The sequence below is a fragment of the Lysinibacillus sp. JNUCC 51 genome (genome assembly GCF_015999525.1).
Taxonomy (GTDB): Bacteria; Bacillota; Bacilli; order Bacillales_A; family Planococcaceae; genus Lysinibacillus; species Lysinibacillus xylanilyticus.
Genome location: NZ_CP065545.1, coordinates 3,123,121 through 3,584,493, shown reverse-complemented (window position 1 = coordinate 3,584,493; position 461,373 = coordinate 3,123,121). Strand labels below are relative to the sequence as shown.

General features: G+C 37.5%; 377 protein-coding genes, 57 tRNA genes, 7 rRNA genes, 1 other RNA gene, 10 pseudogenes, 2 riboswitches and 1 other annotated feature (2 of these 455 cut by a window edge). Of the genes and pseudogenes, 127 read left to right on the top strand and 325 right to left on the bottom strand.

The genetic code is table 11. The features are described from left to right. From JNUCC51_RS17350 to pepV, 4 genes are all read right to left on the bottom strand, one after another. Positions 1 to 177, bottom strand: the 5' portion of a protein-coding gene (locus JNUCC51_RS17350) for a nuclease-related domain-containing protein (RefSeq protein WP_049667442.1). 828 nt of this gene lie to the left of the window's left edge; only the first 177 of its 1,005 coding nucleotides appear in the window; its start codon is at positions 175 to 177; its stop codon lies off the left edge, out of view. 83 nt (positions 178 to 260) lie between these two features. Beyond that, positions 261 to 416, bottom strand: coding sequence for a hypothetical protein (locus tag JNUCC51_RS17345; protein WP_337989024.1), 156 nt, complete (start codon positions 414 to 416; stop codon positions 261 to 263). Between the two features lie 167 nt (positions 417 to 583). Beyond that, positions 584 to 1,438 (bottom strand): D-amino-acid transaminase, encoded by an 855-nt coding sequence (gene dat / locus JNUCC51_RS17340; protein WP_337989023.1) that lies wholly within the window; start codon positions 1,436 to 1,438, stop codon positions 584 to 586. Between the two features lie 27 nt (positions 1,439 to 1,465). Next, complete coding sequence (gene pepV / locus JNUCC51_RS17335; protein WP_337989022.1) at positions 1,466 to 2,872, bottom strand: dipeptidase PepV; 1,407 nt, start codon at positions 2,870 to 2,872, stop codon at positions 1,466 to 1,468. A gap of 355 nt (positions 2,873 to 3,227) precedes the next feature. Between pepV and JNUCC51_RS17330 the strand changes: the two genes are divergently transcribed. Together JNUCC51_RS17330 and JNUCC51_RS17325 are read left to right on the top strand one after the other, a co-directional pair. Next, positions 3,228 to 3,449 (top strand): DeoR family transcriptional regulator, encoded by a 222-nt coding sequence (locus JNUCC51_RS17330; RefSeq protein ID WP_049667439.1) that lies wholly within the window; start codon positions 3,228 to 3,230, stop codon positions 3,447 to 3,449. Between the two features lie 602 nt (positions 3,450 to 4,051). Continuing rightward, on the top strand, positions 4,052 to 5,227 hold the full coding sequence (locus JNUCC51_RS17325) for an MDR family MFS transporter (RefSeq protein ID WP_337989021.1): 1,176 nt from the start codon (positions 4,052 to 4,054) through the stop codon (positions 5,225 to 5,227). 427 nt (positions 5,228 to 5,654) lie between these two features. Here the strand turns inward: JNUCC51_RS17325 and JNUCC51_RS17320 are convergent, their stop codons facing one another. The 4 genes from JNUCC51_RS17320 to asnB form a co-directional block, all read right to left on the bottom strand. After that, positions 5,655 to 7,142: a GGDEF domain-containing protein gene (locus tag JNUCC51_RS17320; protein ID WP_337989020.1), complete on the bottom strand. Its 1,488-nt coding sequence runs from the start codon at positions 7,140 to 7,142 to the stop codon at positions 5,655 to 5,657. A gap of 175 nt (positions 7,143 to 7,317) precedes the next feature. Then, complete coding sequence (locus JNUCC51_RS17315) at positions 7,318 to 8,031, bottom strand: pseudouridine synthase (RefSeq protein ID WP_100544110.1); 714 nt, start codon at positions 8,029 to 8,031, stop codon at positions 7,318 to 7,320. Positions 8,032 to 8,040: 9 nt separating this feature from the next. Beyond that, positions 8,041 to 9,654, bottom strand: coding sequence for a putative polysaccharide biosynthesis protein (locus JNUCC51_RS17310; protein WP_337989019.1), 1,614 nt, complete (start codon positions 9,652 to 9,654; stop codon positions 8,041 to 8,043). A gap of 553 nt (positions 9,655 to 10,207) precedes the next feature. Beyond that, positions 10,208 to 12,055, bottom strand: coding sequence for an asparagine synthase (glutamine-hydrolyzing) (gene asnB / locus JNUCC51_RS17305; protein WP_337989018.1), 1,848 nt, complete (start codon positions 12,053 to 12,055; stop codon positions 10,208 to 10,210). 682 nt (positions 12,056 to 12,737) lie between these two features. Here asnB and JNUCC51_RS17300 point away from each other — a divergent pair. Continuing rightward, on the top strand, positions 12,738 to 13,988 hold the full coding sequence (locus JNUCC51_RS17300; protein WP_337989017.1) for a BaiN/RdsA family NAD(P)/FAD-dependent oxidoreductase: 1,251 nt from the start codon (positions 12,738 to 12,740) through the stop codon (positions 13,986 to 13,988). Positions 13,989 to 14,141: 153 nt separating this feature from the next. On the opposite strand, the gene JNUCC51_RS17295 is transcribed toward JNUCC51_RS17300, so the two are convergent. From JNUCC51_RS17295 to JNUCC51_RS17265, 7 genes are all read right to left on the bottom strand, one after another. Then, complete coding sequence (locus tag JNUCC51_RS17295) at positions 14,142 to 14,834, bottom strand: AIM24 family protein (protein ID WP_337989016.1); 693 nt, start codon at positions 14,832 to 14,834, stop codon at positions 14,142 to 14,144. A gap of 392 nt (positions 14,835 to 15,226) precedes the next feature. After that, positions 15,227 to 16,498, bottom strand: a complete 1,272-nt coding sequence (locus tag JNUCC51_RS17290) for an L-lactate MFS transporter (RefSeq protein ID WP_337989015.1) — start codon at positions 16,496 to 16,498, stop codon at positions 15,227 to 15,229. A 1,310-nt stretch (positions 16,499 to 17,808) separates the two neighbouring features. Continuing rightward, on the bottom strand, positions 17,809 to 20,226 hold the full coding sequence (gene leuS / locus JNUCC51_RS17285; protein WP_337989014.1) for a leucine--tRNA ligase: 2,418 nt from the start codon (positions 20,224 to 20,226) through the stop codon (positions 17,809 to 17,811). 91 nt (positions 20,227 to 20,317) lie between these two features. Further along, positions 20,318 to 20,529 (bottom strand) — a binding site (T-box leader). A gap of 128 nt (positions 20,530 to 20,657) precedes the next feature. Then, complete coding sequence (gene dhaK, locus JNUCC51_RS17280; RefSeq protein ID WP_337989013.1) at positions 20,658 to 22,409, bottom strand: dihydroxyacetone kinase subunit DhaK; 1,752 nt, start codon at positions 22,407 to 22,409, stop codon at positions 20,658 to 20,660. A 508-nt stretch (positions 22,410 to 22,917) separates the two neighbouring features. Beyond that, positions 22,918 to 24,642: a SulP family inorganic anion transporter gene (locus JNUCC51_RS17275; protein ID WP_337989012.1), complete on the bottom strand. Its 1,725-nt coding sequence runs from the start codon at positions 24,640 to 24,642 to the stop codon at positions 22,918 to 22,920. Positions 24,643 to 24,706: 64 nt separating this feature from the next. Beyond that, a complete protein-coding gene (locus JNUCC51_RS17270; protein WP_049667424.1) occupies positions 24,707 to 25,054 on the bottom strand; it encodes an ArsR/SmtB family transcription factor in 348 nt (115 codons plus the stop codon). Positions 25,055 to 25,227: 173 nt separating this feature from the next. Beyond that, positions 25,228 to 26,406 (bottom strand): MDR family MFS transporter, encoded by a 1,179-nt coding sequence (locus JNUCC51_RS17265; protein ID WP_337989011.1) that lies wholly within the window; start codon positions 26,404 to 26,406, stop codon positions 25,228 to 25,230. 270 nt (positions 26,407 to 26,676) lie between these two features. On the opposite strand from JNUCC51_RS17265, the gene mnmL reads away from it, so the two are divergent. Together mnmL and mnmM are read left to right on the top strand one after the other, a co-directional pair. Beyond that, a complete protein-coding gene (gene mnmL, locus JNUCC51_RS17260) occupies positions 26,677 to 27,633 on the top strand; it encodes a tRNA modification radical SAM protein MnmL/YtqA (RefSeq protein ID WP_134022034.1) in 957 nt (318 codons plus the stop codon). After that, a complete protein-coding gene (gene mnmM / locus JNUCC51_RS17255) occupies positions 27,630 to 28,208 on the top strand; it encodes a tRNA 5-(aminomethyl)-2-thiouridylate-methyltransferase MnmM (RefSeq protein WP_337989010.1) in 579 nt (192 codons plus the stop codon). The genes mnmL and mnmM overlap by 4 nt, the downstream gene beginning before the upstream one ends. A 152-nt stretch (positions 28,209 to 28,360) precedes the next feature. On the opposite strand, the gene JNUCC51_RS17250 is transcribed toward mnmM, so the two are convergent. Next, the gene (locus JNUCC51_RS17250) at positions 28,361 to 29,863 is read right to left on the bottom strand and encodes an alanine/glycine:cation symporter family protein (protein ID WP_337989009.1); all 1,503 of its coding nucleotides are present in this window, start codon (positions 29,861 to 29,863) and stop codon (positions 28,361 to 28,363) included. 125 nt (positions 29,864 to 29,988) lie between these two features. Continuing rightward, positions 29,989 to 30,795: an alpha/beta hydrolase gene (locus JNUCC51_RS17245; RefSeq protein ID WP_049667418.1), complete on the bottom strand. Its 807-nt coding sequence runs from the start codon at positions 30,793 to 30,795 to the stop codon at positions 29,989 to 29,991. A 136-nt stretch (positions 30,796 to 30,931) separates the two neighbouring features. Here JNUCC51_RS17245 and JNUCC51_RS17240 point away from each other — a divergent pair, with 136 nt between their 5' ends. Then, positions 30,932 to 31,450: a gamma carbonic anhydrase gene (locus JNUCC51_RS17240; protein ID WP_049667417.1), complete on the top strand. Its 519-nt coding sequence runs from the start codon at positions 30,932 to 30,934 to the stop codon at positions 31,448 to 31,450. A 172-nt stretch (positions 31,451 to 31,622) separates the two neighbouring features. Here the strand turns inward: JNUCC51_RS17240 and metK are convergent, their stop codons facing one another. Beyond that, positions 31,623 to 32,819, bottom strand: coding sequence for a methionine adenosyltransferase (gene metK / locus JNUCC51_RS17235; protein ID WP_337989008.1), 1,197 nt, complete (start codon positions 32,817 to 32,819; stop codon positions 31,623 to 31,625). A 429-nt stretch (positions 32,820 to 33,248) separates the two neighbouring features. Continuing rightward, positions 33,249 to 33,367: riboswitch (SAM riboswitch) on the bottom strand. Positions 33,368 to 34,163: 796 nt separating this feature from the next. On the opposite strand from metK, the gene pckA reads away from it, so the two are divergent. Both pckA and JNUCC51_RS17225 read left to right on the top strand, forming a co-directional pair. Continuing rightward, positions 34,164 to 35,750, top strand: coding sequence for a phosphoenolpyruvate carboxykinase (ATP) (gene pckA, locus JNUCC51_RS17230; protein WP_337989007.1), 1,587 nt, complete (start codon positions 34,164 to 34,166; stop codon positions 35,748 to 35,750). Between the two features lie 125 nt (positions 35,751 to 35,875). Beyond that, on the top strand, positions 35,876 to 36,832 hold the full coding sequence (locus JNUCC51_RS17225) for an alpha/beta hydrolase (RefSeq protein ID WP_337989006.1): 957 nt from the start codon (positions 35,876 to 35,878) through the stop codon (positions 36,830 to 36,832). A 628-nt stretch (positions 36,833 to 37,460) separates the two neighbouring features. On the opposite strand, the gene JNUCC51_RS17220 is transcribed toward JNUCC51_RS17225, so the two are convergent. From JNUCC51_RS17220 to JNUCC51_RS17210, 3 genes are all read right to left on the bottom strand, one after another. Next, positions 37,461 to 38,237, bottom strand: a complete 777-nt coding sequence (locus JNUCC51_RS17220; protein ID WP_443137006.1) for an alpha/beta hydrolase family protein — start codon at positions 38,235 to 38,237, stop codon at positions 37,461 to 37,463. Then, positions 38,221 to 38,685 carry an NUDIX domain-containing protein gene (locus JNUCC51_RS17215; RefSeq protein WP_337989004.1) on the bottom strand — a complete coding sequence of 155 codons (465 nt, stop codon included), beginning with the start codon at positions 38,683 to 38,685 and terminating at the stop codon, positions 38,221 to 38,223. Before JNUCC51_RS17215 ends, JNUCC51_RS17220 begins: the two co-directional genes overlap by 17 nt. A gap of 363 nt (positions 38,686 to 39,048) precedes the next feature. Beyond that, a complete protein-coding gene (locus JNUCC51_RS17210) occupies positions 39,049 to 39,366 on the bottom strand; it encodes a transposase (protein ID WP_100544129.1) in 318 nt (105 codons plus the stop codon). 138 nt (positions 39,367 to 39,504) lie between these two features. Here JNUCC51_RS17210 and ytzI point away from each other — a divergent pair, with 138 nt between their 5' ends. The 4 genes from ytzI to JNUCC51_RS17190 all read left to right on the top strand — a co-directional run bounded on the left by ytzI (position 39,505) and on the right by JNUCC51_RS17190 (position 41,210). Then, positions 39,505 to 39,651, top strand: coding sequence for a YtzI protein (gene ytzI / locus JNUCC51_RS17205; protein ID WP_337989003.1), 147 nt, complete (start codon positions 39,505 to 39,507; stop codon positions 39,649 to 39,651). Between the two features lie 70 nt (positions 39,652 to 39,721). Further along, the gene (locus tag JNUCC51_RS17200) at positions 39,722 to 39,883 is read left to right on the top strand and encodes a hypothetical protein (protein WP_166672116.1); all 162 of its coding nucleotides are present in this window, start codon (positions 39,722 to 39,724) and stop codon (positions 39,881 to 39,883) included. Further along, positions 39,880 to 40,113, top strand: a complete 234-nt coding sequence (gene yidD, locus JNUCC51_RS17195; protein WP_082172819.1) for a membrane protein insertion efficiency factor YidD — start codon at positions 39,880 to 39,882, stop codon at positions 40,111 to 40,113. The genes JNUCC51_RS17200 and yidD overlap by 4 nt, the downstream gene beginning before the upstream one ends. A 107-nt stretch (positions 40,114 to 40,220) precedes the next feature. Then, positions 40,221 to 41,210, top strand: a complete 990-nt coding sequence (locus JNUCC51_RS17190; protein WP_337989002.1) for a metal ABC transporter solute-binding protein, Zn/Mn family — start codon at positions 40,221 to 40,223, stop codon at positions 41,208 to 41,210. Here JNUCC51_RS17190 and JNUCC51_RS17185 read toward each other — a convergent pair. The 6 genes from JNUCC51_RS17185 to JNUCC51_RS17160 all read right to left on the bottom strand — a co-directional run bounded on the left by JNUCC51_RS17185 (position 41,193) and on the right by JNUCC51_RS17160 (position 49,697). Then, positions 41,193 to 42,383, bottom strand: a complete 1,191-nt coding sequence (locus tag JNUCC51_RS17185; RefSeq protein ID WP_337989001.1) for a transglutaminase domain-containing protein — start codon at positions 42,381 to 42,383, stop codon at positions 41,193 to 41,195. The two genes, JNUCC51_RS17190 and JNUCC51_RS17185, sit on opposite strands and share 18 nt — an antisense overlap. A gap of 873 nt (positions 42,384 to 43,256) precedes the next feature. After that, positions 43,257 to 44,681, bottom strand: a complete 1,425-nt coding sequence (locus tag JNUCC51_RS17180) for an o-succinylbenzoate--CoA ligase (protein WP_337989000.1) — start codon at positions 44,679 to 44,681, stop codon at positions 43,257 to 43,259. Positions 44,682 to 44,914: 233 nt separating this feature from the next. After that, positions 44,915 to 45,733: a 1,4-dihydroxy-2-naphthoyl-CoA synthase gene (gene menB / locus JNUCC51_RS17175; RefSeq protein WP_132364614.1), complete on the bottom strand. Its 819-nt coding sequence runs from the start codon at positions 45,731 to 45,733 to the stop codon at positions 44,915 to 44,917. 64 nt (positions 45,734 to 45,797) lie between these two features. After that, entirely contained in the window at positions 45,798 to 46,607 is an 810-nt protein-coding gene (gene menH / locus JNUCC51_RS17170) for a 2-succinyl-6-hydroxy-2,4-cyclohexadiene-1-carboxylate synthase (RefSeq protein ID WP_337988999.1), read from the bottom strand. Beyond that, positions 46,595 to 48,319, bottom strand: coding sequence for a 2-succinyl-5-enolpyruvyl-6-hydroxy-3-cyclohexene-1-carboxylic-acid synthase (gene menD, locus JNUCC51_RS17165; RefSeq protein ID WP_337988998.1), 1,725 nt, complete (start codon positions 48,317 to 48,319; stop codon positions 46,595 to 46,597). Before menD ends, menH begins: the two co-directional genes overlap by 13 nt. Beyond that, positions 48,312 to 49,697, bottom strand: coding sequence for an isochorismate synthase (locus tag JNUCC51_RS17160; RefSeq protein WP_337988997.1), 1,386 nt, complete (start codon positions 49,695 to 49,697; stop codon positions 48,312 to 48,314). The genes menD and JNUCC51_RS17160 overlap by 8 nt, the downstream gene beginning before the upstream one ends. 631 nt (positions 49,698 to 50,328) lie before the next feature. On the opposite strand from JNUCC51_RS17160, the gene JNUCC51_RS17155 reads away from it, so the two are divergent. Beyond that, positions 50,329 to 51,249 carry a 1,4-dihydroxy-2-naphthoate polyprenyltransferase gene (locus JNUCC51_RS17155; protein ID WP_100544138.1) on the top strand — a complete coding sequence of 307 codons (921 nt, stop codon included), beginning with the start codon at positions 50,329 to 50,331 and terminating at the stop codon, positions 51,247 to 51,249. A gap of 22 nt (positions 51,250 to 51,271) precedes the next feature. Here JNUCC51_RS17155 and JNUCC51_RS17150 read toward each other — a convergent pair whose 3' ends face one another. From JNUCC51_RS17150 to JNUCC51_RS17135, 4 genes are all read right to left on the bottom strand, one after another. After that, entirely contained in the window at positions 51,272 to 52,198 is a 927-nt protein-coding gene (locus tag JNUCC51_RS17150) for a dipeptidase (protein ID WP_337988996.1), read from the bottom strand. Positions 52,199 to 52,246: 48 nt separating this feature from the next. Next, positions 52,247 to 52,696 (bottom strand): TraR/DksA C4-type zinc finger protein, encoded by a 450-nt coding sequence (locus tag JNUCC51_RS17145; protein WP_337988995.1) that lies wholly within the window; start codon positions 52,694 to 52,696, stop codon positions 52,247 to 52,249. Positions 52,697 to 52,896: 200 nt separating this feature from the next. After that, positions 52,897 to 53,658: a MerR family transcriptional regulator gene (locus tag JNUCC51_RS17140; RefSeq protein ID WP_337988994.1), complete on the bottom strand. Its 762-nt coding sequence runs from the start codon at positions 53,656 to 53,658 to the stop codon at positions 52,897 to 52,899. Positions 53,659 to 54,053: 395 nt separating this feature from the next. After that, positions 54,054 to 55,265: a diaminopropionate ammonia-lyase gene (locus JNUCC51_RS17135; RefSeq protein ID WP_337988993.1), complete on the bottom strand. Its 1,212-nt coding sequence runs from the start codon at positions 55,263 to 55,265 to the stop codon at positions 54,054 to 54,056. A gap of 163 nt (positions 55,266 to 55,428) precedes the next feature. On the opposite strand from JNUCC51_RS17135, the gene JNUCC51_RS17130 reads away from it, so the two are divergent. Beyond that, positions 55,429 to 56,067 carry an NAD(P)H-binding protein gene (locus tag JNUCC51_RS17130; RefSeq protein WP_337988992.1) on the top strand — a complete coding sequence of 213 codons (639 nt, stop codon included), beginning with the start codon at positions 55,429 to 55,431 and terminating at the stop codon, positions 56,065 to 56,067. Between the two features lie 72 nt (positions 56,068 to 56,139). Here the strand turns inward: JNUCC51_RS17130 and JNUCC51_RS17125 are convergent. From JNUCC51_RS17125 to JNUCC51_RS17020, 22 genes are all read right to left on the bottom strand, one after another. Then, positions 56,140 to 56,211, bottom strand: a tRNA-Glu gene (locus JNUCC51_RS17125). A 2-nt stretch (positions 56,212 to 56,213) separates the two neighbouring features. Beyond that, positions 56,214 to 56,304, bottom strand: a tRNA-Ser gene (locus JNUCC51_RS17120). Positions 56,305 to 56,310: 6 nt separating this feature from the next. Continuing rightward, a tRNA-Asn gene (locus tag JNUCC51_RS17115) sits at positions 56,311 to 56,387 on the bottom strand. 4 nt (positions 56,388 to 56,391) lie between these two features. Next, a tRNA-Ile gene (locus JNUCC51_RS17110) sits at positions 56,392 to 56,468 on the bottom strand. Between the two features lies 1 nt (position 56,469). Further along, positions 56,470 to 56,543, bottom strand: a tRNA-Gly gene (locus tag JNUCC51_RS17105). A gap of 3 nt (positions 56,544 to 56,546) precedes the next feature. After that, positions 56,547 to 56,622: transfer RNA gene (locus JNUCC51_RS17100), tRNA-Phe, on the bottom strand. A 14-nt stretch (positions 56,623 to 56,636) separates the two neighbouring features. Next, positions 56,637 to 56,712: transfer RNA gene (locus JNUCC51_RS17095), tRNA-Asp, on the bottom strand. Positions 56,713 to 56,716: 4 nt separating this feature from the next. Beyond that, positions 56,717 to 56,791 (bottom strand) — tRNA-Met (locus tag JNUCC51_RS17090). Positions 56,792 to 56,840: 49 nt separating this feature from the next. Then, positions 56,841 to 56,933: transfer RNA gene (locus tag JNUCC51_RS17085), tRNA-Ser, on the bottom strand. A 15-nt stretch (positions 56,934 to 56,948) separates the two neighbouring features. Continuing rightward, positions 56,949 to 57,025, bottom strand: a tRNA-Ile gene (locus JNUCC51_RS17080). Positions 57,026 to 57,032: 7 nt separating this feature from the next. Then, a tRNA-Met gene (locus tag JNUCC51_RS17075) sits at positions 57,033 to 57,106 on the bottom strand. A 26-nt stretch (positions 57,107 to 57,132) separates the two neighbouring features. After that, positions 57,133 to 57,208, bottom strand: a tRNA-Ala gene (locus JNUCC51_RS17070). A gap of 6 nt (positions 57,209 to 57,214) precedes the next feature. After that, a tRNA-Pro gene (locus JNUCC51_RS17065) sits at positions 57,215 to 57,291 on the bottom strand. A 13-nt stretch (positions 57,292 to 57,304) separates the two neighbouring features. Further along, positions 57,305 to 57,381, bottom strand: a tRNA-Arg gene (locus JNUCC51_RS17060). 19 nt (positions 57,382 to 57,400) lie between these two features. Further along, positions 57,401 to 57,489: transfer RNA gene (locus JNUCC51_RS17055), tRNA-Leu, on the bottom strand. Positions 57,490 to 57,494: 5 nt separating this feature from the next. Further along, positions 57,495 to 57,569 (bottom strand) — tRNA-Gly (locus JNUCC51_RS17050). A 48-nt stretch (positions 57,570 to 57,617) separates the two neighbouring features. Continuing rightward, positions 57,618 to 57,702 (bottom strand) — tRNA-Leu (locus tag JNUCC51_RS17045). Positions 57,703 to 57,722: 20 nt separating this feature from the next. Further along, a tRNA-Lys gene (locus tag JNUCC51_RS17040) sits at positions 57,723 to 57,798 on the bottom strand. A gap of 5 nt (positions 57,799 to 57,803) precedes the next feature. Then, a tRNA-Thr gene (locus tag JNUCC51_RS17035) sits at positions 57,804 to 57,879 on the bottom strand. Positions 57,880 to 57,882: 3 nt separating this feature from the next. Beyond that, positions 57,883 to 57,958 (bottom strand) — tRNA-Val (locus JNUCC51_RS17030). A 10-nt stretch (positions 57,959 to 57,968) separates the two neighbouring features. Further along, a 5S ribosomal RNA gene (gene rrf / locus JNUCC51_RS17025) occupies positions 57,969 to 58,084 on the bottom strand. A gap of 520 nt (positions 58,085 to 58,604) precedes the next feature. Further along, on the bottom strand, positions 58,605 to 59,684 hold the full coding sequence (locus JNUCC51_RS17020) for a cysteine desulfurase family protein (protein WP_337988991.1): 1,080 nt from the start codon (positions 59,682 to 59,684) through the stop codon (positions 58,605 to 58,607). Between the two features lie 91 nt (positions 59,685 to 59,775). Between JNUCC51_RS17020 and nadB the strand changes: the two genes are divergently transcribed. Genes nadB through nadA form a run of 3 tightly spaced genes read left to right on the top strand, consistent with a single transcriptional unit; the run spans position 59,776 to position 63,269 of the window. Continuing rightward, on the top strand, positions 59,776 to 61,362 hold the full coding sequence (gene nadB / locus JNUCC51_RS17015; RefSeq protein WP_337988990.1) for an L-aspartate oxidase: 1,587 nt from the start codon (positions 59,776 to 59,778) through the stop codon (positions 61,360 to 61,362). Further along, the gene (nadC, locus tag JNUCC51_RS17010) at positions 61,319 to 62,179 is read left to right on the top strand and encodes a carboxylating nicotinate-nucleotide diphosphorylase (RefSeq protein ID WP_337988989.1); all 861 of its coding nucleotides are present in this window, start codon (positions 61,319 to 61,321) and stop codon (positions 62,177 to 62,179) included. Before nadB ends, nadC begins: the two co-directional genes overlap by 44 nt. Further along, a complete protein-coding gene (gene nadA / locus JNUCC51_RS17005; protein ID WP_337988988.1) occupies positions 62,166 to 63,269 on the top strand; it encodes a quinolinate synthase NadA in 1,104 nt (367 codons plus the stop codon). The genes nadC and nadA overlap by 14 nt, the downstream gene beginning before the upstream one ends. Before the next feature lie 179 nt (positions 63,270 to 63,448). On the opposite strand, the gene JNUCC51_RS17000 is transcribed toward nadA, so the two are convergent. From JNUCC51_RS17000 to JNUCC51_RS16885, 24 genes are all read right to left on the bottom strand, one after another. Then, positions 63,449 to 63,520, bottom strand: a tRNA-Glu gene (locus JNUCC51_RS17000). A 2-nt stretch (positions 63,521 to 63,522) separates the two neighbouring features. Next, positions 63,523 to 63,613: transfer RNA gene (locus JNUCC51_RS16995), tRNA-Ser, on the bottom strand. A 10-nt stretch (positions 63,614 to 63,623) separates the two neighbouring features. Beyond that, a tRNA-Asn gene (locus JNUCC51_RS16990) sits at positions 63,624 to 63,700 on the bottom strand. A 4-nt stretch (positions 63,701 to 63,704) separates the two neighbouring features. Beyond that, positions 63,705 to 63,781 (bottom strand) — tRNA-Ile (locus tag JNUCC51_RS16985). 6 nt (positions 63,782 to 63,787) lie between these two features. Then, positions 63,788 to 63,861, bottom strand: a tRNA-Gly gene (locus JNUCC51_RS16980). A 3-nt stretch (positions 63,862 to 63,864) separates the two neighbouring features. Beyond that, positions 63,865 to 63,940: transfer RNA gene (locus tag JNUCC51_RS16975), tRNA-Phe, on the bottom strand. A 15-nt stretch (positions 63,941 to 63,955) separates the two neighbouring features. Next, positions 63,956 to 64,031: transfer RNA gene (locus JNUCC51_RS16970), tRNA-Asp, on the bottom strand. Between the two features lie 4 nt (positions 64,032 to 64,035). Beyond that, positions 64,036 to 64,110, bottom strand: a tRNA-Met gene (locus JNUCC51_RS16965). Between the two features lie 49 nt (positions 64,111 to 64,159). Beyond that, a tRNA-Ser gene (locus JNUCC51_RS16960) sits at positions 64,160 to 64,252 on the bottom strand. Between the two features lie 15 nt (positions 64,253 to 64,267). Next, positions 64,268 to 64,344 (bottom strand) — tRNA-Ile (locus tag JNUCC51_RS16955). 7 nt (positions 64,345 to 64,351) lie between these two features. Next, a tRNA-Met gene (locus JNUCC51_RS16950) sits at positions 64,352 to 64,425 on the bottom strand. Between the two features lie 26 nt (positions 64,426 to 64,451). Continuing rightward, positions 64,452 to 64,527 (bottom strand) — tRNA-Ala (locus JNUCC51_RS16945). A 6-nt stretch (positions 64,528 to 64,533) separates the two neighbouring features. Beyond that, positions 64,534 to 64,610, bottom strand: a tRNA-Pro gene (locus JNUCC51_RS16940). 13 nt (positions 64,611 to 64,623) lie between these two features. Then, a tRNA-Arg gene (locus JNUCC51_RS16935) sits at positions 64,624 to 64,700 on the bottom strand. Between the two features lie 19 nt (positions 64,701 to 64,719). Beyond that, positions 64,720 to 64,808 (bottom strand) — tRNA-Leu (locus JNUCC51_RS16930). Positions 64,809 to 64,813: 5 nt separating this feature from the next. Then, positions 64,814 to 64,888, bottom strand: a tRNA-Gly gene (locus tag JNUCC51_RS16925). A 48-nt stretch (positions 64,889 to 64,936) separates the two neighbouring features. After that, positions 64,937 to 65,021 (bottom strand) — tRNA-Leu (locus tag JNUCC51_RS16920). A gap of 20 nt (positions 65,022 to 65,041) precedes the next feature. Further along, positions 65,042 to 65,117 (bottom strand) — tRNA-Lys (locus tag JNUCC51_RS16915). Positions 65,118 to 65,122: 5 nt separating this feature from the next. Further along, positions 65,123 to 65,198: transfer RNA gene (locus tag JNUCC51_RS16910), tRNA-Thr, on the bottom strand. Between the two features lie 3 nt (positions 65,199 to 65,201). Further along, positions 65,202 to 65,277: transfer RNA gene (locus JNUCC51_RS16905), tRNA-Val, on the bottom strand. Positions 65,278 to 65,287: 10 nt separating this feature from the next. Further along, positions 65,288 to 65,403, bottom strand: a 5S ribosomal RNA gene (gene rrf / locus JNUCC51_RS16900). 117 nt (positions 65,404 to 65,520) lie between these two features. Further along, positions 65,521 to 68,448: ribosomal RNA gene (locus JNUCC51_RS16895) — 23S ribosomal RNA — on the bottom strand. A 179-nt stretch (positions 68,449 to 68,627) separates the two neighbouring features. Continuing rightward, a 16S ribosomal RNA gene (locus JNUCC51_RS16890) occupies positions 68,628 to 70,179 on the bottom strand. Together the 16S, 23S and 5S rRNA genes with 20 tRNA genes alongside form the textbook arrangement of a ribosomal RNA operon. Positions 70,180 to 70,462: 283 nt before the next feature. Next, positions 70,463 to 71,362 carry a DMT family transporter gene (locus JNUCC51_RS16885; protein ID WP_337988987.1) on the bottom strand — a complete coding sequence of 300 codons (900 nt, stop codon included), beginning with the start codon at positions 71,360 to 71,362 and terminating at the stop codon, positions 70,463 to 70,465. Between the two features lie 477 nt (positions 71,363 to 71,839). On the opposite strand from JNUCC51_RS16885, the gene JNUCC51_RS16880 reads away from it, so the two are divergent. Both JNUCC51_RS16880 and JNUCC51_RS16875 read left to right on the top strand, forming a co-directional pair. Then, positions 71,840 to 72,559 carry an MgtC/SapB family protein gene (locus JNUCC51_RS16880; protein ID WP_337988986.1) on the top strand — a complete coding sequence of 240 codons (720 nt, stop codon included), beginning with the start codon at positions 71,840 to 71,842 and terminating at the stop codon, positions 72,557 to 72,559. Positions 72,560 to 72,573: 14 nt separating this feature from the next. After that, the gene (locus JNUCC51_RS16875; RefSeq protein WP_337988985.1) at positions 72,574 to 73,569 is read left to right on the top strand and encodes a cation diffusion facilitator family transporter; all 996 of its coding nucleotides are present in this window, start codon (positions 72,574 to 72,576) and stop codon (positions 73,567 to 73,569) included. Positions 73,570 to 73,696: 127 nt separating this feature from the next. Here JNUCC51_RS16875 and JNUCC51_RS16870 read toward each other — a convergent pair whose 3' ends face one another. The 4 genes from JNUCC51_RS16870 to pruA all read right to left on the bottom strand — a co-directional run bounded on the left by JNUCC51_RS16870 (position 73,697) and on the right by pruA (position 79,410). After that, positions 73,697 to 74,860, bottom strand: a complete 1,164-nt coding sequence (locus tag JNUCC51_RS16870) for an iron-containing alcohol dehydrogenase (RefSeq protein ID WP_337988984.1) — start codon at positions 74,858 to 74,860, stop codon at positions 73,697 to 73,699. A 241-nt stretch (positions 74,861 to 75,101) separates the two neighbouring features. Further along, positions 75,102 to 76,346: a Glu/Leu/Phe/Val family dehydrogenase gene (locus tag JNUCC51_RS16865; RefSeq protein WP_100542602.1), complete on the bottom strand. Its 1,245-nt coding sequence runs from the start codon at positions 76,344 to 76,346 to the stop codon at positions 75,102 to 75,104. Positions 76,347 to 76,431: 85 nt separating this feature from the next. After that, entirely contained in the window at positions 76,432 to 77,625 is a 1,194-nt protein-coding gene (locus JNUCC51_RS16860) for an ornithine--oxo-acid transaminase (protein WP_100542601.1), read from the bottom strand. Positions 77,626 to 77,865: 240 nt separating this feature from the next. Further along, positions 77,866 to 79,410, bottom strand: a complete 1,545-nt coding sequence (pruA, locus tag JNUCC51_RS16855) for an L-glutamate gamma-semialdehyde dehydrogenase (RefSeq protein WP_337988983.1) — start codon at positions 79,408 to 79,410, stop codon at positions 77,866 to 77,868. A gap of 145 nt (positions 79,411 to 79,555) precedes the next feature. Between pruA and JNUCC51_RS16850 the strand changes: the two genes are divergently transcribed. Then, positions 79,556 to 80,863: an AAA-type ATPase lid domain-containing protein gene (locus tag JNUCC51_RS16850; RefSeq protein WP_337988982.1), complete on the top strand. Its 1,308-nt coding sequence runs from the start codon at positions 79,556 to 79,558 to the stop codon at positions 80,861 to 80,863. A gap of 219 nt (positions 80,864 to 81,082) precedes the next feature. Here JNUCC51_RS16850 and yugI read toward each other — a convergent pair whose 3' ends face one another. From yugI to JNUCC51_RS16835, 3 genes are all read right to left on the bottom strand, one after another. Continuing rightward, entirely contained in the window at positions 81,083 to 81,460 is a 378-nt protein-coding gene (gene yugI / locus JNUCC51_RS16845) for a S1 domain-containing post-transcriptional regulator GSP13 (protein ID WP_100542587.1), read from the bottom strand. 85 nt (positions 81,461 to 81,545) lie between these two features. Continuing rightward, the gene (locus tag JNUCC51_RS16840) at positions 81,546 to 83,192 is read right to left on the bottom strand and encodes a hypothetical protein (protein ID WP_337988981.1); all 1,647 of its coding nucleotides are present in this window, start codon (positions 83,190 to 83,192) and stop codon (positions 81,546 to 81,548) included. Continuing rightward, entirely contained in the window at positions 83,185 to 83,733 is a 549-nt protein-coding gene (locus JNUCC51_RS16835; protein ID WP_337988980.1) for an RNA polymerase sigma factor, read from the bottom strand. Before JNUCC51_RS16835 ends, JNUCC51_RS16840 begins: the two co-directional genes overlap by 8 nt. A 314-nt stretch (positions 83,734 to 84,047) precedes the next feature. Here JNUCC51_RS16835 and JNUCC51_RS16830 point away from each other — a divergent pair, with 314 nt between their 5' ends. Further along, a complete protein-coding gene (locus JNUCC51_RS16830; RefSeq protein ID WP_337988979.1) occupies positions 84,048 to 84,353 on the top strand; it encodes a hypothetical protein in 306 nt (101 codons plus the stop codon). Positions 84,354 to 84,478: 125 nt separating this feature from the next. On the opposite strand, the gene JNUCC51_RS16825 is transcribed toward JNUCC51_RS16830, so the two are convergent. Continuing rightward, a complete protein-coding gene (locus tag JNUCC51_RS16825; protein WP_082172888.1) occupies positions 84,479 to 84,739 on the bottom strand; it encodes a DUF1871 family protein in 261 nt (86 codons plus the stop codon). A 72-nt stretch (positions 84,740 to 84,811) separates the two neighbouring features. Here JNUCC51_RS16825 and JNUCC51_RS16820 point away from each other — a divergent pair, with 72 nt between their 5' ends. Next, entirely contained in the window at positions 84,812 to 85,984 is a 1,173-nt protein-coding gene (locus JNUCC51_RS16820) for a MalY/PatB family protein (RefSeq protein WP_337988978.1), read from the top strand. 246 nt (positions 85,985 to 86,230) lie between these two features. Here the strand turns inward: JNUCC51_RS16820 and JNUCC51_RS16815 are convergent, their stop codons facing one another. Together JNUCC51_RS16815 and JNUCC51_RS16810 are read right to left on the bottom strand one after the other, a co-directional pair. Then, a complete protein-coding gene (locus JNUCC51_RS16815) occupies positions 86,231 to 86,443 on the bottom strand; it encodes a hypothetical protein (protein WP_337988977.1) in 213 nt (70 codons plus the stop codon). 22 nt (positions 86,444 to 86,465) lie between these two features. After that, positions 86,466 to 87,053, bottom strand: coding sequence for a peptidylprolyl isomerase (locus JNUCC51_RS16810; protein WP_100542591.1), 588 nt, complete (start codon positions 87,051 to 87,053; stop codon positions 86,466 to 86,468). A 474-nt stretch (positions 87,054 to 87,527) separates the two neighbouring features. Here JNUCC51_RS16810 and JNUCC51_RS16805 point away from each other — a divergent pair, with 474 nt between their 5' ends. Then, entirely contained in the window at positions 87,528 to 88,235 is a 708-nt protein-coding gene (locus JNUCC51_RS16805) for a hypothetical protein (protein WP_337988976.1), read from the top strand. 550 nt (positions 88,236 to 88,785) lie between these two features. Next, the gene (locus JNUCC51_RS16800) at positions 88,786 to 90,636 is read left to right on the top strand and encodes a transglycosylase domain-containing protein (RefSeq protein WP_337988975.1); all 1,851 of its coding nucleotides are present in this window, start codon (positions 88,786 to 88,788) and stop codon (positions 90,634 to 90,636) included. 184 nt (positions 90,637 to 90,820) lie between these two features. Here the strand turns inward: JNUCC51_RS16800 and JNUCC51_RS16795 are convergent, their stop codons facing one another. Then, positions 90,821 to 91,384 (bottom strand): DUF5366 family protein, encoded by a 564-nt coding sequence (locus tag JNUCC51_RS16795; protein ID WP_337988974.1) that lies wholly within the window; start codon positions 91,382 to 91,384, stop codon positions 90,821 to 90,823. A 153-nt stretch (positions 91,385 to 91,537) separates the two neighbouring features. Here JNUCC51_RS16795 and JNUCC51_RS16790 point away from each other — a divergent pair, with 153 nt between their 5' ends. The 7 genes from JNUCC51_RS16790 to mnhG are packed head-to-tail and all read left to right on the top strand — an operon-like array spanning position 91,538 to position 97,296. Next, positions 91,538 to 93,952, top strand: coding sequence for a Na+/H+ antiporter subunit A (locus tag JNUCC51_RS16790; RefSeq protein WP_337988973.1), 2,415 nt, complete (start codon positions 91,538 to 91,540; stop codon positions 93,950 to 93,952). After that, complete coding sequence (locus JNUCC51_RS16785) at positions 93,939 to 94,361, top strand: Na(+)/H(+) antiporter subunit B (protein ID WP_337988972.1); 423 nt, start codon at positions 93,939 to 93,941, stop codon at positions 94,359 to 94,361. The genes JNUCC51_RS16790 and JNUCC51_RS16785 overlap by 14 nt, the downstream gene beginning before the upstream one ends. After that, complete coding sequence (locus tag JNUCC51_RS16780) at positions 94,361 to 94,702, top strand: Na(+)/H(+) antiporter subunit C (protein WP_049669151.1); 342 nt, start codon at positions 94,361 to 94,363, stop codon at positions 94,700 to 94,702. The genes JNUCC51_RS16785 and JNUCC51_RS16780 overlap by 1 nt, the downstream gene beginning before the upstream one ends. Next, positions 94,695 to 96,182 carry a Na+/H+ antiporter subunit D gene (locus tag JNUCC51_RS16775; RefSeq protein WP_337988971.1) on the top strand — a complete coding sequence of 496 codons (1,488 nt, stop codon included), beginning with the start codon at positions 94,695 to 94,697 and terminating at the stop codon, positions 96,180 to 96,182. The genes JNUCC51_RS16780 and JNUCC51_RS16775 overlap by 8 nt, the downstream gene beginning before the upstream one ends. 4 nt (positions 96,183 to 96,186) lie before the next feature. Beyond that, complete coding sequence (locus tag JNUCC51_RS16770; protein WP_337988970.1) at positions 96,187 to 96,666, top strand: Na+/H+ antiporter subunit E; 480 nt, start codon at positions 96,187 to 96,189, stop codon at positions 96,664 to 96,666. Beyond that, positions 96,663 to 96,944, top strand: a complete 282-nt coding sequence (locus JNUCC51_RS16765; protein ID WP_049669148.1) for a Na(+)/H(+) antiporter subunit F1 — start codon at positions 96,663 to 96,665, stop codon at positions 96,942 to 96,944. The genes JNUCC51_RS16770 and JNUCC51_RS16765 overlap by 4 nt, the downstream gene beginning before the upstream one ends. Further along, entirely contained in the window at positions 96,928 to 97,296 is a 369-nt protein-coding gene (gene mnhG / locus JNUCC51_RS16760; protein WP_049669147.1) for a monovalent cation/H(+) antiporter subunit G, read from the top strand. The genes JNUCC51_RS16765 and mnhG overlap by 17 nt, the downstream gene beginning before the upstream one ends. A gap of 45 nt (positions 97,297 to 97,341) precedes the next feature. On the opposite strand, the gene JNUCC51_RS16755 is transcribed toward mnhG, so the two are convergent. From JNUCC51_RS16755 to JNUCC51_RS16735, 5 genes are all read right to left on the bottom strand, one after another. Further along, the gene (locus JNUCC51_RS16755) at positions 97,342 to 97,812 is read right to left on the bottom strand and encodes a GNAT family N-acetyltransferase (RefSeq protein WP_337988969.1); all 471 of its coding nucleotides are present in this window, start codon (positions 97,810 to 97,812) and stop codon (positions 97,342 to 97,344) included. Between the two features lie 175 nt (positions 97,813 to 97,987). Continuing rightward, positions 97,988 to 98,581, bottom strand: a complete 594-nt coding sequence (cysC, locus tag JNUCC51_RS16750) for an adenylyl-sulfate kinase (protein WP_337988968.1) — start codon at positions 98,579 to 98,581, stop codon at positions 97,988 to 97,990. Then, the gene (sat, locus tag JNUCC51_RS16745) at positions 98,578 to 99,717 is read right to left on the bottom strand and encodes a sulfate adenylyltransferase (protein WP_337988967.1); all 1,140 of its coding nucleotides are present in this window, start codon (positions 99,715 to 99,717) and stop codon (positions 98,578 to 98,580) included. Before sat ends, cysC begins: the two co-directional genes overlap by 4 nt. Before the next feature lie 246 nt (positions 99,718 to 99,963). Further along, positions 99,964 to 101,028, bottom strand: a complete 1,065-nt coding sequence (gene cysP / locus JNUCC51_RS16740; RefSeq protein ID WP_337988966.1) for a sulfate permease — start codon at positions 101,026 to 101,028, stop codon at positions 99,964 to 99,966. 12 nt (positions 101,029 to 101,040) lie between these two features. After that, positions 101,041 to 101,742 carry a phosphoadenylyl-sulfate reductase gene (locus JNUCC51_RS16735; RefSeq protein WP_337988965.1) on the bottom strand — a complete coding sequence of 234 codons (702 nt, stop codon included), beginning with the start codon at positions 101,740 to 101,742 and terminating at the stop codon, positions 101,041 to 101,043. Positions 101,743 to 102,577: 835 nt separating this feature from the next. Between JNUCC51_RS16735 and JNUCC51_RS16730 the strand changes: the two genes are divergently transcribed. The 4 genes from JNUCC51_RS16730 to JNUCC51_RS16715 are packed head-to-tail and all read left to right on the top strand — an operon-like array spanning position 102,578 to position 106,444. Next, on the top strand, positions 102,578 to 103,627 hold the full coding sequence (locus tag JNUCC51_RS16730; protein WP_337988964.1) for a sulfate ABC transporter substrate-binding protein: 1,050 nt from the start codon (positions 102,578 to 102,580) through the stop codon (positions 103,625 to 103,627). An 11-nt stretch (positions 103,628 to 103,638) separates the two neighbouring features. Further along, the gene (cysT, locus tag JNUCC51_RS16725) at positions 103,639 to 104,472 is read left to right on the top strand and encodes a sulfate ABC transporter permease subunit CysT (RefSeq protein ID WP_337988963.1); all 834 of its coding nucleotides are present in this window, start codon (positions 103,639 to 103,641) and stop codon (positions 104,470 to 104,472) included. Positions 104,473 to 104,481: 9 nt separating this feature from the next. Next, on the top strand, positions 104,482 to 105,357 hold the full coding sequence (gene cysW / locus JNUCC51_RS16720) for a sulfate ABC transporter permease subunit CysW (protein WP_337988962.1): 876 nt from the start codon (positions 104,482 to 104,484) through the stop codon (positions 105,355 to 105,357). A 16-nt stretch (positions 105,358 to 105,373) separates the two neighbouring features. Beyond that, positions 105,374 to 106,444, top strand: coding sequence for a sulfate/molybdate ABC transporter ATP-binding protein (locus JNUCC51_RS16715; RefSeq protein ID WP_337988961.1), 1,071 nt, complete (start codon positions 105,374 to 105,376; stop codon positions 106,442 to 106,444). Between the two features lie 42 nt (positions 106,445 to 106,486). On the opposite strand, the gene cysI is transcribed toward JNUCC51_RS16715, so the two are convergent. From cysI to JNUCC51_RS16680, 6 genes are all read right to left on the bottom strand, one after another. After that, on the bottom strand, positions 106,487 to 108,208 hold the full coding sequence (gene cysI, locus JNUCC51_RS16710; RefSeq protein WP_337988960.1) for an assimilatory sulfite reductase (NADPH) hemoprotein subunit: 1,722 nt from the start codon (positions 108,206 to 108,208) through the stop codon (positions 106,487 to 106,489). Between the two features lie 86 nt (positions 108,209 to 108,294). Further along, positions 108,295 to 110,082, bottom strand: coding sequence for an assimilatory sulfite reductase (NADPH) flavoprotein subunit (locus tag JNUCC51_RS16705; protein ID WP_337988959.1), 1,788 nt, complete (start codon positions 110,080 to 110,082; stop codon positions 108,295 to 108,297). A gap of 352 nt (positions 110,083 to 110,434) precedes the next feature. After that, the gene (locus JNUCC51_RS16700; RefSeq protein WP_134022417.1) at positions 110,435 to 110,584 is read right to left on the bottom strand and encodes a YezD family protein; all 150 of its coding nucleotides are present in this window, start codon (positions 110,582 to 110,584) and stop codon (positions 110,435 to 110,437) included. Continuing rightward, positions 110,584 to 111,324: a sirohydrochlorin chelatase gene (locus tag JNUCC51_RS16695; protein ID WP_337988958.1), complete on the bottom strand. Its 741-nt coding sequence runs from the start codon at positions 111,322 to 111,324 to the stop codon at positions 110,584 to 110,586. Before JNUCC51_RS16695 ends, JNUCC51_RS16700 begins: the two co-directional genes overlap by 1 nt. Before the next feature lie 12 nt (positions 111,325 to 111,336). Next, positions 111,337 to 112,113: a uroporphyrinogen-III C-methyltransferase gene (gene cobA, locus JNUCC51_RS16690; RefSeq protein WP_337988957.1), complete on the bottom strand. Its 777-nt coding sequence runs from the start codon at positions 112,111 to 112,113 to the stop codon at positions 111,337 to 111,339. 545 nt (positions 112,114 to 112,658) lie between these two features. After that, on the bottom strand, positions 112,659 to 114,167 hold the full coding sequence (locus JNUCC51_RS16680; RefSeq protein ID WP_337988956.1) for a leucyl aminopeptidase: 1,509 nt from the start codon (positions 114,165 to 114,167) through the stop codon (positions 112,659 to 112,661). A gap of 113 nt (positions 114,168 to 114,280) precedes the next feature. Between JNUCC51_RS16680 and JNUCC51_RS16675 the strand changes: the two genes are divergently transcribed. Next, positions 114,281 to 114,763 (top strand): divergent PAP2 family protein, encoded by a 483-nt coding sequence (locus JNUCC51_RS16675; RefSeq protein ID WP_049669132.1) that lies wholly within the window; start codon positions 114,281 to 114,283, stop codon positions 114,761 to 114,763. A gap of 179 nt (positions 114,764 to 114,942) precedes the next feature. Here JNUCC51_RS16675 and JNUCC51_RS16670 read toward each other — a convergent pair whose 3' ends face one another. The 5 genes from JNUCC51_RS16670 to JNUCC51_RS16650 form a co-directional block, all read right to left on the bottom strand. Next, positions 114,943 to 115,272 (bottom strand): YuiB family protein, encoded by a 330-nt coding sequence (locus JNUCC51_RS16670; protein WP_134022427.1) that lies wholly within the window; start codon positions 115,270 to 115,272, stop codon positions 114,943 to 114,945. A gap of 352 nt (positions 115,273 to 115,624) precedes the next feature. Beyond that, positions 115,625 to 117,418 carry a carbon starvation CstA family protein gene (locus JNUCC51_RS16665; RefSeq protein WP_337988955.1) on the bottom strand — a complete coding sequence of 598 codons (1,794 nt, stop codon included), beginning with the start codon at positions 117,416 to 117,418 and terminating at the stop codon, positions 115,625 to 115,627. A 118-nt stretch (positions 117,419 to 117,536) separates the two neighbouring features. Then, the gene (locus JNUCC51_RS16660) at positions 117,537 to 118,283 is read right to left on the bottom strand and encodes a LytR/AlgR family response regulator transcription factor (RefSeq protein ID WP_337988954.1); all 747 of its coding nucleotides are present in this window, start codon (positions 118,281 to 118,283) and stop codon (positions 117,537 to 117,539) included. A 4-nt stretch (positions 118,284 to 118,287) separates the two neighbouring features. After that, complete coding sequence (locus JNUCC51_RS16655; RefSeq protein ID WP_337992253.1) at positions 118,288 to 120,039, bottom strand: sensor histidine kinase; 1,752 nt, start codon at positions 120,037 to 120,039, stop codon at positions 118,288 to 118,290. Between the two features lie 23 nt (positions 120,040 to 120,062). Next, positions 120,063 to 120,560 carry an NUDIX hydrolase gene (locus JNUCC51_RS16650; protein WP_337988953.1) on the bottom strand — a complete coding sequence of 166 codons (498 nt, stop codon included), beginning with the start codon at positions 120,558 to 120,560 and terminating at the stop codon, positions 120,063 to 120,065. Positions 120,561 to 120,741: 181 nt separating this feature from the next. On the opposite strand from JNUCC51_RS16650, the gene JNUCC51_RS16645 reads away from it, so the two are divergent. After that, positions 120,742 to 121,293 carry a hypothetical protein gene (locus JNUCC51_RS16645; protein ID WP_337988952.1) on the top strand — a complete coding sequence of 184 codons (552 nt, stop codon included), beginning with the start codon at positions 120,742 to 120,744 and terminating at the stop codon, positions 121,291 to 121,293. Between the two features lie 341 nt (positions 121,294 to 121,634). Here JNUCC51_RS16645 and JNUCC51_RS16640 read toward each other — a convergent pair whose 3' ends face one another. Further along, a complete protein-coding gene (locus JNUCC51_RS16640) occupies positions 121,635 to 122,078 on the bottom strand; it encodes a MarR family winged helix-turn-helix transcriptional regulator (RefSeq protein WP_337988951.1) in 444 nt (147 codons plus the stop codon). A gap of 144 nt (positions 122,079 to 122,222) precedes the next feature. Between JNUCC51_RS16640 and JNUCC51_RS16635 the strand changes: the two genes are divergently transcribed. Further along, complete coding sequence (locus JNUCC51_RS16635) at positions 122,223 to 122,714, top strand: CarD family transcriptional regulator (protein ID WP_337988950.1); 492 nt, start codon at positions 122,223 to 122,225, stop codon at positions 122,712 to 122,714. Between the two features lie 335 nt (positions 122,715 to 123,049). Continuing rightward, positions 123,050 to 123,433, top strand: a complete 384-nt coding sequence (locus JNUCC51_RS16630; RefSeq protein ID WP_337988949.1) for a hypothetical protein — start codon at positions 123,050 to 123,052, stop codon at positions 123,431 to 123,433. Between the two features lie 122 nt (positions 123,434 to 123,555). Here the strand turns inward: JNUCC51_RS16630 and JNUCC51_RS16625 are convergent, their stop codons facing one another. Then, positions 123,556 to 123,927 (bottom strand): HesB/IscA family protein, encoded by a 372-nt coding sequence (locus JNUCC51_RS16625; RefSeq protein WP_100546191.1) that lies wholly within the window; start codon positions 123,925 to 123,927, stop codon positions 123,556 to 123,558. A gap of 185 nt (positions 123,928 to 124,112) precedes the next feature. Between JNUCC51_RS16625 and JNUCC51_RS16620 the strand changes: the two genes are divergently transcribed. Then, positions 124,113 to 124,805, top strand: coding sequence for a DUF2225 domain-containing protein (locus JNUCC51_RS16620; protein WP_337988948.1), 693 nt, complete (start codon positions 124,113 to 124,115; stop codon positions 124,803 to 124,805). A gap of 48 nt (positions 124,806 to 124,853) precedes the next feature. Here the strand turns inward: JNUCC51_RS16620 and JNUCC51_RS16615 are convergent, their stop codons facing one another. Beyond that, on the bottom strand, positions 124,854 to 125,090 hold the full coding sequence (locus tag JNUCC51_RS16615) for a NifU family protein (protein ID WP_100546189.1): 237 nt from the start codon (positions 125,088 to 125,090) through the stop codon (positions 124,854 to 124,856). An 83-nt stretch (positions 125,091 to 125,173) separates the two neighbouring features. Here JNUCC51_RS16615 and JNUCC51_RS16610 point away from each other — a divergent pair, with 83 nt between their 5' ends. Further along, positions 125,174 to 125,509 carry a YuzD family protein gene (locus JNUCC51_RS16610; RefSeq protein WP_049669119.1) on the top strand — a complete coding sequence of 112 codons (336 nt, stop codon included), beginning with the start codon at positions 125,174 to 125,176 and terminating at the stop codon, positions 125,507 to 125,509. Positions 125,510 to 125,645: 136 nt separating this feature from the next. Here the strand turns inward: JNUCC51_RS16610 and tnpA are convergent, their stop codons facing one another. After that, positions 125,646 to 126,122, bottom strand: coding sequence for an IS200/IS605 family transposase (gene tnpA, locus JNUCC51_RS16605; protein ID WP_337988947.1), 477 nt, complete (start codon positions 126,120 to 126,122; stop codon positions 125,646 to 125,648). Positions 126,123 to 126,307: 185 nt separating this feature from the next. After that, on the bottom strand, positions 126,308 to 127,372 hold the full coding sequence (locus JNUCC51_RS16600; RefSeq protein WP_337988946.1) for an NAD(P)/FAD-dependent oxidoreductase: 1,065 nt from the start codon (positions 127,370 to 127,372) through the stop codon (positions 126,308 to 126,310). Between the two features lie 359 nt (positions 127,373 to 127,731). Between JNUCC51_RS16600 and JNUCC51_RS16595 the strand changes: the two genes are divergently transcribed. After that, positions 127,732 to 127,968, top strand: a complete 237-nt coding sequence (locus JNUCC51_RS16595; RefSeq protein WP_049669117.1) for a YuzB family protein — start codon at positions 127,732 to 127,734, stop codon at positions 127,966 to 127,968. 136 nt (positions 127,969 to 128,104) lie between these two features. Here JNUCC51_RS16595 and JNUCC51_RS16590 read toward each other — a convergent pair whose 3' ends face one another. Next, complete coding sequence (locus JNUCC51_RS16590) at positions 128,105 to 128,866, bottom strand: TIGR01457 family HAD-type hydrolase (protein ID WP_337988945.1); 762 nt, start codon at positions 128,864 to 128,866, stop codon at positions 128,105 to 128,107. Then, positions 128,863 to 129,315 (bottom strand): DUF86 domain-containing protein, encoded by a 453-nt coding sequence (locus JNUCC51_RS16585; RefSeq protein WP_337988944.1) that lies wholly within the window; start codon positions 129,313 to 129,315, stop codon positions 128,863 to 128,865. Before JNUCC51_RS16585 ends, JNUCC51_RS16590 begins: the two co-directional genes overlap by 4 nt. 88 nt (positions 129,316 to 129,403) lie before the next feature. Here JNUCC51_RS16585 and JNUCC51_RS16580 point away from each other — a divergent pair, with 88 nt between their 5' ends. Next, positions 129,404 to 129,670, top strand: coding sequence for a DUF3055 domain-containing protein (locus tag JNUCC51_RS16580; protein ID WP_053593231.1), 267 nt, complete (start codon positions 129,404 to 129,406; stop codon positions 129,668 to 129,670). Positions 129,671 to 129,835: 165 nt separating this feature from the next. Here the strand turns inward: JNUCC51_RS16580 and JNUCC51_RS16575 are convergent, their stop codons facing one another. The 9 genes from JNUCC51_RS16575 to JNUCC51_RS16535 form a co-directional block, all read right to left on the bottom strand. Beyond that, positions 129,836 to 130,054: a hypothetical protein gene (locus JNUCC51_RS16575; RefSeq protein ID WP_049669113.1), complete on the bottom strand. Its 219-nt coding sequence runs from the start codon at positions 130,052 to 130,054 to the stop codon at positions 129,836 to 129,838. Between the two features lie 40 nt (positions 130,055 to 130,094). Next, entirely contained in the window at positions 130,095 to 130,622 is a 528-nt protein-coding gene (locus JNUCC51_RS16570) for a D-glycero-alpha-D-manno-heptose-1,7-bisphosphate 7-phosphatase (RefSeq protein ID WP_337988943.1), read from the bottom strand. A gap of 563 nt (positions 130,623 to 131,185) precedes the next feature. Beyond that, positions 131,186 to 131,539: a YutD family protein gene (locus JNUCC51_RS16565; protein ID WP_337988942.1), complete on the bottom strand. Its 354-nt coding sequence runs from the start codon at positions 131,537 to 131,539 to the stop codon at positions 131,186 to 131,188. Between the two features lie 32 nt (positions 131,540 to 131,571). Continuing rightward, the gene (lipA, locus tag JNUCC51_RS16560; RefSeq protein ID WP_337988941.1) at positions 131,572 to 132,495 is read right to left on the bottom strand and encodes a lipoyl synthase; all 924 of its coding nucleotides are present in this window, start codon (positions 132,493 to 132,495) and stop codon (positions 131,572 to 131,574) included. A 145-nt stretch (positions 132,496 to 132,640) separates the two neighbouring features. Further along, positions 132,641 to 133,429, bottom strand: a complete 789-nt coding sequence (gene yunB / locus JNUCC51_RS16555; RefSeq protein WP_337988940.1) for a sporulation protein YunB — start codon at positions 133,427 to 133,429, stop codon at positions 132,641 to 132,643. 43 nt (positions 133,430 to 133,472) lie between these two features. Further along, on the bottom strand, positions 133,473 to 134,582 hold the full coding sequence (locus tag JNUCC51_RS16550; RefSeq protein WP_337988939.1) for an HD-GYP domain-containing protein: 1,110 nt from the start codon (positions 134,580 to 134,582) through the stop codon (positions 133,473 to 133,475). Positions 134,583 to 134,623: 41 nt separating this feature from the next. Further along, positions 134,624 to 135,988, bottom strand: coding sequence for a bifunctional metallophosphatase/5'-nucleotidase (locus JNUCC51_RS16545; protein ID WP_337988938.1), 1,365 nt, complete (start codon positions 135,986 to 135,988; stop codon positions 134,624 to 134,626). Between the two features lie 61 nt (positions 135,989 to 136,049). Beyond that, entirely contained in the window at positions 136,050 to 136,871 is an 822-nt protein-coding gene (locus JNUCC51_RS16540; protein ID WP_268637093.1) for a sulfite exporter TauE/SafE family protein, read from the bottom strand. Beyond that, complete coding sequence (locus JNUCC51_RS16535; protein WP_337988937.1) at positions 136,871 to 137,728, bottom strand: DUF72 domain-containing protein; 858 nt, start codon at positions 137,726 to 137,728, stop codon at positions 136,871 to 136,873. Before JNUCC51_RS16535 ends, JNUCC51_RS16540 begins: the two co-directional genes overlap by 1 nt. Before the next feature lie 160 nt (positions 137,729 to 137,888). Between JNUCC51_RS16535 and JNUCC51_RS16530 the strand changes: the two are divergent. Next, positions 137,889 to 138,098 (top strand): annotated as a pseudogene (locus tag JNUCC51_RS16530) (GNAT family N-acetyltransferase); the annotation flags it as partial. Positions 138,099 to 138,160: 62 nt separating this feature from the next. On the opposite strand, the gene JNUCC51_RS16525 reads toward JNUCC51_RS16530, so the two are convergent. From JNUCC51_RS16525 to JNUCC51_RS16515, 3 genes are all read right to left on the bottom strand, one after another. Then, complete coding sequence (locus tag JNUCC51_RS16525; RefSeq protein ID WP_337988936.1) at positions 138,161 to 138,763, bottom strand: nitroreductase family protein; 603 nt, start codon at positions 138,761 to 138,763, stop codon at positions 138,161 to 138,163. A 79-nt stretch (positions 138,764 to 138,842) separates the two neighbouring features. Next, complete coding sequence (locus JNUCC51_RS16520; protein WP_337988935.1) at positions 138,843 to 139,442, bottom strand: DsbA family oxidoreductase; 600 nt, start codon at positions 139,440 to 139,442, stop codon at positions 138,843 to 138,845. An 88-nt stretch (positions 139,443 to 139,530) separates the two neighbouring features. Further along, positions 139,531 to 139,968, bottom strand: a complete 438-nt coding sequence (locus JNUCC51_RS16515) for an Rrf2 family transcriptional regulator (RefSeq protein ID WP_337992252.1) — start codon at positions 139,966 to 139,968, stop codon at positions 139,531 to 139,533. Between the two features lie 296 nt (positions 139,969 to 140,264). On the opposite strand from JNUCC51_RS16515, the gene JNUCC51_RS16510 reads away from it, so the two are divergent. Next, positions 140,265 to 141,140, top strand: a complete 876-nt coding sequence (locus JNUCC51_RS16510; protein ID WP_337988934.1) for a ferritin-like domain-containing protein — start codon at positions 140,265 to 140,267, stop codon at positions 141,138 to 141,140. Positions 141,141 to 141,253: 113 nt separating this feature from the next. On the opposite strand, the gene JNUCC51_RS16505 is transcribed toward JNUCC51_RS16510, so the two are convergent. From JNUCC51_RS16505 to sufC, 6 genes are all read right to left on the bottom strand, one after another. Continuing rightward, on the bottom strand, positions 141,254 to 142,612 hold the full coding sequence (locus JNUCC51_RS16505; RefSeq protein WP_337988933.1) for a lytic polysaccharide monooxygenase: 1,359 nt from the start codon (positions 142,610 to 142,612) through the stop codon (positions 141,254 to 141,256). A 418-nt stretch (positions 142,613 to 143,030) separates the two neighbouring features. Then, on the bottom strand, positions 143,031 to 144,428 hold the full coding sequence (sufB, locus tag JNUCC51_RS16500; protein WP_068985344.1) for a Fe-S cluster assembly protein SufB: 1,398 nt from the start codon (positions 144,426 to 144,428) through the stop codon (positions 143,031 to 143,033). 99 nt (positions 144,429 to 144,527) lie between these two features. Next, positions 144,528 to 144,956: a Fe-S cluster assembly sulfur transfer protein SufU gene (gene sufU / locus JNUCC51_RS16495; RefSeq protein WP_100544503.1), complete on the bottom strand. Its 429-nt coding sequence runs from the start codon at positions 144,954 to 144,956 to the stop codon at positions 144,528 to 144,530. Continuing rightward, on the bottom strand, positions 144,946 to 146,175 hold the full coding sequence (locus JNUCC51_RS16490; protein WP_100544504.1) for a cysteine desulfurase: 1,230 nt from the start codon (positions 146,173 to 146,175) through the stop codon (positions 144,946 to 144,948). The genes sufU and JNUCC51_RS16490 overlap by 11 nt, the downstream gene beginning before the upstream one ends. Further along, entirely contained in the window at positions 146,175 to 147,482 is a 1,308-nt protein-coding gene (gene sufD / locus JNUCC51_RS16485) for a Fe-S cluster assembly protein SufD (protein WP_337988932.1), read from the bottom strand. Before sufD ends, JNUCC51_RS16490 begins: the two co-directional genes overlap by 1 nt. Positions 147,483 to 147,500: 18 nt before the next feature. After that, positions 147,501 to 148,280 (bottom strand): Fe-S cluster assembly ATPase SufC, encoded by a 780-nt coding sequence (gene sufC, locus JNUCC51_RS16480; protein ID WP_024362714.1) that lies wholly within the window; start codon positions 148,278 to 148,280, stop codon positions 147,501 to 147,503. A 788-nt stretch (positions 148,281 to 149,068) separates the two neighbouring features. On the opposite strand from sufC, the gene gltC reads away from it, so the two are divergent. Then, on the top strand, positions 149,069 to 149,971 hold the full coding sequence (gltC, locus tag JNUCC51_RS16475; protein ID WP_337988931.1) for a glutamate biosynthesis transcriptional regulator GltC: 903 nt from the start codon (positions 149,069 to 149,071) through the stop codon (positions 149,969 to 149,971). On the opposite strand, the gene JNUCC51_RS16470 is transcribed toward gltC, so the two are convergent. The 21 genes from JNUCC51_RS16470 to JNUCC51_RS16370 form a co-directional block, all read right to left on the bottom strand. Further along, positions 149,934 to 150,107: a hypothetical protein gene (locus JNUCC51_RS16470; protein ID WP_337988930.1), complete on the bottom strand. Its 174-nt coding sequence runs from the start codon at positions 150,105 to 150,107 to the stop codon at positions 149,934 to 149,936. The genes gltC and JNUCC51_RS16470 overlap by 38 nt on opposite strands. Further along, a complete protein-coding gene (locus JNUCC51_RS16465; RefSeq protein ID WP_337988929.1) occupies positions 150,107 to 151,153 on the bottom strand; it encodes a glycosyl hydrolase family 18 protein in 1,047 nt (348 codons plus the stop codon). Before JNUCC51_RS16465 ends, JNUCC51_RS16470 begins: the two co-directional genes overlap by 1 nt. Positions 151,154 to 151,174: 21 nt before the next feature. Continuing rightward, complete coding sequence (locus JNUCC51_RS16460) at positions 151,175 to 152,926, bottom strand: polysaccharide deacetylase family protein (protein WP_337988928.1); 1,752 nt, start codon at positions 152,924 to 152,926, stop codon at positions 151,175 to 151,177. Next, positions 152,923 to 154,791, bottom strand: coding sequence for a glycosyltransferase family 2 protein (locus tag JNUCC51_RS16455; RefSeq protein ID WP_337988927.1), 1,869 nt, complete (start codon positions 154,789 to 154,791; stop codon positions 152,923 to 152,925). Before JNUCC51_RS16455 ends, JNUCC51_RS16460 begins: the two co-directional genes overlap by 4 nt. A gap of 5 nt (positions 154,792 to 154,796) precedes the next feature. After that, positions 154,797 to 156,233 (bottom strand): polysaccharide deacetylase family protein, encoded by a 1,437-nt coding sequence (locus JNUCC51_RS16450; protein WP_337988926.1) that lies wholly within the window; start codon positions 156,231 to 156,233, stop codon positions 154,797 to 154,799. 10 nt (positions 156,234 to 156,243) lie between these two features. Further along, positions 156,244 to 157,569, bottom strand: a complete 1,326-nt coding sequence (locus JNUCC51_RS16445; RefSeq protein WP_337988925.1) for a nucleotide sugar dehydrogenase — start codon at positions 157,567 to 157,569, stop codon at positions 156,244 to 156,246. A gap of 743 nt (positions 157,570 to 158,312) precedes the next feature. After that, on the bottom strand, positions 158,313 to 159,479 hold the full coding sequence (locus JNUCC51_RS16440) for a dicarboxylate/amino acid:cation symporter (protein WP_337988924.1): 1,167 nt from the start codon (positions 159,477 to 159,479) through the stop codon (positions 158,313 to 158,315). Between the two features lie 583 nt (positions 159,480 to 160,062). Continuing rightward, positions 160,063 to 163,239 carry a hypothetical protein gene (locus JNUCC51_RS16435; protein WP_337988923.1) on the bottom strand — a complete coding sequence of 1,059 codons (3,177 nt, stop codon included), beginning with the start codon at positions 163,237 to 163,239 and terminating at the stop codon, positions 160,063 to 160,065. Continuing rightward, positions 163,236 to 164,660, bottom strand: a complete 1,425-nt coding sequence (locus JNUCC51_RS16430) for a glycosyltransferase family 2 protein (protein ID WP_337988922.1) — start codon at positions 164,658 to 164,660, stop codon at positions 163,236 to 163,238. The genes JNUCC51_RS16435 and JNUCC51_RS16430 overlap by 4 nt, the downstream gene beginning before the upstream one ends. After that, positions 164,657 to 165,703, bottom strand: coding sequence for a HEAT repeat domain-containing protein (locus JNUCC51_RS16425; RefSeq protein WP_337988921.1), 1,047 nt, complete (start codon positions 165,701 to 165,703; stop codon positions 164,657 to 164,659). Before JNUCC51_RS16425 ends, JNUCC51_RS16430 begins: the two co-directional genes overlap by 4 nt. After that, the gene (locus JNUCC51_RS16420) at positions 165,700 to 166,584 is read right to left on the bottom strand and encodes a response regulator (protein ID WP_337988920.1); all 885 of its coding nucleotides are present in this window, start codon (positions 166,582 to 166,584) and stop codon (positions 165,700 to 165,702) included. The genes JNUCC51_RS16425 and JNUCC51_RS16420 overlap by 4 nt, the downstream gene beginning before the upstream one ends. 505 nt (positions 166,585 to 167,089) lie before the next feature. Next, positions 167,090 to 167,938 (bottom strand): MetQ/NlpA family ABC transporter substrate-binding protein, encoded by an 849-nt coding sequence (locus JNUCC51_RS16415; RefSeq protein ID WP_337988919.1) that lies wholly within the window; start codon positions 167,936 to 167,938, stop codon positions 167,090 to 167,092. 87 nt (positions 167,939 to 168,025) lie between these two features. Beyond that, a complete protein-coding gene (locus JNUCC51_RS16410) occupies positions 168,026 to 168,694 on the bottom strand; it encodes a methionine ABC transporter permease (protein ID WP_049669084.1) in 669 nt (222 codons plus the stop codon). Next, positions 168,684 to 169,712, bottom strand: coding sequence for a methionine ABC transporter ATP-binding protein (locus JNUCC51_RS16405; RefSeq protein WP_337992251.1), 1,029 nt, complete (start codon positions 169,710 to 169,712; stop codon positions 168,684 to 168,686). The genes JNUCC51_RS16410 and JNUCC51_RS16405 overlap by 11 nt, the downstream gene beginning before the upstream one ends. An 85-nt stretch (positions 169,713 to 169,797) precedes the next feature. Continuing rightward, a riboswitch (SAM riboswitch) is annotated at positions 169,798 to 169,902 on the bottom strand. A gap of 64 nt (positions 169,903 to 169,966) precedes the next feature. Beyond that, positions 169,967 to 170,269: a thioredoxin family protein gene (locus JNUCC51_RS16400; RefSeq protein WP_337988918.1), complete on the bottom strand. Its 303-nt coding sequence runs from the start codon at positions 170,267 to 170,269 to the stop codon at positions 169,967 to 169,969. 16 nt (positions 170,270 to 170,285) lie between these two features. After that, on the bottom strand, positions 170,286 to 170,627 hold the full coding sequence (locus tag JNUCC51_RS16395; RefSeq protein ID WP_132361835.1) for a toprim domain-containing protein: 342 nt from the start codon (positions 170,625 to 170,627) through the stop codon (positions 170,286 to 170,288). A 185-nt stretch (positions 170,628 to 170,812) separates the two neighbouring features. Continuing rightward, entirely contained in the window at positions 170,813 to 171,193 is a 381-nt protein-coding gene (gcvH, locus tag JNUCC51_RS16390) for a glycine cleavage system protein GcvH (RefSeq protein ID WP_100544522.1), read from the bottom strand. Positions 171,194 to 171,454: 261 nt separating this feature from the next. Then, entirely contained in the window at positions 171,455 to 171,811 is a 357-nt protein-coding gene (locus tag JNUCC51_RS16385) for an arsenate reductase family protein (RefSeq protein WP_337988917.1), read from the bottom strand. A gap of 777 nt (positions 171,812 to 172,588) precedes the next feature. Beyond that, positions 172,589 to 174,373: an acyl-CoA dehydrogenase FadE gene (locus JNUCC51_RS16380; RefSeq protein ID WP_337988916.1), complete on the bottom strand. Its 1,785-nt coding sequence runs from the start codon at positions 174,371 to 174,373 to the stop codon at positions 172,589 to 172,591. 121 nt (positions 174,374 to 174,494) lie between these two features. Further along, on the bottom strand, positions 174,495 to 175,667 hold the full coding sequence (locus tag JNUCC51_RS16375) for an acetyl-CoA C-acetyltransferase (protein ID WP_337988915.1): 1,173 nt from the start codon (positions 175,665 to 175,667) through the stop codon (positions 174,495 to 174,497). A 53-nt stretch (positions 175,668 to 175,720) separates the two neighbouring features. Continuing rightward, entirely contained in the window at positions 175,721 to 178,105 is a 2,385-nt protein-coding gene (locus tag JNUCC51_RS16370; protein WP_337988914.1) for a 3-hydroxyacyl-CoA dehydrogenase/enoyl-CoA hydratase family protein, read from the bottom strand. Between the two features lie 390 nt (positions 178,106 to 178,495). On the opposite strand from JNUCC51_RS16370, the gene JNUCC51_RS16365 reads away from it, so the two are divergent. Next, a complete protein-coding gene (locus JNUCC51_RS16365) occupies positions 178,496 to 178,813 on the top strand; it encodes a thioredoxin family protein (protein ID WP_337988913.1) in 318 nt (105 codons plus the stop codon). A gap of 269 nt (positions 178,814 to 179,082) precedes the next feature. Beyond that, on the top strand, positions 179,083 to 179,586 hold the full coding sequence (locus JNUCC51_RS16360; RefSeq protein WP_337988912.1) for a C39 family peptidase: 504 nt from the start codon (positions 179,083 to 179,085) through the stop codon (positions 179,584 to 179,586). Between the two features lie 162 nt (positions 179,587 to 179,748). On the opposite strand, the gene JNUCC51_RS16355 is transcribed toward JNUCC51_RS16360, so the two are convergent. The 8 genes from JNUCC51_RS16355 to JNUCC51_RS16320 form a co-directional block, all read right to left on the bottom strand. Then, complete coding sequence (locus JNUCC51_RS16355) at positions 179,749 to 180,636, bottom strand: 5'-3' exonuclease (RefSeq protein WP_268637120.1); 888 nt, start codon at positions 180,634 to 180,636, stop codon at positions 179,749 to 179,751. Between the two features lie 134 nt (positions 180,637 to 180,770). Continuing rightward, complete coding sequence (locus JNUCC51_RS16350) at positions 180,771 to 181,760, bottom strand: agmatinase family protein (RefSeq protein ID WP_337988911.1); 990 nt, start codon at positions 181,758 to 181,760, stop codon at positions 180,771 to 180,773. 670 nt (positions 181,761 to 182,430) lie between these two features. After that, on the bottom strand, positions 182,431 to 183,456 hold the full coding sequence (locus JNUCC51_RS16345; protein ID WP_337988910.1) for a polysaccharide deacetylase family protein: 1,026 nt from the start codon (positions 183,454 to 183,456) through the stop codon (positions 182,431 to 182,433). Next, positions 183,444 to 184,190, bottom strand: a complete 747-nt coding sequence (locus tag JNUCC51_RS16340) for a hypothetical protein (protein WP_337988909.1) — start codon at positions 184,188 to 184,190, stop codon at positions 183,444 to 183,446. Before JNUCC51_RS16340 ends, JNUCC51_RS16345 begins: the two co-directional genes overlap by 13 nt. Next, positions 184,171 to 185,853, bottom strand: coding sequence for a GNAT family N-acetyltransferase (locus JNUCC51_RS16335; protein ID WP_337988908.1), 1,683 nt, complete (start codon positions 185,851 to 185,853; stop codon positions 184,171 to 184,173). Before JNUCC51_RS16335 ends, JNUCC51_RS16340 begins: the two co-directional genes overlap by 20 nt. Next, positions 185,846 to 186,940, bottom strand: coding sequence for a glycosyltransferase family 4 protein (locus JNUCC51_RS16330; protein WP_337988907.1), 1,095 nt, complete (start codon positions 186,938 to 186,940; stop codon positions 185,846 to 185,848). Before JNUCC51_RS16330 ends, JNUCC51_RS16335 begins: the two co-directional genes overlap by 8 nt. 47 nt (positions 186,941 to 186,987) lie before the next feature. Then, positions 186,988 to 187,557, bottom strand: coding sequence for a sugar transferase (locus JNUCC51_RS16325; protein WP_490356154.1), 570 nt, complete (start codon positions 187,555 to 187,557; stop codon positions 186,988 to 186,990). A gap of 598 nt (positions 187,558 to 188,155) precedes the next feature. Continuing rightward, on the bottom strand, positions 188,156 to 188,599 hold the full coding sequence (locus JNUCC51_RS16320) for an SACOL1771 family peroxiredoxin (RefSeq protein ID WP_337988906.1): 444 nt from the start codon (positions 188,597 to 188,599) through the stop codon (positions 188,156 to 188,158). Between the two features lie 406 nt (positions 188,600 to 189,005). On the opposite strand from JNUCC51_RS16320, the gene JNUCC51_RS16315 reads away from it, so the two are divergent. Continuing rightward, a complete protein-coding gene (locus tag JNUCC51_RS16315; protein WP_337988905.1) occupies positions 189,006 to 189,686 on the top strand; it encodes an NUMOD4 domain-containing protein in 681 nt (226 codons plus the stop codon). Between the two features lie 82 nt (positions 189,687 to 189,768). On the opposite strand, the gene JNUCC51_RS16310 is transcribed toward JNUCC51_RS16315, so the two are convergent. Together JNUCC51_RS16310 and JNUCC51_RS16305 are read right to left on the bottom strand one after the other, a co-directional pair. Then, a complete protein-coding gene (locus JNUCC51_RS16310; RefSeq protein WP_337988904.1) occupies positions 189,769 to 191,466 on the bottom strand; it encodes a GNAT family N-acetyltransferase in 1,698 nt (565 codons plus the stop codon). Between the two features lie 263 nt (positions 191,467 to 191,729). Beyond that, positions 191,730 to 193,418 (bottom strand): FAD-binding protein, encoded by a 1,689-nt coding sequence (locus tag JNUCC51_RS16305; RefSeq protein ID WP_337988903.1) that lies wholly within the window; start codon positions 193,416 to 193,418, stop codon positions 191,730 to 191,732. A 323-nt stretch (positions 193,419 to 193,741) separates the two neighbouring features. Between JNUCC51_RS16305 and JNUCC51_RS16300 the strand changes: the two genes are divergently transcribed. Then, complete coding sequence (locus JNUCC51_RS16300) at positions 193,742 to 194,428, top strand: ZIP family metal transporter (protein ID WP_337992249.1); 687 nt, start codon at positions 193,742 to 193,744, stop codon at positions 194,426 to 194,428. Positions 194,429 to 194,467: 39 nt separating this feature from the next. Here the strand turns inward: JNUCC51_RS16300 and JNUCC51_RS16295 are convergent, their stop codons facing one another. The 13 genes from JNUCC51_RS16295 to JNUCC51_RS16235 form a co-directional block, all read right to left on the bottom strand. Then, complete coding sequence (locus JNUCC51_RS16295; protein ID WP_337988902.1) at positions 194,468 to 195,490, bottom strand: S-layer homology domain-containing protein; 1,023 nt, start codon at positions 195,488 to 195,490, stop codon at positions 194,468 to 194,470. A gap of 500 nt (positions 195,491 to 195,990) precedes the next feature. Continuing rightward, complete coding sequence (locus JNUCC51_RS16290) at positions 195,991 to 196,659, bottom strand: M15 family metallopeptidase (RefSeq protein WP_337988901.1); 669 nt, start codon at positions 196,657 to 196,659, stop codon at positions 195,991 to 195,993. Beyond that, entirely contained in the window at positions 196,656 to 197,060 is a 405-nt protein-coding gene (locus tag JNUCC51_RS16285; RefSeq protein ID WP_337988900.1) for a phage holin family protein, read from the bottom strand. The genes JNUCC51_RS16290 and JNUCC51_RS16285 overlap by 4 nt, the downstream gene beginning before the upstream one ends. Positions 197,061 to 197,153: 93 nt before the next feature. Beyond that, positions 197,154 to 197,348 carry a hypothetical protein gene (locus tag JNUCC51_RS16280; RefSeq protein WP_049669061.1) on the bottom strand — a complete coding sequence of 65 codons (195 nt, stop codon included), beginning with the start codon at positions 197,346 to 197,348 and terminating at the stop codon, positions 197,154 to 197,156. A 15-nt stretch (positions 197,349 to 197,363) separates the two neighbouring features. After that, positions 197,364 to 199,181: a phage tail protein gene (locus JNUCC51_RS16275; RefSeq protein WP_337988899.1), complete on the bottom strand. Its 1,818-nt coding sequence runs from the start codon at positions 199,179 to 199,181 to the stop codon at positions 197,364 to 197,366. Positions 199,182 to 199,269: 88 nt separating this feature from the next. Continuing rightward, on the bottom strand, positions 199,270 to 201,180 hold the full coding sequence (locus tag JNUCC51_RS16270; protein WP_337988898.1) for a pyocin knob domain-containing protein: 1,911 nt from the start codon (positions 201,178 to 201,180) through the stop codon (positions 199,270 to 199,272). 23 nt (positions 201,181 to 201,203) lie between these two features. Then, positions 201,204 to 202,016 (bottom strand): distal tail protein Dit, encoded by an 813-nt coding sequence (locus JNUCC51_RS16265; RefSeq protein ID WP_337988897.1) that lies wholly within the window; start codon positions 202,014 to 202,016, stop codon positions 201,204 to 201,206. Continuing rightward, positions 202,013 to 206,920 carry a phage tail tape measure protein gene (locus JNUCC51_RS16260; protein ID WP_337988896.1) on the bottom strand — a complete coding sequence of 1,636 codons (4,908 nt, stop codon included), beginning with the start codon at positions 206,918 to 206,920 and terminating at the stop codon, positions 202,013 to 202,015. Before JNUCC51_RS16260 ends, JNUCC51_RS16265 begins: the two co-directional genes overlap by 4 nt. A gap of 188 nt (positions 206,921 to 207,108) precedes the next feature. Beyond that, positions 207,109 to 207,432 (bottom strand): phage tail assembly chaperone G, encoded by a 324-nt coding sequence (gene gpG, locus JNUCC51_RS16255; protein WP_337988895.1) that lies wholly within the window; start codon positions 207,430 to 207,432, stop codon positions 207,109 to 207,111. A gap of 93 nt (positions 207,433 to 207,525) precedes the next feature. Beyond that, a complete protein-coding gene (locus JNUCC51_RS16250; protein WP_337988894.1) occupies positions 207,526 to 208,101 on the bottom strand; it encodes a major tail protein in 576 nt (191 codons plus the stop codon). 20 nt (positions 208,102 to 208,121) lie between these two features. Further along, positions 208,122 to 208,469: a hypothetical protein gene (locus JNUCC51_RS16245; protein WP_337988893.1), complete on the bottom strand. Its 348-nt coding sequence runs from the start codon at positions 208,467 to 208,469 to the stop codon at positions 208,122 to 208,124. Between the two features lie 251 nt (positions 208,470 to 208,720). Continuing rightward, positions 208,721 to 209,029 carry a hypothetical protein gene (locus JNUCC51_RS16240; RefSeq protein ID WP_337988892.1) on the bottom strand — a complete coding sequence of 103 codons (309 nt, stop codon included), beginning with the start codon at positions 209,027 to 209,029 and terminating at the stop codon, positions 208,721 to 208,723. Positions 209,030 to 209,918: 889 nt separating this feature from the next. Then, positions 209,919 to 210,317, bottom strand: a complete 399-nt coding sequence (locus tag JNUCC51_RS16235) for a DUF1492 domain-containing protein (RefSeq protein WP_337988891.1) — start codon at positions 210,315 to 210,317, stop codon at positions 209,919 to 209,921. Between the two features lie 320 nt (positions 210,318 to 210,637). Here JNUCC51_RS16235 and JNUCC51_RS16230 point away from each other — a divergent pair, with 320 nt between their 5' ends. The 3 genes from JNUCC51_RS16230 (at position 210,638) to JNUCC51_RS16220 (ending at position 213,054) form a co-directional block, all read left to right on the top strand. Next, entirely contained in the window at positions 210,638 to 211,270 is a 633-nt protein-coding gene (locus JNUCC51_RS16230) for a LexA family protein (protein ID WP_337988890.1), read from the top strand. Positions 211,271 to 211,287: 17 nt separating this feature from the next. Further along, positions 211,288 to 211,938: a hypothetical protein gene (locus tag JNUCC51_RS16225; protein ID WP_337988889.1), complete on the top strand. Its 651-nt coding sequence runs from the start codon at positions 211,288 to 211,290 to the stop codon at positions 211,936 to 211,938. A 216-nt stretch (positions 211,939 to 212,154) separates the two neighbouring features. Next, positions 212,155 to 213,054: a 3-hydroxyacyl-CoA dehydrogenase gene (locus JNUCC51_RS16220; RefSeq protein ID WP_337988888.1), complete on the top strand. Its 900-nt coding sequence runs from the start codon at positions 212,155 to 212,157 to the stop codon at positions 213,052 to 213,054. A gap of 373 nt (positions 213,055 to 213,427) precedes the next feature. Here the strand turns inward: JNUCC51_RS16220 and JNUCC51_RS16215 are convergent, their stop codons facing one another. Together JNUCC51_RS16215 and JNUCC51_RS16210 are read right to left on the bottom strand one after the other, a co-directional pair. Then, positions 213,428 to 213,628, bottom strand: a complete 201-nt coding sequence (locus JNUCC51_RS16215) for a hypothetical protein (protein ID WP_049669046.1) — start codon at positions 213,626 to 213,628, stop codon at positions 213,428 to 213,430. Between the two features lie 3 nt (positions 213,629 to 213,631). Further along, on the bottom strand, positions 213,632 to 214,222 hold the full coding sequence (locus JNUCC51_RS16210) for a sigma-70 family RNA polymerase sigma factor (protein ID WP_337988887.1): 591 nt from the start codon (positions 214,220 to 214,222) through the stop codon (positions 213,632 to 213,634). A gap of 342 nt (positions 214,223 to 214,564) precedes the next feature. On the opposite strand from JNUCC51_RS16210, the gene JNUCC51_RS24835 reads away from it, so the two are divergent. Further along, positions 214,565 to 214,726 (top strand): YvrJ family protein, encoded by a 162-nt coding sequence (locus tag JNUCC51_RS24835; protein WP_100545495.1) that lies wholly within the window; start codon positions 214,565 to 214,567, stop codon positions 214,724 to 214,726. Positions 214,727 to 215,306: 580 nt separating this feature from the next. Beyond that, a complete protein-coding gene (locus JNUCC51_RS16205) occupies positions 215,307 to 215,513 on the top strand; it encodes a hypothetical protein (RefSeq protein ID WP_337988886.1) in 207 nt (68 codons plus the stop codon). A 126-nt stretch (positions 215,514 to 215,639) separates the two neighbouring features. Here JNUCC51_RS16205 and JNUCC51_RS16200 read toward each other — a convergent pair whose 3' ends face one another. After that, positions 215,640 to 216,137 carry a GNAT family N-acetyltransferase gene (locus JNUCC51_RS16200; protein ID WP_337988885.1) on the bottom strand — a complete coding sequence of 166 codons (498 nt, stop codon included), beginning with the start codon at positions 216,135 to 216,137 and terminating at the stop codon, positions 215,640 to 215,642. 100 nt (positions 216,138 to 216,237) lie between these two features. Between JNUCC51_RS16200 and JNUCC51_RS16195 the strand changes: the two genes are divergently transcribed. Together JNUCC51_RS16195 and JNUCC51_RS16190 are read left to right on the top strand one after the other, a co-directional pair. Then, the gene (locus tag JNUCC51_RS16195) at positions 216,238 to 216,774 is read left to right on the top strand and encodes a DinB family protein (protein WP_337988884.1); all 537 of its coding nucleotides are present in this window, start codon (positions 216,238 to 216,240) and stop codon (positions 216,772 to 216,774) included. A gap of 79 nt (positions 216,775 to 216,853) precedes the next feature. After that, positions 216,854 to 217,189: a CHY zinc finger protein gene (locus JNUCC51_RS16190; RefSeq protein WP_337988883.1), complete on the top strand. Its 336-nt coding sequence runs from the start codon at positions 216,854 to 216,856 to the stop codon at positions 217,187 to 217,189. Positions 217,190 to 217,234: 45 nt separating this feature from the next. On the opposite strand, the gene JNUCC51_RS16185 is transcribed toward JNUCC51_RS16190, so the two are convergent. The 3 genes from JNUCC51_RS16185 to JNUCC51_RS16175 all read right to left on the bottom strand — a co-directional run bounded on the left by JNUCC51_RS16185 (position 217,235) and on the right by JNUCC51_RS16175 (position 219,897). Continuing rightward, complete coding sequence (locus JNUCC51_RS16185) at positions 217,235 to 218,428, bottom strand: alpha/beta hydrolase (RefSeq protein ID WP_337988882.1); 1,194 nt, start codon at positions 218,426 to 218,428, stop codon at positions 217,235 to 217,237. Between the two features lie 234 nt (positions 218,429 to 218,662). Continuing rightward, positions 218,663 to 218,956 (bottom strand): hypothetical protein, encoded by a 294-nt coding sequence (locus JNUCC51_RS16180; protein WP_337988881.1) that lies wholly within the window; start codon positions 218,954 to 218,956, stop codon positions 218,663 to 218,665. Positions 218,957 to 219,048: 92 nt separating this feature from the next. Further along, positions 219,049 to 219,897, bottom strand: coding sequence for a pyridoxamine kinase (locus JNUCC51_RS16175; protein WP_337988880.1), 849 nt, complete (start codon positions 219,895 to 219,897; stop codon positions 219,049 to 219,051). Between the two features lie 190 nt (positions 219,898 to 220,087). Here JNUCC51_RS16175 and JNUCC51_RS16170 point away from each other — a divergent pair, with 190 nt between their 5' ends. From JNUCC51_RS16170 to JNUCC51_RS16160, 3 genes are all read left to right on the top strand, one after another. Then, on the top strand, positions 220,088 to 220,639 hold the full coding sequence (locus JNUCC51_RS16170; protein WP_337988879.1) for an ECF transporter S component: 552 nt from the start codon (positions 220,088 to 220,090) through the stop codon (positions 220,637 to 220,639). A 149-nt stretch (positions 220,640 to 220,788) separates the two neighbouring features. Further along, positions 220,789 to 221,229: a cell wall hydrolase gene (locus JNUCC51_RS16165; RefSeq protein ID WP_337988878.1), complete on the top strand. Its 441-nt coding sequence runs from the start codon at positions 220,789 to 220,791 to the stop codon at positions 221,227 to 221,229. Positions 221,230 to 221,420: 191 nt separating this feature from the next. Continuing rightward, complete coding sequence (locus JNUCC51_RS16160) at positions 221,421 to 221,861, top strand: cell wall hydrolase (protein WP_337988877.1); 441 nt, start codon at positions 221,421 to 221,423, stop codon at positions 221,859 to 221,861. Positions 221,862 to 222,099: 238 nt separating this feature from the next. Here the strand turns inward: JNUCC51_RS16160 and JNUCC51_RS16155 are convergent, their stop codons facing one another. Both JNUCC51_RS16155 and JNUCC51_RS16150 read right to left on the bottom strand, forming a co-directional pair. Further along, positions 222,100 to 225,093, bottom strand: a complete 2,994-nt coding sequence (locus JNUCC51_RS16155) for a SpaA isopeptide-forming pilin-related protein (RefSeq protein WP_337988876.1) — start codon at positions 225,091 to 225,093, stop codon at positions 222,100 to 222,102. A 1,195-nt stretch (positions 225,094 to 226,288) separates the two neighbouring features. After that, entirely contained in the window at positions 226,289 to 227,755 is a 1,467-nt protein-coding gene (locus JNUCC51_RS16150; protein WP_337988875.1) for a DUF7309 domain-containing protein, read from the bottom strand. Positions 227,756 to 228,535: 780 nt separating this feature from the next. On the opposite strand from JNUCC51_RS16150, the gene JNUCC51_RS16145 reads away from it, so the two are divergent. The 3 genes from JNUCC51_RS16145 (at position 228,536) to JNUCC51_RS16135 (ending at position 230,361) form a co-directional block, all read left to right on the top strand. Further along, a complete protein-coding gene (locus JNUCC51_RS16145; protein WP_337988874.1) occupies positions 228,536 to 228,796 on the top strand; it encodes a hypothetical protein in 261 nt (86 codons plus the stop codon). A gap of 359 nt (positions 228,797 to 229,155) precedes the next feature. Continuing rightward, positions 229,156 to 230,022, top strand: a complete 867-nt coding sequence (locus JNUCC51_RS16140) for a helix-turn-helix domain-containing protein (RefSeq protein WP_337988873.1) — start codon at positions 229,156 to 229,158, stop codon at positions 230,020 to 230,022. 108 nt (positions 230,023 to 230,130) lie between these two features. After that, on the top strand, positions 230,131 to 230,361 hold the full coding sequence (locus JNUCC51_RS16135; RefSeq protein WP_337988872.1) for a hypothetical protein: 231 nt from the start codon (positions 230,131 to 230,133) through the stop codon (positions 230,359 to 230,361). Positions 230,362 to 230,383: 22 nt separating this feature from the next. Here the strand turns inward: JNUCC51_RS16135 and JNUCC51_RS16130 are convergent, their stop codons facing one another. The 3 genes from JNUCC51_RS16130 to dcm all read right to left on the bottom strand — a co-directional run bounded on the left by JNUCC51_RS16130 (position 230,384) and on the right by dcm (position 234,509). Continuing rightward, the gene (locus tag JNUCC51_RS16130; protein WP_337988871.1) at positions 230,384 to 232,015 is read right to left on the bottom strand and encodes a hypothetical protein; all 1,632 of its coding nucleotides are present in this window, start codon (positions 232,013 to 232,015) and stop codon (positions 230,384 to 230,386) included. A 78-nt stretch (positions 232,016 to 232,093) separates the two neighbouring features. Then, positions 232,094 to 232,792: a hypothetical protein gene (locus tag JNUCC51_RS16125; RefSeq protein ID WP_337988870.1), complete on the bottom strand. Its 699-nt coding sequence runs from the start codon at positions 232,790 to 232,792 to the stop codon at positions 232,094 to 232,096. A 466-nt stretch (positions 232,793 to 233,258) separates the two neighbouring features. Further along, positions 233,259 to 234,509: a DNA (cytosine-5-)-methyltransferase gene (gene dcm / locus JNUCC51_RS16120; RefSeq protein WP_337988869.1), complete on the bottom strand. Its 1,251-nt coding sequence runs from the start codon at positions 234,507 to 234,509 to the stop codon at positions 233,259 to 233,261. Positions 234,510 to 234,645: 136 nt separating this feature from the next. Here dcm and JNUCC51_RS16115 point away from each other — a divergent pair, with 136 nt between their 5' ends. Both JNUCC51_RS16115 and JNUCC51_RS16110 read left to right on the top strand, forming a co-directional pair. Continuing rightward, positions 234,646 to 236,127, top strand: coding sequence for a Sau3AI family type II restriction endonuclease (locus JNUCC51_RS16115; protein WP_337988868.1), 1,482 nt, complete (start codon positions 234,646 to 234,648; stop codon positions 236,125 to 236,127). A gap of 36 nt (positions 236,128 to 236,163) precedes the next feature. Then, a complete protein-coding gene (locus tag JNUCC51_RS16110; RefSeq protein WP_337988867.1) occupies positions 236,164 to 236,820 on the top strand; it encodes a hypothetical protein in 657 nt (218 codons plus the stop codon). A 128-nt stretch (positions 236,821 to 236,948) separates the two neighbouring features. On the opposite strand, the gene JNUCC51_RS16105 is transcribed toward JNUCC51_RS16110, so the two are convergent. Next, positions 236,949 to 237,125 (bottom strand): hypothetical protein, encoded by a 177-nt coding sequence (locus JNUCC51_RS16105; RefSeq protein ID WP_337988866.1) that lies wholly within the window; start codon positions 237,123 to 237,125, stop codon positions 236,949 to 236,951. A gap of 248 nt (positions 237,126 to 237,373) precedes the next feature. Then, positions 237,374 to 237,766, bottom strand: coding sequence for a hypothetical protein (locus JNUCC51_RS16100; RefSeq protein WP_337988865.1), 393 nt, complete (start codon positions 237,764 to 237,766; stop codon positions 237,374 to 237,376). 153 nt (positions 237,767 to 237,919) lie between these two features. On the opposite strand from JNUCC51_RS16100, the gene JNUCC51_RS16095 reads away from it, so the two are divergent. From JNUCC51_RS16095 to JNUCC51_RS16085, 3 genes are all read left to right on the top strand, one after another. After that, positions 237,920 to 238,261, top strand: a complete 342-nt coding sequence (locus JNUCC51_RS16095; RefSeq protein WP_337988864.1) for a helix-turn-helix domain-containing protein — start codon at positions 237,920 to 237,922, stop codon at positions 238,259 to 238,261. 480 nt (positions 238,262 to 238,741) lie between these two features. Next, positions 238,742 to 239,875 carry an HNH endonuclease gene (locus JNUCC51_RS16090; RefSeq protein ID WP_337988863.1) on the top strand — a complete coding sequence of 378 codons (1,134 nt, stop codon included), beginning with the start codon at positions 238,742 to 238,744 and terminating at the stop codon, positions 239,873 to 239,875. A 1,436-nt stretch (positions 239,876 to 241,311) separates the two neighbouring features. Beyond that, entirely contained in the window at positions 241,312 to 243,906 is a 2,595-nt protein-coding gene (locus tag JNUCC51_RS16085) for a tetratricopeptide repeat protein (RefSeq protein ID WP_337988862.1), read from the top strand. Between the two features lie 43 nt (positions 243,907 to 243,949). On the opposite strand, the pseudogene JNUCC51_RS16080 reads toward JNUCC51_RS16085, so the two are convergent. Next, positions 243,950 to 244,277 (bottom strand): annotated as a pseudogene (locus tag JNUCC51_RS16080) (hypothetical protein); the annotation flags it as partial. A gap of 30 nt (positions 244,278 to 244,307) precedes the next feature. Between JNUCC51_RS16080 and JNUCC51_RS16075 the strand changes: the two are divergent. After that, positions 244,308 to 245,798 (top strand): DNA/RNA helicase domain-containing protein, encoded by a 1,491-nt coding sequence (locus JNUCC51_RS16075; RefSeq protein WP_337988861.1) that lies wholly within the window; start codon positions 244,308 to 244,310, stop codon positions 245,796 to 245,798. A 207-nt stretch (positions 245,799 to 246,005) separates the two neighbouring features. On the opposite strand, the gene JNUCC51_RS16070 is transcribed toward JNUCC51_RS16075, so the two are convergent. The 12 genes and pseudogenes from JNUCC51_RS16070 to secG all read right to left on the bottom strand — a co-directional run bounded on the left by JNUCC51_RS16070 (position 246,006) and on the right by secG (position 256,466). Beyond that, positions 246,006 to 246,848 (bottom strand): NotI family restriction endonuclease, encoded by an 843-nt coding sequence (locus JNUCC51_RS16070; RefSeq protein WP_337988860.1) that lies wholly within the window; start codon positions 246,846 to 246,848, stop codon positions 246,006 to 246,008. Further along, positions 246,845 to 247,903 carry a DNA-methyltransferase gene (locus JNUCC51_RS16065; protein ID WP_337988859.1) on the bottom strand — a complete coding sequence of 353 codons (1,059 nt, stop codon included), beginning with the start codon at positions 247,901 to 247,903 and terminating at the stop codon, positions 246,845 to 246,847. Before JNUCC51_RS16065 ends, JNUCC51_RS16070 begins: the two co-directional genes overlap by 4 nt. A 252-nt stretch (positions 247,904 to 248,155) precedes the next feature. Next, positions 248,156 to 248,284, bottom strand: a pseudogene (locus JNUCC51_RS16060) (GMP synthase (glutamine-hydrolyzing)); the annotation flags it as partial. 196 nt (positions 248,285 to 248,480) lie between these two features. Beyond that, positions 248,481 to 249,743 carry a hypothetical protein gene (locus JNUCC51_RS16055; RefSeq protein WP_337988858.1) on the bottom strand — a complete coding sequence of 421 codons (1,263 nt, stop codon included), beginning with the start codon at positions 249,741 to 249,743 and terminating at the stop codon, positions 248,481 to 248,483. Positions 249,744 to 249,745: 2 nt separating this feature from the next. Beyond that, positions 249,746 to 249,982: a hypothetical protein gene (locus JNUCC51_RS16050; protein ID WP_337988857.1), complete on the bottom strand. Its 237-nt coding sequence runs from the start codon at positions 249,980 to 249,982 to the stop codon at positions 249,746 to 249,748. 254 nt (positions 249,983 to 250,236) lie between these two features. After that, positions 250,237 to 250,431 carry a hypothetical protein gene (locus JNUCC51_RS16045; protein WP_337988856.1) on the bottom strand — a complete coding sequence of 65 codons (195 nt, stop codon included), beginning with the start codon at positions 250,429 to 250,431 and terminating at the stop codon, positions 250,237 to 250,239. Positions 250,432 to 250,594: 163 nt separating this feature from the next. Beyond that, positions 250,595 to 250,950, bottom strand: a transfer-messenger RNA (tmRNA) gene (gene ssrA, locus JNUCC51_RS16040). 256 nt (positions 250,951 to 251,206) lie between these two features. Continuing rightward, a complete protein-coding gene (smpB, locus tag JNUCC51_RS16035; RefSeq protein ID WP_049669013.1) occupies positions 251,207 to 251,674 on the bottom strand; it encodes an SsrA-binding protein SmpB in 468 nt (155 codons plus the stop codon). 371 nt (positions 251,675 to 252,045) lie between these two features. After that, positions 252,046 to 254,583, bottom strand: coding sequence for a ribonuclease R (gene rnr, locus JNUCC51_RS16030; protein WP_337988855.1), 2,538 nt, complete (start codon positions 254,581 to 254,583; stop codon positions 252,046 to 252,048). 37 nt (positions 254,584 to 254,620) lie between these two features. Beyond that, positions 254,621 to 255,367 (bottom strand): alpha/beta hydrolase, encoded by a 747-nt coding sequence (locus JNUCC51_RS16025; RefSeq protein WP_337988854.1) that lies wholly within the window; start codon positions 255,365 to 255,367, stop codon positions 254,621 to 254,623. A gap of 389 nt (positions 255,368 to 255,756) precedes the next feature. Then, positions 255,757 to 256,131, bottom strand: coding sequence for a hypothetical protein (locus tag JNUCC51_RS16020; RefSeq protein WP_337988853.1), 375 nt, complete (start codon positions 256,129 to 256,131; stop codon positions 255,757 to 255,759). Positions 256,132 to 256,238: 107 nt separating this feature from the next. Next, positions 256,239 to 256,466, bottom strand: a complete 228-nt coding sequence (secG, locus tag JNUCC51_RS16015) for a preprotein translocase subunit SecG (RefSeq protein ID WP_053593102.1) — start codon at positions 256,464 to 256,466, stop codon at positions 256,239 to 256,241. 338 nt (positions 256,467 to 256,804) lie between these two features. Here secG and JNUCC51_RS16010 point away from each other — a divergent pair, with 338 nt between their 5' ends. From JNUCC51_RS16010 to dltD, 7 genes are all read left to right on the top strand, one after another. Further along, a complete protein-coding gene (locus JNUCC51_RS16010) occupies positions 256,805 to 258,067 on the top strand; it encodes a transglutaminase domain-containing protein (RefSeq protein WP_337988852.1) in 1,263 nt (420 codons plus the stop codon). Positions 258,068 to 258,297: 230 nt separating this feature from the next. Then, positions 258,298 to 259,938, top strand: a complete 1,641-nt coding sequence (locus JNUCC51_RS16005; protein WP_337988851.1) for an alkaline phosphatase — start codon at positions 258,298 to 258,300, stop codon at positions 259,936 to 259,938. Positions 259,939 to 260,588: 650 nt separating this feature from the next. Then, complete coding sequence (locus tag JNUCC51_RS16000; RefSeq protein WP_049669007.1) at positions 260,589 to 260,726, top strand: teichoic acid D-Ala incorporation-associated protein DltX; 138 nt, start codon at positions 260,589 to 260,591, stop codon at positions 260,724 to 260,726. Positions 260,727 to 260,744: 18 nt separating this feature from the next. Then, on the top strand, positions 260,745 to 262,217 hold the full coding sequence (gene dltA / locus JNUCC51_RS15995; protein WP_337988850.1) for a D-alanine--poly(phosphoribitol) ligase subunit DltA: 1,473 nt from the start codon (positions 260,745 to 260,747) through the stop codon (positions 262,215 to 262,217). Next, complete coding sequence (dltB, locus tag JNUCC51_RS15990; RefSeq protein WP_337988849.1) at positions 262,214 to 263,377, top strand: D-alanyl-lipoteichoic acid biosynthesis protein DltB; 1,164 nt, start codon at positions 262,214 to 262,216, stop codon at positions 263,375 to 263,377. The genes dltA and dltB overlap by 4 nt, the downstream gene beginning before the upstream one ends. A gap of 49 nt (positions 263,378 to 263,426) precedes the next feature. After that, entirely contained in the window at positions 263,427 to 263,660 is a 234-nt protein-coding gene (dltC, locus tag JNUCC51_RS15985) for a D-alanine--poly(phosphoribitol) ligase subunit 2 (RefSeq protein ID WP_049669004.1), read from the top strand. Then, complete coding sequence (dltD, locus tag JNUCC51_RS15980; RefSeq protein ID WP_337988848.1) at positions 263,657 to 264,832, top strand: D-alanyl-lipoteichoic acid biosynthesis protein DltD; 1,176 nt, start codon at positions 263,657 to 263,659, stop codon at positions 264,830 to 264,832. Before dltC ends, dltD begins: the two co-directional genes overlap by 4 nt. Positions 264,833 to 264,981: 149 nt before the next feature. On the opposite strand, the gene JNUCC51_RS15975 is transcribed toward dltD, so the two are convergent. Then, a complete protein-coding gene (locus JNUCC51_RS15975) occupies positions 264,982 to 265,857 on the bottom strand; it encodes a LysR family transcriptional regulator (protein WP_337988847.1) in 876 nt (291 codons plus the stop codon). A 112-nt stretch (positions 265,858 to 265,969) separates the two neighbouring features. On the opposite strand from JNUCC51_RS15975, the gene JNUCC51_RS15970 reads away from it, so the two are divergent. The 3 genes from JNUCC51_RS15970 to JNUCC51_RS15960 all read left to right on the top strand — a co-directional run bounded on the left by JNUCC51_RS15970 (position 265,970) and on the right by JNUCC51_RS15960 (position 267,521). Then, positions 265,970 to 266,389: a tautomerase family protein gene (locus JNUCC51_RS15970; RefSeq protein WP_337988846.1), complete on the top strand. Its 420-nt coding sequence runs from the start codon at positions 265,970 to 265,972 to the stop codon at positions 266,387 to 266,389. Next, positions 266,382 to 266,696 carry a carboxymuconolactone decarboxylase family protein gene (locus JNUCC51_RS15965; protein WP_337988845.1) on the top strand — a complete coding sequence of 105 codons (315 nt, stop codon included), beginning with the start codon at positions 266,382 to 266,384 and terminating at the stop codon, positions 266,694 to 266,696. The genes JNUCC51_RS15970 and JNUCC51_RS15965 overlap by 8 nt, the downstream gene beginning before the upstream one ends. Positions 266,697 to 266,792: 96 nt before the next feature. After that, positions 266,793 to 267,521, top strand: coding sequence for an SDR family NAD(P)-dependent oxidoreductase (locus JNUCC51_RS15960; RefSeq protein ID WP_337988844.1), 729 nt, complete (start codon positions 266,793 to 266,795; stop codon positions 267,519 to 267,521). A 179-nt stretch (positions 267,522 to 267,700) separates the two neighbouring features. On the opposite strand, the gene JNUCC51_RS15955 is transcribed toward JNUCC51_RS15960, so the two are convergent. From JNUCC51_RS15955 to JNUCC51_RS15925, 7 genes are all read right to left on the bottom strand, one after another. Continuing rightward, positions 267,701 to 268,210 (bottom strand): GNAT family N-acetyltransferase, encoded by a 510-nt coding sequence (locus JNUCC51_RS15955; RefSeq protein ID WP_337988843.1) that lies wholly within the window; start codon positions 268,208 to 268,210, stop codon positions 267,701 to 267,703. A 207-nt stretch (positions 268,211 to 268,417) separates the two neighbouring features. After that, positions 268,418 to 269,710, bottom strand: a complete 1,293-nt coding sequence (gene eno, locus JNUCC51_RS15950) for a phosphopyruvate hydratase (protein ID WP_337988842.1) — start codon at positions 269,708 to 269,710, stop codon at positions 268,418 to 268,420. A gap of 2 nt (positions 269,711 to 269,712) precedes the next feature. Next, the gene (gene gpmI / locus JNUCC51_RS15945; protein WP_337988841.1) at positions 269,713 to 271,254 is read right to left on the bottom strand and encodes a 2,3-bisphosphoglycerate-independent phosphoglycerate mutase; all 1,542 of its coding nucleotides are present in this window, start codon (positions 271,252 to 271,254) and stop codon (positions 269,713 to 269,715) included. Further along, positions 271,247 to 272,008: a triose-phosphate isomerase gene (tpiA, locus tag JNUCC51_RS15940; protein ID WP_337988840.1), complete on the bottom strand. Its 762-nt coding sequence runs from the start codon at positions 272,006 to 272,008 to the stop codon at positions 271,247 to 271,249. Before tpiA ends, gpmI begins: the two co-directional genes overlap by 8 nt. Positions 272,009 to 272,495: 487 nt before the next feature. Next, positions 272,496 to 273,680 (bottom strand): phosphoglycerate kinase, encoded by a 1,185-nt coding sequence (locus JNUCC51_RS15935; protein WP_337988839.1) that lies wholly within the window; start codon positions 273,678 to 273,680, stop codon positions 272,496 to 272,498. Between the two features lie 429 nt (positions 273,681 to 274,109). After that, positions 274,110 to 275,126, bottom strand: coding sequence for a type I glyceraldehyde-3-phosphate dehydrogenase (gene gap, locus JNUCC51_RS15930; protein ID WP_337988838.1), 1,017 nt, complete (start codon positions 275,124 to 275,126; stop codon positions 274,110 to 274,112). Positions 275,127 to 275,254: 128 nt separating this feature from the next. After that, entirely contained in the window at positions 275,255 to 276,283 is a 1,029-nt protein-coding gene (locus tag JNUCC51_RS15925; RefSeq protein WP_337988837.1) for a sugar-binding transcriptional regulator, read from the bottom strand. Between the two features lie 324 nt (positions 276,284 to 276,607). Between JNUCC51_RS15925 and JNUCC51_RS15920 the strand changes: the two genes are divergently transcribed. Continuing rightward, the gene (locus JNUCC51_RS15920; protein WP_337988836.1) at positions 276,608 to 276,814 is read left to right on the top strand and encodes a transcription initiation factor TFIIIB; all 207 of its coding nucleotides are present in this window, start codon (positions 276,608 to 276,610) and stop codon (positions 276,812 to 276,814) included. Positions 276,815 to 277,222: 408 nt separating this feature from the next. On the opposite strand, the gene JNUCC51_RS15915 is transcribed toward JNUCC51_RS15920, so the two are convergent. The 5 genes and pseudogenes from JNUCC51_RS15915 to JNUCC51_RS15895 all read right to left on the bottom strand — a co-directional run bounded on the left by JNUCC51_RS15915 (position 277,223) and on the right by JNUCC51_RS15895 (position 280,147). Further along, complete coding sequence (locus tag JNUCC51_RS15915; RefSeq protein ID WP_269079340.1) at positions 277,223 to 277,345, bottom strand: hypothetical protein; 123 nt, start codon at positions 277,343 to 277,345, stop codon at positions 277,223 to 277,225. A 381-nt stretch (positions 277,346 to 277,726) separates the two neighbouring features. Beyond that, positions 277,727 to 278,334: pseudogene (locus JNUCC51_RS15910) on the bottom strand (FMN-binding negative transcriptional regulator). 18 nt (positions 278,335 to 278,352) lie between these two features. After that, positions 278,353 to 278,589: a glutaredoxin family protein gene (locus JNUCC51_RS15905; protein ID WP_134026149.1), complete on the bottom strand. Its 237-nt coding sequence runs from the start codon at positions 278,587 to 278,589 to the stop codon at positions 278,353 to 278,355. A gap of 212 nt (positions 278,590 to 278,801) precedes the next feature. Continuing rightward, positions 278,802 to 279,566 carry a TPM domain-containing protein gene (locus JNUCC51_RS15900; protein WP_337988835.1) on the bottom strand — a complete coding sequence of 255 codons (765 nt, stop codon included), beginning with the start codon at positions 279,564 to 279,566 and terminating at the stop codon, positions 278,802 to 278,804. Then, positions 279,566 to 280,147, bottom strand: coding sequence for a LemA family protein (locus JNUCC51_RS15895; protein WP_337988834.1), 582 nt, complete (start codon positions 280,145 to 280,147; stop codon positions 279,566 to 279,568). The genes JNUCC51_RS15900 and JNUCC51_RS15895 overlap by 1 nt, the downstream gene beginning before the upstream one ends. Positions 280,148 to 280,342: 195 nt before the next feature. On the opposite strand from JNUCC51_RS15895, the gene JNUCC51_RS15890 reads away from it, so the two are divergent. Beyond that, the gene (locus tag JNUCC51_RS15890) at positions 280,343 to 280,957 is read left to right on the top strand and encodes a spore coat protein (RefSeq protein ID WP_337988833.1); all 615 of its coding nucleotides are present in this window, start codon (positions 280,343 to 280,345) and stop codon (positions 280,955 to 280,957) included. A 63-nt stretch (positions 280,958 to 281,020) separates the two neighbouring features. Here JNUCC51_RS15890 and JNUCC51_RS15885 read toward each other — a convergent pair whose 3' ends face one another. The 4 genes from JNUCC51_RS15885 to JNUCC51_RS15870 form a co-directional block, all read right to left on the bottom strand. Beyond that, positions 281,021 to 281,743, bottom strand: coding sequence for an amino acid ABC transporter ATP-binding protein (locus JNUCC51_RS15885; RefSeq protein ID WP_337988832.1), 723 nt, complete (start codon positions 281,741 to 281,743; stop codon positions 281,021 to 281,023). Further along, positions 281,740 to 282,444 (bottom strand): amino acid ABC transporter permease, encoded by a 705-nt coding sequence (locus JNUCC51_RS15880; protein ID WP_100545909.1) that lies wholly within the window; start codon positions 282,442 to 282,444, stop codon positions 281,740 to 281,742. Before JNUCC51_RS15880 ends, JNUCC51_RS15885 begins: the two co-directional genes overlap by 4 nt. Before the next feature lie 231 nt (positions 282,445 to 282,675). Further along, positions 282,676 to 283,464, bottom strand: a complete 789-nt coding sequence (locus tag JNUCC51_RS15875; protein WP_337988831.1) for a basic amino acid ABC transporter substrate-binding protein — start codon at positions 283,462 to 283,464, stop codon at positions 282,676 to 282,678. Between the two features lie 505 nt (positions 283,465 to 283,969). Further along, positions 283,970 to 284,044: transfer RNA gene (locus tag JNUCC51_RS15870), tRNA-Arg, on the bottom strand. Positions 284,045 to 284,608: 564 nt separating this feature from the next. On the opposite strand from JNUCC51_RS15870, the gene clpP reads away from it, so the two are divergent. Both clpP and JNUCC51_RS15860 read left to right on the top strand, forming a co-directional pair. Continuing rightward, the gene (gene clpP / locus JNUCC51_RS15865; RefSeq protein ID WP_049668982.1) at positions 284,609 to 285,190 is read left to right on the top strand and encodes an ATP-dependent Clp endopeptidase proteolytic subunit ClpP; all 582 of its coding nucleotides are present in this window, start codon (positions 284,609 to 284,611) and stop codon (positions 285,188 to 285,190) included. 87 nt (positions 285,191 to 285,277) lie between these two features. Continuing rightward, positions 285,278 to 287,053 carry a hypothetical protein gene (locus tag JNUCC51_RS15860; protein ID WP_337988830.1) on the top strand — a complete coding sequence of 592 codons (1,776 nt, stop codon included), beginning with the start codon at positions 285,278 to 285,280 and terminating at the stop codon, positions 287,051 to 287,053. Here the strand turns inward: JNUCC51_RS15860 and JNUCC51_RS15855 are convergent. The 29 genes from JNUCC51_RS15855 to lplA form a co-directional block, all read right to left on the bottom strand. After that, positions 287,050 to 287,307, bottom strand: coding sequence for an HPr family phosphocarrier protein (locus JNUCC51_RS15855; protein ID WP_049668979.1), 258 nt, complete (start codon positions 287,305 to 287,307; stop codon positions 287,050 to 287,052). The genes JNUCC51_RS15860 and JNUCC51_RS15855 overlap by 4 nt on opposite strands. Before the next feature lie 113 nt (positions 287,308 to 287,420). Further along, complete coding sequence (gene whiA / locus JNUCC51_RS15850) at positions 287,421 to 288,368, bottom strand: DNA-binding protein WhiA (protein WP_337988829.1); 948 nt, start codon at positions 288,366 to 288,368, stop codon at positions 287,421 to 287,423. A gap of 65 nt (positions 288,369 to 288,433) precedes the next feature. Further along, complete coding sequence (locus JNUCC51_RS15845; RefSeq protein WP_049668977.1) at positions 288,434 to 289,417, bottom strand: gluconeogenesis factor YvcK family protein; 984 nt, start codon at positions 289,415 to 289,417, stop codon at positions 288,434 to 288,436. 4 nt (positions 289,418 to 289,421) lie between these two features. Beyond that, positions 289,422 to 290,315, bottom strand: a complete 894-nt coding sequence (gene rapZ / locus JNUCC51_RS15840; RefSeq protein ID WP_337988828.1) for an RNase adapter RapZ — start codon at positions 290,313 to 290,315, stop codon at positions 289,422 to 289,424. Between the two features lie 9 nt (positions 290,316 to 290,324). After that, positions 290,325 to 290,792: an 8-oxo-dGTP diphosphatase gene (locus JNUCC51_RS15835; protein WP_337988827.1), complete on the bottom strand. Its 468-nt coding sequence runs from the start codon at positions 290,790 to 290,792 to the stop codon at positions 290,325 to 290,327. A gap of 418 nt (positions 290,793 to 291,210) precedes the next feature. Continuing rightward, positions 291,211 to 292,155: a thioredoxin-disulfide reductase gene (trxB, locus tag JNUCC51_RS15830; protein WP_337988826.1), complete on the bottom strand. Its 945-nt coding sequence runs from the start codon at positions 292,153 to 292,155 to the stop codon at positions 291,211 to 291,213. A gap of 100 nt (positions 292,156 to 292,255) precedes the next feature. After that, positions 292,256 to 293,779, bottom strand: a complete 1,524-nt coding sequence (locus tag JNUCC51_RS15825; protein ID WP_337988825.1) for a tetratricopeptide repeat protein — start codon at positions 293,777 to 293,779, stop codon at positions 292,256 to 292,258. Between the two features lie 90 nt (positions 293,780 to 293,869). Beyond that, positions 293,870 to 294,487: a bifunctional phosphoribosyl-AMP cyclohydrolase/phosphoribosyl-ATP diphosphatase HisIE gene (hisIE, locus tag JNUCC51_RS15820; RefSeq protein ID WP_337988824.1), complete on the bottom strand. Its 618-nt coding sequence runs from the start codon at positions 294,485 to 294,487 to the stop codon at positions 293,870 to 293,872. Then, positions 294,484 to 295,245, bottom strand: a complete 762-nt coding sequence (gene hisF, locus JNUCC51_RS15815; protein WP_337988823.1) for an imidazole glycerol phosphate synthase subunit HisF — start codon at positions 295,243 to 295,245, stop codon at positions 294,484 to 294,486. Before hisF ends, hisIE begins: the two co-directional genes overlap by 4 nt. Then, positions 295,239 to 295,871: an imidazole glycerol phosphate synthase subunit HisH gene (hisH, locus tag JNUCC51_RS15810; protein WP_337988822.1), complete on the bottom strand. Its 633-nt coding sequence runs from the start codon at positions 295,869 to 295,871 to the stop codon at positions 295,239 to 295,241. Before hisH ends, hisF begins: the two co-directional genes overlap by 7 nt. Next, complete coding sequence (gene hisB, locus JNUCC51_RS15805; protein ID WP_100544051.1) at positions 295,868 to 296,467, bottom strand: imidazoleglycerol-phosphate dehydratase HisB; 600 nt, start codon at positions 296,465 to 296,467, stop codon at positions 295,868 to 295,870. The genes hisH and hisB overlap by 4 nt, the downstream gene beginning before the upstream one ends. Continuing rightward, on the bottom strand, positions 296,460 to 297,746 hold the full coding sequence (hisD, locus tag JNUCC51_RS15800) for a histidinol dehydrogenase (protein WP_337988821.1): 1,287 nt from the start codon (positions 297,744 to 297,746) through the stop codon (positions 296,460 to 296,462). The genes hisB and hisD overlap by 8 nt, the downstream gene beginning before the upstream one ends. 51 nt (positions 297,747 to 297,797) lie before the next feature. After that, complete coding sequence (hisG, locus tag JNUCC51_RS15795; protein ID WP_049668967.1) at positions 297,798 to 298,421, bottom strand: ATP phosphoribosyltransferase; 624 nt, start codon at positions 298,419 to 298,421, stop codon at positions 297,798 to 297,800. Continuing rightward, a complete protein-coding gene (locus tag JNUCC51_RS15790) occupies positions 298,414 to 299,586 on the bottom strand; it encodes an ATP phosphoribosyltransferase regulatory subunit (RefSeq protein ID WP_337988820.1) in 1,173 nt (390 codons plus the stop codon). The genes hisG and JNUCC51_RS15790 overlap by 8 nt, the downstream gene beginning before the upstream one ends. A gap of 522 nt (positions 299,587 to 300,108) precedes the next feature. Further along, entirely contained in the window at positions 300,109 to 300,651 is a 543-nt protein-coding gene (locus JNUCC51_RS15785) for an acyltransferase (RefSeq protein WP_337988819.1), read from the bottom strand. A gap of 4 nt (positions 300,652 to 300,655) precedes the next feature. Beyond that, complete coding sequence (gene ppaX, locus JNUCC51_RS15780; RefSeq protein WP_337988818.1) at positions 300,656 to 301,297, bottom strand: pyrophosphatase PpaX; 642 nt, start codon at positions 301,295 to 301,297, stop codon at positions 300,656 to 300,658. A 12-nt stretch (positions 301,298 to 301,309) separates the two neighbouring features. Further along, a complete protein-coding gene (gene lgt, locus JNUCC51_RS15775; RefSeq protein WP_337988817.1) occupies positions 301,310 to 302,131 on the bottom strand; it encodes a prolipoprotein diacylglyceryl transferase in 822 nt (273 codons plus the stop codon). A gap of 266 nt (positions 302,132 to 302,397) precedes the next feature. Then, positions 302,398 to 303,333 (bottom strand): HPr(Ser) kinase/phosphatase, encoded by a 936-nt coding sequence (hprK, locus tag JNUCC51_RS15770; RefSeq protein ID WP_337988816.1) that lies wholly within the window; start codon positions 303,331 to 303,333, stop codon positions 302,398 to 302,400. Positions 303,334 to 303,533: 200 nt separating this feature from the next. Beyond that, positions 303,534 to 303,854, bottom strand: coding sequence for a cytochrome c551 (gene cccB, locus JNUCC51_RS15765; RefSeq protein ID WP_100544059.1), 321 nt, complete (start codon positions 303,852 to 303,854; stop codon positions 303,534 to 303,536). A gap of 52 nt (positions 303,855 to 303,906) precedes the next feature. Continuing rightward, a complete protein-coding gene (locus tag JNUCC51_RS15760) occupies positions 303,907 to 304,755 on the bottom strand; it encodes a YitT family protein (RefSeq protein WP_337988815.1) in 849 nt (282 codons plus the stop codon). A gap of 507 nt (positions 304,756 to 305,262) precedes the next feature. Then, complete coding sequence (locus tag JNUCC51_RS15755; RefSeq protein ID WP_337988814.1) at positions 305,263 to 306,492, bottom strand: EAL and HDOD domain-containing protein; 1,230 nt, start codon at positions 306,490 to 306,492, stop codon at positions 305,263 to 305,265. 347 nt (positions 306,493 to 306,839) lie between these two features. Further along, positions 306,840 to 307,487: a VTT domain-containing protein gene (locus JNUCC51_RS15750; RefSeq protein ID WP_337992248.1), complete on the bottom strand. Its 648-nt coding sequence runs from the start codon at positions 307,485 to 307,487 to the stop codon at positions 306,840 to 306,842. Positions 307,488 to 308,114: 627 nt separating this feature from the next. Then, a complete protein-coding gene (locus JNUCC51_RS15745) occupies positions 308,115 to 309,662 on the bottom strand; it encodes a fatty acid--CoA ligase family protein (protein ID WP_337988813.1) in 1,548 nt (515 codons plus the stop codon). Between the two features lie 332 nt (positions 309,663 to 309,994). Further along, positions 309,995 to 311,929 (bottom strand): FtsX-like permease family protein, encoded by a 1,935-nt coding sequence (locus tag JNUCC51_RS15740; RefSeq protein WP_337988812.1) that lies wholly within the window; start codon positions 311,927 to 311,929, stop codon positions 309,995 to 309,997. Next, a complete protein-coding gene (locus JNUCC51_RS15735) occupies positions 311,901 to 312,677 on the bottom strand; it encodes an ABC transporter ATP-binding protein (protein WP_134024422.1) in 777 nt (258 codons plus the stop codon). The genes JNUCC51_RS15740 and JNUCC51_RS15735 overlap by 29 nt, the downstream gene beginning before the upstream one ends. A gap of 12 nt (positions 312,678 to 312,689) precedes the next feature. Next, positions 312,690 to 313,124, bottom strand: a complete 435-nt coding sequence (locus JNUCC51_RS15730; protein ID WP_134024424.1) for a hypothetical protein — start codon at positions 313,122 to 313,124, stop codon at positions 312,690 to 312,692. Positions 313,125 to 313,135: 11 nt separating this feature from the next. Beyond that, entirely contained in the window at positions 313,136 to 314,119 is a 984-nt protein-coding gene (locus tag JNUCC51_RS15725) for a sensor histidine kinase (protein WP_337988811.1), read from the bottom strand. Beyond that, on the bottom strand, positions 314,119 to 314,823 hold the full coding sequence (locus tag JNUCC51_RS15720; protein WP_337988810.1) for a response regulator transcription factor: 705 nt from the start codon (positions 314,821 to 314,823) through the stop codon (positions 314,119 to 314,121). Before JNUCC51_RS15720 ends, JNUCC51_RS15725 begins: the two co-directional genes overlap by 1 nt. A 759-nt stretch (positions 314,824 to 315,582) precedes the next feature. After that, positions 315,583 to 316,575 (bottom strand): lipoate--protein ligase, encoded by a 993-nt coding sequence (gene lplA, locus JNUCC51_RS15715; protein WP_337988809.1) that lies wholly within the window; start codon positions 316,573 to 316,575, stop codon positions 315,583 to 315,585. Between the two features lie 144 nt (positions 316,576 to 316,719). Between lplA and yhfH the strand changes: the two genes are divergently transcribed. Together yhfH and JNUCC51_RS15705 are read left to right on the top strand one after the other, a co-directional pair. Next, on the top strand, positions 316,720 to 316,845 hold the full coding sequence (yhfH, locus tag JNUCC51_RS15710) for a protein YhfH (protein ID WP_012292204.1): 126 nt from the start codon (positions 316,720 to 316,722) through the stop codon (positions 316,843 to 316,845). A 504-nt stretch (positions 316,846 to 317,349) separates the two neighbouring features. Next, a pseudogene (locus tag JNUCC51_RS15705) lies at positions 317,350 to 318,909 on the top strand (IS1182 family transposase); the annotation flags it as partial. Between the two features lie 120 nt (positions 318,910 to 319,029). On the opposite strand, the gene JNUCC51_RS15700 reads toward JNUCC51_RS15705, so the two are convergent. The 6 genes from JNUCC51_RS15700 to JNUCC51_RS15675 all read right to left on the bottom strand — a co-directional run bounded on the left by JNUCC51_RS15700 (position 319,030) and on the right by JNUCC51_RS15675 (position 325,588). Next, positions 319,030 to 321,219: a YhgE/Pip domain-containing protein gene (locus JNUCC51_RS15700; RefSeq protein WP_337988807.1), complete on the bottom strand. Its 2,190-nt coding sequence runs from the start codon at positions 321,217 to 321,219 to the stop codon at positions 319,030 to 319,032. A gap of 115 nt (positions 321,220 to 321,334) precedes the next feature. After that, on the bottom strand, positions 321,335 to 321,907 hold the full coding sequence (locus JNUCC51_RS15695; protein WP_337988806.1) for a TetR/AcrR family transcriptional regulator: 573 nt from the start codon (positions 321,905 to 321,907) through the stop codon (positions 321,335 to 321,337). A gap of 122 nt (positions 321,908 to 322,029) precedes the next feature. Continuing rightward, on the bottom strand, positions 322,030 to 322,554 hold the full coding sequence (locus JNUCC51_RS15690) for a FixH family protein (RefSeq protein WP_337988805.1): 525 nt from the start codon (positions 322,552 to 322,554) through the stop codon (positions 322,030 to 322,032). A gap of 3 nt (positions 322,555 to 322,557) precedes the next feature. Then, positions 322,558 to 323,946, bottom strand: coding sequence for a sensor histidine kinase (locus JNUCC51_RS15685; protein ID WP_337988804.1), 1,389 nt, complete (start codon positions 323,944 to 323,946; stop codon positions 322,558 to 322,560). Then, complete coding sequence (locus JNUCC51_RS15680; protein WP_337988803.1) at positions 323,943 to 324,626, bottom strand: response regulator transcription factor; 684 nt, start codon at positions 324,624 to 324,626, stop codon at positions 323,943 to 323,945. Before JNUCC51_RS15680 ends, JNUCC51_RS15685 begins: the two co-directional genes overlap by 4 nt. Continuing rightward, positions 324,623 to 325,588, bottom strand: coding sequence for a YncE family protein (locus tag JNUCC51_RS15675; RefSeq protein WP_400909131.1), 966 nt, complete (start codon positions 325,586 to 325,588; stop codon positions 324,623 to 324,625). The genes JNUCC51_RS15680 and JNUCC51_RS15675 overlap by 4 nt, the downstream gene beginning before the upstream one ends. Positions 325,589 to 325,782: 194 nt before the next feature. Here JNUCC51_RS15675 and JNUCC51_RS15670 point away from each other — a divergent pair, with 194 nt between their 5' ends. Both JNUCC51_RS15670 and JNUCC51_RS15665 read left to right on the top strand, forming a co-directional pair. Next, positions 325,783 to 326,868: a glycosyltransferase family 2 protein gene (locus JNUCC51_RS15670; protein WP_337988802.1), complete on the top strand. Its 1,086-nt coding sequence runs from the start codon at positions 325,783 to 325,785 to the stop codon at positions 326,866 to 326,868. A 177-nt stretch (positions 326,869 to 327,045) separates the two neighbouring features. Then, positions 327,046 to 330,657: a beta strand repeat-containing protein gene (locus JNUCC51_RS15665; protein ID WP_337988801.1), complete on the top strand. Its 3,612-nt coding sequence runs from the start codon at positions 327,046 to 327,048 to the stop codon at positions 330,655 to 330,657. Positions 330,658 to 330,814: 157 nt separating this feature from the next. Here the strand turns inward: JNUCC51_RS15665 and hemY are convergent, their stop codons facing one another. The 3 genes from hemY to hemE all read right to left on the bottom strand — a co-directional run bounded on the left by hemY (position 330,815) and on the right by hemE (position 334,401). Next, the gene (hemY, locus tag JNUCC51_RS15660) at positions 330,815 to 332,251 is read right to left on the bottom strand and encodes a protoporphyrinogen oxidase (RefSeq protein WP_337988800.1); all 1,437 of its coding nucleotides are present in this window, start codon (positions 332,249 to 332,251) and stop codon (positions 330,815 to 330,817) included. A 14-nt stretch (positions 332,252 to 332,265) separates the two neighbouring features. Next, positions 332,266 to 333,186: a ferrochelatase gene (gene hemH / locus JNUCC51_RS15655; protein WP_337988799.1), complete on the bottom strand. Its 921-nt coding sequence runs from the start codon at positions 333,184 to 333,186 to the stop codon at positions 332,266 to 332,268. A 165-nt stretch (positions 333,187 to 333,351) separates the two neighbouring features. Beyond that, entirely contained in the window at positions 333,352 to 334,401 is a 1,050-nt protein-coding gene (hemE, locus tag JNUCC51_RS15650; RefSeq protein WP_337988798.1) for a uroporphyrinogen decarboxylase, read from the bottom strand. Positions 334,402 to 334,734: 333 nt separating this feature from the next. Between hemE and JNUCC51_RS15645 the strand changes: the two genes are divergently transcribed. After that, positions 334,735 to 335,253: an antibiotic biosynthesis monooxygenase family protein gene (locus tag JNUCC51_RS15645; protein WP_337988797.1), complete on the top strand. Its 519-nt coding sequence runs from the start codon at positions 334,735 to 334,737 to the stop codon at positions 335,251 to 335,253. On the opposite strand, the gene JNUCC51_RS15640 is transcribed toward JNUCC51_RS15645, so the two are convergent. Continuing rightward, positions 335,250 to 335,534 carry a hypothetical protein gene (locus JNUCC51_RS15640; protein ID WP_337988796.1) on the bottom strand — a complete coding sequence of 95 codons (285 nt, stop codon included), beginning with the start codon at positions 335,532 to 335,534 and terminating at the stop codon, positions 335,250 to 335,252. The genes JNUCC51_RS15645 and JNUCC51_RS15640 overlap by 4 nt on opposite strands. 193 nt (positions 335,535 to 335,727) lie before the next feature. On the opposite strand from JNUCC51_RS15640, the gene JNUCC51_RS15635 reads away from it, so the two are divergent. Further along, positions 335,728 to 336,888: an amidohydrolase gene (locus JNUCC51_RS15635; RefSeq protein ID WP_337988795.1), complete on the top strand. Its 1,161-nt coding sequence runs from the start codon at positions 335,728 to 335,730 to the stop codon at positions 336,886 to 336,888. Between the two features lie 709 nt (positions 336,889 to 337,597). On the opposite strand, the gene JNUCC51_RS15630 is transcribed toward JNUCC51_RS15635, so the two are convergent. Both JNUCC51_RS15630 and JNUCC51_RS15625 read right to left on the bottom strand, forming a co-directional pair. Further along, the gene (locus tag JNUCC51_RS15630; protein ID WP_337988794.1) at positions 337,598 to 338,782 is read right to left on the bottom strand and encodes an ABC transporter permease; all 1,185 of its coding nucleotides are present in this window, start codon (positions 338,780 to 338,782) and stop codon (positions 337,598 to 337,600) included. Beyond that, positions 338,766 to 339,515 (bottom strand): ABC transporter ATP-binding protein, encoded by a 750-nt coding sequence (locus JNUCC51_RS15625; protein ID WP_049668934.1) that lies wholly within the window; start codon positions 339,513 to 339,515, stop codon positions 338,766 to 338,768. The genes JNUCC51_RS15630 and JNUCC51_RS15625 overlap by 17 nt, the downstream gene beginning before the upstream one ends. A gap of 104 nt (positions 339,516 to 339,619) precedes the next feature. On the opposite strand from JNUCC51_RS15625, the gene JNUCC51_RS15620 reads away from it, so the two are divergent. From JNUCC51_RS15620 to JNUCC51_RS15600, 5 genes are all read left to right on the top strand, one after another. Beyond that, entirely contained in the window at positions 339,620 to 340,036 is a 417-nt protein-coding gene (locus JNUCC51_RS15620; RefSeq protein ID WP_049668933.1) for an HIT family protein, read from the top strand. A gap of 144 nt (positions 340,037 to 340,180) precedes the next feature. Beyond that, positions 340,181 to 340,711, top strand: coding sequence for a tryptophan transporter (locus tag JNUCC51_RS15615; protein WP_100545042.1), 531 nt, complete (start codon positions 340,181 to 340,183; stop codon positions 340,709 to 340,711). A gap of 154 nt (positions 340,712 to 340,865) precedes the next feature. Further along, positions 340,866 to 341,261 carry a YtxH domain-containing protein gene (locus tag JNUCC51_RS15610; RefSeq protein WP_337988793.1) on the top strand — a complete coding sequence of 132 codons (396 nt, stop codon included), beginning with the start codon at positions 340,866 to 340,868 and terminating at the stop codon, positions 341,259 to 341,261. A gap of 156 nt (positions 341,262 to 341,417) precedes the next feature. Next, positions 341,418 to 341,978 (top strand): HTH-type transcriptional regulator Hpr, encoded by a 561-nt coding sequence (locus tag JNUCC51_RS15605; RefSeq protein ID WP_337992247.1) that lies wholly within the window; start codon positions 341,418 to 341,420, stop codon positions 341,976 to 341,978. A gap of 177 nt (positions 341,979 to 342,155) precedes the next feature. Continuing rightward, positions 342,156 to 342,701 (top strand): DUF3267 domain-containing protein, encoded by a 546-nt coding sequence (locus JNUCC51_RS15600; RefSeq protein ID WP_337988792.1) that lies wholly within the window; start codon positions 342,156 to 342,158, stop codon positions 342,699 to 342,701. Positions 342,702 to 343,490: 789 nt separating this feature from the next. Here the strand turns inward: JNUCC51_RS15600 and JNUCC51_RS15590 are convergent. Beyond that, positions 343,491 to 343,598 (bottom strand): YjcZ family sporulation protein, encoded by a 108-nt coding sequence (locus JNUCC51_RS15590; RefSeq protein ID WP_082172877.1) that lies wholly within the window; start codon positions 343,596 to 343,598, stop codon positions 343,491 to 343,493. Between the two features lie 144 nt (positions 343,599 to 343,742). Here JNUCC51_RS15590 and JNUCC51_RS15585 point away from each other — a divergent pair, with 144 nt between their 5' ends. Next, complete coding sequence (locus JNUCC51_RS15585) at positions 343,743 to 344,717, top strand: peptidylprolyl isomerase (protein ID WP_337988791.1); 975 nt, start codon at positions 343,743 to 343,745, stop codon at positions 344,715 to 344,717. A 324-nt stretch (positions 344,718 to 345,041) separates the two neighbouring features. Here the strand turns inward: JNUCC51_RS15585 and yhaM are convergent, their stop codons facing one another. From yhaM to JNUCC51_RS15570, 3 genes are read right to left on the bottom strand one after another with little or no spacing between them, the layout of a single operon-like run. Next, positions 345,042 to 345,980, bottom strand: a complete 939-nt coding sequence (yhaM, locus tag JNUCC51_RS15580) for a 3'-5' exoribonuclease YhaM (protein ID WP_100545046.1) — start codon at positions 345,978 to 345,980, stop codon at positions 345,042 to 345,044. Then, the gene (locus JNUCC51_RS15575) at positions 345,977 to 348,868 is read right to left on the bottom strand and encodes an ATP-binding protein (protein ID WP_337988790.1); all 2,892 of its coding nucleotides are present in this window, start codon (positions 348,866 to 348,868) and stop codon (positions 345,977 to 345,979) included. The genes yhaM and JNUCC51_RS15575 overlap by 4 nt, the downstream gene beginning before the upstream one ends. 4 nt (positions 348,869 to 348,872) lie before the next feature. After that, positions 348,873 to 350,087 carry a metallophosphoesterase family protein gene (locus JNUCC51_RS15570; protein ID WP_337988789.1) on the bottom strand — a complete coding sequence of 405 codons (1,215 nt, stop codon included), beginning with the start codon at positions 350,085 to 350,087 and terminating at the stop codon, positions 348,873 to 348,875. Between the two features lie 343 nt (positions 350,088 to 350,430). Here JNUCC51_RS15570 and JNUCC51_RS15565 point away from each other — a divergent pair, with 343 nt between their 5' ends. Continuing rightward, positions 350,431 to 350,616 (top strand): YhzD family protein, encoded by a 186-nt coding sequence (locus JNUCC51_RS15565; protein WP_132364027.1) that lies wholly within the window; start codon positions 350,431 to 350,433, stop codon positions 350,614 to 350,616. A 60-nt stretch (positions 350,617 to 350,676) separates the two neighbouring features. On the opposite strand, the gene JNUCC51_RS15560 is transcribed toward JNUCC51_RS15565, so the two are convergent. After that, complete coding sequence (locus tag JNUCC51_RS15560) at positions 350,677 to 351,459, bottom strand: enoyl-CoA hydratase (RefSeq protein ID WP_049668922.1); 783 nt, start codon at positions 351,457 to 351,459, stop codon at positions 350,677 to 350,679. Positions 351,460 to 351,597: 138 nt separating this feature from the next. Between JNUCC51_RS15560 and trhO the strand changes: the two genes are divergently transcribed. Next, on the top strand, positions 351,598 to 352,569 hold the full coding sequence (gene trhO, locus JNUCC51_RS15555; protein WP_337988788.1) for an oxygen-dependent tRNA uridine(34) hydroxylase TrhO: 972 nt from the start codon (positions 351,598 to 351,600) through the stop codon (positions 352,567 to 352,569). 162 nt (positions 352,570 to 352,731) lie between these two features. Here trhO and JNUCC51_RS15550 read toward each other — a convergent pair whose 3' ends face one another. Beyond that, positions 352,732 to 354,384: an FAD-binding dehydrogenase gene (locus JNUCC51_RS15550; protein WP_337988787.1), complete on the bottom strand. Its 1,653-nt coding sequence runs from the start codon at positions 354,382 to 354,384 to the stop codon at positions 352,732 to 352,734. Between the two features lie 818 nt (positions 354,385 to 355,202). Here JNUCC51_RS15550 and serA point away from each other — a divergent pair. Further along, the gene (gene serA, locus JNUCC51_RS15545; RefSeq protein WP_337992246.1) at positions 355,203 to 356,810 is read left to right on the top strand and encodes a phosphoglycerate dehydrogenase; all 1,608 of its coding nucleotides are present in this window, start codon (positions 355,203 to 355,205) and stop codon (positions 356,808 to 356,810) included. 296 nt (positions 356,811 to 357,106) lie between these two features. Here serA and JNUCC51_RS15540 read toward each other — a convergent pair whose 3' ends face one another. The 7 genes from JNUCC51_RS15540 to JNUCC51_RS15510 all read right to left on the bottom strand — a co-directional run bounded on the left by JNUCC51_RS15540 (position 357,107) and on the right by JNUCC51_RS15510 (position 365,212). Continuing rightward, positions 357,107 to 357,895, bottom strand: a complete 789-nt coding sequence (locus JNUCC51_RS15540) for an HAD family hydrolase (RefSeq protein ID WP_337988786.1) — start codon at positions 357,893 to 357,895, stop codon at positions 357,107 to 357,109. 242 nt (positions 357,896 to 358,137) lie between these two features. Beyond that, complete coding sequence (locus tag JNUCC51_RS15535; RefSeq protein ID WP_337988785.1) at positions 358,138 to 359,277, bottom strand: glycerate kinase; 1,140 nt, start codon at positions 359,275 to 359,277, stop codon at positions 358,138 to 358,140. A gap of 208 nt (positions 359,278 to 359,485) precedes the next feature. Beyond that, entirely contained in the window at positions 359,486 to 360,991 is a 1,506-nt protein-coding gene (locus JNUCC51_RS15530; protein WP_337992245.1) for a coproporphyrinogen III oxidase, read from the bottom strand. A 586-nt stretch (positions 360,992 to 361,577) separates the two neighbouring features. Further along, positions 361,578 to 362,495 carry a copper amine oxidase N-terminal domain-containing protein gene (locus JNUCC51_RS15525; protein ID WP_337988784.1) on the bottom strand — a complete coding sequence of 306 codons (918 nt, stop codon included), beginning with the start codon at positions 362,493 to 362,495 and terminating at the stop codon, positions 361,578 to 361,580. Positions 362,496 to 362,827: 332 nt separating this feature from the next. Then, the gene (locus JNUCC51_RS15520) at positions 362,828 to 363,490 is read right to left on the bottom strand and encodes a ribonuclease H family protein (protein WP_337988783.1); all 663 of its coding nucleotides are present in this window, start codon (positions 363,488 to 363,490) and stop codon (positions 362,828 to 362,830) included. A 217-nt stretch (positions 363,491 to 363,707) separates the two neighbouring features. Then, complete coding sequence (locus tag JNUCC51_RS15515; protein WP_337988782.1) at positions 363,708 to 364,052, bottom strand: YlbF family regulator; 345 nt, start codon at positions 364,050 to 364,052, stop codon at positions 363,708 to 363,710. 17 nt (positions 364,053 to 364,069) lie between these two features. Then, positions 364,070 to 365,212, bottom strand: a complete 1,143-nt coding sequence (locus JNUCC51_RS15510; RefSeq protein ID WP_100545623.1) for a DUF445 domain-containing protein — start codon at positions 365,210 to 365,212, stop codon at positions 364,070 to 364,072. Between the two features lie 392 nt (positions 365,213 to 365,604). Between JNUCC51_RS15510 and JNUCC51_RS15505 the strand changes: the two genes are divergently transcribed. From JNUCC51_RS15505 to JNUCC51_RS15490, 4 genes are all read left to right on the top strand, one after another. Then, complete coding sequence (locus JNUCC51_RS15505; protein ID WP_100545624.1) at positions 365,605 to 365,808, top strand: YheE family protein; 204 nt, start codon at positions 365,605 to 365,607, stop codon at positions 365,806 to 365,808. Positions 365,809 to 366,037: 229 nt separating this feature from the next. After that, positions 366,038 to 366,454, top strand: a complete 417-nt coding sequence (locus JNUCC51_RS15500; RefSeq protein ID WP_337988781.1) for a hypothetical protein — start codon at positions 366,038 to 366,040, stop codon at positions 366,452 to 366,454. Between the two features lie 862 nt (positions 366,455 to 367,316). After that, the gene (locus tag JNUCC51_RS15495) at positions 367,317 to 368,642 is read left to right on the top strand and encodes a hemolysin family protein (RefSeq protein WP_337988780.1); all 1,326 of its coding nucleotides are present in this window, start codon (positions 367,317 to 367,319) and stop codon (positions 368,640 to 368,642) included. A gap of 257 nt (positions 368,643 to 368,899) precedes the next feature. Further along, on the top strand, positions 368,900 to 369,808 hold the full coding sequence (locus JNUCC51_RS15490; RefSeq protein WP_337988779.1) for a cation diffusion facilitator family transporter: 909 nt from the start codon (positions 368,900 to 368,902) through the stop codon (positions 369,806 to 369,808). A 502-nt stretch (positions 369,809 to 370,310) separates the two neighbouring features. On the opposite strand, the gene JNUCC51_RS15485 is transcribed toward JNUCC51_RS15490, so the two are convergent. The 4 genes from JNUCC51_RS15485 to JNUCC51_RS15470 all read right to left on the bottom strand — a co-directional run bounded on the left by JNUCC51_RS15485 (position 370,311) and on the right by JNUCC51_RS15470 (position 374,231). Then, positions 370,311 to 371,051 carry an effector binding domain-containing protein gene (locus tag JNUCC51_RS15485; protein WP_337988778.1) on the bottom strand — a complete coding sequence of 247 codons (741 nt, stop codon included), beginning with the start codon at positions 371,049 to 371,051 and terminating at the stop codon, positions 370,311 to 370,313. A gap of 81 nt (positions 371,052 to 371,132) precedes the next feature. Further along, on the bottom strand, positions 371,133 to 372,053 hold the full coding sequence (locus JNUCC51_RS15480; protein ID WP_337988777.1) for a helix-turn-helix transcriptional regulator: 921 nt from the start codon (positions 372,051 to 372,053) through the stop codon (positions 371,133 to 371,135). Between the two features lie 403 nt (positions 372,054 to 372,456). Further along, the gene (locus JNUCC51_RS15475) at positions 372,457 to 373,104 is read right to left on the bottom strand and encodes a response regulator (RefSeq protein ID WP_100541892.1); all 648 of its coding nucleotides are present in this window, start codon (positions 373,102 to 373,104) and stop codon (positions 372,457 to 372,459) included. Positions 373,105 to 373,115: 11 nt separating this feature from the next. After that, positions 373,116 to 374,231, bottom strand: coding sequence for a GAF domain-containing sensor histidine kinase (locus JNUCC51_RS15470; RefSeq protein ID WP_337988776.1), 1,116 nt, complete (start codon positions 374,229 to 374,231; stop codon positions 373,116 to 373,118). Positions 374,232 to 374,577: 346 nt separating this feature from the next. Here JNUCC51_RS15470 and JNUCC51_RS15465 point away from each other — a divergent pair, with 346 nt between their 5' ends. The 3 genes from JNUCC51_RS15465 (at position 374,578) to JNUCC51_RS15455 (ending at position 378,633) form a co-directional block, all read left to right on the top strand. Beyond that, positions 374,578 to 375,003, top strand: coding sequence for a disulfide oxidoreductase (locus tag JNUCC51_RS15465; RefSeq protein ID WP_049668902.1), 426 nt, complete (start codon positions 374,578 to 374,580; stop codon positions 375,001 to 375,003). Between the two features lie 54 nt (positions 375,004 to 375,057). Continuing rightward, the gene (locus tag JNUCC51_RS15460; protein WP_337988775.1) at positions 375,058 to 375,897 is read left to right on the top strand and encodes an RluA family pseudouridine synthase; all 840 of its coding nucleotides are present in this window, start codon (positions 375,058 to 375,060) and stop codon (positions 375,895 to 375,897) included. 552 nt (positions 375,898 to 376,449) lie between these two features. After that, positions 376,450 to 378,633 carry a 5'-nucleotidase C-terminal domain-containing protein gene (locus JNUCC51_RS15455; RefSeq protein WP_337988774.1) on the top strand — a complete coding sequence of 728 codons (2,184 nt, stop codon included), beginning with the start codon at positions 376,450 to 376,452 and terminating at the stop codon, positions 378,631 to 378,633. 51 nt (positions 378,634 to 378,684) lie between these two features. Here the strand turns inward: JNUCC51_RS15455 and JNUCC51_RS15450 are convergent, their stop codons facing one another. Together JNUCC51_RS15450 and JNUCC51_RS15445 are read right to left on the bottom strand one after the other, a co-directional pair. Next, on the bottom strand, positions 378,685 to 379,515 hold the full coding sequence (locus JNUCC51_RS15450) for an aldo/keto reductase (protein WP_337988773.1): 831 nt from the start codon (positions 379,513 to 379,515) through the stop codon (positions 378,685 to 378,687). Positions 379,516 to 379,599: 84 nt separating this feature from the next. Then, positions 379,600 to 379,776 (bottom strand): hypothetical protein, encoded by a 177-nt coding sequence (locus tag JNUCC51_RS15445; protein WP_170939047.1) that lies wholly within the window; start codon positions 379,774 to 379,776, stop codon positions 379,600 to 379,602. Between the two features lie 993 nt (positions 379,777 to 380,769). On the opposite strand from JNUCC51_RS15445, the gene JNUCC51_RS15440 reads away from it, so the two are divergent. Continuing rightward, positions 380,770 to 381,615, top strand: a complete 846-nt coding sequence (locus JNUCC51_RS15440; RefSeq protein WP_337988772.1) for a VOC family protein — start codon at positions 380,770 to 380,772, stop codon at positions 381,613 to 381,615. 253 nt (positions 381,616 to 381,868) lie between these two features. On the opposite strand, the gene trmL is transcribed toward JNUCC51_RS15440, so the two are convergent. Then, positions 381,869 to 382,342 (bottom strand): tRNA (uridine(34)/cytosine(34)/5-carboxymethylaminomethyluridine(34)-2'-O)-methyltransferase TrmL, encoded by a 474-nt coding sequence (trmL, locus tag JNUCC51_RS15435; RefSeq protein ID WP_337988771.1) that lies wholly within the window; start codon positions 382,340 to 382,342, stop codon positions 381,869 to 381,871. A gap of 14 nt (positions 382,343 to 382,356) precedes the next feature. Beyond that, entirely contained in the window at positions 382,357 to 383,487 is a 1,131-nt protein-coding gene (gene queG / locus JNUCC51_RS15430) for a tRNA epoxyqueuosine(34) reductase QueG (RefSeq protein ID WP_337988770.1), read from the bottom strand. 59 nt (positions 383,488 to 383,546) lie between these two features. Here queG and JNUCC51_RS15425 point away from each other — a divergent pair, with 59 nt between their 5' ends. Then, entirely contained in the window at positions 383,547 to 384,236 is a 690-nt protein-coding gene (locus tag JNUCC51_RS15425; protein ID WP_337988769.1) for a B3/B4 domain-containing protein, read from the top strand. A gap of 14 nt (positions 384,237 to 384,250) precedes the next feature. Beyond that, on the top strand, positions 384,251 to 384,760 hold the full coding sequence (locus tag JNUCC51_RS15420) for a hypothetical protein (protein ID WP_337988768.1): 510 nt from the start codon (positions 384,251 to 384,253) through the stop codon (positions 384,758 to 384,760). 179 nt (positions 384,761 to 384,939) lie between these two features. On the opposite strand, the gene JNUCC51_RS15415 is transcribed toward JNUCC51_RS15420, so the two are convergent. The 3 genes from JNUCC51_RS15415 to JNUCC51_RS15405 all read right to left on the bottom strand — a co-directional run bounded on the left by JNUCC51_RS15415 (position 384,940) and on the right by JNUCC51_RS15405 (position 389,530). After that, positions 384,940 to 385,362: a MerR family transcriptional regulator gene (locus tag JNUCC51_RS15415; protein WP_337988767.1), complete on the bottom strand. Its 423-nt coding sequence runs from the start codon at positions 385,360 to 385,362 to the stop codon at positions 384,940 to 384,942. A 17-nt stretch (positions 385,363 to 385,379) separates the two neighbouring features. Next, positions 385,380 to 386,387 (bottom strand): medium chain dehydrogenase/reductase family protein, encoded by a 1,008-nt coding sequence (locus tag JNUCC51_RS15410; protein WP_337988766.1) that lies wholly within the window; start codon positions 386,385 to 386,387, stop codon positions 385,380 to 385,382. 1,220 nt (positions 386,388 to 387,607) lie between these two features. Then, positions 387,608 to 389,530, bottom strand: a complete 1,923-nt coding sequence (locus JNUCC51_RS15405) for an acyltransferase family protein (RefSeq protein ID WP_337988765.1) — start codon at positions 389,528 to 389,530, stop codon at positions 387,608 to 387,610. Positions 389,531 to 389,994: 464 nt separating this feature from the next. Between JNUCC51_RS15405 and JNUCC51_RS15400 the strand changes: the two genes are divergently transcribed. After that, complete coding sequence (locus JNUCC51_RS15400; protein WP_337988764.1) at positions 389,995 to 391,581, top strand: catalase; 1,587 nt, start codon at positions 389,995 to 389,997, stop codon at positions 391,579 to 391,581. A gap of 61 nt (positions 391,582 to 391,642) precedes the next feature. Here JNUCC51_RS15400 and JNUCC51_RS15395 read toward each other — a convergent pair whose 3' ends face one another. Next, the gene (locus JNUCC51_RS15395) at positions 391,643 to 392,545 is read right to left on the bottom strand and encodes a S66 peptidase family protein (RefSeq protein ID WP_337988763.1); all 903 of its coding nucleotides are present in this window, start codon (positions 392,543 to 392,545) and stop codon (positions 391,643 to 391,645) included. A gap of 170 nt (positions 392,546 to 392,715) precedes the next feature. Between JNUCC51_RS15395 and JNUCC51_RS15390 the strand changes: the two genes are divergently transcribed. The 5 genes from JNUCC51_RS15390 to JNUCC51_RS15370 all read left to right on the top strand — a co-directional run bounded on the left by JNUCC51_RS15390 (position 392,716) and on the right by JNUCC51_RS15370 (position 394,024). Further along, a complete protein-coding gene (locus JNUCC51_RS15390) occupies positions 392,716 to 392,931 on the top strand; it encodes a hypothetical protein (protein ID WP_337988762.1) in 216 nt (71 codons plus the stop codon). 99 nt (positions 392,932 to 393,030) lie between these two features. After that, entirely contained in the window at positions 393,031 to 393,282 is a 252-nt protein-coding gene (locus JNUCC51_RS15385; protein ID WP_337988761.1) for a hypothetical protein, read from the top strand. Further along, positions 393,279 to 393,488, top strand: a complete 210-nt coding sequence (locus tag JNUCC51_RS15380) for a hypothetical protein (RefSeq protein ID WP_337988760.1) — start codon at positions 393,279 to 393,281, stop codon at positions 393,486 to 393,488. The genes JNUCC51_RS15385 and JNUCC51_RS15380 overlap by 4 nt, the downstream gene beginning before the upstream one ends. Beyond that, positions 393,485 to 393,694 (top strand): hypothetical protein, encoded by a 210-nt coding sequence (locus tag JNUCC51_RS15375; RefSeq protein WP_337988759.1) that lies wholly within the window; start codon positions 393,485 to 393,487, stop codon positions 393,692 to 393,694. Before JNUCC51_RS15380 ends, JNUCC51_RS15375 begins: the two co-directional genes overlap by 4 nt. Positions 393,695 to 393,793: 99 nt before the next feature. Then, positions 393,794 to 394,024 carry a hypothetical protein gene (locus JNUCC51_RS15370; RefSeq protein WP_337988758.1) on the top strand — a complete coding sequence of 77 codons (231 nt, stop codon included), beginning with the start codon at positions 393,794 to 393,796 and terminating at the stop codon, positions 394,022 to 394,024. A 148-nt stretch (positions 394,025 to 394,172) separates the two neighbouring features. On the opposite strand, the gene nagB is transcribed toward JNUCC51_RS15370, so the two are convergent. Continuing rightward, positions 394,173 to 394,886, bottom strand: coding sequence for a glucosamine-6-phosphate deaminase (gene nagB / locus JNUCC51_RS15365; protein ID WP_337992244.1), 714 nt, complete (start codon positions 394,884 to 394,886; stop codon positions 394,173 to 394,175). 196 nt (positions 394,887 to 395,082) lie between these two features. On the opposite strand from nagB, the gene JNUCC51_RS15360 reads away from it, so the two are divergent. Then, positions 395,083 to 395,826, top strand: a complete 744-nt coding sequence (locus tag JNUCC51_RS15360) for an arylamine N-acetyltransferase family protein (RefSeq protein ID WP_337988757.1) — start codon at positions 395,083 to 395,085, stop codon at positions 395,824 to 395,826. Between the two features lie 125 nt (positions 395,827 to 395,951). Here JNUCC51_RS15360 and JNUCC51_RS15355 read toward each other — a convergent pair whose 3' ends face one another. Then, positions 395,952 to 396,302, bottom strand: coding sequence for a VOC family protein (locus tag JNUCC51_RS15355; RefSeq protein WP_337988756.1), 351 nt, complete (start codon positions 396,300 to 396,302; stop codon positions 395,952 to 395,954). A 263-nt stretch (positions 396,303 to 396,565) separates the two neighbouring features. On the opposite strand from JNUCC51_RS15355, the gene JNUCC51_RS15350 reads away from it, so the two are divergent. The 3 genes and pseudogenes from JNUCC51_RS15350 to JNUCC51_RS15340 all read left to right on the top strand — a co-directional run bounded on the left by JNUCC51_RS15350 (position 396,566) and on the right by JNUCC51_RS15340 (position 398,948). Next, the gene (locus tag JNUCC51_RS15350; RefSeq protein WP_337988755.1) at positions 396,566 to 397,153 is read left to right on the top strand and encodes a TetR/AcrR family transcriptional regulator; all 588 of its coding nucleotides are present in this window, start codon (positions 396,566 to 396,568) and stop codon (positions 397,151 to 397,153) included. 265 nt (positions 397,154 to 397,418) lie between these two features. Then, positions 397,419 to 398,114: an SGNH/GDSL hydrolase family protein gene (locus JNUCC51_RS15345; RefSeq protein WP_337988754.1), complete on the top strand. Its 696-nt coding sequence runs from the start codon at positions 397,419 to 397,421 to the stop codon at positions 398,112 to 398,114. 18 nt (positions 398,115 to 398,132) lie between these two features. After that, a pseudogene (locus tag JNUCC51_RS15340) lies at positions 398,133 to 398,948 on the top strand (SDR family NAD(P)-dependent oxidoreductase). Positions 398,949 to 399,205: 257 nt separating this feature from the next. Here JNUCC51_RS15340 and JNUCC51_RS15335 read toward each other — a convergent pair. The 5 genes from JNUCC51_RS15335 to JNUCC51_RS15315 all read right to left on the bottom strand — a co-directional run bounded on the left by JNUCC51_RS15335 (position 399,206) and on the right by JNUCC51_RS15315 (position 402,490). Beyond that, a complete protein-coding gene (locus JNUCC51_RS15335; RefSeq protein ID WP_337988753.1) occupies positions 399,206 to 399,475 on the bottom strand; it encodes a hypothetical protein in 270 nt (89 codons plus the stop codon). A gap of 238 nt (positions 399,476 to 399,713) precedes the next feature. Beyond that, the gene (locus JNUCC51_RS15330) at positions 399,714 to 400,409 is read right to left on the bottom strand and encodes an ABC transporter ATP-binding protein (protein WP_337988752.1); all 696 of its coding nucleotides are present in this window, start codon (positions 400,407 to 400,409) and stop codon (positions 399,714 to 399,716) included. A gap of 1 nt (position 400,410) precedes the next feature. Next, entirely contained in the window at positions 400,411 to 401,445 is a 1,035-nt protein-coding gene (locus JNUCC51_RS15325) for an ABC transporter permease (RefSeq protein WP_337988751.1), read from the bottom strand. A 143-nt stretch (positions 401,446 to 401,588) separates the two neighbouring features. Then, on the bottom strand, positions 401,589 to 402,170 hold the full coding sequence (thpR, locus tag JNUCC51_RS15320) for an RNA 2',3'-cyclic phosphodiesterase (RefSeq protein WP_337988750.1): 582 nt from the start codon (positions 402,168 to 402,170) through the stop codon (positions 401,589 to 401,591). 65 nt (positions 402,171 to 402,235) lie between these two features. Continuing rightward, a complete protein-coding gene (locus JNUCC51_RS15315) occupies positions 402,236 to 402,490 on the bottom strand; it encodes a hypothetical protein (RefSeq protein WP_337988749.1) in 255 nt (84 codons plus the stop codon). 453 nt (positions 402,491 to 402,943) lie between these two features. Here JNUCC51_RS15315 and JNUCC51_RS15310 point away from each other — a divergent pair. Next, a pseudogene (locus tag JNUCC51_RS15310) lies at positions 402,944 to 403,168 on the top strand (MFS transporter); the annotation flags it as partial. Between the two features lie 114 nt (positions 403,169 to 403,282). Beyond that, a pseudogene (locus tag JNUCC51_RS15305) lies at positions 403,283 to 404,613 on the top strand (IS3 family transposase). Positions 404,614 to 404,810: 197 nt separating this feature from the next. Here JNUCC51_RS15305 and JNUCC51_RS15300 read toward each other — a convergent pair. The 5 genes from JNUCC51_RS15300 to JNUCC51_RS15280 all read right to left on the bottom strand — a co-directional run bounded on the left by JNUCC51_RS15300 (position 404,811) and on the right by JNUCC51_RS15280 (position 433,372). After that, a complete protein-coding gene (locus JNUCC51_RS15300; RefSeq protein WP_337988748.1) occupies positions 404,811 to 405,515 on the bottom strand; it encodes a thioesterase II family protein in 705 nt (234 codons plus the stop codon). A gap of 596 nt (positions 405,516 to 406,111) precedes the next feature. Further along, the gene (locus JNUCC51_RS15295; protein WP_337988747.1) at positions 406,112 to 409,159 is read right to left on the bottom strand and encodes a cyclic peptide export ABC transporter; all 3,048 of its coding nucleotides are present in this window, start codon (positions 409,157 to 409,159) and stop codon (positions 406,112 to 406,114) included. Positions 409,160 to 409,231: 72 nt separating this feature from the next. Continuing rightward, on the bottom strand, positions 409,232 to 413,731 hold the full coding sequence (locus JNUCC51_RS15290; protein WP_337988746.1) for an amino acid adenylation domain-containing protein: 4,500 nt from the start codon (positions 413,729 to 413,731) through the stop codon (positions 409,232 to 409,234). 131 nt (positions 413,732 to 413,862) lie between these two features. Next, positions 413,863 to 419,544: a non-ribosomal peptide synthetase gene (locus JNUCC51_RS15285; protein ID WP_337988745.1), complete on the bottom strand. Its 5,682-nt coding sequence runs from the start codon at positions 419,542 to 419,544 to the stop codon at positions 413,863 to 413,865. 16 nt (positions 419,545 to 419,560) lie between these two features. Beyond that, positions 419,561 to 433,372, bottom strand: coding sequence for an amino acid adenylation domain-containing protein (locus JNUCC51_RS15280; protein WP_337988744.1), 13,812 nt, complete (start codon positions 433,370 to 433,372; stop codon positions 419,561 to 419,563). A 448-nt stretch (positions 433,373 to 433,820) separates the two neighbouring features. On the opposite strand from JNUCC51_RS15280, the gene JNUCC51_RS15275 reads away from it, so the two are divergent. Continuing rightward, positions 433,821 to 434,642 carry a DUF2785 domain-containing protein gene (locus JNUCC51_RS15275; protein WP_337988743.1) on the top strand — a complete coding sequence of 274 codons (822 nt, stop codon included), beginning with the start codon at positions 433,821 to 433,823 and terminating at the stop codon, positions 434,640 to 434,642. A gap of 1,432 nt (positions 434,643 to 436,074) precedes the next feature. Here JNUCC51_RS15275 and JNUCC51_RS15270 read toward each other — a convergent pair. Then, positions 436,075 to 436,812: a 4'-phosphopantetheinyl transferase family protein gene (locus JNUCC51_RS15270; RefSeq protein ID WP_337988742.1), complete on the bottom strand. Its 738-nt coding sequence runs from the start codon at positions 436,810 to 436,812 to the stop codon at positions 436,075 to 436,077. Between the two features lie 351 nt (positions 436,813 to 437,163). Here JNUCC51_RS15270 and istA point away from each other — a divergent pair. From istA to JNUCC51_RS15255, 3 genes and pseudogenes are all read left to right on the top strand, one after another. Next, a pseudogene (gene istA / locus JNUCC51_RS15265) lies at positions 437,164 to 438,361 on the top strand (IS21 family transposase). 8 nt (positions 438,362 to 438,369) lie between these two features. Continuing rightward, positions 438,370 to 438,864, top strand: a pseudogene (locus JNUCC51_RS15260) (ATP-binding protein); the annotation flags it as partial. Next, entirely contained in the window at positions 438,821 to 439,141 is a 321-nt protein-coding gene (locus tag JNUCC51_RS15255) for a hypothetical protein (protein ID WP_443136955.1), read from the top strand. The pseudogene JNUCC51_RS15260 and the gene JNUCC51_RS15255, both read left to right, overlap by 44 nt. Before the next feature lie 384 nt (positions 439,142 to 439,525). Here the strand turns inward: JNUCC51_RS15255 and JNUCC51_RS15250 are convergent. The 20 genes from JNUCC51_RS15250 to JNUCC51_RS15155 form a co-directional block, all read right to left on the bottom strand. Continuing rightward, positions 439,526 to 439,606, bottom strand: a tRNA-Leu gene (locus JNUCC51_RS15250). Between the two features lie 47 nt (positions 439,607 to 439,653). Continuing rightward, positions 439,654 to 439,727: transfer RNA gene (locus JNUCC51_RS15245), tRNA-Cys, on the bottom strand. An 8-nt stretch (positions 439,728 to 439,735) separates the two neighbouring features. Then, a tRNA-Gly gene (locus JNUCC51_RS15240) sits at positions 439,736 to 439,810 on the bottom strand. Between the two features lie 5 nt (positions 439,811 to 439,815). After that, a tRNA-Gln gene (locus JNUCC51_RS15235) sits at positions 439,816 to 439,890 on the bottom strand. 4 nt (positions 439,891 to 439,894) lie between these two features. Then, positions 439,895 to 439,970: transfer RNA gene (locus tag JNUCC51_RS15230), tRNA-His, on the bottom strand. Between the two features lie 35 nt (positions 439,971 to 440,005). After that, positions 440,006 to 440,081, bottom strand: a tRNA-His gene (locus tag JNUCC51_RS15225). A 12-nt stretch (positions 440,082 to 440,093) separates the two neighbouring features. Next, positions 440,094 to 440,167, bottom strand: a tRNA-Trp gene (locus tag JNUCC51_RS15220). 13 nt (positions 440,168 to 440,180) lie between these two features. Then, positions 440,181 to 440,264: transfer RNA gene (locus JNUCC51_RS15215), tRNA-Tyr, on the bottom strand. 10 nt (positions 440,265 to 440,274) lie between these two features. Further along, positions 440,275 to 440,350 (bottom strand) — tRNA-Thr (locus JNUCC51_RS15210). A gap of 9 nt (positions 440,351 to 440,359) precedes the next feature. Then, positions 440,360 to 440,435, bottom strand: a tRNA-Phe gene (locus tag JNUCC51_RS15205). 15 nt (positions 440,436 to 440,450) lie between these two features. After that, positions 440,451 to 440,526: transfer RNA gene (locus JNUCC51_RS15200), tRNA-Asp, on the bottom strand. Positions 440,527 to 440,530: 4 nt separating this feature from the next. Further along, positions 440,531 to 440,605, bottom strand: a tRNA-Met gene (locus JNUCC51_RS15195). A 28-nt stretch (positions 440,606 to 440,633) separates the two neighbouring features. After that, positions 440,634 to 440,709 (bottom strand) — tRNA-Val (locus tag JNUCC51_RS15190). Positions 440,710 to 440,723: 14 nt separating this feature from the next. After that, a tRNA-Glu gene (locus JNUCC51_RS15185) sits at positions 440,724 to 440,798 on the bottom strand. Positions 440,799 to 440,828: 30 nt separating this feature from the next. Further along, positions 440,829 to 440,920: transfer RNA gene (locus JNUCC51_RS15180), tRNA-Ser, on the bottom strand. A gap of 5 nt (positions 440,921 to 440,925) precedes the next feature. Beyond that, a tRNA-Asn gene (locus JNUCC51_RS15175) sits at positions 440,926 to 441,002 on the bottom strand. A gap of 16 nt (positions 441,003 to 441,018) precedes the next feature. After that, positions 441,019 to 441,134, bottom strand: a 5S ribosomal RNA gene (gene rrf, locus JNUCC51_RS15170). 119 nt (positions 441,135 to 441,253) lie between these two features. Continuing rightward, positions 441,254 to 444,181, bottom strand: a 23S ribosomal RNA gene (locus tag JNUCC51_RS15165). A gap of 180 nt (positions 444,182 to 444,361) precedes the next feature. Continuing rightward, a 16S ribosomal RNA gene (locus JNUCC51_RS15160) occupies positions 444,362 to 445,914 on the bottom strand. A 341-nt stretch (positions 445,915 to 446,255) separates the two neighbouring features. Beyond that, on the bottom strand, positions 446,256 to 447,149 hold the full coding sequence (locus JNUCC51_RS15155; protein WP_049668870.1) for a nucleotidyltransferase-like protein: 894 nt from the start codon (positions 447,147 to 447,149) through the stop codon (positions 446,256 to 446,258). A 208-nt stretch (positions 447,150 to 447,357) separates the two neighbouring features. Here JNUCC51_RS15155 and JNUCC51_RS15150 point away from each other — a divergent pair, with 208 nt between their 5' ends. Beyond that, a complete protein-coding gene (locus JNUCC51_RS15150) occupies positions 447,358 to 447,708 on the top strand; it encodes a YgzB family protein (protein ID WP_337988740.1) in 351 nt (116 codons plus the stop codon). Between the two features lie 25 nt (positions 447,709 to 447,733). Here the strand turns inward: JNUCC51_RS15150 and perR are convergent, their stop codons facing one another. The 3 genes from perR to bcp all read right to left on the bottom strand — a co-directional run bounded on the left by perR (position 447,734) and on the right by bcp (position 449,768). After that, positions 447,734 to 448,177 carry a peroxide-responsive transcriptional repressor PerR gene (gene perR, locus JNUCC51_RS15145; RefSeq protein ID WP_049668868.1) on the bottom strand — a complete coding sequence of 148 codons (444 nt, stop codon included), beginning with the start codon at positions 448,175 to 448,177 and terminating at the stop codon, positions 447,734 to 447,736. Positions 448,178 to 448,350: 173 nt separating this feature from the next. After that, on the bottom strand, positions 448,351 to 449,295 hold the full coding sequence (locus tag JNUCC51_RS15140; protein ID WP_337988739.1) for a D-2-hydroxyacid dehydrogenase: 945 nt from the start codon (positions 449,293 to 449,295) through the stop codon (positions 448,351 to 448,353). After that, positions 449,295 to 449,768, bottom strand: a complete 474-nt coding sequence (gene bcp, locus JNUCC51_RS15135; RefSeq protein ID WP_337988738.1) for a thioredoxin-dependent thiol peroxidase — start codon at positions 449,766 to 449,768, stop codon at positions 449,295 to 449,297. The genes JNUCC51_RS15140 and bcp overlap by 1 nt, the downstream gene beginning before the upstream one ends. Positions 449,769 to 449,899: 131 nt before the next feature. Between bcp and JNUCC51_RS15130 the strand changes: the two genes are divergently transcribed. After that, positions 449,900 to 451,186: a glutamate-1-semialdehyde 2,1-aminomutase gene (locus JNUCC51_RS15130; protein ID WP_337988737.1), complete on the top strand. Its 1,287-nt coding sequence runs from the start codon at positions 449,900 to 449,902 to the stop codon at positions 451,184 to 451,186. Positions 451,187 to 451,495: 309 nt separating this feature from the next. After that, positions 451,496 to 452,584 (top strand): FUSC family protein, encoded by a 1,089-nt coding sequence (locus JNUCC51_RS15125; protein ID WP_337988736.1) that lies wholly within the window; start codon positions 451,496 to 451,498, stop codon positions 452,582 to 452,584. Positions 452,585 to 452,939: 355 nt separating this feature from the next. Here the strand turns inward: JNUCC51_RS15125 and nikC are convergent, their stop codons facing one another. The 7 genes from nikC to ntdP all read right to left on the bottom strand — a co-directional run. Then, positions 452,940 to 453,833, bottom strand: coding sequence for a nickel transporter permease (nikC, locus tag JNUCC51_RS15120; protein ID WP_337988735.1), 894 nt, complete (start codon positions 453,831 to 453,833; stop codon positions 452,940 to 452,942). A gap of 15 nt (positions 453,834 to 453,848) precedes the next feature. After that, a complete protein-coding gene (locus JNUCC51_RS15115) occupies positions 453,849 to 454,853 on the bottom strand; it encodes an ABC transporter permease (protein ID WP_337988734.1) in 1,005 nt (334 codons plus the stop codon). Between the two features lie 245 nt (positions 454,854 to 455,098). Continuing rightward, positions 455,099 to 456,718, bottom strand: a complete 1,620-nt coding sequence (locus tag JNUCC51_RS15110) for an ABC transporter substrate-binding protein (RefSeq protein ID WP_337988733.1) — start codon at positions 456,716 to 456,718, stop codon at positions 455,099 to 455,101. 30 nt (positions 456,719 to 456,748) lie between these two features. Continuing rightward, the gene (locus tag JNUCC51_RS15105) at positions 456,749 to 457,729 is read right to left on the bottom strand and encodes an ABC transporter ATP-binding protein (RefSeq protein WP_337988732.1); all 981 of its coding nucleotides are present in this window, start codon (positions 457,727 to 457,729) and stop codon (positions 456,749 to 456,751) included. Then, positions 457,704 to 458,717, bottom strand: coding sequence for an ABC transporter ATP-binding protein (locus JNUCC51_RS15100; RefSeq protein ID WP_337988731.1), 1,014 nt, complete (start codon positions 458,715 to 458,717; stop codon positions 457,704 to 457,706). The genes JNUCC51_RS15105 and JNUCC51_RS15100 overlap by 26 nt, the downstream gene beginning before the upstream one ends. 332 nt (positions 458,718 to 459,049) lie before the next feature. Further along, on the bottom strand, positions 459,050 to 460,795 hold the full coding sequence (locus JNUCC51_RS15095) for an ABC transporter ATP-binding protein (RefSeq protein ID WP_337988730.1): 1,746 nt from the start codon (positions 460,793 to 460,795) through the stop codon (positions 459,050 to 459,052). Positions 460,796 to 461,040: 245 nt separating this feature from the next. Continuing rightward, positions 461,041 to 461,373 carry the 3' portion of a nucleoside tri-diphosphate phosphatase gene (gene ntdP / locus JNUCC51_RS15090; protein ID WP_100545160.1) on the bottom strand. The gene runs 216 nt beyond the window's last position, so the window shows 333 of its 549 coding nt (coding positions 217-549); its start codon lies off the right edge, out of view; its stop codon occupies positions 461,041 to 461,043.

Below are 461,373 nucleotides of genomic sequence, written 5' to 3'. Positions count from 1 at the left end.
ATCATTTTCTGAATCGTCGTCGGTATGTTGCCATTCACTAATTTCTTCCCCTAACTCCCACTGTCGCTTAACACGCTCCCACTGACTTTTCTTTAAGCGTACAAATTGTGTCGGATATCTCGCTAAATCAATTTGATAGCGTGAAATATAATCTTGTAATTTCACCAATTGTGCCATGTTAAGGTCACTCCAATCTTACTCACTCTATATCTCTAATTTGCCATTTTCCCCATTACTACTCGGGAGGCAAATTGAAGTATCTACTTACTCCTTGACGTAATTGTAGCTGTTGTTATTGCTGTCGCTTCGCTTCCCACAGAAAACTCTTGTTGCTGCCGCTTCGCTTTCGCACAGAAAACTCTTGTTGCTGTCGCTACATAAAAAATTGCTAAATAAAGATAAATAGACATTTGCATTCATTACATCGACATTTGCTCTTAAACTTTAATTTCCTATAGCAATCATTCTACAACTGAATTCATCCTTTTTATTTTACATGACGTTTCAGGATAAAACATCCATAATTTACTCTATAGAAAAAAGAGAACTACCCAAGTTTAAGGTAGTTCTCTTAATGTTTCATTTATTTCACATTAATAGAAAGCGGTAATTTCGCTTCGAATGCTTGCTGTAATTTACGAGTCCATTCGCCTGGAACTCCAGCACCAATTTTATTTCCATCAACATCGATAACTGGTGTTACTTCAGAAGATACAGATGACACAATTATCTCATCCATTGTTAATACATCAGCTTTCGTCATTGGTTCTTCAATAACTGGTAAATTAATTTCCTCAGCACATTTCAAAATAACTTGGCGGGTAATACCGTTTAAAATGAAGTTATTTGCTGGGTGAGTATAAAGCTTACCATCTTTAATGCCGTAAACATTTGCTGATGAACATTCTGTTACGATGTCACCACGATGTAAAATAGCTTCATAGCAGCCTTTTTCAGATGCTTCCTGTTTTGCCAGTACAGCACCTAATAAGTTTAATGATTTAATATCACAACGTAACCAGCGAACATCTTCTACGAAGGTAGCCTTAACACCTTTTTCAAAGTTTTCATATGAACGCTCGCCAGCCTTAACATTCCCTGTTAATACTGCTGGAACACTTGCATCCGGGAAAATATGATTACGAGAAGTTGTACCACGTGTAATTTGGAAGTAAACATGTCCCGTTTCCAAATTATTTTTTTCGATAAGATCATGTAATAATTTGTGTAATACGTCTTTAGTATAAGGAATGACAAGACGAATTTTTTCGGCACTCGCATAGAAACGATCAATGTGTTCTTGTGCTGTGAACATGTTTCCGTTATAAACTTTAATTACTTCATATATACCGTCACCAAATTGGTAACCTCTGTCTTCTGGAGATATTGCAATTGACCCTTCTTCAACGATTTGATCATTCCATAATGAATATGCCATGTTTCGTTCATCCTTTTCATATTTAATTTATTTGTTTCCTGCAAGTTCAACAATTGCTTCAGCATAAATAGCTGCTGCTTTTATGAGATTTTCAATGACTACAAACTCATCCGCACGATGCGCTACGTCAGGTTCACCCGGGAACAGCATGCCAAATGCAACACCTTTTTTCATCACACGTGCATATGTACCGCCACCTGTAGATAGTAAAGGTGATTCATAATCCCCTGTTTGACGTCTATAAATATCAGCTAAAGTCTTGATAAATGCATCGTCCTCGCTTACATAATGAGGCTTTGAGTCATCTTGAATATCCAATGAAAATCCTTTTGCCACAGCTAAGCGTTGTGCTTCCGTGATTTTTTCATCAAACGGATATGTGACAGAATAGCGCATACTAATTACCATGCTACCACCTTTAGCCACATCGTAAGTTACAATGCCTGGATTCAATGTAGTTTTACCAGACATTTCATCCTCAAATTGTAAATCAAGCTTGTTACCATAATGGTCTTGATAAAAAACATCTGCGGTAAAGTCGACAAATTGTTTACTTGCCTCTGTCGTCAACTCTTGTTGTAAAAATGCTGTAAGATAAACAGCTGCATTGACACCTTTTTCTGGCTCCATTGCATGGGCTGCCTTACCTTTGATAGTTATTATATAGCGAGAACCCTCGATTAATAAAGAGCCTTCTAGCTGATTTTTGCCTAAAAATGTGTGAAAATTCTGTTCGAATTGTGGAGAGACAAATTGCACCGTTGCTTTTGCAAAATCAGGTACCATATTTGGTCGCTTTCCAGCATTAAATAGTAATAGCTGTTCTTTCGAAGCATCGCCTGTTTTATTTTGAGAGAACACTAGCTCCGCGATGCCTTTTTCAGCATTGATGAGCGGGAAATCCGCATCTGGTGCAAATCCAATCGTCGGCATTTCCTCATGTTTAAAATAGTGGTCGACACAGCGGAAGCCTGTTTCTTCATCCGTACCTATAATCATACGTACTCTTTTATTAAGCTCAATGCCTGCATCTTTCACAAGTTTCATGGCCATCCATGCCGCAATTGTTGGGCCTTTATCATCTATTGCGCCACGAGCAAATAGCTTACCATCTGCTACAGTGCCGCTGAAGGGTGGGTATGTCCAATCTGTTTCATCACCAACTGGTACTACGTCAACATGACATAAAATACCTAATAAATCATCGCCTTCACCCATCTGTATGTGACCTGCATAATTGTCAATATTTTTAGTTTGCAGTCCTTCAGCTTGGCCCTTTGCTAATAACCATTCAAGAGCCTTTAGTGGACCATCACCAAAAGGTACTTCAGTAGTAATCGTATTCTCATCGAGAACACTATTAATTTGCACAAGCTCCTTTAACTCTTGTATCAATTCATCTTGCCTTTCTTTAGCAGCTTGTAACCAATCCATATGATGTACCTCCTTCAATGTATTATCATTATTCTACTCTTTACAACATAAATTACAATCATCTTTCTGACAACTTTTCTATATCTTGCTTCGGACAGTACCACATATAGCATGTTTTTCACCTATTCCCACAAAATACAGTATAAATTTTATGACTTTATTGTAAATTTCCCTTGCATTCACTAGAAAATTGACTAGCTTTTCTATATAATGAAGTTATCAGAATAATTTTTCTGAATATAAAATAAGAAAAGGGGATGTCTAAGGCAGCTACTTATTAGCCTAAGTGCACTCCGCACATATTGTCGTCCGCTAGTCTTTGCCAAGAGAATTAAGATGAAGGAGTGGTTCATTTATGAAACCAACTACTGATCGAATGCTTAATCGTATTAAAGACGTGTACATGTTTATTTTAGACAAAGGAACCGTGTCTACACAGGATTTAGTCGAAGAGTTTAGTATCACTCCTCGCACCGTTCAAAGGGATTTGAACGTGTTAGCCTTTAACGATTTGGTGATGAGTCCAAGTCGAGGCAAATGGACAACGACGAAGAAAAAAGTAAAATTGACGTCTTAGTTTTTACGTGTAACACGTATTTTGTATGGGAAAAGAATGACCTTTCGTCGTGGTCATTCTTTTTTTGTTTTCTACTATTTTTTATTTCCTCACAATTTATCAAGCTACCAAGCAAATATGATTTGATTACTTTAAGTGAAATTCCCCTCTGATTAATAAATATTCAATATTTATTGCTCATCATCAATAGCTTAGGATGATATTTTATCAATTATGCCTCGGCACAATTGCATCCTGTGATAACGCCTTTGTGACCAACATCGTGCTGTTGCCGCTGCCGCTTCGCTTTCGCGCAGATGAACCCTTTTGCTGTCACTACGTTTCCGCGCAAAAAACATCTGTTGGCCCGAGACCCTGCAGCGCAGCGGAGCGGCTCATTGGACACCCTCAGGAAGCTTTGCTCTGTGCGCCAGTCGGAACGGAAATCAACCTCATGTTACAGTGACGAACCTTATTTATGCAAAGCCCTATATTCCCTAAGAATTCATGTATTTTGATAACATTCGTTTTCCCAACGTTACCCCCTAATGTTTTTTGACTATTTACAATTGATTAACAATCCGTTAAAATCGAAACATTCTACATTTTAAGAGGAGGAATCTATGAAACTTCCCAAACAGTTTCATCCACTAGTTTGGATTATTTTAGGGGGAACTATTTTCACACGTATTGCAAGTTTTATGGCAATGCCCTTTTTAGCAATTTACTTACATAATGAGATTGAAGCATCCCCTTTACAAATTGGTTTGACAATTGGTATTGCACCGTTAATCTCCACAGTTGGAGGATTCTTTGGTGGCTATTTAACTGACCGCTTTGGCAGGAAAAGCATCATTTTGCTTACTATTATTATTTGGAGCATCGTGTTCTTTGGCTTTGCAACAGCACAAACAGTTTGGTTCTTCGTAGCTTTGAACGCCCTAAATGGCTTATGTCGCTCCTTCTTTGAACCCTCGACACAGGCTTTAATGATTGATTTTACTCCTCCAGATAAACGAAAAAGATTGTATTCGTTTCGTTACGCAGCCATTAACATAGCAGCTGTGATTGGTCCCATTATTGGTGTTTATATTTCTCAATTGTCCAGCCCAAGTATTCCATTCATGCTGACAGGGACTATGTATATTATTTATGCTGTATTTTTATTTTTCGTTTTAAATCGCTATGAAATGCAGCAACCAAAAGCTTCTACACCAACTAAAATACTGCAAACCTTTACGATTCTATTAACAAATCGTGTACTACTTAGCTTTATTTTGGGGGCAATTTTAATAAATATCGGTTACTCTCAATTTGATTCAACATTGCCACAAATCATTGAACTTAAAATTGTTGATGGTACCAAGCTTTATTCTCTACTAATCTCGCTAAATGCAGCAGTTGTGTTATTACTACAATTACCGATTAGTATACTTTCGGAACGTTTTTCATCAACAGCTACACTATTAGTAGGGATTCTGTTCTTCGTATTTGGTCTTTTATTATTCGGCTTCTCAAATAACTATCCTCTATATATAATCGCTATGATTATATTTACGATTGGTGAAATTTTCGCCTTTCCAACTATGAGTGTCATGATTGATGAAATTGCGCCTGATACACAAAAGGGAACCTATTTAGGAGCAGCTCAATTTAAAAATTTAGGGGGCTTTATTGGACCAATTATTGGTGGGTGGTTGCTAACTCATTATATGAACGCAATGTTTCCAGTTATTGCTGTTCTAGTTTTATGCAGTTGTATATTTTATAGATCTAGGTTTAAGCCACAACAGGAGTAAAGTGGCTCATCTTCATAAAGTGAGGTTGATTTCCGTTCTGACTGGGCGCTCCGATGTTGGTCACGAAGGCGTTATCACAGGACGTGATATTTTAGCCTTCGTTCCTCTATTGCTGATCCCCAAGGAGTCACCCAGTCTCCACTCCAATCAACTTATAAACATGGCATATGTTTTAACAAATGTCATCCACAACTTTTGATGATGAGCCAATATAATGAAAGTAATAGGGCTTTACGGGTTTTAATTTCTGACAAAAATATCGCTTCATTTCTATAAGTGTATCTCAAGCATATCAATTATGCCTCGGCATAATTGCGTGCGAAGGCTTTAACTTCTTGCTTGGACTCACTAATAGGAATGGAGCGAGCATATAATTTTATCCTAAAAAATTTGAAATAGCTTTAGCTTTCTTCATTAGTAGGAGTCTTTACATAACTAGTGTATCGGTCTTTACCAGCACTTTTTGATTGATACAACGCCTTATCTGCACGCTCAAATAAGCTTCTTTCTGACTCATCTGAATGAATGCAAACGGCCCCCCCACACTGACTGAAAGTACAGACCATCTATCAATAGAAACTTTATCCGCATACTTCAAATGATGAATCTTCTCCAAAATAGAATTCGCTAATTTTTCCATATGTTCATCCTTCGTATCATATAAAACAATTGCAAATTCATCTCCACCAAATCTTACAACAAAGCCATTTTTCCCTACTTCTTGTTTTAAAGTTTTTGCAGTTTCAATTAGAATTTTATCACCTTCAACATGGCCATACCGATCATTTACTTGATTAAAATTATCTAAATCTAACAGTAATAAACCAGGTTGATTCGTCTTCCTTTGTCTTAATAGCTTATCCATTTTTCTAATATAGGTAGCACGATTATAAACATTTGTTAAAGGATCATATGTTGCAAGATGAATCGTTTTAGAAAGGAGTTTGTTGATGACTAATAGCATGATGAAGGAAGTTCCTAAAGCAATAAAAAGCAAACCTCGAAACTGCTTTGTATTTTTAGTTAGCGCTCTTATTTCAGTGAAATTACCATATTTCACAAATACAACTCTTTTTGAGGATTCTCCACGAATCGCTTCAGCTTCATATGGTAAAAAACGGTACTTCTCAATATAACCATTTTTTAACTCCTTTTGATATTCCGTTGGCTTCATTGTTTTTTTGGCTTGCTCAAAATGCTCTTGAAACATTTTCGATTGATCATTTACAGTTATTTCATGAGATTTAGAATCATCAAAGAAAACGCCTCCCGCATTTATCGTTTGCACTTCTAACAAATCAACATATTTATCAATTAGATAGTCAGCAGTCTTTGCGAAGTTAAAAGTTTGAAATACAGGATCTTCTAGTAAGTCTATACCTACCTCGAATAAATATTTCTTGTCAGGTGTTGCTAAATAGCCAAATTTTCGATATCCCCCAGTAGTTGTTGAAATATCTATACCATCAGTGTAATATTGTCCGCTTGCTCGACGTTCGTCTAGTAAAGTAGAAAAACGATGGCAGCATTCAGAAAAATTTAAACCTTTATCTTTTTCAAAAGTTGTATAAATTACGGTATTTGATTGGTCGAGTATGTACACATCCATTTCATTCTCGCTTTTTATTTTCAGTAAATCCCACTTTGCTATATATGGATTTTCTTTATAATAAGTAATTAGTTTTCGTAGTACTTCTTCCATTTTGTCAGAAAGATTTTTATCAAAATAAAAATATGCATTATCTACATTTTGCATATCTCTCAGAATATGATTTTCAATTAAAGTTCTATTCATGACTTCTTGTTTTTTTATATCCTCAGTAAGTATTTTCCTATTTACATAAAAAATTACAGCAACAAGTATTGACGCAAAGGCAATTAAAGATATTAATAATTTAATTCTTAGGTTTTTCATTAACTTGTCCTCTACTTATCTTCACCATCATATTTTTCTGAAACATTTAGAGATTAATTAGTACGATAGGCTAAATGGCCTTTAACCAAAAGTTACAATAATTATCCAATTACTGGTATAAGTATGTATATAAAAAATACCTCGATACTAATCTTCGTTAGTATCGAGGAACTCTTTAATCCCTATTTTGTATGCAGGCTAGCTCTTCAGCCGTTAATTCTCGATATTCTCCCAATTCTAAACTGTCATCTAGCTTTAGGTTGCCCATAGATAAGCGTTTCAAATACGTTACACGTTTACCAACAGCCTCAAACATACGCTTCACCTGATGAAACTTACCCTCTTGGATCGTTAACTCAATTTCTGATTGCTGAGCAGATTTTAATATGATGAGCTCTCCTGGCTTTGTAACATAACCATCGTCTAGCTCAACACCTTGAGCAAATTTCTCACGGTCTTCCTCAGTCACAATTCCTTCTATTTGTGCATAGTAAACCTTCGGCACATGTTTTTTAGGAGATAATAAATTATGTGCTAACATGCCATCATTTGTTATCAACAATAATCCCTCTGTATCTTTATCTAGACGACCTACAGGGAAAGGCTCGAAATGTTGATGTAAAGGATCTAACAAATCGATGACAGTTTCATCTCGTAAATCTTCCGTTGCAGAAATAACTCCAGGAGGCTTATTCATCATAAAGTATACAAATTCTGTATAGTTCACACGTTCACCAAATACGGAGACCTCCTGCTTGTCAGGATCAACATGTAATGCTGCATCCTTCGCATATGCACCATCTACCGTCACTGCTTTTTGCTTTAGAAGCTGCTTAACTTCCTTGCGTGACCCGTAACCCATATTAGACAGTAATTTATCTAAACGCATTAGTACCTCCTATTTAAATCCCAGTTTGTTCGTAATTCTTGTCAATCGTTCACCAAGAAGCTTTTGTGCTAAACCTAGGCGTAAAGACAAATAACCATATACTGCTACACCTACTCCAGCACAAATAACAGAATAAACTAATGCAGAGAACTTACCACTTACTGGTCCCATTAATAACAATAAAAGTTTATGAACGATTAGTACACTTACCGCCATTGCCGCTGTCAAAAGAGAAATGAGCATGACACGACGAATAACCATTTCTGATTTGTAGTTCAGTGTTTTTCGTAGCACAAGCATATTAATGATAATTGAAACACTATAACCAATAGCTGTAGCAAGAAGTGCGCCATCTGCCTCCATCGAACGAATTAAAGGAATGTTAATCGCTAGCTTAACGAAAATTCCAGTTAATAAGCTAAAGACAATCCACTTTTGGAAGTCAATGCCCTGTAAAAGAGCTGCCGTCACTTGGAATAATGCAAATAAAATAGCAACAGGTGCATAATGGGCTAAAATCATAGCCCCCATCTCGCTTTCAGTATAGAGCATAAAGTATATTTCATTCGATAACAATGAAATTCCAACTACCGCAGGCAATGTAATAAAAATTAATATTTGATATGTTTTATCCATTGCATGTCGTAGCGCAATATATTCACCTTGCGTAAAATATTTTGTAATCGTCGGTACGAGTGCCGACGAAAAACCTGTAGCTAACATTACTGGGATAATGACAACCTTTTGTGTTGTAAAGTTAATCATTGATAAATACTTATCCGTTACTTCCGCTAAGCCTATAGATATCATAGCTCCATTAAACGTTAACATATCCACTAACTGGAATAACGGATTAGCTACGCCTACAAATACCATCGGAATCGAATACGTAATTACTTCTTTATATATGTTGGACATTGGTAGCTGTGTAGACGTCACACTTTGACTGCGCAGTAAATCAAATTCAGGTTGATATTTTTTCCAATAATAATAAAGTACTAGCAACCCACCAATTGCCCCAATAAAGGCAGCAAATACTGCAAAGGAAACAGCCGTTTCTGGTTTCCCGTTGAAAACTACCACAACTAAGAATGAACCACCCAATAACACAACAATACGAACAATTTGTTCCACTAACTGAGAAATCGCAGTAGGCTCCATTTTGTCATAGCCTTGGAAAAATCCACGCCATAGACTCATAAATGGCACGACAATTAACGCAAAGCTAACCCAACGAATAACCGAAGCAATTTGCTCTACCGTAAATGCCTGATCATCACTTTTAATAACAAGCCCTGCTATTGGCGTAGCTAGCGCAAAAAGAAAAATAAACGCCGCTAACCCCGTACACATCATAATAAGTATGCCTGATTTCATAAGCTTGCGGCCTGATTGATAATCACCCATTGCATTGTATTTAGATACAAACTTTGATACAGCAATTGGCGCACCCGAGATGGCTACTGCTAGCATTATCGAATAGGGAATATATGCATATTGATAAAGTGCAACATTTTCCTCACCCACAATTGCATAAAAAGGAAAAATATAAATTAATCCGAGCACCTTCGATAAAAACATTCCCATTGTCAATATCGCGGTACCTTTCATTAAATTGGACATCGTACCCATCCATTCATCGTAAAATCAATATTTTCATTACCGTAACACTTATAAAATATTTGCTGTTAAAGATGCTTGTTACAAATACACACAGAGCAGGCGTTTTTCTATGCATTCGAGGTTCAACCTGCTTCTTGAACAGTTCTTTCTGTTTCCCGAGTATTTTCGCGAAAGCGTAGCGTCAGCGGCACGCAGTTGGGCTCTCAGTCGTTGCCACAGGACGTGACGTTCTTAGACTGAGTTCCAATATTCATCAGATGTTTAGACACACGCTGAAAGAAGTTAAAAAAAGCTTTCTTTTACTGTTCAAACCATAATACTACCGCCAGCAAAATTGAGCAAAACAACAAGAAAGCACATCATCGCAAAATATTAAATAAGTAAACCAACTGTAATCTTAACATATTTATAGGTAAACAGACGCATAAATACATTAAAAAGTTCTTGAAGCTCCATAAAAAAATAGCGATTATGTCCTTCACATGGAAAGTAGATGGCTCAAAATAATCGGTGGAGATTAAGAAAACCCCCACCGATTAAAGCTACTTCTCTATTACATATCTACGAAAAATTGTTTATACCATACTAAGAACACATATGCTGTCCAAATATAACGACCACGATTTGCTTTTTCTTCATAGTGCTCATCTAGATAGCCAACTAATTGCTTTGTATCAAAGAATTCATTGGCAAAGTCAGTTGTAAACATTTCTTTAACCATCTTGTAATACTTCTCTTCACGCAGCCAGTGACGAATTGGTACTGGGAAGCCAAGCTTCGGACGTTTTGCCCATTCTTCAGGTAATTCCTGATGTGCAGCTTGACGAAGAACATATTTCGTATCAATGTCATTTACACGATATTTTGATGGAATGTTTTTCGCTAATTCCATCACTTCTTTATCTAAAAATGGTACACGTAATTCAATAGAATGAGCCATACTCATTTTATCCGCTTTTAATAAAATATCGCCTGGCATCCAAAGATTCAAATCAAGATACTGCATTTTAGTAACATCATCATCACCTGGAACCTCATCGTAAATACGTTTTGTAATCGTTTTTACAGATGGACCATTTTTATAATCTGGTTTCAATACATTTAATGCATCTTCCTCATCCCATACAACCGCTTCCCCAATAAAGCGTTCTTCTACTGTTTGACCACCTTTAACAAGGAAGTGCGTATATTGATTTTTAGGTAACGCCTCTGCTATGCCACGTAATGCTTTACGAATTCCAAATGGAACTTTCTCATACTTTTGCATTTTTCCAGAGTTTTGGTACCATGAGTAACCACCAAAAATTTCATCCGCACCTTCACCTGAAAGTACTACTGTTACATCCTTCGACGCTAACTCAGAAAGGAAATAAAGCGGTACAGAAGATGGGTTCGATTGTGGCTCGTCCATATGCCACTGAATTTTTGGTAATGCTTCAAAACACTCATCTGCAGAAATATATTTACGCTCATTTTGAATATTTAATGTATCAGATAAATCTTTTGCTAAATTTGTTTCATTAAACATATCCTCGTAGTCAGAGAAACCAACAGAGAAGGATTTATCAGGGCGTAATAATGAAGTAATATAACTTGAATCAATACCACCTGATAAGAAAGAACCAACCTTTACATCACTGATTTGATGCGCATCTACTGATTCTCTTACTGTCGTACGAATGTCTTCTACATATTTTTCAATTGGAGCTTCTTTTGCATGGAATTTTTTATCCCAATATTGCACAATTTGCTTTTGTCCATTTTTAATAAGCATATAGTGTGCTGGTTGTAATTTGTAAACACCTTTAAAGAACGTTTCGTCCATTGAAGAATATTGGAACGTCAAATAAGGACGTAGCGCATCTTTATTTAATTCTTTAATAAATGATGGGTGTGGTAAAAATGATTTAATTTCTGAACCGAAAATAAAAGTACCATCTGTTGTGTTTTCTGTATAATACAGTGGCTTAATACCAAAGCCATCACGAGCGATGAATTGTAAATCATTCTTTTTATCCCAAATACAGAATGCGAACATTCCGCGAAGCTTTTTGACAAATTCTACTCCGTATTCAACATAACCATAAATAATAACTTCACTATCAGAGTGTGTTTTAAAGTTATGACCTTTTTCAATCAAATCAGCACGTAGCTCTTGGAAGTTAAAGATTTCTCCATTAAATACGAGAACGATGTTACCATCCGCACTGTACAACGGCTGATTTGCCACGTCTGATAAGTCGATAATGCTTAATCGACGGAATCCTAACGTTACTGTATCATCACTGTGAATCCCACCGCTGTCTGGTCCACGGTGAATAATTGTATTCATCATATTTTCGATCGTTTGATGATGATCGATCACATTTGTTCCATTAATATAGCCTATAAATCCGCACATTCTATTTTTCACCTCATAATTTAGTGCATAACCTTTACCATAATAGCATGAAAAGACATTCATTTCATACAGACAATGCAGATAAAGCAAAACTTTCATCAGTGAGGTTATTCAACACTGATTATTCGTTCAAACAACGAGCACTTTATCTCTCAATTATACTTGAATTTTCCATCTAAACTTTACACATTTAAGCTATTCACCATAACGTAGGGGTGATTTCCGTTCCGACTGGGCGCTTTGTTGTTGTTGTTGCTGTCGCTTCGCTTTCGCACAGATAAAATATTTGCTGACGCTTCGCTTTCGCACAGAAAACATCCGCTTCGCTGCAGGGTCTCGGGCCAACAGATGTTTTTTGCGCGAAAGCGTAGTGCTAACGAAGCGGCAGCGGCACCGATGTTGGTCACGAAGGCGTTATCACAGGATGTGATGGTTTTAGTCTTCGTTCCTCTATCGCCAATCCCCAAGGAGTCGTCCAGTCTCCACTACAATCAACTTATATATAGCATACGTTTAACAAACGCATTTCCAAAGGTTTCGGTAAATAACTCTACATTAAAGTATAAGATAAAGCATTATAAAATACTTTTGTTATATTTTCAATGTGAAAGAAGCCCCTCTATATAGACTTCATGTATAATAGGAAAGATTCCTAATTTGAAGAGAAAGTGAGTTTAAATATATGTACGATGTTATCGTTATCGGTGGTGGCCCATCCGGTTTAATGGCTGCTATCGCTGCTGGAGAGCATAAAAAGAAAGTATTATTACTTGAAAAAGGGACAAAGCTCGGCAAAAAATTGGCCATTTCAGGCGGTGGTCGCTGTAATGTCACAAATCGTTTGCCTGTTGAAGAAATAGTTAAGCACATACCCGGAAACGGTCGTTTTCTATACAGCCCATTCACGGTTTACAATAACGAAGATATTATCGCATTTTTTGAAGGACTTGGTGTGTCATTAAAAGAGGAGGATCACGGGCGTATGTTCCCCGTATCTAACCGCGCGCAAGATGTTGTAGATGCACTTATTCGTCAGCTTCAGAGGCTACATGTTGAAGTGCGCTTAAATACACCCGTTAATAAGCTTCTAATGGATGAGGAAAAAATTCTCGGAGTACGCCTTACAGATGGCACAGAAATTCGTAGTGAGGCAGTAGTAGTTGCCGTTGGTGGGAAAGCTGTTCCACAAACAGGCTCAACAGGAGATGGTTATCCATGGGCAGAGCGCGCTGGCCATACAATTACTACACTTTTCCCTACGGAGGTTCCTGTTCTATCGAAAGAGGATTTTATTCAGGCTCGCGAGCTACAGGGGCTTGCGCTTAGAGATGTCGCTGTCTCTGTTTTAAACAAAAAGGGCAAGGTGCTCGTAACACATCAAATGGACATGCTCTTTACTCATTTCGGATTAAGCGGACCGGCTGTTTTACGCTGCAGTCAATTTGTCGTGAAAGAATTAATGAAAACAGGTTACGAGCCTGTGACAATGCGTATTCAAACTCTTGTTGATTATAATGAGGAAACATGCCTGCAATATTTAAACAGAATCATTAAAGAAGATCCGAAAAAAGCGGTGAAAAATGTTTGGAAAGGCATTGCACCTGAACGCTGGCTTCTATTTTTATGTGAACGTGCAGACATTGATATACAATTGACCGGCGCTGAATTATCACAGGAAAAAATCCGTAATTTAGCTAAACTACTCGTTAATTTCACAATGACAGTTAGTGGTACGCAATCCCTAGAAAAAGCATTCGTCACTGGTGGTGGCGTCTCTGTTAAAGAGATTGAACCAAAAACAATGGCCTCAAAGAAAAAGGCTGGTTTATTTTTCTGCGGAGAAATCCTTGATATTCATGGCTACACAGGTGGCTATAATATAACGTCTGCACTCGTTACAGGACGTATTGCAGGGATGAATGCAGGGATGTAATATACTCTGTTTCAGATTCTTATGTTTGGTTATGGTGAGTAGCCTGGAACGGAAATCATTTCATTAAATGCGCACAACATTCACAAAGATTTCCTTGAACATTTTGTTTTTCCACATTATAAAAAGCGTGTCCTGAAAAAGCGGACACGCTTTTTAGCTATCTTTAGACACATATACTTCCTCAAATGGTTGAATAATTACAAATCCTTCACCTGAAAACGCCATTTGAATGGATTCACCACTACCACGACCGATAAATGTTCGGAAGCTAATATCTGTTTTAAACTCTGGTGACAAATTACCTGACCATGCCACTGTGGCATGTGGATCAGTATAGACCGTTTCACCAGGCTTTACTAACAAGGTTAACGGTTCGAAATGAGTTGTAATGGCTACTTTCCCTCTACCTTGTAAGGTTACATTAAACAAGCCACCTGACATGACTCCTGCCATTTTACGCATTAAATGAATATCCCAATCAATAGTTGGCTCAAATGCAAGTAAATCATTGCCGTTTACACAAATACTTTCATCCTTTAAATCGAAGACCGTTATTTTTTTTCCTTGATCAGCTAAATAAAGTCGCCCCTTACCTTTTGCTCTCATAAGTTGTGTACCTTCGCCGGTTAATGCTTTTTTAAACATTTTACCAAGGCCATGTTCCAACACACGCTCACGCTCAAACTTAATATCTCCTATGTAGGAAATCATCGCGCCCATTTTCGACCAAACCTCGCCATTTAGGTTGACCTCTAATACACGCTCCGTTTCTAACTCGAAATATTCATTTTCGTTGTCGTCTTGCTTTGTTTTATTGATAAATTCATCTAAAGAAAATTTCCCCATATCGCATTGCCTCCTTATTTATTTTATATACGTTTTAACATATGAAAAGATTCAATCAAATTAAAGAAGTGATAAAAATGAACAATTGAATAATTAGTTACTTTTCTTTTCATTAAAAAGACTAGCTTTAAGAGTGAGTGACAAAAAATAAGTTTTAGGTCGCCATCTTGAAAATGAACCCCACAATTGCTTCCCGTTATAAAATTTCTCTTTTCGTAGCGAAATCACTTTATTTCCCATAATGATATTGACATCAGACACCAACTGTTATACATTAAACAGAGATTAATCAAGTGTTATATAACAACTGCTACAAAAAAAGACCATACAAGCGTCATGTGCGAAATGACACTCATATGGCCAATACTTCAAGTGCGAATTGAAAGTATAATTTATTGTGTAGCGGAGACGTCTCCAACCTTTTCAGAAGCTTGTTTTAATGCTGTTCGTTTACGTACATCTGCACGTAAAGTTAATGAAATAATTAATGAAGCTGCAATTAATCCTGTAAACACATAGAATACTGGAATATAACTTCCATAAGCGTTTTTAATTGTGCTCACTAAAAGCGGTCCAAAAATACCACCTAATGACCAAGTCGTTAATAAATAACCATGAATAACTCCAAGTTGTTTCGTACCGAATAAATCACTTGCAAATGCAGGTAGATTTGAGAAACCTCCACCATAGCAACTAACAACTAAGAAAATAAGTGCTTGGAAAATAATAACGTTTGTTGTGTGCGGTAAGACGATAAATGTAACTAGCTGTGCGATAAAGAAAATTACAAAGACGTTTGAACGACCAATATAGTCAGACACAGCAGCCCATATTAAACGACCACCACCATTAAATAATCCCATTATTCCTACCATTGCTGCGGCTCCCGCAACTGATAATCCTACAATTTCTTGAGCCATTGGAGATGCAACAGAAATCATCATAATACCTGCTGTTACGTTTACTAAATGCATCGACCAAAGCATCCAGAAATGCTTAGTTTTTACAGCTTCACGTGCTGACATGACAGCTAAATCTTTTTTCACTACTTCTTTACCATTATTTGCATCAGCCTTCATATTCGCTGGCATATAACCAGGTTTAGGCGGTGCTATATATGAAGCCCCTAAAATCATTAACGTGAAGTAACTTGCCCCTAAAATAAAGTACGTTGTAGAAATACCCACAGCCTCCATTAAGTTAGCTGCAACTGGCGCTGTAATAAGTGCCCCTGAACCAAATCCAAGTACAGCCATACCTGTTGCTAAACCGCGGCGATCCGGGAACCATTTTACTAATGTCGATACAGGCGAAATATAACCAATACCCATACCCAATCCACTTAGTAAACCATATGTTAACCAGTACCCTGTTACGGAATCCATAGAAATCGCTACACCCGCACCAGCTTGTCCTGCTCCAAATAGAACAGCTGCTATCATTGCAGATTTACGTGGCCCCATTTTTTCTACTAAGTTACCAAATAATGCTGCTGAGAAACCAGCAAGCCCCATCATTATTGTGAAGGCAACAGTTACGTTTGTTTCACTCCATCCCATTTCTGTGACAATCGGTATCTTGTATACACTGTATGCATATGCTCCACCGATTGAAAGGTGAATAGCGATTGCGGATAATGCAATTAACCATCTATTTTTATTCATAATTTCTCTTTTCTCCCCTCTTTTTCTACTTGTGAAAGTTTTATGAACGTCCCTGAAAACAATTTAACACTTAGAATTATTCAAATGCAAGATGTTTTTTTAAAAAATATTATTTCTCCAAAAAGTATTTTATTTTTCACCCCAGTAATCTTATAACGAAAACCCTACAACCTCTAAGTAAATAGATGTTTATTAAACAAAAACTACAACATTTTTTAGCTAATATTATTTTTCTACTCTATTATCAAGTTACATATAAATTATTTTGATATAATTAATTTTGTGCATATTTTCACATGTAATCAATGTATATTCCTGTTTTTTAACTCACATAATTTCTTTGTATTTCTTTAAAAGAACTAAAAGGAATATTCATTATGTAGAAATATCTAGAACAAAAGAGAATTTAATGGCTTAAATTAACAAATTTCTTTCGCTTAAAAAATACCCAAAAAACAATACTAAATTACAAACTTTACTTTTAATGGGTATACATTTAAATTAACCCAATACATAATGTGTATATTTCAAATTTAATAATCCTTACCTATTCATTTTTATTATTCAAATATATATTTTTCATTTAAAATAAATCCTGCACATTTTTTAGACTATGGCCAGTAATGCTTTTTAAACTTAAAAGCAACTAAACCAATAAGTTATAACAAAAACATTTGCTATAGCAGACAAGTAAAAAAGTACTTTTTAATCAATAATTTATTACACAGTATCGGGAATCAAAAATGATGCTCTGGGATAAACACTTCCTATTCCCAGTCGTATCGAAATCTCAGTTGGTTTTAAAGTTTTTATGCTGGTTTATCACAATAAGCAGAGTAAAGGACTGTGTCTCAGAACCAAAATGTGGGTTTGATTTCGGTTGCGGCTAAACGCTTTCCTGAGGGCGTCCGAAAAGCCGCTTAGACCAGCAGATGTTTTTTGCGCGAAAGCGTAAGACAGCAGCAGATGTTTTTTTGCACGAAAGCGTAGTGCTATCGAAGCGGTAGCAACGTGCTTTGTACGCGAGCGTAGTGCATCGTAGCGGCATTAACAGCACGATGTTGTTCACGAAGGCGTGCCGATGGTTTTAGCCTTTATTCCTCTATTGCTAATCACCAAAGAGTCGCCCCCCCACTCCGCGACTAATAAAGACCGATAAAACATAAAAAAGACAGAACCAAAATTTGATTCTGTCTTTTATCTTATTAGATGAAATGATCCAACCATTAAAAGTACTTCCGTTAAAACTCACTAGTTCTGTAACCAGTAATCATAACTTTTATAAAAGCATATAAGGTTGTTTCCTTCATTTATTTAACAACGATATTAACAAGCTTACCTGGAATGACAATAATTTTTACTAAGTTTTTGCCTGCCATGTACTCTTGTACTTTATCATCTGCAAGTGCTACTTTTTCGATTTCTTCTTTTGAAGCATCTTTCGCTACGATGATTTTTGCACGTACTTTGCCGGCAACTTGAACTGCGATTTCCACTTCATCATCAACAAGTTTAGACTCATCATATGTTGGCCATTGCGCATATGAAAGTGTTTCGCCATGACCTAAAATCTGCCATAACTCTTCAGCAACGTGCGGAACCATTGGTGCTAGCATCTTCACAAAGCCTTCAGCGTAAGCTGTTGGGATAACATCCGCTTTATAGCAATCATTTATGAATACCATCATTTGTGAAATAGCTGTATTGAAGCGGATACCTTCGTAATCCTCTGTCACTTTTTTCACAGTTTGATGATATGACTTTTCAAGCGTTTTGTCATCAGAAGCTTGAATTTTTGCAGCGATTGTACCGTCTTCTTCATTGACAAATAAACGCCAAATACGATCTAAGAAGCGACGTGCCCCATCCAAGCCATTTGTTGACCATGCAACAGAAGCTTCAAGTGGACCCATAAACATTTCATATAGACGTAAAGTATCAGCACCGTGTGAAGAAATGATTTCATCAGGGTTAACGACATTGCCTTTTGATTTAGACATTTTTTCATTACCCTCACCAAGAATCATCCCTTGGTTAAATAATTTTTGGAATGGCTCTTTCGTGTGTACAACACCTAAATCGTACAGTACTTTGTGCCAGAAGCGAGCGTATAGTAAGTGTAATACGGCATGCTCTGCTCCACCGATATAAATATCAACTGGTAACCAGCGTTTTAATAACTCAGGGTCCGCAATTGCTTCTTTATTTGTCGGGTCAATATAACGTATGAAGTACCAGCTAGAACCTGCCCATTGTGGCATCGTGTTCGTTTCGCGACGACCTTTTTTGCCTGTTTCAGGGTCAACAACATTTACCCATTCCGAAATATTCGCTAATGGAGATTCACCAGTACCTGAAGGACGAATATTATCTGTTTTCGGTAGCATTAATGGTAATTCTGATTCCGGTACTGGTGTCGTTGTACCATCTTCCCAATGAATCATAGGGATTGGCTCACCCCAGTAACGTTGACGAGAGAATAACCAGTCGCGAAGACGGTAAGAGATTTTCTTCTCCCCTACGCCTTTTTCTTCAAGCCATTCAATTGCCTTAGCAATACCGTCCTCTTTGTTTAAGCCATCAAGGAATTCAGAGTTAATGTGCTTACCATCTCCTGTGAATGCTTCTTTACTAATGTCTCCACCTTCAAGAACAGGAGTAATTTCTAAACCAAATTCTGTTGCAAATTCATAATCACGCTCATCATGTGCTGGAACCGCCATGATTGCACCCGTACCATATGATACTAACACGTAGTCTGCAATCCAAATCGGCATTTTTTTACCGTTAATTGGATTAACTGCATAGGCACCTGTGAATACGCCTGTTTTTTCTTTCGCTAAATCTGTACGCTCTAAATCAGATTTCATTTTTACTTTATCTAAATAAGCTTCAACAGCTTGACGTTGTTCAGCAGTTGTAATTTGTTCCACTAATTGATGTTCAGGTGCAAGAACACAGTATGTAGCACCGAATAATGTATCAGGACGAGTTGTAAATACTGTGAAGTTTTCATCTGTGCCATCGATACCAAATGTTACTTCCGCACCTTCTGAACGACCAATCCAGTTACGCTGCATATCCTTAATAGACTCTGGCCAATCAACTTCCTCTAAGTCGTCGATTAAACGATCAGCAAATGCAGTAATTTTAAGCATCCATTGTTTCATCGGACGACGTTCTACAGGGTGACCACCACGCTCTGATTTTCCATCGATAACTTCTTCGTTTGCAAGTACTGTACCAAGTGCTGGACACCAGTTTACAGCTACTTCATCTACATAAGCTAAGCCTTTTTTATAAAGTTGGATAAAGATCCATTGTGTCCATTTATAATATTCAGGATCTGTTGTGTTAATTTCACGATCCCAATCATAGCTAAAGCCTAACTCTTGGATTTGACGCTTGAATGTCGCAATATTTTTCGCTGTGAATTCTGCTGGGTCATTTCCTGTATCAAGTGCATATTGTTCTGCTGGTAAACCGAATGCATCCCAGCCCATAGGATGTAGGACGTTATAGCCTTGCATGCGCTTGAAGCGTGAAAGGATATCTGTCGCTGTGTAGCCCTCTGGATGTCCTACATGAAGACCTGCACCTGATGGGTACGGGAACATATCTAACGCATAAAATTTTGGTTTTTCTGTTTCATTTTCAGTTTTGAAAGTTTTGTTATCAGCCCAATATTGCTGCCACTTTTTTTCAATTTGTTGATGATTAAAACTCATAATTTTTTCCTCCTTTGAATGTGTCATACTTTTCATCTAAAGAATTGACGAAATATTTAAAAAACAAAAAAACTCGTCCCTTTCTTTGTCAGAAAGGGACGAGAGAATTCGCATCTCCCGCGGTACCACCCACATTAGTGATTACACTCGGCTCTTGCTTCCTTAACGCGGAATGAACGGCACGCGCTATTTCACGCGGGCAGACTCAGAAGGCGAGTTCAATTTGCTTTCCTACTAGCTCCCACCAACCGCTAGCTCTCTAAAAAGAACCACAAATTTACTATTCCTCATCATTGTCTTTACATGTATTGCATTTATTCTAATGGAAAGTACTGAAAAGCACAAGACTTTGTTTACATACTACCCATTATTGAACAATTCAATCCCTAAGGTAGCAATACCCGAAATAAATTGTATCGATAGAGCTCACATTATTTTAAACTACGAGAAAGCTCTGTAAAAATAACCCCTAGTGCATAAGCTCCAGCATCGGGATATCCTAGGCTTCTTTCACCAACTGCACCAGCACGACCCATTCGAGCAACGATTTCTTTTGTATATTCCGCTCCTTTAACAGCAGCCTCTGCCCCGTTTTCAAAAGCTGTTTTAATATCCATACCAGCTGCAGCGCTCTCTAACCAGGCATTTACACAAGGTACAAGCGCATCTACAAGCGTTTTATCGCCTACCTCTGCCCCTCTTCCGAAAGAGCGCTCACCGACAGACTGAATACCTTTAAGCGTAGCTTGTAACATTTCAGCAAACTCTCCGACTGTTAATTCCATTTTTTCTTCTACAGCCTTACTTGCAGCTCGGAAAGCCCCGCCCCAAATTGGACCAGAAGCTCCTCCGCAATGTTCCATAATTATCATAGAACACGCATCAAGGAAAGTTCCAATATTTAAATGTTCTTGATTTAGAATCGAGCTCCATCCTCGTTTCAATTGCTTAAATCCTTTAGCGACGCTCATTCCAAAATCGCCATCACCTGCATGGGTATCCAGTTCACAGAAAGGCACTTCGTTCTTAATAATAATTTCGCTCATTTTATCTACAAGATAAATCATATTATTTAATGTGATTACCTCATTTTTGATGATAGCGTGTTCTTCCTCTGTTTCAGTCTCAAAGAAAACTTGCTTCTCTTCTTCGTGATCATTAATATCTACGTATTCTACACGCTCAACTGGTCCATCTACCTTAAATGCAGGTGTATTACATTCTTTCGATAGTAATGTTTTCAACTCATCATCTAGTTTCATTACTGTTAGAGAAATCCCGGCCATATCAATACTTGTCATGTAATTGCCTACAAACGTTCTATTGATTCGAATATTTCTTTTACTCAACTCTCTAGTAACTGCATTGTTAAACAGATAAAGTTCTTGTAGTGGTGTACCGCCAAATCCATTTATTAAGACAGCAATTTCAGCATCTTCATCTAGTCCTAAATCTTTCATAAGGTCATTTGTCATGCGGAAGGCTAATTCATCTGCAGTCATCATTTTTTCACGTTTTCTTCCTGGCTCTCCATGAATACCGACGCCATATTCCATCTCATCTTCACCCAATTTGAAAGTCGGTGATCCACTAGCCGGAACCGTACAAGAAGTTAGTGCCAGACCTATTGTTCGAACATTTGCCGCTGCTTTTTCCGTCACAGCTTTGACCTGCATCAAATCCATACCTTCCTCTGCCGCGGCACCAGCGATTTTATGTACTAACACAACCCCTGCAACGCCGCGTCGTCCTACTGTATAAAGACTATCTTCTACTGCGATATCATCATCTACGCGGACATACTCTACTTGAATGCCATCCTCAGCAGCTAATTGAGCACCATTATTAAAGTTCATAATATCTCCGCTATAATTTTTAACAATGAGCAGTGTACCTTTTTTGCTAGCTGTTGCTTTAATTGCTTGATATACCTGTATTTGTGAAGGAGAAGCAAATACATCTCCGCAGACCGCAGCATCCAGCATTCCTTTTCCGACTAACCCCGCATGTGCCGGTTCATGTCCACTACCGCCACCGCTAATTAAAGTTACTTTATTTTCATTCATTTCTTTTTTCTTAATTACTTTATACGTTTTTAACAACTCTAGTTCCGGATGAGCCATAACCATCCCATTGCACATTTCCATAACGAGTGTTTCAGGTTGATTCATAATTTTCTTCATTTTTATTCCTCCCCTGTTAGCTTGGTTACATTCTTCGCAGCCTATTCGTATCCATACTTCTATAATTATTCATAAGAAATTCCTGCTATGATATGATTTCTATTATTTGAAATCATATTCTTATTAATTATAGCAAAATGAAAGCGTTTTACCGCAGAAGGACAAAATGAACTATTGTGAGGATGATTATAATGATCTCTCAGGCAGTTCATCTCCCACCTAAACTCTTTGCTTTCACTAAATTTCGAGGTGGGAGACTTGTACCTGACGTTTCGGTTTCGGTACAGATTAATTACTGCCCCTTATTGCGGGATAAAGTGAAACTTTAATCAGCAGGGCGTTTTGCACCCCCCTGATTATTAGTCTTCACCAATCGGGCAGTAAGGGGCAGTTAATCTATTTATTGCCCCTTACTGCGGGATAAAGTGAAACTTTAATCAGCAGGGTGTTTTGCCCCCCCCTGATTATTAGTCTTCACCAATCGGGCAGTAAGGGGCAGTTAATCTATTTATTGCCCCTTGCTAGGGGATAAATCCTGACATTCATGGAAAGCAAAGTGCTTACAACCAATACATTTATTTGTATCTAAATAACTTAGAGCTTTATTTATTGCTTCTCCTGTATGCGGATAGAAATTATCCTCACCAATTTCAGCATATAAGCCATTGTTTTGTAACGTTAGTTTCAATTCATCTTGCACACCTGTAACTAAAATAGTGCCACCCTGGGCTTTAAAACTCCTGATGACATTACCAAAATAGGCCTCACCTGTTGTATCTAAAAAGGGCACTTTACTCATGCGTAATATTAAAACTTTTTGCTGATGCTGAATGGAACTTACAATTGAATCCTCAAAAGTTTGAGCTGCGCCAAAGAAAAGTGGACCCTCAATTGTATAAATACTAATTTGTGGACAGTCACGCTTCTGATGAACAGCATGTGATTGTACCTTCCCACTCTCTTTCGAATGATCCGGTAAAACTTTAGTTACTACAAGCTTTTCGCTCATACGCTTCGCAAATAATACGACTGCCAATACAAGCCCAACCTCTACAGCTAATGTTAAGCTTGTAAAAACAGTAAGAAGAAACGTAATGATTAAAACGAGAGAATCTCCTGATTTTAATTTAACGATGTGTGCAAAATGCTTTTGCTCACTCATATTCCAAGCTACAACCATTAAAACTGGAGCCATACTTGCTAAAGGAATATGTGAAGCAAAGGGCGCTAGTAATAATAAAGTGACTAATACAAATACACCGTGAATAATACCTGATATCGGTGAAACTGCACCTGTTTTAATATTTGTCGCAGTACGAGCAATTGCCCCCGTTGCAGGGATCCCCCCAAAGAAAGGAGTGACGATATTAGCAATTCCTTGACCAACAAGTTCTCGATTGCTATTATGCTTTGTATTTGTCATGCCATCTGCTACGACTGCAGATAGAAGTGATTCAATTCCACCTAGCATGGCGATCACAAAGGCTGGTCCAATAAGTAGCTGAATTCGCTCTAATGTGATATCTGGAATTGCAAAATTCGGTAATGTATTTGGAATTTGACCATAGGCAGTTGCGATTGTGGCAACTTGTCCGGAAAAAAAGAACGTTGCAATTAATGTAGAAACAACAATGCCTGCTAGCGCCCCTGGAACTTTGGGTAAAACTTTAGGTGTTATTAAAATAATGATGAGACTAATGATTGCCGTTAAAACACTATAAAAGTTTGCTGTACCGATATGGATTACAATTTCTTTTATATTGTCAATAAAGTACTCATGTCTTTTAATATTTGTCAAACCTAAAAAATTAGCGATTTGGCCTGTAAAAATAATAACTGCAATTCCTGCTGTAAAACCTATTGTCACAGGACGCGGGATAAATTTTATTAATGAGCCAAGTTTAAAGATCCCCATTAAGCACAAAATAATCCCGGCCATTAATCCAGCGACTAGTAAGTTTTCATAGCCATACGAAATGACTACCCCAAGCAGAATTGGCACAAACGCACCTGTAGGTCCCCCGATTTGATACTTCGAGCCACCCAAAAGAGAAATAAGTATCCCAGCAATAAAAGCTGTATATATTCCATATTCAGGCTTAACACCTGACGCAATGGCAAAGGACATTGCCAGCGGGATTGCCACAATCCCAACAATAATCCCTGAAATTAAATCTTTCTTCAAATGATGAACAGAATATCCTTCATATCGTCCTGTAAACAGTGACTTCATCTATAAATCTTCCCTTCAAAATAATAGCAAGGTAAATGTTTCATAAGAACTCAGTCTACAAAATTTACATATCCTCTTCATTATTTTCGTTAATAGTCATTTCTTCTAATCTTGAAATTGTATTTATCAAATGATTGTTGAAAATATCCTTTGCAACACCAAGTAATTCTCCAATCATCGGATCGCTTAAAGAATAGTAAACTTTTTTCCCCTCTTTCGTCCCATGCACAATATTTTTTCCTCGTAATACACTTAATTGCTGAGAAACAGCTGAGCCCTCTTTTTCTAAGCAGCTTTGAATTTCATTGACATTTTTTTTACCATCTACTAGTAATTCTAGAATTCTGATTCGTAATGGATGTGCTAACGCTTTAAAAAAATCTGCCTTAAATTGCTGCAAGCTCTCTTCCACATAAATCCCTCCACGGAACTTCATTTTCATATATTCAAATATTTGAATATGTATGATTGATTGTACGCTACAATATGTTAACTTTCAATATCAAATATAAAAAAACGAGCAAAAAACGTGTTTCCCACACAGTTTTTGCTCGTTTCCGAAAAATCTCTGTTAAATTTAACCTATTATTCTGTCACTATTTTATTCTTTCGTAAAGGATAATCATAGATAAGGCATGGAATAATCGCAAACAATACAATAATTACTAGGATTAAAACGAGTACAATCATGCCAAACTGATCGACCATAATACCACCAAATAGAGGGCCAATCATACGACCAGTTGTCGCCGCACTATTAATAATCCCCTGATAAAAGCCCTGACGTCCTTTTGGTGCAAGCTGATTGGCGATGGTAGGTAAAGCAGGTGTATAAAACATTTCACCAAAAGTTAGCACAACCATTGCTGCCCCAAACATTTTAAAATCACTAGCAAATGCAATGATTCCAAAGGATATTGCAATAAGGGTAACGCCAAATACTAATTGACGCTTTAATTTATTTTCCCAACGTTTCACTAGCGGCGCAATTAGCGGTTGCCCTAAAACGATAAGTAGACCATTAATAGTCCAAAGTAAGCTGTACTGTTTCAATCCTAATCCTAGATCTTGCGTATAGGAAGAAATAGTCGCACTCCATTGTGAATAAGCTAGCCAGCATAGTACCGAGGAAGAACTTATAATTAACAATGCATAAAACGGCGCTTTATTAATAATTCGCTTACTTTCACCCACGACATTCTTTGGTGCAATGCTCCCCTCCTCGAATCGTTTAAAAGTAAAAAACGCTATAAAAAAGAACAAAATATACATAGCTAAGTTGACCTTAAAAACGTAGTCAAATTTGTAATCAGCAACAACGCCGGCAAGTGCAGGACCAATTGCTACTCCTAAATTTTGAGCTAAATAAATTGCGTTAAAAGCCTTTCTTCCACCCTCTGGCCATGCAGTTCCAGCTAATGCAAACATTCCTGGGAAAACAATGCCCCCACTAAAGCCAAGAATGGTTAAAATCCACACATAATGTGGCCAACCGTGCCAAATCGTTAAAGCAATTAATGAGACAATCGTCAAAAGAATGCCCAACATTGTTGATTTATAGCCACCTACTCTATCAAATAAATAACCACCTAAGAGATTTCCTAATACGCCAGCAGCAGAATTCAACATCAACACGAAGCCAGCCATCGCAAGTGACTTCCCTAAATAATCGTGCATATAAATGGCGTTTAAAGGCCATAAAAAGGAGTTACCCGTCGTATTCACAAGCATTCCTATAATTAAATACCAAACACTTTTTGGCATAGAATGTCCTCCATTATTTCGCTACTCTAAATAGTTAGTTTATGTTGAAAAATACAAAAGCACAAGAAAAATAATTTTACTCTTTTTACATTGGCTTAAGAATATTTTTTGTGTAGTTTTTTTGGTCCTCCTCATGATTTACTCCGGTCAATGTTCTTTTTGCTTAGCTTTCCGCGTCATTCGCTCAGGTCATTCACATAATATTAAATTCTTCCCCCATGACGGAAGCACTAGCACGTGATAAAATATAACGTTAGAGGAGTGAAACAAATGACAGAAACAAACTTTCCTTTTCCTTCAGATGGGAAAAGATATTATACATGGAATCGCTATTTACGTGAGCAATTTGGTCATAAAGTTTTTAAGGTAGCACTAGACGCGGGCTTTGACTGCCCAAATCGTGATGGTACCGTTGCCTTTGGAGGTTGTACGTTTTGTAGTGCAGCAGGTTCTGGTGATTTTGCAGGCAATAAAGTTGACCCTATCGAGGTACAATTTGCTGAAATTCGTGACAAAATGCATCAAAAATGGAAAGACGGCAAATACATGGCCTACTTCCAAGCATATACAAATACACATGCACCACTACCAGTATTAAAAGAAAAATTTGAAGCAGCGTTGGCCCAAGAGGGTGTTGTTGGATTATCCATCGCAACGCGCCCAGATTGTCTGCCAGATGATGTAGTTGAATATTTAGCTGAATTAAACGAGCGCACTTATTTGTGGATTGAGCTTGGGCTTCAAACTGTGCATGAAAAAACAGCGAATCTTATCAACCGTGCCCACGACTATGCAACATATGTGGAAGGTGTTGAAAAGCTACGAAAACATGGTATTCGTGTATGCTCGCACATTATTAACGGCCTACCTCTTGAAGACTCTGACATGATGATGGAAACTGCTCGTGAAGTCGCAAAGCTTGATGTACAAGGCATTAAAATTCATTTACTACACCTTTTAAAAGGTACACCAATGGTTAAGCAATATGAAAAGGGAATGTTAGAATTTTTAGATCAGGACGTTTATACAAAGCTAGTAGCAGATCAGCTTGAAATTCTACCACCAGATATGGTTATTCACCGTATCACAGGTGATGGACCGATCGATTTAATGATCGGGCCTATGTGGAGTGTTAATAAATGGGAAGTATTAAATGGAATTGATGCAGAACTTGAACGCCGCGGAAGCTGGCAAGGGAAATTTTATCAAGCTGAGGTTGCCAAATGAAGCTACAACGCGTTATACAATATGCACAACAGCTGATAAAAGATACAGTTAAAGAGGGCGACACTGTAGTGGATGCCACAGCAGGAAACGGCCACGACACATTATTTTTAGCACAGCTTGTCGGCGATGAAGGTCAAGTATACGCCTTTGATGTTCAAAAGAGCGCTGTTGATGCAACTCTCCATCGCCTTTTAGACAATGGCTTAGAGCATCGTGCACTTGTTTTACATAGAGGGCATGAAGAAGTAGCCAACTATGTCCACAAGCCAATAGCTGCTGCAATTTTCAATCTTGGTTATTTGCCAGGTAGTAATCACGACATCGTTACACAGCCAAATACAACAATACAAGCAATTGAAGATTTGCTAAAGCTGCTCAAAATCGGTGGTATTATTGTCCTTGTCATTTATCATGGCCATCCAGGTGGCAAAGAAGAGCGAGACGCTGTGATAGAATATGTCAGTCAACTTCCCCAAAAAAATGTACATGTATTAAAATATGAATTTCTAAATCAACAAAATGATCCACCCTTTGTTATTGCTTTAGAAAAAATGAAAGATTATCCTTTAATCTAATCCATACACGCCCGAAATAAGATAAGTATTTCGGGCCTTTTTTTGAGGCTTGAAGATCAACTTACTATGAACCACCAGGATTTTATTTTTAAAAAAATAAAAAGCTATCTAATAGAATGTTAAAATCTATTAGATAGCTTTCTCTTTATAATCTATTTATTTTTTCGTTTTTCATTATAATCTACCCAGAAATCTGCACCTTTAATTCCTAGTTTACGAGGATCAAAAACAGGATCTTTTCCTTCTTTTTTCTGTTTCTCATAATCCTTTAATGCAACTATAGCAGGCTTCATAATAATTAAAATCGCTAAAACGTTAATCCAAACCATTAAGCCAAGTCCAACATCCCCCAAAGCCCAAGCAAGATCGGATGTACGGATTGTACCGTAAAACGAAGCAATTAAAATTGCAAATTTCGCCAGCCATATGACGACTTTTTCTGTAGTTCCTGAGAATAAATAAGCTACATTTGTTTCAGCAATGTAGTAGTATGCCATAATTGTCGTAAAAGCAAAGAAGAATAAGGCAATCGCTACGAATGGTCCACCAAAACCTGGTAGTGAAGAATCAACTGCATATTGTGTGAAGGCTGCACCTTCTTTAATACTTTTCGCAAATGTTATTTGTTCTTCTCCCGTTAATCCGCCTTTATTGAAATCGCCAACATAAACATATGAACCATCTGCAGCTTTTTCATCGTGTACATTATACATACCCGTAAATAAAATCATAAATGCTGTAGCTGAACAGATTAATAGAGTATCAATATACACAGAAGCTGCTTGAACGATACCTTGTTTAGCAGGGTGTGATACTTCTGCAGCCGCTGCCGGATGCGCACCTGTCCCTTGACCTGCTTCATTTGAATAAATACCACGTTTAACCCCCCATGCAATAGCGGAGCCAATAATACCACCAAAGATCTCTTGTGCACCAAATGCACTAGAAAAAATTAATGAAAATACAGCTGGTACTTCTTTAATATTCATTGCAATTATGATGATGGCCATCAGAATATATGCTAATGCCATAAACGGTACGATGACCTGTGCAGCATTGGCAATCCATTTAACCCCACCGATAATAATAGTACCTAATAATACAACAATAATAAGTCCTGTAATCCAAGTCTTAACATCGAAAGCGTTTTCAACAGCTGTCGCAATTGCATTCGATTGAACACCTGGCATTAAAATTAACATGGCAGCTAATGCGGCAACAGCAAATATAACTGCAAACCACTTTTGCCCCATTCCTTTTTCTATGTAAAAAGCCGGCCCGCCACGATATTCTGTATCTTTCTCTTCTTTATAAATTTGAGCCAATGTCGACTCAACGTAAGCAGTTGCCGCACCGATAAAGGCGATTGCCCACATCCAAAAAACAGCACCAGGTCCCCCCATTCCGATTGCTGTAGCAGTACCGGCAATATTACCTGTACCTACTCGACCAGATAATGCGATAGACATCGCTTGGAAAGATGATATCCCCTTTTCCGATTTTTCGCCTTTAAACATTAAAACAAACATATCTTTAATGTGTCTTACTTGTAGGAACCGTGTAACAATTGAAAAAAAGAGTCCAATTAACAAAATGCCATAAATAAACCATGGTCCCCATAAAATTTCATTAATTTTCCCAATGATCGTTTCCATTTTACCCCTCCAATTTGAAAATGTATCTTCAAGACATTATATTATTACATTTTTCTGAAAATTACAATATTATATTCAAGTAACAAAAAGTTAGTAATTTTCTAGTTAATTGGAGAGGTAATACACTATTCAATTATATAGCCAATTCTTCGAAGAGCATTATTAATAAAATCACGTATATAAACAAAAATCTCGTCACGCTCTACTTCATGAAATAGATTATGATAACAGTTTGCCCATTCTTTGAATTGAAACTCTGTAAATTCCATCTGATGAAGCCAATTACGCGTTTGTTTAGTTTCAGTAATTTTATCTTTTTCAGCTGTCATAACTAACATCGGCATATTAGGAAATTCAGCCTTAGGCAATAACACTAAAGTACGCATCATTTGCTGTAGCTCTCGATACCATTTCACTGAAACGACAGACGAAAAAGGAACCTCATCCTTCATCTCATCTCTACCTTCTACACTGCGCGTTAACGATTCTAATGTAATTTCATGGGTCAACTTCACATTTGCAGTCAGGGCACTTAAACTAGTTAAAGCATTCGATAGTTTACCTGGCAATAGCTTTAACTGAAGCCAAGGTGAAGTTATTATAATCCCTGCACATTCATATTTTCGTTTTTGCATGGTATGTAGTAATAGTGTCGCACCAAGCCCATGTCCTATTAAAAATACAGGTAAATTATACGAAAAAGCATTCTCCATTAAATGCCTTGTATATTTGTTGTATTCTTTAAAATCTTCATCGTGAACACGTGAAAATCCTACATTTACTCCGTGATTAGGTAAATCCCCCATGACTATGTGGAAGCCTTCCAATCTAAGTTTTTCTATAAGCCATGCATACCAACGGTGATTTTCATATGCACCATGAAGAATAGCAACCACAGCCTTTGCTTGTCCATCAGCTTCCCATTTCCACATTTCTCATAGTCCTCCTAAAAAAATAATTACACAATGATTATATCGGAATATCTAGATCATTTTAATTTTATATTTCCATCAAGTTGCGTATTTGATACGATAATATTACATCATAGAAAGAAAAGAGGCGATTCTAATGATCTATCCATTTAAAGGTAAGACACCCAATATCGATCCATCTGTTTTTATTGCCGATTATGCAACCGTTACTGGTGACGTTACAATAGGTGCTGAAACGACGATTTGGTTTAACACAGTTATCCGAGGGGATGTATCACCAACAATTATAGGAAAAAGAGTTAGTATTCAAGACCTCTGTTGCTTACATCAAAGCCCCAAATATCCACTAATTATTGAAGATGAAGTAACAGTAGGACATCAGGTAACTTTACATAGTTGTACGATTCGAAAAAAAGCCTTAATAGGTATGGGCTCTATAGTATTAGACGGGGCGGAGATTGGCGAGGGTGCATTCATTGGAGCGGGTAGTCTTGTACCTCCAGGCAAAGTCATTCCTCCAAATAGCTTAGCATTAGGTCGTCCTGCAAAGGTTGTAAGAGAATTAAATGATGAAGATAAAGAAGATATGGAACGCATCATACGTGAATATGTAGAAAAAGGTCAATACTATAAATCTCTTCAATCAAAAAATTAATAGCTATTTCAACTAAATCAAAGCAGCTCCACGTTTGCTTGGGCAACCGAGCCATCCACGATTAGGAGCTTATTTTTTTCGTTAAAAACAGCGAAAGGGGCTATTAAAGCCCCTTTCATCAATAGTATTTTAAAATATTTTCCTAGCTACTTCATCACTTTAGCTGAATAGTTTATAAAACTGCTTTTTCTTTTAATGCGTCAGCTTTGTCTGTTTGTTCCCAAGGTACATTTAAATCAGTACGACCGAAGTGACCATATGCTGCAGTTTGCTTATAAATAGGACGACGCAGATTAAGCATTTTAATAATCCCCGCTGGGCGTAGATCAAATAGCTCGCGTACCCATTTTACAATTTCACTTTCTGCAACTTTTCCTGTCCCAAATGTATCAACAGCAATAGATACAGGTTGAGCAACACCAATTGCATAAGCTAGTTGTACTTCAGCTCGATCTGCTAATCCAGCTGCTACGATATTTTTTGCTACATAGCGTGCTGCATATGCCGCTGAACGGTCTACCTTAGTTGCGTCCTTACCTGAGAAAGCACCTCCACCATGACGTGCATAGCCACCGTATGTATCAACGATGATTTTACGTCCAGTTAGACCAGCATCCCCTTTAGGACCACCAATTACGAATCGGCCTGTTGGGTTGATGAAATATTTAGTATCTGCATCTAGTAATTCACTTGGAACAACTGGAGCAATAACGAATTTTTTTAAGTCTGCTTGAATTTGCTCAAGTGTAGCTTCTTCATCATGCTGTGTTGAAATTACAATCGTATCAACGCGTACTGGTACATTGTTTTCATCATATTCAACCGTTACTTGTGTTTTTCCATCTGGACGTAAATAAGATAGTTCACCAGATTTACGAACTTCCGTTAAACGACGAGCTAATTTATGCGCTAAACTAATTGGTAACGGCATAAGCTCTGGCGTTTCGTTACATGCATAACCGAACATTAAACCTTGGTCGCCTGCGCCAATTGCTTCAATGTCAGCATCTGTCATAGAGCCTTCACGGGCCTCTAATGCTTGGTCAACACCTTGAGCGATATCAGGTGATTGCTCGCCAATAGCAACAAGTACTGCTAGGTTTTCAGCATCAAAGCCGTATTTCCCACGTGTATAACCGATTTCTGCTACAGTATCACGAACGATACCTTTAATATCTACATAAGTAGAAGTAGTAATTTCTCCTGCTACTAATGCTAAGCCTGTTGTTACTGTTGTTTCACACGCTACACGTGCGTTTGGATCTTCTGCTAAAATGGCATCTAAAATGGCATCCGAGATTTGGTCACAAATTTTGTCTGGATGTCCTTCTGTTACACTCTCTGATGTAAATAGTCGACGGTTTGTCATTTGATTTTCCTCCTATAACTTATACAAATAATATTTGCGAATTAATACGGTACTCATTACCCATGTCAAGTTCGCCCCTAAGGATTGAACTCTCAAGCCGTTGTTGCTGTCGCTACGTTTACACTTCGCTTTCGCACAATGAAACAACTGTTGCTGTCGCTACGTTTACACTTCGCTTTCGCACAATGAAACAACTGTTGCTGTCGCTACGTTTGCACTTCGCTTTCGCACAATAAAACAACTGTTGCTGTCGTTTCACTTACACGCAAATAAACAGCTGCTGCTTTTAACACGAGGATTTTGAAAGATCCGTCATTATAATAAGGAAAGGACTAAATACTTACCTTTAATTCGTTTTTAACAAAAAAAAAATCCTTTTCTCACGTTTACTTAACATGAGGAAAGGAATAATGACTTCATAACCTTTCACTCTTATCGTTCAAGGGGTTTTCCCTTGCATCAGGTTGGCACCAGCGCATGTCGTGAAATAGTTCATGCAGGTTGCCGGGTTTCACAGGGCCTGACCCTCCACCAGCTCGGGATAAGAGTATCCGTTCAATATCTCATAATACGTAAAAGGTCGAACATTGTCAAATATTTTTAACTTCTTTTAGCGAATGTCAAAACACCCGTACCTGTCGCTACGCTTTCGGTACAAAAGACATCCGCTGAGAACACTACGTCCTGTGAAAATTTATGTGAAAGTGAGGCAACAACAACGCATAGTGCCGCTGACGCTACATTAGCATTACGCTTTCGCGCAAAAAACATTTGTTGGCTTGAAGCTGCAGATTCCGGACGCAATTATGCGGAGGCTTAATTGATTGTATTCATATAAATAAAGTATGGGAAATATATCGAGAAACTAATTTGTATTATACTGTAAATTAAAACAAAATAATCCCTACTCTCCACCTCACATCATGTGTTAACATATGTGTAACCCTTTACAGCACATTTTGTAGTGAAAGCAAAGCGTCAGCTACAGAACATGTGGGTGGATGAATATGATTGTAGCCCCATTTCAGTCGAAGACAAGCTCCAACTAGTAAAGAAACAAGCTAAAACTTCACATCCTGTGCGAACCTCATGTTAGCTAAAAGCTTCCAAAGACAATTTTGCTGTGTCGAAAGTGAATGTGTGAACACTTATTAAATAGGGTAAAAAGCATTATCAAAACGAATCAATTTACTTTTTGTCGTTTTCTTGAAAAGTAATAAAATCTGAAAAATAATTTCTGAATTAGTATAGATTATTTAAGCAATTGTGTTATACTATTTTTGAAATTAAGAAAATCTCCCTCAGACTCAAGGGAATACTATAAAAAAGGATGGTATTTAATCGATGAATTCAGTAGAAATTGCAACCGAACTGAAGGAATTATTAAACGGCGGTAACATTAATGTTCAACTTTCAGTACCACAATTAGCTGAAAAAGCTACATCTCGTGGTGAAGCTATGTTAACAGTAGATGGCGCAGTTCGTGCAGAAACTGGCAAATACACTGGTCGTTCACCTAAAGATAAATATACGGTAGAAGAAGAGAGCACAAAGGATAAAATTGACTGGGGGAAAGTTAACCAACCAATTTCTTCTGAAGTGTTCGATAACTTATATGTAAAAGTAGTAAAATATTTAAAAGAACGTGACGAATTATTCGTATTCAAAGGCTTTGCTGGTGCTGACAAAGATTCACAATTAAGCATCCAAGTAATCAATGAATATGCTTGGCACAATCTTTTCGCTCATCAATTATTTATCCGTCCAACTAAAGAAGAATTAGCTTCTCATGTTGCTGACTTCACTGTTATCTCAGCTCCTAACTTTAAAGCAGACCCTGCAGTTGATGGCACTGCTTCTGAAACATTCATCATTGTATCACTTGAAAAGAAAATTATCCTAATCGGTGGTACTGAATACGCAGGTGAAATCAAAAAATCAATTTTTGGTATTATGAACTACTTATTACCACAACAAGGCATCCTTTCAATGCACTGCTCAGCAAACGTTGGTGAAGCTGGTGATGTTGCATTATTCTTCGGTTTATCTGGAACAGGTAAAACTACTTTATCAGCTGATCCTGACCGCAAGCTTATCGGTGACGATGAACATGGTTGGTCTGATAACGGTGTATTCAACATTGAGGGCGGTTGCTATGCAAAAACAATTAACCTTTCTGCTGAAAAAGAACCAGAAATCTACAATGCAATCCGCTTCGGTTCTGTACTAGAAAACGTAGCTGTTGATCCAGAAACTCGAGTTTGTGACTATGATGATGGTTCATTAACAGAAAATACACGTGTAGCTTATCCAATTCAATACATTGAAAATATTGTTGATCCATCTGTCGCAGGTCACCCAAAAACAATCATCTTCTTAACAGCTGATGCATTTGGTGTATTACCTCCAATCAGTAAATTAACAAAAGAGCAAGCAATGTACCACTTCCTAAGCGGTTTCACATCTAAACTTGCTGGTACAGAACGTGGTGTAACAGAGCCAGAACCAGTATTCTCAACTTGCTTCGGTTCTCCATTCCTTCCACTTCCAGCAACAGTTTATGCTGAAATGTTAGGTCAAAAAATTGACGAGCACGGTGCACAAGTATTCTTAGTGAACACTGGTTGGACTGGTGGCGAATATGGTACTGGTAGCCGTATGAAGCTTTCTTACACTCGTACAATGGTACGTGCTGCAATTGATGGCAAATTAACTAATGTTGAAACAATTCAAGATTCAGTATTCGGATTAAACATCCCTACTTCTATTGAAGGTGTACCAACAGAAGTGCTTAATCCTCGTGATGCATGGGCAGACAAAGCTGCTTATGATAAAAAAGCTGCTGAACTTGCTGGTTTATTCAACGACAACTTCAAGAAGTTCTCAAATGTTTCTGAAGCCATCACTAAACTTGGCGGTCCATTAAAATAATTTACTAAGCAAAGGGAACGATTTAATAATCGTTCCCTTTTTTATATCCCCTTATTTTGAAAAGCCCACTTTTCATATTAGTAACTTTGTGTATAATTCATATTAGTAGTTTTAGGGGGAAATATATGAAAAAAAAGTATAAAGTGATTATTACCATTGTCAGTCTTCTATTAGTATTATTTGTTGTGGCCGGATTTTTTGTAGGGAATTATTTTTATAACTTCGCCTTAAATCCTAATACTGATAAATCAGAAGTGTTTAATGCTCCGCACAATTCTATTGCTATTAGTCCTAAGGAAGCTAAAGAAAAAGAAGAGAATGAGAAGTGGTTTAAAGAGAATTATGAGGACTCATATATACAGTCTTTCGATGATTTGAAATTACATGCCTATACACTTAAAAATACAAACGAAACAAATAAATGGGCGATTGTTTTCCATGGATATTCATCTGATGGCTCACAAATGACAAAGTACGCTAAGCATTTTTATGATACAGGCTACAATGTACTCGTGCCAGATGCAAGGGCTCATGGAAAAAGTGAGGGTGACTATATTGGTATGGGCTGGCATGATCGGCTTGATGTAGTCTCTTGGATTAATAATGTAATCAGTTCTAATAAAAACGCTGAAATTGTTTTGTATGGTGTTTCTATGGGAGGTGCTACAGTGATGATGGCCTCAGGAGAGGATCTACCTAACAATGTTAAGGCTATTATTGAGGATTGTGGTTATTCCTCAGTTTGGAATGAATTCTCCTATCAATTGCAAGCAATCTTTAATTTACCCGAATTCCCTATTATGCACTTTTCTTCTATTGTTACGAAGTTAAGAGCTGACTTTACGCTTGGTGAAGCTGATAGCGTCAAGCAAGTAGCAAAATCGAAAACACCGATGCTATTCATTCATGGAAGTAACGATACATTTGTTCCATCTGATATGCTAAATGAAGTATATGAGGCCGCCAATGTACCGAAAGAGAAATTTATAGTTGAAGGTGCTGGACATGGTGGTGCAGAAAGCGTTGCTGGAGACGCTTATTGGAAAACTATTAATAACTTTTTAGAAAAATATATAAAGTAAATAACTTTTTTCTACCGTTCAGGTGTCTGCCATAAAGCACCTGAACGTTTTTTGTCTACCTGAGCGGTTTTTTAAACAAAAAAACTCCATTTTGAAAAAGAGTTAATCAAAATGGGGTAAACTCTCTAAATGAAATTTGTATCAATTCTGTGCAATTTCTAGAAATAAATACTTTGCAAACCTTGAAGTATTAGAAAATCAATTTTATCTGCTGTTGTCCTCTGAATGAAAAAATCTAATCCTTTTTTTGTGTTATCCGCAAATTTAGGCAATGCTTCAAGATTGTCTGTTAAAGGTTTGGTAAAGTTGTCCCAATGTATCGGAATAATAAGTTCCGGTTTTACTGTCCGCACAGTTTGCTCATAATACATGTTTTGAAAATCTTGATCTTGAGCTCCTACCCCTATTCCTAAAAATGTGACCTTTATCTCACCTTGCTTAACTGTTTTTTGCTGTGTTTTTGGAGCGTAATATTCCTTGTATTGCTGAATATCTGCTCAAGGTGTTAAAAACTTATAATATACAAAGGTGGGAGCAATTATCATCAATACGAATCCTACAAGAATAATCTTGCGTCTTTTATTTTTTATGTATTTCAAACAATACACTCCTCTCAAAACATACTGTTTTATTGAAGTTTCATCCACTCACAAAGTGCATGTACTGTTGCTCTATTTTTGGCCGGTGGATACTGATGAGCATAGCGAAGGTCATACCATGTTTCATATCTTTTATTAGAATCCTTCAAATAAAATTCTAACTGTTTTGCATGTTCAATATCTACATTTTCATCACGGTAGCCATGAATAATAAGTACTGGTGCTGTAATGTGCTCTACCTCAAAAAGTGGTGTTCGAGCATCATAAGCCTCTGGTACACGATTAGGTGTCCCACCAATAACACGCTTCATCATCCTGCGCATATCTGTCCGCTCCCAATATGTAGCTGTTGCATCAGATACCCCGGCCCATGTCACAACAGATGTAATATCTCTACGTAAGATTGCAGTCCAAAGCGCCATAATACCACCACGTGAAAAACCAAAGACATGTATATTATCATTGCAAAACTGTTTTAGCACGTCTACTGCGTATACAGCGTCATACCGATCAGCTCCTGCAAACTCATCTCGACCTTCTCCACCTCGATTGCCACGGTAATATGGGGCAAAAACGATAAAGCCTTGAGCTGCAAACTGTGCGACACGTGAAGGTCTAACCATGCCAATACTTTGCATACCTCCACGCAAATATAAAAAGCCATCATATGTACCTTCTGCTTTAGGCTCCGCTAGTAATCCCTTCACACGTAGACCATGTGACATATACGTGATTTCTGTTAAACGAATAGCTGGATTAGGCGAAGGATAAAGACGTTTCCCAACGATCTTACCATTGGTCATAATGTTTCAACTCCTCCAGCATTTTCTGCATACCTTCATCCTTCATATGAAAGCTTAAATTTGGATGATGAGCAAATTCTTCATCAGTTAGCCAAGTCATTCCCGAAGTTTCTAAATCAAAATCAATGTCTTCCTGCCCCGCAAACTGTGCGGTAAAGACCGTTTTACAAAATAAAATGTCATCATGAACGGCGTATTCTGCAAACCATCTAAGATTTTTCACATGAACACCAGTCTCCTCGAATACTTCCCTAATTGCTGCCTGCTCCAATGTTTCCCCAGGTTCTTGCTTTCCTCCTGGAACCTCAACACCACGTCGTTTATGAATTGTACATAACCACTTATTTTCATGTTTTAATAAAACGAGTACATGCTTAGGCTCAATATCCAATTCGCCTCTTTTAAAACTTAAATCCACTTGTAAACCATTTAAATCTTTAAATGTAAACATGCTCTTCAACTCCTTTTTCTATATTTCATACACTGAGTCGAATCAATTACTAAAAATTAATAGCATTCTACAGCGTTACGATGATGATCTTTTACTTCACTATAGAGTAATCATGTATCTATAATCAACAGATAAATCACTAATATTAACTTCAATTAAACAGTGCGGTAGGCGTCTTTTTTCAAGAAGTAAAACCTTATCTAATACTATGTTTATTCGATTGCAAACAACAACAGTTCCACAAATTGGAGTTTACTTACTACTAGCTACTAGTGCCCACTATGACAATGGTTAATCCCTCAAGAGAAAATAGCTTACATCAATATAAAAAAGAGTCACTGATGTTTTTCAGTGACCCTACCTTTAGACACGTTTATTGAAATATGGAAGCTGTTCAACAAATGCCTTCGTATCCGCATCCCCATACTCATGAACGAGTGCATAGATTTTTTTTAATCGCAAATCAATTTCATCATTTTCTCTATCATTATGATACTGTATATATGGCAATTGCGCACGCCATGCATTGGCAATTTCCAACATCTGCATTTGCTGAAAAATTTTTTCAAATACATCTAATGCTTGGCGATCTATGTTGAGTTCAAAGTTCCACTGTCCTGCATATGGATTTGTATAATACGTTCTATTGGCAAGTGAAAAGTATACACGCTGACGATCCATCTCTACAAAACACTCCTTTTACCATAGTATGGTGGTAAAAGGACAGTTTTATTCGCTGGAATGTCAAACTTCCTTCACAACTAAGTAAGATTATCTAATTTATAATAGGAAGTATGAATAAGGAACGGAGTGAATGCCATGAGTTTAATCACACTCTTAGTTGTAGCAGCAATCATCGTTATATTAGTAACGGTCGCGACTATTATTAGTGTCAATCGCGCGTATGCTTTTAAACATACTGTTGATGATAAACCACAGCAAAACTTTCATCAAAATGATGACTAGTTCAATTTGTACATTTTTTAAAGATATTCTTTTATAATATTATTAACTAATAGAATTTGGAGTGAACGCAATGGGAGTACCATTACCAATAATCATTATGATCGCAATGATGATGCTTATGTTTGGCGTTTCCGTTATTGTCTTGTTGAAGAAAAAAAGCAATTTCTTTACACAAACTATCGATGCTAAGCCAAAGCAATTCAACGCTCAACAAAAGGACAAACAACTATGAAATATCCCTTTATATGGCTCATTAAGTTTTACAGAAAATTTATATCACCCATGACGCCGCCATCCTGTCGCTTCCATCCTACATGCTCCTCTTATGGACTTGAAGCTTTTCAAAAACACGGTGCCATTAAAGGATTCTATTTAACAATTAAACGTATATCAAAATGCCATCCATTCCATCCAGGTGGCTTTGATCCAGTACCTGAAAAATGGCCTTCGAAAAAGAATTAATGCCCGAAGGTCATTTTTTCTTGTACTTTTTTCAGATGTGCGTTATTATAGAAACTGTTCAAAAAACAAATCGTAATGATTACTATTTTAAAGAGGTATACTATAAGATGAAAAAAGTATTTTTGTTATTTTTAGTTGCAGTTCTTGCCCTATTCACTGCTGCCTGTGGGAATAAATCGGCTACTTCCAAACAGTCAGAGACAAAGGATAAATTAGCAATTTATACAACTGTCTATCCATTAAGTTATTTTGCACAACGAATTGGTGGCGATTTTGTAGATGTTTCTTCTATTTACCCTGCTGGCGCCAATGAACACACATTTGAGCCAACACAAAAAGATATGATGAAATTAGCAGATGCCGATATATTTTTCTATATAGGCTTAGGACTAGAGGGCTTTGTTGAGAATGCCAAAAAGACCCTAGCTAATGAAGATGTAACAATGATAGCAACTGCAGATAAGGTTTCAGATGAAAAATTAGCTGTCAGCACAGGTCACTCACATGATGATGAAGAGGAAGCACATCATGATCATGAAGACGGACATGAAGATCATGATCACGGTAATGTAGATCCACATGTTTGGCTATCTCCAACTATCAGTCAAGACTTAGCACTTTCCATTAAAAACACTCTAGTTGAAAAGATGCCCGAACAAGAAGCTACGTTTACAGCTAACTACGAGGCATTGGTAAAAGAACTACAAGGTTTAGACAATGAATTTAAAGCTATGGCTGATAAAGCGCAAGAGAAAACGTTCTTCGTATCACATGCAGCATTTGGCTATATCGCAGGACAATACGGTTTAAATCAAGTAGCAATAGCCGGTTTAAACTCACAAAATGAGCCTTCTCAAAAAGAACTTACGGCGATTGTTGATAAAGCAAATGAATTGCATGTTCACTACATTTTATTCGAGCAAAATGTCTCTTCTAAACTAGCCGAGGTTATCCAAAAAGAGGTTAACGCAAAGCCTCTTATCTTGCACAATTTAAGCGTTTTAACAGCAGATGATGTAAAGAATAATGAAACATACTTCACCCTTATGAAGAGAAACATTCAAACTTTAAATACTGCATTAAATGCTCACAAATAAATAAATAAATAAATAAGGAGGTGCCCCGAACATCGTATGGGGCACCTCCTTTATTATGACGTACTTTTCTTGTGGCATTCGTTTTTCCGCTCTATAAAAACTAATTAGCCCTTTTTTCTTTTGCATAGCATTTCGTGTTATCTTTTTATCTTTTACTTGGGCTACATTACTTTCTAAAATGATTGATTCCCATTTATTTAGAGGAACCTGAACAGAATTATCGCTTTTATTACCTTTTAAAAGCAGTCTAGGCTGTTCAATGAATTGTTTTACTGTTTGTTTATTTTTACCAAAAATGGACCGCCCTTTATCAAAGGTAAATTGACCATCCAGTATTGGTTTTGTAATAACTTCAACCTTATTTGTTTTTTGTAAATCAACATAGGCTTCGCTTGTAGCAGCTGGGAAACTCGTATAGTCCCAAGAGTGATCCTGAGCTAATTGACGATCAGACACTAAAAAATAATTATAACGGACCTCACCCTTACGATCAGGCAATGGATCATCCCATGTAACATCGATATGATACCATGCATTATTAAGCTTCACTAAGACCCAGGCGTGTAGTTGTTCCCCTACTTTTCCTGGTACATATTGTACCTCAAAACCTAGCTTCTCTAGCATGCGATAAAGCACTAAAGCATATGCCTGACAAACTCCCTTATTTTCCGTAAGCAATGTGTAGGGAGAATATTGACTTCCTTCGGTTTCCTTTGAATATTCAGCAGATAGAATGATAAAATCATGTGCAGCTTGTAATTTCTGCAATTCACTTAATCCATGCATAGGTGCAATAATATTCGTCAAAGTCTGTTCTACAAATGCCTCCTCTTCCTGCGAAATATGATAGGTAAACTCAAACCTAATGACAATATTATTGGCATAGCCATTATATTTCCATTTAAAACCAGAAATATTGGCAAAAATATATGGATCCTGAATAGCTTGTTTAATGAGCTCAGATAGTTCATCTTTTATTTCCGACGTATTACCAGTATAACGAATGTCAAATTCAGTAGATAATTCCATGACTTGTTTTTGAATTAGATGTTGTAGTGTTTCTATTGAATTGGCCGTTGCAATATTCTTTTGTTCATAATTTGCGAATACTTGCACATGACTCATTTGTAGAACAAATAATATAATGACAACATTATATATATATTTTCTCATATGAGTCTTTCTCCTTTACTAACTAGTTTATGCCTGTCATTTCTTATTATGTTAATGAATGATTAATTTAATCCTAAAAGTTAACTAAAAATGACTTATCAATTATCCCTCGGCATAATTGCGTCCAGAATCAGCTTTAGGCCAACATATGTTGGTCACTTGGTCGTTGCCACAGGACGTGGCGTTCTTAGACTGAGTTCCTCTATTTCAGCGAATGTCTTTTGTACCCAAAGCGTAGCGACAGGTACAAGTGTTTTTTGCGCGAAAGTGTAGCGTCAGCAGCAGGTGTTTTTTGCGCGAAAGCGTAGCGTCAGCAGCAGGTGTTTTTTGCGCGAAAGCGTAGCGTCAGCAGCAGGTGTTTTTTGCGCGAAAATGTAGCGTCAGCAGCAGGTGTTTTTTGCGCGAAAATGTAGCGTCAGCAGCAGGTGTTTTTTGCGCGAAAGTGTAGCGTCAGCAGCAGGTGTTTGGACACCCGCTGAAAGAAGTTAAAACGAATAAAAGAAGCCTTCATATAATGAAGGCTTCTTTCGTAATGGTAAAAAATAGTAAAAGTGATCTTTTTGAATGTTGGGGCGCTTTAAATGAGAGGGTTTTCCATTTCTGGCGCGATGTTTTCTTCACTTATGTTGAACCTACCATTTCGTTAACACTACGCTTTCGCGTAAAAAACATCTGTTGGCCCTAGACACTGCAGCGAAGCGAAGCAGCTCATCGAACGCCCCCAGGAAGCTCTGCTCTGCTCGAAAGCGAAGCGGTAGCGATAAAAGCGCCCAGTCGGAACGGAAATCACCCACTCGTTTTGCCCAAGAGCCATACTTTGTAATTAACAACACGAAAAGAAGCCATCATATCAATGAAGGCTTCTTTTTGTTATTAGTCCATTAATTTTCGACGAAGTAGCTTGTTGGCTCCGTTTCGAGGGAGCTCGTCCGTAACAACAATTTCTTTTGGTATTTTATATTTAGCAAGCTTCTTTTGACAAAATTCTTGTATTTGCTCTACCTGTACTTCTTCTTTTAATACAACAAAGGCGATTGGTACCTGTCCCCACGCTTCATCATCAATGCCGCAGACTCCAGCTTCTTTAACAGCAGGATGTGTAAGTAGCACATTTTCAATTTCAGCAGGATAAATATTTTCGCCACCTGAAATAATTAAATCCGCTCGACGATCAATGACAAATAAATAACCTTCTTCATCTATATAACCAATATCCCCAGTATGAAGCCAGCCATCAATCGTTGCATTTTTTTTGGCAAAACGACCAATGTACCCCGGTGTAACATGTGGACCACGTATGCAAATTTCTCCTTCACCATTGTCATTCGGCTCAGCAATGCGAATTTGATTAAAAAACAATGGTTTACCTGCAGATCCAATTTTTCGCATCGCATCTTCATTTGCTAAAGTTGCAGTTTGTGACGAAGTTTCAGTCATACCATACGTTTGAGCCACAGCTAAATTTAATGCTTGCGCTCTCTTTAAATAATCTACTGGCACAGGTCCACCACCCGCTAGCATCATTTTAAATTTTGATGAAGCTTGCGCGTTTTTCTGTTCAAGTGTATGTAGAATCCTTTCCAATGTGACAGCGACTACCGACATATGTGTAACCTCACCATCCCTTATATTTTTGGAAATGGCTTCTGCATCAAACTGATCATATAAATGCACTTTATTGCCGTACAATAATGAACGTACTAAAATAGAAAAGCCACTAATATGAAAAAGTGGTACAGCACATAACCAAGTGTCCTCCGCATGCAAACCTATATTTAAAACCGAGGCCGTTGCACTTGCCTGGTGATTTCCAACAGTTTGACAAACGCCCTTTGGAAAACCAGTCGTACCAGATGTATACATAATCGATGTTGTTTGGTTTAAAGACCACTCTTTCGTAATATCAATAGCCGCTTCTGTACTTTTTTCTATAGTAGAAAATGAAAAATAAGGTGTATGTGATGGTAATTTTTCAATATCCTCATCTGCAATTAATACTGCCAAAGCACCTGAATCCTCTAGCTGATAGGCAATTTCATCCTGTGTTAGCCTACGATTTAGCATGACCATTTCACATTGTAAATGCATACATGCGTACATCATGATGACAAGGGAAGGCTTACTCGGCCCCATTATTGCAATACGGTCCCCTTGCTTAATATCTAGTGCTGTAAGTTGACGAGCACGTTTTAACGATAAATCATTTAATTCTTGAAATGTCCAAGTCTGCCCATTATATGTTAAACCGTTTCGTAAAGGTGTTAAATATGCTCGCTGTAAAATCCAATTTAGATACATCTCGTTATTCCTCCAATCAGCCTTAATCGTACCGCTTTATCACATCATCCGTCTATCCGTTTCTCTGATTTGGTTTTCTACCACTTGACCATGCAGCTTCGTCGCTTGGCCATGGCATTCCGCCGCTAAGCCGTAACTTTCCGCCGCTCTAGCAATTCTATCCGTCTCGCTCCCTTAGATATACAAAAAGCTCGTATCTCATTAAGATACGAGCCGTTCAACGTTTCAGATAATCAAGGGAATCTTGGGAATTGACCGAAATCTGGTTGACGTTTTTCTTTGAATGCGTCACGACCTTCTTTAGCTTCATCTGTTGTGTAGTAAAGAAGAGTAGCGTCGCCAGCCATTTGTTGAAGACCTGCTAAACCGTCTGTATCTGCATTCATTGCTGCTTTTAAGAAGCGTAGAGCAGTTGGAGACATTTGTAGCATTTCTTCACACCATTGTACAGTTTCATCTTCTAATTGCTCATAAGGAACAACTGTGTTAACTAATCCCATATCAAGTGCTTGCTGTGCATCATATTGACGGCAAAGGTACCAAATTTCACGCGCCTTTTTATGACCAATAATACGTGCAAGATAGCCTGAGCCATACCCAGCATCGAATGAACCAACTTTAGGTCCAGTTTGTCCAAAACGAGCGTTGTCAGCAGCAATTGTTAAGTCACAGACAACGTGTAATACGTGTCCTCCACCGATTGCATAGCCTGCAACCATTGCTACTACAGGTTTTGGAATAACACGGATTAAACGTTGTAAATCAAGTACGTTTAGACGTGGGATTTCATCTTCACCAACGTAGCCACCATGGCCGCGTACTTTTTGGTCTCCACCTGAACAGAAGGCATGCTCACCTTCACCAGTTAAAATGATAACTCCAACATTTTTGTCATCACGTGCACGTGAGAAAGCATCGATCATTTCCATTACCGTTTTTGGTCGGAATGCGTTGCGCACTTCTGGACGGTTGATCGTAATTTTTGCGATACCGTTATAGAACTCATACTTAATGTCTTCATAAGTATGTAAACTTGTCCATTGACGTGTCATTGAATTGCCTCCTAATAATTAAATTCGTCTCGTTCAAAATCAAGGCGATAACGTAAATATTATATTACGTTAAATACTCCTCTACTATTGTAGCAAACTCAGCGGGATTTTCCACATGAATTGCATGTCCAGCGTCATTTACTGTCGAATGCTTGGCATTTTTTATTAACGCTTTCATTTCTAGTGCAATTTTACAAAATTTCTCATCTAATGAGCCTGTAATTAATAAAACAGGATATTTAATATTCTCCAATGACATCCAATTTGATGGCTGACTGCCTGTACCAATCCCTCGTAAGCTACCTGCCAAGCCTTCCTCCTTTTGAGAAAGTCGCTCTAACCTAATCGCTTCTTGTACACTGTACGGTAAATTCTTTTGGGACTCAAACAAAGGAATGTTTTCCCACGCATTAACAAATGATAACAAACCGTTATTAATTATCTTTTCAGCTAAAGCGTCATCTCTCTCACAACGTTCAGAACGCTCCTTAGAAGTTCGTAAACCTGGAGAAGCACTTTCTAAAATTAGCTTTTCAATGCGTTCTGGGTAGGAGATTGCATACGATAATGCAATTCTTCCTCCCATCGAATAGCCGAGCAGCGTAAATTTCTTGAGCTGTAGCTGGCAAAAAACTTCCTCTAAATCTTGGATTTGTGCTTGCATCGAGAAACGACTAATTTGCTGAGGTATTGCTGTTTGGCCATGTCCAATTAAATCAATGGCAATAACTCGTACCCTAGGTAGAGCATTCGCCAAATTTCCCCATGTAGCTGTACTACCTGTAAAACCATGCAATGCAACAAGCGTTTGCTCCGCATCTTCATTCCAGATTTCCACGTATGTTTCAAGCCCTCGAATCATTAGCTTTGCCATGCTTTTAACCCCGCATTAATGCGATTCCACAGTGCCCGATGCGCATACACATTTTCCTCTCGATTCGTGAAAATTTCAATTAAGCGCATTGGTCGTTTTTTCATCGTAGTGAACTTTACTGATAGCTCTGAAATATCATCTACGCGTATATAATCCATATCGTACATATTAGCAATATCATGGAATTTAAGGGCAGTTGGCGTGCCGAATAAATCTTCATAATGTGCCTCAACTTTAGACTGTGGTAAATATGAGAAAATACCGCCGCCATCATTATTCATAACGATAATTGTCAAATTGCATTCCTGGTATCTTGAAGCAATAAGACCGTTGACATCATGTAAAAAGGCTAAATCGCCAATAAGCAAGTAGGTTTCACGGTTATTTCCTTGACTAAAGCCCATTGCAGTTGATGCGACGCCATCAATACCATTTGTTCCACGATTTGCAACAATTCGAATATCCTTTGGTGTCGCCATTAAAAACGTATCTATATCACGCACTGGCATACTGCTACTAACAAAAATATCACTGCCACTAGGAATCATTTTTAGTAATCGACTTACCATTGCCCCCTCATCAATCGCACCATCAGAATAATGCTCTATATACTCAAGTGCAATATCATTAGCATCTTGCCACTCAGCTAGATATTCTGTTTCTAGAGCTGTTTCAGAGATTTCTAATTGCGTCAGCCATTCACCAATACTTGCATGAACAAAATGAGTAGACACACCTGTAGAATCACGGAACATCGGATCTTCATCGACAACAATATACGCATTAGGCAGAGATTTAGTAATAAATTGCATAATAAATTTAGAAACAGGCTGTGCTCCTATGCGTAGCACAGTATCTGGTGCAACTATTGCTTTAAAATCTTCACTTTTCATAATGGCATCATACGTCGTGATTAAATAAGGCAGACAATCCTCTGGGACAGATGACCGCATATTAGATAAACTCTCGACAATGACCGGCCATTTTAATTGACGAACAAACTCCCACATAATTGTCAAATCTGTACCGAGTGCTAGCTCACCAATAATAATAAAGCCTCTTTTGGTTGCACGTAAAATCTCCGCTAGCTCTTGTTGAGTCGCCATTGAAGGTATTAACTGACCCATACTACTGTGCTTAAATGTCGCTTCTGGAAGTTCCTCTCGAAAATCAATCAACAAAGGTTCTCTGAAAGGTACATTAATATGCACCGGTCCAAATGGTGCGCTCATTGCCACTGCTACCGCACGCGCAATATGACGCTCAATAAACGGCAATGTTGGTGCAGCACCATCTGCCAAAGGGAAATCCACGCTCCATTTGACATTTGTACCATATAGATTCGGCTGATTAATAGCCTGTGGTGCACCGACCTCTCGCAATTCATGTGGACGATCAGCTGTAATTACAATTAACGGTACACGAGCATAGCTTGCTTCAACAATGGCAGGAAAATAGTTTGCAGCAGCTGTTCCCGATGTGCATAAAAGAACAACGGGTTTTGCTGTAGCCTTAGCAATTCCTAGCGCAAAAAAAGCAGCCGATCGCTCATCAACTTGACGATACATATGGAGCTGTTTTGTTGAAGCAAATGCATAAGCTAAAGGTGTCGAACGTGAGCCAGGGCTGACAACAACGTTTTCAACACCAGCTTGCACTAGTGATGCCACCATTTTATAAACATAATCCGTTAAAATTTTCTGTTCACTCATGTAATTGTCCTCCTAGCGCACGAAGCATTGGACGGAATTTCACTAATGTTTCCTCATATTCAGATTGTGGCTCTGAATCTGCTACAATACCGCCACCAGCATATAAAAAAGCTTTATCCTTAAGTAAAGCAGCCGAACGAATGGCCACCGCAAATTCCCCATTGCCTTCTGCATCTACCCACCCAATTGGAGCAGCGTAAAGTCCACGATTCATAGGCTCATACTTACGTATAGCTTCCATTGCTTCTTTCCTTGGCACACCGCCTAAAGCTGGAGTTGGATGCAAAGATTTTGTCAGTTGTAATATTGTTGCCTCACTATTTAACTGACCTTCAACAGGTGTATATAAGTGTTGTATATCTCTAATTTTTAGTAGGCGAGGGCTATCTGGTATTTTCATCTCTATACAATTTTCACGGAATGTTTCCGCAATCATATCGACAACATATTGATGCTCGCCACCATTTTTCGAATCATTTAATAAGCTTTGTCCATAGGCTTCATCTTCCTCTGCTGTCTTACCACGTTTAATAGAGCCTGCCACACAAGATGAAAAAGCGCGGCCATTTTCTACTTTTACAAGACGTTCTGGGGATGCACCAAAGAACAATAATTCTTGACGCTCTAAACCAAATAAATAGCTCTCCGGCTGCTCATGAATAATCTGTGATAGTACCTGCGGTGAAGAAACTTGTTCTTTAAATTGCAATGCTAGTGAGCGTGCAATAACGACTTTATCTGCCTTCTTCTGCTTAATCAATGCTGTTACTTGGTCAATTGAAGCTAAATATGGCTCCTTATATGGCTCAAAATAACTTGTGATTTCAGGCTTTGAATACGTTTTCACTTCTTTTACCTGAGCAGCATGAATTAAATGATCTCGCTCTTTACGTAGCGCTTCAAATTGAGATTCTGCCTGCTCATTTTTTGAAATAAGGTGAATACTTACAAACGCTTTGTCATCACGGATGACAAGCTGGTATGTTGCGAGTGCAAAATAAGCCTCTGGAAAGTCTGTCCACTCCCCAGTTACTTCATTTTGTGGATCGAATGTAAATCCACCAAACAAAATTGGTTGTAGCTCGCTTTGTCCCTTCACACAGTTTTTCGTTAAACTTTTCCATTCCGCTTCTACTGCATCGAAGCGATCGTTTTTGGCGTTATTTTGAATTGTATAGGCATGTCCTAGCCCTACTAATGTCATTGTTTTTTCTCTATTTTGCCAATAAAATCGTTCACCTTTATAAAGCTCCTCGCCCGCCGCATAAAATGCGAGAGCAGATAAGCGACTTACTTCAATTGTTTCCATATAAAAATGAAGGTTTTGGCCCAAAGAGTCCACTTCTACCTCTGTGGCTTGGTACCACTTCTGTTGCATGAAAATTACCTCCGTTGTTGCAATGTACATAATGAATGACGCACGGTATGTTTTGTACTCGTTCTACACTTTCAGTCATAAATATCAACTGCATTGCTTTTCTTTAGCACAATCTGTATTCATCTCACCACCTATAGAGGTTAGAGAATTCTGTACCTGTCGCTACGCTTTCGGTACAAAAAACATATGTAGCTGACGCTTTGCTTTCGCTACAAAAAACATATGCTAAAAGAAATCAATAGCCGTCATTTTTCAATTGCTAGCCTATTCTTCGTACTGTTGCTTTTATCTTAATTATTGTTTTCAGTTCATAAATGCATGTTCTATTGTATCATTTTTTTTAACTTCTTTCAGCAGAAGTCTCCCTCCTCTATAGGTGGTGAGATGAATGCGGATTTAAGCTACTTTTCAGCGGGTGTCCAAACAGCCGCTGAAAGAAGTTAAAAGCCTCCGGCGGATGTCACGTAATCGGAAAGGAGTTCTTTGTGCAAGCACAAAACCGATTCCGGACGCAATTATGCCAAGGCATAATTGGTCTGAACTGTATATAATAAGCTGTGAACCTACCCATTTTCTCATTCTTCGTATAAAATAAGAATAGTCTACAACATTTGAAGGAGAGAAAGACCTTATGACCAAAGTCATTGAAGCTGATAGGGGTTTTAAAGTTTGGTGGCATTTAACACGTCCACATACTTTAACCGCTTCATTCGTTCCAGTATTTTTAGGAACAGCGATTGCCTTAGCAATTGAAAAACAAACAATAGATTTTGGACTATTTTTTGCTATGCTCATTGCAAGTATGCTTATACAAGCAGCAACAAATATGTTCAATGAATATTACGATTACAAACTAGGATTAGATAACGAAAATTCTGTCGGTATCGGTGGAACGATTGTGCGTCACGGTGTTCAACCAAAAACAATTATGATGATTGCTTTAAGCTTCTATGCAATAGCTATGTTGCTTGGCATTTACATATGTGCCTCAACCTCTTGGTGGCTTGCTGCTGTCGGGCTTGTTTGTATGCTTATTGGCTTTTTATATACTGGAGGACCATACCCAATAGCCTATTCACCATTTGGAGAAATTGTATCTGGCGCTGTAATGGGAATGGGGATTGTCTTAATCGCCTTTTATATTCAAACGCTTACTGTGACATTAGATGCTGTTTTGCTTTCAGTACCAAGTATGATTTTAGTTGGGGCTATTATGCTGTCCAACAATATCCGCGATATCGTTGGAGATACAGAAGGTGGTCGAAAAACACTTGCTATTTTAGTAGGTCGAGATAATGCCATTTCTGTGCTATCTGGCTTTTTTATCGTTTCGTACTTATGGGTAATCGCTCTTGTAGCAATTGATGGTATTACATTTTGGGCTCTAATCATTTTCTTAAGCGTTCCAAAACCACTTCGTGCGATCCAAATTTTCCGTGATAAAAAAGAAGCCAAAGAAGTTATGCCTGCGATGAAATTTACAGCGCAAACAAATACATTCTTCGGCTTCCTCTTAGGAATCGGCTTATTAGTTCAATATTTCTTTTATTAAAATCCATTAAAATGCAGTAGCCTTAACGGGCTGTTGCATTTTTTACATAACGTCTAAAATTATTACTAGCAATACCATGAACTTCTTCAACTGAAAAATGTTCACGTAATGCCTCTAACAAATTTTGTGCCTCTCCTGCGTGTGCTAAGCCTTTCACAGTAACATCTATTCCATCGAAGTCTGAACCTAATCCTAGGTGCTCTATCCCTACTATATTTGCCAGATGCTTCACATGCACTACTAAATCATCCATCGTAGCATTGTCATGGATAAAATGCGGGTAGTAAACGACATGAATATGACCACCATGCTGGACAAGTGCTTTTGCCTGAGCATCCGTTAAATTTCTTGAATGATCACAAATTGCACGTGTATTGCTATGGCTCGCAATAATATGCTTCGCTAGTGGCAAGACATCCCAGAAGCTCTGTTCATTTAAATGGGATACATCGATAATAATATCTCGCTCATTTAGCAAGTTAATAACCTCTTTACCGAACGGTTTTAAACCAAGGCTTGCATCCTGTTCAGCACCGTGGGCCACAGCATTTTCCTCATTCCACGTTAGGCCAACAAGCTTGACACCTGCATCTAATATTGCTGCAAGCTTTGCTAAATCTTCACCAATCGGACCACAGCCCTCTAAACTTAAAATTGCACCAATTTCATGCGGAGCTAAAGTATCTAATTGCGACCAATCCGTAATATGCACCATGCCCTCAGTCTGTAATACATGTGTATGGAAGGCTTCAATTTGCCGCACAGCCTCTAAAAATTGCATATTTTGCGGGATTTTAGGATTAATAAAAATAGCAAATACTTGTGCCTTAACCCTTCCTAATTGTAATCTCTCACGATTAGCTTGCAATCGTACATCATCTTCAAATTTCGCCGCTTCTAAAGTTGTTAATTTCAATAGAGCATCGCAATGTAAATCAATTATGTCCATATCCTCACCCCATACAGCTATTATACTGCCTGTGAGTGAAATTGCTTACTAACTTTTATCTTGAGGTGTATCAGAAGAGCCAAATTCCTCAAGTTCTATGAAATCATCCGATCTTGGCGTGGAAGACAACACATCTTCCTCTACTGGCCTTAAATTATCTTCTTTATGCTCCGCGTGCTCAACACATGTCAATGCTTTCGGCATAGCTTCTAAGCGGCCAATAGGAATCTCTATACCACATACAGCGCATTTACCATACGTACCATCCTTCATCGCTTGTAGTGCAGCCTTTATTTCCTCAGCATCGTCACCTCGATGCTCATCAATCGCCATTTCCGTTAGCTGATCCGTTAAATCACTCGCATTATCAGCTGGGTGATTATCATAATTAGACAGCTCTGTCGCTTGCGGACGTTCTGATTCCTCAAGTCGCTGTTCTATTTCCTGTAATTCCTGCTCTAATTGCTTTTTTAATTTTTCCATTACTTGTGGGTTCAAAAAAATCTCCTCCTCATGCCTTCATTTTTTCCTAAATTTATATTTCTAAAACACTAAAGCACGAGGAGGAGTTATTTATTTTGTATAATTAAAAACCGTCACTTCCTGCGACAACAGCTTATTAACCGGCGTTGTGCAGTCCTAAGTACAATTCTAAATCCTAACGCATTGTTTAACTGTTACTAAAGCTAAGCGTCAGATTACGCCATGGTGAAATTGATGATGGCATCATGTAAAAATTGTGCTGCTCCTTTAGAAACACGCTCATCGTAATATGCTGAAAAGCGTTCATCCGCTATATACATCTGAGCAAGACCTGCATGTGCCTCTTTAGAATATTGTGACCATGTAAAGCTAAGCCAGCGCTTATGAAGCTCTGCTACCTCCATCGCCACATCATTGTTCGTATCGCCGATTTCCATCGCTTCTTTTAAACGATTAAATAATTGCTGTTCTAATTGCTGCATTGCCTCATACTGTTCCTCTGTCATATTCATTAGCTTCGCATTTGATGCCTCAACCTTGTTGTCACCATATTTTGCGCGAATTTCTTGACCATATTGCTTTTCATTTTCTTCGATTAGCTTCTCTTTTAATCCATTAAATTTCTCTTCATTTGCCATTGGTTGTTCCTCCTCTATAGATTGAATGGTTTTTTCCACTGTTTGTAATATCTTTTCTAGCTGCTCCTTACGTTTCAGTAAAGCAGTGCGATGAGTTTTGAGCGCCTCTGTATGTTGAAAATCAGGCGCTTGAATAATTTCTTTAATTGTTGCTAGCTTCATATCTAATGCTCTATAAAATAAAATTTGCTGGAGCATATCAACTTCAAATTGTCCGTAAAATCGATAGCCCACCTCATTCGTTCTTGCTGGCTTCAGTAATCCAATTTCATCGTAATAACGCAGTGTTCTTGTGCTAACTCCGGATAATTGAGCAAGCTCTTGAATTGTATATTCCACATTTTTCACCTCCACTAATGCTACTGTAAATGTTTACGCAACGTTAAGGTCAAGAAAAAAATTAAAAAAAAATTGGCTCTTTACTATAACATTGAGTTGATTGCTGTTCCGACTGTGCGCTTGCCTGTGGCGTCCAGTCTTCACTCCAATCAATTTATGTAATACATGCGAACGAAAAAAGCAAACTAGAACATTTTATTGTCACTAGTTTGCTTTTTTCTTAAAAATCAATTATACCTCGGCATAATTGCGTCCGGAGGCTATAACTTCTTTCAGAGAATTTTTGACACCCGTTGAAAAGTGATTTAATACCGCGTTCAACTTTCCCCCTATAGAGGAGGGAGACTCTATAGCTGATGCTTTGCTTTCACTACAAAATCCTTTGCTGAAAGCAGTTAGACTTTTGCATACTTGCCATGCCACACAATATTTCTGTAATTATCTACATCAGTGTCACCTTCAGTGTTAATAAACAATACTCGAGAATTTTCATCTAATTGTAATGAATCCTTCAGTTCTGTATATTGCTCATTCATCATCAATTCATAAAAACAGCCAACTGGGGCAGCTCCTGATTCTCCGGCAATAATTCGTGCATCTGTTTCTAGTGGATTGCCAAGAATGCGCATACCTGTTGCAGCAACTTCATCATCACAGCAAATACTTACCTTCGTATATGTCTTTAACAGGTCCCAAGCGAGTGGGTTCGGCTCACCACAAGCAAGACCAGCCATAATTGTTTGCATCTCTCCACCAACCGTCACAAACTGCTCGGCACCTGCCTTAAAGCTTTCATAATAGCAATTCGCTGCAAAAGGCTCAACTAAGACAAATGTAATCTCCTGCTCATAATATTGTTGTAGGAAAGCTACAACTGCACCTGCAAAAGATCCAACCCCAGCTTGTAAAAATACATGCGTAGGTGCTTTTACCACCTGCTCAACGGCTTCTTTTATTAGTGTTGTATAGCCTTGCATAATCCATAACGGAATTTCCTCATAGCCTTCCCACATCGTATCCTGAATAACGACCCAGTCATTTTCTGTTGCTAGCTGTGAAGTATAACGAACTGTATCATCATAATTCATTGTCGTTATTTCAGCATATGCACCTTCATTTTTAATATTTTGAAGGCGCTCCTCTGCACTACCAGCAGGCATATAAATGCGAGCTGTCAAACCAAGCTCTCTAGCAGCCCAAGCCACTCCACGACCATGATTGCCGTCTGTCGTTGAAATAAACGTTAAATCCCCTAGCTGCTCTTTTACTTCTAATGATTTAAGCTGCTCAAACGATAGCTCATCAATATTCCTACCTAACTTTTTGGCAACGTACTGCCCAATTGCATAAACACCACCTAATACTTTAAAAGCATTTAAGTTAAATCGATAAGATTCATCTTTTACGTAAATACTTTGTACCCCAACTAGCGATGCAAAAGCATTTAAACTACGTAATGGTGTGCTTTCAAATTTCTCGTATGTACGTTGAAATCTACCAACACGATTTACTTGTCCTGGTGAAAAATTACATAGAAAAGGTGCTACTTGTTCCACGTTCTTCTGTAACAAATATTGATAGTTTTTAGTCCACAATAATTTTCCCATCCATATCCCCCTAGCAAATGTTCTAGTTTCATCTTAGCGTATAGAATCACAAAACAAAATACTACACTCGTCTATATTACAAATTTTAGTAAAAGAAATAAATTTGAATCTTATTGATGAGATTTTTCGTATATATACTAGTATATTCAAATGGAGGTATATAATGGATAGACCTTATAAAATCGCGATAATTGGAGGAACAGGGAAAGTAGGAAAGCATATAGCAACTCACGCAATACAAAAAGGATATCCTGTTCGGATGCTTGTTAGAAATCCTGAAAAGTTACTGCATAAAAATAATGCAATTGAAATAGTGAAAGGGCAAGTACAGGACATAGAAAACATCCGAGAACTTCTTAAAGATTGTCAAGTTGTTATTAATACATTTGGTCAACCACCTAATGAGGAGCCCATTTATAGCAAAGTTACTACTAATATTTTTAAAGTGATGAAAGAGTTAAACATTAATCGTTATATAGGTGTTTCAGGTGGTTCTCTAACGATTAAAGAGGACAAAAAAAGCATGATGAATCGTTTTGGAGCAAAGATTTTTGAAGTTTTTCTTTCGAAAATGATGCAAGATAAAAAATTGGAATGGGAAATTTTATTAAATAATAAGCAGATCAAATGGACATTAATTAGATTGCCGTTTGTAAAAGATAGCTTAACATCCAATCAGATAAAGGAAAACCTTACAGATATGCCTGGTACCAAAATAACTAATCAAGATATAGCCACTTTTATCATTGATCATATAGAAAATACAAAGTACGTGCACAAAGCACCGTTTATCTCTCATTAATGTAATAGTCGTAAAGCTATTCTTATACAAAAAAATGCAGTAGATGTAGTTTACATCTACTGCATTTTAGTATGACCCGTACGGGATTCGAACCCGTGTTACCGCCGTGAAAGGGCGGTGTCTTAACCACTTGACCAACGGGCCGATGGCGGAGAAGGAGGGATTTGAACCCTCGCGCCGGTTACCCGACCTACACCCTTAGCAGGGGCGCCTCTTCAGCCTCTTGAGTACTTCCCCAAAAAATGGCTCCGAAGGCAGGACTCGAACCTGCGACAACCTGATTAACAGTCAGGTGCTACTACCAACTGAGCTACTTCGGAATAATGGTGGGCCTAAATGGACTCGAACCATCGACCTCACGCTTATCAGGCGTGCGCTCTAACCAGCTGAGCTATAGGCCCTTGGAGCGGGTGATGGGAATCGAACCCACGACATCAGCTTGGAAGGCTGAGGTTTTACCATTAAACTACACCCGCATATGGTGGGTCAGGACGGAATCGAACCGCCGACACTTAGAGCTTCAATCTAATGCTCTACCAACTGAGCTACTGACCCATATTTTTAAAAAATGGCGGTCCCGACCGGGATCGAACCGGCGATCTCCTGCGTGACAGGCAGGCATGTTAACCGCTACACCACGGGACCATTTTGGTTGCGGGGGCCGGATTTGAACCAACGACCTTCGGGTTATGAGCCCGACGAGCTACCACTGCTCCACCCCGCGTTAATAATATATTCTTTTCGAGTTTTTCAAGCACCATTTAAATATAAACTGGAGGAGGTAGAGGGATTCGAACCCCCGCGCGGTGTTACCCGCCTGTCGGTTTTCAAGACCGATCCCTTCAGCCAGACTTGGGTATACCTCCGTAACATTATATAAATGGTGGACCTTGCAGGACTCGAACCTGCGACCGGACGGTTATGAGCCGTCTGCTCTAACCAACTGAGCTAAAGGTCCTTTAAGATGGCGGCAGAGGGGATCGAACCCCCGACCTTACGGGTATGAACCGTACGCTCTAGCCAGCTGAGCTACGCCGCCAGGATCTTTATACTGGTTATCTTTTATGGTGGAGCCTAGCGGGATCGAACCGCTGACCTCCTGCGTGCAAGGCAGGCGCTCTCCCAGCTGAGCTAAGGCCCCATAAAATGGTCGGAATGACAGGATTCGAACCTACGACCCCTTGGTCCCAAACCAAGTGCTCTACCAAGCTGAGCTACATTCCGATAAATATTAATTTGGCGCGCCCGACAGGAGTCGAACCCATAACCTTCTGATCCGTAGTCAGACGCTCTATCCAATTGAGCTACGGGCGCTAATTATTAAAACAAAAAATGGTGCCGAGGGCCGGAATCGAACCGGCACGGTAGTCACCTACCGCAGGATTTTAAGTCCTGTGCGTCTGCCAGTTCCGCCACCCCGGCACATTTGGAGCGGAAGACGAGGTTCGAACTCGCGACCCCCACCTTGGCAAGGTGGTGTTCTACCACTGAACTACTTCCGCATGTGCATAAGATTTATTTATCCTGGCAATTATGAAATTTCAAAAATATGGTGCGGGTGAAGGGAGTCGAACCCCCACGCCTTGCGGCGCTAGATCCTAAGTCTAGTGCGTCTGCCAATTCCGCCACACCCGCATATTTTGTTGGCAATAAAATGGTGAGCCATGAAGGACTCGAACCTTCGACCCTCTGATTAAAAGTCAGATGCTCTACCAACTGAGCTAATGGCTCTAAAATGGTGCCGGCGATAGGAGTCGAACCCACGACCTACTGATTACAAGTCAGTTGCTCTACCAACTGAGCTACACCGGCAAATGGTGGAGGATGACGGGCTCGAACCGCCGACCCCCTGCTTGTAAGGCAGGTGCTCTCCCAGCTGAGCTAATCCTCCTGGGTATTATGCCTAGCGACGTCCTACTCTCGCAGGGGGAAGCCCCCAACTACCATCGGCGCTAAAGAGCTTAACTTCCGTGTTCGATATGGGAACGGGTGTGACCTCTTTGCCATCATCACTAGACTATTAACAGCTTTCAATATACGTTGTATCTTGAAACTCTTATGTATTTCGTTTTGAAGTTTATTACCTGTCCTTCAAGACAAGAATTATTGTATAACGTTTTCTCACATTGTGCAACACTTTTTTATAAAAAAAAGAAATAATTACTTTAAGAAGATATTTTTTGTTATGAAAGAGAAATTATCACTCTGCTATTTATTATAGCAATTGTTCAATTAAAAGAAAACAATTAATTTATCAGATAGATTGATTTGCTATTTTATTCATAAAAAGATGCTGATTTTCGCCTCAAGCTAACTCCTTCCTCTAGCAAATATTTAAGCATTGTCACTTTTCACGCAAAAATCTTTACTCTTCTATAGAAGTACTCGAGTAGCCATTCGCTCCAATCAGCTTGAATAATGGATACAAAATATCTTTTTATAGATTATGAATATGCCCGTTAATTTATAATTTCAATATTATTTTATTATAGATTCTTATTTTCTTCTTATCCTTTACTATTTTAATCTGAGAAACACTAAATTACGGTAAGAGCCTTTTGTAATCGATCAATTTCTTTAAATGTTGTTGCTGGACCAAAAGATATTCTAAAAAATTGACGCGCCGCTTCTATAGAATATCCCATTGATAAAATCGCCTTCGTACCAGATTCACTATGAATATCACAGGCACTTCCTGTAGAAATACATATCCCCGCTTCATTTAATTTTAACAAAACGTATTGCCCCTCTACCCTTTTCATCAATACACCACAAATATTAGGTAATTGCCCCTTACACTCAATTATTCTACACGTCTCCGGTAAACTTTTCTGAAAGTATTGACGTAATGCTTCATAATGCTGAAGCTCATATTGATAATCTTCAATCGCCGTAGCAAAAGCGACAATAGCTGGGGTATCTAGCGTTCCCCCCCTTAGCCCACGCTCATGCGTGACACCTGGTGCTAATGCAGGAACACGGAGCTTAGGATTAATATAGATAGCTCCACATCCTTTTGGCCCACCTATTTTATGAGCTGAAACAGTAATAGCATCTACTTTCTGTTTTAACGAAAGTTTACAGAAGGACTGTACACAATCGACATGAAAAAGAACATTTGATTGTTTTGCAATCTCGGCTATTTCTTCAATAGGTTGAATAGAACCTATCTCTGAATTTACATGTTGGAGAGTGATTAAAACCGTATCTTCTTGTATTGCTTCTCGTAAGTGTTCTACATTAATACAACCATCTTGTTGTAAAGGTAACTTCGTGACCTCAAAACCCATTTTTTCAAGTGTATTTAAAGCAGCATGTACGGATGTGTGTTCAGCTTGTGATGAAATAATATGCTTACCTTTATCTGCAGCTAAAGCTAACGACAAAATCGAAATTAAATTACCCTCAGTTCCGCTTCCGGTAAAAATTACACCATCACTGTTTACTCCAAGAGATTTTGCTACAACAGCTCTTGCCTGTTCAACAAAATAATGTGCTTGCCCTCCTAGATCATGTAAGCTTGCACTATTTCCATAATACTGCCCTGCTACCTTGCAATATGCTTTAAGAGCTTTTGGAGTCATTGGAGAGGTTGCAGCGTAATCCAAATAAATCATCTTATTCTCCCCTTCTAGTTCATCAGGTCTTGTTTTCTCTTTTATTTTATGTAAAGATATGTGTCAAGACAACTGTAAAGAAGGTATATGTATGGATGTAATGACAGATGTACTTATTATCGGTACCGGTGTTGCTGCACTTCAAACTGCTCGACTACTCGAAGGACATTTTCAAGTTCAGATAGTTACAAAATGTTCAATTAAAATGAGTAGTTCTTATCGTGCTCAAGGTGGTATTGCTGCCGTTACAGGTCAAGAAGACCATCCAAAGTTTCACATTGCTGATACGTTGGCTGCTGGTGAAAATCATCATGAAAGAAGGAATGTTGAAGTACTAATAGAAAGCGGCACAGAAATAATGCGTGATCTATTAAATGGGGGCTTCCCTATCGATCGACAAGTTGATGGGTCCCCAGCTCTAGGCTTAGAGGGTGCACATAGTCATCACCGTATTTTACATGCAGGTGGGGATCGTACTGGCCAAGTAATGATCGATTATTTGCTCAATCAACTTACACCTAATATCGTTGTGAATTGCTATGAAATGGCTTACGAACTTTTATTAAATCTAGATGGAGATTGTGTTGGCGTTCTTACAAAAGGAGCAGAGGGAACGAAGCGCTATCTTGCCCACCACGTCATTCTAGCGACAGGAGGTGCAGGTGCTATTTATTCTTGTACGTCTAACTTTGCTACAAATACTGGAGATGGTATCGCTTTAGCATATCGTGCAGGAGCTGCCATCAGTGATATGGAATTTATGCAATTTCATCCGAGCTTACTTTGGTGTGGAGAACAGGCCAAAGGTTTAGTCTCTGAAGCTGTGCGCGGCGCCGGTGGAAAATTTGTCGATGCGCAGCGTCATCCCATAATGGAAGGTATACATGAACAGTTGGATTTAGCACCACGCCATGTTACTGCACATGCATTATTTAATAAACGTGCTGCTGGGCAGGAGACCTTTATTGATATTTCAAATATCGAACGCTTTGAAGAAAAATTCCCTACGATTGCTCAGCTTTGCTATGACAATCAAGTTAATTTACAAGATGGGTTAATTCCTGTAGCACCAGGTAGCCATTTCTTAATGGGTGGTATTGTTGCTGATGACAAGGGAAGAACATCTATTCCTAACCTATATGCAATTGGAGAAGTTGCTTGTACTGGAGTGCATGGTGCCAATCGTTTAGCTAGTAACTCTCTTTTAGAAGGCATTACGTTTGCACAAAGAACAGCCCAATACATTATTCAAACAGGTTGTAAACAAAATAATTTCTTAATTGATGACAAACATCGCCAACAAACAATGCCATCATTATTTGCAAAAAATCAGTTACGACAAATGATGATGCACACATTAGGCATTGTGCGAAATCCTATCGATATGGAACAATTCGTACAACAATTGCCCTCAATGCAAACACTACTGCATGTTGATTTAGATGGCTTGAATCAGCAGGAACTTGAACTTTACATGATGCATATTGTCGCTACATTAATGGCACACGCAGCCATTACACGAAAAGAAACTCGCGGTGCACATATTCGCATTGATAGACCACACAATGATCATCAGTGGGAAAACCGTTGGATCATTTTTCAACGAGGACAGATGAAAGTGAGGAATTCATTATATGAATATCATCAAACTAGAGGAAATGCTAAAACAATTTTTTAATGAGGATATAGGCGATGGGGATATATCGAGTGAATTTATTTTTTCTCCAGAACAGCAGGGATCATTTTCTTTTTACGCGAAGGAAAGCGGCATTTTTTGTGGAGGCCCTATCATTAAGCATGGATTTCTTCTACTTGATCGATCTATGGATATTATCCTTTATAGAAAAGATGGTGAAAAAGTTAATGCTGGTGAAATTCTTGCTGTTATCCAAGGACCACTTCAAAAGTTATTAATGGGTGAGCGTGTAATTTTGAATCTTATCCAGCGCATGTCCGCTATTGCCACAGCTACAAATTTAGCGGTACGAGAAACAGCAGGTACTAATGCGAAAATATGCGATACACGTAAAACAATGCCTGGAATGCGTATGTTAGATAAATATGCTGTTAGAATCGGAGGCGCCTATAACCATCGCAACGGTTTATACGGTGCGATAATGCTAAAGGATAATCATATTGCTTTTGCGGGTAGTATTACTAAGGCTGTACAGGCGGCCCGCGAGAAAATCGGTCACACCATTAAAATCGAAGTCGAAATCGAAACAAAAGCCCAATTAGATGAAGCAATTGCAGCCGGTGCAGATATCATTATGTTTGATAATCGTAGCCCTGAAGAAATAAGTGAATGGCTTCCAGCAGTTCCCTCACATATTGCTACAGAAGCTTCAGGCGGCATTTCGCTTCATAACTTAAATAGTTATGCTGAAACAGGTATTCAATGGATTTCACTCGGAGCACTAACACATTCAGTAAAAGCCTTTGACATAAGTGCACTTGTACAACCGAAAGGAGCTAATTCCATTGTCCATCACTAGTTTATTACAACAAACGTCACTACTACCCGAGCATTATCGTGCATTAACTAAAAATGACATGGAATCTCGCATTCTAGCTATAAAAAAGAAATTAGGTAGTAAGCTCTTCATCCCTGGACATCACTATCAAAAAGATGAAGTGATTCAATTTGCAGATGTAACAGGGGATTCCTTACAGCTTGCTCAATTATCAGCAGCTAACAAGGAAGCTGAACATATAGTATTTTGTGGCGTTCACTTTATGGCAGAAACAGCTGATATGCTTACAACTGAACAGCAGCATGTTTACTTACCCGATATGCGTGCAGGCTGTTCAATGGCAGATATGGCAGACATTTATCAAACAGAACAAGCATGGCTAATTTTACAGAAACTCTTTGGCGATAGCATTCTCCCTCTAACATATGTCAATTCTACTGCTGCCATTAAAGCATTTACCGGTCGTCATGGCGGAGCCTGCGTAACATCGTCCAATGCAAAAGAAATGGTTAAATGGGCATTTACGCAAAAACCACGTATTTTCTTTTTACCAGATCAACATTTAGGAAGAAATACTGCGTACGATTTAGGAATACCGCTTGAAAATATGGCAGTTTGGAATCCTCATACAAATACGCTTGAGACAGATCAGTCTCCAGAAAATATTCAAGTCATCTTATGGAAGGGACACTGCTCAGTACACGAAGGTTTTACAGTTCAGCATACGGAGCTTATACGTCAAGTTCATCCAAATATGCGTATCATTGTTCATCCTGAATGTAATCGTGAAGTTGTTGCTGCTGCAGATGATGCAGGTTCTACAAAATACATTATCGATACGATTAGTAAAGCACAGAGTGGTTCAGCATGGGCAATCGGTACTGAAATGAATCTTGTTAACCGGATTATCAAGCAGCACCCCGATAAGCAGATTATCTCTTTAAATGAGAATTTCTGTCCTTGTCTTACAATGAATCGAATTGACCTTCCCCATTTACTTTGGTCCTTAGAAAGTATAGAAAAGGGACAGCCCCATAATCGTATTCAAGTAGATGCTCACACAGCTGAAGAAGCACGTAGCTCACTTGAAAGGATGCTATTAAGGGCTTAAATGACAAAACGTCTACTCATTTCTGGTAGACGTTTTGTTTATTACTTGAGTCTTCAAACGTGAACATGTTTGGATGTTCACTATCAATTATGTCTCGGCATAATTGAAATGAAATCTCAAAAACTATTCTTATACAAAAAAATGCAGTAGATGTAAATTACATCTACTGCATTTCAGTATGACCCGTACGGGATTCGAACCCGTGTTACCGCCGTGAAAGGGCGGTGTCTTAACCACTTGACCAACGGGCCAATGGCGGAGAAGGAGGGATTTGAACCCTCGCGCCGGTTACCCGACCTACACCCTTAGCAGGGGCGCCTCTTCAGCCTCTTGAGTACTTCCCCACAAAAAAAATGGCTCCGAAGGCAGGACTCGAACCTGCGACAACCTGATTAACAGTCAGGTGCTACTACCAACTGAGCTACTTCGGAATAGTGGTGGGCCTAAATGGACTCGAACCATCGACCTCACGCTTATCAGGCGTGCGCTCTAACCAGCTGAGCTATAGGCCCTTAGATTGGAGCGGGTGATGAGAATCGAACTCACGACATCAGCTTGGAAGGCTGAGGTTTTACCATTAAACTACACCCGCATATGGTGGGTCAGGACGGAATCGAACCGCCGACACTTAGAGCTTCAATCTAATGCTCTACCAACTGAGCTACTGACCCATATTTTTAAAAAAATGGCGGTCCCGACCGGGATCGAACCGGCGATCTCCTGCGTGACAGGCAGGCATGTTAACCGCTACACCACGGGACCATTTTGGTTGCGGGGGCCGGATTTGAACCAACGACCTTCGGGTTATGAGCCCGACGAGCTACCACTGCTCCACCCCGCGTTAATAATATATTCTTTTCGAGTTTTTCAAGCACCATTTAAATATAAACTGGAGGAGGTAGAGGGATTCGAACCCCCGCGCGGTGTTACCCGCCTGTCGGTTTTCAAGACCGATCCCTTCAGCCAGACTTGGGTATACCTCCGTAATATTATATAAATGGTGGACCTTGCAGGACTCGAACCTGCGACCGGACGGTTATGAGCCGTCTGCTCTAACCAACTGAGCTAAAGGTCCTTTAAGATGGCGGCAGAGGGGATCGAACCCCCGACCTTACGGGTATGAACCGTACGCTCTAGCCAGCTGAGCTACGCCGCCAGGATCTTTATACTGGTTATCTTTTATGGTGGAGCCTAGCGGGATCGAACCGCTGACCTCCTGCGTGCAAGGCAGGCGCTCTCCCAGCTGAGCTAAGGCCCCATAAAATGGTCGGAATGACAGGATTCGAACCTACGACCCCTTGGTCCCAAACCAAGTGCTCTACCAAGCTGAGCTACATTCCGATAAATATTAATTTGGCGCGCCCGACAGGAGTCGAACCCATAACCTTCTGATCCGTAGTCAGACGCTCTATCCAATTGAGCTACGGGCGCTAATTATTAAAACAAAAAATGGTGCCGAGGGCCGGAATCGAACCGGCACGGTAGTCACCTACCGCAGGATTTTAAGTCCTGTGCGTCTGCCAGTTCCGCCACCCCGGCACATTTGGAGCGGAAGACGAGGTTCGAACTCGCGACCCCCACCTTGGCAAGGTGGTGTTCTACCACTGAACTACTTCCGCATGTGCATAAGATTTATTTATCCTGGCAATTATGAAATTTCAAAAATATGGTGCGGGTGAAGGGAGTCGAACCCCCACGCCTTGCGGCGCTAGATCCTAAGTCTAGTGCGTCTGCCAATTCCGCCACACCCGCATGTTTTGTTGGCAATAAAATGGTGAGCCATGAAGGACTCGAACCTTCGACCCTCTGATTAAAAGTCAGATGCTCTACCAACTGAGCTAATGGCTCTAAAATGGTGCCGGCGATAGGAGTCGAACCCACGACCTACTGATTACAAGTCAGTTGCTCTACCAACTGAGCTACACCGGCAAATGGTGGAGGATGACGGGCTCGAACCGCCGACCCCCTGCTTGTAAGGCAGGTGCTCTCCCAGCTGAGCTAATCCTCCTGGGTATTATGCCTAGCGACGTCCTACTCTCGCAGGGGGAAGCCCCCAACTACCATCGGCGCTAAAGAGCTTAACTTCCGTGTTCGGTATGGGAACGGGTGTGACCTCTTTGCCATCATCACTAGACTATTTCAAAGACAAGATTTATTATAACTCATTTTCGTTATAATTGCAAGCTTTTTTCAAAAAAACTTTTCTTATTCTTTCAAAACTGGATAAACGTGCATTGAATTTTCAAACATTTTGGTTAAGTCCTCGATCGATTAGTATTCGTCAGCTCCATGTGTCACCACACTTCCACCTCGAACCTATCTACCTCATCGTCTTTGAGGGATCTTACTTACTTGCGTAATGGGAAATCTCATCTTGAGGGGGGCTTCATGCTTAGATGCTTTCAGCACTTATCCCGTCCACACATAGCTACCCAGCGATGCCTTTGGCAAGACAACTGGTACACCAGCGGTGTGTCCATCCCGGTCCTCTCGTACTAAGGACAGCTCCTCTCAAATTTCCTACGCCCACGACGGATAGGGACCGAACTGTCTCACGACGTTCTGAACCCAGCTCGCGTACCGCTTTAATGGGCGAACAGCCCAACCCTTGGGACCGACTACAGCCCCAGGATGCGATGAGCCGACATCGAGGTGCCAAACCTCCCCGTCGATGTGGACTCTTGGGGGAGATAAGCCTGTTATCCCCGGGGTAGCTTTTATCCGTTGAGCGATGGCCCTTCCATGCGGAACCACCGGATCACTAAGCCCGTCTTTCGACCCTGCTCGACTTGTAGGTCTCGCAGTCAAGCTCCCTTGTGCCTTTACACTCTACGAATGATTTCCAACCATTCTGAGGGAACCTTTGGGCGCCTCCGTTACCTTTTAGGAGGCGACCGCCCCAGTCAAACTGTCCGCCTGACACTGTCTCCTGCCCCGCTAAGGGGCATGGGTTAGAATTTCAATACAACCAGGGTAGTATCCCACCGACGCCTCCTTCGAAGCTGGCGCTCCGAGATCTCTGGCTCCTACCTATCCTGTACAAGTTGTACCAAAATTCAATATCAGGCTACAGTAAAGCTCCACGGGGTCTTTCCGTCCTGTCGCGGGTAACCTGCATCTTCACAGGTACTATAATTTCACCGAGTCTCTCGTTGAGACAGTGCCCAGATCGTTACGCCTTTCGTGCGGGTCGGAACTTACCCGACAAGGAATTTCGCTACCTTAGGACCGTTATAGTTACGGCCGCCGTTTACTGGGGCTTCAATTCGCAGCTTCGCTTGCGCTAACCACTCCTCTTAACCTTCCAGCACCGGGCAGGCGTCAGCCCCTATACGTCACCTTACGGTTTTGCAGAGACCTGTGTTTTTGCTAAACAGTCGCCTGGGCCTATTCACTGCGGCTCTCATGCGCTTGCACGCTCAAGAGCACCCCTTCTCCCGAAGTTACGGGGTCATTTTGCCGAGTTCCTTAACGAGAGTTCTCTCGCACACCTTAGGATTCTCTCCTCGACTACCTGTGTCGGTTTGCGGTACGGGCACCTCTCACCTCGATAGAGGCTTTTCTTGGCAGTGTGAAATCAGGAACTTCGTCCATACGGACTCGCCATCACAGCTCAACGTTACAGTGTGCGGATTTGCCTACACACACGCCTTACTGCTTGGACGCGCATATCCAACAGCGCGCTTACCCTATCCTACTGCGTCCCCCCATTTCTCAAACGGTGAGGAGGTGGTACAGGAATATCAACCTGTTGTCCATCGCCTACGCCTATCGGCCTCGGCTTAGGTCCCGACTAACCCTGAGCGGACGAGCCTTCCTCAGGAAACCTTAGTCATACGGTGGACGGGATTCTCACCCGTCTTTCGCTACTCATACCGGCATTCTCACTTCTAAGCGCTCCACCAGTCCTTCCGATCTGACTTCAACGCACTTAGAACGCTCTCCTACCACTGACATCGTAGATGTCAATCCACAGCTTCGGTGAATCGTTTAGCCCCGATACATTTTCGGCGCAGCGTCACTCGACCAGTGAGCTATTACGCACTCTTTAAATGATGGCTGCTTCTAAGCCAACATCCTGGTTGTCTGTGCAACGCCACATCCTTTTCCACTTAACGATTACTTTGGGACCTTAGCTGGTGGTCTGGGCTGTTTCCCTTTTGACTACGGATCTTATCACTCGCAGTCTGACTCCCGTGTATAAATATCTGGCATTCGGAGTTTGTCTGAATTCGGTAAACCGGGATGGCCCCCTAGTCCAAACAGTGCTCTACCTCCAGTATTCTCATCACGAGGCTAGCCCTAAAGCTATTTCGGAGAGAACCAGCTATCTCCAAGTTCGATTGGAATTTCTCCGCTACCCACACCTCATCCCCGCACTTTTCAACGTGCGTGGGTTCGGGCCTCCAGTAAGTGTTACCTCACCTTCACCCTGGACATGGGTAGATCACCTGGTTTCGGGTCTACGACCACGTACTATTTCGCCCTATTCAGACTCGCTTTCGCTGCGGCTCCGCCTTCTAAAGCTTAACCTTGCACGTAATCGTAACTCGCCGGTTCATTCTACAAAAGGCACGCTATCACCCATTAACGGGCTCTAACTACTTGTAGGCACACGGTTTCAGGATCTCTTTCACTCCCCTCCCGGGGTGCTTTTCACCTTTCCCTCACGGTACTGGTTCACTATCGGTCACTAGGTAGTATTTAGCCTTGGGAGATGGTCCTCCCGGATTCCGACGGAATTTCACGTGTTCCGCCGTACTCAGGATCCACTCAGGAGAGAACGAACTTTCGACTACAGGGCTTTTACCTGCTCTGGCGGACCTTTCCAAGTCGCTTCATCTAACTCGCTCTTTTGTAACTCCGTATAGAGTGTCCTACAACCCCAAGAGGCAAGCCTCTTGGTTTGGGCTCTTCCCGTTTCGCTCGCCGCTACTCAGGGAATCGATTTTTCTTTCTCTTCCTCCAGGTACTTAGATGTTTCAGTTCCCTGGGTCTGCCTTCAAGACGCTATGTATTCACGTCAAGATACTACGCGATTAAACGTAGTGGGTTCCCCCATTCGGAAATCTCCGGATCAAAGCTCACTTACAGCTCCCCGAAGCATATCGGTGTTAGTGCCGTCCTTCATCGGCTCCTAGTGCCAAGGCATTCGCCGTGCGCCCTTAATAACTTAACCAAGTTATTAAGCCTATAAAAAAACTTAAAAAATAAATGTGTTTGTTACAATTTCAATGTCGTTTTATCCAGTTTTCAAAGAACAAGTTTTGAAGTATTTCATCGTATGATGAACCTTCAAAACTGAACGCAAAACGTAATCTTACAAACCCTAGGTTTGTATTCCGAAAATATCCTTAGAAAGGAGGTGATCCAGCCGCACCTTCCGATACGGCTACCTTGTTACGACTTCACCCCAATCATCTATCCCACCTTCGGCGGCTGGCTCCAAAAGGTTACCCCACCGACTTCGGGTGTTACAAACTCTCGTGGTGTGACGGGCGGTGTGTACAAGGCCCGGGAACGTATTCACCGCGGCATGCTGATCCGCGATTACTAGCGATTCCGGCTTCATGTAGGCGAGTTGCAGCCTACAATCCGAACTGAGAACGACTTTATCGGATTAGCTCCCTCTCGCGAGTTGGCAACCGTTTGTATCGTCCATTGTAGCACGTGTGTAGCCCAGGTCATAAGGGGCATGATGATTTGACGTCATCCCCACCTTCCTCCGGTTTGTCACCGGCAGTCACCTTAGAGTGCCCAACTAAATGATGGCAACTAAGATCAAGGGTTGCGCTCGTTGCGGGACTTAACCCAACATCTCACGACACGAGCTGACGACAACCATGCACCACCTGTCACCGTTGTCCCCGAAGGGAAAACCATATCTCTACAGTGGTCAACGGGATGTCAAGACCTGGTAAGGTTCTTCGCGTTGCTTCGAATTAAACCACATGCTCCACCGCTTGTGCGGGCCCCCGTCAATTCCTTTGAGTTTCAGTCTTGCGACCGTACTCCCCAGGCGGAGTGCTTAATGCGTTAGCTGCAGCACTAAGGGGCGGAAACCCCCTAACACTTAGCACTCATCGTTTACGGCGTGGACTACCAGGGTATCTAATCCTGTTTGCTCCCCACGCTTTCGCGCCTCAGCGTCAGTTACAGACCAGAAAGTCGCCTTCGCCACTGGTGTTCCTCCAAATCTCTACGCATTTCACCGCTACACTTGGAATTCCACTTTCCTCTTCTGCACTCAAGTCCCCCAGTTTCCAATGACCCTCCACGGTTGAGCCGTGGGCTTTCACATCAGACTTAAAGGACCGCCTGCGCGCGCTTTACGCCCAATAATTCCGGACAACGCTTGCCACCTACGTATTACCGCGGCTGCTGGCACGTAGTTAGCCGTGGCTTTCTAATAAGGTACCGTCAAGGTACAGCCAGTTACTACTGTACTTGTTCTTCCCTTACAACAGAGTTTTACGATCCGAAAACCTTCTTCACTCACGCGGCGTTGCTCCATCAGGCTTTCGCCCATTGTGGAAGATTCCCTACTGCTGCCTCCCGTAGGAGTCTGGGCCGTGTCTCAGTCCCAGTGTGGCCGATCACCCTCTCAGGTCGGCTACGCATCGTCGCCTTGGTGAGCCGTTACCTCACCAACTAGCTAATGCGCCGCGGGCCCATCTTATAGCGACAGCCAAAACCGTCTTTCAGTATTTCGCCATGAAGCAAAATAGATTATTCGGTATTAGCCCCGGTTTCCCGGAGTTATCCCAAACTATAAGGTAGGTTGCCCACGTGTTACTCACCCGTCCGCCGCTAACGTCGAAGGAGCAAGCTCCTTCTCTGTTCGCTCGACTTGCATGTATTAGGCACGCCGCCAGCGTTCGTCCTGAGCCAGGATCAAACTCTCCATAAAAGAAATTTGATTAGCTCAAATTGTTTTGCTGGCATCATGTTTGATGTCCAAAATTTTGTTTCGTTCACCAACTCAAGGTTAGCTACTAAAAACTTTATTGATTACGTTTTGCTTGTTCAGTTTTCAAGGTTCATTTCGTCACTGTTTTTTAGCGACTTCATTATCATAACTTGTATTCAACAAGAAGTCAACAACTTTTTTAAAATCTTTTTTTCAAATCTTATTCTCAAGTCGTCCTTCTTGTTAAGGACAAGTAATAATATATAATATAGCAATCTAAAAATCAAGCTTTTTTTGAAAAAAACTTAAAAATCTTTTTCTCATCGACTACAAACAAGAGAATTCCTACTATAACAATGAATCCCCCAATAATTTGCGTGGCTATTAAATACTCTTTAAAAATTAGAAGAGCTAAAATGGCCGCGCCGATTGGTTCAAATAATATAGCAATGGACACTACATTTGTACTAACGTATTTAATAGACCAATTAAATAGAGTATGACCTAATAAATTAGGAACTATCGCTAATAAAATAAACCATATCCAGTCCATAGTAGGATAAGGGCCGAACGATTCCCCCTTAATAAGAACATAGATAAATAATGTAATTGTACTAACAGCATAAACAACCATCGTATATGTCACGAGAGATAATCTTTTCCGTACATCTTGTCCAAATAAAAAGTAAGCTGTAACGAGTGCGCACGCAACAAGAGCAAGTATGTCTCCATAAAATGCAGTACCGCTAAGTTTAAAATCTCCCCAACTAATTAAAATACTACCGACAATTGCAATCACTCCTGCAAATATGGTTTTCAGAGTGATGTTCTCTTTAAAGAAAAAATATGTACCTACAAATGCAAACAATGGCTGTAGTGTAACTAAAACTGTAGAACTTGCTACAGAAGTGTAATTGAGTGATTCAAACCACAAAATAAAATGGAAGGCTAAAAATATGCCAGCAACTGAAGAAAATAGCCAATCACGTATTCTTAATTCCTTTATCTCATTAGTGTACTTCCAAAAAAACAGAGGCGCCATTATTAACACTGAAAACAACATACGGTAAAACGCAATAACCCCTGCTTCTGCATTTGCTAATTTTACAAATATGGCAGATAGGGATACTGATATTACGCCAATAAAAATAGGAATGTATGGATGAATTTTTGGTTTCTCCATTAAACCCAACCTCCAATCAATTTTACCCCGGCATTATTACGTTTGGATTCGGCTTTGCGCTCGGGCCTGCAGATGTCTTTGTGCGAAAGCGTAGCGGCAGCAACAGATGTTTTTTGTGCGAAAGCACATGAGGCAGGTCAGTTAGCCGTTATCGCATGGATGCAATAATTTTAAGCTAACATCCCCTAAGAGCTCCTTTTCCAATTCCGTGAAATCCGCCAGTAACTTTAACATATACCCGCATTCATCCCACTACCTATAGAGATGAAGACATTTGTAGCTGACGCTTTGCTTTCGCTACATAAAACATTTATAAGTGCCGCTTCACTTTAGCTACGAAAAAATAAGTACTGAATGAAAATAAAAATACTTATACATCACTACTATCGTGATGTACAATACAAAAAAGTAATGTACATATAATAATGACACCTTGCATATCTCTTAGCAATACGAAATATCTGTGGAGGGTTGCCTATGGAAGCCTTACTTGGAAATACGATTACATATGAAGTTGGCATAAAATTAGTAATTGCAGCCACATTAAGTTTAGTAATCGGCATCGAAAGGGAATTAAAAAAGAAACCTGTAGGACTAAAAACAAGCTTAGTCATTGCTACATTCAGCTGTTTATTAACTGTTATTTCTATTGAGACCGCCTATTCAACACCACCAAGGTCAGATATTAATATTACAATGGACCCTCTGCGTTTGGCTGCCCAAATCGTTAGTGGCATTGGATTTCTTGGAGCAGGTGTTATTTTAAGACGCGGGAATGATAGTATCTCAGGTTTAACAACTGCAGCTATGATCTGGGGAGCTGCCGGGATAGGAATTGCAGTTGGTGCAGGCTTCTATATGGATGCAACATTAGCTGTAATTATCATTGTTTTCGGAATTGAAGTTTTATCGCCATTTCTAATGAAAATAGGACCGAAAAGAATTCGTATGCGAGAAATATCATTGAAGGTTCAGATTAACAATGATGAAAATAGTGAATCCTTTTTACAATTTCTAAAGGAAAACAATATTATTATTGAAAACATGCGCATTAAAGATATTCCAAATAATAGTAATGTTTTTCACGAATTAGATTTACGCTTATCATTAATAGTCTCTGATAACTTACTGTCATTTTATCGTTCATTACGAGCACTACCCTATATAGAAAAAATCGAAATGGAAATTTTAAACTAGTTGGAGGATTCTTTGTGGCAGAACTATTAAAACTATTAAAAAATGGGAATAAACCTTCTCTGCTTGCAGCATTAGTCAATGCCTTTTTAGGAGTTATTAAAGGTGTTGCCTTCTTCTTTACAGGTAATGTTGCCATGTTTGCAGAAATGATGCACTCACTAGGAGATGCAGCAAACCAATTATTCGTTTATATCGGCTCAGCGCTTTCGAAAAAAGCACCGACAAAGCAATTTCCTGGAGGCTTTGGCCGCATTGTAAATTTAGTTTGTCTTTTCGCTGTTATAATTGTGGCGATCCTTTCTTATGAAACTGTAAAAGAAGGCTGGCATCATTTTATACACCCAGCTGGAGAATCTAAAGGAATGCTCATTGCACTTGGCGTATTATTAATCGGTATTGTTTTAGAAGGGTCAGTTCTTGCGAAGGCTGCCGTTGAAATACTACATGAGGCTGGGCAGGAAAAAACGGGGATAATAACAGCTATTCCTAAAGCCATTCCCTATTTAAATCGTGCAAAACCAGCTACAAAATTAGTATTTATGGAAGACTTAGTTGCTACAGGGGGAAATGTCTTGGCCTTCGCTGCTATTTTAATCGCACATTTTACAGGCTGGACAAGAATCGAAGGACTTGTTTCAATGATTATTGGCTGTATGATGTTCTATGTAGTAGCAAAAGTTTTCCTTGATAATGCACGTGGAGTTATTGGTGAAACAGACGAAGAAATGCTAAATCATATTGCTCACCTTGTTATGGATGAACCAAACATTAAAGATATTGTTCGCTTAGAGGTCGTTAAAGAAGGCGAATTTTTGCATGTGGAATTAGTTGCCGAAGCTGACGCTAGCCTATCACTCGCTTATCTGGATGATGTACGTGACCATTTAACAGAGGTCATTTTATGTCAGAAGGGTGTAACAAAAGTTGCTATTTTATTTGATGAGGATGATGGGAAACTAGATTGGAAGCATATTGGCGAAAGACCGGAAAACTCAACATTTAAACAATAACATCATTAATAATCAAATAGCCAATTGCCATATTACGGGCAGTTGGCTATTTTTTATATAAGTACCAGATAACATTGTTCTTGTTTTACTTCTGTAACTGAAGTTGCAAAACATTTACTGAAAGAAGTTATAGAGAGTTTTGCAAAATAGTTCGCACATCTTCTTCCTGTAATTTGTTGAAGTTTCCAAAGGGTCCATTTTGCATAGCATGCTCTACAATTTGCTGGAATTTTGAACCGTCAATTTCATAATCGGCTAAACTACTTGGAGCTCCTAGTGAAGTCCAGAATGCCGATAAACGATCAATCCCCTCGTATGCAACCTCTTCTGGAGACTTCCCTGTTGCGTCGACACCGAAAACGCGTGTTGCAATGCCTGCAAAACGCTCTGGATTTACGGGTACACTTAGACGCATCCAATGTGGTTGCAATATCGCTAAACCACCTGCGTGCGGAATATCGTAAACCGCAGATACAGCGTGCTCAATATTATGTGACGCCCAATCACCACGAGAGCCAATCGATAAGAATCCATTTAACCCAATTGTTCCGGCTAATAATATCGTTTCACGCAACTTGATATTCCCTAAATCTTCTATTAGTTTAGGTGCGGTTGTAATTACCGTTCGTAATACCCCTTCACACATTTCATCTGTAATCGGTGTATTCGTCGTATTATGGAAATATTGTTCAAATACATGAGACATCATATCAACGATACCGTAAACTGTATGATTTTTCGGTACTGTCACTGTATACGCTGGATTTAAAATCGAAAAATCCGGGAATACAGCAGGGCTACCCCAGCCTAGTTTTTCTTCTGTCGCAGCGTTTGTAATGACAGAGCCTGAGTTCATTTCGGAACCTGTTGCAGCTAGTGTTAATACCGTTCCGAGTGGTAAAGCGTCCTCCACAATTACTTTACGCTTTACAATATCCCAAGCATCGCCATCATATTTTGCACCCGCAACAATTAACTTAGAACAGTCAATTACGGAACCGCCACCAACAGCTAGGACTAGATCAATTTCTTCTTTTTTACAAAGTTCAATACCAAGTCTCGCTGTTTCCACACGTGGATTTGGCTCAACACCGCTAAGTTCAAATATTGTTTTATCGGCTTCTTGTAACTTTTCGATGACAGCATTGTATACACCATTTTTCTTAACACTGCCTCCACCATATACTACTAACACCTTTTTACCATGCTGTGCTAACTCATTTGAAAGCTTTTCCAGTGCATTTTCACCAAAATGTAACCTCACTGGGTTATAAAATGTAAATGAATCCATTAAATTCGCCCCTTTCTAGTCGGATTTTCTCATATTTCTATTGATGAAAGCAAAGAATTAAAACCAAAATATTGGCTCAAATATAATTGTATTCACTCTACAAATACGCAAAAAGTGTAAAGAAAAAAGATCTTCATGGTGCAACATACTAAACATCCTATTCAACGAATAAAAACCGGACGCATACATAAAAAAACGAGTCATCCGACTAGGAATGACCCGTTGTTCTTATATATATTGATTAAACCCATCCACGGAAGCGTGAAGCTTCTGCAGTGCGGCGAACACCTACCATATAAGCTGCTAAACGCATGTTAATGTTACGTGTTGTCGCTGTTGTATAAACGTTTTCAAATGCATCAACCATTTTTTTGTATAGACGTTCTTCAACTTCTTCTTCTGTCCAGTAATAACCCTGGTTATTTTGTACCCATTCGAAGTAAGAAACTGTTACACCACCAGCCGATGCTAATACGTCTGGTACAAGTAAAATACCACGATCAGTTAAAATTCTAGTTGCTTCAGCAGTTGTTGGACCATTCGCTGCCTCTACTACGATGTTTGCTTTAACGTTGTGTGCATTGTCAGCAGTAATTTGGTTTTCGATAGCAGCTGGTACTAGAATATCACAATCAAGCTCTAATAATTCTTTGTTTGAAATTGTATTTTCAAATAATGTTGTAACTGTACCGAAGCTATCACGACGATCTAATAAGTAGTCGATATCTAAACCTTCAGGATCATGAAGTGCACCATAAGCATCTGAAATACCGATTACTTTCGCACCTAAATCATGCATGAATTTTGCAAGGAAGCTACCTGCGTTACCGAAGCCTTGAATAACAACGCGTGCACCTTTAATTTCAATACCACGTTTTTTCGCTGCTTCTTGGATAACGATCGTTACACCTTGTGCAGTTGCACGGTCACGACCTTGAGAACCACCAAGCACTAGTGGCTTACCTGTGATGAAACCTGGTGAGTTGAATTCGTCCATACGGCTGTATTCATCCATCATCCAAGCCATAATTTGTGCATTCGTAAATACGTCTGGCGCAGGAATATCTTTTGTTGGTCCTACGATTTGACTAACTGCACGTACATATCCACGGCTCAATTTTTCGATTTCATCCATAGACATTTGACGAGGGTCACAGATGACACCGCCTTTACCACCGCCATAAGGTAGATCCACGATACCGCATTTCAATGTCATCCACATTGAAAGCGCTTTAACTTCTTCCTCAGATACTGCTGGATGGAAACGTACCCCACCTTTAGTTGGCCCTACAGCATCATTATGTTGTGCACGGTAACCAGTAAATACTTTTGTTGTACCATCATCCATTTTCACTGGAATGCGTACTTGTAGCATGCGAAGCGGCTCTTTTAATAATTCATACATAGCTTCGTCATAACCAAGTCTATTTAGTGCCTCTTGAATGACTTCCTGAGTTGATGTGAACAGATTTAAGTTTTCAGACATATTAAATCGCCTCTTTGTTTTTTTTAATGATAGTGTATATCGGCATCATTGTAACATACTTCCGAATCAAAATGTGAACATTTTGTTAAATATTAAATACTTTTTCAATTTGTTCGATTGACCAATCTAAATCTTCTTGAGAAATAACAAGTGGTGGCGCAAATCGAATGACTGTATCATGTGTTTCTTTACATAATAAGCCTAACTCTTTAAGCTTTTCACAGTACGGACGTGCCGCCTCTGTTAATTCCATTCCGATAAATAAACCGCGACCACGAACTTCTTTAATGACTGGGTTCTTAATTTCTTTTAATTTACCTTTAAAGTATTCGCCAAGTTCATGTGAACGCTCAGCTAATTTTTCATCTAGTAATACTTTAATTGAAGCAATTGATACAGCACACGCTAAAGGATTACCACCGAAAGTTGAACCGTGTGATCCTGGATTGAATACACCTAAAATTTCGCGATTTGCAGCTACACAAGAAATCGGGAATACTCCGCCGCCTAAAGCTTTTCCTAAGATGTACATATCAGGCTCTACTTCTTCCCAATCACATGCGAACATTTTACCTGTACGTGCTAAACCAGCTTGGATTTCATCTGCAATGAATAAAACATTGTTTTCACGGCATAACTCGCGAGCTGCTTTTAAGAAGCCTTCTGATGGAATAACGATACCAGCTTCGCCTTGGATTGGCTCAATTAAAAACGCTGCTGTATTTGGAGTAATTGCAGCTTTTAAAGCTTCTAGGTTACCGTAATCTACTAGCTTAACATTCGGTAACATTGGACCGAAGCCACGACGATACTCTTCGTCAGATGATAAAGATACAGCAAGCATAGTACGACCATGGAAGTTACCATTACATGCAATGATTTCAGCTTTGCCATCTTCTACACCTTTTACATCATATGCCCAACGACGAGCTGCTTTAAATGCAGTCTCTACCGCTTCTGCACCTGTATTCATCGGTAATACCATTTGTTTATTCGTTAATTTACCAACAAGCTCATACCATTCACCAAGGTTTTCACTATAAAATGCACGAGAAGTTAATGTTACTTTATCAGCTTGCTCTTTTAACGCGGCGATAATTTTAGGATGACGGTGTCCCTGATTCACAGCAGAATAAGCTGATAGCATATCTAAGTATTTGTTACCTTCTGGATCTTTTACCCAAGCACCCTCAGCCTCTGAAATAACGATTGGCAGCGGATGATAGTTTGCAGCACCAAAATTTTGAGTTTGTTCAATAACTTGATCTGTTTTTGTCATATAGTATTCTCTCCTTACGTTCATGATGAAAAATCTTTGGAAGACTGTTTCTCTATAAGTAAAATTAATAGAACAATTTCAGCATTTTCTGAATATAAAAAGCAAGAATCTGCTCACTACTCCTAGGTAAGCCTCCTCGACAGGACTCACTTTACCAGGAGGAGCCTCGCAGATTCTCATATAATTTATGCCTCAACTAATTGCGTTCGGAAGCATAACTCCTTCAGTCGCAGAAAGAAGTTATAGCATTTCAGAAGTTGTTTTTGCTTGCATGTGAAGTTGTAGATAGTCTGGACCACCTGCTTTTGAATCAGTACCTGACATATTGAAGCCGCCGAATGGTTGGTAACCTACGATTGCACCAGTACAGCCGCGGTTGAAGTATAAGTTACCTACATGGAAATCTTCACGTGCTTTTTCTTGGTTCATACGATTATTTGTAATAACCGCACCTGTTAAACCGTATTCAGTATCGTTTGCAATATCAATTGCTTGATCGAAATCTTTAGCTTTTGTAATAGCTACAACTGGTCCAAAGATTTCTTCTTTCATAATACGCGCAGAAGGCTCTACGTCTGCAAATACTGTTGGTTGAATGAAGTAACCAACTGAATCATCAGCTGTACCACCTGCAACAAGGCGACCTTCTCCTTTACCAATTTCAATGTACTCTGTCACTTTATTGAATGCCGCTTGGTCAATAACTGTTGCCATGTAATTGTTGAAGTCCGATGGATCACCAACTGTTAACTTGTTAGTAAGCTCAATTACACGATTAACAACTGTGTCATATACATCTTCAACAATAACAGCACGAGAACATGCTGAACATTTTTGACCTGAGAAGCCAAATGCTGATTTTACGATAGATTGTGCTGCAAGCTCTAGATCTGCTTCTTTATCAACAACGATTGTATCTTTACCGCCCATTTCAGCGATAACACGTTTAATCCAAATTTGACCGTCATTTAATACAGATGCACGTTGGTTAATACGTAAACCTACATCACGAGATCCAGTGAAGCTGATGAAGCGTGTTTTTGGATGATCAACTAAGTAGTCACCTACTTCAGCACCTGATCCTGGTACAAAGTTCACAGCACCTGCTGGAAGACCTGCTTGCTCTAACACTTCGATAAACTTATAAGCAACTACAGGTGTTGTTGAAGCTGGTTTTAATAATACAGTGTTACCCGTTACTAAAGCTGCAACCGTTGTCCCTGCCATAATAGCGAATGGGAAGTTCCATGGTGAAATAACAATACCAATTCCTAGTGGAATATAGTCATAACGGTTATATTCACCAGGACGGCTTTCAACAGGTTGACCGTTTTTGATACGTAACATTTGACGACCATAGTATTCTAAGAAATCAATTGCTTCTGCAGTATCTGCATCAGCTTCAGCCCACGGTTTACCTGCTTCTTTTGTTAAAAGTGCAGAGAATTCGTGTTTACGACGACGGATAATTGCCGCTGCTTTGAATAGTACGTCTGCACGAATAGCTGGGTCTACTTTTTTCCAAGTTTTGAATGTTTCGTCTGCAGCCTGCATTGCTTTTTCAGCTAGTTCTTTGTTTGCTTTTGATACGCGGCCAATTACTTCTGTTTTCTTTGCCGGATTATATGAAACGATTTTATCTTCTGTAGTAATACGTTCTCCACCGATGATTAATGGGTAGTCTTGACCTAAATAGCCCTCTACTTTATTTAATGCTTCTAAATATGCGTTGTAATTTGCCTCTTGAGTAAAATCTGTGAATGGTTCGTGTTTGTATGAAATCATACTTTATCCTCCCTCGTGAGATGTGTTTTAAGTGTGCAAAAAACATTGACGCAAAATATCTTTGCGTTTAGAATATTCTTACACTTATTATAATGCAAAATTTTGTTGCATATTTCAAGTAAAAAATTTTTGAGGTGCACATTTTATGAAAAATTCCGAACCTTTACTCCCTTTTTATAAGTTCATTGCAACAAATGTTTCTGTTGGTATCCATGCTGTAGACCTTTCTGGCAAGACAATTATTTATAATTCAAAGATGAAAGAAATCGAAGGCTTCCATTTTGATGAATTAGCAGATCGTTCTATTATTGAAATGTTTTCCTTCCGCCAGCATGAAAGTACTTTAATGCGTGTATTACAAACAGGTAAAAAGGAAATTAACGTTAAACAAACATATTGGAATAAAAATGGTCATGAAATTACAACTATTAATGATACTTTTCCACTTTATGTTGAAAATAAACTAATTGGAGCGATTGAATTTGCTCGTGACATTACATCACTCGAAAAGCTAGTTTATCAACCTCTTCGTCGATATGATGAACCTTTAACATTCGATATGATTACAGCCGTTTCCGAAGCGATGCAACAAATTATAGCAAACGCAAAAAAAGCAGCAGCTGTGAAATTACCGGTATTACTAATTGGAGAATCGGGTACAGGAAAGGATTTAGTGGCAGAGGGGATACACCATGCAGCATCGCCTGACCCTGAAGCATTTGTAACCTTAGTGAGTCGCCGCTCTGTTCCATCTGTTTTAGATAAAGTGCAGGAGCTCTTACAGGATGACAAGCCATACACTTTTTTCTTTGAACGCATTGACTTTTTAAGTTTAGACATTCAAGAGCAACTATTAGAAATATTACAATCTCTTCCACAGTCTAAATACATGCTTATTGGAAGTGTAGGAAGCGATCCCATTACATTGATCGAGGAAAAGAAACTTTCAAAATCACTGTATTATTTCTTTGCTACAATGGCTATTACCATCCCAAATCTAACAGATCGAAAAGAAGATATTCTTCCATTCGTAGATGATTACTTTAACCGCCATCGAGAACGCTTTGCTTCAAATGTCACGGATCTAGCACCTGACGTACAGGATTTATTTTTGCAATATGATTGGCCAGGAAATTTAAAGGAACTTGAGCTATTACTAGATGAAATTGTGTCGTTTATGACCACTGAATCAACAGTTACATCAGATTTATTACCAATGCATTTCCGCTTCAAAGTACAGCAGCAGGACACTTCCAATCACGAGCCGGAATTCTTTATGTTCCAGCAACAGAATGATGTTATGCCGCTCGATGCTTATTTGCGTGAAGCCGAATCATATTATGTGCAAAACGTCTTAAATTTATATGAAGGCAATATTACAAAGGCCGCTAGTGCACTTGGAATGAGTCGTCAAAACCTACAATATCGAATTCGAAAAATAAAAAACCAGTAACTATTTGAATAAAAAAAACGAGGATGCCTTCATATTTGAAAGCATCCTCGTTTTTTTCTCGCATTAACAGACAGTAATTTATCTGTACCAAAAGCGTCAGACTCCCACCTCAAAATTCAGCAAAAGCAAAGAAATTAGGGAAAATAACTGCCTGTAAAAGCCCGATTGGTGAAGACTAATAATCAGTGGGGATAAAGACACCCCACTGATAAAAGTTCATTATTGTCCTGACTGCTCAATCCAGTCCTGTAATTTATCTTTTAGGGAATTAAAACCATTCGCATCCGATTCATCTACACGGTCCTGCAATGATTTACGTGGTATTGGATCTTTTTTACGCAATGTAGTTGGGCGCTCCTGCAAAGCACGAATCGATAAACTAATTTTTTCGGCATCTTCATCGATTTCAAGTATCTTTACTTCTACCTCTTGCCCAACTGACAAAAATTCACTAACGTCCTTTACAAAGCCGTACGTAATTTCAGAAATATGCACAAGGCCTTGTGTATCTTCATCAAGCGCAACAAATGCACCATACGGCTGTATACCTGTAACTTTTCCAGTCAACACGTCCCCTAATTCATATTTTTTTCCCATAAACTTTGCCCACTTTCTTTTTGTTTGCTACGTATATATCACCACAAATTATAACATACGTGTTTTAGTGGGGCAAAAAATCTCTTTATTCGTTAATGGCACTAATTAAGTAATGTTGCTCACCATTTTTAGCTACTTCAGAGGTTAATTTAAAGGATAATTGCTGTCCAATTTCTCCACGCGCCGCATTTTTTACATCGGCATTAATAGTAAGTGAGGCCCCCCCTATTTCATGAAGAGCTTTAAACTTTTCCATCCCATCAAACTGTACAACTGTATCTATATCTAAATCATCAGTTAATAGTCTCTGAGCTATTTCTCGATCGCCGACGCCATGAGCATATAAAAATAAACTAACGATATTAATTGGATTTAATGTGTCAATGATTGTATCATCCCCCGTCTCTACATACGAATTGTAAAGAGTTTTAGTTTGCTCAATCCAACCATCATTAATTGCTATACTTGTTGTCCCATCCTCCGTCTGCATAAATAAGTCTTCACGTGCATATAAAATTCCCATCCATATATCGTATGTTGTTAACTGTTCTAGAGTTTTAGATTGTCCAGTTAACTTTATTTCATCTAGTATTAATTGAGCTGTTTTGCGCATTGCCTCACCATATTCACCATTTGCAATGAGAGTTAACAAATCAATGTATTCAGGTTTGAATTGGCCTGTTTTTGTGCGAATTGGATTGCTCTCAGTTCCTTTAAATATAGCAAGCCATGTATTTTCAAATTCTCCCTTTAATACGTTAAAATTATCATTCTCAGGAGATTTATCCTCTACAAGTGTTTTTTCATAAAGACGCAGATTAGTTGCTGAATCCTCTAAAGAATAGGGTAAATCCCCACCAACAAGCAATGAGCCTGTAGCCAAGTATTTAAAATATCCTAATACACTTGGGTGAAGGCGATCAATATATTCGGGCGCGTCTTTTCCGAATACAGGATTTGGTCGAAAACTATAACTTTGTCCATTATATTGCAATTCAAAATATTGTTTTTTAGCCGTAGCAATTAACTTATTTAGGTCTGCCGGGAGACTTTTTGGTTTTTGAGATAATACTTTTTCATACTGAGCAAGCTTATTAGAATAATAGCGTGCTATTTCTTCTACTGAGTAAGAATATTTACTATAAAAGTAATAAGATTCTTCATATGACATTGGATCTGCGTAAGTTTCGATACTCTGTATTCGCTCACGTGGTGTTTGTAGATTATCCAATATATCTGTTTCTACGCCTTTTCTAAAGTCATCATTTGTGTTCTGTAGTCTTAAAATCATCTCTTTGCCTTTAGATAAATCGTACAATTCATTATCTGCCATTTGAACTATTTCACTAAACTCTTTCTCTGGTATGTCGAGCTCTTTACGCATATGCTCACGCTTTTCTTGATATTTTTTTGTAAGGTTTGAAAGCCATTCATCATATTTTTTTTCTTGTTCTTGATCTTTTTCAGCTGTTTGTACAAATGCCGATGGATTAATGACATACGACGAAACAAGAACGCTTAATAAAAGTACACTAGCAATGCTTGCTACCCAGATAGCTGGCTTTTGCCATCTTGAGGGGGGCTTTTGTGTTGTTACTGTTTCTTGTGCTTTTTGTGTTGCATTTTCTGCCTCGATTTGTGTGAAAACGGCTTCTGGATCTAACTGTGGTTCCATGCGATTATAGGATTTTTTTAGAAGCTCCATTCGTTTTTCAAACTGTTTATCATCCATTTTCAACACTCCCCTCCAGCATTAACACCACTTTGAGCTTTTCCTTTGCACGCAATATACGAACTTTAACAGTTGATAACGAAATATTTAGTACTTCCGCAATCTCCTCATACTTTAATTCATGGAAGTAAAATAATATGAGTGGATACCGATATTTTTCATCGAGTTCTTTAATAGCATTATGTAATAACCTATCCTCCTCAAAATTAAGGACATGCTTTTCTGCTGAAGATGAGGGCGTTTGTTGTTGTGCACTTAGCCTTTCTTCCTTTGCTTGCTCTCGTTGTTCTTTGCGATAATAATCACGTGTTGCATTTAATGTGATTTTATAGAGCCATGTCGTAAAACGGTCCTGCTTAAATTGGTGTAAAAAACGATAGAGCTTGACAAATACCTCCTGTGAAACATCTGCTAAATCATTACTATGCACGCCACATTGAAAGGCAAATTTTTCAACTGTACTTTGATATATTCTAATCAGCTCTATATAGGCTTCTTTGTCTCCTTGCTGAGCTCGTTCTATTAACTCAGTTTCTGTCACCGTCATTCCCCCTTTTGCACATGTAACGAATCATTTCTCCTAATTGTTACATATTTAAACAGTTTTTTCTTTATAAGAGTAAATCCAGACACAAATTTTACTGCTAGAACGCTGTTAACATCCCTGCTGCACAGGCAGGTAACTAAAAAGCATTTTCTGAAATTTGCTTAAGTTACGAGAATATTGGGGTAAAATGAAACTTTAGTATAAGGAGGGTTTAATTTCGTGTAATCGAGAGATCAATTTGCAACTTAAATTGGGTTAATAGCTGCAGCTAGAAGTGCTATAGGATTAGGAGTTAAAAATCGCTTGGATTGGCGGTATTATTATTTTTATCATCGGTATTCCAAGTGCATTATCATTCGGCATCCTATTCTGAAGTGAAAATTTTAGATCGCTCTATTTTCGACTTTGTAGACTTATTGACGAATAGTATTGGTATGCCAGGAGCCTTACTGATTTCTATCTTTGCAGGCTATTATTATACAAAGGACTTTTCTCGTAAGGAGCTTGACTCATCTAGTCTGATGTTCAATATCTGGTATATATTAATTCGTAATGTTTCTCCAATAGCGATATTAATTATTCTCATACAGGGGATACTACCGTTGTTTAAATAAAAAAAAACGAGGTTGTCTCAAAATTGAAAGACAACCTCGGTTTCTATAGAAAAGCAAAAGCATCATTGCGTCAAAATTCGGCTTTGCGCTTGCATAACACCATTTTGGATACCCACTGGGAGAAGTTAAATAATGCATTTTGCTTCAAATTTTATCGCAATAAGTTTGTACGAAATGGCTACACAATCTTCAAATGGAATCCATTCTTCAAACGAATGCTCATATGTTTCTTGAATAACCTTTGCAAGAGTAGATGGATCATCAATACCTTGCAATGCTGCTACAACATCAGCGGTTTCAGTATCATAATGATCTGGACCTAAGTGGAATGGATCCCACTCCTCTAGCAGATGTACGGCTGCTTGATTCATTTTTATATTTTCCAAAATACTCACCTATTATCCTTTTATCATACTCGTATGATACCATAGTAAATAAAAAAGAAAAGAGTGATTTGCTTGTCTAATTTCGATCAAACTATTAAACGTCGTTGTACAAACTCTGTAAAATGGGACGCAGTGGAAAATGTATATGGGCTACAAGATGCTTCAGACATACTACCAATGTGGGTAGCCGATATGGATTTCCCCGCTCCAGCAGCCGTATCAAAAGCACTACAAGAGCATGCTGAAAAGACTGTTTTCGGCTATAGCTTTGTTAGTGATGAAGCAGTGCAGGCGATCGTAGACTGGCAGAATGCTCATCATGATTGGCACATTGACAAAGAATCCATTGTTTTCTGTAACGGCGTTGTTGCCGCTTTAGCGGACAGTATCAAGGCATTTACAAATCCAGGAGATAAAGTACTTATTTCCCCACCTGTCTATCCGCCATTTTTTAACATCCCAAAAAGTAATGGTAGAGAGATTGTTAGTTGTCCTTTAGTAGAAAAAGATGGGACATTTATTTACGACTTTGAAGCCTTTGAGCAAGCACTTGCTCAAAATGTGAAAGCTTACATATTGTGTAATCCACATAATCCTGGAGGCTATGTATGGGATGAAGCTACATTAAAGGAAATCGTACGACTATGTGCAAAATATGATGTAGTGATTATTTCCGATGAAATTCATTCCGATTTAATGTTGGATGGCTCAAAACATACACCATTAGCAAAAATCGCTGGTGATGAAATTGATCGTATTATTACGTGCATGGCACCTACAAAAACATTCAATCTAGCTGGTATTCAAGTTGCCTATATGATTGTTCCAGATAAGGAAAAGCGTATGCTCCTAGAAGCTGTTCATATGGCTAGTGGGCAAGGCTCAGTAAATACCTTTGCTTCTGTTGCACTTCAGGCTGCTTATACAGAGGGTTCCCCATGGTTAAATGACATGCTTACTTACATTTCAAACAATATGGACTATGTGATTGCTGAATTAGGGCAATTACCTGGTATCCATATTAATAAGCCTCAAGGCACTTATTTACTTTGGATTGATTACCGAGAATTAGGTCTTGATGAAAAAGAAATCATGAAACGCTTGCTGGAAAATGGCAAGTTAGCATTAGAGCCAGGATCAAAATATGGCGAAGAGGGTTGCGGCTTCCTACGTATGAACGTTGCTTGCTCATTTGACACAGTGAAAGACGGTGTTCAGCGCTTTAAGCAAGCACTTGAACAATAGTAAGTAAATAGTGAAGGATATCTCAAGTTTTTCTGAGATATCCTTTTTTGTTCAGAAAATATATCTCAAATGGAGAAGGGTGCGAAGACAAACAATACTTGAGGTATTTTGACATAAGATTAATGAGAAAGTCAGATGCCCCGCAGTCATAAAAGACAGCGAGGCATCTGGTGCAATCAATTATGCCTCGGCATAATGACTGAGTTCCTCTATTTCAGTGGGTGTTTAGACATCCGCTGAATGCAGTTAAACATTTTGCTGATTGTTTGTATTAGTTTTCTCTGAAAGAATACGTGCTTCGAGTTCCTTTGATTTCATTTCTTGTTTCTTAGAAATCTTACGGAAAACGGTAAAGACAACAATACATAATATAAGCATTATTAAAAATTCAAAAGCTGCAGGTACATAGCCTGATTTATCTTCTGGGAAATATAAAAATTGATACATTAAATGTTTCATGTTTTACACGTCCTTACAATTATTATTCAAAAACTGTAATTGACTCGATTTTTACATCTTCTACTGGTTTATCACGCATGTCTTTTTCTACGTCTGCAATTTTGTCAACGATGTCCATACCTTCAACAACATGACCAAATACTGTATGTTTATGGTCTAACCAAGGAGTACCACCATTTTGAGCATATGCTTCAATAATCTCTTCTGGGAAGCCAGCACCTTGTAATTGACGAAGCATATCACTTGGAAGGTGCTTCATTTGTACGATAAAGAATTGTGAACCATTTGTGTTTGGACCCGCATTTGCCATTGAAAGGGCACCGCGAAGATTAAATACTTTGTCAGAGAACTCATCCTCGAAAGAGTTACCCCAAATTGATTCGCCGCCCATACCTGTACCAGTTGGGTCACCTCCTTGAATCATAAAGTCTTGGATTACACGGTGGAAAATGATGCCGTCATAGTATCCTGATTTTGCATGGCCTAAAAAGTTTTCAACAGTTTTAGGTGCATGCTCTGGGAATAATTTAATTTTGATGGCACCTAAAGTTGTTTTCATTTCTACAAGTACTTCGCCTTCTAGTACTTCTGTTGTTAATTGTGGAAACATTGAAGTCTCTCCTTTAAATGTAAAATTTCAGTTTCAATGAAAATGATAGTACTATCATTTCTGACCTCATTTTAGTCTAACATACTTCTTACTGGTTTTCTTCACCAAAGTATTGACGATTTTTTGCACTTTTAATTTTTAAGCTTATCACCATAATGTGTGGTTGATTTCCTGTGGGCCTCCGATGAGTCACTTAGGCCAATAAGTGTTTTTTGTGCTAGCGAAGCGACAGTTCAAATATTTTGAAAGCATAGTGCTAACGTCGGGTCAGCAGCACGATGTCTTTTGCGCGAAAGCGAAGCGTCAGCGGCACGATGTTGGTCACAAAGGCGTTATCACAGTAGTGTTCTTCGGTTAAGAAATATTCTTTCATATTAGCCCCCCCTTATATTTTTTATGATTGTTCATATATCCCCTTGATTGATAATAAAGATGGACTATATGGATAAAAGTAGAAAAAACGGAGGGATTGCAATGAAATTTATACAAAAAATAAGTGTAATCGGTCTGTCGGTATGTATGTTGAGTATCGTTTTTTCATCTGCCAGCATGGCAACAAAAATCGCTACAGAAGAGCACTTGAATTCAGTAAATAATAAAAATAAAAAAGAAGTTCATTATTACAAAAATGACTCCGCCAAAATATTAGAACAAGAAACAAAAACGGTACTGATTAAAACAGAAAAAGAAGATAAATCATTATTAGAGCAAAAAACCAAAGAATTTGAAGAAAAAATGAAAACGGAACAAATAGCCTTAATCGAAGAGGGTTTGAAAAAAGCGACAACACTTCAAGATGTAGAAAAAGTAAAGAGTGACGCAGCAAACTTATTAAAAAAAGAAAAAGAATTGTTTAAAGCAGAAAGTGAAAAATATGTAAAAACAAAGATTGATACGGAAAAAGTAGACTTAGCGATGATTTCTAGTTCATATAAGACGGTTAGAGATGGCTTTTTCACCTTTAACAAACACGGATTCTATTACTATGATGTAAATAAAAATGAATTTGTTCCAAACAATAAAGTAAATACAACAGAAGAAGTAAAAGAATTTGAAAAAAAACACAAAGAAGATACAAAAGTAAAAGATAATCCAATCAACACCTTAATCCTGTCCATTCTCCTTGGATTGTTATGTATAATTCCACTTTTCATAAGTTACAGACAAGAAAACATAGCGTAAGCTTTATTGATGCTATTAGCCTTCGTTCCTCTACCTGCTACACTCCAGAATCTCATTTGTAATGCTAGTCGTCCAGCATACTCTCCAATCAACTCTAATCAATTTCGCCTTGGAGTAATTGCCGCTGACGCTTCGCTTTCGCGCAGTAAACATTTGTAGCTGCCGTTTCACTTTCGCTACAGAAAATATTTGCCGCTGCCGCTTTGCTTTCGCTCAGTTAAACAATGCGTGGGATTATGAATTGTGCCAGGGGCCGACACGATGTCGAAAATTTCAGGAATGCCATAGGACGTGGCACTCTTAGACTGAGTTACTCTATTTCAGTAGTTGTAGTTTTCGAACACTCACTGTAAAGGAATCACTTCGGAGTTCATCTCACCACCTTTACAGGTAGGAGTCTTCTATCTAAATGAAGATACGTTTTAACAAACGTCATCTCTAACTTCATGGCAAAATTATTTGATAAAACAAATAGGTCGGAACGCGTATTTGGAAACTATCCAAATTATGTTATTCTGTTGAGTGACTCATATTTAGAGTGGAGGCACACATGAAAAAGGCTTTTGGTTTTTTTATCATTTTACTATCCTTACCTGTCCTTTGGTGGATTACTACAAACATTAGGACAGAAATCAATGCGGCACAAGCCCATGAGGAGCAAATTGCAAGCGCTATTCATTTACCGGAAATACAGCCACAGCTTCCAGTAACACTTATTGATCGAAACGGGAAAACATTTAGCGAGGAATATGTCGAATGGCGTCAACCTCTAACATTACAGAAAATCCCAAAAATTGCCCAGGAAATTTTTATATCAAGTGAGGACGCTCATTTTTATGAGCATATCGGCTTTGACCTCAGTGCCATCGTCCGTGCAGTTGTTGCTAACTCAAGCACAAATTCAACTTCTCAAGGTGCTAGCACCATTACACAACAGCTTGTTCGTATGCGTTATTTATCCGACGAAAAAACATATGAACGAAAATTAACCGAGATCTTTTACTCTCATGAGCTTGAGAAAGAATTTAATAAAGACGAGATATTAACGATGTATCTAAATGAAGCCTATTTTAGCAATCAAGTTTATGGAATCGGTGGAGCAGCTACATATTATTTTCAAAAACCACTTCAAGAATTATCTATAGCAGAAATTGCATTTATTGCTGCCATTCCAAATAACCCTTCACTGTATAATCCTTTAAAAAACTTTGATAAAACAAAGTCGAGGCAGGAGCGGTTATTAGATACACTCGCAACGAGTGGCGCTATAACAAAAGAAGATGCCGTTACATATAAAGCTGAAACGATAACATTAAATGTAAAGAGTAAAGCGCAAAGCTACCCTATGTACAGTACTTACGTCCTACAAGAGCTTAAATGGTTAGTTGCAGAAAAAGAAGGCTATTCAGATCGTCTTGCCAAAACACAAAGCGACGAAGAGAAGAAGAAAATCAAAGCGCAGCTAGACAATCGACTCAATACATTATTCCAAAATGGATTAACGATTTATACCGCGCTTGATCCAGACAAACAAGCACATGATGAGAATAAAATGACTGCAATTCTAGGCCCAGGCAAATTGCAAGCCGCCGGAGCAGTTATTGATAACACATCCCGTGAAGTTGTAAGTCTTTATGCTGGGAAAAACTACGAAAAATTTGGTTTTCATCGTGCCTTTCAAGGTACACGTCAGCCAGGCTCTGCCTTTAAGCCGCTTGCAGTATATGCTCCTTTCTTTGAAACAACAGCACATACACCTGATTCTATTGTAAGTGGCGGCAGTTATTGCGTCGGTTCATTTTGTCCACAAAACTATGGCGGCTTTAAATACGGTGATGTACCAATTCGAGTAGCATTTCAAAATAGTTACAATACATCGGCTCTCCGTTTATTTAACACAGTCGGAATTGATACAGCCTTTAGTTACTTAGATCGCTTTCATTTCCGCTCCATCGTAGCAAAAGATCATGATTATTCAGCCTCTTTAGGCGGGTTAACATATGGTGTTACAGCACTTGAGCTAGCAGATGCTTATACAAGCTTTATAGATGGCTCATATGTACTTGCTCATAGCATCCGCAAAGTAACAGCATCTGATGGTACGGAGCTTTACAGCTGGGATTCAGCACGCGATCAAATTTGGTCACCGAAAACCGTTAAGTACATGCGTTCGATGCTTACAGATGTTGTTACTAAAGGTACCGGGCAAGGCGTTTATAGTAAAAGTAACTATGTCGGTGCCAAAACAGGAACAACTAACAACTATCGCGACTACTGGCTTGCCGGATTAAATGATGAATACACTGCAGCAGTATGGCTTGGCTACGATAAGCCACAATCTATGGAGAGATTAGAAGCTTACAAGATTCACCACAAGCTATTTAATGTTTTACTTGAATAAAGATTAATTATACCTCGGCATAATTGTAGCTGCCGCTACGCTTTCGCACAGATAAACAATGCGTAAGGGATCGGCATTGTGTATTTGGACACCCGCTGAAAGAAGTTAAAAGGAGCAGCCCTGAGACTGGGGCCGCTCCTTTCATTGTTAATTATGTAATAAATACTTAATGAAACCGAGGCATTTAATGAGCAAACGGTAAACTTGCCAAAATTCCATTATACAATTTTAAAACAACATAAACTAATAGCGTTAATAGTATTGTCCACATAAAAAGCTCAAATACAAGTAAGCCAATCGTTCCACCCATCGACATATAATGACTCATTTTATAGATAAGGTAAATAAAGTAGATAAAAACGGTTAAGACAAAAATACCTACTAAAACGTAAATAAATTGAATAGCAAAGGCTGAACAGATTGCCCCAACTAATAAAATGATGTATCCGCCTCGGGCTTGATTAACTGTCGCACCATCATGATCCTTTGAGAAAAATAACATTCCTAGCTCATGAATAGTTTCCCCTACTAATTTCAATGCTGAAAATAGCATAAAAAAGATTACTGCAAAGACAATTAGCAAGAATACACGGAGCTCGAAATCGGATAAAAACTCACGCATACCGGAATACACACCAATTGCATGAAAAACTTGCAACGATTTACTTACTGCATACATCCCAAATGTCAAACTAAACAATAAAATTGTAATTAATGGTAGATAACCATAAATATAAGGGTTCTTCATAAAAATTTTTTCCTCTTTTACTATTGATAACTTCCTATTTATAATATATCCAAGGTTCTTCCACTATCGCAAGCTAAATCATATGAGTGCATATGCATTCATACAAAAAGTGCGTTATAATTAACATACTTACCTGCATAAAGGAGGGTTTTTTTGTTACAAGTACTTTATATTTTCATTCCAATGCTTGCCGCAATATTTGTGCCATTATTATATAAAAGCATTAAAAATATTCACACAGGCTGGTTTGTTCTTGCAGTACCTGCTACACTCGCGATTATTTACGCATCTTATATCGGAAAAGTAGCAGATGGTAAAGTATTTCTTCAAGAGCTTCCTTGGATTCCATCGCTCGATATTTCCATCGTTTCTTATTTAGATGGACTTAGCTTGCTATTCTCATTGCTAATTACTGGAATTGGCTCATTGGTCGTACTTTACTCTATTTTTTACTTAGACAAACATAAAGAAAAATTACATAATTTTTATGTTTACCTATTATTATTTATGACCGCAATGCTAGGAGTAGTACAGTCAGATCATTTAATTTCTCTGTACTTCTTTTGGGAGCTAACATCTATTTCATCATTTTTATTGATCGGCTATTGGTATTCTCGTGATGCCTCTCGCTTTGGTGCACTTAAGTCAATGATGATTACAGTCGGTGGCGGCTTAATGATGTTAGGAGGATTCATCCTTCTTTATATAATGGGAGGAACGTATTCAATCCGTGAACTTATTGTAATGGCACCTAATTTAGTGCAGCATCCGCTGTTCACCTGGTCGCTCGTTTTAATACTTCTAGGAGCATTTACGAAATCTGCCCAATTCCCATTCTACATTTGGTTACCAGATGCAATGGAAGCGCCAACACCAGTTAGTGCATACCTCCACTCCGCAACTATGGTAAAGGCGGGTATTTATTTAGTTGCACGCTTTACACCGATTTTCGCTGTTTCTGAACTTTGGGTATGGCTCGTTACAGGCGTAGGTATCTTAACGCTATTCTGGGGTTCGTTCTTTGCAGTGAAGCAAACCGATTTAAAAGGGATCCTTGCTTTCTCTACAGTGAGTCAGCTTGGACTTATTATGTCTTTGCTCGGCGCTAGTGCTTTAGCGTTTCATGGCAATGGGGCAACAGATACTATTAAATATGCTGCCTTTGCGGCAATCTTCCACCTTATCAACCATGCAACGTTTAAAGGAAGCCTATTCATGATTGCTGGTATTGTCGATCATGAAACAGGTACGCGTGATATTCGTAAGCTCGGTGGCTTAATGAGTATTATGCCGCTTAGCTTTACAGTAGCCGCAATCGGAAGCTTATCAATGGCTGGTCTACCGCCATTTAACGGCTTCTTAAGTAAGGAAATGTTTTTAACTGCGATGCTTGCCCTGCAAAATTTTGAATTTTTCGGCTTTGATACATGGGGAGCACTCTTCCCAATTATCGCTTGGATTGCTAGTATTTTCACATTTGTTTATAGCTTCTATTTTGTTTTCAGAACATTTACTGGTAAATATAAACCAGAAAAATTACCTCATAAACCACACGAGGCACCGATTGGCATGCTAATTTCGCCGATGATTTTAGCAGCATTAGTCGTAACAATATTCTTTATTCCGAACCTAGTTGGGGATACTTTTGTAAAGCCAGCAGTACAAGCTATTCAGCCATTTTTATACGATTCACCTAAGGATATTGATATTCATGTGGCTGCTTGGCATGGTGAAATCACACCTGAATTAGTCATGACATTTGGCATAGTACTTCTTGGGGTTCTATTGTTTGTAGCATTACCGAAATGGCAGGGCATTTATCAAAAATTCCCAAGAGCTTTAACGTTAAATAATGCATATGACAAGATAATGCTAGGACTAGATGTTGGATTAAATCGTGTATCACGTCTTTATATGACGGGCTCTATGCGTCACTACCTGTTGTATATGTTTAGTAGCATTGCGGCGATTGTAATCGGTTCTTTATTTGTGAAGAATGCTTTTACAGTCTCCTTCCAAGACACTTCACCTATTCGTCCTTACGAAATCATTTTAGTTGTGGTGTTAGTCATTGGAACAGCCATTACAATTTTGGCAAAGTCACGTTTAACAGCTATTATTGGCCTTGGTGCTGTGGGCTACACAGTAGCATTATTCTTCGTTATCTTTAATGCTCCTGATTTAGCATTAACACAGCTTGTCATTGAAACGATTTCTGTTGCGCTGTTTTTACTAGCATTTTATCATCTGCCTAAGCTTGGAAAACGAGAAGAGCGCATGAGATTCCAATTAAATCGCGCAATTGTTTCCATTGCAGTCGGTGTGATGGTTACGCTTTTGGCACTGTCTGCACATTCACAAAAATTGATTCCAACTATTTCGAAGTATTATGAGGAAACAGTTTATTCTAAAGCCGGCGGTGGAAACATTGTCAATGTAATTTTAGTAGACTACCGTGGCTTCGATACATTATTTGAAATTACAGTGCTAGGTATTGCTGGAATGGCCATTTTAGCAATGATAAAGCTACGCATGAATAGAAAGGAGAAATCACATGAAAACAAATGATGTCATTATACAATTTACAACAAAAATTGTATTCTTCATTATTTTCTTCTTCTCCATTCATATTTTCCTTGCTGGTCATTACACACCTGGGGGCGGCTTTGTTGGTGGACTTTTGACATCGAGTGCTATTGTGCTCTTAGTCCTTGCCTTTGATTTAAATACGGTTCGTAAGGTTTTACCAATAAATTATACGTATTTAACTGCAATTGGCTTATTACTAGCACTTGCAACAGCCGCTTTCCCAATGTTTTTAGGTAAACCGTTTTTTACTCATTTCTTTGATTATTTCGATTTACCGCTTCTAGGCAAACAGTCATTACACACGGCTATGCTTTTTGATAGCGGTGTCTATTTGGTTGTTGTCGGCGTTACAATGACCATTATTCAAACGATTGGAGAGGATGAATAATGGAAATATTGATGGCGTTTGTCATAGGCTTTCTGTTTATGGCAGCGATTTATTTAATCTTATCCAAAAGCTTATTGCGTATTATTATCGGAACAGGTCTTTTAAGTCATGGCGCTCATCTTCTCATTTTAACGATGGGCGGGCTTGGTGGAGAAGCACCTCCTGTTTTAAAAGAAGGGGCTAAAACTTTTGCAGACCCATTACCACAGGCGCTTATTTTAACAGCGATTGTTATTAGCTTTGGGGTAACAGCTTTCTTCCTCGTACTTGCTTACCGTTCTTATCAGGAGCTCGAGACAGATGATATAAGCTTAATGAGAGGAAGTGATGAGGATGAATAACTTCCTTCTATTGCCGATTATCATTCCGTTTTTCTTCGGTATGATTTTAATGTTTGGGCAAAAAAACTTAAAATACCAGCGTTCATTCGCATTACTTGGTATAGGGCTCGCACTTATATCAGCCATTTCATTGCTTTCAAAGGTGAAAAATGACGGTATACAAAAGGTGACGTTCGGAGATTGGCCTGTGCCGTATGGTATTACGATGGTTTCTGATATGGTGTCCGCACTGCTTGTCACAACAACGTTGCTAATCGCTCTTTTTGTTGTTTGGTATGGCTTTGGTTCCATCACGAAGGAACGTGAACGCTTCTTCTATTATCCTGGAGTTATGTTTATTTTAACTGGGGTTAACGGGGCATTTACGACAGGCGATATATTTAACCTTTTCGTGTTCTTCGAGGTATTGTTAATGGCCTCTTATTTGCTCATCGTTCTTGGGGGTGAAAAAGGACAGCTTAAAGGTTCCATTAAATATATTTTAATTAATGTTATTTCATCTGCATTATTTGTTATTACAGTTGCCTTTCTATACTCTGTAGTAGGTACATTAAACATGGCAGACATTGCAGTAAAAATTGCTGACATCAATCAGCCAGGTATTGTAACGGTTATAGCTGTACTATTTTTAATGGTATTTGGATTAAAAGCAGCTATTTTCCCGCTATATTTCTGGCTTCCAACTTCTTATGCGGCAGCTCCAATACCAGTGTTAACGCTATTTGGTGCACTTCTAACAAAGGTTGGTATTTATGCAATTACTCGAACATATACGTTGTTCTTTGTTCATGATTTATCATATACACATGATTTACTGATGGCATTAGCAGTTGCAACAATAATTGCAGGCTGTATTGGTGCACTTGCGTACCATGATGTGAAGCTCATCATTATATATAATATTGTCATTGCTGTAGGTGTTATTTTATTTGGCGTATCTCAAATGAATGAAATCGCCCTAAAAGGTGCAATGTTCTATTTAATTCATGACATGCTTATAAAAGCAGCTCTCTTTATGTTAATAGGTATAGTAATCTACATTACTGGCACATCTGATTTACGTAAAATGGGCGGTCTTATGAATAAATATCCCGCTCTCGGTTGGTGCTATTTAATTGCAGCATTTGGTTTAGCAGGGATTCCCCCACTTAGTGGCTTCGTTGGGAAGCTATTGATTGTACAGGGAGGATTTGAAGCAGGCAGTAAATGGAGTAGTATTTTTATATTGGCTTCATCACTTCTCGTTTTATTATCGGTTATTCGTATTTTCCTTTATGCCTTCTGGGGTGAAGAAAAAGAAACAACGGGTACTGTCGATAAAAAAGTCTACTATACACTATTTGTGCCTACGGTTCTTTTAGTGCTCGTTACTGTAGCGTATGGTGTAGGCTCTGAATGGATTACTCCATTTATGGACGATGCGGCAAAACTATTAAGTGATCCATCTATATATATAGATGCTGTAATGAAGGAGGATTAGAGATATGGCATTTCAAATTATTTTAAATTTTGTACTTGCCTTCGTTTGGATGTTCCTTTCTTCTAATTACACAGCAACAGGCTTTATTATTGGGTTTATTCTCGGTATTATATTGCTCATTATTATGCGTAGATTTTTTACTGCTCGTCTTTACGTCTACCGCATTTGGGCAATCATTAAACTGACAATACTCTTTTTTAAGGAGTTAGTGTTAGCGAATGTACAAGTTCTTCGAGTGGTCTTAAAGCCTAAGTTGGATATGCAGCCTGCATTCTTTGCCTATCCGACTGTTTTAACACAGGAATGGGAAATTACCTTATTATCAAGTCTTATTACGTTAACACCTGGTACAGTAGTAGTGCACGTATCAGATGATGCAAAAACATTGTATGTACACGCCATTGATATTAGTGATGTCGATGAAGCGATTACAGCAATTCGAGATTCATTTGAGAAAGCGATTTTGGAGGTGAGTAAATCATGACAACGTTTATTATTACTGCAATTGTGGTGATTTGCTTATCGATGATTGCAGTCATTTATCGAATGGTTAAAGGACCTTCTGCATCCGACCGTGTGGTAGCATTGGATTCATTGGGCGTGTCAGTAATCTCACTCATTGGACTGTTTTCAGTATTGGTTGAAACAAGCTTCTTCCTTGAGATTATTTTATTGTTAGCGATTTTATCGTTTATCGGTACTGTTGCTTTCTCTAAATTCATAGAGAAAGGAGATATCATTAAACGTGACAATTCTCGCTAATAGTTTAGTTATCTTTTTCATTTCTGTAGGGGTGCTATTTATTGTTGTGACAGCCATTGGTCTTGTCCGTTTACCTGATTTGTACACACGCGCTCACGCTGCTTCAAAAAGTGCAACGCTCGGCGTCATGTGTATACTCATTGGCGTATTCTTTCACTTTTGGCTTATTGAAGATCACTTTAATCCCCGCATTTTACTAGGTATACTGTTCCTGTTCATCACAGGGCCTGTTGGAGGGCATATTATGACTCGCTCCTCATACATCGCTGGCGTAAAACCTTGGAAAGGCACAATACACGACGAACTTGGACCTGAAATTGACCGGATGAAAAAGGAACAAGGCATTAAATAACTTTTCAAAAAGAATGGCCAATGAATAGACTTCATTGGCCACTTTTTAATTGTTTGATAGCATAAAAAATTCTTTTTCTAAACCAATGCCTTCCCAAAAGCTTAATGCTAAGTCATTTTCTAAATCTACATAAACATTTACTACTGAAGTATCATGCTCATCATTAAACCAAGTCACTAAATCAGCTACTAAACGTTTAGCAACCTTCTGTCTTCTATATACTGGTACTACATAAACTTCGTCTATTTGACCATAGTTCATATCGTAAATAAAATCCCTTTTGATCGAAGCCATTCCAAAACCAATCATTTCATTATTCTCATTCGTTGCTATATAAATGGCCCCATATTTTGATTGAATATATTGTTCTAACTGTTCTTGAATTCCCTTCCTTTCACTCTCCTCTAATTCACAATCTGCCGTTTCTATGGCATTTTCATTCCAAAGTTCCAATATTTCATTTAATAATTTCTGGTTTACTACATCCTCGGTTAATAGTTGAATATGTATGCTCATTTCTTTCATCTCCTATAACGTATGATGATTTAATCATCTCACAACATTTGGTAACCTTCTATAAAAATAGATTAATTTTCCACAAAAAAATCTGCCTCCTCGAAAGTAAGCAGATTCTTTATGAAAACAAATTTATTAAATATATGCTCATCACGATAACGTGTGGTTGATAAGCCTAAATGTATCCTTTTGAAGTTAATATGTCTGTGAGCTGGTCTACGCATTCTTCGATAGAATGGAGTTCAGTGTCTAAAATAATTTCCGGATTTTCCGGTTCTTCATAGGGTGCACTAATCCCAGTAAAGTTTGGAATTTCCGCATTACGAGCTTTTTTATAAAGACCTTTTGGATCACGCTTTTCACACGTTTCAACAGAACACTTTACATAGACCTCTATAAATTCCCCTGCTTCCACAAGCTCACGGACAACTTGACGATCTTCTCGGTAAGGTGAAATAAAAGCAGTTAGAACAATTTGTCCATTTTCCACAAAAAGCTTAGAGACTTCTCCAATACGTCGTATATTTTCCTTTCGACCCGCTTCATCAAATCCTAAATCCTTATTTAAGCCATGGCGAACATTATCACCATCTAAGACAAATGCTTGATTGCCACGTTCGAAGAGTCGGCGTGCGAAGGCATTCGCCACAGAAGATTTTCCTGAAGCTGATAAACCGGTGAACCATAAAATAAAGCTTTGATGCTTGTAATGTGTACGACGCTCCTCTTTCGTAATAGAAGCTTCGTGCCAAACGATGTTAGAACTCACTTTATAACCTCCTGACGCATCCCTTTAATTAGTACATCCACAACCTCTTTACGACTAAATGTACTTGGAGGCACTTCGCCATTACGTAACATTTCACGAACCTTAGTACCCGATAAAATGACATGCGCCGAGCTATCATGTGAACACGTTTTCGTCGTTGCCATTCCCTCACATTTGTTGCAATAGAAGCTATGCTCAAATTTTAATGGAGTAATTCCTAATTCATCTTCCGTAAATTGTTCAAAGATTTTTTGTGCATCGTATGTGCCATAGTAATCGCCAACACCTGCATGGTCACGCCCAACGATAAAGTGAGTGCAGCCATAATTTTTTCGTACAAGTGCATGGAAAATAGCTTCCTTTGGTCCTGCATAACGCATTGCAGCTGGAAATACCCCTAATTGAACGCGATTTTCAGGATAATAATTTTTTAGTAAAACTTCGTAACTTTCCATGCGAATTGCGGCCGAAACATCGTCTGATTTCGTTTCTCCAACTAGTGGATTTAAAAATAATCCATCAATTGTTTCAAGCGCTGCCTTTTGAATATATTCATGTGCTCGATGTACAGGATTCCGTGTTTGGAAGCCAACAATTGTTTTCCAGCCCTTTTCCGCAAAAAGCTGGCGTGTTTCAAACGGATCAAATGAATAGGCTGGGAACTTCTGCTCTAGACGTTTTACTAATGTAATTTTTCCGCCCACATAAATACTTGGACGTTCATGCAACTTCTTAACACCTGGATGCTCTAAATCCTCCGTACCATATATTAACAATGCCTCTTTCCATTTATTTGGCTCATAAATATCCGCGACTTCAATAACACCATAAACAGCATCACCATATACTAACTTTGCCTCATCACCCGGCTGCAATGTTACCGCTACATCCTTTGTTACTGGTAATGTAATCGGAATACTCCATACCACGCCTGACGCTAAACGTGTATGTTCAACAACTGATTCATAATCTTCCTGCGTTAAAAATCCTTCAATCGGACTGTAACCACCAATAGCAATTAACTCTAAATCACTAAGTGAAATGGCATCAAGCTCAATAACTTTATTAATATGCGTAACATCCTTCTCTGGATTAAAGGCTTGCACTAATAGTCCACCATGTGGTTGTAAACTCATCAAAATCTCCTCCTAGTTTTATTGAATTATTCAGTTTTTTAGTTAAGCGTATTTGCATATTTTATTGATTTATCATCTTAGGCAAATTGAGGCTTCTGCGATTAATTTCTCCCTTACAGAGATTTATCGTGGATCCTTATGAATTGATCGGCTTTTCTTCAAAAGTGATCGGGTCCAACTCTGATTTGATCAGCTCCCCGTTAAAAGTGATCGACACCCCGGCCGATTCAATAGTATTTCGGGTATTTAAATCCCTTCTCCTGAATCGTATATTGAGCGTTCTTCTTCACGCATTGTTCGCATTAAGCTAATTACACCAAGCGTTCCAACAATAATACTGCCAATTAATATGATGGTATAGAAATCTTTTTCTAAGAATAGCTGTACTAAAAAATAGGAGATGGCTAAAGAAAAGATTGGTGAGACAATCCAAATACGGATTATTTTTTTCACAATATGCTTATGAAAAATTTGTTTCCCGTTTTTGGCCATCCCCATTCCGATAATCGAAGACGATGTTACTTGTGTTAATGGTACTGGTAGCCCAAAGATAGAGCTTATACCGACTAGTAGTGCACCTGTACTCGATATTAATATTCCTTCTGCCTTCTCAAAGCGCATAATTTTTTTACCGTTTGTTTCAAGCACCCGTTTTCCAAGCAGCATTGCGCCAAGCGCTACAAATGCCCCGCCAAGCAATATTCCAGTTGTTACACCCATCATTCCTGCACCAACAAGAGGTCCAACTGCATTTGCTACGTTATTCATCCCTGCTGAAAATGCTTCAAAAAATCCAGCGAACACAAGGAGAATCGTTAATATTAAATGATCCTTTAACAAGCCCTTAACTCGTAATTTATACAGCCACTTCCCAAAGACAAATGCTATGATAAATGCTATGATTGGTACTATTACCCAAAATGATATGATGACAAGTAATGACTTAATGTATAACACTTTATAGGCAATCCCTACACCTACAACTGCTCCTACAGTCACTTCACTCGTCGATAATGGGATGCCTAAAAGATTGGCAAAAAATAGTGAGCTCGTCGCAGAAATCAAAATAATAATGACAATCTTTACTGTAATGTACTCCTGTGGCATTATGCCGGAGCTGATTGTTTTTACTACCTCTCCCCCTCCAAGAACTGCCCCAGAAAAAACGCCCACTGAGCAAATAAGCAATGCTTGCCAAGCTTTTTTAATAGCACCTGCTCCGTAAGCAACTCCCATTGAGGCTGCCGCTCCACTAGCACCTATATTCATCGCAAAAAATAAACTAATCGCTATCGCTACATATTCAAGCATGGCAAGACTCCTTTACTCATGTAACCCACACTCAGTTTTCCCAGATCCCTGCCATCTGCCTGAACGTAAATCATCCATTGTATATGCTGGTTTTGTACAGTGCTCGCAGCCGATGCTTGGATAGCCTTTATCATGCAATGGATTGTACGGCAAATTATGCTTTGAGACATATCGCCAAACATCCTTCCATGTCCAATGAATAAGTGGGCAAATTTTAATGGATTTAAATTTATCGTCAAGATTGATAAAGTTCGTATTTTGTCGGGTTGGTGATTGTTCACGACGTAAGCCAGAAATCCAAGCTGTTGCACCCGATAACGCTTCATGTAACGGTACAATCTTGCGAATATCGCAGCATTTGTTTGGATTAGACTTCCATAATTCATCACCATATTCAGCTGCTTGTTGTTCCAGTGTAAGTGCTGGTTTTTGCATAATAATGTTCAACTTCGGATATTTTTCTTTTACTTTATCAATCGTTTCATATGTTTCCTTAAAATGAACATCTGTATCTAAAAAGATAATCGTAGCATCGGGTTTCACCTTTGAAATAAGGTCAATCAAGACAATCCCCTCAATCCCAAAGCTACATGCATAGACGATATCCTCGCCATATTCAGCATAACTCCACTGTAAAACCTCCAGTGCTGCCTTATAAGTTTCGTCTACCTGAAAATTCAATGTTGGCTCATGCCAAGTTGCATATGTTAGCATATAATCCTCCTCGTAACGAAAAAAGGCGTTCTAACGAAAGACATATATAGATATGTCTTCGTTAAAACGCCTCTAGTTTGACTAGCCAGCTTATTATTAACTTCTTTCAGCTACAGAAATTTCCCACCTCTATAGGTGGTGAGATGAATGCCGATTCCGGACGCAATTATGCCGAGGCATAATTGATTAATTGTTCACTAGTATTAGCTACCTCGTTCTACAATCATTTTTCTTATTACCAAATATATACTAAAGTACACCTAGTAGTCAACTAGGCTTTTTACAAAAAATCATTTCAATGAGCCCAAATTTTCATACTGTATTCTTGCATATGATGATAATCAAAAGCAATATTTTCTTAATTCCTTGTTGACTAATAAGAAATATATGTTTAATGTAAAAATAAGCTTTGAACCAAACCAATCAATTTCGCCTTGGCGTAATTGCGTCCGGATTTTGAATTGTGCCTAGGCCTGCACGAGGGCCGACACGATGTCGGTCATTTCGGTAATGCCACAGGACATGGCGTTTTTACCGATGCAGGTCAGTTAGCTGTTTTCGCAGGATGCGAAGGTTTTAGGCTAACATCCTCTTATTCATTCCTTTCAAAATCCGTGACATCCGCCGGAGGCTTTATCTTCACACAGTAGATGTTTGGACACCCTTTGACAAGGAACAGGTGGGGTTCTTTTGTTGCACTTTAATAAAAAAATATTTGCTGAGTGAAGATAAAATGCTGATCAGAGAATCTGAAGGCCATCTACTTAAGACGATTATAAATCGTATTGGTAGGTGGCCTTTTGTATTCTCTAGACAAAAAAAGGAGCGATTTTTTATGAAAAAAAGGAAACATTTTCTTCAATCGTTAGCACTTATATCTGCATTAGCCCTGACATTAACCGGTTGCGGCAGTAGCTCTTCAGAAAAGAATACAAGTGCACAGGATACAAAAAAATCTGTAGAACTATTAAATGTATCTTATGATCCAACACGTGAGCTTTACGATGAATTTAACAAAGACTTTATAAAAAAATGGAAGGATGAAACAGGTCAAGATGTAACGATAAAACAATCACACGGGGGCTCTGGTAAACAAGGTCGAGCTGTAATTGATGGTCTAGAGGCTGATGTTGTTACACTAGCACTAGCTTACGATATTGATGAGATTGCACAAGCTCGAGGCCTATTAAATAAAGATTGGCAAACAGAATTTGAAAATAACTCTACACCTTATACATCTACTATTGTCTTTTTAGTACGCAAAGGCAATCCAAAGGGTATTAAAGACTGGGATGATTTAATAAAAGACGATGTATCTGTCATCACACCAAATCCTAAAACATCTGGTGGTGCACGGTGGAACTATTTAGCCGCGTGGGCCTACGCAGGGAAATTATATAAAAATGATGAGGCAAAAATAAAAGAATTTATGAAAGCACTATATAGCAATGTTGAAGTACTGGATTCTGGTGCACGTGGTGCTACAACAACATTTGTTGAACGTAAAATTGGTGATGTCTTAATTGCATGGGAAAATGAAGCCTATTTAACGCTCAAAGAATTAGGTGACGAATTTGATATCATTACACCTTCTTTAAGTATTTTAGCTGAGCCACCTGTGGCAGTTGTTGACAAAATTGTTGATAAAAAAGGTACACGCGAAGTAGCAGAGGCTTATTTAAAGCATTTATATAGTGAGCGTGGTCAAGAAATTGCTGCGAAGAATTTCTATAGACCACGAAATGAAAAAATTCTAGCAAAATATCAAGAGCAATTCCCAAAACTCGAACTCGTTTCAATCGATGATTTCGGTGGTTGGGCAGAAGCACAAGCAAAGCATTTTAAAGATGATGGTACATTCGATGAAATTTATGTACCTCAATAAGGAGGCATGTCATGAGTAGTTTAACAGTTAATAAAAAGACACGCCGCATTATTCCAGGTTTCCACCTTTCTCTTGGCTACACCATGTTATATGTTAGCTTGCTAGTTCTATTGCCTCTATCGATGATTTTTATTCATACAATGTCCTTAAGCTGGACAGAGTTTATTGATATTGTAACTGCTCCTCGTGCAGTCGCTTCCTATAAGGTAAGTTTCAGTACTGCACTCGCTGCTGGTTTATTAAATGTTATTTTTGGCACAATCATTGCTTGGGTGCTTGTACGCTACAGCTTTCCGTTTAAACGAATCATCGATGGACTTGTCGATTTACCATTTGCTTTGCCTACCGCTGTAGCAGGGATTGCCTTAACGTCACTCTATGCACCAAATGGTTGGATTGGTCAATTTTTTAATTTTAAAATTGCCTTTACGCCACTCGGCATTATCATTGCCCTTACATTTATCGGGCTACCATTTGTCGTTCGTACTGTGCAGCCTATCTTACAAAATATTAGTGCTGAGGTTGAGGAAGCCTCTGCAAGCCTTGGAGCAACTCGTCTACAAACCTTTCGTAAAGTGATTTTTCCAGAGCTTGCTCCTGCCATTTTAACAGGTTTTTCATTGGCATTTGCACGTGCACTAGGAGAGTATGGTTCTGTTGTTTTTATCGCCGGGAATATGCCGATGAAGACTGAAATTACGCCTTTAATTATTATGACAAAGCTCGAACAATATGACTACGCTGGTGCAACTGCTATTGCAGTGGTCATGCTTGTTACGTCCTTCATCCTATTATTTAGCATTAATTTAATTCAATGGTTGACAAATCGTCGCTTTGTACATTAGGAGGTATTTATGGAACAGTCTACATTTATTCAGCAAGTTGCTTCTGAAAAAAATAATGCAGTGACAAAGTCTGCTGCCTTACAAGAGCCACGTTTTGTCCGATATACGCTAACATTTATTGCGCTAGCTTTTTTAGCATTTTTCATCGTGCTTCCGCTAGTATCAATTTTTTCCACTGCCTTTCAAAAAGGAGTAGACGTATATGTAGCAGCTATCACACATTCAGATGCATTGGCAGCTATTAAGTTAACCTTAACTGTCGTCGCGATTGCAGTACCATTAAACGCGATCTTTGGAGTTATGGCTGCTTGGGCTTTAACAAAGTTCAATTTTAAAGGGAAAAATCTATTACTTACGATTGTCGATCTTCCTTTTGCCGTATCTCCTGTTATTGCAGGTTTAGTATTTATTTTGTTATTTGGCTCACAAGGACTATTTGGGGATTGGCTATTTGAACATGACATTAAGATTGTTTTTGCGCTACCTGGTATTGTCCTAGCTACTGTCTTTGTCACATTGCCCTTTGTTGCAAGGGAGCTCATTCCTCTTATGCAGACACAAGGTACTTCCGAGGAGGAGGCATCCATTTCACTTGGTGCCAATGGTTTTAAAACGTTTTGGCATGTGACACTACCAAATATTAAATGGGGCTTATTATACGGCCTTGTACTATGTAATGCTCGGGCAATTGGTGAATTTGGTGCCGTTTCTGTTGTATCAGGGCATATTAGAGGGATGACAAATACGATGCCCCTTCATATTGAAATTTTATACAATGAGTACCAATTTGCAGCAGCCTTCGCCGTCGCTTCACTAATGAGTGTGATCGCCATTATTACACTTATCGTTAAAGATATTGTTGCTTGGAAATCAAAATCTGCTTAAAGGAGGTATTGTCAACATGAGCATCCAAATAAATAATGTATCTAAAAAATTCGGTTCCTTTCAAGCTTTAGAAGATGTTTCACTTCATATTCAATCTGGGGAACTGGTTGCCCTTCTCGGCCCATCTGGTTCTGGCAAGACTTCTTTATTACGCATTATTGCAGGACTTGAAACATCAGATGTTGGCGAGATTTTATTTGACGGTCAATCGATGATAGATCGCCATCCAAAGGAGCGAAATGTAGGCTTTGTCTTCCAACATTATGCGCTTTTTCGCCATATGACAGTTTTTGATAATGTCGCTTACGGTCTTAAAGTACGCCCTCGTAAAACAAGACCATCTAAATTAGAAATAAAGAACAAAGTGATGGAGCTTCTAAGACTAGTCAAACTAGAAAATTTTTCTGATCGTTACCCAACACAGCTTTCAGGTGGGCAACGTCAGCGAGTTGCACTTGCTAGAGCTCTCGCCGTGGAGCCTAAGGTGCTTTTATTAGATGAACCTTTTGGAGCACTGGATGCTAAAGTGCGCAAGGAATTGCGTCGTTGGCTACGAAAGCTTCACGACGATTTTCATATTACAAGCATTTTTGTCACACACGATCAGGAAGAGGCACTTGATGTTGCAGACCGAATTGTCGTGATGAACAACGGCAAGATAGAGCAAATTGGTAGCCCAGACGACGTATACACAAATCCAAAGAGCCCTTTTGTTTATGATTTTTTAGGTAATGTGAATCTCTTTAAAGGACGGTTACATAATGGTAAGCTCCTGCATGGTGAATTTGCGATTGATGTACCTGACTTACAGGTACATACAGAGGATCAAGCAGTAGGCTATGTACGTCCCCATGATATTCGAATTGAGAGAACAAATGTATCGGGCACCGTCCCTGTCAAAGTAAGCCATATCCACTTGCTTGGACCTATCGTGCAGGTTGAGCTACGTCGAGAAGATATGGATGAATTTTTAGAGGCAGAACTAACTAAAGAACAATTTACTAATCTTCAGCTTAAGGTTGGTGACCATGTATTTATCAAACCAAAGCAATTAAAAGTCTTTATCCCCGAGGATTTTTCCATATAAAAAGGCCATGTAGCAAAGAAATTTGCTACATGGCTATTTATTTTATTTTTGATGAAAATCTCGTCCGTCGTGAACAGCCGTTACATAACCGGCACGAATTACAAAATCACCGAAATGCTCACCATCTAGACGTTCCTTCGCATAGTGGAGTAAGATTGGACGAAGCTCCGCTAATATCTCTTCCTCACCAATATTTTCACGATAGATTTTATTGAGACGATTACCAGTAAAGCTTGCTCCTAAATACATATTATATTTCCCTGGACCTTTACCGATAAAGCCAATCTCAGCCATCGCTGCACGCGAGCAACCATTCGGACAGCCTGACATGCGAATAACGATTTCTGTATCGTTTAAGCCCGCTTCATCAATAATTGTTTCTATTTTTGTAATAAGAGAAGGGAGGTAACGCTCGGCTTCTGCCATGGCTAAACCACACGTTGGTAATGATACACAAGCAATTGAATTTCGGCGCAATGCAGAATAGTGCTCTCCATCTGTAAGGTTATATTGCTCAATAATCGCAGCGATTTTTTCCTTCTTTTGTGGCGTTACATTACTAATCATTAAATTTTGGTTGGGTGTTAAGCGGAAATCACCTGTATGCACCTTCGCAATTTCACGTAATCCTGTTAGAAGCTCATAATTTTCAAAGTCCTTAATACGACCATTTTGAATAAATAATGTATAATGCCATTGACCTTCTGCACCTTGAATCCAGCCAAACTCATCACCCGTTCGATTGAAAGTAAATGGACGGGCCTCTTGAATATCCCAACCTAGACGACTTGTTAGTTCTTCGTTAAACCACTCAAGTCCTCTTGCGTCAATTGTATATTTAAAACGTGCATTTTTACGAACCGAACGATTCCCATAATCGCGCTGAATCGTAATAATTTTCTCCGATGTTTCCAGTAGTTTATCAGGTGTGATAAAGCCAATTATACGAGCAAGCTGTGGGTATGTTTCATGATCGCCATGTGTCATGCCCATTCCTCCACCAACAGCTACGTTAAAGCCTACTAGTTTATCCTCGGCAACGATTGCTATAAACCCTATATCTTGTGAGAATACGTCCACATCATTACTTGGCGGAACAGCAATACCAATTTTAAATTTACGCGGTAAATATTGTGCACCGTATATAGGTTCAACTTCTTCATCCTGACTATCAACTACCTTTTCACCATCTAGCCATAGTTCATGGTAAGCACGTGTTCTAGGCAGTAGATGCTCACTTAATTTGGCAGACCAATTATAGATTTCCTCATGTAATGCGGATTGGTTGGGATTCACATTACACATCACATTACGATTGACATCTCCACAGGCTGCAAGAGAATCTAATAACACCTCATTAATTTCCTGCATATATTTTTTAACATTCCATTTTAAAATGCCATGCACTTGGAATGCCTGACGTGTCGTTAATTTTAAGGAGCCATTTCCATACTTTCTCGCCATTTCATCCATTACTAGCCATTGTGCTGGAGTTGCTGCTCCGCCCGGTGTACGTACACGCACCATAAATTGATAGGCCGGCTCAAGCTTTTGACGCTGACGTTCATTACGAAGATCGCGATCGTCTTGTAAGTAACTACCATGGAACTTCATTAGACGGTTATCATCCTCTGGAATACCTGAACTTAATGGATTGTTCATCGTACGCTCCAATGTTCCGCGTAGATAATTACTGTCGTTTTTAATACGCTCTACATCACTAGGCTTCCCTGGTTGTGGAGGTAAAATAATTTTCCCTGTCATTTGTTATCGCTCCTTTAATCAATTATGCCTCGGCAGAATTGCCACTGTCGCTTCGCTTTCGCTACATAAAACACTGCCAAAGGAAGTTAATAAACGTCACGTTGATAGCGTTTCTGCTTTTTTAGCTCATTGACAAAGGCTTTAGCTTCCTCTGGCGTTTTTTGTCCCTGTTGTTCAATAACGCGATGTATTGTTGCATCAACATCAGCCGCCATCGATTTTTTATCGCCACAGACGTAAATGACAGCTCCTTGTTCTAGCCATTCATAAAAAGCAACAGCATTTTCCTCAATTTTATGTTGAACATATATTTTTTTATCTGTATCACGTGAGAAAGCGACATGCATTTGACTAAGTGTGCCTGAAGCAAGCCAACGCTGCCAATCAATTTGATAAAGAAAATCTGTGACAAAATGTTGATCACCCAAAATTAGCCACGTTTTTCCTTCGATGCCTAATTCCTCACGCTCCTCTAAAAATGCACGATACGGGGCTACACCTGTTCCAGCACCAATCATAATAATTGGTGTATCCTCATGCTCTGGTAATCTAAAGTTCGGATTTTTATGAACATATATCGGTAATGTTTCACCAATTTGAATACGCTCAGCAACGCTTCCAGAGCAAACTCCAAGACGTTGACGTCCATTCGTCTCATAGCTTACTTTCCCAATTGTTAAATGTACCTCTTCACTATTTGCCTTTTGACTACTAGCAATGGAATATAGACGTGCTGGAATTTTACGTAATAAATTTACAAATTGCTGCGCATCCCATATAAATGGTGCAAAGTCTTCCACAACGTCAAGTAAGTCTCTTCCTTTTGCATATTCCTTCCAAGAATTCGAGTCTTCAAGTAGCTTTGTAAATTCCTGATGGACCGTATAGGCACCAATTTTTTGTAACAATGGCTTAGACAACACTGTAATTTCTAATTTTTTTCGTAATGCATCCTTTAATGTCAGCGTTTCTTCAAAGACGTTTACCTCAGTTTGTGGATCAAACTGTAACGCTGTGATTAAAGCATTGACTAGTTTTTCATCATTTTCTGGTTGAATACCGATACTATCTCCAGGTTCGAAATGGAAACTTGCACCTTCGATGGATAATTCAATATGACGTGTTTCTTTGTTTGATCCTCGGCCGTTTAAATTAATGTTTTCAAGTACTTCGGCATAAAACGGATTTTTTCGAGAATATGTAGTGTCTCTTTGTGCTGTCTGATTTTGTGAAGTAGATGTAACTGCTATATCCTTCTGTCGCAGCAACTTCTGCTGAACAGCTGAGAACCATTGTGCTGCAGTGTCATCATAATCTACATCACAATCTGTGCGAGGAACAATTTGACTTGCCCCTAATTTTGCAAACTGCTCATCAAAATCCTTTCCTGTTTTACAGAAAAATTCATAGGAACTATCTCCTAAGGCTAGCACCGAATAATGAAGATGCTCTAACTTAGGTGCACGCTTGCTATGCAAAAATTCATAGAACTGTATTGCTTGATCAGGTGGATCCCCTTCACCATGTGTACTAACAATGAGTAAAAGATTTGTTACCTTTTTTAAATTATTTGGTTTAAAAGTTGCTAACGACGAAATCGTTACGTCCACATCGTTGTCTTTCAAGGCTGAGGCATATTTTTCAGCTAATCCCTGGCTATTGCCTGTTTGTGTACCATATAAAATCGTTACTGTTTTGTTGAATGTTTTAACTATCGGCGTTGCTTCTTTAACAACAGGATCGATAGTTGCTAGTGGTGCACTTAAAAAGCCGCTTAGCCAAATCCTCTGTTCTCCTGTTAGTTTAGGGAGAAGCTCATTTAATAGCTTTACCTGCTCCTCATTAAATGGACTGTTTACTACATGCAGTTTCAAACTTGCCACCTCACGTATTCGTATCATTTTCTACTGTTGATAATTTGTCTTGCTAAAAAAAGAGCAATTATGCCTCGGCAATGATGTTGGTCACTCAGTCGTGTATTGTTGTTGCTGTCGCTTCGCTTTCGCACAGATAACCCTGTTGCTGTCGATACGTTTTCACACGGATAAATTGCCGCGGGACGTAGACTGAATTCCTCTATTTCAGCGGATGTCTTTTGTACCGAAAGCGTAGCGACAGGTACCGATGTTTTTTGCGCGAAAGCTTAGCGACAGCAGCAGATCTTTTTTTGCGCGAAAGCTTAGCGACAGCAGCAGATGTTTGGACACCCGCTGATAAAAGTTAAAATTATCGAAGTCGTATTTTTTCTTTCTTTTCAATTTGAACCACATAGAAATTTTGCACAATCAATGTAATCGATCCGTGGTTCACAGTATTTAAAATTTGGCGTACATTATCTAATGCTAGATTTACATTTTCAGTCCTTTTATCTACCATTACAAAACACCTTTCTTAGTAAATTTTATTAATTGATAAATACGTTCCACTAAAACTTTCCTTACATTGTCGTCATAGCCTAAACTTTCACATAAAATAACGTTCTTATTCTCATATTCTTGTAATCGCTTTGTTATGTTTTGGCGCAAAACCCCAGTAAACAACAGATACGGCACTATAAACACTTGATTGCCCTTATTCTCTTGTTGTTGTAACCACTCTTCAAACGTAGGACCCATTCCATATAGATAGCACGTGTCTACAGCTTCATAAGCATATTTATCACGTAGTCTTGTTGCAATTTTATCTAAATCTCTCTTTACTGCAGGATCACTACTCCCACGACCTATAACTAAAACACTTGCATCTTTAGTAGGACACCCTGCTTCTAAAATTCTAGTCTGTAATGTATCAATTAATAATTCATGGACACCAAGTGGTTCACCGTATGTAAATCGCACTTGTGGATGCTGTTTTTTTGCTTTATCAATCTCACTTGGAATATCGTGCTTTGCATGCTGAGCAGCAAGCAATAAAATAGGAACGATCGCTATAGCTGTAGCCCCTTGGTTAATACAGCTTGCTATACCTTCAGCAATTGTCGGCGTCGCGAGTTCTAAAAAACTAATTTCTTGAATCGGTATTTCAATCTCCTGTTGTACGCTCTTTAGAAAGTTTACTGCTTGCTCCACCCCTGCCTTTACTCTACTTCCATGGGCGATATATAAAATGGCTTGCATGAACCCACATCCTTACACAGAAACTTCTGCTAACTGCGGCTGCGGAATGTTTTGTTCAAACCATTGAATTGTTTCCCTCAAAGTAACAACTTTTCCTACTACAATTATGCTTGGATTTTGAATATTTTCTCGCTGGACTAGTTCTTCAATATTGGCTAAAGTTCCTGTGACTGTTTTTTGTTGAGAAAATGTACCCCAATGGATGAGTGCTATTGGTGTTTCTTTATCTCGCCCATACTTAAGTAGTTGCTGACGGATATAGGGAAGGTTACCGACTCCCATATAAATAGCAATCGTATCGATCCCTTTTGCAAGACTTTCCCATTGAATTCCATCATCCTTGCCCTCTTTCATATGCCCAGTAACCATTGCAAAACTTGAGCTTAAGTCACGATGTGTAACAGGAATCCCTGCATATGCCGGCACCGCTATCCCTGAAGTAATGCCAGGCACAATTTCAAATGGAATATTATGCTGCGCTAGTACCTCAGCTTCCTCAGCCCCCCTTCCAAAAACGAATGGGTCGCCTCCCTTTAATCTCGTCACAATTAATCCTTGCTGTGCATAGTTAACAAGTGATTGATTAATTTGCTCTTGAATCATGGCGTGCTGCTGAGGTAGCTTACCGCAAAAGATAAGTTTAGCCTCTCGTTTAGCATAGGATAGTAAATTCTTATTAATGAGTCTGTCATACAGGATGACATCAGCACATTCGATACACCGTAATCCTTTTACTGTGATAAGATCAACATCGCCAGGCCCAGCACCCACTATAAAAACTTTCCCCATTTGATTTCACTCCCTTTCGTCTTTCCATAGAGATAAAAAAAGACTCAAATTATCCATAGGCAGAGCAATGCCTGTGAATAATAAGAGCCTCTAGTTTGCTAGTCAGCTACGTATTTAATTCTTAGTAATATAATAAGAATAATAAATAATTTAGTATATTCTGTCAACACTTTATTTAATGACTAGAATCTGATATTTATTTAATTTAACTAAAGAAAAACCAGTTGTCGTTATTATTGCCGACAACTGGTTTTATATTTTCATTGAAATCTATGCCTTATTTGAATTAGTACGGTCTAAAATGGTGCCTAAATGGTGGACCAGGTCGGTAAAATGGCGGAAATGGACGATAGAACGGCGGATAAAATGGATATGGGCTAAACTGTGATCCAAGAAAACTTCCTAAAAACCCTCCCAAAAACGGCCCACCGATTGGCCAAAAACCTCCTCCTCCTGGATAACCTCCGAAGAATGTCATAAGCTTCCTCCCTTTTTTACTCTATCGTATGTGGGAGGATACATATATCACATGTGTATCGCCTAATCTATTTTTCTTCTCCTAAACGTTGCACAAAATTAGCTAGTGTACGTACCATTACACCTGTACCACCTTTTGGGCCTAGGTCATGTACTGCAATCGCATCTGACGTTCCCGCAATATCTAAGTGAATCCAAGGTGTATCACCAACAAACTCACCAACAAAGCCTCCTCCAAAAATCATGTGTCCATCACGACCAGGAGAGTTATTTAAATCAGCGACGTCTGACTTACGAATTCGTTTTTTATCATTTTCTGTTAAAGGCATGCGCCACACAAATTCATCAGTCTCCTGTGCAGCTTCCATGAAAGTAGCAAAGAATTCATCGTCATTAGAAAGCGCACCTGTTTTATCCATACCAAGTGCAGTAATTACTCCACCAGTTAATGTTGCAACATCGATCAGGGAAGTAGCTCCTTGTTGCTTAGCATATGTAGTAGCATCTGCCAATACTAAACGTCCTTCCGCATCGGTATTTAAAACTTCTACCGTCTTACCGCTATATGTCGTAATGACATCATCCGGCTTAAATGCTGTGTCAGATACCATATTATCGGTAGAACCAATAACTGCAACGACGTTTTTATTAGGACGTAATTCACCAATGATTTTCATGGCACCTAACACTGCTGCTGCACCGCCCATATCGCCCTTCATGCCCACCATTGCATCTCTTGGCTTTAAGGAATAGCCACCTGTATCATACGTAACCCCTTTGCCGACAAGGCCAATTGGATCCTCAAAATCTTCAGTCGCTTTATATTTTAATGTTATTAAACGAGGTTCTTCATAGGAGCCTTGATTGACACATAAAATACCACCCATACCAAGCTCCTCTAATTGTGCTTTATCTAAAATTTCCACTTCAAAATCATACTCGACTGCAAGGGACTCTGCGTAATTGGCTAAGTCTGTCGCTGTCAGTAAGTTTGGTGGTAAATTAATTAAGCTACGTGCTTCATTTACTGCATTTGCATAAATAGCACCAACCTCAAAACTTGCCACAACTTCATCTAAATCATTAGCTGTAGTCACAAGGTGAACAGCGTCAATACGTTTCTCTACTTCATTTGATGTTGTTTTGTAATGAGGAATTGAATAATAACCAAGACCTGTTCCTTCACCAGCTAAAAAGGCAACATCTGTTACAGTAATCGACTCTGTCGTAAACGACTCAAGCCAAATGGAATATTCTTTAACCTTTAAGGTTCTTAGTTCCTTGCCAAGCAATCCAAATGCTGCACGAACATCGTCTTCTGTTAAATTTTTACGCTCATCTAAACCAACAAATAAAATACGTTTAAGATTTGGGTGACTCTTCAAGAATGGTAATTTCGTAATTTTTTTTAGCTCAGTAGAAACATCCCCTGCACTAATCCACGCATCAAGGGTTTCTCCATAAAATGATGAAAAGCTTGCCCAATCCTGCATTTGCTCACGATGTTTAGTGACCCCTACTACTAATACCTCAGTAGAAATCGTTTCAAATGTTTTTGCTTCTTTTACAATATGCATGTAAATTCCTCCATTCATTTTTCTATTATACATAAGTTTCAGAAAACGCGTAATATTTGGCTTTTAGAAAATAATGAATGTTATAATAAAGACAATTATAAGTGAAGGTTGTGATGATTATGAGTTTGCTTCAAAATACCCCTTTACTCGTTGCCCTTTTTGCAGTCCTCTTTGCACAGTTTGTTAAAATCCCTATTCATTTTTTAATGACAAGAAAGATTAACTGGGGATTATTTACTTCCACCGGGGGAATGCCTAGTTCACACTCCGCTTCCGTAACAGGACTTACAACCTCTATTGCCTATGAAACAGGATTAGATTCCCCAATTTTTGCCGTAGCCGCTATGTTTTCATTTATCGTCATGTATGATGCGAGTGGTGTACGCTATCAGGCGGGTCAGCATGCAGCTGTATTAAATCAACTGCGTAAAGACTTTCAAACATTGCTACATGATTTGAAAAAATGGCCACAAATGGATGGGCAAGAAAAAATGGAAGAACTAAAAACATTGCTAGGCCATAAACGGAGCGAGGTATTTTTCGGGGCATTAACTGGCATTTTTATCGCCATCATCACATACCAGTTTATTTTGTGAAAAGAGACACATCCTCATATCGAGGATGTGTTTTTTATTTATCGGAACACTTTTATGATTTATCGGAAACATTTCACGTTTTATCGGAAGCTTTTGTGATTTTATCGGAAGCTTTTCACGATTTATCGGAAACATTTTTAAAAAAAATCAGCGGATGTTAGAACACCCGCTGAAAGAAGTTAAAACATTCGATAACCACTTTTACGCAAATAAATCATGACAATTCCCGCAACAATTGAACCGGCAAAGCCACCAGATAAGATTGAAATATCTACCAAATGCAGTGCTTGCAACTTATCTAAAAGTGCTGGAAATGCGGAACCTGGTTTGAAAATATAATCTAAAAAGCTTACATCATCGACAATAAAGATAACAACAATTGGATACACTATTGCCATTAACCATGTCATTCGCAGAAGCATATTCAATAAAAATCCAATACCAAAGAACATGACGAAAAATAACAAAATTGAAATGATTAACTGTACTAATGAAACTGGACCATCCATGTATGTATAACCTCCGTTTTCCTCTCATTAGTTTACATGATTACTACAACGCTTTCAATTAGCATATCCTTGATTTCGCTTGTTCGTCATATTTTGGGATCTTTATCATAACGTATGGTTGATTTCCGCTCCGACTGGGCGCTTTCCTGGGGGCGTCCGATGAGCCGCTTCGCTTCGCTGCAGGGTCTCATCTGTGACGCTAATCCCCAAGGAGTCGCCCAGTCTCCACTTCAATCAACTTATATGTGGCATAAAATTCAACAAATGTCATCCATAAACTCTTGGTGATTAGCAATTAAAAAACTATTGAAAACTAGTATACAACTAATTTCCAATAGTTTCTTACTTTTCATTATGAAGCTGTTTGTGATAATACAAACCTTGGCGACTTCCAAAGCTCTGCCCATTTTTTAAAGGCGGCTATCACAATTATAAACCCTAAAATTAACATAATAACAGACAATACACCGTTTAACATATTGTATCCAGCAGCCGCTGTATTCCAATAAACATTTTTAATCATCCAAAGGCCCGCTACGTTTACAGTGACATATAAATAGACTAATGGGATAAAACATGTTAAAGCGTAGATTCGCTTATCTGCAACTTTTAAGACCATTGTTACCCCACATACTAAACCGATTGTCGCCATTAACTGATTCGACACACCAAATAATACCCAAATCGAACTAATATCTCCTGAATACAATAAATAGCCCCACATAAAGCATGCAAGTGCACTTGCAAAGATTGTACCCGGAAGCCAATTTGTACGCTTCAGTGGCTTGTAGACATTGCCGCCAAAATCTTGAATTAAATAGCGCGCTACACGTGTCCCAGCATCAATAGCTGTTAAAATAAAGACCGCTTCAAACATGATAACAAATTGATAGAAGTAAGAAGACAATTCAGCAAACCAAGGAATCCCCGTGAATATATCAGTCATCCCAACTGCTAGAGTTACAGCTCCACCTGTACGCCCTTCTAAATCCATCCCAATACTTTCGGCTAATGCATGTAAATGAACCGGCTCCATTCCTAATGTAGCAAATACTGCTGGAGCTGAATTAATCGCAAAATAATCTGCAGGATGAAGAGCCGTTGCTGCGATTAAAGCCATTACACCTACTAAAGATTCTACGAGCATAGCACCGAAACCTACGATGCGAATATCTTCCCAGCGATCAATCATTTTCGGTGTTGTCCCTGAGCCTACAAACGCATGGAAGCCAGATATAGCCCCACAGGCAATTGTAATGGAGACGAATGGCCATACTGGACCAGCAATTACTGGACCACCACCATGAATAAACTCTGTAAGTGGTGGGAATTGAATAATAGGGTTCACGAAAAAGACCCCGATGATTAACGCAATAAATACTCCGATTTTCATGAAACTACTTAAATAATCACGCGGCGCTAATAAGAGCCATACAGGTAATGCCGCCGCAAAGAATGCATAGATAGGTAGAATAATAGCTAAAGTATCACGGTCGAACGTTAAAAAATCACCAAATGCCGTTCCTTGAATCATCGGTCCAATAAATACACCGATCATTAACAAAATAAAGCCAACTGTTGACGTAACAATTAAATTTCCTGTTTTACGATAAGCTATACCAACAAGCATCGCTATTGGAATAGTAATTCCTACTGCAAAAGTTCCCCATGGATTTCGCTCCAACGCACCAAGGACAACCATCGATAGCCCGGCCATTGTAATTGTAATAATGAAAAGCATTGCAAGGCCTGTACAGAATCCCGCAACAGGTCCTAACTCCTTCTTCATAACCTCTGATAACGACTTTCCTCCATGGCGCATAGAAGCGAATAACACTACAGCATCATGTACTGCACCACCAATTACCGCACCAATTAACAACCAAAGGAGCCCTGGCAAATATCCAAATTGAGCAGCTAAAATAGGTCCGACTAACGGTCCAGCTGCTGCAATCGCTGCAAAATGATGCCCAAATGTTACCCATTTATTCGTCGGAACATAGTCTTTACCATCTTCCATAGCGTGTGCTGGGGTGGGCGTATCATCTTTTATCTTAAGTACCTTCTTTGTGAAAAATATGCCATACAAACGATAGCTAATCATCAGTACACAAATGGAACCTATTACAATTGTAATAGCATTCATGTTATCACTCCTTTTACGTTTTCCACATCATAGCAAATGAATTGTACGATTATTCGTAAAATTCACCGAAATGTCAGAATTTTAAGTTGAAAGGGCGTTTTCTACTGTTGAAATGTAGCTATTTTGATAGTTGAAAGATCTTGCGCACATCTTTCATGTAAAGCCTGCTGACAGGTATCGAATGTCTATTATGCAAAATCAAATTGTATTTAGAACTACTCCAAGGCTCCAGCTCTACAATATGTTCTAAATTGACGATAAATGCCCGATGGACACGCACAAAACCTTTTAAAGTGAGCTTTTTCTCCAAAACGGCTAACGACTCTGAAGCAAAATATCTCCCTTTCTCAGTAACAACAATCGTCTTACTTTCTTCAGACGTACAATATAAAATTTCCTGTATTTTAATAAGTAAAATTCGATCATTTACATAAACTGTTAATTTATCAAGCTTGTCCAATTGTAAATGCTTTAACTTCTCAATCGTTTTAGCCTGTGTCTCTCTTCTTTTGGCCACCAGCTTTTCAACTGCACTTTGTACACGCTCTTGCTCAAATGGCTTTAAAATATAATCAAAGGCGTTCACTTCAAATGCCTGTAATGCATACTCATCATAAGCAGTAGCAAAAATAATTTCGGGTTTAAGTATGCCTTGTTGTAGTTGTTTTGCTAATTCGAGGCCATTGTTTACGCCTAGCTGAATATCTAAAAACACACAATCAATCTGCTCGAACTGTGGATCCTGCAGTATGTCCTCTAAATCCTCCGATTCTCCAATAATCTGGACTAACTTTGTTTTCTCCAATAAATATCGCAATTCAGCCCTTGCTAACGGTTCATCATCTACTATATAGACATTTAACATTTCTCTACTCCCATCTTGTAGCTTTTAACGGCAGCTGGATCATAATTTTCGTGCCTACATCCAACGTACTTGAAATGTGAAAATCTGCCTCAGTTCCATAAATTTCATGAATACGCTGATAAATATTCCATAAAGCTGTCCCTGTCCCTTGCTCGGATTGCATAATTGTTTTGCCAAGCTGTTTAACCTGCTCTTCTCTCATCCCACAGCCATTATCCTCTGTTAACAGCAATAACTTATTATTAATTCGTTGCACTTTAACGTCAATTTTGCCTTCCTTACGATTTTTAAAGGCATGATAAATAGCGTTTTCAACAAGTGGCTGTAAGGTAAATGGGGGGATATGTACGTCAAAAAGTGATTCATCTAAGTGAAATTGCACATCATAGCGGTTCGGAAACCTTGTTTGTTCAATCGATAAATAAGCCTCCACATGATCAATTTCATTTTTTAACGGAATTAGCATTTGACGAGCTCCCTGTAAATTACTCCTAAAAAACGTACTAAGCTTTATCAATAATGCTCTAGCCTCATCAGCATCCGTTCTAATCAAACTTGAAATAGTATTGAGACTATTAAAAAAGAAATGGGGATGAACCTGTGCTTGTAACGCTTTAATTTCGGCATCCTTTAATAGCTTTCTTTGCTGCTCAATTTCAGCATATTCAAGCTGCGATGAAAATAGTCGACCGAGGCCCTCAGCAAGCTCCTTTTTCGCCCCGGTTAATGAAGAATCATTGATAAAATATAGCTTTAAGGTACCTACCGTTTTATGCTGTACTTTTAAAGGTAAGACAATCGCAGCACTCAACGGACAATCTTCATGAGGGCAGCTGATTTCTTTTGCGGACGTCGCTGTAAGAATGCGTCCTTCTACTAATACTCGTTTCGTTAAAGCTGTCATTATTTCTTGATGAATTAAATGATGGTCCTCGCCTACTCCTACATGTGCTAAAATCCCATTTGTATCCGTAATCGCAACTGCATCAACTTCAATCTCTCTTTTAATAATTTCCGCAACCGTTCGGCAGGATTCTTCATTTAACCCTTTACGAAAATGTTCAATTGTTTGTTGGGCAATAGAAAAGGCTTGGTGTGTTTGTAATGCTTTTGTGCGCTCTTCCTCATCAATAAAAGTTTTGATAATAATGAAAAATATCAAAATCCCAAAGGCATTCATAAAAATCATCGGCAGCGCTATTAAAGAAACTAATTGCAAAGCTTGTTCAAATGGTTTTGCCACTAGTAAAATAACAATCATTTGTAAAGTCTCTGCACAAATTCCAATGATAACAGCCTTCTTATAGGAGAAGGTTTGACGAATTTTTAATTGATTACTTAAACCACCTGTAATGAATCCTGCTAATATTGTCGATACACCACAGGCAATCGCTGTAAAACCGCCAAGGGTAATACGATGAACCCCCGCAATAATACCTACGCTAACACCCACAAGTGGCCCACCAAAAATACCAGCAATCGCTACGCCAATTAGCCTCGTATTTGCAATGGCTTCCTCTGCATTTATAGTGCTATGTATCATTTGATTTAAAGGATTGATAGTACCGCTTTCGATCTTTATCCCTGTATAGCTACTCACTATACTTAAAGCACTAAAAATAATAATGAGCCAAACCTTTTCCTTAACCCCTTGATCCTTAAATAACACTCCCCGAAAGAGCCGCCATCTTGACATTAAAAAGGCAAATACAATGATTAGCCCTACTCGCTCTAGCATAAATAAAAATAGCTCCATCATAGGTCCCCTCCTTTGTCACTTTATTTTTTAAAGAACAATTTATAAGAGGAATAACCAAAGACATCTCCTGGATTAATACCTTCAATCCCCTCTAATTGATGCTTTTCGAATTGGTTGGATGCCATTTCTTTTAACATCACTGATGTCATTTCATCCTGAGCAAGCTCCTTTGGATACATCCATTTCGCTTCTAATAATTCATTTTCCTGAATGCAAATCTTCTGCTGCTCATCCTTCATACAACAATAAAATATCGCCATATTATCACTAATGTCACCACGAATCACACCCGTTCGAAAACCAATTAAGCCTAATACGTAGCAATCGATACCCGTTTCTTCTTTTAATTCGCGAACAACGGCTTCATCTACTGTTTCACCAGCATTGACAAAACCTGCTGGCAATGACCATCTTCCCTTTAATCCGCTATATGCCTTTTTGACAACTAGCCATTGTCCTAGCTCATTGACAGTAACACCCGCAACACCTAGCCAAACTTTTCCTCTATCTTTTTTCATCATCATTTTCACCTCTATAACACTATTATAACGGCCAATTTTCCATATATAGAAGTATTAATTCAGAATTTTATGGTTACATCTCACTTTCCAACATAAAGTATGCATGTGCTCCAACCTTGGAAATATGTTACACTTATCAAAACGCAGAATATTCACTTTTTTAAAAGGAGGATATTTCATGTTAAATGTATTATCACCTAGTGCAAAACTTTTCATTTTTGCGATAATGTTGCTTTTATTATCACCTATCATTGTTTTCATGTTGTCATTTTCGATTTCCCAATCGTTTTATTTTAGTAAAGATAATATCGTACTGATTACTCCAACATACAACTTCACTATGCTTTTCCTAGCAATTGCGCTAATTATTTTAATGTTGCTCTTACTTGGATTCAAAAGAAATAAATACACCTATTTGATTACGCTTTTAGTAATAGTAAGCAGTCTAGTTTTAGGCTATTTTTCTGTATTAAGTTATACCGCTATACAGAATACACAAATTGTTTTCAAAGATTTTCATCATCAAACTACACATGAATGGCAGGATATTAAGGAAGTCATTTATGAATATGAAATAGGTACAGTAGGCACTTATTATTTCCAAACGAAAAATAACGAAAAGTTTGTCATTGAAGAAAACGGACAATTTGGCCCAGAGGGAAAAAGTGCCATTTACAATTTAGCAAATGACAATGGCGCTTCATTTATAGAACGCGAGAAGGTAAAGTAACGATTATCAATTATGCCTCAGCATAATTGCGTACGGAATCGGCTTTGTGCTGAGGCCTGCAAATGTTTTTTGTGCGAAAGCGTAGTGTTAACGCAGCGGCAGCAACAGATGTTTTTTCGCGAAAGCGTAGCGACAGGTACAAGTATCTTTTGTACCGAAAGATTTGCGATAGGTACAGGTGTTTGAACACCCGCTGAAAGAAGTTAAAAAGAAGCCACTTTCGAGTAGAACGAAAGTGGCTGACGAAGTTTTTCTATGCATCTACCTGCTAAAATAGTTGCCTAACCTTATTATGTTACAAGTTATGTTCCAAATATTTTCCATACCTTAACTACGAATACTTACGCTTCCAGCTGCTCCATATCCCAATTAAGTTTTAATATATTTTTTAATCTGATGACCTGATCTTCTCCAATTGTATTGACCAGTTGTTTTTCTATTTCTGCTTTACAATATTGATTTTTTTCAAAACATTCTTTACCAAATTCAGTCATACGAATAGCTTTATGTTTTTTACTATGTTCGACATCCATAACTGTCACCAACCCTTTAACTTCCAAACTCTTTATTATTTTATGGGTTGCTTGTCTTGAAAATTTAACATTTTTAGCTACATCTGAAATCGTAAGTTGTTTTTTATAGACAATACCCAAAATATACCATTCCGAATTTGAAATATAAATATCATTATGCTTATTCCACTTCTCTTCCGCAAGTCTTCGAAGTAGTTCGTGACGTTCGCTCAACAAATCAATGACATCTCGATTCTGCAATTCGTCCTTCAACTATTTCACCTTCATTTCATTTTTTTCGTTACTAATATACAAAAAACAGCAGCAATCGTCAACTAAGTTGACAAAAACCTTCTAATTGCTTACAATTAATTTAGTCAACCTAGTTGACAATATAGTTTGTTGGAGGGGAAATACATGTACAACGTTGGCGATGTAGTCATTTACTCATCACACGGACTTTGTTCTATTGAAGATATTTGCGAACAAACCTTTAACGACATTACTAAATCTTATTACGTTTTACAACCACTAAATGAACCACAATTAACAATTCGTACCCCTATTGACAATTCAAAAAAACAGCTTAGAGATATTATTAAAGAAGAAGAAGCCCTCAGTATTTTACATTCATTCACATCCCCTGGTGTGGAATGGATTGAACAAAATACGCATCGAATGAGATCTCATTTAGAAATCATTAAATCCGGCAATCGCCAAAAACAAGCAAAGCTTTTAAACACATTGCTACGAAAAAGGCTCGAATATAAGACCAATGAAAAAAAATTCCCTAACCAGGAAGAAAAAATATTGCAATCTTTACAAGATACTATCTTTTCGGAGTTTTCAATAGCTCTTAATAAACCATCCGATGAAATTTATGAATATGTTTTAACACAGCTTCACTAATTTTGTATTGTCGGTACATTAATAAGGCCACGATAAAAAAATCGTGGCCTTATTCTTATTTAAAAAGAAATATAAAAAGGTTCTGCTCTATAGTTTAAACAAAGTAATAGTTCATGTTTAAAATCTTCATTTTCTATTAATAACAATACCTTCTCAACATCAAAAAAAACGACATCTATACTTTCACTTACGAGTCCTTTTCTTATACCCCATTTAAACTCAACACATAGCTTTAAGACTTGATGCACATTTACCATTCCACTACCAATGAATAATATTCCATGTTATAATTTTGAAGAAAAATTAATATTAGTTTAAATTTAAAGGAGCACAAAATGATGTTTAAAGACCCTTGGAATCCTACGCAAGAAGAGATAAAAAAATGGGCATATAGTGATGAAATGGCACCTGAGCAAGATTGGGAACTCGCTATCTATAATATCGAAAATATACCCATGATTTGTACATTTGTTGAGGATGAGCAATGTGAACGTACTTCTTATTTCCTTAATACTTTATATGTTTTCACTGGAGATATGGTTCGAGGTAGAGAAATTCAAAAGCTATCTCAATTACTAGATACGATTGAAAATACAACCAAATCAAAAGAACTTAAATTGTGGATCGAACGTTCTCAATTTCTCATTGAATATCCGGAATACTATGATGGCGCTTATAGCTCTTATTGGGGGCTTTGTTCAAAGTTTGTTTATGAATGATCACATATTTTCAAAGATTAAATTTTAATATAGCCATAAAAGTAGCCTTTTCAATTCGTTATGTTTTTCAACATACAAATTAAAAAGGCTTGGTATCTAAACACATTTAGACAATTTATTTTTTAGTCACAAATCTCAGGTGTACCTTCACGTTTTGCTGTTTTGAAAGACGTGCCACAGCCGCATGATGCGATAGCATTTGGATTATCGATTGTGAAGCCTCCGCCCATTAGCGATTGCTTATAATCAATTTTTGTCCCAATTAAAATCGGCGCATCTTCACGGGAAACAAGAATTGTTAAACCATGTTGTACATCTTCAAAATCATCTTCTTTTTTCTCTTTATCAAAATGCATACCGTATGATAGGCCACTGCATCCGCCACCATTAACAACTACACGTAAAAACGAACCTTGCTCTTCATTGTGCTCCATCATTTCATTAATATGAAAAGCAGCCGCTTCAGTAACTTCAATTACTTGCTTACTTGTCATCCCAATCACCTTCCTTCTTACTTATTATCATATCAATTTTGACTATTGTATGACAAACATTCAGCTCCAAAAGGATTTTTAGTAAAAATTCTAATATTTTTCACATTTTTAGTATTTTTTATCCACGTTTATAAAATCCACATTGGTATAATTGTTGTAAGAAATCGATGAAAGAGGTATTAAATATGGAGATTTCACCTTATTACGAAAAAAAAATTCAATGTCTTAATTGCAAGAAAGAATTTCCAACATTAAAAGTACGCTCTAAATTCATTAAAGTAAATCATACAGAAACAGATTTTCATCCTATTTATGCAGACGGTGTAAATGCCCTTTATTATAATGTATTTGTTTGTGAGCATTGCGGATTTTCATTTACAGAAGACTTTTCCAAATATTTTGCACCTGGCACGCAAGATGAAATTCGCACGCAAATTACCGAAAAATGGATACACCATGATTTTAAGGGAGAACGTACTGTATTCCAAACAATACAAGCTTATAAATTAGCATTCCTTTGCGGTACGATTAAAAAAGAAAAATTTGTCGCTATAGCTGGACTTACATTACGTCTTGCATGGCTATATCGTTCATTAAAAAACGAAGGCCAAGAGCAGCGTTTTATGACAATGGCCCGAGATTACTATATGGATTCTTATTCAACTGAGGATTACTGCTCAACTCAAATGTCAGATATACGAATTATGTATATGATTGCAGAACTATCACGACGTATCGGTGATTTAGAAAATGCTACACGCTTCTTTTCAAAGATCATTGAAAAGCAAAGTATTGGTGGAGAAGCGAAGATCATTGATATGGCTAAAGAACAATGGGCAATTATTCGAGAAGAAAAAGAACATGCACGCCAAGTTTAAGAAAAAAAGTTCTAGCCTGAATTAATCAGCTAGAACTTTTTAATCATTTTAGAATACTTGCTCTACTTCAATAACACCTGGTACTTCTTCTAATAATGCGCGCTCGATACCAGCTTTAAGTGTAATTGTTGAACTTGGGCAACTACCACATGCACCTAATAAACGTAATTTTACAATGCCGTCTTCTACATCTACTAATTCACAGTCTCCACCGTCACGTAGTAAGAATGGGCGTAATTTATCTAATACCTCTTGAACTTGATCGTTAATTGTTGCTTCTGCCATTTTGTCTCGACTCCTTTCCTTATAATGATTATAATGTTAGCAACAGAAAAAATCCAATATAGAATCCGAGGAGTGGAAATGAAATGAGTCAAACGAAACCAATGATTGAAATTTACGGAACAGCGGTAATCTGCGCAAGTTGTGTCAATGCGCCATCTTCAAAGGATACATATGAGTGGCTACAAGCAGCCATAGATCGAAAATATCCAAACCAAGGATATGATATTCGCTATATCGATATTGAAGGACCAATTGAGAATGAACGCGACCAAGATTATGCTTCACGCATTCAAGAAGATGAATTTTTCTATCCGCTTGTCCTTATAAATGATGAAGTAGTGGGCGAAGGCTATGTGCAATTAAAGCCTGTATTTACTGCACTTGAAAATTTAGGTTTCGTTCCTGACGAAACCGTATAAAAGAAAATCAGAACCACCAGTCTAACTGGTGGTTTGCTCTACGCGTGAAACGCTGGGGTACTGGCCCATGTCTAAAGACACACTGAAAGGTCCGCCAACCGCACTCCGTTTTCACGCTACCACTAAAGTGGTTTTATTATTTTCGCTTTTTTACTTGTATTTCTTCTCCTGTAAATGGATCAATGAATTCTTTCATGGTCATTTGATCCTCAAGTATATCCTCTTGCAATTGATTCTTTATATATTCTTGTATAATTTTTCTGTTTCGTCCTACTGTATCTACATAATACCCGCGACACCAAAACTTCCTATTCCCATATTTGTATTTCAGGTTCGCATGCCGATCGAATATCATTAAACTACTCTTCCCTTTTAAATAGCCCACAAACGATGAAACACTTATTTTTGGTGGAATACTCACCAACATATGAATATGATCAGGACAGGCTGTAGCTTCAATGATTTCCACTCCTTTTCTTTCACATAACTGGCGAAGAATTCTACCTACATCTGCTTTGATTTGTCCATAAATAATCTGCCTTCTATATTTTGGCGCAAAGACGATGTGATACTTACAATTCCATGTCGTGTGTGCTAAACTTTTATTATCCATTTGGAGCCCCTTTCGTACGAAGTCGGTTGACCAGACCTGATTTCATTGTACGACCGGGGTTTTTTTCTTGTCCATAGCTAGAAGCTCTTTGGAACCCCTCGCATAGCAAGGGGTTTTCAAAAGATACAATAAAAGGAATTGTTTCAATTGAAACAATTCCTTTTTATAAGAATCAAACTAGCTGATTAATCATTTTGACGTTTGTAGTACCATAATAATCCTGATTTCATCAAGCGTGCGATACGTCCTGTTACTGTTGTATCTGCTAAATAAACAAAGCCTTGTTTTTTACCAAGAGCTCCCATGAAACCTTTTAATTTAATGTCAGGCATTTTCTCAGGTAAGGTTTCGCCTTTCCAACGCATGCGAAGTACTTTGACGATTTGTTCTGCTTGCTCCTCAGCTAACTGAGCAGTTGGAGGTAAGTCTGAAGCAGCACAGTCACCTACAACATATACATGCTCATCATCAAGAAGATTGAAATATTGTGTTACAAGTGGACGGCCTTGTTTATCTTTTTCAACTTCCAAATCGCGAACAATTTTGACAGGCTGTACACCAGCAGTCCAAACTACAGTATCGAGTGCAATTTCTTCTTCGTGATTGTAAATTTTACCTTGCTCAATTTTTGTAATATTTGAATTGGCAATGACTTCAACATTATGTTTCACAAACCAGTCTTTCACGTATTTACTTAACTTTTCTGGGAAATCCTTTAAAATACGAGGACCTCGGTCGAATAGCTTTATTTTTAAATCTGATCGACTTTCACGTAACTCACTTGCAAGCTCAATACCACTTAAGCCAGCTCCTACAATTCCGACAGTAGAGCCTGCTGGTAAACCACAAAGTGCTTGGAATGTTGAACGTGATTTCGCCATTGTCTGAATGCTATATGTGTACTCCTCTGCACCTGGTACACCATGGTATTTATCCTCACAGCCAAGACCAATTACTAAATCATCATATTCAATACGTTGTCCATCTTCTAGAATGACTACTTTTTCCGCACGATTAATTTCAACAACTTCTCCATATACAGCCGATAAACGTTCATTCTCAGGGAAGCTTACACGAATTTCTTTATCTGTTGCAGTCCCTGCTGCTAATGCGTAAAATTCTGTTTTTAAACTATGGAAAGGGGCTCTGTCTACTAGCACAACTTCTGTATCTAATGGAATGTTTGGTAATAATCGAAGCATAAGACGCATATTGCCGTAGCCGCCACCTAAAAGTACTAATTTACCCATAATAGTCTCCTTTTATATCTCTTGTAATAATTGTTCACAAAGTATCCACAAATGAGTATAACCGATTGTGAGAAGTTTCACAATATCAGAATGCAATTTTGTGAAAGATTTCACAAAACAAATGATAACTTGCCTTTTTCGAATGATTTTTGAATCATTTAGACTTCGATAAACCATCGCTATTGTTCGAATTTTCCTTAAATATCGTTTCCTTTTCTTCATTTTTGCAAAAAAATAGTTTAACACTGTAGCATATTAACGTGACCAACCTTACCACTTAATATTTGCTTTCTAGGTCAACTCAAATCATTGACGAATGTTTTAAAAGCGAGTAGCATTATTTTGGTGAGGTGACATGTATGAATCCAATGGTTGAATTTTGTATAAGTAATTTGGCAAATGGCTCTCAAAAAACTTATGAAGTACTAGAACGCGATCCGAACATCGACGTTTTGGAATATGGCTGTCTTAGTTACTGTACAAAATGTTCAGAATCATTTTATGCAATCGTCAATGGTGAATTAGTTGAGGCTGATTCTCCTGAAGAGTTGACGAAGGCCATTTATCAATTTATAGAAGAAAATCCGTTATGGTAATGAAGGCGTAATACCTCATTCATATAATGATGAAACACTTACTAATACTAAATTTGAACATATAAAAAGGATGTTATGCCAAAAAAATCGACATAAGCATCCTTTTTTTATGTTTAAGCTATATTTTTGAATTAATTTATGCCTCGGCTATTAAAGCCTCTACCACATAGGTAGGTTGCTGCTCCTTCTCAAGTACAGCCTTTGTCGGTGTAACACCTGTGTTTACATGGATTGTGTCACAGCCAAAGCGAATCCCACACATAATATCTGTGTCGTAATTATCGCCAATCATCACCATTTCATCTTTCGTAAAGCCATGCTCTGTTGCAATAACTTCAAGCATTGCAGGTGATGGTTTTCCGATATAGATTGGCTCAACGTCTGCAACTTCACCTACTAAGCGGGCAAACGACCCATTACCTGGTAGAAATCCATACTCTGTCGGGAATTTAATATCTTGATTCGTTGCTATAAACGTCGCACCATTTTGCACAGCAATCGTCGCCTTTGCAAGTGCCATATAATCTAGATTTCGATCAATCCCCATAACAAAAACCTCTGGCTCATCGTCGATAAGTTCAATACCTTCATTAAATAACGCTTTCCGAATACCATCAGAACCTAACATCGCTACTTTTTTGCCAGGGAAATTCAAGGCTACATATTTTGCTGTAACTAATGCGCTAGAGTAAATATGTTCAATCGGTGCATTCACACCTATAGCACTTAAAGCTTCCTGTAGCTGCTCTCTTGTCTTAGAAGAATTGTTTGTTACGTAAAATGGCTCAATTCCTGCTTGTTGTAACCGATGAATAAAAGTAATCGCAGAAGGAATGCCGTCCTTTCCACGATACACTGTACCATCTAAATCAAAGCAATACGCCTTGTAGGTTTTCATTGGTGATCCTCTGGTAAAAAAGCTGAAACAGGGCCCAGTTCATTTGTTAAATAACTATTCACAGATGGTGAGAATTGCTTTAATGCTGGTAAAGTCGTTGTTAACACATTCACAACTTCCTGAACATCTACTTCTGTGAATTCACGAACAAGCATTTTACGTAAGCCAACTACTGCTTTTAACGGTGCTTCCATTTCAGTAGAAACGACTTTTTCATCGATTAAAATATCAATAATATCCTCATAGCTTCCTGGATCACGCATAATGAAGCCGTCAATCATTAAATTTCCTACATCCATCATTGACTCCATCACATTGTGACCAATTCGCTCGATTGCTAATTTCTTAATATCATTTTCTAGCCAGCTATCTTCTGACTCTAAAATTTCTAATAGTCCATCTAAGTACTGTAAGTTTTTTGTGATTTTATTACGATCTACAAAATACACAAGGAAAGCCCCCATTCAAATCTTTAAAAGTTGATAGTCATTTCTCTTCTATAGTACCATATCTATAGGACTGGAAGGAGATTAAAAGATGGAACGTTTTTTTTTATATGATGATGTAGAAGATACGAAAACACGCTTTGTTAGTTTTGCAGGGAATAAGTTACGCTATGATTTAGCTATTTTGCAATCGGGTCGTTTCTTTGGGAAAGTGCTTGTCATGGATATTCAATTTGGACGCTTTGCTATAATTGGTCCAGATGATGTAGAAGAACCTGGCTATCTTGAACACGTATACAATCGCACAGAGGAAGAGACAGTCGAGCTACGTGAATATTTACGTGAATTATTAAATTAACACTCTTCAAAGATTGGGTGTTCCATAGCAATTAAGAGTTTAATACAAAAAAATTCCGCTTTTCTGCGGGCATAGGGTTCTACTTTGTGCACTGTGCAACAGAAGGTTGGCGGAATTTTTTTTTAAGTATCTTAATTCTAAATCAAGGAGCATTGTATTGTGCCCTTACTTTTCATTATTTATTTTAGCAGGATTATCCTTATTGCGAGGCTTGTCTTTGTTTTCATTATCGTTTTGTTTTTTGGCTTGTTGATTTTGCCCAATAACCGCTAAGTCATCGACACTAATATCAAAACCAAATCCATACTCTTCTCGATCTAACCCTTTTTTATTTTCTTTAGTCAAATTAATCACCTCCAATAAATAAATTATCCTTTTTCTCATGATTTATACGCTTTGTCTTTCCACTTCAACAATGCTAGCATTATGCTGTTGCATCTTTAATAATCCAATCAGTAGCACTAATTAGATCTGGAAACACCGCATCTGCTAGCGGATCTTTCGCACCTAAAAATACTCCCTTAGTTCCTGCTCGTTTGCCTGCTATTATATCTGTATCCGTATCTCCCACCATGTAGGATTTTGCTAAGTCTATATTATATTTTTCACCAAGATCAACGATTAATTTACTATTTGGTTTACGACAGGCACAGCCCGATTTGGGTTTATGAGGACAATATACGACTTCGTGAATTGTGGCCCCTTCCTTCTTCAATTCTTTTACCATATGTTCATGTATTTTTTGTAGCTGCGTTTCTTTCATAAACCCTAATCCAACTCCACCTTGATTGGTTACTACAAAAATATAGTCGAAGTATTTATTCAATTTTTTTATAGCTTTCGGAACATGTGGCAGAAAATAAAAATCCTTTGGTTTATTTACAAATTTAACCCGATCCGTTAATACTTCATTGATGACCCCATCACGATCCAAAAATACAGCTTTTTTCATCTAAACAACACACACCTTTAATATAAAATAAGTAGATTGGTTTAAAAGTCAAAAATGCAGGTTCCTCACCATAGCGTGAGGTTGATTTCCGTTCCGGCTGGGCGCTTTTATCGCTGCCGCTTCGCTTTCGCGCAGATAAAACATTTGTTGCTGCAGCTACGTTAGCACTACGCTTTCGCACAGAGCAAAGCTTCCTGGGGGCGTCCGATGAGCCGCTTTTGTTGTTGCTGTCGCTTCGCTTTCGCACAGAAAACATCCGCTTCGCTGCAGGGTCTCGGGCCAACAGATGTTTATTGCGCGAAAGCGAAGCGGCAGCGGCACCGATGTTGGTCACGAAGGCGTTATCACAGGATGTGATGGCTTTAGCCTTCGTTCCTCTATTCGCTACCCCAAGGAGTCGCCCAGCCTCCACTCCAATCAACTTATATATTGCATATACACGCTTTGGTGAAAAGTTAAAAATAAAGCAATTTTTGCATTCACTTTTTATTATTACCAAATAAAAAAAACCTATTACCGCAAAGTAAAAACCTGATGCAGATTTCGCATCAGGTTTTAAAATTTTATTCTGTTATTTGTGCATTCTCAACAATCTTTGTCACTTCATGATCTTCACTTACTACAGCTTCTGGCTGTTGAGTAGATTTACTCGTTTTGTGCAAGACGAAATATGCACAGCCAAAATTACAATACTCGTATAAGTAATCTTGTAGTGTACTAATCTTCGTATCGAAAGTGGCTTTCTGATTTTTATCGTCAAAAAAGCCTTTTAAGCGTAATTGACTATAGCCCCAGTCGCCCACAATATAATCATATCTAGCTAAAATATCTGAGTATCGTTCCTTGAACACTTCTTCTTGAAAAGCCTCTTTGTAATCTTCAATAAGTTCGTATTCATATCCTTCAATATTGATCAAAGTGGCACCGCCTTCTATTTCAACATTTGTTTTTACTGTTCTGCTTGTAGTTGACGTTCTTTTGTTGCTTCGTTAACTTGTTCATCAGCGTGATAGCTACTACGTACAAGTGGGCCTGCTTCACAATGCTTAAATCCTTTTTCCATTGCGATTTTACGCAGTTTCCCAAACTCTATTGGAGAATAATACTTTTTAACAGGCAAATGCTTTTTCGTTGGCTGTAAGTATTGACCAATTGTCATAATATCTACGTCGTTTGCTCGTAAATCGTCCATTACTTCTAAAATTTCTTCTTCCGTTTCACCTAAGCCTATCATTAAAGATGACTTTGTAGGGATGTCTGGCTGCATTTCTTTTGCCAAACGAAGAAACTCTAATGAACGCTCATACTTTGCACGTGCACGGACTCTTGGCGTTAAGCGACGCACTGTTTCAATATTATGATTTAAAATATCTGGCTTCGAATCCATTAAAATTTGAAGATTCTCTTGCAAACCACCTAAATCGGACGGTAAAACTTCAATCGATGTAAACGGACTTTTACGACGAATCGCACGTACTGTTTCAGCTAAAACTTGCGCACCGCCATCCTTTAAGTCATCACGCGCTACCATTGTAATAACAACGTGCTTTAAGTTCATAATAGCTACAGAATCTGCTACTCGTTCTGGCTCAGCTAGGTCTAATTCATTTGGTAAGCCTGTTTTAACAGCACAGAAACGGCAAGCACGAGTACAAACAGATCCAAGGATCATCATTGTTGCTGTACGTCGTTCACCCCAGCATTCATGAATATTAGGACAGCGCGCTTCCTCACATACTGTATGCAGATTTTTTTCACGCATGAGCTTCTTTAGCCCTTTATATTCATCATTTGTGTTTAATTTAATTTTTAGCCAATCTGGTTTTCTTAAATATTCTTCTTTTCCATTGCTTGTAGGTTTACAAGATGTCATACGGATATCGCCCCTATCAAATATGTGCAGTTTTTATATTACTATCTTCACTGATGTCAATGTAACATAATAAATGAACTCCAACAACTATCATAATCAATTTTACCTCGGCAAAATTGCGTCCGCCGAAAGAAGGCAAACATTTCTACTTTTTAGGAGAGACAGGTACTTGAATTGAAGGAACCTCTGAACTACCATTTGAATAAAAATCTGGGACTTTTCCCCTTACTAAGCCCATCGCCACTGGAATATCCTGAGTAACTGTTGTAGTTTTACTAGCAAACGGGACAATAATTTGGACATTTACCTCTATATGAATACCTACCTCTACATAAGCGCTATTAATACCATATTCAGTTATTGAAGAAGTAACTTCACTATGCACATTGCCAATTACATGAAAACGTATCGGAATTTTAGGCCCTAAGTTCCCAAGTATAGGCATATTGGCCGCCTGACTGATAGGTACATAAAAAACGACCCCGTTGCCTTCATTTATCTTATTAAAATCATATTCTACATTATCAAGATTTGGTAAATGTGACAGCTCCCCTTGCTCCGCCTGCTCTAAATACACTTTTACTTGATTGACCGTTTCTGTTCGAACTCGATTAATCGTTTCTGTATTAATCTTCAAATCAGCTTGGTTGTTAGGGGATACTTCTACAAGAATATCATTAACATCCATAACACTTGATGTACGAGAATCAATCGCTTTACTCACAACGGAAGATGCAATCTTACCCGTTTGTACTTCAGCATATTCTAAGTATGTCGGCATAAGCTGCACATTTAAATAATAAATAAATAAAAAAACACCGATAATAGTGCCTGCAACTAATAAGGTTAATCGATTCAACCGACTTCCCTTTTTTCTATAGTTGCCATGATTACTATATGATCGTAATTTCATCCTTTTTCGAGGGAAAAACAAAAAATCTCCTCCTGTTTCATAAAGTATGAACAGGAGGAGATTTTTATTCTATTTTCGATGGTGCAACATAATCCACTTCTATGCTTTCAATTGTTATGTTAGGGTATTCCACTAAATTAATTTCATATGTAGCTGTTAATATTTGATTTTGCTCTTCAAAAATACGAAGCCACGGAGATGCGGCATTCAATGTATTTTGTCTTGATACAATACCCCGACGACCATCCGATAATTTTAAAATAACACCGTTAGGATAATGGACAACAGACCTTTTCAATGCATTCACAATACGTGCATCGTATATAGTTCCAGCTCCTGCTTCTAAAATTGCTAGGCCCTGAGAAGGTAGCATTTTTTCACGATATACACGACTTGTAGTCACTGCATCAAAGACGTCTGCTACACCAATAATTTTGGCAAACGGATGGATTTCAAAATCAACTAAGCCCCGTGGATAGCCACTCCCATCAATCCGTTCATGATGTTGGAAGGCACAGTGTGCAACAATCAATGATATGGAATGTAAATTACGTAACAAATCAAAACCATATCGAGTATGCTGCTTCATCATTTCAAATTCCTCACACGATAGGCGATCAGGCTTAGTCAGAATTTCTTTTGGTACCATAAGCTTTCCTATGTCATGTAATAATGCACCAATTGCAATTAAACGTAAATCCTCGGCTGAATATCCAAGCTCCTTAGCAATCGCTATCGAGTAAAGTGTGACTTGAAATGAGTGTTGATATAAATATTCATCAAATAAATACGCATCTGTTAGTATTGTTAAAATTTCATCATTACCACTAACTGCCAACAGTAATTCATCTACAATTGAGACAATTGCTTTTGATTGTTGGTCAAGCACATAAGAGGCATTTACTGGATTTAAACCATCGATTGATTGGAAAGAATCTTTAATGGTTGAAATTGCTTTATTTCGAATAACAGTTGGAACTGTTTCCTGTACCTCAATACCCTTAGAAATTTTATCGTCAATATATAAATAATGCATATTTAATTGTTGAAGTCTTTGTATGATACGTTCATTAATGACAACATCTTTCTTTAAAAGAGGGTGTCCCGCCTCATTCCAAATGGTTCTTGCTAATACCATTCCTTCTTTTAATACATCGATTGAAATTAATCGCATGACCTTTTCCCCAATCCATTCTAAAAGCGTTTTATCTACTATTACTTAAAGAATCTTTGCCCATAATCTATCATAATGTTTCGTAAAAATTCTGGTAGAATATATTTTTTCTTAGCATATTTAAAGCTTGGATAAAAATAGCCGAACGTAAACAAATCAAGTGTTACTAATTTATAAATTCTATCATTATCTGCAAGCTTCCCATTGATCAGTAATTGGCGATCTTCATTCATAGAAAAGCCATAAGTTAACATCTTCCCAAAAATAACGCCTCTAAACCCTAATCCTTTTAGCTCAATATAAGGCCATTCTTCATTTTTAGATTGCTGAAAAATTTCTTTCATTTCAGCAACTGATAATTCAATCGTACATAAATTTATAGGATGTGGGAAAATTCTATGCAAATCAAGTGCTGTCACTGTTCCTCTAGGTAAACCATCTAAAAAAATACCTGCATTAAATAACGCACAATCCGCTCCACTTTTCTCTAAAATGGCACGTGCAAACAAATCGGATAATTGTGAATAATGGAACCATTCCTTATTGTACGATTTTTCCGTAGTGAATACTGGAATATCAAGTAATCGTTTGCCTTCTTTTTCTAAAGATTGAACGATTTCATATTCATTTTTAATCGTAGGCAAATCTTTATTATGAATTAATTTATCCTTTTTTTCAACAATTCCCCTAGATTTTGTATCATATTCTAATACAAGATGGCCAGTATATTGTCCAAATTTTCCTCCACCCGTTAATAAAACGCCATTAATTAACTTTCCATTAGGGAGAACATGATGTGTATGTGAGCCGAATATAACATCTATTTCTGGGCATTCCTCAGCTAAAAGCTCATCCTCTGTTATCCCTAAATGTGACAAACAAACAATAATATCCACTTCTTCACGAAGCTGGAGCGCTAAGCGAATGAGTGTGCTTCGTGCCTCATCTATCTCCCAGTCTAATTCCTTATAATAAATTTCAAACATAGCCGTTGCTGCAATCACTGCAACCTTTGTGCCATAAGCAGTAGTTAATACAACATACGGCTTCATCCACGCTGGATTTGGTCCTTGTGAGGCATTTACATTAGCAACTACTACGTCAAAAGCTGCTTCATCATACAAATGATAAAGCTCCTTATGGGACAATGTTATGCCTTCGTTATTACCGATTGTTACCACGTCGTAACCAGCTTCATTCAAAAACTTCACATTACCCTTTCCGACTGTTGCTTCTGTATAAATATTTGAACGATCCAAATGATCGCCGACATCAAATAAATAGCTTGTTTCTCCCATGGTTGCAAGCTTAGTACGAATTTCTCTCACATAGCTTTGCATTCGTGGCCAATACTTAAAATGACTGTGCAAATCATTCGTGTGAAAAATATGGATTTTTTCCAGCAATTAAGCCACCTCTTCTTTAAAATAGCTTCTATGTCTGTAGTAGACTTGCTTTAAATCAATATTACAATAAAGCTTCGATAATAGAACGAATCCCTAATAATAATAAAATAACTCGAAGTGCTACTACAAGAGTATCTGATTTAATTCTTTTATTTAATGCTGCCCCAAGCTTTGCTCCAATATAAGCACCTGGAATAACAGGAATCGTATAGAGCCATGGCACATGTCCTAAATAAATATGACTCGCTGAATTAACAATCGACGATAGAAATACCATGAACATCGATGTTGCCACTGCAACATGCGGAGGGAATAAAAATAAAAGAATCATGGCAGGCACGATCATCGAGCCTCCGCCGATACCAAATAATCCAGAGGCAAAGCCTATCCCAAATGTTAATACAATGGCAAACCAAATTGGATACCCATATACAAAGGTATTTCCTTCTTTATCTTCGAATTCCCGTTGCATACCGTTTTTTACAAACCATTCTACAGGTTTCAATCTATCTCTTACAAGTAAAATCGTCGCCAAAATGATTAGTAAAATACCAAAATACAAATTAAAAGATGGTAAATCTAGCCCTTTATTTACCCATGCACCTAGCATTGTTCCAGGAATACTTCCTATAAAAAAAATCCAACCGCTTTTATAATCAACTGTTTTAGATTTCATATAGCTTAACGTAGAGGCAAGTCCAGTGAAAATCATCATGACTACAGATAAACCAACCACTTTTTGAGGAGTTATATCCGGAATCATCCCTAAATTTAACCCAACGTATAATGTTGCTGGGACTAGAATAATTCCTCCACCAAGCCCAACCAACGAGCCAATTACCCCAGATAATAATGCAATAATAACTAAAACAAAAAATTCCATTATAGTTCCCCTTCAAACATATTTAATTGTTTAGGCGCTAACCCTACATCTCTAATCGCTAAAATACCTTGTAATTCCTTTGCATTTTTCGCAGCATGAAGTCCTGAATTATTATTAAATAATACATACAGATCCTGTACTTCTGATTGGAGATGTTTTAAATGCTGTCCAAGCTGTTGCAATTCTTCACTATTATAATCATATAAAAAGCGAACCTTCCGCCAGTTTTCGGCATTACCAGTATTGCGCCACCCATGAATGTTACGTCCATGAATACGTACAAGTGCCTTAGTCGCTGTAACCGTAGGATAAAATGGTACAGAACCTACACCAGCCTGTGGTTCATCACAAATCGTATGAATAAATTGATGCTCTCGTAAAAAATCCATTGTTTGCTGTACGACATTGTCCGCATACCATGTTCGATTGCGGAACTCAATAGCTACGTCAAAGTCTTTGAGCTGCTGCCTAATATACAATAAATATTGCACATTCTTAGTCTGACAATCAAACCATGGTGGGAACTGTGCTAGTACCATCGCCAGCTTCCCATGGCGTTTAAATTCATTGGCACATTCGATAAAGGCATTAAACATGTCATTCTTCGACTCATACGGTATGTCTCCACGTAAATGACCAGTCATTCCCTGATAGGCCTTCACAACAAAACGGAAATTTTCGGGAGTATCCTCACACCATTTTCGTACATTCTCTTTAGAAGGTATGGCATAAAAAGAAGTATCTACTTCAACCGTTAAAAAATGACCTGTATAATCGAATAATTTGTCCTTTGCGGCAGTCACTTCACTATAAAGCGAAGGATGATCACCCCAACCAGTTAATCCAACTATAATCATGTGACCCCCTCCTCCATGTACATTTATCATAGCATACACTTTCTAATGAAATATGAACGTATCGTAAAAAACACACCTCATAATTTAGGGCGGCAAAGATAGATGTTTCCATCATTTTCCTATATAATAAAACAAAGGATTACCTCTTCATAGCATGGGGCACTGCATTGACATTGAAACATTAGAAGCTCACCTAGGAAATAAATTAGCCCAAAAGTTAGCTCACTATTTTGTAAAAGATTGTTTAGCGCAAGGTTCGACCCCATATTGGGATTGTATGGATTCCAACAAGCACTCCATCGCTGTAGAAGAAAATGTAGGATTTACCGATGTTTTCATCTATGTAGGATACAAATTTTCATTTAATTAATATGTTAAAACCCCGTTAAGTGAACGTGTCACTTAACGGGGCATATTGTAATTAGGCTTTAGTTAATAAAATTTCACTACATCTTCAAAAGGTAATGACGTTTTTTCTCCTGGTTGCTCATTTGGTTCACCGAATGGCATTTGAGCTACTAGGCTCCATTCTGCAGGGATATTCCAAGTTTGTTTAACTTCCTCATCAATAATTGGATTATAGTGCTGAATAGATGCACCAATTCCTTCAGTAGTTAAAGACATCCATGTTGCGTATTGTAGCATAGCATTTCCTTGATGTGACCAGAATGGGAATTGCTCTTTATAAGAAGGTGCGTTTTCTTGCATTTGTTGGATTGTTGCTTGGTTTTCAAAGAATAAGATTGTTCCTACACCATCTTTAAAGCCTTGTAAACGCTCTTCTGTTGCAGCGAAATTTTCTGCTGGAACTCGTGCACGTAATGTTTCTTTGACAATATCCCAAAACTTTTCGTGCTCGTTATCCATTAAAACTACTAGTCGTCCACTTTGCATATTAAATGAAGATGGTGCATGTACACTAATTTTTAATAGTTCTTCAATTTTTTCTTTTGTAATCGCTTCGTTCTTTTTCACTTTACGGATTGAACGACGATTAATAATTGCTTCTTTTAAATTTGTTGTTGTTACTGACATTTGTATTTCCTCCAAATTTTAATCAAATTTTTTATAGACTTTTACATGCAGCTTTATTTTATAAGCTACCTTACATTACCTATTTTTTTAATTGCTGATCGATGACTTGTGCTATTCTTTCTTTACTAGCTAATCCTTGAATTATTTCATCACCAATAATTAGTGTAGGAACAGCCGTAATATTTGCTTCTTCATATGCATGCTTTAAAGCATCTTGATGTACTTCACGATATTTACCTGAAAGCAAAGCCTCTTTGAATTCTTCTTTTTGCAAACCTACCTCATTCGCTAATTGAGTTAACACTTCTACATCCTCAATATTTTGTTCCTCTTGGAAAAACGCTGTGAAAACTCTATGATGAAATTCATTTCCTTTTCCATATACTTTAGCGAAATGATATCCTTCAAAAGCTAAATTTGTATAAGGATGTGGAGATACTCGTGGTAATCGCATATCAATCCCTAGCTTTTTGGCCGTAGGGAGAATATAGGAATCCCACGACCCTAATTTAGCAGGCTCTTTCCAAGGATCGATTTTTGGATATGGTTTTGGCCTTAATTCAAATGGCATCCACTCTATTTCAATATCCTTTTCTTTTGCAATTTCATCTAATGGCCATTTCCCTAAAAAACAGAAAGGACAAATAAAATCCGAATATGCTTTTATTTTAAGAGTCACCCAATAAAACCTTCCTTTCTTTTTCAGTTGTAACCATTTTAGTTACAACTAAGTTAAAAAATAATGCATTCGAAAAGAATGCATGCACTTATTGTGATTGTTGAATTTCTTGGATTAAAGATGTAATCACTTGTTCCATAGTAATGTTGGCTAATACTTGCTCCATCGCTTCTTGTGCCTGCACTAAAATTAGCTCTAACACAGCCTGTATATTTGCACCAATAGGACAATCAGGATTTGGATTTTCATGTAGATGAAATAACTTATCTTCTTCTACAACTTCTACTGAACGAAAAACCTCTAGCAAAGTGATAGCATCTAGATTTTTGACTAAAGAAGCTCCACCTGTTCCCCGGCGCACTTGCACTATACCTGCCTTTTTAAGATAGGATAATATTTTCCTAATCACTACTGGATTTGTATTTACGCTTTCCGCCATAAATTCTGATGTGCAAATGGTCGATGGATTTTGTTTGATGATTGATAAAATATGAACAGCGATTGTAAAACGACTGCTAATTTTAATCTTCATCACCTCCAGCTGTAACCATTATAGTTACAACAAGAAAATAAGTCAACTGTTTAATAAAAACGACTTTGCACAATTACCTATACACAAAGCATAAGATAAGTTGATGGATCAATTATGACTCGGCAAAATTCTATCCGGAATCAGCTTTGTGCTTAGGCCTGTAGATGTTTTTTGCGCGAAAGCGAAGTGCTAACGTAGCGCAGCGGCAGATGTTTTCTGTGCGAAAGTGTAGCGTCAGCAGCAGATGTTTGGACACCCGCTGAAAGAAGTTAAACAAAAGGAGGACAATGATGTATCCAAATCAATACTTTTATCATTATGCCCCACAGCATAATAGTACTTACCCTATGCTAAATGATACTCAACTTGTAAATGATATTCAAAAGGCAATTAATGCTGAGTATAGTGCTGTTACTTGTTATGAGAAGTTAGCAAAGATGGCACCTACAGAGGATGAAAAGAATAGAATACTTGAGATTCAAAAGGATGAAATACGCCATCTTGAGGAATTTAGCAAAATTTATTCGCATTTAACAGGAAGTAAACCTTCTTATCAAATAATTGAGGAATGTCCTGACAATTATAGGGCCGGAATCGAATTTGCTTTTAAAGATGAACAAGAAGCTGTCGATTCTTATTTAGATATAGCAGATAAAGCAAATGATCTGATGATTAAAGAAAGATTTCGACGTGCAGCAGCGGACGAGCAAAATCACGCTGTATGGTTTTTATTTTTTTTTTCAAAAAGCCCCGACATAACACAAATAAATAAGCAAACTCAAAATTACGGCCAACAAGATCTCTTGCATCCTCCTGCATTAACATCCTCTCAAATGTTGGATGAAAACTTGAATCAATCAATTTTTGATAATTTTCTAGGAAACTTTAACTTTATTAATAATACATTTGGGCATATAAATGCTTTATTGCCGTTTTTCGGACATAATTGGGTACCGTTCTCTAATGATGAATCGCAGTTATACGTAACTAACTTAGAAAACAATAAAATAGCTTATGCGACTAGGAGTCGTAGGGAAAAAGACAATATTTCTATGTATGAATCGTTTATGGCATTTAATATTCCTACTGATAATTTTCCAACCTTTTTTACACAACTTTATAAAGACTCTTTGAACCACCCAAACAACATTAGGTACTTACCTTGAAAAACAAAAGAAGGAGACGATTTTCTAAGTTCGTCTCCTTCAATCAAATGCTCCTTACTCTTGCTTTTCCACAAGAGTCTACGCAAATTTTATCTTTATAAAAGCTATATTTTTTATTTAATTTCTTTCCATAAAGACAATGCGAAAATCCAATTTGGATCTCCATATCCTTGATAGCTTTGCACAGCTTCATAAATTTTACCTTGATGCTCTACTTTATCGCCTTTTGTGTACGCCTTATTTGGACTCCATTGCTCATAAGACGCTCCTTGCTCTTTTGTAGTCACAGTGAAAACGGAACTTTTGTTAGATTCATTTCCAGCTGTATCGACGGCAGTGACTGCATACTTATATGTTGTATTTGATTGTAGATTCATGTCCATAAAAGATGTAGTTTTCGATGTTCCAACTACCGACATTTGACCTACTTGTGTCCCTCGATATATAACATAATGGTCAACTGCCACATTATCCTCTGAGGCACCCCACATTAAGTCTACACTTGTAGCTGTTACTCCCATCGTGTGAAGTGAAGTTGGTTGCGTTGGTGCTTCTGTGTCTGGAACTGCATTCATTGTCTCTATTGATATAGACTCACTTTCTTTAGAAACATTTCCAGCTGCATCCACTGCATTTATTGTATATGTATATTTTGTATTCGCTTTTAAATTTTTATCTGTGAATGTTGTACCCGGTACAGTTCCAATTGCTTTACCATCACGGAATACTTGATATTCTTTTACACCCACATTGTCTGTAGAAGATTTCCATTTTAGCTCGACACTGTTAGAAGTAACTTTCGTTGCCTGCAATCCATTTGGCTGAGTTGGAGCTTCCTTATCTACATCCACATTATTCACTAAATTAACATCAATTACATTATAGAAAGCATTTGCAGTATTCGCTACATCCCAAACAGCTAAAATAACGTGGTAGCCACTACGATCAGTTGGTACGTTAATTGTATGAGTTAAATTAGTTGATGCTTCAGTACCGTTATGTTCAACAGTTCCAATTGGTTCAAAATCTGCACGAGTTAACGGCTTATTAGGATCCCATCCCTTTTTCGTAATATAATAGTGCCATTTACTTGTTAAATGTGGCGCAGTGTACTTCCATGTAAAGGTATTCGGTCCACCGGTAATCGTATTCTTAAACCAGCGATTTACGGATTGTTGATCTAGGATGCCATCAAACTGACCTCCTGCAGATGCAATTTTACCATCAGCTGGTCCACCTTGTGGAAATCCTTTTTTGGCCTCTAAGCTCTGTGGCTCATACATAACCCTTCCGCAACTCAAGTTAAGCGCGCCATAACTTTGGCTACATAAAGCAGCACGGCTAGCTGGTTTTTCTACAAACCCATGTGCAGATGCATTTGGTGCCATTGCAATCCCCATGATTCCGGCTGCTAATATTGCCGCACTTAGTCCCTTTTTACTTTTACTTAATTTTGTAAATTTAGTATTCATATAAGTAGTCTCCTTATCATTGAAAATGTATTTCTACTCGTATGATAGCTATGGATTAAAAATTAAGCAAACTATGTATAAACGTGATAAAAGTCTCATCACATTGTTATTTTTTCTCGCAAAAGATGTATATTAATAGCTCTAAACATAATAATTATCTTATAATTTTGTACCTTTTTACTTGAAATAGCTATGTATTTTGATAAAGCGTTCATGAAATATCCAAATTAAAATTTGTCTATTTAATGATCTTCTCCACAAGTATTTATTCCGCGTAAAATAGGTCGATAAGCTATTAAAACAACATCTGTATAAAAAAAATCGAGTGCAATGCACTCGATTTTTTATAAGGAATTTGTGGGAAATAAGGTTTTTTGCATTAGCGCAAAATCCTTATTTACCTAAGATTATCAGCGTATTAACCGATTGAACCTTCCATCTCGAATTTGATAAGGCGGTTCATTTCTACTGCGTACTCCATTGGTAATTCTTTTGTGAATGGCTCGATGAAGCCCATTACGATCATTTCTGTCGCTTCTTCTTCAGAAATACCACGAGACATTAAGTAGAATAATTGTTCCTCTGATACTTTAGAAACTTTCGCTTCATGCTCTAAAGAAACGTTATCATTTAAGATTTCGTTGTATGGAATTGTATCTGAAGTAGATTGGTTGTCCATGATTAACGTATCACATTCGATGTTAGCACGTGCACCACTTGCTTTAGGGCCGAAACGAACTTGACCCATATACGTTACCTTACCACCTTGTTTAGCAATCGATTTAGAAACGATTGTTGAAGATGTGTTAGGTGCCATATGAATCATTTTCGCACCTGCGTGTTGGTGTTGGCCTTTACCTGCTAATGCGATAGATAATGTCATACCACGAGCGCCTTCACCTTTAAGGATACAAGCTGGGTATTTCATTGTTAACTTAGAACCAATATTACCGTCGATCCATTCCATTGTACCGTTTTCTTCAACAACTGTACGTTTTGTTACTAAGTTGTAAACGTTGTTTGCCCAGTTTTGAATCGTTGTATAACGGCAGTATGCATCTTTACGTACAACAATTTCTACTACTGCTGAGTGTAAAGAGTTTGTAGTATAAACAGGAGCTGTACAACCTTCAACGTAGTGTACGTGAGCGCCTTCATCTACAATAATTAACGTACGTTCGAATTGACCCATGTTTTCAGAGTTAATACGGAAGTATGCTTGTAATGGCGTTTCCACTTTTACACCTGGTGGTACATAGATGAAAGATCCACCTGACCAAACAGCTGAGTTTAGTGCAGCGAATTTGTTGTCAGTGTAAGGAATTACTTTGCCCCAGTATTGTTTGAAAATATCTTCGTTTTCACGTAAAGCTGAGTCAGTATCTTTGAACACAATTCCAAGGTCTTCAAGGTCTTGTTTCATGTTGTGATAAACAACCTCAGATTCGTACTGAGCAGATACACCCGCAAGGTATTTTTGCTCTGCTTCTGGAATACCTAATTTATCAAAAGTAGCTTTGATTTCATCAGGTACTTCATCCCAAGATTTTTGTGTAGCTTCTGATGGTTTTACGTAATACGTAATTTCATCAAAATCTAAATCTCCTAGGTCGCCACCCCATTGCGGCATTGGTTTTGTATAGAAAGTTTCAAGTGCTTTTAAGCGGTATTCAAGCATCCACTCTGGCTCTTGTTTCATAGTTGAAATTTCACGGACGATTTCTTCAGTTAAACCACGTTTTGAACGGAAAATTGATACGTCCTTGTCATGGAATCCGTATTTGTAATCGCCAATATCAGGCATTTTTTTAGCCATCGTTTCTCCTCCGTTCATGCATTATTGTTATTTTGTTTAAAGCTCGGTATCTTATTTTGAGTGAAAGCACCTATAGTGACTTTCACTCAAATTTAGATATTATTCCTTTACACCTTTTTCCATTGCTTTCCAAGCTAATGTCGCACATTTAATACGTGCAGGGAATTGAGAAACACCTTGTAGTGCCTCAACATCCTCAAGGTCATATTTCTCGCTATATTCTTCGCCCATCATCATTTTAGAGAAAATTTCAGCAAGCTCTAAAGCTTCCTCAACTTTTTTCCCTTTAATGATCTGCGTCATCATAGAAGCAGAAGACATGGAAATTGAACAGCCCTCACCGTCAAACTTCGCATCTTCTACAATACCGTCAGTCACTTTTAGCGTTAAGTGAATACGGTCTCCACAAGTCGGATTGTTCATATCGATCGTAACAGCATCTTCTTCAATAGATCCTTTATTACGAGGATTTTTATAGTGATCCATAATGACTGAACGATATAGTTGATCTAAATTATTAAAAGACATCGCCAAAATACTCCTTCGCAGAACGTAACCCTGCAACTAGGCGGTCAATATCTTCTTCTGTGTTATACAGATAGAAGCTTGCACGCGCTGTCGCTACTTGTTGAAGACATTTCATTAGTGGCTGTGCGCAATGGTGTCCTGCACGAACAGCAATACCATTCATATCAAGAACCGTTGCCACATCATGTGGATGTACATCGTCTAGGTTAAACGTTACAAGGCCACAACGCTTCATTGGGTCACGCGGGCCGAAAATTTTAAGTCCGTCAATTGTTTCAAGCTGATCCATCGCGTAGCCAGCAAGCTTATGCTCATGCTCCGCAATGTTATCTAGCCCAATTTCAGTTAAGAAATCAATAGCGGCTCCTAAACCTACTGCACCTGCAATAATAGGAGTTCCACCTTCAAATTTCCACGGCAATTCCTTCCACGTTGAATCATAAAGTCCAACAAAGTCAATCATTTCGCCACCAAATTCAATTGGCTCCATCTTTTCAAGGTGTTCCTTTTTACCATATAGTACACCTATTCCAGTTGGACCGCACATTTTATGCCCAGAGAATCCTAAGAAATCTACATCTAGATCCTGTACATCGATTTTCATATGTGGTGCTGCTTGTGCACCATCCGCTACCATTACAGCACCGTTAGCATGCGCGATTTGAGCGATTTCTTTAATTGGATTAATCGTTCCAAGGACGTTTGACGCCATTGACACCGACACAATTTTTGTTTTAGGTGTAATTGTCGCACGAACCTTTTCTAGATTAAGTGTGCCATCCGCTTCAAGCTCAATATATTTCAGCGTTGCATTTTTTTCCTTCGCTAGTTGTTGCCAAGGAATGATATTAGAGTGGTGCTCCATGTGAGTAATGACAATTTCATCACCTTCAGCAACATTAGCACGACCATAACTTGATGCTACTGTATTTAAAGCAGTTGTAGTACCGCGAGTAAAAATAATTTCTTGTGTTGATGTAGCATTAATAAAATTACGAACCTTTTCACGTGCACCTTCATATTTGTCAGTAGCACGGTTACCTAATGTATGCACACCACGGTGAACATTGGAATTATCGAATTCATAATAATGTTTCATTGCTTCAATCACTTGAATAGGCTTTTGAGAAGTTGCTGCGCTATCAAGGTAAACGAGCTTATGACCGTTTACTTCCTGATCTAAAATTGGGAAATAGCTTTTAATGTCTTTATTCATCATTAGCGAACTTTCCTTTCAATAACCTCCGTCAGTTGCTTTTGAACGCCTTCGATAGGTAATTGCGTAACAACTGGCGCAAGGAATCCATGGATAACAAGGCGCTCTGCTTCTGCTTTCGAGATACCACGACTCATTAAATAGTAAAGTTGTAGTGGATCCACTCGACCAACAGATGCTGCGTGTCCTGCTGTTACATCGTCTTCATCGATCAATAGAATTGGGTTTGCATCGCCACGAGCTTTTTCAGAAAGCATTAACACACGTGATTCTTGCTGTGCATCCGCTTTTGTCGCACCATGTTCGATGTAGCCAATACCGTTAAAGATTGATTGTGCTGCATCTTTCATTACACCATGCTTTAAGATATGACCATTTGAGTTCTTACCCCAGTGACGAACTTCAGTAGTAAAGTTAAGTTTTTGTTCACCGCGACCAACAACTACTGTTTTTGCATCAGCATGAGAACCGTCACCGATAAGATGTGTAATGTTTTCAGAAATAGTATCTGAATCATTCATTAAGCCAAGAGCCCAATCTACTTTCGCATCACGAGCTAATCGTGCGCGACGATTTACATAAGTAGTATATCCTTTCGCAAGCACATCAACCGCACCGTAAGTAACTTGTGCATTGTCTTGAACTACTACTTCTGCAATAATATTTGCTTGACCTTTTGCTTCTTCAACTGTTGAAATATATGTTTCAACATACGTTACTGCTGAATTTGCTTCAGCAACAACTAACACGTGGTTATATAATGAAGCTTCTGCGTTATCATTTAAGAATACTACTTGAAGCGGTTGTTCGATAACGACATTTTTAGGTACGTATACGAACACACCACCGTTAACAAGTGCCGCATGAAGTGCTGTTAATTTATGCTCATCAACTTTTACAGCTTCTGTCATAAAGTACTTTTTAACAAGATCGCCATGTTCACGAACCGCTGTTAAAATATCTGTAAAAATAACACCTTTATCAGTTAGTTCTTGTGATGTTTTAATGAATGCTGGTGTGTTATTGCGTTGAATATAAAGGTTTTCTTGTGCCTCAAAATCAATTAAACCTTTTGCTTCTTCTGGTAATGCATCAAGTGAAGCAAATCCTTCACTGTCAACTGTGTGAGTTGGGAAATTCACGAAATCCCATTTTGTAATATTCGTTCTATCTGGTTTTGGCAAATCTAAACCAGTTACTTTGTCTAGTGCTGCCGCGCGAAGTTCTGTAAACCAAGCCGGTTCTCCATTTGCTTCTGAGAACGAGCGCACGTCCTGTACTGTTACAGGCAAGTTAAGTTCCACTGTCATGCTAGTTCGTCCTCCCTCTTATGCTTCTTGTTCTTCAGTTTCTTCTTCGATACCTAATTCTTTTTTAATCCAGTCATAGCCTTCAGCTTCTAAACGTTGTGCTAATTCTTCGCCACCTGATTTAACAACGCGACCTTGCATCATTACGTGTACATGGTCTGGTGTAATGTAGTTAAGTAGGCGTTGGTAGTGAGTGATCATTAAGCAGCCGAATCCTTCTCCACGCATTGCATTGATTCCTTTTGAAACAACTTTAAGTGCGTCAATATCAAGACCAGAGTCAATTTCATCTAAAATTGCGAAAGTAGGTTTAATCATCATTAATTGAAGAATTTCGTTACGTTTTTTCTCACCGCCAGAGAAACCTTCATTTAAATAACGTTGTGCCATATCTTCGTGCATTTCAAGGAATTCCATGTTTTTATCTAATTCACGGATAAATTTCATTAGAGAAATTTCATCGCCTTCTTCACGGCGTGCATTAATAGCTGAGCGTAAGAAGTCAGCATTTGTTACACCAGCGATTTCAGAAGGATATTGCATTGCTAGGAACAAACCTGCTTGAGCACGCTCGTCCACTTCCATTTCAAGTACATTTTCGCCATCAAGTTCTACTGTACCAGAAGTTACTTCATATTTAGGGTGACCCATGATTGCAGAAGCTAGTGTTGATTTACCAGTTCCGTTTGGTCCCATGATTGCATGAATTTCATTTGTATTAATTGTAAGGTTTACGCCTTTTAAAATCTCTTTCCCGTCGATTTCAACGTGAAGATCTTTAATAACTAAAGTTGACATGAAAATACCTCCATAGTGTGTTCAGTGAATGGTGTACCATTCCTTAATTATCATCATTCTAATCTTAACTGAAAATCGTTCTCTATGCAAACCATTTCAATCACTTTCATTTTTCTTTGAAACAATCCTTAAAAATAAAGAGTTTGTAAGCATTTTCAGATTATTGTTAATCATTATTGACAATGAGAATCAACTTTCCTCATTTTCAATGAAATAAATATAATTGAGAATTGATTTCATCTAGCTACATAGTGAAAACCCCACAGAAAACGCTAAATGTAGCGGTTTTGTGACAGAAATGCATAAATAACAATATCAATACTATAACCTTTTTTATTAGAATGGAATCAATTAAAGGAAAGAATATTGTAAATAAGATTTTATAGGAATTGTATTTTGCTATGATATTAGTTAATTAAAACGATGCCCTGCAAATAAGTTGATTGGATTGAAGGCCGGGCGATTCCTTGGGGATTAATAAAGGAACGAAGGCTAAAAGCATCACGTCCTGTGATAACGCCTTCGGGACCAACTGCGTGTTGGCCCAAGACCCTAAAGCCAACATCGCGAGTGCAGTGGCTCATGGACGCCCCCAGGAGGCTTTGCTCTGTGCGAAAGCGAAGCGACAGCTCCTAAGCGCCCATCCGGAACGGAAATCAACCCCACGTCATGACGAAGAACCTTAATTGATTTCAACATCTGTTTTATTTACAATCATTTTTCATCTTAAATAGTATATAATTGAGGTATAATCAATCGTATTTTTCGATTAATAGAGGTGATATGTAGTGGAGTTACGTCAATTACGTTATTTTGTTGAAGTTGCTGAGCGTGAACACATTTCAGAAGCTGCCGAACATCTTCATGTTGCTCAATCTGCAATAAGCCGACAAATTGCTAATTTAGAAGATGAATTAGGCACACCACTTTTTGAACGTGTAGGACGAAATGTTAAATTGACACCGATTGGAAAAACATTTCTCGAGCACACAATTACAGCTTTAAAAGCCATTGATTTTGCCGCAAAGCAAGTTGAAGAATATTTAGATCCTGCTAAAGGTACGATAAAAATCGGTTTCCCAACGAGCTTGGCTAGCTATGTATTGCCAACTGTTATTTCAGCCTTTAAGCGTGAATATCCAGATTTGCAATTCCAGCTCCGTCAAGGCTCCTATCGTTTTTTAATCGATGCAGTCAAAAATCGCGAGTTAAACTTAGCTTTTTTAGGCCCACTTCCACCAAAGGATGAATCGATCCATTCAACAATATTATTTACTGAAAATATCGCCGCATTACTGCCAGCAAATCATCCATTAGCCAAAAGGGAAAGTATTCAGCTTGCTGATTTACGTAACGATTTATTTGTATTATTCCCTGATGGATACATATTACATAAAGTAGCCATGGATGCGTGCCGAGCTGCCGGCTTCTCGCCAAACGTCATCTCTGAGGGTGAAGACTTAGATGCACTAAAGGGCCTTGTCGCTGCAGGCATCGGGGTCAGCTTATTACCAGAAAGCTCACTGTATGATTCAGCAGCCCGCTTCACAGTAAAAGTACCGATTAAATCACCTACAATTCCAAGAACAGTCGGTATTATTTCACCTGTAAACCGCGAGATTGCACCATCAGAAAAAATATTTTTAGACTTCGTTACAACTTTCTTTTCACGTCTTTCTCAATTCCAATAAAAAAAATCGCCATAACAGGCGATTTTTTTTGACTTAAGGTGTTTCTATCCGTCAGATTGGCTATTTTATCCGTCGCTTTGATGTTTCTATCCACGACTTCGACTGTTCCATCCGTCTCTCTGGCAATCCAATCCATCACTCCTCTGATTGTTCGTTAATCCATTGTAACGTTTTCGAACTTAGACCTCCTGCACGCCATAAAACAATCTCATTGTAGCGTTTCTTTCGTACGTGTGCTGTCCATTTTTCAAGTGTTTCCTGATCCGCATACCAAACTTCATGCTTCACTTTTTGTTCGTCTACATATGTGAAATATACAGCACCACTTGCTTTATCTCGTTGTTTAACCGCTTTCGTTTTGTTCAGTAATTCCTCTGCCTCTATCTCTGTTAATGCAACTGTTTTGCCTTGATTCACCCATTCAAATCCGCCAGTTGCAAAAGCAATCGCTAGTTTTTGATTGGACTTCTTAATTTTTTTTATTAAGTCATTTAAAAATGAAAAGTCTGCCTTTGCACCTGGGCCACTATGATATCCGTGCACATTATAAGCCATCACTGTATATTTAGGTCCATTTGGCAATTTAACATCAAACGGAAAGCTAGGCTCTAGTACGACATGTAATGAAATACCTTTTTTTGATAGCTGTTTATAAAGTTCGTTTAGGAAACGGACATATCCGGGAAGATCCTCTTTAGCAACCTTTTCATAATCAATTTCGATACCATTCACATTGTATTGTTCAACAACTTGTATAATATTTTCAATATGTCGCTGCCTTGATGACGCACTTTGAAACAATCGATTTAATAACGTGCTATCCTTCTGAATTGAAGGGGCGTTATCTGTAACAGTATCGTTAATTAACGTAAGTATCACTTGGTGTGAATCATTAAATTGTTGCTGTGTTTGTTTCAACATTTCTATCGTATCTTCAGTTAATAATAATTGGTCATTCTCATTAAAATAAGCACCAAAAACGCGAATGTCTTGTAAGCCCTGTTCTGAATTTTCCACATCCTTGATGGCAGATTCGATTTGCCATTCAGGTAACCAAATAGATAATTGAAGCTTTTCTTTGTTTTTCAACTGTTCTCTTGCCTTAACAGGTTCTTCTTTGCTATTACTACAGGCTGTGATAATTAGTAGTGCTAGACAGATAAACAATAAAATTTTTTTCACTTGAATTTAGTTCCCCCCGTTTTAGAAGGTTTCAATAAAGAAATCAACAACGTTATTAATTAAAGTCATTGATTTGTGCTTTACTTTATCGAAGTTCGTATATTGGTTAGTAAAAAGTGTACGATCGTTACTATCTGTAATTAAAATATCTTCGATGAATGTATCATAAATATCATCTGCATACTGTTCATGCGAAGTTTCTTTTTTGCTGAACATCGCACCAAATCCAATTTGTGATCCTTGAATGTCAGGATTTACTTGTATTGTTTTGGATAATACCTTATCTACATCTATCTTAATTTTTTCCTTATTAACAGCAATGTTAAATTCTCTTGTTTTTGTTAGGTTTCGTGGATACTCTTCCTCGTCAATTCTAGAGCCTTTTTGCGTATCCTTATAATTGTAAACAGTAGCCTTATTAAATGCATACTCTTCTTCATTCCACTTTATTTCATTTAACGGGAAACGCTCCTTCTCAACAATGCTTGATTTTGGTAATTTCTCAGAAACAACAATCTCATTATCGATTAATGCAACCTGAATATAGCTATCACTTTTTTCGTCATAGTTTAAATAAATAGATTGTTGTCCAACGACATTCCCTTTAAAGGCAAAGTTTATATTATATTGCTCTGGAAGTGTTTCCTTCAATATTAGCCGACCTTCACTAGCAGGTGCAGATGTTAAAGTAATCGCATTATTTTCATATTCTGCTGCACCATTCATGACAGACCATTCTTTTGCTCGTTTAGAATCTCCCACTTCAAATTCTACATTTTGCTTACTAGCTTGACGGATTTTCATCATCACGTGATTGGTAGACCAATAGGGCGATACTTGTAATCTACTTAAGTTGTAGAGATTAGCATCCGCATCATTATATGCCCCTAGCTCCAAATTGAAATGCATTTTAAACATATCCTTAATTTGTTTATCATTAGCACGTTCAACTAACGAATCCATATTATTATAAAGTGAGTTGGCATGCATAATAGCATAAGCTTTAGGAACTTCCCCTAATTCCTCCTCATAAATATCTTCCATTAGCTCGTAATCTTTTTGAATACGTTTTTCCATTTCCTGTCGCGTTTCACTTGGAATCATATATTGATTGCGAATGAAGTCCATTAAATAATGATTATAATATTCGATAGTCGTTTTATTCGGCACATTATTTTCATCAATTACACCTAACGACTGCCCTTTATTATTAAAAATATTAATGTAAGTGAGACGGTATCCATTAGAGCCCAGCTCCCAATACCCACTTTTCTCCATGAGCAATAAGTCTTTCGGCTTTAAAAATTTGTTGTCCCGTGTATCCATTTTATTGGCGTACGTAAACATCGTAGCTTTATAGTTTAGATCCTCCATGATGTTTTGAGCAAATATACTAGAATCCGTCCGTCCATCTTCAAATGATAAAAACAAAGCTTTTTCTGGCAATGGTTTGTTTTTCTGATAAAAATCTAAAATATCTTGCTGAGTAATCGTTTGATAACCCTGACTTTCAAGTAATGTTAGTTGTTTTTTTAAATTCTCTTTAGATACGTATTTGGGAGATTCACCTCTGCTCACACCAAAATAAGATAATGCGATGAAACCATCTTTATTTTTTAAAGGAGCCGTTTCCTCTACCCTTTTTTCTGTTAAAAACACCACACGTATTAAAATAATCGCTAAAAATATAACGATAATCGCTTGAACAATGGATCGTATTACTTTCCTTCGATTTTTTTTAACTGGATTTAATACAACATTTTTTTCACTCATTTCTTCTCACCCATTTTTCTATTTAGAATCGAAAATCGGGATTTTCGTAATTTTTGCTTTTCCAATTTCTTTTCTTTAGCGATAACATCTTGAGGTGTTTCTCTCGTACCCCATGTGGATTTCCAAAATGTAACCCATGCAACAGGCATTTGCCACAGCAAAATAAATTCATAGAAAAGCACAAAGATAATTCCAAATGTCCATAACTTACTTCTTCTAAAGAAAAGGTGGGCCAAACTCATTAGCATCGCCATCAATAACAAGCCCATTAAAAACGTAGTTGGAAAAACGCCATGCATAATTGGTACATAAAGTAGATTGTAAACAACAACAATAGGGGCTGCTATCGGTACTATTAAACCGATGATGAAGAAAAGAAACATAAAAGGTTCCTTCTTCCACATAAATAAAAATGCTCGTAACGATTCGCGTAGCCATGATCGTTTCCATCTCATTTGTTGAGATAAAAAAACTTTTGAATCTGATGGCACAATTGTAGAACATACAGCATTGTCTTGATATCCCGTTCGGTGTGTTTTTAAAATATAGTTTGTCATACTACGGTCATCACCGAATGTTGCGGGTTGTCCAAGAAATTTTTGGTTTAACCATGCTGTTTCATTCTTTAAAATAAGCTCTTTTCGATAACATGCTAATGGACCAGATAAACAAGTTACTGTATCAAACCAAGACTCAGCAGCTTTCATTATTCGGAAAGCTATATAATAGCGAACGGTTTGCAATTTTGTCAGAGCATTTGTAAATTTATTTTCAACCTCTGTTCTTCCAGCCACACCGCCCATTTTAGGATCTTGGAAAGGCTGCACGATATTTCGAATAGCATGAGGTTCTAAAAAACTATCTGAATCTACGAAAACGACTAAATCGTGTTTGGCTAGATGCACTCCGGCCACTAGAGCTTCACGTTTCCCACCATTTTGAGGTAGCTTATGGAAACTTAAGCGATTCTTTGTTTTAAATCGCTCACCCTCACTATGAATAAGTTCAATCATTTCCTTTGCTTTTTCCTCAGTTCTATCTGTTGAATAGTCATCTACAACAATAACCTCTAATTTGTCTACAGGATAATACTGATTAATACAGCTTAAAATTGTTCTATGAATCCACTCTTCTTCGTTAAACACTGGAATAATAATAGAAACGCCCGGTTCAAATTTAGGGTTTATCGGGACATTCCTATAGAAAATACCGAATAAATATCGACTTAAAAGAAATGTTGCAGCAATAATACTATATAGATATAGGAATTTATTGAATCTGAAATAAATAACACTTTCAGCCCTCATTAATACCACAATAAGAGAAACAATCAATAGAAATAAACTTGCCACAAAGATTGATAGTCCCCAACGTTTTTTAGTCATATAGTCATTTAACGGCTGTAGAAATTCACATGCATAATAGCATCTAGTTTCACCATCTACTTCTTTCGTAAAATGACGAACAACTTTCGCTTTTACCTTTACCTTAGATTCATAGCCCTCTGGCATCGAACCACCAGGTATGGTGAATTTCATCGCAATAATTTCATCTATTACAAAATTATTAGGACTATTTGAAAATATAAGGATACCTGTAACCGAAATATCCTCCGCATAATGTTTGTCACTAACCTTTTGCTTTTGCTTTGCTCTTTTAATTTGTACTTCAAAATTAGTTTCGTAGCGTAAACTTAACAGCTGTAAACGATATATTTCATTGACATCTGTAGGATCGATTTCTTCCTTTTGATAAGAAGCACCTCGTCGATTAACGAGATTTCGTACATTTTCCGGGTCAGGAATATTCGATAAAATTCGTCGATCAGAGCGCGGTATCGTTAAAATCTCTTTTTTCTTATTCATGATTATCAATTCACTTTCTTATTTGAATCTTCTTCAATCCAAGTCGACATTTTCGCAAAACTATACCCATCTTTTTGCAGCTTTTCGATGATTACTGGTAAAGCCTCAACTGTTTTTGTACCATCTAAAATGTGCATAACAATTACTTTTCCTGGACCAATCCTACTCATCACACGATTATAAATATCTGAAACGGTATATTCTAAATTCCAATCGAATGATGCAATATCGTACATAGCAATGGATTTGACACCTGTTGCGGCAATAATTTTCGATGATTCTTCATTAATAGCACCTTTATTAGGTCTGAAATACAGTAAAGGTTCTTCCTGTAAGGCGTATGTTAACGCCCTATGTGCTTTCACGACATCCTCTTGAAGTTCCTCCGGTGTCATTGTCGTAACATCCAGGTGATTGTAGGAATGGCTTGCAACCTCATGGCCTCTCTCAACAATTAATCGCGCTAGTTGCGGATCCTTTTCCACACCTTTGCCAATTAAAAAGAATGTAGAGTGAACGTTATACTTATCAAGAACATCTAAAATTTCTTTAAGTCTCTCCTCACTCGCCCAATCATCAAAGGTTAAAGCAATTTCCTTTTTAGAAGTATTTTTACGGTAGTACAAATTTGGTTGTACATTTTCATAATCCGGATTCACTTTAATAGCGTCATAGCCTTCTATTTCCTCTAAAGGTTTTACTATATATTGCTCATTTAATACGTCTGTTAATGTAGAGAAAGCATAGCCTTGTTCTTTCCCCAATTGAGACAATAGTGGTACAACATCAATAATTGCAGGATTAATGTATGTGTTTAAATGAATGACTGATCCACTGTTGATAAAACGATGTATATAATCGGTTATCTCTTCTGCACTTTGCATATTTCGATCTTTCGGATTAATGGAGGATTCTACGACTCCCTTCATATTGAGCGTTTTAGTCGCTAAACGCATATTGTCAGTAGAGTCACCAGAACGACTGCGAACATATTTTGGTGTATAACCTAGATGTTCTTCAAAAACTTGATTCGCTAAATAAATCTCTTCATAGGTTTCTTCATAATTTAAATCAGTCATGTCAGGAAATGTCAACGTACCATTTTCTACTTCATGTCCTTTAGCTAAAATGTCCTTCACTAACTCAGGATCTTGTGCAACTCGCGTACCTTCTACAAAAAATGTTGCCTTCATGTTACATTGATCTAATACCTTTAATAGCTTCTGCATTGTTTCATTATCTGCAAGCCCATTAAAGGTTAAAGCTACCTTCGGACTAAGAATACTTGCGTGACTATAAATTTCACTCATTGTCCCATCATGTTCCTTTACCTCAATTGTTGAATCAATTGGTTGAACCTGATTAGTTTGAGCTGACGATTGACATCCTGCTAAAAACAAAATGAATAATAGACTACATATTTTTAGTCGACTCGCGTTCACAGAACCCCTCCTATAATTTGTAGTATTTTTCATTCTCGAATAAATAATGGGTATTACGTGTATCAAAAATTAAAGCAGCATGTTGATCAATCAATGAATAATCAATAGTTGTATGATTCGTTAAAATGACTACAGCATCTGCTCTTTGAATGATTTCTTTTGTAAGTGAGACTGTGCTAAACAGGTAATTACCAACTGTAAACGTTTCAATAAATGGATCAATAACTTTTAGACCACACTGCTTGTCCATTAATTCGTCAATGACACGTAATGCTGGTGATTCTCTAAAATCATTAATATTTGGCTTATAAGAAACTCCAATCACCACAATTTCAGCATCACTTATCCCTTTTCCTTGTGCATTTAAATAACTTTCAAGTCTTGCAACTACAAAGCTTGGCATAGAATCATTAATTTTATCTGCGGTCTCAATTAGAGTTGCAGCAATACCATGTTGCTGGCCAGCCCATAATAAATATTTAGGGTCCACTGGGATACAATGACCACCTACTCCAGGGCCAGGTGTAAATGGCATAAAACCATAAGGCTTTGTCGAAGCTGATTCAATAACTTCCCACACATCAATTTCCATCTTATGACAAATCCGACTTAATTCATTAACAAGAGCAATATTAATTTGCCTAAATGTGTTTTCTAGTAACTTTTCCATTTCTGCAACCTTTGGACTTGTTACTGCAAATACATTTGTATTGATCACTGATTCATAAAAAAGCTTAGAGACTTCTAAACAAGATGGTGTTATTCCGCCAACTACTTTAGGCGTGTTCGAAACTGAAAAATTAAAATTTCCAGGGTCGATACGTTCAGGTGAATAAGCTAAAAATAGATCTTGTCCAATAACAAAGTTACCATTTTCTAAGATTGGTTGAACTACTTCTTCTGTTGTTCCAGGGTAAGTTGTACTTTCAAGAATAACTAAAGTATTTGAGGATACGTTCTGTACGATCGCATTTGCTGCATCAACAATATACGAGATATTAGGTGTTCCATCTGCAGTTGTAGGTGTTGGTACACAAATAATAATAATATCTACTTGTGCAAGTTTAGAAAAATCATTTGTCGGCTCAAATTTCTGTTCATTAACCGCTTTATCTATGACTGCATTAGACATATCAGCAATATAACTATCACCGCTTTTTAATTTAGTAATTTTTTCTTTGTCTTTATCGAGGCCAATTACTGCAAAACCTTTATTGGCGATTTCCAAGGCTAACGGGAGCCCCACATAACCAAGTCCAACAATTCCAATTGTTGCACTTCTTGTTTTGATTTTTTTTGATAAAGCTAATCCACTTGACTCAATTTTTATCCCCATAAACAAATTCCTCCTTTGTCTAAGTTATTATCAATTATGTCTAAGCAAAATTGCGTCCAGAATCGATTTTGCGCTTAGGTCTGCATGTCGTTACAAAAACACTTGAAGCTGGCGTTTCACTTTCGCTACGAAAACATTTGTAGCTGACGTTTCACTTTCGCTACGAAAACATTTGTAGCTGACGTTTCACTTTCGCTACGAAAACATTTGCTGAAAGAAGTTAAAAACCTAATTCAAAGACTATCTCTACAATTATTTTTCTTTGACGATTCATTTTTGTACATGTATTTCCTCATCGCACATCTAACGAATAGTAACATTATCCTAAAATTCAAAACACGCATCTCTCTAATACATATATAGTACTAAATAAAACTTAACATTTTCTATACAATTTCCTTTTTAAATTAAAAAATAACTATTTTACCAACAATTAGTCTACTAAATAAACCCACATTACCTCTCTTTAGAACTATAAATTTTATATATATCCCTACATTTTATTAAATTTCAGCAAGTAAAAAATTCAATCACTTATCACAAAAAATTTTTAGTAGTCTTAAAAAATGTGTGCTATCTAATTAAGATTAAACCCGTATCGCTTAATGTTTACCATTTTGAATAGAAGCACTCTCTAAATAACCTTTAAGAGAACTACAACCTTATTTCACGACCTAAGCAAAAAAAAATCGCCATAACAGGCGATTTTTTTCTTTAGTGATTCTATCCGTACACTTTGGTGTTTATGAATTAGTCTCTTTGTTGAAACGATCGACAATCATAGATAATGCTCCATCTCCAGTTACATTTGTAGCTGTACCAAAGCTGTCTTGTGCTAAGTACAGTGCTATCATTAGTGCAACCATTGTTTCATCGAAGCCGAGCATTGTTTGCAGTAAACCAATCGCTGCCATGACTCCTCCACCTGGGACACCTGGTGCAGCAACCATCGTAATACCTAACATAAATATAAAGCCGATATATTGTGCAAAACCTATATCCATACCGTTCATCATCATAACACCTAAAGAACAGGTTACGATTGTAATGGTACTCCCTGATAAATGAATGGTAGCAAACAGCGGGATTGTAAAATTCGTTACTTTTTCTGAAGCTCCTGTTTTTTGTGCTTGTCGCAATGTAACCGGAATAGCTGCAGCTGAAGATTGCGTACCTAATGCTGTAAAATACGCAGGTAGCATTGTTCGGAGTAACTTAAGTGGATTTTTCTTATTTAAAGTTCCCGCAGTAGTGTATTGCACTAGCAATATTACCCAATGCATCACAATTATAAGTGCGAAGACAATTGCGAAGACAGATAATATTTTTGCTACTTGTCCTCCATATGTCATGTTCAAGAAGATCCCGAAAATATGAAATGGTAAAAGCGGAATAATCACAAATGAAATTAACTTTTCAATAATTACATTAAACTCTTCAAAACCACGTTTCATCACATCGCCTTTGATGGCAGTCATACCAATCCCAACGATAAATGCAAAAATTAATGCTGACATAACATCCATTACTGGAGGCATTTCAACTTTAAAGAATGCCTGTGCTAAAAATTCCTCAGGGTTTTTCATGCTCTCCATATCACCATTTGAAATGAAGTTAGGCAACACATTTCGCGCTACCAAAAAGGCGAATATTCCTGCAATGATTGTTGAGAAATAGGCAAAGAATGTTGCTAAACCTAATAATTTCCCTGAACCTTTCCCAAGCTGAGCAATGCCCGGAGCAATAAATGCAATAATAATAAGTGGTACAACAAATTTTAAAAAATTACCGAATAAGCCATTAAATGTTGCAAATATACGTACAAATGGCTCTGGCATAAAGTTTCCAAGTATTATCGCTAACAAAATAGCGACAATAATTTTTGCCAATAGACCAAATTTAAACTTCACGATTTTGTCCTCCTTAGAAAAACAACTGTCTCTCTCGAATGTATTATAAGTAATTTAACATAAACAGTTGCGAGAATATACAGCTCGCTGAATAGGCGGAATTGTAAAATTTTTTTATATTTTCTAATAACTAAAAAAACTTAGAATAGGCAAAACTCACCTATCCTAAGTTCCATTTAACTTCTTTCAGCAAAATTCCCCCACCTCTATAGGTGATGAGATGAATGCGGATTTAAGCTACTTTACAACGGTTGTCCCAACACCAGCTGAAATAGAGGAACTCAGTAGTTGCCACGCCCTGTGGCAACTACTGAGTGACCAACATCGTGTTGGCCTAAAGCCTCCAGCGGATGTCACAGAATCGGAAAGGATTTCACATAGGATGTTAGCCTAAAATCATCGCATCCATGCGATAACGGATAACTGTCCTGCATCGGTAAGAACGCCACGTCCTGTGGCATTACCGAAATGACCGACATCGTGTCGGCCCTCTCGCAGGCCTAAGCACAAAGCCGATTCCGGACGCATTGTTTATCTGTGCGAAAGCGAAGCGACAGCAACAATTATGCCGAGGCATAATTGATTAATCTTTAAATAATTTTTGTAAAATGTAATATGATTGTTTTAAACGTTCTTCAGACTTAGGAGTTTGCCATTTTTCCCAAGAATAAGCTGAGAGAGCAGGTAAAACACGATCCTTTGTCTCTGGTAAAGATTTCACAACCTTGCCGTCTTTATCTACAAAAACAGCACCAATATAAATATTTTCTACTTTCGTCGAAGCTTCCTTCCCATCCTTATATAGATCACCCATAAACTCACGCTGACTTGGGTCTTTTGATTGGATCAGTAGCCAAGGGATCCGTAGCTCAATTACATTTTCATCCGTCCATGTATAGTCTACTAACGAATTATAATCTTTTGCTTTTGGATTAGCATTCCCTTGAAGCAGCTTCCCTGTTTCATATGCACTAAAATCAGTAGTAATGTTTTGCTCTGGTAAGAATAGTTGTTTATTTAACACATAGTTAATCGGTGCAAACTTACCACTATTTTTAGTGGGAACTCCCATTCGAGGCGGAATCATATTTAAAGTATGGCCATAAAAATAATCATAGAAATCATAGTATTCATCTATGACAACTCGAGAGTCTCCACTTTTATTTAATTCCACCATAAAATCTACGCCATTTGAAAAGGTCATATCTTTTATTGATGTTGCCGACGTATTTCCTTGGTTTGGTACGACATCAAGTAAAATACGCGGTGAGGCTTTTTCTAAAACATCACTTTTTATTTTGAAATACAAATATCTTTCATCATAATCGACAGCAAAATCTGTTGAGTCAGAAGGTGAGGTATTGTACATCTGTGTACCTTTCCATTCCTTTGTATCGCCGTCTACTTTTACTTTAAATCGATCAAAGCTTAGTACACCAAATTGCTGTTCATTCGTTTGTGCATTGGACCAAAACGGTCGACGATTTGGATCATCATAATCCATCGTATTCCAAGTCCTCTTAAACCACTCATCCTGCCATGTAAAGACAAGACCTCCTAGCAAGCCTTCATGCATAATATCTTCATATAAATGTTGAAGGGTTTCCCCTTGCTGCTGTTCGGACATATGTCCCTGATTCCAGCCGTAAACATTTTCATGTGTCATACCACGAGCTGCCGGTATTCCAAATTCCGCAATAAGAACAGGCATACGATGAGCTTCATGTAAGTCTTTTAAATATCCTGCATAACTATTTTTATTGCCCCGGAAATCTTTGTAATTTAAATATTTTTGGTCGAAATTAAAGAAATCAGGGTAATATGGATACACATGATAGGACGCAAATTGCCCTGGTGCCTGCATCTCACTCTTCGTATAGATAACATTTGGATTTACGCCTACTAAATCTTCATCCTCAGAAGGTTCAGATGGATGGTCAAGTAAGTCTGTCGTTACCCAGTTTGTGAAACTCATTGGACGGATCCAATTATATTTATCCTTCTCATAAGTAGTAATAAGATCCATCTGCTCTGCTAACCAATGCTCAAATGGTGAAGCATTTTTCGTTTCGAAATACGTCCCATTATATTCGCCAATATTTGCGTGTTTTTCGTTCGTACCGACTACCATGTGCGGATACCATTCGATTCCAAGCACCCAGCCAATAACATATTTAGAAACGTCAACATCGTATAATCCTGAAGCATGTCCTGCTACTGGCTTCACATAAGTATTACCGTGGATAACGTCCACCATGCGCTTCATTTCAAGTTGAAAATCCTTCAAGGTAGCTTCATCATAGGCATCTAATGAATCAACCAAGCCTTCTTCATTAATCCATACACCATGCAATACATATAGGGGCTTATCTGGATTTTCTTCATTGTATTTTGCAAGTGCTCGATAAAAGCCTGGCGGGTGTAATGTATATACACGAATCGTATTGGCATTCATCTCACCAATTTGACGGAACCATCGATAGTACTCTTCTTCGGTAATAGCGGCCTCGCCAGGGAATGCTCCCGGTTTCCCCATACCAATATTAACGCCCTTAAAGACTAATGACTCCCATTTTCCATCACGTAAGACTTCAAATGACTCGCCCTTAGTACGTGCGTTATAATTTAATTTGGCATGATTAACGTTTTCTTGAACTTCTTTTTGCTCAAACGTTTCAAAAATTTTATGCATGACCGGTATATAGATTGACCAGTAAAATGAACTATCTGCATACTTCTCAGCGTATTTATAAATGGTCGGTAATCCCTTTATTTTGTAAAGAGTCGGTACCCGTGACATATCGTTGAAGTCTCCAGCAAAATAGTAGCTTGTCGTGTAGCGTTTATCCTGTGAAACGATAGCCGCAAATTGCTGTGGAATATCGTTATCCTTTAATAGTTTTTCCCCTTCTTTTGTTAAGTCCCATTTATAATTAGCGAGAGCATCCTCCGCATATTTAGGTGTGATAATATCAAACCAATAGTCATACTCTGCACGAGCAGAAGTATTAAAGAATTTTTGTCCTTCTTCAGTAAATTGCACCTGGATGCCTTCTGTTTTTACATGCTTGTCAATTTCCAGCACAATGAGCTTTTCTGTTATTTCATTAAATAGAAGAAAGCCTCCGCCTTTGTATGGCCAATTATCACCATGTTCATCGATGACCCATTGTGGGATTTCTGAATTTTTATGATAATCAAGCTCATCGAAATAACGCCCAATCCATCCAGACCATGAAATTCCTAAATAGTCCTGTAGCTCTTTTCTAACTGCCTCTGATGTTGGTGACGCAAATGTATTGTATTCAGCTATTAGCATACTTTTCTTGTTGCTTGCTAAACGATTTACTATTGACTGCCATTCATCCATTTCTAAGCCGCCAACAATTTTTTCTGAGCGTTTACCTAGACGCTTTTTTTCATTTAAATCATCCTTATAAACACCATACGTATCTGCCAAATATATAACATCATAATCGCTATAGTCGGTCGGAAACTTTTTTTCTGACACTCTTTTTGTTTTATCATTTGGAATCGTACCATAATAATTTTTTTGTACATCATACGGATGATCATCGATTGTGTATTTATAATGGTTTAAAAACCAGTTCATACCTAAATGCTCTCGATAGGTTTCATTCGGAACCGTTTTATCTAGAATCGCGACGTTGAGCGGTTTTTCATCGCTTAAATACCACCAAGCTATAGGTGTGATAATTAGAATTAGAACAACTATAATTCCTATATATATACGCTTCATACACTTTTCTCCTTTTCACCGATGCCGACACGCTTCATATTACCCCAATCGCTTCTTCTTAACACAAATCGAAGCAATCCCTCGCATCGCCAAAAAAGAGTAAGTGGTCGATACCAGAAAATTTCAGTAAATGCTAATAGTATCATGCGTAGTAAATCTCTTGGCCTCGGATAAGTATTCAAGATCCATGCTTCGAATAATATTGAGGCTATTGAAAAAATTACTCCATAAATGACGAAAAGTAGTAACAGGATTATGGCTACTTCATAATAGATTTTTCCTAAGAAAAATGCCACTACGATATAAATATAACCACCTAGCTCAACTAGTGGTCCTAGGCATTCTACTAGCCAAAAATATGGAAATGAAAGCAAGCCTATTAAGCCATATTTAGGATTCAACGTCATCGTCTTATGCTTCCATAGGCTTTCAAATAATCCTTGATGCCAGCGTCTACGTTGGTTTCGTAAAACTCCTAATGACTGAGGTGCTTCAGTCCAGCACACAGGGTCTGGAACAAATTCTATTCGTTTCTTTTCTTTTTTCTTTCTTATCAAACGGTGAATATTCACGACAAGCTCCATGTCTTCTCCAATAATATCCGTTGAATAACCGCCCGCTTCTACAGCCCATTCCTTCGAAAACACACTAAATGCTCCCGAAATAATAAGCACAAGATTGTATTTACTTAAAGCTATTCGCCCCATTAAAAAGGCTCGAGCATATTCTATTATTTGCATGATGACTAAGTGATTATTTGGTAAGTGTGTTTCAGTAACAGAACCAAGCTGCATTTTCGCTCCATTGGCTATTCGGATATTTCCTCCTGCCGCAATCACTTCTCCATCTGATAAAATAATCGGCTTCATCACACGAAGCAATGACTTTTCATCTAAGATTGAATCACCATCAATAGAGCAGAAGTATGGATATTGAGATACATTAATACCAACATTCAATGCATCTGCCTTACCACCATTTTCTTTATCTACTAAAATACAATTTTTATAGATTTCAGATTCATAAATTTGTTTAACTTGTTTTGTAGGGATATTTGTACGAACAATTTTATCAACGGGCTTCATTCGGAAATGCTCGATTACGGTTTGTAGTGTAGAGTCAGTTGACCCGTCGTTAATAATGATAATTTCCGTTTGTGGATATCGTAAATTCAACAATGAATAGACTGTGTCTACAACACCAATCTCTTCATTGTAAGCAGGGACTAATAAGGATACTGGCTTGGAGTAAAAGGCATCTATATGCGCATCATCATACTCCGAGGGATCTAATTTATAGCGTTTTCGCATAGCTAGCATGGCAATGACAAACATTGCGCAATATGAAACAATAACAATTAACATATAAAACAGAATAAAGCCACCAAAAAACCACATACAAAAATCTAAAAATACTTTCATTTGCTCCCTCGCTTTCTGACTATTGTTTCCCGTGCCATTTCAATTGCATAAGGGTCATTTGAGGACTCCAAAAATTGCTGTAATTTTGCAATTCCTTCTCTTTTTTCTACAATTGTTTTAGCAGCCTGTGAGCGTACCCACCAATTTTCATCTTGAAGAAGCTGTTCTAAATAAGCATAGGTATAGTTAAGTGGTACATGTTGAAAGATTTTTGCAATCATTAATCTTATTTCCCACATATCTGATGTTACAAACGGAACATAAGAATCGATTTCATCAATTACACCAATTTCATAAAGACCCTTTAATGCTCTTATTTTTATCTCTGGCATCTCATGTGTTAATAGCTTTTTTAACTGATCAATATATTGCATATTTCTTTTGACAGCTGCAGTATCAATTGCAGCAAACTGGATTTTTTTTGTCCAGCTATTAAAGTCTTCAAATAATCGTATAAATACGTCATCCTCTAACAATGCAAATAATCTTCTATATTCACTTTCAGAATAACTGACACTCGATTCTTTAATTTTTTCAATAAACATTTCTGGTTGGAAAATAGAGTAAATTTTTAACAACTGAAAATATTCTTCTTCCGAAATTTTGGTTTTCTCGAATTGTAGACAAGTATCTAATAATGCTTCTATCTGGAAATCAGCAATACGATATAAAGCATTCATCCTTATACTCCATCGTTTACTGGATAAATCCTTTTCATAAAACTTTTTTAAATAGAGATTAGAAAACTCTTTTATTTTATGTTCAACTTTTTCATTCGTTATATTTTTCAAATAAGATGAAAAAATTATTTCTATAGCCGTAACTTGAGCTCTTCCTCTAGGAACAAGCACTACAGAGAAAATTTCATCATTAATCAAATAGTTGTACCAATGCTGTGCGGAGTTTTGTAAAAAAGCATCACGCACTTCAGCAAAACGAATCTCTCGCTTGCGCTGGACAAGTATATAAATCGTAAATAAAAATAAAACTACTAATAAAACGCCGCTGACCGTTAAAAGCAAAGAAATCGACAGCTTGATCATAGCCAAAACCTCGCAAAAGTCTGCTTAATTTTTGCTTCTAATACACGTAAATTAAACGGTTTTACGATATATTCATCGACGCCACCTTCATAGGCATTAAGTGTCGCAATCTCTGAGTTTCGTTCTGACATCATATAAATAATAAACTTTTTCTCATTCGGCATTTCTCGTAAAATGTGCAAAATTTCTAAGCCATTTTTACGTGGTAAAATATCGTTCATCACGACTAAATGCACATGGCCTGTTTTATAGCTATCGGACTGTAAAAAACTATAGCCATCTTCATAGGTTGACACGTCTAAAGTATAATGAGGAATGTCTAAATTTTTGAGCGTCGTTTCTAGCACTTTTCTAAAGATTTCATTTTGTTCAATAATGCTAACCTTTACTTGCTCCGTAGGTTGTACACGATAATCTGTAACCTGCTCTACTGACCAAGTCGGCTGTTCGTCATCTGCTAGTTTGAGCTTATTTTTATCTAACAATGTTTCAAAGTTAACACTATTATTTCTTATTTCAGTAACGGAAGCTTTTAACTCTATTCGTTGATATTCCCTTTCTTGCGTTAGAATTGCGAAAATCCGTTTTAAAAACGCCTTTACCTCTACCTCACTACTTTGCAGAAAAAATATTCCCCAATGCATGCCATCTGCTAGTTGAAAAAGTAAATCTGTTTTTCGTATTTTTGATTTTAGAAAAGCCGAGATTTGATGATTCACTTGATTTCGTTCTATATCAGTTCCTTGTGAGGAATTTGCTACTTTAAAAAAGACTGCAGTCATTGTTAAACGTGAGCGAATAACACTCTCACGCAATATTTCAAAATACCCTTTTACCTCATGCTCCTGCATAATGTCTTCTGCGATAATTAAATTATTCATTGATGTTCACCCCAGTTGATGGAAGAAGCATGTTATTCTCCTTCATTATTTTTATAGCATTCTTTTGATTTATAAACACAACAACAATAGTAATAAAGATGACTAAACAATTGCTATACAAAATTTTTGGTAAATCAATTACGTTTAAAATATTATTACATTTTTGCTAAAAACTACAGAATAATACCTTTTTCGATAAAATGTTATATTTTTCTGACAAAAGACAACCCTTTTATAATAGAAGAAAGGGTATGTAAGCTGTATTTCTTACATACCCTTTCAGACTTCAAAAAACACTATTTTGATTCAGCTTGTCGCCTCATCCTGATGAGAAACTGTTGATTTGTCCCGGAGATTGACGAGGAGATTGAAGCCAAGAGCCACCCAAGCTCCAACTCGGATTGAACATCAACCTTTGTTAATCGATACGCAATTATTCTTTAGTCGACAAACAAAAAGGATATGTAAGCTGTCATACTTACATACCCTTTTTGATAAATATTAATTATTTAACTGGTACAACTGAGCCTTTCCACTCTTCAACAATGAAGTCCTGGATCTCTTTAGATTTTAATACTTCTACTAATTTTTTAATTTCTGGTTTTGTTTCATCACCAGCACGTACAGCGACAATATTTACATAAGGAGATTCTTTATCTTCAAGAGAAATTGCATCTTTCAATGGATTTAAGCCGTTATCGATTGCAAAGTTCGAGTTGATTAGAACTGCATCACCTTCATTATTTTCGTACATTTGTACAAGCATTTCAGGCGCTGTATTTGCATCGAATTTTAAGTTTTTAGGGTTTTCTGCAATATCTTTTATTTCTGCTGCTGTTTTATCAACACCATCTTTTAATTTAATTAAGCCCTTAGCTTCTAACAATGAAAGCATACGACCGTGGTCTGCAACTGAGCTAGAAAGTAAAATTGTTGCACCCTTTGGAAGATCCTCAAGAGATTTATATTTTTTAGAGTAAATACCGATTGGTTCAATATGAATAGCACCAGCATTTACAAAGTCATAACCATTTTCTTTCATGCTAAGCTCTAAGAAAGGTAGGTGTTGGAAGTAGTTCGCATCAAGTTCACCAGAATCTAAATGTTGGTTTGGTAATACATAGTCTTGATATGTTTCAATTTTAAGATCGATACCTTCTTTAGCTAAAATTGGTTTTGCTTTTTCCAAAATAACAGCATGTGGTGTATTAGAAGCACCTACTGTTAATGTTACATTTTCTTTGCTTTCACCAGCATCAGATGATGAGCTTTTCTCTTCTTTTTTACCAGCACCACAAGCAGCTAGAGCTAGTACTAATACAGATAACAATAATCCTGTTAATAACTTCTTCATTTTATTACTCTCCCTTTTTTCTTATATGTTAGCGGTATAAAACCGAGATAACCTCTTTTTTGTGAGCAAGCTCCTTCACTACAATTTTTAGCGTTTATCTGTTTTGGCTGTAATTAAGTCGCCAATCCATTGAATAATAAATACTACTATTAAGATTAATATAGTCGCCATTAATGTTACATCTGTGCGATTACGTTGGAAACCATCTAAGAATGCTAAGTTTCCTAGACCCCCTGCACCGATAATACCTGCCATTGCAGTATAGCCAACAAGTGCTACAGCCGTTACAGTAAGACCAGAAATAAGCGCTGGTAAAGATTCCGGAATTAATACTTTCCAAATAATTGTTGACGTTTTGGCACCCATTGAACGAGCTGCTTCAATAACACCTTTATCAATTTCACGTAAAGCAATTAATACCATTCGCGCATAGAATGGTGCAGCTCCAATAATTAATGCTGGTAAAGCCGCGTCTGCGCCACGAATCGTGCCGAGTAAAAATTTCGTAAATGGAATTAATAAGATAATCAAAACGATAAATGGAATCGAACGGAAAATGTTAACGATTGATCCTGTTAAAAAGTTCACAATTTTATTGGCCCATAGTTGGTTGGGACTTGATAAAAATAATAAGATTCCAATCACTAATCCAAGTATAAATGTGATGACCGTAGAAATTGTTGTCATGTACAATGTTTCATACGTAGCGTCCCACATTTTTTCCCAGTCGACATTCGGAAAAAGACTAGTTAGCATTTGCAATCACCTCCGTTTGTACTTCGACTGTATTTAAGTAGCTAAGTGCAGCAGCAACATTGGCCTCTGAGCCATCAATTTGCACAATAAGTGTACCGTACGCTCCATTTTTCGTTTGCGAAATATTTCCATGTACAATACTTACTTCTACATCAAACTGTTTCACAAGATGTGAAATGACAGGCTGCTCTGTTTTTTCTCCTACAAAGATTAGCTTAACAAGTTGTCCCTCAGGATAATTTGCTTTAATTTGTGCCACAGTTTCCTGAGTTTCCTTCGTATCTGTAATTTGAGAAACGAATTTTTTCGTAATGGCTGCTTGTGGAGCTTGGAATACTTGTAATACTTCACCACGTTCTACAATTTCTCCAGCTTCCATAACCGCTACACGATGACAAATTTTACGAATAACATGCATTTCATGTGTGATTAACACAATCGTTAGACCTAATCGTTCGTTAATATCGACAAGTAGATCAAGGATAGCATCCGTTGTCTCTGGATCGAGTGCGGATGTGGCCTCATCACATAACAATACCTCTGGATTATTAGCAAGTGCACGAGCGATACCTACCCGTTGCTTTTGTCCCCCTGATAGTTGTGATGGATATGCTTTATCGCGCCCTTCCAAACCAACTAGTGTAATCAATTCTTTCACACGTGCTTCACGTTTTGCCTTTGGAACACCTGCGATTTCTAGTGGGAAAGCGATGTTTTCCGCAACAGTTCTAGACCAAAGTAAATTGAAATGTTGGAAAATCATACTGACCTTTTGTCTAGCATCTCTGAGCTTCTGCCCCTTTATGGATGAAAATTCCTGATTGTTAACAGTCACCGTACCAGAAGTAGGTTTTTCTAAACCGTTTAACAAGCGAATCATTGTACTTTTACCAGCGCCACTATAGCCAATAATGCCAAAAATTTCTCCTTTATTAATGGAAAGGTTGACGTCTTTGACTGCTATTAATTCGCCATTCGCGGTTTTGTATTTCTTCGTAATATTTTGAAGATTGATCATAGCGAATTCTCCTTTTCTCATATAAAAAACCCCTTCACTTAATAGATAAGTAGAAGGGGTCACGTAGCTTATACGTTAGACCGTTCTCTCATCTTTCAAAGATAAATCTTTGGGTGATTTGGCACCTTTTCACGATTGTGATGGTTGCCGGGCTTCATAGGGCACTTCCCTCCGCCGCTCTTTATAAGAGTTCGATATATTTATTGTTTTTTTAATATATTTGTTACTTTACCACGCGATTAATATTCAGTCAATTAGTTTTTTAATAATTCGTATAAATATGGTACGGATTGAAAGGCATAAACCTTTTCTGTTACTTCTCCGCCTTCACATACGAGTAAACATGGTACACTTTCGATTTTATTATCATAAGCTATTTGCTCTATAAAATTAATATTCGCTTTTCCGACCTGAAGCTGTGGCAGCAATTGTTCAACAACCATCATCATTTTCGATGCAACTGCACACGTTCCACACATTGGTGTATATAAATAAAAAGCAGCCTTTTCACCTGACTGGATAACCGCGTTCCACTGCTCTTTTGACCATTCTTCCATCTTTTTTCACGCAACCTTACAAAATATATTCATTATGGATTGAGAAATGCGCACGAAGCAATATCGCCGCTAATACTTTCCTCGGAGTTGTCTCAACTTCCTTATATGTTGGCATCGTACGTAAATGCTCAGCCTCTGGATAATGTCTGTCCATTAATGCCCGTAGCTTATTTCCCGATGTATCTGCATCAAAAAATGTATAAAGCTCGCAACCCTCATACGGATCGAGTAGCTCTTCTAATTGATGCACACCAATTGTTCCATTTGTACAAAGTATTTTTACGTCTTCATTTAAAATAGGTTCAATTTGAAGTTTATCCGATCGGCCTTCAACAATTAAGCATTTTCCCTCGAACATCACGCCACCCCCATTTAGACATATCCCTTATATTCATTATATCAATAAACTTTGTCGTTGATACAGTTAGACACCTACTGATAAGGGAATATACTTGCATTTACTTCACCAACTATAGTGGAAGAATGAATGAAGATAATAAAAAACGTCGGTAGTTTCCGACGTTTTTCTATTATTGGCTTGTCTTATTCAGCAATCATTTCTTCGTATTGCTCAGCTGTCATAAGTTTTTCAACTTCTGATGCATCAGCAGGCTCTACAACGATCATCCATGCTTTTTCATATGGTGATTCATTAACGAATTCTGGGCTATCTTCTAAATCTGCATTTACTTCAACTACTGTACCTGAGATTGGTGCATATAATTCAGAAACTGTTTTTACAGATTCTACGCTACCGAATGGATCATCAGTTTTGATTTCGTCTCCAACTTGTGGAAGTTCAACGAAAACGATATCTCCAAGTTCAGCTTGTGCGAAATGAGAAATACCGATACGTACTTTACCATCTTCTACTTTTACCCATTCGTGCTCTTCAGAGTAACGTAAGTCTTTAGGTGTGCTCATGCAAAAAACCCCTCCATAAATATGTAATATATTCACTTTCAGTGTGCCATACTTCTTGCATAAAAACAAGCAAGAATCAATTATATCTCGGCATAATTGTGTTTGGATTCGGCTTTGTTTTTGCACAAAGAACTCTTTCCGATTCCGTGACATCCGCCGGAGGCTTTAACTTCTTTCAGCGGTTGTTTGAAAAGTGACTTATAACCGTATTCATCTCACCAACTATAGAGGTGGGAGACTGCTTAAACAAGTTAAAAGTGGTTATTTCCAAGCTTGCTCAAAATCTGATTCTTTAAACCCTAAAGTAACTTTTTTTCCATCGGTTACAATCGGACGTTTAATCAACATACCATCTGATGCAAGCAGTTCAAGCTGCTCCTCTTCAGTCATTTCAGCGAGCTTATCTTTCAAGCCAAGCTCACGATATTTCATACCAGAAGTATTAAAAAATTTCTTTAAAGGTTGTCCACTAGCTTGCCATAAGTTTGATAATTCGTCCTTTGTAGGTGGTTGTTCGACAATGTGTACCTCTTCGTATGATACCCCATTATCATTTAGCCATTTCTGAGCTTTTTTACAAGTAGTACATTTCGGATATTGAATTAGTTGAATCGTCATTTATAGGCTCCTCTACTATCATTTTTAGGAACTACATTTTCAGTGTATCCCTCATTTTCTGTAGTATACCATCATAACTGTTACGAGCCAAAATGAAACTCATCATATTAAAATGTGGGGTTGATTTCGTTCCACGCTGGGCGCTTTCCTGTGGGCTAGCGTTTAGCCGCTTCCTCCGCTTCGCTTCGTGTAGACGAAACCCTTTTACTATAAAACAAATGTCAGAGGTTGCTTACTTTGCGTATTAGTTGAATGGAGAAGACTGCGCGACAAAGGATTCACACACAGTTTGTGTATGAATCTTTTTTTGCTCTTTTGCAGGTGAATGTCGATAAAATTCATAAGTTGGGTGATAAATCGTGAAAGTTGGTCGATAAATTTCAAAAGTTGGTCGATAAAACGTAAAAGTTGGTAGATAAATTTTAAAAGTTGGTAGATAAAACTTAAAAGTGTTGGCTAAAACCATCACGTCCTGTGATAACGCCTTCGAAACCAACATCCTGCTGTTGCTGTCGCTTCGTTGCACTACGCATTCGCACAGAATGGCCCCCTGTCGCTACGTTAGCACTTCGCTTTCGCGCAAAAAACACCTGTTGCCCCAAGCGGCTCTTCGTACCCCCCTAGAAAACTTTGCTCTGCGCGAAAGCGAAGCGTCAGCGACAAAAGCCCCAGCCTGGAACGGAAATCACCCCCTCATTTTGCAAGATCTATACTTTTATTTCCAACAAAAAAACCTAGCTATCTCTTCTATTCGGATAGCTAGGTTAGTCTGCAATATTAAACTACAAATTTTTCTGCTTCAATTAATTTAACAGAAGCTTCGCGTTTCTTCGCGATTAAGTTGTATGGGTTGTTGCGAGTTAACTTACGTAGCGCAGACAATGTCATGCGTGCAGCGTCGCCGTCTGCTGAAGCAAGAATCGTATCTTTTGCTTCTTTTTCGATTTCTGCAAACGCTTCTTGGCAGAAGATTTGAGTGTATAGTAATTTTTGATGAGCTTTTTCAGCACCGTCACGAGCGATTGCTTTTTCTGTACGTAATACAGCTGATTCCATTGCGAATAGTTGGTTTGCGATATTAGCAATATTCACCAATACTTCTTGCTCTTGATCAAGCTTCGCGCCGTAGCGTTGTGCCGCTAAACCTGCTGCTAAAACAGCAATTTTCTTCGCATTTTTCACAAGATATTTTTCTTGTGCTAGAGGCTCTGTGCCTACATCCTCAGGCATTAGCATAAGTAGCTCCTGTTGTAAGTTTTGAGCAACTTGTAGCAATGGCAATTCACCTTTTAACGCCTTTTTCATAAATGTACCTGGTACAATCATGCGGTTAATTTCATTAGTACCTTCAAAAATACGGTTAATACGTGAATCGCGATAAATACGCTCTACTTCATATTCAGCCATAAAGCCGTAACCACCGTGTAATTGAACCGCTTCATCTGCAATGTAATCTAAAGTCTCAGAACCAAATACTTTAGCAATAGAACATTCAATTGCATACTCAGCAATTGCACTAGCTATAACTTTCCCTTGCTTTTGCTCATCTGGGCTTAGCTGACTTAAACGGTCTTCAAATAAACCTACTGTACGATAGTTTAATGACTCAGACGCATATAATTGTGAAGCCATTGTCGATAATTTTTCTTTTGTTAGATTGAAATCTGACAGCTTCGTTTTAAACTGCTGACGTTGGTTTGTGTATTGAATGGCTAGCTCTAATGCACGCTTTGAGCCACCAATTGTTCCAACACCTAATTTATAGCGACCGATATTTAAAATATTAAAGGCAATAACGTGTCCGCGACCTATTTCACCTAATAGGTTTTCTACAGGTACTTCTGCATCTTCAAGGATTAATGTACGTGTTGATGAAGATTTGATACCCATTTTTTTCTCTTCTGCGCCAACAGAAACGCCATTGAAAGCACGTTCAACGATAAATGCCGTGAATTTATCGCCATCGATTTTTGCATAGACAACAAATACATCTGCAAAGCCTGCATTTGTAATCCATTGCTTTTCACCATTTAAAATATAATGTGTCCCTGCATCATTTAACTTCGCAGTAGTTTTTGCACCTAATGCATCAGAACCTGAACCTGGCTCTGTTAATGCGTAAGCAGCAATTAATTCACCTGATGCAAGCTTTGGTAAATACTTTTGCTTTTGCTCTTCATTTCCGAAAAGTACGATTGGTAAAGAACCAATACCTACGTGTGCACCATGTGTAATAGAGAAGCCACCAGCAACAGACATTTTTTCTGCGATTAATGCAGAAGAAACTTTGTCTAATCCTAGACCTTCATATTCTTCAGGTACATCTGCACTTAGTAAGCCGAGCTCACCAGCACTTTTTAGAAGACGAACCGAATGCTCAAATTCATGGTGCTCTAAATTTTCAACGACTGGTAACACTTCATTTGCTACATACTCTTCAGTTGTTTTAGCAATCATTTTATGTTCATCTGTGAAATCTTCTGGTGTAAATACACGATCTAATTCCACATCTTCAATAATAAATCCGCCGCCTTTAATGAAATCTGTTGTTTTTTCTGTCATTCTAAATTCCTCCCTATATATCTATTTTTAATAGCTTTTAATCCCCAATATATAGAAAAGCTTGGAGTACTTTGTTCGGAGGCAACCGAAAACGCTGCACCCCAAGCTGATCTAGCAAAAATTATAGAAGTTCAAATACTCCTGCAGCACCCATTCCGCCGCCAATACACATTGTCACGACACCATATTTCTTACCTTGTCGTTTTAATTCATGAATAAGTTTTAGTGTTAAAATGGCACCAGTCGCACCCAGTGGGTGACCTAGGGCAATTGCTCCACCATTAACATTTACTTTGTTTTGGTCGATGCCTAAATGACGTACGACTTGTAAGGATTGTGATGCAAATGCTTCGTTAATTTCCCATAAATCAATGTCATCAATTGATAACCCTGCAATTTCAAGTGCTTTAGGTACTGCCACGATTGGTCCAATACCCATCACCTGAGGAGGTACACCACCAACTGCAAAGCCTAAAAACTTCGCCATTGGTGTAAGCCCTTGCTTTTCTGCTTCCTCACGATCCATCACTAGTACTGCCGCTGCACCGTCCGAAGTTTGAGAGGCATTACCAGCTGTAACACTGCCCTTAACATGGAAGGCTGGACGAAGCTTCGCTAAACCTTCTACAGATGTACCTGGACGTACACCTTCATCCATGCTAAAAGTGAATTTTTTCACCTGTGGCTTGTTGTTGTCATCTACATAATGCTGCTCCACTTCGATTGGTACGATTTCATCATTGAACTTACCTTCTTTAATCGCTTTTTCTGCAAGCTCATGTGAACGCACAGCAAATGCATCCTGATCTTCTCTACTTACATCGTATTGGCGTGCCACTTCCTCTGCTGTGTGCCCCATCCCCATATAATATTGAGGAGCAGTTTCTGCTAATGTTGGGTTTAAGCGAGGTGTATTACCTACCATTGGCACCATACTCATAGATTCGACTCCACCTGCAAGAATTACCTTAGAATGTCCTAGCATAATACGCTCTGCTGCAAAAGCAATTGCTTGTAAACCTGATGAACAGAATCTATTAATTGTTTGTGCTGGTGTTGTATCTGGTAACCCAGCTAGCGCTCCTATATTACGTGCAACGTTCATGCCTTGCTCAGCTTCAGGCATTGCACACCCTAAAATTAAATCGTCAATCGGACCTTCATAGCCTGCTCTTTTTAATGTTTCTTTGACAACAACCGCTCCAAAATCATCTGGTCTAACTGTTGCTAAAGAACCCTTCTTCGCTTTTCCAATTGGAGTTCGTGCTCCTGCTACAATAACGGCTTCACGCATCGTATTAATCCCCCTTTGTTTCATGTGCAAGTATGGTTTATTCAGTCTTAAAATCAGTTACGCAGTGGTTTGCCCTTTAAAAGCATGTGCTGCATTCTTTGTTGAGATAAAGGTTCTGCAACTAAGCTTAGGAACGCCTCACGCTCAAGGTTTAATAGGTATTGTTCATCTACTAATGTGCCATACGGAACTTTACCACCAGCAATGACATACGCTAATTTTTTAGCGATTTTTAAATCGTGTTCACTAATATAGCCTGATTCAAACAATCCTTGCGCACCGATTAATAGCGTACCGTAGCCTGATGCACCGACTACAGGAACTTTCGTAGGTACAGGTGGTTGATAGCCTGCCTCATAAAGCGCTAGTGCAGCTTGTTTTGCATCATATAGTTGGTGATCTGGGTTAACAGAAATCCCATCAGCAAAGTTTAAGAAGTTATTTTCACGTGCTTCTTCGCCAGACGTCGAAACTTTTGCCATCGCAACTGTTTCAAATACTTTATTAGCAATATGTTGATAGTCTACCTCAACGCCATTTGGTAGCCCTTTGATGAATTTTTGGTAAAGTGCCTTATTACCTCCGCCGCCAGGAATTAATCCTACGCCAACTTCTACTAAGCCCATATACGTTTCCATTGTTGCTTGAATATGTGCAGCTGGTAAGCAAACTTCTGCTCCTCCACCAAGTGTCATAGCAAAAGGCGCCGCCACAACAGGCTTACGAGAGTATTTAATCTTTTGCATTGCATCTTGGAATGCTTTAATAACAAAATCTAGTTCAAAAATATTATCATCCTGTGCTTCTACTAAAATCATTCCTAGATTTGCACCAACACAGAAGTTTTTCCCTTGGTTACCGATGACTAAGCCTTTATAGTTAGCTTCTACTTCATCGACTGCAAAGTTAATCATTTGAATAATGTCTAAGCCAATTGCATTTGATTGGGAATGGAATTCAAGTAAGGCAATTCCGTCACCTAAATCTATTAAGCTAGCACCTGAATTTGATTTGATAACACCGTGCTTTTTCTTATAGCGTTTTAAGTTAATTTCCTTTTCATTAACTGGTACTTTTACGTATTCAGAGCCATTATAATACGCTAGGTCGCCGTCAATTTCCGAATAAAAAGTTTCAAAGCCGCTTGCTAACATATCTTTAACAAATGCTGGCACCTCACGACCCTCAGCCTCCATTTTAGCTACTGACTCTTTGACGCCAATTGCATCCCATATTTCAAATGGCCCTTGCTGCCAACCGAAGCCCCATTTCATAGCATTGTCAATCGCAACAATATCATCAGCAATTTCACCGTGTAGCTGTGCAGAGTAAATTAGCGTTGGAGCGAAGATACCCCATAATAACTCTCCTGTACGATCCTTCGCATATGTTAGTGCTTTTACTTTATTGGCTAACCCACGAGTTTGTTTTGCCATTTCAATAGAAGGTGTTTTTAATTTTTTTGCTGGGCTATATTCTAGTGTGTCTGGATCAATTTCAAGGATTTCTTTACCTTGCTTCAAGAAGAACCCTTGACCTGATTTTGCTCCTAGCCAGCCGTTTGTAACCATTTTCTGTAGGAATTCTGGTACTGCAAATACTTGCTGCTCTTCACCAGTTGTTTGATCATAGACGTTTTTCGCTACATGGATAAATGTATCTAAACCGACAACATCCAACGTTCGGAATGTTGCAGATTTTGGACGACCGATTAGTGGACCAGTTACAGAATCCACCTCACCAATTGAATAGCTACCCTTCATCATTTCTTGTAAAGTAATTAGTAAACCGTACGTTCCGATACGGTTGGCAATGAAGTTTGGTGTATCCTTAGCAAGTACGACACCTTTTCCAAGCACATCTTCGCCAAATGTTTTCATAAAGCTTACAACTTCTGGCGCTGTTGTGTTTGCCGGAATGACTTCGAGTAATTTCAAATAGCGTGGCGGGTTGAAAAAGTGAGTTCCTAGGAAATGCTTTTTAAAATCTTCAGAACGACCTTCTGCCATTGCATCGATACTTATGCCAGATGTGTTTGAACTAATAATTGTTCCAGGCTTACGAACAGCATCAACTTTTTCATATAAGTTTTGTTTAATCGCTAAATTTTCTACGACAACTTCAATAATCCAATCTACATCTTTTAATTTCTCTAAATCGTCCTCAAAGTTACCAACCGTTAGTAGTGATAAATTTTTCTTAGAAGTAAGTGGTGCTGGCTTTTGCTTTAATAACTTTTGAAGAGCTCCGTTAACGATACGATTTCTTACAGCAGGATGCTCTAAGGAAAGACCTTTCGCTTCTTCCTCTTTTGTTAGTTCCTTCGGTGCAATGTCTAATAATATTGTTGGAATACCGATGTTTGCTAAATGTGCTGCAATTCCAGAGCCCATTACCCCAGAACCTAGAACAGCCGCTTTTTTAATGTTGTAAGTCACAAGCAATTCCCCCTTATTCTCCCATTGAATGAACAGCCATTCATTTTTTGGCCAAAAAAATATCAAGTTTGCCTTAGTGTATTTTTGTCCAGATAATTTTAGGCGTAATCTGTACATACGACTGAGGCTTATCTTCATTCAGCTACCATTTTGTTTTAGAGGTAAATATCTTCTGCTGAATAAAGATAAAACTACTTTTTCTGTTTTTAGTTTAGATTATTTTGTATGATTTAGCAATCTTTTTTCACCAATTATTTTTGCAATATACAACTTTTTTTGTTTTTTACGAGCGAAAACAAGACAATAAGTAGATAGCGATAATTCCAAACAGAAAACTTTCAGGTTGAGGGAAAAATGTGTAGAATGGAAAGCAAGGAGAGTGAAATACTAATGAAAACAATTACAACTGCTGAACAATTTAATGAACTGATCTCAGGTGATCAAAAAGTTCTAGTGAAATTTTACGCTGGATGGTGCCCAGATTGCACACGCATCAACATGTTCATCGATCCAATTATCGAAGAGTACAACCAATATGACTGGTATGAACTTAACCGCGATGAGCTTCCAGAAATCGCGGACAAATATGATGTAATGGGTATTCCAAGCCTACTAATTTTCCAAAACGGTGAAAAATTAGCACACTTACATAGTGCAAATGCTAAAACACCTCAGCAAGTTACAGAATTCTTATCTTCACAAGAATAATTAACTGGGCTAAAAATAGGATAATTAATGTAAAAGGGCTACTTATCTGTGGCGAAAGCAAAGCGTCAGCCACAAGTTACAGAATTCTTATCTGCTTAACAATAATTAACTAGGCTAAAATAGCAAAGTTAATGTAGAAGAGCTACTAATCTGTGGCGAAAGCGAAGCGTCAGCCGCAAGTTTAACGGAATTCTTATCAACACAACAATAATGGAAAAATGAGCTGCATTTCTTTTTGAAATGTAGCTCTTTTTAGAAAGGAGATTATGATGCGCCACCCATTGTCACTACAAGGAAAATCACAATATGATGCATCCATTTCACCAAAATACCGTAATTCAGCTTGTGGTCCTACAACTGTACACGTAGTCTTAAACTATTTAGAAAATCAAGCTCCTTCGGTAAATGAGCTTTATAAACTTCTCGGTGGCACAAAAATCGGGTTATTTAAATGGCGTCTAATTCGCAAACTTCGTCGGCTTCGACCGACATGGGATATTCGCGATTGTACATTAAAAGAAGCTATGCAGGAAATAGATGCAGGTCGCCCTGTCGCCATACGCTTTGACCGCTATTTTAGCTTAAATTGGTGCGATAAAAAATCTGCCTTCGCTTATCATTGGGTACCCCTCATTGGCTATGAAATACGAAATGATGAGCTGTGGTTAATGTTCCATGATAATGGCCGACCTAATCGTGAAAGTAAAATTCGAACGGCTCCTTTTAAAGATAATGAAAAAGTATTGAGTTTCGTGAAAATTACACCGAACTAAATGACAGCGTCGTTTCACTCAATTCTCTCTAGTGCTCGCCAAGCCTCCACTCCAATCAACCTAATATATGGCATATATTTAATGTCAGCCTCAATATTTGGTGGTGAGCAAAAAAAAGCAGAGCATATTTCTATACTCTGCGTTGATTCCCTTGGATGTTTATTAAATTAGTGAATACAGTGAGCGTGCCTGCTTGGCGATTAATGTGTAGCCACGTTCTTCTATTTCTTTGAACGTTTGAGGCTCATAATTAGGTAATACTAAGCTCGCTAATTCTGCCTCGATAGGTACATTCGTTTGAATTGTTGCAAGCTCGTGTGACAATTTTAGCATGTCTAGATTCTCATTAATTTTCGTGCGTTGACCAGGTTTTAATTCGTCTATTGACTTCAGAACATTTTCGATAGAACCATATGTTTGGATTAACGTAAGTGCCTGCTTTGGTCCAATTCCCTTAACACCTGGGTAACCGTCACTCGTATCCCCCATAAAAGCTTTGACCTGTGCAAATTGGATAGGTTCAATGCCATATTCATCATTAAAGCGTGTATGCGTATAAACGTCATACTCTGTGTAGCCTTTTTTCGTAAAAGCAATTTCCGTTGATGGTCTTAAAAGTTGCAGTAAATCCTTATCTCCACTAATTACCGTAATGTCAGCCTCATCCTGAAATTTTGTAATCATTGAGCCAATTAAATCATCTGCCTCCATCCCTTTAACACCGAAATTTTGCCAGCCGATTTGTTGAGATAAATTTTTCGCCATATCAAATTGCGGTAGCATTTCCTCTGGTGGTGCTGGACGATTAGCCTTATAGCCATCAAATAATTCGTTGCGGAATGTATGTGAACCCATATCCCAGCAAACAGCAAGATGGGTCGGTTTCATAATAGATTGTGCAGTCAATACATGACGTACGAACCCTTGGGCACCATTAGTCGGTGTCCCATCAGCAAGGCGAATATAATGCCCCATCGCAGCCGAAGCAAAAAATGAGCGGAATAATAGCGCCATTCCATCAACAATTAAAAGTTTTGGTTTTGTTGTCATGATAAATAATCCTCTCTATAACAATACAATGATGTATTTATTTATAATATATTAAGCATTGTTCTATTATAGCAAAATATCATCAAACTTCATTGTAAATATCTACAAGGCATTTTCCACGACTTATTTAATTACTACTTAATCATAGCGTTACCTTTCTTTGAAACACGATTGCGGTAATCCAATCGAATACCTGTTAACCATTGCAAAAATGCCGTCACGCCCATCTTTACTGTTTCAGGGCGTAGTTCCCCCTCCTTTGGATCTGCGTAGACAAAGTCAATATGGCGGACCCCTTCATTTTCTCCAATGAGCTTTAGAATATCAAATAATTCATAGGCCGTTAATCCACCTGGTGTTGCTGCAGGTACATCTGGGGCGAATATAATATCTAGTGCATCCAAATCTACTGATACATAAATACGATCTACCTCATACATAAGCTGACGAAGCATTTCGCGAATTGTTAATTGTATGCCATCACGACGCATTTGCTTTAACGTAATCATATGTATTCCTTGTTCTTTCGCGTAGTGAATCATTTCTGGTGAATTAAAAAAGCCGTGTAACCCGACATTATAAACATGTTTCCCCTCTACAACGCCTGCTGCAATGAGCTGCTGTATTGGAGAATCCATAGCTAAGCCAATTTCCTCCTGATTCCGGGCATCCAAATGCGTATCAATTTGAATAATCCCTATTCGATCCTTTGGAAAGGCATTCTTTATTCCTCTTAGAGAGCAAGCTGTAATCGCATGATCTCCACCAATAAGACACGTGAAACTTTTAGAATATGCAGTGCTTAAGTTTTCTGCCGCAGCTTCTATAGCTGACTCTGAAAGCATTCTATCCGTCTCGTGGATGGCCACATCGCCTACATCAACGACTGCCAAGGAGCGCAAATCTACTTGCTCATCTAAATTATAAGATTGAAAGCCTGGCCAAGCCTTTCGAAATGCTGTTGGATACAACGCTTTTTGTGAGGGTTTACTAGAATACGATAAAAAAGCACCGTACAAAATAATATCTACATCGTTTGGAAGTGGATTTTCTTTTTGCTTAATCCATTGATGCATAGCTGAACCATTTTCTTGCTTATACTGCCATTCTGGTTGAATAAACATTTAACCGACCACCTTCATGCTATTTTTCTATATCTTATCGTAGGGTTGATTTCCGTTCCGGCTGGGCGCTTTGTTGCTGCCGCTTCGCTTTCGCACAGATAAAACATTTGCCGCTGTCGCTTCGCTTTCGCGCAGAGCAGAGCTTCCTAGGGGCGTTTGATGAGCCGCTTCACTCGCTTTGCTCGCTCCAGGGTCTCGGGCCAACAGATGTTTTTTGCGCGAAAGCGTAGTGCTAACGCAGCGTCAGCAAAAGGGTTTCATTCTGTGCGAAAGCGTAGTGCAACGTAGCGACAGCAACAGCACCGATGTTGGTCACGAAGGCGTTATCACAGGACGTGATGGTTTTAGCCTTCGTTCCTCTGACGCTAATCCCCAAGGAGTCGCCCAGCCTCCACTCCAATCAACCTATCCACATGTTCTAACAACATGTCATCCCCATTTTCCAGGTGATGAGCAAAATTAAAGTCAATTGCCCTGCATTTATTTATCGTCCCTTTAAAAATACCTAGAGAATTACCTTTGATATTAATAGTACCATTAGTACACACAATTTCGTCACCCTCTTAATTTAAAAAAATTCCCCACATCCTACTTACCCCTATAACATAAAAAGTAGCACACTAGGCAATTTTCTAGTTTGCTACTTTTTGTTTTTTCACCCCACCGATCATTAGTCTTCACCAATCGGGCTTTTGCGGGATAAAGTTCGGCAAAGCTCTGCGACCTCGTACATCGTATAGCTTTGAAAGTTATATTGATTATTCAATTCCTGATAATACTGTAAAAGCTCCTCAAGCATAGCTAAATTTTTTTCGATGTTCTTGCCAAAATTATGTGGGTGCCACCATAAATGATAAAAAGCTTTAGACCTTGCAGCTTCATGCATTCCCTCTTTTATACGTTGGACTTTTAAGCCTTCAAAAAATCGTAAAGGGCTAAAATAGGGCCTTAAAAATGCACTTGAACGAATGTTAATAAAGGAATCCTTTTGCATCTCTTCTAGCGTTACTAGATGATTTCCAGTTACATTAACATAGCTATCCAGCCATTTTTTGACACCTAATAGTCGACCTTTTTTCGTAAATTTTTGAGGATCATACAACGGATGTTTTTCATTTCCCCGATAGCACACAAACCCTACTTCCTGACACGCTGGGAAATATGCTTCATTCACTTGATTACGCGGAAATACAATCGATTTCATCGGTCCGATATTTTCTTCACAAATCATTGCAGTAGCATGTAAATCTGCACGGAAATTTGCTTCAGTTTGTCCATTTTCCAAACAGTAAAAATGTGAAAATGTATGACTGCCTATTTCTTGATGTGGCGTATTTTTAATCTTCTCAATTAAGGATTTGCCGAAATGTAAAAGGTCCTCTTGCTCATTTTCTCCTACTTTTGCAAGTTGTGTATGTGCTGCGTAGCGCATGTTTTTATACTTTATTGGAATACCTCTTAAGTAGTGAGCCATTTCAGCTTTGGTTTCAGCAAACAATAGCCCTACTGTTGCCCAAGTCGCATGAATGCCATATTGTTCAAACAACTCTAGTATTTTAGGCAATGCCTCACGTACGCCATATAAATTTTTATTGTATTGTCCGTACTTAAATACATCGTGGACGCCCCAATTTAGCTCAAAATCCAATGATATGACAAGACCTCCACGATTTACTTCAATTACTACTTCCTCCATTTTTGCACGCCCAGTAACAGTGCACGTATTTTGGATTGGGTAATGTAGCCGGAGTATACATCGACGACTTGTCCACCGAAGCCTTGCTTAAATGCACGAACATTTTGATCATCTGTCAGCTTCCCCATATCATATAAAACAAAGCCTTGCTCCTTAAAATGCAATAAATTATGCCATAGTAAGAAACGATTTGCATAACGAACTGGTCTTTTTAAATGCTCTGGCATCAATTGTGAATGACAAGTCGCTACATAATAGGACATCGCTTTTTTAGCGTATACAATATCGAGTCTATAGCATAGTGTTTGTCCACAAATACTGCGAATCTCAGACAGCCATAGTGCTCCTTTATTTTTCAAGAGCGTAATAGCTTCCATTTTAGACTTACTAATTAGCTCGAGTTTTTTCCTTTTTGCGAAGTTATTATAAAACTGTTGAAAGGCTCGTAAATTTTCATCTGATGGTTCTTTATAAATAAAAACTTGATAGGACTCTTTTTGTGCACGACGAAGAATTTTTCGATTACTTTCTGAAAGAGCAAGATACAGTGATAACTCACTATCTGTAAGGTGAATATGAACCGTTTCACTTTTAACAAGCTTACGGCTCGGTACAAGTGAATTTGTATATCCAACAACCTTCATTGATTTTCTAACATTGGCTGGCTTCTCTACGAAATAAAAATGCTGCATTGCGATATTCCATCGCTTACTTTTAATGGACAGAATGAACATCGCCCCCACTCTCTGTGTATTTTTCTACATGATTTCGCTCAAAACGAGCACATTTAAAATGTTTCATTCGAGAAATACGTTTATAGCCTAGCTGCAATAATCGTTTACGCTTTCGCCATTGCCAAAAGCTTGCAGTAACCCAAAGTGTTTGTGCAGGTTTCATTTTTTGGAAAAAGGCTGTGATAATATCGATATTTTTATAAACATCATAGGTTAAAAAATATGTCTGCTTTGGCAATGCTTCAACAATTTGCAATTCGTCTACACGCCAGTTCACCGCATGTAACGCAAACGCAGGCTTATTCGTTTCTGCATAAGAATCTTTGTAGATTGAGTATCCCTTATAAAATAAAGAAATAATTTCTTCCTTATCAAGTTGCATCGCCTCCTGTATCGACAACTCCTCAAACAAATCTCCTACAGGTCGTTGCGGTGTAACATTATCTGATGGGGATAATTCATACAAATCCACTTGCTTAAAACGAATAAATTTTTCTACGAACAGTTGTCCATATTCTAGCCAATCTTTTACTTTTCCATACTTTACTAAGTAACGTAATTGACCTAGAGTGTTGCGCTTCCATTCCACGACACGATGATTGCCTTTTAAAAATTCCTTGAGTCGTTCCTTCAGCGTATAACGACTCGCCAATAGCTTTGCTCGTTTCGTGCCACTGCTTACGAGCATACGCCTTGTAAAATCAATATTAGAGCGCCAATCGAACTTATATGGCTCATAGCCAATACTCATATCAAACAAGCGATAGTTTTCAGAATAGACTCGCTTGATAGTTTCCTGATTCACTAATCTGCCAGGCCCAAATATATTAAATGTTGGCTCATGTGCAAGTGCGTAAGTGACATAACGTCCACGGCAGCATATCCCGTAGGTGAAGGCAATCCATTGGTCTTCAAAAACAAGTGCGTCTATCTCGACTTGTAATGCCTCCCCTTTAAGAAGCGTTAACCGTTCAAAAAAATCCTTTTTCTTACCTTTCGTAAAATCACTTGTATCTATTTTTTTAGCCCATCGTCGATCAAATAATCTAAACATTTGCCAAAGCTCGTCCTGCAAAGGAATTTTCCTCGATAATGAGCCTAAATTCCGTAGCTTCCGTTCTCTTCTGTCAACACCATGCATTTTTCTACGTTGATTGAAATAGTTAGGAAAATCTACATCATGAAAGGCAAGATACGGAGTGACTACACGGAAAACACTCGGACGTAACTGCCTTTCAACAAAATATTGCTCAATAACCTTTGTAGAGTTTTTGCTTTCCAATAACCCATGAAACGAAAATATTAGGTGTTTATACTTTTCAATGAGCTGATCAAAGACAAAGGTCGTCGCGGGCAACAGCCATTCTTTTTTCGCTACAACACCTGAATAATTCGCAATATTTTCTCCCACAAAGGCATAAATTCGTACTCCCCATCGAAGTCGGACTAAGAAGGGGAAAAAGGCAATGATAGTACCATTTTCTTCAACGGCATAGAGCTCCACACGCTCTCTTCGCCCAACAATTTGCCACCAGTTATAAAACCATGCAAATTCTATAAATGGATTATCATTGTCCTCCGCTTCTAAAATTTCATCCCAAATATCCTTGTACCACATAAGCTCATCATCAGTTCGAATGCGAATTAATTGCAAACTAATCACCTTTCTTAGCTGACTTTAAAACAGCCTGTTCGTAGACAAATAGAGTTTTCTGATACATTGGTAGAAACGTAAAATCCTTTAAAAAGCGACGTTCACTAGCGTCCCCCATTTTTTGACGTAAGCTCTCATCCATTAATAATTGTTTAAGCCTTTTCTTTAGTAAATCCTTATCATCTCGATTAATTAAAAATCCACTCTCATTATCAGAAACTAACTCATTAACGCCACCTACATTCGTGGCGATAATCGGAAGTCCTGCTCGCATTGCTTCAATAATTGAAATCGGTAAGCCCTCCCAATCTGATAGCAAGACAAATAAATGACTTTCCTCAAGTAAAGATGTGACATCTAATTGATTGCCCAAAAACGAGACACGATCCATTAAGCCTTTATCGGCGACGAATTTTTCTAAACTAGGGCGAAGTGAGCCATCACCTATCAATTGCAGGCGCCAAGGTACATCAGAAAGTTCTGCTAAGGCCTCTAGCAATAAATCCTGTCTTTTTGGCACTTCAAAACGAGCAACCATCACTATTAATGGATACTCCTCAGTCTCTTTAATAGGTGCTACTCGCTTCTCTATTTGGTAGATGCCATTATGAATCGTCTGCATTTTATGAGCAGGAGCAATTTTTTCTGTTAATGCTAGCTTGCGATCATATTCAGATACCGTAATAATTTTAGCTGTTAACGGCTGCACTGATTTTTCCATTCGACTATACATCCTCTTTTTCTTGTGAGGTACGCCTTCTGTAAAACTCCAGCTATGAGCCGTAAAAACAGTTGGAATGCGTAAAAGCCTTCCTACTACACGACCAATTGCGCCCGCCTTCGATGAATGCACAGCAATAATATCTGGTTGTATTTTTTTTAATGCTGCTCTTAATTGCCAAAAGGTCTGTAAATCCTTTTTAAGGTGAATCGCCCGCTGCATGGCTGGGATACTGATAACATCAATTTTTTCTTCTTGAAAGCGCCACAATGATGGATCATAAAGGCCAGTCACAATAGTTACCTCGTGATTATCTTGCTTTAATTTTAGGGTAAGTGCCTCTACATGCTTTTGCGCTCCTCCAATCTTATCCATACGTGTAATAAGCTGAACGATCTTCAGAACCTAACACTCCTTAATTTTTAATAAGCACCTGTTCTCGCTAAAACTACGTAAAGTGTTTTGATGATAATTTTAAAATCCATCAAAAAGGAATAACGATCGACGTATTCTAGGTCATATGAAATTTTTTGCCCGTGAGAAATATTAGAGCGGCCGTTAATTTGAGCAAGCCCTGTTAAACCTGGCTTTACTTCTAAACGCCGTGACTGTAAAGTGTTATAAGCATTTGTGATGGTTGGAACTTCTGGTCGTGGCCCAACAATACTCATATCTCCTTTTAAGACATTAATGAGCTGTGGAATTTCATCAATACTTAACTTCCGAAGAACGGCCCCAACCTTCGTGATTCGAACATCCTGTTCAGTTTTAAAAAAGTAATCATCCGGAATTCCTTCTGCACACATAGTAGGCATATTCACCGGAACTGCCTGTATGGTCATTGTCCGTAGCTTCCAAATAACAAAGCGCTGATGATCCTGTCCAGTACGAATTTGTTTAAAAAAAACAGGGCGGCCTGTGCTAATAAGTAATATGAGGAATACTACTAACATAAGAGGAATGGTAATAAAAAGTAATAGGAGTGCCCCCACAATATCAAAAATTCTTTTCCCATACTGACTATAAAATTTAATAGTCTGAGCCGACTGCTCTTGCAACACATCATCCTTTGCATTTTTTTAGCACTTAACTTTATATATTCATTTGGGATATTTATAGAACTACTTTTGAAAAAGCAATTTCATAATAATATGTAAAAAAAGAAAGATATCACTATAACGTGGTTGATTTCCGTTCCAACTGGGTGCTTTCCTAGGGGTTTCGGGGCGACAACGGGGGTTGTCTGCACGAATGCGAAGCGGCTACAACAATGGGGTTTTATCTGTGCGAATGCGAAGCGACAGCAACAATGGGGTTTTATCTGTGCGAATGCGAAGCGGCTGCAACAACGGGGTTTGTCTGTGCGAATGCGAAGCGGCTGCAACAACGGGGTTTGTCTGAGCGAATGCAAAGCTATAGCAAAGAAGTCACCAGCTCCACCCCAATCTGCCTACTAAAAATGCCACACATTTTAATAGATTTCGTCTCAAATTTTTAGTAATGAATCAAAAAAGGAGTTATTTAAAAATCATTTTTAAATAACCCCCAACATTATTATATATTTAACCAATTAAATGGAGATGTCCCTTTTTACCCTTGTATAATTTGTACATCGCATGTAATTTGAACATTTCCTTTTAATGCCTTACTAATCATGCATGTTTGTTCTGCCTTCTCAGCTAAGCGATTAATTCTTTTTTGTTCTCGCTCAGATAAATTTTGTACAACAATTCTTGGCTTATGTACGATTTTCTCATAATTAAAAACACCGTTCGTCACATCAACAAAACCTTCAGCTTGCATAGACAAATCCAACACAGCAATCTTCGAATTTTCAAGAAGTGTAGCCAGTGTAATTAAATAGCAAGTTGCTGCCGCTCCCAGCAGCATTTCATCAGGATTTGTCCCAATCCCTGGTCCGTTCATTTCTCGAGGAATAGAAATTTTCGTATTTAGATTGTTCGCAACAATACTCCCCGTACCATTTCTCCCCTCCGACCATTTTAAATCCATAGTAAATAAATGTTGCACCATAATTAAATCCTCCTTTTGAATATGTAGTTATAGGTTATATCAGTTAGCTTTGGAATCTGAGCAGTTTTATTAATTACCCGACCAATTTTATTACCTACCTATTCAGTTTGCAAGGTTGCCTGAGCGATTCTAGTACAACTCAATTTCTCCCTACGAAAGATTCTACCAGTCTCATCAACAAAGATCAGAAAAGGTTTATGGTAGATATGCACTCATTGGAGATTAGCAGCTCATCGGACACCTCCAGTCAGAACGGAAATCACCCCACTCTATTGCAATAAACACTTTTCTACTCTCGGCATAAAGAATTATCATTGCAATAATAAGACATCCAATATTTAAGAAAAACAGGAACACTGATTTTATGGTAGAATAGAAAAAACAATTCTTTAGGAGATTTTAAAAAATGATTTTAACTAAGCAAGAAGCAGTACAAGCACTTAAAAAGAACAAATTTATCGGTTTTACTATTAAAACAGGAAATATTATTATGAAAAAGATGAATAAAACCGATTATAATATTTTCGTATTCGAAGAAGGTAAAGATAAACCAGTACGTTATGTTGGTTCTATCATGAACGTAATGGCGACAATGAGCGACAAAGCTTCTAATAAAGATTTCGTCATTGTGGAACAGCTTCCAGCTCAAAATAATGAAGAGGCTACATCTGTAGAGAAAGCTGAAGTCAACGAAGTAGCTGAGCCTGCAGAGAAAGCTGAAATTAAAGAAGCTGTTAAGCCTGTAGAAAAAAATGCTGTTAAAGAAGCAAAAAAAGAAAAAGTAGAAAAAACAGCCGACATTGATGAAGAAAGACGTGCTATTTCAGGTTACGAGGGTTTATATGATGTTACAGCAAGCGGCCGAATCATTACAGTGCGTGAAAATCGTCCATTAGCTCGATGCAATGATGAGTACGGTTTCCATATTGTTCGACTAACAAAAGAAGGTACTGCTTCAAGTCACAATGTATTTGAGATTTGGAAGCAGGCATTCCCAGAACTTGAACAAACTAATTTTAAAGGTGCCTTAAAAGCGAAATACGGTACAGGCTGCAAGCTATCTGATAAACCAGGTATACACTTTTAATTCTTTCAGCAGGTATCCAGCATCCTCTAAAAAAAACTGACATAAAAAATCCCCAGCGTCGTTTTACAGACGCTGGGGATTTTTAAGTAAACATTGGTAAGAGCGCTAATTGCCATAGATGGTCAATATTTTTCCCTTGTGATTGAAGGTATTTTAGCCAATTGTTTTCTTGGCGGTATACCTTTTTCTTGTTAAATAATTGAAATATTTTTATTCTTTCTACCTTTTTAAATCCTAACTGTACTAGCTTTCTACGTCTTTTTCCTTCATACCAATGAACGGATATACAGACGGCTCTTCCTTCCTCCTGCACTTTTGCAACGATATCGGACAGTTGACAATTATTTTCTTTAATGTAGGAAACATCAGATGGAAGTTTGTGTGTGAATCCTATTTTTTCTTCATATATTAGTTGATCATGTCTTAAAAAAGCTATTTCGTTTGTGCTATTTCTAAAGATTCGATAGCCCTTATGATAGTTTAAAAAATAGTTAGCACGCCCTCTATAAGCCATCACGTCCTGAATAAACATTTCATTAAAACTGGATGAATTTTGACCTTGATCTTTCTCGGAAACATAAATATCAAAAATATGAACAGCTATCAAACGATTAATTCCTTTTTTGAAAGAATGAAACCAATCCTTTAGACGAGCATTTTTTAAAAAATAGCGTAGTTCCCCTAATCGATCTCGTTTCAATTTTACGAGCTGATGATTATTCATTAACTGACCTTTCAATCTGTCCCGCAAAATCATTATTAGTCGTAAAATACGTTCTCTTTTACCCTTTGTACTCATCACAAATCTTCTTGAAAAATCAATATGTGTATACCACTCAAACTTGTAGGGCTCATAACCACTGCCAAAATCATAGAAACGATAGTTCGAAGCGTGTGCTTTGAGCATATTTTCTCGTTCTATTAAACGACCAGGTCCAAACATATTGAAATCAGGCTCATGTCCCATCGCTTGACAAAAGTTTCGATCTCTACAGCAAATATCGATAGTAAAGCCAATCCAATACCCTTCAAATTGGAGACTATCTACCTCTACTCGTAACGCGTTACATTTCTCCTTAGTCAAGCACTCAAAAAAGCGTCTCGTTTGTTGTTCTGTAAACCCACTTTTATCGATTTTCTTCCGCCATCTTCTCTCAAACAAGTCAAACATACTGGATATTCTTTCATGATGAACCGCTTGAAAAGTTACGTACCCAAGCGCCTTTAACTTTTTTTCACGCCGCTGAATCGTTTTAAATTTTTTTCTATACTTATGAAGAAAATCCTCAAGTTTTATAGAATGAAAGTCAATATAAGGAGTAACCGCACGAAAAATAGAATGAGGTACCTGATGCTCTATTGCATATTTTTCTAATATTTGAGATGTATTTTTACTTTCTAATAAGCCGTGTAGCTCTAAAATAAACCGTTTATATTTCCAAGAAAGCTCCTTTAGTAAGTATTCAATCGATGGTTCCTTCCATTGCTTCACTGCTATTACTTCCATATAAGTAGCAAACCCTTGTCCTAAAAAAGCAAAATGATGTATACCACCAAATCGTTTACAACGAACAAACGGGAAAAATGCTACTGCCATACCTTCATGTTCGACTATGTAAATCTCTACATTGTCATTTACACCTAATGTCATCCACCATGTCGAAACCCATTCAAACTCAACGAACGGATTATTATTTTTTTCACGTTCTAGTATCTCTGACCAAGTACTTTTATAGGACTCTAACTCTTCCATCGTTGTTACGAGTCTATAAGATAGCACGTGCACACACTCCTTTTATAACTCATAAAAATTATCAATTTAACGTTCATCAACATGACCCTGGGGTTGATTTCTGTTCCGACTAGACACTTTTCTGGTGGCGTCAGCCTTTACTTCAAAATGTCTCCCTCCACTTTTGATAGGAGCGAAATTAACACTTTAATAGTTACTATATTCATAGCTACTTATCATTAGACCCCCCTAAAAATCCAACCAAAAAACCTAAGTCCAGTAAATTACTAAACTTAGGTCGTAGAACATCTTTATACCTTTAGCAAGGTCGATGCTTCCTTATTCACTGCATTTGCCATATGCGTTGTTGCAATATAGCTTAATGTCATACCAGGCCCTAATGTTGCACCTGGTCCTGGATACGTTTCGCCCATTATAGAGGCTGAGCAATTCCCTGATGCATACAACCCTTCAATTGCCGTACCATCCGACTTTACAACGCGAGCATGCTCATCCACTACTAAGCCACCCTTAGTCCCGATATCTCCTGGATATATAGGGAGTGCATAAAATGGAGCATTATTAAGCTCTGCTAGGTTCGGATTTGTCAAAGTGGGATCTCCATAATAATTATCATAGGCACTATCACCTCGATGGAAATCTTCATCAAGGCCATTACGAGCAAAGGCATTGAAGCGCTCTACAGTGTCCACTAAATTTTCTGGGGGTACATTCATTTGTTCAGCAAGCTCTTTAATTGTTTGTGCACTTTTCACGATGCCGTTCTCAAACCAACTTTTTGGGAAAGCTTGACCTGGGAATAATCCTGTGAAAATATAGCGACTCTTCGCTGTTGCATCGATTACTATCCAAGAAGGTATAGCATCGTTTGTTTTTTGATGGTGACTATGCATATTGTCTACAAATTCATGATAAGGTGCCGCTTCATTCAAATAACGTTTTCCAGCACCATCCACAACCATCATATTAGGAACCCCGCGATCTGCAACAAGGAAGAAGGGATGACCTTGTGGATCAATTACAGAAGGTGCTCCCCATACTTTATCCATTAAATCTAGTGTGGCTCCTATTTTCATACTTGGCTCGATAATATCTCCTGTTTGTCCTTCTGGTGTAGAAGTCCATTTTGCGTTTGTTGGTGCTGGCAAATATTTTTCACGATATGCTTGATTATGAGAAAAACCACCTGAGGAAAGGACAACCCCACGCTTCGCCTCGATGCGCATCTCCTGCCCATCCCGTTCAACTACGATACCAATTACTCGATTATTTTCAACGATAAAATCTTTAAATGCAGTCGAAATCCACAGCTCTCCATTCACTTCTGCAAGTGACATTCGTAAACGAGCAATTAATGCTTCCCCTAATGCAACAGGCAGACTCCCTTTAACTTTCGACTTCACCAATCGTATACCTAATTTTAAGGCAGTTGTTTTCCCTTTTATCGTGCGTCTTATCATATTCACCTTATGAAATTCGTAGCTATTCATCGTAAAGCCTTTAGTAGACAATGTCGAACGACGCATCGTATCTGCTAATGATCCCATTTTCTTCAAATCAAAAATAAGTGGCTCAATCGACCGTCCTTGAGGTAGCCCACCTGGTTTTTCAGGATAATAATCTGAATATCCTTTAGCATATTGGAAACGCATATGCCTAGTATGGTTATTTAAAAACCTTAACATTTCTGGTCCTCGTGTAATATAAGCTTCCTTTAAAGCCTCTGGTACACGATCACCAATGGTTGAATCTAAGTATAAACGCGCTAGTTTATGTGTATCAGGAACACCTTCACTCTTAATCACATGATTATTTGGAATCCATAGTGCTCCACCAGACAAGGCAGATGCCCCGCCATAACGCTCTGTCTTTTCAATGACTAATGATTTCATGCCCTGTAGCTTTGCTGTCAGACCTGCTGTTAACCCAGCTGCCCCTGAACCTACTACTACCACATCATAACTCGCATCCCATTTCATACTTACATTCCTCACCTTCATTAGTAGTTACTAAATCAATGAATCTGGTATCACTACTTACGAGTATAGAATTTAAATAATATTCAGTCAATTTAACGCCATCGACTTTGTAATTGGTGTCTGTTCTGGTTCGATTACGCAGGTTTCGATAATAAACCCCCTAAAAATAGATTTATCGATAAAATAACCTTTTACTTTTTAGTAATTAGTACTACGAACATTTTTCTAAAACTTACGGCTATCATATTCATTTCTACTTAGCATATATTTTTTTAAACGGCTTAAAGAATATATAGGGTGGAGGAATTTTGCAATTGAGTGCAATGATACTTGGTGGTTTTCTATTTTTTAGCGCTAGCATAGGAGGAGCCCTAGCTTGGGTATTCTCTAGGCTATTCAAACATACAACTCATGGATTATCATTATTATGTGGTGGATTTTTAGTTGGCTTACTTGTAGTTGACGTCATTCCTTCTTCTTTTCAAATGTACAAATCATTTGGCCTTTTACTTGGAATTTTGATGGGCTATTTTATGTTTGAAATACTTAATAGTATATTTCACAGTTCCCATACACAAAACCCTTCTGTATCACTACTCGCAATCGCAATAATTATCCACACTATTCCAATGAGCCTTACTATCGGACAGTTACTAGGGAGCTCCGCATTAAGTATTGCAATAACAGCTTCTATTATTCTACATCATCTACCAGAAGGCTTTGCACTTTCAACAGCATTACTATCACAAGGAGAAAGGATATGGAGACTCTTTATTTATTTTGTAGCATTTTCAATTTTCTTTAGTACTTTTATACAGATCGGCCAATATTGGGAGTTATCTAATAAGGCACAAGGCGTACTAATGGGTGTATCGATTGGGTTAATCGCAACCGCTAGTATTTCAGAATTTATTTTGCATCATATTCGTTCAGTATCACGAAAATCCTTTATAGCAAATATTTTATTAGGTTATTTATTAAGTCATGCATTTCATATGCTAGTCGAATAAAAAAGCAATCCACCAAATATGTGGATTGCTTTATATTAATTACTCAGCATCATCAAGTAACGCTAATGTTAGTGTGAAAATTTTAGAGAACTCGGCACGTGTAAGATTGCCTTTTGGATTAAATTGACCGTTCACTCCATCAACTACACCTAATTGCTTTAATAATCCGATAGATTCAACAGTTTCTTGACGCATTTTATTTTTATCTGTAAATGGGTTATTTTTGCTAACCTTACTTATATCATAGTCCGTTCCTTCAATATATTTTGCTGTTACAAATGCCATTTCCTCACGTGTAGCAGGTTTATTTGGCTCAAAATTAGCACCATCAAAAACATCAAGTAAGCCATATGCTTCTAAAATCGCTACTTCTTTTGCACCTGCATATTTCCCCAAATCCTTATATGAAGCAGGACCTTCATAATCTTCCTTCACATCTAATCCAGAAGCACGGAAAATCATAGAAGCTAATTGTCCGCGTGTTACTTTTCCGTTTGGATTAAATGTTGTAGCAGATGTACCACTAATAATGTCAAATTGATAAAGTACTTGGATATAGCTCTCAGCCCAGTGACCTATAGAATCTGTGAAGTAACCGCCTGGTTTTAAATCAATAGTTTCATCTCGGAATATTTCTTTAATAAACTCATTTAATTCTTCCTTATCTAAAGGTACCCATTTTCCTTTAAGCAAAACTTCTCCTTTAAATGAATTCCCAGATGGAGTAAATTTTACTTGCATAGCGTTACCGTACAACTCTTTAAATTCTTTTTGTTCCTGTGGAGTCATTTCAGGATCTATTGCCCACTTTGCTGTAATACTATTTTTTGTTGTTACAATACCACGATAATCAATAGCTAATTCGGAAATTAACAGTTGTTTATAAAGGTCCTGGTAAGTCAATGATTGTAATGGTATAACCACTGCAACTTCTTGTTTTGGATGGATAATGCTAGCAACATCTAAATTTTCTCGTACATGTTCTTGTGCATTTGCTTGTAATCCAAAACCTCCTGTAAAACATGCAATACTAAGTGCTCCAGCTATAAGTGTCTTTTTCATTATTATTCTTGCCCCTTTCAATTCATAAATTTAGTGTACTAAAACAACTGTTAGTAAATCTATAAAAATATGTAAGTTATTCAAAATTATAAAAAAGTCCTATTTTCCACAACGTAAAAAATTACTAAATAACCATGTAAACCCATATTATATATTACATAATTTTTACAATTAATTATGTAGTTTCTTCAACAAATCCAACGAATTGTACCCATTATTTCTTATTTTGAATAAACACCCTACTATAAATATGCTTTATTTCTTTTTTTATTTATGTAGAAAAAAATAACAAAACTATTTTTCTTTTAGTAGGTATAAAGTAGTTAGTAGTGAATAATGGGGTTTCAGTTAGAAGAAATCTAACGAAATAGCCGAGAGTAAAACTATTTTGTTTGTAGAGGTAAGTAATGGAGAATCGTTTTTGAAATAAAATCTCATTGCCCAAAAATAAAAAACGCCAAGCCAATGATCACCGCCAAATAATGGCGGTGTCTTTAAAACTAATTAGCTCGACGTTGCTGAATTGTAATATACAACCCTAATAACCGGTCAGTTGTCATTACACCACTTTTTAAATCTTTTAAATGCGAATCTTGAATAATACCTTCTTTGATTGCTTGCGCTATATAATTTTCTGTTTCTGTGCGCATTGTTGGTGATGCAGGATTCCATACTTGTGTCACTTTGTTGTCCTCCTTCTTGTCTTCTACAATTAATTGCACTGTTGTTTTGCTACTACTAGGAACGATTACTTGACCTTCTAACTTATAACCTGTTGGCATTTTCCAAGTTGATTTAACTTCAAAATGTGGTCGGTCAATGCTACCGATCCAATCCCCGCCCCATGTAATGCCAAGCTTGCGAGCGATAGTACCCACTTTATTAAGTGTAGCTACATCATAAAGAGTTTTTGGGGTACCAACAGCAATATCCCAAGCTAAACGACTGCTATGGTTGCTTTTAAGCGTCCAAGTAACAACCTGCCCAGGTCGAGTACGTCCTTGGGCATATAAATAATTTTGTCTTTCTTGAGAGCGATATGTTTCGGTAATAAAAACGTTACGAATGCCTGCCTTGTAGCATTCTTGAAATAAGAGTCGACATGCCAATTGTGCAGCCGGTAATAATTGTGCCAAATCTCTGCATGTTGTTGTTATATTCGTACTCATTTATTGTCCCCCTCACCTGTTTTATCTTTGACAATCGCTAAAATATTTTTAATGAAAGTTGGTGTAGGAAATCCCATCTTTGTGCCATTTTCTGTTATAGAAATAAACTCTATAACACAAAAAGCAATCGCCGCTCCATCTCCTGCATATTCAATCCCTGGTATCACTAAAGCTAGTAAATAAACCGATCCAACTAACATCAAATAATAAATTTTTCGAATAATACCATTCACACCAATTCGGCTATTTAAATTATGATTAGCTATACCAGACAAAATACCCGTGAGATAATCAATCGCCATAAATCCTATTAAAACCGTTACTGCCATGCCTAAACCATTCACCGAATAAGAAATAAGTGCTCCAATAAAACCACTCCAAGTCGCTATCCATTTTTCCACTCCACCACTTCTTCCTTTTTGTAGTCCATAAGAAAAACCCTCCACATATGTGGAAGGCTTCTACTCAAAATTGAATAAAAAATAACGCCCGTCTTAAGACTGCGTTTCTGTTTGTGTGGCTGTCGCTGGTAATACACTCACGATAATGTGTTTATTAATGATAGCCCCACCAATATTTACGAAAGAAATTTTTTGATCGTTTAATGTTGCAGTAAATGCTGTAGCATCAAACTCAGCATTTTTTAAATTAATTGCTTGTCCATTGTTTAGTTGTACTTGATAATCCATATAAAACTCTCCTTTTTATGTTAAATTTACATATCCAACATCTAATCCATTTATTCTTACATATAACCTACCAGAAGCTGAGCTGTATGCAAGCTTTAAACCAGTAGTATCAGTTTTGACAATATTACCGTAATCCCCATCAACAAATAAGTCTCCCCTAATTTTAATCCCGAATAGTGCACTTAAATGGAGCTGGTCACCCAAATGTCTAATTGCAGAAGCCCCAAGATTTCCTCCGAATTCTATCGCCTTAGGTTCTTTATCCGCCCAATGGTAACCGATTTTTAGAACTTTTCCTATCGTAACGTCATCAGCAATATTTATGTTAGCTGAATAGATATTTACACTATTCAAGGTCCCTGTATTTATCGTTCCTAAATTCCCTGTAATGTCGGATAACACGTTAACTGCACCGATCAAGTTAATCTTTGAAGCATGTATACTAATAGTCGTTGCTGTTTGATTAATTTTAGATACCACAGTATTCCCTGTAAAATCGGACACACTAACTTTCGATTCAATCTGATATGCTTGTTGTGTGATACTACTTTCAGCGTTGCTCATTCGTGAACCCAAACCACTGATTTGGGTCTGTTGACTTGTGACAGTTGATTGGATTTGAGAGGCTGTTTGCGACACAGCTGATACATCATTACGAACCGTTTGAATATTATTATTGATCTTAATGACTTGTGCTGATACTTCACCACGTATTTCAGCTGCTGTTTGAGTAATACGGCTACTTAAATTGTTATTTAAGTCTGTTACACTTTGCGTAATACTATCGGCACGAATATTAATAGCTGCAATTGATTCCCCTATTTCCTCAACCTCTAAATCTATTCGATCATTAGTTTGTTCGAATTTTGAACGATAGCGTTTATCGTTAGCATTAATAGTTGCATGTTGATTTAACAGGGCATCTACAATACTTTTCGCTTGTGTATTCCCAACCTCTACCTCAGAATTACTGTAGTCTCTTTTTGTTTTTTTACTTAGAATTCGAGTTTGGTATTCTAGCGCAAGGTCCTCATGTATAAGCCAAACCATGTCCCCTACGTCACCGTCCACGGTCGTGACCTTAACTTTAATGCTCGTTTCAGGTGCTGGAGGCAGCTCACTAGCTAAACGTGTTGTCATTTCTTCAGTAGATTCTATCTTCTCGTCATGAATAGGATCTGCAACACGGATACCAATTCTAGGTGAATCAGCTAATGGCGAAGTATAAGTTATATCAATTCCCTCTGCACCATACCCACGAATTTGTGTTTTTAAATTTGCAGTATTTACGCTGTATGATAAGGTTTCGATGTTGTGACGATAGCGGAATTGAATGTCATTATCCGCACCAATTTTCTTAGTGAAGCGAAGAACTTTACCAGGTAATATTTGACGTTCACAATTAAATGCTGCACATAATTGATCAATTAAAACAATTGGATTTGCTTCGCCGAAATTCAGTAGTAATTGATACCCGTCTATATCTTCATTGATAAAAGTCCAGCCAGTCCCAGCAAGAACAAATGACATAAAATCATCGAAAGTCCGTGTGCCGCTGTAAATATCATATTTAAACTCATCAGCTAAAGAAAAATATAAATGAACAGCCGTAGCCTTTTTAGAAATTGTGTCACCACCGAATTCTTTAACTACATATTCATGTCCATCCTCATCTTCGATAATTGTTTCAAAATCTAACAGTGGATGTCCTGGATTTTTTTCATGTAAAAAAGAGTTAAATGAGATACGTAATGCCCCATTCAACTCTTCAAACTTTTCATAATTTGTTTCTAGAAGTGGCTCTGTTTGTAAACCATTTGTTACTATTAGCAAACTCTATCACCTACTTTCAATAAAAATCCCTGTTATAAAGTAGACTCCATTAAAGATAAATTACATTATTTTAGCAATATCAGAATTATTATCCCCACGCAAAAATTTCAATACCTACATTCTGTGCAGGAACGTTGATACTTCCGAAATAAGTTAATCTAGCATAAACAATGTTACCCTCTATACCAGATTGTAAGCCTCCATTACTAATCGGAGTAACATCCGCTAAATGATATCCATCTTGAGAATAGCTACCTGTCTTTAGATATCCATTTTCACCTTTTGTATATAAAAAAGATACAGTTGTTTCTATTTTACCATTATTTGTAGTAAAATGATGACATACTATTAAAGCACTCTTTATTGGAAAACCAGCATTAAAAACCTCTTCAACCTCATGTCTTGAAGAACTATAGCTAAAACTTCTTTGTCTGTAAGTGCTATTATATTTGGATTGTTGTATTGTTAAAATGTTATTAGCCATTGTCGCGAACTCTGCTGTAGGACTAGTAGCTACACCTTTTTGGGTAATGGCGTTCGCAACTTGAGATTTACCATTACTTACAGATGTAAAAAGCCCTTGAAGATCCTGAGACCATGCCGTCCAAGTGCCATTATAACAATGTCGTACTTTTAAAGTTGGGGTTGCACCTGATGCATAACTAGTAGCGATTTGACTCTTCTCCCCAGCACTAGTTGATCTATACCATTTCGTTTCTATATACCACCAGCCACCTCCAGCATTTGCATGGTTAGTAATAATTAATGGTTTTGAAGTTGTGTTAGGGTTTTCGTTCCCACCAGTATCTGGTGCCACATTCATTCCAGTTCCTGTAGGAGTCCATTCAGACCAACCTAAATTATCAGTGAACCACCTAGAATAACTTAATCTATCAGAAATACTAAAAACCTTTTGATAAATAAAATTACCAGTATCATTAACAATAACTTCTCCCATAGCCCATTGATTAAACGGTGCGTTCCCCTGAGAAATGTAAATACCATTACTAGTTGTACTATTCCAATCATTTACAATTTTAGCTCTCTTACCAAAACGAGATGAATCATCCATATGCTGTGAATTGTTTTCTAAATGTTTATTAATTTTATCTTTATTAACATCAACAATTTGCTGCAAATCTGAAATAGTTTGATTTAGTTCGGTAATATCTGCATCTTTTCCTGGTAGCCCTTGCTCTCCCTTTTCTCCTTTGTCTCCTTTATCACCTCTGTCCCCTTTTTCACCTTTAATATTCCCAACGTTTTCCCACGACAAGCCATTCCAAATATAAAGACTTCCCTCAATTAAGTACGCATCACCTATATTCGCTTGTTGAGGTAAATCGTTTACACTACTTAATTTTCCAAGTATATTAATTCCTGCTCCCGGTTCACCTTTTTCGCCTTGTTCTCCTTTTTCAACAAACAATGACCAATAATCATTCACTTTATCTTGTTGGTTGGGTAAGGAGTCTCCAATAGTATCCTGTAAAGCAATAAATGTGGAACCATCATAAACTACCATATTATTCTTGTAATATTGTACACTCGGAGACCAAATGCCTCGATGATTTAAATGCTCAATAAAAGATTTAATCTCACTAATTGCTGTCATTGTTTGTTCCACAGCATCTAAAGCACTTTGTTTAACTAAATTTGTCTCCGTTGTAACAGTTTCTGCATTTGAAATTGCCAAATCTAACTGAGTAATCATTTCAGAAAGTGTATTCAAAGCATTTTGCAGTGCAGTATTGTTGGCTTCAATAGCATTTTGGGTTTCTTCATTATTTTTATCGATCGCTTGTTGTACAGCAATATTAGCCTGTTCTATTGCATCATCTAACTTTTGTAGTAATCCATCAATTTCTCCGCCTACTAAAATATTTATCTGAGTTTGTAAATTCGTTAACCCTTCAATAATCCTTTGCCAGTTTTCATTTATTTTAATTCGTTCTGATCGACTGACTGGTGATTGTGTCGTGTGTAAATTAATGACCATCTCTTTTTCTTCACCTTCCTTAATTACATATATAAAAATCTAAAATTAAAAACGATACTGTGAACAGTACCGCCTGAGATTGAAAAACTATTATCTCCAGCTGCTAGTGAGAGGAGTTTTTTATTTGTTTGTTTAAAAACAGAAGTACCGTTTTTAAATGAACGAATACTGCTAATTTTTAATTCATCAGAAGAAGATAAAGCACCATTAAACTGATACACGTCTCCTGTGGTGTTATTAGTAATAGTAACGCTATTGTTGAAAATACCTTTTAAAGTAATAGTAAGCTCATTTTGGCGTGGATCCACAGCAACATTTCCGTAATTTTTAATTGTGAAATGGTTGCTATTAAATGAGTAGGCTAAATCTTCATCCCAATCAAGACCCATGCCCCATGCCCATTTATCAATGTCCCATTCCTTTAAATCTAAAGTTGTAGGAACCGATTCTGCATAAATATTTTCACAAATAAATTGTATTTCGAGCTCTCCTACTTTTCGTAATAGCTCATTTGGTTGATAGCTATTTGCCAGACGTACCTTCCAGCGCTTTCCTGGCTCTGCATCAAAAATAATATAAAAATATTCTTTTCGGGCAAACAGCATATTAATGTCGGCAATAAACAATTTAAAATCATGATAATCAAACGCTTTATACATAAATTTTGCAGTAATCGTTCGTCCACTAAAACGTGTGCTCGTGAAGATTGCTCCATCACTGCCATCGACCTCAGACGATTGATGTTCTATTGATACAGAAGGAATGTAATATTTTAATAATTTTAAACTGTAGTCGCTCATCAGCATTTCACGGCCATCCTTTAAAATCATCTTCATATACCACTTAACCCCCTCGTCAATGCATGAATGCTTGCATTGCTATATTGTTTGCCACTTACGACATCTACAACAGATTCACCTAAAACTTGTCCATCTAATATGGATTGTACAACAATAGTTGATGGCCCTGAATTTTGTGATGTTTTGTTATTCTTTGATTTTTGTATTGGCAATAAAGAAGATGAATCATGGGTAACACTATTTGCTAGAAGTTTACTAACATTAGTAGCTTTATTCATAATAGAGTCAAACCCATCGACTAAACCATCTCCAATCTTTTGTAATAGAGAAGATGTTGGACTTAGATTTAGCACATCTCTTAATGTATCCGAAACATTTTGGACAAGGTTATTTGCGGTTTGCTGTAATGCTGATTGCATTCCATTCATGCCATCAATTAAACCTTGAATAGCATTTTTCCCAATTTCATTCATAGAGCCTAGGGTTTCTTCTGTTCCCAGAACAACATCCTTGATTTTCTTTTGCCACTCGCTATTTAGTGTGTTCAATTCCGAATTTGCTGTTTTACGTAGACCTTCAATTTTCGCCTTCGTTTCAGCTTCTAATGGTTCTAGTTCCTTTATCGCTGATTCACGTGCTATTAACAGCTTCTTCTCATACAAGTCTTGATATTGAAACATTTCTGCATCTGTCATTCGATTTAAAGCTTCTAGCTGCGCAAGGACACTCGGGCCCATTGCCTCGAGTTCATCAATAATCTCACTTGATAATCCACGAATTTCAAGTTTCGATAACTCAATTCGCCATTGAGATAAGGCATTCACTTGCTCACTTAAATTTTGCGTTAAGCTGGAAGAATCAACAGGATCGGCTACTTTAACTTCATCAAATAATCCAAAGTAACCTTTGATACTTTTAATACGACTCTCTAGAGCCTTATTGTAATCATCGTTAAGCTTTTGCTCTTCATCCAATAATTTTTTGTTAACATCCTGCGTCTGCTTTAAATAATCATTGTTGATAGTTTTAATTTTTTCGCTTATTTCTTTTTTCGTATTATAAAATTTTTCTTCATAATACGTGCGTTCGTCTGTACCAGCCTCATATTGTCCTAAATAGCGTTCATAAATTTTCAATTCCTCTGCTAGAGAGATTGAATTGTACTTTTTACGTTTTTCAACGTAGTCCTTCTCTTTTTCGAATTGTTCCTTAACCATATCAGAATACGCTTTTTTGAACTCTTTTAAAGCATTTGTTTTTTCTTTTGTACCTTCTTTAAACGCCGTTGCACTATAGCGCCAAAATTCAGCTTCTTGTTTTGCCGACATTTCTCCGGCAGATTTCTGAGCTTCAACATATTCTTTTAAGGCTCTGAATTTTTCAGCTGCAGACCTATATTCCACTTTTGCCATTTTATCTGCATATTGATTTGTAATCGCTTCGCGGTCTTTTAATGATTGTTCTTCTATCTTCTTGATTAGGGCTACCTGATCTGCTGTAAGAGCTACATGTTTTTTTGCTGCATTGTTTTTGATTGCCGTAATTTTATCTGAAGCCTGTTGAGAAATCTCAGCTCTTTTATTCTCCGCTTCTTTCTGCAAGGTCTGCATTTCAGCTGCATTTGCTTTTATTACATTGCTTACGATTTGCTGGGCTTTTTCGATGGCCTCTTTAGAAATTGATAAACGCTCGGTGAAATCTGGAATTGCAGCCTCTGCTAATTTCTCAGCGGCCCTGTTAACTCCATCACTGCCTTTCTCAATCCCTATTGCTAAGCCTTCACCAACGCCTCTACCGATGGCAATCATTACTCGTGAAGGAGAATTGATTTTTAAAGTGCTCTTTATTGCATCTCCTATTGATGTTGCAATTGATTTAGCTTTTTTCCAAACAAGATCTGCCATGTCGCCAATACCATTAATTAGACCTTGAATAATATCTTTACCAATTTTACGCAAATCGAGGGCTCTGAAAATACTAAGTATTTTATCCCAAATATCAGTAACAACTCTTTTAGCCTCATTCATCTTTGTTTCTATTGCCACTTTAATATCGAGAAATTTTTGGATAGTGCTTGTTACTAATCGAGTTGCTGTATTTACTACCGTAGTTTTGATAGATTCCCAGACATTACTCAAAAAGTTTTTTATCGTATTAAATGTATTTGTTGTCATCTGGCTGAACCTTGTCCATCCCGATACAACTAAATCAACAATACTTCCTACCGTGCCTACAATCATATTTTTCACATTATTCCATACATCACTCAAAAATGACTTAACAACATTAAATACAATTTCGGTAGTTTCTTTTAATTTATTCCATCCAACTTCTATTCCATTAATAATAGTTGTAACGATTTCGATAATCGTGGATGAAATGGTACCCCATATAGTAGCAGCGATATCAACTATTGATGTCCAAATATTTGATAGGCTTTCTACAAAGCTAGTCCATATTTCTATCGCTCCGTCTATAATTGACGTCCATAAGTCTGAGAGTAGTTGAGTAAACTCTTCCCATGCGATAGAAGCTAGTTCTGTGATATTTGTCCACAATTCAGAGAAGAATGTTACCATGCCTTCCCATATTTCAATTGCTCCGTCTATAATTGACGTCCATAAGTCTGAGAGTAACTGCGTGAACTCTTCCCATGCGATAGAAGCTAGTTCTGTGATATTTGTCCACAATTCAGAGAAGAATGTTACCATGCCTTCCCATATTTCAATTGCTCCGTCTATAATTGACGTCCATAAGTCTGAGAGTAACTGCGTGAACTCTTCCCATGCGATAGAAGCTAGTTCTGTGATATTTGTCCACAATTCAGAGAAGAATGTTACCATGCCTTCCCATATTTCAATTGCTCCGTCTATAATTGACGTCCATAAGTCTGAGAGTAACTGCGTGAACTCTTCCCATGCAATAGAAGCTAGTTCTGTGATATTTGTCCATAATTCTGAGAAGAAAGTTACCATTCCTTCCCATACTACTATTGCCCCGTCTATAATTGACGTCCATAAGTCTGTGAGTAGTTGAGTATACTCTTCCCATGCGATAGACGCTAGTTCTGTGATATTTGTCCACAATTCTGAGAAGAAGGTTACCATTCCTCCCCATATTTCTATCGCTCCGTCTATAATTGACGTCCATAAGTCTGTGAGTAGTTGGGTAAACCCTTCCCATGCAGCGGAAGCCGCTTCTGTAATGCTTGTCCACAATTCTGAGAAAAAGCTTGCTATGCCTTCCCATATTTCAACTGCTTTTGCACTAACTACATCCCAGTTTTTATATAATGCTATACCGCCAGCTATAAGTGCGGCAATAGCAGCTACAATCCATCCTATTGGTCCACTTAATACTGCAAAAACAGATCCTAGGCTACTAATTGCTCCTATAATTGTACCGACAGTTGATATTACTGTTCCAAATGCTACAATAACTGGCCCAATAACTGCCGCAATCCCACCAATAATCGTAATTAGCGTTTTGGTACCATCGCTAAGGTTAGAAAACTTTTCAATCCATGGCTGAAGCTTTTCTAAAAAACTCTTCACGATGGGTATTAGAATATTCCCGATACTAATTCCGATATCTGTTAGTTCATTTTTCATTGTGGCCATTTGAGATTCTGTCGTTTTATAACGTTCAGCTGCTTTATCTGATAAAGCCGTGTTTTCCTCCCACGCAGCTGAGGATGAATTAACAGCCGATGATAGCAAATCAGAGGCTCCAGCCATTTTTAATAGTACATCTGTTTCGTTACCGCTAACTCCCAAGTCTGAAAGTATACTTGTTAAGTTAGCTCCACCTTCTGCTGATTCAGCTAGCCCCTTCACTAATGCATCTAATGCAGAGGCAGCATCTGTTTCAAAGGCCTTTTTAAAATCTGCACTAGACATGTTGGCAGCTTTAGCAAACCCTGATAAGCTATCGCCACCATCCCCTACTGCTTTTTGGATTTTTTGAAGAACCGAAGTCATCGCAGCTCCCCCGGTTTCGGCTTTAATACCCAGACTAGACATAGTAGCCGCTAGTCCCATGATTTGCACCTCTGTTAGACCAGCTTTGGAAGCTTGCTCGGCAAATCCCTTTCCCATTGCCATAATATCCGAAGCAGAAACGTTCATTTTGCTGCTAAGTTCAACAATTGAAGAGCCTAAACGGTCAAAATCACCTTGCCCCATCCCAACAATTTTTGCAAAATCAGCAAATTCCTTCGCAGCCTGCTCACGGGTCATACTCGTGGAATTTCCCATATCAATTACTGTTCGTGAGAAAGATAATAGGTGTTCTTCAGCAATTCCTAGCTGTCCTGCTGATTCAACAACTCCCGCAATTTCGGTAGCACTAACAGGCAGCTCCTTAGCCATACCTCGTATACCATCTTCAAGCTTTTTAAAACCTTCCTCGCTCGTGTTTACCGTTTGACGCACTCCAGCAAAAGCACTTTCAAAATCTACTGCAGCATTTAGAGCAAAAGCACCAAAACCTTTAATAGGGGCTGTAATAGAGGATATGCTTTCTCCAACAGATTTTACTTTACCGCCAGCTTCCTGAAATTTATTCCAGCTTGATGACTGTACATTTAATTGATTTTCTACATCTTTTAACTGTGTAGTTAAACGATTGTATTCAACGAGAGCTTCATTAACAGCGATCGCTTGTTTTTCAATTGCTTCTGTATTCGCTGACTCGGAGGCAATTAATTCTTCATATTTATTACGTTGCTCCCTTAGTTTAAGGTTCGATGCTTCAACTGATCGAGTGAGTATATCTTGTTTTTTTGATAAACCCTCCATAGAGTTTTCGTAATTAGTACCAAGCGCCTGTAAAGCCTGTAATTCTGCCCCCATTGCGGTCAATCTCCTTATAGATTGCTCAATGGATCCATCAAAATTAGAAGTATTTAGACTAAGTTCCACAGCACTAATTTCCGCCACTTTTCATCACCGCCTTTTTTGGAAAACAAATCACAACCAAGAAATTTCATCAGCTGTGACCTCCTCCATTTCATCAAAATCACTTGTAAGTTCGAACCAAAAATGAATGTCCATTTCGTCGACTTCATGTAATTTATAACCTTCTTTTATCAAATCCCGATAAAATTTTTTAATATACTCATAAGGAGTTATTCCACTAGCTTTCCCTCAGCATCATTAAGGGCCGGTTTTGTTTCAAGTCCACCAATATTTAGCACGTTATTGAAAACTCGCATAATTTCATCTTGTAATCTTCCGGCCTCTAAACCGTCCCATACATCATCAATTGTAAATTGATTATCAAACACGTTTACAACAAAGGAAATCATCTCATCAAATGTTTCTACAGAAATTTCATTACCTTCTTTTCGCATTTTTTCGTTCATCTTAAGTGCATTTCGGAACACACGTGCTTTCACAAAATCATTCGAGAAAATTTTCTCTTGTCCGTTAATTTTTAAAGTAATTTGCATAATTCATCCATCCTTTTCTAGTTATCTTCATTAATAATGCCGTCATTGCTATTTAAAAAAGAAAAGAAACCCTTAAAAAGGGCTTCTCATCTATTATGGTGTTACAACTGTTTCGCTTGGTTTTGCAACAGCTTTAAAGAATGTTTCTGCAGTCACTGTTACTCCTGCATCTCGTGTATCTACCGTATGTTTGATAACACCATCGATTAGTGGTAATGCTTCACCACCGAATGGATATACTTTATAACTTGTTTCACCTTTTTTACGAGTTGTATTTGTTTCTTCACCTGGTTTTAATTTTGCTTTTAATAACCAAACCAGCTTAGAGCCTGATTCAAAACCAATTGCAATCGAGTTTGGTGTATCATTTGCGTTTGTAATAATACCGCCTTCAGCAGATTTTTTGTGTCCATACCAATCTACTAGCACATCTGTTGGTAAATCAGCAGTTTCACCAGCAATTGTGATAGAATCCAATTGTGCTTCCTGATCCACTACTCGATCCCCAGCATCTAAATGCGCTTCTGAGAAGTTTGGTGTAAGTGTCATAGAAATAGGCATTGTTAAAGTTTTCACTTCACCCCATGTCTCTGTTTGTTCATTTGTCATTAGTGCATAGTGAATACGTTTTAAGCTAATTTTTTGTGGTTTTTCATTTACTGTTGTCATTTACATGACCTCCTGATTTTTTATAATTTTTCATCAAAAAAGACGAATCGTAGCACCCTATTATAGTGAGACTCGCCTGTAGTATTTGGTTCATCATATTCTAAAGTTCGCTCATAGCCAGCACTTCCCATCAATCGTTTGATGCTCTCTGCAAGCTGATGATAATTCGAATTAGACCATACATTAATTTGTATAATCCTTTCGATCTCCAGTTCATCTCCGCCTACTTCAAAGATAGGCTTTGCACTTAACTCTAAAAAGGTAATGAACTGATTTGGCTTTTCTGAGCCCGTAGGATATCCATTAAAGATGATGGGCAGACCTAATGGCTCTAATATAGAGGTAATGTGATTCATTAGATCTCTCATAATTTTCTCCTAATCTACTATTTTAAATGTAGGTAAGATTTTAAAATAGTATCTCCTTTCAGCGAATGAAATATTGAACTTCTTAAATAAAGTAAGAGTTCTAATGATGTTGGCTTCTCGGAATATAAAAGCTGTTTACAATTACTGATTTTCGGAATATCAAAAACGCCTACTGAAAAGAAACCAGTAGACGTTTTCATACTTGCGTTCCTATTCACTTTATTCACCTCCTTTCAAGAACATGGATTCAATTAGCCTTCAATTAATTTTTTAGCACTAGCCATACCGTTCGAAATTAATTGTTTTAAGTCTGACTCTCTTCTCTTTAGCCCCTCTAGCTCATCTTTTTCAATCCATTTCATTTCTCGATGTAACTCTCTTAATGCAGCTTGAAGCTTTCGTGTATGATCATCCGTGTAAAAGCATACATACTCTCGACCACAGTTTGGACAAGTAAAATAAGTTTTCTCAATCGCATTCTGCAGCTTGTCTTTCTTAAAATGTTGAACATAAAATTTGTGACCACATGATTTATTGCACTTTGCGTAAATAGGCTCCATCTACTCACACCCTTCTATTTATTTAATGAGCAAAAAAACCACTCGGCATGGAGTGGTTTCTAGCTGGTAGTTATTTATCTTTACTGTGTATGTTGCTCGTCAATCGAACTTCTACATTACCATCATATAACGGAATTTCAATCGTTTCTATTCTCATAAGTGAGTGTCAGTTAAAGGAAAGTTCACTTAGCGGAGCTTTCCATAAAAAAAGATCACTTTCTTCTAAGTGATCTCTAACTAAAGAATATGTTGTTCATTAACCGAACTTTTACTTTACCATCATACAATGGAATTTCAATTGTTTCTATTCTCATAAGTGAGTGTCAGTTAAAGGAACGTTCACTTAGCGGAGCTTTCCATATAAAAGATCACTTTCTTCTAAGTGATCTCTAACTAAAGTATATGTTGTTCATTAACCAAACTTTTACTCTACCATCATACAATGGAATTTCAATCGTTTCTATTCTCATTACTGAGTGTCAGTTAAAGGAAAGTTCACTTAGCGGAGCTTTCCATATAAAAGATCACTTTCTTCTAAGTGATCTCTAACTAAAGAATATGTTGTTCATTAACCGAACTTTTACTTTACCATCATACAATGGAATTTCAATTGTTTCTATTCTCATAAGTGAGTGTCAGTTAAAGGAAAGTTCACTTAGCGGAGCTTTCCATATAAAAGATCACTTTCTTCTAAGTGATCTCTAGCTAAAGTATATATTGTTCATTAACCGAACTTTTACACTACCATCATATAATGGATTTTCAATCATTTCTATTCATACTGCTGGGTGTCAGTTCAGGGAAACTCATCTACCGTTGTCCATAAAAAAGACCACTTTTCAAAAGTGGTCTCTAGCTACAGTTAATAAAAATTTCATACTACACGGTATCAATGTGTAAGTTTTATTTGGTGAGCAAATTTAATCATCTTGGCAATTTCCGCATGTTTTTTATAAATATAGCTTGCACTGTAATTTAACTCTTCAGCTATTTCTTCTAATGTCATGCCATCTACATATTTCATTTTTAAAATTTTGTGATTCAATCCACTGAAATTACTAATAAGCTCCATAAAATTCTTCTGTTCAGTAAGCTTAATTTGTAATTCTTTTTCAATTCGCTCTATCCGGTCCTCTAGTTTCGCGCCATCAGATTCTGCAGTCAGTTTTACTCCTGCTAAATCGCCACTGACCCAACGTTTCAACTCTTTTTGTGATCTCTCTAAATTATATTCCAAATATGTAATTTCATCTTCAATTTGCTGATAATCTCTTAACCATTCGTACATACTTAGCACCCACTTTATTTTTATTTAATTAATGATAAAATACCTTTAAACGGTACTATTGTATAAAAAAATTTTTATCCGCCGTAATTTCTCTCTCTATTGCTTCTTCTTCAACACGCTTCTTTATTTTATTGCATTCTAAATCCCGCCCTTATTCTTAAATAGATCCAGTTACTACTCAATCAATATCATTTACAATGTAAATTTATTGTAATACCTTTAAACGGTATAGTCAAGTAAAAAATTCCTTTAAAAGGTACTTTAAAGTTTACACAACTACTGATTATCGGTATCATTATATGGAAAGGAGGTGCTTTAATATGGATAAATCGGATAAACTAAAAATCGTCTTCTCTATCAACTTAAAACAGCAATTGGATAAAAGAGGTTTAAATCAAACAGATATGGCTAGAGATTTAAATTTACCAGAGACAACCGTTTCTAATTGGATGAAAGCTAGCACATACCCTAGGCCTGATAAAATTCAGTTAATGGCTGACTACTTTAATATTAGGCGTTCTGAGTTAACGGAAGAGCAGCCGACAAATTTAATTGAAATACAACCTAACCTTGCGAAAATTCCAATCTTAGGTACCATCGCTTGTGGAGAGCCTATTCTAGCGGAGCAAAATGTCGAAGGGTATATGTACGAGTTTTCCGAGTTATTACCTGCAGGGAATATTTTTGCTTTAGTGGCAAAAGGTGATTCGATGGAGCCGACTATACCAAATGGCTCTAAGGTTTTGATTAGAGAGCAAAGTGAAGTTGAATACGGCGAGATAGCAGCCGTCCTTGTAAATGGAGATACAGAAGCAACTCTTAAGCGTGTAAAAAAACAAGGAGATACCATTTTACTAATGCCAGATAACCCAAAACATGAACCTTATATAGTAGACCAAAATAATCCTGCAAAGATTATTGGAAAAGCTATCAGTTTTAAAGTTACACTTTAAGAAAGGGGGCTTTATACTTGTTTAAATTACTTTCTGGCATATTTTTCTTAAGTGGTATAGTAGGAGTGATTTCCCTTCTTCTTGCCATTTTCAATTTCATAAAATTGGACAGAATAAAAGCAATTAAAATGCTAAAGTTTACGGGAATTTCTATCTTTATTTTAGGTCTTTCTGCTTTAAGTGCTAGTGAATTTCTACCTGAGTCTTATAAAGTAAGCCAAGAAGAATCTCCTAACGAGAAACATGAAGAAAAACCCGTAGCTAAAGTAGAATCAACAAAAGATGCAACTTGGCAGGATAAAGTAAAAGAGGTTGCTTCTTTTAATAGCACTCCTTCAAAAAAGTTCGATACAATCGAAGCCTACGCTAAAAAATATCCAGCTACAAAGGCTGAAATCAAAGAATTCGAGGATTACATCGTTGCCGAATATAAAAATAAAAAATATTTAGCAGACGTACAAAATAATGAATATATGCTAGGAAATATATTTAAGGCATATGTAGTGAATAGATACTATGGAGAAGAAGAAACGCCTATTAACGATTTTGTCTTTGGGTTTTATCAAAACTCGAATTATACTTTTAAAGGACTCGAATCCATCAATAGTAATGCAATAAAATATAATGAACGTCAAATGGATAAAGCATTAACAGCCATTGAAAATTAAAATGTCGCTCTCTCGGGTGACATTTTTTTATTGTTATAAGTCCATACTTGCTTTTAGAAAATTCAATCCATTGCAGGATTCTTTATATCATTATAATAATTGAGGCTTTCATTTGATTTTTCAATATCGAAAGAAGTAGTATGGAGTTGTAGTAAGGGATACATTACATATCCAAACAATTATTTTAATGTAACAATTTCGAAGGAGGAATTTAGGATGAATTATCAAAACATTACGGTTGCAGGTAGCGGTGTTCTAGGTAGTCAAATTGCGTATCAATCAGCTTTTAAAGGATTTAATGTAACGGTATACGATATTAATGATGAGGCATTAACAAATGCACAAGATCGTATTACAAAATTAAAACCGTTATACCAACAAGATTTAGGCGCGACTCAAGAAGAAGTGGATGCTGCATATGCACGCTTATCATTTAACAGTGATTTATCAGAAGCGGTTGCAAATGCTGATCTTGTGATTGAGGCAATTCCTGAAGTTGTTAAAATTAAAACAGAATTTTACACAAATCTTGGCAAAGTCGCCCCTGCTAAAACAATCTTTGCGACAAACTCATCTACTTTATTACCAAGCCAATTTGCAGAAGCAACTGGTCGTCCAGAGAAGTTTATAGCGCTTCACTTCGCAAATACGATTTGGAAAAACAACACAGCCGAAATTATGAAACATCCAGGCACTGATATGAAAGTGTTCGATGAAGTTGTAGAATTTGCACGTGCAATCGGCATGGTTCCACTTCCATTATATAAAGAACAACCAGGCTATATTTTAAATTCATTACTAGTTCCATTTTTAGATGCTGCTGAATCACTATTAGTAAAAGAAGTAGCAGACCCAGAAACAATCGACAAAACATGGATGATCGGAACAGGCGCACCACTAGGTCCATTCGCCATCCTTGACATTGTTGGTATAAATACTGCTTTCAACATTGTAGAAGCGAAAGCCGCTGCTACTGGTGAAGAAAGCTTTAAAAAATTAGCCAACCTCTTAAAAACAGAGTATATCGATAAAGGCAAACTAGGTCGCGCAACAGGCGAAGGTTTCTATAAATATCCAAACCCAAACTTTGCAAAACCTGATTTCCTAAAAGGTTAATCAATCAATAAAACGATGCACATAGTGTCATAGCTATGTGCATCGTTTTTTAATTTTCGATGTGTCGGCATCGGTAGCAATTTGAAGTTATCGGATGGTACCTCAATCTGACCGGGTGAGGCGTGAAAATGATCAGGTAGTAACTCAATCCGCTCGGGTATGACGTGAATATGATCGGGTTGTAACTCAATCCGCTCGGGTATGACGTGAAAATGATCAGGTAGTAACTCAATCTGCTCGGATGATGAGAATGTGATCGGGAGGTTGCTCGGTACGCTCGGGTTTACCAAGAATGTGATGGCTATTTACTCGAACTGATCAGGTTTGCCAAGAACTTGATTAAATTTCTTACTCGAGTCATCTAGGGATACAGTCAAGAGAAAAAATCCCAAAAACTAGGTGCATCTTGAAACCTTACTGTTGCAAGCTTTTCTATAATTTTTAGTTTAATTTCTTGTTCCAGGTCTTCCCTTTCTTGATAGTCTGTATTGTGTAAGCAATGTTTAATTTTAGGTATGAAGTTCTCGATAATTGTTAGAGTCTCTTCGTTATGTTGATCTCCTAAATTCACCATAAATCATTCCCCCTTTTTTCTGAGTGTATTATTGAGTTTATTTAAAGCTTTCCTGTGAAGGTTTGAAATATTTTGTGGTGTAGTTTGTAATGTTTGAGCGATCTCTTTTATAGACAGCTCTTTTACATAAATCATCTCTAAAATTTGAAGCTGTTTAACCGTTAGCTTTTGTAGAGACTTTAATAACTGTTCATCTTCAATATTGTCCAATAACCCTTCCCCAACGATATTATCAAGCTCAGTTTCATTGCTTGCATCTTCTATTCGCTCTATAGCAGTCTTGCCATCCTTTTCTGATAAGCCCTTATCTAATATTAATAAAGTGCGATTTTGCAGCCTTCTTCTTTTTTTATCGAAATCTAAGCTAAAGAAATAAATTAAATTACTGACGTATTTGGTCTTCCTAACATTTACATAGTGAGATTGAAAAGATTCATCCACGAGTTTCTTATTAATATCAGTAGGATATAAAATTGCTTTTTGCACCAAATAAAGATTTTGGGAATCCGACAAAAAGCTTTTTATAATTGGATTGTTAACCTGCTCATTATTTCTATAGAAGAAATCCTCTATTTTTTGATTATCTTTCTCCATTTAATAATCCCTCCTATATCCGCCCTCTTTCTATATAAAGTGAATGTAGTATCTATATTATAAACCAAAACAGGAACAAATGTTCTTATCGAGCGGTAAAAAATTACCTTTATATACAAAAAGATAAGTTAATTCAGCTTTATTGGTATTAAATGGAGGAATAAAACAGCAGTTTAAGTAATGAAACCATCAAAAAATATTTTTTATCTGTAAGGTTGTTTTTATTAAGGACTGTTTCTCTTTTACATATTACAATTTAAATTTTGGTGAAATAGATTTCGTTCCAATCTGGGGATTACCTTATACTACTATTTTGAATTAAGCAGGAGGGTGATTTACATTATGACACCGGAAAATGTATCAATGTGGATAAGCTTAATAGGAAATTTTGGGTTCCCAATTGCCATAACAGTCTATCTGTTCATTCGCTTTGAAAGGAAAATAGATAAATTAGAAGATATTATCACGGAGTTATCTGAAATTATTAAATATCAGAAATACTAAAAGGGGTGTGATCAAATGTTGTTACTGTAATGAAAGATAGGTCCAACCATTTTATTGATTAACTAGGGACAGTCTTTTTAAAGCTGTCAGAACAATTCAACGAAATATGACCTAAACCAACAAATAATTTAGGATATAGATTACCTAAAATATTTGTCGGATATATTTCATTGCTAAAAAGGTTACCTCTTCTGTATGATTGTAAATTAATAGGAGGGGAAATTTATGATAGCCTACAAGAGAATTGCGGTACTATATTTTCTTATTATGTTCCTTAGCATTTTTATTGCTACTCAGATGAACAGTATATTAACTGGTGTATTGATTCTTGCTTTTTTGTATTGGTTTTTTATTGGTTTTCCTTATTTACTTCAAGAAAAGGTGCGGTTTTTCGAGATGTGTTGGAGTTGGTTAACAAAGGGTGGAAGAATAGGTCCTAGATGATTTACCCAGATAATTTGCAGAATATTCCGATTTGAACATCGAGTAATGTAATCAAATCCGAGAAGCTTTAATTCTTTATCAGAATTTTTATTTCAAGCATACTATACAGCAATAACAGGATCGATTGGAGGCAATTATGATTAGCAACAATAAAATTGCAACGACTAATATTGTGCTGGCAATTTTACTTGTTTTAGGTATCACTTATAATTATTTTTACAATCAATCACCAATTCAAATTGAACGCTTAGGTAATTTAGGGTTTTGGCTAATATTCTCATTATCAATAATCAATATAGTCCTGAGTTTAACGCTACTGAAGAATAAAACGGGCAAACGCTAACAACTACGTCCTTTTTAAAATTGCTGTGATATTTTAATCATTGCTTTGTTTTCATTAATTCATTGGGGCTCACCATAAATACAAGACTCCAAAAAGAGACTAAAATGCTATTTGGAGTCTTTCATTTTAAAGAAATATAACCATATAATCCTCATCAAAATATTGCTGACCTATTTTTAATGCCCTCTTCTCAGTTCCAAAAACCTCAAACCCTAAAGAAGAATACAGTCCTTTTGCTGAAGCATTCGTTGACACAACCGTTAAAGTAAGCTGTTCAACTCCTTTTAACTCCCTCGCCTTATTAATTGCTTCGACCATTAAACGCTTACCAATGCCAAGCCCTCGCTTTTTCGGAGAAACATAAACAGCAAAGATACTCGCTTTATGCTTTAACTTAAGCTTACTTTCCTGAACTAACGTAGCAACGCCCACTAATTCATTATGATCAAATACCCCTATCGTATAAGAACCCTGTGATTCAAATCTGTCGGCAAACTGGTCGATCGGATAATCCTTTTCCTCCTCAAAGCTTGAACCAAATGCCTCGGGATTATTTTGTAGCCCTTCTAATCTTAAATTCCGATAAGCTTCAGCATCTGCATCTGTTAAACGTCTACTATTCATTCATTTCCCTCCTACGCTACTTTTCATTTAATTATAAATAGTGTTTTATGTACTTTCATCAGAAAGTTTCCTAAAATAGGAATAAAGGAGAGTCTAAAATATGAAATCAAAAAGTATGGCGCATCATTTTCATCTATTAGAGGAGCAGCGAACTCACTACCTACCTTGCATTCATTCACTCTCACAGGAACAACTATGGCATCGTGAGAAAGAAGGAAAATGGTCTATAGGTGAACACTTCTACCACCTTTATCTGATCCTAAAAATGCTTAAAACAGCAACAAAGTTTTCCTTAATTCTAACGCCTTACGCGAAAATGCGAAGAAATAAACCATTCGCCACTGAAATACATGATATTTACGAGGAATATAAAAACAAAAAAGGCAGAGGCATGCGGGCTCCAGGAATATTAGTGCCTCCCTCAAAAATACGTTTTACACTAAGCAGCGACGAAATCGAACAATTACTAGTAAATGAAACAAATGCAATGCAAGAATTAGTAAAAAATATTGAGGAGGATATTGCCGGGCATATTGTCTTTCCAGATCCTCTTGCTCACTATCCTAACCTTATTCAATCTATCCAGCTACTTGCCATCCATGAAAAACATCATTTTAGAATAATGGCGGAGCAATAAATCAATTGATTGCATCTAGCGAAGTTTTAATTTAAACGTTGTGAAACGACACCTTTATTTATGAAATGAGGTTTGAAACATGAAGATTCTAGGAAATGTTATTGATGATCAAGGGAGATGTACGCACTATTCTAATAAGGTAGATACGATTTCAATTAAATTTAAATGTTGTGGAGAGTATTATCCTTGCTATAAATGTCATGAGGAAAATGCAAATCATAAAATTCAGCCATGGAATAAAGAGGATTTTGATGAAAAGGCAATATTTTGTGGTGTATGTAAAAATGAATTAACTATTCATGAATATATGAATCACACAAACTGTAAGCATTGTAATACTCTTTTTAATCCAAATTGCAGTAAGCATTTTCATATATATTTTGGGACGGATAATAATGCTACATGTACTTGCTAAATAGAAAAGCCTTTGAAGGGTTAATGCCTTCAAAGGTTTTAATTATTATTTATTATATTTTTGAAGAAATGCTTTTACTTTCTCCTTGGCAAATTGTGTGCTCAAACTACCTGGATTTGCATCAAAGCCATGATCGACCTTTGGAAGAAGATAAAGTTCATGCGCTACACCATTCTTAGTCAATTTCTCATCCAGTACGGTCGCCTGCTCCACAGGAACGATACGGTCGCTCGTTCCCAAAAACGTAATTGTTGGAGGCGTATTTTCCTGGATATAACTTATCGGTGAAAGCATCTCATAACGTTCACGGTATTCAGATGGTGAACCTCCAATGTACTTATTCATAACATCTTGGACATAATTCTTACTTGGATTGTCCTTATAAAACTCAGTCATATCTGACGGTCCATACATGTTAATCACCGCCTTGATTGGTACTTCCGGAACATCCGTTGATGGTGGCAAATGCTTATCTCCCATACTATATGCAGCAAGCATAGCTAGATTCCCCCCAGCAGACTCTCCCATTAAAATGATTCTGTTCGAATCAATCTTATACGTATCTGCATTTTGCAAAATCCAACCTAACGCCGATTTAATATCCCCTACTTCATCTTTCCAGCCTGCTTCAGGAGGCATACGGTATTGGACATCAAAAACAGTGTACCCTTGATCATTCATCCACTGATTCCAGTCTTGAACTTGGCCTTTATCTCCACTTACCCAACCACCCCCATGCACTTGAACAATGACAGGTGTTAAAACAACCTCTGATTTTTCCTTTGCTGGCCACACATCGAGTTTTAATTCAATGCCGTCCGAAGTTTTCCCATACACCACATCTACACTAGGCTTTGTTGAGATATCTTGTTTATAGAAAAAATGTGGGCTAAGAGAAACCGATACATTCTCGCTTTTAGCATAGCTTTTCATATTACTAATTGGCTGCACAATTAAAAAGATTAATAACAACAAAGTAGGAATTAGAACTGTAAGAGCAATGAAGGTTTTCTTCCAAAAAGAAAGAGCTAATAAAACTATTATTATTAATGTTGCAACTACTAGAAGAATCGGAAATACAGAAGCCCCCCATGTAAGCAAACTCATTATGCTATCCATATTACTTGGATTAAAAATATAGTATGCCACTATACTGGTAATAAAACATACGATCACAGAGAGGAATGTGAGCTGCCACTGAAAAAAACCTCTAGGTCGCCAATTTGTTATCTGATTCATCTTTTTAAAACCTCCTATACATACGATATGTTATTATCATTTCCAGTTAAAAATGCAGCTCCAATTTCTTCACCACATTTTAATTCTACACGCACAAATCACACTTAATATTACAAAAAATGCCCGCAACCATGAATCGTGGCTACGGGCTGTTCACTATTTTATTGAGAGATAGAATGCTTAAGCTCAATCGATAACTGCATAAAAAAGAGCCGAAAAGATTCGATTCGGCATTTATTCAAACATTCCTATACTAAGATCCCTACAAAATGATTCTATAGTGTCACGCTCTTCTTTTGGCAATGCTTCGTACTCAACCAGATATTGTGCTGAAAAGTCTTCAAGCTCCTTATAACTGACTTCTCTTGTCAGGACGATTCCATTGACCTCATTAGCCAACTGGTTTGCAGCCACAATATCCGTAAACGCAAAGGCCTGTTCTTCGTCATCTGTAAATGCTAGAAGGTCAATTTCCCCCTGGTAATAGCGCTCATCTACTTGCACTACGTAATATCTAATTGAATCCATTATACACCTCCCAAAGTCATGATTTTAATTATATCCTTAATAAACTGATGAATACCCACCATACTCAAAATGTGATTAAAACTCTGAGAATTCTAAAGTAGCATTCGTAAAAACTTTTCAAAATTCACGCCTGCTTCGCGCGGAATTTGCTCCTTTGATGTAGCTTCAATCGAAGCGGCTAAAAACGTCTCGGCAAGTTTCATCGACTCAACTAAATCTTGCCCGCGCATCATGCCGCCCATAATGACGGATGCAAACAAATCACCTGTGCCTGAATAGCTCTCGCCGTTGTATTCTCTGATGCTAGAAAATGAACGATGTGCATCGACATACATATTACCTACGTAACGCTTATTCGCATCTGTTGGCGGCGGATTCAAACCGGTAATAATGACGTTCGCTCCAGTTTCCTGCTGTAGCTGATGGCCCGCTTCCTCTAACGCATGAATATAATCTGAATCGTCCTGATAGCTCTGTAACTTCTCGTATGACAAACCTGTAAGCAAACAACATTCTGTAATATTTGGTGTAATAATGTCCGCACTCTTCACTAGCTCTTTCATACGATCAAGCAACTCACCTGTATACATTTTATAAACCTCGCCCAAATCACCCATTACTGGATCGACAAGCAAGGTCGTTTTACTCGAATGAAAAACGTTTAAAAATCGAAAAATATTATCGATTTGCTCCTTCCCTGTCACAAAGCCTGTATGAATGCCATCAAAGGTCGCACCAAGTTTGCTCCACTCATCCACAAAATGATCCATCTTTGATGTTAAATCCTCACAATAAAAACTCGAATACCCTGTTTGCGCCGTTAAAATCGCAGTTGGTAATGGTACCGCCTGAACACCCATCACTGACAGCACAGGCATCGCAGCAGTTAACGAGCACTTCCCAAAGGATGACATATCCTGAATTACAGCAACTTTTTTCATCATACTCTCCACCTAACTAATCCAGCTTGTATTCTACTCATCGTATCATAATTAGAAAGATGCGAAAATGCACTCACTGATAGAAAAACAAACTGACCTCTATTTTTTTTATCAAATTGGCACTTTTACGATAGTCAGTCCTTTGCTAAATTAAAATTATCAAAAAATTCATCATAGCGAGGATATTCAGATGCAAAGTATACAAAGTCAATCTTATATAAAACCACGCACGAAAACATTTGATTTAGTCATTACATCAATTCTTGCTGCTCTTGTTTTCGTCGCGACAATGTTTATCAATTTTAAACTACCATTCGGGCAAGGCGGACTTATTCACTTAGGGACATCCATGCTTTTGATCACGTCGATTTTATTCGGCCCTAAAAAAGGAGCACTTGCTGGAGCAATTGGAATGGGCTTATTCGATATCGTAGGTGGCTGGTTAATTTGGGCGCCAACTACAATTATCTCCCGCGCATTACAAGGCGCCATCGTCGGAAAAATCGCTTGGTCTAAAGGACATAGAGGCGATAACATCGGATTAAACATTTTCGCAGCAGTTGTTTCAATGCCTGTGATGATCGCGGTCTACTATATCGGGCAAGCAATTATGTTCAAAAGCTGGGTTGCCCCTATGGCATCTATTCCAGGAGACGTAATCCAAAACGTTGTCGGTTTAATTATCGCGATTCCTGTATGTATTGTGATGAAAAAAACACCGTACTTCAAAAAGAATTTCTAAATAAACACGCCATCTTGTTGTTTTGCTGACAGCATAGATGGCGTGTTTTTTAATAAAAAAACCATTATATTTAGGATTGTGGCTACGTTTAAATTTCCAAATGACAATAATGAAGGCTTTTTTTCATACTATATGGTGGAGGTGAAAAAATGCCAAGAGTAAAATATATAGATTCAGACATTGGCTTAGTGGCAAGGATGATGAGAGCGGAAGCGGAAGGTGAAGGAAACCAAGGAATGCTATATGTTGGCAACGTCATTGTGAATCGTGTTATAGCGGAATGTCCAGACTTTAAAGATTTAAGAACAATTAATGATGTCATTTATCAGGTACAGGGAGGAAATTATTCTTTTGAAGCTGTTCAAAAAGGGAATATGTTTTACCAAAGAGCGAGACCTAATGAAAGAAGATTAGCAAAACTAACTCTGGATTATTGGCGAGATCATCCAGCAAAATTTGCACTTTGGTATTTCAATCCGTACGCACCATGTCCTCCAACGTGGTACGGTCAGCCTTTCACTGGTCAATTTAAAAATCATTGCTTCTATGAACCAGCACCTGATACATGCGAAAGTGTTTATCAAGGATAGGTAACCATTTTGCTTTTTTATGATGCGAATACAACATTTTAGTCGCAGGTACTTCCGGCGAACATTATTCATTCTCCATAGATAACAGTTATCGGTTGGGAAAACCTCAAAACACTAAAAACACCTTAGGGGGAGAAATTCGAATGAACTACTATTGGCAATTTTTCCATACTATATGTTGGAGGTGAAAAATGCCAAGAGCAAAATACCGAGAATCTGACGTTGATTTAATGGCAAGGATGATGAGAGCAGAAGCTGAGGGTGAAGGAAATCAGGGAATGTTATATGTTGGCAATGTTATTGTGAATCGTCTTGTATCAAATTGTTTAGACTTTGAAGATTTAAGAACAGTGGAAGATGTCATTTATCAGGTACAAGGAGGAAATTATTCTTTTGAAGCTGTTCAAAAAGGGAATTTATTTTACCAAAGAGCTCGATCTAATGAAAAAAGATTAGCAAAAATGAATCTGGATTATTGGCGAGATCATCCAGCGAAATACGCACTTTGGTACTTCAATCCATATGCCCCATGTCCTCCAACATGGTACGGTCAACCTTTTGCTGGTCAATTTAAAAATCATTGCTTCTATGAACCAGCACCTGATACATGTGATGGTGTTTATATAGGATAGGAGCAACTTTGCGTTTTGGTGCTGCGAATACAACATTTTTAGTCGCAGGTTCTTATAGCCAACAATATAATATTCGATGTAACTCTACCAAGATATTTTTTGTATTTATATATTTACATTGAACGTTCTTAATTCAAAAAAGCGTTTAGAAAAAGCCTTTAAAGGGCTTATACTTTATAAGACCCCATTATTTGGACATAATAATCCCCCTGTTCGTTCAAAACAGGGGGATTATATTTTAAATTTCTCTTCTACTACGTCGTAATAGTAAGCATGCTAGTGCTACTAAAACTAAACCAAGTACTTGGTATAAGGTTGTATTACTTTCTCCTGTTTGAGGTAAGCGTTTAGCTTGATTTAGAGTATTTTGATCTTTTTGGTCAACTTTTTGATTTTGAACAACTTTGTTGGTTTGCTCTTTTGATGACATTTCTACTACATTACCTTCATTTTTTGAGTCATTTGGTTTTTCACTAAGTTCCACTGGTTTTTCTGACTTCTCTTGAGTCTTCGGCTCCTCTATTAAATTACGCTCATTTTTTGGATCTTTTGGTTTCTCTTGAGTCTTTGGTCCCTCTACTACTTTACCCTCAATTTTTGGTGTTTTTTCACTCTCTACCGGTTTTTCTGTTTTCTCTTGCGTCTTAGGCTCCTCTACTACATTACTCTCATTTTTTGGGTCTTTCGGTTTTTCACTTGGTTCTAACGGTTTTTCTGGTGTTATCGATTGTTCACCTGATTCCACCGGTTTTTCTGGTTTCACGGGAGGCACTAGATTTTCTATCGGTTTTTCTGATTCAACTTGATTAACTACTTGTAATTGAATAACAGATTCTTCGTTTACCAAACTAACTTCAAAATCGATTGGTTTTGCATCAAGTTGATAACCATTTGGTGCTTTTGTTTCCACAAATGCATATTTACCTGGACGTAAGTTATCTACTTTAATTTGACCGTCCTTATCTGTTACTAATTTTATTTCTACTACTTTACCCTCTTGATTAATAAGTTTGAATTCCGCATTAGGTAATACTGGACCTTGCTTATCTTTAGCATGCTTTGTCAATACTACCGTTGTCTTGTTATAGAAATTTTCTACTGTTACTTGAACATCTTCTTTTTGTTCGTGTCCAATTGAAAATTCCATTTTTTCATATAAAGGTTTATATCCATATAATGCTTTTGTTTCCACAAATGCATATTTGCCCGGAGGTAGATCATTAACTTTAATTTGACCGTCTTTATCAGTTACTAATTTTTCTTCAATTACTTTGCCTTCATCATTAATTAACGCAAATTCAACACCCGCTAATTTTTCTTTAGTGTCAGCATTTATTTTCGTTAAAATAATTGATCCTTTAGGAATTTTTGTATTTAAAATATCATAACCCTCAACTTTTGACTTATACCCTTCTACTGGTTGCTCTTTCACAGCATATTTGATTTCTTTACCTTCTACTGTGTATTGGTCTAAGTTTTCAAATTGATATTTCCAGCCATTTTCTGCTGTTACTGTTTTTGTAGAAATAACCTCATCGTCTTTTAGTAAATCTACTTTAATTTCTGATGGACGATCTTGTTCACAATCGTTGCTCCATGTTTTCGTTCCTTCAATTGAAGTCTTTTTCAAACTATTTCCAATTGGTAAGTCAATACCTTTTGGAGCGCCGGCTTCTATTTTAAATCGAATTTTGTTATTTGCGTCAAATGTGACATATTCAGGGGCTGATACTTCTTGTACATAGTACTCACCAGCTTTCAAGTTCGGTACTTCTACAATTCCTTTGTCATCGGTTGTATAGAAATCGCCAATTTGTTGATCATTTGATGAGAAAACTTTAAATTGAACACCTGGAATGACTTGTTCTTTATGACCATCTATATATTTCAGTATTCTTAATGTTCCTTTGTCTGGTAAATTCCCTTCAGCCCAACCATTGGCTAAAATATTTTTTACTTGAGCCACATTTTTCTCATGTACTGGCAATTGGTTGTTGACTTTGTAACTCAAATCATATTCATTCTTCAAATATTTTTCATTTACCCCTTCAGCTGTAATCGTCGTTTTATAACTTACAGTGAACGACGATAAGCTTGCATATCCTTGTTTAATTACTATATTAAATGAATTATCACTCGTAAAACTCACATATCCTAACCCATTACTTTGAAACTCTTCAGGTGTGAATTGACGATTACCTAATTGGCCACTTGTTTGGATATTGAAACTATCTTTCTTTATTTGTTGACCACCTTTTGAAGTATCTTGTAAAACAATATCACTATCAAGATATTCTTTCTTTAAGTTGAAGTTTAGGAACCAGCGAACTTCATCAGCATTTTCCGGCATAATATCTCCTGCTTTATAGAAAAAGATTCTTGAGCCATCACTAGTTGGGTGAGTAATTGTTACCGCTTGCTCACTTAAACTTGTTCCAAAGTTCGTATAAATCGTTTTTTTAATTCCATATTCTACATTTGTCCCTAATATAGAGAAATTAAAGAAACCTGTAATATTTTCACGTTCCTCTACTTTGCTATTGAACGTACATACAACTTGTCCACTAGTAACATCACACGAACCATAATCTTCTAGATTAATATTCGTATTGAAACCTTTTAATTCCGGAGGTAAAGTCATCGTAATTGTATCGCCCGTTTTTAATTTGAGATTAGGCTTTTCACTAAATGTTACATAGATTCCTGTTTGTTCACCATATATTAAATTTGTTTTTGTAATTTGCGCACTATCGAGAAAACCAGTATTACTTAGTTCTCGCGCTTTTCCTACAGGAGACGTATTTGTTTGAGTTTGTTCGGATTTTGCTGAGTTATTATCTTCTCCGACAATTTTAGATTCTTCTGCAAGAGTACTTGACTTTTCTGTAGGAGCATTGGGACTGTCTATAGGAGCACTTTGGTTGTCTGTTAGAGTGCTTGATTTGTCTATAGGAGCACTTTGGTTGTCTGTTAGAGTGCTTGATTTGTCTATAGGAGCACTTTGGTTGTCTAATTGTTTAGGCGAAACAACGCTGGTTTCTTTGTCTACTGCCCCATCACTTACACCAGCACTTTCATTGGTATTCGCTCCGTTTCCTTCTACTGCTGGTTCTTCTTTTGTTTCAGTTGTTCCAATATTAGCATCCGCTTCGCTCGCAAATACTGAGATTGGTGATAATACTATTTGGAATACGATCAGTAATAAAATCACTACTATGTTTAATTTTTTCATATTTTTCTCCTTTCTAAATCCTGAGAGATACCTATGGGTGTTTGTTGATGACTTTCATACATTCTTTCTTAATGTTGCAAAGGATGTCACAAAAAATAAGTTGGTACCTCTATCCTTCAATTCACTTCTTGTCATAAATGAATACATTCTAATCAATCCTTCAAAGCATAGGACAAAATTACATGTATAAGCCCTACCTTCACCGCTCCACAAACAATTAATCTTACTTTATAATCATTACAAAGTAGACCGCTCAAAAAATACTAAATGATTCCAGACTTTTTGTCTACATAAATTTTAAAAAGTTCTCCATTTTTTTCATTTATCTTTAAATAACAAAAAAAACAGTAAAAATTTACCCGCAATGAGTATTTTTTTACTGTTTTTCATTATCAATTTATTGGAATTCTGCTCTCGTTGAATAAACATTTTATTAAAATAGGAAATATTATTATATAGAAAAAATTTATAAAGAAACATGGTGGACTCTTCATTTTCATAACAAGTCTTATCCTACTAATTATCAAAATAGGCGAAAATCTATGATCTACTATTTATTTACGTATAGCTGTAGTCGGTTTTGGCGTATTATTTCATTGTATAACAAAGAAAATAAAATACATTTAAATTTGAACAGTTTAGATTGATCCCGCTTATTCTACAGTGGATTTTCCTTTTGCCCAACAATACATCCCATCTGTTATGTTCCATGGAATTTTATAATTGCCCTCATCTTCCGTTTATAATAAACCCCCGTCTTTCTTATATATAAAATCAACTGTTGAAACTACTCGACTTAAACCATGTTCATTATTTCTTGTGAGTATCCATTTAAAAAAAATGGCATGCTAAACTAATACCAGCCTACTCGCCATTATGAAAGTTATTTATTTATAACATTTTCAATATTATTTATTATACTAGCATTTTATATCGCTATATCTTCTTCCACTTCGCATTACACCCTTATCCTTCGGGTTCAACGATTTTGTGTGATATACAGTCATTTTAATCAACATTGAGTATGTTTATTATTAAACAAAATTAACTGTTCAATATTCAAGGTTTCTTCCGAATGCTCATCATGATCTTAGAATCGTACATAGTAGGATAGAATGCAAAGAAAAAAGGTCATTTATAAAAACCACACATTTAACTGTGCTAAAATCACAGAAATGTGTGGTTTCGTAATTCACTATTCTTCAAATAAATCCATTGGCATGGTTTTCATAAAATCTCTCACTTCTCGAATACCAGGAAGTTCACTTTCTACAAGCTCCACCCCTAGAACTTTTGCTAGTGGCTGAAGCATCGGTCTTAGCTCTTTAGAAACAAATATTTTACTTGGCCTTACTTCTAAGCCTTGTAAAAATGCCCATAACAAGCCTTGTGCAATAGGTGGTGTTTTAGGCATAGGGAGCAATTCGTGTTCAATAACTAAATTGCTTCCTCGTTCAACAAGCATACCTGAAATCGGATAAACAGTGCGGTTCGTTTCTTCCGATTCTACGCCAAAAGGCATGTAAAATAAATCATATTCCAATTGTAATGCGCTTTTAGGCTTTTTCTTATATTTCGCTTTTTCAAACATCGAAATTTCCTCGTAGCACTCATACGTTGGCTTTGGCATATTTATTTGCAAAAGATAGATCTCTTGTAAGTCACCATCCATTTGCACTTTAAACGTTGGATATTGATGTGCAGCTACTTGTGGATATTCCCAGCCATCCTTCCGAGCTTCTGTAATATTAATCATCCTACTTACAACATCAATTAAAAGTTCTACCTCTGAATGGTTTGTCCTTTCAGGATGCGTTCCCTCTAAATAGCTACGGAATTGAATCCAGTTCTTCTTTCCTCTATACGACAGCCCATTATCTTTAATAAGTAGATAATCTGCTGTATCTAATTCTTCTCTATCAACAAAATTCACAGTTAAAGCATTTAAACCATAGAAAAAATCACTCGGTAAATTTTTCTCAAAAAGAAATTTTTCTAAGCTATTATAGCCAAGTTCCATGTCAAAAATCATTAATCCAAACTCTTCACCACCAGCTCCCATAACAGAAACAAGTACTTTGTAATCTACATCTTCAAAATGAATAGCAACGACTTCATCATCCCTAAAATATTGCCATGGCTTTAATTTTTTCAGGTCATTAGAAAGCTCCAATAAAGTAAGAAAATCTGGATCTTGGCTTTCGAGTAAATGATCTACCTCACCATACCCACGTATCCATTCATTAATTTCCTCCAAATCAATCTTGTCCATTTTACCTGTATGAATATTGCCTTCCCCAGCAATACATATAGGAATTTCAGAGTTCATCGGTAATTCCACATAGCTATCTAATCGAATAGTAAATGAATGACTCCTATTAATTACATGTGCAATGGCTTCATCACCAGATTTTATAAACCATTCCTCGACCAACTCTTCATCTGTATCTAAATCCGCAGCATTTTTAGGTAAAAAACAAATCTTTTGTTTAGATACTCGTCCATTTTTTTTAACCATTTCAAAATCAAAATAGTCCGCCCCATCCAAATCAAAACTTAGTAATATTGATTCATCTAGCAAGGAAAAACTACTGTTCATCGGTAACAATAACTTTCGATAAATTTCCGGTTTTTTCTTACTTTCGATATGTAACTGTATCATTGTATACCCTCTTTCTTCTACTTGTTAAAGGATGCTGATGAAGCTACCACTTAATCTAAATTCACAACATGTGCAATATTCACTTACTATCTCTTCATTAAATATTTCTACTTAATAGCTATTTTCAAAGTGAACCACTTTCTATTCACTTTACTAACAACCTATCAGTAGTGCAATACTTCAAAATCTATTCCTCACCAATGTTACACACCTCAATACTTGACGTGTTAAAAAGCAAAGGATTTTCCTGAACTTTTATCAATTTTTGTTCAATTATTGACAAAAGTTGATTTTGAAAAACTATTATTTCTAATTCACATTGAACGGACCTACTGGTGGCATAAGGTTCTCTGAAGGAATTATGTGTACTTTAATACTAATATTTAAATGCAGAAGTCTAGTTTTTACTAGGCTTTTTTCTTTCTTATAAGTATCATCTGTGGTATCAAACTTCAAAACCAAGTATTTTTTTCTGAATTTTATCAATTTTTGTTTAATTTGCATCAAAAGTTGATTTTTAAAATTTTATTGCTAATGGTATGTTATTAACATAGCCGGGGATAAAGTAAAAGCGAATGATTATGAAAACAAACAGTTTAATAATGACAATTATTTTCACATTACTATTGGTTCCCTATTAGTTTTAAAACGTTTACGGTGAAGTTACTACTTGTATAGCGAGAAATATAATGCTTCATAATGGAATAAAATACATCGGATTCTTCGCAATGTTAACCGTACTTGCTAACATACAAAACAAGAATCTCGTAGAATACGTTATTGAACGTACAAAGTGAAGGAAAATCAACTGCTACAGTTAAAAATGATTTAGCTACTATACGTCATTTTCATATCCAAATCCTTCAAACTCGGTATTTACTAAGTAGTAACCAAGTAGTGAGTGAAAAATATATCAATTTTAATTTAGAGAGAAGACGTTTCGGTGGGATTGATTGTCGCCCTACAGAATTAGAATATCAAGCATTGATTAGCCTTGCTAAGCAACTAGAAACCCTGAAATGGCATTTATTATTGTTTTAGTGAAGGAAATGGGCTTATATATTCAGAAGCTGCATCGTTATTTCAATCCCTGTTGGAAGGGAGTTCAATGGATCATGATTTTATAAGCTTCTTTATTGCCATCTAAAACAATAAATGACTGGGTAATTTACTGCTCTTTGTTGTTGTTTTACTTGATTCTTTCTTGAATAAAAGGCTGTCATTTCTTTACTCCTTATCACCTTATAAGGCGATTTTTCATTATATTTTTTACACATTCACATAAACCTTCCATATGGTAAAAATTTCAAAAAGTTAATTTCAATATATAAATGTTAATATTTCATAAAGCAAGGTTTATACGTGTTAATCATTTAACATTTTTACGGAGGTGTTCTTTTATGAATATTAATCTTGGTAAAGCAATAAAGTTGATTCGAACAAATAAAGGATTAACCCAGACCTATATTTCTAACGAAATACTAACTCAAGGTAATCTTTCTAAATTCGAGAATTTAAATTTGGAAATTAGCGGGAGATCATTAATTGCAATTTTAAGCAGATTAGAAATGTCCTTAGAAGAGTTTATATATATTAATAATGGCTTTAGAATTACTAAACGGAATAACATAATACAGAAATTTCACAGTCTTACATATAATGATAAAAAGGCAATTAAAAATTTACTAAATGATATTGAGAAATATCCAAAAGAAGGAGATGATTTCCTAATAGAGGCTATTGAGGAAATATGTACATCTTTAATGACACTTTTGAAAACAAATAATATAGAAAAAGCTCGAAAAGGAATAAGTAAAATATGGACCCATTTAGGCAAAAGAAATCATTTATATATTTCGGATATCTATTTATTGAATTCAATGTTATTTTTCTTCCCAGTTCAAAATGGTAGGGAAATCATTAAATATTTATTTAGGGGAATAGATAAATACAAAAATTTTAAAGGGATAGAAAAAATAAAAATTAATTGCTTATTAAACTTCTCTATAATTTTGATAAAAAACAGAGAATATAAAGAAGCATTAATTTATATTGAAAATGCAATATCAATATGTAAAATCCACAAGGAATATTCAAATATTTCAGTTTGTTATATCAGGAAAGGAATTTGTTTAAATCAAATTAATAAGGAAAGTAAAACAGTTTTTTGGTTCAATAAAGGCTTTAATTTATTAAAAGCTTTAGATGAAACAGATTTATTAGATCAATTAAACGATGAAGTGGAAAGCCTAAATTATAAAGTTTGATATGTATGAAAAATAATATTCTATTGTGAAACTCTCTATATTATATAATTATGAATATTCAGGATAAAAGAGGTGTGTATTATGCTAAAAAAAGGAGCTCGTTTCGAAATGACTATAATGTATTGGGTTATATTATTAGGGATATTTTTATTTCTTAGTTATAAGAATTTATTCTTTGATTGGTCAATACAAAATTATTTAACAAATAAACTAGAATTTGAAACTTTTGGTCGATATGTATTTATTTTATTTACAAGTTTTATTGAATCATTTATTTATATTTTATTTATTCGTTTAATTGTTTTCCTACTCAATAAAGTTATTTTAAAACAAAGGTGAGTAGGATGCTCACCTTTTGAAATTATGAGTTAATTTCATAATAATATAACAAGCCATAATAAGTAGAAATTAAAGAGGTAGAGTTGTTATCTTTCATGACTGTGTTAAATCCCCCAGAATTATTAATAAACTTCAATAAAATCTCATTATAAAATAAATCCCCTCTTTTATTCAGTATATTCAAAATATAACAATAATCATAATTAAGAAGTATATCATTTCTATCATCCCTAATAAAAATACCTTGTTTTTCATTATAATAATTTATAATTTCTTGATGAACTAAATCTTTATCAAATTCATAATCCAAATTCACCATAGAATTTATAAGATAGCGTTGTTCAGTAGAGTTAAGTATCTCAAATTCTTTAAATAACTCACAAATAATATCAGTATAATATCGAGAATCTTCTTTTTCAAATTCTATATTTAAAAATTTATAAAACTCTGTTATATAATAAATATTTTCTATCAATACATTATCTATTTTTTGTATGTTAGTGGATTTAAGTATTTTATTAAAAGATATAATATCTTTTTTTATTTCGTTCTGATATTTTAATGCACCCTCAAAATTCATAAAAGTTATCATTTTTATTCGCCAATTTTGATAGTCACCTATAAGAAGGTATTTTTCTAGGTTAGGTGGTTTATATTCTTTATCTAACATACTAAGGTTAACTCTTGCTAATAAATCAGAAGAAATACTAGGTTTTATAATTCTTTTTGCAGTAAAACCACCATTTTCAGTTGAAAAACTCTTCACATTTTTCTCATGTATTTTATATAATACCGAATACAGTTTATTGTTTTCTATTTCCAATGTATCCATAATGGTAGTGATTATATATAAATCAACAATACTAAGAGAATTATCATTGACATAATCATTCAAAAAACAACTTATTTTTTCTAAATATTTATTAGGAATATCACCATCTAAAAACTTTACAATTCCTTGCAAATAGAAAATATCGGTCAAACTTTCCCCTCCATTCTCCAGCTCTTTAACTAAAACGTTAAAAAATTCTTCCGCTTTTAAAGATGACTCAAAGTTGACTTTTGAAGTCAAAAAACTGTATTCGTAAATGTTTCCGAATTGTCCCTCTGTAATTTCTAAAATTGAAAGATCAATGAATCTTAGATATTCATTTATGACAATTTTAACATCTTCACTAAAATTGCTATATTTAAGAATAAAAAAAAGATTTGATATTTTTTCCAAGTCATTTTTATTAGTATCATTTATAATTTCTATAATACTTTTCGAATTAACGACTTTAAGATTATTTAATAAATAGTTTTTCTTTAAACTATTTATTAAACTAGATTCTGTATTAAATTGTTTTAGATATACATAAGTAGAAGTTGGGATTTCTTTATTTAATAACAAATAAACTTCTGCATAACGAAGGGTTTCATCTATATTAGGTTCTCTATTATTGTCTATATAAAAATCATAAAAAAAACCATCGTTCTTAGCTGATAATATTTTAGATGCTGTATGTTTAGTCCATTCTTTATCTAACGATATTTTATTTTTTTCTTCTAAAATTTTTTCATGAGAAAATAAATTATTTAAATTTAAAAAATATATAATTAAAATTAAGCTGATTATAGTAAATGCTCCAATAAAAACTTTATATTTAGTCATTTAGTTTCTTCCTTTCTAAATATACACAAAGAATATAGGTATATAGAATACCTATATTCTTAAAGCTTCTATATTTTTTTAGAACCAAAACCAAATATCTTCATACCAAGTCTCACTTCCAACACCCGATATATTTAAATATGATTCATTTTCAAAAACAGTATAAAGTGTCGATATATTTTGAATTTTTACATTTGAGAAATTCGATTGCGCATATTTCTCACCTTTTATTTTTCCTGCTGTAGCAATTGTTTTTGTCCCCTTTAAAAGAGACCAAGCACTTCCGTCTGTAGAAATATTAGGTATTACTCCCGTAGCACTTACAGAAACCGTAGATTTCATATCTGAAATTGTTCCTGCACCAGAGTACCCTGTATACCCCCATCCACTAAAACTATAATAAGCTAAACTTGACCATGTCCCACCATTATCCACTTTTCCATATATTACATTTTGACCTTTCCCGCCAAAGTTAGAAGATGATCTAGAATCAGAAGTAGAAGCACCTGGGTAAATCTTAGTAGCATACGGAACTATAATCCCATCAGAAGGGGTTAAATTAGGGTTATATTGTGGATAATCTTCCTTATTCACTTCATCTAATTCTGGTTGGTTTTCTAGTTTTAATCTTTCTTTAACTTCATCAGGCATTGTATTATTGTCCAATTGATCGATATCTTCTGGATCCCAATTAGCAGCATTTACTTCCTTATCTACCCCTAGAAAAATAAACCCTATACAAAGAAAACAGGCCACCTTTAATTTTAAGTTGTTCATAATATTCTCTCCCATCTTTAATATTTAATGTGCTGGTGGAAATAATTTATTAATCCTGATTTTAATTTCCTCTAAGCTATTCCTCTTTAATGGGGAATATTGGATATTCCCATATTTTCACCTCCTTTCCCTGATATTAAACTATATATTTGTTTGATATAGGAAAATATTCTTATATGAATATTTTTCAGTGACTAATTAGGATTTTAATCTATTTACAATAAAGTCTTATAAAATAATATAAAAAGTTTAAATGTCGATATAATGAAACTCTCTCTGAACACTAAAAGCTCAACAATTGTGGTAATATATACCATAACTGTTAATCTTTTTAATTTTCTCTTTAATTTGATAATTACTTTTTCAAACTTTCTACTTGAGTTCTAATAATCTTTCTCTCAGTGCTTCATCACTAGCATAATCCCCCACCTCTTTATAAAAAAATACACAGAGAAAACTCTGTGTATTAAATCCCTAAAGTTATTTGTGTAGCATGTTCTTGTTCTAATAAATCAATTTCCTTAATCTTCGTACCCATGTCTTTAATTAAATCCACTACAAGAGCATTTCCCATACAAAAGTATCGCATACGTTTAGGCAGGCCTTCCGTCCAGTTATCATCAAATCCATTTAATCGCTCGCATTCAAGTGGGGTTAGGAAACGTTTTCGACCATTAACTTCAACTATATGTGAACTTCTATTTACAGTTCCTTCACTGGTAAGCATTGTTCGGCCAGGTAATTCTAAATCATCTGTAGGAGACATACCACCCTCAGAATAAATGTATTTATGCCCATCAGCAGAAGTTCGTTCAATTTTTTTAGGTCCACGTAAATAACTAAACTTTTCAATAGCTGCTTCATTTAAGTAATATTCTTCATCAACCATGTCTTCCGGAAGTAAAATGTCCTTTAATGGAATAGGATTCTTTACGATTGGTTCCGGTTGAACGGTATGAACACTACCATTGATCATAATACCAGCTGTATGGAAACCAAAAGCAAAATTATCCGAGATTTCAACAATATCTTTAGGCAAATCAACGGATGCACGGCGATTTCTATAAGGTTCATTCGATACTGGGAAAGTACGTGCAAAGAAGCCTTCTTTAAATAAAATTTCTTCCTTATCTAACTTCATTTGCTGATTAGCAAAACTTAGATTATTTTTATATGCAAAAATAAAAACTCTACGTCGACGTTGTGCATTTCCATACTCACTCGCATTAATTACACGCCATTCAACGATATAATCTAAGTCACGGAATACAGCCAACATGATGGCAAAATCTCGTCCACGCTGCTTCGATGGGGATTTAATCAGGCGATCCACATTTTCCAATAAAACATATTTCGGATGACTATTTTCTAAGACACGTTTAATCTCCCAAAATAGAACACCTTTTTTGCCGTTTATGCCCTGTTCATTATTCAACGAGCGACTCACACTATAGTCTTGGCACGGAAAGCCTCCAACTAATAAATCTATGTGTAATGAGCTGAACTTACTATCGGCTACCGTTGTAATATCCTCATTACTTACTTCACCTTCAGTAAAGTGGCTTTTATAACATTCATAAGCATCCTGGGCCTTTTTTGAAGGTTCCCACTGATTGGCCCATACTGTTTCAAAAAATTTCTTGTCAACCTTCTCTAAACCAAGACGAAAACCACCAACACCTGCGAATAATTCCACAACATTTAGGTTTTTACTCATATTACGAACATCCTTTCTATATATTCGTATTATAAATCATGTTTAAAAAAAGATCAACTTTAAAGTTTTTTCAAATAATCATTTTCTTGTATTTTTAATTGACAGTTTAAGCTATCATTGATTAAAGACCTAAATTATGGGAGGTATTACTATTTTAAAATATGATGATGCAAATCCATTAAGTATTAAAGAATATGGTGAAAAACTAATTGGAAAAAACTTCTCTGATGTAATCAATGCTGCAGCGATTGAAGAAGATTTAAAACTGGAGACTATAACAAAAGTAAACAATCCCAGATATAAAGGTGGAATGGGTCATTTAATTGAAAAATACCACTTTGAATATGAGATTAATAATGATCAAGAGCCCGATTTTCCAAAAGCTGGTGTAGAACTAAAAGTAACACCTTATGAAATAGGAAAAAAAGGGGGCTATTCAGCTGGAGAACGCCTAGTCATCACGATGATTAGTTACACAGAACCAGTAGAAGAAAACTTTTTTTACTCACATGCTTATAGTAAATTCCGCTTAACACTGTTAATTCATTATTTACGAAATCGTGATTTGCAAAGAATTGACTATCCTATCGATTTTGTAACTCTTTTTTCTCCACCTGAAGAGGATTTAAAAATCATTCAGCAGGACTATGAGAAAATCATTACAAAAGTAAGAGAGGGTCGTGCCCATGAATTGTCAGAAGGTGAGACGATGTATTTGGGGGCCTGTACAAAAGGATCTACCGCTATTAAAAGCCTAGTCCCTCAAGAATTTTACGCACCTGATATTAAAGCACCGAAACGGGCATTTTGTTTTAAACAGTCATACATGACCTACCTGTTAAATAAATATGTTCTTAATCAAGTTAATACATATGAGTCTATTTTGAATAATGTAAGCAAATCCGACAATCAAACTTTCGAAACTCTTATTATTAATACAATAAACGAGCATAAAGGAAAAACAAGTATTCAACTTAGTAAAGAATTTAGTGTAAAACCTGGATCAAAAAATTTCTATAGTTCTCTAGCTTATCGTATGTTGGGTATAAAATCGAACCAAGCTGAAGAGTTTATTAAAGCAAATATCGAAGTAAAAGCTATTCGGATTGAAGAAAACGGAAACATGAAAGAAAACATTTCGTTTCCTTCTTTTAAATTTAAAGAACTTATCAATGAAGAATGGGAAGAATCTATTTTCTATAATGATTTAAGTTCGAAACGTTATTTATTTGTTGTTTACAAAAAACTAGGGAACGACTATGTATTAAGAGGATGCCAACTTTGGAATATGCCCTATAAAGATTTAGAAGAAGCAAGAAAAGGTTGGGAAAGCATACAAAAAGTCGTAATTGAAGGACCTATTCTATATAAAAAGTTCAAAGAAAACGGCATTGACTTTGAAGTAAAAAACAATTTCCCTAAGAAAAACGATAATGATGTAATTCATATTCGCCCCCATACAAATAAACGCTATTATGTCTTAGAAACAGGTGAAATCGTTGGTAATAATCCTGCTGATGGGGATGAGTTACCAGATGGGCGTATCATGACGAAGCAGAGTTTTTGGTTAAATAATACTTATATCCTTAGTATATTAAATGAAGATTTGAAACACTAAAAACTAAAAATACTTTATGTTTAAAGGGATGAAATAATGCGAAATAATAATCAATTTACGCTTGATTTAAATGCTGAGCAAATTTTAGCAAATTATTTAGATGATTTTTACTATCCACGATTAAACGATATTATATATGAACGTGTACATGATATGAATAACCAGCATTTAGGTATTGATACAATACTTACTCAAAATAATATAAATCTTTTAATCGATGAAAAGGGGCTTTTGAGTATTCCTAAACCTATCAATACTTTCGCCTTAGAGTTAAGTTACATTAATACTAATGGTGTACGTAGAATTGGATGGTTATTTGACGAACATAAAATAACAACCCACTACTTGCTTTGTTGGGTTAAAAGAAACGAGTGTAATCTTCAAGATCTTCAAATTACTGATATTCATTATGTAATTGCTTTATTAATCTCACGTCAAAAATTATTAAGCTACTTAGATTACACATATAATATTAATGTCGATACCTTAAATACCATCGAAAGTAATATTCTTGCTGATGGTAGGAATGGAAGACAAGAATATTTAAGCAATACATCTAAATCTCGTTATCATTACTCCAGCCACCTTCCAGAAGCTCCGATTAACATTGTAATGGATAAAAATGAATTATTAAATTCTGGTGCTGTAGTATCTCATCATTTAGTAAAACGTAGTTCACTAGATATAAAGTGATGGCATTGGCATAAAATTTCTTCTTATACTAAAAAGGGTGTATTAAATTACACAATTAGAAAAAATAAGCGTGGCGATTATTAGCTACGCTTACTTTTTGTTGGCTCAGAAATACACTTCTATAACCTCTATTTACGTCTATAAATTAATAATCCAATAATGATGATCATACAAGTTACCATAAAAAAATCAATTTTATTCGCTTTAACAAACTCCGCCAAATATGCAATCTCTTCAGCAAACATTTGAATAATAAGGGCAATGACTAGTGTTGTTAGTATATTTTCTATTCTTTGGGCACTCATTGAATCACCTACCTTTAATTCAATGGTACACGACTATTTTCAGTAGATCAACAAAAAGAAATAGATTGTTGAAAAAATAGTCACTCAGACTCGTAAACGAGAGCGACTTGGTATCTATTCGAAAGTGATGAAAGAGCAAACGAATATTGCAAAAGAATATGGTGGTAGATGAAGTACCATTTATAAAATTTTCATAGAACATGAACAGCATCCATTTATCAATATTACATGCTTCCAATAACCATTATTTAACTTTTCCCCCTTATGGCTATAAACTTCCGCTCCGCTTCTTCATAAACCTCCCTCATCATTCTTCTTTCTCCAATAATCCGTTCACGTTCAACTATCAATTTATTACGCTGCTCATTGCAATAAATATCTGCACATTCTTTTGAACAGAAACGGCGACCAATTGCGTTTGGATTTTTCCGTGTCATTGATACAATAAAGTATTCATCTGCTACATTGCTTACTATTTTTACCTCACAATAACATTTAAAACTCCATACTCTTTTCGTATCTTTACGGAAATACTTTTTCTTATATCCAGCGTCCAACTCTTCTAGCTTCAACTCTATATCTGTTAAATCCATCATTAAACTATAATCTAAACTCATCATTAAACTATAATTTAAATCCATTTCAACACACTCCCTATATCATTTTCGGCTGATTATATACTAACTGCCCACTTTAAAAATATCAATAGTATATATTAATTTTAACTAAAATTATATCTGTAGTATATGGATAAAATATCATTTCTCATCAATCCTAAATGATGAGGTGATTACATGACGGATATAGTTAATGTAGTTGGCGAAAAAATCCGCTATTTACGTAAAGAACGTGGACTAAGCCAAGAAGAACTAGCATATCGCGCTTCCTTGCATAACACATATATTGGACAACTTGAACGTGGAGAAAAGAACGCTACAATTGAAAGTCTTACAAAAGTATGCACGGCTTTAGAAATTACATTAGAAGAGCTATTTGATGATAAAGAAAGACATCCAAAAGTGCTTAGCTTTGAATTAGAGGAAATGGTACGTCTGTTAGAAGGTCGTTCTAAGAAAGATCAAAGAGCCGTTCTAAAGTTTATTGAGTCTTTAATTGCTTGGAAAGATAATGAGTAGTTGTTTGATAATAATCTTTAAGAGAGAAATTTATTGCGTATTGGTGCAGCTACAACAATCGTTTAGGCCATAGTGATGTACAAACGACAATGAACATCTATGCACACGTTACGAAGAAAATGAAAGAATAAGCTAACAGAAGTTCGCCAGCCACTTTGAATTGTAGTTGAACGACTATGCTTTGACTTCGGTCGAACGATACTCAATGAAACTATATGACATAAGGCAAAATTAAAAAACCTTGATATACAAGGGTTTGACGTTCATTGTAACTGAATGAAATCGTAGTATGGAGACGGCAGGAGTCGAAAACCGTCATCTATTCAAAATACTATAACAACAGTTTTTACAAGGGTTTAGCTAGGATTAAAATTATTTGACTACGTTTGATAAAAATTAAGTTACGTGGGCAATGTATTTTCTTTAATAAACCTTAAGTTCGAGCAACTCAATAGTTGTACTTTTTAGGAGAGGTTAAAATTGCGGTTCAAATACGAAGAGCTTAGTAAAGCTCCACTACTCATTAATTCTATTTATGAAGGTGGATCAAAAGGGAATCCCGCTGCTGATGATCCCCTAACCAAATTATTTAAGGTTGATGGATTTACGAAAAGTGTGGGAAATAGAGGTGGATTTAGAAAATCTACAAAAGAGTTAAATGGGAAAACTACTAAAGTAATAGCTTATGGAGTCATTTTTTCTACAGGAAAAATAAAAGAATGGCCTGATACTTACAACAAATCAACAGGTACTTTTATTTATTACGGCGATAATAAAGAACCGGGAAATCACTATTTAAATACCAAACAAAAAGGTAATGCATGGCTTAAGGATATCTTCGTAAAAGCTTATGGTCCTTCTGATGCTAGAAAAACTATCCCTCCTATGTTTGTTTTTGAATCTACCGGTGTTGGTTTAAATGTTGAATTTCTAGGTGTAGCTGTGCCTGGTGTAAAAGGAAAAACACGTGACCAAGCGTTAGAACTTAAAACATTTGGAGAATTGCCAAATCAGTTTCAGAACTACAAAGCTCATCTCACCATGATAAATATTGAGCCGGAAGGTGTAAGTAGAGAATGGTTAGCTCAATTAAAAAATATTAATGGAGATAATCAAAAGTATGCTCCAAAGGAATGGATTAATTTCCTTGAGAATGGGCCTATGAACCTTAATCCATTGAACTCAAAATATAAAGAATCAATTGATAATACATATAATGTAACACTCCCAAGTGAAAAACAATACCTCCGTAAAGTAAGAGCCACTCAGGGGAAATTTCGGGAAAGTTTATTAAAAGATTCATCAGTTTGTAAAGTTTGTGGTATGAATATACCTGAATTATTGGTTGCTAGTCACATTAAGCCATGGAAAGACTCAAATGATGATGAGAGAATTGATTTTTATAATGGCCTTTTACTCTGCCCAGCTCATAACGCTGCTTTTGATAGTGGATATATTTCATTTGATAGTGAAGGTTTTATTATCCTTTCCGGTTTATTAGACAAGAAAAATATTGAGTTACTAGGGCTAAAAGAAAATATTAAAATTCAACTTAAACTCCGAAACCTAGAATATATGGCCTGGCATATTCACAATGTATTTAAGCATAAATAAAAGTTCAAAGTGGCATAACCTCTTTGAACTTTTTAGTTTTAGCGAATAATTAAGTGGCACTTCATTTTTTAAGATAGAAAGCCTACTTTCATGACATACTTTTACCGTACAAATATCGGAATACAGAGCCGATTAGAAAAGCAACAGCCACTGAACAGCATCGAGATGAATTATTTGAGAAGTATGCGAAATATTTTGAAGACCACGATTACTTTGGTGGGTATGTGCGTAATCTTAGTCGTTATTCACAACAAGAAGTTAACGACCTATTCAACAATACATTGGTTGAGTCGTACAGGGGTAAACCAACCGAAAACTTATCAAACTATGTACCTCGGTTTCATAGAGGAGGTATTTCATTCGTACTCTTGTTTTTTGTAAATTCAGTTCCTATTGCATGGGTGTGTGAATTATTTTTGGGAATGGTATTTCCTTTATTCAATGCTCAATGTGCAGCAATTTGTCAACATTAACCTCCTAGAGATTGTTTAACTCAACTAAGTGCAGTTCGACTACTATTCATTCGAGTTACCATGCCACTAGGGTTCCTCATCATTTTTAGATTTAAGTACGCGTCAAATATATGCGATTATTGGTATGTTGATTGTTTTACCTGGATTATTTCACCTCCTTGCTTCATTTTCCCAACCCAATAAAGATTTACTTGCAAATAAAAAAAAGGCTGTTTTCTTATAAATTGTTGCTGTTAATACATAAATACCAAGTTGATTCTACACAGTTTGTAGATTAACTTGGTATTGCGTAAATCCTTCTTAAATTAGAGCCCCCCGTTAGCCATCCATGTAGCGCAAAACCAACGCTACACCACAGAAGATGAAAATGTACTCAGAACGTGTATTGTATACTACGGCTGGGAGAGGAAGGTCGATAAACTATGATGCCTTGAGCCCTTCCGTTAGTCTGACTCCAACGACCACGGTGTATCACTGACTGTCGCTCCCTCACGGGAAGCACTCATGGGAGATTCATCCTACTCAGGTTGCTGCACCAGCCTCTTTGATAAACAAAAAGAACAATCCATTATTCGATATTCTGTTCGAAGACTTGAAAGTTTGGGTTACAATGTGACCATCACTAAACTTGGTGCTTCCTAATACAATCTAAAATCAGATTGCTATTTAGGCGCTACCATTTTTTTGAATATAAAGGTCGCGTTTATTTTAGTATGGACTTTTTTAGTGCCAGAGATTTTATTTTCATGAGAGTACAATATGAAGAAAGTGTAGCTTTATAATAAAGATTGTTCAAATTAATAGCTTACAAGATCTTGTATCAATTTACTTCTTGTTATAATAATCCCTCGTTTCTTATTTCGCAAACTAACATGCAATATTTTCCACATAAATGTTATTATATTAGATATTGATATAAAATATTTCGTTATAAAAATTTAAATGTGTTTAGGAGCAGATTATATGTCAAATTCATTAATTTCTTCAGCATTAAGAAATACTAAATCTTTCAAAAAAACCTTGACTAATATTATAAACACGAGGGATTTTCCTGAAAAATGCTTAGAATTTATTTCTTGGACAATTGATAATGCGTATTCAAAAAAAACCTTACCTCTAATAAATATTTTAATATCTTATCTTGAACAAACTAAGCATGAAGAACTAAAAGTATTGGTGAACTGCGGAAAATTTAGTTGTTATGTTTTTGAAAAAGAATACTTAAAACTTTCTGCCGAATTATCGGTAATATTAAATACTTCTATTAAAAACAACTGTATAGAAGCAGGTCAGGAAATCTGTGAACTTATTTTGTATTTTATGGAGTATTCTACTTCTCTCCCATCTGAAACGAAAATATTATTTTTACGAGAGATCGTCTATTTTTCCTACCGAATAAATGATTATCAAAATGCAGTGAACATCTCTTTGAAAATAGCAAGCATCTTTGCATCACATAGTGCATTTCAATCTGCTTATCGTATTCTTTCAGAAGCTGAAGAAGCAGCTGAAGAAATAGGGGATCTAAAACTAATGGCAAAAATACATGCTGAAGGAGGACTAGTAAGTTATTTAGAAAAAGATTTTGAGAATGCTGCTAAATATTTTCAGTCTTCCGTGTCTTTGTATAATAGGGATAATTCGGAAATACCTTTAAAACTTCTAAATAATCTTGCTACTTCTTTAATGCGGATTGGGCAAAGAGAAGATGCAATACAAATTTATAATGAACTAATTGAAAAGGATATAGATTATAAATTACAACAAACAATTTATTTAAATCTAATTGTTTGCTATAGAGAATTAGAAGATTTAGAGAAGGTTAGATATATATATGAGAAAATTGATTATACATACTTTGAAAATGAAAATCCTGATGTTGCAATTGAATTTCACCTTATATCTGCCAATACATATTATCTCTTAAAGGAATATACTAGAAGTTTAAAGTATCTTGAATCTGCAATAAAAAAAATTGAAGAAGATTTAGAGAACATATTTAGATTGCATTATAGACGAGGTTATAGAGAAAACTATATTAAAAGAATTGAAAAAACCTTTTTAAACCTGTTAGAAAAAGAATCCTTTCTAGAAGAAGAAATCGGCTCTATATTATTAGTATTTACATTTTTAAAAATGAATGCTTCTTCAGATTGGATGAGTCTATTTAATTGGATTAGTAATATTAATTCCTTAGAATATATTTCTCAGACAGATAAACAAAACTTAACACAAGCATATGAGAGTTTAAAAAATCAAGGCATACCTTTTTTATATTATTATCATGAAAAATATGATGATCCATTTGAAGAATACAGCTCGTTTCCAGTAACGTCTAAATTCTGGAATGATTTCAACATAATTATTAAATCTATTATTGAAAAGCATTCTTTAAACTCACCTTTTCAAGATGCCAATGCATTAAAAATCTCTGAAAAATTATTAGCCAAAATTAAAAACAATAATTATTCATTTTTATTTTCTAATATCTCAAATGGACAAATATTAATTACTTATTTGAATTCTTCTGGCGTAAAAAATATTCAATTACCTATAGAACCTTATATAGAATTTAGAAGAAGTATTTTACAATATCAACAGAAATACCATTCTCTTAATCAATTTAAAGGGTATTTGAATGATTTAGTAGAAGCTTATAAATTTACATTTGAAGAAATAATAAATTTATTCGAAACAAATTCTACCATAATAAATGCAGAAAACAAAAACTTAAAATTACTTCCTATTAATGCTTTGTTAATGAATTCTTCAACGTATAGGCATTTATTGAAGTCTAGTGATTTTAAATTATATAGTTCGCCAATAATTTATGAGTATAAAGTTTTCAAAAAAGAGATAAAAAAATACATAGGTATATATGAACCATTTAAAGAACTCCCTCTACTAGAACCTGAAGTAAAATTATCTGGGAACTCTATATTTGATAGCATAACTATGTTAGACATTCGGGAGGGGGTTGATTTTACAAAAGTTAAGGATGCTGACTTTATTCATTTTGCATCTCATGGGTTCCCTATATCAAGTTATACTGATCCAATATTTTCAAAAATGTCAGGGCCTCTATCTGAGAATTCTTTATCATTTGCTAAAATTCAAAATGAATTCCATAACTATGACTACCAATTAATCTTATTAAGCATGTGTGATTCTTCTGATAGTTTAGATAGGGCATTTAAAAAAACTTACCTAACTAACGAATTAATTAGTTTTCCATTGTTATTCTTATTAAATCAAAAGAGTGTTGTAATTTCGTTTAATTGGCCAATTATTGATATCGTTCCATATGTCTTTTCATATTTATTTTTCAAAATATATAAAATTGAAAAGAACCTATATAAGACTTTCAATCAAGCTCTACTAGGTTTATATGAATTAACTGCAGAAGAACTTATAAATATTTTAGAGAATATTGATGATGAAAATATTCGAAACAAGAAAGTAAATTTATTCAACAGTATGGAAAAGTCTTTCCGTCCATTTAATCATTCCTATATTTTTGGAGCAATTACGTTAAATAGCCTAATTACAAATCCTTAAATCTAAGTTTCCTTTAACTGAAAATTTCTTTCGAAAAGCTACTTTATGTAAATATTTGAAGCAGCTTTTCGAAATACTTTTTGCTTATTATATTATTTTTAAGTAAATCCGAAAATGCATTATTAATTGGCTCTGCTTCCTTCTCCTGCTGTTTCATGTACTTCTGAACACTACGTTTATCCACTTTGTCTTTTTCTTTCATTGTGGGCAACGAGCATTAGTTACACGCCGACATTTTTACGATGACCACACTTACGATCTTGGTACACAAACATTTTCCTATTATCACCATTTACTTCAAGCATCGGCTTACGGCAATCTGGACAAGTTTTCGTTGAGATATTGTCGTGCTTAAGTTTCTTATCGCTATTAATATTCTAGATTTAAGAAAGGAAGAGTATATGAAACCAATTAATTTATATTCACTCTTAAGTGTTAAAAATACTTTTGAAAAAGAAATATACATAAAGGCTAAGGAAACGTTTGGGATATCGCTTAAAGAAAGTGAAGTGGATGACTTAAATGAATTAGCTAAACTTTTTTATGAAAAACAATTTTATAATTTAGATAACTTTTTTGTAGATTTTAAAATTCCACAAATTAATTGTGAGTTTGATTTATTAAGAATTAGTAAAGAAAGTATAGTTAATATTGAATTAAAACGTACCTTAAAAGAAGAGAAAGCTAAAAAGCAATTATTTGAACATAAGTTTTATTTGAATTTCTTAGGGCTACCAACATACTGTTTTACATTTGTAGCAGATGAAAAACAACTCTATACACTAGATGATGAAAATAATTTTGAGAAAGTTTCGCTAGATGTATTAATTGGAAAACTAAATGAACAAGACATTTTTGACAAAATAAATTTGTTAGAGTTATTTACTCCTAAGAACTTTTTAGTGTCCCCCTTTAACTCACATAAAAAATTTTTAGATAAAAAGTATATTTTAACAGAGCGACAAAGTGGTATTAAACAGGCTATTATAGATAACTGTAGTGAAAGTATTGAATATAGTTTTGTAGGAATTACAGGAGGTCCCGGTACTGGGAAAACTTTGTTAACGTATGATTTAGCTAATACATTTATTAATGATGGAAAAAGAGTATTAATTATACACTGTGGTGAGTTGAATATAGGACAAAGAAAATTAAATACTACGACTGGATGGGAAATAAAAAGTATTTCAGAATTTCACTCTTTTATTAATAAAATTGGTGAATATGAAGTGATAATCTTTGATGAATGTCAAAGAAATAAACGTAACCAGTTTGATTTATTAGTTAAAGAGATTATTAAAAATAACAGAATCTGTATTTTTTCCTTTGATGAAAAACAATGTTTTTCGAATGCAGAGTTTAAAAGAAGAATACCTTATGTAATAAAGGAAGAGTTAGGTGCGGAAATTTTCACTTTAACTAATAACATAAGAATCAATGAAGAATTGTCCAGTTTTATTAATAACCTTTTTGACAAAAGTAAATATAATCAAAATATGATTTACCCTAATGTAGAAATAATTTATTTTAATAATCTAGAATTAGCAAAAAGTCATACAAGGTTTTTAATAGATCAAAATTGGGAGGTATTTAATTATACTGGATCTTTTTATGATAAATTAACTTATGATAAATATCAGTTTGATTTTAATGAAAATGCCCATCAAATAATTGGACAAGAATTCGATAATATTGTGGGTGTTATAGATCAAACCTTTTTTTATAACCAGCATGGATTGTTAGAATCGAGACCAGTACCTAAATCACCTGGATATAATTTAGATAAAATGTTGTATCAGATACTTACTCGTGCAAGATTAAAAATTAAACTAATTGTAATTGGAAATACTGATTTATATAAATATTGTCTAAAAATATTAAATAAAAAATAAAGAAATAAAGAAATACTATAATTCACATCACAGACTGACAGGTTGCTTTTATTTACCTTAAATAACATTCTAAAAAGAGTGCAGGTAATTGAGTTAGAAGTTATTAAAGGCTATAAATTTAGCACCAAATAAAAGAAGAAGGAACGAATTCTCATTCGCGCCTTCTTCTTTTTATCCCTATTACTTACTTTCCAATCCCATTAGTTTTTATCTGATTCCTATTTGTAATTTTGTTGCCTCAGTCAATTTGGGGTAAAGAATGGATAATATTTGATCTAATTCCAGATTATTCTCAGATTGGTATCCAATCGCAACAGCCATCCCATCAGCGTCTGTACTAATTGTCTTATTGAAAGATAGTTTATATTTAATTTCACCTTCGTTTAAGTCATATGAATGAATGTGAAGGGAGTCTTCTGATTTAGCTTTTGTAAATGGAGAAAAATTAAACTCCTTTTCCATATAAGACAATAAAGGTTCTTGAACGACTAATACTAAATGTTTATTGAGGGTTTCAAAAGTTTCAATCTTATGGTGCATTTGCATCAAAATTGTTTTTGCTGTCATTTTCCAATTCATTCCAAAATTCTTTTTGGGAATTGCAATATCATCCTCTAACAAACCAAGTTCTTTATAAGTTTTATGCCTCTCGCTCCAAATCGTTCCTGTCGTATCCATAGTCTGTAATTCAATACCCACGAAATCAACAATCTTTTCTCTCTTTACTGAAACAAGAAAGAAATCAACATTTCCAGAAGGAATTTGTACTTCTGGTACTAAATACAACTCATTGCCAATTTCATGCGCAGGCATTAAATGAATGCAATCTTGAAATATTTGGTTATTTTCTAATAAACGATTCGGACAAATCATCACATTTTTTCCCCCATATTCAACGGTGCAGGTTCCAATAGAGATGTTTGGCTCACTCTTTCGAATCTTGTAGCATTTTTTTCCAGAGTACGGACATTTTTGTTGTGATACAACTTCAGCCCAATTGATTGAGCTATCTTTCGTGGAATATCCAAATAATTCTTTTACTTTACTCATACTAATAAATTAACCCTTTCTCTCGAAGTTTCGATATACTCCGCAGATAAATCAATACCGATTGATTTTCTCCCATTTTGAAATGCAACTAAGCTAGTCGTTCCAGTACCTGAGAAGGGGTCTAACACGACTCCATTCATCGGACACGTCGCTAGAATCGGGATTCTTACTAAATCTTCTGGGTAAGGCGCAGAATGGGAATCCTTTCTTTGTGTATCTTCTGGGAGGATATCCCAAACATCATTAGGCTTGCTTCCTTTCGGATTGTATTTTAAGAAGTAAAAACCTTTTTCTTCCAATTCTTTTGCCCGTCCAGAAAGTTTCGTGCTTCCTGAATGTGTTGTCCGTTGTTGCTTATTTATTACCATTCTAAAATCTGAAACTTTACCCTCGTTCAAGTCGTTAATCATTGACTCAAGTGCTAGAAGAGCATTTTTTTTCTGTTGCTCCGTTAATGTGGTTGAAAGCTCAATTTGTCGTTTATATTTCACGCCAGTCACACCAGTAGCAGAAACCACTGCTCCCTTAACAACTTTAGTTTGCTTAGGGTTAGTCCTAATGGAATCAACATCGTAGTAATACTTTTTTTCCTTCACAAAATGGAAGAGGGGTTCATGGCTGCTTCCTAGTCGATCCTTAGAATTATCCATCCCTCCCTTGATTTTATTCCAGATGATTTCGTTTCTCAGTATCCATCCCTGCTCGTCCATCATTTTTATCGCAATCCTCCAAGGGATTCCTTGAAGGTTTTTGTTTTTATATGAATCCCCAATATTCAACCAAAACGAGCCCTCGTTTTTTAGAACTCGCTTTATCTCCTTGGTAAACAACAAAATAGTATCGATGAACTCTTGTGGGCTTTCTTCTAATCCGATACCACCGTTTTCATATTCACGTTTTTGCCAATATGGAGGACTGGTAATAACGCAGTCTATCAAATTTTCCGGTAGTGCTTTCAAAACTTTCAAGGAATCGTCTTGAATAAATAGAGGTTCAACATCTTCACCCAAAAGATAGTCTTGCACTCGATCTAATTCACAAGTATTATCTTCCATTTTTCTACCCCATTTCTAATACAATCTATTATATAATAGATCACCGATAGATTAAAGGAACATTCATGTGTCGGAATTCTTTCATTATTTCTTCAAAATATGCCAAATCCCCCCACCGACAATCATTCAGTGAGAGGATTTTTGGAGACAGTTTTGGAGACAATCCAAATGATTTTATGTCTCTGAACGTCGTTTGAGTTTTAGCTAAATGGCGTAAAATCACCGATTTCAGTGTTATAAAGTGTCACTACTTTATTCCCACTCAATCGTTACTGGTGTCTTAGAAGTAATATCATACAGTACGCGGTTAACGCCTGTTACTTCGTTGACGATACGTACAGAGATTTTTTCTAATACGTCGTAAGGGATACGTGGGCAATCACCGATAAAATACTACATTTTTTTATTGTAAAGTAGTTGTTATGATTTGGGAATTGGGAATTTAATCAACTTATACTTACTATTTTTATTATTTTATAAGCTCTAGCTTTCTTATGAGGAGTAAATGAAATTTTCATCATTTCTCCATCTTCGAAGAACTCGACTTTAGATTTTATAAGAGGCAAATTCTCAAGCATTAACATATCAAAATTTTCTTCGACCTACATTCAATATTAACTCCAAATAGTTCACCTGAAATAGTTTGTGTAGATTCAATAGAAAACATACTTTCTTCATTATCTTCAATAATTTCGACCATATTTAATATCGACTGCTTATCACTAACAGAGGCAGTTAAATCCGTAACATGAAAATCAACTTCTTTAGATTCCCATGCAATCGTTAGCAGATGTAATAGTTGTTCTTGTTCCTCTTCCTCTATCTTTTCTGGTAGCATAAATTTAACACTATATTTATCTTCCATTGATTTTAACATTTTAAGTGTTTTAATTTGTGTATCGTACTCACTTATTTTAGAACTTCCGACTTTGGTTTGCTTACCAGTCCCTTCACATATTAATCTATTCCGCTCAATGTCCCATATTTGAACTACATCAGAAATTTCAGCTAAACTTAAAAATTCTAAGAAAAACAGCTCCCCTTCTACTGTTGAACAATATTCATCTCTTAAAACAATATTGTAGTTCATACCAATTATCTCAAGCATTTCATTATCCATCGAAATATTTTTCATAGGGATTTTAAGCTCAATATTTAAATATGCAATTTGTTGATTCATATTACTTATCGTTAAAATTTCATTCACAGCATCATAATCAGTAAGTTGCATCTCCAAATAATCAATAATAACTTTAAATTTATTATCCCGTTTCATACTCATTTTAGCTTTAATTATAGGTCTGTCACTATTAGGCATGACACTTGTATTTAAACCCTCTCCCAATGAATCTAAAATTGACAAGGGATTGTCTATAATAACACCGCCTATAAGTTCTTCTAATGAATCAATACGTACCTTAATAGGAATATTTCTAAGGGATTGCTGGAAAAAATATTTGTCGATGCCTATTTCTGGTCTAAATCCTTCATCAGATATAGTCATTTTCCCTCTATAAGTTATGGGATTTTCCTGAGCAACTACCTCGTTAGCGGGTTTAGATGTTAAAAATATTTTATCTCCTAACTTTCTAACATCATAATAGTATTTGGGAGCTAAAGGATGACTATTTTCTAAAGCTTTAGTAACATCTTTTAATACATCAACTGCTAAATTATACTGTCCTTCTGATACTAATTGATTCATTAGTAATCTAGGGTCCATAAAATGTTGATGAATTTCATTGGCATTATTTTGCATAGCATGTCCATTAAAACGATTTTCAGTATTACTTTTAAAAAACTTTAATTCTTTAATACTTGCTTTAATTTTATCTAACAAATTTAATCATCCTTCTCTTTTATAGATTGATTGATAGTAATTTGTTCAGCATTATTTTGTTGAGATGAATCATTAAAATGGTTGTTATTAGTAGTGTTATTATTTGAATTTGTATTAAAGGAATTATTAATTTTATTTCTTTGTTTATTTTTATTTATGATTTTATAACCTGTCGTACCTAAAATTAAAGTAGCAACTATACCTGCAAGAACTGATGCCGCAAAAGAACCTATGCCCATATTCTCAACCCCTTTTTACTAAATATTACCTATAATTATACTATATTCACATCCAAAAATTCCTTTTTCACCAAAATATATTATCGCATCGATTAAATACTATTCAGTTAACTGTGTGAAACAGCCTACCCATATACATTTCATAACTTCACTCCCACAAATTTGTGGAAATACTCCCCCATCCTTTATCCAAATTAAATATACATTACTGTCTAGCAGCTTCTAATATCGCTCCGCAATACTCAACTCGACTGTTAAAACTGTTTAAAGATGTATTCATAGCTTTCAATCGTGCGCGGTCTATTCCCCGCTATACGCATTTGTTTAAAAACCGTCTCAAGTGCAATGCTAATGTGCGTACCGTCTCTCTCTTCACCTTTACTACTCGATAACAATACTACTTCACTATTTACCGCGAATATGCCGTGTTTTCGCTTTCTATTTGCCATAGAAAAAACCTCCTAATATGTTTTATCAGAAGGTCTTTAAACAAGCTCCAATATGCTAATTTTCCGTAGGGATAAGAAAAGGGATATTGCCCAAGAGTTCAACTCCCGTTCAATATCCCTAGTCTAAAAAACGTTGATATGACTGTATTTACGGCCACTTTAAGTATGGAGACGGCGGGAGTCGAACCCGCGTCCAGAAACTCCAATACTTCAGCTTCTACGCGTGTAGTTTGCCTATTTACGATTCACGTAACATTATGCCGACAAACAGGCGTCCTGTACGCTAATCTGGAAATCTCTTGCCGGTGACTCAGATGGCACCACCGACCGTATCCCACTAAAGTTGGGCCCTACGTTCTCTACATGGGCGATAGAGAGGCAGAGCGCTTAAGAGCTTACGCTGCGAAAGCTAAGTTTTGTTGTTTGCCAGTTATTATATAACTTCCGTTGATGACGGAGCCGAGACCTCCGACGCGCGACCAAAGCTTGAACCATCCCTGTCGAATCCGTAACGTCCCCTTGAATATGAATCGAAGCACGTAGCCTCGTTCAAGTAAAGGAGCTAGAATTTAATCTAGTACGGTGGGAGCTAAAAGTACGCTTCCATGTAATCTGGCATTCAGTAAATTTATTATAAAACAAATCTTGCTATAGTTCAAGTGTCCTGCCATAGTAGAAAAAATTGGCTAGCTCACAATGATTTTCTTATTTCATAATCTATCCGTCCAAATACAAAAGCTCACCATCCAAAAATAGTGAGCTTTCTAACAATCTATTAATCTTGATTTTTTGCTTTGAAGGCGCGTTCCATGTCGCGTTTTGCTTCTTTTTTGCGCATATCGTTACGTTTGTCGTAATCTTTTTTACCTTTACCGACGCCGATTAACAGCTTGGCGTAGCCGTCTTTAATGTACATTTTTAATGGGACGATTGTGTAGCCGTCACGTTTTACGGCACCGACTAGCTCGCCGATTTGCTTTTTATGAAGCAGTAGCTTGCGGGCGCGTAGTGGGTCGTGGTTAAAGCGGTTGCCTTGTTCGAATGAGCTGACATGCATGTTGTTGATCCATGCTTCACCGCTTCGGATTTGTACATAGGATTCTTTTAGTTGAACCCTTCCTGCACGGATGGATTTAATTTCTGTGCCTGTTAGCACCATGCCCGCTTCGATTGTTTCTTCAATGAAGTAGTCGTGCCCGGCTTTTTTGTTTTGTGCTAATACTTTACCAGTACCTTTTGCCATATTATTCACCCTCTTCATCAATTATGCCTCGGCATAATTGCGTCTGGATTCGCCTTTGTGCCTGCACAAAGAACTCCTTTCCGAATCCGTGACATCCGCCGGAGGCTTTAGGCCAACATGATGTTGGTCACTCAGTCGTTGCCACAGGACGTGGCGTTCTTAGACTGAGTTCCTATATTTCAGCTTCTGTTTGGACACCCGCTGAAAAGTAACTTAAATCCGGCATTCATCACACCACCTATAGAGGTAGGAGACTTCTGCTGAAAGAAGTTAAAGGTTGAGCAGGCTCTACCTGCTTTTATTGATAAAGTGAAAGCACCTGCTTCAAATTGCTTTAAAGCGCTAATGGTGCCTTCACCTATATTTTTACTTTATTTACGTTTTGGTTTTTTCTTTTTGTTTTTCTTGGCTACGCCCTCGTAGAACTTTTGCTTTTGCTTCACGCCTTTTTTAGGGCCTGGGCTTGAGCCATCTTTGCGGCGTCCTCGTGGATCACGGTCGTTTTCACGTCGTTCTCCTTGTCCGCTTCGTCCTTCTTCATTGCGACCTCCGCGACTGCCACGTCTGCCTCGCTCTTCTTCGTTGCGACCACCGCGACTGCTACGTCCGCCTCGTTCTTCTTCGTTGCGACCACCGCGACTGCCACGTCCACCTCGCTCTTCCTCGTTGCGACCACCTCTGCGACCATTACGACCACCTTTGTTGTCGCTATAGTTTTTGCGTGCGTGAATAACAGTAGGTGCTGCTTTTCGAGTTCGTCCATAAGACGTTACCATTCCTACGATTTCAAAGTCAATCGATGACTCCTCAATAATAACATTTGCTACACGAACTGTAACTTCATCACCAATACGGAATTGACGATTTGTACGTTCACCAATCATCATCATTTGACGATCGTCAAAGCGGTAGTAGTCATCTGTCATATTGCTAATATGGACAAGTCCTTCAATCGTGTTTGGCAGCTCCACGAAAATCCCGAAGTTAGTAATAGACGAAACGATACCTTCAAACTCTTCACCAATTTTATCGGACATATATTGTGCTTTTTTCAGTGCGTCTGTATCACGCTCTGCATCGACAGCACGGCGTTCACGCTCTGATGTATGGTCAGCAATTTCATCCATAGCCATACTCCACTGCGCAACTGTTTCTTTTGATGTATCTTTATTAATTAAGTACGTACGAATTAAACGATGGACGATTAAGTCTGGATAACGTCGAATTGGTGACGTAAAGTGTGTATAGAAATCAGTTGATAAACCAAAGTGACCTAAGCTTTCAGGGTAATATTTTGCCTGTTGCATTGAGCGTAGAAGCATTGTTGAAATAACAGGCTCCTCCGGCATTCCTTCTATGGCCTTTAATACATCCTGTAGCGCTTTAGGGTGCACTGTGTTTCCTGTACCTTTAATTAAAATACCGAAATTCGTGACAAATTCAAAGAAGCGTTGTAGCTTTTCTGGCTTTGGATCTTCGTGAATACGGTAAAGGAACGGTACATTCATCCAGTGGAAATGCTCTGCTACTGTCTCGTTGGCAGCTAGCATGAAATCTTCAATTAACTTTTCAGCTACTGTACGTTCACGTAATTCAATATCTACTGGCCATCCATCTTCGTCCACGATTACTTTAGATTCTTTAAAGTCAAAGTCAATTGCACCACGCATTTCACGTTTAGTACGTAAGATGTTAGATAGCTCAGCCATATGTTTAAACATTGGTACTAGTGGCTCATAGCGGGCAATTAGCTCTGCGTCCTGCTCCTCTAAAATTTTGTAAACGTCTCTATATGTCATACGCTCAGTTGTTTTAATGACACTTTGGAAAATTTCATGTGAAATCACATTACCATTTGCATCAATAATCATTTCACAAGACAGTACTAGACGGTCAACCTGTGGATTTAATGAACAAATACCATTTGATAATCGATGCGGAATCATTGGAATAACGCGGTCTGTTAAATATACACTCGTCGCACGATCATAAGCTTCAATATCTATTACAGAGCCTTGTGTTACATAATAACTAACATCTGCAATATGTACGCCAAGTTTATAAGTACCGTCTACATTTTTCGTTACGGTTACAGCATCATCCAAGTCCTTCGCGTCTGCTCCATCGATTGTCACAATCGTTTCGTGGCGTAAATCACGGCGGCCCTCTAAATCTGCCTCTGTAATTTCATCTGGCACACGTTGCGCAGCAGCAACTACTTCTTCTGGGAATTCAGGTGGAATATCGTGCTTATATAAAATAGATAAAATGTCCACACCTGGATCATTTTTGTGCCCTAAAATTTTAGTAATATAGCCTGTTGCTGATTTTAAATCTTCTGGCCAAGTAGCAATCTCAACGACAACCTTGTGCCCATCGACTGCACCTAATGTATCTCCCTTAGCAATGAAAATGTCCATCGGTAGTTTTTTATCATCTAAAACAACAAAGCCAAAGCCTCGATTTGCTTGGAACGTTCCAACAAAACTCGTTTGTCCACGCTCTACTACCTTTGTCACCGTACCTTCACGACGATCACCGAACGATTCCTTTAAAACACGTATTAAAACTATATCGCCGTTAATTGCACCATTTATTTCATGCGGTGGAATGAAAACATCATCCATTCCCTCAATATCAGGTGTCACAAAGCCAAAGCCTTTCGCGTGCCCGATAAATTTACCTCGAAGTAAATTCATGCGCTCTGGTAGGCCATAACGATTGGAGCGAGAACGCACAACTAAGCCTTGCCCCTCCATACGTACTAACGTTTTCACTAATTCTTTAAATTCGTCAGCATCTTTAAAACCAAATACTTCCTCGATTTCGCCAACGGTTAATGGTTTATATTCTTCTGCACTGAAAAAATCGAGTAAACGACTTTGTAGTGTATCTTTCTGGTCTTTCATAATTTCCCTCCTTCATGAGAAAATACTAATTATATTTTTATTGTGCCCAATTTAAGCTTTCTAAAAAGCGATAAATATCTTCATGTAACTGATCTTTTTCTTGGTCTAACGTAATAACATGTTTTGAGTTTTCATACCACTTGATATGTTTTTCAAGTGACTCAGTTTGATTATATATAATGTTGGCAGATTCTGTCTCAATTACCTCATCATTTGTCGCCTGTACGACAAAAATTGGTGCATAAATCATGTCAATTTCTTGACGAGTCCGAGCAATAAATTCTCGCAACTCTTGTAGAGATGGCATGCCCTTTTCAGCAATTAAAGCAACTTCAGCTTCAATTTGCTCCTCGTCTTTACCTTGGAACTTTTTATAGTCCCTTGCATATTTTAGTACACCTTGAAACATAACATCTGTTGTACGCATCGTCATTGGGGAACACATTGTCACAATACCTTTAACTGGGTTATTAAGCGCAACGTTTAAAGCCATCACACCACCCAATGACAAGCCAGCAACAGCAATCTCCTCATAGCCCGCATCCTGCAGCTGTTTATACGCGGCTACGACATCCTGCCACCAATCAGCAGGACCTGTTGTAATAAGTTCCTCAGGTTCCACACCGTGACCTTTATAATGAGGTGCTAATGTAGTATACCCTTTTTTCTCTAAAAATCTACCAAGCATCCGCACATCCGCCGAGCTTCCCGTAAACCCATGTAATAACAAAACTGCTCTAGGTCCTGCCTGAAAGAAAAAAGGCTGTGATAACGATTTTTTCATTGCGAGCTCTCCTTCATCCACATACATACTATTACCATTATATCCATCATGAAGCTTCCTCAAAAGCTTTGGCGATTGTTACTTATTTTATGAGGTTTTATTGGTTAATTTGATGGGTCTTTTTAGTATTTTGATGGTCTTTCTGGCATTTTGAGGATTCTATCCGTCATATTGGCTCTTCTATCTACGACTTTGAGATTTCTATCCACGACTTCGAGGATTCTATCCATCATTTTGGCTCTTCTATCCACGATTTCGAGGATTCTATCCATCTTTTTGGCTCTTCTATCCGCGATTTCGGGGTTTCTACCATCATATCGGCTCTTCTATCCGCGACTTCGGGGGTTCTATCCACGATTTTGATGGTTCTATCCACGATTTTGAGAATTCTATCCATCAATTTGTGATTCGCGGGTATTTGCTTCGCTTCCGCGAGTATTCGCCTTGCTTTCGCGAGTATTTCCCTTCCACGCGCGAGTATTCGCCATGCTTTCGCGAGTATTTCCTTCCCCGCGCGAGTATTCGCCTCGCTTCCGCGAGTATTTCCCTGCCACGCGCGAGTATTCGCCCCGCTTCCGCGAGTATTTCCCTGCCATGCGCGAGTATTCGCCCCGCTTCCGCGAGTATTTCCCTGCCCCGCGCGAGTATTCGCCATGCTTCCGCGAGTATTTCCCTACCCCGCGCAAGTATTCGCTTCGCTTCCGCGAGTATTTCCCTTCCACGCGCGAGTATTCGGCTCGCCTCCGCGAGTATATCCCTGCCACGCGCGGGTATTCACTTTACTGAACTAACTATGTATTGGCATCCAAATAATTAGTACCATAAAAGAAAACGCCCAACCAGTAAAGGTTAGGCGACATATCTTCAACTATTAGATTTTTGTAATAGCGAGTGCTAAAATAAAGAATAATATTGCTAACACAATTGTTACACGGTGAAGGATTAAATCCATTCCGCGTGCTTTTTGCTTTCCAAATAGTTGTTCAGCTCCACCCGAGATGGCACCTGACAAGCCTGCACTTTTACTAGATTGAAGTAATACTACAACGATCAACGCTATTGATACGATAACTAATGAAACTAATACTACTGTATGCATTCACTGCACCTCCCGAACTTCGAACATCACAACATATCATATTATAACAAAAAAAGGTTCCCTTGACAAACTGAGATTAATAAACGCCCTCATTTTCCCTCTATCAGTTAGTTTTTCTATTAAATTAGCATACCACACACCTACCATATTATCCTATAATAGTTAAAAATGTATTTATCACTAAAATTTCAAAACATATGGCATTCATATAAATTGATAGAGTCGGTGCCGGGTAACTCCTTGGGGATTAGTGGCACATCGGACGCCACCTGGAAAAGCGCGGAAATCCCCCCACGTTTTAGTGATAAATTTAAATTGTAATTATAATGGGAGGAAATATGAAAAAGAGTATATTGCTGATTTTTTTACTTATTATTTTAAGCATGCTTAGCGCTTGTTCAGCCGCTATCAAGATCGTCGAAGTTTTAGTAGAAGAGGAGCCTGAATCACAAGAGGCACCTAAATCAGATGAAGAAATTTCTATAAATCTTAAGGAACCTACTAGTAAAGCTCAATCAGTTGAGTTTGCTGCTGAGGATCTTTTTTCAACGACATTATTTAAGGAAGATCCTGCTTTACTTCAATTTTCAAAAAAAGTTGAGAAACATATATCAACATTTGATCCAAACTTTACAGTAACGTATAGAGGCAATTTAGATTGGGATACATTTGAAAAACAACTAAATGATATTTATAACATAATTAATTTCGTAAATCCTTACACAGCAGGATACGTCAAAGATTTAGGCTGGGAAGCATGGGAAGTAAATGATGGTTTCGAGGTAGAATTTGATTTTACATATTTAACTGACTCCAAGAAGGAAAAGAAAATTGATGCTTTTGTGGAGGAATTCGCAAATAAGTTTATTACAAATGACATGGATGATTTTCATCGTGCTAAAGCCGTTAATGACTTTGTAGTACAACTAGCCACTTATTCAGGTGAAGATGCGTCAGAGGGACAATCCGTTTATGAATTAATCAGTAAAGAAACTGGTGTTTGCCAAGCTTATGCACTATTAGCCTATCGTTTATTTTTGGCGGCCGGTATTGATGCTAAATATGTATATGGCTATAGCGATAATCAGCTTCATGCATGGAATTTAGTAAATGTTAATGGTGATTGGTATCATGTTGACACGACTTGGAATGATGTTAATCCTGATGAACCATATGCTATTTCCTACGCATATTTTTTAGTGAATGACGAGAAACTAAGTGAAGATCATATATGGGCAAATGAAAACTATTTTGCTGCTACAAGTAATGCCTACGATTTTATGCATGATATGTGGTACGAAGATACTGTTGGCAACGTTATTTATTATAATAGCATGACCGATAACAAGGTATACGCCTATGATTTAGCAACAAAACAAAACAGACAAGTTACGGAAACATCTTGCTATTACTTGGCGGCTGTTGACGATGCGATTTATTGCAGTGATTATGATAATGCCGGCTTTTTAACAAAGATATTTATAAACGATGGCTCAGAAGAAGTGTTATTAGAGGAAGAGGTTCTAAACTTGTTCATTAATGATAAAGGGGCTTTATTATACGAAACCATTGACGGTGAAAAACATTCACAAAATTTATAGCCCATGCTTCAATCAATAAATAGTAAATCAGATTTTATTTTCACATTCAGTCTTTAGTTTTCGTGAAGACTAGGTGACTTCTTTGGTATTAGGTTAAAGATGAGCCTAAAGGAAAGCGCCTAGTCGGAACGGAAATCAACCACACGCTTTTGCAATATCCCCTATTAATCCATCGTAGCTTTACACCTTCCTTTACACTTACTTGTGAATTGACCCTGAGGAGGAAAGTCATGAAATACTCAAAAAAATGGAGTTCATTGTTGTTAGCAAGTGCTATTGCTTTATCGTCGATTAGTATCGCTCAGCCGCAAGTACAAGCATCCCAAGTGAAGAAGCCAACAAATGTTATTATGCTCGTGATGGATGGTAGTAGTAATAATGCCGTTACACTTTCTCGTTGGTACAAAGGTCAAAGCTTAGCGATGGATGAAATTTTATCGGGGGGCGTGCGTACATACTCTGCCGATTCAGCCATTACTGACTCTGCTCCTGCGGCTACTGCGTTAGCAACTGGACATAAATCAAATAATAAATTTGTCGGTGTCCTACCATCCGTTATTAATTCACCAGGGCTAAAGCAAATTGCGAAAGAAGATGCTTATAGACCTGTAGCTAATGTTTTAGAAGGGGCTAAACAACAGGGCAAGGCAACTGGATTGATTTCCACTTCGGAAATTCAGCATGCTACACCAGCTGGCTTTTCTGCGCATGTGAATCATAGAAGCCAATATGATGACATCGCTGAGCAGCAAGTTTATCAAAACATTGATGTCGTATTAGGTGGCGGTTTAGAATCATTGGTACCCGGTACAACCAAAAATGCTCGTAAAGATGGCGAGAATTTAGTGGATGTTCTTAAGGAAGAAAATTACGACATCGTTAAAACACGTAATGAGCTCTTTAAAAGTAAAGCTTCAAAAATTTGGGGAAGCTTTGCTCCAGGTGCCCTTGCCTACGATATAGATCGTGCCAAAACTAGAGCATCCGAGCCAACTCTTGCTGAGATGACTAGTAAAGCTATAGATACGCTCAAAAAGGATGAAGATGGTTTCTTCTTATTTGTAGAAGGCAGTAAAGTGGACTGGGCGGCTCATGCCAATGACACTATTGGCATGATTAGCGAGATTTTATCGTTTGATGCTGCAGTCAAGGAAGCGGTTGATTTTGCAAAAAAAGATGGCAATACTATGGTCATTGCTGTTACAGACCACGGTAATAGTGGTATATCAATGGGGAATGCCAACACGACGAGAGCTTATCCCAACACACCTGTATCTGCCTATATCGATCCTCTGAAGAAAGCTAAAATGACAATTGAAGGTGCACTAAGCCAATTAAATGAAGATAATTCAAATATTGTAGAAGTCGCTGCACTTTATGGATTAGATAATCTATCTGTGGACGAGCTTGCAACATTACAATTAGCTAAAGACCCCGGAGAAGAAATGGTTAAAATGCTTGCCAACCGTGCTAACATTGGCTTTACAACCGGCGGGCACACTGGTGATGATGTATTTTTATACTCATTCGGACCATCTAAAATTACAGGCCTTGTGGAAAACACGGATTTAGCACATGCGATGGCAAAGTTCATGGGCTTCGATTTAAATAAGCTTACAAATGATTTATATATACCAGCAACAAAAGCATTCACTGAAAAAGGCTACACATCTAAAATTGACTTAACCGATAAAGAAAACCCTAAATTTATTGCACAAAAAAAGGATGTAACCATTACACTCCCTGTTAATAAGAACATTTTAATATACGAACAAAATAAGACAGCAAAAACACATACCTTTGACACAATCAATGTCTACAACAGTACTGAGTTTTATGTTTCTAAAAAAGTTTTAAATGTAATCAAATAAGGGATTTTTTGTCCACAAGCTTTTGCTGTATTTTAAGGTGGTTAAAATGGGATATAAATAAGGGTGCTATCTTAAGTTGAGATGGTTAACTTGATGGTGGCACTTTTCTTTTTGCTCAAATTTGTTTTTGCAACAGTCCTCAAAAAATACCACTTCCATCATCTGCTTAACATTTTTGCAGCTTCTATTTTGGTGATCCCCTTCTGCATCTCGCCATATTTATACCAATATTTTTCGTTCAATTTACTTTGATTTTACTTTCATTAGTTATGCTTAATGTAACGAGAAAATCGATTGCTTCGAATGTCCTATTACAAAATTTAAGGATTTCTTAAGTACCATTGAAGCGGAAAAACAGCGATAATAAAGGTGATTATAATTTTAGTAAAATACAATTGGGGTGAAATATAGATTCATTTTTTCCCTTCATTTTAGTCACGTTTTCCAAAACCTTAATTTTACCTTAAATTTATCTTATGATTTTATGAATATCTAGAAATTTAGCAACATTTTTATCTACAATCCGTCAAAACAGTGTTAAAAATATTAGGGTGTAAAATTAATTTTTAGAAAAAACTTGAAAAAATATCTATTTATTTATATATTTACAAGGTTATAATCTTTTTTCATTTTTAATTGGAGGTGGACATATGCAATCCATTAAAAATAATGAGGTTTTACGTTTTATTGGTTTTACGTTATTTTACTTCATCATTTTAGTGCTCTTGTTTCTTATCCATGGCTTCCATGATATGAACGCGGGACCATTTATATATACGGAATTTTAAGAAAAGGAGATATAAACTATGTTAAGTATTTTAGAGGCTATTCAAAAAGTGGCACAACAGCATCCACATAAAACTGCATATCAAACTAATAGTGATTCCTTAACGTATGATGAGCTTTGGCATCTTTCTGATTGTGTAGCGCAATATTTAATGGCACTTGATTTAAAAAGACAACAACCTATCGTCGTCTACGGGCATATGTCCCCTTTACAAATCGTTGCCTTTTTAGGTGCTGTAAAGGCAGGTCATCCGTATGTACCGGTTGACTCTTCTACACCGTCTGAAAGGTTACAAATTATAATAGAAGCTTCTCAGGCTTGTTTGCTACTTAAAACTGAAACATTAAACTCAAATCAAGCAATTCCTGTAGTGGAAGTAAGTGATTTAGTAGCTCAAGCAACAAGCATTCCGACAGAGCCTTCAACTTGGGTTAAGGATCAAGAAATTCATTATATTATTTACACATCTGGTTCTACTGGTAAGCCAAAAGGTGTTCAAATTACAGCTGATAATTTAGCACATTTTGTTACTTGGATGCATGAACATTTCCCTTTACAGGAGTCTGGTGTATTTCTAAATCAAGCACCTTATTCCTTTGATTTATCTGTGATGGATTTATATCCTGCACTCGTTAGTGGGCAAACACTTTTCGCTATTACGCAAGAGCAAATTGCTAATCCAAAAGCTTTATTTGAGTCATTAGCTTCATCTGATATTCGTGTTTGGACTTCTACACCTTCCTTCGCGAAGATGTGTTTAATGAACAAAGAATGGGATCAAGCGTTAATGCCTTCGTTAAATACGTTTTTATTCTGCGGAGAGGTTTTACCAGTATCCGTATCTAAAGAATTAATGCAGCGTTTCCCACAAGCTTCTATTTTTAATTTATACGGTCCTACAGAAACAACCGTTGCCGTATCTTATGTAGAAGTTACAAAGGAGCTTTTGGAGCAATTTGACCAATTACCAATCGCACCTATATCTGAGCCTAATCTATCTTTGCAAGAAGATGGTGAGATTATTATTTCTGGGCCGACTGTAAGTGCAGGTTATCTTGGTGCGCCTGATTTAACACTTAAAGCATTCCCTACAATAGGGGATCAACGTATTTATAAAACTGGCGACGTTGGTTATGAAAAAGATGGCTATTTGTTCTTCTCAGGACGAAAAGATTTCCAGGTTAAACTACACGGTTATCGTTTAGAAATCGAGGAAATTGAAAAGCAAATTGGCAATCTCCCACCTGTTGCTAGCTGTGTTATTATACCTGTTTCAAAAGATGATGAGATTGTTTCACTAAGTGCATTTGTTGTTCTTCGCGAGCCATTGACAGACTCTGCCTTCAAAATGACGAAGCAGCTTAAAACGTTGTTAGCAGAGTATTTACCATCTTATATGATTCCAAAAACGTTCAAATACATTGACACTTTACCTTTAAATACTAATGGTAAAGTTGATCGTAAAGGATTGGCGGTTATGGAAACAGTATGACGCCTTATGGAAATATAGTTTTTTTCATCATCATTGGTATTCTGTTAATGCCAACCGTTATTTTAGGTCTACGTGGGAAATCAGCTAAACGCTATAATATCTTTATTTCGATTGTCGTATTAGCTCTTATTTTTGGTAACTCCCTTAATGGCTCAATTTCTTTAATACTATTTACAGTATTTCAGATATTATTAATTGTCGTTTATCAAAAATATCGATTACAGAAGAATAGCACGTCCGTATTCGTAATTGCTGTACTGCTGTCCATTTTGCCACTTGTACTTGTGAAGGTTCTGCCAATGCTTGGCCTTCATCATTTATTTGGATTCTTAGGGGTATCCTATATTACATTTAAATCGGTACAAATGATTTTAGAAACACGCGATGGCTTAATTAAGGATAAAATTTCAGCAGTTGAGCTTGCTTATTTCTTACTGTTCTTCCCAACAGTATCTTCGGGACCTATTGATCGTTGGAGACGCTTTTATAAAGATTTGCACACAGTGCCGTCTGGTCAAGACTATCAAAAACTGCTGTTAAGTGGGATAAATTGTATATTTGTAGGCTTTTTATATAAATTTATTTTGGCTTATTTAATATACAATTACACGCTTATCTATTTACCAAGTCAAACTTATAACTATTTGACACCTTTTCAAGGGCAAATAGCGTATATGTATATGTATAGTTTTTATTTATTTTTCGATTTTGCAGGTTATAGTGCTTTTGCTGTTGGTGTCAGTCGCATTATGGGTGTCCAAACGCCAGTTAACTTTAACCGTCCATTCTCGAGTCGCAATATTAAAGACTTTTGGAACCGTTGGCATATGAGTCTTTCATTCTGGTTCAGGGATTATGTTTATATGCGCTTCGTGCTTTGGATGACAAAGAAAAAATGGATTAAAAACAAATATACAGTTTCTTATCTTGGCTTCTTTTTACTGTTCTTTTTAATGGGTATTTGGCACGGATTAGAATTACACTTTGTTGTCTATGGTCTCTACCATGCCTTATTAATTATTTGCTTTGATAAATTTGAACGTTGGAATAAAAAGCGTAAGATTTGGCCAAAAAATAAATGGACTCACGCAATTGGCGTATTTATCACATTTAACGCTATTTGCTTTGGTTTCTATATTTTTTCAGGAACATTATTTTAATAAATGGCTCTTTAATAACGCAGCCTAAACAATAAAGGAGATTTATATTATGGATAAACAACAAGTATTAGAAATGTTAGTAGAGTTATGCGAGGACGATATCATTTTAGAAAACCAAGATATCGATTTATTTGAAGAAGGACTTCTTGATTCATTCGGTACAATTAATTTATTAGTGGAAATTGAAAGCCGTTTTAATATCTCAGTACCAATTACTGATTTCAACCGTGAGGAATGGAACACGCCAAATCGTATTGCAGCGGAATTAGCTGAAAGACAATGATTAAGAAAGGCTTTCTATCATTATTAGTTGCTTTTGCTCTTTTTGCCGCCTTTATATTCTTCCCTAATTCCTGGATACAAGCTTGGATTTCAGATAAAGATGTAGAGCAGGCAAAGACTAGTATGTCTCCGTTAGTGTTCCAAGGGATGTACTTCCAGGAGCGGATGTTGCAGGAGCCTAATACAATGCCTTTATACGGCTCCTCAGAATTAAACCGTTTTGATCCTTTCCACCCTTATAATTATGCTCGAGCGACAAATGCTCCGTATACGACATTTATGGTCGGGCGTGGTGGAATGCAGTCTATTACACACTTTTTAAATTTTGCTGCACAGGAAAAGAATTTAAAGGATAAGAAAATTGTTTTCATCATTTCCCCACAATGGTTTACGAAAAAGGGAATGAATGAATTACATTTTTCTCCTAACTATTCGATGTTGCACGCTTATGATTTAGCATACAATAAAGACATTGACGAAGATCTTCGAAATCGAGGAATGAAACGCCTGCTTGAATTTGATACTGTAAACCGTGATGACCTGCTAAGAACAATTTATGAATATAAATTATCTGGTGGTAAGGAAAAACCAATCATCGGGCGACTTGCAATGATGGCCGGCCATATCCAAAAGGCACTTTTAGAGAAAAAAGATTTGTATTACTCTCTATTCCCTCGAGAGGGAAGTAAGTTAAAGAGCAATGACAAACTAGTTGTAGATCAAACGTTTGAGCAACAACTACAAAATGCCGAAAAATATGGCGAAAAACGTGTTTCCAACGATTTAATGATTGAAAACAAATTTTATAAACGTCTTGTAAATGCTAATATTAAAAAGTTTGAAGGAATGCGCAAAAAAGAAGATTATACGACTTCACCTGAATATGAGGATTTACAGCTTGTAATTGATATTTTAAAAGATGCTGGTGCAAAGCCTCTATTCGTTTCTATTCCAGTAAACGGTCATTGGTATGACTACACTGAATATCCTGCTGATCGTCGTGAAAAATATTACGAAAAAATGAACCAAATGTTGACTGATAATGGTGTTCCATTTGTTGATTTCTCAGGCCATGACTATGATCCTTATTTCATTATGGATACGATTCATATTGCATGGAAGGGCTGGGTATATCTAGACCAAGAGCTAGACAAATATTGGGCACAGAAATAATAGTGCATGGTTCTCGTTAAAAGAGACAGTCTAAAGTGTTAATCACTGAAGACTGTCTCTTTTTTATCTTTGAGGGCAAATGCAATGTTTAGAGCTTTTTTACGCAGCGGCAGTGGCAACATAAGCGGAGGATGTAGTTCACTTTTTATTTATTGTAACGACGATTCAATCACCTTCACAATTTGTTGTTTGGTATGGCTCAAATAGTTTCTTTTTTTAGAAGAAATTAATAATCCTATAGACATTTTGGGATCAAATCCATTAACCTTCAATGATATATTACTTTGTTCTAAACTAGTTCCCCTAGGGATAATGCCTATTGCATTTCCAAAAATCATTTGTGGAATGAGATGTAATGCACTACAACTGTAGATTCTATTAAAAGATAAATTGTTTTCTGATAAAAAAGCATTTACAGATTGGGAATAATAACAACTACTCTCTCCAATTAAAATAGGGTAGTTTATGATATCTAATATTTCAACAGACTCTTTTTCTAATATTGGATGTTGAGGATTGTTTACAATAAATTCAATTTCTTCTTTACAAAGTGGAGTGAAATTCATATTGGAACTTTTTTGGTTGTTTCCACAAACAGCAAAATCAATCTTATTTTGATCTATCATTTGTGATAAAAGCGCTGTATGTCCTACGACAAAATCACAATGTATGTACGGTTTTTCATTGTTTAAATATTTTAATATAGACGGGATTAATCTTTTGGCTACAGATTCTGATAGCCCTATTTTTAATGCTCCCTTCTCCTCTTTGCTTATTCGTTGCGCTTGAGTTATTGAATAATCCCAATGCATTAACAAGTTATCTACTTCCTCTACAAATAAAATACCTTCATCTGTTAACCTGGCATCCCACCCTCGTTCAAATAAAAGAAATCCAAGTTCCTTTTCAAGTTTTTTTATATGTGTTGTCACGGTTGACTGAGCATAGTTTAATTTTTTTGCCGCAAGTGAAAAAGTTCCTTCTTCGACGATTGTTTTAAAAGTATTTAACTCTTTTATTTCCATTTTAATACCTCATCTTTATCGGTTTTATTGATAATAATGTTATTTATTTTCAATTATACAAATCAAAATCATGGAAGTAAAATAAAGTTATAAAGAAAGGGAGTGAATATATATGCCGTTTGTCCATATTTATTATCGAGAAGATCTATTGAGTAAAGAGGACTTAAAAAAGGTGAGCAATAGTATTCATCACTCATTAATTGAACATTTTAATGTTCCGGAAGATGATTATTTTCACATGTGTTTACCCTACCCATCTAATCAATTTTTTTATGACCCAGATTATCTCTTAGAAGGGGAGAAAAAGAGAACCGATAAAATGATACATATTTCCATTACATGTGCTCCGGGAAGAACAATAAATCAGAAAAGGAATTTATATAAATCCATCTCGGAAGTTTTTTTTCATCATTTAAAAATCTCTACAACTGATATTTTTATTACATTAAACGAGTCACCAGCTGAAAACTGGTCATTTGGTCAAGGGATAGCACAAATGGTTAATACGAAGGAGGAAAAATATAGTGAATGATCGTATCGAATCCAATATCCCCCAAAAGATGAGGGATATTGCCCCTGATTTTGTTGATTACAGTGAAAACATATTATTCGAAAAAGTATGGAGAGATCCTTCGTTAACATCAAAAGAAAGAAGTTTATGTACACTATCTTCTCTAATTAGTATTGGTAATACTGAACAACTACGATTCCATCTACAATTGGCTAAAAAAAATGGAATCAATGAAAAGGAAATTATTGCTTTGATAACACATTTAGCCTTCTATGTTGGATGGCCTAAAGCAGCTGCAGCATTAAACGTAATACTAAGTAATAAATGACTCTATGGTATCACTTTAAAAGTGCCTATATAACAGGGAACGCTATTAAATGTAATCTGAATGATAGAAATAATGATATAAAAGAGGTGGAAAACTTTGTTTAAAAATAAAGTGGTATTGGTAACTGGTGGTGCAACAGGAATCGGGAGTGCAACCTGTATAAAGCTATCTTCTCTAGGCGCTAAGGTGGTTGTAAATTATTCAAAATCATTTCAAGAAGCACAGGATACTTACAATCAATTATCAAATCCCGGGATGTTGTATCAGGCAGATATTAGTGATGAACGTCAAGTGAAAGAAATGATTCTAGCTTGTATTCAAAAGTTTGGAAAGTTAGATTATCTCGTTAACAATGCTGGTATTACGCATCAATTAGCTATTGATAATTTTGATGGGGCAACTGATGAAATCTGGGATAAACTTTGGAAAACAAATGTTAAAGGAACATTTTACTGTATTAAAGCAACAGTACCTTATTTAAAAAAAGGAGAAGATTCAGCAATTGTTAATGTTGGAAGTGTAGCAGGCATAACCGGCTTAGGCTCCTCCGTCCCATATGCAGTAACAAAATCGGCTGTTCATGGATTAACAAAATCACTTGCGTTTTCGCTAGCACCAGACATAAGAATTAATAGTATTGCTCCCGGTGCTGTTGGTACAAGATGGTGGAAGGGAAATGAAGAAAAAATGGAAGCCCTAGCTGGAAATATTCTATTGAAAAGAATTTCCACACCTGAGGACATTGCTGAAACCATTTGTTATACACTTCTTCAAAAGTCACTAACAGGACAAATCATAACAGTAGATAATGGTCAAACTATGTAAGAATAGATTACCTTAATTATTGAAAAGATGTTTACTGTTTGTAATAATCCATCAGTAAACATCTTTTTGTGGCTTCAAAATATAAAATAGAATATCGCATTACTCGAACGATTTGAGCAATATGCATTAAATCATGAACAACCCACGTAGAAAGTAATTCTCTTACTTCCCTTCTCTGTTCAATTACCAAATGAAAAAAGTCTAAGTTCTTCAGCATCATCGGAAAACTGGATTAATCTCTCAAACTTCAAACCTACTTTTTCGAGTAGCTTGGCCGAAGCTTCATTATCTTGAGATGTGATAGCTACAATACGATTTAACCCTAGTATATCTATACCATAAGCCAATGTTGCTGAGGCTGCTTCATAGGCGTATCCTTTTCCCCAATATTTAGGTAGAAAAGCGAAACCAATATCCACATCTTCTAAAGACTCTCTTTTTACTAAACCACAAATTCCAAGGGGGACTTGATCTTCTTTTCTTTCAACTAAATAAAGACAAAATCCAAATTGCTCATACATGCGATTTGGTCCATTTTCTATATATTCACATGCCTCCTCCACTGTTCTCACACCGCGATCACCAATGAACTGCAACCAAGAAGGATCATTCACTAGCTCAAGGATAAAATCTGCATCATCTGTTGTTTGTAAGCGAAGGGCAAGTCGTTCTGTTTCAAAAATTTTCATAGTCATTCTCCTTTCAATATTGTTTCTCTATTTTCTAAGTTTGTTCTCTAAAAGTAATGTATGTTTTACTGATGAATTAAATATATAATAACGGGCTAAGCTTTGCACTTGCATACCTTTCCTCAACCCGCCCGAGCAACAAAAAAAATCGCCTCAAAAGTATTTGTATACCTTTGAGACGATCTTCGTGAAGCTATAAGTAATAGCTTATTTTAAGTTATAGAAAGATTTTAAACCAAGGTACTCAGCTGTTGAACCAAGTTGGTCTTCGATGCGAAGAAGTTGGTTGTATTTAGCTACGCGGTCTGTACGTGATGGAGCACCTGTCTTGATTTGACCAGCGTTTGTAGCAACTGCGATATCAGCAATTGTTGCATCCTCAGATTCACCAGAACGGTGAGAGATAACTGCTGTGTAACCAGCGCGTTTTGCCATTTCGATTGCTTCAAATGTTTCTGTTAAAGTACCGATTTGGTTTACTTTGATAAGGATTGCATTACCAACACCTTGCTCAATACCAGCTGCTAATTTTTTCGTATTTGTTACGAATAGATCGTCGCCTACTAGTTGTACACGAGAGCCAATACGATCTGTTAATAATTTGTGTCCTGCCCAGTCGTTTTCGTCTAAGCCATCTTCAATAGAGATGATTGGGTATTTATTTGTAAGCTCTTCGTACCATTCAACCATTTCTTCAGAAGTTTTGACAACACCTTCACCTTCTAAGTGATATTTGCCATCTTCTTTATTGAATAATTCAGATGAAGCAACGTCCATTGCAAGTTTTACTTCTTCACCTGGTTTATAGCCAGCTTTTTCGATTGCTTCTAAAATTACAGTAATGGCTTCTTCGTTAGAACCAAGGTTTGGTGCGAAACCACCTTCATCACCTACAGCTGTATTATAGCCTTTAGCTTTAAGTACTGCTTTTAAGCTATGGAAGATTTCAGCACCCATACGTAATGCATGACGGAATGATTCTGCGCCTACAGGCATTACCATGAATTCTTGAATGTCCACGTTGTTGTCAGCGTGAGCGCCACCATTAATGATGTTCATCATTGGTACTGGTAGTTGTTTTGAGTTAAATCCACCAAGATATTGATAAAGAGGTACATCTAAGTAATCTGCCGCAGCATGTGCAACTGCCATTGATACACCTAGAATGGCGTTGGCACCTAGTTTACCTTTGTTTTCTGTGCCGTCTAGCTCGATTAAAGCTTTGTCGATTACTACTTGATCAAGTACTGAGTAGTTACCTTCTAGCTCTTGAGCAATAATTGTGTTTACATTTTCAACTGCTTTTAATACACCTTTGCCTAGGTAACGAGATTTGTCACCGTCGCGTAATTCTACTGCCTCGTATTCACCTGTAGATGCACCTGATGGTACGATTGAGCGTCCAAAAGCACCTGATTCTGTAAATACTTCAACTTCTACCGTTGGATTCCCACGTGAGTCTAAAACTTCGCGCGCATAAATTTGTGTAATAAATGGCATAATTAATTCTCCTCTTTTTCAATTAATGATTGACCTGTCATTTCAGAAGGTTGTGACACCTCTAATAATTCTAACATGGTTGGCGCCAAATCGGCTAAAATGCCACCATTTCTTAACATTAAATTCGGTTTTGTCACAATTACTGGAACAGGATTTGTTGTATGAGCTGTCATTGGATTCCCCTCTAAAGTAAGAACTTCATCAGAGTTACCATGGTCAGCTGTAATAATAGCTGCGCCACCTTTTGCAAGGATTGCATCTACTACTTTACCAAGACATTCATCTACTGCTTCAATAGCCTTGATTGTTGGCTCTAACATTCCGCTATGCCCAACCATATCTGGGTTAGCGAAATTAAGAATAATGCCATCAAATTTATCAGCTGCAATCTCTGCAAGTAATGCTTCTGTTACTTCATAAGCACTCATTTCAGGTTTTAAATCGTATGTTGCAACTTTTGGAGATGCAATTAAAATACGCTCTTCCCCTTCAAATTTCTCCTCACGACCACCACTCATAAAGAATGTAACATGTGGATACTTTTCTGTTTCTGCAATACGAAGCTGCGTTTTGCCATTAGAAGCTAACACTTCACCAATCGTATTTTTTAAGTTGTCGTTTTCATACGCAACTTGAGCATTTACTTCATCACTGTAGTGTGTGAATGACACAAATTTTAAATTCTTTGGATGTTTAGCTGATAAAGCAAAACCATCAAATTCACTATTTGTAAACACTTTAGACAGTTGAATCGCACGGTCAGGGCGGAAGTTGAAGAAAATAACTGCGTCATTATCGTCAATTGTTGCCACTGCTTCTCCATGCTCTTGAACGCTAAATGGAATTACAAACTCATCTGTTACATCACGCTCATATGATTCAGCTACACCACTTGCTGCGCTGTCAGCTGTTTGACCAACACCATCTACTAGTACATTGTACGTAAGGGCTACACGATCCCAGCGTTTATCACGATCCATTGCATAATAACGACCATGAATAGAAGCGAATTTACCTACGCCAATTTCCTTCATTTGTTTTTCAGTTTCTTCAACATAGCCTAAAGCTGTTGTCGGTCCAACATCACGACCATCTAAGAAACCATGTACAAAAACTTCGTCTAAGCCTTGTTGTTTTGCAAGCTTTAATAGTGCAAACATATGCTCATAATGGCTATGTACGCCACCATCTGAAAGTAAGCCCATGATATGAAGCTTAGATTGATGAGCCTTAGCATGTGCTATTGCATCCAAAAATGCTTTATTCGTAAAGAAATCTCCTTCACGAATAGATTTGTTTAAGCGTGTTAAGCTTTGATAAACAATACGTCCAGCACCGATATTTAAGTGTCCAACTTCAGAGTTCCCCATTTGACCATCTGGTAACCCTACCGCTTCACCTGCTGCAGTTAAGGTTGAATGTGGAAACTCATTCCAAAAATAATCGAAGTTAGGCTTGTTTGCTTGTGCTACTGCATTTCCGAAAGTTTCGTTGCGAAATGCAAAGCCATCTAGAATAATTAATGCTACTGGCTTTTTAGGCATTTGCTGCCGCCTCCAATAATTTTAAATATGATTCTGGTTGTAAACTTGCACCACCGACTAAAGCGCCATCGATATGCTCTTTTGATAATAATTCCTGAATGTTCTCAGGTTTTACGCTACCGCCGTATTGAATACGTACAGCATTTGCCGTTTCAGCATTATATAATTCCTTCACTACCGCACGAATTGCTCCGCATACTTGGTTAGCATCTTCTGCTGTAGCCGTTTTACCTGTACCGATTGCCCAAATAGGTTCATAGGCGATCACCATATGCTCCACTTCTTGTGCTCCAAATCCAGCAAGTGCTACTGTAATTTGATGAGCAACCTTTTGCTCAGTAGTCCCCGCTTCACGTTCCTCAAGCGTTTCGCCACAGCAAATAATAGGTACAATATTGTGCGCTAGTGCTGCTGCAACCTTTTTATTGATTGCTTCATCTGTTTCATTATAATATTCACGTCGTTCAGAGTGTCCTAAAATAACATAGTCTACTTCCACGCTTGCTAGCTGAGCTGGACTAATTTCTCCTGTGAATGCACCTTCGTTTTCATAATGCATCGTTTGTGCACCAATCGCTAGCTCAGATTCACTAGCAACTTGCACAAGTGTAGGTAGGTAAAGTGCTGGTGCACAAACAACAGCGTCTACTTTATCATTTGAAGGAAGTTTGTCCTGTACCGCATCAACAAACTGAATAGCCTCTTCAAATGTTTTATACATTTTCCAGTTACCTGCAATAATTGGTTTACGCATCATTCTTGCCTCCTATGTTTTTTATTCATTAAATCAATTATGCCTCGGCAAATTGCGTCCGGAATCGGCTTTGTGCTTAGGCCTGCGTGATGTAGGTCAGTTAGCCGTTATCGCATGGATGCGATGATTTTAGGCTAACATCCTATAAGCACTCCTTTCCGATTCCGTGACATCCGCCGGAGGCTTTAGGCCAACAGATGTTTTTTGTGCGAAAGCGCAGTGCAACGTAGCGTCAGCAACACGAAGTTGGTCACTCAGTCGTGTGTTGTTGCTGTCGCTTCGCTTTCGCACAGATAAAACCGTGTTGCTGTCGCTTCGCTTTCGCACAGATAAAACCGTGTTGCTGTCGCTTCGCTTTCGCACAGATAAAACCGTGTTGCTGTCGCTTCGCTTTCGCACAGATAAATTGCCACAGGACGTGGCGCTCTTAGACTGAGTTCCTCTATTTCAGCGGGTATTAAGACACCTACTGAAAGAAGTTAATGTTTTACTTATCGTTTAAAGCCACAATTCCAGGAAGCTCTTTTCCTTCCATTAATTCAAGTGATGCACCGCCACCTGTAGAAATATGGTCCATTTTATCGGCAACTTCAAATTTCTCTACTGCTGCTGCAGAATCTCCGCCGCCGATTACTGTATAACCAGCTGTTGTCGCCATAGCGTCAGCTACAGTTTTTGTACCATTCGCGAATTTATCCATTTCAAAAACACCCATTGGTCCATTCCAAATGATTAATTTAGAATTTTTAATAACTTCTGCATATTTAGCAGCTGTTTTCGGACCAATATCTAAGCCCATCCAGTCCGCTGGAATAGCGTCTACATCTACAATTTGTGTTTCAGCATCTTTTGAAAATTCGTTTGCGACAACGGCATCGATTGGCATATGTAATTGCACGCCTTTTGCCTTTGCTTTTTCAATAAAGGATTTTGCTAAATCGATTTTATCTTCTTCTAATAAAGATTTACCGATATCATGACCTTGCGCTTTAATGAATGTGAATGATAAACCACCACCGATAATTAAGTGGTCTACTTTCTCTAATAAGCTTTCAATAACACCAATTTTGTCTTTAACTTTGGCACCACCGATAATCGCTGTAAATGGATGCTCCGGGTTAGACAATGCTTTACCTAGCACATCTAATTCCTTTTGCATAAGGAAACCAGATACTGCTGGTACATGCTTGGCGATTCCTTCAGTTGAAGCGTGTGCACGGTGAGCTGCACCGAACGCATCATTAACATAAACGTCCGCTAATTTTGCAAATTGTTCAGCTAATGCTGGATCATTTTTCTCTTCTCCAGCGTGGAAGCGTACATTTTCAAGTAAAATCATGTCGCCATTTTGCATGTTTGCAACAGCTTCTTCTACCTCTTGACCAATTGACTCTTCTAATTTTGTAACGGGCTTGCCCATTAATTCAGCTAAACGTACACCTACTGCAGTTAAGCGCATATCCTCTTTTACTTCACCCTTTGGACGTCCTAAGTGAGAGGCTAAAATTACTTTGGCACCTTGTTCCACTAAATATTCAATTGTAGGAATTGCTGCTCGAATACGTGTTTCGTCAGTAATCGCACCATCTGCCATCGGTACATTAAAATCAACACGTACAAATACGCGCTTACCTTTTACATCAATATCTTTCATCGTCTTCTTATTTAACATGTAGAAACCCCCTTCAAAGTTTTTAGTCGTGAATTTTCTGGATTCACCCATCTTGGCTCCTCACATCATTCACTTAACTGTATTAGATAAAAATAGTTGGTCCATCATTACATAGGATTGATTCTGTTTAACAAGCTTATTCAGCTAATATCATCCAGCACCCAGTCGGAGCGGAAATCAACCCACGTTATGGTGAAGTACCCTTTTACTTGCTTTTATAGTAGCAAAAGTCACGTTCTATGTCTTGCAATTACATAAGCAGTCACGTGACCGCCTTATATTACGTATAAAAAAGGAGTAAGGGTAAATTTCCCTTACTCCCATTACCCTTGTATATTATATCTTCTAGATATTATAAAGGCTATACTTTTTGTGCGCAAAAAGCTGTATTATGTCACACTTTTTACTTAAGTTATCGAATTATGACACTTATTTAGTGTTTAATCCTTTTTCCGCGATATATAAAGCTAAGTCCATTAAACGAGTAGAGTAACCAATTTCGTTATCATACCATGCTAGTACCTTTACCATACTATTTTCTAATACCATTGTAGAAAGACCATCTACAGTTGAAGAGTTGTGGTTACCATTGTAGTCAATTGAAACTAATGGTAGTTCATTGTATCCTAAAATACCTTTAAGCTCGTTTTCTGAAGCTTCTTTTAATGCAGCATTAATGGATTCTTTCGTTACTTCTGCTTTTAGCTCCACTACTAAGTCAACACATGAAACATTCGGTGTCGGTACACGCATAGAGAAGCCATCTAATTTACCTTTTAATTGAGGTAATACTTTAGAAACTGCTACTGCTGCACCTGTTGTTGTTGGAATCATTGACACTGCTCCAGCACGTGCACGACGTGGGTCAGAGTGCGGGAAGTCAAGGATACGTTGATCGTTTGTATAAGAGTGAATTGTCGTCATCATACCACGCTCAATTCCAAATTTTTCATCAAGTATTTTTGCAACTGGTGCTAGACAGTTCGTTGTACAAGAAGCGTTTGAAATGACATCATCTGTTTCAGGGTTATAATCCTCATGGTTAACACCCATAACAAACGTTGGCATATCACCCTTCGCTGGAGCTGAAAGAATAGCTTTTTTAGCACCCGCTTGAATATGCTTACCTACTTCTTCCATTGAGCGGAATCTACCTGTACATTCAAGTACTACATCTACACCTAGTTCACCCCAAGGTAAATTTGCAGGATCTTTTTCTGCATAAACTTTAATGTTTTTTCCATTTACTACGAAAGAATCGCCGTCTGCATAAACATCAGCATCGTAGATACCGTGTACTGAATCATAAGTTAATAAGTGTGCAAGCTGACCTGCATCTGTTAGGTCGTTTACTGCAACCACTTCAAATTCATCGTGCTTCATAGCTTCACGAAATACTAATCGTCCAATACGTCCAAATCCGTTAATCGCTAATTTTAATGCCATTGTCAATTCCTCCAATATTGTTTAAATAATTAATTTTGCCTCGGACATTTATAATATCCGCAATTGGCTTTATTCTCATTCAGAGAGTGTTGTTGCACCCACTGAAATACGAGTTCCAAGTTAATTTATTAAGAAGATAAACTTTCGGCGATAGCTTTTGCCGCTACCTCATCCGTTATAAAAATGGTTTGCTTTGGTGCTACCTTAAAATACGATAGCATTGCCTTTACTTTTTGTTTACCAGCAGCAACTGCAATGACTTGCTTACTTCTTTGCACTTGCTCAAACTGAATACCGATTGTTCGAATCCGATGTACAATTTCGCCTTCTGCATTGAAATAGTAGCCAAATGCTTCACTAACTGCACCCTTTTCTTCGAGTATCCGTAAATCCTCAGGCGACGAATTACGCCGAACAGCCATTTCCTCTGCCGAGCCAATACCATGAATAACACAATCTGCATGATCATAATAATTCATCATTTCAGTGACCATTGGCTCTGCTAACATTGCATGATAGGCCTGCTCACTTAAATGCTCCGGTAAAAACAACGTGCGATACTGTGCATCCATCTGCATGGCAAATGCCGAGACAAGTGTATTGGCTTGCATTTGCATTTCATGTCCAATACCCCCACGAGCAGCAACAAATGTGATGTTGTGTGAATCAGCTGGATGCAAAAATTGCGCAAGTGATGCAACCGACTTACCACCAGTAACAGCTACGATTTGACCATCAACGCATGTTGACATAAATTGTTGCGCTGCCTCTTTTCCAAGCAATGTTAATATCGTATCGTCTTCATTGTAATCACCTGGAACAACAATTACATGCTGTAAGCCAAAATGGTTTTCCAGTAATTTAGCTAGCTGTGTAAGGCCAGACCATTCATAGACTAGTGTTCGAAGCTTATCAATAACTACTTCGCCTTCGTCTGTACATACCATACCCGACTTTTGAGAATCTAATAACCCTTGCTCACGTAAAATATCCGTTTCTTTACGAATTTCTCGTTCGGTCATTTTAAGTGAATCTGCAAGTGTACGACGCCCAATTGGCTGCATCAGCTGAACCGTTTGTAAAATACGATATCTCGATTGTAGAAGCGGATACATTTCTGGAAGTAGCCTTTGCTGCGCCTCAGGTACAGAAAACATATTCATCTACTCCCTTTTCAATAGATGTGGGTTACATTTAGTCCCACTACACAAAATTATGTCCCACTTACAACTTCATTATAATACTCTTTATAAATAAAGTAAAGTGACAAAAAACCTGTTTAATTTACAATAAAGCTGTTTAAAAAATAATAAAACCGTTTAGTAAGTGAAAGAATTATTAGACGTGAAATCAAGCTCTCAATTATTCAATTATGAAAGTGTTGAATGGAATGGAACAGATTTACAGTTTGTTCGTAATAATAGATAATAGGATATATCAGAAAAATAGCTAGCTTACATATACACAGGGAGGGTTTCAAATTGAAGAATTCTACGAAAGCATTAGAGTGTCCAAAATGTGGTGGGAAGGAATTAGGGAAAGGAAAGCAAAGTGGATATGGAGTAATCCATCCTGAAAATAAGATGAGTATAGGTTCAGCTGTTGAATATATTATTTGCACAGAATGTGGATTTATAATCGAAAGCTATGTAAAAAAACCTGAGAAATTTAAGGGAACACTTTTTTGAGGGAAAATTGTAAATAAAACTAAATAGAAAGTTTCGTTATTAATATGCCGGAATTAGAGTTCGTTGTATTTCATTTTAAGCATAGTGGCCTAATTGTGGATACGCTAAGGTTTAGATGAGCTTTTTTCACAGAAAGACAGACAATTGCAATAAGAATTAATTGGTGATTGGTGATTGGAGTGGAGGCTGGGCGACTCCTTGGGGATCAGCGTCACAGAACAGATGAGACCCTAGAGCGAGCAACGCGAGTGAAGCGGCTCATCGGACGCCCCCAGGAAAGCGCCCAGCCGGAACGGAAATCCCCCCACGTTATGGTAGTGGGTCTGATTACTCTAAATATCGTGTATAGTAACTAGCATTAAGAAAAAACCCGTAACCAAATTGTCATGGCTACGAGTTTTTGTTAGCTTATTTTGTGTAAGATAAAATTGCGTTTTTCTTAAATCCGCCTAAAGCTTTTGTTGCTTCACTTTTATTTGTGTATTCAAAAATACGAACGTCCTTTTTCTCAAATACTGTAATAACCCACATTGTAAAATCTCCCTTCAACTATATGTTTTTGTAATATAACAACCACTAAAAATGTGATACTTTTGATAAACTGTTTTATAACAACCTCTTACTGATTCCTATTCTACTCCTATTTTCCGAAAAATAAAGCCTAATGTGAAGGTCTTCACAAACTGTTCAAATTCTAAACGTTTTCATTGAACAATTTGTGAATTGTGGTTATTATCACTGAAAATCAGGGTAAAAGTAACATCCTCTGAAGGCTTTAGGCCACAATGTATTTTGCGCGAAAGCGTAGCGGCAGGTTCAGATGTTTGATCCCCCCGCAGAAAGAAAATAAAAAAATTCCGCTCTATCTTCACCGCCACATACATAGCAGGAAAAATGCGGAACTTTTTGGATTCACTTAATGTTTTGTTTCATTAAATGAGCGATTTGCTGCTCATTGTTATGTTCAATTTCTTCTAATTTTTGAATTACTAATTGCTGTCTTTCATTAGAATGATTCTGACTTAACTTCTTCTTACCTTCCATACTTAAGTTTTTTATTTTAAAGCCCTGAACTCCTTTATTTAAATTGCTTACAAGCCGCTCATCTACCTGAGTTAGGCTATATGTGCTGTTCGGATGTTCATATTTTTTAATCATGTTGTTAAAGGAGTTCAATAATTCCTCATCGTTTTCAATAAGCTCGATTTCTCCATAAACATGTACTGCTACATAATTCCATGTTGGGACAGCTTGATTTGTTTCATACCACGATGGAGATATGTAGCAATGCGGCCCATGAAATATTGCTAAAACCTTTTGATTTTCAATATCCTTCCATTGAGGATTCCCTTTTGCAAAATGCCCAATTAAGCAGTCCTTTGTATCATTCAACAATAACGGGAGATGTGTAGCAACTGGTATTCCTTCATGAGTTGAAAAGAGTGTTGCAAAACCGTTCTCCTGAATCACTTCTATCAATCGGACATTTCCTTCATTTTAAAAGCCACTGGTATGTACATTTAGCAGATCCCCCTTTGTTATTCGCTACACAAATGCTCCATAAGCGTTGCGTAATCCAAATTGCCGTATTGTATCACTCGCCCATCCTTTTCTACTACCGGAATCATTAACATATACTTTTCATGTATGCTCTCGTCTTCTTCAATATTAATAATTTCAATATCGAAATTTATATCCTCCTGTACAAGCTTTAATGTAAGCAGTCCATCTACACAAAGTCCACAATTATCTCGACTAAAAAATTTCACGTTCAACTACAGCACCTCCCTTAAGAGCTATTATAAAATGAAACAGCTATTTATAAGCAAGAAAGTGTAAAGCCCTTACAAAAGCCACAACAAAAATGGCTCTGATTTCCCACTCTTAAAACTTTGGTTTCTTTTTGGGCCTCTAATTAGAAAAGACTGTGCAAGATACTTCTTACACAGTCTTCTATCATATTATTTTTTTCAGGTGGCTATCTAAGTTAAAATTTCCGACTTGCTCCTCCACCAGCAGATGAGCCGCCTCCAAATCCGCCAAAGCCACCGCCCCCAGAGCCGCCTCCTCCGAAACCACCCATAAAGCCACCAGGAAAACCGCCACGTCTACCAGAACGTGGTCCTCCTCCTCTACCGTTAGAACTAATTGAATAAACAATAAGTACGATGATAACGATTAATATAAACATCCACGTTGGCATTCCTTCATTATCGGCTGTATTTTTAGGCATTTCTCCATCCCAATTGTATTCTTTCGCAACAGTTTGAAATACTTCAGCGTACGTTGCTTTAAATGCCTTATCAATATCCCCATCACTTGCATTTGGATAAAACGCTGTATCTAAAATGCGCCCCAACTTGCCATCAGGTAATGCTCCTTCGAGACCTTGACCTACAGCAATGACGACATCATTATTGCCATCGCCCTGCCCAAATGTTGCTAATATCAAAACACCATTATTTTTTTTTGCATCGCCAATACCCCATGAACGAATCATTTTTGTTGCATACATTTTCGGTTCTTCTCCATTTATAGTATCTACTGTTACAACCATAATTTCAGCACCTGTACCTTTGTCTAACTGCTCTGAAAAATTATTGAGCTCTTCCTTTACGGATGTAGATAACGCATTGGCAAAATCATGAATATACGTATTTTTCATCGGTGTCAGCATTGTGGCATCAGCAATTCTTGTAGATAGAATAAATATGATACTAACAATTGCAAGTTGGATTATAAACCGTTTCATTATTGTTTACCTGAACTGCTAAAATCTATAGATGGCGCTTTTTCAGCACCCGCAGTTGCTTTAAAGTATTCTTTCTGTTCAAAACCAAATATCCCTGCAATTAAATTGCCCGGGAAACGTTTGACCGTTTTATTAAAAGCCTGCACTTCATTGTTGTAATCTTCTCGGGCAACTGCTAAGCGATTTTCTGTCCCAGCTAATTCATCCATTAATTGACGGAAATTTGCATCTGCCTTTAAATTCGGATAATTTTCTACGACTACTAGCAATCGACTTAGTGCTCCGTTCAAGGCATCATTGGCAACCGCCTGTTCCTTTGGACTATGTGCACTACCCATTTGTGCACGTGCATCTGTAATGCTAGCGATTACTTCTTTCTCATGGTTGGCGTATCCTTTTACAGATTCCACCAAGTTCGGAATCAAATCATAGCGACGTTGTAGCTGATTTTCAACCTGAGCCCATTTCGATTCTACGCTTTCCTCAGCCGTTACAAGACTATTGTATTTTGGAATAAATAGTAAGGCCAGTATAACTAAAATAATAACGAATATTCCTATAGGTCCAAATATTTTTTTCAATTCTAAACCCTCCTTCGCTTTCTTTTAGCTACCATCCATATTTTGGCGATAAGCCTTTCTTTTTTCTTACCACTAATGTGCAGGAAAAAACATCTCTATTCTAAATATATGCAAATACATTAATACCGTATGAAAATTGTCTAACGTGCCATACTTAATACTGTAACAAACTATGATATTTAGGAGGCGCTTTTTTTGACACAATCGTTTCATAACGAATCATCAAACCAAACATCATTTAACCAACAACAAAGCCTAAATCATGGTGGACATGAGCAAATGGACTTGCATGAAACAATAGGTGCAATCATTGCTTGTATGAATCAATCTATTGTTTTCCGTCCACATGTTAAGGACACAGAGTTGCTAAGCATTTTGGATCGCCAATATAATTTCACATTAGGTATGTATAACACAATTGTGGAATCATATACCACAGGTCATGATCCATCTGTTCCAACAGGTCGCTATCAAATGGAGACAGGAAATGATTTCAAATACGGACTACAACCTGGCCAACCTAAAAAGCCAATGCAGAATGCAAATGAGCTCAGCGATGAATGTATTTCTGGCTTCTTACTTGGCGCTCAAAAAGGTATAGCAAAAGCCATGACTGCTTCAGCAACAGAAACTACAAACCCTGTTGTCCGACGTGTTGTTGCAGATAGTATTCCCAACTGCATTGAAATGGCATACGAATTATCTATTTACCAAAATATGCATGGCTACTATCAAGTACCTCAATTTTCTCAACAAGATATGCAAACGATGCTTAATGCATACGGCACTACAACAAATCCCCTTCATTAATTATAAAAAACAAGAGCAGTCCCAGTGTGATCGTAATCACATACGGGACTGCTCTTGTTCAAACTATAAAACTTTTCCTAAAAATGCTTTCGTTCGTTCATTTTGTGGATTACCGAAAATCTCTTCCGGCGATCCCTCTTCGACAATATAGCCACCATCCATAAAAACAACACGATCTCCAACTTCACGAGCAAAGCCCATTTCATGTGTTACTACTATCATGGTCATACCTTCAGCCGCTAAATTTTTCATTACATCTAATACTTCTTTTACCATTTCGGGGTCTAGTGCCGAAGTCGGCTCATCAAATAAAATAGCCTTTGGTTTCATCGCTAAGGCACGGGCAATGGCAACGCGTTGCTGCTGACCGCCCGAAAGCTGCTCAGGATAGTTATAAGCCTTACTATCAAGACCAACCTTTTTCAACAGCTCATGTCCAAGTGCTTCTGCTTCTGTCCTACTCATTTTACGGATTTGCATCGGAGCCATCGTTACATTATCGATGACTGTCATATGCGGGAATAAATTAAACTGTTGAAACACCATACCTACTTCAGCTCGAATAGCATTAATATTTGTTTTTGGCTCATTAATTTTTACATTCTTGATATAAATTGCACCATCTGTTACGTCTTCTAGCATATTGATACAACGTAAAAATGTACTTTTCCCTGAGCCTGATGGACCTATAACACAGACAACTTGCTTTTCCTGTATTTCATAATCAATGCCCTTTAACACTTCCAGTTTGCCAAAATATTTGTGTAAATTTTCAATTTTAATCATCGTGCTTCCCGCCCTTCTGCCTTACGAGGGACATAGCTATTACTAAGTCGTTTTTCGATAAACGCTACAATCTTTGTTACACCATACGTTAAAATTAAATATAGTAACGCCGCAACTATATATGGTTCCCAAAAACGGTAGCTAGCTCCGGCCACGATCTTACTTGCATATAAAATATCTGGTGCCGCAATAACTGTTACTAAAGATGAATCTTTTAATAAAGCAATAAATTCATTGCCTAACGGTGGAATCATACGTCTAAAAGCTTGTGGTAAAATAACTTTTCTCATCGCTTGGTTATGCGTTAAGCCAAGAGAACGCGCTGCCTCCATTTGTCCTTTAGCAATACTTTGAATACCTGCGCGGAAAATTTCTGCATTGTACGCCGCACAGTTTAAGATAAGCGCCGTAATCCCTGAAACCATATAGCCTAATGAATGTCCAAAAATTGTCGGTATCAAAGCTAAGTGAATTAATAAAATTTGTACGAGCATCGGTGTCCCACGGAATAAATCTACATATAGCTTACATGGCCAATAAATCCATTTTCTAGTCGATAATTTCCCAAGTCCTAAAAATAGTCCTAAAAGGATTCCACCAAAATAACCACTAAGCGTTAAAATTAGCGTCACACCAATACCACGTATAAACATATCACGGTAGTTCCAGACTATGTCCCAGCGTAAGTCAAAGATGTCCATCCGAAAACCCCACTTCCCCTTTAAAAATTAAATGAGGAGTTGCCTAAAAGGTCCCTCATAAGAAATTTGTAAATAGTAAAAATCCGCATCAGTGTACTCCAGTCGTAAAATCAGTTTTACACCATCTCAGCTGGGTCTTGTCCTCTATTTCACAGAGGAGTCTGCGCTAATTTTTACCTTTTTTCAATATATAGAATTTCTTTTAGGACAACCCCTTCATAAAGTCGTTTATTACTTAAAGTCTATACCTGTAATTTCTTTTAATTTTCCGTTCTCTTTAATCTTTTTCAGACCTTCATTTAACTTATTTAAAAGCTCTGTATTCCCCTTCTGAACCATAAATCCATAGTATTCTTTTTCAAAAGCATCATCTTCGATAACTTTAAGCTTCTCCGTTGGGTGAGCTTTGATATATTCATAAATTACCGCATTATCACCAATCGTCGCATCTACGTTGCCATTTAACATTTCTTTGATAGCAACTGGCTGATTTTCAAACGCCATAATATTTGGACTTGAATCACCTTGTAGCTTTTTCGCAGCTTGATGGCCTGTTGCATTAATTTGTACTGAAATCTTTTTATCTTTTAAATCTGCTAACGATTTAACCTTAGAATCTTCTTTTACAACAATTAATAATTGAGATTCAAAATATGGATCTGTAAAGTCAAAAGTTTCCTTACGCTCTTCATTTACTGAGATCCCTGCTGCACCGATATCTGTTTCACCATTTTTAACCGTTTGGAATACAGGCTCCCATCCAATATTTTGCCATTCTACTTCAAAGCCCATTTCATCTGCAATCGCCTGCAAAATATCAACATCAAATCCTACAACATTTCCTTTATCATCAAGTGATTCGAATGGTGCAAAAGTCGCTTCTGTCCCTACTTTATAAACTTTCTTACCATCTCCAGATGATTCGCCACCCGATGATGTCTTTTCTTTCGCACCACAACCCGCTAGAGCTAGCGCAAATGCTGCTAAGACCGCAAGTAACACAGATAAACTTCTTTTCATATCTACTCCCCCTAATTCGATTTTTTCCGAAACACGATTAATATTTTATTAATTCGGAAATATTAGACTATTAGGTCAATTATAGTGACATTAGTCTCTTTAGACAATATCATTTTGCATAAAAGTAATTATTATTTAATAATAATTTATTCAAATCAGTTTTATGTAGTAAAAATAAGCTTAATAAACCAAAAATAACATAAATAATGAATATTTATACATCCATTAATTATGCTAAAGTTAGATATTTTTACAAAAAAAAAGAATCCCCTCAGATAGGATTCTTTTTCTTCGACTAGAATAACTAGTCCTCACGTACAGTATGTTCACTAAAAAATAATTTGGAGTTGTTGCTTTCTTGAAGGTTTGAAAGGAACAAATACGGGAATAATGCCTACTAGGCAATATTACCATTATTTTTCCTTCTCATTTCCCCACTAAGCAGGCTGCTAAACTACTTATTAGGAGAATTGAGTTATTAAAGTATATCAAATAATCAGTAAAATGGCGCCCTCGGAGGGAATCGAACCCCCAGTGCAAGAACCGGAATCTTACGTGTTATCCATTACACCACGAGGGCAATTAAACAAAAAAAAAAGTACTCACCCTAGGCTTTACGAAAAAGCATGATGTAGATAACCCTCATGTGAAGCATACCTGCAAAATAGTGTACTGTACTTTAACTTATGACCTTATCAATTATACAAACGTATGGCTCATATTTCAACTATAGAATGCAAAACATTTTAACTTTTTTTATCTTTATTCAATTAGTGTCAAAATACCTAGAGAATATAGACAATCCTCCAGCGGATGTCACGGATTTTTAATTATGCGAGCACACTGTTTATCTGTGCGAAGAGGGCGTCCTCAGCATTCTCTATCGGCGTGGAAGCGAAGCGACAACGGTAAATGTTTTTGCAGCCAAGGCAAAGGCAATGCGTCAGCGGCAAATGTTTTCTGTAGCGAAAGTGATGCGCCCAGTTACATTACTGCAAGGTGAAATTGATTTAAATTATTTTACTTTAACAGGGTTAATATTTGACCTTCCCTGACTATAATGTGTATGATAAGGATACAGCTGAAATACAAAGGAAGTTTTCAGCAAAAGTAACCGAATTTAGTTTTTTAAGGAGGATTTAACATGAATTTAATTCCTACAGTTATTGAACAAACAAGTCGTGGTGAACGTGCCTATGACATCTATTCACGACTACTAAAAGACCGTATCATCTTATTAGGAAGTGCAATTGACGACAACGTTGCTAACTCAATTGTTGCTCAACTTCTATTCCTACAAGCAGAAGATCCAGAAAAAGATATCCATCTTTACATTAACTCACCAGGTGGATCTATCACTGCAGGTATGGCAATTTATGACACAATGCAAATTATCAAGCCACAAGTACAAACAATTTGTATCGGAATGGCAGCATCTATGGGTGCTTTCCTACTTGCTGCTGGTGAACCTGGTAAACGTTTCGCATTACCGAATGCTGAAGTAATGATTCACCAACCACTTGGCGGTGCACAAGGTCAAGCAACTGAAATCGAAATCGCTGCAAAACGTATTTTATTCTTACGTGAAAAATTAAATGGAATTTTATCAGAACGCACTGGTCAACCACTTGAAGTCATTGCAAGAGATACAGACCGCGATAACTTCATGACTGCTGAGCGTGCAAAAGAATACGGCTTAATCGACCAAATTATGGAACGCAAATAAAAGTTAAAGGCATCCCAGATCATATCTGAGATGTCTTTTTTTGTTCGATATCCAATGTATGTATGATTTGAAGGGCTATCCATCATTTTGGCGTTTCTATCCACGATTTTGGCTACTCTATCCATCATTTTGACGTTTCTATCCACAACTTTGGCTCTGCTATCCATCATTCCGGATTTTTCGACTCTTCTTTCCGTCGTTTCGGCCTTCCTTTCCGTCACTCCGACGTTTCCTTCCGTCGCTTTGGCCATTCTTTCCGTCACTCCGGCTTTTCTTTCCGTCGCTTCGACTCTTCTTTCCGTCGTTCCAGCTCTTCTTTCCGTCGCTTCGACCTTTCTTTCCGTCGTAGCCTTTTCTTTCCGTCACTCCGGCTTTTCTTTCCGTCGCTTCGACTCTTCTTTCCGTCGTTCCAGCTCTTCTTTCCGTCGCTTCGACCTTTCTTTCCGTCGTAGCCTTTTCTTTCCGTCACTCCGGCTTTTCTTTCCGTCGCTTCGACTCTTCTTTCCGTCGTTCCGGCTCTTCTTTCTGTCGCTGCCTTTTCTTTCCGTCTCCTCGGCTCTTCTTTCCGTCACTTTGGCCTTTTTTCCGTCGCCTCAGCTCTTCTTTCCGTCGCTGCTTTCTCTTTCCGTCGTTCCAACTCTTCTTTCCGTCGCTTCGGCCTTTCTTTCCGTCGCAGCCTTTTCTTTCCGTCACTCCGGCTTTTCTTTCCGTCGCTTCGACTCTTCTTTCCGTCGCTTCGACTCTTCCTTCCGTCATTCCGGCTCTTCTTTCCGCCGCAGCCTTTCTTTCCGTCGCCTCGGCTTTTCTTTCCGTCGTAGCCGTCTCTTTCCGTCGTTCCAACTCTTCTTTCCGTCGCTTCGGCCTTTCTTTCCGTCGCAGCCTTTTCTTTCCGTCACTCCGGCTTTTCTTTCCGTCGCTTCGACTCTTCTTTCCGTCGTTCCGGCTCTTCTTTCCGTCGTTCCAGCTCTTCTTTCCGTCGCTTCGACCTTTCTTTCCGTCGTAGCCTTTTCTTTCCGTCGTAGCCTTTTCTTTCCGTCGCTTCGACTCTTCTTTCCGTCGTTCCGGCTCTTCTTTCTGTCGCTGCCTTTTCTTTCCGTCGCCTCGGCTCTTCTTTCTGTCGCTGCCTTTTCTTTCCGTCGCCTCGGCTCTTCTTTCCGTCACTTTGGCCTTTTTTCCGTCGCCTCAGCTCTTCTTTCCGTCGCTGCTTTCTCTTTCCGTCGTTCCAACTCTTCTTTCCGTCGCTTCGGCCTTTCTTTCCGTCGCAGCCTTTTCTTTCCGTCACTCCGGCTTTTCTTTCCGTCGCTTCGACTCTTCTTTCCGTCGTTCCAGCTCTTCTTTCCGTCGCTTCGGCCTTTCTTTCCGTCGCAGCCTTTTCTTTCCGTCACTCCGGCTTTTCTTTCCGTCGCTTCGACTCTTCTTTCCGTCGTTCCAGCTCTTCTTTCCGTCGCTTCGACCTTTCTTTCCGTCGTAGCCTTTTCTTTCCGTCACTCCGGCTTTTCTTTCCGTCGCTTCGACTCTTCTTTCCGTCGCTCTGACTCTTCTTTCCGTCACTCCTACTCTTCTTTCCGTCATCCCGGCCTTTCTTTCCGTCACCTAGGCTCTTCTTTCCGTCGCTTCGGCGTTTCCTTCCGTCACTCCTACTCTTCTTTCCATCACTCTGGCTTTTCTTTCCGTCGCTTCGGCGTCTCCTACCGTCATTCCGGCTCTTCTTTCCGCCGCGGCTCTTCTTCCGTCGCCTCGCCCTCTCTTTCTGTCGTTCCATCTCTTCTTCCAAGACTTTTTATGCTGTACAAAAGCGCAAAAAAAAACTGTCCAGCATGTAAGTTTTACTGCTGGACAGTTTTCGCATTATTGTTTTTTTAATCTTCTTTTTCGATTAGTGCTGCTAATGCTGTAACCGCTTGCTCAGCATCGTTACCAGCGCCGCTAAGTACAACCTCAGTTCCTTTTGCAATGGCTAAGCTCATGACACCCATAATTGATTTAGCATTAACTTTTTTCTCGTCTTTCTCTAGAAAGATATCCGCGCTAAAACGGTTTGCTTCTTGTACAAATAACGCTGCTTGTCTAGCCTGTAGTCCTAATTTTAATTTTACATGGACTCTTCTCTCGGTCATTCTTAAAACTCTCCTTTACTACCGTTCATCTATTATTTTTATCTTACCTTACTTACTAGCAAAAGAACAATACGCGATTACGCATTAAATCCATACCTGAAAAGTATGAAAATTTAACCACCAATTTTTTCTCCGCTTCTTAATGCATCGGCTATTTCATCGATTTTCCGTAATCGATGATTGACACCGGATTTACTAACCGTTCCACTTGATACCATTTCACCAAGTTCTTTTAGCGTTACATCTTGGTATTCTACTCGTAATCGTGCAATTTCACGAAGTTTGTCTGGCAATTGATCTAGACCTATAGAATTTTCAATAAATCGGATATTCTCTACTTGACGTAATGCTGCGCCTATTGTTTTATTTAAGTTCGCTGTTTCACAATTGACGATGCGATTGACACTATTTCTCATGTCTCGCAATATGCGTACGTCTTCGAATTTCATCATTGCTTGATGAGCTCCAACAATATTAAGGAAATCAGAAATTTTTTCCGCTTCTTTTAAATAAGTGACAAAGCCTTTTTTTCGTTCAATTGTTTTTGCATTTAGCTCGAACTCATTCATTAAATCCATTAAAGCCTCGCCGTGCTCTTTATATAATGAATAAATTTCTAAATGGTAGGCTGATGTTTCTGGATTGTTGACAGAGCCACCAGCTAAAAATGCACCTCGTAAATATGCTCTTTTTTGACCACTCTTTTTAATGAGCTTTCGAGAAATAGTATGATTAAATTGAAAGTCGTCTGAGATGATTTCTAAATCAATCAGTAGCTCACGAGCACCTTCTCTTACACGGCAAATGTATACGTTATTTTTTTTCAAACGCATTTTTTTTCTAACAAGTAACTCTACATTATATGGATATAGCTTCTTCATAATTGTATAAAGTCTTCTTGCGATTGCTGCGTTTTCAGTTTGTACGTCTAAGCTTAACTGTTTATTAGCAAAGGATAATGAACCATTCATACGAATTAGGGCAGATACTTCTGCTTTCATACAATGATTGTCCGCTTCTATTTGAGTTAACTCTTTTTTCGTTTCAGAAGCAAAAGACATATCACGCCCTCCTTTCAACCTTTTGTTCTATGTATATGTTCATCTTATCATATACAATAAGCGCTTTATAATTCACTAACTTCTTGTTCATAGATATTTGCGTAATCTACAAGCCATTTCGCAACGTTTGTAGCATTATGTCGAACCGTCCCATCTGGGCGAATCGTGGCAATATCTCGTTTAATAACTTCTAATCCCATACTTTCAAGCTTTGCAACATCAAATGTTACTGGCTCAGCACACTCTTCCTTATACAGTTCTTTTACAGGATGAGGCAATTTTACATCATTTACCAATATAGAATCAATGAAAGAATCTCCAACATGTTTATATAAAGCTTCAACATGATCGCCTGCTGTATAGGAAATGGTTTCACCTTTTTGAGTCATTAAATTACAAACGTAAATTTTTCTTCCTTTAGCCTTAACAACAGCTTCTCCAATTGCTTTCACAAGAAGGTTCGGAATAATGCTTGTATATAAACTTCCTGGCCCAATTAAAATATAATCTGCACGATTGATTGCTCGAATAGCCTCTGGTAGCGGTTGCACGTTTTCAGGTACTAAAAAAACTCGATTAATTCGTTTTTTAGCCTTTGGAATTTTAGATTCCCCTTCAATGATTGAACCGTCTTCAAGCTCAGCATGTAAATTTATCTTTTTGTTGGCTGCTGGTATGACGCGACCATGAACCTTTAAAACCTTTCCCATTTCACTAATAGCATGGTTAAAATCGCCGGTAATATCTGTTAAAGCAGTCAGCATTAAATTACCTAATGAATGCCCACGTAAATCTTCCGATGCAGAAAATCGGTATTGAAACATTTGCTCCACAAGTGGCTCAACATCCGATAAGGCAGCGATCACATTACGGACATCACCAGGTGGCGGAATATCATAGTCATCTCGTAAGCGTCCTGAAGAACCACCATCATCTGCTACTGTCACAATTGCAGTAATATCAAATGGGTGGTGCTTGAGCCCTCGTAATAACGTAGAAAGCCCCGTACCACCACCAATTACAACAAGCTTTGTTCGCTTCTTTCCCATTCACTCAATCCTTTCTACGATTGATGTCACGATGCGTAATAACAGTGTTTTCCTTTCCAGCTAAATATGCCCCAAAATACTCTGCTAATGTTACTGAACGATGCTGTCCTCCAGTACATCCAAAAGCAATGACAAGTTGTGATTTGCCCTCTTGTCTATAGAGCGGGATCATAAATTCAAACAAATCCGTTAGTTTTTGAATGAGTGTTTGCGTATCTTCAAGTGCCAGAACATAAGAAGATACCTCAGTTTGTAAACCCGTTTTATGGCGTAACTCTTCAACATAATACGGATTTTTTAAAAAACGGACATCAAATACTAAGTCGGCATCTATCGGCATACCATGCTTAAATCCAAAAGACATGATATTTACTGAGAAAATATTATCTGCATCACTGGCAAATTCTTTAGCGATTTTTTCACGTAGCTCTTTAGGCTTCATATTAGATGTATTATAGACAAATTTAGCGCGACCCTTTACTTCGGATAAAAGCTTACGTTCTTGTTTAATACCATCTAATGGCAAACCATTTACAGCCAATGGATGTGCACGTCTTGTTTCTTTATAACGTCTAACTAAAGCTGCATCATCTGCATCTAAAAATAATATTCGTGCAACTATATCGCCTTCTTTAAGAATATGGTCGAGAGCACCGATAAGAGAATCAAAAAAGTCGCCACCACGCATATCCATGACAGCTGCTATACGTGTTATATTTTTACCCGAATCCCTTAGTAGGGTTAAAAATGTTGTGAGTAACGCGGGTGGTAAATTATCAATACAGTAATAACCCAAATCCTCAAAGCTTTGAATAGCTACAGTTTTCCCAGCTCCAGACATTCCTGTAATAATAACCAATTCATGTGTACCTTTTAGGCCTTCAACCACCACTGTCATGCAGCTCCTTTATTGTTCGATTGATATTTGTATTTTCTCATGAAGTAATTCAAAATCAGTTGTGTATTCAAATGTACCGTACTGAATGCCTGATTGTGAGATAGCAAATTGTAAGTTTGTTCGATCACCTTCAGCCATTGGCAAATGTTTTAAATCCTCTACTGGGTGCCATGCAAGTTTGCCTTCTCTAGTTTCTTTAAACGGTTCACCTTCTACATCCTTTGCAACAAATGTATAAAGCATCCATTCGTCCACTGCCACATTATTTTCTTTAATAACCATTGTATAAACACCCTTTAAATGAGCGTTTATTGGTGTGACATTTGTTTCTTCTTTAAACTCACGCACTGCAGCCTCTAAAATCGATTCGCCGCTCTCCATCTTACCGCCAGGAGCTACGTACCAGCCACGTCTCGGCTTCTGAAGTAATAACACTTGACCGTCTTTTACGGCTATTAAATTTGCAATTCTTTGCATAGGCACACCTCTAATCTCTTTTGCATTCTACCTTTTATTATAGCAAGACCAAACAGGGTTTGTCCTCAATTCTAAACTTTACGTGCATTGCAATTTTAACTTCATCGAAACATGTAGGGAACATGCTTTTAACCTTTATTAAAACATATGAAACTCCGCTATAAAAAATCTGTTTACAACAAAAATAGGTTGCTCCACCTTATTTGGCGGAAACAACCTACTCAACAAAATAAAAGGGGGATTGCTAATTACACTTTATATATTACACCTTTTATATGTCATTCAAGTTACAACTATATTAAGACCATATTAAAATTGTATTTTTTTCCTTAAAACATTAAATATTGGGCATAATCGGTTGAACACCCTACTTTGGGAGTAGACTCACTTTGCTCATGAACCTTCTAAGCCTGCTTACTTAAGCATTAATTTTTTCTAATAATTCTTCCACATAGTGCTGTACTGCTTGTGCAGCAATACTTCCGTCACCTGTCGCTGTAACGATTTGACGAAGTGATTTTTCACGTACATCTCCAGCTGCGAAGATACCTGGTACTGTCGTTTCCATATTATCATTTGTCAAAATATAACCGGCATCATTTAAAATACCTAGAGACTCAAATGGTTTTGTTAATGGAAGCATACCAATGTATACAAATACGCCTTCAGTAGCAAAATTAGATTCTGCACCATCTATTGTTGATTGTAATGTTACACTTCCAACTTTACCGTTAGCTTCATTAATTTCTTTGACTGTTGAATTCCAAATGAAATCAATTTTTTCGTTAGCAAAGGCACGATCTTGGAGAATTTTTTGTGCACGTAATTTATCACGACGGTGCACAATTGTTACTTTATCAGCAAAGCGAGTTAAATAAACGCCTTCTTCAACAGCAGAATCCCCGCCACCTACGACAACAAGATTTTTTTGCTTGAAGAATGCACCATCACATACTGCACAATAGCTGACACCACGGCCTCCAAGTTCTTTTTCGCCAGGCACACCCATTTTTTTATATTCCGCACCTGTAGAAATAATAATTGCTCGTGTTTTATATTCTTTAGCACCTGAAATTATTGTTTTATATTCCTCACCATCAATAATTTCAGTTACATCGCCATACGCATACTCTGCACCAAATTTTTTAGCATGATCGAACATTTTAGTCGACAGCTCAGGACCTAAAATTGTATCAAATCCTGGATAGTTTTCTACTTCTTCTGTATTTGCCATTTGTCCGCCAGGGATCCCACGTTCAATCATTAAAGTTGAAAGGTTGGCACGTGATGTATAAACAGCCGCAGTCATACCAGCCGGACCTGCACCAATAATTACAACATCATAAATTTTTTCTTCTGACATAAATACTTCCCCCTAAACCGATTTTTTACTTTTTTATAATAACTTTAGTATGTTCATCGTATGTGAAAGTAAAAAGTTATTCAACTATGTTGCTCACGGTCTAATTATGCGTGTTTGGTAAATAATTTAAAATTTCATCAATATACTTCGATAAAGTTGACACTGATACTCCGTATTGCTGAGCAATCTCCTTTTTTGTAACTTTAAGCATTCGAGAAGAACGGAATAAATAATCATTTGCTCCTGCAATAGCTGCTGGATTTGTAAAACGATAATTGTTGATTAATGCTTGCTCACAAAGCACAAACCACATTTGGAACATTGGTGCAATTAATGTCGTTAGCTTACCATACTGTTCTAATAAAATTTCTGGTACACTTACTGCTCGTATAAAGCTAGCCTCTACTTTGTTTTTCATATCAAATTGATGTCCTAGTGCATAAGCGAGGAATAGCTTTTCATACGCATTAAATTGGTCAACGTCTATCCATTTTGGATGTGCAATAATTTCCTGTTTATGTGCTGTACAGCTTAGTAAAAATAAACCAAATATGCGTTCACTTGTATATTCGCTCTCTAGCTTATCTACAATATAATCACGGTCATGTTCTAATGCATCAAGTGAATAATCGTTTTCTTCTTGACGCCAAGGTTCAAAGCCTTCTTTATCGGGATCTAGCTCAAGTAGCTGCTCCCATGCGCTTTTTGAAACTTCTTCATGTCCTGAGAAATAAGCTGCATGTGATAGCCAAAAGTAAAAGCCAGCATCACCTACATAGCCTCTTTTCTGCATGCTACGCAACCATTTAAACGCTAAATCATATTGTCCAACGAGCGCTAATGTTGCACCTAGCTTGTAGCGATGTTCCCATAAGTATGGCTGAATTTTCACAAGTATTTCTAAAAGATCTTTTAAATCTTCTTCATTTTTTTCATAGTACGCGATTACCGTTAAATTACATAGTGCATGTAAATTCCCTTTATTTTCACGTAATACAGTATTTAGAAGAGCCTTCGCCTGTTCTGCTTCGCCTACATAAAAATAGGCAAGGGCTAAGTTGTTATAAGCTGACCAAAAATCCGGTCTATCTTCAACTAAGTCTTCTAGAATTTTAATAGCTTCAGGGAAGTCTCCCTTTTCCATACAACGCCTCGCCTGTTCCTGCCGATATAAATCTTCTGCTGAACCTTCAAGCTCTTCAAAATCATCCTGCTCAAAATCAACAAACTCTAATATTTCAGTAGCTTCATCTGCATAGGCACCATCTGGCTCAATTTGTAAATATTGCTCTGCAAAGCGTTTAGCATCATGTATGATGCCGACACATCCTGAAACCTCTGCCATGTAAAAAATAATTTCTGGATTGTCTTTATCTAATTGATAGGCACGACGAAGTAGATCATACGCTTCCTCGAAACGTTGACCCTCTAACTCTATTATAGCTAATTGTAATAAAATCATTGGATCATTAGGACTTAAATCGACTGCTCGCTGTAAATATTTATAGGCTTTATTCATTTGTCCGCTATTCATTGCTTGAATTGATTTTTTATAATAATAGTCGCCTGTTGGAATGAACGACACTATATTTGTTTGGTTCTCTTTTTGACGTTTCTTTTCCAAAATATTTCCTCCGAAACAAGAAATAAGGAACGTAAAATACGTTCCTTTACACAGTAACTTATATTATAACATACAATAAGCAATATGCCGTCATTTCTCCTCGTGACGTTTTTCTAACACATGTAACACGTCATAAACACTTACTTTTTGCTCTTGTAGTAACACTAGCAGGTGATAAATTAAATCGGCAGCCTCCCATTTCACTTCTTCTGCATCGCGATTTTTTGCACCTATGACAACTTCAGTTGCTTCTTCTCCAACTTTTTTACAAATTTTATCGATTCCCTTATCGAACAAATATGTAGTATACGCCTCTTCCGGCATTTCTTGCTCGCGCTTTTCAATGACCTTTACGAGTTTAGAAATAATCTCAACAGATCCGACCTTGGCATTTTGCTGAATGATTTCCGTGAAACAAGAAGTTGTTCCATTATGACAAGCAGGACCAGCAGGAATTACTTCTACAACTAACGCGTCATTGTCACAATCTGCCTTAATAGATACAACTTTTTGTGTATGACCACTAGTTGCCCCTTTGTGCCAAAGTTCTTGACGTGAACGTGAGAAGAACCATGTTTCTCCCGATTCAAGTGTTTTTTCTAGAGATTCTTTATTCATATATGCTACGGTTAGTACTTCTTTTGTATTAGCGTCTTGGACAACCGCAGTGACAAGACCTTTTTCATCAAATTTAATGCTGTCAATCATCTTACTGCCACTCCTTTTTCACGTAAGTACTCTTTTACTTGTGCTACGCTCGTTTCTTTGTAATGGAAGATGGATGCGGCAAGTGCTGCATCTGCATCGATATCTTCAGCTAATACCTCATAAAAATGTTCGGCATTCCCTGCACCACCGCTTGCAATAACAGGAACTGTCACAGCCTCTCTCACAGCTTTTGTTATTGCTAAATCAAAACCGGATTTTTCACCATCCTGATTCATACTCGTTAATAAGATTTCACCTGCACCTAAGCGAACCGCTTCCTTCGCCCACTCAGTTGCTCGCCATGCCGTTTTGTTTCGGCCCCCATGCGTATAAACCATCCATGTTGCATCTTCTTCGCTATAGCGGGCATCAATAGCTACAACAATACATTGTGCACCAAAAAAATCAGAACCTTCTTTAATCAGCTCTGGTCGCTCTAATGCAGAAGTATTCACTGATACTTTATCGGCACCTGCACGTAAAATACGTTTCATATCATCTAATGTACGAATTCCACCACCTACTGTAAATGGGATTGCTAATGTAGCTGCAGTTTGCCGTACGACATCAACCATTGTTTCACGTCCTTCATGTGATGCCGAGATATCTAGAAATACTAGCTCATCTGCTCCTTGTTCATCATAAAACTTGGCAAGCTCTACTGGGTCACCCGCATCACGTAATGACACAAACTGTACACCCTTTACAACACGTCCCTCTTTCACATCAAGACATGGAATAATGCGCTTTGTTAACATGATGCCACCCCCTTTAACCATTGCTCTAATAAATGCACACCTAGTTCACCTGATTTTTCAGGGTGGAACTGCATACCCGTAATAGAGCCATTTACCACAATGCCAGGAACCTTAATACCATGATAATCCGCATAAGAGACAAGCTCCGTTTCATCGATATCAGTTGCATAAAATGAGTGAACAAAATAAACATGCTTTGCCGTTACTTCACCATTTAACCATGAAGGACGCTTTGTCACTATGAGCTCATTCCACCCCATATGCGGCACTCGATACGGCTGCCCAGCATTGTCACCACTAAATCGTTTAATGCTTCCTTTAAAAAAGCCTAGCCCCTTTGTCGGGGACACTTCTTCACTTTGCTCAAATAACAATTGCATTCCTAAGCAAATTCCGAGAAGTGGTCGATTTTCAGCTTTCACCTTGTGTAAATATTGATCTAAATTCGTTTCAGCTAAACGTTTGATGGCATCTGGAAATGCTCCAACTCCAGGGAGTAACAGTGCATCTGTTGCATCTAGCTCTTTTTCGTTAGCCGAGACAACAACCTCACAGCCAAGTCGTTTTAATGCTTGTTCAACGCTAAATAAATTCCCCATTCCATAATCAATAACACCTATTTTCACGTCAACAGCCCCTTAGTCGATGGTACACCTTTAACACGTGGATCAATTTCCACTGCTGCGTCAATAGCACGTGCTAACGCCTTAAAAATAGCTTCAATGATATGATGTGTATTATGTCCATAAGGTACAATGACATGAACATTCATCCGAGCCTCAAGTGCAAACTTCCATAAAAATTCATGTACTAATTCCGTATCAAAGCTACCGACCTTTTCCTTCAACTGTGGCACACGATATTCTAAGTGCGGACGATTTGAGCAATCCACTACGACCTGTGCAAGTGCATCATCCATTGGCACAAATGCTGTACCGTAACGCTTTATTCCTTTTTTATCACCGAGCGCTTCACGGATAGCTTGGCCTAGTACAATTCCGAGGTCTTCCGTTGTATGATGATCGTCTATATAAGTATCACCATTCGCTTCTATCGTCCCATCGAAAAGTCCGTGTTTGATAAATAGGTCAAGCATGTGATCCATAAAGCCAACACCAGTTTTAATGTTCGCCTTCCCTTCACCGTCTAAATCGATGGCTACTGAAATTTGAGTTTCATTTGTCGTACGTTCAACTTTTGCATATCGTTTTTTTTCAGTCATTGTGATACTCCTTTTCCCATCCACGCGATTCGACTGCACGCGCATGGCCCTCTAAGCCTTCCATACGTGCTAGACGTGCAATTTTCGGTGCGTTTTCTGCCCAAGTTTTTTCACTATAAAAGACGACGCTCGATTTTTTTACAAAATCATCGACGTTTAAGCCACTTGCAAAGCGTGCAGTGCTATTCGTTGGTAGCACATGATTTGTCCCTGCAAAGTAATCCCCAACTGGTTCAGAGCTATAGCGACCGATGAAAATACCTCCTGCATGTCGTACTTGTTCAGCTACAACCTCAGCGTTTTTTGTGACAATTTCTAAATGCTCAGGTGCTAGCGAATTAATTGCATCTACGGCATCCGCCATCGATTCAGCAACATAAATAGCACCAAAATTTTCTATAGATGCGCGTGCAACCTCTTCACGCGGTAAAGTCATTAATTGCTTCTCCACTTCATCAGCTACTTTTTTAGCCAATTGCTTAGAAGTCGTTATTAAAATGGCACAAGCCAACTTATCGTGCTCAGCCTGTGATAGAAGATCAGCCGCGATTTCATCAGCAAATGCTGTGTCGTCTGCTAATACTGCAATTTCACTTGGGCCTGCAATCATATCAATCGCAACCTCACCAAATACCTCACGTTTGGCTAATGCTACAAAGATATTTCCTGGACCTGTAATTTTATCAACTGGAGAAATCGTCTCTGTCCCATATGCAAGAGCCGCAATCGCCTGAGCTCCACCGATTTTATATATTTCCTCTACTCCTAAAATGTACGCTGCAGCAAGTACACCTGGAGGTAACTTTCCATCTCGACCTGCTGGAGATGTAATAACAATGCGTTTGACACCAGCTACTTGTGCAGGAATAACGTTCATCAAGACCGAAGATGGGTACGCTGCTGTACCTCCAGGAACATAAAGACCTACTGCATCGAGCGCAGTAATTCGTTGACCAAGCCAAGAGCCATCCTTAAGATCTAAGCGATAATCTGAACGCTTTTGCTGTTCGTGATACAAGCGAATATTTTGAGCAGCTTCTGTTAAATCATCATAAAGCTGTTGATCAATTAAATTTACGCTCTCTTCGATTTCTTCCTTCGTTACGCGTAAATGATCAGGGGCAAAGCCATCCCATTTTTCTGTATAAAAACGTATAGCTGCGTCACCTTGTGCACGAACGTCTGCTAATACTTGCCGCACAACCTTTAACTGTTCTTCATTTCCACCTTCAAGTGGTCTCTTTAAGGAAATACCTTTTTTTAGCTTTGTTATTTTCATAGGATTAATCTCCTTTAAATCTAGGACTACGCCTCTTCCAATAGGACTTTTTTATTTAACACATTTTTTTAAACGTTTCACAAGATCGATAATACGGTCACTCTTCATGCGATAGCTTACTGGGTTGGCAATTAATCGTGATGATACGTCTGTAATAAATTCATACTCCACTAAGCCATTTTCTTTCAGTGTCCGTCCTGTTGAAACAATATCGACAATTCGATCTGCTAAGCCAATCATGGGTGCCAATTCAATCGATCCATTTAGCTCAATAATTTCGACCTGCTCTCCAATACCCTTATAATATTTCATTGCAATATTAGGATATTTTGTCGCTATTCTTGGTGCAATTTCATTCATTGTCGTATTAGGTAAGCCTGCTGATGCGATATAACAAGTACTTATTTTTAAATCCAGTAGTTCATGTACTTCTCGTTGCTGTTCTAGCAAAACATCCTTACCTGCAATACCAATATCCGCTACACCGTGCTCAACATAAACAGGTACATCCATTGGCTTTGATAATATAAAACGAATTTTCTCTTCTGGAATTTCAAGCATTAATTTACGGGACATTTCGACTTCTTCTGGTAAATTAAAGCCAGCTTCTAAAAGCATCTGATATGCCTCGTCAAAAATTCGTCCCTTCGGCATAGCAATCGTTAATTCATTCACCGTCAACGTCCTCCTGTCCCACAATAACTACTTCTGTAAAATGTGCTAAAAAAGCGGCTTCATCGACAAGACTACTCCTTAACTGTAAGGTAGCCTGTTTACCAGCTGCTCGTAGTGTCTGTACCTCTGCAAGAGCCTCTTCAAATTGTTCATCCTCGAACAACACGACTGTAGCTTCTTGTCGCTCATCAGATTGCCCATTAAGTGTTTCTAATAGTCGATCAACACGAATACTAAATCCTGTAGCACCTACTTTTGAGCCAAATACCTCCAGTAACCCGTCATAGCGTCCCCCATTTCCTAATGGAAAACCACTGCCGATTGCAAACACTTCAAATAACATGCCTGTGTAATAGCTCATGTGACTAGAAAGTGTAAAATCAAAGGCTACATAATCCGCTAAGTCTGCAATTTCAAGCAATTTAGCGAGCTGTTGCATATATTCTAATGCGTCATTTTTCCGCACATATTTCTCAATATCTTGAATTTCATTTAAATTCATAGCTTCTTCAATAAATTGCAATAATGCATCGGATTTTGTTTTTGGTAAATCAAATGATTCTACCGCTTCTTCAAACCCTACATAATTGCGTTGCACAAGTAATGTCCGAAGTATATTTTGTTGTTCGATGCTTTCTGTGTAATCTTGTAAAATACAATTTAATATACCTGCATGACCAATCGTCACTTTAAATTTAGCTAAGCCAAATTGCTTTAATAACTCCATTGCCGTAACAATAACCTCAGCATCAGCAAATACAGAATTGTCTCCAATTAATTCGATCCCCATCTGATCAAATTCTGCTGGACGTCCACCCTCCGCTTCCTGTGCGCGGAAGACACTAGCAAAATAAGCAAGGCGTATTGGAATCATTTCTTTTAATAATTTTGATGTTGCTATACGTGCAATCGGTGTTGTCATATCAGGTCGTAGTACTAACGTGTTGCCTTGTCCATCTACTAATTTAAATAAATGCGCATTAGCTATCGCTGATGCTTTACCAACTGTATCAAAATACTCTACTGCAGGCGTTTTAATAAATTCATAGCCTCTTCTACATAAAAAATCTCGCCCTGTATTTCTTACAGCCTCTACCTTTTCAAAAATTTGCGGAAATGTATCGCGCATTCCAAGTGGTTTCTCAAACATTTTAATCGACGACATCCTGACACTTCCTTACGTTTCACTTTAACTCACTAGAGTGTTAGAGAATTAGATTATGAAAGTATTCTAACTTATTTCTTCTTGCTAGTCAATGCAACTACACTTAAATTATCGAATAATTTAAACACTGATTATTCTGTTAATTATACCTAAAAATAAATAAATTGAAACTTTATTAGGCAGAGCAAGTTTTTCTTTCCTTAAACTTGTAAACCTTTAGACAAAAAAACTATGTGAATCTTTTTCGCTCTTTGGAAGGTGGATGTCGATAAATTGCTGAAGTTCGGTGATAAAACGTGAAAGTTAGTCGATAAAGTTCAAAAGTTGGGCGATAAAACGTGAAAGTTAGTGGATAAAATTCAAAAGTTGGGCGATAAAACTAAAAAGTGGGATGTCATTTTGTTAAATCGTATGTCATGTCACCCCCTCGTTTTGCCGGAGAGTCATACTTTAATTTCATTGTTACGATTATTCCCACAAAAAAACACTGTGCATAGTAAAGCTTGCACAGTGTAGGTACTATTATTTTTTTGGCGTGCACCATTCTACTACTTCATTGCGTTTGCGCTCCGCCATTTGTTCAGCTGTATAAATAATTTGCATAGGGTTACCGCCTGCTAGACAGCCAGCTGGCACATCCTTATGCACAAGGGTTGCAGCAGATACTATGGCACCGTCACCTATCGTAACACCGGGTAGTATCGTTGAATTGGCACCAACCATTACTTCATTGCCAATACGAACATCTCCCAGACGATATTCCTCTATTAAATATTCATGCGCCAAAATAGTCGTATTGAAGCCTATAACAGTATTGTCACCGATATGAATGCGTTCTGGAAACATTGTATCTGGCATAACCATTAAAGCTATGGAAGTTTGTTCACCAATCTCCATTTTTAAAAAAGTTCGATACAACCAGTTTTTTACACGTAAAAATGGTGTGAAGCGTCCAATTTGAATGACAACGAAACACTTCATCACCTTCCAAAAGGACACCGTATCATAAATATTCCAAAGCGAGTTTGCTCCTTCGACACGGTAGCGTTCTGTTTTACGTGCCATTTACTTACCCCACTTTCACAATTTCAAATAAATCCGTCATATGATGCAATATATATTCCGGCTTGAATTGCTGTAAGTATTCCTCACCTTTAAAAGCCCATGCGACACCGGCTGCTCTAACTCCAGCGTTGTGCCCTGCCTCAATATCGTGAGAATTGTCGCCAATCATAATGGCCTCTTCCTTGTTTACACCAAGGCGTTCAAGCGCAAGCAAAACTGGCTCTGGATCAGGCTTTACATTTTTCACATCATCCGTGCCAATACGGATGTCAAATAAATGACTTGCACCTAGTACAGATAGACCACGGTCAATCATCCCATTACGCTTTGTAGAGACAATCGCTAATTTGATCCCCATAGCCTTTAATTGCTCTAAAGTTGATACAACATCAGGATATTGAGTGACAAGCTCATCGTGATGTAATTCATTATATTCACGATATTTAGCAATCATTGCATCTTCTTCACCAGGAGCAATGTCACTAAATGTCTGTTTTAAGGATGGCCCGAGGAATTTCAGGCAATCTTTTGGCGAATATTGCCCGGGAAATCGCTCGTTTAAAACATGCATAAACGTTTGAATGATTAAATCATTTGTATTGAGTAATGTACCATCAAAATCAAATAGTAATGCCTTCACAGTCATGCTTTGCACCCCTTATTTATCATCTAAATACTTTACTGCAGGTTTTACTTTTATGCGTCTATAAATAATCGCACCAAGACCCACAACAATACCTATTATTGAAACAACCTGAGCCGAGCGTAAATCTCCTACTAAATACAGGCTATCTGTACGCATGCCTTCTATATAGAAGCGACCGATTGAATACCATATTATATAGCCGAAGAACATTTCACCACGATTTAAATTTACTTTGCGTAAAACTAATAAAATAATTAGCCCAATGAAGTTCCAAACGGATTCATATAAAAAAGTAGGATGTACGTATGTTCCTAATTCTTCAACATACATTTGATTAATAATCCAATCCGGTAGCATTAGATTTTCTAAAAACTCACGTGATACTGGACCACCATAAGCCTCCTGGTTCATAAAATTTCCCCAGCGGCCAATTATTTGTCCAATTAAAATACTCGGTGCCGCAATATCCGCAACTCGTAAAAAGCTTATATTTCTTCTACGAGTGAATATGTAAGCTGTCAAAAAGGCGCCAATAAGAGCACCATGAATAGCGATACCACCATTCCAAATTTCTATAATCTTTCCTGGATTTTCACTATAATAATCCCAACGCATCGTTACATAGTAAATACGTGCACATATTATGGAAATAGGAACAGCCCAAAGTAATAGATCTGCAAGAAAATCCTCTGGTAATCCTCTCTTAACAGCCTCTCTTTGTCCAACAATATACGCTAAAATAATACCCGATACGATTAGTAACCCATACCAACGAACTTCGATAGGTCCTAAATGAAAAGCAATCGGATTAATTTCTAATAATAACAAGTCCATCTTATGCTCCTCTCAAAATCAATTCATTGCATTTGCAAATGAATCCTAATCAATTATGCCTGCCAACACGAAGTTGGTCACTCAGTCGTGTGTTGCTGTCGCTTCGCTTTCGCACAGATAAATTGCCACAGGACGTGGCGTTCTTAGACTGAGTTCCTCTATTTCAGCGGATGTATATACACCCTCTGAAAAGCAACTTAAACCCACGTTCATCTCATCCACATATAGAGGTGGGAGACTATGTAGCTGAAAGAAGTTAAAAACAATTAATCATCCAACTCGTCCGTTGATGAGATTACCTCATCTAATCGTCTAGAAAACTCTTCGGCTGCATTTACACCCATTTTTTTTAAACGATAGTTCATTGCTGCTACTTCAATAATAACAGACACATTACGTCCAGGTCTTACAGGAATCGTTAGCTTTGTTAACTCCGTATCAATGATTTTCATTTTTTCTTCCTCTAAACCTAGTCGATCATATACTTTTTCAGGATCCCATATTTCCAATTCGATAATTAATGTAATACGTTTGTACGGCCGTACCGCACTTGCTCCAAAGAGTGTCATAATATCGATAATACCAATGCCTCGGATTTCGAGTAAATGTTCTAAAAGAGGAGGTGGGCTCCCAATTAGAAAATTCTCTGATTCCTGACGGATCTCTACACAATCATCAGCTACTAAGCGGTGTCCTTTCTTGACAAGCTCAAGTGCTGTTTCACTTTTCCCTACACCACTTTTTCCGATAATTAGTACGCCGATGCCGTATACATCAACTAAAACTCCGTGCGCAGCAGTCATTGGTGCTAAGCGACCTTCCAAATAGTTTGTTAGCCTACTCGAAAATTTCGTAGTTGTCATGTGTGTTTTAAATACAGGTACATGTTTTTCATTGGACGCCTGTAAAAGTTCCTTAGGTACCTCTAAATCACGAGAAATAATAATAGCTGGTGTATCCTGCGAACATAGAAGACGCATGCGCTCCAATTTCACATCTGCAGGAAGCATTTCAAAAAAAGAAAGTTCGGTTTTTCCTAGCAATTGTACCCGATTTGCAGGATAATGCGTAAAATACCCTGCCATCTCGAGCCCTGGTCTTGATATATCACTAGTAACAATTGTTCTTCCTATTCCTTCCTCACCAGCTAATAGTTCTAACTTAAATTTCTCCATAACGTCTCTTGTTAATACTACGACCAATGTTTTATAGCCTCCATTCAAGGAATTGAATATGTTTTGTCCTACGTTAACTAGCAATCAGCATAATGATTGCAGTTTCACCTTATTTTAGCATGTCTATGTATAAAAGAAATGTATTTACACTCTGTCTATCCTAACTAAAAATTTCTACAAAAAATAAAAAACTAGCAGTTCTCCAGCCTGCTAGTTTCATTATCGCTTTATTTTTGAGTAGCTAACCATTTGGCAACTGCTTCTGCATCTGCACCTTTAACAACATTTGGAGGCATTCCATTTTTACCATTTTTAATAACATCTAAAATTTCAGCTTCTGATAAACGAGAGCCTACATTATTAATTGCTGGCGCATTTCCTGCCCCTTGTAATTCGCTACCATGGCAAGAAATACAAGATTTCATAGCAATTGTTTCGCCATCTGGAGCAGCAGTTTTTGTACCTTCATTTGTTGCCGTTTTACCTCCGCCACAAGCAGCTAAGAAGATTGCTGAACCAATCGCTAATGTTAACATCGCCTTTTTCATTAGGGCCCCTCCTCAAAGTAAATAATTATCTTTCCCCGACATTATACCAAAATTATGCACGTTTGAAACCTTCTCCTAACACCTCATAAGCATTAGAAACGATCACAAACGCTGATGGGTCAACGCTTTTAATGAGTTGTTTCAGCTTTGTGAATTCTGTTTGGTAAACAACAACCATAAGTACTGGTCGCGCTTCCCCTGTATATCCGCCTATAGCAGGCAACTTTGTCACTCCACGTTCGATCTCGGCATAAATGGCATCACGTACTTCATCTTGTTTCATCGTAATAATATAAACCATTTTAGACTGACTGAAACCGAGCTGAATAATATCAATCGTTTTTGTAGTGACATAAAGTCCAATTAGAGCATACAAACCTTTTTCTATGTCAAAAACAATTGCTGCACTAATCGCGATAATCCCATCAATTAAAAGTACACTTGTACCTAACGATATTCCGGTATACTTTGTAATTATTTGCGCTAGTAAATCAGTGCCACCAGTAGAAGCATTCCCCTTAAAGACAAGTCCTATTCCTAAACCGACCACAATTCCCCCAAAAAGTGCACCTAGTAAAGGATTATCTGTCCATGGCCCCCAACTGTTCGTTAGTAATACAATTAACGGTAATGTTACTGTTCCAATAAACGATTTTATCCCAAACTTTTTCCCAAGTAATAATACACCGGCAATAAATAATGGAATATTGAATGCATACTGTACAAAACCAGGATTCCATCCAAATAAACCGTGTAAAATTGTACTAATCCCGCTTACTCCGCCAGAAGCTACTTTATTTGGCAGTAAAAATACATTGAAGCCAATAGCAATAATTGCAGCTCCTACTACGACGTACACATACTCCATAATGCTTTCCCTTACATCATGTATTTGATTCATTTCCCCCACGCCCACTCCAACTATCAGAATTTTTTAAAGACGAGATGATTATAGCAAATAGTTTTCGCATTGAGAACTTCGTCTTGATGAAGGGAATATGTATTTTTATAATTTTGTTCATCATCATAACATGTGGTTAATTTCCATTCTGATTGGGGGCGTCCGATGAGCCACTTGTGCCAACAGATGTTTATTGCGCGAAAGCGAAGCGGCAGCGGCACCGATGTTGGTCACGAAGGCGTTATCACAGGACGTGATGGTTTTAGCGTTCGTTCCTCGATTGCTGGTCCCCAAGGTGTCGCCCAGTCTTCACTCCAATCAACTATACACATTTCATAATTTTCAACAAATGTCATCCTCTACTATAAATGATGAGCCCAATAATGTATAAAACATAAAAAATAAGCTACCTTAAAAAGAATTTTAAGATAGCTTATTTTTGACTTTTCACTAAAATATATACGTAACTGCAAATTCCACTACAGGACATTTTAGGTCAAATCCTTGTTATAAAGATTTTTCTGCCCACTCCATTGCTTCATTGTATAAAAGATCGATTTTTGTGAAATCAATATTGAGCTGAGGAGCTAAATTTTCTAAAGTAGACCAATCTAACTTACCTAATGCAATACTGAATTCCAGAAAAGGTGTCATTTCAGTTGGATTACCTAAAATCGTTTCTGTTATGTCTTCTGAAAAAGGTAGCTGCTGCAAAATAACATTCATCGGTCTTTGCAACAACGTGTCTATCAATGAAAACATCCCGACTAAAAAATATTCAGAGAAGTTTTTCTTATAGGAAAGCTTGGCTAATTTCTCACATACTTTTGCTCTAAATAAAGAAGTACACATGACTTCTTTAAAAAGATCATTCTCAGCATTTCTATCTATTTCTCGCATCGCCAATAAATAAATCCACTTTCGCAAATTTGAAACGCCAAGTAATATAATCGCTTGTTTTATCGAACGAATCTTAGATTTAGACCGCAGCTCTGAATTATTAACCATTTGCAATAATTTATACGTTAAAGAAATATCACGCTCTATATTTTCAGCTAATAATTGTATATTAGGTTCCTCTTCTTTTAATAGCGTAATAATATATAAATATTGAATAGTATTAGCAGGTATATCGGTAGCTGTAATAATTTGAGGTTGTTCAAAAAAATAGCCTTGAAATAATTCATAGCCAGAATGCTTTGCCACTTCAAATTGATTTCGTGTCTCAACCTTCTCAGCTAGCAATTTTATGTGAGGGAAATTTTCTTTCACTTTATTTTCAATTTCCATTCGCTCCAGTAATGGTGATTTTAAAAAGTCCACTTTTATAAAATCGATAAAAGGAAATAACTCATCATAAACTTGTACCTTATCATCCAAAATAAAATCATCTAATGCAATTTTAAACCCATATGATTTCAGTTCAATGACTCTCTCGACTAACTGAGTTGTAATAGGAACGTCCTCTAAAATCTCAATAACAACTTGCGATGGATTTAAAAATTCATTTATAGGACTCATAAGTAAATTTTCTGTAAAATTAACAAAACTAGGTTTACCTTTAGTTACCTCTTCAATGCCAATTGAAAGAAATGAGTTTACTAGTACATCGATTGTTGCAGCATCTGAATCAACCATCGGAAAAGAATTCACGTTTTTGCTACGATATAATAATTCATACGCAACGATTTGTTCATGAAGGTTAAAAATAGGCTGTCTGCCGATAAATACTTCCATTTCGTTGCCCCCCATTTCACCATATTCTAGTAATTATTATTATAGCACCTTTCATTATTCTCTGCTTATCATTCAAGTAACTGTCTAAAAGTCGTCTAACATTCAATACAAGATAATGGACCATCTCTTTTATGATGTTATCCCCTAGGTGTCATCCGGCCTCACGAAGTACGGTTCTTGAAGATTCACAAGGTCTTGTACTATATAGAGAATAGATAAAATGGTTAATCACCGAAGTTTAGGTACGACATTCGAAAATATGTATGCAATGTTGATTGACGTTATGATGATGAGCAAAAAAACAAGGACAGTCCTAAGTGATCTTTTATCACTTTTGGACCGCCCTTTTATTTTCCACTTGCTTTTGCTTTAATAGCACCAATAACAGCTGGTACAACTGAAATTAAGATAATTAATATTAGAACCGTTGAGAAGTTATCTTTAATAATTGGAATATTACCAAAGAAATAACCTAATAATGTACAGCTGAATACCCATAATACTGCACCTAAAACATTATACATAATGAAGTAGCCATACTTCATTTTACTAGCCCCTGCAACAAATGGTATGAATGTGCGGATGAAAGGCATAAAACGCGCGATGACAATCGTTTTTCCACCGTGTTTATTAAAGAACTTTTCAGCTGCTTCCATACGTTCTTTTTTTACGACTCTACCAAGGAAGCTTTTTGGTGGAATGGATGTCCCTACTTTATGACCGATATGATAGTTCATCGTATCCCCTAAAATTGCAGCCGCTAAAAATACAGGAATTAATATCCACATATTAAATGCGCCAATTGCTGCAGCTAATGCACCACTTGCAAAAAGCAATGAATCACCTGGTAGGAATGGGAAAATTACAACACCTGTTTCAACAAAAACAATTGCAAATAGAACGAAATAACTCAAATTACCAAATTTATGAATGATCTCCTCTAAATGCACATCAATATGCATAATAAAACTAATTAACTCCTTGATGAGTTCTATCATTTTTCCATATGCTCTCTTTCAATTAAATTTTCTAAAGGCTTTGACGTAGCTAGACACCAAAGGGTTCCATTCTTCTTTACAGTTATTGGTGTTACTTCTACCTCACTATATGACAAGCCTTTAAAAAGTATGTAGATTTCACAAGTTTGATTCTATCACTTACAGACATACACACTCAACTATTTAGATAGGTGGCCATACTTTTTTTACATTGCTGTAATATTGGATCATCACCAAAATGTGTGGTTGATTTCCGTTCCGACTGATTGCGGCCGTCCAGTCTTCACTCCAATCAACTTATTTACATAGGGACGTTTTAACAAAAGTCATCCACTTGGTGATGAACTGTAATATTGATCTAAAATGAAAATTCTATCAGTAGGTGTTCATCGTCCCTCACTAAAGGAACACAAGCAAAAATCTCACATTCTATGATAACAATTGTTCTAACACCATGTCGCTTCTGCATAGAAAACATTAGTCGCCTAGAACCAACCGATCTTTTACTGGCAATGGATCTCCTAATAATATTCATTGTTTCTCTTAAATCTTGAAATGTAATCTAACTGTTCATTTTTGCGAGATAAAAAAAAGCTACTATTTTTCAATAGTAGCTACTGTTTCTTACACTTTTTCTTTTAATGTACGACGCAAAATTTTCCCTGTCGTATTTTTCGGTAATTCATCCATAATCTCAATTACTTTAGGAACCTTATATTTCACCATATGCTTTGCACAGTATGCTAGAAGGTCTTCTGTAGAAGTTGCTTCTGCATCTTTTAAGACAACATATGCATGAACTGCTTCTCCTAAGTTAGGGTCTGGGAAACCTACAACTGCCGCTTCAACAATATTATTATGAGCAAAGAGTACTTCTTCAACCTCTCTTGGATATACATTAAATCCGCCAACAATAATCATATCTTTTTTACGGTCAACGATGTAAAAGTACCCTTCTTCGTCAACTCTAGCTAAGTCTCCCGTGTATAACCAGCCATCACGTATAGCCATCGCTGTTTCTTCAGGTAATTTATAATAGCCCTTCATAACGTTAGGCCCTCGGACAATTAGCTCCCCTACTTCGCCAACCGGTACTTCTTGACCATTAACATCCACCACCTTATTTTCAACATTGGAAATGGATGTTCCAATAGAACCTGCCTTACGCTCACGATCCAATGGGTTAAAGCACGTTACTGGTGATGCTTCTGATAAGCCAAAGCCCTCTGAAACACGCACATTAAATTTCTTCTCGAAATTATGTAAAAGTGCTACAGGTAAAGACGCGCCACCTGAAATCGCCAAACGTATTGTTGAGAAATCTTCAGGGTTGCTTTCAGGTAATTGATACAAGAAGTTATACATAGTTGGCACACCAGCGAAGACTGTTGCCTTTTGTTCCTTCGTTATTTTAAAGATTTCAGTTGGACTAAAACGTGGTACAAGTAAAACCGTTGCTCCACTCAATAAAGGCGCATTGGCTACGACAGTTAACGCAAAAACATGGAAAACTGGTAACGTAGCAATAATACGATCATCTGCTTTATAGCCTAAATAATGCGCTACATCTCGTGCATTTGAATAGATATTTTTATGAGTCAGCATTGCACCCTTTGGAGTACCTGTCGTTCCTGAAGTATATAAAATAATTGCGTTATCATCGTCAGCTACCTCTACTGGTTGTAAAGAGTCCGATACACTAGCAATTACTTGTGAAAATAAATGAATTTTCGCCTTTGCCTCTTCGGATAAAGTCGTTACTTTTTCAGCAACATCCTCTGTTGTTTCACAAACAACAAATGTTTTTACTTTTGGAAAAGCATGTACACCCATTTCTACTAATGGAAGAAGTGCATCAAGTGCAATAACAGCTTGTACATCACCATTATGCAAAATATACGAAATTTCATCTGGTGTATAGATAGGATTAACCGGAATTGCCGTTGCCCCTAAGCGCATTGTTGCATATAACGCAATTAAATAATGTGGTGTATTGCCGAGTAAAAACGCCACATGGTCTCCTTTTTCTACCCCTAAATCTTGTAACCCCTTTGCAAAGCGACCAACTGTGTGTTCAAACTCACCGTACGTCGTATCTTTCCCCATAAAATGATACGCAATTTTATCCGGTTGTTCTAATGCTTGTTGACGAACACTTGAAACTAAATTCAATTACACCATCCCCTTTATCGTATCAATTTCGCCTTGGCGTAATTGAGGCCCGGATTTGGAATTGTGAATGCATAATTCATTCCTTTTAAAATCCGTGACATCCGCCGGAGGCTTTATCTTTATCAGTAGATGTATGGACATCCCTTAAAAAGGAATTACACCCGAATCCATCTCACCACCTCAGAGGTGGAAGTCTGCTACTGAATGAAGATAAAATGAATCATTATTCAGTAATATTATATAAGAAATATATCTAAAAGACAACGAAACTTTTTATTTCATGTCACGAATTACGTCAAATAATTCATTTTTTTCTCTCTCGTACATCTTTATTACGAACGAATATGTGAGATGTATCGCCAACGAATCAAATAAAAATAGACTACTTGTATTAAAACAAAAAACCCAAAAGCAAAGACAACTTCTTTTACAATGGAAATATTAGCAATATCTTTCAAGATACCTTGAACCATAAGAAAAGCAAAGGCGCTATGCATCATTGCAACCCCCCATGGCAAGAAAAATTGTGGGAATAAATGACGGTTCACAAGCTTTCTGAGCTCTGTATCTGTTAAGCCCATTCGCTTTAAGACATCGAATTTACGCTTTTCTCTTTCAAGAGAAGTATGCAGTTTAAAGTAAACAAAGCTACCTGCTGCTAATAAAAATACAGTTGCTACTAAGACCCCTACTAATGTGAATAATGAATAAGTAGCTAATACATAAGAATAATTTAAGCCAGCATTTTCAAAGTAAAATGGGCTAAACTTATTCTTCTTATAAAAATATTGATTTGCTGCTAACTCGGCTATGTCCTTGCCTACATCTTTCGTTTCCATCCACTGAGGAATATAGAAGGTAAACAAATGATAGGTTGGTTGCGCAACGTCTTTATCGGCAATCGGCTTTCTAAGCTTACTAAAATCCTCATCGCTAATTACTATAGAGTTAACGCTAACAATAGATCCCGGGAATACTATATTAGGATATACACTATCAATTGTTAGCGGGATAGAATTTTCCTCTAATACAGTATGCACTACTTTATCTTTTAGTTTTTTTAGAGACTCTTCCGAGTATGGTATAAACACTGCCTCTCCTGATGCTAAATTAAGTAATGGGTAACTAAAGGAAGAAAGCAATACATTCATATCTGATTCCCTAAAAACTTCAACCTCATTCTGTGTATATGAAGATGTTTGCTTGATGACAACAAAGCGCGATAAATGATAGGACAGACCCTTCTCCTCTAATTGAACTCGCAAAGAGGCGATATGATTTCGCTCAAATGGATTATCGACATCTCCCTTATAGACAAGCCCTAATGGATTTAAACGATCATATTGTATTGTATAGGAAGACATCGTCGCTAAAATACCGACCGATAAAAAGGCCATTGTTGACACCATCGTTACTACAAAAAACATTTTCACATTGTCCATCATAATATGAGTTTGCTCAGCTAACGAAAGAAGGCGATAGCGTTGCCAATGAAATTTACGTTTGTCCCGTGCTTTATCTAAAAAGCACGGTAAAGAATCTCTGAAAAAATAATATGTTCCAACGGTCGCTAAAAACGGAATTAATAATGCTAAACCGATCCAAGATGTATTCGATACGATAAACGCTAATACGTATGCTGATAAAATAAGGGTAATACCAAATACTGCACGAATTTTAGAATAGGTTGAAACACTATTTAAATAGTCATTTCCCTTAAGGAGATCGCGCAATTTTCTTTCACGTGTAAAATACACACTAATTAAGGAAATGACCACAAAAGCACTTGTAAAGACACCAATCGTTAGTAAAAATGGCTCCCATGAAACATATAGGGGTAAACTATCTAAATGTAAAATTTCTCGAACAATCATGAAAAAGAATTTCGAAAATGAGAAACCAAATATAATCCCAACAAAAATAGAGCCCGATCCAATAATCATTGTCTCCAAAAAGACAAGCTTATTCATCTGGCGTTTTTCCATTCCTAAATGTAATAAAATTGCAAACTCATGTGATCTAGCCTCTAAAAAAGCACTCATCGAATAATATAAAAAGAATAAAGTAAAAAGGACGAGTACGATTTCCGCACCAACCATTCCAAGTAACGATGCCTCTCCTAATATCCCTTGTTCAATATCCGGATGAAACATGAGCATTGAATAGATGAAAAACACAGCCACAGAAAAAAAGCTTGCCATGAAAAAGGCTCCGTATATACGGCTGTTCCGTACGACATTACGGTAAGCGAATTGTCGAAAGGTCACCTACTTGTCCTCCTCCTAGTAAGCTCAAAACATTTAATATTCTTTGGAAAAACATTTGACGACGGTCATCTTTGTAAATTTCATTAAAAAATTCTCCATCTTTAATAAATAACACGCGATCGCAGTAGCTAGCTGCAATAGGATCATGTGTTACCATTACGATTGTTGTTCGTTTTTCCTGATTAATTTTTGTTAAAAGTTCAAGTACATCACGCGAAGAATTCGAATCCAAATTTCCTGTTGGCTCATCTGCTAAAATGAGACTTGGACTATGAATAAGTGCCCGTCCAATGGCTGTTCTTTGTGCTTGTCCACCTGATATTTCATTTGGGCGTTTATGCAAGAATGAAGTTAAATCGAGCTTTTCCACAATACTTGCAAGACGCTCCTCCATTACTTCTAATGGTTGTTGATCTAATGTAAGGGGCAGAACAATATTCTCTTCCACCGTCAGCATATGCAAAAGATTAAAATCCTGAAAAATAAAACCAAGCTGTCTTCTTCTAAAGTAGGCAAGCTCAGTTGCTTTCAGTGTATGAGGATTCATGCCATCTAAAATGATTTCTCCACTCGTTGGTTCATCAATCGTAGAAATGATATTCAATAATGTTGTTTTTCCACTTCCTGATGGACCCATGACTGCTAAAAACTCACCTTCCTCCACATCAAAGCTTAGTTGATTTAACGCACGATGAGTTACTTTACCTTCATACACCTTCGTCACGTCTTTTATTTGTAAAATAGGCATACCTTGTTCACCTTATTTCTTGATTAATTCCAAGGGTTCTGGTAAAAGCCATTGCAATACTACCTCAAAGCCAATTTGAAAATGTGGCCCTGTTAAAGATTCAGCTGACTTATTACCATCTTCCTCTACTAGACTAAAGCAATGCGAGCCAACGATTACATCCCAGGCATCCACTTCACCTTCAATGATTTCTCCACAAATCGTATAATGCCCACTGTACATCACTTGTTCACCTTCTACAGGAAAAGCGTTTAGTAAAGTTGGTTTATGTAAGTCTAGCCCAAGCTTATTCGAAAAATGCATTACTTCTTCATTAAACAAAAGACTAGCCTTACGAAAATTTTTGCAGGATAAACACTCACAAACATCGTTATGTGATTCGTATAATGCCTCTGTTTTTTCTGTCTCTACATGTAAAACCCATTCATCCAAACATACTTCTGTCATTTCCGATCCCCCTAATTTGTAAATGTCACTGTAACAATTGTTCCTTTTCCAACCTCTGATGTTATGTTTAAGTCATGACCGAGTTTTCCACAGATTTCTTTCGCTAAATATAAGCCCATCCCTGTGGACTCCCCAGTTTTACGTCCATTTTCACCAGTAAAAAAGGCTTTAGTAACACGAGAAAGATCGGAAGCTGGAATACCAATACCTTCATCACGAATGGATAATTGTACGTAGTCATTCTTTTTTATGGCGGAAATGACTATTTTTTTATTTGCTTCAAACGTATATTTAACCGCATTCGTTACGAATTGCCCGATAATAAAGCGTAGCCATTTTGAATCACTTGCTACGATAATGTCATCCTCAATATGAATCTCTGGAAAAACACGCTTTGTAATAAATAAACGTTTATTTTCATTTACAGTTGCAGTAACAATCGTTTTTAAAGTAACCTGTTCTACTTGCATATCCTCTTCAAAGTTTTCTAATCGAGCATTTACCAACACCATGTCCAAGCCTCTACGCAAGCGGTCAATTTCCTCCTGCACATTCTTTTTATCGAGAGGACGCTCATCCTGTAATAAAAGCTCAATAACAGAAATTGGCGTTTTCATCTGATGCACCCATTGATTAATAAACTGATCATGCCGTTTTTGGCCTGCATATAACGATTGAAGTTCATGCTTATATAGTCGATATAGTTCATGCATATATTTCTCAGCCTGTACCGCCTCAGGTGTTTTAGCATTTTTTTGCAACACATCCTCCATTGTTTTAGGAAGCTGTGATATTTTTAATAAATAACGTTGGCGCATTAAATAACGGATAAGTAAAAACGAGGTTAATAACACTAAACTAATACAGAAGGAATAAATAGCCGTATCAACATTTCGAAAGCCGTCCAACCAATATAAGACCATAATGAAGCCTACTAAAAAGAACTGGAATACAATGAACGATGCGTAATCACGCAAAAATAATTTCCAGCCCACTATATCTCACCTGCACTTAAAATAAAGCGATAACCTGCTCCACGTACCGTTTCTATAGAAGAAGAAATATGATAATCAGCTAGCTTTTTCCGCACTCGAGTCATATTGACGTTCAACGTATTCTCATCAACAAATGCCTGATCGTCCCAAAGCTCTTCTAACAGTTGCTCACGTGTCACTACTTTCGGCGCATTTCCCATTAACAGCTCTAATATGATACATTCTTTTTTCTGAAGTGGGATCTCTAAATCATTTTTATGAAGCTCCATTCTTTCTAAATGAAGAACAAGCTGCCCTTGTTTAATTGTCCGCTCCTCTTGTCTCGATGCATATTCACCATATGTACGACGCAAGTGACTACGGATTTTAGCCAATACAATTTCATAATTAAATGGCTTCGTAATGAAATCGTCGCCCCCATTTTCTAGCGCAAAAATTTGATCCATTTCCCCAGAACGAGCGGAAATGAAAATAATTGGACAAGTTGTATGTTGACGTAGTTGGCGACACCAATAGTAGCCATCGTACGAAGGTAAATTTATATCAAGCAACACCATATGTGGATTAAATGCTGTAAATTCTTCAACGAGATGATCAAATTCTTTGATCGTTTCAACTTCGTATTGATATTTTCTTAGCGTTTCTGCAAGCAAAGACGCAATTTTCACATCATCTTCGACAATAAATATTCGATGCTTCTCCATACCAACACTCCTTTCTATCTTATATTGTATCAAAAAAAGGCCCGTCGACATAACTGTCAGCGAACCTTTTGTAGCAGGTGTGTTAATTAACCATTTTTATCCACTCTAATTAAGTTAGAAGGCTCTTATTTCCGCTACGGGCTACTCGCTTTCCTGCGGGCGAGCGTCGAGCCGCTTCCTCCGCTGCGCTCCGTGCAGGGTCTCGTCTGCCTCGCTTTCCCGCGGGAGTCGAGTAGCCCTACGCTACAATCAGTTAAAATGGATATATATTAGCGAAATAGCAACAAAAAATCCTTTTATCGCTCAATAATAAACCGATTTTTTTCCTAATCAACACGCCTGCTTTTGTAGTAAAAATTAACATCGAATCGTTAGCTACAGATTTTTGAGGACTCACCACCAAAAGATGGATGGCATTTTTTAAACATTTGCGATTTATCTTCATTCAGTAGAAATTGATATACGTTGATTGGAGTGGAGACTGGGCGACTCCTTGGGGAACAGCAATAGAGGAACGAAGGCTAAGACCATCACATCCTGTGATAATGCCTTCGTGACCAACATCGTGTTGGCCCGAGACCCTGCAGCGAAGCGAAGCGTCAGCAACAAATGTTTTATCTGTGCGAAAGCGAAGCGTCAGCAACAAAGCGCCCAGTCGGAACGGAAATCAACCACACGTTATGGAGCGGTTCCATTTTGAAAAAGTGTGTACTCTTATGTCCCAATAAGGACATTTGCCAATTTCTACACAAGCTTTTCTTAATAAATTAATTGTAAAAACTCTTCTGTCGTAATTCCACCAAAGTATGTTGGAATATCAATATCTGTTAACGCCTCAGCAATTGCAGTTCGATCATAGTTTGTCCCAACTAATCGTTGTTCAACATCTGCCATGTCGCCTACACCGAAGAAATCACCAAAGATATGCACTTCTTCAATAATCCCATGATTTACCTCTAAGCGAATATCAATTCCTCCTGTTGGGAAACGATGTGTTTTTTGAATATTAAAGCGTGGTGATTTCCCATAGTTCCATTCCCATGTTTGATAACGCTCAGCAGATAACTTATGGATATTTGCCCAATCTTCCTCCGTTAACTCATAATAGCGAATATTTTCTTCACCACCGAAAATGGATTTTAAAATTTCTAGGCGGAATTCTTCGACTGTCATCTCGTCCTTTAAGAACTCAGAAATATTTGCTACTCTTGAACGAATCGATTTAATGCCCTTTGATTCAATTTTATCTTTCTTCACCTTTAATGCAGATACAACAGCATCAATTTCTGTATCAAACATTAAAGTACCGTGGCTAAACATACGGCCCTTTGTAGAAAACTGTGCGTTGCCAGAAACTTTACGCCCTTCAGCTAAAATGTCGTTGCGGCCTGATAGCTCAGCATGAACTCCCATTTTTGCAAGTGCATCTACAACAGGCTGAGTGAATTTTTTATAATTCATAAAGCTATCGCCGTCGTCTTTAGTGATAAAACTGTAGTTAAGATTCCCTAGGTCATGATACACCGCGCCCCCACCAGAAAGACGTCGCACAACGATAATGCCATTATCCTCTACATAATTTGTATTAATCTCTTCGATAGTATTTTGATTTTTACCAATGATGATTGAAGGCTGATTAATGTAAAAAAGTAGCACTGGTTCCTTCTCAACATCCATCGTTTTTAATAAATACTCCTCAATGGCAAGGTTAATGCGTGGGTCATGAATCCCTTTATTATCAACGAATATCATAAATTACGTTTCCTCCTTCACAATATATCCATATTTATTTTAACGTAAATTAGGCATTTTGTGTTGACGAAAAGCATCTGTTATAATACACTATGTAATATCAAAACAGTAATAGTACAGATGAACTTAAAGGAGGAGTCCACAATGTTAGAAAATGTAGTTGAATTTTTCAAGAACCTACCTGCAAAGCAATGTACAGAATGCGGTGAAAAAATTGAAGAACAAAGTGAATGCTACAGCAACACTTGTGAAAAATGTAACCACCTATAAGCATTTGCCTATTCTGTAATTGTCATATAAGTGCCCTACTCGTACTAATAATGACAGCCCTCATCATATTTTGATGAACCATTAATTAAATCTCTTACACATACTAAACAGCAGCTGATACGCTCATATCAGCTGCTGTTTTTTGTGTGATATTTTGCATATGAGCAATTTTCCTACATACCCGAGTAGTTCTATCTTCACCTGATCAGTTTTCGGGGTTACCCGAGCAGTTTTACACTTTACCTGATTAGTTTTCGGGGATACACGAGCAGTTCTACTCTCTACCTGATCAGTTTTTGGCATCTCTTCCTTACCCCCATTTAAAGCAATCATTCAATCACAAAAAAACGAGGCTGGGACAAAACCCACCTCTTAACTAAAAAGCCGGTGAAATTTTACGATTAGTAAAATTTCACCGGCTTTAAATTTTTTTCATAAAAAATAAGGACCACTTCTGATAAAATTAAGTCACCACAACAAAATTATACAGAAAGAAGGATCCTTATGTTTAAAGATTATAACATGAATCAATTAGTTTTGCCTTTAGATTTAGAAGTGAAGTTACAAAAGAATGATATTGCCTTCCATGTCCACCATTTAGTCGAAAGTATCCCGCCCGAAGCGTTTGAACCATTCCTTCGAAATGAGGGCTGTCCTGCATACCATCCACGCATGATGCTTAAAATTATCTTATGTGCCTACACGCAATCTGTCTTCTCAGGGCGCAAAATTGAAGCGCTTTTAAAAGATAGTCTTCGGATGATGTGGTTAGCTCAAGGGCATGAACCAACTTACCGCACAATCAACCGATTCCGTGTCCAACCAGAGGTAAAAGAGTTGATTCGTCAATGCTTCGTTCAATTCCGCTGCCAACTGGTACAGGGAGAATTAATTGACCAAGAAGCTATTTTTATTGATGGAACAAAGATTGAAGCGAATGCGAACAAATTTACATTCGTGTGGAAAAAGTCGGTTGAGAAATTTCATAACGGACTAATTGAAAAGTCAAACCAGCTATACGATGAGCTGCTTGAAAAAGAAATCATGCCAGAAATTGAACGGGAAAGTGAAAAGGAATTAGCATTGGAAGACCTCGCTCAAATGGTCGAAAAAGTTGATGAAGTGATTTCTGAATATGATCGAAAAATTGAAGAGTCATCGGATGTAGCAGAGCGAAAGGCTTTAAGAACGGAACGGAAATTCCCAAAGCAGGCTCGCAAACAATTGATCGACTATATTGAACGCAAACTAAAATATCAAAGAGACTTCGAAATCTTTGACGAACGAAATAGTTATTCGAAAACAGACCCGGATGCAACATTTATGCGTATGAAAGATGACTATATGAAAAATGGTCAATTGAAGGCAGGTTATAACATACAAGTGGCAACAGAAGGTCAGTATGCGCTTGCCTACAGCATTTTTCCGAATCCAACGGATACACGTACATTAATCCCATTTTTAGATGAAATCGAACAACATTATTTTAAGTTACCAAAACACATCGTCGCAGATGCTGGATATGGCAGTGAACAAAATTATGATGATATCCTTTCGAACCGTAAGCGAGAAGCCTTAATCACGTATAACATGTATGTAAAAGAACAGAAGAAAAAGCATAAGCAAAACGAATTCAATACAGAGAACTGGGATTATGATAAAGAACATGATCGATACACTTGCCCAAACCAACAACAGCTTGTATTTAAATATCGTTCCACGAAAACGGATAAGTATGATTTCACGCGTGAATTTAAGATATACGAATGTGAGGACTGTTCCGGATGCCCCCTACGTTCGTTATGTACGAAAGCAAAAGGGGGAAATAATCGTAAGTTAATCGTGAATGAGAAGTGGGAGCAACAAAAAGAATATGTAAGAGTAAAGCTTTCAGAAGAAAAAACGAGTACCATTTATCGTCAACGCAAAATTGACGTGGAACCAGTTTTTGGATTCTTGAAGGCTAATTTGCGTTTCACTCGATTTTCTGTGAGAGGAAAATCGAAGGTTGAAAACGAGATGGGCCTCGCATTAATGGCCGTGAATTTAAGAAAATTCACAGCCATTAGCTAATAGCTATATGAAGACAACATAAAAAATAGAGAAATCCGAATTTGAATGAATTCAAATTCGGATTTCTCACTAATGAAGCTAGTTATGTCCCAGCCTCAAAAATCCCTATTTTTAGTTTTCTTCAGCTACTTTTGAATAACGTTTTGTGTGAAGTAGCATGAAATAACCGAAAGTAATAACTAAGAATACTACTAGGAAGCCTAATAGAACTCCGTAGTTTTGCATTAAGAATGATGTATCACCAGTTGAGATACTTGCTTTAAATGCTGAAACAGTATATGTCATTGGCAATAGTTTATTAAATACTTGTAATGGCTCTGGGATTAACTCAAGTGGGAATGTACCTGCACTTGTTGTAAGTTGTAAAATTAATACAACAATCGCCATAAAGCGTCCTGGATCACCGAAAATAGATACTAACATTTGGATTAAAGCTAAGAATACATAGCTTGTTAATAATGCTGTTAAGAAGAAGTATCCTAAACTGTATACTTCAAGGCCTAAGCCCCATTTTACAATAACCACTGTTAATATAGTTTGAATTAAGCCGACTATTGCTAATACTGAGACTTTACTTGTAAACCAAGTTGCCCCATTTTTTGGACGGATTGCTGGTTCCACTAATGGGAACACGATAGAGATTAATAATGCACCAACGAATAAGCCAAGTGAAATAAAGTATGGTGAGAAACCTGTTCCATAGTTAGGTACATGGTTAACAGATTCTTTTTCAACCTCAACTGGGCTACCTACCATATCATATGTGTCTTTACCAGAATGAACTTCTTTCGCTTTATCACTTGCTTCACCTAGTTTGCTAGATAAAGTTGATGTACCATCTACAAGTTCAGTAGTTCCATCAGCAAGCGTTTTAGAACCTTCTGCTAATTCACCTGATTTAGATGCAAGTGTTGATGTACCTTGATTCAATGTTTTTGAACCACTTGCTAGCTCATTTAAACCTGAAGCCAATGTTTTAGAACCAGTTACGGCTGTCTTAACACCAGCATTTAATTCCCCTAATTTTTGAGCAAGTGTTGCATTACCAGCTTGAAGACCTTTTGCTCCTTCGACTAATGCACCACTTTTTGATGTTAACTCATTAGCACCCGCTAACACTTGTGATTGACCTGCTGCAATTTGTGATGCACCAGAACTTACTTGGTTAGCACCAGCTTGTAATTTTTCTGTACCAGCAGTTAAAGAACCTAAGCCATTATGCACGCTTGCACTTCCTGCTTGTAGCTCTCCTAATGTTTGTTTTAATACTGCCGCTTGCTCTTCAGGCAATGAAGCCATCATACCTTCTAATTGTTTTGATAAAGCAGTGATACCTGCTTCTACTTTTGCAGAACCAGCTGTTAATTGACTTGCTGCACCATTTAATGCGCCTGCATTTTCAGCAATTGATGCTGCGCCTGCACTAATTTGTTGTTGTTTATCGTTAATTGTAGCTAAACCTGCTTGAACCTTTCCTACACCTTGTGTATATTGTGATACACCTTGTGAAAGAGTTGTTGCTCCAGATGCTGCTTGTTGTGCACCTTGTTGTAATTGTCCAGTGCCGTCTTGTATTTTCACTAGACCAGTAGATAAGTCATTTGCACCTTTTGCAGCGTCTCCAGCACCTTTAGTAATTTTATCTGTACCATTTGATAATTCAACTGTGCTTGATGCTAGTTGCTCAAGATAACCTTTTAAATCTTTTGCACCATTAGCTAAAGTTTTAGCACCTTCATCTAGCTTACTAGAGCCATCAGCAGCCTCTGTAAAGCCATCTCCCATTGTTGTAATAGAATCAAATAACTTTTCTGCATAAGTAGCAGAAACTTGTTTATTCACTTCCGCACGTATTTTTTCCATTGCTGATTCACCAATTTGTGCACTCAGGAAGTTTAATCCTTCATTCGGAATATAATTCATGACTAATTTAGAAGGTTTGTCATCTAATAATGTAGTCGCATGCTCAGAGAAATTTGTTGGAATTTCTAGAGTCATATAATAATCTCGACCATTTAGGCCTTTTTCAGCTTCTTCTTTGGATACTTCAACGAATTTAAATTGCTCACTCTCGACAAGATTTTTAACCAAATCTTTACCTACATCTAATTTAACGCCTTCCATTTCAGCGCCCTTATCTTGGTTGACAACAGCTACTGGTAAATTCGGCAGGCCTGCATACGGATCCCAGAACGCCCATAAAAACATGCCTGCGTACATGACTGGGATAAATAATACAGCGATAATCGAAACAAGCATTTTTCTTGTTTTAAAGATTTTCAGCCACTCAGCTTTAATCATAAGTTTTCTTCACTCCTATTATATTTGACCGAAAACGTCAGTCGGTCAGTTTTATTCAAAAAAAAACCTAAATCTTCCCTAGACTGTCATTGATTCATCTTTTAGCTCAGTCGAATCAAGTTAGAACTAGCCCACGGAAGATCGTTTCCTTGAAAAGATTTGAAATCTTTTCTTCAGGAATAATATCGCCATGTAGCTCCTGCCAATCAACGATAAATGCTAGATACGCTTTTAACAACAGATAGCTTACTAATTCTGCATCACAGTCTTTAATTTCACCTTTAACGATACGTCTTTGAATTAATTCAGTAACGTAGGATAAAATTTCAGTCTCAATGCGAACTAAAACTTGTTTAACTGCTGGCGTTCGTAGCTCCTTTTCTTCCTCTAATAATTTTGCAAATAAAAGATGTTTTTCACGGAACTGCAGTATTTTCATTAAAGCATTATGCGCATTGTCCATAAAGCTAGCGGATGCATCCAACACTGCATCTGCTTCTGCTTGCATCTCTCTTACAAGTGACATAGCTATCTCTTGAAATAAAATTTCTTTATTTGCAAAGAATGTGTAAATCGTCCCTTTGCCGACGTTGGCGATTTTAGCCACTTGCTCCATTGTTGTAGCCTTGTAACCAAACAATGTAAAGGATTTTGCAGCTGCTTCAAGAATTTCCTGCCTACGATCCATTAATAACATCCTTTCTTGTTATGTTATGTACATGCCTTTGTACACGAAAATGATAATGACCAGAAAACCATTTCGGTCATCTGGTCATTATCATATTCCTATTTTAAAAATAATGCAAGCATTTAATTGTGATTTTTTTCACTTTTTTCGTGATCACTATGCTCAGAAGTATCATTACCGTGATTCATCATATTATGATCCATACTATTGTTATTTGCTTTTTCATCCTCTGGTAAAACTTTCGTCATATCAGGGCTGCCAGCCGTAATTTGTTGCTTCGGCATATTATGAACGCCATTAGCAGTTGTATGAGCATACATATAATATACCCCATCGTGTTCAAATGTAGTCGTCGCTTTATAAACGCCATCTTTCTCTAATTTACCGTCAATCATTTGCCCTTGATCACGTTTACCAGATTCCCATACCTCAAATTGTACAACTGCATCATCAACTTTTTTGCCGCCTTGTTCAACTTGCGCAGCAAGATCTATCGTTTCATTGATTGCTACTTCTTTCGGTGTTAAAATTTCAACTTCTGGTATTTGAGCTACCTCAGGCTCTGGTAAATCTGCTGACTCTTTCTTTTCTCCGCATCCTACTAACAATGCAGGTACCGCAACTAATGCTAATAACCATTTTTTCATGTTTTATTCCTCCATTAACGGCAATGTAATTTTTACAACTGTGCCTTTTTCAACTTCACTTTCAATCTCAATTTTGCCATGCAACTGCTTCAACAATTGTTCAACAATTGACAAGCCTAGCCCACTGCCACCATCTGCTCGACTCCGCGCTTTGTTGACACGATAAAAGCGCTCAGTTACATGCGACAAATCCTCTTGAGGAATACCCATTCCATAATCCTTAATGATAATTTGTGCACTATCATTATCCTCAAAAGCAGTAATTTCAACCTTTGACTGTTCATACGAGTAATTAATGGCATTTTCAATAATATTTATAAAAATTTGTTTCAGCTTTACTTCATCTGCTTTGATGATTAATGCATCATCAGCATCCAAATGGAGTGCAATGTTCTTCTTCTCTGCCTGATGAGTTAATATTTTTTGAACCTCACGTAATGTTTCGGCAAGAGGAATTGGATATAAAGTAATTTCTGCTTTTTCATTTTCCATTCGAGCAAGTTGAAGCAATTCATTCGTTAAACGTTCCATACGATTTGCCTCACGTACAATCAGTTGGATCGTTTCCTCTTTTTGGTGTTCTGGAATAATGCCATTCTGCATTGCTTCACTATACCCTTTTACATAGCTAATGGGTGTCCGTAGCTCATGTGAAACTGTCGCTAAAAACGTTTTTTGAGCCTCATCCTCTTGTTGAATCGCCTCTGCCATTTGATTAAAGGTGCTTGATAGTCTTCCGATTTCATCTTTTGAATGAACTGGCACACGTGTTCCATAGTTTCCGTATGACATCTGCTCAACAGCTCTTTGTAAATCGCTTAATGGCCGCATAATATGACGAATTCCTTTATAAATTAAATAGCTGATAATAATTAAAAAGATAAAAGCACTGACAAATAAGAAAATGACTTCATTATTCGCTAACTCACTAATTTTTGCTAGAGGGAAGTATATATAAATAATCCCTTCGAGCCTATTTTGATCTACTAGCGGAAGTACTACAGAAATTAGCTGTCTATCAAATCGGGGTTCATACCCAATTTTTTGTACATATTCACCTGCAAGTAATTGTTGTCGCTCTTCTGGACCAATTAATGTTTCGAAATCAATATCAAACGGTACACAGGCACTTAGTTCTCGCGGATTTCTTACTGCAAAAATATTTAAATTCGAATAATTAGCATAATGTTCAATATCTGCAATAAATTCATCCGTCACCTTACTGCCGGTATACATCGTTTGAAGCTTTGTCCCTATTTCTACCATCGTCTCTTCAGTGTCTTCTACATAAAGTCGTTCATATAAATAATCAGTTAGGACATACATAAAGACAACGGTAATAATCAAAAATGAAAAGATTAATAGCCAAATGCGTGTTGAAATCTTTTTCATTCGCCAGGATCAAAGCGATAGCCCACTCCCCAGACGGTTTGAATATGGCCCGCCGCTTCCTTTCCAAGCTTTAGACGTAAGGTTTTTATATGAGTGTCAACAGTTCTTGTTCCCCCTACATAATCAATATCCCAAATGCGTTCTAGTAATTGTTCCCTTGTATAAGCATTTCCAGGATTATTCATAAATAAATGTAATAGTTCAAATTCCTTTAAAGTAAGCGGAACACTCTTTCCATCTACAGATACCTTTCGTGCAATCTCATCTATTTTAATAGGTCCTAATATTACGTATTTTTGCTGTAAGTCTTCAATATTAGTACCACTTCTTCTTAGCACAGCATGGATTCGCGCAACTAGCTCATCATTTGTAAAGGGTTTTACAATATAATCATCTCCGCCTATTGTTAAGCCTTTAACCTTATCTTCGTTTGCATCACGTGCTGTCAGGAAAATAATTGGTACATTCGACATCGCACGTATACTTTGACAAACCGCAAAGCCATCTTCATGCGGCATCATCACATCAAGTAAAACTAAATCAATTTTTTGGCGTACAATAATATCGTAGGCTTCTGTACCACTCGCTGCTGTTACGGTCTCAATTTTTGCATTATGGAGCATCATTTCTATTAAATTACGCATATCTTGCTCATCATCAACAATCAATACAGTTGTCACATTTTTTCCTCCCTCACTAACAATTGAAATGCACCTTTCCCCACATCAACTGTTTTTTTCACCTGACCTTCTTTTATGAAATACAAAGTATGGTCATCATAGCCAGCGACAACAATATAATCTTTAAACTGATTTACGACAAATGGATTAGCTCCTACCTCTTGCTGCCATTTCACATTTCCATCAAAGTCGGCAACATATAGTTCATTACGACCATGACTAACAACCAGAACAGCATCCTTTGTTTTAGTTAATCCAACAGGCATTAAAGGCATTTCTATCTCCCCATGTTTGACGCCTGTTATTAGATCATATTTTTTAACAGAGTTATTTGGTTTACTTCCTTCTCCATGGCCACCAATCCATAGTTCATTTTTCTCTTCAAGAATTGCTATTCCATGTGATGATTTTTGAATCGGCCACTCTTGTTCAACTTCTAGATTCTCAATATTTAACACCGATAATTTCGTATCTTTATAATTAATCACATATAGCTTATCTTTATAAGCTGCCATTGACATAGGATAATTACCAAGCTTCTGTGTTGCCAGTTCGTTGCCTTCTTCATCAAAGCTTGTCACTGTATTCGTTTTGCTATTCGTAATAAAAAACTGTTTTCTATTTTCAGCATAATACGCATTCGTTGAACCAAGCTGTACTTTTTTAGAATAGAGCTTCTTTCCGGTTGATAATGTATAGACGTCAATTTCATTTAATTGATGACCATACAATAACACACGATCATCTCCGAGAAGTATTGCCCCTGAGTAAGCTTTATCTAATAACCATGTTGCTATCCCATTACCTTGTTCATCTATAAAATCTAGCGAAGGCTCTTGTATATTTAAGGACGCAACAAAATTCTGATCGCGTTCAATAGGCTTAAACGATTTCTCCGTACATCCTACTAGCAATACAAGCTGTACTAAAGAAAAAATGAAGAATGCCCATTTTTTCAACATCATCACCTCTGTTTCTTAACTATACTTCACAATTGTGAAATTCACGTGAAACTTGAAAGGTAAATTTATGACAAAGAAAATAAGCAAATTTCACAATTATTATTATGTAATGCAACATCTACGAGCATTTATCCAACCCCAAAATTATAGTAGCACATATACTACATAGATTATGGTGAGGAGGAATCAACTTTATGGTGTCAATCAGCTTATGTATGATTGTGAAAAATGAAGAAGATGTCATCGGTAGATGTCTAGCATCTGTAAAAGACTTAGTCGATGAGATTAATATCATAGATACAGGCTCTACCGACAATACGAAGCAAATTGTGAAACAGTTTACAGATCGTATTTTTGATTTTGAGTGGATTCATCATTTTGCAGCTGCAAGAAATTTTTCATTCCAACAAGCAACAAAAGAGTATATTTTATGGCTAGATGCGGACGACGTATTATTAGAGGAGGATCAGGAAAAATTTAAAGCACTAAAAGAAGCCTTAACTCTTGATATAGATGCCGTTTCGATGAATTATAATTTAAGCTTTGATAATGAAGGAAATGTAAGTTCTCTATTAAGACGATATCGCTTAGTAAGAAAAGATAAACAATTCCAATGGATAGGTGCCGTACACGAATATTTAGAAGTCGGTGGAAGCCTATTGGATAGTAATATTGCTGTCAGCCATTTACCACTTAGTCATGATCATACGCGGAATATTAACATCTATAAGCAATTAGTTGAATCAGGAGAACCACTCTCTCCAAGAGATACATTTTATTATGCAAACGAATTACTAGATCATGGACAATTTGAGGATGCAATATTTTACTATGAAACGTTTTTAACTTCTAAACTAGGCTGGGTAGAAGATAATATTCGAGCCTGTTTCAAATTAGCAGATTGTTATTCTCATATAAATGATACAGAAAATAATTTAAGTTCCATTTTAAGAAGCTTTGAATATGACATTCCACGTCCAGAAGCGTGCTGTAGACTCGGTTTTCATTTTATGGAACAAGCCAAAAACTATGAAGCAATATTTTGGTATGAACAAGCACTTCTCATCAAGCAAAATCCTAACGCCCCTTTTCAAAATAAAACCTTTACAACATGGTTGCCTCATTTACAACTTTGTGTCCTCTTTGATCGGTTACAACAATATGAAACTGCCAACGCACATAATGAATTAGCCAGATCCTTTTTACCAAATGATGAAAGAATACTGCACAATAAAACATATCTTGATCGTATTTTAAATAAGGGTAATGAAAAATCTTAATTTTCTTCTATATTCATGGGAATTGAGATAATTTTTTAATTCTAGTATTAGGTTATAACTATACATTGAATAAAAATACTTTTATCACTTTCGATATTTTTAAGAAACCAAGGAGTTAACTGTCTATTTCGCCTTTTCCCTCTATGAATACGATATTTTGAGAGAGGAGGTGAAACAATGCATTTTGGAAAATTTAAAGATAGCATTTGCAGCAAATGCAATACATTCCCATGTTGTTGTAGTCCTTGCGCCGCTCAAAGCTGTCCTATTTGGCCAGTTAAACCTACTGGAAAAACTGGTCCTACAGGAAGTACCGGTGCGACTGGCGCGACCGGGGCTACTGGCGTCACTGGAGCTACCGGCTCTACCGGGGCACGCGGTGCTACTGGCGTCACTGGGGTTACCGGCTCTACCGGGGCACGCGGTGCTACTGGCGTCACTGGGGCTACCGGCTCTACCGGGGCACGCGGTGCTACTGGCGTCACTGGAGCTACCGGGGCACGCGGTGCTACTGGCGTCACTGGGGCTACCGGCTCTACCGGGGCACGCGGGGCTACTGGCGTCACTGGAGCTACTGGGGCTACCGGGGCACGCGGTGCTACTGGCGTCACTGGAGCTACTGGGGTTACTGGCTCTACTGGGGCTACCGGTTCTACTGGTGTCACTGGGGTTACTGGGGCTACTGGGGCGACAGGAGTTACTGGGGCTACTGGCTCTACTGGTGTTACTGGGGTTACTGGGGTTACTGGGGTTACTGGGGTTACTGGGGTTACTGGGGTTACTGGGGTTACTGGGGTTACTGGGGTTACTGGGGTTACTGGGGTTACTGGGGTTACTGGGGTTACTGGGGTTACTGGGGTTACTGGGGTTACTGGGGTTACTGGGGTTACTGGGGTTACTGGGGTTACTGGGGTTACTGGGGTCACTGGGGCTACTGGTTCTACTGGTGCTACAGGTTCTACTGGTGTCACTGGGGCTACAGGAGTTACTGGTTCTACTGGCGTTACTGGTGTCACTGGGGCTACTGGGGCTACAGGAGTTACTGGGGCTACTGGTATCACTGGAGCTACCGGTGTTACTGGGGCTACAGGAGTTACTGGTGTTACTGGTGTTACTGGTGTTACTGGTGTTACTGGTGTTACTGGTGTTACTGGTGTTACTGGTGTTACTGGTGTTACTGGTGTTACTGGTGTTACTGGTGTTACTGGTGTTACTGGTGTTACTGGTGTTACTGGGGTTACTGGTGTTACTGGTGTTACTGGTGTTACTGGTGTTACTGGTGTTACTGGTGTTACTGGTGTTACTGGTGTTACTGGTATCACTGGAGCTACTGGTGTTACTGGTGTTACTGGTGTTACTGGTGTTACTGGTGTTACTGGTGTTACTGGTGTTACTGGTGTTACTGGTGTTACTGGTGTTACTGGTGTTACTGGTGTTACTGGTGTTACTGGCTCTACTGGTATCACTGGAGCTACTGGTGTTACTGGCTCTACTGGTGTCAATGGGGCTACTGGTGTTACTGGTGTTACTGGGGTTACTGGGGTTACTGGGGCTACTGGGGTTACTGGGGCTACTGGTATCACTGGCGCTACTGGTATCACTGGCGCTACTGGTGTTACTGGTTCTACTGGTATCACTGGAGCTACTGGTGTCACTGGGGCTACTGGTATCACTGGAGCTACCGGGGTTACTGGGGCTACCGGAGTTACTGGTGTTACTGGTGACACTGGGGCTACTGGAGTTACCGGTTCTACTGGCGTTACTGGTGTCACTGGGGCTACTGGAGCGACTGGGGCTACTGGTGTGACTGGTGCAACCGGAGTTACCGGTTCTACTGGGGTTACTGGGGTTACCGGGGTTACCGGAGTTACTGGGGCTACTGGTGTTACTGGGGTTACCGGAGTTACTGGGGACACTGGGGCTACCGGCGTTACTGGAGTTACTGGCGTTACTGGTGTCACTGGTGTCACTGGGGCTACTGGAGCTACTGGGGCTACTGGTGTTACTGGTGCAACCGGAGTTACCGGTGTTACTGGTGTTACTGGTGTTACTGGCTCTACTGGTGTCACTGGGGCTACTGGTATCACTGGAGCTACTGGTGTTACTGGCTCTACTGGTGTCACTGGCTCTACTGGTGTCACTGGGGCTACAGGTTCTACTGGGGCTACAGGTTCTACTGGGGCTACAGGTTCTACTGGTGTCACTGGGGCTACTGGTGTGACTGGTGCAACCGGAGTTACCGGTTCTACTGGGATTACTGGGGTTACTGGGGTTACCGGGGTTACCGGGGTTACCGGAGTTACTGGGGCTACTGGCGTTACTGGGGTTACCGGAGTTACTGGGGCTACTGGCGTTACTGGGGACACTGGGGCTACCGGTGTTACTGGTGTTACTGGCGTTACTGGTGTCACTGGTGTCACTGGGGCTACTGGAGCTACTGGGGCTACTGGTGTGACTGGTGCAACCGGAGTTACCGGTGTTACTGGTGTTACTGGTGTTACTGGTGTTACTGGTGTTACTGGTGTTACTGGTGTTACTGGTGTTACTGGTGTTACTGGTGTTACTGGTGTTACTGGTGTTACTGGTGTTACTGGTGTTACTGGTGTTACTGGTGTTACTGGTGTTACTGGTGTTACTGGTGTTACTGGTGTTACTGGTGTTACTGGTGTTACTGGTGTTACTGGTGTTACTGGTGTTACTGGTGTTACTGGTGTTACTGGTGTTACTGGTGTTACTGGTGTTACTGGTGTTACTGGTGTTACTGGTGTTACTGGTGTTACTGGTGTTACTGGTGTTACTGGTGTTACTGGTGTTACTGGTGTTACTGGTGTTACTGGTGTTACTGGTGTTACTGGTGTTACTGGTGTTACTGGTGTTACTGGTGTTACTGGTGTTACTGGTGTTACTGGTGTTACTGGTGTTACTGGTGTTACTGGTGTTACTGGTGTTACTGGTGTTACTGGTGTCACTGGGGCTACTGGAGTTACCGGTTCTACTGGCGTTACTGGTGTCACTGGGGCTACCGGAGTTACTGGGGCTACTGGTATCACTGGGGCTACCGGAGTTACTGGGGCTACTGGTATCACTGGAGCTACTGGGGTTACTGGCTCTACTGGTGTCACTGGGGCTACCGGAGTTACCGGTTCTACTGGCGTTACTGGTATCACTGGAGCTACTGGTGTTACTGGGGCTACCGGTTCCACTGGTGTCACTGGGGCTACTGGAACAACAGGCACTACTGGAGCTACTGGCATTACAGGCGCGACTGGCTTTACCGGAGTTACTGGGATTACTGGGATTACCGGACCAGCATTTACAGAAGGTTTCTCAGCTTTCGTTAATGGTTTAACAGTAAGCGCTTCTACTACAATTACTAACTGGAGTGTTGCAGCTCCATATTTCACAACACCAGCATTCAATCCAGTGACCGGAATTTTCACTGTTCCAACAACCGGAAGATACGCTTTTGAAGCAACAATCAACTACTCAACTACTGCAGTAATTACCGTTGGCTTAGGGGCTGGCATCAATCCATCATTTGAAATTCGCAGAAACGCAGCAACAAGTTTAATAAGCGGGCTATTCCCTTTATTAAATGTAAATATTGTTGCCGTATTGAATTTACGCACTATCCTTGGTAATGGGACAGTAACATTGGCTGGAGAAGTCGAGTTAAATGCAGGTGATACCATTGATTTATTCTACAATGCTAACGGTTTAACGATAGGGCTTACTCTTGGAGGAGCTAACTCTGGCGGTATTGTATGGTCATGTCACCGAATTTCATAGCATTAAATCTTTACTGGGAAAGTAAAAACTTACTTTCCCAGTTTTTACTTTGAGACATCTTACTTGTGCAATTTAGAACTTTGCACTATTCAAATTTCAAAATAAAAAAGTAGTACAAACACTGATCTACAAGTTTGTACTACTTACTGATAACCATTTATTTCTCACAAGAATCCCCGAACATTTCCTTCAACATTTCTTCAGCAACATTTTTACCTTGCTCAACGCACTCAGGTATTGATATTCCTTCGAAGGAACTCCCCGAGAGCTTAACAGTCGGAAAATGTTCACGTAATTCTTGCTTTGAACGTTCAACCTTAGCCTCATGTCCTACCGTATACTGTGGCATGGCATTTTTCCAGCGCGAAACTACAGTCATAAACGGTTCTCCATCTACACCAATTGTTTTCATTAAATCCTGCAATACAGTCTTTTCAATTTCTGTATCAGATAACGCTACAATTGCCTCGTCGCCTACTCGGCCAATATAACTGCGTAACAGCACATAATCATCTGGCGCTGTGCCAGGCCACTTACGGTTAATCCAAGTACAAGAAGTTATTGAAAAATCACTATTTCGGGAGACAAAAAATGATAACGCATCTAGATCACCTAACTGATCTTTTTTAAATGCCATTGTCACAGTAGCAATAGTTGCTGCCTTCATCGTACTCAATTCATTTAATAACTGGTGTTTACTGAACATTTTTCTCGCCACATTAAATGGTGTAGCAATAATAACAGCATCTGCTTTTAATTGTGTAAAATTGTTTAACACAACTTGGACAGTCCCATCCTTGCCATGCTCAATCTCCTCAACTTTAACACCCTTCATAACTGTCCCAGGAAGTAGTGATTCTTCGAGTTTTTCGATAAGTGTCTCCAGACCATCATTAAATGTTTGAAAAATCCCCTTATCTTTCGTATTGGGTTTGTTACTTAAAAAATTCGTACCAGACTTTTTCATACCAATAAGTAGGCTACGATATTTCTGCTCTAATCCATAGAGCTGTGGGAATGTAGAGCGCATGCTTAACTGCTCAATATCACCAGCAAATGTTCCTGCAAGTAGTGGCTCTACTAGATTTTCTACAATTTCAGCACCGAATCTTCTTCTAAAAAATCGCCCTAATGGTTGGTCATCATTCTGTGCAGAACGAGGGATGAAAAAATCCCCCGCCGCACGAACTTTCCCGCTAAGTGAAAACAATCCTGATGTAATAAATGACGAAACATGTGGTGTTGCCCCGGACAAAAGACTACTTGGGATTGGATACAATTGACTACCAACGGCAACGTAAGTCGGTCCTGTATTGCTTGTAATCATTTCCTGTTCAATGCCTAAATCCTTTGCCAGAGCATATACATAGTTCTCACGATCAAAAAAAGATTCTGGACCTCGCTCGATAATAAAGCCATCTTTTCTCAGTGTTTGTATTTTTCCGCCAAGACGTAATGACGACTCGACAAGTACGATATCTAACGGCAATTCTTTTGCGCTTGCTTCTTTTTGCAAATAGAACGCAGCTGTGAGGCCAGTAATACCACCGCCTACAACAACTACCTTTCGTCTTTTCTGAGTCACCAACATCATCACTTTCTTTTCGCTTAGCTTAATTTTTTATGAATGGCATCAACCATTGCATCAATAAATAACGGGTGTGTATTTGGCATTGCTGGACGATAATATTTCGCGCCAAGTTCATCACAAACAACTTTACATTCATAATCGTTGTCATATAAAACTTCTAAATGTTCTGTTACAAAGCCAACTGGCGTATAAACGAAAGAACGGAAGCCCTTTTGCTCATAAAGTTCACGAGTTAAGTCTTGAACATCTGGACCGATCCATGGCTCAGGTGTTTGTCCTGCTGATTGCCAGCCAACTTCTACATTATTTACACCTGTTGCTTCTTTAATTAGTCGAGCCGTCTCAATTAATTGATCTTCATATGGATCGCCTAGCTCTTTAATTTTCTCTGGAAGTGAATGTGCAGATACGATTAAACATGCTTTTTCACGTTCTTCATCAGACATTGCATTAAACGTTTCATTCACTTTCATTTTCCAATACTCGATGAATTTTGGTTCATCATACCAAGATTCTACAGAAGTAATTGTTAATCGATCTCCAGCCGCTTCTGTTGCACGACCATTATATGATTTAATGGAGAATGTTGAGAAGTGAGGAGCTAATACGATAGAAACTGCTTCTTTAATACCTTCTGCTACCATTCCTTCCACAGCATCTTCAATGAATGGGTGAATATGCTTTAAGCCGATAAATAATTTATATTCCACATTATCTTGCACTTCATTCAAGCGTGCACATAAAGCCTCAGCCTGCGCTTTTGTAGCAGCAGCAAGTGGTGATAAACCACCGATTGCCTCATAACGACCGCGTAAATCTTCTAAATGCTCTTCTGATGGTTTGCGACCGTGGCGAATATGCGTATAGTAAGGTTCGATGTCTTCTTCTTTATAGGGTGTTCCGTATGCCATAACTAATAAGCCTTTAACTTCTTTCATTACCTTTTCACCTCTAAATAATAATTAAATATATCTTTAATCGTACAGTATGTGACAAAAAGAAGCTGTCCAATTCATTAGGTTGGACAGCACCCTTTCTACGATGAAAACGAGATATCGTTCATAGAAAAGAATTATGAGAGTTAATGTCTTGTTCGATCTATATTAAGAGCGTGCTTGGATTTGTTGGGCACTATACTCATGAACAAGAGCTGTTAAACGTTTCAACACTGCTGGGTCTACCTCTGGGAATACACCATGACCTAAGTTGAAAATATGTCCTGGCATTTCTAAGCCTTGATCGATAATGTCTTTTGTGCGTTTTTCAATAATTGACCAATCAGCAAGTAATAGTGATGGATCTAAATTACCTTGTACTGGTTTAGTTATACCGTTTGCACGTGCTTCTTTAATTGGTAAACGCCAATCTAAGCCAACAACATCAACAGGTAAATCATTCCACTCTTTCGCTAAATGACTTGCACCTACTCCAAACTGAATAAGTGGCACATTTTCTTTTTTCAGCTCAGCAAAAATACGTGTCATAATCGGTTTAATGAAAACACGATAATCTTCAACATTTAAAGCACCAACCCAAGAGTCAAATATTTGGATAGCTTTTGCTCCCGCTTCTACTTGAGCAGAAATATCAGAAATAATCATATCAGCTAATTTGTCCATTAATGCAAACCAAGCTTGAGGCTCTGATACCATAAATGATTTTGTTTTATTATAGTTTCTTGAAGGACCACCTTCAATCATATAGCTTGCGAGAGTAAATGGTGCACCTGCAAAGCCGATTAGAGGTACATTCAGTTGTTCCTCAGTTAACATTTTTATCGTTTCTAAAACGTACGGTGTATGTTCTTTAGCATTGAATTCGCCTAGTTTTTCTATATCAGCGATTGAGCGAATAGGATTTGAAATTACAGGACCTACACCTGCTTTGATTTTTACATCTACCCCAATACCAGGAAGTGGTGTAACTATATCTTTGTATAAAATCGCTGCATCAACATTGTAATTTTCTACTGGTAATCGAGTTACATATGCACAAAGCTCAGGTTGAAGTGTAATTTCCTCTAAAGAATACTTTTCTTTAATCGCACGATATTCTGGTTGAGAGCGCCCTGCTTGTCGCATATACCATACTGGTGTATGTTCAGTTCTTTCTCCTCGTGCAGCACGTAGAAGAGTATCATTAAAAGTTGTCATGAATAGTTCCTTCCCCTCAATAAAATTCATATCGTAAAATTCTCTTGTTTATTCCGTTATTATTGATATCCGTTTTCAATAGTAAACGCTTCCTCTGTTATTGTATAGTTTTCATAGGGAAATGTCATAAAATTGTTCTTTCTATGGGATTTCTTTTTTGACAAAGCTTTAGACTTCCACTTAAATGGAGATAAATAACGCTGTATGCTATTAGCAATTTCGCCTTGGTGTAATTGTTGCTTCCGCACAAATAAACAGTGCGTCCGGATTTTGAATTGTGCTAGTACAATTCATTTCTGCCAAAAGATGAACATTCATAAGGAGGGCAATTTTATGTATATTTATTTAACTTCTGGAACAGGTGATTTTTTAGAACAACTAAAGAATAAATATCGAAACGAGGAAATGATTTTAATCCACGGTGAAGGTAACTCAGTGCTTATCCATGAAACCGAAGGAAAATCTGTTTTTGCCACACCTCGAAAGTTTGAAGTGCTGGATTCAGTAAATAATTTAGAAGAACGTGGCTTCTTTGTATTCAACAATATCCCCGTTACAGATGAAGGTCGACCAGTTTTTGAACATCGCTTTTTAAATCGAGCACGTGCTATAGAAGACGAGCCAGGCTTTGTAGCATTTCGACTACTTCGTCCATTAAATAGTGAAACATACATTGTCATGACACAATGGAACGGCCCTCATTCGTTTGAAGCATGGAAAAGCTCAAAGGCCTTTGCATCCGCACACGCTGAACGTAAAGAACCAACAGGTGTGAATCAGCAGAATATTTTCTCAGCAGCTTCCTATGTCACTACCTATAGCGCTGCTCCAAAAGAAGAAAACGAAGATTAGTTAGGGCGAGGATTCACAGCTTTCGGCAGGTATCCTCCTTGTGTGCGGGGGTATTCGCTGCTCTTCCGCAGGTATTCCACTCGGTTTCGCGAGTATCGGCTGCTCTTCCGCGAGTATTCCACTCGGTTTCGCGAGTATTTGCTGCTCTTCCGCGAGTATTCCACTCGGTTTCGCGAGTATTTGCTGCTCTTCCGCGAGTATTTCACTCGGATTCGCGAGTATCGGCTGCTCTTCCGCGAGTATTCCACTCGGTTTCGCGAGTATTCGCTGCTCTTCCGCAAGTATTCCACTCGGTTTCGCGAGTATTCGCTGCTCTTCCTAGAGTATTCCACTCGGTTTCGCGAGTATTCCCCGAGTGCGCGTGTATTTACTTCCCTTCCGTGGGTTTTAAAGCTGACCCGCGGTTTATCCAGTTAGTGAAACTATTATGCTATTAATAAAAATCTAGGATAATCTGTTTAAGGAGGTTTTACTGTGAACCAACATCTACTTGAAAAGATTGATGCCCATTTTGATGAAATGGTGGCGATTCGTCGTCATCTACATATGCATCCGGAGCTAAGCTTCCAGGAGCAAGAAACTGCTAACTATATTATTCAATTTTACGAAAATCTAGGCGTGCCTGTTGAAGCTAATGTTAGTGGCTACGGTTTAATTGCACGGATTCAAGGAAGCAAGCCTGGCAAAACGATTGCCTTACGTGCAGACTTTGATGCGCTGCCTATTCAAGATGAAAAAGATGTACCATACAAATCAACTGTGTCTGGCGTTATGCATGCTTGTGGGCATGATGGTCATACAGCTACTTTGTTAATTATCGGTAAGCTATTGTGGGAAATGCGCGATGAATTAGCAGGAGAATATGTACTAATTCATCAGCATGCTGAAGAGACTGATCCAGGTGGAGCAATTGGGATGGTACAGGCTGGAGCTTTGAATGGCGTTGATGCTATTTTTGGTACACATCTATCATCTAACCATCCAACAGGTATGATTGGCTACCGCGTCGGTCCAACGATGGCTGCTGTTGATAGTTTTGAAATGAAAATTCAAGGTCAGGGCGGTCACGGTGCTCATCCGCATCAAACAAAGGATGCGATCATTATTGGCTCTCAGCTTGTTATGAATTTACAACAGCTGGTTGCACGTCGTGTTGACCCAATCGAATCGGCTGTTTTATCAGTTGGTTCATTCGTAGCATCTAATGCTGACAATATTATTGCCGATACAGCCTATTTAAATGGCACAATCCGAACATTTAATAAGGATGTTCGTGAAACGATGGAACGTGAATTTAAACGGGTTATCCAAGGTACAGAAATTGCGCATGATTGTACAATTGAACTGGATTATCGTCGAGGCTACCCTGCAGTTGTAAATCATGAGAAGGAAACACTATTTGTGCGTAATATCGCACAGGATATTTGCGATGTTGCTGAAGTTGAAGCAAGTATGGGAGCTGAAGATTTCTCTTACTATTTAGAGGAAAAGCCAGGTACATTCTTCTTTACTGGAGCCAAGCCAGCTGAATATGCACCACATCATCATCCAAAATTCGATATAGATGAAAAAGGTATGCTCATTGCTGCAAAGGTGTTAATAACGGCAGCATTAGACTATCAATTAATAGAATAAAAAATAAGCTCATTTCTCCAATAAAAGACTTGGAGAAATGAGCTTTATTAATATCAATTATGCCTCGGCATAATTGCGTCCGGGATCGGCTTTGTGCTTAGGCCTGCAAATGTTTTTTGTGCGAAAGCGTAGCGGCAGCAAAGTGTTTTTGTCTGTGCGAAAGCGAAGCGACAGCAACAACAGGATGCAGGTCAGTTAGCCGTTATCGCATGGATGCGATGATTTTAGGCTAACATCCTTCATTAACTCCTTTCCGATTTCCGTGACATCCGCTGGGGGCTTTAGGCCAACAGATGTTTTTTGTACCGAAAGCGTAGCGACAGGTACAGATGTTTGTTGCACGAAAGCAAAGCGGCAGCAGCGTGTTTTTGTCTGTGCGAAAGCGTAGCGACAGCAAAAGGGTTTTAACTGCGCGAAAGCATAGCGGCAGCGGCAACACAGCACAAAGTTGGTCACTCAGTCGTTGCCACAGGACGTGGCGTTCTTAGATTGAGCTCCTCTATTTCAGCGGATGTTTGTATACCCGCTGAAGAGAACTTAAACCCGCATTCATCTCATCACCTATAGAGGTGGGAGTCTTCCGCTAAAAGAGTTAATAACAGCAATGCCATGTTTTCCGTTCCAACTGCGGGACTTCCGATAGGATCCCCAAGAAGTCGCAATCAAAACATTTTTCCACTCTTGGTGATTATCCAAAATTAATCTTTTTTCAAGGTTTTGAGACCTTAGCCGTCAATTCACTAATAACCAAAATGATAATAAAAGTTAAATAGAACATTGGCTGTGTGATACTACATAGACCAACAATAATAGCTTGAGTTATCATCGCAAGACGCACAATTTGATTGACTGCTACTTTGCGTGCTTCATCAGGTAAAGGATAAAGCATGTCCATACGGAATTCACCACTTGATAATAAAGCCGATTTTAATTGTATAGTTGTAGCAAAGCTCAATGCACCTGCAACAATCCATGAAACGACTGGGATATCTACAAAGGCCGCAATAACAGCTGAAATCACTGTTAAACGGAGCCATAAATAAAAATGATCATCTGTTCGGATGAATGTACGGAACACCAAGTACTTTTGAGTATTGTCTTTGTTGTATGACACAAATTTGTAAAGCCAGTCAAGCCAACCTCGACGACGAATGCTACCACGTAAATGTGGCACGTCTGTGAAGTAATTAGCAAAACGATAGAAGCTCATCATACGATTTTGTTCTAGCTTCACAAAATGCTCGTATGGGACAGGCTCGCCCGCACATTTTTTTCTAAATATTACAATATATACACACCCAATAACAGCAGCAACAATAGCTAAAATAAGCTGCATATGAAGCCCCATGTAAACAGCAACACTAAAGATAACAGCTCGAATTAGCCTGTCCACCCAAATCATTTGACCGCGTTCACTATAACGATAGCTAAATTCACCCTGAACGCTCAAATACTTCAATATAATAATAAGTAGAAACACTGACCAAATTTCAAATGTAGTTAATTCAGTAACAGCCTTTAATAAAGGGATACTAACAATATAAACAATTGCCACAATCCACACCTGTGACCAAAACGTCCACGCTTTTGCCTTTTTGAAATACTGTGACATTTTTGATTCTAAAGGTAATAAATACACTTGGTCTGGCTCTCTCAAAAGTGAAGTTGGACGACTAAACGCAAGTAAAACCCCTACAAATAATGCGATTAATACCTCTGCTGGAAAATCAGATTGCACAATTTTCAGCCATTCACTATATTGATAGCCCCCTGCTCCGATAAGAAATACTAGTACGATCGCTAAATGCCCTGTAAAAATAAATCGCATATATTTTTGCACTTCACCTATATAGTGCATGAAGCGAGAGGACCATACATCACGCAAGTTCTTCATGGTCGCGCTCCTTTGTCATTGCAATATATAAATCATCCAATGTCGCATGTGGCATCGCAAATGCCTTGCGTAAATCCTCCATTGTTCCTTGTGCCCGCACACGTCCTTCATGCAATAAAATTATGCGGTCACAATGCTTTTCAGCTGTCGATAAAATGTGCGTGGACATTAATATAGAAGCGCCCTCTTTTTTCTTTTCATCCATCTGATCAAGCAACGATTGAATCCCAAGTGGATCGAGCCCCACAAAAGGCTCATCAATAATGTAAAGACTTGGATTGACTAAAAAGGCACACATTATCATAACCTTTTGACGCATCCCTTTTGAGAAATGCGAAGGGAACCAATTAAGTCGCTTTTCCATTCTAAATTCTTTTAATAATATTTGTGAACGGGCTGCAAGTGTTGCTTCATCTAGACCGTAAGCCATTGCGGTTAATTCTAAATGTTCACGTAATGTTAGCTCATCGTATAATACAGGTGTTTCAGGAATATAGGAAAATGCTGTACGATACTTGTCCGTATTTTCCTTTAACGTCACACCATTTAAACGAATGTCCCCTTCTTTTGGCAGCATTGTTCCGATGATATGCTTAATCGTCGTACTTTTACCAGCGCCGTTCAAGCCTATTAAGCCAACAAGCTCTCCTTTTTCAATTGTAAATGATAAATCTTTAATAACAGGCTTTCTTGTATATCCACCTGTCACATGTTGTACCTCTAATACCGTCATGCCCTCACTCCTCTTCTAGTTTATATTTTATCAAAAATTAGCAAATGATACAGTTATGAGTATGATAGAATGTACTTACATATAAAATAAGGAGGAATTTTCAAATGAGCGATTGCCTATTTTGCAAAATCATTGATGGATCTATTCCAAGTACAAAAATATATGAAGACGAGCATGTCTATGCATTTACTGACATTTCTCCCGTAGCAAAAGGTCATACACTATTAATTCCCAAACATCACTGTAAAGACATTTTCGAAATGCCCGAGGATGTAGCTCGTAATTTATATGCAGTAGCACCGAAAATTGCAAACGCTATTAAGGCTGCTTTTAATCCAATTGGACTTAATACCATTAATAATAATGGTGCTGCAGCTGGACAAACTGTTTTCCACTATCACTTACATTTTATTCCGCGTTACGATGAAAAAGAAGGCTTGGGCTTAATTTGGCAAACACAAAAATATACACCAGAGCAATTAACTGAAGTTGCTGAAAACATTAAAGCTAACCTTAAGTAATTGAAATTTTGCCACGCTCTAATTGTCAGAATTGTATATTGCATTTTTTCAATTTATAGCGTACAATCACAAATAAGTTTCGCTAACGGTCATGAGGACACGTTAGGAGACAAAAAGATTAGCATAGTCGAGGAGAGATTAGAAATGAATACGAAAAATTTGGTATTAATGGCACTTTTAGTTGGTGTTGGTGCTACCCTTTATGTGGTCACACCAGGTATGGTAAACGGCATGAAGCCTGATTTCATGCTAACAATGATGTTTATTGGCATTTTATTGTTCCCCACTATTAAAGAAACGTTCTTACTTTCTTTAGCAACAGGTGTACTTTCAGGATTATTTACAACGTTCCCAGCTGGTCTTGTTCCAAATATTATCGATAAAGCAGTAACAGGCTTTGTCTTTTTAGCTGCCTTAATGGTGTTAAAAAAATTGGCAAGCAACTTCGCTGTATCAGCTGTCTTAGTTGGTTTAGGAACAGTTTTATCTGGAATTGTCTTTTTAGCAGTAGCACTTTTTGTATTCAATGCAAATGTTGGTGCAACATTCGCTGTACTGTTTGTGGGCGTTGTATTACCTGCAGTAGTATTTAATGTTATTGCTTTTGCAATTATTTATCCTATAGTTGCAAAATTAGTGAAGCGTTCTAAATTCCAAACAGCTATTTCAATTTAAGGTGCATTTGTTTAGAAAATGCATGTTCAATCTCAAAGGAAACTAAACTGTGATACAAAATCACTCGTTTAGTTTCTTTTTTCTTTTTGTAAATGTGCATTTCATGGTTTAATAGTAAATAACAAATGATCATTACAGAAATGAGGTATTCAATATGAAAGCAAAACCATTTTTATTTGGATTGTCAGCTGGGATTGTAGGCGGTACAATCGCTGTACTTTTTTCGACTCCTCAATCAGGACAACAATTACGTGCTAATTTACGAGCAAATGCTACAAGTACAAAGGACAAGCTTTTAGATGTAAAACAACAAGCAGGCACAGTTAAACAATCCGTTAACTCACTCACAAATGAAATAAAAAATAATATACCACTAATAATAAATGATTTAAAACAAACTATTACTACATTTACTGAAGAAATCGAACCGTCAAAAAATAACTTGCAACAAGAAATAGAAGCATTACAGAATTCGTTGAACGAAATCGAGAAAAACGTTGCACAATTTACAGAAAAAAAGAAAAAACCGCAAGAAAAAATTAACGACTAAAGTCCTTGTGCACTGATAAAAAAACTACATTTTTATCAAATCCATTCTCTATAATGTTATTTTTTAACCGCTTTTCAATTTTTTAATTTTTCTAACTTTAAACTTTTTTCCTTTATTGCTATAATATTTTTAAAATGTTAAAGAAAGCAGTAGGTGATGGCTTTGTCAGAGGAATTATACACTCAAAAAGAAGCGATGCTTTATAGTCAAAGAATTGCGCAATTATCAAAAGCTTTATGGAAAGCAGTAGAAAAAGATTGGCAGCAATGGATTAAACCCTACGATTTAAATATTAACGAACATCATATATTATGGATTTCGTATCATTTAAAAGGGGCATCAATTTCTGATGTAGCGAAATTCGGGGTTATGCACGTCTCCACAGCATTTAATTTTTCAAAAAAATTAGAAGAACGTGGATTCCTTAAGTTTTCAAAACGGGATGACGACAAACGTAATACGTACGTTGAGTTAACAGAAGCAGGTACAGAACTTATTGTTGAAATGAATAGTAATTATCATAATACGTTTCATTCTGTACTAGAAGGCTCATTAGCATTAAAAGACCTATACGGTCGCTTCCCAGAATTTTTAGATGTTATGGCTGTTATTCGCAATATATACGGTGAGGACTTCATCGACATTTTTGAGCGCTCTTTCCAGCACTTCCGTGATTCCTTTGACACGATAGAAGAACGTTCAACTGTAAAAGGATGAAAGTGACTTTAAGCTTTTAGAATCAGTTGTTCGTAATCCATAACTTATTGGTCGTGAAAGATTATAAAATCATGCTAAAGAGGTACTTCAGATTTTTTCTGAGATACCTCCTTTTTCTTGCATTCTAGCATAAATCAATTTACATTAGATAGGACCATTCATACGGAGTTGATAATCATGCACTGTTGGAAAATTTTAAATCTTGAACATCATTACGGAACAACGCGTATTATGATCATGTCTGTAATTGTTTTCTTAACTGCCTTTTCTCTTTCCTATGTGACATTTAATTTGTTTAATGATGAGCACTATACAGATCAATGGTTTTGGCTATTTGTTATTACTATATTTGCAATCTATCCAATCCACAAATGCTTACACTTTCTAGCATTGTATGATTTACGACAACATTTAAAATTGCGTGTGCGTACTCAATTTTATGTTATTCCTGTACTACACATGCGTATCCGTGAACCTTTATCGAAAAATCGTTATATTTTAGCTTTACTTACACCATTTATTGTTCTAAATACAGCTATTATATTAGGTACACTGCTATTCCCTGCCTATACCCATTACGGCTCATTACTTTTAGCTTACCATTGTAGTTTATGTGTAATTGATATTCTATATGTGAAATATTTATTGAACTCACCTAAAGATTCGCAGATCGAGGAGACTCCTAAGGGTTATGAAATATTAGTGCCACCTACTATTCACTAAATTGCTTGTACTTGTGTTTTATCGACGGTTTTTGTTATGCTATTAATACTGAAAGAGGGGAGGAATAGACTTGCTGTTAATGATTGTAGTTCTATTCTCGGTATTCTATTTATTTCAAATAAACCGCATGACTTATGCGCTGTGCATGCGACGTGAAATTCCCGAAGAAAAACAACCAAAAGTATTTCGAACTATAAATATACTTATAACAATATTACTTGTCTCATTTTATATTGAAGTTTTATATGCAGTATAGTAGAGCAAATATGCCTCGGCATAATTGCGACCGGAATCGGCTTTGTGCTTAAGCCTGCACCTGGGCCGACACGATGTCGGTCATTTCGGTAATGCCACAGGACGTGGCGTTTTTTACCGATGCAGGTCAGTTAGCCGTTATCGCATGGATACGATGATTTAAGGCTAACATCCTTTAAGCGCTCCTTTGCGATTCTGTGACATTTGCCGGAGGTTTTAGGCCAATACGAATTTGGTCACTCAGGCGTTTTCACAGGATGAGAAGTTCATAGCCTGAGTTCCTCTTTTCAACGGATCTTGGAAGACCGCCGAAAAGCATCTTAAATCTACATTCATCTTACACCTTAGGGGTGAAAGAAGTTAAAAAGAAAAGTGCATTCGCGTCCTTGCGCACGTACAGAGGTAAATTGGACACCTTTTGTGATAACCCTGATATTTTTGTGGACGTGACCTCAAGCGTGCGACGCTAATGCCATACATTGTAAAAAAAGCTAAGGACACTAAAATCCTTAGCTTTTCGTCTTTTTTTATTAATTAGTATAGGAACGCTGCACCAACAATAATTAATAAAATAAATAGCACAACTAATAAAGCAAAGCCTGAGCCGTAGCCACCGCCGCCACCGTATCCTCCGCTGCTCATAACTTCACCCCCTTTCTTTTATATATCCTATGCGCTTCAAAATTTGAAATATAGGCTATACTCAAGGGGGAACCATTTTGTTTTTAAAACGTTTATGTTATAGTAAAAAATGGACGAAACCATTGTAAGGAGAGAATATCCACTATGAAAAAGACAGTATTATCTTTAACATTAGCTGCTTCGGTATTAGCGCTTGGTGCTTGTAGCGGAGGAGACAACAAAACGATTGCAACTTCAAAAGTAGGCGACATTACAGTTGCTGACTTTAACAAAACATCAAAAAATTTAGCCGGTTCTCATATACTTTCTCAAATGTTGACTGAAAAAGTTTTAGCTGACAAATACAAAGTATCAGATAAAGAAATCAAAGAGGCATATGACGCAACTGCTTCACAATTCGGTGGTGACTTTGCACAAGCACTTGCCGAGAGTGGTTTAACTGAAGAAGGCTATAAAGATGCTTTACGTGTTCAACTTCTTTCAGAAAAGGCTTTAAAAGATAAAGCTTTTACAGAAAAAGATGTAAAAAAACATTATGAGCAAATGAAAACTGAGTTAAATGGTCGTCATATTTTAGTAGCAGATGAGAAAACAGCTAAAGAAGTCATTGCAAAAATTAAAGGCGGCGCTTCTTTTGCGGATGTAGCAAAAGAATACTCAACTGATACTGGCTCTGCAAAAAATGGCGGAGAGCTAGGTTGGTTCTCTGTTGGTGCAATGGTAGATGAGTTTAACGATGCTGCTTATGCCCTTCCTTTAAAAACATTAAGTGAACCAGTTAAAACAAACTTTGGTTACCACGTTATTGAAATTACGGACAAGCGTGATGTCAAAGGTGTTGGCTCATTCAAAGACGAAGAAGCAAACATCCGTTCACAAATGCTGCAAAAATTAGCGCAAACAGGTGAAGATCAAAAAGTTCTTAAAGATATCATTGCAAAAATGGCAAAAGATGCTGATATTAAAACATCTGATAAAGAATTAGAACCTGCTATCAAGGCCCTTACAACAACAAGTGAGGAGCAAGCTAAAGCTCAAGAAGAAGCTGTTAAAAAAGCTCAAGAAAAAGCTGAAAAAGAAAGTAAAGACGACAAAGCTGAAGATACTGACAAAAAATAATCTAAGTAGTTGTTATTTTACTATATGAAAAAGGGTTACGCTTATACAGGCGTAACCCTTTTTATATACAGTCGATTTCAAATAAAATTAATTAAAAGTATCTTGAAAATACGTAGAAGAGGATTCATTTTTGAATAAAGTTTAATCAAAATGAATCCTCCTTCTTTTTAAATGTTATTTCATTTTTTCACAAAAGTGTTATCACTTGATGTGATGCTTTTAACCTTCTTTTATACTAGATGGCTCATCTGTGACGCTGTCGCTTATACTTGAATCCAATTAACTTATAGACAAAGCATGCCCTATGAAGCCTCAAATCTACATTTATTTAATAGACGGCTTATAAAACGATCGATTATCAAGCGGGAATAGTCGCTCAGTAAATTCACCTGGCGCTGTTTTGCCCAATGCTCGTGTTAGCATGTTCATCTTTGCATCAATATTATCAATATAATGCAAGATCTCTGCTTCCTGAATCATCGGCTTTTTCGGGCTGCCCCATTCTTCTTTACCGTGGTGAGATAGCACCAGATGTTGCAATAGCATGACTTCCTCGCCCTCGATCTCTAGTTCACTAGCAATCTTGGCAATTTCATTGACCATAATAGTAATATGACCAAGTAAATTCCCTTCAACAGTATACATTGTTGCAACAGGCCCTGATAGCTCAACAACCTTACCGACATCATGCAGAATAATCCCTGCATATAACAGATCTCGATTTAATGTCGGATATAAATCAGCAATTGCTTTTCCGAGTCTCAACATTGACACCATATGATCCAGTAAACCGGACGCATAATCATGATGATTTTTCGTTGCAGCTGGATAAACTAAAATAGCATCCTGATGTTTTTTAATAGCTGCACGTGTAATTCGAGATATATTCGGATTTTTAATATCAAAGAAAAATTGCGTCAATTCTTCATATAATTCTTCTTTTGGAGTTGCTGAGGAAGGAACTAAATCATTAATAGCAACTCCCTCCTCTGGTTTTGCTACACGAATTGATTTTATACGCAATTGGTTTTTGCCACGATAGTCATGAATTTCTCCACCTACACGGACAATTGCCTCAGCGTGATACATTTTTTCATGATCATCATTTGTATCCCATAGCTTTGCCTCAATATCTCCACTTTTATCTTGTAATAACAGTGACATAAATGGCTTTCCAACCGTGGTAACCCCTTTTGTCGCCTGTTTAATTAATAAAAATTGATCAACTGATTCTCCAACCTGGAGCGTCGTAATACCCTTCATGTTGACGCCACTCCCCTTTCATTTGCTAGTGCTCCTACATCGACTATTTGGTCTTTCTGCCAATGTTCAAGCATTTCGTCATGGCAAGTAAAATATAAAATTTGACGTTCATATCCTACTTCTTTCATTAATTGTACCATTTTGTCTGTACGGTTTCGATCAAAATGGACAAAAGGATCGTCCATAATAAATGGAAATGGAGCAGAAGTTGTCAGTGTTTTTGCTAGTGCCATACGCAACGAAATATAAGCTTGCTCCTTCGTTGCCTGTGATAATTCTGCCATTTGATATCGTAATCCAGAAACATCCTGTGTAACAAAATAACCTTCATCATTAATTAAAAGCTTCTCATAACGTCCACCTGTTAACAAATTAAATATTGTATTAACCTCTGTCAAAACATACGGTAGTTTTTCTTCTCTTAAGCGGAACAATGTTTCATGAATCGCAGTAGCCAATGCCTTTTTTGTAGCCCATTGCCCTATTAGCTGTTGCAACACTGATTTCTCCTCTTCAAACTGCTGAAGCAATTGACCGTATTTCTCGTCATTTAGAAGATTTTCCTTTTGGATTTGTAGTGTCGCTCGTTGTTCTAAGCAATGATCTATGGCTCCCTGCATTGTGCTACGCTCTTCTTCTAAAGCAAGGAGTTTTTCCCTAAGCTGTTCCTCGTCTATTAATGACTGTTCGCTGTCTACCTTCAGTGAGACTAGCTGACTCTGAATGGCTTGAAGTTCTGTTGCTATTTTTTGCAGTTGCTCAAATTGTTCATGAGTTTCATAATAACCCTTCTCTGATTGAACATTCGCAGCATCAAATAACTGAGTAATTTCAGACTCATAGCTATCTATATGTGATTGAACTCCTTGAATTTTGGTCTGAAGGTTAGTCAACTGCTCTTTCGCTTGATGGGATATCTGTTGCTCCTGCTGTAAAGTAAGGAATGTATTACGTAAATGCATAAAGATTTCTTGCTCACTATACTCTACATGTAAGACTTGCTGTACTTGATCTAGAAGCTCGATTTTCTCCGCTTGTACCGATTGTAGAAGAGTAAATGTACTTTTCTTTTTTGCTGCCAACTCTTGAGCACCACGAATACGCATAAACAGCTCGGGTAATAATGTTTTCGGTATATTCCCCTCTAACCGATAGCGCCCTAAAAAATGTTGAAGCGACTGAGTGGCCTCTTCGCTCACCTGCTCAGCCCGCTGAATTTTATATTCAAGTTTCACATATTGACGTTCTTTTTCTTGCTGTTGCTCATTTACATGGATTAAGCGATCTTCAAGTCTTTGTTTTTTCAGCAGGATGGCTTGAGCAATATTTTCCTCCTGCTCTAACTCACGTATTTGCTGACTGTGTTGTCTACTCGGCGCTTCATATGCTTGTCTAGCAAATTTCATATATAAAATAATGATCAGCGACATAACCGCTCCTACAACGATTACAGCCATATTTTTTTCCATAACACCGTAGATAAACACAAGCATACTTATGGCTAACACAATAAATATAAAAACACTTGGTTGTTGTTGTTTCGAGCGTTGTGACCTTCCGTAACGTAATTGTTCAAGCACTCGCTTACGCTGAGGCCACTGTGCTAAAATATGTTCTTCCTCCGTAGATAATGACTCCTGTTGAAGCTGCTGTTTCAGTTGAGCAATTGTATCTAACTCTGCATGTATTTGCTCTATCGAACGCAAATGAAATTTCAGCTCTTCTTCTGATTCTTCTAGTAGGCTTAACTGTTGTTGAAACTGTTCCTCTTGCTGTAATGATACTGTTTCCTCAAGCAGAATATCTTGCGCTGTTTTTTCCTGAACACCTAATAAACGAAACTGCGCTTCTATGTCTTGCTCGATTAAATACAGCTCATCCATTAAGTTTTGTTCCTTTACTACTAACTGATTCCACGTCGCTTCCTTATTCAAAAGTCGAGACATTTCAATAATAGCCTGCTCGTCCACCGTTAATTGTAGCTTTTTTTGTAGTTCCTGATACTGCTCCTTTAGCTGCTGCATTTGTAGTGTTTCATGCATAAGCCGATCCTTTAATTGCTCATATCGTCGGATCCCTTCTGGAGGAAACTGCACATGTTCATAGCTTTTCCGGGTCTGTTCGAAGGCTTTTTGCTGTTTTATAAGTGGCATAGCCTGCTGAAGAATTGTGAGTTGCTGCCAATTTTGCTGCTGAGTTTTTTGTTGGCTATATAGCCCCTCAAGCCTTTGTTCGAGTTGTTGTAATTGTAATAATTTATCCTCAAAGGTCTGAATATTACCTTGCTCTTGTTTAATGGTGCGTTCTAGCTTTTTTAAATGCTCCAATTTTTGATTAATAAGTGGCACTTTGCCAGTTTTTTTAAAAAGCTCACCAGCATCTTTGTCCAATTTCTTTTCTAGAGACGATAGCTGTTGAATCCCTGTTGTCCCAGAGGCAAGCAACAAATGTGTGAGCTCTTCCTCTGACATTTTTTCAATACCCTGAAGCTCATGTAATGAAAAAGAGAAAATGGACTCAAAGGAGGCTTTTGAATAACCGTATAATAGTTTTGCCAACTGCTCCTCATGCCCAATTGTTCCGTCTTCTAGATAAACAGTGACATCTCCAGCCGCCCTTCCTTTAATACGTTCTATCGTGCATTGCCCATACGCCGGGTGCCAAATCGTAAGCTGACCACCGAATTTAGTCGATACTTTCGGCTCATATTTCCGTTGTGTCTGCTGTTTCGTGGGAAATCCGAAAAGCATTTGTAAAATAAACTGTTGAATGGTCGTTTTACCCGCTTCATTCACACCGAAAAAAATGGTAACACCTTCAGGTAAAGTAATGGTGATGTTTTCATGCTTACCAAAGCCATAAATTTGGATTTTTTGTATCGTTAGCATGTATTCACACCCTTTGAATTTCTTCTGCTAATAATTCTTGCGCGTTGTGCATTAAATTTTTAACGTCCTGTTCTGTTAGAGGCTCAATTAGTCTTGCACCACCAGCATGTTGGTATAATTCCTTTAAAATATCCTTCCATTCAGAAATATCCCATTGCTCCATTAAATTCATCACCGATTCAGTTGCAGCAGTATGCTCATACAATACAGACGATTGATGTAACACGAGCTTTTGAACCCAGCACATCGGTTCCATCCCATCTTCAGCTTCTCTAATAGTTTCTAGCCATGCATCAACTGTAGCATGTTCAAATAAAGATTGTGATTGTTCATCTATATTTTTTAAATTGAGCTCAACAACAGATGCTCCATACTCTTGACGATTAAGCATCAATGCTTCTTCACATTTTTTTAGTAGTTCATTTGCATGAAACACACTTGTACAATCCACCTCTACCTCGTTATAAACAACAGCAGATGTCGGCACAAATTCCAGATCAGTAGAAGTTTGTGTCAAGGTTACGTCATAGAAGCCTTTGATCCCCTGTTCTTTCCGATGTCGACTTTGAATATTGCCTGGATAAACAATCGGTGGATTTTGATGTAAAAGTTGTCGTTTATGAATATGCCCTAGAGCCCAGTAATGATAGTTTTTTTCAAGAAGTTGATCTTTTGTGAACGGGGCATAAACAGCATGTGAGGTATCGCAAGCCTCACTCCCATGAAGCATACCAATATGAATAGCATGCTGGTCTTGTGCTACTGGATAACTATCGATCATTGATTTCGTTATATGACGGTCACTATAGCTGAAGCCATATATATTAACTTGCTGACCACGTATTTTTAATTGCACAACACTTGTTTCAGCTGGTAATTCATAAACGTTGCTCGGTAAAGAAAAGCGTGTCCAAGCACCATTTAAGTGATCGTGATTACCATAGCTTAAAATGACCGGGATATTATGCTGAAAGAGTTTCTCCATAGCCTCCTGAAATCGTCTTTGTGCCTGCAAGCTACGATTTTCACCATCATAAATATCACCGACAATCAATAAAAAATCAGGTTTCTCCTGAATAGCTTTTTGAATAATTTTATCAAAAGCTTCAAAAGTACTTGTTCGAATCTTTTTGAAGCTTTGCTCAGGTAAACCAAATAAGCCCTTAAATGGACTATCTAAATGTAAATCCGCCATATGGAAAAAACGAATTGCTGACATCCAATCACCTCTATAAATAATCTATACTTTGTGATCATTCTTTCATCACTCGCAATGTAGTACTTTATTCAGTACATTGGGGTTGCTACTTCAATAATTACTACCTGCTATTTATCTCATTTCTATAATGAGAAATTCGTGAAACATACCGAAACCGAATATTTGTTCTATTTTATCATACTTCACGCTAGATGAGAAATGTATTCAAAGAATGTTCATTTATAGTATTGCCTCGAATTTTACATAACTTTCATAATTTATCGAATTTCTGCTAGTTTTACCGTGAAGTTTATAAATCTTCTATGTATAATAGATATATATCTATGTAAAGGGTGGGGTTTGTATGGAGAATTATCGTTTTACAGCTTTCGAAAAAACTGGGGAAACATTGTTTGATGAAACATGGACATTCGAAAACGATGAGGCTGCAAAAATCAACGGTTTACAACAAATCGAAGAAAAAGGTGTTGCCAACAAAACTCATCGCCTTGTGAACTCCTCAGGTAAATTAATATTATTCCATGTCTAAAAATGACTAATAAAAGGCACGTAGTAAACTTTTCTACGCGCCTTTTATTCATTTTAGCTTTTATTTTCCTGCAAAGGCAGGTGCTCTTTTCTCTACAAATGCATGGATTCCCTCTAAATGATCGGCAGTTTTACGCATTGCTGCTTGCCCCGCTGCTTCCATCGATAAAATACTCTCTAATTGAGGTAAATTTTGAGCATGTAGAATTTTTTTAGTCGTAATCATCGATGCAATTGGAGAAGCAAGCATTTTTCCAACTAGTTGGTCAGTAATTGCAAAAACAGTCCCATCTGGTGCAACATAATCAATTAATCCTTCATCATGTGCTTCCGATGCAGTTAATACCTTACCTTCCCAAATCATTTGTTTAGCTTTAACAGTACCCACACGTTCCTTCATAAAGAAATGGCCGCCACCATCAGGGATGAGCCCTATACCTATGAAATTCATAGCGAGCTTACTATTTTCACATGCCACAACTATGTCAGCCCCTAAAGCTAGACTAAAGCCTAATCCAGCTGATGCTCCATGGACTGCCGCAATGACGATCATCGGTAGCTGGTAATACGCTTTGACAATACGTGTTAAATAAACCATTGCCTCATCAATATTTAGTGGTTTATTTGGATCTAGCATCGCTTTAATATCGCCACCTGCAGAAAAGACTTTTCCTTCCCCGCGAATAACGAGAACTTGTATTTCTTGCTCTTGCTGTAGTGCTTCAAAGCATTCTGCTAGTTCACGCATCATCACATCGTCCATGGCATTCATTGCATGTGGTCGATTTAATGTTAATGTTGCTCGTCGTTCTAATTTTTCTAATGTAATCGTTGAAAATTCCATCCCAACACCCCCAGATATGAATAGTCATTCACTATGTACTATTCGTGTTTTTTTAGAAAACTCCTTCTATCCTACGCAAAATAGCAATTGATATGCTATATTTAAGGACGAACATTGATTTAAAGGTGGTTAATAATTGTGACACAGAAAGACTATCGTGTATTACTTTATTATAAATATATAGCTATTGAAGACCCTGAGGCATTCGCAGAGGAACATTTAGCAGTTTGTCAAGAAATCGGGCTTCTTGGTCGTATTTTAGTTGGATATGAGGGGATTAATGGAACGGTTTCAGGTACGATCGAGCAAACTGATGCGTACATGAATCATATGAAGGCAGACCCTCGTTTTAGCGATATTATGTGGAAAATTGATGAAACTGAAGGACATGCCTTTAAAAAAATGCATGTGCGCCCTCGTAGAGAGATTGTACACCTTGGTTTGAATGATGATATTAATCCTTTAGAAATAACAGGAGATTATTTATCTCCAAAAGAATTTATGGAACGTATGCAAGAGGATAATACGGTAATTATTGATGCGCGTAATGATTATGAATATGACCTTGGTCATTTCCGTGGTGCCGTGCGTCCAGATATTGAAAACTTCCGTGACCTACCTGCTTGGATGGAAGCTCATAAAGAAAATTTTGCTGATAAGAAAATTTTAACTTACTGCACAGGTGGTATTCGCTGTGAAAAATTCTCTGGCTGGTTAAAACGTGAAGGCTATGGAGAAAGTGTTGGTCAGTTACACGGTGGAATTGCAACGTATGCTAAAGACCCTGAGGTAAAAGGTCAACTATGGGATGGACAAATGTTTGTCTTTGATCGACGTCGTAGTGTACCGATTAATCAGGTTGAGCATGTGATTGTCGGCAAGGATTTCTTCACTGGTGAACCGACAGAACGTTATACAAACTGCGCAAATCCTGAATGCCATAAATTAATGCTTTGCGAGGAAAAGCATGAGTCCTTCTATATGCGTAGCTGTTCAGACGAATGCCGCCGCGCAGAACGCAACTTCTTTGTTGAAGAGAATGGTTGGACAAAAGAGCAGATTGAGGAACAAATCGCTAAAATCGCTGAAGTTCAAAATTCCTCTTTATAAGAAAAAAGAGCATCATCCATTGAGATGATGCTCTTTTTTTCGAGTTACTCTTCCTTGTCTGTAAATGGCGAGTGATCGTGCGTTCACCTGAGCAGATATTTTTAGTACCCGAGCGATTTTTCCCTCTCTCTATGGCTTTCTAAATCGCACTTAAATTTGGCTTCATTGTCCTTTTGCCAAGTAACGCCCTACCTGTCGACCACTAAATAAACAACCACCAACAAAAGTCCCTTCTAAAGCACGATAACCGTGTACACCGCCACCACCAAAACCACTAACTTCCCCAGCTGCAAATAAACCCTGTATAGGCTGACCATCTATCCCTAACACAGCACCATTCAAATTTGTCTGTAAGCCCCCTAATGTTTTACGCGTTAAAATATTTAAACGGACCGCAATTAGTGGCCAATTTCGGGGATCTAATATTTTATGGGGCTTCGCAACACGCACAAATTTATCACCAACATAGTTTCTTGCACCATGGATAGCATTAACCTGTAAGTCCTTTGTAAATTTATTGTCCATTTCACGATCTCTTGCTAAAATTTGCTCTTTTATTTTGATAAAATCAAGAAGATCATTGCCAGCCAACTTATTCATTCCTTCAACTAACTCCTTTAAATCATTAGCAATAACAAAATCCTCTCCATGATTTTTAAATGCCTGAATTGGACCTGGTGCTCCTGGCAAAACACGTTTAAGAACATCGCTAATACTTTTATTTGTTAAATCAGGATTTTGTTCAGAGCCAGATAATGCAAATTCTTTTTCAATAATTTTTTCAGTTAAAATAAACCACGAATAATCATAACCTGTTTTTTGAATTGCCTCTAATGTACTTAACGTATCAAAACCAGGAAAATTTGGTGCTCCAAATCGATTTCCTTCTGCATCAAACCATAATGATGAAGGGCCAGGTAAAATTCGAATGCCGTGATTTGGCCAAATAGGGTCCCAATTTTTTAAGCCTTCTGTATAATGCCACATGCGGTCTCGATTAACGATACGTCCCCCCGCATGTTCAGTAATTTCTAACATTCTGCCATCTACATAAGCAGGTACACCACTGACCATATTTTTAGGTGGTGTACCAAGTCGAGCAGGCCAATTTTTTCTGATTAAATCAAAATTTGCACCTATCCCACCGCTCGCCACGATAACCGCCCCCGCTTTATAAGAAAATTCTCCAATGCCTAACCTAGAGCTTTTTTCACCGCGAGTTGCATAGCTTTGAGCCAAAACTGTTCCACTAATCCCTGTAATCCTGCCATCTTGTTGAATAAACTCATCTACACGATGTCTTGGTTTATAATCTATATATCCATCCTTTATGGCCTTTTTCACTTTTTCAGCAAAAGGCTTTACAATACCTGGTCCAGTTCCCCAAACAATATGAAATCTAGGCACCGAATTTCCGTGACCTCCTGCTAATGATCCCCCACGTTCTGCCCAACCGACGACAGGGAAAAACTTAATACCCTTAGACTTTAACCAACTATATTTTTCACCAGCTGCAAAATCTACATAAGCCTTGGCCCATTTATACGCCCACGAATCTTCATCCTCCAAGCGATCAAAGCCGGCCGTTCCTTGCCAATCTTGCCATGCTAGCTCTTTACTATCCTTAATACCAAGCCTTCTTTGCTCGGGTGAATTTACTAAAAATATACCGCCAAAGGACCAGAATGCCTGTCCTCCCATTGAATTTTCAGGTTCTTGATCTACTAAAACAATTTTTTTCTTTGCATCCGCTAACTCACAGGCAGCTACTAATCCTGCCAGTCCTGCACCGACAATTGCTACATCATACATCATTCAATCCCCCCTAAAAATCAATCTTTCATTACTTACATTCTTCTCCAACGGATCGTTTACCTTCTACACATTGTAAATTTGACAAAAATGTGACAAGAAAAAATGTTCGCTTTCCTCCACTAAACAAAGAAAGTTCCCATTCACACAATCCATTTAATACCAGTATTTTCCCATATAATTTTCTACCTCAAATATTTGTTAAACGCCCATGTATTCTGACTTAACATCTATCGATAGCGCTTTCATTGTCCTTTCTAGGAATACGAACGATAATCACAACCAAACAACTTAATGTTCGTTTTTAGATGATTCTCAGACTTCCTAAGTCTATATTTTTAATCTTTTTTAGAAATATTGTTGACAAAGGTGAACAATAAGGATTATGATGTTAACAATTAAATCACACGGAAATATAACGACGGAGACACGCTAGTCGCGAGAAAATCCAAAGAGAGCTGATGGTTGGTGTAAATCAGTGATTTCTACGATAATAGTTCCACTCCTGAATAGATAAGCCGAACATCTCCAAAGTAAGCTTATCCGTCACATGCACGTTACGCATATAGCTAAGACTGCTAGAAATCTTTCAAGCAGTGATTAAGGGTGGTACCGCGAACCAATGTTTTTTCAGCCTTTCGCCCCTTACAACACAATATCTGTGTTTGTAAGGCGCGGAGGGCTTTTTTTATCTTCATTTTGTAAAAGGAGATTTGTATATGCTGTAAGATGTACTATCTCTACAAAATTCAGACTGTTTTGTATATAAAGAACACTAACATTTTTTAATTAAAAGGAGCTAATTACAAATGACTACTCAAATGACTACTGCAACTAAAACAATTAACGTATTCATCGCTGATCCACTAAGTGAAGATGGTATTTTCCCATTACGACAAGAACAAGATTTAGACTTAAATATCATCGTTGATACTGGTCTTGCACCAGAAGAATTAATCGCAAAAATTGCGGATGTAGATGTTTTACTAGTACGTTCTCAAACAACGGTAACACGCGAAGTAATTGAAGCGGCTAAAAACTTAAAACTTATCGGACGTGCTGGAGTTGGTGTAGACAACATTGATCTAACTGCTGCAACTGAACATGGCATTATCGTAGTAAATGCACCAGACGGCAACACTAACTCTGCTGCTGAGCACACTATTGCAATGATGACTTCACTTGCTCGTCACATCCCACAAGCATTCAATACACTTAAAAACGGTAAATGGGATCGTAAATCTTATGTTGGAGTTGAGCTTAAAAATAAAACTTTAGGTGTTGTAGGCTTCGGTCGTATCGGTGTTGAAGTTGCTTATCGTGCAAAAGGTCAACGCATGAACGTTATGGCATACGATCCATTCCTAACAGATGAACGCGCTAAAGAGTTAGGGGTAACAAAATCAACAGTTGAAGAAATTTGTGCAACTGCAGATTTCATTACAGTACACACGCCACTTCTTCCTGAAACACGCAATCTTATTAACAAAGAAAAATTCGCTATGATGAAAGATGGCGTACGTATCATTAACTGTGCACGTGGCGGTATTATCAATGAGGACGATTTATACGATGCAATCGTAGAAGGTAAAGTAGCGGGTGCTGCTCTTGACGTATTCGTATCTGAACCAGCAACAGATCACAAGCTACTTACTTTACCACAAGTAATCGCAACACCTCACCTAGGTGCATCTACAATTGAAGCACAAGAGTCAGTTGCTGTTGACGTTTCAAACGACATCATTAAATTCTATAAAACAGGTACTGTAACTAACCCAGTAAACATGCCATCTATTCCAAAAGAGTTACTTGCACAAGTCGAGCCTTTCTTTGAATTAGCTGAAAAACTAGGTTCATTCTTATCTCAACTTACAACTGAGCCTGTAAAAGAAATCAACTTATCTTATGCTGGTGAAGTAGCAAATTATGATGTACGTCCATTAACGTCAAACGCGTTAAAAGGCTTATTAGCTAAAAACCACGGTAATCATGTTAATGATGTAAATGCTCGCTACCTATCTGAACGAATCGGCATGAAAATTAATGAGCATAAAACAACAACTGCTAAAGGCTTCACTAGCTTAATTACGATTGAAATTAAAACAGTAAACGAAACACACACAGTTGCTGGTACATTATTAAATGGTTTAGGTGCACGTATCGTTAAAGTAGAAGACTATGTTGTTGACGTTATTCCACAAGGTCACCTTCTTTACATTAAAAATACTGACAAACCAGGTGCAATCGGCCGCGTAGCTACAAAGCTAGCAGAAAAAGATGTAAACATCGCAACAATGCAAGTTGGTCGTGCACAAGTTGGCGGTACAGCTGTCATGATGCTAACAATCGACAATGCTGTAACAGAAGAAGATTTAACATTCGTTGCAAAGCTTGAAAATATTGATGAAGTAAAAGCTATTAACCTATAATATATTGATTTATATAGGCTGGGTAAAATTCTATAAAAATTAATAAACCGCATGAAATCAAATTAAAAACTTTGATTTCATGCGGTTTTACTTTTGCGATTCGAACTAAAAACAATTTGGTCTCATCATCACAGATGAGACCCTGGAGCGAGCCTCGCGAGGAAAGCGCCTAGTTGGAAACGGCAATCAACTCTATTTTACGGTGATGAGCTTTTTTTAAAATGATTGTAAAGTTTTTCGATATACTTCAAAAAACAAAAAAGTACTGATTCTTTCATGAATCAGTACTTTTTTACTTACAGCTTATTTACCAGTTCTAATAATGCAGTTAAAGAATCAACCTCATATGTTGGAGTAACAACACCATTTGGTACATTGTTTTCACGATTAATCCAAACGTTGCGCATACCAACACGAGATGAGCCTAAAATATCAGTATTTAGATTATCTCCAACCATGATCGCATCGTCTGCTGTAATACCTGCTTTCTCCATTACATACTCGAAAATAGAGGCATCTGGTTTTCCTTTACCAAAGTCCCCAGAGATAATTATATGGTCAAAATACGGTGCGATTTCTGGTGTTATTTCTAGCTTCAAATTTTGTAAACTTGGTGCTCCATTTGTCAGTAATACGAGTTGATACTTTCCTTTCAGCTTATCTAGCACCTCAAAAGTATCTTCATATAAGAATGGAGATACTTTACGCTCTGCCACAAAACGCTCCCCTAGCTCCGCCCCTAGTTGTGCATCATCAATACCAAGAGCTGCTAAGCCTTTTGTCCATGCTTCTGTACGATAGCCTGGCACGATATTTTTCATTTTTTGGAAAGAATCTGTTGGATCGTCGAATGTTCCCCAAAGGCCTTCGAATGGGTTAATGCCAATTAACACCGTATAATCATACGTTTCATAGCCTTCGTAAAGTGCACGCGCTTCTTTACGAACAGCTTCCTCTAGCTCAGCCGGATTTACATTATATATTGTTGCTGCATATTCACATGTTTTCTCAAATGCTGTTTTGACGGATTTTTTATCCCATAATAGCGTATCATCTAAATCAAAAATAATTGTGTTAATTGACATTGTGTCAGCTCCTAGCTTCCTATTAATATAATTATTTTAGCATATATTCAAAATATTTAGCATAGCGTTTTAGGTATTTTCGTCTCAATTTGGCCGGTTAAATATAGGCTCATCACCATAACGTGGGAGTGATTTCCGTTCCGGCTGGACGCTTTCTACTTACTTTTTTTCTATTTTTCTATTATATAAAAAAGAGAGCTAACCATGGGCTGCTCTCTACCGTACCTATCATTGTTCTGGCATTAATCCTTTCCCATTTGCAGGTAAGACTCAAAGATCCTTTTTGTTTTCACGCGAATAAAATAATAAGGTTCTTGCATTGCCTGCTGAACACTAATATTTTCATCTACTAATGATTCAACAGCGGTAAAATGTTCGAGCAACGCAGGTTTATCATTTTCATCTATTGCCCCTGACAATAAGACAGCCTGTACATTCGCTATTGTTGCAGCCTTCGCCACCCCTAAGGGAGCTTTCCCATGTAATGTTTGACGATCCGATTTTCCTTCACCTGTAATAACAAACTCAGCACCTTCTAAATGCTTTTTTAACTGTACTGCTTCAATCACAATCTCAATACCTGCATGAAAACTGCCGTTTAGAAAAGCTATTAACGCTCCTCCCAATCCCCCTGCAGCACCCGCTCCTTTGTAGTCGTGCAGTCGGATATTAAATTGCTTTTCTACAATGTCTGCAAACTGTTTTATGCAGCTATCAAAAAAGGCAATTTGATGCTTTTTCACACCTTTTTGAGGACCAAAAATAGCTGTTGCCCCGCTCTCTCCAATCAATGGATTATCAACATCACAGGCAATAATAAATGTTGCTTCAGCTATTCGGGGATCTAGCTGACTGACATCAATTGAAGCTAAATCTAATAGTGATGACACCCCATCAGAAATTAAAGTACCGTCTTCTTTTTTTAATTGCAGTCCAAGTGCCTTTAACATACCTACACCAGCATCATTTGTAGCACTGCCACCAATTCCGATAATAAACTTCCTAAATCCTTCATCAAGAGCAGCCTTTATAAGCTGTCCCGTTCCATACGTTGATGCAAGCTCAGGATTTTTTTCTCCGTCTTGCAATAGCATAATACCGGATGCTTGGGCCATTTCTATTACACATGTTTCATTATCACCGAGAACACCATATTTCGCTTCAATTACTCTCCCTATTGGGTCAAGCACATAATGCAAAATATATCGACCATTTGTTGAGGCAACAAGTGATTCTAGTGTACCTTCTCCACCGTCTGCTACTGGTAAAATGACGGTTTCAATCGATGGATCAACATCTAAGATTCCTGCTTGCATTGCATTAGCCACCTCGATGGCCGACAAAGTCCCCTTATAGGAATCTGGACTAATAACGACTTTCATTGTATACCTCCACTTATTTAAGTTAGGCGCTTATAATCATTATAAAATTCTGCTTAAAATATTTCCTGAGAATTTATCGGAATGTTTTTTTATTTTATCGGAACAATGTGTGGTTTTATCGGAATGTTTTCCAGGTTTATCGGAACATTATCACGATTTATCGGAATAAAAGAGGCAATCTGAACATCAAGTCAGATTGCCATCATTTTTATGCCTTATATAATTCGTCTAAAAACTCGATTTTTTTACCGATTGCCTCTTCAAACGTCATGATGTAGGCAGCCGGATCCTTTGGATTATGGAACTGTGTAATTTTCCCTGTTTCAGGATGAACAAATTTAGAGGATGCTCCACAGCCAATCCCTAAAATTGTCTGTACTTCTTCCATGATGACAATATTATAGATACTTTCTTCGCCAGCTTTACTGTAGCCGACATTTTCTAAATTGCCTAAAATATTTTTTTGACGGTATAAATAGTATGGTACATAATCATTTTCCTTCGTCCATACCTGAGCCATATGCATCATTTGTGCAACAGTATCACGGTCTGCCACCTTGTACTTATCCTTATTACGCGTCATTTCTGATGCACGCTTAAATGATAATGTGTGTACCGTTAGCGATTCAGGCTGCATTTTTCCAGATTCATCTAATGAATGCTGGAACTCCTCAATTCCTTCATTTGGTAAACCAATAATTAAATCCATATTAATATTATTCATACCTGATTCACGCGCTAACCAAAACTTATCAATTGTTTCTTGTACCGTATGATGACGACCAATTGCCTTAAGTGTTTCATCTGTATATGATTGTGGATTAACACTTATTCGGTCAATGCCCCATTTTTTTAACACTTCTAGTTTTTCAGGCGTAATCGTATCAGGTCTGCCCGCTTCGACAGTTACTTCACGGATTGTTTCAGGATGCGGGAAGGATTCATGCATCGTCTGGTAGAGTGCATCCATTTCATGCGCCTCGATAGACGTCGGTGTACCTCCACCCCAGTAAATGGACGTGATTTTCATATTGTTATCCTTCAGCCATTTCCCCATTTCACGTAATTCAATATGCAGCCCATCTAAAAATGTAGTAACACGCCCTTGTTTGCGATTGCTGCCAATCGCATAGGCTGGGAACGTGCAATAGGCACATTTAGTCGGGCAAAAAGGAATGCCGATATAAATACTTATTTCTTTCCCGATTTCATCTATATCAGGAATCGTCACTAACTGGCGAGCCACTATTTCTTTTAGTAGCGCTACCTTTTCTTCTGACAGACGGAAATCACGAATAAGAATATCTGCAATTTCTTCCTCTCTCTTCCCAGCCTTTCGGAATTTATGGTAAAGCTTAGTTGGACGCACCCCCGTTAAAATTCCCCACTGCTGATGCATTCCAGTATGTTGCTCTAGCACATCTAAAAAAACGTGAGACAAAGCACGCTTAATACGAATATTTAATTCACGTCCTTCAGCCCCAGATTCGTATTGAATACGGTAATCATTCGTATAACGCTTACCGTCTACCTCTAGAACAGCTCTTGTAGATATTGAGAAATCATCCCCAACGTTATATTCGAATGACACTGTCATATCTGTTCCTTCAGACTCTACTTTTAACTTTGAATCCTCGAAAAATAAATTCGCAATATGATTTAATACGCGAATCCAATCCTCAGGATATTTTTGATCTATGTGAATAATTTTCATTTTCTTCGCTCTTTTCTCATCAATTTTGCCTTGGCATAATTGCGTCTGGAATCGGCTTTGTGCTTGCACAAAGAACTCCTTTCCGATTCCATGACATCCGCCGGAGGCTTTGGGCCAACACGAAGTTGGTCACTCAGTCGTTGCCACAGGACGTGGCGTTCTTAGACTGAGTTCCTATCTTTCAGCGGGCGTTTGGACACCCTCTGAAAAACAGCTTAAATTCTCATTCATCTCACCACCTATATAAGTGGGAGACTTCTGTAGCTGACGCTTTGCTTTCGCTACATAAAACATTTGCTGTAAGAAGTTAAAAATTACAGCACCAATAGTTTAACAAATTTTTATAACGTTAAGCAAAGCCACAAATAATAACAGAACATTCTGTTTAACTTCTTTCAGCGTGTATCCAAACATCCGTATTACCGAAATGCCGACATCGTGTCTGCCCATATACTGGCCTAAGCACAAGCTAATTCTGATTAAGACGCTGTTCGTTCTCCCAAGTTTCCCGTGACTGTAATATTCGGATTAAAATTTTAAAAAAATCCCTATAAAGGCAATACTACCTTTACAGGGATTTTTTGAATTATTTTAAGTATTCCTCTACAAATTCAACTGGTACATATGTTTTACCTTCTAACAAAGCTGGGGCTGCATGAAGTGGACGTAATGCTTTGTTATAACCAAACATTTTTTCTCCACGAGTAATTGTGTAAGATAAATTACCTTTCGATACAATTGCACCTTTACCTGTTGACTCCACTTTATAGCCAAGCTTTTCGGCAATCAAACGCAATGGAACCATCTTTGTGCCATCGACTTCATAATAATCTGTAGCGATTATTTCTGCTCTCTCTGCATCTACAGTATTTTCTGTTGTATTTCCTGATTCTTCATCAAGGACAATTACTTTCGAAGGTGTTGTTTGAGCTGGGATACTCTTCGTTGAAACTGTATAGAAAACAACTAAGTTCTTCTCTTTTAAATCTTTAGCAGAAACTTTCTCTCCCTTCGTATTTAAAAGCTCTGTGTTTTCACCAATGTTTAATTTTAACATTTCATACGTATTGGTTAAGTTCTCAAAGAAGTAATCAACTTCAACAAATCCAGCTTCCTTAGTTTCAACAATGACAACATCGGGATTGAATTGTGGTGGATAAATTAATTTCTGTGGCTTGTTTGCAAATGTATAAGCTACAATTTTATCCCCTTCTTTAAGTTCAACTTTTTTACCTGTATTATCGAAAACCAGTGTATCTTTTGTTATCTCTAAAATGTTTGTTTGCTCGCCATCTTTTACTGTGAAATATGTAATTTTCTCACCAGAATTGACCTTTTCAACTGTTCCATTAGTAGTATTGAAAATGTGAACAGGATCAATTTGAATTTGTGGTAATTGCTGTTCTGTCTCTGTCGAATTTTCTTTTGCCGAAGCAACTGGTATTACTACACTTCCAAATAATAATGCTGTCATTGCCGCAGGTGCAAATTTTTTCATGTTCATAATATCTCTCCTTATTATTAGGTTCATAGTAGTAGTAGTTTTAGAATGGTAAAAGTTTCATTTAAAACTGGAAAATTTGCGATAAAACTATCTGCCATTAACATCTTTGAAAATTTACAATAACAAACAGAGTAATTGGATATTATTTCAACAGTAAGTTAATAATCGGACTATCACCAGTGCTTAGAGTTGATTTCTTGTTTACACCCTTGTAATTTTTCTTCTGTAGTAAATTTAGACAAAAAAACTGCACCTCCACTTGTTAGATGGTGTGTCTAACAAGCGGGGCGCAGTTCATAAATACTGGTGATTTTTTTTGAAGTGTCTTATACTTATTCCTTTACCATTTCCCTTAATCCTGTAATATCAATACCGTTTAATGCTTGAGTTGCAAGGCGATCGGCTTCTGAATTATCTTTACGTGATATTAGCTTGTACTCTGGCTGGATACTAAGTTCCTCTAGCTTTGCATCAATTTTATCGGCCCAGCTAGATAAATTCTTTTCAAGTGCTGGCCATTCCCCACTCAATTGATTGATAACAACTTGGGAATCACCAGTGAAACAAACGGGCAAATGGTGAACATTCAATAGCTCAAGCTCGACTAACCCCAAATAAAGTGCTGCGTATTCTGCCTCATTGTTGGATTTAAGCTCTGATGAAAAGGAATTTTGTCTTAATCGATATGGCTTGCCATTTTGCTCATAATAAATCACACAGCCTAGCCCCGATTGATTTGTACCTCGATCAAAGCCCCCATCAAAATAGACCGTAATATTGTGTGGCTCAGTGTCAATTTCCTTTAAATATGCCTTGAGTTCCTTTAAAGACCAATTTGTATCCTGTCGATCGACACAATGCAGTGATTTTACTCTCCCTGTTCGCTCCATGTCTTCTGCAAGTAGTAATGCTTGAGCTGCAGGCATTTCTTCTGAGCGCAAAACAGTTTCTGCACCCTTTTGCGCTTTATAGGTCCATTCAATAATTACATGCATAGTATAACCTCCAATGATATTGAGCCATAAATTGAAAACGTGCTCCGGCTTGCGGAAACACGTTTTTCTTCTTACTTGTTATATGTGCAACTATTAGTATTTTTATGCCTAAGAAAGCTGTTTAATCAGGACTCTCGTTTCGACTATAGAACATGTTGTTTTGTTGCTAAGTTATTGAACTTCACCATTTAGCGCCGCTTGGATGTTCTACTTAGAATTAAAATTCTTCATACAATGCTTGAATAGGTTTTATTAAAATGCGGTTTACCTCTTCAATGATCTTACTTAACTTCATTTCTGCCTCAAGCATTGCTGAAATTTTTGCATTTTGTTGTGCAAGCTGTGCAGTTTTTTGCGCGTAGACAAGCTCATCTTCCAAAATATCTTCGCCAGTTAATTGCTTTTTCTGTAGGTCAATTTGAACCTTACGGAAACTTTTGAATAAATTTAATGCCTCTTCATCTTGCTTAACAGCAGCCACTGCTTCTTTCAACGCTTCAAATTCAGGTGTTTTACGAAAAGTTCCCTCTAACGCATTAATTTCATTGTAAATATTAATCATAAACATAATTCTCCTTTTTAAATAAAGTAAACAATTAACCCTTGCACAATCCCAATCAATCCACCTAGAACTGCACCAAGTACTGTAATCATTTTAAACTCTCGCTTTGAAATACCTAGTACAAGTTCCTCTAATTTCTCTACAGGGAAAGAATCAACCTGCTCACGTACTACTTCTTGTAAATTTAAGCGTTCCAACACATCTTCTAATTTCTCTTCAGCTTTTACAAAAGCTTTTTCAATGGCTTGTGGAATAACTGTTTCCTTCATCCATGAATTACCTTCTGGCCAGTAATGTGAAATAGGATAATTTAAGCGCTCTTCAACTGCTAATTGTTCTTTTACGTAAGTTTGCAAATTCGATAATATTTGTTCAAAACGAATATCCTGTAAGAAATCCATTGCTGGGCGATCTTTTAATTTCTCAAATTCCTGAGTAAAAATTTTCGTTAATAATGCTGATGTTCCAGGTTTCTGTAAAAATTTTATAAGCTCACGCTGAACCTTCGACATGAGCGACGAAGAATCACCTAAAAACATATTAATCATTCCACCAAGTGATCCTTTTGACGATAAGAAGTCATCAATCATCGCCTTAATTGTCAGTTCTCCCTCAGGTGATAAAAAATAATCCTCACCCTTTTCTAAAATATGATCAACCGCTACTGGTATCTTTGCATCAATTGTATTTTGAATATCTGCTGATAATAGTGTACGAATTGATTTCGTTGATAGTGTATTCTTAACTGATTCAAATTGTCCCTCAACAATTGCTTCTACTTTTTGTTCAATTGTTGCTGGCATATTGGAAAACCCAGCTAATGATAGCCAATCTTGAATTGTTTTATCATTTGTAAAAATCGTTTCTTCTACCTTTGTTTGTACAAACTGTTCTACCTTTTCCTGAATATCCTTTGAGAAAAATTTCTTTCTAAAAGTTTCAGGTGTTAATAAATAATTCACAACCGTTAGCCCAAGTTGCTTTGCTAATTCGTCACGGCGTTTCGGAATAAGACCTGGTGTAAATGGCACGCGCCAATTTTTAATATAAATAGCTTTATGTGGTCGGAAAAGCATTTTTATAGCTAGGTGATTCGTTACACCACCGATTGCAGCACCGATAACTGCCATAAATATTAATGTAACTAGAAAATTATCCATTAGTATCCTCTCATTTCAATTGTATTCACTATTGGCGTATTTTGTCGCCTGCTGCACTAATTATAGCAGAGCAATGATTTTCTACGAAAGAAATTCCCTCTATTAGATTAACTATTTTTATCCATCTTTATTAATTTTAAAATATTGATTTCCGCTCTAGGCTACTCATTTTCCCATGGAGACAGATAGTCCATTGCCAATTATGCCATGTATTAAATAAAGACTTGGCGACTCCAGGAAGGTGCTTAGTCAGAACGGAAATCAACCACACGTTAATATTATGTCTAAGCATATACATAGCTACTCACAAAGCATTCGTAAAGTGAATAGTTGCAAAATTACCACTATCCTTGAATAATATTAATTACATATATAAGAAATGGGGTTTGGTTATGATTCAGCATTTTAGCTTTAAGCCATTATTTGAAAATTCTCAGCTTCCAGGTTGGTCTATTTCGTTTTTTTATCAACGTGAACGTTACTCAGCGGAGTACTTAAAAGATGGCGTTATACAATGGAATGGAGCTATCCCTCCAAACGAAGAGGATGTAAAAAAAATGATTCACGAGCTTATGTTGTACCATGTTTACGACTGATCAATTTCGCCTTGGGTAATCGTAGCTGTCGCTTCACTTTCACAAATCATTTCTGAATAAAGATAAAGTAGTATTTTCCTGAACTAACATTGCTTAAAAACACCTATTTTTTACTAATTTTAGCACTGCTATTATCTTAATATTGTCTATGTATATTGAAATTCCCTTATTTTTCTTATACATTTATGTTATCAAGTATTAAAGGTTTTTTATGCAGGAGGCTATTTCAATGAGTAAAGTCACTCTTTCTGATGACTTAAACAGTTATAATTCAAAAGCATTAATTCGTGCAAAAGTAAAAGAAGTTTTTTCCGAATTTTCCGCTAAAATTTTTGAGTTAGCGAATGAGGCTGAAGCTATTGATAGTAAAAAATTCGAGACTCTTTCTGGCTTTAAAGGTGATTTCTACAATGAATATTGCAGTCAATTAAAAGGATTTTTCAATTCATCTACTAGTACTTTCGGAAAAAGATCTGTAAAAAATATATATTTAACATATAAGGGCAAAAATTATATTTTTACACAGCAAGGCATAACAGAAAAAGCACCTGTTACAATTGCACTTTACTCAGGTGAAATACCCTTTAAAGAAACGCTTCACGATGTGGAAAAAGCGTGCTTAAAATTACGTTTTCAACAAAAATAAATAATTAAAGTAGAAGGAGCCATCTCATATAAATGAAAATGGCCCCTTTTTTGTTGAAAAAAATTTTAGCTTTCGCACAAACATTGCTGAAGTTTCGTTTTATCTCTATAAATGCTAGTGATATGCCAGAAAACATATCTTATGAGAATGGTTGATTGGAGTGGAGACTGGGCGACTCCTTGGGGAACAGCGTCACAGATGAGACCATGGAGCGAGCAGGCAGAGGAACGAAGGCTAAAACCATCACGTCCTGTGACAACGCCTTCGTGACCAACATCGTGTTGGCCCAAGCGGCTCATCGGACGCCCCCAGGAAAGCGCCCAGCCGGAACGGAAATCAACCCCTTGCTTTGCCGAAGAGCGATACTATGACACCATCTATTTTATTTTCAACAGTACAAAGGAGCCACCTCATATGAATGAGGCGGCTCCTTTTTGTTGCTATTAAAAATAATTCATTTAAAAAAATCCGCAAGTTTAGCTCTCTTGAGATTTTTGACGTGTCGTTTTATATGAGATGTAAATGCTTCTTTCTCTAAACAAACTATCTTCTTTGCTACATTTAAAGTTAGCATACAAAATTTCTATTTTCAATCTTTTGGTGTTTGAAAATGTTTAATTTTTTCAATTTGACTTTCACTACAGATAAATTGCCACAAGACGTGGCGTTCTTAGAGTGAATTCAGTGGATGTTTGGACACCCGCTAAAAGAAGTAAAAAAAATTGTTGTCAATATTTGTGTTTTGCATGTAAATATTTTATGATTAAATCATTCAACAATTTTTTAAAATCATAGGAGGTGTACACTTTGTTTACCTCCCTCATTCGGGCGGGGACAAAGGAATTATTTGGACGGAGACATAATGGAAATAACCATAAGGTTGGCGGCATTTGCCCTACTAATAATAATGACAGGATTTTTCGTTGCAACTGAATTTGCAATCGTTAAAGTAAGATCTACACGTATTGATCAATTGCTTGCAGAAGGCAATAAAAAAGCAAAAAATGCAAAACGTGTAATTTCAGATTTAGATGAATACTTATCTGCATGCCAATTAGGTATTACGATCACTGCTTTAGGTCTAGGTTGGCTTGGTGAACCTACATTTAAGATTATTTTGAATCCAGTGTTTGAATTTCTAAATTTGAGTGAAAATTTTACTACTGTCCTTTCATTTATACTTGCATTCTCAATTGTAACGTTTATGCATGTAGTTATGGGGGAATTGGCGCCAAAAACACTTGCCATCCAAAAAGCAGAATTTGTAACATTAAACCTTTCTGGCCCATTAATTATATTCCACAACATTACGTATCCAATCATTAAGCTGTTAAATGGATCTGCACGTGGCTTAACTGGCCTTTTCGGCTTAAAAATGATGTCAGAATCAGAAGTAGCCCATACTGAAGAAGAGTTACGTATGATTTTGTCGGATAGTTTAAAGGGTGGAGAAATTAATACTTCAGAATATGAATATGTGAACAGTATTTTTGAGTTCTCTGATCGTCTTGCGAAAGAAATCATGGTCCCACGTACTGAAATCGTCGGTATTGAAAAAGAACTAACGATTAGAGAAGTTTTCGATTTAATTGGCGTTGAGCAATATACCCGTTACCCAATTATCGATGGTGACAAAGACCATATTATCGGCTTAGTCAATATGAAGCATTTATTAACTGCTTACATTAAAGACCCAGCAAATGGTGATAAGCTAGTGATTGACTATATGCAGCCAATTATTCGCGTAATGGAGACAACGCAAATTAACGATTTATTACTAAAAATACAGCGTGAACGCATTCATATGGCCATTTTAATGGATGAATATGGCGGAACATCTGGACTAGTTACGATTGAAGATATTATTGAGGAAATTGTCGGCGACATTCAAGATGAGTTCGATGAAGATGAAATTCCAGAGGTTCAGGAAATTGCAGAAGATCACTATATTTTAGATGCGAAGATGCTAGTAGAAAACGTGAATGATATGCTAGGTACTGACATAGAAGATGATGATATTGATACAATCGGTGGTTGGTTCATGACAATGCGCTTTGATGCGGTCGAAGGAGATAGTATTGAAGAACAAGGTTATGAATTTATCGCAAAAGAATTAGATGGTCACCATATTTTATACTTAGAGGTTCTGAAATTACCTGAACGTGATTTATCAAATGACAACGATTAATAGCTGACTAAAAATTTATTATACCTCGGCATAATTGCGTTTGGACAAGCGCTGAAATAAGATAAATAGCCTTATCTTATTTACCTTGGTAAGATAAAAATCGAGCTTATTTGATTTGAGCGATAAATAAAATCAGCATTTTGCTCACAACCTATAAGAGCTTCTACTGAAATAAAATATAAACGCAAAAAACGACTCCCTTACTCGAGAAGGGGGTCGTTTTATAATGCCCGAAAGTTTTGCTAGGAGGAAACAAAATGGAGCTCTATACAAATTTACGTCAAGGGGAAAAAGGTGCATGGTTATCCATCGGCACATATATAATACTGAGCTCAATAAAACTGACAATCGGCTATATAGGAACATCAGAAGCATTAAAAGCAGATGGACTTAACAATACTACTGATATTATCGCATCCATTGCAGTATTAATTGGATTACGTATTGCCCAAATACCACCTGACTCCAATCATCAATACGGACATTTACGTGCTGAAACTGTTGCTTCACTTGTTGCATCGTTCATCATGTTAATTGTTGGCTTACAGGTACTCATCATTTCGATCAAAACTCTATGGGAGCCAACTGACACAGCGCCCTCGCTATTAACAGCCTATGTGGCAATCGGTAGTGCAGTAGTGATGTATATTGTTTATCGCTATAATTTGGCACTGTCCAAAAAAATAAAAAGCGCTGCTGTTAAGGCTGCAGCCTATGATAATCGCTCAGATGCGCTTGTCAGTATCGGTACAGCCATCGGGATTTTTGGAGCAATTTTCGGCTTCCCTATTATAGATACCATAACAGCTCTTCTCGTCGCACTTCTTATTATTAAAACAGCTGTAGAAATCTTTTGGGAGGCAGTTCAAAGCCTTACAGATGCCTTTGATGTTGAAGAGGTCGAAACATTATCCGTATTAATTCGCAATGTTGAAGGAGTGATCGAGCTCATCGACTTTAAAGGCCGAGCTCATGGCAATATGCATTTTATAGACGTAACAGTGACCGTCGATCCTTACTTAAATGTCTTTGAAAGTCATCGAATCACAGAGGAAATTGAAAAAACCGTTAATCATGAAAATTCCTTCTGCCAGGTACTCGTGCATATTGAGCCAGAAATAGCAATAATTCCTCCAGCAAATGGCGACAAGTCTCCTACTAATTGATAGTAGGAGACTTGTTTTTAATGTTTAGGTTTTAACTATGGTTCACCAATTCCCATTGCTAATTGTAAGAAGAAAGCATTGTGATTAGACCGATCCAACCTTTTTTAGACAATATCAAAGAGACTACTGCAAATATAATACCGATAATTGATAAAATGCTAAACAAAGTGATACTAAAATAAATATCAAAATCGGGCCCTCTTTTTAAAAAGAAAAAAATAACACTTATTATCGCTGGTAATAACGATGTAACACTTACAATGTCTCCTACTCTTCTCTTAGCCAAATAACTACTCCCTTCTAACAGTAATTAATGACTCGTCACCATCATTCAGTTTAATTCCTTTGTGACCACTCACCTAACAAATTTCAGAATATTATTAATTTATTATACAAAACATAATTCTAGAAATGTATACTTTCACAATATTTAAATGAGAAAAGTACCTAATACAAACAAAAACCTCCTATCCGTTATAGATAGGAAGCTTAATTTGTTTAATTATTTGATTGCAATATAAATATCGACCTGAGCTTCTTGTGGATTGGCACATCGTTCATCGTACATTTCAAAGTCACCTGTGTATGTTCGCTCTACACCTGAGCTTGCGAACCAAGCCCAAACATCCTGCCATGCTTTTACGACAACTTCTTCAAATGGGCCTTTGTCAGAAGTAAAAACTAAATATTTTGCAGCTGGCACTGTTTTTACGACCATCCCTTCAAGAATTTCGTCGGCAGCTAAAACTTCCACTCCAAGTGTAATCGAATACTCTCCATTAACATCTGTTTCATAGTCAGAATACAGACCATATGTTACTTGATTTACTGCATTAGCTATTTGTCCCGTTACATCTTGTTGATAAAAGTTCGTCCATAATTGTGGGATTTTTGCTTTGGAGGTAATTTCATTCGCATTACTTGTTCGCGCTGAAATTCCTACGATTTGAAATGATTCTTTATTCATCCCAACCGGTTCTTTAATATCATGCTTTCTCCATCTCTTTAAGCTTGGTAAAAAAGAAGTCATCATTTGGTGTGCTTCCTCTTCCGCCATACCATCTTCCTTTAAATGCGGCACACAAATTTCAACCATTTCTTGAACTGTTAGATTTGGCTGCTTAAACTGTCCTAACTCATAACAATATGTGCAATAATCCTGACTTTTGTGTCCTTCTTTTTCTGTACCAAGTAAAGCCTCATCCACTAATGGCATTCCACAGCTTTGACAATTACTTTGCATTTTTAAATCCACCCTTCGTTCTATTTGTTATGACTATAACAAAGGAAACCTGACATCTGTATGTCATCAATTGAGCAGAAGTTAATTTTTTTTATATAACTCAACAATTTCCTGCGCTCGTTTTAGCACAATCTCACTTATATGAGATGGTTCTAAAACTTTTAGGCGATGGCCAAAGCTAAGAAGAAAGCCATATAACCATTCATCCTCAGGCAATGAAATATTAATAGTTGAACTTTCATTATCTACATGTTCAGCACCAAATGATTCTTCTACTAATGTTGTTATTGCAGAATCGAAAGATAACGTAAGGTTTACTATATTTTGAGGGCGGTGCCACTTCTTATCCCATGGGAGTTCAGACAAGTTGACTTCTTTGCGCTGGAATGTCGTCTTCTCTTTTTTTATATCCTTCATTCTAGAAATTTTAAATAAGCGAAAATCCTCTCTCAATGTGCAATAGCCATAAACATACCAAACTTTTCCCTTCTGTACTAAAGTGTGTGGCTCTAATAATCGTCTTGTTATACGACCATGTGTAGTGGAATACGTAAAGCTTATATGATGCCCGTGCTCAATCGCATTTTTTAATAACGTAATCTGTTCCTTAAAAATAACATTCGGCCCCCAAGGACTAAGGTCAATAAAAAGTTGATCGATAGATTGTTTAACTTTCTCATCCGCAACACCTGTCAATTTTTCAAGCACCGCTTCAGCATGTGAATCCTCGTATGTTGTTAGCGCACTTTTAATGGCAATAGAAAGTGAAGTAAGCTCCTCCTTCGTCAGCACCTGCTTATCAACACGGTAGCCATCAATTAAACTAATCCCACCATTAACCCCCTGCTGGCTAATAACAGGAACCCCAGCACAGCTCAACGTTTCAATATCTCGATAAATAGTGCGAACTGACACATTAAATAAATCGGCAAGCTCCTGTGCTGTCACTTTTTTACGATTTATTAAAATCATTGTCATCGTTAATAGACGCTCTAATTTCATATTTGTACCCCTTTACGATAAATTCTATTTGTCCTTTGCATACCTACTAATTCCATATCTAACTTTATAATAATTGATATTTCTAACAAAGTTTTTATTCAACAATAAAGACACTGCACTTAATTATGTACTTACCTATATGTTCCAAAGGGGCGTGGCCTCTTCTTCATATACTTTTATACCATCAATATTTTTTGATTTAAAATAATTCATTAAAAAATGACGAGCTCCTATGAACTCGTCATTTTTTAATCATCAAGCTTATCACCTGGGGTGGTTTTCCGTTCCGGTGTGGGCGCTTTCCTAGAGTCGCCCAAACTTCACTCCAATCAACTTATATGCATGTGGTATGGTTGTTTATTATCCCCTGTTTTTCGGACGTGACTAATAGCTTTTTTAACTTTTATACACCACTACCCTCAGTCAGCCCATGCTTCACTGCATAAAGAGCAGCCTGCGTACGATCTTGTACTTGTAGCTTTGTGAAAATATTAGAAATATGAGTTTTCACAGTTTTTTCTGTAACGAATAAAGAGGAAGCAATTTCTCGATTACTTTTCCCTTTTGTAAGCTCCGCAAGCACATCCTGTTCACGAGGTGTTAGTGGGTTTATAACATGAGGTGCATTTATTGATTCTTGCCGGTCCATTTCAAGGGTTGTCGTTGCTTCTGGATGTAATGTATTTTCGCCTCTCATAATACGACGAATGGACAATACCAACTCATCAGGTTCAATATCTTTCAACTGATAGCCTGCAGCTCCTGCCTCCATTGCTGGCACTACATGATCACGGTCTGAAAAGCTCGTCAGCATTAGAATTTCTATTTGTGGAAACTTAGCTTTAATGCGCTTCGTTGCTTGAATCCCATCCATCTCAGGCATTACCAAGTCCATGAGTATAATATCTGGCTGTATACTTTCCGCTAAAGCTACTGCCTCAAGTCCATTTTTCGCTTCTCCTACAACTTCAATATCTTTCTGTGTTTTTAAGAAAAATAATAATCCCCGACGTACTACATGATGGTCATCTGCGATTAAAACACGTATCATACTCTTCCCCCCTAATATGGCAAGCGGATTAACAGCTCTGTTCCTTTGCCAATTTCACTAACCCAGTCAGCTTTGCCACCAACTGATTTTGCACGATCCTTTATGGATTGCAAGCCTATCGAAAGTAGCTTCGTGTTATTATCAATGACGAAGCCTCGTCCCTCATCACGAATAACAAGTAAAATATCTGTAGAAGTAACCGTAATATAAAGTGCTGCCTCTAGCACACCAGCATGACGACGAACATTATTAAGTGCTTCTTGGGCTACCCGAAATAATGTTTCTTCAATACGTGATGGAAATTGCAGTACACCTGAAACCGTTACATGAAGCTTCAGGCCAAGCATTTCAGCATACACTTTTATCGCTTCAAGTAAACCATTTTCTAATCCTTTTGGACGGAGCTGCCAAATAAGAGCACGCATTTCTGTTAAGGCATCCTGTGTTAAGTGCTGGATCTCCTTAAACGTTTCCTTCACATCACTATCGTTTGTCATTTCAATACCCGCTCTCGCCGTTAATGTAACCGAAAAAAGTAGCTGATTCACGGAATCATGTAAATCTCGAGCTAGACGATTGCGCTCCTTAACAAGTGCCATTTCCTGCTCCTGCTTAGTCAGTAAAATACGCTTAATGGCTGATCCCATCTGAAATGCAACCGATTCAAGTAATGCTAGCTCTTCCTCTGAAAAACGCACGGTATCCTTCGATGCAACATTTAAGATACCAAAACGCTCTTGTCCAGATTGAAGCGGCACTGTTGCATGATGTGTAATGCCCTCGTGATCGCCAACATTTGCTGTAATTGCACTTTCAATACGTTGACATTCAATAATATTAGAGGCTTTTTTTAATTCCTCATTACGATAGCGGGAAACACACCAACAGCCTCCCTTTTTTAAATAATGGCAATTTTTATACTCCAGTGCCTCTGGTAAATTGACATGGACAACAAGCTCTGACCGCCCTTTTTCATCGATAAAAAAAATCCAGCCTGTTTCAAAATTTGTGCCATTTAAAAATTTCACAAGTGCTTCCTTTAACATCGACACAATTTCAGTTTCTTCGTTTAATAACTCTGCAATCTCTTTTAAAATACCAATATTGGAATGATCATTGTCCCTCACAAAAACACCTCTTCTTTGGCATTACTAATTTTAATGATAACATTTCAAAGTCTGGAACGTCTGCCTCAGCCATTCATACTTTAGACTGAAATTTTTTAGCTTCGTTCAGCAGGTGTCCAAACATCTGCTGCTGACGCTATGGTACAAAAGAGATCCGCTGAAATAGAGGAACTCAGTCTAAGAACGCCACTTCATGTGGCAACAAAGCCTCTAGCGGATATCACGGAAATATGCCAAGGCATAATTGATATGAAAATATTCCTTATTTTAGGTAAGTTAATTTACATATAAAACTAGAACAACTATAATCGAACAAGTACATGGTTATACTAAGGAGAGAATTTATATGTCTAAAAAAGTGGAGAATGGCTTATTATTTATTTGGATTGTCTCTGTAGTTGCAACACTGGGTTCCTTATACTTTTCTGAAATTCGTCATTATGAACCTTGTAAAATGTGTTGGTACCAACGAATTTTCATGTATCCAATAGTCATTATGACAACAATTGCCTTTATTCAAAAAAATGCACGTATTGCTGTAACAACAGCTGTTTTTGCCATTATGGGAGGCAGTATATCACTTTACCATTATGGTATTCAAAAGCTTAGTTTTTTAGCTGAAACTGCACCTTCTTGTGGTCTTGTTTCATGTACTGGTCAATATATTAACTGGTTAGGTTTTATCACAATCCCATTTTTAGCGCTAACTGCATTTATTTTAATTGCAGGGGCAAGCTTTTATGTAATGAAGGCTGCTAAAACAGCAAATTAATTACGAGACCGTGTTCTACAATTGGAATACGGTCTTTTCTACGGAGGAAGATTTATGTTTCACTATGAAATAAATACGAATAATTTGACAGTCGAGGATTTATTACGCAATCATTGGCGACTTGGTAAAAAGATAGTCCATGAATTGCGAATGGCGAAGGCTATCACAACAATTGACGGAGAGCCTATTCAATGGAATGATCCACTACAGGTAGGGACAATCATAAAATTTACATTCCCTATTCCGGCATCCAATTATCAACCTACACCGGTTTGTGCGATTGATGTCGTCTATGAAGATGACCATTGTTTGATCGTTTCTAAACCAAAAGGTATGTCGACACATCCAAATGATGCACGCGATACTCACACTTGTATGAATCATGTTATGGCTCATATTAAAGAGCAAGGCGGCACTTATGCGGAGCATGTCCATCGTTTAGATAAAGGAACACAAGGTTTGTTGCTTGTAGCAAAACATCCTTTAGCAAAATCAATCTTTGACCGTATGATTGAGGAAAAATCTATTATTCGAACATACGCTGCAGAGGTGCAAGGGAATTTACGCTCTTCATCTGGCACGATTTCTGAAGGAATCGGAAAAGATCGACATCATGCAACAAGACGTGTCGTTTCAAAAACTGGCCAGCATGCGGTTACACACTATGAAGTTGTAGCGCGCTATAAAAGCTCTTGTGTTGTCCATCTAATTCTTGAAACAGGAAGAACTCATCAAATTCGCGTACATTTAGCACATATCGGCCATCCGATTATTGGAGATACAATGTATGGAGCAAGAGAAACTGCAAGTGGCGACTACGAGCTCCACGCTATTCAATTAGAGTTCGAGCATCCATTTTTAAATAAGACGATCGTTGTAAAGGATCAGCAGTAATTACCGTACTGCACTTTCTATTGTTGGACAGCTAACAATAGAAAGTGTAGTTTTTTTATACCTTTATTTAAGTCGCAATCTTCATATTCTGCAGTATCACAAACATACATCGAAAAAGCAATATTCCTTTACTTAGGCTCATCATCAATGGTTTGAAATGATATTTGTAAAAAAGTATGTAATGTATATAAGTTGATTGTAGTGGGGACTGGGCGACTCATCGGCGCCTTTGTACTCCCGTGGCATTATACCAGAGCTAAATTGTTTCTACTACCTCTCCTTCTTTAAGAACTGCTCCAGAAAAAGCTAACTTAGCAATCGAGCAATTTCCTACTAAGGTGCTCAGTCTCTGCAGTAATGATTCCCTACATTTAAATATATTTACTTATAATTCTAAAAAAGTATAAATATATTATTTAACATTTCTTTCATCTATTTTTTACAGTAATTTTAATATGCATTTCCATTATTGGTAATGACGATGCGTTTTTTTCATGGTAGAATTAGAGTAAATTGTCAGTCATCTGACTAATTATGAGGAGGAATTCATTGATGAAATGGGTTAAAAGTATTGCAGCAACAACTCTAGCTGCTAGTTTACTAGCTACACCAGGTTTTGCCGCACATGCAGCGGAAGCAACACCAACAGCTACAAAAGATGGTTTCAAATTAACAATTCTACACTCAAATGACACGCATGCACACGTTGAGGATGCTCCAAAGCGCGCAACAAAAGTAAAAGAACTTCGTGCAGCAAATCCAAACTCACTTCTTTTAGATGCTGGTGATGTTTTCTCTGGTACTTTATACTTTAACGAATTTGCTGGGGAAGCTGACATGAAGTTAATGAACTTAATGGGTTATGATGCCATGACTTTTGGTAACCATGAGTTCGATTTAGGTTCAAGCCCAGAAGGACATGCTGCACTTGCCAAATTCGTTAAGGGCGCAGAGTTCCCATTACTAGGATCAAATCTAGATTTTTCAAAAGATTCTTTATTCAATGGCTTACAATTCAAAACAGTCACAAAAGACTTTAAAAACGGGCAAATTTATGATGGTATCATTAAAGAGATCAATGGAGAAAAAGTAGGTATTTTCAGCTTAACAACAGAAGAAACACCTACGATTTCAAGCGTTGCTAACGTCAAGTTTGCAAACTATGTCGACTCTGCGAAAAAAGCAGTAGCCGAATTTGAAAAGCAAGGTGTTAACAAAATTGTCGCATTAACACACATAGGCTACGATGACTCTGCAGATTGGGATAATGACCAATTACTAGCAAAAACTGTAGAGGGCATTGATGTAATCGTAGGTGGTCATACACATACGAAATTAGACAAGCCTGTGAAAGCTGAAACACCATTTAAGAATCCTACAATTATCGTTCAAACAGGTCAATATAGCGAAAATTTAGGTGAATTAGATTTAACATTCAACGATAATGGCGCCGTTGTTGACTACTTCGGTCAATTACATGCCTTAAATGATAAAGAAAAGCCTGTAGAAGCAGATCCTGAAGCTACAGCACTTTTAGCTCCATATAAAGAGAAAATTTCAAAAATATTAAATCAATCAACAGGTAATACAGCTGTTTCAACTCTAAATGGTGGTCGTAATCTTTGGGGCGTTCGTGCTGGTGAAACAAACCTTGGTAACTTAATTACTGATGGTATGCTTGCTGGTGCTAAGAAAATTGACCCAGAAGTACAATTTGCATTCCAAAACGGTGGTGGTATCCGCGCAAGTATCGATGCAGGAGATATCACTGTTGGAGAAGTTATGACAGTTATGCCATTCGGTAATGCTCTTGGTATCGTAAAATTAAAAGGTGCTGAAATCTACGAAATTGCGGAACATAGTGTGAAAGATTTCCCTAAAGAATTCGGTGGCTTCCTACACTTCTCAGGTTTACAAGTAGAATTTGATGGAAAAGCACCTGCAGGAAAACGTGTAACTTCTATTAAATTAAATGGTAAAGAGCTTGATAAAGCAGCCTATTATAAAGCAGCAACAAATACATTCACTGCTAAAGGTGGAGACGGCTACGATACGCTGAAAAAAGTTTATGAGGACGGCCGTGTAAGTGAACCTGGTACGATTGACTATGAAATGTTTATCGAACATTTAGATACACTGAAAAAAGTTGATCCAAAAGTAGAAGGACGTATTATCGCGACAATTCCATTTAAAGATATCGCAAAAGGCTCAGAAACTGAAGGCTATGTTCGCGATCTTTATTACCGTGATTTAGCAAAAGGTACTTCTGCAACAACATATTCACCAAACGCAAACTTAACTCGTGCACAAGCTGCATCATTTATCTCACGTGCCTTAAAGCTTGAAGCAAAAGCTCAAGCTTCATTCTCTGATATTGCTAATTTAAATGATGCAACACAAAAAGAAATTGCAGCGCTTGCTGAAGCTGGAATTGTTCAAGGTACAAATGGTAAATTTAATCCAAATGCGAAAGTAAAACGTTATGAACTTGCATTAATGTTTACTCGTGCATATAATCTACAACACGATGCAAAAACTGGTTTAAAAGCTGATTTCAGCGATATTTCTAAATACGACACTGAAACTCAAAATGCTATCGCACTTATGAAAGACTTAAAGATTGTTAGCGGCGCAAACGGCAAATTTATGCCTGGTGACAACGCTACACGTGCACATATGGCAAAAATGCTTTCAAACTATATTCCTTTTGTAAAAGAATCTAAAGAATCTAAATAATATATTTACAAAATCCCGCTTCTCAAATTAGAGAGCGGGATTTCTATTGCACTAAAAATTAAATTTAAAATTATCAGGGTCCTGCCCAAATCGTTCATTGCGATTTAGTGTAGCTATTTTATCCATTTGAACTAGTGTTAATTCAAAATCAAAGATCTGTGCATTTTCTTCAATACGACTAGGTGTTACAGACTTCGGAATAACAAGTGTATCATTTTGTAAATGCCAACGCAGCACTACTTGAGCAGCTGTTTTCCCTACTTCACGGCCAATTTCCATAATCGTTGGATTATCAAGCACACCACCACGACCTAATGGAGACCACGCAGTAACAGCAATTCCATGCTCACTACAATATGCTCTTAATGCGTCTTGCTGTAAATATGGATGCACCTCTACTTGGTTGACCATTGGTGCAATATTTGCTTTAGTTAATAGCTTTTGTAAATGGTGCTCATGGTGATTTGAGACCCCTGTTGCACGAATTAATTTTTCATCATATAAGCGTTCAATTGCTCTATACGTTTCTTCAAATGTTTCTGGTACTGCCCAATGTGTTAAATATAAATCTAAATAGTCCATATTTAACTTTTTTAATGAAACTTCAAAAGCTCTCAATGTTTCATCATAGCCTTGGTCATTATTCCAAACCTTTGTCGTCACAAAAATATCTTCACGTTTTACGCCTGAATGACGAATAGCTTCGCCCACCTCAGCCTCATTACCATAAAGAGAAGCTGTATCAATAGCTCGATAGCCAAATTTAAGAGCTTTATCTATAGCCTGCAAAGTCTCATTACGCTCTGTCATTTTATAAACACCTAAGCCAAAGCGAGGCATTTCCACACCGTTTGCTAATGTTTTTGTTGATTGTAAATTCAAGAATAACAACCCCTTTCTTTTCCTAGTTCCATTATACAAAAAATTGGTTTTAAGAAACATAAGGAAAATCCGTGGGGGAATTACTTATTGTTCTTCAGCTTTCTCTTCATAATCATCCACTTGGATAGGGTCTGGAATTCGGTCATCTTCTATAAGCTCTTGACCATCACGCAAATGCTCCATCTGCTTCCCTAAATCCTGTAAATCCTTAAAATTTCTAGCCATTGTACCGTTTTCGATATTTGGAACCTTTTTTTCCATTATTATCACCTCTCTTATAGTTTTCCCGAAATAGTTATTTCTGAACCATTTCTGACATATTTTATTCCTCTATGTCGTTTCATTTTTATAGTGGATAGGCTATACTAAAAAGAGATTTCTTTATAAACATGAGGAGGGTTCTTCCATGAGTTTAATTTTAATTATTGGTGTAACTGTTGCGTTCTTAACTGCTATTTTCACTGCTGGTTACGAAGGCAACTACAGATCAGAGAAGTAATACCCCAAGAAAATCACTAAGCATAAATAGATGCTTAGTGATTTTTTTGTTGTTGAAAAAATATATGGTGAAGAATAAGTGTCATAATTAAATAAAGTTGGGTCTTTGGCAAAGAGAGGGGGTGATTTCCGTTCCGACTGGGCGCTTTGTTGCTGCCGCTACGTTAACACTACGCTTTCGCACAGAGCCAAGCTTCCTGGGGGCGTCCGATGAGCCGCTTCGCTTCGCTGCAGGGTCTCGGGCCAACACGATGTTGGTCACGAAGGCGTTATCACAGGATGTGATGGTTTTAGCCTTCGTTCCTCTATTCGCTGATCCCCAAGGAGTCGCCCAGTCTCCACTGCAATCAACTTATTCTCATGGGATACATTTCAAAATAACATCTCAACTTGCGATGATGGACTCAATTCATTAGAAAATCCACTTTTACGGCCAATCAACATTACGTAGGGTTGATTTCCGTTTCCGCCTGGACACTTTCCTATTGGCATCCGATGAGCCTCTTCGCTGCAAGGTCTGGATTTTTTTGCGCGAAAGCGTAGTGAAACGTAGCGACAGCAACAGCATGATATTGGTCACGAAGGTGTTATCACAGGATGTCATGCATTAAGCCTTCGTTCCCCCATTCGCTTCGGTTACTTCTCTTATTTTTTGGAACAATATAATTACTTGACATTCTGTACTTTATAAAATAAACTTACTTACATAAAGTAACTTGATAATTAATAATAACTTATATTTGGAGGTAATTATCTATGCATTTTCATGAAAAACCTAACACATATGTCACGAATGTTGAAATTAAAGTGAGCGATTTACAACGTTCATTAACTTATTATCAAGAGGTCATTGGCTTTAAAGTTTTACATCAGGAATCTCATAGAGCAACTCTAACAGCTGATGGCAAAACAGCTTTACTAACAATCGTCCAACCTGAAACAGTAGAAGAAAAAACGAGCTTAACAACTGGACTTTATCACTTTGCAATTTTATTGCCTACTCGTCGTGATTTAGCAAATATTATTACTCATTTCCATAACAATGGCGTCTACTTCGGAGCATCTGACCATGATGTAAGTGAAGCACTTTATTTAAATGATCCTGATAATAATGGTATTGAGGTTTATGCGGATCGCCCTGAAAATGAATGGACTTGGCATTTTGACCAAGTGCATATGGTTACTGAACCTCTTAAAATCCATTCTATATTAGAGGAAGGCGATGGTAGATGGGCTGGCCTACCAGCTGATACGGTAATGGGGCATATTCATCTATCAGTTTCTAATTTAGCTGCCGCAGAGGAATTTTATACAAAAGGATTAGGATTTGAGATTGTCACTCGCTATGGAACACAAGCTTTATTCATCTCAACTGGCCGCTATCACCATCATATCGGTTTAAACACTTGGCACTCTGAAAACGCACCAAAGCTTGGTGAACATCAGGTTGGCTTAAAAACATTTTCACTGCGTCTTGATAATGAAGAGCAAGCAGCAACAATGAAAGAAAATCTTCTTGCAATTGGTGCACCTGTTAATGATATAGATGGAGGTTTCCAAACAGAAGACCCATCAGGTATCGTTGTTTTAATGAAATTTTAAGAGTGATGTGACGGGCTATCCGGCGGTTCGAGGTTTGTATACGTCGCTTGCGAGTTTCTTTCCGTCGTTTGCGGGGTTCTTTCCGTCGCCTGCAAGGTTCTTTCCATCGTTTGATGGGTTCTTTCCGTCGCTTGGCGGGCTCTTTCAGTCAATTGCAGAAATAAAATCAATAATTTTCACATCAGAAAAGCGCGAGAAATCAACATTTCTAAATTGATTTCTCGCGCTTTTTAATGTTTTGAGCAGTTTCTTTTTAATGTAACCCAGGATATCCTTGTTGACGCAATGCCTCATAAATAACAATTGCTGCTGTATTCGATAAATTGAGTGAACGAACATGCTCACTTTGTGGAATTCGTAAGCACATATCTTTACGCTCATACGCAAAATCCTTTGGAAGGCCAGTCGTTTCTTTTCCAAACATAAAGTAAATATCACGATCTTTATCACTAAAATCATGTGTCGTAAATGGCTCTTCACTATATGTCTCAATTAAATAAACGTCACCATTTTTGGATGCCTCTAAAAAATCCTCTAGCGAATCGTGGTACACGACATTGACACTATACCAATAATCTAAGCCGGCACGTTTTAGCATTTTATCGTCCGTTGAAAAGCCAAGAGGGCGAATTAAATGTAATGAGGTATTTGTGCCAGCACATGTGCGTGCAATATTTCCTGTATTTGCTGGAATTTCTGGTTGATATAAAACGATATGCAATGGCATAACGGTACACTTCCTTAATTAAAAAATTGTAAACCTTTTTTAATTTCAACGAGTACTTCCTCGTCCTGTTCTTTTCCTTTTGCCTTAAGTAATGCAGATTGAGACTGCTCCCCGCCTATTTTACCTAAAGCCCATGCTGCTGTCCCTCGAATTACTGGTCGTTCGTCTTTTTCAAGAAGTGCTACTAAATCTGGTACCGCAGCTTCCTCTTTAAAGTGCGCAAGTGCCAAAATAGCATTGCGTTGAATTGGCTTTTTCCCCCGCCATGAACCAGAAACATGTCCAAATTTTTCTTTAAAGTCACGATTTGAAATCGTTAAAAGTGGTACAAGTAATGGCTTTGCAAGCTCTGGATCAGGTTTAAATTCCTCATGTATCCAGTTAATCTTCCCCTTATTCTTTGGGCATACGGTCTGGCATGTATCACAGCCATACAAACGGTTTCCAATATGGGTACGAAACTCATCAGGTAGCATTCCCTTAGTTTGCGTTAAAAAGGCTATACAACGCTGAGAGTCTAACTGTCCTCCCTCGATTAACGCACCTGTTGGACAAACATCCAAACATAAACGGCAATCACCGCATTCATCCTCCATAGGCTTATCAGGAGCAAAAGGGATATTCGTAATAAGCTCTCCTAAATATACATAAGAGCCGAACTCAGGAGTAATAACCGAGCAGTTTTTCCCGCTCCAGCCTATCCCTGCACGCTCTGCCACTGCCCTATCCACAAGTGCACCCGTATCAACCATTGATTCAATACGTGCACCTTCTACGCGATCCTCAAGCCAGGCTGATAATAATTTCAAGCGCTCACGTAATGCTGTATGATAATCGACGCCCCAAGAAGCACGACAAAAAATTCCCCGTCTTGATCCCTTTTTGCCTACAGGTGCATCTTGCATACGCGACGGATATGCTACAGCTATCGCCACAATGCTCTCTGCTCCTTCTAACAATTGTAGTGGTTCGGTACGTTTTTCTATATCGCTTTCTTCAAAGCCAGACTGATAGCCAAGTTCTTGCTGACGGCGCAGTCTATTTTTTAATTCTGTAAATGGAGCTGCTGTTGTAAAGCCAATCTTGTCTACACCAATGGACATTGCATACGCTACAAATTCACGTTGTAGGTCATGTATGTTCATTTTATTCCCAACTCCTTACATGGTACAATAATAAAAATAGATAAAGTAGGTGATGTTTTATGGAAATTTCAATTAATCAATCTCTATTGACACAACATCCCGAGCTTAAAATCGGCATTATTCATTATACCAAAATTGTCGTTGCAGAATCGCCTCAAATGATTAAAGGCCGCATGCAATTGTATCAGGAGAACCTTTTTTTAGAACTGCAAGATAGTCCTGTAACGCAACGAGAGGGTATCGCAGAATGGCGACAAATGTGGAAAAAGCTTGGTGCAGATCCTAACCGCTATCGTCACTCAGCAGAAAGCTTAATGCGCCGAATTAGTAAGGAAAATTATTTAACACCACTTCACTCAGGTGTTGATTTAAATAATTTCTTCTCCCTCCAGTATGAGATTCCAGTAGGTTTATATGATGTAGCTAAACTAAAAGAAAATATAGAAATCGCACTTGGCAACGAGGAAACAGGCTATGAAGGCTTAAATGGTCGTTTTAATTCATTAAAAAATATCCTTTATAGCTATGATGCTGAAGGAGCATTTGGGTCACCATTTGTCGATTCTAAACGTACATCTGTTTCAAAGGAAACAACCGAGGCTTTACATATCTTCTACCTCCGTCCATCATTGTCAGAGGAACGTGCTGAAGAGCTTCTTTCATCTGCTGGTAAGATGTTTAATCAAATTCATGGCGGCGATTATAAAATGGCCCTATTAACAAAGGCAGCACCATCTACTACACTGTAAAAGGACGTGTTTTCATGATTAATCTTGCAGAAGCCGTTAAGCTAAAAAGTATTTTAGCAAAAAAAGTTCAGGAGCTTGTTAGTGAATTACATCGTAGCGCTTTTGTAACTGTTGAAAAAGGACAAGCACCCAAAACAAGTAATCGCGCAATGACAGTAATTGAAGCTGAATTAGCTCAAGTACGTCTCGATGTTCGTACATTAGATCGTTTAGTATATGAAGCAAATATAATTAACACAGTAGACTTTAAAGGTGAAAAACTAGCATTAGTTGAAGCAATTGAACTCGCAACACAGCTTCGCGCAGATGTCGAGCTTTGCAAACAGTTTAGTATGCATGAAAAAGAAAGTGTACGCATGGGTTATGGTGAAACTACAATGCTTTATGAAATTGCTATGTACGAGCCAGATGATTACCGCGAACGTGCTATCACACTAGAAAAAGATGCCCATAAATTATCGAATCTTATCAATGCAAAGAATTATAGTGTTGAAATTAACTTCGATGATTCTCGTTATTTCTAATCAGATCATAAAATACTGCAATAAAAAAAGCAGCCTTTTTGAACTGCACCTCCAATTGTGTTTAACAATTGGAGGGCAGCTCATTTTTGGATGCTTTTTTTCTACTTTGTTAAATCGAAATTAATTCCAATTTTCCCTAAATCCTAATTGCGTGACATCCACAAGAAACTTTAAAGAAGTTAAAATGCTTTACTGTTTTGAAGTCTATCATCTAGCATAGCTAAATAAAAACTTCTTTTCTCATTTGCAAGAGTCATCACGTTTTCCAATTGCTCCAATTGTTGCTCTAGTAGATTAACATGTTTATTTAATAGTTCAACCCGTTTATGTAAAATAGCCTGGATATCTTCTATTTCTTGATCATTTTGTGTTAACAGACAGCCATCTTCAGCAAATAAAGTCATATCTTTTAGCTTCATTCCTGTTTGCTTTAATCCATAAATAAATTGAATAAAGCGAAGATCCTGATCATTATATTGCCGAATCCCGTTTTGTTTCCCATCCATACGATAAGGATTAGGTAAGAGGCCCATTTTTTCGTAATAACGAAGTGTATATGTAGAAATACCTGTTAATTTCGATACTTCACCAATTGAGTACATTAAGTTTTTGTCCCCTTTCATTCACATATAAGAACAACCTTTCCTACAGATATTGATTTTTCAAGCAATTCTTGTGCATGTGCCGCTTCCTTTAAAGGAAGTCTGTAAGAGATCAAAGGATTGATTTTCCCTTCTTCTAACAATGAGAGAAGGAACCGAACATCTTCCTTAAACCAATCTAATCTTTCTTTTTTTAATGAGGTTATAGAGTAAAGATAGATAGGATTACCTTTCCCTGTAGTTCGGTTTTCAGCCAGACTTTCCCATTCTTTGGTCCACTCTTCTGAATCTTCATGCTGAAGAATCGACGTATAGCCGTAACCTATGAATCGGCCATTCTTGCTTAAAGTTTTCATCGAACGCTCATAATTCCTGCCTCCTATTGGATCAAATACAGCATCCATACCTTCAGGAGCCTGGATTCGAAGAGTATCTACAAAATCTTCTTTTCGATAGTCAATCGGCATGGCGCCGTATTGGGATACAATTGAATGTTTAGCTAATGAAGCCGTTCCATACATTTCTAATTTCGCTAACTTTCCAAGCTCAAGCAATGCAGTACCAACCCCTCCACTTGCTCCGTGAATAAGGATACGTTCTCCCTCAGCTACCTTTGCAATCCGGTGAAGCATTTGATAGGCTGTCACATAATTTAAGATCACAGCAACCGCCGTTACGGAATCGATATGAGCAGGAATCCCGACAATCTCATCGTCCATCGCGTACACATAAGATGCATAGCCACCCGTTCCGTTAAAAAAGACGGCTACCTTATCCCCTATCAAATATTTTTGCACGCCTTCTCCCAACTCTTCAACAATTCCAATAGCGTCATATCCTGGAGTAAAGGGAGGTATAGGAGATTGCGGAACTTTTCCCTCTCTTCTCATAATATCCGCAAGTGCAACTCCTGCTGCTTGGACCTTAACGCGAATTTCCCCTCTTTCAGGTTTTCGTAAGGGTTCCTCTATCACATCAATAACTTGAGATCCTCCGTATCGAGTTACAATTACTCGTGTATTCAAATCAAAACATCTCCCCTCAATAAAGATGTTTGTATTATATTTGTTAGAGTAAACTCTAAGTCAAGGAATCTATTTTGCATCAGCCAAGGTTTAAAGTTTTATTGCATAGACGATTTCCATGAAACTGTATACAATAGATTTATGGAGTCGATGAGACTTCATATCGAGTTGGATGTGCTGTTTTCAAAACTAGCTTTTTGGAGCTAACTCACACGAAACCTATGACAAGTTACCTGTTACTGTATACCCAATGACTAATAACCAACTATAAGCAATGGCCATACTCAAACAACTTGACTATTATTTGAAAACGCCATCCAATAGCTCTCTTACATCTTTTGTGTAAGAGAGCTTTTTATGTGCTTATAATTACCTCATCTTGCATTAACGAATAAAGAAGTAATGTAGACCTATTGCAAAGGCAATTTATTGATCCAATAATAATTCATCATGAAAAACCATTTTAGCAAAAAGACTCCACCGAAAATTAACATGATTAAAATTCCAACATGTTTTAATCCATTATGAAGCATTTTCTATCTCTCCTCATATTCAATTAAAAATTCGATGCTCTGTACTACTCTTTAAATGTATAAATTGTTGTAATCTTAATTCCATACGGTACAATGACTCCTACTCTTTGAATATTAATACACAGTAGTTTAATACAGTAAAAGTCACTTTAAATAACTATACCCCTTATCTTCACATCGTATATTCTTCCTAAAATTAAATTATCAATAATTTGTGGTAGGTTAAGATAAAAAAATCCAAGGTGTTTCAATAATAATAAAGAACACTCTTGGATAACTTACACTATGCTATTCTATATAAAAGGATCTATTTTATACCTAAATCAAAAAATCTTTCATTTCGTCCTCATCAGATTACCTGTCCATCCGAACAAATTTGATACAATGTATCACAATAGTCGGTAGCTTCCAGCGGTATATATTGTACAAGCTCATCATGTTGATTAAAATGTAAAATGGTATCATACGACCATACAAGACCAACCATTTTTGTATGGTACATGGCATAAAATTTATAACATCAGAAAATAAATCATTTGGGATTTATATCAATTTCACAGTCCTTATCCAAATTTGCTCCAAACGGATTGTAATAGTATGCCTCCAGACTTATCAACTTTGGAATTTTTCGGTGGGCGTACTAGTAGTTTTTATTAAAGCACCTTCTAGTTATCTAAAAATATGTTATTATTTATCATTTATTTCTTCCAATAGCCATTTACCCATATAATGTGAACCTTCATAAGTCGTGTGATTTGTGTCATCGTAAATATAGATACCATCAATTACATACGGCGATAGAGATTTTTCATCTCCTAAGTAGTTATTTAAATCTAATAATGTTACTTTATTTTTATTATTTTTCACTACTTCAGTGATATTATTGTTCATTGCATCAGAGAACTGATTCTCTGATATATTGCTTTTCATATGTGCATTATTAATTACATTAGTAAGATAGATTTTAATATTATTTTCATAGAAAAAATCAATTACTTTTTGATATTGTTCGACAAATCGCTCATCAAATTCTGCATCTCCAACTCGCATCTCTTTCCCATCAATAACTTCTGTTGCTTGGTCTGCTCGTCCATATGAGATAATAACTTTTGTTGGATGATACGTATCAATTGCTGTTTGCCAGTAAGTAAGGTATTCTTCAAATGACCTTATTGGATAAAAAGGTTGATCTGGATTATCCCCATTAACTGTATAATCAGGATTCATAATACTCCCATTGTCGACGCCATATGCTAAAATTTGATAAGGATAGTCCGATTTAGCAGGATAGTCCTCATTAGCAGGATAGTCCGATTTAGCTCCTTGAGCTAAATTTAACCCAAAAGCAATTCTATTAGACCAAGAATCTCCAATAAATAACAATGCTTCTTCTCCGTATCCTGTAATGAATGGGTCAGAACTTATCCACCATGGCTCTATTCTGTACTCTGCAGGATTAGGAGTAAATTTATGGATTACCTCTGGATTTTTTTGAACTCCAAATGTTAGCGCTGGAAACCCCAGTACAAGAAAGGTTGCGATATAGGCATTTCTTATTTTGATCTTGCTCTCTACTATAAAATATAGCACTGTAGCCAGAATTACAGAAATTGTAAGTTGAATAATAGCTAACTTAATAGGGCTATCTAAAGTGATCCCAAACCAATCATAAAGGTTCTTAGCGGAAACAAAAACAATTACGGGCATGTGAATTAAATATAAAGAGTAACTGATTTTTCCGATAAATAAAATAAACTTGTTAGCTAACAAATAATCACTAAATTTAAAATGAGTAATACTTAATAAGTATATTCCTATTCCAAATATTACACAGTATAAAGCAATATATCCTCGGAATAAGTTGATATTGTTTAATTCAAATAAATAAGTTAGGTATCCTAAAGATATCAAAACAATCAAAATTAAAAATTGATTTAACTTTTTTGATGCCTTTTCTCTCTTAAAAGCCAAAACACTTATGACACTTCCTACTACAAATGAAGATATACGTGTCAATGGGTTATAGTATAGATAATCAAAGCTATGATTGATACTATAAAAATATGTGATCCCCACTAATACTGAGAACAGTACTAATAAAAAAAATAACATTCTTTTTTTATCTATTGTTTTATCTTCTTTCTTTTTTAGCAGTAGATACATAACAAACGGCCAAATAAGATAAAACTGCATTTCGATACAAATTGACCATAAGTGAAGTAGAGGGGACTTTACTCCCTGTTCCCAATAGCCAGCACTATGGAATAATTCATAGAAATTTACGACACCTAAAGATGAAAAGAAAGCTTGGGAAAATACTTTATCTTGAATTGTCGTTAATGGAAAATTAACTAACAAAATTAATGTTACTATCGTACAAATAATTAATGGAGGTAGTATTCTTGAAATCCTTCGAATGAAAAAGTTTTTGATATTAATTTTATTTGTATCATCAAATTCCTTAATCAGTAAAAAAGAAATAATAAAACCAGATATAACAAAGAATAATTCAACACCAGCAAATCCAAAGCCTAGAATTTCCATATGGAAAAATATTACCAACAAAACAGCAATTCCTCTAAAACCATCTAAAAATTTGATTCTTCCCATAATATCGTGTATTTCTTCCTTTCACTTAATATCGTGTATTTCTTCCTTTCACCGTAACGGCCCTTATTCCAAGCTTGTTTAAAACAATAGCATTATTTTCTATATATTTAAAATCAATCTTTTCAGGTTTTTGAACATATTTTGATAATCCATTTAAATGAACATATTTTGATAATCCATTTAAATGAACATAAACAAACTATTTTAAAGATTAATCTGTTTCCAACCAATAGAAAGCTAGATGTATCACTTGCTTTATACATCTCCCTCACTAGTTAATATCTAGTTTTTAAAAAAACTAACATGAATATCAAAATCGTCAAATCAACATTTTCAAATTTCTAAGCATATTTTGATAATTAACTTTTTTTAACTCTCACTCATCTCGTGAGTATGAGGTTTTTCATGTCTAGTTCTCCCCTAGCATGGGCAAAATGACTATATCCAAAGAAAGGGGTTAAACAATGACAAACCAACACGATTCCACAAACGAGCATGACATGACTCTGACAAATCGACAGGGACACCCTATTACTAACAATCAAAATATACGAACTGTCAGTAATCGAGGCCCTGCAACCCTTGAAAACTATGATTTTATAGAAAAAATTAGTCACTTTGACCGCGAAAGAGTTCCTGAGCGTGTTGTTCATGCTCGAGGCGCTGGAGCGCATGGCTATTTTGAAACATACGGTGTAGTCGGGGATGAGCCCATTTCTAACTATACAAGGGCTAAAGTATTTCAAGACAAGGGCAAGCAGACGCCTGTTTTTGTGCGTTTCTCAACAGTTATTCATGGTGGCCATTCACCAGAAACATTACGAGATCCACGAGGCTTTGCTGTAAAATTTTATACTGAGGATGGTAACTGGGATTTAGTCGGCAATAATTTAAAAATCTTCTTTATCCGCGATGCTATGAAATTCCCTGATATGATTCACGCCTTTAAGCCTGATCCCATTACAAATATTCAGGACGTTGAGCGCTTTTTTGATTTTTGTGCAAGCTCACCAGAATCCTTCCATATGGTGACATTCATTTATTCACCATGGGGTATTCCTGCTAATTATCGAATGATGCAAGGCTCTGGCGTCAATACGTATAAATGGATCAATAGTGAAGGCAAAGCTGTCCTTGTAAAATATCATTGGGAACCTTTACAGGGCATTAAAAACTTAACACAAAAAGAAGCAGAAGATATCCAAAAGAAAAACTTCAATCATGCCACACAGGATTTATACGATGCGATTGAAAATGGGGATTATCCTGAATGGGAGCTAAACGTCCAAATTATGGAGGATGGTCCACATCCAGAGCTTGATTTTGATCCGTTAGATGATACGAAGCTTTGGCCTAATGATCAATTCCCGTGGTATCCAGTTGGTAAGATGGTGTTAAATAAAAATCCAGAAGATTATTTTGCTGAGGTTGAACAGGTCGCTTTCGGTACAGGTGTGCTAGTGGACGGATTGGATTTCTCGGACGATAAAATGCTACAAGGTCGTACCTTCTCTTATTCTGATACACAGCGTCATCGTGTAGGTGCAAACTATTTACAACTTCCTATTAATGCTCCTAAAAAACGAGTGGCAACCAATCAAAACGGTGGTCAAATGATGTATAAGCGAGATTTAGCTCCGGGGCAAAATCCTCATATTAACTATGAGCCTTCAATGTTAAATGGTTTAAAGGAAGCTACTCAATCGGCTAAAGAATATACACCGCTCGTGGAAGGTAATCTCGTTCGGGAATCAATTGATCGTCAAAGCAATACGAAGCAAGCTGGCGAAACATATCGCAATTTTGAGCAATGGGAGCGAGATGAGCTGCTCGAAAACTTAATTCGTGATTTATCAGTCTGTAATATAGCTATTCAAGAAGCAATGATTGCATTAGCAGAGGAAGCAGATGAAGAATACGGTCGCTTGTTGAAGGAAGGATTACAAAAAGCTCAAAATAATTCTTCTTCATCAAAGCCACTTGGCAATATCGATGGTGATAAAGCACCTAATAAAGCTGTAGATAAAGGCCATGACGCAGAGCCTTATTAATAGCCTAAACGTTTCTATAAAATAAAGCGCTCAGCACAATATAAAGTGCTGAGCGCTTCTTTTAATGCACACCAGGCAAAATCTTTAGTACCTTTTCCTGTGCATCTAAAATAGCATCTACGCCTAATGGAATTGCAATATTCGTTGAATCATGGCCAATTTTAAAGCCAGCTACAACCGGAACTCCTAAATCCGCAAAATAATCCTTCATTAAAGCAAGTAATGCCGCTTCATCTGCTTCTGTTTGTGTAAAGGAACCGATAACAACACCGGCTAACTGCTCAAGCTTTCTCGCCTGCTTTAATTGCTGCAGCATCGCATCGATATTTGGAATAGTTTCTCCAAGCTCCTCAATCAATAAAATTCGATCTTCCGTGCTAACTTCAAATTTTGTACCTAATGTGTTAACGAGGCGACGTAAATTTCCACCAATAATCTCTCCGCGAGCTACACCAGGTGCAATCGTTGTTAATGGGGAAATATCCTCCGTATACTGTAATTCCATCGGAGAAAATAGCTGTAAAAACATTTTCTTTGATAAATCATCTATTCTTCCCACAGACATAAGTAACGGTCCATGAAACGTCACTAAATTAGCATATTCGTTAATCGCACAATGTAAATATGTAAGATCAGAGAAGCCCCAGAAGACTTTTGGATTTTCTTCAAGTAGTCCGTAGTCAATCTTCTCCGCAATTCGTGCAGAGCCATAGCCCCCCTTAACACAAAAAATTGCCTTCACCTCTGGATTTCTCACCATTTCATGAAAATCAGCCAGACGCTCCTCATCACTACCTGCTAAATAATCGTGGTTTGCCTGAATGGTATCCCCAATTATATAGTTTAGCCCTAATTCTTCAAGAAAGGCTATAGCATCTCCTAGCTTTTCGGGCTGTGCTGGACTAGATAAAGCCACAAGACCCACTGTGTCGCCCTTTTGTAAATGTGGTACGATGCTTTTCACCCTAACCCCTCCTATAGTTTTTCTTATTCTAGCATATAGATAATATTGTAGCATTGATTGATAGCGAAGCTAGTGATTATGAAATCTAAATTTCCGGGTAAATGTCCCTCTCTTTGAAGGGTCCTTCGGTCATACCATTGGTTCTATCTGTCGCTTTGATGGCACTATCCATGACTTTGACAGTTCTATCCATCGCTTTGAGGATTCCTTCCGTCGCTTTCGTCTTTCTTTCCGTCACTTTGCTGGTTCTATCCGTCGCTCTGATTTCTATCCGTCACCTTGACTCTTCTATCCGTCGCTTTGAGGATTCCTTCCGTCGCTCAGGCGCTCCTATCCGTCGCTTTCGCATTTCTTTCCGTCGCTCTGATTTCTATCCGTCACCTTGACTCTTCTATCCGTCGCTTTGAGGATTCCTTCCGTCGCTCAGGCTCTCCTATCCGTCACCTTGACTCTTCTTTCCGTCGCTCTGATTTCTATCCGTCACCTTGACTCTTCTATCCGTCGCTTTGAGGATTCCTTCCGTCGCTCAGGCTCTCCTATCCGTCGCTTTCGCATTTCTTTCCGTCGCTCTGATTTCTATCCGTCACCTTGACTCTTCTATCCGTCGCTTTGAGGATTCCTTCCGTCGCTCAGGCTCTTCTATCCGTCGCTTTGAGGATTCCTTCCGTCGCTCAGGCTCTCCTATCCGTCGCTTTCGCATTTCTATCCGTCGCTCTGATTTCTATCTGTCACCTTGACTCTTCTATCCGTCGCTTTAAGGATTCCTTCCGTCGCTCAGGCGCTCCTATCCGTCGCTTTCGCATTTCTTTCCGTCGCTCTGATTTCTATCCGTCACCTTGACTCTTCTATCCGTCGCTTTGAGGATTCCTTCCGTCGCTCAGGCTCTCCTATCCGTCGCTTTCGCATTTCTTTCCGTCGCTCTGATTTCTATCCGTCACCTTGACTCTTCTATCCGTCGCTTTGAGGATTCCTTCCGTCGCTCAGGCTCTCCTATCCGTCGCTTTCGCATTTCTTTCCGTCGCTCTGATTTCTATCCGTCACCTTGACTCTTCTATCCGTCGCTTTGAGGATTCCTTCCGTCGCTCAGGCTCTCCTATCCGTCGCTTTCGCATTTCTTTCCGTCGCTCTGATTTCTATCTGTCACCTTGACTCTTCTATCCGTCGCTTTGAGGATTCCTTCCGTCGCTCAGGCTCTCCTATCCGTCGCTTTCGCATTTCTTTCCGTCGCTCTGATTTCTATCCGTCACCTTGACTCTTCTATCCGTCGCTTTGAGGATTCCTTCCGTCGCTCAGGCTCTCCTATCCGTCGCTTTCGCATTTCTTTCCGTCGCTCTGATTTCTATCCGTCACCTTGACTCTTCTATCCGTCGCTTTGAGGATTCCTTCCGTCGCTCAGGCTCTCCTATCCGTCGCTTTCGTCTTTCTTTCCGTCACTTTGCTGGTCCTATCCGTCGCTCTGGTTTCTATCCGTCACCTTGACTCTTCTATCCGTCACTTCGCTGGTCCTATCCGTCGCTAAAGCTCTTCTAGACGCTTTCGCCCCCATATCCGTCACTCTATCCGCCTCATTAAATCCAAAATAAATAAGCGTAGACTTCAAATAATATAAAGTCTACGCTCTTAATTTTTATTTTGTTCCGCCGTAAATAATCGTTACATTTGGGTGATTTAATAATTGGCTTGCTGGGAAATCTTCAGTGATGATACCACTTTTTAATTTTTCTATAGCCTCTAGTTTCTTTTCACCAAATGCAATTAACACGATTTCCTTGGCTTTCATAATAGATTGAATGCCCATCGTAATAGCATGTGTCGGTACATCTTTAGAGTTATCAAAATAAATTGCATTTTCTGAGCGTGTAGATTCAGTTAACTCTACAATATTAGTCGTTGTATCAAAAGATGTGCCTGGTTCGTTAAAGCCAATATGCCCGTTAACGCCAATGCCTAGAAGCTGCAGATCAATTCCTCCCGCTTCCTTAATTCGAGCATCATAGGCCGCACACTCAGCATCTAAATTTTCTGCCTTACCATTTGGTAAATGTATATTTTCTTCCTTAATATCAACATGATTGAATAAGTTCTCGTGCATAAATGTCCAATAGCTTGCCGGACTTGATTGATCGAGACCTATGTATTCGTCTAGGTTAAAGGTAATCACGTCATTAAAAGATATATTTCCAGCTTGTTGGCGTTTCACTAATTCCTTATACATTCCAACAGGAGAACCACCAGTTGCTAATCCTAAAATACTCGCTGGCTTTATTTGTAATTGTTTAGTGAAAATATCCGCTGCCACTTTGCTCATTTCATCGTATGAATTTACTTCTAACCATTTCATTTCGCTTGTCATTCGTATACCTACCTTACAATCATTATTAATTAACTAAAATAATAGGAAATATCTCTCTTTATAATAGTTAATATTTTCATTTTACTAGTTATTTACCTTCTTTTCTATTATTTTCTTTCTATTATTCACGTGTATTCTCAAGCCATTTCGGTTATGTTATTTAGTAAGGAAGTGAGGCGATTTTATGAATTCACAAATACAGCAATATTTAAAGCTTATTCAATTTCAAGGATCTTTAGAGCCATCTATTAAGCTACTTGGTCAGCTCCAAACAAAACATCTACATACCATTCCTTATGAGAACCTAGATGTTGCCTTGAAATATGGCATCTCCTTCGCTATCCCTGACCTTTTTCAAAAAATCATTGTTCAACATCGCGGAGGTAATTGCTTTGAACTAAATATTTTATTTAGTTGGCTACTTCGTGAACTTGGCTTTTCCGTAACTAATCGCTATGCACAGTTTTGGCGCAACAATGAAGCAGATACTCCTATTGAGGATGTACCTATGCATCAGCTATTGCTAGTTAATTTCGGTGGTCAATCATATATTTCGGATGTTGGCGTAGGTGCACTAGCTCCTTGTAAGCCAGTTCCACTAATAGCTGGGCATCAACACCGAGAAGGTAATGAGCTTTATAAAATTGAACTAGATGAAGCAAACGGCTGGATGCTGTACGAACAAAAAAAACAAAATTGGCGTTTACTTTATAGTTTTTTTGATGACGCTAACGATGCAAAGTTTGCACCAAGACTTTCTAAACAAAAAAATAAAATCGCGATGATTCGTACTCCTCGCGGACGACATACAATGCTTAATAACGAATTTCGAATTTACGAGGGTTACTCTCTAACAACTTATACAACTCATAACGAAAAAGAATGGCGACAAGCACTTCATCGCTTTTTTCATATTTCATTAAATTAAATGCTTCATGACAAAAAGCAAGCCTCCCCATTAATAGGAGACTTGCTTTTCCTATGCTAACTTTTTAGATACGACGTATTCACAAAAAAGCCTCCGCTATCGTTTGCAGAGACTTATTAATTAGACTATTTGTTTTGAATTAAGCCGAAGCCAAGCCCAGTTGGATCTACCATATAGGCAAGATAAAACTCATCGAATTCCATTTTGTCACGAACAATGATGGCACCATGCTGTTTAGCTTTGGAAATAGCGTCATCAATAGAATCCACTTCAATTTGAATACGTGTTCCAAACGGATAGTCATGTGGCCCCTTAGCAATACCACCATTAATCCCTGATTTTTTATCTTCCCCGGTTTTTACAGCCCTATATCCCCAATTAGGTGTAGCTGCTTCCCAACGAAAAACCTTAGCATAAAACTCAGTTGCTTTTTCAGGCTCCTGACTATTTAATTCAAACCCTATTACTCTCCCCACATAGTTCCCCTCCTGATTTTTGAAGTATAATTTATAGTTCAACATTTCGTTAAATATTTCCTTCGGCCAATTATGTCTTAGCATAAAGGTAAGAGACTTCTGTACTTGTCGCTACGCTTTCGATACATAAAACACTTGTAGCTTCGTCTTTCCGTAGCAATTGTAAAAACATGATGACTTAGGTATTTAACTATTCATTAATTAGTAAAATATTGTATACTTAAATTAGAACGACCGTTCAAATCTAAAAAAGAGGTAAAACATTGAACAAAAGACGTTATGATAGCGAGAAAGCAAAAGTTGAAATTATGGAACATGCGGTTAGTTTGTTTTCTCAAAAAGGCTATAATCAAACATCAGTAGGAGATATCTCAACCGCTTCAGGCTACAGCAAAGGACATATTTATTATCATTTTGAAAACAAAGAAAAGCTTTTTGTTCTTTTATCGCAACAAACAATGCAAGATTGGCACAACAAATGGCTGCAAAAAGAAGGTACCTATTCCACAGCAACAGAAAAATTATATGGCATGGCTATGCATGTTCTCTATCATTACCAAACACCTTTATTAAGATCAGGGCAAGAGCTAGCTTCCAATCCAAAATCGAGTCCTGAATCCGTGCAACAATTATACAATTTAGCGGTTGTACCAATGGGTGCTTATCGTACGATTCTTCAAGAAGGAATTGATAAAGGGGAATTTGTTCAAGGAAATATTGAGGAGTGGACAGTTCTACTAGGCACATGGCTAGGGGGGTTATGTCAGCTTACAAATACTCAGGAGCTTAAAGCACTAGAGCCACTCTTTAATCAGGCAATAACCATTTTTATCAATTATGCCTCGGCATAATTGCGTCCGGAATCGGCTTTGTGCTTAGGCATGCACACGCAGGTCAGTTAGCCGTTATCGCATGGATGCGATGATTTTAGGCTAACATCCCCTAAGAACTCCTTTCCGATTCCGTGACATCCGCCGGAGGCATTAGGCCAACACGATGTTGGTCACTCAGGCATTTTCACAGGATGTGAAGTTCTTAGCCTGAGTTCCTCTTTTCAACGGGTGTATAGACACCCGCTGAAATAAGTTAATGGAGATAAAAAAAGGTGGGATATAAATGAAAATTGCATGTATAGGAGACAGCTTAACAGAAGGTCGACCAGGAGTTTCATTTTTCAAACTACTAACAGCAAAACATCCACATATCGAATTTAATAATCTCGGTAAACCAGGTGAGACAGTAAAAAGCTTACACACTCGTTTGGAGAAATCAAAGCTAGCTACTTATTATGACCTCAGTTTTCTTTGGATTGGTGTAAACGATGTCTATGCTAAACTTTTGAAAGTGCAGGCACAGCCAGTAACAAAAGATCATCATGAATTTAAAGATTACTATGTAAACTGTTTAGAAATGATTTTAGCATCCTCTAAACATGTTGTTTTAGTAACACCAGCTTTAATAGGAGAGACAATTAAAAACACTTCAAATATAGAATTAAAAGAGCTCTCCTCCATTATTCAGTCCATCTCTTCTAAGTATGCAAATGTTAGCTTTTTAAATATGCAAGAAGTGTTTGAGCACCACTTGGAACAAGTTAATAGTTCGGATTATATTAACACCAATGTTATACGAGTAATGCAAGATGTACTGTTTTATAAAAATCCTTCGCGAATTGATCGATTGTCCAAAAAGAGAGGGCTACATTTAACGTTAGATGGCGTTCATTTAAATAGTAACGGAGCAGAACTTGTCGTGGAAGAATACACAGCTGTCATTGAGCAGCTTCAATTACAGGAAGATACTGTCTATTAGGATTTCATACGAAAGGTGATGAATATGAGAAAGGTTGCGATTGTTACTGGTGGTGTATCCGGTATAGGGAGGGCTATCTGTGAAGAATTAGTAGGTCGTAATGTATTTGTTATTATTGCAGATATCAACGAACAGGATGGACGTCTGCTAGAGGCAGAACTAAATAAAGATGCTTCAAATGCTCAATTTATTGAATTAAATGTAACCGATTACAAAAGTGTTGAACATGTCATCACAAATGTATATGAGGAATTTCAAAGGTTAGATTATTTATTTAATAATGCTGGTATAGCTATGTATGGTGAAATTTATGATATGTCGATGGACGAATGGAAAAACATTGTGGATCTTAATTTATGGGGCGTTATATATGGTACTCAAGTTGGCTATCGCATCATGAAGGAACAAGGCTTTGGACATATCATCAATACCTAATCAGCAGCAGGGTTGGGGCCAGCTCCTATATCTGCCGCATATTCGACTACGAAGCATGCTGTTGTGGGCTTAACGACATCACTACACTATGAGGCTGAGGAATTTGGCATCAAGGTAAGTACGCTATGTCCTACTTTTGTTGATACACCTATTTTTGATAAAGCAATCGCTATTAATATCGATAAATCATTGATGTCCAAACAATTGAAAAAGCAAAAAATGATGTCTCCACAGCAACTAGCAAAAATCACTATAGCAGGCGTACACAAAAATAAGCCTATTATCTGTCCTATGCCAATGCGTAAAACAATGGATGTTATCTTTACGATCTTCCCTTCTTTGCATAGGGCAATAATGAGAATGGTCTGTAAAGTAAGTCGAAAAGCTCGATTAACATAAACATTTATCGTAAAAGCTTCTTTCAAATGGTAAAAAACCGCTATGCTTTTCCGCAGGCCCGACACGAGCCACATCAGGGCAAAAAATAGGACGTTGGACACGAAGGCATAGTCTCCTTCGCTACATTTTCATTACACTCATCTCAAAAACAATTTGTAGGAGTCTCGCGGCTTTTTACCTTTATATTTAAGATAACTAAAACACTGAACGGAATAACCCCTTTTCAGAGATAAATAACTAGTTATTTATACTTTTCTTTATCTTTTTTTATAAATACCTAAAAGTAATATAATTAACCCTATAACAAAAATTATAGGAGATAAATACATCATAATCGATGTTGCCCAACTATTTTTAACCACTATTCCATACATTACGCCAATTACAAAAGATAAGAACGGTGCAAACGCTATCATTGTAATGATACCCCAAACGATGTAATTCCCTTTCTCTGACCTTCCTTCGGTTAATTGGAATCCCGCTATTAAACCAACTAATACTATCAATAAAGCAATGACAAACGCCATTTCAAATCACCTCCCTCTTTCTTTCTATAATATGCTCCATTAGTTTAGTGGTTTGGTAACATAACACTAGGCTTATTAAAAATCTCTATAAATTGCGCAGAAGGAACGGAAAATCAGCTTAACATTATGGTGATGAGCCTGTTTAACTTCTTCCAGCGAGTGTCACGCAATTATGCTGAGGTATAATTGATTCAAAAAAAACACAACCATCAATAACTGTGGTTGTGTTTTTTACGATTCAATCTAAATAAACAGCATCTTGCAAAATGACACCGTCGCTCATTTTTATAATACGATCCGTATAAGCAAGCATTTCTTCATCGTGTGTCACCATTAAAGTAGTAATGTTTAACGTTTTAGTCAAATCTCTAATTAGCAACATAACCTCTTTTGATCTTTGTGAATCTAAGCTTGCTGTTGGTTCATCTGCGAAAAGAACTTTCGGTTTATGAATGATTGCTCGGGCAATGGCAATACGTTGCTTTTCGCCACCTGACAATGACGAAGGATAAGCCATTTTTCGATGATCCATCCCTACTAATTTTAGGATTCGATTAACTTCATTTTTTTGTTCCTGCTTTTTTAATTTTGATTCCGAAACATCTAGCATTAGCAGTAGTTGCTCCTCAACTGTAAGAAAAGGTACAAGGTGTGCAAACTGAAAGACAAATCCAAACTCACTTGCTCGTACTTTTCGAACCTCTTCAGAGTTCATGATAGACATATTTTTTCCTTCAAATATTACGTGCCCACCTGATGCAGGCTGAAGTCCAGCAGCTATTGTCAGAAGTGTACTCTTACCAGATCCAGATGCACCGACCAATGCTGTTATTTCCCCTTCATTTAGAGAAATATCTATCCCTTTAAGTATTTCTTCCTCTATCTCGCCATTCTTAAAGGATTTTCTAACTTCATCGATTTTAAATAAAGTCATATTAAGCCTCTCCTTGCTGTATCGCTTGTAATGGTTGAATTTTTTTAATTTGGATTCCTGAAATTGTAGCACCAATAAATCCAATGATTAGGAATACGATCGATAATTGCGTTGTTGTCGCAATTGTTAAAGTGAAAGGCATTCCTTTTGGCGCTATCAGATTAAATGCTTGGCTAAAGGCTACCGACAAAATAAGTGAAATAACTGTAATGATAGCCATCTGTGTCCATATCATTTTGAATAATTTACTCGTTTTCACACCAATGGCTTTCAAAATTCCGTATAAACCAATTTTTTGAACGTTCATCATATAGAAGAAGATAGCAAACAGCATCCCACTAATGACTACTAAAAACCAAACAATCATATTTAAAGACATTTGTTCTGCGCTATAGCTTGGTATTGTATTAAGAAACTCTTTATTTGAAAATGATTCTAATCCAGCAAATTCTTTTGAAGAATCTCCATCTGGTACGAAAATCATCTGCATTTCCTCAACACGGTAAATTTCTTTATAATCCTGTTCATTAATATAGGCAACAGGTGCATGACTATATTTCTTTTGGTCGACAAATCCTTTTACTACAAACTTGCCACTAAATTGATTATTCGTTAATGTATCTCCTACTTTAATTCCTTTATCTTTCATTGAACTATCTAATACAACTTCATTATGTTTCACATTTTCAAATAAATCTGACTCGGTAGATGTAACAAAGGCAACGCTTTGTTGCTTATTATCCTTATCATTTAAAAAGCCCATTTGTAATGAAAAAGCTACTGCATCTTTTTCTTTGCTTAATATTTCATTTTGTGTACTGCTATCTATTTTTGACAGATTATAAGTTTGATCTGCATCCTTATTCATATAAAATTGACCTTGTGGTAAATCCTTTATTAGAGCGGCATTATCTTGTGACAATCCATTCGCCAAACCAGAAATAATAAAAGTTAAAAAACTAACTAGAAAAACAATCGAACCTAATATTAAAAATCTTACTTTATTCTTCTTAATTTCTTTCCATGCAAGATTCATAGTTAACTCCTCCATTCCTTTTTACATCCTTATCATAAAATCCTTAAATGAACGGAAGATGAACTAATTATTAATTATGAGATGTTTTTAACAAAAAAAGCTCATAAACCTTTTCCTTTTTAGGTTTATGAGCTTTTTGTAAATTATAGTAGGCTTTTTACAGATCTATTGTCATCTAAACGAATGACAGCTTTTTTATAATATTTTGGTGTTTCCTCTATTTTTGATTCGTACAAAACCACTTCTTCCACTAGAAATTTAGGAAGCTGAAAATTATCCTCCATCAATGCCTCTGACGGAATTTTCCCGCATGCTACATCCCACTTTCTTGCAACAGTTATATGGGGTATAAAAGGTTTCTTATCTAATTCAAATCCAACCTTCATACAGTCTTGGTATACTAATTCTTGCACAATATTTAATTGCTGTGATTCAAGCAGATCGGCCCATAAAATTCTTGGATACTCTTGTCTTCCAAAAGTCTTGAACCCCTGAATACATAATTCGAATGGAGGAATATTCAGAAGGTTTTTCCTTGCTTCATCCATTACATCCTGTAATTGCTTTTCATCCGCATGACCTAAAAAAGCCAGTGTGATATGATAATCTTCCTGATGAACCCATCGTTTAAAAGGAACGTCTGTTTTCATTTTTTCACACTTATCATTAAGAGCTGCTTTAATATCTGAAGGAAGTGGAACTGCAATAAAAAAATGTCTATTCATACTCATACCCTCTCTATTCATCGTAAATACTACTTAACAGGCATTATGTCTTTTCCTACAATAATTTAACCATAACTACTCACACTACAGGCGAAGATTGAAAAATGCCTAGCAGGAGCTGCTTTTGCTTTCTGTGGGGTACCTACAAAGGATACGCTACTTACAACTAATGCCGTAGCCAAAAATGTATTCAACGATCGCTTCCACCATTTTTGTTGCTTTATTATTTGTTTTACCTCCAATATTTTTAAAAGCTTCATAGATTTTAAATAATGGTTTAACTCATCTCCCTCTTTATTTACAAATGCTTTATTTTTCATTAGTAATCTGGCCTTTTCGACAGATTTCTAGATATTTAAATATAAACGAGAGATATATACAAAACATTTACAAGTTCAGTCCTGACTTTGCGGGTTACCCCTTATCTTTTTCAGTCTAAGTTCTATTACAGAATTTAATTAATCCGCTAAGTAGATTTGTTTTACTAGGAAACTCACCACGACTTTATGTTTCTATCTAATCACATTCCAGACTTTTCCACCCTTGTACTAGATAACATATCAATCTAAAACTTTTACCTGTGAAATTTCATTGTCTCCATACTTGATACCGCCTTTTACATTTCCATAAGGCTTTACTACACTTAGGCTTCCTAACATCTGAATCATTTTTTACTGAAGCTGATGTACTTCATGACGAGGGAGAAGCATATGCCAATAAACTTCGTGAAGCAGGTGTTCTGGTATCATTCACGATTCGTGATGCTCAACGCCATATCCGCAAATCTTATGCTCAGTCAACGTGCATTTTTCTCGTTGAGTCCCGAAGTTCGTAGTCGTCTAAATGGACTATTCATGGCAATTTTCTTTTTTGGTGGTGCAATTGGGTCAGCCATCGGAGGATGGGCCTATGCAATTGGAGGATGGAATACTACATTATGGATGGGAATAATCCCTCCTATACTTTCCATATTTTACTTTGCCACAGAAAAGAAGTAATTCTAAAATAGTAATATGGTACCTGTAGTTAGGACACTTGAAAAAGAGTGTGCTAACTGCAGGTATTTTTTATATACTAGACTTTCAAGATTAAAGAACGAACTAGAGGTTACTATGAGTAAAATTTTATTTTCACCAAAACAGGTACTACAACTTCAAAAAAATCCAAACGTACAACAGGTTAGCGAACGTACGATTACCTATACAGATACATTTAAAAGTCAATTCATTGATGAATACTTCGCAGGGAAAACACCGAGACAAATTTTTAAGGAATATGGCTTTGATGAAGAGATAATTGGGATCAAACGTATTGAACAATCAGCTTTTCGTTGGCGTAAAGCATATGAAGAGAACGGCTTAATTGACTTAACGAATACACGCAAATCTGGATCAGGTAGACTGATTAAACGCGAATTAACAGCGGCAGAAGTCATTGAAAGACAAGCTGCACGCATTCAACTATTGGAGGGGCAAGTAGATTTACTAAAAAAGCTCGAAGCGACAGAAAGGAGGCTGCTAAACGACAGCCAAAAACTAAGCACAAATAAGGTTTTTTAACTCATTTCAGATACGCTCACTCAGTTTCCATTTAAACGGATAGTGACGTATTTTTGTGGCCTCTTAAAGGTTTCTCGCTCAGGCTATTATAGCTATTTACAGGCGAGTGATGCGCGAGCAGTGAGAGAACAGAGGGATTTAAAGGTACGCGACTTGATTTTAAAAGCCTTTGATCGTCATGGTTATAAGAAAGGCTCTCATTCGATTAAAATGACACTCGAGCAGGATTTTCAATGTGTAATGAGCCGTAAAAAAATCCAGCGTATTTTGCGCAAGTAAGGGATTGTCTGCCCGCATCGTAAACCGAATCCATATATACAAATGGCGAAAGCAACGAAGGAACATCGTGTTGTGCCAAATAAATTAAATCGTGAATTTAAGTAAGGTATCCCTGGGAAAGTATTATTAACGGACATCAGCTATGTGCCATATAACGGAAAGTGTATGGCTTATTTGTCGACGATAAAAGATGCCTCGACGAACGAAATTTTAGCGTACCATGTCTCAGACCGAATCACGCTCGAAATAGCTACGGAAACGATTGAAAAACTGATCCGTAATAAACGCGCTCAGCTTCATCCAGAGGCCTTTATCCATTCAGATCAAGGGGTTCACTATACAAGCCCACGCTATCAAACGCTCTTAAAAAAACATGGCTTAGGTCAATCAATGTCACGCCGAGGAAACTGTTGGGACAATGCGCCACAGGAATCATTTTTCGGTCATTTTAAAGACGAAGTAGACTTAAGCTCCTTGAAGACACTTGAGGAACTAAAAGCGAAAATCAATCACTATATGTGGTCTATTACAATAATTATCGTTATCAATGGAATCTAAAAAGGATGGCTCCTGTGCAATACAGAAACCATCTCTTAGCTGCTTAATCTCTTTTTTTAGTTTGTCCTTGACTTGGGTACCACATTAGATTCCCCCTTTTCTTTTTTCTTTTTTTTTCTTTGTCCCTTACATGAAAATTTGTTGGATAATCAGCTAACAGTTTTGTTACAACTTCTTCAATGTTCTTCAGTTGTCTTATCATAACGCGCGTTTCATGTCTGATAAAAATTAACTTCAGCCATTGCTAACATCTCCTAATAATCAATTCTTGATTAATCAAATTCACAACCGTTTCTAAATGATCATGAATAAAAAAATGATCACCGTCGAAATTGTAAATCCGAAATTCTCCACTTGTATATTTATTCCATTCCACCATATCTGTTGTTAAATTATCTTGTTTTCCATTCATAGCAACAATATCGCAATCAAAAACTTCGCCCTTCTCTTTGTAATCATATGATTCCACAATTCTAAAATCCGCCTTTAAAATAGGAATAAAAATCTGAAGCAATTCTTTATGTTCTACTATTTCTTTTGGTGTGCCTCCCATTTCCAGGATTTCTTTTATAAACTCCTCATTTGGCAAAATATGGTATATTTTATCCATCTTTTTATGGGGCGGTTTTTTTCCAGAAAAAAAGATGGTTTCAGGCATTCTTTTTTTTTGTGATCTAATCTTATGGATACATTCAAAAGCGAGTAAACTTCCCATACTATGTCCAAAAAAAGCATAGGGAGTGTCTTCTAACTCATCTTGTATCTTCTCATATATATCATTTACTGCCTCTTCAATATCTGTGTACAACGGTTCTACTATACGCTTTCCTCTACCTGCAAGCTCAATAGGAATAAGCTCGATTGAATGATGTAAATACTTTTTCCATTTCATATATACCGTCGCAGAACTACCAGCATATGGAAGGCAAAATAACTTAATTTTCTCCATAACTCCCCCGTATATCTATTAGACTAATTCTTCGTATAATGTTGTCAAATCTATATATTCTATTCTTCCAGGAAAATTATCTGCTTTCGCACTTACAGCTAATTTGTATTCTTGACCATAAGTCAAAAAAGTAGGACAACTGTTCATCTTTAGACTTGTCAAGTAAGCCCCTGTTTTCCTCTTCTGTAAAATAGCGTTCAGCGATATCGAGAAGAAGTTTCCCAACTTCTCGACATCAAAACCCAATCGGGAATAAATGAACAACGCAGACAACCCATTCTCCTGGGTGTGAAATATTGTAAGAAAAATCGTTGATATCTGATTCGTTCTTGCTTTTCCAAAGAGACACATTATAGCATTTTTCGAAATCTATCAGGTTCTAGCTTAATCGGAATCTGTCCAGCAAAAATTTCTATCATTTCGTGTACTAGTTACTGCTTTTGTTTTTTATAAGAGCAAGTTTGATGTGCATGGGATTAAAAAGAACAACCTGAATTCCTTTCTTTGCGTAGGAACTGAGCAAGTGGCATCCAATAATATCCTGGCTTACCTTGTGTATATCTTCTTTGCGTTTATCCTTATGATGTTATTGAATCTTATTTATTGTACTGATGACTAATGTTGTCCATTCTGCCCATATCTAACTTGAATATTTTATCAGCCACATCGAAGTAATGGTCATCATGCGTTACCGCAATCACTATTTTTCCTTCAGCTTTCATCTGTGGTAGTAATTCCCTATAAAAAATTTTTCTAAAATGAGGATCTTGATCTGCTGCCAATTCATCAAAGATATAAATTGGCTTATCTTCTAAATAGCATCTCAATAGGTGAAGTCTTTTCTTCTGTCCAGTTGATAATGAAACAGTACTCAGGGTATCATGATGGACATCGACTTTTTTGTCTAGTTCAAGTAGCTGTAAGTAATCATCAATTATTTCCTTCTTTTCTGATAAATCGGTATTGTAGAATCTTTCAAACAGATGTGAATCAGAAAAAACCGAAGAAATATATTCGCCAATTATACCCTGATCAATCTCCTTGTTGTTAATTCTTATACTACCAGTTAAAGGTTTATACAAGCCGGTAATCAGTTTAATAAGGGTCGATTTGCCACTACCATTACCACCAATGATAAACAAGATCTCTCCTTTATTTATGGCGAAATCAATAGGACCAACTGTAAATCCATCCGTTTCCTCGTTTCCATATGTAAAAGTTAATTGACTACTACTTAAGCTGTCTATTTCCTCATAATAATCTAGAATGACTGGCTTATCCTTATGTTCCATATCAGGGAATTGGCCAAGCAACGACTTTACTCGATCTATAGCCACTCTTATTTGTGCTAATTGTGGTATAGCATTTAGGATCCCATTTATTGGGCCTAAAAGATAAAGTAAAATCATAATAAATGTAGTCAATTCATGTTCATCTATTAGATGAAAAACAAATGAAAATCCAAACACGATAAATCCCATCACAATGATAAACAGAGATTCACCTAACATAAAGGCATTAACAAACATTTTAAAAGCATATACATTGTTAGATTTATACTCGGCGTTAATTTCACGAACTTCTTCCCAATATTCAGATTTTTTAGTTCTATGAAGAGAAATATCTTTAAATCCATAAATGAGACCTTCTACTTTTGACAAGAATTTATTTTGAGTTTCTCTTGCCACATTTAAGTGCTTTCCGGCTTTACTATCAAAGTAGGCATATATTCCAGCCATCATAACGATTATCAATAGTGAAATAATCGTACCCAACCCAGATACAGTTCCCAAATAGATAAAGGCTGAAATAATAGTAATAAAGCTTGTGGTAATCACTACAGCTAATCCTGCTAAATTTCCAATTCGATTAATATCATCTGTAATCGTTGCAATAATTCTACCAGACTCCATCTTTTCAAACTTTTCATAACTGATTTGGAAAAGTCTATCGAATATTTTTTTCCTAATCGATTCAATAATCGTCTGTGCTACATCTACTAACTTGATTTCTAGTGTTCTTCTGCCACTAATATAGATAATTAATGCTAATACAAAGTAATAGACTGTATAGCTCAAATCCCCTATTCCATTTAATGCACTTGTAATTAAGAAAATAACAACGGCATTACATACCCCAGCTATTACACCTAACGTTAAAATTTCTGGGGCATCTTTAAAATAGGTGTTCTTACTCGGAAATAACAATAACATAAAGTACGTGATATACATAAAGATTAGCAAAGTTAAAATACTTCCGACAAAAATAATAAAACTACTAGGGCTCCATACAACTGCCGTATACCAATCTACACCTGAAAATGCAAAAGGAAATAGGTAAATACCATACAGAACAGGCACAAGAAGCATAAGATTTATGATAAGTTTCTTCATACTACCCTTTTCAAATCCTCTATGCCTCTTCCCTATTTTTGCACCATATACGATATAGCCGCAGAACCATATAAGTAAAGCAACTAATGAGAATAATATGATTGAGAAAACAGAGTATACAACATCCATTTTATTAGCACTTTTTTCCAAAGGTTTCAGTTCATCACCATAGAGAAAAGAAGAGAGATTACTAGACATTTCATAAAAATTATCAGAATTTGTATTAGCTAAGATAACTATCCCCGAATTGCTTTTTTTGCTGAATGATATATAAGAAGAGAAATTGGGATTCATCCCTCCATGATATAATTCGTCAAATCGATTCGAAGCAACAAACCAACCCTTTCCATAAAAGCTGTTGTTAACGGATGAAACTGTTTTGTCTGCCTCATGCGTGGAATTTACTAAAGGGCCTATGTTTGTGGTTGTATCTCCAAGTTGAAGTTGTAGCCAATTAATCATGTTTTCGGTATTTGACACTAAATACCCAGCAGGATAATTATTTCTAAATATCGGAGATTGGTATTCTCTAGGAGTAAAATAACTGATTTTAAAGCCTTTGGAAAGTTGTTGATCATTTGATTCTACTCCAACATAGGAGTTATTCATCTGTAGAGGGGCTAGTATACTTGATTTTATATACCCCTCATATGACTTCCCGGAAACTTTCTCTATAATGGCACCTAAAATATCGTAGTTAATGGTTGCATATTCAAATTGCTTACCCGGAATGTCTTCTAATTTAATACCTTTTATTTTATCAACCAAGTTTGGTAAGGCTTTCGCACTTGCATCCTCTCTCAATAATTTAATGGAATCTTCCCCTATACCACTTGTGTGGTGTAATAATTGTTCAATCGTAATTTCTTGTTTCTTCTCATTGAATATTCCATAGAAATCTGGAAAGTATTTGGATACAGAATCCTGTAAAGAGAGTTGTCCTTCTTTTTCTAGATTCATGATGGCAAGAGCCGTAAATGATTTGGTTAAAGAGCCAATCTCATAATTGGTATGCTCGGATGTCTCAAGTCTTTTCTCCAAATCACTATACCCATAATTTAAAAATTGAACCTTACCATTTTGAATAATTCCTATACTTAATCCTTGGACTTTTAACTCCTTAAAATGTTCTTCCACATAATTGGAAATAACATCTATTTTACTCTCCTCTCCATTTCCAGCATGTCCAACAGAAACGCTTACAGTAGAAACAATAAACAGAAATGTTAATAATGCAATGAATTTTCTCATTAAAATCTCCTTATCATTTAATATTGTTTCAGTTACAAATGATGTGGGTAGTGGAGACTTACCCATGTGCACCTAATTTAAAAAAAGCAATTCTAAATCTTCTTCCGAAAGGTCTGCTTCATTAAAATCAGAAGGTGTAAACTCGATCTCTCCACTTGTTGAGCAATGTTGGTAAATATCCTTTATTATATTGATATAACTATCTAAAAAAGATTGCATAGTTTCATTCTCAAATGTATTTGAGCTAAAAGTTATATTTATCTGTAACTTTCCGTTTAACTTAATGGCCATCACATCAACAAGGGCTGTAAGTTTGTTCTTTGCACTAACATCTGATCCAGTATGTAAACTTGAAAGTTTACATACATCTGACTGTAAAACATGATCAAAATCACCAAGGTAATTAAAACGAATTGGTTCGTGATGGATATTTTCAAAGATCTTATTAATATACTTCAATACACTAAAGTTAAATCCCTTATATGGTACTTTTCTATATATTTCTTTTAATTCTTTTAATTGAGTTATGAGGTCATTTCCTTTTACTTTAAAGTGTACTGGGTATATACTTGTAAACCATCCAATTGTCCTTGAGATGTCTATCTCCTCATTGATTTGCTCTCTACCATGTCTCTCAACTTCAAATACAACTTCTTCCATGTTACTCGTTTTATGAATAGTTAAAGCTAAGGAAGAAATAAGTAGTTCATTAAGATCCATATTGTAATATTGATTTATCTTTATACCTAAATCTTTCGTAATTTTTTCATCTAATTCATAACTTAATGTTACTGAATCTTCTACTAAACCAATAGGTTTATCAAAATCTTTTGATAGATAGGATGGGTGATTTAATATTTCTTTCCAGTACTCAACTTCATCAGGAAATCCCAGATTGCTATATTCATGGAGGATTGAAGCCCATTCTTTGAATGAATGAGTCTTGAGTGGTAACTCTAGATTCTGATGATTTTGGATTTGCGTAAGTAAGGTTAGAAAGTCTTCTAGGATAATTCTCCACGATACACCATCAATCACTAAATGATGGCCAGTTAATAATAACAATTCTGTTTTTTCATTTACTGTTATTACGCATGCTCTTATCAAAAAACCTTGATCTAATGTGATGCTTCCTTTTACTTTCTCACTAATTTCTTTAATTTTTTCTTCTATTACTACTGGTTTATCATGATCTAATGCGTTTAAGTTAAAATATTCTATTTCGATTTCTTGCTCTAGCAATTGATTATTATAGTACAGCTCTTGGGTATTTGTATCAAAATTCACCCTCAATGTATCATGATGATGGATAATTTCTCTTAATGCGACTTGGATATTTTCTATTCCAACTTTTTCTTTAAACTCCAACAATACGGATTGATTAAAATAATGTGGTTCTGCCATTCTTTGTTCAAGGAACCATTGAATAATGGGGGTATTTCTTATTTTTCCTTCCTCTAGATTTTGAGAGATCCGCGAAGATACATACTGATAGTCAATACATAAAGCTATATCCTCTAACGTTTCCTTCTCCATAATATCTTGGACCTTTAAGGTCATTCCAATGTCTTTCAATTTGGAGACAATTTGAATCGCTTTTATTGAGTCTCCTCCAATTTGGAAAAAGTTGCTATTCATACTTAGATTCCCCTTACCCATTACCCCTTCTAAGATTTGAATAAATTGTCTTTCCGTTTCATTTCGAGACGAAATAAATTCGACTGGATGTACCAAGATACCCGGTAATTGTTTATAATCTACTTTTCCATTTGAAGTTAAAGGGACTTGCTCAATATTCACATAATAAGAAGGTACCATGCATGCTGGTAGTTTCTTGAAAAGTTGTTGTTTTATAGCATGTTCAGAAAAATCATTATCACTTACAATATAAGCACATATGGCATCCTGTCCATTGAAATCTTTTTTTACTTGAACAATACCTTCCTTCACGAAGTCGATATCTCTTATCGCACTTTCGATCTCTCCTAGTTCAATACGAAATCCTCGTAATTTAACCTGATTATCTGCTCTTCCAATATACTCGATGTTCCCATCAGGCAACATTTTACCTAGATCCCCTGTTTTGTACATCCTCTTGTTTTGAAATCGTTCATTGTTTAGATGAATAAATACATTCTTGGTAAGCTCCTCTTTATTAAGATATCCTCTTGCTACTCCGTCTCCTGCTATGTATAGTTCTCCCACTATTCCTGGAGTAACTAATTGCAAGTTCTTATCGAAGAGATAGATTTCTACATTATCGGCTGGCTTGCCAATGGGAACGGAATATCCCAGGTCATACTCGGGTCGATATTGATAGATCATACATCCTACCACTGTCTCTGTCGGACCATACTCGTTGTAGATTTCTACTTTTCCTCCAAAACTATCAAAGGCTTCTTTCGCTAGTTTAACTGGTAAATTCTCTCCTCCTACAATAAATCGTTTGACGGATGATGAATGATTTGGTTGGTCCTTGATTAAGGTTAGATGGGCTGGGGTTACTTTAATCACGGTTGCCTTTTTATCTTCTAACACTTTATATAAGATAAATTCCTCTCCCTTATCCTCATAAATCGCGATCAATTGACCAGAGAGAAGAGGTGTAAAGATAGAAGTAATTGTTAAATCAAACGTAATGGAAGAATAGAGTGCAAATACTTCTTTTTCATCCTTTAGATATGCTTTTCCAGCCCACCAAATATAATTCATTAATCCCCTATGTTCAATCATAACTCCTTTAGGTTTTCCTGTTGATCCTGATGTATAGATGATATAAGCGATATCTTCTGGTGCTGCCTTACTTACATAGTTTGTGTCTTCGTTCTCTATGCTTGTATCATCTGCCATTATTAGCTCTTGATTATAGGAAAGGCCCTCTATTTCTATATTCGTATATAGTACCTTCGCATCTGAATCTTGAAGCATGTATTCTATTCTTTCTAATGGATACTTCGGATCGATGGGAACATAGGCTGCTCCTACTTTCAACGTCGCTAAGATCCCTATGACTAACTCATAAGAATGAGTAGCAATGATGGCTACTCGATCCCCTTTAAACACCCCTTTATTCTCTAGATGATGAGCCAATTGATTTATTCTTTGGTTCATTTCTCCATAAGTGAGGAAACTCTCTTGAAAAACTAATGCCATAGCATTCGGTTGTGCAAGTATCTGTTCTTCGATGACATCCATCACTGTTTTTTCTCTAGGGTAGTCAGCTTTTGTTTGATTCAAAGTATCGAATACACTCATCAGATGTTCTTCATGCCCAAGAGATAAGTTTTCAATATGTTCTTCTCCGTTTTCGATTAGACGATTAGCAAGATGCATCATCTGATTATACATACGTTCCACTTCAATATCGCTATAGTCACTAATCCTGTAATCAATGAGGAGTTCTATTTCATCATTATCTAACCATTCCTTCACAACCATTTGTAAGGAGTAACTTTGGTACCCAGAATAGTATTCTTCTACCCTAACTGGTATATCTCCCAACTCATTTGAATATTTTGTATTATAGTAATTCACACAGATATCAAATAAAGTGTCATATCCTGCTTTTCTTACATGTAAATCATTCACAAGTAAATCATATGGATATTGCTGATGGACAAGACAAGCTCTTAATTCTTTATTTACAGCTGTTAAAACATCTATTCCACTCATGCCAGGTTTACATGTAACTCGAAGAGGAACAGAACTAGTGAACATTCCCACCGTATTTTTTTCATTCTGACCGATTCTATTAAAAACTGGGACTCCCAAAATAATATCATCAATGGATTTTGTCTTATGTAAATAAATGATTTTGAGTGCCGTAAAAAAAGTAGCCAATGATAGTTGTTTTTGTTTACTTACGAATTTTCTAATTTTTGCACTTTCATTTATCCCCAATTTAAACGATTTTCTTATGCCTTTGGGATCCCCAATTCTTTTGGTTATCATGGTTTCAGGAAGTATTTCAAACTTCACATTCCAATACTGTTTGTTCTTCAGAAATCGTGATGAATTTAAATATGTTTTTTCTGTCTGAATATAGTCAACATAAGATTCATTATATAAATGTGTTACGTCTTGTTCTTGTTCTAAGGCCTTATAATAGTTACAGAGCTGTTTCTCTATTAAGTGGATAGACCAACCATCTGCAATTAAATGGTGAATGTTAAGTAAAACCCCGTACTCTGTATCAGATAGTTTATAGATTCCAAAATAATATAACTTGCCATCGATTAATTCAAATGGTGTAGTAAACACCCCTTCAATCCATCGATTAAATTGTTCAAGTTTGTCTTCTTTTTCAGTGAAATCAACAAAATCAATGTTTTCTTCCTGATACTCATCTACATGCTGAACAGCTTCTTCATTTCGTTCTCGAAACCTTAACCGCAACCCATCATTATGCTTTATGATAAGTTGGATTGCTTTATCTAATTTGGAAACATCAATCTTTCCTTCTATTCGAAGTGATCCTCCAATATTATGTATAACTAGTCCTGGATTCATTTTCTCGACATACCAAATTCTTTTTTGTGCATGTGTTAGATTATAATAAATCGGCTCATTCATAGTATCATCTGCTCCTATTATGAATTGTTACGCTTATAAAAATGTCTTCAAGTTAGAAGTCATATTCAAGATCAGTTTCTCCAGAGAAGGCTGATCTTGAATATGACTATTTTCTCTTGCTTTTGCTTAAGCTATAGGTTTTTTCGTTGCAAGTAGTCTCTGACAATTTCACCTACTGCGTCTACATTTGGCGGCATCAACACAGAATCATGATCCCCTGGAACTTCATAATATTCCAAAGATGTTTTGGCCATTTTTTCCCATAATTCACGCTTGAATAATACATTATCATTATCTACTGCTTTAATAACAAGGGTAGGGGTATATACAAAACCTAGGAAGCAATAATTAGATTTTACCGTTAATTCCTCTCCGAAAAATTTTTGGATACTTCTTCTTACTTTCAAAATTTCTAATTGTCTTTCTTTCTCAATCGGTTTTGCTTTTGGGATGAGATTCGAAAAAGTCTTCATCGTATAGCTTTTATCTTTCTTAGTAATCCTACGCCAGAGATCAATCACTCTAATGATATTATTCATAATCCTTATATTTTTATGGTGCTTTTTCTCGATAAAGGCCTCCTGATCTAGCATCAGTAATGCACTTACTTCGTCTCCCTGGATTTGCATAATATTCGCAAGATCATTGGAAAGATATCCACCTACGCAATAACCAGCTAATAAATAAGGACCTTCACTTTGTACCTGACGAATTTCGTCAATATAAACTTGTAACATTTGATAATAGCTATCTGGAAAAGGTTCTTCCCCATTTAATCCACGGGGTTGAATTCCATAGACACTATATTTATCTTCTAATAATTTCGCTAAGTGTCTGAAATAAAAGATATTTCCATCTGCTCCATGAACGATAAATATTTTCTTTTCACTTTTACTTCGATTAATCTTAAATACATGCTTACGATTCCCATAATCGTTACTGTTAGATTCCATTTCTTCTGTTATATATTCCGAAAGCTCTAGAATCGTCTTATTAGCCATAATGTCCGCTGCATTCATATCTATGCCTAATTCGTCCCGCAGATTAGCAGCAACTTGAATAATATTGATGGAGTTACCTCCAAATTCAAAGAAATCATCGTGAATAAATACTTCATCAAGATCTAATACTTTCTTCCAAATCGTAGCTATGGTATTTTCTACAAAACTTCTTGGTGGTATCTTATTTACTCTTTCAACTTGTTCCTCCATCAAACTTAAGGCCTGCTTATTCACCTTCCCATTATGGGTCAGAGGAATTTTACCAAAAACCGTGACATATGCTGTGGGTACCATGTAGTCAGGCAATTGTTTTTTAATACTGTTTTTAATAGTTGGTAAGTATTCAGCTTCCGTTACAATATAGGCACATAAATACTTGTTTCCTTGTTTATTTTCCTTAACCATAGTAACCGCATCTTTTACTTCTGGTAGTTTCCTTAGTACAGCATCAATCTCACCAAGTTCTATCCGATAACCTCGTATTTTGATTTGATGATCAATCCGCCCTATATATTCAATGGTTCCTTGTGGTGTCCAACGAGCAAGATCTCCTGTTTTATACATCCTTTCATTAGATACATAAGGATTTTCTATGAATTTCTCCGCTGTTAAGCTTGGAAGATTCATGTATCCTCGGGCCAAACCATCACCAGCAATACATAATTCTCCTACTGTTCCAGTTGGAGCTAACCTTTGATGCGAATTAACAATATAGACTTTTGTATTGGAAATAGGGGTTCCAATGGTTAGTTTTTCACCCTTTTTTAATTCTTTCACTGTTGACCATACTGTTGCTTCTGTTGGGCCATACAAGTTAAATATTTTTGCTTCTGTGTTATTTTGTATCTTCTCAATTAAGTTCTCAGGTAGAGCTTCTCCACCCATCATGATAACTTCTAATTTTTGCAAACACTCTTTGTATTTTCTATCATTTGTTAATAGAAGCATCCTTGAGGGTGTTACAGCTAACATGTCTATTTTGTGACGAAGTATAAGTTCGCTAATTAGGGCAGGATCTTTTTGTTGTTCTTCATTTGCTACAATAACTTTCATACCTAGAGCCAATGGTACGAGACTTTCTGACACAAACAAATCAAAGGAGATGGTTGTTAGTGCTAATATACTCTTACCTGGTTGTAAAGGAATTCGTTTTCTCATTCCAAGGATAAGATTATGTAATGATTGGTGTTCTATCATGACACCTTTTGGATTCCCAGTACTCCCAGATGTGTAAATAACGTACGCAAGATTTTTGGAAGTTAGTTCGTTTTTCCTTTTTTCTAATCTTATTTCTTCTATTTTCTGATTCTCATAATTTGTAATATCCAATGTAGTTCCTGTAAAGTTTATATTGAGATGTTCAATTCGTTTTGGATCAGTGAGTAAATATTGGCTCTCACTATCCATTAAGAGATGCTCGATTCGATCTTTTGGATAGCTCTTATCTATAGGTAGGTATGCTCCACCTGCTTTTTGTATGGCCAGCATAGCGACAATCATTTCGATCGATCGATCCACCATCAGCCCAACAATCGATTCTATTTGTACTCCTTCATTCATCAGGAATTGGGCCATTTTATTAACCTTTTCTAGCAATTTCTCATAGGTGATTTCTGTATCACCTTGCGCGACTGCAATATGGGTTGGATATGTCCTTACTGTTTCCTCAAATATATCAATGAGTGTTTTCCCCTGTGTATAGTTCAATTGTGTATCATTAAAATCTTGCAATAATTGTTGCTTCTCTTCCTCGTCAATTCCTTCGATGTTTTGAATCTGTTGATCGCTTTTTACTATCATTTCTTTTAGTATATTTACGTAATGCTTCATCATCAGTGCTATGGTTTCTTTTCTAAATAAACTACTTCGATATTCTGTTTCGCAAACAAGTTGTCCATTGGCTTCTATCATATTTAAAATTATGTCTAATTTTATCCGATGCTGATTTCTTCCATAGGGTTTGACTTGAAGATCTGATAAAGCCATCTCTTTTACTTCGTTATTATGTAGGACTAACATAACGTCGAATAATGGATTACGACTTAAATCCCTTTTGCTTTTCACTTCTTCAACAAGTTCTTCAAATGCATACTCTTGATTTTCATATGCTAAAACGAGTTTATCTTTTGATTCGATCAGGTAGTCTTCGATTTTCTTGTTTCCTTCAGGATAGTTCCGAATAGCTAATGTATTCACAAACATCCCAGCAACCTTCTGTAGCTGTGGGTGTCTTCTACCAGCGATTGGAGTTCCGATGACAATGTCTTCTTGTCCACTATACTTAGAGATTAAGATACTGTAGCCTGCCATAAGCCCCATATAGAGTGTTCCACCTAAGCGAGACATCATTTTACTTAATCCTTGGACAACCTCTTCTTCGATCATAAATTGATAAGTATTTCCTACGTTACTCTCTATTTGGCTTCTTACACCGTCGAGTGGGAGATTTAATACGGGAAGGACTCCTTCAAATTCTTGCTTCCAATACGCTTTTTGCTCTTCCCAAACGCCGCTTGTTTTCTTCTCTCTTTCCCATAATACGTATTCTTTGTACTGTATCTCTTCTACTTCTAGTTCTTCACCTTCATACGCCTTCATAAAGTCTTCTGCCAATATGCCCATGGTAGTCCCGTCACTAATGATGTGGTGTATATCGATCATGAGAATATAGCTATCATGCCACTTGATAAGTCCAGATCGGGCAAGAGGAGCCTGCTCTAGATCAAATGGTTTTACCCAGCGAGTCAATGTCTCATCTACTTCTTCTTGACTTTCTACCTCTTCATACGAAAGTGCGAGGGTAACTTGGTCAGCGATTTTTTGCACGATCTCTTCATCTATAATATGAAAGCTCGTTCTTAAGGAATCATGCTTCATAACGAGTTGCTGAATCGCTTTTTCTACCCTATCTCGGTCTACTTGTCCTTCTAACTTGAGGGAGAATGGCATGTTATACGCCACATTTTCTTTATCCATCATTTGAATTGCAAAAAGTCGCTTTTGTGCTGAACTGACAGGATAACTTTCTTGTTTGGTTAAAGGCTGTAATTTCTCATATTTCTTCTGATGACTTTCGTTGATCTTCGTTGCCAGTTCCTTAATTGTTGGGTATTGGAATAGATCGCTTACTCCAATCTCCACTTCTAATTCTTTTTGAATTCTCCCACTTACAATGGTAGCTTTTAAGGAATGACCACCAAGTTCAAAAAAGTTATCTTGGATTCCGATTCTTTCAACCTTTAACATCTCTTCCCATATCGCAACTAATTTCTGTTCGATTTCATTCGTAGCCTGTTGATACTCTTTCTCTCGGGCAAAACTGACTCCTAACTTCAAAAGTTCATTACGATCTACTTTGCCACTTGCTGTTAAAGGAATATTCTCTACCTCAAGGTAGACATTAGGTATCATATAAGTAGGTAGACGATTGCTCAAATGCTTTTTTATGTCTTCTTTAGAATGGGGCTTAAGCAACGTATAGTAAGCGATTAATTGCTCCTCGTTTTCTTTTCCTTCTTTTTTTAGAACAACGGCGTCTTTAATTGCTTCTACTTCCATGAGACAGTTTTCAATCTCACCTAATTCAATTCGATATCCGCGGATTTTTACTTGCTTATCTTTACGCCCTAACCATGTAATGGAGCCGTCAATCTCTAATCTTCCTAAGTCTCCTGTCCAGTACTGACTCCCGAACTCAGGATCGTTTTGAAATACTTTTGCAGATAATTCTTTGTTATTCCAATATCCTTTGGCAATATAGGAGTTCGAAACAACAATTTCCCCAATACCTAAAGGCAGCACTTCGTTATCAAACTCATCCACAACAATGATTTCTATGCCTTCTATTGGTCGTCCAAGATGAATACTTAGCTCTTCGTCAGCATGAGAGATAAATTGGCATGAATTAAACGAAGATTCAGATTGCCCGTATAAGTTTACAAGTGTAGCGTTTTTAAAGTTCTCTCTAAATAACTGAATATCTTGCTTATTTACATTTTCCCCGCCCAAAACTATATATTTTAAATCAGGCAGATCAATGTTTTTATCTAATGAACGAGTAAAATGACGATATAAAGTCGGAACAGAATGCCATATGTTCATTTTTTCTGCTGCTAACCACTGTACTATTGCTTTAAAACTGTTTTCTTTTCTAATATCTCTAGGATAGAGAGTTGCCCCGTGTAATAAACCACTATAAATATCGATAATAGCTGCATCATGTGAGAAATAAGAGAATAACGTCATTTTGCTTCCACTGGATATTCCTAATTTATTTGCATATTGTGTCGCATAATAGTAGATATTCTCTTGCGTTTGAATAACTCCCTTTGGCTTCCCTGTTGAGCCTGACGTATAAAGGATGTAAGCATATTCGTTAGCTTGTATCCCTTCAAAATTGGACGTTACATGAACGCTAGTAGAAAGCTCATCGACATTTATGATTTGAATTTCCATGTTTCCATTTTCTACTACTTTTTTTGCTAATTTCATATTTTCATGATTTGTTACAAGTACTTCGACTTCAGCATCCTCCAAGATATGGGCAATACGTAATTCAGGGTACTGGTCACTTAATGGAATATACGTTAAACCAGCTTTCAATGTAGCAATAGAACTTACGACCATATCAGTCCCTTGTTCGAATAAAAGCCCTATATGTCCTTTTGTAACATTATGTTGGAGAAGATGGGCAGCGACAAAGTCGCTGTGTCCATCCAATTCCCGGTATGTCATCTGTTTACTCTCGGTAGATAATGCGATGATTTCAGGGGTCTTTTTAGCTTGATTTCGAAATGTATCTATTAATATCACTTTTACTCCTCCGATATTATCGTTTTACTAACCTTCTTCTCGTTGTCAATCCTATTTCAGAGATAGATTTTTCACTATGACTTGCTGCATCAGAAATAACCTTTATCAATTCCCCAACTATGTGCTGAATGTCAGTATTTTTGAATTTAGTTTTCCGATATTCACAAGTGAGAAGAATGCGATCGTCTAAAGGTGTAATGTAGAAAATCATATCGAACTTCACATTCACATTCTTTGAAAAATCATACTGATTGCTATTCTTTAATTCATTTACATCTGGGAAATTGATGATATTTAAAAATACTTGAATATCAGGATATTTCATTTGTAAATTTTCTAATACTAGTTCTAATGGATATGCTTGATACGTTACGGCTTCAGATACACTAGTACTTACATGTTGGAGAAAATGATCAAATCGTTCATTTCTGTTTATTTTCTCCCTGAGAATTAATGTGTTTACGAAACACCCGACAATTTCCTCTGTTTCGAAATGCTCTCTACCCGCTACAGGTGATCCAATAATGATGTCATCTTGTCCAGTCATTCTATTTAACAGGACATATAAGGACGATAAAAATAGAGAGAATACACTTATTTGCTTAGTAGAAACTAATGCTTTAATCTTCTGATTGAGATCATTATCGATTACAACGTTGTATTGACCGTCGTTCCCATCGTAATCCATGTTCATTCTTTCTGGGAGTAATAGTTTGTCTGGGAAATTAACAAATTTACGTTCCCAATAATGTAGTGCCTCATCCATTTTTTCTTCAATAATATTATTTTGCCAAGCAGCGAAATCTTTGTATTGGATTTTTAGTGGAGTAATAGGTAGTCGTTTATTTTGCTTGTAATTTTCATAGTACTTAAAAAATTCATTCCTAATAATCCCCATAGAGACTCCATCAGAAATAATATGATGTAAACAAAATAGAACTTCATAGTGATCAACATTGATTTTAAGTATCTTCATTCTATAAAGACCTGAATCTTTTAGATTAAATGGTTGAGCAAATATCAATGATTCGGCATCAAGCATTTTTTGATATTTTTCTTCCTCTTGCAATTGCATTAAATCTTCAATATCTAGTTCTACAGCTTGATATTCTTCAATTTTTTGGAATACATCCCCGTCTTTCTCAATGAAGGATGTTCTAAAACTTTCATGCTTCATCACTAAGGCATTTATCGTCGCTTTGAAAGCTTCTTCTGGCTCTGTGTCTTTTATTACAAATCTTCCTGGCATATTATACGCAAAACTTTGTGGATTTAATTCGTTTATAATCCACATTCTTCTTTGTGCAAAGGAAACATCATAGAGTTCAGAAGCTTCTAATACGGGAATTGTGTTTGCATACTCTTCTTCAATGCTCTCGATTTTCTTCGCAAGCTTTGAGATGGTTGAATCGATGTACAAATCTCGATAACTTAAACTCTTTCCAAATTCCCGTTGAATCGTTGACATCAACTTTATGACTCCCAAAGAATGTCCACCAAGTTCAAAGAAGTTGTCCTGGATTCCAATTCGTTCAACTCCTAATACATTTTCCCATATGGCTACTAATTTCTCTTCGAGTTCATTCGTAGCTGCTTGGTAGGCATTCTCTCGTGTGAAGGTGACTTCCATCTCTAACAACCTAGCTAGATTTACCTTTCCATTGGCTGTAATCGGAATCGCATCGATTTCTACAAACGCACCAGGTACCATGTAATGAGGGAGTTTTTGGCTAATTCCCTCTTTGATCTTCTCTATCGCTGTTGCTTCTTCTTTTACGACATAGGCACATAGATAGTCCATTCCTGAAGCATCTTTTCTGTTTAAGACAACGACTTCTTTGACCCCTTCTTGCTCGCTTATACTCGATTCGATTTCCCCTAGTTCGATTCTGTACCCTCGTATTTTGACTTGGTGATCGATTCGTCCGAGGTATTCAATATGACCATCGTGAGTCCATCGGACCAAATCTCCGGTTTTGTACATTCTTTGATTGGCTGCATAGGGATTTTCTATGAATCTTTCAGCTGTTAGTTCGGGGTTGTTTAAATATCCCCGGGCCAAGCTGTTTCCAGATATATAGAGCTCTCCGATAATCCCTACCGGACAAAGTTGTTGGTTGGAATCTAAGATATATGCACTAACATTGTCGATCGGTTTTCCAATCGTGATGAATGGACTCTCTTTTTCGATCTTGGTTCCAGTAGCATAAATCACGGTTTCCGTCGGACCATACAAATTGAATACTTCTAGAGTCGAATTAATCCGAAATGCTTCTTGAACTACATCCTTAGTTAAGGCTTCACCTGCAAGATAAATCCGTTGAATAGAAGCTACGTTCTGTAATTCATTTCCCATCACTTTAAAGGCCGACGGTGTAAAGTTTAGATCAGTCACATCGTAACGGATGATCGTTTCTCTTATTTTGGTACCGTTCTTTTCCTCACCTTCCGGCAAGATTACCAGTTGACCTTGACAACCAATCCAGCCAAATAATTCAGTAATCGATACATCAAAAGTGATGGCTGTTTTTAATAGGATGCGAGAGGTCTCCTCTCTCATGTACGTAACATGAAACCAGTTCATCCGCTCAGTTAAGGCGTCATGTTCAACAACAACACCTTTGGGCTGCCCCGTACTTCCTGACGTATAGATAATGTAAGCTCTCGATTTTCGGATATCTTCAATCTTATGATTTGTTTTTTCATAGTCTTGTAATAAATCTTTGATGTGACCGTACGAAATAGATTTAACATCAGTATTTTCATGGAATGATGCCTTCTCATTCGCTTGATCAGTGATAAGCAGTTTGCATTCACTATCCGAAAGCATATAGTCAATACGAGCTTGTGGTGTATCGATTCCTATCGGTAAGTAAGCCGCACCTGACTTCAAAATTCCGAAAATCACGACCATCATATTGATGGATCTGTTCATTTTAATTCCAACAACTGATTCCTTTTTTACTCCATGGTCTATGAAATACCTCGCTAATTGATTAGCTTCCTCATTTAACTCTCGATAGGTCATGGTTTGGTTTTCATAGATTAAGGCTATTTTATCTGGATGAGATGCTACATGGCTTTCAAATTTCTCCATAACTAACTCATGGTTTGAATATTCTACTTCCACTTGCTGGATCAATAGCTGCTGTTTCTCATCTTCGTCTAGTAAGTGGATGTCCTTAAGTCTTTGCTCTATCTTGATACTGATCTCTTGAAGGATCTTAATATAGTGCTTCCTCATTTGTTCAATGGTTTCTCTTCTAAATAAACGACTCCGATATTCCATTTCACATACGAGCTGATTTCCTACTTCTTCTATGTTTAAGCTAATGTCAAATTTAGCTTTGTTCTGGTTTTTAGCATAGGGTTTAATCTGGATATCTGACAAAGCCATCTCTTTTAATTCAGTATTCTGTAGGACGAGCATAACTTCAAATAGTGGATTTCGGCTTAGATCTCTCTTCACGTTCAATTCTTCAACAAGTTCTTCAAATGGGTACTCTTGGTTTTCGTAAGCTTGGACCAGTTTGTGCTTGGCTTCAAGGAGATAGTCTTCAATTCTCTTATCTCCTTCAGGATAGCTTCGAAACGCTAGTGTATTGACAAACATTCCAGCTACTTTTTCTAGCTCTGCATGCCTTCTTCCAGCGATCGGAGTCCCAATCACAATATCTTCCTGTCCACTATACTTGGATAGCAAGATGCTATAGCCAGCCATGAGTCCCATAAACAGCGTTCCACCAAGACGGGACATCGTTTCTCTTAAGCCTGTGACGATTCCTTCTTCGATCTCAAATCGGATTCGATCTCCTTCGTTGTTCTCGATCTGGCTTCTAACACCATCTAACGGGAGCTCTAATACAGGAAGTTCTCCTGCAAATTCTTGCTTCCAATAGTTTTTTTGTTCTTCCCATACTCCATTTACTTTCTGTTCTCTTTCCCATGATGCGTATTCTTTGTACTGGATCTCTTCTGCTACTAGGGTTTCTCCTTCATATGCCTTCATAAAGTCTTCTGCCAACAGTCCCATGGTAGCCCCATCACTAATGATGTGATGCATATCGATCATGAGAATATATCGGTCTTCCCACTTGATGAGCCCTGATCGGACAAGAGGTGTTTGCTCTAGATCAAATGGCTGGATCCAACGGGTCAATGTCTCATCAACTTCTGCCTGACTCTCTGCCTCTTTATAAGCAAGGGTAAGGGTTCCCTTATCAGCGATTTTCTGTACAATCTCTTCCCCTTCAATATGAAAGCTCGTTCTTAGGGATTCATGCTTCACTACAAGTTGCTGAATGGCTTGTTCTACCTTTACTCGATCTACTTGTCCCGTTAATGTAAGGGCAAATGGCATGTTATACGCCACATTCTCTTTGTCCATCATCTGGATGGTATAGAGTCTCCTCTGGGCTGAGCTAACTGGATAGCTTTCTTGTTTGGACAGTGGAACCAGCTTCTCATATTTCTTCTGATGGCTCTTACTGATCTTAGTCGCTAGCTCTTTGATGGTCGGATATTGGAATACATCTCTCACTCCAATCTCCACTTCGACTTCCTTCTGAATTCTCCCACTTACAATCGTAGCTTTTAAGGAATGCCCTCCAAGTTCGAAGAAGTTGTCGTGGATTCCAATTCGCTCCGCGCCTAGTACGTCTTCCCATATGGCTACTAGTTTTTCTTCGAGTTCATTTGTAGCCGCTTGATAGGCATTCTCTCGTGTGTAGGTGACTTCCATCTCTAACAACCTAGCTCGATTTACTTTTCCATTGGCTGTAATCGGAATCGCATCGATTTCTACAAACGCACCAGGTACCATGTAATGAGGGAGTTCTTGGCTAATTCCCTCTCTGATCTTCTCTATCGCTGTTACTTCTTCTTTTACGACATAGGCACATAGATAGTCCATTCCCGAAGCATCTTTTCTGTTTAAGACAACGACTTCTTTGACCCCTTCTTGCTCGCTTATACTCGATTCGATTTCCCCTAGTTCGATTCTGTACCCTCGTATTTTGACTTGGTGATCGATTCGTCCAAGGTATTCAATATGACCATCGTGAGTCCATCGGACCAAATCTCCGGTTTTGTACATTCTTTCATTGTCTACGTTGGGGTTTTCTACAAACCTCTCAGCTGTTAAACTTGGACGATTTAAATAACCACGAGCCAAACCAACACCAGCAATACATAATTCTCCGACGACTCCAATAGGTAAGAGTTCATGATTTGCCCCTAAAATGTATGCACGATAATTTCTTACAGGTTTACCAATTGGGATTGTTTTTTTATTTTCTGTACCGTCACATTGATAAATCAATGCGTTAATCGTTGTTTCTGTAGGACCATATACGTTATAAATATTAGCCGCATCTATATGATATGAAAGCTTTCTGTATAATGAGGATGGAAATGCTTCTCCTCCCAGGACAAATCGTAACCCTTTAGAGCTAGAGTTTATATTATTTACGATTTGCTCCATTTGAGCAGGCACCATATCTATGAATGCAACTTCATTTTGAATCACATATTCATACAGGGACTCGTAATCTGATTCAGTTCTTTTAGTCATTACATGTAAGGTAGAGCCACTACATAATGCGGTAAAGATATGCTGTACAGATACATCGAATACAGCTTTACTATAGAGCATATGATTTTTCATATTCTCATAACCGAAATCTTGCATTAGTCCGAGAATTTGGTTTGATAAGCTCCTATGTTCAATCATTACACCTTTTGGTTTCCCTGTACTTCCAGATGTATAAATAACATAAGCAAGATTTTGAGATGTTAATTCGTTTCTTCGTTGCTCTAAATGCAGTTGTTCAACCTTCTGATTTTCAAGGCTCGTTATGTTCAATATGTTTCCAGAATAATTTAGATGAAGATCATCAATCTTCGTAAAGTTGGCAAGTAAAAATTTACACTCACTATCTTCTAAGAGATACTCTATTCTTTCTTTTGGATAACTACTATCTATAGGCAGGTACGCTCCACCTGCTTTTTGTATGGCAAGTATAGCAACAATCATATCAATAGATCTATCCACCATCAGTGCTACAATTGTTTCAACTTGCACCCCTTCATTTATCAGGGCTTGGGCTAATTTATTTACTCTCTCAGACAATTCCTCATAGGTGATTTTTGCAGCCCCATGTACAAGTGCCACCTGTGAAGGATGTGCCTTTATCTGCTCCTCAAATAAGTCTATGACTGTTTGCTCGTGAGGATATTCAACCTTTGTATCATTAAATTTATTTAATAGTTGCTCTTTCTCTTCTTTGTCTAGTACTTCGATATCCCTAAGTCTTTGATCTGTCTTTATGCTGATTTCGATTAAAGTCTTTACATAATGCTTCATCATTTGTTCGATGGTTTCTCTTCTAAATAATTGACTCCGATATTCCATTTCGCAGATCAGCTTGCCCTGTACTTCTTCCATGCTTAAGGTGATGTCGAGTTGGGATATTTTTCTATTTAATTCATAGTGACTAATTAATGTCCCATCCATTTCTAGTTCATGTTGTTCTGTATTCTGTAAAACGAGCATGACATCGAATAATGGATTTCGGTTGAGATCTCTCTTTACATTCACTTCTTCAACGAGTTCCTCAAATGGGTACTCTTGGTTTTCGTAAGCTTGGACTAGTTTGTGCTTGACTTCAAGGAGATAGTCTTCAATTCTCTTATCTCCTTCAGGATAACTTCGAAACGCTAGTGTATTGACAAACATTCCAGCTACTTTTTCTAGCTCTGCATGCCTTCTTCCAGCGATCGGAGTCCCGATCACAATATCTTCCTGTCCACTATACTTGGATAGCAAGATGCTATAGCCAGCCATGAGTCCCATAAACAGCGTTCCACCAAGGCGGGACATCGTTTCTCTTAAGCCTGTGACGATTCCTTCTTCGATCTCAAATCGGATTCGATCTCCTTCGTTGTTCTCGATCTGGCTTCTAACACCATCTAACGGGAGCTCTAATACAGGAAGTTCTCCTGCAAATTCTTGCTTCCAATAGTTTTTTTGTTCTTCCCATACTCCATTTACTTTCTGTTCTCTTTCCCATGATGCGTATTCTTTGTACTGGATCTCTTCTGCTACTAGGGTTTCTCCTTCATATGCCTTCATAAAGTCTTCTGCCAACAGTCCCATGGTAGCCCCATCACTAATGATGTGATGCATATCGATCATGAGAATATATCGGTCTTCCCACTTGATGAGCCCTGATCGGACAAGAGGTGTTTGCTCTAGATCAAATGGCTGGATCCAATGGGTCAATGTCTCATCAACTTCTGCCTGACTCTCTGCCTCTTTATAAGCAAGGGTAAGGGTTCCCTTATCAGCGATTTTCTGTACAATCTCTTCCCCTTCAATACGAAAGCTCGTTCTTAGGGATTCATGCTTCACTACAAGTTGCTGAATGGCTTGTTCTACCTTTACTCGATCTACTTGTCCCGTTAATGTAAGGGCAAATGGCATGTTATACGCCACATTCTCTTTGTCCATCATCTGGATGGTATAGAGTCTCCTCTGGGCTGAGCTAACTGGATAGCTTTCTTGTTTGGACAGTGGAACCAGCTTCTCATATTTCTTCTGATGGCTCTTACTGATCTTAGTCGCTAGCTCTTTGATGGTCGGATATTGGAATACATCTCTCACTCCAATCTCCACTTCGACTTCCTTCTGAATTCTCCCACTTACAATCGTAGCTTTTAAGGAATGCCCTCCAAGTTCGAAGAAGTTGTCGTGGACTCCAATTCGCTCCACACCTAATACGCCTTCCCAAACGGCTATTAATTTCTCTTCGAGTTCATTTGTAGCCGCTTGATAGGCATTCTCTCGTGTGTAGGTGACTTCCATCTCTAACAACCTGGCCCGATTTACTTTTCCATTGGCTGTAATCGGAATCGCATCGATTTCTACAAACGCAGCAGGCACCATGTAATGAGGAAGTTCTTGGCTAATCTCCTCTTTGATCTTCTCTATCGCAGTTGTTTCTTCTTTTACAACATAGGCACACAGATAGTCCATTCCTGATCCATCTTTTCTGTTTAAGACGACAACGTCTCTAACCCCTTCTCGTTGGCCTATGCTACATTCAATTTCCCCTAGTTCAATTCTGTACCCACGTAATTTAACCTGATTATCTACTCTTCTTATATATTCAATGTTCCCATCTGGCAACATTTTAGCTAGATCGCCTGTTTTATACATTCTCTTGTTGTGGAATCGCTCATTATTTAGATAAATAAATGCGTTCTTGGTAAGCTCTTCTTTATTAAGATATCCTCTTGCTACTCCTTCCCCTGCTATGTATAGTTCTCCTTCAATTCCTGGAGCCACTAGTTGCAAGTTCTTATCCAAGAGATAGATTTCTACATTATCGGCTGGTCTTCCAATAGGGACAGAATATCTGTGGTCATACTCTGGTCGATATTGATAGATCATACATCCTACCACTGTCTCTGTCGGACCATACTCGTTGTATATCTCTAATTCTTCTCCAAAACTATCAAGGACTTCTTTCGCTAGTTTAACTGGTAAATTCTCTCCACCGACGATAAATCGTTTGACGGATGATGACTGGTTTGGTTGATCCTTGATTAAGGTCAGATGGGCTGGTGTTACTTTAATCACGCTTACTTTCTTATCTTTTAACACTTTATCTAAAATAAATTCCTCTCCATTATCCTCATAAATTGCAATCACTTGACCAGATAAAAGCGGCGTAAAGATCGATGTGATAGTTAAATCAAACGAGATGGAAGAATAGAGTGCAAATACTTCTTTTTCATCTTTTAGATACGTTTTTCTTGCCCACCATATATAATTCAGTAATCCCCTGTGTTCAATCATCACACCTTTTGATCTTCCTGTTGATCCAGACGTATAGATGATATAAGCCACGTCTTCTGCTGTTGCCTTGCTTGCATAGGTTGGGTCTTCCTTCTCTATGCTTTTATCATGAGCCGTTATTAACTCTTGATTGTACGAAAGACCTTCTATTTCTATATTCGTATAAAGTACCTTTGCCTCTGAATCTTGAAGCATGTACTCGATTCTTTCAGATGGATACTTCGGATCGATGGGAACGTATGCTGCTCCTACTTTCAGTGTCGCTAAGATCCCGATGACTAACTCATAAGAATGAGTAGCGATGATGGCTACACGATCCCCTTTAGCCACCCCTTTTCTCTCAAGGTAGTTAGCCAATTGATTTGATCTTCGATTCATCTCACCATAAGTGAGGAAACTATCTTTATAGACTAATGCCGTCGCATTCGGTTGCTCCTTTACCTGTTCATCGATAACATCGATCACTGTTTTTTCCCTAGGGTAGTCAGCTAAGGTTTGATTGTAGGCGACTAGTAGCTGTTGCGTTTCTTCCTCGTTTAGCAAGTCGATGTCATTGAGCTTATGTTCGGTTTTAGTACTGATCTCTTGAAGAATCTTAATATAGTGCTTCCTCATTTGTTCAATGGTTTCTCTTCTAAATAAACGACTCCGATATTCCATTTCACATACGAGCTGATTTCCTACTTCTTCTATGTTTAAGCTAATGTCAAATTTAGCTTTGTTCTGGTTTTTAGCATAGGGTTTAATCTGGATATCTGACAAAGCCATCTCTTTTAATTCAGTATTCTGTAGGACGAGCATAACTTCAAATAGTGGATTTCGGCTTAGATCTCTCTTCACGTTCAATTCTTCAACAAGTTCTTCAAATGGGTACTCTTGGTTTTCGTAAGCTTGGACCAGTTTGTGCTTGGCTTCAAGGAGATAGTCTTCAATTCTCTTATCTCCTTCAGGATAACTTCGAAACGCTAGTGTATTGACAAACATTCCAGCTACTTTTTCTAGCTCTGCATGCCTTCTTCCAGCGATCGGAGTCCCAATCACAATATCTTCCTGTCCACTATACTTGGATAGCAAGATGCTATAGCCAGCCATGAGTCCCATAAACAGCGTTCCACCAAGGCGGGACATCGTTTCTCTTAAGCCTGTGACGATTCCTTCTTCGATCTCAAATCGGATTCGATCTCCTTCGTTGTTCTCGATCTGGCTTCTAACACCATCTAACGGGAGCTCTAATACAGGAAGTTCTCCTGCAAATTCTTGCTTCCAATAGTTTTTTTGTTCTTCCCATACTCCATTTACTTTCTGTTCTCTTTCCCATGATGCGTATTCTTTGTACTGGATCTCTTCTGCTACTAGGGTTTCTCCTTCATATGCCTTCATAAAGTCTTCTGCCAACAGTCCCATGGTAGCCCCATCACTAATGATGTGATGCATATCGATCATGAGAATATATCGGTCTTCCCACTTGATGAGCCCTGATCGGACAAGAGGTGTTTGCTCTAGATCAAATGGCTGGATCCAACGGGTCAATGTCTCATCAACTTCTGCCTGACTCTCTGCCTCTTTATAAGCAAGGGTAAGGGTTCCCTTATCAGCGATTTTCTGTACAATCTCTTCCCCTTCAATACGAAAGCTCGTTCTTAGGGATTCATGCTTCACTACAAGTTGCTGAATGGCTTGTTCTACCTTTACTCGATCTACTTGTCCCGTTAATGTAAGGGCAAATGGCATGTTATACGCCACATTCTCTTTGTCCATCATCTGGATGGTATAGAGTCTCCTCTGGGCTGAGCTAACTGGATAGCTTTCTTGTTTGGACAGTGGAACCAGCTTCTCATATTTCTTCTGATGGCTCTTACTGATCTTAGTCGCTAGCTCTTTGATGGTCGGATATTGGAATACATCTCTCACTCCAATCTCCACTTCGACTTCCTTCTGAATTCTCCCACTTACAATCGTAGCTTTTAAGGAATGCCCTCCAAGTTCGAAGAAGTTGTCGTGGATTCCAATTCGCTCCGCGCCTAGTACGCCTTCCCATATGGCTACTAGTTTTTCTTCGAGTTCATTTGTAGCCACTTGATAGGCATTCTCTCGTGTGTAGGTGACTTCCATCTCTAACAACCTAGCTCGATTTACTTTTCCATTGGCTGTAATCGGAATCGCATCGATTTCTACAAACGCACCAGGTACCATGTAATGAGGGAGTTCTTGGCTAATTCCCTCTTTGATCTTCTCTATCGCTGTTGCTTCTTCTTTTACGACATAGGCACATAGATAGTCCATTCCTGAAGCATCTTTTCTGTTTAAGACAACGACTTCTTTGACCCCTTCTTGCTCGCTTATACTCGATTCGATTTCCCCTAGTTCGATTCTGTACCCTCGTATTTTGACTTGGTGATCGATTCGTCCGAGGTATTCAATATGACCATCGTGAGTCCATCGGACTAAATCTCCGGTTTTGTACATTCTTTGATTGGCTGCATAGGGATTTTCTATGAATCTTTCAGCTGTTAGTTCGGGGTTGTTTAAATATCCCCGGGCCAAGCTGTTTCCAGATATATAGAGCTCTCCGATAATCCCTACCGGACAAAGTTGTTGGTTGGAATCTAAGATATATGCACTAACATTGTCGATCGGTTTTCCAATCGTGATGAATGGACTCTCTTTTTCGATCTTGGTTCCAGTAGCATAAATCACGGCTTCCGTCGGACCATACAAATTGAATACTTCTAGAGTCGAATTAATCCGAAATGCTTCTTGAACTACATCCTTAGTTAAGGCTTCACCTGCAAGATAAATCCGTTGAATAGAAGCTACGTTCTGTAATTCATTTCCCATCACTTTAAAGGCCGACGGTGTAAAGTTTAGATCAGTCACATCGTAACGGATGATCGTTTCTCTTATTTTGGTACCGTTCTTTTCCTCACCTTCCGGCAAGATTACCAGTTGACCTTGACAACCAATCCAGCCAAATAATTCAGTAATCGATACATCAAAAGTGATGGCTGTTTTTAATAGGATGCGAGAGGTCTCCTCTCTCATGTACGTAACATGAAACCAGTTCATCCGCTCAGTTAAGGCGTCATGTTCAACAACAACACCTTTGGGCTGCCCCGTACTTCCTGACGTATAGATAATGTACGCTTTCGATTTTCGGATATCTTCAATCTTATGATTTGTTTTTTCATAGTCTTGTAATAAGTCTTTGATGTGACCGTACGAAATAGATTTAACATCAGTATTTTCATGGAATGATGCCTTCTCATTCGCTTGATCAGTGATAAGCAGTTTGCATTCACTATCCGAAAGCATATAGTCAATACGAGCTTGTGGTGTATCGATTCCTATCGGTAAGTAAGCCGCACCTGACTTCAAAATTCCGAAAATCACGACCATCATATCGATGGATCTGTTCATTTTAATTCCAACAACTGATTCCTTTTTTACTCCATGGTCTATGAAATACCTCGCTAATTGATTAGCTTCCTCATTTAACTCTCGATAGGTCATGGTTTGGTTTTCATAGATTAAGGCTATTTTATCTGGATGAGATGCTACATGGCTTTCAAATTTCTCCATAATTAAATCGTCGTTTGAATATTCTAATTTTGTAGGCTGGGCCAATAGCTGATGTTTCTCTTCTTCGTCTAGTAAGTCGATGTTGATCACTTTATCATAATAATAATTGACCATTTTCAAAATGACTTTATATAAAAGCTTTATAAAATTACGAATCCACTCTCGACTGTATTTATTGCTTTTATAGTTTAAAACAAACTCTAATTTATCATTTTTTTCCATAACCATAATAGTTAATCCGAAATGGGTATCTTCGCTAACACTCAATACATCTATATCTACTTTACTATTACGATCTAGATTCAGAGGGTAATTTTCGAAAACTAAAATCGTATCAAATAAACCTTCCTCCCCATTAAAACCACAATATTCTTTTATGGAACTAAGTGGAGTCGTTTCATAAGGACTTCTTTCATTCATACTTTTTTCAACATGTCTTATAAGTTCAAATACCTTTGTGTCTGTATTTTTTATAACTCTTATAGGCAGTGTATTGATAAACAACCCTATCATATGCTCTACATTAGGTAAATTTACATTACGTCCAGAAACCGTACTCCCTAAAATAATATCATTATGGTTACTATGTATTTGCAAAAGAATTCCCAAACCACTATGAATCCATCCTGCTAACGTATGCTTATGTTCTTTACAAGCGTTTTTAAGAATTTCATAGTCAGTATCTTCTATATAAAATGATTCTCTATAGCTTTTATTGTCTGTATGTTTATTGTGAGTAGGCTGGGGAGAGATTTCATTTCGCTTAATGCCATGAAGATAATTAGCCCAGTATTTTTTTTCTGCATCTATGTCGCGGTTTCTAACTAATTTAATATATTCTCGCCAAGGCGTTACTTTTATTTTTGATGGTAACTCTTTATCAACTTCGATTTCATTACATAATCTAGTAAAGCTATCAATAAGTATTCCACTACTCCATCCGTCCCATAGAATATGGTGATAGGTTAATATCATGATTTTTTCATTGTTAGCGCCATTTACCAGACGGATTCTTAATGGTTCCGTTGTTAAATCAATCCCTTTTTTAAGCTCACTAGCCTGTATTTCATTTAATAGGGTAGTACAATCTCCCTCCCTTTCTTCAAAATATAGTGGCAGATCTATTTCTTTCAATACAATTTGTATAGGGTTACTTAACTTTTCCCATTTATAAATAGAACGCAAACCATCATAAGTGCTAATCAAGTGATGCCATACTCTTTCAATCTCTTTATCAGTTATATCTCCTTTAATTTTTAGAACAACCTGTTCCATGTATTCGCTCGATTTAGGATCCATCTGATATTTAAAGAGTAGTCCTTGCTGTGTAGGTGACAACGATAATATTTCCTGAATATTGTCTTTTCTTAATATTTTATTATTTATCAAGTAAACCATCCTTTTATTTTGTAGTGAATTTCAGTTAGATCGATTGTAATTATTGCTTCAGTAAATGTTCTTCACGCCCAAAATTTAAATTCCACTAGTCATAGCAATTTGGATTAATTTGATTTAATATACAAATGATAACTCACCAACCATTAATTTACAAGAAAAATTCTGAAAATTGTTATATTGGTTCTTTTTCCTAAAATCGGGTAGGGAAGTTTTTTAGATAGCAAGTTTTCGTATAAAATATAATCGAAGGAGGCGGAATTTTATGGATTTTATCAGGAAATAAACCGCTTGGAAATAATTTATTCCTTTCTGCTATTGCGGATTGTCTCTGATCCTATCTGTACTTATAGTAAGGGAAGAAGGGTACGGAAGAAGTCGTATAGTCAGTAGAAATCCTTGAAAAAGTTAGTTCAGAAAATTTCTAGAAGGAGCGTGTAAAATGAATTTAAAAGAAAAATTGATATTAATAAAAGAAAATGGGTACCAAGCACCCCCCGATACATTCCAGCTGATACTAGAAATGATAAATAACATCGGTTCTTTGGATGCCCAACTACGTGATGAGCTAATTTATACAACCTTATCACATTGGATTCCTGATAATTCGCTCACAGCAAACGAACTAGAACAACTTCTACCCGTTGTTTTGGATGAAAACCATTTGCATTTTAAGCTTGGTGAAACAAATACAGACTCTGTCTTCACTCGATCTTTCTCAATGCTAGTCATACCGCTCCTCTTCATGAGGCATAGAGAATCACCATTTCTCTCAAGAGAGCAAATTCATCAGATAAAAGAGAAAGTATTTTACAATGTACAAGAAGAGCGAGATTACCGTGGGTATGATGAAGAAAAAGGCTGGGCTCATGCTATAGCCCATGCAGCAGATGCTTTAGAAGATTTGGCTCAGTGTTCCGAACTGGATAAAAATGACCTCTTAACTATCCTCGATTTGGTTTACGAAAAGATGACCATAACAGATCGAATTTACTCCGATGGAGAAGATGAGAGAATGGTAAAATCCGTAATTAGTGTTTTAAATAGAAAAATACTTAGTCAGACTTATGTAGAGCAATGGATTCAAAGTTTTGGTGATGTGGAGAAAAATTCAGAATTTCTCCCTGCCTTTAAGCAAAAAAATAATATAAAAAACTTTTTGAAAAGTTTATACTTTCGAATTAAATTTTACAAAGTGGATGCCGTTCTCTGCTCGACTATCGAGCATACATTATATAAAGTAGAAAAAGTATACTATTCCTAATTTAAAAAAATGAGGGGAAAGCACCCGCACTTGTCCGTCTCCACTTCAAATGTGGTAACAGGAAACAATAGCCCTCAGGGGAAATTTTTACTTCACACTTTTTACAGAAAATTTGATTTGCGGGGATTCAGATGGATCTCCGTTCTACATGACGTCAAAGGAACGTTGAGGGTTAAAATTATCTTTGAATCAAACGTATGCAAACCTACAATAATTACGGGGGGTTATCTTTTGTTTCTCTTCAAAATAGTTTCGAATAAATCGTGTGCCGTCGTTCATGAATTCTTTTAGTAGTTCACGGTGTCGGTGGATAGCTATTTTTGAACTTTTTGCTTAGCTTGAATAAACGTCGGTTTTTCCGGATTAAGCCAAACTTCTTCTACCAGACTCCAATCACGTGTAACCCCTGACCAACGACTAGGGAGATAATTCCCCCTAACACCTTGTCCTTTTCCTTTCTTAATTAGTAACGTCTATGCAGAAGGTAGAACTCTGATTACAAATACGGGAATTGGTGATTACAAACTCAGTTTCGACCCGAATTACATTACTGGGCAAAAGATTGGTTAGAAATTCTAGCCTATTGATTCAACAGGAAAGATAACAATCCAACCTGGTGAGACCTTCAGAACAGAATACAGTGCAAGTGAAGTTAGAAATGGAATTGACGTTTTTAGTGTTTACCCTGGTTCGACCCCGTAACGAAAATCAACAAACAGTTCTAGACACATACCATTAATTCGACCAGCAGAAAATTCATCATGGCAACTTACTTTGCTAACAGCCAGGAACTAACCGCCCCAACCGAGTACTCGACTTATCACCAATCCGAGTATAGATGGCCAGAGTCTGTATGTTCAGGCGAGATACACTTATTACACTTTCAATCGTCAATAAGAAATGCTAAAAGGGAGGCCCTACGGTCTCCCTTTTAAATTGCTCTTATGAGTTGTTTTCTAGATTTAACAAGATAGGACGTGACTCAAAGGAAACTTAAAAAGGGTGCTTCACTAGTTTTCCACCAACTTGATAGTTTGTGACCTAATTTTTTGTTTTCTTTTATATTTGAAACTTCTTTTTCATCAATAGAATTTATATAGGTTACAAGCTCGTCAATAGTTGCCCTTTGATAAAATTCAGTTATCGGTATCTTTATATTTAAAGTTTTTTAATTTCTTTTAATATTCTAGGTACTAAAAGGGAATTAACACCTATCTCAAAAAATTAACATTTGTTTCTATAAATCATTTGTATCAATTACTTCTTTGAAAATTTTAACAATACTATCTTTTAAATTCTTAGTATCATATGATATGTTTTTTGATAAGTTTTTTTTACTTCTTTTTAATATAATTCTATAAGTTTATTAAAACGTCTTTATTTTTATATTCAGCAGTATATATATCTAACACTCCTTATTGGGTTTCGAATCCTAAAATATACTTTTATGTTGACATTCCATAATACTAAAATCTAAGTTACCATCTTTGCAAATATTAATCTCTTGAAAAATAAATTGTATTGGGGTTGAATTATTATTTCTTACTACTACAGAAACTTTGTACTCTGAATAAAGGTTAAAAGTGTAATAGTTGTACTCATTTTTAGTTTTGTCTTCCTTAATAGGGACTTGGAAACTCAGAGGGTCTTTATAAAATCCCATTCCTATTGCTTTTAAAAAGGCCTCTTTTCTTGTCCATATATAAAAAAACCTTGATTCCTTTTCAAACAAAGTTTTTGCCTCTAATACATAATCTATTTCTTCCATTCTAAAAATGTGCTTCATAATTTTGAAATCCACAGGACAAATACGTTCAACATCAACTCCTACCTCATCTAAACCTATCACACAGACGAGTAGGCCATTACTATGAGATAAATTAAAATAAATAGGTTTGTCTTTAAACATAGAATTATCTAAAAATAATTTCCCATATTTGCTTTTCTTAAATACTATAGAGCTGGGTTCAACATTTAATAATTCTCCAATTATCTTTTTTAGTAATACTCTTCCTAATAAAAACTCTACTTTTTTGAATTCTACTTTATAACTCTGATAAATTTCTACCTCCTGTTCACTTAAGAATTTAACTAGATTATCAAATTCTGATAATATAGATAGGTCATTGGTTTTAATGTAATTAATAGTTATACTTACTTTAATCTCCACCTTGTAATTTTTCTCCCACTCAACCACCTATAATATTAAACATCTTTTGGTATAATTTCCACAATTTTTGAAATAAACCAAATTATATTAACTTTAGGAAGGGCAGGCTTCCCACATTTTAATATCTATGTAACTTAAAAATACAGAATCATTTATGTCTTAATTGATGAATTTGTGCCCTGTAAGTATCCTTTGAATTTTACTAATCAACTTCTCTGACAGAACAATTTTTCTGCGATTAAATAACATATCATTGCAGTATATAAATGCTAATTTAAATATGTACATTCCTGCTTGAATAAAGATGTACAAAAATGCTCTTCCATTTCATACTAATACCGAGGTGTTAGTATGCATATTCAACTAGAAATTAAGACAGATTTTAAAATCAATAGTCTTTCAGATTTAGCAAATTTTAAACAAGTAATGGAGCATTTAAACATGAAGATTAATAAAAGTAAATTAGCAAGGGATATGGGCGTAGATCGACGAACAATCGATAAATATCTAAATGGCTTTATACCAAAAACAAAGCGTAATAAGCCATCTAAAATTGATGAGTTCTATCCGATTATTGCCAATCTCTTATCAGAAGATTCTAAGCAGGTATTTTATTATCGACGTAATCTTTGGCAGTATTTAAAAGACAATCACGGTTTAGATTGTGGACAGGATCTACATTCCGTACCTATATTGCCAATACGCCCGAATTTAAGGCTTATTTTGAGATAAATGAACGCGTATCTTCTGTACATAGCGGTATCCGTTATGTAACGCGTATAGGCAAACAAGCACAGTTGGATTGGAAAGAAAGCATTCTTTATGAAACATGTGATGGTGAACAGGTGGAGATTAATGTAGCCGTGTTAGTGTTAAGCTACTCTCGTATGCGATTCTTTTATATGAGTATTTCCGAATCGCAGGCAGTTTTATGTTCTTTCTTAACCGATACGTTTGAAAAAATGGGTGGTGTACCAGAAGAACTCATTACTGACAGCAGTGATGGATGAAGCACGAACAGAACATTTTGGTGGAAAAGTGAATACGAAGTTCGCGCAATTTGCGAAAGACTTTGGATTTAAGGTGAAGCTTTGTATAGTAGGTCGTCCCCAAACAAAAGGAAAAGTGGAAACAACGATGAAATTACTAGATGAAATCCATGCCTATCAAGAATAAAATTCCGATTTTAGAATGGCAAAAAGAAAAGAATCACTTACTCCAGCTACCAACTGAACGAGTAAGAGATTCCTATCGAATCAACCATACGCTTGTAAAAGTCAATGCATCGAGCATGATTTCCTACAAGTCCAATCAATACTCCGTACCACCGGAGTATCAAGGCAAAAAAGTAGGGTTACAAGTGTACGATAATCAATTATGGATTTATTATAACATGGAACTAATCGCGCAACACAAAAAAAGTGAAGCAAAATTGAATTATCAAGAGGCACATTATCGTGAACTGATGACAAAGGCCTTGCCCGAATACCCTGATATTAATGATTTAGCGAAACGGAATTTAGCAGCGATTGGAGAAGTGTATAAATGAATTCAATAATGAGTACAAATTATCAGCAACTACAACAAAACTTAGAGTATTTAAAATTAAAGCAAATGGGCATCCATTTGAATGAAGTCATCGACTTTAGTAATAAAAATGAGCTTTCTTTTATCGATACACTTATTAAATTGACAAATTATGAAATCGATGTGCGTGAGCAAAATATGATTCATGCGATGGTGAAAGTCGCTGCATTTCCACATTTAAAGGAGATAAAGGATTTTAACTTTGATTTTCAACCAACTATTAATCAACAACAAATACTCGATTTTCAAAGTCTTCGTTTTATCCATGAAAACGAGAATATTGTATTCCTAGGTCCAAGTGGTGTCGGCAAGACCCATCTGGCCACAGCAATCGGCATTACGGCTGCTAAAAAGCGAACAAGTACCTATTTTATTAAGTGCCATGATTTAATTCAGAATCTGAAGAAGGCTCGCTTAGAAAATGGAACAACAAGATTATTATCAAAATTTTCTAAAAAGACTTTGTAAAGCACACAATATTTCTCCTCGAAAACCTAGATTTATTGAAGTTGAAGATGTGGTTACTTTTAATATTAAAAATCATTTGAAAGAAGGGGTAGATTTAGAATGTTTTAAAATTCTAAATCTTATTTATCAAACGGTTGGACCTTTAGGTATAAAATTTAATCAGCAATTACTTTTATATCCGGGTGGGAATAGATTGGATAGAGTAACAGTAACCTTTTCCAAAAAGGATTATATAGCTTTAAACAAAAAATTAGAAAGTGGTGAAATAAATTAAGGGTAGCTTAATGCTATCTTTTATTAATAATCCTAAATGGAACAGCAACAAATAAAATTGAACACAACAAACTCGCCATTACTTTTTCATCTCGTCACCCCCTTGTTATTATTGATTTCTACCATATAACTCTTTAAAAAAGCATACAAAACAATCTTTGTTGGCTTTCGATCATATTTTGAGAAATGCTTTATTTGAAATTTTAAATACACATATGATATAAAAGAGTTTTAGACTAATATTATTTAAAATTCTGTACTATGTATAAGCAATCTTGGTTCGTATAAAAAAATCCTCTCAAAAAATACATTTTGAGAGGATCTTAAATGTTTTCTACAAACAAAAAAAGAACCCTTGTAATCAAGGATTCTTTACTAAATATGATACCGGTGGTCGGGGTCGAACCGACACTCCAAAGGAACACGATTTTGAGTCGTGCGCGTCTGCCAATTCCGCCACACCGGCATAATGGAGATAAAAAAAATCGGATAAACCGATTGAGTAATAAAATATGGAGGCGGCAACCGGATTTGAACCGGTGATAAAGGTGTTGCAGACCTGTGCCTTACCACTTGGCTATGCCGCCGTCATATTTGGAGCGGAAGACGAGGTTCGAACTCGCGACCCCCACCTTGGCAAGGTGGTGTTCTACCACTGAACTACTTCCGCAAAAATGGCTGGGGTACTAGGATTCGAACCTAGGCATGACGGAATCAAAATCCGTTGCCTTACCGCTTGGCTATACCCCAACAATGGGGCGACTGAAGGGAATCGAACCCTCGAATGCCGGAACCACAATCCGGTGCGTTAACCACTTCGCCACAATCGCCATTGTTATATTGTATTTATTAATTTTATTGAAAATGGGGCGACTGATGGGAATCGAACCCACGAATGCCGGAACCACAATCCGGTGCGTTAACCACTTCGCCACAATCGCCATAAAATTAATTGGCAGGGGCAGTAGGAATCGAACCCACACCAAAGGTTTTGGAGACCTCTATTCTACCGTTGAACTATGCCCCTATTAAATAAAAACTGGTGGAGGGGGACGGATTCGAACCGCCGAACCCTAAGGAGCGGATTTACAGTCCGCCGCGTTTAGCCACTTCGCTACCCCTCCGGAAAAGCCATGGTGCCGGCGATAGGAGTCGAACCCACGACCTACTGATTACAAGTCAGTTGCTCTACCAACTGAGCTACACCGGCAAAAAAATATGGTGGGTCAGGACGGAATCGAACCGCCGACACTTAGAGCTTCAATCTAATGCTCTACCAACTGAGCTACTGACCCATATTTTTTAAAAAATGGCGGTCCCGACCGGGATCGAACCGGCGATCTCCTGCGTGACAGGCAGGCATGTTAACCGCTACACCACGGGACCATTTTGGTTGCGGGGGCCGGATTTGAACCAACGACCTTCGGGTTATGAGCCCGACGAGCTACCACTGCTCCACCCCGCGATAATGAGTGATTTATTTGAATTAATAATGGTGGAGGATGACGGGCTCGAACCGCCGACCCTCTGCTTGTAAGGCAGATGCTCTCCCAGCTGAGCTAATCCTCCATCTGGGTATTAAATGGTGACCCCTACGGGATTCGAACCCGTGTTACCGCCGTGAAAGGGCGGTGTCTTAACCACTTGACCAAGGGGCCTTCATTTGGAATGAAAAATCCTTAAAGTGCTGGCGGAGAGTAAGGGATTTGAACCCTTGAGACAGTGTTAACCGCCTACACGATTTCCAATCGTGCTCCTTCGGCCACTCGGACAACTCTCCAAGAATGGCTCCGAAGGCAGGACTCGAACCTGCGACAACCTGATTAACAGTCAGGTGCTACTACCAACTGAGCTACTTCGGAATAATTTTATCATATAGCCTAGCGACGTCCTACTCTCACAGGGGGAAGCCCCCAACTACCATCGGCGCTAAAGAGCTTAACTTCCGTGTTCGGTATGGGAACGGGTGTGACCTCTTTGCCATCATCACTAGACTATTTTAAAGACAAGATTTATTATAACGCATTTCCGTTATAATTGCAAGCTTTTTTTCTGAAAAGCTTTCTTATTCTTTCAAAACTGGATAAACGGTGCATTGAATGTTTCAAACGTTTTGGTTAAGTCCTCGATCGATTAGTATTCGTCAGCTCCATGTGTCACCACACTTCCACCTCGAACCTATCTACCTCATCGTCTTTGAGGGATCTTACTTACTTGCGTAATGGGAAATCTCATCTTGAGGGGGGCTTCATGCTTAGATGCTTTCAGCACTTATCCCGTCCACACATAGCTACCCAGCGATGCCTTTGGCAAGACAACTGGTACACCAGCGGTGTGTCCATCCCGGTCCTCTCGTACTAAGGACAGCTCCTCTCAAATTTCCTACGCCCACGACGGATAGGGACCGAACTGTCTCACGACGTTCTGAACCCAGCTCGCGTACCGCTTTAATGGGCGAACAGCCCAACCCTTGGGACCGACTACAGCCCCAGGATGCGATGAGCCGACATCGAGGTGCCAAACCTCCCCGTCGATGTGGACTCTTGGGGGAGATAAGCCTGTTATCCCCGGGGTAGCTTTTATCCGTTGAGCGATGGCCCTTCCATGCGGAACCACCGGATCACTAAGCCCGTCTTTCGACCCTGCTCGACTTGTAGGTCTTGCAGTCAAGCTCCCTTGTGCCTTTACACTCTACGAATGATTTCCAACCATTCTGAGGGAACCTTTGGGCGCCTCCGTTACCTTTTAGGAGGCGACCGCCCCAGTCAAACTGTCCGCCTGACACTGTCTCCTGCCCCGCTAAGGGGCATGGGTTAGAATTTCAATACAACCAGGGTAGTATCCCACCGACGCCTCCTTCGAAGCTGGCGCTCCGAGATCTCTGGCTCCTACCTATCCTGTACAAGTTGTACCAAAATTCAATATCAGGCTACAGTAAAGCTCCACGGGGTCTTTCCGTCCTGTCGCGGGTAACCTGCATCTTCACAGGTACTATAATTTCACCGAGTCTCTCGTTGAGACAGTGCCCAGATCGTTACGCCTTTCGTGCGGGTCGGAACTTACCCGACAAGGAATTTCGCTACCTTAGGACCGTTATAGTTACGGCCGCCGTTTACTGGGGCTTCAATTCGCAGCTTCGCTTGCGCTAACCACTCCTCTTAACCTTCCAGCACCGGGCAGGCGTCAGCCCCTATACGTCACCTTACGGTTTTGCAGAGACCTGTGTTTTTGCTAAACAGTCGCCTGGGCCTATTCACTGCGGCTCTCATGCGCTTGCACGCTCAAGAGCACCCCTTCTCCCGAAGTTACGGGGTCATTTTGCCGAGTTCCTTAACGAGAGTTCTCTCGCACACCTTAGGATTCTCTCCTCGACTACCTGTGTCGGTTTGCGGTACGGGCACCTCTCACCTCGATAGAGGCTTTTCTTGGCAGTGTGAAATCAGGAACTTCGTCCATACGGACTCGCCATCACAGCTCAACGTTACAGTGTGCGGATTTGCCTACACACACGCCTTACTGCTTGGACGCGCATATCCAACAGCGCGCTTACCCTATCCTACTGCGTCCCCCCATTTCTCAAACGGTGAGGAGGTGGTACAGGAATATCAACCTGTTGTCCATCGCCTACGCCTATCGGCCTCGGCTTAGGTCCCGACTAACCCTGAGCGGACGAGCCTTCCTCAGGAAACCTTAGTCATACGGTGGACGGGATTCTCACCCGTCTTTCGCTACTCATACCGGCATTCTCACTTCTAAGCGCTCCACCAGTCCTTCCGATCTGACTTCAACGCACTTAGAACGCTCTCCTACCACTGACATCGTAGATGTCAATCCACAGCTTCGGTGAATCGTTTAGCCCCGATACATTTTCGGCGCAGCGTCACTCGACCAGTGAGCTATTACGCACTCTTTAAATGATGGCTGCTTCTAAGCCAACATCCTGGTTGTCTGTGCAACGCCACATCCTTTTCCACTTAACGATTACTTTGGGACCTTAGCTGGTGGTCTGGGCTGTTTCCCTTTTGACTACGGATCTTATCACTCGCAGTCTGACTCCCGTGTATAAATATCTGGCATTCGGAGTTTGTCTGAATTCGGTAAACCGGGATGGCCCCCTAGTCCAAACAGTGCTCTACCTCCAGTATTCTCATCACGAGGCTAGCCCTAAAGCTATTTCGGAGAGAACCAGCTATCTCCAAGTTCGATTGGAATTTCTCCGCTACCCACACCTCATCCCCGCACTTTTCAACGTGCGTGGGTTCGGGCCTCCAGTAAGTGTTACCTCACCTTCACCCTGGACATGGGTAGATCACCTGGTTTCGGGTCTACGACCACGTACTATTTCGCCCTATTCAGACTCGCTTTCGCTGCGGCTCCGCCTTCTAAAGCTTAACCTTGCACGTAATCGTAACTCGCCGGTTCATTCTACAAAAGGCACGCTATCACCCATTAACGGGCTCTAACTACTTGTAGGCACACGGTTTCAGGATCTCTTTCACTCCCCTCCCGGGGTGCTTTTCACCTTTCCCTCACGGTACTGGTTCACTATCGGTCACTAGGTAGTATTTAGCCTTGGGAGATGGTCCTCCCGGATTCCGACGGAATTTCACGTGTTCCGCCGTACTCAGGATCCACTCAGGAGAGAACGAACTTTCGACTACAGGGCTTTTACCTGCTCTGGCGGACCTTTCCAAGTCGCTTCATCTAACTCGCTCTTTTGTAACTCCGTATAGAGTGTCCTACAACCCCAAGAGGCAAGCCTCTTGGTTTGGGCTCTTCCCGTTTCGCTCGCCGCTACTCAGGGAATCGATTTTTCTTTCTCTTCCTCCAGGTACTTAGATGTTTCAGTTCCCTGGGTCTGCCTTCAAGACGCTATGTATTCACGTCAAGATACTACGCGATTAAACGTAGTGGGTTCCCCCATTCGGAAATCTCCGGATCAAAGCTCACTTACAGCTCCCCGAAGCATATCGGTGTTAGTGCCGTCCTTCATCGGCTCCTAGTGCCAAGGCATTCGCCGTGCGCCCTTAATAACTTAACCAAGTTATTAAGCCTATTAAAAAACTTAAAAAAATAAATGTGTTTGTTACAATTTCAATGTCGTTTTATCCAGTTTTCAAAGAACAAGTTTTGAAGTATTTCATCGTATGATGAACCTTCAAAACTGAACGCAAAACGTAATCTTACAAACCCTAGGTTTGTATTCCGAAAATATCCTTAGAAAGGAGGTGATCCAGCCGCACCTTCCGATACGGCTACCTTGTTACGACTTCACCCCAATCATCTATCCCACCTTCGGCGGCTGGCTCCAAAAGGTTACCCCACCGACTTCGGGTGTTACAAACTCTCGTGGTGTGACGGGCGGTGTGTACAAGGCCCGGGAACGTATTCACCGCGGCATGCTGATCCGCGATTACTAGCGATTCCGGCTTCATGTAGGCGAGTTGCAGCCTACAATCCGAACTGAGAACGACTTTATCGGATTAGCTCCCTCTCGCGAGTTGGCAACCGTTTGTATCGTCCATTGTAGCACGTGTGTAGCCCAGGTCATAAGGGGCATGATGATTTGACGTCATCCCCACCTTCCTCCGGTTTGTCACCGGCAGTCACCTTAGAGTGCCCAACTAAATGATGGCAACTAAGATCAAGGGTTGCGCTCGTTGCGGGACTTAACCCAACATCTCACGACACGAGCTGACGACAACCATGCACCACCTGTCACCGTTGTCCCCGAAGGGAAAACCATATCTCTACAGTGGTCAACGGGATGTCAAGACCTGGTAAGGTTCTTCGCGTTGCTTCGAATTAAACCACATGCTCCACCGCTTGTGCGGGCCCCCGTCAATTCCTTTGAGTTTCAGTCTTGCGACCGTACTCCCCAGGCGGAGTGCTTAATGCGTTAGCTGCAGCACTAAGGGGCGGAAACCCCCTAACACTTAGCACTCATCGTTTACGGCGTGGACTACCAGGGTATCTAATCCTGTTTGCTCCCCACGCTTTCGCGCCTCAGCGTCAGTTACAGACCAGAAAGTCGCCTTCGCCACTGGTGTTCCTCCAAATCTCTACGCATTTCACCGCTACACTTGGAATTCCACTTTCCTCTTCTGCACTCAAGTCCCCCAGTTTCCAATGACCCTCCACGGTTGAGCCGTGGGCTTTCACATCAGACTTAAAGGACCGCCTGCGCGCGCTTTACGCCCAATAATTCCGGACAACGCTTGCCACCTACGTATTACCGCGGCTGCTGGCACGTAGTTAGCCGTGGCTTTCTAATAAGGTACCGTCAAGGTACAGCCAGTTACTACTGTACTTGTTCTTCCCTTACAACAGAGTTTTACGATCCGAAAACCTTCTTCACTCACGCGGCGTTGCTCCATCAGGCTTTCGCCCATTGTGGAAGATTCCCTACTGCTGCCTCCCGTAGGAGTCTGGGCCGTGTCTCAGTCCCAGTGTGGCCGATCACCCTCTCAGGTCGGCTACGCATCGTCGCCTTGGTGAGCCGTTACCTCACCAACTAGCTAATGCGCCGCGGGCCCATCTTATAGCGACAGCGAGATGCCGTCTTTCAGTATTTCACCATGAAGTAAAATAGATTATTCGGTATTAGCCCCGGTTTCCCGGAGTTATCCCAAACTATAAGGTAGGTTGCCCACGTGTTACTCACCCGTCCGCCGCTAACGTCGAAGGAGCAAGCTCCTTCTCTGTTCGCTCGACTTGCATGTATTAGGCACGCCGCCAGCGTTCGTCCTGAGCCAGGATCAAACTCTCCATAAAAAGAAATTTGATTAGCTCAAATTGTTTTGCTGGCATCATGTTTGATGTCCAAAATTTTGTTTCGTTCGCTAACTCAAGGATAGCTACTAAAAACTTTATTGATTACGTTTTGCTTGTTCAGTTTTCAAGGTTCATGTTGATGTCGTTGTTTTTCAGCGACTTCTTCATATTAACATTTAACTCAATTCATGTCAACAACTTTTTACGAAAGTTTTTTTCGTTCGTTGAGTTTTTGTTATGTCTTAGCGACAATTAATATAATACAATATCAATTAATTAAAAGTCAACAACTTTTTATAAAAAAATATCGAGGTATTTTTCACACCTCGATAACTAGCATACTACAGTTCTTGCTCCATTTCTAGAGCTTCTTTATTTACCTTATAATGACGGTGGAATATCATTTCACTCTTCGCAACGATAGGTTCAATTTGAATATAGCCTTTGTCCACTAAATATTCTACAAACACTTCTAAATCTACCGAATAGTTCATGAGCTCATTATGATCGTGCAATTCCTGAATTGTCCAAGTCTCTTTTGTTTGCATTACTTCTAAAATATGTTGAGCGCCATCCCGTGTACGTGAATGTATTAAAAACTCGCTAGCTAAAAACAATAGCTCTAACCGTTTTTCTATCGGTTCATTACTTGTAACGAGCTCCTCGTATAATTTATAAATCGCTGGTTCTATTTTTTTCACCTGTGCCCAAACAGTTACTTCAGGGTATAGTCCACTATCAATGATGGATAACCGACCCAAATGATGTAATGAATCCACTACATGATTATAAGCATCGAGATAACTCCCCTTATCAAAGTATTCTTTCCCTTCTAAGTAACGTCGAATTAACTTTGAAAATTGAATACCTGTTTTAATTTTACGGCCACTAAACGGAAACTCCTGTAACTCAATTTTTAATTTATGAAGAAATTCATTACGATCAAATAATACTCTACCAAAGAAAATCCAATCGACCACTTTTTTATTGGAGCCAATGAGTAGCCATTTTCGTATTATTTTCTCAGTAACAGTATGTAAAGCTACTTTGTTCCCTTCATATAAGTAATGCTTCGAAAAGACTGGCTTATCTGCTTCCTTTACAATAATAAGTAAGACTGTATCAAATGTATCTGTAACATTACTTTTTTCCTCACGTTTTTCCACTAAAATAACGCCTAATGTATTTGACTGACTTGCACGTTCCTGGTATATCGGACGCAAAACTTGTTCCATGTTCAGTCCCCCTCTATTTGCTTGTTACTTTTAACTTCATTCAGTGGATGTCACGGATTTTCACCGGACTCAATTACGCCAAGGCGAAATTGATTTCGTTAAAAATTCGACATACTCTAAAAGTATTCCTTCTTTCCACGTTATCAAAGCTAAAATACTTTGTTCTTATATGTTATAGTAGATTTTAGATTGGGAGGCAAGATGATAAATGAAACCTTACAAAAGTAAAATTAATAAAATCCGTTCATTCGCATTAGCACTTATTTTTATCGGCTTTGTAGTTATGTATGGGGGAATCTTCTTTAAAAACAATCCTATTCTAGTATTAATCTTCATGACCCTTGGTGTACTTTGTATTATTGGAAGTACAGTCGTATATGCATGGATTGGACTGCTCTCAACAAAAGCTGTTCAAGTGGAATGCCCTAATTGCCATAAGTACACAAAAGTATTAGGTCGTGTAGATATGTGTATGTACTGTAATGAACCATTAACACTGGATCCAACTCTAGAAGGAAAAGAGTTCGACCAATCTTATAATAAGACAAAAAAATCCTAGCCCTTATAGAAGAGCTAGGATTTTTTTATTGTACTTTTGCAGATACATCTTTACACGATGGACAAGTGCCGTAAATTTCTAAACGATGCGCATGCACATCAAAGCCTGTTACTTGTGATGCAAAATGTTCAATTTCGTCGAGACCAGGATAATGGAAATCGACTATTTTGCCACAGCATTCACAAATCATATGATAATGATCATTTGTAACGAAATCAAAACGACTTGAAGCATCACCAAATGTTAGTTCTTTTACTAGACCAACTTCACGAAATACGCGAAGGTTATTATAGACAGTCGCTACACTCATATTTGGGAATTTCCCTTCAAGTGCTTTATAAATTTCATCGGCAGTTGGATGTGCCATTGTTTGAATTAAATATTCCAAAATAGCATGACGCTGAGGAGTAATACGTACACCAGTTGTTTTTAACGTGTCAAGTGCATCTTGTAAATGCGTTTCAGACATCGTCATGCACCTCTTCCATAAAGATTATTAATTTATAATTGTTACAATTAGTGTATCGAATTACTCTTACTTCTGTCAACATTCATACACATTTCAGTTTAACCTCTTCCAGTGGGTTTCACGGGGTTCTTATAGGATGTTAGCCTAAAATTATCTCCAGGCGGACCTCTTCTTCAATAGCCTCTTGATAAATCCATCATATTTTCTAAATCTGTTTCACCGCGTAACCACTTCTCTAAACTTGGCTTAAAGATTTCTAAGCTGCGTTCAACATAGCGAGAAGAGTGACTTGAAATATGAGGAGACACAATGACATTCGGTAAAGTCCATAAAGGATGATTCTCAGTTAAAGGCTCTTGTTCAAATACATCTAAAACAGCATAACCAATTTCATCTGCTTGAATGGCATGTATCAAAACGTTTTCCTCTACTAAGTTTCCACGACCAAAATTCATGAAAATAGCATCATTTTTCATCGCTTTAAAATGTTCTTCTTTTAATAAATGTGTCGTCTCCTCTGTTTTAGGTAATACAGAAATGACAATATCAGCATTAGGTAAAGCTTCGATTAATTGATCAAAGCTCACCATATCATTCATATATGCCGCTTCGTTCCCTGAACGGTTGCAGCCAATTGTCACAACACCAAAAGCTTGTAATAAGCGACCTACTTCTGAGCCAATAGCTCCTGGCCCTAAAATAAGTGCTGTACTATCCCGCAACTCGGTTTGTTTCGCTTTTTTAGACCATTCATTTTTCTTCTGCTGTTCATACACCCAAGGCAGTGCACGCTTAATCGCTAAAATATGGGCAAGCATTGATTCTGCCATTGGCGTTTTATGAATGCCACGCACATTCGACACTAATATCCCTCGTTCAATAATGGCATGTGCTGGCATTTTTTCGATTCCCGCTGACGCTACAAAAATCCATTTAACCTTTGTCGCATACTGTATATTTTCATCATTTAAATCTTCACCATATGTGACAAGCACATCCGCTTGTTGTAGCTCATCGTTTGATAAGCCATTTTCAAAAATAAAATCAACTTGTGGAAATTCTGCTACTAGTGGCTCACGTAAATCCGGTCTTGGTTCAAACGTAAAATAAATTCTCATTACTTAGCCTCCAATTCTGCTAAATATGTATATACTTCTTCAATATGATTTTTCACTCTTACTTTACGCCAAGCCTTTATCAGGTTTCCTTCTGTATCAATTAAAAACGTCGAACGTTCTATCCCCATATATTCACGTCCATACATCTTCTTCAGCACCCATACGCCATACGCTTCTGCTACGGCATGATCCTCATCCACTAATAGCGAGAATGGTAATCCATGCTTATCTATAAATTTGGTATGTTTTTTTGCATCGTCAGGACTAACGCCAAGTACAACTGCATTTAATTTACTAAAATCCTCGTGCTTATCACGGAAGTCACAAGCCTCCGTCGTACAGCCTGGTGTCATATCTTTAGGATAAAAATATAAAATAACATTTTGTCCTTTGAAATCCGCTAACTTTACTGTTTCTCCTTTTTCATTTATAAGGGAAAAATCAGGTGCTTTTTTACCTTCTATTAAAGCCATATCAATCTCCTCCTCTGTAGGCTCTATTTTACTCTAAATAGTAAAACAAATCATATCCCTTAATTTCTTTGGATTTCTTGCACTGATAGGTCTACAATAGATGAAGTATAAAGATTTAGGAGGCAATATATATGAATCACACAAAATCTGAAGCAGTACACGCAGAAGCGACACAGCATATCGTTGGTGGTGTAAATAGCCCTTCTCGTTCTTATAAAGCAGTTGGCGGAGGTTCACCTGTTGCAATGGCTCGTGGGAAAGGTGCTTATTTTTGGGATGTTGATGGCAACCGCTATATCGACTATCTAGCAGCTTACGGTCCAATCGTTACTGGTCACGGTCATCCACATATCGCAAAGGCTATTACAAACGCAGCTGAAAACGGCACTTTGTTTGGGACTCCAACTGAATACGAGGTTACTTTTGCTAAAATGCTAAAAGAAGCAATCCCATCTATGGATAAAGTACGCTTTAATAACTCTGGTACAGAAGCTGTAATGACAACAATTCGTGTTGCTCGTGCTTATACAGGCCGTACAAAAATTATGAAATTCGCTGGATGCTACCATGGTCACTTTGACTTAGTATTAGTAGCTGCTGGTTCGGGTCCTGCAACATTAGGTACTCCAGACTCAGCCGGTGTTACAACTGCTACAGCAGAGGAAGTAATCACTGTACCATTTAACAACCCTGAAGCATTTACAGAAGCTATGGATAAATGGGGCGATCAAATCGCAGCAATTTTAATCGAGCCTATCGTTGGGAACTTCGGTATTGTAGAGCCTAACCCTGGCTTCCTAGAATTAGTTCATGCCACAGCGAAAGAAAAAGGTGCATTAACTATTCACGATGAAGTTATTACTGCTTTCCGCTTCCACTATGGCGGTGCCCAAAACTTATTAGGCTTAACACCTGACCTAACTGCACTTGGTAAAGTAATCGGCGGTGGTTTACCAATCGGTGCATATGGCGGTCGCAAAGAGATTATGGATACAGTTGCTCCACTTGGACCTGCCTATCAAGCAGGCACAATGGCAGGAAACCCCGCATCCATGCAAGCTGGTATTGCCTGCCTAGAAGTATTACAAACTCCAGGTATTTATGATGAAATGGATCGTCTTGGAGCCATTTTAGAAGAAGGTATCCTGGCTGCAGCCAAAAAACATGATGTAACAATTACTGTTAATCGTCTTAAAGGTGCTCTTACAATTTACTTTACAGATGTGAAAGTAGAAAACTATGAGCAAGCTGAAAACTCAGACGGTGAAATCTTTGGTCGTTTCTTTAAATTAATGCTTGCACAAGGAATTAATTTAGCTCCATCAAAATATGAAGCTTGGTTCTTAACAACAGAGCATACAGAAGCAGATATTATTGAGACAATCAAAGCGGTAGATATTGCATTTTCACAATTGTAATTTGTAAATGTGAAGGCAAAAGAGTAATTTAGAACAGTGTCTAAGATTAACGATTGCGATTAAATATTAAAGACGACTCCCTTGTGAGTCGTCTTTTTCTGTAAATGACATATAAATCTATGTATTTTATGAGCACTTCCTTCTATAATGTAGAGAAGCATCAATTATGCAGCCTGAGTTCCTCTATTTGGGCGGGTATTTGGACACCTGCTGAAAAGTAACTAACACTGCATTTATCTCACCTTATTAAGGTGGGGAACTTCTACTGAAAGAAGTGAAAATTTTAGACAGAAAGGACATCCATTTTCTATGAAATTAGGTGCCCGTGTATTTAAAACTGGTGTCGCTATCGTATTTGCACTATTTATTGCTGAGCTGCTAGAGCTACCTTCACCTGTTTTTGCAGGAATTGCAGCAATCTTTGCGATTCAGCCATCTATTTATCGCTCCTATCAAACAATCGTTGAGCAAGTACAAGCTAATATTATAGGAGCTACCATCGCAGTCATTTTTGGCTTGCTTTTTAGTCACCATGTAGTAGCAATTGGCATTGCAGTCATTGTTGCGATCGGTATCATGTTGAAATTTAAACTTGAAAAATCATTGTCTCTAGCACTTGTTACAGTTGTAGCGATTATGGAGATTCAAGGAGATGACTTCCTTGCATTTGGTCTTATTCGTTTTGTTACCATATTAGTTGGGGTGTTAGCAGCATTTGTTGTCAATCTGTTCTTCCTACCACCAAAATATGAAATTAAGCTTTTCCGTAAGATTTACTTTTTACAGGATGATATTATTCGATGGACGCGACTTGCTGTCCGTCAGGCATCTGAGCATACTTCTACAAAAGAAGCATTAAGCAAATTTAAGTCTCGTATGCAACGAGTTGATACACTGTATGATTTTTATAAGGAAGAGCGTAATTACTTTAAAAATAAAAAGTTTGTAAAAGCACGTAAATTAGTTGTGTATCGTCAAATGATCACAACGTCAAAGAAAAGTTTAGAGCTTCTTCATCGACTTCATAATCATGAAAATGAATTAGCGCAGCTACCGACGCAATTTCATTTAATGATTCAAGAGCGGCTTGATTTCTTGCTAACCTACCATGAACAGCTACTACTGAAATATACGGGAAAATTAAAGCCCGAGCATTCAGAGTGGAGTAAACATATTGATTATGTTCAGCGTAACGAGTTAATGGAAATATTTATAAAACAAATAACATATGCGCATGATGAAGGCGATACAGAATTCTCGAGTTATCACTTGCTTTATATTTTATCGCGTATTTTAGATTACGAGGAAAACCTAGAGCATTTAGATACGCTTATCGTGTCGTATCAAACTCATCATGGCCATGAAATCAATGTGGAGTTTGAAGAAGAGTTTATTTAACTTCTTTTAGCAAGTGTCTTTTGTATCAAAAGCGTAGCGACAGGTAACAGAAGTCTCCCCCCTCTATAGGCGGTGAGATGAATACGGACTTAAGTCACTTTTCAGCGCATGTCCAAACATCCGCTGAAATAGAGGAACTCAGTCTAAGAAAGCCACGTCCTGTGGCAACGACTGAGTGACCAACATCATGTTCGCCTAAAGCCTCCGGCGGATGTCACGGAATCGGAAATGATTTCTTTGTGCAAGCACAAAGCCGATTCCGGACGCAATTATGCCGAGGCATAATTGATTAGCTAAATAGAGCGAAGAGTTGGAGTTGGAGTTGGCATTATATCCATCCCTTCGCCCTTTTTTATTAGCTTTTCATTTTCGGATCAAGTGCATCACGTAGACCGTCCCCCATTAGATTAAAACCGAGAACCGTTAACATAATAGCCAAGCCTGGGAAAATCATTGTCCACGGCGCCTTTAATAAATAGATACGGGAATCCGCTAGCATTTTACCCCATTCTGGCGCTGGTGCTTGAGCTCCTAATCCAAGGAAGCCTAATGCCGCCGCTTCAATTATCGCTGTCGCTATCGCTAGCGTTCCTTGTACGATGATTGGCGTCATCGAGTTTGGCAAAATATGCGAGAACAAAATTCGTGAATCACGCATTCCGATGGCCTTTGCTGCTACGATATATTCCTCTTCCTTTACACTCAATACTTTCGAACGAATTAGGCGCCCGAAGTTCGGCACGTTTATAATGGCTATAGCAATTAATGCATTTTGTAAAGATGGTCCAAGTACTGCTACTACCGCAATAGCTAGTAAAATACTAGGGAACGCTAACAAAATATCGAAAATACGTGAGATTATCGTATCAACCCATCTTCCATAATAACCCGCAATAATGCCCAAGAAACTACCTACAATTACAGAAAGAATAACCGAAAAAAAGCCTACCTTCAAAGAAATACTAGCTCCATGTATAACTCTCGAGAAAATATCACGCCCAAAGTCATCTGTTCCAAACCAATGCTCACTTGACGGCGCTAATAAACGCTGCGAAAGATTTTGTTCATTAATTCCTTCAGGAGCAATCATCGAGCCAAATATAGCAAGTATAATGAAAAATAGTACAATGCCTGCACCTGCAAGGGAGATTTTGCTCTTTTTAAAGCTACGCCAGCCTTCTCTCCAAGGACCTGCCGCTCGTTCACGACTTGGTGCTACTTCTGTTTTTATATTTATCGCTCCAGTCATTATCGCTTCCCCCCTCTATTTGTATTTAATTCGTGGATCTATCACCGTATACAGTAAATCCACAATTAAGTTAATCATGATAAAAATAAATGCAATTACTAAAATACCTGATTGAATAACAGGATAGTCACGGAAGCCAATGGCATCATAAATATAACGACCAATTCCTGGCCAGCTGAAAATCGTCTCTGTTAAAATGGCACCACCTAGCAGTAACCCTGTTTGCAAACCGATTACTGTTAATACCGGGATAACTGCATTTTTCAATGCATGCTTATAAACAACAATAAACATTTTTTGCCCTTTTGCTCTAGCGGTGCGTACGTAGTCAGAGCGCATTACTTCAAGCATAGACGACCTAGTCATTCTTGCAATAATCGCCATTGGTATTGTCGCAAGAGCTATGCCCGGTAATACTAATCGCTTTAATACTTCAGTAAATTGATCAAAGCGGCCTTGTATTAACGTATCCAGTAAATAAAAATGAGTAATGGTAGTTATTGGATCTCGCACATCTTCTCGCCCAGATGTCGGGAACCAGCCAAGCTGATTACTGAAAGCCCATTGTTCCATTAAGCCGAGCCAGAAAACGGGTATAGATACCCCGATTAAAGCAACTACCATTGCCACATAATCAAACCAAGAATTTTGAAACCACGCAGAAATAATGCCTGCATTTACCCCAACAATCACTGCGATAACCATGGCAAATAGCGCTAGTTCAGCTGTTGCCGCTAAATACGGGAAAATTTCCTCTGATACAGGCAATTTAGTACGTAATGATACTCCTAAATCCCCCTGAAAAATGCCACCTAAATAACTAAAATATTGTGTATACCACGGCTTATTTAATCCTAAACTTGCGTTTAACGCTTCGACCGCTTCTTTCGTTGCCTGCTGTCCTAAAATTACTTGTGCCGGATTACCAGGAATTGCACGAATTAACATGAAAACGATGAAAGTCATTCCAAGCAAAACTGGGATTAATTGAGATAAACGTCTTCCCATATAGTGAAGCATTTTCTTCACCCCTCTGTTATTTTCATAATATACTTTTGTATGAAAAGCATTGAAGTCTTACACATACTGTAGAAAGGGTCAGCCTTCACCTTTAACGTTTAGATGATTGGTCTTTCATACAGAAAAAATAATTGAAGTTGTAAAAAGAATCCGCTAGATTCCTACGGCTTACCCGCAGAAAGCAAGCAGATTCTTTGAAATAATTCCCTCTTAAATTAAAACCTGTTCAAGATAGCCCTTTAAGCCTACTTCATATCAACTGCATCTAAACGGTCAGAACCTGTTGGATGCGCAATATAGTTTGTAACTTTAGTGTTAGCAGCTAAAATTGGAGTAGAGTGAGCAAGCGGAACCCATGGTGCATCTTTAGAGATAATCTCTTGTGCTTGCTTGTAAAGGGCATTACGCTTGTCCTCATCCATTTCAGTTTGTGCTGCAACTAATAGTTTGTGCACTTCTTGGTTGTCATAGAATGTATAGTTGTTAGAATGAATATTATCTCCGTCTAATAAAGTGTAAAGGAAGTTATCCGCATCTCCGTTATCACCTGTCCAACCAAGTAAGAACGCATCCGCCTCTCCCTTTTCCGCCTTATCTAAATACGTAGCCCATTCAAACGTTACAATCTTAGATTTCATACCAACATCTGCTAAATTCTTCTGAATGGCTTCCGCAATTTTTTGACCATCAGGCATGTACGGACGTGGTACAGGCATTGCCCATAGCTCGATTTCTTTACCATCATAGCCAGCTTCAGCTAATAATGCTTTTGCTTTTTCTGGATCATATTCATAACCTTTAATGTCATCGTTGTAGCCTGCAACTAATGGAGGCATTGGATTTTTTGCTGGCTCGCCTAAGCCTTCATAAAATGCATCTACTAATGCTTGCTTATCGATTGCATAATTTACTGCTTGACGAACTTTTACGTTATCGAACGGTGGACGTGTTACAGTTAATCCAAGGTAGCCAACATTCATAGATGGTCGTTCAATTAATTGTAATTCTGCATTGGATTCGATTGAAACTTTATCAGATGGACTTAAGCCATCGACTACATCAACTTCATTGTTAGTTAATGCATTGAATCGTGCCGAATTATCTGGAATAGATCGGAAAATAACTTTATCTAATTTCGGCAAATCTGCAATACGATAATCTGGGTTTTTCTCTATTGTGATGGAATCATTTCGTTTCCACTCTACAAATTTAAATGGACCAGTACCTACTGGATGATCTTTAAGTGCCTCATCATCTTTTTCAAATGCTGCTGGTGAAGCAATAGCAAATGGAGACATCGCTAAATTTTTCAAGAATGGTGCTTGTAGTTGAGAGAGTTTAAATACAACTTTATAATCACCATCAGCAGTAATTGACTCAATTACTTGTTTTCCACCTACCGTAAATTGAGAGGCGTAGTACGGGAATTTTTCAGCACCACCAGCTTTCCAGCGCTCAAAATTTTTCACGACTGCTTCAGCATTAAAATCAGTACCGTCATGGAACTTAACCCCTTCTTCAAGTTGCATCGTGTACGTTAGACCATCTTCTGAAGATTCCCAAGACTTTGCTAAGCCTGGCTGTAATGTTACATCTCTCTCTCCAAAGTTAATTAGAGTCTCATAGATGTTAACCGTAACTTTAAACGATTCACCTTCTGTTACTGTCGCTGGATCGAGAGCAGTGGAATCACCACCACGACCATATACTAAAGTTTTTGGCCCGCCGCTAGCTTTATCGCCACCACTTGAAGTATCTTTACTACCCGTATCCTTAGTATCTGAGCCGCCGCCACAAGCTGCTAAGATTGTCGAAAGAACAAGGATAAGCATTACACCCAAAGTCCAAAGCTTCTTTTTCTTCATTAAATTTCCCCCTAAGTTTTTTTATATCATTTAATGTTGGATTGCATCATAAAGATGGCAAGCAACATAATGACCCGGTTTCACTTCTTGCATTTTCGGAACAACTTGAGAACATTCTTCTTTTTTAAATGGACATCTCGTATGGAAAGTGCACCCGCTTGGCGGATTCGAAGCACTAGGAATATCTCCAGAAATAATGAGCTGTTCACGTTCAAATGTAGGATCTGGAACAGGTACTGAGGATAGCAGTGCCTGTGTATATGGGTGAAGTGGCTCAGCGTATAAATCCTCGCTTGCTGTCAACTCCACTAATTTTCCCAAATACATTACACCTACACGATTACTAATATGGCGTACAACCCCTAAATCGTGGGAAATAAAAATATAAGTTAGCTTTAAGTCCTTTTGTAAGTTTTGCAATAAATTCAATACCTGCGCCTGTATTGACACATCGAGTGCAGAGACAGGCTCGTCGGCAATAATTAAACGAGGATTCGTCATTAGAGCACGGGCAATGCCGATACGCTGTCTTTGACCACCACTAAATTGATGTGGATACCGTTTCACATGATATTCATTTAACCCAACAATTTCGAGAAGCTCTAATACCTTCTGTTTCCGTTCCTTTGAGTTGCCCATTCCATGAACAATAAGAGGCTCCTCCAATATTTTTCCAATATTATGCCTAGGATTAAGAGAGGCATAAGGATCTTGGAAAATCATTTGAATATCTCTACGGGCTTTGCGCATTTCATTATTCGATAATTCAGAAATCATTTTACCTGCGAATTCAATCTCGCCCTCTGTTGGCTCAAGCAATCGCATTAAAAGTCGACCAGTCGTTGATTTACCACACCCGGACTCACCAACAATACCTAATGTTTCTCCTTCAAAAACTTCAAAGGAAACATCATCCACTGCCTTTACGTCTCCAACCTGTGTGTTTAAGACACCCTTCCGAATGGGGAAATATTTTTTTAAACCATCAACTTTCAACAACACTTTCGACATGCTGCTCCACCTCCTGTTTCTCTAGTAAAAAACATCTCGATTTATGATGCTCTGCTGCTTCATATAAAGGTGGTGTTTCTTGTACACAGCGATCCATCGCAAATTCGCAACGCGCTGCAAAACGACAGCCTTCCTGAATACTTCCGGGCTTAGGTACACTACCTGGTATAGAGTAAAGATTGTCCTTTTTATAACGCATATCCGGTACAGATTTAATAAGCCCTTGTGTATAAGGGTGCTTTGGATTAACAAATATCTCCTGAATAGGTGCCTCTTCCACAATCTGACCTGCATACATTACAATAACTCGCTCGCATGTTTCTGCAACAACGCCTAAATCATGTGTAATTAATAAAACAGCTGTATTTAAACGTTTATTTAAATCTTTCATAAGCTGCAAAATTTGAGCTTGAATCGTAACATCTAGTGCAGTAGTCGGCTCATCAGCAATCAATACCTTCGGATCACAGACAAGTGCCATCGCAATCATGACCCGTTGTCGCATCCCCCCCGATAATTGATGTGGGTAATCTTTTAATAATTCTTCAGCACGTGGTAAACCTACTAGTTTCATAATTTCAATCGCCCTTGCAAAGGCTTCTTTTTTCGACCATTTTGGATTATGGATTAAAATCGCTTCTTTTAACTGATCCCCAATTGTAAACAAAGGATTTAAGGATGTCATTGGCTCCTGAAAAATCATCGCCACATCTTTCCCACGAATTTTCTGCATTTGTTTATCAGATAATGTTACGAGGTTTTTGCCATCTAATAATATTTCTCCACCCGTTACTTTTCCAGGTGGTGATGGTATTAATCCCATAATGGACAGTGATGTAACACTTTTTCCACTTCCCGATTCCCCTACAATCCCTAATATTTCTCCCTCGTGAACAGAAAAGTCGATATCATCTACGGCAGGAATTTGTCCATCATCTGTAAAAAAGGTTGTCTTTAAACCTTTTATTTCTAGCAGCTTTTTTCTCATGATCAATCGCCCCATCCACCCCATATTTTTACTTAATTACATTAACTATCACTCAATTCCCTATTTTCAGATAATTCTAACCAAAAAACATTACTCTTTCAATCATAATTATTCTGCAATTAACATAGATTTTCTACATCGTTCGAGTTTCGTATTAATAATGTCTTATTAATCGATAACATTTTATAAATAAGACAAAAAAATAGCCTTCCATTTATGTTAAATAGAAGGCTATTTATAGATTATTCATCACCAAAAGATGAGGATGACATGACGCTTTGCTATTTATTTCCTCGACGCACCCAGTCGGAACGGAAATCATTTAGGGTGTATCAATCTAAATGTTGCACCTGGAATAAATTAAAGTAAGTCCCCTCTTGTTGCATTAATTGCTCGTGCGTACCACTTTCAATTAATTGTCCATGATCTATAACCAAAATTTTATCTGCATGTGTAATTGTAGAAAGTCGGTGAGCAATTATAATGGTTGTACGTTCATGTGCAAGTACATCCAATGATTCTTGAATAAGTGCCTCACTTTCTAAATCCAAAGCAGAGGTCGCTTCATCCAATATTAAAATAGGAGGATTTTTTAAAAATACACGAGCAATTGCTACTCGCTGCTTTTGTCCACCTGATAACTTCACACCGCGCTCCCCGACTTTTGTGTCATAACCATTTGGTAAGCTCATAATAAAATCATGTGCATTTGCCGCTTTTGCCGCAGCAATAACTTCTTCATCAGAAGCATCTGGCTTGCCCATTAAAATATTTTCTTTTACCGAATCACTGAACAGAATATTGTCCTGCAGGACTATTCCGATTTGGGAGCGTAAAGAAAGTAATGATACGTCACGTACGTCATATTCATCAATAGTCACTGCGCCACTCGTTGTATCATAAAAACGAGGAATTAAACTAATGATGGTTGATTTTCCTCCACCACTCATTCCTACAAATGCAACTGTCTCTCCGGGGTTAATCGTGAAATTGATGTTGTTTAAAATTTGTGAGCCATCTTCTTCATATTGAAAATTCACATTGTTAAAGCGGACTTCACCCTTTACTCGAGGTAGTTCTACCGCATTAGCCTTGTTTTTTATTTCATAAGGTTCGTCCATTAATTCAAACATTCGATCCATTGATGCAAATGATTGCGTTAACATCGTTGATGAACTTACAAGACGACGAAGTGGACCATAAAGTCGTTCGATATAGGCAATAAAGGCCACCATTGTCCCAACTGAAAGAGGACCATTAATAACTTGATAACCTGCATAAGCAATTACTAATAAAGGCGCTACATCCGTAATTGTATTCACCACTGCAAAGGATTTAGCATTCCATTTCGTATGATCCAACGCTTTCTCTAAAAATTCACCATTTGCTTCATCGAATAATTTTTGCTCGTGCTTTTCAAGCGTGAAGCTTTTAATAATGCTCATTCCAGCTACACGTTCATGCAAATAACTTTGCACACCCGCAAGCGCTTGTGACCGTTTACGTGTTAAAGATCGAAGTTTACCAAAGAAGTACTTCACACTAAAAGCATAGAATGGGAACGCAATTAATGCTACTAGCGTAAGCTTAACATCCATGGCAAGCATAATACCGATAGCAATAACAATTGTCGCAAGGTCAAGCCAAACATTCATCAAGCCTGTCATGATAAAGTTTTTTGTTTGTTCCACATCATTAATCACTCTTGAAATAACATCGCCAGCTCTTGTATTTGCATAGTACCTTAAACTTAGTCGTTGTAAGTGTGCATATATTTGTTTTCGAATATCGAAAAGCACCTTGTTACTGACATGTTGAGCAAAATATTGACGGTAATACTCGATCGGTGGTCGAATAATAAAGAATACAATGATCGTACCACCTAACCAATAAAACAGTTCTTTTGTCTTCTCTGCATCCGTTAGATTATCCGCAGCGATAATATCATCTAACACAATTTTTATGAGTAATGGAATAAATAACGGAATCGCAAATTTCACTATACCAATTACAATCGTTAAAATAATTTCCCATGTATATGGTTTTACAAATTTCATATAACGCTTTATACTACCCAATTTATTATCACATCCTTATTTTAAAAGCCTCACTCTTAATGAAAGGCATTTCATTTCGTTCAACATGAAAAACTTCTATTACTTCCCACATAAAAAGAAACAGACATCCACAAATTGAATGCCCAAACGTATTATAGCAATATTTTGTTTTAAGTACAGTTAATTTAGCTTTATCACTAACTATTTTACAATCCAAATTGTTCAAAACATAAAAAAACACCCATTAGTAAAACTAATAGGTGTAACTAACAATCATCTGCTTGCATATCGAGCTGAAACTTATAGCGACTTGTCCAGGCATCGATGAAATCAGGTGCAAATGGTCCTCTTTTTTGTTGAATCCAGCTAATTAATTTATCGACATTGCGCTTTAAAATTTTATCTATGACATCTGGATAAGACATTTCCTTACTATGTAGCTCATATTCATCCTCATCTAAGAGTGAATAAGACATATCAGGGAAAACTTTAATGTCTAAATCATAGTCAATATATTTAATGGCATTATTATCGAAAACAAATGGTGAGCTTAGATTACAATAATAATACACACCGTCCTCACGTAGCATGCAAATGAT

Bases quoted from the DNA above. Each gene is read 5' to 3' on its own strand.
- JNUCC51_RS17345 (WP_337989024.1), bottom strand. From the start codon at position 416: ATGCAAATGTCTATTTATCTTTATTTAGCAATTTTTTATGTAGCGACA.
- dat (WP_337989023.1), bottom strand. From the start codon at position 1,438: ATGGCATATTCATTATGGAATGATCAAATCGTTGAAGAAGGGTCAATT.
- pepV (WP_337989022.1), bottom strand. From the start codon at position 2,872: ATGGATTGGTTACAAGCTGCTAAAGAAAGGCAAGATGAATTGATACAA.
- JNUCC51_RS17330 (WP_049667439.1), top strand. From the start codon at position 3,228: ATGAAACCAACTACTGATCGAATGCTTAATCGTATTAAAGACGTGTAC.
- JNUCC51_RS17325 (WP_337989021.1), top strand. From the start codon at position 4,052: ATGAAACTTCCCAAACAGTTTCATCCACTAGTTTGGATTATTTTAGGG.
- JNUCC51_RS17320 (WP_337989020.1), bottom strand. From the start codon at position 7,142: ATGAAAAACCTAAGAATTAAATTATTAATATCTTTAATTGCCTTTGCG.
- JNUCC51_RS17315 (WP_100544110.1), bottom strand. From the start codon at position 8,031: ATGCGTTTAGATAAATTACTGTCTAATATGGGTTACGGGTCACGCAAG.
- JNUCC51_RS17310 (WP_337989019.1), bottom strand. From the start codon at position 9,654: ATGTCCAATTTAATGAAAGGTACCGCGATATTGACAATGGGAATGTTT.
- asnB (WP_337989018.1), bottom strand. From the start codon at position 12,055: ATGTGCGGATTTATAGGCTATATTAATGGAACAAATGTGATCGATCAT.
- JNUCC51_RS17300 (WP_337989017.1), top strand. From the start codon at position 12,738: ATGTACGATGTTATCGTTATCGGTGGTGGCCCATCCGGTTTAATGGCT.
- JNUCC51_RS17295 (WP_337989016.1), bottom strand. From the start codon at position 14,834: ATGGGGAAATTTTCTTTAGATGAATTTATCAATAAAACAAAGCAAGAC.
- JNUCC51_RS17290 (WP_337989015.1), bottom strand. From the start codon at position 16,498: ATGAATAAAAATAGATGGTTAATTGCATTATCCGCAATCGCTATTCAC.
- leuS (WP_337989014.1), bottom strand. From the start codon at position 20,226: ATGAGTTTTAATCATCAACAAATTGAAAAAAAGTGGCAGCAATATTGG.
- dhaK (WP_337989013.1), bottom strand. From the start codon at position 22,409: ATGAAGAAAATTATGAATCAACCTGAAACACTCGTTATGGAAATGTGC.
- JNUCC51_RS17275 (WP_337989012.1), bottom strand. From the start codon at position 24,642: ATGAAGTCACTGTTTACAGGACGATATGAAGGATATTCTGTTCATCAT.
- JNUCC51_RS17265 (WP_337989011.1), bottom strand. From the start codon at position 26,406: ATGCCAAAAAGTGTTTGGTATTTAATTATAGGAATGCTTGTGAATACG.
- mnmL (WP_134022034.1), top strand. From the start codon at position 26,677: ATGACAGAAACAAACTTTCCTTTTCCTTCAGATGGGAAAAGATATTAT.
- mnmM (WP_337989010.1), top strand. From the start codon at position 27,630: ATGAAGCTACAACGCGTTATACAATATGCACAACAGCTGATAAAAGAT.
- JNUCC51_RS17250 (WP_337989009.1), bottom strand. From the start codon at position 29,863: ATGGAAACGATCATTGGGAAAATTAATGAAATTTTATGGGGACCATGG.
- JNUCC51_RS17245 (WP_049667418.1), bottom strand. From the start codon at position 30,795: ATGTGGAAATGGGAAGCTGATGGACAAGCAAAGGCTGTGGTTGCTATT.
- JNUCC51_RS17240 (WP_049667417.1), top strand. From the start codon at position 30,932: ATGATCTATCCATTTAAAGGTAAGACACCCAATATCGATCCATCTGTT.
- metK (WP_337989008.1), bottom strand. From the start codon at position 32,819: ATGACAAACCGTCGACTATTTACATCAGAGAGTGTAACAGAAGGACAT.
- pckA (WP_337989007.1), top strand. From the start codon at position 34,164: ATGAATTCAGTAGAAATTGCAACCGAACTGAAGGAATTATTAAACGGC.
- JNUCC51_RS17225 (WP_337989006.1), top strand. From the start codon at position 35,876: ATGAAAAAAAAGTATAAAGTGATTATTACCATTGTCAGTCTTCTATTA.
- JNUCC51_RS17215 (WP_337989004.1), bottom strand. From the start codon at position 38,685: ATGTTTACATTTAAAGATTTAAATGGTTTACAAGTGGATTTAAGTTTT.
- JNUCC51_RS17210 (WP_100544129.1), bottom strand. From the start codon at position 39,366: ATGGATCGTCAGCGTGTATACTTTTCACTTGCCAATAGAACGTATTAT.
- ytzI (WP_337989003.1), top strand. From the start codon at position 39,505: ATGAGTTTAATCACACTCTTAGTTGTAGCAGCAATCATCGTTATATTA.
- JNUCC51_RS17200 (WP_166672116.1), top strand. From the start codon at position 39,722: ATGGGAGTACCATTACCAATAATCATTATGATCGCAATGATGATGCTT.
- yidD (WP_082172819.1), top strand. From the start codon at position 39,880: ATGAAATATCCCTTTATATGGCTCATTAAGTTTTACAGAAAATTTATA.
- JNUCC51_RS17190 (WP_337989002.1), top strand. From the start codon at position 40,221: ATGAAAAAAGTATTTTTGTTATTTTTAGTTGCAGTTCTTGCCCTATTC.
- JNUCC51_RS17185 (WP_337989001.1), bottom strand. From the start codon at position 42,383: ATGAGAAAATATATATATAATGTTGTCATTATATTATTTGTTCTACAA.
- JNUCC51_RS17180 (WP_337989000.1), bottom strand. From the start codon at position 44,681: ATGTATCTAAATTGGATTTTACAGCGAGCATATTTAACACCTTTACGA.
- menB (WP_132364614.1), bottom strand. From the start codon at position 45,733: ATGACACGTCAATGGACAAGTTTACATACTTATGAAGACATTAAGTAT.
- menH (WP_337988999.1), bottom strand. From the start codon at position 46,607: ATGGCAAAGCTAATGATTCGAGGGCTTGAAACATACGTGGAAATCTGG.
- menD (WP_337988998.1), bottom strand. From the start codon at position 48,319: ATGAGTGAACAGAAAATTTTAACGGATTATGTTTATAAAATGGTGGCA.
- JNUCC51_RS17160 (WP_337988997.1), bottom strand. From the start codon at position 49,697: ATGCAACAGAAGTGGTACCAAGCCACAGAGGTAGAAGTGGACTCTTTG.
- JNUCC51_RS17155 (WP_100544138.1), top strand. From the start codon at position 50,329: ATGACCAAAGTCATTGAAGCTGATAGGGGTTTTAAAGTTTGGTGGCAT.
- JNUCC51_RS17150 (WP_337988996.1), bottom strand. From the start codon at position 52,198: ATGGACATAATTGATTTACATTGCGATGCTCTATTGAAATTAACAACT.
- JNUCC51_RS17135 (WP_337988993.1), bottom strand. From the start codon at position 55,265: ATGGGAAAATTATTGTGGACTAAAAACTATCAATATTTGTTACAGAAG.
- JNUCC51_RS17130 (WP_337988992.1), top strand. From the start codon at position 55,429: ATGGATAGACCTTATAAAATCGCGATAATTGGAGGAACAGGGAAAGTA.
- JNUCC51_RS17020 (WP_337988991.1), bottom strand. From the start codon at position 59,684: ATGATTTATTTGGATTACGCTGCAACCTCTCCAATGACTCCAAAAGCT.
- nadB (WP_337988990.1), top strand. From the start codon at position 59,776: ATGGATGTAATGACAGATGTACTTATTATCGGTACCGGTGTTGCTGCA.
- nadC (WP_337988989.1), top strand. From the start codon at position 61,319: ATGAATATCATCAAACTAGAGGAAATGCTAAAACAATTTTTTAATGAG.
- JNUCC51_RS16885 (WP_337988987.1), bottom strand. From the start codon at position 71,362: ATGGAGAAACCAAAAATTCATCCATACATTCCTATTTTTATTGGCGTA.
- JNUCC51_RS16880 (WP_337988986.1), top strand. From the start codon at position 71,840: ATGGAAGCCTTACTTGGAAATACGATTACATATGAAGTTGGCATAAAA.
- JNUCC51_RS16870 (WP_337988984.1), bottom strand. From the start codon at position 74,860: ATGGATTCATTTACATTTTATAACCCAGTGAGGTTACATTTTGGTGAA.
- JNUCC51_RS16865 (WP_100542602.1), bottom strand. From the start codon at position 76,346: ATGTCTGAAAACTTAAATCTGTTCACATCAACTCAGGAAGTCATTCAA.
- JNUCC51_RS16860 (WP_100542601.1), bottom strand. From the start codon at position 77,625: ATGACAAAAACAGATCAAGTTATTGAACAAACTCAAAATTTTGGTGCT.
- pruA (WP_337988983.1), bottom strand. From the start codon at position 79,410: ATGATTTCATACAAACACGAACCATTCACAGATTTTACTCAAGAGGCA.
- JNUCC51_RS16850 (WP_337988982.1), top strand. From the start codon at position 79,556: ATGAAAAATTCCGAACCTTTACTCCCTTTTTATAAGTTCATTGCAACA.
- yugI (WP_100542587.1), bottom strand. From the start codon at position 81,460: ATGGGAAAAAAATATGAATTAGGGGACGTGTTGACTGGAAAAGTTACA.
- JNUCC51_RS16840 (WP_337988981.1), bottom strand. From the start codon at position 83,192: ATGGATGATAAACAGTTTGAAAAACGAATGGAGCTTCTAAAAAAATCC.
- JNUCC51_RS16815 (WP_337988977.1), bottom strand. From the start codon at position 86,443: ATGAAACATTTAATGTATCAATTTTTATATTTCCCAGAAGATAAATCA.
- JNUCC51_RS16810 (WP_100542591.1), bottom strand. From the start codon at position 87,053: ATGTTTCCACAATTAACAACAGAAGTACTAGAAGGCGAAGTACTTGTA.
- JNUCC51_RS16805 (WP_337988976.1), top strand. From the start codon at position 87,528: ATGAAATTTATACAAAAAATAAGTGTAATCGGTCTGTCGGTATGTATG.
- JNUCC51_RS16800 (WP_337988975.1), top strand. From the start codon at position 88,786: ATGAAAAAGGCTTTTGGTTTTTTTATCATTTTACTATCCTTACCTGTC.
- JNUCC51_RS16795 (WP_337988974.1), bottom strand. From the start codon at position 91,384: ATGAAGAACCCTTATATTTATGGTTATCTACCATTAATTACAATTTTA.
- JNUCC51_RS16785 (WP_337988972.1), top strand. From the start codon at position 93,939: ATGAAAACAAATGATGTCATTATACAATTTACAACAAAAATTGTATTC.
- JNUCC51_RS16780 (WP_049669151.1), top strand. From the start codon at position 94,361: ATGGAAATATTGATGGCGTTTGTCATAGGCTTTCTGTTTATGGCAGCG.
- JNUCC51_RS16775 (WP_337988971.1), top strand. From the start codon at position 94,695: ATGAATAACTTCCTTCTATTGCCGATTATCATTCCGTTTTTCTTCGGT.
- JNUCC51_RS16770 (WP_337988970.1), top strand. From the start codon at position 96,187: ATGGCATTTCAAATTATTTTAAATTTTGTACTTGCCTTCGTTTGGATG.
- JNUCC51_RS16765 (WP_049669148.1), top strand. From the start codon at position 96,663: ATGACAACGTTTATTATTACTGCAATTGTGGTGATTTGCTTATCGATG.
- JNUCC51_RS16755 (WP_337988969.1), bottom strand. From the start codon at position 97,812: ATGAGCATACATATTCAACTATTAACCGAGGATGTAGTAAACCAGAAA.
- sat (WP_337988967.1), bottom strand. From the start codon at position 99,717: ATGAGTTTACAACCACATGGTGGACTATTAGTGCAAGCCTTTAATCCA.
- cysP (WP_337988966.1), bottom strand. From the start codon at position 101,028: ATGCTTGAATATGTAGCGATAGCGATTAGTTTATTTTTTGCGATGAAT.
- JNUCC51_RS16735 (WP_337988965.1), bottom strand. From the start codon at position 101,742: ATGCTAACATATGCAACTTGGCATGAGCCAACATTGAATTTTCAGGTA.
- JNUCC51_RS16730 (WP_337988964.1), top strand. From the start codon at position 102,578: ATGAAAAAAAGGAAACATTTTCTTCAATCGTTAGCACTTATATCTGCA.
- cysT (WP_337988963.1), top strand. From the start codon at position 103,639: ATGAGTAGTTTAACAGTTAATAAAAAGACACGCCGCATTATTCCAGGT.
- cysW (WP_337988962.1), top strand. From the start codon at position 104,482: ATGGAACAGTCTACATTTATTCAGCAAGTTGCTTCTGAAAAAAATAAT.
- JNUCC51_RS16715 (WP_337988961.1), top strand. From the start codon at position 105,374: ATGAGCATCCAAATAAATAATGTATCTAAAAAATTCGGTTCCTTTCAA.
- cysI (WP_337988960.1), bottom strand. From the start codon at position 108,208: ATGACAGGGAAAATTATTTTACCTCCACAACCAGGGAAGCCTAGTGAT.
- JNUCC51_RS16700 (WP_134022417.1), bottom strand. From the start codon at position 110,584: ATGGTAGATAAAAGGACTGAAAATGTAAATCTAGCATTAGATAATGTA.
- JNUCC51_RS16695 (WP_337988958.1), bottom strand. From the start codon at position 111,324: ATGCAAGCCATTTTATATATCGCCCATGGAAGTAGAGTAAAGGCAGGG.
- cobA (WP_337988957.1), bottom strand. From the start codon at position 112,113: ATGGGGAAAGTTTTTATAGTGGGTGCTGGGCCTGGCGATGTTGATCTT.
- JNUCC51_RS16680 (WP_337988956.1), bottom strand. From the start codon at position 114,167: ATGCATATTGTAAAAGAAGCAAAAACATTTGAAACGATTTCTACTGAG.
- JNUCC51_RS16675 (WP_049669132.1), top strand. From the start codon at position 114,281: ATGATTATGAGTTTGCTTCAAAATACCCCTTTACTCGTTGCCCTTTTT.
- JNUCC51_RS16670 (WP_134022427.1), bottom strand. From the start codon at position 115,272: ATGGATGGTCCAGTTTCATTAGTACAGTTAATCATTTCAATTTTGTTA.
- JNUCC51_RS16665 (WP_337988955.1), bottom strand. From the start codon at position 117,418: ATGAATGCTATTACAATTGTAATAGGTTCCATTTGTGTACTGATGATT.
- JNUCC51_RS16660 (WP_337988954.1), bottom strand. From the start codon at position 118,283: ATGTTAAATGTCTATATAGTAGATGATGAACCGTTAGCAAGGGCTGAA.
- JNUCC51_RS16655 (WP_337992253.1), bottom strand. From the start codon at position 120,039: ATGGAGCTATTTTTATTTATGCTAGAGCGAGTAGGGCTAATCATTGTA.
- JNUCC51_RS16650 (WP_337988953.1), bottom strand. From the start codon at position 120,560: ATGAAAAAAGATAGAGGAAAAGTTTGGCTAGGTGTTGCGGGTGTTACT.
- JNUCC51_RS16645 (WP_337988952.1), top strand. From the start codon at position 120,742: ATGTTAAATGTATTATCACCTAGTGCAAAACTTTTCATTTTTGCGATA.
- JNUCC51_RS16635 (WP_337988950.1), top strand. From the start codon at position 122,223: ATGTACAACGTTGGCGATGTAGTCATTTACTCATCACACGGACTTTGT.
- JNUCC51_RS16630 (WP_337988949.1), top strand. From the start codon at position 123,050: ATGATGTTTAAAGACCCTTGGAATCCTACGCAAGAAGAGATAAAAAAA.
- JNUCC51_RS16625 (WP_100546191.1), bottom strand. From the start codon at position 123,927: ATGACAAGTAAGCAAGTAATTGAAGTTACTGAAGCGGCTGCTTTTCAT.
- JNUCC51_RS16620 (WP_337988948.1), top strand. From the start codon at position 124,113: ATGGAGATTTCACCTTATTACGAAAAAAAAATTCAATGTCTTAATTGC.
- JNUCC51_RS16615 (WP_100546189.1), bottom strand. From the start codon at position 125,090: ATGGCAGAAGCAACAATTAACGATCAAGTTCAAGAGGTATTAGATAAA.
- JNUCC51_RS16610 (WP_049669119.1), top strand. From the start codon at position 125,174: ATGAGTCAAACGAAACCAATGATTGAAATTTACGGAACAGCGGTAATC.
- tnpA (WP_337988947.1), bottom strand. From the start codon at position 126,122: ATGGATAATAAAAGTTTAGCACACACGACATGGAATTGTAAGTATCAC.
- JNUCC51_RS16600 (WP_337988946.1), bottom strand. From the start codon at position 127,372: ATGGGTAAATTAGTACTTTTAGGTGGCGGCTACGGCAATATGCGTCTT.
- JNUCC51_RS16595 (WP_049669117.1), top strand. From the start codon at position 127,732: ATGAATCCAATGGTTGAATTTTGTATAAGTAATTTGGCAAATGGCTCT.
- JNUCC51_RS16590 (WP_337988945.1), bottom strand. From the start codon at position 128,866: ATGAAAACCTACAAGGCGTATTGCTTTGATTTAGATGGTACAGTGTAT.
- JNUCC51_RS16580 (WP_053593231.1), top strand. From the start codon at position 129,404: ATGGAACGTTTTTTTTTATATGATGATGTAGAAGATACGAAAACACGC.
- JNUCC51_RS16575 (WP_049669113.1), bottom strand. From the start codon at position 130,054: ATGAGAAAAAGGATAATTTATTTATTGGAGGTGATTAATTTGACTAAA.
- JNUCC51_RS16570 (WP_337988943.1), bottom strand. From the start codon at position 130,622: ATGAAAAAAGCTGTATTTTTGGATCGTGATGGGGTCATCAATGAAGTA.
- lipA (WP_337988941.1), bottom strand. From the start codon at position 132,495: ATGACATCTTGTAAACCTACAAGCAATGGAAAAGAAGAATATTTAAGA.
- JNUCC51_RS16550 (WP_337988939.1), bottom strand. From the start codon at position 134,582: ATGCGATTAATTTCAATCGATGTATTAAAAGAAGGAATGGTATTAGCA.
- JNUCC51_RS16540 (WP_268637093.1), bottom strand. From the start codon at position 136,871: ATGGAATTTTTTGTTTTAGTTATTATTGCATTATTATCTGGGGTAATT.
- JNUCC51_RS16535 (WP_337988937.1), bottom strand. From the start codon at position 137,728: ATGATTATAGTTGGATTAACTGGTTGGGGTGATCATCCTTCGCTTTAT.
- JNUCC51_RS16525 (WP_337988936.1), bottom strand. From the start codon at position 138,763: ATGTCAGTAACAACAACAAATTTAAAAGAAGCAATTATTAATCGTCGT.
- JNUCC51_RS16510 (WP_337988934.1), top strand. From the start codon at position 140,265: ATGTATCCAAATCAATACTTTTATCATTATGCCCCACAGCATAATAGT.
- JNUCC51_RS16505 (WP_337988933.1), bottom strand. From the start codon at position 142,612: ATGAATACTAAATTTACAAAATTAAGTAAAAGTAAAAAGGGACTAAGT.
- sufB (WP_068985344.1), bottom strand. From the start codon at position 144,428: ATGGCTAAAAAAATGCCTGATATTGGCGATTACAAATACGGATTCCAT.
- sufU (WP_100544503.1), bottom strand. From the start codon at position 144,956: ATGTCTTTTAATAATTTAGATCAACTATATCGTTCAGTCATTATGGAT.
- JNUCC51_RS16490 (WP_100544504.1), bottom strand. From the start codon at position 146,175: ATGATGAATAAAGACATTAAAAGCTATTTCCCAATTTTAGATCAGGAA.
- sufD (WP_337988932.1), bottom strand. From the start codon at position 147,482: ATGACAGTGGAACTTAACTTGCCTGTAACAGTACAGGACGTGCGCTCG.
- sufC (WP_024362714.1), bottom strand. From the start codon at position 148,280: ATGTCAACTTTAGTTATTAAAGATCTTCACGTTGAAATCGACGGGAAA.
- JNUCC51_RS16470 (WP_337988930.1), bottom strand. From the start codon at position 150,107: ATGGATTGGATTGCCAGAGAGACGGATGGAACAGTCGAAGTCGTGGAT.
- JNUCC51_RS16460 (WP_337988928.1), bottom strand. From the start codon at position 152,926: ATGAGTGAAAAAAATGTTGTATTAAATCCAGTTAAAAAAAATCGAAGG.
- JNUCC51_RS16455 (WP_337988927.1), bottom strand. From the start codon at position 154,791: ATGAATAAGAAAAAAGAGATTTTAACGATACCGCGCTCTGATCGACGA.
- JNUCC51_RS16445 (WP_337988925.1), bottom strand. From the start codon at position 157,569: ATGGGGATAAAAATTGAGTCAAGTGGATTAGCTTTATCAAAAAAAATC.
- JNUCC51_RS16435 (WP_337988923.1), bottom strand. From the start codon at position 163,239: ATGAAGCGTATATATATAGGAATTATAGTTGTTCTAATTCTAATTATC.
- JNUCC51_RS16430 (WP_337988922.1), bottom strand. From the start codon at position 164,660: ATGAAAGTATTTTTAGATTTTTGTATGTGGTTTTTTGGTGGCTTTATT.
- JNUCC51_RS16425 (WP_337988921.1), bottom strand. From the start codon at position 165,703: ATGATCAAGCTGTCGATTTCTTTGCTTTTAACGGTCAGCGGCGTTTTA.
- JNUCC51_RS16420 (WP_337988920.1), bottom strand. From the start codon at position 166,584: ATGAATAATTTAATTATCGCAGAAGACATTATGCAGGAGCATGAGGTA.
- JNUCC51_RS16415 (WP_337988919.1), bottom strand. From the start codon at position 167,938: ATGAAGAAGTTATTAACAGGATTATTGTTATCTGTATTAGTACTAGCT.
- JNUCC51_RS16410 (WP_049669084.1), bottom strand. From the start codon at position 168,694: ATGCTAACTAGTCTTTTTCCGAATGTCGACTGGGAAAAAATGTGGGAC.
- JNUCC51_RS16405 (WP_337992251.1), bottom strand. From the start codon at position 169,712: ATGATCAATCTTCAAAATATTACGAAGAAATACAAAACCGCGAATGGC.
- JNUCC51_RS16400 (WP_337988918.1), bottom strand. From the start codon at position 170,269: ATGGAAGAATGGTCAAAAGAGCAGTGGAACGCGGTTATCCAGTCAGGT.
- JNUCC51_RS16395 (WP_132361835.1), bottom strand. From the start codon at position 170,627: ATGTTCGAGGGAAAATGCTTAATTGTTGAAGGCCGATCGGATAAACTT.
- gcvH (WP_100544522.1), bottom strand. From the start codon at position 171,193: ATGAGCACACCTAAAGACTTACGTTACTCTGAAGAGCACGAATGGGTA.
- JNUCC51_RS16385 (WP_337988917.1), bottom strand. From the start codon at position 171,811: ATGACGATTCAACTAATTCAATATCCGAAATGTACTACTTGTAAAAAA.
- JNUCC51_RS16380 (WP_337988916.1), bottom strand. From the start codon at position 174,373: ATGACAGAAAAAACAACAGATTTCATTAAAGGCGGCGGATTTATTATT.
- JNUCC51_RS16375 (WP_337988915.1), bottom strand. From the start codon at position 175,667: ATGCGTGAAGCCGTTATTGTAGCAGGAGCACGAACTCCAATTGGAAAA.
- JNUCC51_RS16365 (WP_337988913.1), top strand. From the start codon at position 178,496: ATGAAAACAATTACAACTGCTGAACAATTTAATGAACTGATCTCAGGT.
- JNUCC51_RS16360 (WP_337988912.1), top strand. From the start codon at position 179,083: ATGCGCCACCCATTGTCACTACAAGGAAAATCACAATATGATGCATCC.
- JNUCC51_RS16355 (WP_268637120.1), bottom strand. From the start codon at position 180,636: ATGACAACAAAACCAAAACTTTTAATTGTTGATGGAATGGCGCTATTA.
- JNUCC51_RS16350 (WP_337988911.1), bottom strand. From the start codon at position 181,760: ATGTTTATTCAACCAGAATGGCAGTATAAGCAAGAAAATGGTTCAGCT.
- JNUCC51_RS16345 (WP_337988910.1), bottom strand. From the start codon at position 183,456: ATGGAGGAAGTAGTAATTGAAGTAAATCGTGGAGGTCTTGTCATATCA.
- JNUCC51_RS16340 (WP_337988909.1), bottom strand. From the start codon at position 184,190: ATGTTCATTCTGTCCATTAAAAGTAAGCGATGGAATATCGCAATGCAG.
- JNUCC51_RS16330 (WP_337988907.1), bottom strand. From the start codon at position 186,940: ATGGATAAGATTGGAGGAGCGCAAAAGCATGTAGAGGCACTTACCCTA.
- JNUCC51_RS16320 (WP_337988906.1), bottom strand. From the start codon at position 188,599: ATGGTGCAACATTTATTTACTATGGATTTAAAATGGTCGGAGGGGAGA.
- JNUCC51_RS16315 (WP_337988905.1), top strand. From the start codon at position 189,006: ATGATTTTAACTAAGCAAGAAGCAGTACAAGCACTTAAAAAGAACAAA.
- JNUCC51_RS16305 (WP_337988903.1), bottom strand. From the start codon at position 193,418: ATGAAATGGGATGCGAGTTATGATGTGGTAGTAGTAGGTTCAGGGGCA.
- JNUCC51_RS16300 (WP_337992249.1), top strand. From the start codon at position 193,742: ATGATACTTGGTGGTTTTCTATTTTTTAGCGCTAGCATAGGAGGAGCC.
- JNUCC51_RS16295 (WP_337988902.1), bottom strand. From the start codon at position 195,490: ATGAAAAAGACACTTATAGCTGGAGCACTTAGTATTGCATGTTTTACA.
- JNUCC51_RS16290 (WP_337988901.1), bottom strand. From the start codon at position 196,659: ATGAGTACGAATATAACAACAACATGCAGAGATTTGGCACAATTATTA.
- JNUCC51_RS16280 (WP_049669061.1), bottom strand. From the start codon at position 197,348: ATGGATTATCAAGTACAACTAAACAATGGACAAGCAATTAATTTAAAA.
- JNUCC51_RS16270 (WP_337988898.1), bottom strand. From the start codon at position 201,180: ATGGTCATTAATTTACACACGACACAATCACCAGTCAGTCGATCAGAA.
- JNUCC51_RS16265 (WP_337988897.1), bottom strand. From the start codon at position 202,016: ATGAAGATGATTTTAAAGGATGGCCGTGAAATGCTGATGAGCGACTAC.
- gpG (WP_337988895.1), bottom strand. From the start codon at position 207,432: ATGCAAATTACTTTAAAAATTAACGGACAAGAGAAAATTTTCTCGAAT.
- JNUCC51_RS16250 (WP_337988894.1), bottom strand. From the start codon at position 208,101: ATGACAACAGTAAATGAAAAACCACAAAAAATTAGCTTAAAACGTATT.
- JNUCC51_RS16245 (WP_337988893.1), bottom strand. From the start codon at position 208,469: ATGAGAGATCTAATGAATCACATTACCTCTATATTAGAGCCATTAGGT.
- JNUCC51_RS16240 (WP_337988892.1), bottom strand. From the start codon at position 209,029: ATGGAGCCTATTTACGCAAAGTGCAATAAATCATGTGGTCACAAATTT.
- JNUCC51_RS16235 (WP_337988891.1), bottom strand. From the start codon at position 210,317: ATGTACGAATGGTTAAGAGATTATCAGCAAATTGAAGATGAAATTACA.
- JNUCC51_RS16230 (WP_337988890.1), top strand. From the start codon at position 210,638: ATGGATAAATCGGATAAACTAAAAATCGTCTTCTCTATCAACTTAAAA.
- JNUCC51_RS16220 (WP_337988888.1), top strand. From the start codon at position 212,155: ATGAATTATCAAAACATTACGGTTGCAGGTAGCGGTGTTCTAGGTAGT.
- JNUCC51_RS16215 (WP_049669046.1), bottom strand. From the start codon at position 213,628: ATGGTGAATTTAGGAGATCAACATAACGAAGAGACTCTAACAATTATC.
- JNUCC51_RS16210 (WP_337988887.1), bottom strand. From the start codon at position 214,222: ATGGAGAAAGATAATCAAAAAATAGAGGATTTCTTCTATAGAAATAAT.
- JNUCC51_RS24835 (WP_100545495.1), top strand. From the start codon at position 214,565: ATGACACCGGAAAATGTATCAATGTGGATAAGCTTAATAGGAAATTTT.
- JNUCC51_RS16205 (WP_337988886.1), top strand. From the start codon at position 215,307: ATGATTAGCAACAATAAAATTGCAACGACTAATATTGTGCTGGCAATT.
- JNUCC51_RS16200 (WP_337988885.1), bottom strand. From the start codon at position 216,137: ATGAATAGTAGACGTTTAACAGATGCAGATGCTGAAGCTTATCGGAAT.
- JNUCC51_RS16195 (WP_337988884.1), top strand. From the start codon at position 216,238: ATGAAATCAAAAAGTATGGCGCATCATTTTCATCTATTAGAGGAGCAG.
- JNUCC51_RS16190 (WP_337988883.1), top strand. From the start codon at position 216,854: ATGAAGATTCTAGGAAATGTTATTGATGATCAAGGGAGATGTACGCAC.
- JNUCC51_RS16185 (WP_337988882.1), bottom strand. From the start codon at position 218,428: ATGAATCAGATAACAAATTGGCGACCTAGAGGTTTTTTTCAGTGGCAG.
- JNUCC51_RS16180 (WP_337988881.1), bottom strand. From the start codon at position 218,956: ATGGATTCAATTAGATATTACGTAGTGCAAGTAGATGAGCGCTATTAC.
- JNUCC51_RS16175 (WP_337988880.1), bottom strand. From the start codon at position 219,897: ATGAAAAAAGTTGCTGTAATTCAGGATATGTCATCCTTTGGGAAGTGC.
- JNUCC51_RS16170 (WP_337988879.1), top strand. From the start codon at position 220,088: ATGCAAAGTATACAAAGTCAATCTTATATAAAACCACGCACGAAAACA.
- JNUCC51_RS16165 (WP_337988878.1), top strand. From the start codon at position 220,789: ATGCCAAGAGTAAAATATATAGATTCAGACATTGGCTTAGTGGCAAGG.
- JNUCC51_RS16160 (WP_337988877.1), top strand. From the start codon at position 221,421: ATGCCAAGAGCAAAATACCGAGAATCTGACGTTGATTTAATGGCAAGG.
- JNUCC51_RS16155 (WP_337988876.1), bottom strand. From the start codon at position 225,093: ATGAAAAAATTAAACATAGTAGTGATTTTATTACTGATCGTATTCCAA.
- JNUCC51_RS16150 (WP_337988875.1), bottom strand. From the start codon at position 227,755: ATGATACAGTTACATATCGAAAGTAAGAAAAAACCGGAAATTTATCGA.
- JNUCC51_RS16140 (WP_337988873.1), top strand. From the start codon at position 229,156: ATGAATATTAATCTTGGTAAAGCAATAAAGTTGATTCGAACAAATAAA.
- JNUCC51_RS16135 (WP_337988872.1), top strand. From the start codon at position 230,131: ATGACTATAATGTATTGGGTTATATTATTAGGGATATTTTTATTTCTT.
- JNUCC51_RS16130 (WP_337988871.1), bottom strand. From the start codon at position 232,015: ATGACTAAATATAAAGTTTTTATTGGAGCATTTACTATAATCAGCTTA.
- JNUCC51_RS16125 (WP_337988870.1), bottom strand. From the start codon at position 232,792: ATGAACAACTTAAAATTAAAGGTGGCCTGTTTTCTTTGTATAGGGTTT.
- dcm (WP_337988869.1), bottom strand. From the start codon at position 234,509: ATGAGTAAAAACCTAAATGTTGTGGAATTATTCGCAGGTGTTGGTGGT.
- JNUCC51_RS16115 (WP_337988868.1), top strand. From the start codon at position 234,646: ATGGGAGGTATTACTATTTTAAAATATGATGATGCAAATCCATTAAGT.
- JNUCC51_RS16110 (WP_337988867.1), top strand. From the start codon at position 236,164: ATGCGAAATAATAATCAATTTACGCTTGATTTAAATGCTGAGCAAATT.
- JNUCC51_RS16105 (WP_337988866.1), bottom strand. From the start codon at position 237,125: ATGAGTGCCCAAAGAATAGAAAATATACTAACAACACTAGTCATTGCC.
- JNUCC51_RS16100 (WP_337988865.1), bottom strand. From the start codon at position 237,766: ATGGATTTAAATTATAGTTTAATGATGAGTTTAGATTATAGTTTAATG.
- JNUCC51_RS16095 (WP_337988864.1), top strand. From the start codon at position 237,920: ATGACGGATATAGTTAATGTAGTTGGCGAAAAAATCCGCTATTTACGT.
- JNUCC51_RS16085 (WP_337988862.1), top strand. From the start codon at position 241,312: ATGTCAAATTCATTAATTTCTTCAGCATTAAGAAATACTAAATCTTTC.
- JNUCC51_RS16075 (WP_337988861.1), top strand. From the start codon at position 244,308: ATGAAACCAATTAATTTATATTCACTCTTAAGTGTTAAAAATACTTTT.
- JNUCC51_RS16070 (WP_337988860.1), bottom strand. From the start codon at position 246,848: ATGAGTAAAGTAAAAGAATTATTTGGATATTCCACGAAAGATAGCTCA.
- JNUCC51_RS16065 (WP_337988859.1), bottom strand. From the start codon at position 247,903: ATGGAAGATAATACTTGTGAATTAGATCGAGTGCAAGACTATCTTTTG.
- JNUCC51_RS16050 (WP_337988857.1), bottom strand. From the start codon at position 249,982: ATGGGCATAGGTTCTTTTGCGGCATCAGTTCTTGCAGGTATAGTTGCT.
- JNUCC51_RS16045 (WP_337988856.1), bottom strand. From the start codon at position 250,431: ATGGCAAATAGAAAGCGAAAACACGGCATATTCGCGGTAAATAGTGAA.
- smpB (WP_049669013.1), bottom strand. From the start codon at position 251,674: ATGGCAAAAGGTACTGGTAAAGTATTAGCACAAAACAAAAAAGCCGGG.
- rnr (WP_337988855.1), bottom strand. From the start codon at position 254,583: ATGAAAGACCAGAAAGATACACTACAAAGTCGTTTACTCGATTTTTTC.
- JNUCC51_RS16025 (WP_337988854.1), bottom strand. From the start codon at position 255,367: ATGAAAAAATCGTTATCACAGCCTTTTTTCTTTCAGGCAGGACCTAGA.
- secG (WP_053593102.1), bottom strand. From the start codon at position 256,466: ATGCATACAGTAGTATTAGTTTCATTAGTTATCGTATCAATAGCGTTG.
- JNUCC51_RS16010 (WP_337988852.1), top strand. From the start codon at position 256,805: ATGAAAAAGAGTATATTGCTGATTTTTTTACTTATTATTTTAAGCATG.
- JNUCC51_RS16005 (WP_337988851.1), top strand. From the start codon at position 258,298: ATGAAATACTCAAAAAAATGGAGTTCATTGTTGTTAGCAAGTGCTATT.
- JNUCC51_RS16000 (WP_049669007.1), top strand. From the start codon at position 260,589: ATGCAATCCATTAAAAATAATGAGGTTTTACGTTTTATTGGTTTTACG.
- dltA (WP_337988850.1), top strand. From the start codon at position 260,745: ATGTTAAGTATTTTAGAGGCTATTCAAAAAGTGGCACAACAGCATCCA.
- dltB (WP_337988849.1), top strand. From the start codon at position 262,214: ATGACGCCTTATGGAAATATAGTTTTTTTCATCATCATTGGTATTCTG.
- dltC (WP_049669004.1), top strand. From the start codon at position 263,427: ATGGATAAACAACAAGTATTAGAAATGTTAGTAGAGTTATGCGAGGAC.
- dltD (WP_337988848.1), top strand. From the start codon at position 263,657: ATGATTAAGAAAGGCTTTCTATCATTATTAGTTGCTTTTGCTCTTTTT.
- JNUCC51_RS15975 (WP_337988847.1), bottom strand. From the start codon at position 265,857: ATGGAAATAAAAGAGTTAAATACTTTTAAAACAATCGTCGAAGAAGGA.
- JNUCC51_RS15970 (WP_337988846.1), top strand. From the start codon at position 265,970: ATGCCGTTTGTCCATATTTATTATCGAGAAGATCTATTGAGTAAAGAG.
- JNUCC51_RS15955 (WP_337988843.1), bottom strand. From the start codon at position 268,210: ATGAAAATTTTTGAAACAGAACGACTTGCCCTTCGCTTACAAACAACA.
- eno (WP_337988842.1), bottom strand. From the start codon at position 269,710: ATGCCATTTATTACACAAATTTATGCGCGCGAAGTTTTAGACTCACGT.
- gpmI (WP_337988841.1), bottom strand. From the start codon at position 271,254: ATGCCTAAAAAGCCAGTAGCATTAATTATTCTAGATGGCTTTGCATTT.
- tpiA (WP_337988840.1), bottom strand. From the start codon at position 272,008: ATGCGTAAACCAATTATTGCAGGTAACTGGAAAATGTATAAAACATTT.
- JNUCC51_RS15935 (WP_337988839.1), bottom strand. From the start codon at position 273,680: ATGTTAAATAAGAAGACGATGAAAGATATTGATGTAAAAGGTAAGCGC.
- gap (WP_337988838.1), bottom strand. From the start codon at position 275,126: ATGGCATTAAAATTAGCGATTAACGGATTTGGACGTATTGGACGATTA.
- JNUCC51_RS15925 (WP_337988837.1), bottom strand. From the start codon at position 276,283: ATGTTTTCTGTACCTGAGGCGCAGCAAAGGCTACTTCCAGAAATGTAT.
- JNUCC51_RS15915 (WP_269079340.1), bottom strand. From the start codon at position 277,345: ATGTGGGTTATTACAGTATTTGAGAAAAAGGACGTTCGTATTTTTGAA.
- JNUCC51_RS15900 (WP_337988835.1), bottom strand. From the start codon at position 279,566: ATGAAACGGTTTATAATCCAACTTGCAATTGTTAGTATCATATTTATT.
- JNUCC51_RS15885 (WP_337988832.1), bottom strand. From the start codon at position 281,743: ATGATTAAAATTGAAAATTTACACAAATATTTTGGCAAACTGGAAGTG.
- JNUCC51_RS15880 (WP_100545909.1), bottom strand. From the start codon at position 282,444: ATGGACATCTTTGACTTACGCTGGGACATAGTCTGGAACTACCGTGAT.
- JNUCC51_RS15875 (WP_337988831.1), bottom strand. From the start codon at position 283,464: ATGAAAAGAAGTTTATCTGTGTTACTTGCGGTCTTAGCAGCATTTGCG.
- clpP (WP_049668982.1), top strand. From the start codon at position 284,609: ATGAATTTAATTCCTACAGTTATTGAACAAACAAGTCGTGGTGAACGT.
- JNUCC51_RS15855 (WP_049668979.1), bottom strand. From the start codon at position 287,307: ATGACCGAGAGAAGAGTCCATGTAAAATTAAAATTAGGACTACAGGCT.
- whiA (WP_337988829.1), bottom strand. From the start codon at position 288,368: ATGTCTTTTGCTTCTGAAACGAAAAAAGAGTTAACTCAAATAGAAGCG.
- JNUCC51_RS15845 (WP_049668977.1), bottom strand. From the start codon at position 289,417: ATGGGAAAGAAGCGAACAAAGCTTGTTGTAATTGGTGGTGGTACGGGG.
- rapZ (WP_337988828.1), bottom strand. From the start codon at position 290,315: ATGACAGTGGTGGTTGAAGGCCTAAAAGGTACACATGAATTGGTTATT.
- JNUCC51_RS15835 (WP_337988827.1), bottom strand. From the start codon at position 290,792: ATGCAAAGAATTGCAAATTTAATAGCCGTAAAAGACGGTCAAGTGTTA.
- trxB (WP_337988826.1), bottom strand. From the start codon at position 292,155: ATGTCAGAAGAAAAAATTTATGATGTTGTAATTATTGGTGCAGGTCCG.
- hisIE (WP_337988824.1), bottom strand. From the start codon at position 294,487: ATGATTGACAGCATTAAATTTGATGAAAAAGGTCTTGTCACTGCGGTT.
- hisF (WP_337988823.1), bottom strand. From the start codon at position 295,245: ATGTTAACAAAGCGCATTATTCCATGTCTTGATGTGAAAGAGGGACGT.
- hisB (WP_100544051.1), bottom strand. From the start codon at position 296,467: ATGACTGAAAAAAAACGATATGCAAAAGTTGAACGTACGACAAATGAA.
- hisD (WP_337988821.1), bottom strand. From the start codon at position 297,746: ATGAAAATAACAAAGCTAAAAAAAGGTATTTCCTTAAAGAGACCACTT.
- JNUCC51_RS15790 (WP_337988820.1), bottom strand. From the start codon at position 299,586: ATGTCGTCGATTAAAATGTTTGAGAAACCACTTGGAATGCGCGATACA.
- JNUCC51_RS15785 (WP_337988819.1), bottom strand. From the start codon at position 300,651: ATGGCACGTAAAACAGAACGCTACCGTGTCGAAGGAGCAAACTCGCTT.
- ppaX (WP_337988818.1), bottom strand. From the start codon at position 301,297: ATGACTGTGAAGGCATTACTATTTGATTTTGATGGTACATTACTCAAT.
- lgt (WP_337988817.1), bottom strand. From the start codon at position 302,131: ATGGACTTGTTATTATTAGAAATTAATCCGATTGCTTTTCATTTAGGA.
- cccB (WP_100544059.1), bottom strand. From the start codon at position 303,854: ATGAAAAAGGCGATGTTAACATTAGCGATTGGTTCAGCAATCTTCTTA.
- JNUCC51_RS15760 (WP_337988815.1), bottom strand. From the start codon at position 304,755: ATGAATCAAATACATGATGTAAGGGAAAGCATTATGGAGTATGTGTAC.
- JNUCC51_RS15755 (WP_337988814.1), bottom strand. From the start codon at position 306,492: ATGGAAGTATTTATCGGCAGACAGCCTATTTTTAACCTTCATGAACAA.
- JNUCC51_RS15735 (WP_134024422.1), bottom strand. From the start codon at position 312,677: ATGCCTATTTTACAAATAAAAGACGTGACGAAGGTGTATGAAGGTAAA.
- JNUCC51_RS15730 (WP_134024424.1), bottom strand. From the start codon at position 313,124: ATGACAGAAGTATGTTTGGATGAATGGGTTTTACATGTAGAGACAGAA.
- JNUCC51_RS15720 (WP_337988810.1), bottom strand. From the start codon at position 314,823: ATGGAGAAGCATCGAATATTTATTGTCGAAGATGATGTGAAAATTGCG.
- lplA (WP_337988809.1), bottom strand. From the start codon at position 316,575: ATGATATTCGTTGATAATAAAGGGATTCATGACCCACGCATTAACCTT.
- yhfH (WP_012292204.1), top strand. From the start codon at position 316,720: ATGTTAGAAAATGTAGTTGAATTTTTCAAGAACCTACCTGCAAAGCAA.
- JNUCC51_RS15700 (WP_337988807.1), bottom strand. From the start codon at position 321,219: ATGATTAAAGCTGAGTGGCTGAAAATCTTTAAAACAAGAAAAATGCTT.
- JNUCC51_RS15695 (WP_337988806.1), bottom strand. From the start codon at position 321,907: ATGGATCGTAGGCAGGAAATTCTTGAAGCAGCTGCAAAATCCTTTACA.
- JNUCC51_RS15690 (WP_337988805.1), bottom strand. From the start codon at position 322,554: ATGAAAAAATGGTTATTAGCATTAGTTGCGGTACCTGCATTGTTAGTA.
- JNUCC51_RS15685 (WP_337988804.1), bottom strand. From the start codon at position 323,946: ATGAAAAAGATTTCAACACGCATTTGGCTATTAATCTTTTCATTTTTG.
- JNUCC51_RS15675 (WP_400909131.1), bottom strand. From the start codon at position 325,588: ATGTTGAAAAAATGGGCATTCTTCATTTTTTCTTTAGTACAGCTTGTA.
- JNUCC51_RS15670 (WP_337988802.1), top strand. From the start codon at position 325,783: ATGGTGTCAATCAGCTTATGTATGATTGTGAAAAATGAAGAAGATGTC.
- JNUCC51_RS15665 (WP_337988801.1), top strand. From the start codon at position 327,046: ATGCATTTTGGAAAATTTAAAGATAGCATTTGCAGCAAATGCAATACA.
- hemY (WP_337988800.1), bottom strand. From the start codon at position 332,251: ATGATGTTGGTGACTCAGAAAAGACGAAAGGTAGTTGTTGTAGGCGGT.
- hemH (WP_337988799.1), bottom strand. From the start codon at position 333,186: ATGAAAGAAGTTAAAGGCTTATTAGTTATGGCATACGGAACACCCTAT.
- hemE (WP_337988798.1), bottom strand. From the start codon at position 334,401: ATGACAACTTTTAATGATACTCTTCTACGTGCTGCACGAGGAGAAAGA.
- JNUCC51_RS15645 (WP_337988797.1), top strand. From the start codon at position 334,735: ATGTATATTTATTTAACTTCTGGAACAGGTGATTTTTTAGAACAACTA.
- JNUCC51_RS15630 (WP_337988794.1), bottom strand. From the start codon at position 338,782: ATGAAGAACTTGCGTGATGTATGGTCCTCTCGCTTCATGCACTATATA.
- JNUCC51_RS15625 (WP_049668934.1), bottom strand. From the start codon at position 339,515: ATGACGGTATTAGAGGTACAACATGTGACAGGTGGATATACAAGAAAG.
- JNUCC51_RS15620 (WP_049668933.1), top strand. From the start codon at position 339,620: ATGAGCGATTGCCTATTTTGCAAAATCATTGATGGATCTATTCCAAGT.
- JNUCC51_RS15615 (WP_100545042.1), top strand. From the start codon at position 340,181: ATGAATACGAAAAATTTGGTATTAATGGCACTTTTAGTTGGTGTTGGT.
- JNUCC51_RS15610 (WP_337988793.1), top strand. From the start codon at position 340,866: ATGAAAGCAAAACCATTTTTATTTGGATTGTCAGCTGGGATTGTAGGC.
- JNUCC51_RS15605 (WP_337992247.1), top strand. From the start codon at position 341,418: ATGGCTTTGTCAGAGGAATTATACACTCAAAAAGAAGCGATGCTTTAT.
- JNUCC51_RS15600 (WP_337988792.1), top strand. From the start codon at position 342,156: ATGCACTGTTGGAAAATTTTAAATCTTGAACATCATTACGGAACAACG.
- JNUCC51_RS15590 (WP_082172877.1), bottom strand. From the start codon at position 343,598: ATGAGCAGCGGAGGATACGGTGGCGGCGGTGGCTACGGCTCAGGCTTT.
- JNUCC51_RS15585 (WP_337988791.1), top strand. From the start codon at position 343,743: ATGAAAAAGACAGTATTATCTTTAACATTAGCTGCTTCGGTATTAGCG.
- yhaM (WP_100545046.1), bottom strand. From the start codon at position 345,980: ATGAAGGGTATTACGACGCTCCAGGTTGGAGAATCAGTTGATCAATTT.
- JNUCC51_RS15575 (WP_337988790.1), bottom strand. From the start codon at position 348,868: ATGCTAACGATACAAAAAATCCAAATTTATGGCTTTGGTAAGCATGAA.
- JNUCC51_RS15570 (WP_337988789.1), bottom strand. From the start codon at position 350,087: ATGTCAGCAATTCGTTTTTTCCATATGGCGGATTTACATTTAGATAGT.
- JNUCC51_RS15565 (WP_132364027.1), top strand. From the start codon at position 350,431: ATGGAGAATTATCGTTTTACAGCTTTCGAAAAAACTGGGGAAACATTG.
- JNUCC51_RS15560 (WP_049668922.1), bottom strand. From the start codon at position 351,459: ATGGAATTTTCAACGATTACATTAGAAAAATTAGAACGACGAGCAACA.
- JNUCC51_RS15550 (WP_337988787.1), bottom strand. From the start codon at position 354,384: ATGATGTATGATGTAGCAATTGTCGGTGCAGGACTGGCAGGATTAGTA.
- serA (WP_337992246.1), top strand. From the start codon at position 355,203: ATGACTACTGCAACTAAAACAATTAACGTATTCATCGCTGATCCACTA.
- JNUCC51_RS15540 (WP_337988786.1), bottom strand. From the start codon at position 357,895: ATGTCAATTAACACAATTATTTTTGATTTAGATGATACGCTATTATGG.
- JNUCC51_RS15535 (WP_337988785.1), bottom strand. From the start codon at position 359,277: ATGAAAGTCGTTATTAGTCCAGATTCCTATAAGGGGACTTTGTCGGCC.
- JNUCC51_RS15530 (WP_337992245.1), bottom strand. From the start codon at position 360,991: ATGAAAATTATTCACATAGATCAAAAATATCCTGAGGATTGGATTCGC.
- JNUCC51_RS15525 (WP_337988784.1), bottom strand. From the start codon at position 362,495: ATGAACATGAAAAAATTTGCACCTGCGGCAATGACAGCATTATTATTT.
- JNUCC51_RS15520 (WP_337988783.1), bottom strand. From the start codon at position 363,490: ATGCATGTAATTATTGAATGGACCTATAAAGCGCAAAAGGGTGCAGAA.
- JNUCC51_RS15515 (WP_337988782.1), bottom strand. From the start codon at position 364,052: ATGATTAATATTTACAATGAAATTAATGCGTTAGAGGGAACTTTTCGT.
- JNUCC51_RS15510 (WP_100545623.1), bottom strand. From the start codon at position 365,212: ATGGATAATTTTCTAGTTACATTAATATTTATGGCAGTTATCGGTGCT.
- JNUCC51_RS15505 (WP_100545624.1), top strand. From the start codon at position 365,605: ATGATTCAGCATTTTAGCTTTAAGCCATTATTTGAAAATTCTCAGCTT.
- JNUCC51_RS15500 (WP_337988781.1), top strand. From the start codon at position 366,038: ATGAGTAAAGTCACTCTTTCTGATGACTTAAACAGTTATAATTCAAAA.
- JNUCC51_RS15495 (WP_337988780.1), top strand. From the start codon at position 367,317: ATGGAAATAACCATAAGGTTGGCGGCATTTGCCCTACTAATAATAATG.
- JNUCC51_RS15490 (WP_337988779.1), top strand. From the start codon at position 368,900: ATGGAGCTCTATACAAATTTACGTCAAGGGGAAAAAGGTGCATGGTTA.
- JNUCC51_RS15485 (WP_337988778.1), bottom strand. From the start codon at position 371,051: ATGCAAAGTAATTGTCAAAGCTGTGGAATGCCATTAGTGGATGAGGCT.
- JNUCC51_RS15480 (WP_337988777.1), bottom strand. From the start codon at position 372,053: ATGAAATTAGAGCGTCTATTAACGATGACAATGATTTTAATAAATCGT.
- JNUCC51_RS15475 (WP_100541892.1), bottom strand. From the start codon at position 373,104: ATGATACGTGTTTTAATCGCAGATGACCATCATGTAGTACGTCGGGGA.
- JNUCC51_RS15465 (WP_049668902.1), top strand. From the start codon at position 374,578: ATGTCTAAAAAAGTGGAGAATGGCTTATTATTTATTTGGATTGTCTCT.
- JNUCC51_RS15460 (WP_337988775.1), top strand. From the start codon at position 375,058: ATGTTTCACTATGAAATAAATACGAATAATTTGACAGTCGAGGATTTA.
- JNUCC51_RS15455 (WP_337988774.1), top strand. From the start codon at position 376,450: ATGAAATGGGTTAAAAGTATTGCAGCAACAACTCTAGCTGCTAGTTTA.
- JNUCC51_RS15445 (WP_170939047.1), bottom strand. From the start codon at position 379,776: ATGGAAAAAAAGGTTCCAAATATCGAAAACGGTACAATGGCTAGAAAT.
- JNUCC51_RS15440 (WP_337988772.1), top strand. From the start codon at position 380,770: ATGCATTTTCATGAAAAACCTAACACATATGTCACGAATGTTGAAATT.
- trmL (WP_337988771.1), bottom strand. From the start codon at position 382,342: ATGCCATTGCATATCGTTTTATATCAACCAGAAATTCCAGCAAATACA.
- queG (WP_337988770.1), bottom strand. From the start codon at position 383,487: ATGAACATACATGACCTACAACGTGAATTTGTAGCGTATGCAATGTCC.
- JNUCC51_RS15425 (WP_337988769.1), top strand. From the start codon at position 383,547: ATGGAAATTTCAATTAATCAATCTCTATTGACACAACATCCCGAGCTT.
- JNUCC51_RS15420 (WP_337988768.1), top strand. From the start codon at position 384,251: ATGATTAATCTTGCAGAAGCCGTTAAGCTAAAAAGTATTTTAGCAAAA.
- JNUCC51_RS15415 (WP_337988767.1), bottom strand. From the start codon at position 385,362: ATGTACTCAATTGGTGAAGTATCGAAATTAACAGGTATTTCTACATAT.
- JNUCC51_RS15405 (WP_337988765.1), bottom strand. From the start codon at position 389,530: ATGGGAAGAATCAAATTTTTAGATGGTTTTAGAGGAATTGCTGTTTTG.
- JNUCC51_RS15400 (WP_337988764.1), top strand. From the start codon at position 389,995: ATGACAAACCAACACGATTCCACAAACGAGCATGACATGACTCTGACA.
- JNUCC51_RS15390 (WP_337988762.1), top strand. From the start codon at position 392,716: ATGACTTTGACAGTTCTATCCATCGCTTTGAGGATTCCTTCCGTCGCT.
- nagB (WP_337992244.1), bottom strand. From the start codon at position 394,886: ATGAAATGGTTAGAAGTAAATTCATACGATGAAATGAGCAAAGTGGCA.
- JNUCC51_RS15360 (WP_337988757.1), top strand. From the start codon at position 395,083: ATGAATTCACAAATACAGCAATATTTAAAGCTTATTCAATTTCAAGGA.
- JNUCC51_RS15345 (WP_337988754.1), top strand. From the start codon at position 397,419: ATGAAAATTGCATGTATAGGAGACAGCTTAACAGAAGGTCGACCAGGA.
- JNUCC51_RS15335 (WP_337988753.1), bottom strand. From the start codon at position 399,475: ATGGCGTTTGTCATTGCTTTATTGATAGTATTAGTTGGTTTAATAGCG.
- JNUCC51_RS15330 (WP_337988752.1), bottom strand. From the start codon at position 400,409: ATGACTTTATTTAAAATCGATGAAGTTAGAAAATCCTTTAAGAATGGC.
- JNUCC51_RS15325 (WP_337988751.1), bottom strand. From the start codon at position 401,445: ATGAATCTTGCATGGAAAGAAATTAAGAAGAATAAAGTAAGATTTTTA.
- thpR (WP_337988750.1), bottom strand. From the start codon at position 402,170: ATGAATAGACATTTTTTTATTGCAGTTCCACTTCCTTCAGATATTAAA.
- JNUCC51_RS15315 (WP_337988749.1), bottom strand. From the start codon at position 402,490: ATGAAAAATAAAGCATTTGTAAATAAAGAGGGAGATGAGTTAAACCAT.
- JNUCC51_RS15300 (WP_337988748.1), bottom strand. From the start codon at position 405,515: ATGGAGAAAATTAAGTTATTTTGCCTTCCATATGCTGGTAGTTCTGCG.
- JNUCC51_RS15295 (WP_337988747.1), bottom strand. From the start codon at position 409,159: ATGAGAAAATTCATTGCATTATTAACATTTCTGTTTATTGTTTCTACT.
- JNUCC51_RS15290 (WP_337988746.1), bottom strand. From the start codon at position 413,731: ATGAATGAGCCGATTTATTATAATCTAACACATGCACAAAAAAGAATT.
- JNUCC51_RS15275 (WP_337988743.1), top strand. From the start codon at position 433,821: ATGAATTTAAAAGAAAAATTGATATTAATAAAAGAAAATGGGTACCAA.
- JNUCC51_RS15255 (WP_443136955.1), top strand. From the start codon at position 438,821: ATGGAACAACAAGATTATTATCAAAATTTTCTAAAAAGACTTTGTAAA.
- JNUCC51_RS15155 (WP_049668870.1), bottom strand. From the start codon at position 447,149: ATGGAACAAGTTTTGCGTCCGATATACCAGGAACGTGCAAGTCAGTCA.
- JNUCC51_RS15150 (WP_337988740.1), top strand. From the start codon at position 447,358: ATGAAACCTTACAAAAGTAAAATTAATAAAATCCGTTCATTCGCATTA.
- perR (WP_049668868.1), bottom strand. From the start codon at position 448,177: ATGTCTGAAACGCATTTACAAGATGCACTTGACACGTTAAAAACAACT.
- JNUCC51_RS15140 (WP_337988739.1), bottom strand. From the start codon at position 449,295: ATGAGAATTTATTTTACGTTTGAACCAAGACCGGATTTACGTGAGCCA.
- bcp (WP_337988738.1), bottom strand. From the start codon at position 449,768: ATGGCTTTAATAGAAGGTAAAAAAGCACCTGATTTTTCCCTTATAAAT.
- JNUCC51_RS15130 (WP_337988737.1), top strand. From the start codon at position 449,900: ATGAATCACACAAAATCTGAAGCAGTACACGCAGAAGCGACACAGCAT.
- JNUCC51_RS15125 (WP_337988736.1), top strand. From the start codon at position 451,496: ATGAAATTAGGTGCCCGTGTATTTAAAACTGGTGTCGCTATCGTATTT.
- nikC (WP_337988735.1), bottom strand. From the start codon at position 453,833: ATGACTGGAGCGATAAATATAAAAACAGAAGTAGCACCAAGTCGTGAA.
- JNUCC51_RS15115 (WP_337988734.1), bottom strand. From the start codon at position 454,853: ATGCTTCACTATATGGGAAGACGTTTATCTCAATTAATCCCAGTTTTG.
- JNUCC51_RS15110 (WP_337988733.1), bottom strand. From the start codon at position 456,718: ATGAAGAAAAAGAAGCTTTGGACTTTGGGTGTAATGCTTATCCTTGTT.
- JNUCC51_RS15105 (WP_337988732.1), bottom strand. From the start codon at position 457,729: ATGTCGAAAGTGTTGTTGAAAGTTGATGGTTTAAAAAAATATTTCCCC.
- JNUCC51_RS15100 (WP_337988731.1), bottom strand. From the start codon at position 458,717: ATGAGAAAAAAGCTGCTAGAAATAAAAGGTTTAAAGACAACCTTTTTT.